The following is a 461373-nucleotide window of genomic DNA, read 5'->3' as shown; positions in this document are numbered from 1 at the left end:
TACTTCATGCTCAAGGGAGGCTTCCCGCCCGCTCCCCTTGTAATTGGGCTCATCGTCGGACCACTCGCGGAGACCGGTTTCCGCCGGGCAACGATCATCAGCAGCGGAACCTACGAGTGGATCCTGCAACCGCTTCCCCTGATCATGCTGATCCTCAGCGTACTTACCGTCGGTTGGTCGCTCTACCGGTCATGGGCCGTACGGAAAAAGTCAGTTCTGGCTTCCGCGGAACAGCGAAGCAAAGAGGAGGTGCAGAAGTGACGGCGAACTCGCCTTCCGCACTCTCAGCCACCACCACGCCGGACACCCAGAACGGTGTGCCCGGCGTGGTGGTAGGGGTAATAGGACTGGGAAATCTCGGGCTGCCTATAGCCCGGCGGCTTCTCGCGACAGGGATTGATGTCCTTGGTTTCGACGTGAGCCCAGAAGCGTGCCAAGCAGCCCGCGGGCTCAGTCTCGCATCGTCGATCCGCGATCTGTCTGAACGCGCGGACATTGTGCTCGTTTTGGTGAGCGATGCAGATCAGTGCAGGAGTGCCATCTCCGGTACGAGCGGGGTGGTGTCCGCGACAACCCTGCCCACCGCCGTCGTAATCATGTCAACAGTCGGCCCTGACGCCCTCACGGACTTGGCCGCTCCGATCCTAGGCTTGGGGACCGCCGTTATTGATGCACCAGTAAGTGGCGGCGCCGAGGCGGCAGCCAAGGGAGAGCTTTCGTTGATGGTCGGCGGCGCATCCGAGTACATCGAAAGGTGCAGCAGCGTGTTGAGCACGCTCGGCACGATGCACATCATGGGTGAACTTGGTGCCGGGCAGAGCGCCAAACTGGCGAACCAGATGGTGTTTTTCGGGACCTATGCTGTGTTGCAGGAGGCGTTGGCGCTGGCCAAGTCTGACGGCGTGGATTCAGATGCGCTCCTGGGGGCGCTTAGCGGCGGCACCGCTGATTCCTGGGCTGTGCGGCACCCTCGTTTCCTTCAAGAAACTGCCCGCGCGTATGATGCCGCCGCAATAGGACCTTCACACCGGTCCTGGCATAAAGATTTGCGAACGGCAGTTCAGGCGGCGTCTGCACGTGACCTGGATACCCCTGTCACCATATTGGTATCGCAGGTAGTCGGCGACCGAGTGGATCGGAGCGCTCGTCGGTAGTCATCATTGATCGCCAAGGCAACGCGTCCAATCATGTCCGCTTCAAAGAACCGAGCGTGGGCGTCCCGTAACACCAATACGCGGGGATTCCTTTCACCTAACCGGCATCACGTCAAACATGGGTTCCAAATAGCACAGGGATGTCTAATCTAGCGAGGGAGAGTTCCAATGATGGAACAACACATTAGTAAGGAGGCGGCCGGGCGGTCGGTTCCCAGTAAGGACCGAAAAGCCGGCCAGCACATGGAAAGTGAATTCGCCCCGGAGGTTCCCAGCAAGAATCTCCCCCCGATGGGGTACAAGGACATTCCGTCCCCTCTGCCGCTGCGCAAGGTGATTGGGCCCAGCCTGATCCTGACCGGGCTGGCCATCAGCTCGGGTGAATACATCCTGTGGCCCTACATCACGGCGGAAGCCGGACTGTCACTGTTGTGGCTCGCGATTGTCGGCGTCACCATCCAGTTCTTCCTTAACATGGAGATTGAGCGATGGACCCTTGCCACCGGTGAAACCGCCATATCCGGCTTTGTCCGGCTGTGGAAGCCGTGGGGGCTCATCATGGCGGTCGCCGCCTTCATCACCATCATGTGGCCGGGGTGGGCGACAAGCGGCGCGGCGACGCTGGGATTTGTTTTCGGTCTCGATCCGGGCGCGACTACCTGGATAGCCATCATTGCGCTCATCTCCATCGCGATCACGCTGACGGCCTCGCCGGTGGTTTACAACACCGTGGAGAAGCTGGAGGGGTTCAAGGTTGTTGTGGTGCTCATCTTCCTCCTGATCGCCATCACCACGGCCATCAGCGCGGAGGCGTGGGGGGACGTCGGCACTGTGTTCACCAGCATCGGTACCGGCATGGGTGAACTTCCGGGTGACCTGAGCCCCACGGTTGTTCTTGGCGCCCTGGCCTTCGCAGGTGCGGGTGCGCTGTCCAACCTTGCGCAGAGCAACTGGATCCGGGACAAGGGCTATGGAATGGGATCACACATCCCCAAGATCGCGTCCCCGGTGACCGGCATGGACGTTGCGGGTGCACCATTGGGGCATATGGTCCGCCAGGACGAGGCCAACCTGGGGCGTTTTCGCGGGTGGTGGAAGATCGCCAATATCGAACAACTGGTCACGTTCTGGGGAATGACAATCCTGTCCATCTCCGTCTTATCCATGGTGGCTTATTCCACGATCTACGGCCGTGACCTTCCGGGTACCGGTGACCTGGTGTTCATCGAGGCGATGGGCGAGACCCTCAAGGAAACGGTTGGTCCCTGGTTCGGTACCCTCTTCTGGGTGGTCGGTGGCTTTGGCCTGATGCTCTCTGCGCTGGCGAATGTTGACTATGTCAGCCGTGTGATTGCTGACGTTCTGAAGACTGTCTACCTCCAGACGAGCACTCGCTGGACCGAGAGCCGGATCTACTTCATCTGCGTGTGGGGCTTGGCTGCGCTCGGGACAACCATCCTGCTGTCCGGCTTCAACCAGCCGCTTACCCTGCTCGTGATCTCGGCCGTAATCGGCGGAGTAGCGATGTTTGTCTACACGGCTCTGCTGATCAAGCTGAACCGCACCGCCCTTCCGAAAGCCATCCGGCTCAAGGGCTTCCGGCTCGGGGCAATGATTTTCTCCGTACTGTTCTACGGCTATTTCGCCGCCCGGATTCTCGTCGCCTACGGCGCGCAGTTCCTGGGCTAGAAGGAAAGGTATTGCCATGTTGATTCGACTGTCTGCACTGTTCATCGTGTTCTGCGGTGTATTCGCCGGCCTGTTGTTCCTGGCTTCGATTGTCGGCCTTATCTGACCATCCGGCGGAATCATCTGAATCGAGTAGGTGGGCCGGGTTTCCCGGCCCACCTCTCACACCACCGTACGTGCGGGCCTCGCATACGGCGGTTCGTCAGGGTGTCCTGTAGCGATACCAGGCATCGTGAAGGAATATCAGCCCGAGTGTGTTCCAGTGCTCGTTGGGCAATGCCCGCTGAAGGATTGGGGATCCGGCGACCCGCCAGTAGCCCTTGCTGCTCATGCCCCACTCCCGGGCCTGTTGAGGCCGGATGCCGAGCTTTCGCAGGTTAGCCACGCGCGCCCGTCCGCGTTTCCATTCCTTCCAGCGGATCTGACGCATCCGCCGCCGGAACCATTCATCCATATCCGCAAACTTCCGCGGAGTCTCGGCCAGACGGAAATATCCCATCCAGCCCCGGATATACCGGTTCAGCAGTGTGATGCGCTCACCCATCGAGATGCTCCACTTCCGCGACGTCAACTGCTTGATCCGCGCCTTGGCCCGTTTCAGGGCCTTCGGCGCGACGCGCAGCTTCGCCCCGGAAGCGGTGAAGAAGAAGGCATAGCCCAGCAATGTAGCTACGCTTGCCGGACTGCTCTTCGACTTCTGGCGGTTCACCCTCAGTTTCAAGTCCTGCTCCAGTACTTTCGTGCACTGGTCCAGCACCCTCCCGGCTGCCCGTTTGCTCCGAACGAAGACCCTGATGTCATCGGCGTACCGGACGAACCGGTGTCCACGCGACCACATCAACTGGTCAAAGTCATCGAGCATGATGTTCGACAGCAACGGCGACAGCGGCGACCCCTGCGGGGTACCCTCCGCCGTCGCCCGTTTCACACCATCGGCCATGATCCCCGCCTCAAGATAACGGCGGATCAGGCGCAGCAGCCGCTTGTCCTTCACTTTCCGCGCAATCCGGGCCATCAAAGCGTCATGGTTGACCCGATCGAAGAACGTATCCAGATCAACCTCGATCACCCACTTATAGCCCTGTCCGATCACGGTCCGGGCAACCCGGACCGCATCATGGGCGCTCTTGTTCGGCCGGAACCCATACGAAACCGGCACGAACCCCGGATCAAAGACCGGAACAAGCACCTGCGCGATCGCCTGCTGGATCAACCGATCCAGCACGGCCGGCACGCCCAACCTCCGCTCACCCCCGTCAGGCTTGGGAATCAAAACCTGACGCACCGGTTGCGGGCGGTACGTGCCCGAATCAAGACTCTCCCGAACACCTTCCCAGTGTCCTAAGCACCACGAACGGAGCTCGTCCGTACGCAGTCCGTCAGCACCAGGGGCACCCCGGTTCGCCTCGACACGGCGTAACGCAACCAACAGGTTCTCCCGCGAAAACACACGTTCCCACAGATCCCCCGCCTGGCCGCTGACAGTATTACCGACATCCGCCGGGACATCACTACGCTCAGGCAGGGGCACTCTCGGATTCACCGATACCTCCATCTACTCTGGCCCGCGCACGGCGGGATGGCTGCGATCAACGTAATGTCCACGAGCGATGCCCGTTCAACACGTCATCTCCTAACGTTCGGCCCTTCCCAGCAACCATCACTGATTCCCGCCGGTACTATGGCCTCGGCTGACTTCTGCCCCATCAACACAGCCCTTAAAGCAATGTCGCCCCACCCATTGACAGCGGTAGAGCACTGGGACAGACCTCCCCGGATAAGAACATTTACTTTCCCCCTGCCGCCGCCGCATTTACACCCCGACCGTTTCGGTGGAACGGGCTTCAGCTTCGCGTGCAGCCTTACCCCGATCGGAATGCCTTCTATGCGGTTCGTGTCCCTCGGTGCAGGGATTCGCCTCCGGCTTCCTTCCCACCCCACCTCGCGATGACGCAGTTGCCATCGGCTAAGAGTTAAACCACCTTCTCCTCCAGAGGACTTCCACCTCCAAGCAAATGCCCATGCCGGGCGTACACGCACGTCAGGCCCGGTTCCAGCGAACCGGGCCTGACGTTTCAACGAATAAGCGGAAGCAGCTTAGACGCCGTCACCTACGCAGCGGAGATGCCGCAGAGCACCGCTCACTGCGGCGGAATCGGAAACCGATCCCAGACCCGGTGCTTGGCGAGCAATTCCACGATTCCGGTCACCACGGCGTCCGATTCCCCCTCAACCACGCCTGCGGCTGACCTTTCAACTCCAGCGGCGTCCAGCACAGCTGAGGAATTACCCACTGCACCGATGGCTTTTGAGTGGCGGAACGCTTCGGCGAGCATGAGCTGAACGCGCGGATCCACGCCACCGGGGAAGCCTGCCTTCGCATCGCGACTGTTGGCGGCGTCGTCGGCTGGCTCCGCCGGTCCGGCGACAATCAGCGCATCGAACTCCGTTGAGCGTGCCGTGAGGTAGGTGCGCTGCGCCTCCACGCCGCCGTCGAGCTTGCCTCCGGTGGGCGCGATGACCAACGGAACCATGCCGGCGTCGTCAATCGCGGTGCGCAGGGCGAGCACCGATGCCGGGTCGGCGTCAGGACCGGTAATGATGCCCACCATCCTTCCCGCCACCGGCCACGTCCCGCGCACCTGCGACAGTGCAGGGCTGGGGTCTGAATCCTCCACCGCCTCGTTGGCGTCCGGCGCCTGAAGTCCGAGTCCCTTGGCAACCTCGCTGCACAGTCGATCGTCTATATTCGCCAGGTTCTGCAGCTGGCGGAGGCGAATATTCTCTTCATAGCATTTGCCCAGTTCAAACGTGTAGGCGGAGATCACATGGTCCTGCTCCACCGGAGTCAGCGAACGGAAGAAGAGGCGCACCTGGCTGAAGTGGTCCTCGAAAGTGGCAGGGTTCTCCCTCATCTTCGTGGATGCGGGTAGCTGCTGCGGCACCTCGATGTAGGCGCTCATGTCCTCACCGGCGAGGAACGGGCAGCCGCCGTCGAGGGAGTTGGGCCGGTACGGCGCCACTCCCCCGTGCACGGCCGTCTGGTGCATGCCGTCGCGCAGCATGTCATTGACCGGGGCGTGCGGCCGGTTGATGGGGATCTGCGCGAAATTAGGCCCGCCGAGCCGTGTGATCTGTGTATCGAGGTAGGAGAACAGGCGCCCCTGCAGCAGTGGGTCATTGGTGACATCGATACCGGGCACCAGGTGGCCGGGGTGGAAGGCAACCTGCTCCGTTTCGGCGAAGAAGTTGGTGGGATTGGCATTGAGGGTCATGGTGCCGATGATCTGCACGGGCGCCAGTTCCTCGGGAACGATCTTGGTGGGGTCCAGCAGGTCGATGCCCTCGAACATTTCCTCGGGAGTGTCCGGGAAGGTCTGGATTCCGAGATCCCACTGTGGGTATGCTCCGGCCTCAATGGCGTCGGCGAGGTCCCGGCGGTGAAAGTCAGGGTCCATTCCGCCGATGATCTGCGCTTCCTCCCACACCAGCGAGTGGATGCCCTGCTTCGGCTTCCAGTGGAGTTTCACCAGCGTGGTCTCGCCTGCCGCGTTCTCCAGCCGGAATGTGTGGATTCCGAAGCCTTCCATGGTCCTGAATGATCGCGGAATGCCGCGGTCGGACATGTTCCACATGGTGTGTGCCTGCGCCTCGCTGTGGAGGGAGACGAAGTCCCAGAACGTGTCGTGGGCGCTCTGTGCCTGCGGGATCTACCGGTCTGGCTGAGGTTTGGCCGCATGAACCACGTCCGGGAACTTGATGGCGTCCTGGATGAAGAAGACCGGGATATTGTTGCCCACCAGGTCATAGGTGCCTTCATCGGTGTAGAACTTGGTGGCAAAGCCTCGAGTGTCCCTGACGGTGTCCGCCGAGCCGCGCGACCCCAGGACCGTGGAGAACCGGACAAAGACCGGCGTCTCAACGTCCTTGGCGAGGAAGCCTGCCTTGGTGACTCCCGACGCCGCGCCGTTGGCCGTGAAAACGCCGTGCGCTGCTGCTCCGCGCGCGTGAACCACGCGCTCTGGGATGCGCTCATGGTCGAAGTGTGTGATTTTCTCCCGCAGGTGGTGATCCTGCAGCAGGACCGGCCCACGGGGACCGGCCTTCAGGGAGTGATCTGTGTCGTAGAGCCGGGTTCCCTGGGCATTCGTGAGGAAACGGCCGCTTTGCGAGTTGACTGTCCTTGCCGCTCCGGTGGGCGCGCCGGTGGGTGAGACAGTTTCGGGTCCGCTCTGGTCCGGCTTGGGCGGAAGCGGCTCGCGCGGGTCAGTGGGTTCTTCGAGGCTGGGCGGTTCCACACCCGGAGCCCCGGGGATGTAAGGCTTGTCGGCGCTGTTGCTGCTTTCAGTCATGACTTGGCTCTCCATCTACGTCTAGAGTGGGCGTCCCGGACGGTCCCTCAGGCCGCCATCTCCACACTACTGGGAATAGTAAGCAGACTGAATAGTTTGAACGCCCTGAGCGTTTGAGCATCGGCCGCACGGGATCAGGAACCAGCGCGAGCGAGGAGCCCTCGCAAGCCGTCGCGCTTCGTCGCACCTCGGAAGAGCTCGCCGCTATCGACGGGCGGGCGGCAAAGGAAGGAAAGACATGTTCCGAGGCCATCCGCCAAGCGCTGATGGCCTCCAATGCATGAAGGTTCACGACTCCGCACTCAAGCGCGGCATCGAACTCATGTCACAGGCGGCCGCGCAGCCGACGACGGCGCGTGGTTGGCGAGCGCCTCCAACAGGTCGACCAGCGCATCGACGCCGCGTGACGCCTTAATCGCCTCGCCGATCCGTGACGCTTCCTCCCGGTAAGAGCTGTCGGCGAGGACCGTGCGCACGGCCTTGGCGACGTCGTCAGGCTTGGGACGGTTGGTTCGCAGGTTGATTCCGGTCCCTGACCACGCAACGCGGGCTGTCACTTCGACCTTCTCCTCCGTCTGTCCGGCGACCACTAGGGGGACGCCGTGGCGCAGCGCGAACTGCACTCCCCCGTAGCCGCCGTTGGTGACGAGAACGTCGGTCTTGGGCAGCAACTGGTCGTACGGGAGGTAGGAGGAGACGCGGACGTTCTCCGGCAGCGGTCCTGCCAACGCGGACTCCGGGCGGCCGCCGGTGGACACGATGACTAGCACGTCCTCATTCGCGAGGCCGTCGATGGTGGGACGGACGAGGTCGTCGAAGTCGTGGTTGGCGACGGTGCCCTGGGTGACGTGGATGACTGGGCGTCCGGCGTCGAGTTCGTCCCACCACTCCGGCAATGCGACGTCAGCGGCGTCCTTACCCCCACCCTGCGAGACCGGGCCGACGAAGTGCACGGTGTCGGGGAGGTCTGAGCGCCGGTACTCGAACTCCGGGACGGTGAACTGGGCGAGGAGGTCGGCACGGCGTGGCCAATCCATGAAGAAGCCGGGGTAGGCCTGGCCGGTTGCCTCGCGCGAGACGGTGTCGGCGAACTTCTGGACCGGGCCGAAAACTAACTTCTGGGTGAGCGTGGTCATCGCGCGGTTGCGAACGCGTCCGAGTGCTCCCGGTTTGGGTTGGATGCCTAATCCGTACGGGGCGGTGTCGCGGCTGGCGAGGCTGAGCGGCACGATGCCGCAGTTGATTACGGCTGGCCGCTCGGCGCGCGGGGTGTTCAGCAGCAGGGAGGCGCCCATGCAGAGCGACTCGGCGAGCACTGCGTCGGTGGGCATGGTGGTGATGGCCGACTGGACGGCGTCGTACTGAGCTTTGCCGGGGCGCATGAAGATTTCGGTGATGTCGTACCGGATGCCTCTGGGACCTTTCAGGCCGACGCGGCCGGGGAAGGCCTGGTCCATGGCGCTGTCGTCGAAGTCGGCGTCGGGCGGCAGCGGGAGGAAGGTGGCTCCAACGGAGGCCACTCGGTCGGCGTACCGCTGTCCGGTGAGGAAACGGACGGTGTGGCCGCGGTTCACGAGGCCGGCGGCCACCGCGAGCATCGGGGTGACGTGGCCAACGAGTGGGCTGGAACAGACGAGTACCGATGCCATGATGGGCTCCTGTTGAGGTGGTTACGTTGCATCAGTTTTCATTAATGTGTCACAGTAGTCAATATGGTTTCCAAAGTTTCTGGTTCGCGGCAGTATCGGTCGGCGCTTCGGGAGGAGCAGGCGCTCCTCACGCGCCAGCGCGTGCTCGAGGCAGCCGGGCGTTGCTTCGCCGAGAAGGGATTTACGACGACGACGCTCGGCGCCATCGCGGAAGCGGCCGGTGTGTCTGTGGAGACGGTGCAGATCCATGGGCCGAAAAGGAAGCTGTTGTTAGGGGCATTGGAATCGAGCTCGGCCGGCGTGCCGGATGTGCAGTCGATCCTGGAGGTTCCGGAGGCTCGTGCCGTGATGGAGGAGCCTGATGCTCGAGCGGCGCTGGTGGGATTGGCGCAGTTCGCGGCGTCGCTGAATGCGCGGATTGGCCGACTGTGGCAGGCGGTAGCGGCCGCTGCTCAGGGTGATGCGGAGGTCGCCGCCGCCTATGCGGGTTTGCAGTCGCGGATTCGCGCGGACTTCGTGAAGGTGGCAGAGGCGCAGGTCGCGAAGGGCGGTGCTCGAACGCACATCTCGACGAAGGAGCTGGCGGATACGCTTTGGGTGCTGACTTCGCCGTATCAGTATGAGCTCCTCGTCACCGAAGCTGGGTGGTCAGAGGAAGGCTACCGAACTTGGCTGGAGCGGATTGTGGTTGAGTCGGTGCTCACATAATGGACTTCTGCGACCCAGAGACGGCGAGGGACCCAGAGACGGCGAGGGACCCGAGGACGCCGATCGGCAGATCGCGCTGCAGGTTGCGGGTCCCCGCTTCGGTGGTGGCGATGACATCGAACCCGATGAAGGCGAAGAACACCAGAGCCGCCGCTGCGAACACGCCACTCAACCCATACACCGTGGGCTCGAGCCGGAAGAGGGTCTCAACCAGCGGTATGTCGAGGACCCCTGCCTCGGAAGCGGCAGTGTCCTCCCTCAGCGGAATGAACGGGCTCCAGTTTGCGACGTTGATGAAGAAGGGGCCGACGACGATCACCAGCAGCACCACAGCCACCTTGATCGCCGCCACCACCTGACTGACGCGACTGGACAGCGTGGTGCCCGTCATGAGCACCCCGGTAAGCCCGAGCATGAGCAGGCCGGCCGGCAGATTCACCCCCGGTATCGACGGAGGCAATCGCTCGGGGATCGCGAACGGGGTGCCCCCAGCACCACGCCGAGATACTGGCTGAACGACGTAGCCAGAGCGGTGGAACCAACGGTGAACGCCAGCACGAGGTCCATGCCAATCACGAAGGCCACCATTTCACCGAGCGTCGCGAACGAGAACGCATAGGCGCTTCCGGCCACGGGCACGGTCGTGGCCAGCTCGGCGTAGCAAATCGCGCTCAGCCCGACGACAACCTCTGCGATGAGGAAGGAAAGCTCGACGGCGGGACCTGCGTTCGCCAGCGTCCTGCCCTGTGAGTACGAAGACTCCGGCACGATGCACACGCCGACGCCGACGCCGAAGACGATGAGGTCGAGCGCGCCGAGACTTTTCTTGAGCTGGTGTCCCAGCGCTTCGCTGTCGCGTATGGAGTGTTCGATGGACTAGGTACGGAACACGCTCATGGCCCGACCCCTTGCTTCCGCGACAGTTGCGATGGAGCTCACTTGCGTCTGGCTTCAGCACGATTCTATGCCCGACGACCGAACCTACAACTCGTGGATAAGGAATCCGAAGTGCGGTCCCGATGAAGGCCGCGGGCATACCTTCCATTTCGAATGTACTGCTAGGAAGGGGCTTGCGGCAGCGCCCCGATCATGCCCAGAACTGGCTCGGGCGCGGAGCAAAAGTAGGTTGAGTGAGGAGTAGTTGAGATGGCTGACGTCATCCTTGCCGGACGCGGTCCAACTGGGATGATCTGGCCGGTGAGATTGCCCTAGTTGGTGTGGACGTGGTTACCGTCGAGCGCAGCCCGACACCGGACCTGGTGGCTCCGTGCTGCCAGCTTGCACTCTGGACCGTCGCGACCCTCGACCAGCACGGCATCGCCGACCGGCTCCTCGCCGAGGGCAAGCCCGTCAAGGCGCCATTCTTCAGAGCCACGATGCCGGACATGAGCGACTTCCCTAACCACCACCCGTCGCGCCCTCGCCCACGCCTTCGTCAAGGACCTGCAAGTCCGTTGCAGCGATGCATTGCGGTCCTTCCCGGCTTCAATCCAAGTCACGCCAGGCCTCCCGGAGCGCCGCCGCCAAGACTGTCAGTGCCCGCAGGTAATCTTGCATGTGCGCAGTACGACCACTGCCGCCGTTCATGATCGCAAAGTCTGTCGATCTAGAATCGACGCTTTTACTCGAGGAAATATCAATGCACCTAGTGACGAAAACCTCGTTTCCGCTACCCATGCAGTACCTAGGGTCAAAACAGCGGATTGCCAGTTGGGTCGTCGATGAAATTGCCAAGGCGTTTCCTGGAACAGAGAACATGGTAGATCTGATGAGCGGCTCCGGTGCTATCGCACACGAAGCAAGCATGCGCGGATGGAATATACACGCGAATGACATCCAACCATATAGTCATCAGGTGCTACGATCAGCATTTGAGACACCGCGCGAAGAACTACAAGAAATTGTAGAATGGCTCGAAGAAGGCGCGCTGGACGGAATGATCTTGTGCGGGGACAGAAGTAGAGCTGAAGCAGCCTTACTCGAAGAGGACCAATTCACCGCGAACGCGTACGAGGGGACGTTTGACTGGCGCGATTACTCACAATTCTGCGAACGGTTTAGCGGTAGATATAGCGGTGCTACTGGCAATTACGATCTATTTCTAGCTTATTATCCAAACACATATTTTGGCGTACGCCAATGCCTCGAAATCGATGCTATCCGCGAGAAGGCCGCTCAGTCGTCTTTGGACAATGCCACTCATCTCATAGCAGCATTGATCTCAGGCTTAACTTTCGTCGCCTCTACCACCACGCATCTTGCACAGTTCCTTAAGCCGACTTCTCATTCTACCGCGTTGAATCTAATAAAGCGTAGAAGCCAGAGCGTCCAGGGACATGTTTTAGAGTGCTTGAAGAATTTGATAAATTATCCAATGCCAGATATCACGAGCACAAGCAATGCTCCTTTCCAAGCCGTGCTTGCCGAGCGCATCTTCGACCCTACCAAAACCGTGGTTTATGCGGATCCTCCTTACTTCAAGGAGCACTACTCACGTTACTACCACGTATTGGATACTTTGGCTTTGTATGACTATCCCGATCTTACATTCAATAATCGACTCGGATCGGTCACCGTAGGGCGTTATAGAAGTGACCGAATCGTCAGCGATTTTGGATTACGTTCAAAGGTCGCGGATACATTTCAGCAAATGTTCTGCCTTGCTTGGAAGAACGATCTGCAGATGGCACTGAGTTACGCGAGCACTTCGCTTCTTAGCGCGGACAGGATCATCGACTTAGCCGAATCAGCCGGGTATGAGACCGAGCTAAGGCAGATCGAGCTTCGCCATTCCGGCCAGGGGCAGGTCCGGACAAAGTCGGACGTCACTGAGTACCTGTTTTTGCTTCGCCATGCCCACTAGCATTTCGAATCGAAGGCGGAGTGGGGCCGTGAGTGGCCTGAGAAGCGCTTTATCCGTCCTGCCACCAGCGCACGACACGCCGATTGGCATCGTTCATCCGTACTGGGCGCGCAAACCGATGAACACCTTGGAATTGATCATTCGACATTTGACCGAAGAGGGAGACGTTGTTGTCGATCCGTTCATGGGTTCCGGAACGACGATATTTGCCGCTCTCCAGACACAGCGAGCAGCTATCGGGAGCGACATCAGCGCACTATCCCAACATCTGGTGAGTGGGTTGCTGGACATCATCGAAAACGCGGAGCTTGTCATCCCCGAGATTCGCAGGATTTTAGATGCACATAGTGAGATGACTCTCCCCTGGTTTGAGTTCGAAAGCGGCATCTACGTCGAGCGAGTACGCTTCAAGGTGAATGGAGAATTTAGGGACGGTCTATTCACACTCGAGCCCACCGAAGTTGTCACCAAACACCGCCACGGCGGTTCTTGGATGGGCAGAAAGGCTCATACAGGCGCGGAGAGTCTTGAAAGACTGCTGGCCATCGACGAGGCCGCAAGTTACTACATTGATGCGCCGATCAATTTCGATACGGTGAGCTTACAGGCTAATTCGCGCATCGCCATTCCTCACGGAGCAACGCTCGCCCATTATTTCACTGCCGAGAACCGCGCGAGCATCAACGCTCTTTTGAAGCTCATACAGTGCTCACCACTATTCGAGAGCCATTCTGCAGCGCTGAAATTGGTGCTATCTGCCTCATTACCTACACTCCGGCTATCAGATAGAAAAGCGAGCTCTCAATGGCCATACTGGCGACCCAAAACAGATCTGACTTCTCGAAATCCTGTTATCGTTCTTGAGTCAAAGTATAAGCAGATAACTGAGCTAGTCAAATGGGCCAGCGGCACAGCGCTTGAGAGTGAATTTGGCACCCGCCACAAGCTCCTGACATCTGCGGCACAAATGCTAACGAGCGATTCTCTCGGATGTCGCGCCAAACTGGTGCTTACCGATCCTCCCTATGGAGACCAGGTTCCCTATCTCGAGTACTCCGCTATGTGGAACGGTGTACTTGGCCTCAATGGGGAGCCGGAAACGAGCTCGCAAGAGCTCGTCAGGTCGGATGCCAATCATCGGCGGTCCGACTCGTCGGAATACCTCGAGCGGTTAAGAACTGCTTTCATTGCGAATGCTCGACTCCTTGAGCAGGACGGGTTTCTAGCCTGGTTTTACCAGGATCAGGATTTGCGCTGCTGGAAAGCAATCTATGATGCGTCCGTCGAGGCTAACTTGCGCCTGCTGGACGTTATACCCCTCGCCAAGCAGAGACGATCTTTGAAAACCGTGACGTCCCCGAACTCCACGCTAGATGGAGATTTGCTGTGCATATTTACAGCGGACAACGCTCCTTCGGGGTCAGGAGACGATAGCCGCCCATTCGAGCAGGTCGATGGTAGAAGCGACTTAGGCGTTCCGAACGGGTCGTACTTCGACAGATATGCTGTACTCATATCGAGCGCCTTGAGATCCGGCGACATTGGGCAACTTGCCGATAAATATAAGACTGTGAAGCGAGCTCTTGCCGCGGTGGAGGAATAAATGTATTGGTTGTTCGATGATGAAACTAGAGAAAGCGTTCGGAAGACAGTTGAACTGCTCGTAGAGTCGCTATCAACTGTATCCGGAAGCACCCAGTCAGATCAGTTGTTTCCATATGTAGGTCGTAAAGATTTTCGGAAGGCCAGCATAGTGGTCGACACGTTGAGTGCTGCTTCCGATACCATAGTTGACCCTTTCTCCGGTTCTGGCATTTTCACTTATGCGGCAGTTGCTCAAAAGCGCAACATCTTGTCAAACGAGTGGGAACCGTTCGCTCATCGCATGAGCACAGCTCCTTGGCGAGTTCCTGCAAGTGCGAAAGTAACCACTGCGAGAAACAAATTAGTAGATCGTCTCACCCCGCGGATGAACTATCTATATCGAGCGATTTGTCCGTGTGGCCATGAACATGTAATCGACACACAGTTTTTCGATCGTTCACCTTTACGCTTCAGAGACGTAACGCCGCATCCCAGGCTTGGACGGAACGGCGAAACTGTTACTTATAGAAGAGCGCGACGGTGTCCGATCTGCAGGACAACTGAGAAGTTCTTCGACGCGGATGATCAGCGTCATTTAGACGAAATCAGTTCGATTGAACTCTCGCCGAAGTATCGTACTTTATTCGCACAGCCACTAATCAAGAATTCTCGCATCAATCTTTCGGATAACTGGACGACCTATGGCAACCTATTTCCCCATCGGTCTAAGCTTGCTTTGGCTGACATCTGGGACGCCATAACTGACCTGGAGGAGGAATCCGTTCAATTGTTTTTTCAAGATGCTTTTTTGGCAATAATTCCTCAGGCGAAGTATAAGGACTACCGCAGCAAGAGCCAGGATATGCACGTACCCGAGGTGCAACTGCGCGAAGTGAACATAATGTTCCGTTTCTTAGAGTCTATAGAGCGGAGAGACTCCCGGCTTCGGGAGTACGAATTCTCGACTCCGTCGGGTGTCTCCCCGATAAGTTGTGCGGACTTTCGAGCATTCATGTCCAATCTCGAGCCTAAGAGTGCGCAACTAGTACTAACTGATCCACCGTGGAGTGACGGAAACGCATACTTCGAGAAGGCACAGCTCTATCACCCCTGGCTGGATTACAGTTTGGCTGATGACTTGGAGCGACTTGATGGAGAGATGGTAGTTACAGATGCTCCTTCAAGATCAGTTGAACACGGTGAAGATCGCTGGTGGGTCGATATGGCGCAGTTCTTGGGCTGCGCAGCTTCAGTCACGCGCGACCTTGGATACCTTGCCATGTACTTTCGGCCCATCCCAGTCCGGCGGTGGCTGGAAAACCTCAACAAGCTGAAGCTTCAGGCTCGGATCGCAGGCTTCGAACCGCTCCTTACAGTGGACGTGTCAGGTGACGATCCATCCATGCGCATCCAGCAAAGTGCCTCATTCGTTTTTTCGCAGGACATGGTGTTTGTTTTCCTGAAGCTACCCGAGGCACTGCGTCGAAGGTTCGTGGGCGACCTTGACTTAGACCACTTGGCATATGTGACAGCTGCGCGCCTCCAAGAAGCAAAGGCGATGCCCTTTTCTGAGTTTGAATGGCGTAGGGAGTTCAGTCGAAGAGTGCTTGACGAGGGCGTGCCCGAGGTCAACCTTCCCGCCAACGAACACGTCGTCAGCGAGCTTTTCGAGCGCTATACGCGAGAAGTGCAACCCGGACTGTTCCTGATTCAGACTCAAACTCCTTTCGCTGGTCAGCTGTTTGACGTTCCTGCTGCGGAACGCCTTTTCGCCTATGTCCCCACCGTGGTCCGGGAACTTACGCAAGACGGATCCTCCTTCACCTATGAGAAGTTCCTTCTCCGACTCGCTGCTTATGTGGAGAATGGCACGCGCATGTTGATCCAGGAGGTCCAAGGCGTGGATATGCGGGCGATACTTGCTCCGTACGCAACAGCTTCTGAAGACGGCAGAGTCTTCGTGAAGCGCGAGATTCCGAGGTTGCCCGCTGGCATATCCCAGGTGATGGAACTTAATCCGTCCCAGTTTGAGCAGTTTGCGGCTGAATTGCTCAAACGGCAAGGATTCACAGATGTCGCTGTACAAGGCGGTTCTGGTGACCGTGGAGTCGATATTGTCGCGAAGGACAGTTTCGGCGTGAGTATCGTGGTTCAGTGCAAGCGGTATATCGGTAATGTCAGCGCTACTCCGGTACAGCGGCTTCACAGTTTCGCTGTCACGAGAGGCGCTGGGCGACGAATGGTTGTTACCACTTCAGGCTACACACGAGATGCCAGGGATGAAGCAGTTCGAACCGACACTGAGCTAATCGATGGCTCCCGACTTGAGGAACTCGTTGCCCATTTGATGCCCGAGTTCGCCAAAGGCGTCGGTCCTCAATAGTTGAGAGTCCGATACGGACTTTCTAGCAACGGAGATGAGTCCGCGCTACGGATCGAAGTCTGATCTTCAACACGCTTTCGTCTTGCAATATCGGGCTGCATTATTTGAGCACTTATACCGTAACGCCTTCCGCGGAGTCCGTGTTGAGCAGACGGGCGTTTAGGAAACCTGGATCTCCCCAATGCTCCGGGGCATCTTTAGCTGCTACCCACCGAAGGAACTCGGTCTCAAGCGCCATTACTTCCTCAGCGTGAATTGTCTGTCCAATACGTCCCAAGCTATACGCAGTTCTGATTTGTTTGACAATATCTTGCTCAAGATCTTCGAGTACAGTCACACCATTAGTCCGATCGGACTGGATGTAGCGAAGGTATGCTCTCATCGAACGCTTCAATCCAAGTAAGGTCGGAAGTGAATTGGAAGGAGATAGACTCAGCGCCTTATTTAATCCTTCGTGACCGATATCGTAAAGTTTCCAGAAATCATCCGAACCTATAGGAAACTCCTCATAAGCCCGGATCAAACTTATATCCGCATACGTTGTGAGCCGCCAGCTATCTCGCGGAGCTATATCACACGCTTTGGCAGCGTATGACATAGCTTGGGTGTAGTTTTCTAACGTTACATGTGCCCGAGCTCGTTGTTCCCAAAAGCGCGCGTCTTCTTCATACTTCGGTTGCAGTTTTTCATAGAAGCCGCTGAGATAATGGGAACCTAGCACATGTCGCACGATTCCATGACGCATTAGCGTCTTTATCAGAAGATATGCTTCGGAACGCTGCTGCCGTGATTTCGTACCGGCATAGACGGATATAGAAGTCAAGAAATCCACCCATGATTCGAAAAAGCCATCCTTCAGGTGTCCCGGGTATAAATCTTGGGGGGTTAACGCGCGAAATCTCATTCTGAGGAAGGTCCCTCTGACTTGCAGAAAAGAGCCAAGCGAGCCGGCTCGCAACTCCCGATTGAGAGTTCTCGAGTCGACGCCTGCCGCTGACGCGTAGCTAAGAGGAAACCCCCGGCCCTGAGAGCTCAGAGCGGCTATGAGACCCACCAGGGCGCGAACCCGCCCCTCGGGAAGATTCTGAAGTTCTTTGTAGACTCGGGTACGAAATCCTGCACCATACTCCGCCTGACTAAGTCCGTCAAATATCTCTCGCTTGAAGAACACATCGACTCGCTCCCCAGCGTCAAGACCTCGGATTAAACCAAAGCGTCCGACCTTCTCAATCTTGGCGACCACTGCTCGTGCATCCCTCTGATTGAGCGGCCAGGAGTCCCAACGCGCATTGGGAACATGAAACTCCATCCCGTAAATCATGTCGAACTGATTCTGAATGGCCGGCCTTCTCGACGCGAGATCTGCCGCTAGTACGACGCAGGTGATTTTCTTGGACGCACACTCCTGCATCAATTGCGAGACGTCATCGGCGAAATCCGCTATACCGTCGAAGATGAGAGCCGCTTTGCTACGGGTTGCGAGGAATTCTGCGACCACCTGCGGGTCAGGTCGGTACGAGGACCGAAACCAGAAGACATCTATACCTCGGTCTATCAACAGTTTGGATACTTGAAGCAGTGTGACGGTCCTCCCAGCCAGCCGCTTGGAGTGTAAGAAGTGCGCCCTCTGACGCTTGTTCTTAATGTCATCAGCAACGACCTGTGCAAGCGAGGGATACCAGGAAAGCTCTACCGCCTTATCCCGTACGATATCTACCCACTCCGGCTCGTCGCCAGCGTAAAAGTCTCGATCAGTATCTCGGTCTAAGAACGCTCCCTCCGCTCCCAAAAGTTCAAATTGTTGCACCATCGCCGCAACGACTTCAGCAGGGGCGCCTTGCTGGTACCAGCTGAATCTCGCGCTCTTCCGTGCTTCCCGTGTCAGTTCCTCAACCTCAGCGAAAAAGTCCTCCGCAGTGCATTCAATGGGAATCAAATTCGCTAGGTCTAGAAGCTCGCGGGTCTCGGGTTCGATCGTTCGGGACACGTAGAGGGAGAAAACATTGGGAGAGGCAGGACGAGCTTGAAGCGCTTCCGTAAGGTCGAACTCTTGAAATAGACCAGCTCCGACGGCGATGAACGGGCTTTGACCCCATTCATCGAAGAACTTCCGATGCCAACCGTGTTCTTTCTTCGTTGCCTCTGCGTACTGGCTGATGCTGAAAATCATTTGGTTGCTTGCATCGCATCTCGACCAACCATGCAAGTGAATTACCTGCAGCCCATCGAATTCTTGTAGAGGATGATGCCACGTGTACGACTTAGTCCGGTGTTGCTCCCAACCGTTGTGTTGGTCTATGGCCTGTTCGACTACGTCGTCGATGTTCAGCGACCAAATTCGCTTCCAGGCACAATCGAGAGCGTCCTCCCACCAGAAGGCCGGTTTGCACTCTGTGAAACGATCCTTCAAATATGCTTCGAGTTCAGCGGGGGATCGCCGCTGCGCTATCTCATAAGCTGACGTGATCCGGCTCTGGACCGATGAGGACAACGAGTTGAGCTCCTGCGTCATATGGGAAGCAAGTGGTAGCAGCTCACCATTCCGGCTCTTCGAGTCCCTACTTGCACCAGCGCCTAGGAGGAGCTGATACTTACCAGTCTTCAGAAATTCCAGGACCTCCGGCCGCTGCTTGTCTGGTACTTGATCGAGAAAGCTCATGACTCGCTCCTAGCCCGCGCCGTCCACGCCCTTTGCAGCCCACCCACCCGATGTGGATCAAGAGTGAACATTACTGGTATCCATGGCCGTATCGCCAGCATCGTCGTAGACGGCCCAGGCCAGCCACAAGAAGGCTGATGCGACACAGCCGAAACCGAAGCAGCACCGGACAGCAACTCCGCAACCGGCTCCCACGCTGCAGAAGCACCGGCACCGTTCATCCGCCACGACCCGTTCCACGGCGTCTCCAGCCCGTCCGCACACCAACTTCCCGTATACACGTACCGGGTGCCGCCGCTCATCTGGAACACCGCGGTGGCGGCAGCAGCGCCGTCGTACCAGCTCCACGACGGATTGAACTCGTCGCAATACACCGACACCGGATCCTGATCCAGCAGGAACCACACCGCATCAAACTGGTGAATCGCCATATCCACCAGCAGCACATGCGCCATCTCCTCCCGAAATCCACCAACGTGCGGGGCCTTGAAGAACTCCGTCGTCACCACGCCGATGTCGCCCAGCTCGGCAGTGAGCGCCTTCAGCTGCGTCAGCCCCTGGAAATACCGGCGCGACTGGCTGATCATCAGCAACTGGCCGCTCACCTCCGCCGCAGCGGCCAGCGACAACCCCTCCGCCACCGTCGGCGCCACCGGCTTCTCACACAGCACCGGCAGCCCGACGAACATTGCCTCCACATTCACCGGATGATGCGCCGCCGATACCGTCACGTTCACGACGGCGCGCGTCCCAGAAGCAGCCGCAACCTCCGACACCGAAGTACCCGAAGCGACGTCCCGCAGGCCGAACTCCTCGACCGCGGCTTGCGCGGCACTCAGGTTGAGGTCCACGAGACCGACCAATCGACGTCGTCGTTCGCTTGAAAGGTCCTAATCCAGGCCTTGTCCATCCCGCCGGCACCCACCCGCACCACGCGTAGCGGACCGGCGGTTTCAACGGTCTGAAGGTGATCAATTGCTCATCGCTCCCTAGAAGGCGTGGCCGGTGTAGAAGTCCTCAGTCTCGTAGCGCAGCAGCACCGGGCCGGTGCGCTCCGGCCGCAGGGTCTTGGCACACTCAACGCTGTTGGCGATCACGCGGCGCACGTCCTTGTGGTGATAGACCGGGTAGTCCTGGTCGCCCGGGCTGAGAGAAGTTCATCCCTGACAGCCGCGGCCATCAACTGCTGGAGGGACGCACTAGATTTATTACCAGCCCTGAAGCCAATCCTGATTGTAGTTTCGCCGAAGAAGTTCTTCTCGCCAGGAAGTTGACCAACAATGAACATTCCCTTGAACGAATCGTGGCCAGATAGCCCGCGAGGCCACAAGGACCCAGCGATGGTGCAACGAAAACGACAACTAATCAACGCCCCACACGTGGGTCCACTCAACGACTGGGTGCGCAGTGTGAGCGTCGAGCGCGGCCGAAGCATTCGAGACTCTGAGTCGGTCACGCCATGGTTCGACCCAAGCATGGCCGGCGTCAACACCAAGGTGCTGGTCCTTCTTGAGGCGCCCGGTAGACGAGCAACGGCCTCTCGCGGATCGGGCTTTGTGTCCATCGACAATAACGACGGAACGGCAGCGAATCTCTTCACGCTGTTTCAAGAGTCTGGGCTGCAACGCGCAGACGTAGCACTTTGGAATATTGTGCCGTGGTACCTCCCGGCTGGCCAGAAGACAAAGCCCACGAAGCGGTCGGACGTGCTAGAGGCGCAACCCTTCGTGGAACAGCTCATTCCGCTATTTTCCCAACTACGGATTGTGGTCACCATGGGCAAGATGGCCGGTGCGGGTTGGTCCACACTCTGCCAAGGGTCTTCGATGATTTCGAATCTAAGCTGGCGCGCCGTTCCTCACCCGAGCGCGACTAATCTGAATGTGAACCCGAGCTTTCGAGAAGACATCCGCAACGCTTTTATGGACGCATCAGCGCAAATCGGTTGAGATTCCGGGCCTCTTCATCTCACGACATCCGAGCGCTTCCACGCCGACGACCTACAGCAGCCGCTCTTCCCGCGCGATGATCGCCGCCTGCGTGCGGGAGGCACAGCCGAGTTTTGTTAGCACCCGGGAGACGTGCGTCTTGGTTGTCCCCGAGGAGATGCTCAGCCGCGCCGAGATCTGGCTGTTGGAAAGCCCCTCGGCAATGAGGGCCAGCACCTCTGCCTCGCGCTGCGTCAGCTCATCGCCAGGAACGCCAACCGGCACCCGTAGCTCAGGACGCGAAGCCTCCACGCGCTTTCGATCCAGCGCAACAAACTCACGAAGCAAACGCCGCGTCGCCTCCGGAGCTAAAACTGCGTCCCCGGCAGCCCGCCGCACCGCATCAACCAACGCCGGCGGCTCAACCGTCTTCAACAGGAACCCTGCCGCACCGGCACGCAACGCCCCGAAAATGTACTCGTCAACATCGAAGGTGGTCAGCACCAGCACCTGAGCCCACGCCGCCGCCGTCACCTCCCGCGTTGCAGCGATGCCGTCCACTCCCGGCATCCGTACATCCATCAGCACGACATCCGGCCGTAGAACAGCAGCATTCTGCACGGCGGCAGCTCCATCGGCGGCCTCCCCCACTACCTCAATCCCCGGAGCCGACTGCAGGATGAACCGCAGACCGGCCCGAATCGAGGAATGGTCGTCCGCGATGAGCACGCGCACCAAAGAGTCGTTCACAGTCCCACACCCACTGAACGGTCCAAACCGACGCGACTCAACCCGGAAATCGGCAGCAAAACCCGCACCGTCCACCACCCACCCTCGGCCTGCACGCTGAGGCTTCCGCCAACAGCTCGCGCCCGCTCCTCCATGGTGGACAAGCCCATTCCCATGCCGGGAACGGCAGAGAGGGTTCCAGGACCTAGGAGATTAGACACCTCCACCACCACAGAGCCCTCACCATCCCGGACGGTCACCGACACGTCGCAGCCCGGTGCGTGCTTCACCGCATTGGTCAACGCCTCCTGCACAATCCGGTAGCCGGCCAGATCCACGGCATCCGGCAACCGCGGATCGGATCGCTCATCCCTCACAACGACGGCGCTTCCGTTGAACCGCGCCGTCTGTACCAGCGCGTCAAGGCCGGACAGCCGCGGTAGCGAGCTGGCGCCGTCGTCGTTCGCGTCCTCCAAAGAGCCAGAAGGCGCACGCAGCAGGGAAATCATGGCGCGCATGTCCTCCATCGATTCGAGGGCGGAGCGGCGCACCAGCGTGAGCGCGGCGCGGTCCTTGCCCTCCTCCGCCGGGGTAGCGAGCGCACCGCCGGAATGCAGGGCGATGGCCGAAAGGTGGGAGGCGACGACGTCGTGAAGGTCGCGGGCCAGGGCGTCGCGTTCGGCGCGCACGGCCCGCTGACGGTCGGCTTCGGCAAGGCGCTCCACGGCGTCGGCGCGGGCGGCGGCGGTTTCGGCGAGCTCGGACTTGCGGCGGACATCGTTCGCCCACCACAACGGGCTGAGGAAAAGCGCGGCCTGCTGCAGGGCAGTGAGCACCGTCCACTGCAGGTTCCCGGAATCGACCAGTTGCACCGCAGTGGGCACGATGACCAGCACCGACCCAACACCCCACAGCACACGACGGGTACGCGCCCCGGAATACAGCGCCGCGCTGTACAGAAGGTCGAACAACGGAAGGAGCATGGCCACACTGCCGCCCAGCGCAAGGTCCCAGCCGAACATCCCCGCCCCCACCAGGAGCGCCGGCACGGGCGCCGCACGCTTGAACACCACCGCAACCGAGGCGATGAGCACCGGGGCAATATGCCACCAACGATCGACGTCGGACGCCAGGGACGCGAATCCTGTTCCACCCCATAGCCCGGTCAGCCCTAACGCGATCAACGCGAGCGCCACGGCGAAAGTAAGGGCAGCGATCCGAATATCGTGACGCAGTTCCTGGGGAGCCAGCCGCCGGATCAGGGATTCTCGCACCCCTCGATTGCACCACACAGCGCCCGCCGAGGAGTCAGCCAAAAGGTGTACGCGCGGTAGCGTATGCCAACATGGGCCTTCGCGATCTACCGTGCCGGCCACGGGGACTACGAAGACTCAGCGCTGCCATAAGAGCTGGGAATATCACCTCATCTTCGGTTAGTGACGCTGGCGGCGTCCGGCGCGTGCAGCGAAGTCGTCCAGCGCATCAATGATGTCCGTCGCAATGTAGACCGCCATCCCCTTCACCTTGCCCGCCGGCTTCAGCACCTCCGCATCCAGCAGCACCTCCATAGCGCGGTACACCGCTGATTCTGAGGCGTCTGTACGATGCTTGAGCATCTGCGCGGTGATTGCTGGTTCGCTCGTGAGGAAGTCGACGACGTCGTGGGCAACCTTGGATTTCGAATGCATGACGCGGCCCTTGTACTCGTTTCGTGCCTCCTCAATCTCGGCACCGAGTTGCCGGCCGTTGTCGATCGCACGGAACGTGGACTCAGCGAAGAGCTCTACGATCGGTTGGATGTCGCCTTCGCGGTACGCAGTCAGCGACTCAAAGTAGGTTGCGGTGTCGGTGAGGAGCCCCGAGGATACGGGTATGGTGACCCTCTCCGTCACATTCTTGTTTCGCAGGATTGACCCAACAATGGCTCTGCCTGTGCGGCCGTTGCCGTCGGCGAACGGCCGGATGGTTTCGAACTGGGCATGGGCGATCGCTGATTGTGTCAGCGCTGGGACGTCGTCGCGCTGCATGAATTCAGCCAAGTCTTCGAGGGCCGCTGTCACCCGCTCGTGATGCGGAGGCACGAAGTCCGCGGTGTGCGGCGAGCTGCCGTGGATCCACACCTGCGATTCCCGGATCTGTCCTGCAATATCGGGCTCGGACTCAAGCATCAGCGCCCGGTGCATTTCCCGGATGTTCTGCACCGACAGGTCATCGGAGAGATCCAGCGCTGCCTTCATGGCGGCGACGTTGGACATGATGAGGCGCGCATTCCCGCTGGAGGTGTCACCCAGTCCAGCCAGAGCGATCTTCCGCGACCCTGCGGTGAGGTTCTCGATCTGCGAGCTTGCCGCTGACTCACTGCGGAGCAGGAGGTTCGCAAACGGTGCCGTTCCGGCGCCCATCTCGGCGTCAAACCGCACCATCTCAACGATGGCCTGCTCGGCCATGGCATGGGTTCGAGAACCCAGGTGGGGAGTGCAATCAGCGATGGGTTCGAGCACCGCCGCCTGGTACGGACCTCTCGCGCGCAGACGCTGCCTGCGTGAAATGCCCGAATCGCTGTCCGCTTTCCAGGGACGCTCTTCGTAGGTTACCGGTGGCCACGGATCCGCTGACGTAGGAACGGTCCCTGTTTCTGACGCAACGCGCTGCGCGTACCTTCCACCGGTGGGAACTCCTGATCTCTCACGCGGTTGTTCCAATGGCTCTCCTCAAATGGGAATCTACAGGACCAATACTCCCACTTGGAATAGTTAGTGGGAATACTTCGCTCCTCAATTCCCACTTCGCGCAGTTGTCGTCGGTAGCCACTCCCCGATTCCCACTTCAAGGCCTGCAACTTTGACCAGTGACCTTCGCTGCATCAGCACCTCTTCGGCAGACTGCGTCCGCGGCAGCGGCGCGTGCTGCGTAGCGTCGTCGGCATGGAATTCTGGCGGTGGAACCGGTGAAAGCGACCACGCGTACCAGCGGTTGGTGACGAAACGCTTCCCCAGGCCAGCACGGCGTCTCAATTGGATAGTGAGCATGCTGCCAACAGCCAAGTTGAGTAGCTGCTATCGGGATACTAGAGTATCTGCTAATGGGATACTAGAGTATCTGCTAATGGGATACTAAAGCATTGGAGACGCAATGGCATCGTACGTAGAACGGGTTGTGGACAAGGAATTGGATGAACTTTTCCCGACGCTGAGCGCCATTGCCCTCGATGGACCCAAGGGCGTCGGAAAAACAGCCACCGCAGCCCGGCGAGCAGCGTCAACGTTCTTTCTCGATTCGCCAGCCGAGCGGGAGCTGCTGCGGGCCGACCCTCGTGCCATACTCCGAGCGCATCCTCCCGTCCTTGTGGATGAATGGCAGTTTGAACCACCGTTATGGGACGTTGTGCGTCGGGCAGTGGACGACGGCGCCGCGCCAGCAAGTTTTCTGCTTACAGGCAGTGCAACGCCCAGACCGGGGACCGATACGCACAGCGGTGCCGGACGAATTGTTTCCCTGCGTATGCGCCCCTTGGCATTTTCGGAACGTCGGCTGGCTGAACCCACCGTTTCCCTGGCAGCCATGTTCAACAAAGACAGTGCAATCAGCGGCCGGTCCACTCTGGAATTGCCCGACTACGTCAGGGAGATACTTGCATCGGGTTTCCCCGGAATTCGCACGCTACCACCGCGAGCTCGTCGCCTCCAGCTTGCTGGCTACGTGGACCGGATTGTGGACAGGGACGTTCCTGAGCAGGGCTATGCCCTGCGGCGGCCGCAATCCCTCCGGCTTTGGCTTACAGCATATTCGGCGGCAACTTCAACGACGGCGTCGTACAGCCGGATTTTGGACGCCGCCACCACGGGGGATTCAGACAAGCCGTCGAAAGTGACTACTGCTACCTATCGAGACCTGCTCACGCGACTTTGGATCCTCGACCCGTTGCCTGCTTGGGTTCCGTCCCCAAACCCTTTCACCAGATTGGCTGTCATGCCGAAACACCAACTCGCCGACCCGGCACTTGCCGCCACCCTCACGGGGACCACCGAACAATCAATCGGCTCCACACGGGGTTTTGCAGGCGGCGGATGGCTAGGCCAGTTGTTCGAATCACTGGCAACGCTGTCCGTCCGGGTCCTCGCACAGGCAGCCGAAGCATCTGTAGGGCACTTTCGCACCCGCAACGGTGATCGGGAAGTGGACCTGGTGCTGGAACGGTACGACGGCAAGCTCGTAGCACTGGAAATAAAGCTCGCTGCAACAGTGAGCGACCGAGACGTCAATCACCTGCACTGGTTACGGAGTGTTTTGGGTGATCGCCTGGCGGATGCTGCCGTGCTCACCACCGGCCCGGCTGCCTATCGACGGGCCGATGGGATCGCTGTCATTCCCCTGAGCCTGCTTGGTCCCTAAACTCACCCTCGATTGCACCACACAGCGCCCGCCGAGGAGTCAGCCAAAAGGTGTACGCGTAGGTGCGGAATCGGCCTTTCGGCAGACTCCCTCTGCGGCGCGTGCCGCGTAGCGTCGTCGGCATGACGCTTACCCTCGCCGGAATCCTGGCGGTCCTTGCCCTGATCGACTCCACCAGCTTCGGCACCCTGGTGATTCCGCTGTGGCTGATGCTCGCGCCCGGCCGGCTGCGCGTAACGCGGATCCTGGTGTTCCTGCTGACGGTCTGCGTCTTCTACTTCGGCGTGGGCGTGGCGGTCTACTTCGGTGCCGAACTCGCCGTTGAACAGTTCGGAGACTTTTTCACCACCCGACCGGCAAAGATCGGCCTGCTCGCCGCAGGGTTGGGCCTGGTCGCGTGGAGCTTCTCACTCGAAGCGAAAGCCAAGCGTGAGAAGGCTTCGGGGGCGGCGCCGTCGGGCCGGTTCCCGCGGTGGCGGGCACGGGCGGTAGGGAACGACGACGGCGGCACGGCCACCGGCGGCACGCTCGCCCTGGTGGGACTCGCCCTCGCAGCGACCACCGTGGAGGTCGCAACGATGCTGCCTTACCTGGGGGCGATCGGGCTGATCACGACGTCGGAGATCGGGTGGCCCGTTTCCGGCGGTGTGCTCGCGGGGTACTGCCTGCTCATGGTGCTGCCAGCGGTGGTCCTGCTGGTGCTCCGGTTGGGGGCTGCGCGGCTGGTGGATCCGGTGCTGCGGAAACTGGACGGGTGGCTGGCGCGTAACTCGACCAACACGCTGTCCTGGCTGGTGGGGATCCTCGGGGTGGTTTTGGTCGTGAACATGTCCGGGGCGGTGCTGTAGGCGGCGCGCCCTACGAGCGCCGCTTCGGGCCGGCCATGGGGTGCAGTCGTGGCCACAACACCCACCTGTTGCTCACAGACGAAGGCAATAACCGATTCACGATCGGCAGCTTGAAGATCCTTAACTTGAACCTAGCGTTGAGCACGGTTTTCGCCCATTAGGCGGTGCCATGACTGTGCCACCCAATTCTCGGGATCATAGGCGGGCTGACGCTGCTGAACATCATCGTCACCGTGTTCTGGGGTTGATCGCGTACCCGAACTTGCGGGCGGTTCCCTGCGTCCAGAGGAGCCCAACCGACTACCCGCTTAGCGGCTCCCATAGTGCGGCAACGGGAAGCCCCCATAACTTCTCGGCGAATCGGTAACCACGTTGACCGGTGTTCAGGACCACTCCGCCGAGGAAACGGTCCCCAAGGTTGTCTCTCAGGAACTTGAGCCCCGTAAATTGCTTGGCGTTGAAAGAGGTGGACGACTTGACCTCTATACCTATGACTGAGCCGTCGTCCAGTTCGATGACAAGATCAACTTCCGCTCCCGTTCGATCGCGGAAATGGAACAGTCGAAATGGCTCGGACGTCCAGGTTTGCTGCTTCAGAAGCTCTGCCGTAACGAACCCCTCCAACAAGCCGCCTAGATGGTCAGCTGAAGAGACATCCTGCAATCGGGCGGCTGAGGCTCCGTTCAATCGTGCAGCCACTCCCGAGTCCGTGACCAGACTCTTGGGACGCCCAACCTCCCGCTTCGTCAGGTTGGGCGTCCATGGCTCAACCGTATGCACCAGATACAGCGACCCGAGCAGATCCAGATAAGCCGTGATCGATGTCGCTGGTAGGCCGGCCTGCTCTGCCAAGCGTGCTTTCACAAGCTCCCCGGACTGGTTCGCCGCAATCAATCTCAGCAGCGACTTCAATCGAGCGGGCTGGTATACGGTTCGGAGGTCGGTGGCGTCCCGTTCGATAACCCGCTGCAGGTAGCTGTCCACCCAAGTCGAATGCAATCGCCCGCTCAATTGGATCAAGCCAGGGTAAGAGCCTGCACAAATGCTGTCGACGGTTCGCCTTCGCTCCCAGTTCGTCGAAAAAGAGGCCGGCGCAGAGTCCTTCAACGACCCGACAAGAGTCCCCACGAGGTCATCTTTCCTGCCGTGCAGTTCACCGATGCTCAGCCCAAACAGATCGATTGACGCAGCCCGCCCGGCGAGACTGTCCTGTATGCCGCGATGGTGCAGCAAATTCGAGGAACCGGTCAATAGAAACCGTCCAGGTCTGCGATCCTCATCAACAGTGGCTTTGATCGCCAAAGTCAGGCTCGGCATCCGCTGGATTTCGTCGATGACCAGTGTCCCTTGCGGGTGCTGCTGAACGAAACCCGGTGCGTCTGCCTCTGCAGCCGCTCGCGTCTCCTCACTGTCGAGAGTCACTGTCCGAGACGGGGTGCCTGCCGTCACCATTTGGGCGAAAGTACTCTTACCCACCTGTCTGGCCCCTTGGACCAACAGCACCGGAAATGCGTTAAGGACGTCCTGGGCATACGAATGAACATTGCGGCGTATCAGGTCAGGCACACTACGAATCTAAGTGCTTCTTCGTAGATTCGCAACAAGAACTCGGTAGGTTTGCATATAACTTTTCGTAGATTCGCAACACTAAGTTCGTAGGTTTGCAGCAACCCTAACAAGCCCTGGCCGCGGTCACACTAATCACTAGTGCGTAGACAGATGCTTAAGCTATTCCAATGGAATTGCTCCGCAACCTGCTTCTCGTCCTGCACTTCGTTGGCCTGGCCGCGATCCTCGGCGGCGTGCTTGCCCAGATCCGCAGCATGCGCACCGGCGGCGCCGTGGTGACTCCCGGCATTCTTCACGGCAGCTGGCTGCAACTGGTCACCGGGCTCGGACTCGTCGGCGTCATCGAAGCAGGCGACCTCGCGGAAGTCGACAACCTCAAAATCGCGGTGAAGCTGCTGGTGATGGTCGCCGTCGTCGTACTGGCCTTTCTCAACCGAAAGAAGGACGCCGGGCCGTCCGTCATTCTGGGTGTTATTGGCGGACTGACGCTGCTGAACATCGTTGTGGCGGTGTTCTGGCGCTAGGCGCCGCGCGCCGGGGAACCTTCCAGGTCCTCGAGCGACTTGCTCCTGGTATCAGGCGACAGAAGCGTAGCCACCGCCGCGATCAGGCAGATGCCGAACGTGGTCAGCCCGATGACCATCGGAACATTCTCGGAACCGGGCGGGGCGATCGCTGTGAAGATGCTCGGGAAGAATGATGCGATCATGAGGCCGACGTTCTGCGACACCGCGAACCCGGTCACACGGATGCGCATCGGGAACTGCTCCTGGAAGAACGTGGCGAAGGTTGCGTTCCACATCTGGAAAAGGAGCCCCTGCACAATCACGACGCACACGAAGACCAGCAGCAGGCTCCTCTGCTCGATAGCCCACAGGTAACCGCCCGCAAGCAGACCACCGCCGAGCCCGCCGGCCACCATCAATGCGCGGCGGCCGATCTTGTCGGACAGTCCGCCGAATACCGGAATTGTCAGTACGGCGACCACGTTCGCCACCAGGGTTACCCAGAGGAAATCATCGCTTGAGTACCCGATGCCGTAGCCGTCCTGCGTCGCGTAGGACACCCCGAAGATGAGCGTCGCCATACCGATGACATTGGTGAAAGTCATGATGACGCAACGAAGCACCACCCATGGGTAGCTACGCAGCAGTTCGATCAGCGGGAACCGTCGCTTCGTCTCGCCGCTGTCGGCCTGTGCCTGGTATGCCGGAGGCTCCTGCACCCGCCTGCGAATGTAGTACCCGGCGAGGATCACGACAGCACTGAGCAGGAACGGGATGCGCCAGCCCCAGGTCTCGAACTGCTCATCGGGAAGGATGGCGGCGAGAGTAAGCAGAACGCCGGTAGCCAGGATGGAACCGACCTGCGTGCCCTGAAGGCTGAAACTCGCGAAGAAGCCGCGCCTGGCATCGGGGGAATGCTCAACAATCATCGCGCTGGCGCCGCCGAGTTCGCCCGCAACCGCGAACCCCTGGATCAGGCGGAGGACCACCAGCAACACAGGCGCGAGAAGGCCGACCTGCGCGTACGTCGGCAGGAGGCCGACGGCGAACGTCGCGAACCCCATGAGCAGCATCGCGAAGACGAGCACGTGCTTGCGCCCGTGCCGGTCTCCGTACGCACCGAGGACAACCGCGCCGATCGGACGTGCAACGTACCCCACGGCGTAGGTGGCGAGGGAGGCGATGATTCCGACGGTCGGATTCTCGGACGGGAAGAAGATTGCCGGGAAGATGAGGGTCGCGGCGAGCCCGTACAACGCGAAGTCGTAGTACTCGAGTGCGCTTCCGATCCAACCGCTCATCGCGGCTCTCCGCGGATCCCTCTGGCCGACGCCGGCCTCGCGGAGCGGACTGATTTCTCCGGTGGGCGTTCTACTCATTGCTAGTTTCCTTCGTCGCCATTGGCAAGGAGTCGGATCTGGTTCACTCCGACTGATTGAATCGATTCAGAAAAGCATAGATGTTTCCTCGGGGTCACGTCAAAGCCTCTCTACTCGAACAGGCTCCGCACATCGCTGGCCGTGAGAGCGGAGGAGAACATGGCGTCGTCGTCCATCACAGCGGTGAAGAGCTTGGCCTTCTTCTCCTTCAACGCCATCACCTTTTCTTCGATGGTGTCCTTTGCCACCAGCCGGTAGACCATCACGTTGCGCTTCTGACCGATCCTGTGCGCGCGGTCCACTGCCTGGTTTTCACTGGCCGGGTTCCACCAGGGATCCAGCAGGAAGCAGTAATCCGCTTCGGCAAGGTTGAGCCCGAATCCGCCGGCCTTGAGACTGATCAGGAACACCGGAGCCTGACCTGACTTGAACTTCTCAACCACCTGGGCGCGACGGCGGGTCTTGCCATCCAGGTACGCATACTCCACGCCTGCCGCCTCAAGCCGCTCGGCTGCTTTACCCAGGAAGCTTGTGAACTGACTGAAGATCAGCGCGCGATGTCCCTCAGCGACAATGTCTTCAAGCTGCTCGAACAAGGCATCCAGTTTGCTCGAAGGCACCGACGCGTACTTTTCATCGACCAGCGAAGCGTCCAGGCTCAGCCTGCGCAGCATCGTCAGGGAACGGAAAATCTCGAAGCGGTTCTTGTTCATATCGTCCAGCAGACCAAGCACCTTCTGGCGTTCGCGCTGCAGATGCCTTTGGTAGACGGTTCGGTGCCGCGGTGCCAACTCAAGCTCCAGCACCTGCTCCTGCTTCGGCGGCAGGTCCTTGGCGACCAGCTCTTTTGTCCGTCGGGTGATCAGGGGCCGGATTCTGCACCTCAGCTGCGCCAGCCGCTCTGCGTCGGAGTCCTTCTCAATTGGCCGCTGGTAGTACTCGGCGAATTTCCTGGAGCTCGGGAAGAGCCCCGGGGCAGCAATCGCGAAGAGCGACCACAGCTCCATCAGATTGTTCTCCATCGGGGTGCCGGTGATTGCAAGTTTGAATGGCGCGGGAAAGCTCCGGGCGTTTTGGCTGGCCCTGGTCAGCGGATTCTTGACGAACTGGGCCTCGTCCAGGATCAACCCCGCCCACTCCTGTGCGGAGTAGGCCTCGTAATCCAGCCGGAAGAGGGTGTAGGAGACAACGACGACGTCGTTCCCGCCCGCCAGCCCGGCCGGATCGGCGCCGCTACGACGCAGGGTATCCATCACGGCTCCCGTTCGCAGGTGTGGCGCGAACCGGTGCGCCTCGGCGGCCCAGTTCGGCACCACTGAGGTAGGAGCAACAACGAGGAACGGGCGGGTTTCGTGGCCCACTTCCCTGGTATGAGCGATCAGCGCCAGGGTCTGCAGTGTCTTCCCCAACCCCATATCATCGGCGAGAACGCCGCCCAGCCCATGCTCCCAAAGGAAGGCGAGCCAGCTGAAGCCTTCCAGTTGGTACGGACGCAGCACCGCGTCGATTCCGCCGGGCACGTCCCTGACGGGCACCTCGGAGAGCTCAAGTAGAGCACTCACCGATGCCCGCCATGACTCGGCCTGCTCCGTACTCGCCGCGAGTTCCGTGAAGTCCTCCCACAGGCCAGCCTGGAAGCGGCTGATCCGCAGTCCGTCGTCGTCCTTCTCCTGTAGTGACCGCGCTTCTTCGATGAGCTTTCGGAGTTGCTCGAACTCCGGTTGATTCAGCGCAAAGTATCCGCCGCCCGGCAACAGCAGATGTGGTTCGTCAAGGGCCAGCGCACGGAACAAGTCAACGAAAGGAACGTCAAAGCCGCCGAGGGACACGCTGACGCCAAGATCAAACCAGTCACGGTCCTCGGTCTCCGCAGTTCGCACCGAGACTTGCGGCCGGTCAGTTAACTCGGTGTAGTCCGGGACATCGTCGCTCTGCACCACGCGCACGAGCTGTTCGAGGGCGCCTAATGCCGGCACCAGTTCAGCGACAAAACGGGCGGCGGCCACGCCATGCAGTTCGATCGGCGCTGACCGGCCCGGGAAACCCTCGTCCGGCCTGGGAAACGCTTCGTACCAGACCGCACGGAAGCCATCAAGCAGTCCGGCCACTGCGGCCAGCGTTTCGGATTCTGCCGTTCGGTCGCGGTAGCCGGTGCCGTCGTCGAGCAGCGGGTGCGTCGTCGTCGTTCTACCGAACATGTATTCCCAGGACCAACTAAGCGTTATGTGTCCCTGCGGGCTGTCCTGCTTGTGTCGGGAACGCATCCCCGACGACGGCGGGGCAGGCGTGTAGGTGATGGTGAGCAACAGTGCGGGCGGCGCGATGTCGGGAAGTGCTACGGAGCCGTCGCGTGAGATGACGCTGATCCGATGACGAAGCTGCGGATAGTAATCGTCCAGGAACGCTTGGCGGCCGGCGTCGGGAATCTGCAGCGGCTCGCGCGCGGCGATCAAAGAACTGAGTGCTTCGTGGAGCGGACCCGTTGTGGGAGCAAGCGTAATGTGCCTACCGGTCAGAGAACGGCGCGCTTCCTCGTTGTTCCAGAAAAAGAGACCGTGCGCAGGCGATCCGATAACCCCGAGAGCAGTTGGATCAAGCGCCTCGCCGTCGATCTCGGCATAAGGGCTCAGACTCAGGCCGCTGCCATCAGAAACGACGTCCAGATGCACTGACACTGATTTGCAAAGGGTAACTGTCTGCACTTTGTCGGCCCCGAGCAGCTTCACTCCTGCTTGACGTGCCTGCGCAAGCAGGTCCCACAGCAGCGGGTTTTTGAAGTCACTCAGCTTCATCGTCTGATCGCGGCCGTAACCGTAGTTGTACCCTCGGCGGCCTATGAGAGTGAAGGTCCGCATCCAATCCCAGTGCGCTTCGTTGTAGCCGCTGGAGTGTCCGCCCTGGAAGATGTCCCATCGTAGCTGGCCCGCGATCCAGTTCCCACTGTCACTGAGCTGAAGCGGTTTAACATAAAGGCTCATCGAACGAGGATCAGACGGATCCTGACGCAACTCGAAATGCACTGCCAGTGGCACAGCGCGCCCCAGATAACGCGCGCCGTATCCGCTGGCAGAGTAGGATCTGCTGGAAACTGCCTTTGGCGCCCCCACCAGTGAGTCCAACTGCCGTCGCCAGGCGGGCGACTGCGGAGCGCGTGCGACGCGTTGCTTCGGAGCCTTTGTCCGGCTCTTGATTTGAGCGGCGGGCTTGGCTGGCTTCTCGACTTCGGGCGATTCCGCACCGTGTGTCAGGAGCAGCGCGGCGACATGCTTGCAGTTGCTGCGCATCGGGCAGGTACAGACACCATACGACGGGCCCGGGGTGAGCTCGGAAGTCGAGAACTTCACGGTTGTCCGGTAAGCGGAGCCGTGCGAACCCTGGACCTTCCCGCTCAACTCAGTGAATTTAGCGTTCCAGGCGAGGTCGTAAGCCGAACCTTTGCGAGCATATGTGCTGCCGCGCTTGAAACTGGATTCGCCAACCAGGCTGCGGATCTGTCCCGCGCTGGCGATGGGAGGAGCAGAGAAAGGCACCCGGGAAACGATACCAATGAAGATTAACGGGTATCGAGCGAAGCTGGAGTTATAGCTTCTCTTCGGCGAGCACATTAACCCATTCCGGCGTGGCACGTCCAAGCCGCTGATCCAGGACGACCCGAAGTTTGGCAGCCTCCACCTTCACCCGGCGCTCGGACCGGGTCAGCGGGGCAGCGCTCTGCTCGTGAGTTGCGTCTGCGGAACGTGTCCGATCAGCGTGTAGAGCCTCGCCCACGGTCGGTCTCCTCTGGTTCGTCTTGCTCTCCATTGTCCCCAATATGCTGATAACCGTCCACAGCATGCCCGTTCGCTTCTACCTCACGGCTGAATAGTGGTGGTTCGTAGGCGAACATCTCCTCATCGTCCTCGTCGAGCTCCTCCTGCCACGCTGCATCAAGCAGCATGATTTCTTCCTCCGTCAGCCACTCGGCCTGGCTGAGTACGCGGATCATGGCGATGCCGGCTGCCTGGCGTTCCGGGGTATCCGAGAAAGCGGAGTCGAGAGCCCATTGGACACGCTCCCACCACTGGTTCTTCTGATCGGCCAAAGCCCTTTGTTCCAGGTTCAATCGATCGGTCTCGACCTTCTGCTCCAGAGCCCGTCTGGAATGCCGCAGTGTCCTCCAGCCAATGAGGCCGGTGATTACCGCTGCCAGGAGGATGGCGAGCGGACCAAGTGACCCGACAACCTCCAACCAATCCGTCCCTACCAAGACACCGAGCGATGCCGAAAACACTCCCACCAAAACCATGCCCTCATCCTAGGAGCCGGGTCCCCCAAAAATGAGCTGCCCGCTTGGATGGGTGGCATAACTCGACACCGGCATTCCTTCTGGGACAAGGTTGGCGGTACACCAAAGTTGGAACATGCACCTTTTGATTTAGGCGGCACCATGGCAGAACAGCACGACGACGACGGCAAGCGCGGCGTCCTCTTCGACGTGGACGGAACCCTTGTCGACACCAACTACCTCCACGCTGTCGCCTGGTGGCAGACCTTCCGCCGCTTCGGACACGACGTTCCAATGTCCGCCATTCACCGGACCATCGGAATGGGTGGCACCACCCTGATCGAGCATCTCCTTGGTACCGACCGCGAGACCGGCCAGGACGATGCGATCAAGGACACCCACGCCGCCCTCTTCTCAGCCCAGTGGCCGTCGCTTCGCGCGTTCGACGGCGCCCGCGACTTACTGCTGCACTGCGCGGACTCAGGTCTCGCCGTCGTACTCGCGACTTCCGCCTCGGAGGAGGAATTGGCGGTCCTTCGCCAAGTGCTCGACGCCGAGGCCGCACTGATCGGCGCCACCAACGCCACCGACACCGGCATCAGCAAGCCCTCCCCCGACATTCTCGAGGCCGCCCTGGAAACCGCTGGACTGAAGCCGGACGAGGCCGTGTTCGTTGGCGACGCTGTGTGGGACGTGATCGCCGCGAACAAGCTCGGCATGCCCACTCTCGCCGTCACTACCGGCGGCACCAGCGAAGCAGAACTGCGCGACGCCGGCGCCGCGCGGGTTTACCGGGACGTACGCGAACTGCTCAACGCCATACGCGCCGGGGACGTCCCGGAACTGATCAAGGGAGCCCGCCAGTGAAGCCCGCCTACCCGTACGCCCTCCCCTACGTCCGCTACCGGCAGCTCATGGCGGAGGACTTCTCGCGCCTGCTCGAGCTGACACGGTCTGCCGACGGTCAGCTCACAGCTCAGGTTCCCGGGTGCCCGGACTGGGACATCGAGAAGCTCGTGCGGCACACTGCGATGGTCTACCTGCAGAAGGCCGAAACCATCCGCACCGGGGTCAAGCCGCAGGGCCGCTGGGTTCCGGAGGAGATCCTGCGGCTCGGGCCGGCGGAGATTCTTGAGACGTGCTTCGGGCGGCTCACCACCGAGTTCGATTCCCACGAACCCGCCGACGTCGCCGAATCCTGGGTGGTTGAGGACCAGACCGTGGGGTTCTGGATCCGCCGGCTGGCCCACGAGACCGCTATCCACCGCTACGACATCGAAGCCGCGCTCGGCCAGCCTCAGCCAATTGACGGCGACTTGGCGCTCGACGGAATCGATGAAGTACTGACGGTCATGCTCGGACGCGGAACGGATACCGGCGGGTCGAAGACGGGAACCGTTGTCCTCGAAAGCGAGGGCTTCGCCTGGACCGCCTACCTGCAGCAGGACGAGGTGACCATTACCGGTGAGGGAATCGACTCCCCCGACGCCCGCATAGCCGGCGAACCCAACACCCTCCTGCTCTGGCTGTGGGGCCGGGAACCCCTGCCCGATGACGCCGCAATCCAACCGGCAGCAGCAGAATTACGACGGCGGCTGGCCGCGGACACCTGACGCTATGGACAACATCCTGTCCACTAGGGGCTTTACCGAGCGGGATACTGCTCATTAGCAAGCCACCGGCGTCGGTCTTCCCGACCGGTGGTTAGACTGAACCTGCTTTCTGCCGCCCATGCATAAGGAGCACGGCCCTGATACGCACCATCAGCTACAACCTTCGCGAGCACAAGGCGAGCGGGGAGCTCGAGGCCCTCGTGCACGAGCACGAGGTTGACCTGCTGTGCCTGCAGGAGTGCGACGCCTCGGACCTGCCCGACGTCGTCGGCGGCTTACAGATGGCCACCGCCACCAAGGAAAACCGGCTGGGACTCGCGATGTATTACCGGCGGGACCGGTTCGACATGGTGCGGGCGGACTCGTTCTCGCTGAAGAAGTCGCTCCATGACAGGGTCCTTACGCCGGCGCATGAGCGGCTGATCGGCGTGAAGCTGCTGGACCTGGAGACGGACCACGAGCTGGTTGCCGGGTCCTTCCACGCGGCCCCGTTGACGGCGTCGAACTCCCTGCGCCGCAAGCAGATCGACGCAGCGCACGCCGAGTTGCTGGAAATGGGCACCGGCCAGGCGACCCTCATGGTCGGTGACTTCAACTACCCGTTCTTCACCCAGCGGCTCACAGAGCACATGAACGACGCCGGCTACGACCTCTCGCTCAGCGACCGCCGCACCTACACCCGTTACATGGTGTTCCGCGGACACTTCGACTTCGCCACCTCCCGCGGGCTGAAGATTCAGAAAGTGGAGACCCTGCCGCGCGGCGGCTCGGACCATTTGCCCATCCTGGTGCTCGCGGACTACCTCGCTCCGAACGATCAGCTGCCCACAGCGGACGAGTAAATCCGGTCTCTCCGGCGAATTGTCACCGGCACATGATTCGATGGTTCCAACGCGAAATCCACGGAAGGCGCCATGTTCCTGCTCGAATCGACAACCCCCAACGCCGAGCCTGATCTTGTCTTCTCCGCGACGGACCTGGTCAACGCCTCGGTGTGCGAGTACCGGACCCTGCGCGTCCTTGACGAGAAGCTGGGCCGCAGCACCAAACCAGAGTTCGACGTCGACGAGATGCTCGCGCGCACCGCCCAGCTTGGCGACGTCCACGAACGCAGAATCCTGGAGCGCTTCCTAGCCGAGCACGGCAAGTGGGATCCGGCGCGGGGAACGGGAGTGTACGACGTCGTGCCCGCCGCAGGCATGGAACGATCGCTCCTGCTTCAGAAGCATGCGGAGTCGGTTGAGGCGTTGCGTAGCGGCGCGGACGTTGTGTTCCAGGCGGCGTTCTTTGACGGGCAGTTCCATGGGCGGTCCGACTTCCTGGTGAAGGTCGACGGCGCGTACGCCGTCTGGGATACGAAGCTCGCCCGGCACGCGAAGGTGGGTGCGCTGCTGCAGCTCGCCGCCTACGGCGACCAGATGCTGAAGGCAGGGATTGAGCCGGCGCCGCTTGTGACGCTCGTGCTCGGGAACGAGCAGCACAGCGACCACCGGCTTGCGGACCTGCTGCCTGTATACCGCGAGCGCCGCGACCGGTTCCTTGCCCTGGTCGGGGGCCATAGGGCACAGCCGGATCCGGTGGTGTGGGATGGGAACTCTTATGTGGCCTGCGGCCGGTGCGAGTACTGCCAACTCATGGTCGAAGAGACCCGTGACCTGCTGCTGGTCGGGCGGATGAGCACCACTCGCCGGGCAAAACTGCATAAAGCCGGCATCTATACCATCGATGACCTCGCAGCCATGGACGTTCCTTCCGAGGACGAGAGCCTCGTTGCCCTCCGCGACCAGGCCCGGATGCAAACCGGCGTTGCCGAGGTCGACGGGAGCGTCGAGTATCGCGACAATCATGGCGACGCCGCCACACTGGCTTACCGGCTGCTTGAGGACAACAGCCTCGCGAATCTCCCCGAGCCCGACCACGGTGACATCTTCTTCGACTTCGAAGGCGATCCACTGTGGCAGGATCCACTGACCGGACGGTGGGGTATTGAGTACCTGTTCGGCGTGGTCGAAAACCCTCCTTCGCCGGGCGCCGAGCCGCCCTTCGTTCCGTTCTGGGCACACGACCGCGCGCAGGAACGCCAGGCGTTCGCGAGCTTCCTCGACTACGTCGCCGAGCGCCGTCGTCGTTATCCCAACCTGCACATCTACCATTACGCAGCCTACGAGAAGACGGCACTGCGGAACCTCTCTCTGATCCACTTGATCGGTGAGGAAGCGGTCGATACGCTCCTGCGCGACGGGGTGCTGGTGGACCTCTACGAGACCGTCCGTACGAGTCTGCGGATCTCCGACCGCTCCTACAGCATCAAGAAGCTTGAGCCGCTGTATATGGGTGACAACCTGCGGTCAGGGGACGTGACCGACGCCGGGGCCTCAGTCGTTGCGTACGCGCAGTTCTGCGAGGCGAGGGACAGCGGGAACGCTGAGAAAGCCGCCGAGATCCTCGCCGGGATCAGCGACTACAACCAGTACGACTGCCTCTCCACGCTCGAACTCCGGAACTGGCTGCTCGGGCTGGCGTCAGCACGGAACATCGCGCTCGCGCAGCCCCGGGAACCGAAGGTGGACAAGTCCGAACCTCCAACACCCGAGGAACAGTTGCTGCTGGACCACGTGACTTCATTGCCTACAAACCGTGCACTGACCAAAGATGAGCACGCAATCGCCATGGTCGCTGCGGCAGTGGGCTACCACCGGCGCGAGGACAAGCAGTATTGGTGGGAACACTTCGACCGCCTCGGATCCCCGCTGGACGACTGGTCTGACACCCGTGACGTGTTCGCCGTCCGGCGTGCAACCGTCCTCGAAGATTGGGCGAAACCGAACGCCCGCAGCAACCACGTGCGCGTACTGGATCTCTGCGGCATTGCGTCGGAAGGCTCGGAGTTCAAACCAGGCAGCACCTGGTTCCGGATGTACGGCGAACCGCTGCCGGAAGGCCTTGAACCGTTCGATGGGAAAGTCGGCGGCCGGGAGGGCTGGTTCGGCACCGAAGTCACCGACACCTACGCTGACCGCGACGGCGAACACCTCGTCATCCGCGAAAAGCTCAAGCGAGGGGGCGCGGCCTACGAGCAGACTCCTATGGCGCTCACCCCTGACCGGCCGATCTCCACCAAGTCCATTCGTGCCGCCCTCGCCGAGCTCGCTCAGCAGGTGGGTGCGTCGCTCCCTGGGCTGCCGAGGAATCCCGGGCTGGACATCCTCCGCCGGGCGAATCCCAACCTGACGGGCGGCGCCAGCCTTCCCGAACTGCTCGACCACGACTACGTTTCAGCGATCACCGCAGCAGTCCGGCTGCTGGACCGCTCCTACCTTGCCGTCCAGGGCCCTCCCGGCACGGGCAAAACCTATGTCGGCTCCCACGTCGTCGCCGCGCTGGTGGCGGCTGGTTGGAAGGTCGGCGTGGTGGCGCAATCGCATGCTGTCGTCGAGAACATGCTGAAGGCAGCCTTGAAAGCCGGTGTTCCGCCGCATCAGGTCGCCAAAAAGACAGACCATCCGGACGCCCCGTGGACATACAAGACCGACGACGACGTCGCCTCCCTCCTCGACGGTGCTGACGGCGTATTGGTGGGCGGCACCGCCTGGACGATGACGGGGAGCAAGGTTCCGCCGTCGTCGCTCGACCTGCTGGTAATCGATGAAGCCGGGCAGTTCTCGTTGGCGAACACGCTGGCGGTCTCGCGGGCTGCGAAGCGGCTGCTGCTGCTCGGCGATCCGCAGCAACTGCCTCAGGTGACGCAGGCAAACCATCCGGAGCCGGTCGATGAGTCCGCGCTGGGCTGGTTGTCGCAGGGTGAGGCCACGCTCCGACCTGAGCTAGGGTATTTCCTCGCGGACAGTTGGCGCATGCATCCCGAGCTGTGCCGCGTGGTGTCCCGGTTGGCCTATGACGACAAACTGGAATCCGCAGTGATCGCCACGAAGCGGGTGCTTGACGGTGTGCCCGCCGGCGTCGAGTGCGTTCTCGTCGATCACGCGGGGAACAAAAGCGCTTCCTCGGAGGAAGCGCTGGAGGTTGTCCGGCAGGTGCAGCGGCACGTGGGCCTTCTTTGGGACGATGCTTCCGCCGAGCCCCGTGCGCTCACCGATGCGGACGTGCTCGTGGTCGCTGCCTACAACGCTCAGGTGCAGATGATACGGCGGAAGCTCAAGGACGCTGGGCTTACCGGAACCCGGGTAGGGACGGTGGACAAGTTCCAGGGGCAGGAAGCGCCGGTGGTCATGGTGTCGATGGCTTGCTCGGCGGCGTCGGAAGCACCGCGCGGCATCCAGTTTCTGCTCAACCGCAACCGGATCAATGTGGCGATCTCGCGCGGGCAGTGGCGGGCGGTCATCGTCCGCTCCCCCGAGCTGACGCAGCACATGCCGGCGCGGCCCGAGCAGTTGGAGGAACTGGGGGCGTTCATCGGGCTGTGCTCAAGCAGCGAGGGAGCCCATGTTTAGGACCCCCGACGTTTGCCGGGATAGTTATTGGCCAGGTGGGAAGGAAACCCTGTGATCGAAATATTGAATGCGTCCGAACTTGAACGCGCAGCGGCCACGGGGAAGCTGGTCTCGACGATCCTGAAAACACTGAAGAACAGAGCCGGCGTCGGTACGAACCTGCTGGAGATTGACCAGTGGACATCCGATTTCATCCGCGAAGCCAGAGCACGGTCATGCTACGTCGACTACTCCCCCGCGTTCGGCCGGGGACCCTTCGGGCACTACATCTGCACCTCGGTCAACGACGCTGTGCTGCACGGTCGGCCGCACGACTACGCGCTCAAAGACGGGGACCTGCTCTCCCTTGATCTCGCGGTTTCGCTCGGCGGCGTCGTTGCGGATTCAGCGATGAGCTTTGTCGTCGGAAGCTCCTCGTCCTCCTCTGACCTCGCAATGATTGACGCCACTGAACGCGCACTTCAGGCGGGAATTGCAGCAGCCACTCCGGATGCCCGTATCGGGGACATTTCGCACGCGATCGGTTCGGTGCTGGCCGATGCGGGGTACCTCATCAATACCGAGTTCGGAGGCCATGGAGTTGGATCGACCATGCACCAGGACCCCCATATTCCGAACACCGGCCGCCCCGGACGCGGGTACCGCCTGCGTCCGGGGCTGCTGCTGGCTATCGAGCCGTGGGTGATGGCAGACACCGCCGAGCTCATCACCGACGCAGATGGCTGGACTTTGAAGAGCGCTACCGGTGCGCGGACCGCTCATAGCGAACACACCATCGCAATAACAAAGGACGGTCCGGTAATCCTCACCCAGTGAGGATTACCGGACCCCGACGGCGTGGCTACGCAACCTCGACTGCTTCAGCGATAGGCGTGGCGCCGGTGTTGAACTGGATGAACTTCCCCACGGTGCCGGGGTTGCTCAGCACGGCGGCAGCAACCTGGGCGACGTCCTCGCGGGCTACCGAATCCTGCTCCGGCTCGGTCGACACCTCAATGGCCCCGGTCCCAGGATCGGTAGTGAGTGCGCCCGGACCAAGAATGGTCCAGGAAAGGTCCGTCCCGCGCAGATAATCGTCAGCCGCTGCCTTCGCCTCCGCATAGTGGAAGAATCCGTTGTCCTCAGGAACGCCGTGGTCCTTCCGCGCACCGAGGTAGGAAACCATGACATAGCGGTCAACACCCGCCTCTTTCGCCGCATCCATCGAACGGATAGCGGCATCACGGTCAATCGCGTAAGTGTCTTCCGGACTGCTGCCGGCAGCCCCGGCAGACCACACGACGGCGTCGTGCCCTCGCAGGACATCAGCCAATTCGCTGCTCGAAAGCTGAGTCACATCCGCGACAACAGGCTGGGCGCCGGTCGATTCCACGTCCGCCCTATGGCCGGGGTTGCGGAAGATGGAACTAACCTCATGGCCTCCACCCGTCAGGATGCGGGCCAACTGAAGCGCGACCTTCCCATGCCCTCCGATGACGGCAATGCGCGACATGACAACTCCTTTCGTTGATGTTCTTCTGCTAACGCAGAAAATTCACGCACCATTCCAGGCGGCGGTCAAAAGCGAACGAAGAGGATGCCTTTCAGGAGTTTCTGACAGGATTGGCTTTCAGGCACAGCAGGCCAGAGCATCCGTTATGAGAAGTGAAGGCACATGGGAGTTTGGGACGGCGAGGATTCGAACCGCCTACCCGCCCGCCGTCGTCGTACTCGGTCTTCCGCGTTCAAGCTTCGGGTTCGCACCGCTGCGCTCATCGCGTTTGTCGCGGCCCTGTATCTGACGCCAACGGTCTTCGAGCGGGATATCCTGCCGGATGTTCTGCCGTACCTGCCGGGATCCAATGTGCCGGTGCGAGGGGTTGACGCAGCAGACGCGCCGTTGGGAGCTCCTCCGCCGTCAACCGGATCTTCGCAGTACGCACTGTACTCCTACCCGGACCTGGCGCAGGCCTTCGTCGCCTATGACCCGTGCCGTCCAGTTCACTACGTCGTCCGCCCGGACAACGCTCCTGCGGGGACCGAGGGTCTGATCGAGGAGGCCGTCGCGGAGATTTCCGCTGCGACCGGGCTTCAGTTCGTGTACAGCGGCTCCACCGCTGAGCCACCGAGTGAGGGAGCGCGAGACCCGTATCAGCCCGAACTCTACGGTGAACGATGGGCACCGATCTTGATCACATGGACGAACCCAACCGAGATTCCGGCACTCGAAGGCGCGGTTGCTGGGTTTGGAGGCAGCCAGATCGCACAGCGGCCGGGGAAACCGGTTGTCTATGTAGCGGGTCAGGCCATGCTCGATGCGCCGGACCTCGCGACGACGCTGCTTTTCCCCGGCGGACGCGACCAGGTCAGGGCCATCATTGTGCATGAACTGGCGCACGTTGTCGGGTTGGACCACGTGGATGATCCCAACGAGCTGATGTATGAGCGCAGCGTAAGGACGTCGCTCGGCGATGGCGACCGCGCGGGGCTGGCGATTCTCGGAACCGGACAGTGTGTGCCGGAGCTCTAACTGCGAAAGCGCTTGTGTACTTATCCCATGTCAGGCAGCGTGCGCGCTCCGGTTAGGTCAGAGAAGGACCGGCGGATCCAGCCGGACGAGCGCAACCGCGAGCCCGTAAGCGACGCCCATAATCAACACCTCGCCCGCGGCAAGCTGCAGGAACGTCCGCGCGGTGAAGCTGTCCTGCGCCAACAGCCGACGCCGGTGCAGCACACCGAACACGATCAGCCCAATGAACGCCATGGTCTTCGCAAGCAGAACTGCCCCGTACAACGATCCGGGCAGCAGCGCCAGGCTCTCGACCCGCACCACGGCGCTCACAACACCGCTCACACCGACCACCGCAGCGCAGGTCAGCGCCAGCCTGCTGAACCGCGCAACGGTGGGGCGCAGCAGGTTCGGATGCGCGTGCGCCAGCCAACCGAGCCCGGCCAGGCCACCCACCCACAATGACGCCGCACCGATGTGTCCCGTCATGCTGAACATCGCCGCACCGTGCCCGGACTCCGATGCCGAGTGGCCGCCGAGCCCCATCGTCGTCGTCCCCGCAATCACCAGGACCAGCGCCATCCGCAGCGGAACCGCGGTCCGGGCCAGATATGCGAAGACCGCCCCGAGGATCAGCAGGCTCACCTGCGCAACCAGCGCCCGGCCGGAGGCCAGCTCATTCAGGAAGGCGCCCAGGTCGCTGAGGTCCGCGCCCTGGAAGGGGCCCGAACCGATCACATCGAAGTAGGTCCAGAAGAGGAGAAGAACGCAGGCGAGTGCTGCGATCACGGCCGCAGCGCAGCCTTGCCGCCCGAGCCGTTGCGCCTCGGCGGAAAGTTCCTCAGCGGAAAGTTCCTCTGAAGGCGCCGGCAGCAGCACCCCGACGCAGAGCAGGGCTACGGCCGTAAGAGTTGTCAGGTGCACCAGCGCCCGCACAAATGGCAACGTCGACCCGATAAAGGTGGCGCCGCCGTCGTCGGAAATCAACAGAATCAGAACGGGCACAAGGACAGTCACGAGCGCGGCCGCAGCAACCGCAATTGGCCACGAACCGCGCGACTGCGCCCGAACGCTGGCGCCGGATCCCCGAGCTAACTGCATCGCAACCTTTCCATGTCCTACTGCGATAGTAGGCGTGGTGGAGAGCCAAAGCGCTAACCTTGCTTCCGTGACCGTTTCCATCGACCACGCCACCGCGAACGACGCCGGCCAGCTCGCTATCCTCGCCGGCATCACCTTCCCGCTCGCGTGCCCGCCGACATCGCACCCGGAGGACATCCGGCAGTACGTTGCCACCGAGTTGTCGGAACAGAGGTTCGCCCAGCACATCGCCGATCCCACCAAGATCCTGCTGTGCCTGCGCGAGGACGGCCATCTGCTGGGCTGGAGCATGCTCGTCGAAGGACTCCCTCAGGATGAGCATGTGCGCTCCTGCCTCTCGATCTTCCCCACCATCGAGCTGAGCAAGTTCTACCTGCACCCCTCGCACCACGGGCAGGGTGCGGCGTCGCAACTCATGCAGGCATCCCTCGATATCGCCGCCATGGGCAACGACGCCCACGGCATGTGGCTGGGCACCAACGACCAGAATGCCCGAGCCATCCGTTTCTACGAGAAGCACGGCTTCACAAAGGTGGGAACCAAGACGTTCAAGCTTGGCAGGAACGTCGAATCCGACTTCGTGCTGGAGCGCTCGCTGCTGGTCGCATAGGCGCATCGGCGGCAGGAGGCTTATGGTCCTTGTCGGAAAGTGCAGGCAGCACGCATTTTGCTCTCAACGCATGCGATGAGTGCAGTGCAGGCGGTTCTTCGAAACGGCAACCGCCCCTACGCTGCCTGAGCAGCACGGCGTACGCGGCTAGGTACTCTTCGCCCGCAGGTGCAGCCGCTCCCCCTGGCGGCCGAAGAGGCTGAGGAACTCGACGGGGTCGTTATCCGCCCTTCCGAACCAGTGCGGCACGCGGGTATCAAACTCCGCCGCTTCACCGGCCGGCAGGACCAGGTCCAGCTCGCCCAGGATCATCCGCAGGTTCCCGTTCAACACGTACAGCCACTCGTAGCCCTCGTGGACCTTGAGGTCCGGCTCCTCGCGCGGCATATCGGCCGGCAGCACGTACTTGTACGCCTGGATTCCACCCGGCCGCTTGGTGAGCGGAATGACGGTGGCGCGGCCCACGTCGATCGGCCGGAGGTGGACCCGCGGATCACCCGTGGTCGGTGCGCCCACCAGCTCATCGAGTGGGACCTGATGTGCCTGCGCCAACGGAAGGAGCAACTCCAGGTTCGGTTTGCGCTGGCCGGCCTCCAGGCGCGAGAGCGTGCTCACGGAAATGCCGGTCGATTCCGAGAGCGACTGCAGCGTCACATCCCGCTTCACCCGCAACGCCTTCAACCGCGGGCCCACTGCCGCCAGTGCTTCACCAATGTCTTCCGTCATGGACCTATTTTGCCACTTCAGCAAGCATTCTTGCTACTTTGCGGATTGCGTTCCATCCTGAATACATGATTGATTCTCCGAACACATTCGATGTCGTTGTTATCGGCGGTGGATCCGCCGGCCTCAGCGCCGCCCTGATGCTCGGGCGCACCCGCCGGAGTGTCGCCGTCGTCGACTCCGGCCGCCCACGCAACGCCCCCGCCGACGGCGTTCACGGCTTCCTCACCAGCGAGGGCATGAGCCCCGCAGAACTCCTGAAAATCGGCCGCACCGAGGTCGAATCCTACGGCGGCACCATCATCCCCGGCACCGTGACCGACGCAGCACACCACAACGATCCCCGCTACCGCTTCCGCACCACCCTCCAGGACGGCTCGATTCTGCGCTCCCGCCGACTGCTCCTGACCACCGGCCTGACGGACCAACTCCCCAACATCCCGGGCCTTCGCGAGCACTGGGGCAGGGACGTCATCCACTGCCCGTTCTGCCACGGGTGGGAAGTCCGCGACCGCGCGATCGGAATCCTCGCCACCAGCCCGATGGCCCTCCATCAGGCGCTCCTGTTCCGGCAATGGAGCAGCCGCATCACACTCTTCCTCAACAACACGGTTGAGCCCGGCGAAACCGAGTGGGAGCAGTTCGCTGCCCGGGGCATCACCGTTGTGGACGGTGCGGTTACCAACCTCCAGAACGACGACGGCGGCCGCCTCGCCGGCGTGGAACTCGCCGACGGTCGCACTGTTCCCATCGAAGCCCTCACCGTCGCGCCGCGGTTCGTTGCGAACACGGGCATCTTCACCGGGCTGGGCCTGGTCCCGGTCCAGCATCCGATGGGCGTGGGAGAGCACTTCGAGGTGGACGAGATGGGCGCCACGAAGGTCGACGGCGTCTGGGCAGCCGGGAACGTTGCGAACCTGATGCTGCAAGTGCTGCCGTCCGCGGCTTCGGGTTCCACAGCCGCAGTTGCGATCAACAACTCCCTCATGGCAGAAGAACTGGAAGCCGACCTGACTGCTTACCGGGCTCGAGTGAACACAATCGAAGAAAGGGTTTCCTGATGCACACCCATGACACCCCCGTCTACGACGAATCCTTCTGGGACGCCCGCTACGGCGAGAAGCATCGGATCTGGAGCGGAAATCCGAACCCGCAACTCGTCGCGGAGGCCTCCGACCTGGAACCTGGAACGGCGCTCGACGTCGGCTGCGGCGAAGGCGCGGACGCACTGTGGCTTGCCGGCCGCGGGTGGCAGGTCACCGGCGTCGACATCTCGTCGGTGGCGCTGGCCCGCGCGGCGGAGCACGAAGGCGGGCTCGACGACGGCCACCCGCCCGTGAGCTGGGCCCACCACGACCTCACCGAATGGACTCCTCCTGCACAGGCCTTCGATCTGGTGACGGCACAGTACATGCACCTGCCCACGGAGCAACGGGTACCGCTCTTCGAACGCTTCGCCGAGGCCGTGGCTCCCAATGGAACGTTGCTGATTGTCGGGCACTCGCTCTCGGACCTGCAAAGCGAAGCGCGGCGCCCGGTGCACCAGGACCTCTACTTCACGGCGGAAGACATTGTGCAGTTACTCGGCCCGGGCTGGGAGACAGTGGTGGCCGAGGACAGGCCTCGTGAAGCGAGCGGGCCTGACGGCGCCAAGCTGGCCGTCGCCGACGCGGTGTATCGCGGCCGGCGTGTGGGGTAGGGGTCAACGGTTTCGTTGTCTAGGTACAGCGCGGGGAGATAGTTCGACAAGCTAACTAACTCATGACGTGCGCGATTTCGTGCGGTATGTTGGTCGAAGACGGCCTCGGTTACCGTCGGAACTGTTCTTGTTCGCTCTCATCTGACCGCATGGGAGCTGCACACGAAGAGAACCGTCTATGGGTAGACGCTATACACCGGGCTGCAAAGCCGGTGCCTTCTTCTCAAGTTCGGTATTGCGCGTGCTTGCGGGGCCGACATGACGTCCACGGACCCGAACTATCGCGGAGCCGCGGCGGGTGATGCCGCGGAGCTCGTCGGGTTGATCCGCCGCACCGCAGAGGGCAATCGGGCAGCGTTCGCTGACCTGTATCACCGCACTCACAAGCGCGTCTACGGGCTTGCCCGACGCACCATCGTGGACCCGGAGCTGAGCGAGGAAACCACCCAGGACGTCTTCCTCATGGTGTGGGAACAAGCGCACAGGTATGATCCGGCCGTCGGGAGCCCGATGGCATGGCTGATGACCATCGCCCACCGCAGGGCCGTGGATAAGGTCCGGTCAGAACACAGCGGAACTGCACGGGAAGCAGCCTGGGGCATCAAGCACTATCTTCCGGACCGGGACGTGGTTGCCGACGCGGTATCGGACCGAATGGAAGCGGCGCGTGTTGTAGAGTGCCTGGAACAACTCAGCCCGCTTCAGCGCGAAGCGATCAACCTGGCCTACTACGAATGCCTCACCTACACCCAGGTTGCTGAGCACCTCAACGTTCCTGTACCAACCGTCAAGACCCGGATCCGTTCAGGAATCCAGCGGCTGCGGTCATGCATGGATCCGGGATCCTAAGCCCAGCCCTTCAGGATTCCGTACCAGTAGAGCCGGATGAACCCGTACCGCTCCACAAGCCAGGTGAGGCGGCGTTCCTTCGCGAGCCCCTTCCAACCCGGGACTGTGGGTTTGGGTGTGCGGGCGTCGTCGAACTCGGCAAGCACCACGGTTGACCGGCTGACCGTGATCGGGCACGCACCGTAGCCGTTGTACTGCTGGGTGGGCGAATGCCCGTCCAGCACGGCCTTGAGGTTCTTCGCGACCACCTTGGTCTGCTGCCGGAGTGCGGCACCGGACTTCGAGTTGCGGGTGCCGGCGGCATCACCGAGCGACCACACCGTCGAGTAAGTGACGTGTTGGAGGGTGGAGCGGTCGACGGCAACGAAACCGTCGTCGTCGGCCAGGCCGGTGTCCCGGATCCAGCCGGGCGCGGACTGCGGCGGCACGGCGTGAAGGACGTCGTACTGGAGCTGCTCCGACGAGCCGTCCGCGTTGTTCCGAAGGGTTGCTGTGTGGGTCCCGGCGTCGACGGACTCCAGCTCGGTGCTGCAGCGCAGCTCGATCCCGTATTCGGCGATCTTCCGGTTCAGCTCTTCGTCAACGATTTCGACGCCGTACACCGTCTGTGTGGGCACCGCCAGGACCACGCGGATATCCTGCAGGACGCCCTGCGAGCGCCAGTAGTCGCACGCCAGGTACATGGGTTTCTGTGCCGCACCGCCGCACGTGATGGGCCCGTCCGGCGTGGCGAAAACTGCGGTGCCTGAGCGCAGGGTACTGAGCAGGCGCCACGCCTTCACGGCGAGGTCGATGCTGTAGTTCGAGGCGCCGTGCGCCGAATCGAGTGCGTCCTGCAGCCCGGGAATGCCGTCCCAGTTCTTCTGGATGCCGGGGCAGATGACCAGGTGCTCATACGTGATGGAGCGTCCGGAGCCCAGCGTTACGGTCTTCGATTCCGGGTCAATGCCGGTGGCGGCATCACGAAGCCAGGTGACACCCTTCGGAATTACGCTTTCCTGCGGACGGACCGCCGATTCGGCCTTCGCTGTCCCGCCTGCGATGTGCGAGAAGAACGGCTGGTACAGGTGCTGCTCGCTGGGATCGACAACGGCGATGCCCCTCACCCGGTAGCGCTTCAGCCGGGCGGCCAGGGAGATACCCGCGTTGCCGCCGCCAATGATCAGGACCTGGTGATGCGGCGACTGGTGGCCCGAATCCGGGCCGCGGTGGGGCTGGGTGGCGCGGGCGCCGTCGTCGTCGTGCTGTGCCATCTGTGCTCCTGGGGTTGAAGACTTGTCAATCGACCCTACAACCCCTGGTAGATGTTCAGCAGCACCACGATTCCGATGGCAACCAGCGACAACCGGATCACCGCACCGGTCACGCTCAGATGCTTTCGTGTGCGGCGGCGGGTCGAGTGCTGTCGAACGGGCTGGGCGCGGGAAGCGGTGCGGCGGGTGGTGAGTGTCGACGACGCGGCGTCGTTCTTGTTCGTGGCCGCCAGTTGGGCCGTGGTCCAGAGGCCGGGGCTGCGCGAACCGCCGAGGAGTTGCTCGAGGTAGCCGCGGATTGCGCGCACGGTCGTAGCGTCGAGCACCGGGGGGAGGGTCCGCAGGGCGTCGGAAAGGCCGTTCAGGCCCTGGATCCGCACGCCGTTCTTCGTGGTTCCGCGCAGTTCCGGCTGCCCCACCAGGCACAGCCACCCTGAGACGGACTGCCGGTGCTGCGGCTCGAGCAACACCGCGACGGCGCCCGCCTGTTCCAGGACCGAGTCGACCGTCGAGGTGCGCCGGTAACCGTTCTGGCGGAGTTCGCCGTGGTGGAGCTGAACGATCCCGGTCCAGTTCTTGGCATCAATAACGACGACGCCGCCCGGCCCGATCGCGATATGGTCAAGGTTCGCTTTGGGCCGGCCCGGCCAGTGCACGTCGTGGAGGAAGAACCAGCCGTCATCCTCCAGTTCACGCAGACGCTCCGCGACGAGCGCCTCGCCGAGGGCACCGGCCTCCCACGCCCGTTGGGCGCGCTCGGCCTGCTGCAGCTGTTGCCGCAGCCGTTCGACCCTTTCGCCCGCCTGGCGTGCGCGGTCCGACGCACCCTCTCCTGCCGCCATGATTCCCCCATGCTTACATCCGGTTTAGGCAACACGCTAGTGGATTCGGGCACCGCGCAGGCCAAGGATTGGCACAGGAGAGGTGCAGGAAACTCAGACCTGCGCCTCCTCGGTCCTGGACATTTCCGGCGGCGCCTGCCTGAACCCGCGCGTCGTCACGCCGAGCAGCACCACTCCGAGTGCAAGCCAGATGAGCCCGAGCGTAATCGCCGTCGGGTCGAGCTGGGTCAGCAGGAACGCATCGATCACAGCCCCCACTGCCGGGAGTGCCACGTAGGAAATGCGGTTCAGCTTGTTGCCCTGTCTGCGCTGGCGGAGCCAGTAGGCGATGACCGACACGTTGACGAGCGTGAACGCCGTGAACGCCCCGAAGTTGATGAAGGAGGTGGAGGTGGCAACGTCGAGGAAGATCGCCACCAGGCCTACCGCGCCGGTGATCGCGAGGTTCAGGATCGGTGTGCGGTACTTCTCACTCAGCCTGCCGAAGACCCGGCGGGGAAGAACCGCATCGCGGCCCATGGCGTACAGCAAACGGGACGCGCTGGCCTGGGCAGCCAGGCCGGAGGCGAACTGGGCTACAACCAGACCTGCGAGGAACACTGCCGCGAACAACTGGCCTCCAATTTGGAGGGCGATGTCAGATGCCAGGGATGCCGAGTCCTCGAACGTTCCGCCGGGCCGGATGAGCTGCGTGAAGTAGGAAACAACCACGAAGATTGCACCGCCGATCAGGGCGATGAGCATGATCGCCCTCGGCATGTTCTTGCGGGGTTCGACGGTCTCCTCGGTGAGGGTGGTAACGGCGTCGAATCCGAGGAAGGAATAAGCCGCAATTGCGGCGCCTGCGGCAATTGTTCCAAGGCTGGCGGTGCTGTTGAAGAACGGTTCGCTGCTGACCAGGCCTGACGCACCCGACGTCGACAGCAGGGTGCCAATGGTCAGCGCAACGAAGATGACGATCACCAGCAGCTGGAATGCCATCAGCAGGAAGTTGGCCTTTTCGGCCACCTTGATACCGATGACGTTCAGCGCCGTGGTCACCAGTACGAACGCCAGGATCCAGACCGCGATCGGCACACCGGGGAATTGGGCGTTGAGGTAGGAACCGCCGATCAGCCAGATCACCATGGGCAGGAACAGGTAATCCAACAGGATGGCCCACCCCACCAGGAACCCTGTCCGGGGCTCGATGGACTGGCGCACGTAGGTGTAGGCGGAGCCGGCAACCGGGTAGGCGATGGCCATTCGACCATAGCTGTGCGCGGTGAAGAGCATGGCCGTGAGCGCGAGCAGATAGGCCGAGGGAGAAGCGCCGCCCGTTGCTTCCGCGATGACTCCAAAAATAGCCAGCACGATCAGCGGCGTCAGATAGGCCAGCCCGAAGAGAACCAGCGAAGGCAGCTTGAGTGTGCGGGTGAGCTGAATCGGCTGCGTCATTGCGTTGATCCTGACGTGCGGTGGACCTCGGGGGTCCAGGTAGATGGATTGATTCGGCCGTTGTAAACCGGCAGTTCTATCGGCGCTTCATGGGAACGGAACTGCGCCCACATGCGGTTCAGGCCCGCAGTGCCATGCGCGCGCACCCGTTCAACTTCACCCAGGTCAAGGGACATCGAGAGCGTCCCGGGATCTTCGCCGAGCTGGCGGAGCACCTCGCCCTCGGGTCCGACGATGAGGCTCTGGCCGCGGCCGGTAGGTCCCGCACAGTTGACGCTGACAATGAAGACCTGGTTGGAGATGGCGTTCGCCCTGGCGAGGATCAGCTCATGCTCACGGTCCGGCGTCGTCGTCTTTACGACGTTGATAATCACCTCGGCACCCATCCAGGCCAACTGTCGGCTGACCTCCGGGAACCAGGCGTCGTAGCAGATCGACAAACCGGCCCGCCCGTACCCTTCGAGGTCCACTGTGACGAAGCTGTCGCCGGGATCGTACGGCTCGAAGGGACGCCACGGGAAGATCTTGCGGTAGCTTCCCGCCAGCCGGCCCTCAGGGGAAAACACCACCTGGGTGTTGAACAATTCGCCATTCGGTCCGCGCTCGCACACGCTTCCGGGCACCAGCCAGATCTTCAGATCACCCGCAAGCTCGCTCAGTTCCTTCACTAACGGTCCATTGAGCGGCTGCGCTGCATCCTGCAAGGCTTCCGTACGCTGCCGGTCAGGGTGTCCGTCCCCGAACAGGTGAAGTTCCGGAAAGATGAGCAGCTTCGCGTCCGGGTCGATGCGCAGTGCGTCTTCAAGCTCCCCAGCGAATGCACTAATCGGTTCCCCTATTTGGCGGGGCTCGGACTGCAGCGCAAGCAGTGGCAGTTTCTCGGGCATGGGATCGCTTTCGAGCTGAACGAATGTGACTTACGCAATATTAGCTCACTTTGAGCTAATATCAAGACATGTGTTCGCGCATCGCTAGGCTGAATAGATGAGCAGCCTTTCCCCGTCCCAGGAGGACTCCGCGCCGCTGAGTGCCACAGCCGTGGCAGGGGTAGGTCGCCGTTCAGCGATCGACGCCGTGCGCGCGCGCATCGCCATGGCAATCTCCCTGGGTCTGCTCAAGCCCGGCGAACGCCTCCCGGATCAGCAGGAAATCGCTCTCGGCCTGTCCGTCAGCCCGATGACCGCACGCCGTGCGATGGCCAGTCTGGCGGAGGCCGGCGTCGTTGTGAGGCGCCGCGGGCGCGACGGCGGCACGTTCGTTTCGGACAGCCCGCCAACTGACACCCTGGTGAGCCTGCGGGAAACCGATGACACCCCGGCGGCGATCCATGCGCTGGTGGATCGGCGTCTGCTCGCGGAGTGCGCGATCACCCACTTCGCGGCCGTCAACGCAACAGATCCCGACATTGACGAACTGGAGCAGCTCACCGGTGACATGGCTGAAGCTTCCAACTGGTCCCAGTACCATCAGGCCGACAAACGCTTCCACCTCCTGGTGGCACGGGCGTCCCAGCTGGGAACCGCCGTCGAAAGCTACGGCTCTGTGCTCACTGAGCTGTACGAACACTTCATCCCCTACCCCATCGAGGCACTGCACCGGGCGAACCTGGACCACATTGCACTGGTCGATGCGCTGCGCCGTCGGGATGTGCGGGAATCCGTAGACGTGGCGCGCGGGCATGTCGATGTGCTGCACAGGACCATGTTCATGGAACTGTCAAAGGAGAAGTCCTCCTAGTGCAGCTGGTCGATTAGTCCCGGGCGTAGCGCAGCACGAAGTTCCGCAGGATCTGCTGCGGCCAGCTGACCTTTGCCGCCCTAGCCCGGGCGATCACGGCATCCGCCTGGTCCGGCGGGAAGTACCCGGCGTGCCTGTAGATGCGAATCCGCTCGACAAGGCCTTCAACATCCAGCTCGGGATGGAACTGGGTGGCATACAGGTTCTGTTTCACCCGGAACATCTGCACCGGACAGGACGACGACGACGCCAGCAGCACCGCGCCCGCCGGCAGCGTGGAGCAGGCCTCCTTGTGGCCGACGAACGCTTCGAAGCTGGGCGGCAGGCCTGCCAGCAGCGGGTCCCGCGCGCCGTCGTCGTTCACTGAAATTTCCGCCGAGCCAATGGGCTCAGCGAAGGTGCGGTCGATGACGGCCTCCTGGCGGCGTCCGAGCGTTCCCACCCCGTAACAGGCGCCCAGGAAGGGGAAATCCGCCTCGATCACACGGTCCAGCAGCTCGCCGAGTTCGCGTTCCACGCGGTGCTGGGTTGGCGACTTGGACTCTTCGGGGTCGGACGAGTTGAAGGGGCTGCCCCCGAGGAAAATCCCCGAATACTCTTCCAGCCGAATGTGTGGCAGCGGGGCTTCTTCGACGCGGATGCGGCGCAGGTCAGACGGCGTGAGCCCCGCGAAATTCAGGAAGGCGCGGTATTCACCCATCGCCGCGTCATCCTCCGCGCGGGTGGCCAGAAGCAGGAACGGAAGCACCTTTTGATCGTACTGCGGGTCGCCCGGCCAGAATTGCCACTCGCCAAATGCTAAGCAGGCTGATAAACATTAAGTTAGGCCGTCTAGTTTTTGACGGAAACCCCCAGGTCAAAGGAGAGCATCATGGCAGGAAACATGTTGGCACGATCCCTACACGATCTCAGTGCTGCGGCTTGGTTCGGCGGTTCGCTGATGGGCGCCGTCGGCCTCAATGGAGCAGCTGCCGAGGCGAAGGATCCGAAGGAGCGCACCCGCCTCTCGACCATCGGGTGGGCACGGTGGACTCCCGTGCAGATTGCAGCGTTCGGGGCGCACGCCATCGGCGGTATCGGTCTGATTGCCGGCAACAAGGGCCGGCTGAGCGGACAGGACGGCGCGGTAGCTTCGACCGTGGTCAAGTCGACCATCACCGTTGTTGGCATGGCGGCCTCGCTGTACTCCGGAATCCTCGGCAAGAAGGTGGGCGAACTCAGCCAGCACGGCGGTGAGGGTGCAACCGAACCGAAGCACGGAGCGCCGGAGGAACTCGCCAAAGCACAGCAGCAACTGAAGATCCTCCAGTGGACGCTACCCGCGCTGAGCGCCGCGGTGATTGTCCTCGGAGCTCAGCAGGGCGAGATGCAGCGTCCCAAGAACGTACTGAGCGGCGTGTTCAACCGCTAGTACCTCCAGAACCCGGGTCCGTCGTTTCCCCCGAACGGCGGGCCCGTTCTGACTTTCCACCCCGGAACTTTCGTGCAGCTCTGGCGGGTTCCGGCGTCGTGAAGTAACCAGAGCTGCACAAAAGTTCCCCTAGAACCGGAGGAAACCATGGGCCAGCCAGCACAGCAACAGGATGTACCGGGCGTCCAGTCCAAAATGACGCCCACACCGGACTGCGGCGAGGAAAGCTACCGCGGCAGCGGGAAGCTCACCGGCAAGGCCGCAGTCATTACGGGCGGCGACAGCGGAATCGGACGCGCGGTTGCGATTGCCTTCGCCCGCGAAGGCGCGGACGTCCTCATCTCCTACCTGAACGAGGACGACGACGCCCGCGAGACTGCGCGCTACGTTGAGGAAGCGGGACGAAAGGCGGTCCTCGTTCCCGGCGATCTCTCCGAAGCGCAGCACTGCCGCGACATCATCGACAAGGCGGTCCAGGAGTTCGGCAAGGTGGATGTCCTGGTGAACAACGCCGCCTACCAGATGAGCCACGAATCCCTCGATGAAATTACCGAGGAGGAGTGGGAGTACACCTTCAAGGTCAACATCTCGGCGATGTTCCACCTCGTCAAGGCTGCGCTTCCGCACATGGCGTCGGGTTCTTCGATTATCGGAAGCTCCTCGGTCAATTCGGATATGCCGAGTCCTCAGCTCGCACCGTACGCCGCCACCAAGGCGGCGATCGCAAACTTCTCGGCGAGCCTTGCCCAGTTGCTCGGAGAGAAGGGCATCCGGGTCAACAGTGTGGCTCCCGGGCCTATCTGGACGCCGCTCATCCCGTCCACCTTGCCTGAGGAGAAGGTGGAACAGTTCGGGGACGACACCCCGCTGGGCCGGGTCGGCCAGCCTGCCGAACTCGCTCCGGCGTACGTGCTCCTGGCGTCCGATGACGGCAGCTACATGTCCGGTGCGCGCATCGCCGTCACCGGTGGCCGGCCGATCCTGTAGTCGGGCTCGGGGACGGCGGCACACCCCTTCGACCGCAACAGTGCCGCTTTTGTGCAGGTTCGTGGGGACGCCGGACGCCCCCACGATCCTGCCGTTTACCGGCATGTTTGCGGGAACAGGCGCTTGAGCCGCCACTGCCTCACACGAAAAGGTGTGCGCAGTGACCTAACGCCGATGGAAGAAGCTACGGCACGGGCACGGGCGCCTTCGGTCCCACATAACGGGCCGACGGCCGGATGATCTTCGGGTCGGCGCTCTGTTCAAGGATGTTCGCCGTCCAGCCCAGAACCCGTGCCGCGGCGAATGTCGGCGTAAACAGAGCCCGATCGAGTCCAATCGCCTCCATCATCACCGCGGTGTAGAACTCCAGGTTGGTGTGCAGCTGCCGCCCGGGTTTGAGTTCCTCGAGCAGGACGTGAATCCTCTCCTCCACAGAGAGCGCGAACTCAACCCGAGGACCGCCAAGCCGCACCGCGATCTCCTTGAGCAGGCGGGAGCGTGGATCCTCCGTCCGGTATACCGGGTGCCCAAAGCCCATTATGCGCCGGCCGGCACGAATCTGCCCGGCGATCCAGCTGTCGATTTTCTCCTCAGAGCCGATCTCGTCCAGCATCTCCAGGACTCGCCCGGGTGCGCCACCATGCAACGGTCCGGACAGTGCGCCAAGGGCGCCCACCAGGCAGGATGCGGCGTCGGCTCCGGTTGAGGCGATCACCCGTGCAGCGAAAGTCGATGCGTTGAAGCCGTGATCGAGCGCCGCCACCAGGTAAGCGTTGAGGGCGTCTGCCTGCTGCTCGGTGGGCAGCGTCCCGTTGACCATCCACAGGTAGTTTGCGGCGTAGCCCAGCGCCGGGTCAGGCTCGATTGGGTCCCGCCCCGCGCGCCCCCGGTACAGCGCCGCGTTGAGCACCGGCACAGCGTAGGCGAGCCGGATAAGCTCCTCTTCACGCTCCTCGGGCGAGAGGTCATACAGCGGGCGCACACCCGTGGCAGCCCCTTCAAGTGAAAGTGCGGTTCGGACCCCGGCGAGCGGGTCGCCCGAGCCGGCGAGCGCAATCACCGGCAGTGCTTCCCGGACCGCCGATGAAAGGCCGGTAGCGGCTTGCCGCAGGTCGGCTACACCGGTGCCGTCCGGCAGGCTGCCACGAAGCAGGAGGCACCAGACCTCCTCCACACTTCTGGTGCGCGCCAGCTCCACCGCGGAATATTGCCGGTAAGTATAGAAGCCTTCCTGCCCCCGGACCTCGCCAAGTTTTGTTTCTGCGACCACAACGTTGGCGAGCCCCCTCGGAACATCAATAAGTGTGTTGTCGGTTCTGGCTGCGGTAAGCATGATGATTCCTCCTCGAACGGCGTTGCTACCATTGCAGCACTCACATTGATGCTGAAGTGATCAACATTGATTGGATCAATATGAAACGGCTGACTTCTTCGCAGGCCGCTGCCCGGCTGCAGGTCAAACCCGCCACGCTCTACTCCTACGTCTCCCGCGGGCTCCTCCACAGTGAGCGCTCTGAGGACGAGAGGGGCTCCACCTTCGACCCGCTCGAGGTTGAGGCGCTGGCGCGGAGGCGCCGTCGTCGTACTGATGCTCCGGTCAGCGGCTCGCCGCTGATGGTCGTGGATTCCGCCATCACCCTGCTACGGGATGACGAACTGTATTTCCGCGGTGTGCCGGCGGTCGAATTGGCGAGGCGGGCACCGTTCGAGGAGGTCGCCGGGCTGCTCTGGGAGGCATCCGAATGGTTGGACTTCACGCCGTTCGGGAAGGTCATCGAGACTGTCCAGGCATTGAGACTCCCAGACGCCCGCCCCATCGACTGGTTCCAGCAAAGCCTGCTCGTTTCCAGCATCCACGACCCGGTGAAATGGGATCCGACGCCGACGACGGCGCGCGGCATGGTTGCCCGCGCGATAGGCACCATGGTTGAGGTACTTCCGCAGGCGGGCACTTCCGGTTCCGGCTCCCTCGCCGCGTCACTTTGGGGAAAGCTAAGCCCGGCTCCCCCGGAGGCGGCCGACGTGACCATCCTCAACGCGGCGCTGGTGCTTTTGGCCGACCACGACCTCGCCGCCTCCACGCTGGCAGGGCGGGTAGCGGCGTCGGCCCGGGCGCATCCGTATGCGGCGTTGATGGCGGCTTTCGGCGCCTTCGACAGCGCGCTCCACGGGCATGCGAGCACGCAGGCGGCGGCGATGCTGGAGGATGCGCTGGCCACCGGCAATCCGGAAGCGGCAATTTCGCGTGCGGTGGCTAGCGGCCGGGGCATTCCCGGGTTTGGGCACGTGCTCTATGCGCGCCGGGATCCGCGGGCGCACGTGCTGCTCGGGTTGATGCGAGCCCAGCCCCGGTACCGGGAGGTGAGCCGGGTCGCGGACAGGATTGCCGGCGTCGTTGTCTCCCGGACCAACCACATGCCGAACATCGACCTTGCCCTGGCTGTGCTGACAACGGGTGCGGGCATGGTGCCCGACGCCGGACCAGGCATCTTCGGGCTGGCTCGCACCGCCGGATGGACGGCGCACATCCTTGAGGAGTACGCGCAGCCGCCAATGCGGATGCGACCAAGCGGGAACTACGTGGGGAATGAGCCTGCTAGCCGACGGTGAGCTCACCCATTCGGGCCCAGCCCTCAACGTTGATCTTCTCGCTGATGATCTGTGGAGTTTCCGCAAGCGCCTGCGGCATGTCCTGCATGGCTTGACGGAAGTGATCGCTCTCCACGTGGGCTTCCGCGGCGTCCTCCCTGAATGCTTCCACGAGGACAAATTCGTTGGGATTGTCCATGCTGCGGGACCAGTCGAACCAGAGGTTGCCGGGCTCGCGCCGAGTTGCTTCGGTGAAGTTGCGGGTGAGCTCGACCCACCGGTCCGCCCAGTCAGGTTTCACGTTGAATTTCACGACAATGAAGATCATTCAGCTGCCTTTCGTCGATGGTGTGGTGCCAGTGTGCCGGCCGGTGGCGACATTTCCGTTGAGGTCCGCGCGCAACAGCAACCCAGCACCACCGCTGAACTCGACGCCATGAAACGACGACGCCCGCGCCACCTCGGTGAAACCCCACCGTCTGTGCAGCTCCAGGGACGCCCGGTTTCCAACATTGACCGTGTACCAGGCCGATTCGGCACGCTCTGCAATCCAGTTCAGCCGTGCATCGGTGAGGGCAGTCGCTACCCCGCGGCGGCGCCAGTCTGGCGCGACTTCCACTCCGCCCAGATACTGACCCGCCGGCGCCGCGCCGTCACGTTCCTCGTAGAAGTGGGTTTTTGACCAGCCGGCCAGTTCGTCCCCTGCGAACGCGACGACGACAAGCCGGCCGACGTCGTCGATTGCCGCGCGCAGTGACTGCGGGTAAGTGGGCCTTCCGGCGAGTTCCTGCAGCACCAGCATGGGTTCAAGGTCCGCCGGAGCCGCGGGCCGGATGGTCAGGTCGGCCCTGGCTTCTGACTCACCGGGCCGGTAATCGGCGAAACCGCTCATGGAGTTCATGATGCCGCAAAACCTGCGGCGCGTGCACTCCGTGCTCAAGCAGCGACATGCATACTACGACGTCGGCGCGCTGCGCGACTGGCGTCAGCTCGCGAGCGCATCTCCGCAGGATTCCATTGAATCGTGGTAAGTGCGGGCTTCGAACAGCCGCGCGTCGAGGTCTTCAAGGTCGCGAACGGCCGCGGACAAGAGCCGCTGTGCGTGGTCGGCGTCCTTCGTGGTGGCACACGCTTCCTGCACATTGAGCAAAGTGTGTGCGAGTTGAACTCGCACCCGCTCCAGTTCGCGGATCCGTCGGGCAGAGTCCCGGAGTTCCTCGGCCAGGCTTAGCGGGGAGTCGCCATCGGGAGTATCAGTTGTCTCGGCGGGGCAATTGCCCACGTGTGAAGCGAAGGGAACCATAGGCGCTTTCCACCCGGCACTCCCCTGAGCCGGGCTGGTGACTCGTTGAACGTTGAACTACCCCTGAATCATAAGCATGCTTCATATCTCGGATCAAACCGTATGCAGCTGCTGGGGACTCATCTGCGGGGCCTACTGGAGGCTACCCCATCGACCAGTTCTGCATCGTCCTTAGTACGCGGCTACCCGCGACCCGAAGGTGCGGAGGCGCGGTCGTCGTTCTTGTCTTCAGGTTTAGGAACCTCAAACAACAATCGGAATGCGGACATAATCTGACCTGAATTGCTTATACCTTGTTTCTTATCTACAGCGTTTACGCCCTATGGAAAGGTTCACCCATGGACTGGAAGATCGAGCTGGTTGCCATCCCCGTTACGGATCCGGACCGCGCTATCGCGTTCTACCGGGACCAGGTCGGGTTCACTCTCGACCACGATTACACCGTCAGCGAGGACGTCCGCTTCATCCAGCTGACCCCACCAGGTTCTGCGTGCTCCATCGTCCTCGGCAAGGGAGTTACGGAGATGGCCCCCGGATCACAGAAGGGCCTCCAGGTTGTCATTTCCGACGCCGATGAAGCGCGGGAGCACCTGCTCGCGAACCGAGTCGATGCCAGCGCCGTGGATGAGCAGCCGTGGGGCCGGTTCGTGTACTTCGCCGATCCGGACGGCAACACGTGGGCTCTTCAGCAACTCGCCGAGCAACCCGCCAAGGCCTGACGCCGGCTTGCTATGGTCAACTATGCGAAGCACACCCTCGATTGGTCGGAGTAGTCGCCACCTTGCCCCGCGGGCCGTCCGAGACTACGTTCGGTCCCAGCTTTGGCCCATACCGCTCGCTGCGGTCATCCTGTCCGTCGTCCTCGCCCAGCTCACCACATGGCTGGACCGCTCCGTAGACGACCGGCTTCCGCCAGCCATTTCGGGCTTCCTGTTCGGCGGTGGACCACCGGCAGCACGTTCGCTGATGGAAGCTATCGCCGCGTCCACCATCACTGTGACGTCGCTGACCTTCTCACTCACCGTGGTGACGCTGCAGCTGGCGAGCAGCCAGTATTCACCGCGCCTGCTGCGCACGTTCACGAGTGACCGGTTTGTGCACAACACGCTGGCACTCTTTCTCGCGACGTTCGCTTTTGCGCTCACCGTGCTGCGGACCATCCGCGACGATGACGAGCAATCCGCCGGGTTTGTGCCGGAGATTGCTGTCACGTTCTCGTTCCTGCTGGTCCTGGCCACGGTGATCGGACTGGTCCTGTTTCTCGGGCACCTATCGCGGCAGCTTCGGGTGGAACGGATGCTCAATGATGTCCGGGAAGATTTCACGACGACGGTCGAGGAGATCGGCGCACACCAGGACGGCGGTTCACCCCCGTCGGTTCCAACGGCGGCGCTTGCCGTGAAAGCTCGCGAATCCGGGTTCCTCGTCGAAATTGACGGGCCTGCGCTGCTGGAACTCGCGCAGCGTTTCAATGCCGTGATTTCGGTGCAGGCCCCGCCGGGCGACTTCCTCGTGGAAGGCGTCCCGTTCGCCCAGCTCTGGCGGGCGGAGGGCGCTTCAGTGGCAGGCTTCACGCCGGATGAACTGAACGATGTCGAGCGGGCGGTGGCGAACGCGGTCAGCATCGGCTTTGAACGCAATTCAGTCCAGGATCTCGGGTTCGCCCTGCAGCAACTGCTCGATGTTGCGGTGCGCACTATTTCGCCGAGCGTCAATGATCCGACCACCTGCGTGCACGCGCTGGGGCATCTCTCCGCCGTACTCTCGCGATTCGCCCGCGATGCACCAACTGCGCATGTCCTCAGGGACGAGGCCGGGATGGTCCGAGTGGTCACCCACCGTAGAACGCTCCCTATGTTCCTCGATCTGGTCGTCTCCCAGATCTGCACCTATGGGATCGACGATCCGAGGGTTGTGGGACGGTTGGTGGAGCTGCTGGCGGAAGTGACCTGGAACGATGTGAGCGGCGATCACCGTGGAGTGATCAGCACTCAGGCGCAGCGGATCCTTCGCGCCATCTCCTCCAGTGAGCTCGATCCGGTTGATCGCGAGCGGCTTTCCGTGAGGTGTTCTGCCATACTCGACGGCGACCTGCCGAGAGTGCCCTAAGAAAGGCTCAGCTGACCCGCACCGGCGGGCCGATGATCAGCAGTGCCGCAAACACCACGCTCACACCGACAATTGCCACGAGGGCCGCCGTCAGCGGGTTGCGCAGCACCCAGGCCTGCAGGTTCTCAACTGCACCGGTGGGACGGTCCTTGCCCGGCGCAAGCCGCCAACCGCCGTCGAGCTTTCGCTTGCGCTCAAGCCACCAGTCGAAAGGCACGGTTGCCAGGGGCACGACGCCGGCGAGCAGTCCCAGCAGACCGGTACCTGCGCTCCACCGCTGGTTCACCCAGACGAACGAGGTGCTCACCAGATAGGTGAGGAACACAAAACCGTGGATGGGGCCCGCGATCGAGACAAGCACTTCAGTGGTCTCGGTAACGTACTTCAGGTACATGCCGACGAGCAGCAATATCCAGGTACCTGCCTCCGCGATGGCAACACTGCGGAAGAGGGCGCGGGGGGTCATAGATATCTCCTGGTCGATCGAGTGCGGTCCTTCAAATCTACCGCAGCACGGCGGGCGCCCTGGTGCCGGCGTCCGGGCAGGGGTCCGGCGTCGGCAAGGCGGCCTTACCTATCCGCACGCTGACCGCCAGGATGGAACCGAGGATCAGGACAGCCCCCAGGAGTTGGACGACCGAGAGCCGCTCCCCCAGCACCAGCCACCCAAGCAGGGCGGCCACGACGGGGCTCAGCAGGCCAAGGAAGGGCGGAGCTGTAACCGGCAGGCGGTGGATTCCCCTGAACCACAACACGTACGCGGCGGCAGTGCCAATGAGGGCAAGATACGAATACCCGGCAACGTTGGTCAGCGTCAGCCCGGAGGGAAGCCCTTCGAGCAGGACCGCGGCCGGCGCCAGGAGAAGACCGCCGGAAACCAGCTGCCAGGCAGTCATTGTCAGCGGGTTCCCGGCCTGTCCCCACTTCTTGGTGAGGACAACGCCTGCGCTCATGGACAGCGCTCCACCAAGTGCCGCCAGCACGCCGACCGTGTCCAGCCGCGCCTGCGACTGGAGGACCAGGAGCGCCACACCGAATACGCCTGCAACGCCCGCGAGCACAACCCGTACAGAGAGCCTGTCCTTCAGGATCAACGTGGCCAGGCCTGCAACGATGAGTGGCTGAACGGCCCCGACGGTTGCCGCAACACCGCCCGGCAGCCGGTATGCCGCGATAAACAGCAGCGGGAAGAAAACGCCGATGTTCAAGCCACCCAGAACCAGCGCTTTCCACCACCACGACCCGCTCGGGAGCGTCCGGACCGCCAGCAGGAGTAAAAGACCCGCCGGAAGTGCCCGCAGCGCGGCAGCGGTGAGCGGAAGGTCCGGCGGCAGGAGTGTGGTGGTGACCAGATACGTACTCCCCCACACGATTGGCGCGAGCGAGGTGAGCAGGAGCGTACTGACGGTTTTACTAAGCACTTAGCTAATATAGCTAAGTGCTTAGCTTATTGTCTAGAGTGGGGTCCATGAATGACCATGTCGACGACATCATCGGCCAATGGCAACAGCAGCGCCCCGATCTTGACGTCTCGCCGATGAAGGTAATCGGGCGACTCTCGCGGATCAGCCAACACGTGGAACGCAGACTTGAGGAGAACTTTGCGCGCCATGGACTGGATTCGGGAGCATTCGACGTGCTGGCTACCCTCCGCCGGGCGGGAGGCCCTTGCACGCTCAACCCGAAGGATCTCGCCCTGAGTTCGATGATCACCTCGAGCGCTGTTGCCCAGCGGCTCAACCGGCTTCAGGACCGAGGGCTTGTCAGCCGGACCAAGAGCGGCGTGGACGGCAGAGGCACGCAGGTTTCCCTCACACCGCAGGGTAGGGAGTTGGTTGACACAGTTTTGCCCGCGCATTTGGACATGGAGCATGATTTGCTGTCGGGAATGTCCGTTAACGATCTGCGCACCCTCGCGGATCTCCTCAAGAAACTCGGACACTCCTTGGCAGTCTGACGCCTTAAGGCTGCCCGTCCCAGAACACGGAACGCCCAGCCACCCGGGCGCCCTCCGACGGCGTGTGCAGCGTCAGCCGCCCGTCATGCATCAGATGCTCCACGGTGAAACTGTGAAGCAGTACCAGGACATCAGCGATGATGCGGCGGTGGCACCTCCACCAGACGCTCTCGCTGCACATGATCGCCGTCGTTCGGTTCGAAGCGAGCGACTTCAACCCGTCCAGCGCAGCACCGAACTCATCGGTCCGGGTATAGGCCGCGTAAGCGCGGAACTGTTCCACTCTCCACCAGCTGTCCGCATCAGGCTCATCGGACGCACGTCGACGGCGCCCACCCAGGTCTTCCAGCCACCGATACTCCACTCCGCCTGCCGGTAACCACTCCGCGAGCGCGTCCTTTGACATATCTGGGTTGCGGCGGCTTCCGGGGTACCGCCTCACATCCGCCAGTAACTCAACCGGTGCCTCCCCAAGGAGCGTCCGGAGCTCGTCCCGATCAGCTGTTCCGTGCCCGAGCGTGAGTAACCGCATGAGCCCAGTCTTGACCGATGTGGCAGCTGTTGCCAATCAGCAAGCTTCCGGAACTGTCAGCGGCGCGTGAGAGCATAAATTCATGCCCAACCCCGCTTATCCCATGATCGATGTCGCCGACATCATCCGCATGGTGGGCGGCGCCGCTTTCCAGCGCGGGCAGGGCTATGCCAAGGATTCACTCGTCCAGGATCTCTCCTTCGAACCGGACTCCACAGTGGTCCAGGCCAAGGTCCTGGGCGGATCCCCCATCCCCTACCGCACCCAGCTGTATCTCGCGCGGAAAGGTGACGGCCGGTATCACCTGCGGGACAGCTTCTGTTCCTGCCCGGTGGGCCTGGACTGCAAGCATGTTGCCGCCGTCGCGCTCCGGTCCAACATGGAGAATCTTCGCGCCAACCAGGAGCTCACCTCCCCGGCAACTTCGTCCAGGCCGGCCGGGTGGCAGGAGTCCCTGTCCGGCTTGTTGTCGAGCCACGAGCACGACGACGCCGCCCTCGCCGCCACGAAGACCGCGGCTATGGCGCTCCAGTTCGAACCGCGGCCGGTGACCGATTCCAGCTGGCAAAAGAAGCGCACCTACCGTGGCTTCAAGCTCGGCGTGCGGCCGGTGGTCCGCAACGCCAAGGGTAATTGGGTGAAAAACAACCTCGCCTGGGGCAACATCAGCTACCAGACCTACGGCATGAAGCTGGATCCGGACCAGCACCGCTGGTTCGCACAGTTCCCCGCCCTGCACCGGGGAACCGGTGTCACCTATTTCGGCAATAACGATTCCTGGCTCTACCTGGACGATTTCAGCAATCCCCTGCTGTGGCAGCTCCTCCGCGAAGCGCAAAGGCTGGGTATCGAATTTGTCGGGGCGAAGAAGAGCGTCACCGTCCAGCTGGCCGGCGCCGCCGTCCTGCTCCTCGACGCCACCACCGCTGACGATGAGATCCAGCTCTGCCCGGCCCTGAATATCGACGGCGAGAATCACCCGCCGCAGTCTTCTCACGTCATCGGCAATCACGGCGTGTACACCACGTCCAGCCACGGCCTGATCACACTCGCGCCCACCACCCGGAAGCTCACCGACCAAAACCGCGAGCTGCTGGAGCGCACCCGCCCGGTTCGCATCCCGAGAAGCGAAGAGCAGGAGTTCCTTTCCGGCTTCTACCCGAAGCTGCTGCAGTCCATCGACATTGTCAGCAGCGACAATTCGGTCACCTTCCCCGAGATCGTTCCACCGGTACTGGTGCTCACCGCAACGTTCAGCGATGACGAGCTGAACCTGAACTGGGAGTGGGAGTATCGTGCCGGCGACACCTCCACCCGGAAGCCGCTGAAGAACGACGACGGCGACGCCGGTTACCGCGACCCGGCAGCAGAAACCGCCGCTCTTCAGGCCGCACGAGACGCGATGGGCGGCCGGATGGCGCGTGAGCGCACCCTCGCCGGCATGGAGATGGTCGACTTCACCGAGACTGCGCTGCCGCGTCTGGAGCGCCTCGACTCAGTGCGTGTGGACATCATCGGGTCCCGGCCGGTGTTCGAGGAGCTCACCGAAACGCCGCAACTGGTCATCACCACGGTTGATACCGAGGACCGCGACTGGTTCGACCTCGGAGTCCTCGTGACGGTGCAGGGCAGGAAGGTACCGTTCGATCACATCTTCACCGCGCTGGCCAAGGGCACCAAGAAGATCAAGCTGGTCGACAACAGCTACCTCTCCCTCGACCAGCCAGTGTTCGAGCAGCTGCGCGACCTCATTGACGAAGCCCGGATGCTGAACGAGTGGGAAACGGGCCTGCGGATCAGCCGCTACCAGGCCACCCTCTGGGCCGAGTTCGAGGACCTTGCGGAGGAGACCGAACAGGCCCAGGCCTGGCGCACCGCCGTCAACGGGCTGCTTGAGCTCACGGAGGTTGAACAAACTCCCCTGCCCGCCGGGCTGCAGGCAACGCTACGCCCCTACCAGGTTGAGGGATTTAATTGGCTTGCCTTCCTCTGGGCCCACGGGCTGGGCGGTGTGCTCGCGGACGACATGGGCTTGGGCAAGACGCTGCAGACGCTCGCACTGCTGACCCACGCCAAGCAGAGCGGCGAAAAGCGTCCTTTCCTGGTCGTCGCACCAACATCGGTGGTGCCGAACTGGGTGGCCGAGTCGCACAAATTCGCGCCCGGTCTCAACGTTGTGGGTATCGGCGATACCCAGGCGAAGAGCCGCACTCCGCTGGCCGATCAGGTGGAGGGGGCCGACGTCGTCGTTACTTCCTACACGCTTTTCCGACTGGACACGGACGCCTACGGAGAACAGAAATGGGCCGGGCTCATCCTTGATGAGGCCCAGTTCGTGAAGAACCATGCGGCGAAGGTGCACCGCTGCGCCAAGGAACTCGATGTCCCGTTCAAGCTCGCGATTACGGGCACACCGATGGAGAACAACCTGATGGAGCTGTGGTCGATGTTCAGCATCACCGCTCCGGGATTGTTCCCCTCGTCGCGCGCATTCACGGAGGAGTACCGAACACCGATCGAGAAGCAGGGCGACTCTGAGCGCCTGCAGCGGCTCCGACGCCGCATTCGCCCTCTGATGATGCGGCGCACCAAGGAAGCCGTCGCGTCTGACCTGCCGCCGAAGCAGGAGCAAATCCTCGCCGTCGAACTGCATCCACGCCACCGGAAGATCTACCAGACGCATCTGCAGCGGGAACGTCAGAAGCTGCTCGGCCTGATGGACGATCTGGACCGCAACCGGATGATCGTGTTCCGGTCGCTGACCCTGCTGCGGATGCTCAGCCTGGACGCCTCCCTCGTGGAACCCGAGTACGAGGGCGTTCCGTCAGCCAAGCTGGATGTGCTCTTCGAGCAGCTGGAAGATGTTCTGGCCGAGGGACACCGGGCGTTGGTGTTCAGCCAGTTCACGTCCTACCTGAAGCTGGCGGCCGCACGCCTGGAGCAGCATGGGGTCGATTTCGCCTACCTCGATGGCTCCACCCGCAAGCGCGGCGAAGTAATCGAGGCATTCAAGAACGGCAAAGCGCCGGTGTTCCTGATCAGTCTCAAGGCCGGCGGATTCGGGTTGAACCTGACGGAGGCCGACTACTGCTTCCTGCTGGACCCCTGGTGGAACCCGGCCAGCGAAGCCCAGGCCGTGGACCGTACGCACCGCATCGGGCAGACGAAGAACGTCATGGTCTACCGGATGGTCGCCCTCGACACCATTGAGGAGAAGGTGATGAAGCTCAAGGAGCAGAAGGCCAAGCTCTTCAACTCCGTGATGGACGACGACGCCGTCTTCAGTTCAGCGCTGACGGCAGAGGACATCAGGGAACTCCTCGCGGGGTGAACGTGCAGGTGCGGCCATGCGTTCAGCGCGGTCGCCGGCTCCCGGTCCGCCGGGCAAGCGTTGCGATCCGTTCAATCATTGCGTCAAGAACCGCTTCATGGGTATCGCACTCCGCAACCGGCGTGGTGTTGCCACGATCGTTGAAGGACCCACCCATGATCACCAGCCGCTTAAGCAGCTGCGGGAGGTTAGGGGCCAAGCGGATCACTGGGCCCGGCTGGTCCCATGACCAAGCCAATGAGCTTGCCCGGATTGTCCCGCGCGGCCTGAAGCCACAGCTCAACGCCGGGGTGCCGCGATCGCAGTTCGGCTGGTGGCGGACGAGCTCACGAAGAGCCCTGCTGACGGGAAGGACCAGCTCAGAACCTCCTTCCATCCCGCAGTTAATCATAACGATGGAGTAACTACGCGAGCATCCATGTTCGAGACGGATTCACTTCAGCCAACGCGTCCGCATAGGTTCGTAGTGCCCCTGCAGGAAGCAGGAGCACTACGCATAGATATGGGGAATATGAAAGTCTCACAGTCTCTGACCAGCATCGGTCTCGCAGTTGCCTTGACACTTGGCACTGCATCCGCCGGGGTTCTCACAGCCACACCGGCAGTGGCCACCTCCAATGTAGCCACCGCGCCAAGCATAAACATAGACGTTGAAAAGATAGTTGATGACGTCGTAGCGAAAAATCCCAGCGTACTTCCGCCAAATGCGGATACGGCTGCGGGGAAATCGATCCATGCCGCAGCCGATTTCATTATAGAACCCGGTTCCGCGGCTGATGCATCTCCATCCGAGGTTATTTCGTTATCACCGAAGGACCCACGCAACTCGATTGTAAAAGCCGACGACACTTCTCAGAGCCTGATCACGGTCCTTCATGAGGGAACCGACTCTGCCGAGTTCACCGCGTCGATTCCGGCTGGCTATACACTCTCGGTGCAACCTGATGGATCAGTACACCTAACTGATGAGAAGCAGGGACTTTCTTTCCCTTTCATCAAGAAGCCTTGGGCACTGGATGCCTCTGGAAAGAAGCTGATCACCCATTATACTGTCGAAGGCAACACCCTCATTCAGCACGTCGAGACAGAGAACGCCACCTACCCAATCGTCGCGGATCCAAGCGTGCAATGGGTGCCTTTCCCTCACTTGGCACTCTGGGGATACCAAATCAGCATGATTCAAGTCGCCGCAGCTGCTATCGCCGCGGGCGGAACCTGGGTTGGCTGTACGTTCAATAAATTAGATGGGGTACCGGGAAAAATCGTTGGACAGATTTGTGCAGCAGTCGGAATCACTACCACTGTCAACGTAGTGAAAATCGTGAGTGCGGTGGCGAACAACCGAAGTGTCAATCCGGCTCATCCCAATCGGGGGTGTAGGAGTTGGGGTCTGAAGCCGCCGGTCTCGAGCAGGCTTCGGGCGATGTAGTTGGTCAGGTTGCGGAACCCGAGTGCGGAGCCGCGCAGGTGTTCGAGCCGTCCGTTGAGTGCCTCGGTCGGCCCGTTGCTGGTGCCGGGTCGTTCGAAGTAGGCGAGCACGTCGGCGGCTCGCTTCTTCAGGGTCCGGCCCAGGGTGGTGAGCTCGGTGAGCACCTTGGGGACGCCGGCGCTGAGGTCGGTGATCAGCTTCTCCATGAGCTCGCGGCCACGTTGCCGGTCCTCGTGGCGATAGGCGGCGATCATCCGCTGGTAGACACCCCAGGTCGCCTCGACCTCGACGTGAGCGTCATCAACGAACAGCGCGCGTAGCCTGTCGCTCTGCTTGTCGGTGAGCAGGTCCGCGCCGGTGTGCAGCGTGCGCCGCGACTTGTAGAGCGGATCGTCCCTGAACCCACGGTGCCCGTGGATCGCGAGTTGGACCCGGCGCCGGCACCTGTCGAGGGCGTCACCGGCCAGGCGCACGACGTGGAAGGGATCCATCACCGTGACCGCGTCCGGGATCTCCTCCGCAGCGGCGGTCTTGAACCCGGTGAAGCCGTCCATCGCGACCACCTCGACCGCGTCACGGAAGGCGTCGTCGCGGTCGGCGAGCCAGGTCTTGAACGCCGCCTTCGACCGGCCCTCGACCATGTCCAGCAGCCTTGCTGGGCCGGCGCCATCGCGGACCGGGGTGAGGTCGATGATCACGGTGACGTACTTGTCGCCACGCCTGGTGTGGCGCCAGACGTGCTCATCGACGCCAATGACCTTCACGCCCTCGAACCGCGTGGGGTCGTTGATCAGCAGCCGCTTGCCTTCGGCCAGGACCGCGTTGTTGGCGGTGTCCCACGCGACCCCGAGTCCCTCGGCGACACGGGCGACGGTGAGGTGTGCGACCACGATCCCTTCCAGCGCCCACCGCAGCCCGGTGCGCGAGAGCTTCGCGCGTGGCTCCGCCGCGGCGCTGGTGTCTTGGCGCCACACGTGTCCGCAGTCGGCACAGCGGTAGCGGCGCACTACAACTTCCAGCACGGTCGGTCGCCAGCCCAGCGGCTCGTGGGCCAACCGCCGGATCACGGTGTCACGAGCGGCGCCTTCGCTGCCGCACCGTCGGCACCACTGATCTGGTTCCACCACGCGGCACGCGAGGACCGCACGATCCGGTTCAAGTCGTTGCCCGATCACGCTCAGACCGAGGCCGTCGAGTCGAGCGAAGGCGGTCAGGTCAGGGCGGCCGAAGCCGGCCGGCGGGGTAGCGTCGGACACGTCGAGGTCTTTCGGATGGATGGCGTAGGAACCTCCATCGTCGGGAGACCTCGACGTCTATCTGCGGACTGACTCGGCGGGGCGCGATCGTCTCGTGCGTTGGCGGACTACGGGAGCTTGGACGCGAGGACGTCGGCCGCCAGGATCTCGGGTGCTGCGCCGAGGAGGTGCTGGTTGGCCATCAGGGCTGCGACGATGGCGCCGTTGGCGTGGGCGTCGCGAGCGGCCTCGTCGGGGAATGCATCGAAGATCCAGAAGGTGTCGGCATGGGTCCTAGCCGCGAACCAGACAATCGTTCCTACTTCTTCGTTGGCGAGTGCGACAGCGCCGGCGAGCAGATCGGCGAGCGCGTCGTGCTGTCCATCGGCCGCGACGATCTTGGCGACGAAGGCATACGGAAGTGATGCGGGTGTGGACATGAGGGGTTCTCCTTGAAGTCGGGGTTCTTCGTGGGGCGAGTTCAGCATATGACGAGCGAGGGCCGATGGGGAGTGGCGTATACGGCAGTATTGCTATTATACACGCCATGCGTATCGGACTGATCGCGATCGACGGCTGCTTCGGTTCGGCTATCGCGTCGATCATCGACATCGTGCGGGTGGCCGACGGAGCCCGCGGCGATGTCGACCCGCGGATCGACCCGATCGAACTCGCCATCCTCGGACCGAAACGGCGAGTGACCACGACGGCATCGATGACCCTGTCGGTGGACCACCCGCTGTCGGAGTCCGGAGAGTTCGACGTGGTCGTCGTCCCTGCGCTTGGAACCCTTACGGCCGCCGCTACCAACGACGTCCTCCAGAGCCGAGATGCTCGTTCGGTCATCGCCTCGCTCGGGCGCCTCGACGAGGCGACCACCCGGATCGCCGCGGCGTGCACCGGCGTGTTCGCTGTCGCCGAGACCGGACGGATGCATCATCGGAGGGCGACGACCAGCTGGTTCCTGGGGCCGGAGTTCCTGAAGCGCTATCCGACCGTCGCCCTCGATCTCGACACCATGGTCGTGGTCGACGGGAACCTCGTCACCGCCGGCGCCGCCTTCGCCCACATCGACCTCGCGCTCTCACTCGTGCGATCGATCAGCCCCGACCTGGCCCAACATGTCGCCAAGCTCCTCATCATCGACGAGCGCCCGTCGCAGGCGGCCTTCGTCGCCTACGAACATCTCCGGCACGAGGACCCGATCGTCGTCGAGTTCGAACGCTTCGTGCGCGCCCGCCTGGACGAACCGTTCAACGTCGCCTTCGTCGCGCAGTCGCTCGGCACCAGCCGGCGCACCCTCGAACGACGAGTCCGTGCGGCGCTCAACCTCACTCCGCTCGGCTTCGTCCAACGGCTTCGCATCGAACGAGCTCGGCACCTCTCAGCAACCACGGACCTCACCTCCGCCGAGATCGCGCTACGGGTCGGCTACGCGAACGCCGAGACTCTGCGCTCCCTCCTGCGCAGGGAGCGACGCCGTTCCTGACCTATCGCCATGCCTGTAGCCGGTGTCCTAGCGCTCGACTGGAACCACCTCTCAGCACGTCGCGTCGACGCTCCTGCGTCGCCCCTGGACGACCCACTCGACACGCCCGCAGCACAGGCCATGTGACGTGCCCCGGCTTCCCGGACGGTCGGGGTTGGGTGGCTGTGATGTCGCTGCGTTCTCGTCGAGAGGGTCAGCAGACCCGATCAGGGTCGATTGGGATGAGCCGCGAAGGCGGTTAGGTCAGGGCGGCCGAAGCCGGCCGGCGGGGTAGCGTCGGACACGTCGAGGTCTCTCGGATGGATGGCGTAGGAACCTCCATCGTCGGGAGACCTCGACGTCTATCTGCGGACCGACGCGCCCGGCCGACCTACACCCTCATCTGGGAAGAGCCGTCAATCCCGGCGTCTGTTACGGGATCCCACTCTATGGGCCGGGTAATGCCTGGCGTACAATGCCAGCAAGGGATTGCCAGTAGTAGAAAGGGTAAGAAGGTGAAGGCTTACAGAACTATCCATCAGATCCTGTTTGTTTTTTCGTTTCTTCCGATGATCCTTGGGTGGGGACCATGGTATTCGACCATCCTGGTTCCTCTCGCTTTGATTATCCCCTTTGGCATCAATGAGGCTGTACTGGAGAAGCGCACAAGGAACGAACTCCGAGCTGAGCACCAGAGCCCCATGCTGCACGAATACCGCAACCCTGTGTGACCTCCGCATTCGGAGCTGGCTGCTCACCCATTTCAGGGTGGGTGGCCAGCATTGGTTAAATGACTATGAGCTCATGTTTGTCGTCACACCCAGATCTATTGACGTCGATCTGCCACAATGCCTTAGGCTGCGGGAAAATGAAGCGCATGTAGCAACTGCGGGGCCGTTTCCTCGGTTCTGAGACCACAACACCGACTTTGAATAAGATCTTTGCCACGGTCGCCCTCGACGGAAGCTCCAGCCCCTGCCTACCTGCCTGCTCAGTTCGCGATCACCGACAGCGGCCGTGATCGCCCGTTCTCGCGAAGGTTGGACGGAGTCGCCAGCAACAACTCGATCATGGCTGACGGGTTAGCAGCCGGTGTGCTCTCAGCGGGATCTGAGACTTCTTCTCCAACGCCTGAACCGGGCCGGCCTCCGCAGCAATTGCCCGGACCATATAGAGCCAAGCCCGGGAGGCTTTGTGCCGCTTGCAGAACGCGGACACAGCCCTTTCGGGCATCCTCCGACCAGGTCAATACGGCATGACAGATCTTGATGTCGGTTGCGTTTTGCTCACTCACCGAAGCGAACCCGCCTCAAGTGTCTACGGAGTCCCAAGACACAGTGTCTACACAGACCCGAGGCATTAACTGTTTATGGAGAGGTGAAACCTCACAACGGAAAGTCGGGGAAGGAAGCGTCATCAGCGCCCGGTCGATGGGGAAAGGGGTGCTAAGCGCTCAGACGCCCCTTGTTCGCAGCGCGCGTGATTTCGTCGTTCCGGCTGTGATCGACCACGGGGCCGGTTCCGGCGATTTCCCGCATGAGCTCGATGCCCTCGATTGCAGCCTGTTTGGTGGGAAAGTAGGCGGAGACCGCCATCAGTGTGCCGTCGCCTGACATAAGTTTCAGCCTGTACCCGTGATCGTGGGCATCCACCAGCTTGAAGTATCCGGACACTCTCTTACCTCCTTGTAAGGTTGCCTCAACCCTTCCAATGGTAGTAAGCAACCTTGGCATCCGGTTAGTCTTCGCTGGTCACGATTCGGCGACGGACGCTCAGCAGTTCAAGCTCCGGCCGGGCCGCCACAAAGCGTTCCACGGCATCGAGCACCTCCACAAGGTGTTGCCGGTCCGCGCCCACCAGCCCCACTCCGATTCCCGCCCGGCGATGCAGGTCCTGGTGCTCGACCTCCGCCACCGAGACGTCGAACTTCCGCCGCACGTCAGCGAGCACCGGCCGGATGACCGATCGCTTCCCCTTCAGGGAATGCACATCCCCCAGCAGGACGTCGAACTCGGCGAAACCCACCCACATCATGCGCCCTGGCTCGCAGCGAGCGAAGCAACCAACGACGACGGCGCGTGCCTGGCGACGAAGGACAGCACCTTGTAGCGCCGGCTGGGAATCGAGACGGCATTTCCTGCAGCCAGGTCCTTCAGTGCCGACTCCACTACCGCTTCAGGGTGGAGCCACATCCACCTGGGCACCGTGGTCTTGTCCATTCCCATGCGGTCGTGAAACTCGGTATGCACAAAGCCGGGGCAGAGAGCCGTCACCTTCACCCCCCGCTTGCGGTATGCGAAGTTTGCCCAGCGGCTGAAGCTGATCACGGCCGCCTTCAGTGCGCCGTAGGTGCTGCGCGGGGTGAAGCCGGCAACGCTCGCCACGTTGATGATCCCACCAGATCCGCGCTCCAGCATTCCCTGCAGGACTGCGTGGCTGAGGGCAAGCGGGACATTCAGCAGGATGGTCGCGAGCTTCATCTCATCCTCGAGTGAATTATCAGTGAATGATTTCGGGAGCCCGTAACCGGCGTTGTTGACGAGCACGGATACCGGCTCGGCACTCTGCCGCAGCCGGTCGAGGACCCGGGTGACGCCGTCGTCGTCGCGCAGGTCAGCCTGCAAAACCTCAACGTTTACGCCCCAGCGGGAGCGCAACTGCCCGGCCTTTTCCTCCAGCCTCGGAAGGTCCCGCGCGACGAGCACCAGCGAGTGCCCGCGGGAGGCCAGCTGTTCGGCGAACTCGGCGCCGATACCAGCGGTTGCTCCGGTGATCAGCGCGATGCCATCAGGCAGTCCTGTCATGAAGTTTCCTTATCCACAATCGCAGTCCGGCAGTAAAATGAAGGTGCTGGTTGAGCGCCAGATGCGCTCCTCCAACGGCGGTGCCCTGATTCGCCCTTTCCGACGTGTCGAGCACAGCGAAGAGTCATACTCACACACTAGGAGGGGAGATGACTACCGCATCACACCACGCACATGATTTTCATGTGACTCGCGACCACGTTCGCAGTGCCGCGATGGGGATGGGAGTAGTTTTCCTGCTGGTGGGGATTCTCGGAATGATTCCGGGCATCACCACACAATACGGAGGCATGGCATTTGCGTCCGGTTCGGAAGCGCTGCTGTTCGGCGCATTCCAGGTGTCCGTGTTGCTCAACCTGGTGTACCTGGCCATGGGTGCTGCGGGGATCTGGATGAGCCGCGGGATTATGAGTGCACGCAATTTCCTGATGGGAAGCGGCGTGGTGCTCCTGGTTATGTGGCTCTACGGCGTCATCGTCGGCGATTCGGTGGCCAACGTGCTGTCCACCAATGCCTCGACGAACTGGCTGAACCTGATCCTTGGCATCATTGCAGTGGGGCTGGGCGTTGCCTACGCCATGCGCCACCGTGGAGGTGACGCCGTCCGGTAGCCACTCCCGCTCCACTACAGAATCGCCCCGCCCGAGCTTCTCGGACGGGGCGTTTGTTGTACAGCTGGAATGTTTGTCCATTCTGGTGATTTATCAGTGCACTGAGCCTAAACTGGCTGCGAGGCCGTCCCGGCTGACATGTGTGTGCTGTTGGCCCTTCCGCCTTTTAAGAAGGACGTTCGATTGCGGACGCCCTCTCATCTCGAAAGGGAACACCATGTCAGGAAACAGAGCAGTTGCCTACAAGAGTCCAGGAAAAGTCGAGTTGATCGACACGGACTACCCCACCTTCGAACTGAAGGATGGTCCAGGAGTCAACCCGGACAACATTGGCCGCCAAGTCCATCACGGAGTCATCCTCAAGACCGTTGCCACGAACATCTGCGGCTCCGATCAGCACATGGTTCGCGGACGGACAACCGCGCCTCCGGATCTGGTGCTCGGCCATGAGATAACGGGCGAAGTTGTGGAAGTGGGCCGTGACGTTGAGTTCATCAAGGAGGGGGACATCTGTTCTGTGCCCTTCAATATCGCCTGCGGCCGGTGCCGAAACTGTAAGGAACGGAAGACCGGAATCTGCCTCAATGTGAACCCCGACCGGCCCGGCAGTGCGTACGGGTATGTGGATATGGGCGGCTGGGTTGGCGGCCAGGCCGAGTATGTGCTTGTCCCCTATGCCGACTGGAACCTGCTCAAGTTCCCGGACCGGGACCAGGCGTTGGAGAAAATCATGGATCTCACCATGCTCTCTGACATATTTCCCACCGGCTTCCACGGAGCCGTAACTTCAGGAGTCGGTGTTGGCTCGACTGTTTATGTTGCGGGTGCGGGCCCGGTGGGGCTTGCGGCCGCTGCATCCGCTCAGCTGCTCGGCGCCGCAGTCGTTATCGTCGGAGATCTCAACGAGGACCGGCTTGCCCAGGCACGCACCTTCGGGTGCGAAACGGTCAATATCTCCAAAGGTGACCCGAAGGACCAGATTGAGCAGATCCTCGGCGTCCCGGAAGTTGACTGCGGTGTCGATGCCGTGGGCTTCGAAGCGCGCGGCCACGGCGATGACGCCTCCCACGAGGCTCCCGCCACTGTGCTGAACTCGCTGATGTCGCTGACAACAGCCGGCGGTGCTTTGGGTATCCCCGGTCTGTACGTCACCGGCGACCCGGGCGGAGTCGACGAAGCCGCCAAGGTGGGGTCGCTCTCGTTGTCCCTCGGTACGGGATGGGCCAAGTCTTTGTCCTTCACCACAGGGCAGTGCCCCGTCATGAAGTACAACCGGGGTCTGATGATGGCGATCCTGCACGATCGGGTTCAGATAGCCAAGGCGGTCAATGCAAAAGCGATCCCGCTCGACGACGCTCCTCGCGGTTACGAGGAATTCGATAAGGGAGCAGCGACAAAATACGTACTGAATCCGAACGGCTACCTGGCTGCCTAAAGCGCAGAAACGTACCCCCTGCGCGGTTCTCGCCGCGCAGGGGGCTTCACAACGCGAATTCCAGAGCCGCGCTAACCGAATACTGGGGCACCAACGTAAGGGGCGAGCTGCGCCTTCTGCCGGTCAGTGATCCTCAGCAGCGCCCCACTGGTTCCGTCCACGAAGGCGAGAACGGTCTCGGCCTTGACGCAGATCCGGCCCGTCACCGGATCGTGGATGCGGTAGGAGATGGCGAGGCTGGCGGGCTTGACCTGCCCGATCCACACCTCAATTTTCAGCGGGATGTTGCGGTAGTCCAGAGTGGCCGTGTACTTGATGCGGTGCTCCACGACCAGGGCCTGCACTCCCTGATCAACTGAGGAGAACAGCGCCACTGGTGGGTCTTCGCCCAGGCCGCCGGTCCCTCCGGGCGGACCGAAGGCGTGGATACGGGCTTCTTCCAGAAGCCGCGCCACCTCGACGTTGTTGATGTGCCCATAGGCATCCATGTCACCCCACCTCATGGGAATTTCACAGGTGATTGTCTGGTGCGCGTCCATCCTTATGTTCTACAGTGGTCGATGGGGTTTCTGCCACTCGGAAAGCCAACCTCGCGATGCCCGTTCGTCAAGCACCGCAACATCTCGATTTGGCAACGATTGGAAAACCCTCTACCTTTGATAAGGAACCCGTTCAGGGACACACAAAGCAGATGCATAGTGCGCCTGCCACATATATGCCCGGTGCTGCCCCTCCACCGCACGTTGCTCGTCCGGCAGACACCACAAAGACCACATAATCAGTCAAGGGTGAGCAACGGCGCAAAGATGTCCGGGGACGGAACGAGTGCAGGTGGCCTTTTGGAGCATCGTACCCCCATGAAGAACCAGAAACTTAGCCTTAACGCGCGCCGCGGCCTTGCAGCTGCCGCCCTCGTCGGCGTCGGTCTCGGTGCATCCGCCGGCGCAGCAAACGCTGCCCCCGCCAGCACCTGGGACGCCCTTGCACAGTGCGAAAGCGGTGGCAACTGGGCCATCAATACCGGCAACGGATTCTCCGGCGGCCTGCAGTTCACCCCGTCCACCTGGGCTGCCTTCGGTGGCCAGGGTGCTCCCCAGAACGCCAGCCGTGAGCAGCAGATCGCTGTTGCCGAGCGTGTTCTCGCCGGACAGGGCTGGGGCGCATGGCCCGCCTGCTCCGCAAAGCTTGGCCTGACCGCCGGCGCCAACCCCACCCCGATCCCAGCTGCACCGGCTCCCGCACCCGTCCAGGTGCAGGCAGCTCCGCAGGTCCAGGTTCAGGCTGCCCCGCAGGTACAGGTACAGCCGCAGGTTCAGGCTCCGGCTCCTGTTGTTGAAGCACCGGCACCGGTTGTCCAGGCTCCGGTTGTCGAGGCTCCTGCGGCCAGCGGCGAGACCTACACCATCCAGTCCGGCGACACCCTCAGCACCATCGCTGACAAGCTGGGCGTCGAAGGCGGCTGGCAGGCTCTGTACGAGCTCAACGCCGACACCCTCATCCACGCCGACCTCATCTTCACCGGCGACGTACTCCAGCTGCCTGCCTAACAGGCTTCAGCTTCAACGGGACCCCGCAACGGCTTCGTTGCGGGGTCCCTTTGCGTCTGCGTCCGGGAACTGGTCTGCAGCCGGAAACTGAGTGGGATGGGGAGGAACCTAGACGGCGTCGGGACCGAACTGAACAGGGGTGAGGGAAATACCGCGCACCCTGGTCCAGGTTCCTCCCGGCGGATGCCCCAGCTGCCTCCTGGGCGGCTAGTCCTTCGGCACGAGACCCGCCGCCCGGAGCGCCTCCGCCATCGCCCCGTTTGCCGGAGCGGGCTTCGCGCCACCGCGGGAACCGTTACCCCTGGACCTGCCAGATTCGCCAGGCTTGCCGTTACCGCCCGCCTTGCCGTTTCCGTTTTGGGCGCCGTTACCGCCCGGTTTGCCGTTACCGCCCGGCTTGGCGTCACCGCTTTGGGCACCATTACCGCCGGGCTTACCGGAAGAACGACGACGCCGGTCCTCCCCTCCCCCGCGCGGCTCACGTCCGGGCTGCCCGCCGTCGGTGCGCCGCCCGGAACCTGACCGCCCGGGCTGCCCCGCGCCGTCGTCGTCCAGGCGAAGCGAAAGCGAGATCCGCTTCCTGTCCGGATCAGCCTCGATCACCTTCACCTTGACCACCTGACCGGACTTCACGATCTCGTGCGGGTCGCTGACGAACCGGTTTGCCATTGCGGACACGTGAACCAGCCCGTCCTGGTGCACTCCAACATCGACGAATGCCCCGAATGCGGCAACGTTGGTCACCACGCCGTCAATGATCATTCCCGGACGCAGGTCGGAAATCTTCTCGACGTCGGCGAAGGACGCCGTCACGAATGCAGGCCGCGGGTCGCGTCCCGGCTTTTCAAGCTCCGCGAGGATGTCCTGAAGCGTGGGCAACCCGATCGCGTCATCCACGTACCGGGCGAGGTCCAGCGAGCGGAGCGACCCGCCGGCGTCGTTCACCATGCGTCGCGCCACCGGGTAAGCCTCCGGGTGCACGCTGGAGGCGTCCAACGGTTCGTCACCACCGGTGATCCGCAGAAAGCCGGCGCACTGCTCGAACGCCTTCGCGCCCAGCCGCGGCACCTTGAGCAGGTCGGCACGGCGGGCGAAGGGGCCGTGCTGGTCCCGATGCGCCACGATGTTCCCGCTCAGCAAAGTCCCAACGCCGGCAACACGGGTGAGCAGCGATGGTGACGCCGTATTCACATCCACGCCGACAGCGTTCACGCAGTCCTCGATCACTGCATCGAGCGAGCGCTCAAGCTTGGTCGGCGTGACATCGTGCTGGTACTGGCCAACTCCGATCGACTTCGGATCGATCTTCACGAGCTCAGCCAGTGGATCCTGCAGCCGCCGCGCGATGGACACCGCGCCGCGCAGCGACACATCGAGCTCGGGTAGTTCAGCGGACGCGAGCGCGGACGCTGAGTACACGGACGCCCCCGCCTCCGAAACCACGAGTTTCTGCAGCGTCCGTTCCGGCAGCAGTGAGATCAGTTCGGACGCCAGTTTGTCGGTCTCCCGTGAGGCCGTGCCGTTGCCGATGGCGATGAGTTCGACGCCGTGGCTCGTAACCATGCGCGAGAGCGTGGCCAACGAGTCGTCCCACTTCTTCGCGGGTGCATGCGGGTAGATGGTTGCGGTCTCGAGGACCTTGCCCGTGCCATCGACGACGGCGACCTTCACTCCCGTTCGCAGACCGGGGTCCAGCCCGATGGTCGTTCGGCTGCCGGCGGGGGCAGCGAGCAGCACGTCCCGCAGGTTCGCTGCGAAGACGCGCACCGCTTCGGTTTCGGCGTCCATGAACAAGCGCACCCGCAGGTCGATCGAAAGCTTCGCGAGCAGGCGCCGCCAGGCCTGCTGTACGGTCTGCATCAGCCATGCGTCTGCAGGACGGCCATGATCCGCTACGCCAAGGAACGCGGCCACCGAGTTCTCGAAGCGGCGCCGGGCGCGGAGGGCGGCGTCGTCGTCGTCGTTCGCTTCTCCCTCCACGAGCGTCAACTGCAGCACGCCCTCCTTCTCGCCGCGCAGCAGCGCGAGCACGCGGTGGGACGGCATGGCAGACGGTGACTGGGAGAAATCGAAGTAGTCGGCGAACTTCTGGCCCCCGGCTTCCTTTCCGGCCACAACCTGAGACCGCAGGCGGCCCTGCTTCCAGAGGCGCTCGCGGAGCTCGTCGAGGAGGTCAGGATCCAACCCTGCGCGTTCCACGAGGAGCGCCCGCGCACCGGCGAGGGCGTCCTCGGGGGTGGGAACGGCGTCGTTCAGGTAGCGCGCCGCCTCCGCGGAGGGATCCTGCGACGGGTCCGCGAGCAGGCTGTCGGCCAGCGGCTCGAGGCCCGCCTCGCGGGCGATCTGCGCCTTGGTGCGCCGTTTGGTCTTGAAGGGTAGGTAGATGTCCTCCAGCCGAGCCTTGGTGGCGGCGCCGACGACGGCGGCACGCAGCTCATCCGTGAGCTTGCCCTGCGCCTCAATCGCCTCAAGCACAGCGGCCCGGCGGTCCTGAAGTTCACGCAGGTAGCGGAGGCGCTCCTCCAACTCGCGCAGCTGGGCATCGTCGAGCGTGCCCGTGACTTCCTTGCGGTAGCGCGCAATGAAGGGAACAGTTGAGCCGCTGTCGAGGAGTTCGACGGCAGCCCTTACCTGCCACTGCTGGACGCCGAGTTCTTCTGCGAGTTGTTCGAACAACGTTGGGCTGGATATAACTGGTGCGATCACGCCTGCCATTGTTGCATCAAGTCGGCGGGTCCCGTGGCTACCTGTGGGCTAACGCTGTACCTGCGTGTGGGACTTGTTGTAGAGGCGAAGGGTGAGACCGGAGTCAACCAGCAGCGTTTGTCCGGTGACGCCTCGCGCAGCATCCGAGAGCAGGAACACTGCGGCATCACCCATGTCGCGTCCTTCCATGAGGCGGTTGAGCACCTGGAAGTCGTTCACTTCCCTGTCCACGAGCTTCCGGTGTTCATCGGAGTACTCCTCCGGAAGCCCGGCTCCACCCTCGGAGGGAACATATCCGGGCGCTACGGCATTGCAGCGAACGCCAGACGCACCCAGGTCGATCGCGATTCCGCGGGTCAGGCCCTCAACGGCTGCTTTTGCCGCGGCGTAGATTGCGAAGCCCTCGGTCGTGGCCGATCCGTGCACTGATGAGACGTTGACGATCGACCCGGCGGCGTTTCTCTGGAGCAATTGCCGCGTGAATGCACGGCACATGAGCCAGGTGCCGCGCACATCGATGTCATGGACGCGGTCATACTCGGAAACTTCCACCTCGTAGAAGGGTTTGACCAGCCCGATCCCGGCGCTGTTGATGAGCGCATCCACGGGACCTGCTTCCGCGAAGATCCGCTCGACCTGATCCTCGTCGGCAATGTCACCGACGAGGCACCGGACCTGCGGGAAAGTCTCGGAAAGCCGTTGTGCGTTCTCCGACGAGAGGTCCACTCCCACCACCTGGGCGCCCGCGGCGAGGGCTGACTCGACCATGCCGCGGCCGATGCCGAGCCCTCCGGCTCCGGTGATCAGTACCGAACGACCCTCAAGACTGCCTAACGTCACGGTGAACTCTTTCCTCACGTTTGTAGATCAGCAGCTTGCTGACACCTGAGACGTTAACCGATGAGTGCAGCGTGAATCGAATCAAGCAGAACGAACACCGGTGCTAAGCGCAGCCCCCGCGGGTCAGTTCGATCACGAGCGGGTGCGTACCGGCGAACTCCTGGTCGCCGGTCGAATAAGCCACGTCGATTCCCTGCGCGGTTCCGGCCTCAGCGCCCTCCGCTATGGAAATCGAGACAACCAGGTTCACGTACTCGTGAGTGGTGATGTTGTAACCGTTTGCGGGAACCGGAACCACAGGCCCGGCTGGCTCAGCCTCCGGAGTAACAGGCGCCGCTTCGGCACTGTGCGTACCGTGGCCGCCCTCGTCTCCTCCGTGCGCCTTGTGGTGGCCTTCCCGGTTCGCCGCTGAGATCTCGGCCTTGATCAGCGTGAGTCCCTGCGGATCGGCCAGGGACACCCCGTCAATGGTGAAAGTCTCGAGGGCCTCGTTGTGAACCAGCACCGTGAATTCCTGATACCCGACGGACGGCTGTGCGGTGCAGAGGTTGGCGCCATTCTCGGCGAGATTCAGGGGATCATCGCCGAAATCTTCAGGCGTCTGCTGGAACGAACTGACATTCTGCTGATCCTCGCGCGGTGAATTGACGTTCAGCGGATTCTCTTCCACGGCCATGCAGCCGCTGGTCAGGATGGCCACCAGCAACGCACCACCGGTCAGAGCTGCCGATCGAGCTGCCACGAAAGTCCACATCCTCAGGGTTTCGGTATCAAGCCGCAGCGTAGCGGCCCGTGAATACTTACCCTGTATTCGGAGGCACAGCTCCCATGGTTTGGTGGCCACGCAGCTGCTACTCGTACAGGATGTACTCCGGCTGCGGCGTCAACGCCAGGACCTCCGCCGGCGTCATCAGGGGACCTAGCTTCACGTCCTCCTCGAAAAAGAGCTTGAAGCCGGCATGGATATTCGGTGACAGATCCTTCATCAGCGCATTGTAGGTTTCGATCTTCATGCCCGCTGACCCAATGCCGTCAACGCTCTTGATCACTTCGACGCCCTCGTATTCCTGGATCGCTGCCTCGTTGGACACGACGCTGGCCGACACCTGATGGAAGACAAGCGGCTTCTGCGGAAGGTTCTCCTCCTGCACAATTCCGTCGAGGTAGGTGGCAATCGCGTTGATCTCCTCGCCGGTGGTGTGGCCGTAGGAAACTCCCGGCAACTGGTCGGCGTTGATGTCCCATTCGGGGTCCAGTGCGACGCTCACATCGGGTTCCTTGAGCCACTTCTCGAGCGAGCGGACCTCCTCCTCCATGCTCGAGCGGCCCGGCTGCACGTTCAGCAGCAGAATGCCGTCATGCCGGCGGGCGGCCTCAAGATAGTCGGCAATGATGTCGTCCGATGCACGGGTGCGGTAGGCACCGTCCGCACCGGGAGCCGCCTGCACGACGACGGCAATCAGTTCCAGCACAGGCAGCACCGTGCGGCCTTCCGCCAGTTGCGCTCCGAGATCCTCGATCTCGGCAACCCGCTCGTCGATAGCGCCGATCCCCAGCCTGCCGAGCGCCGGCGAGTACGGGTGTCCGCTGAATCCCACCAGGCGATACTCAGGAAAGAGTTCGACGCCGCCGCGCGGCAACTCCAATTGTTCAGGAGTGGGTGAGGGCGTCGGCGTTGGAGTTGGCGACGGCGTGGCTGTCGGCGAGGGCGCCGTCGTCATCGTTTGTGGGGATGTTGCCGAAGATGGCGCCGTCGGTCTGGAGTCGGACAAATCCGGACCGCTGCAGCCCGCGACGAGCAGCGTCATCGCAAGGATAACCGCCACGGATACGGGCCGTACCCTCCAGGACCTCTTCATACCTCTACGCTACCGCCATCTCGACGCGCTGAAGCAGTACGTGACACCTAGTAAATCTAACAATCAGTATGCTTCGTATTGTGTTCGGTCAGCGGCTCACCTAAGAATGAACTATGACAGTGCTGATGAGGTCCCTCGAAACCGCCGTTCCGACAACCGTCATGGTTCAGTCCGTAGTGCGGGATGTTTTCGCTGCTCAGCCGGGCCTCAACCGTCTCGGGAAGCGGCTGGTCACAGCGGCCTTCGACTCCTCCGGCATCGACACCCGCTACACCGCCGTCGAAGAACTCACCCTCGAGCGGCATAACGAGGAGCCGCTGTTTTTCGACTCCGACACCATGACGATCCTCAGCCCGGGCACCAAAGCACGCAACGAGGTGTACGCCGAGCAGAGCACCAAGCTCTTCATCGAGGCTGCGCGGAAGGCACTCGACGCCGCCGAGGGCGTGCGTCCGGAAGACGTCACGCATGTGGTCACCGTGTCCTGTACCGGTTTCTTCAACCCGGGACCGGACTACAAGATTGTGCGTGCGCTCGGCCTGAACGCCTCCGCTCAGCGATTCCATCTGGGCTTCATGGGATGCTACGCGGCCTTCCCGGCCCTGCGCGCTGCGAAGTCGTTCTGCGACGCGGACCCGAACGCCGTGGTCCTGGTGGTGAGCGCCGAGCTGTGTTCGCTGCACGTCCGGTCTTCCAACAATCCGGACACCATTGTGGGCACGTCGCTCTTCGCCGACGGCGCCGCCGCCGCAATCGTCAGCGCACGCACTGACATTCCGCGTCCCGAGGGCAGCCTGCTGAGCCTGGACTTTTTCGAAACCACGCTCACCCCGGTCGGCGAGGAGGCGATGGCATGGAACATCGGTGACGAGGGTTTCGAGATGGTGCTCGGGACATACGTGCCGCACATCATCGATGAGCACATCGTCGAAGCCCTCAGCCCTCTGCTGGAGCGGGATGAGTCCCTGATCGGCAAGGAATACCGGGACATCGAGCACTGGGCCATCCACCCCGGCGGCCGCAGCATCCTCGACAAGGTGCAGGCCAAACTCAAGCTTAGCGATGACCAGCTGATTCCTGCCCGGGAAACCCTCCGCAACTACGGCAACATGAGCAGCGCCACCGTGATGTTCGTGCTGAAACACATCCTCGAACAGCCTCCAACACAAGCAGACGAGCGCATCTGCTCCATGGCCTTCGGTCCTGGCCTGACCGTCGAAACCGCCCTGCTCACCAAGACATGTTCCTGAGCCACCGGGACCTCGACGCCGTCGAGGAGATGGACAAACCCGGCTGTGATCCCGCCACGCTCGACCGCACGTACGCGCAGTTCAGCCTCATCAACCGGTTCGTTGCAAGGTGGCGCCGCATGTGGGAACGGCAGGTGCGTCCGGTGCTCTCAACGACGCGCACCAACACGCTGCTGGACATCGGTTCCGGTGGCGGGGACGTGCCGCGCGCCTTCGCCCGCTGGGCGTTCCGCGACGGCATTCGGCTCAGCATCACGGCCATCGATCCGGACGAGCGCGCCTTCGCCTTCGCCAACAGCCAGCCCACGACGCCGGGACTCACCTTTCGGCGCGCGTTCAGTTCGGAGCTGGTGGCGGAGGGGGAACAATACGACGTCGTCACCTCCAACCATGTGCTGCATCACCTCAGCCCCGACGAGCTGGACGGGCTGCTCCGCGACTCCGAGTTCCTCAGCACACGACTTGCCCTGCACAGCGATATCGAGCGGACAAGGATCGGCTACCCGCTCTTCTCACTCGCCACGCTTCCGTTCCGCGGATCCTATATCCGCGAAGACGGGCTGACGTCGATCCGGCGTAGCTACCTGGCGTCGGAACTGCGCGACGTCGTGCCTGAGGGTTGGCGCGTGGAGCGGCAGTTCCCCTTCCGGAACCTGCTGGTGCGCCGTGCCTGACGTCGTCGTCGTTGGTGGTGGGCCCGTAGGACTGCTTGCGGGAATCCTGTTGGCGCAGGCCGGGGTGGACGTGCGGGTGCTGGAACGCCGGACTTCACGGAGCAATCACTCCCGTGCGATTGGCATTCATCCGCCGGCGCTGGATGCGTTGGAAGCGGCAGGCGTTGCGGAGCAGCTGATAGCGGAGGGTGTCCGGATTCAGGGCGGCGTGGCGCGCAGCAGGGGACGGAGGGTCGCCGAGCTATCCTTCGACTGTGTTCCGGGCAGGCATCGCTACGTACTGGCGATTCCGCAGGAACAAACCGAGCGGATTCTCGCCGAGCGCCTTGCCCAACTCGCACCGGATGCGTTGCAGCGTGGAACGGCGGTGGAATCCGTGCACGACCTCGGGGGCGACGTGCTCACCCTCACCTCCGCCGGAACGTACCGTTCGCGGCTGGTGATCGGAGCCGACGGCGCGCGCAGCACAGTCCGCGACGCCGCGGGGATCCGGGCTCCCGTGCGGCCGTACGCGGATGCCTACGTGATGGGGGATTTCGCGGACACCACCGGCGATGGAAGTACGGCGGCGCTCTACCTCGAGCCGGACGGGATCGTGGAGTCGTTTCCGTTGCCCGGTTCGGTACGGCGCTGGGTGGTGCGGATGCCGGCGCTCGTGGACTCCCCCACCGCGACGACGGTCGCTCGCCTGGTGGCGGACCGGACCGGCGTTACCGTGAATCCGCACAGCAATACGATGCTGAGTTCCTTCGGGGTGCGGCGCCGCATCGCGGGCCGGTTCGTGCGGGGTCGCATTGCGCTGATCGGCGATGCCGCGCATGAGGTCTCGCCGATCGGCGGCCAGGGGATGAACCTCGGCTGGCTCGACGCCGGGCAACTGGTTCCGCTGATAGTTGCCTCGCTTGCCGGTCGCGACGTGGGCCTGGAACTGCGCCGCTTCAACAGCGAACGGCGCCGGGCAGCCGTAGTCGCCTCACGCCAGGCTCACGTCAACATGCTGCTGGGACGGCCGATGCCGCCGTCGTTATTGTCCGCCCGTAACCGCATCCTGGGCCGGGTCGCGGGGATTCCGGCGGTACACGACGCCGTCGCGCGAACGTTCACGATGCACTGAGGGTTCGCCACCGCGTTTGTGTTGCCGGAAATCCCACTGAGCAGGCAGGTTCACTGGGAAGGAACAGTTCGCTCCCAGTGGAACCGGGCACTCAGTGGGAAATTCGGCGCGGAGCGAGCGCGGGGAGTGCGCGGCGCGGGGAGTGAGCTGCGCGGAACGGCGGCCGCGCGGTCTCAGGCAGCTCCAGCCCTAGCGTCCCTGAACCTGCGCGAGCAGTTCCTCGAACGGCGCCGACGCCTGCAGACCGTCCGGGCGACGCGCTGATCGAGTACCCGCCATCATGCCGGTGAGCTCCGATGCGGCCCGGGCTACGCGCTGGTCGAGCGCAGGGGCTCCCTGCGTACCTGATCCCCAGTCCTCCGGCGCAGCGTAGACGGCTGTTGGCGCCACGCGTGCGCGCAGGTAGCTGAAGAGGGGGCGCATTGCGTGGTCGAGCATGAGCGAGTGGCGGATGCTGCCGCCGGTCGCGCCGATGAGCACGGGCATGCCGTCGAGGACCGTGTTGTCGAGGACGTCGAAGAAGGACTTGAGCAGCCCACTGTAGGAGCCGGAGAAGACAGGGCTGACCACAATGAGGGCGTCCGCATCCTTCACGGACTGCAGCGCGTCTGCCAGTGCGGGCGGGGCGAAACCGGTCACCATGTTGTTGGCAATGTCGACGGCGAGTTCTCGCAGTTCGATGGTGGTGACGTCAGCCAGCAGATCCAGCCCGTCGAGCTCGCGGCGGGTTGCTTCCGCAAGCTGGTCAGCCAGCATCCGGCTCGACGATGGGGTACTCATGCCACCGGACACCACTACTACTCGGCGCGTTTCCATTGCCGGTCCTCCAGTCCACTTGTTCATGCGTTTGCATCTAGTTGAACCGTCGCGGTCCGGAAAACATTCCCGCTAATGCTCCGAGAGCGCGCTTTCCTTGTGGGCGGCCTGCTTGCCGGTCTTCCCGCTCTCCACAATGTAGTAGGGCTCATCCGTGGAAGCGTTGAACTTCTGCCCTTCGAAGGTGAACTCCTTGTCCTTCTTCTCGACCACCTTGCCGTGCGTTTTGCCCTGCGAGGTGTTCCAGCTGACCTTGGTTCCTTTGCTGAATGACATGGGTCCAGCCTTGCACCCCGGGTTCTTGCGCACCACCCCCTCCGCACTCAACGGGAAGCGGGAGGGATCCAAACCCGCATACCGCCCGGACCTCGGTTGCCCCACCTGTAGTACGGAACCAGGTTCGCGGAAATACGGTCACTGATCGCAAAGTTCACCGCGGCATCGGGATACGGTTCAGCCGGACGGGCTCGGGTGCTGCCATGGACCCGGATTAGAGGTACGCCAAGCACGGCATCACGCCCTGCATCGACCAGCGTCCTTGAGGCGTCCAACACGAAGTCCTCCAACAGCACACCGTCGGGGAGGTCCGTCTGCTCCAGCGTGTACACCAGTGGCCCGCGCGTCACCGCTACACAGCCGCGTGCGGCGTCCAGGTGCGGGTGAGGCTGGCGAAGCTGGACGGACGTATCCAGTTTCAGCTCCACCTGGGCGACCCCCATGGCGGCGATCCGCACATACCCATTCTCCGGATCGAGGGACTGCGGCTCCCCATCGACGCGCAGGGTAAAGGCGTGCGACCACGCAGGAATCCGCAACGCAAGAACGCCCGTGAGTGTTCCATCGATCTTCAGGACCACCCGGCCGTCAAACGGGTACCCGGTGGCCACGGTGACTGTTGCTGCCGGGAGCGTGATGCGCGCCGGGTCGTAGAGGTGAAGCTGCAAGCCGCCGTCGTCGTCGGCTGTTGCCGTGTAGCTGGAGATCGAGGCGATGAGACGGGCGATGTTCGGCGGACAGCACGCGCAGTCGTACCAGCGGGCACGCCGCGCGGGTGCCTGCTCATGCTCACCGTCACGCTCCGTCCGGACCTGCAACGGGTTGGAGTAAAAGAATTCCGTGCCACCCGGCGAAATGGACCCGGCAACAGCGTTGTACAGGGCGCGTTCCAGCTCATCCGCGAATCGTCCCTCACCGGTCAACAGCAGCATCCGCCAGTTGAACTGCACGCTGGAGATAGCCGCACAGGTCTCGGAGTACGCCCGGTCAGGAGGCAGTTCGAAGGGATCACCGAATGCTTCGTCACGGTGCCGGGAGCCCAGACCGCCGGTGATGTACATCTTGCGCAGATGAACGTCGGACCAGATGCGGTGCAACGCTTCCAGCAGTGCGGTATCCCCGGCTTCCGTATAGACGTCGGCCACTCCGGCTGCCAGGTAGAGCTGCCGCACCACGTGGCCCGTTGCCCCACGGACTTCACGTACCGGCTCGTGGTCCTGGAAATAGCCGTAACCGAACCTGTCCGGCCCAACACTGCGGTGCCCGCGCGCGTCGACCATCCGCACCGCGAGGTCCAGCCAGCGCTCCTCCCCCGCCAGCCGGTACAGCTCCGCGAGAGCCGTCTCGATCTCCGGATGCCCGCACACCGGAAGCCGCCCGCCGGGAGGGAACTCTTCCTCGACCCGCTCAGCGAACCGGATGCCGATCTCAAGCAGGTCCCGGCGCCCGGTGGTACGCGCCCAGGCGATGCCGGCTTGCAGGAGGTGGCCCAGGCAGTACAGCTCATGTCCCCAGCGAAGGTCCGAGAACTGCTTCTCCGGCGTGGCCGAGTAGAAGGAGTTGAGGTATCCGTCAGGCTGCTGTGCCTGGCCCAGCAGCTGAATGGTCCGATCCACAAAGGGCAGGAAGCGCCCGACGTCGGACCGCCCCGCCTCCCAGCCGATCGCCTCCAGCACTTTATAGATGTCCGAGTCCGCAAAGTGAAAGCCTTCGAACGCGTGAACTTCGAGACCGGCAGCGCCGCGCATGTTCGCGAGCGCAGCCGACTTCTCGAGGTGCTCGATACAGTGCGGCAGCGTTGCAGCGGCATTTACCTGCTGCCAGGCACCCAGCACGCCATCGGGAGAAAGCACGACGGCGTCGAACGGCAGCGGCTGCACCGCGAGACGGTCCTGCGAAACCGGTTTAACGGGACCTGGCATTCCTGTATTCACGCGTCTACTCGTCTTCCCAGCGCGCTTCGGGCCAGCCGGCTTCCCAGGTCAGCGGAATCAGGCCGAGCCGGAACGCGCCATCAAGTGCTTCGTCATAGTAGTGGAAGGCCAGCACGCCGTCGGATACGGACTGACCGCCCGGCCCTATCCGGGGTCCGTTGGAGGCGAGCAGTTCGGTACCACCGTCCTCCAGCATTGGTACGCCGTTCCGGTCCAGGTAGGGGCCGGCGACGTTCTCTGACCGGCCCACCGCCATGTTGTACGTACTCTGGACTCCCTGGCAGCAGAAATCCTTCGACACAAAGAGGTAGTAGTACCCCTCGCGCGGCAGGATGTACGGCGCTTCGATGGCGTTGGGCGGAGACTGCCGGTCAGCTATGGTCGCCGGGGTGGCGCCCTCAGCCACCAGCCCGGACGGCCATTGCAGCTCAACCAGTTGCAGCCCACCCCAGAAGGAACCGAAGCTCAGCCAGGGTGTCCCGTTCTCATCCTCGACGATTCCGGGATCAATTGCGTTGAAGTCCTTACCGTCAGAGTTGATCACTTCGCCCTGATCCACCCATTCATACGCGGGATCATCCGGATCAAGGGTGGTGTTCGTTGCCAGGCCGATCGAGGAGTCATTCTTCCCGAACGTGGAGGCCGAGTAGTACAGATACCAGGTGCCCTCATGCTCGTAGAGCTCCGGCGCCCACAGATTGTCGGCGCCGGGCACAGCGTCGACCACCCAGTCAGGCTTCTCCTGCCATACTTCGCCGGCGTACTCCCAGTGCAGTCCGTCGGTCGAGCGGCGGATCTGGATACCGCCGTCCGCCACCTGTCCGTTACCGGTTGAGTAGACGAACCAGTCCTCGCCCTCGTCGCCGGCTACCAGCGCGGGGTCGTGCGTGAAGTAGTCGCCGGTCAGCTCCCACTCCCCCTGCGGTGCGGCACAGCCCGCCATCCCCAGCGCCGAGGCGAAAAGAATGGCGGGCAGTGCCGCTCTGCGGATATCCACTACGCGAGCGCGAGCGCCGACCAGGAAACCGGAGGCAGCGTCACCGTCAGCATGCCGTTCTCGAGCACTGCTCCCTGCAGCTGCTTCAGCTGCACCCTGTCCTGGTTTTCCAGGGTGTTCTTTGCATATACATCCTCGTCGTGAAGTGTCACCGCCTCCGTGATGGTGTGCGCTCCCAGATCCTTCACATCAATTGAGACATCGATGGAATCCGTCTGGCTCCGGTTCACCAGGAACAGTGCGGAGTGTCCGGCGTCGACAGTTGCCACGGCATCAACCAGCGGAGCGTCCCCGTAGACCTTCGTCGGGTAGGTTCCGGCATCGATCTGCGGACGGAGCACCTCGCCCTTCGCCAACCGGGATGTGACTGAGAAGGGGAAGAACGTGGTCTGCCGCCAGGTGTCGCCACCGGGCTCGGTCATGATCGGCGCTATCACGTTGACCAACTGGGCGAGCGATGCCGAGGCCACACGGTCATGGTTCTTGAGCAGCGTGATGAGCAGATTACCGAAGACCACGGCGTCGGCGACCGAGTACGTGTCCTCAAGCTGACGGGGTGCCGCACGCCACGCGTCATTCACTTCGTCCGATGCCTGGTGCTCGTCGAGGTACCAGATGTTCCACTCATCGAAGGAGAGCTTGATGGTCTTCTTGCTCTTCAGCTTGTGCTTCACATGGTCCGCTGTAGCAACAACCGTCTCGATGAAATATTGCATGTCCAGGGAAGAAGCAAGGTACGAACTCAGGTCTCCATCGCGTTCCTGATAATAGGCGTGGCAGGAGATGTAGTCCACGTAGTCGTAGCTCTGCTCCAGGACTACCCGCTCCCATTCGCCGAAGGTCGGCATGGAGGAGCCCGAGGATCCGCAGACAACCAGTTCCAGGTTCTTGTCGGCAGTCTTCATCGCCGCGGCGGTCCGGGCGGCCAGCTTGCCGTAGTCCTCTGCGGACATGTGGCCGATCTGCCACGGCCCGTCCATCTCGTTCCCGAGACACCACATACGGATGTTGTAGGGCTCTTTCACGCCGTTGGCGATGCGCTGCTCGCTCAGGGCGGTACCGGCGGGGTGGTTGGTGTATTCGAGCAGGTCAAGGGCAGCTTCGATGCCTCGTGTTCCAAGATTCACGGCCATCATCAGCTCGGAATCGGTCAGCTTGCACCAGCGGGCAAACTCGTCAAGGCCAACCTGGTTCGTTTCGATGGAATGCCAGGCAAGGTCGCGTCGGACAGGCCGGTTTTCGCGGGGGCCGACGCCGTCTTCCCAGCGGTAGCCGGACACGAAGTTGCCGCCCGGGTAGCGAATGGTGGTGGACCCCAGTTCCCTAACGAGTTCGATGACGTCCTGGCGGAAGCCGTCCTCGTTGGCCGTTGGGTGCCCTGGCTCATAAATGCCGTCGTAGACGCAGCGTCCAAGGTGTTCCACGAAGGAGCCAAAGATCCTGCGGCTGATGGGGGCCACAATTGCTGACCGGTCAATCCGGATGGTGGTCGGCGCTACAACCGGAAGGTCGTTGCCCTCGGGTGTCGTGGCCGCCGTTGGGTCGGAGGTGATGGTGGTGGTCACGGGTGTTGATCCTTTTCTATCAAATGGGTGAAGCAGGCAATGAGGAAGGGAAACTAGGCGGCTATTGTCAGCTGGTGCGACCTCCCGGGCGGCTGGTCGGCGGCGTCAGCGCCGTCGTCGTTCGGTAGCAGCGCGCCCAGGCGGTGGCCAATGACGACGCCGGACACCAGCAGCGGCAGCGACGCCCCCACCAGCGGAACCAGCGCACCCACCCCTGCGAACAGGACACCGAGCGCGCCGAGCGAAACCAGCCAGGTAATCGTCATGACCGGCGATGCCAGCGGAAGTATCAGGGCCAACCGCCAGGTCCGGCGCACCGTGTCGCGGTAGCGGGAACAGACGACGACGGCGGCAGCCGCCGACACCCCCACAGTCACCGACGCGATGATTGCGACGACGCTGAGGAACAGCCAGGCGGGATGGGTCCATGCCGGGTCGAAGACCAGCCTGGCGTTCGCCACGGCGAGCAGGGCTGCCAGCCAGAAGAGGCTGCCCACCTTGTTGGCATGGATGAACTGGGCTCGGTAGGCGGTCAGGTAGTCGCTGATCAGCCGGTCTCCCGGATCACCTGAGCGGAGGCGGGCCAGCAGCACGGTGGTTGCCACCGCGGAGGGGAACAATCCGAAGATTCCGAGCCCGGCGAACGTTCCGGCCAGGAAAAGCAGGTTCAACAGGACAAGCTGCATACCGAAACGCAACCAGTCCATCAGGCGGCCGGCCCAGCCGGGGTATTCAGTCATGTTCATGCTCCCTGGGTTCCGCTGTACACGACGCCGTCCGCGCCGATGCCGCTGAAGGACAGCGCCCGCCGATTCCGCGAGAAGTCCCAGGAACCGAAGACCACCGCGTCAAGAACCGATTCCCCGACCGCGAGCCGGACTTGCCGTGGCTGGCCCGCGGAGGTGGCCGCGGCGTCGTCGTGCACTGATGTGGGCGCAGCCTCGACCAGATCGGTGGACGAGGGGTCGAAGCGCAGTACGCGCCACGTGCCGCTGACCGGGACGGGAGCGTCCAGCCGCTCACTCGCGGGGCCGGCGTACGGCTGTGGAGAAACGACGGGCCAGCCGCCGGCGGTGAAAAACACCCGGCGCAGCTGAACCACGTGCTGGCTGGGATCCTCGACGAACCGGACGTGGTGCACCATGAACTGATCCTCGCCGTCGTGGGTTGGCACAGTGAGGATCGAATTGTGGCCGGGCGCCAGCCAGGCGGTGTCGCCGTCGAACCGGTAGCTACCGAGAATCTTGGTGCCCACCATGTGCGGGGCGGTTTCGGCGTCGGTCATCTCCGCACCGGTCGCGTCGCGGTATGGCCCCGTCATGGCGTCCGCGATGGCAACCCGGACGTTGTAGGTGTTGAACAGGGAGTCGTAGGAGGCGAAGAGAATGTACTTATCCGATGAACCCCGGTACTGGACGAACGCTCCCTCAATTGCGCGGTCAACCGATGAAGGCCGGCGCGCAATACAGGTTCCGAGGCTGCCTTCCTTGACCGGATGCCCGGTTACGGCGTCGAGGCGCAGCGTGTGGATGCCCGAGAAGAAGGAGCCGTAGGTCAGCCAGGGAAGCCCGTCGGAGTCGAAGGTGACCGCGGCGTCGATGGCATTCTGGGTGTCCCGTCCTGCCTTCGTGCGGACCACCAGCCCCTGATCGGTCCAGGGCCCGGACGGCGTGGGTGCCACGGCCAAGCCGATCGCGGACGTGTTGGAGCCGAAGGTGGAGGCAGAGTAGTACATGTGCCAGCGCGTCTGGCCCGCAGGTACGGGCCAGCGCACCACCTCCGGCGCCCAGAGCCCCTTGGCGCCGCTCCACGCGAAGGCCGGGGCGGGAACCCCGTCGAGAGCGGTCCCGCAGTAGGCCCACTCCACCAGGTCGGGTGATGTACGGACGTGCACGCCGGCGGGGATCTCACCGCAGTTCGCAACGGCGTCGGTGGAGAACATGTAGTAGGTGCCATCGTCGTCGCGCACCACCGTGGGATCATGCGCGTGGCGGGCGCCCCACGTCTCCGGCGCGCCGACCGGAACCGGCTGCAGGCTGCTGAGCAGGGTCATGGTTCAGCCCTTGGATCCGGTGAGCGCGATCGACTCGATGATCTGGCGCTGGAAGATGACGAATACGATCAGCACCGGAAGCAGTGCCACGAAGGATGCCGCCATGATCAGCGGGTAATCGGTCTGGATGGCGTACTGGGCATTGAAGTTTGCGATGACCAGCTGCAGGGTCTGTACCTCGGGGCTGTTCAAATAGATGATCGGCGCAAGGTAGTCATTCCAGACCGCCATGAACCAGAGGATGAACTGCGCCGCGATCGCCGGCTTGATCACCGGAAGAATCAGCCGGAAGAAGATCTGCAGGAACGAGGCACCGTCAATCCGCGCGGCCTCGATGATCGAGTCGGGAACCGAAGTCAGGTACTGCCGCAGGAAGAAGATCATGATGATGTTGCCGAAGACGAACGGCACGATCAGCGGCAGCAGCGTGTCCACCCACCCGATGCTCGCGAACATGGTGAACTGCGGGATCATCAGGGTGGGAAACGGCACCATCAGCGCAGCCAGCAGGCTGAGGAAGATCACGTTCTTGTAGGGCATCCGCATCTTCGCGAAGGCAAAGGAAGCCAGTGCGGAAAATAGGGTCCCTGCGATCGTGACCGTGCATGCGACGATCAGGCTGTTCTGGATGCCCGTCAGCAACGGGCCGGCGGTCCAGATGCGCAGGTAGTTGTCCCACACCACGGGATCCGGTATCCACTGCGGCGGAAGGGCGAAAACTCCCTCCTGGGTCTTCAGCGACGTCGAGAAGGTCCATAGCAGCGGGGCAACCATCACAACCGCGCCGAGGGAAAGCACGATAGTGACGATGAGATTGCCGAGACTATGGCGCCGCCGGGCCGACGACGGTGCTCGACGCGGGTTCGGCGCCTCGGACTGCGCTCGCGCGGTTTTGCTGTCCGGAATCTCCGACTCCGGCTTCAAGGGTGGCGAGGGTAGGACGCGTTGGGAGGACATGGTGACCTGCCTCAGTCGATCGAGAACTGGTTGCGGCGGTTGAGCCGGAACTGGATGAAGGTAATAAGGAACACCATGAGGCCGAGGATTATCGACATTGCAGAGGCATAGCCCATTTGCAGGTTGTCGAAGGCCTTCTGCCAGATGTACCAAACGATGGTGGCCGAGGAAAACTCAGGGCCACCGGTGGGTGTCATGATGTTGATTTCAACGAACACCTGGGATCCGGCGATGACACTCGTCACCACCAGGAAGAACGTGACCGGACGGACCATCGGAACAGTGATGTGGCGGAACTGCTGCCAGGCACCGGCGCCGTCGAGGGCCGCCGCCTCGTAGAGATGCCGGGGCACCGATTGGAGGGCCGCCAGGTACAGGAGCATCGAGAACCCGAGGCCCTTCCAGATGGCCATGATGATCAGTGCCGGCTTTACTGTTGCGGTGTCCTGCAGCCAGTTGGGGCCGTCGATTCCGACCAGTGCCAGCACCTGATTGATGAGTCCGAAGTCCCCGTTGAAGGCCCACTGCCAGAGGATTGCCACGGCCGCGATCGAGGAAATCACCGGCACGTAGTACACCGTCCGGAAGAACGTGGACCCACGCATCTTCCGGTTCATCGCGAGGGCCAGGGCCAGGGAGATGGCAAGGCCGATCGGTATCCCGATCATCAGGAAGAAGGTGTTGTACATGGCTTCGAGGAAGTAGGGATCCTTGAACATGGCCACATAGTTGTCGAGCCCGCTGAACACCGGCGCGGTCAGCCCGTTCCAGTTGGTGAAGGAGGCGTAGATGGAAAACAGCAACGGGTAGAGGGTGAAGAGCAGGAACCCGATCACCGGCAGGGCAACGAATGCCAGCGCGGTCAGGTGCTCCTGCCGGTGGAGCCGGGAACGGCGCGTGATGGTGGACATGCTAACCGCCGATGCCGGCCTGCTGGTTGGCCGAGTCGAGGAACTGCTGCATCTTGGGCTGAGCTTCCTTGACGTACTCTTCAGCGGTCTTCTCTCCGTCCAGGACCGGCTGGATATTCGTGAAGAATTCGTTGTACCACTCGGCGTTGTAGGTCAGGTCTCCCGGCAGCGGCCGCCCGTATTCCCGAACAATCTGGAGGAACTCCTCCTTGTTGGCCGGCTTCGTACTTTCATCCTGTGCCCATTCCTCGGCCATGTCCTCGAGGTTCGGAATCTGGACGCCCGCATCGGTAAGGGTCTGCTGCGCTTCCTCGTTAGCCGAGAGGTAGGTTGCCAGTTTGGCTGCCTCCTCCGGGTGCTCGGTGGAGTTGGCGACGGCGATGCCCAGCGTCCCGGTGTACGTCGCGGTTTCACCTGTGGCACCCACGGGGTAAGGGATCAGGTCATATTCGAAGGGCAGGTCCTCGTAGGTGGCGAGGTCCCAGGGCCCTACGGGGAAGAACCCGATCTCACCTTTCATCCACCGCTGGTAGGTGTCGAGGGTCTGGGCTTCCCCTGCGGATGGTGTGACCTTGTGTTCGTTCTGCAGATCAGCGAACCATTGAAGCGCTTCGGTGAACTCCGGGGTGTCTATGGTCACCTGTGTGCGGTCCTCATTCAGCCAGGAACCCCCGTTCGACCAGACGAAGGCCGGCAGGTTCCACATAACGTTCAGACCGGTGCCCCACTGGTCGAGCTTGCCGTCGTCGTTGGTGTCCTTTGTGAGCTGTTTGGCGACGTCGACGAACTCCTCCATGGTGTACGGCTTCTCCGGATCGGGAAGCGGGATGCCTGCTTCCTCGAACATCGTCTTGTTGTAGCCGAAGGAGAACGGGCCGACGTCCTTGGGTAGGGCATAGATTGCACCCTGTCCGGTCAGCTCACCGTCGAAGCGGTAACTGTCCACGCCGTAATCCCAGATGTTCTCCAGGTCGATGTTCGCAGAGCCTTCGACGTGCTCGGTGATGTCTTTGATGATGCCGTTCTTCACGTAGGCCTGGACCTCGCCGGGGCTGATGTAGAAGACGTCAGGGATCTGGCGCCCCGAGATCGCGGCTTTCAGCTTGGTGCTGTACTGGTCGGCTGTGGTCTGGATCATTTCGACCTCAACACCGTTGTCCTGCTCGAACTGCGAAACTGCCTGCTCGTAGGCCTTTTTGTCGTCCGGCCCGCCCCGGTACATGAACGTGAGGCTCTTCTCGCCGTCGTCGTTGCTTGCCGCAGCCGAACAACCGCTGAGCAGTAGGCCTGCTGCCGCAGTTGCTGCAATGGTTTTAACGATGGAACGTGACTTCATCATCACGTGGTCCTTTCGGTTAGAGGTTGGAGATCCGTAAGTAAGACACCAGCCGGGCTGGGTGGAAAGTCGATTTGCAACGTTGATTACAACGTTGCAAATCACAATGACATAGATCACACGGAGCCGTCAATAAGGCCGGCACAACTTTTTTCGAACGCTTTAGCCGAAGAGCTCAAGCCACCCCCTTGACGACTGATCGTGACCCATGCCATATTTTTCAACGTTGTAAATATTGCGCAAAAGCCACCCATCCTTCAGTCTCCCGACCGGAAAGGACCGTGATGACCGCGTCACGATCACCGCTATCCCGTCTACGAACCAGAACAGCAACAGCACTTGCCGCCGTCGGTGTCAGCCTCGGACTGATTGTCACGGGCACCGCAACCGCGCCGCCCGTACAGGCCGAAAACCAGGCTGGCTCTCCGCAAAGCTGGACAGCCCAGGGCAAACCGTTCACCACGGACCTTCCCGGCGGAAAGTCCGTGGTCGGCCAGACCTCACCAATTCACGATCCCGCCCTGATTATCGACGACGACGGCACCTGGTACGTCTACTCAACCGGTCTGGTCAATCGCGAGAACGGTGGAACCATCCAAATCTGGACCTCGCATGACGAGGGAACCACATGGGAGTACACCGGTACCGTGTGGGACCGGATTCCGGCCTGGATCGACGAGCACTTCTCCGACGGAGCTCTGCCCGGGAACCTCTGGGCACCCGAAATCCACGAAAACGACGGCACCTTCTACCTCTACTACTCCGCTTCCCGCTTTGGCGGCAACAACTCCCTGACCGCGCTCGCGACCAACACCACTCTCGATCCTGAGGATCCGGACTACGAGTGGGTGGATCAGGGGCTGGTGGTCTCCTCTCCGGTGACGGGGCTTGATCCGAACAACTCCGGGAAGACGTTCAATGCGATCGACGCCGGGATTGTCGAAGGCGAGGACGGCAAGCCGTACATGGCGATCGGCTCGTTCTGGTACGGGATCTTCCTGGTTCCGATCGAGTGGCCAAGCGGCAAGCCGGTGCAGAATTGGCAGTCCCAAACGGTAGATATCGCCGACCGGTTCATGCCGGGCAATCCCATCGAGGCACCGTACATCATGAAGAAGGGCGACTACTACTACCTCTTCGTATCCTTTGATTCCTGCTGCCGGGGCGGCGACTCGACCTACAAGATCGCGGTCGGGCGGTCCAAGTCCGTCAAGGGTCCGTACCTCGACAAGGAAGGCCGCGACATGTTCGGCGGCGGCGGAACCGTGGTGTTCGATGCACACGGCGCCATCACCGGTCCAGGTGGCCAGTCCGTGTTCGGTGACTATCTTGCCTTCCACTATTACGACGGCGCGAACGAGGGCATCCCCTTCTTCCCCACCCTGGGACTTCAGAAGATCAACTGGGTAGACGGTTGGCCCGACTTCAACCAAACGGTGGACGTTCCCGCGACGACCATCGCGCCCAAGCCGGCTGCCGCCGTCGTGGGGGGTAAGGCGACGTTCCGGGCGGAGGCGTCCGGCACTCCAGCGCCGGTGGCGAAGTGGGAGACATCTGCCGACGACGGCGCGACGTGGCAACGTGTGGAAGACCAGCCGCAGACTCTGAATGCCCGCGACGGGTTGCGGCGTTCGCAGCTGACACTGAAGCACCTGGCTACGGAACAGGACGGCTTGCTGGTGCGGGCTGTCTTCTCGAATGCGCACGGCACCTCTGTTACCGGGCCCGTCGAGCTCACGGTAAGGACTCCGGGCGCCGCCCGGCGCTAGTCGAACGGGACCGTCCCACCAGCGCTGAGTGCGGAGATATTCGCCTTTACGCACCGCTATTCCGTGATTATCCCACCACTCAGCGGGGTGCCGACGTTCGACAGCGTGGCAACGCGATATTCTGCCGGTGGGACACGTTGAAGCGTGTCCCACCGGCTCCAACCCTAGAAGGACATTCCGATGGCGGCGACGCTGCACGATGTGGCCCAGGTGGCCGGGGTGTCGTTCAAGACTGTCTCGAACGTGATTAATGACCACCCCAATGTACGGCCGGCCACGCGTGCCCGGGTCGAGAAGGCCATTGCCGAATTGGGCTACCGGCCCAACCTGACTGCCCGAAGCCTGCGGTCCGGTCACACGGGTGCAATCACGCTCGCCGTCCCCCAGTTGCGTCTCCCGTACTTCGCCGAACTGGCGGACGCCGTCATCACGGTCGCTGAGGCTCAGGGTCTTGTGGTGCTGGTCGAGCAAACCAGCGGCGAGCGCGACCGCGAGCTGGAGGTCCTGAAAAGTCCACGGCTGCGGATGTCTGACGGGCTGATCTTCAGCCCGCTCGGCCTTGGCGAGGAGGACGCCGCGCTGGTCACCGCCGAGGTGCCGATCGTCCTGCTCGGTGAGCGTATCTTCTCCGGAAACTGCGACCACGTGACCATGCAGAACGTCGAGGGTGCCCGTGCCGCGGCGGAACACCTGCTCGATACCGGGCGGCGGCGCATCGCCGTCGTCGGTGCCCACGAGGGGGAGATTATCGGCTCGGCCGGGCTGCGTCTGGAGGGTTACCGGCAGGCGCTGGAAGCACGGGGTATTGATTACGACGACGGCCTCGTTGCCTACACGGGCACCTGGCACCGGGCCAACGGTGCCGAGGCGATGCACGATCTGCTGGACCGCGGGGTGGATTTCGACGCTGTGTTCGGCTTCAACGACACCCTGGCTCAGGGCGCCATGCGCGTGCTGCAGGAAGCTGGGCGGCGGGTTCCCGATGACGTTGCAGTGATCGGATTCGATGACCTCGATGAGACCCGCTACTCACTGCCGACGCTCAGCAGCGTGGACCCCGGGCGTCAGGAGATCGCGGAGACAGCAATCAAGGTGCTCATGGAGCGCATCAAGAACCCTGCAGGTCCGGCGCCGCGGGAGATCATCACGAAGTTCACGGTGGTGGCACGGGAATCGACGGCGTCGTCCGCGGCTTGACGTCGTCGTCAACGTTGCGATCGGCGAGGACCGCTCCGGCACCAGTCGCGCCAGCTACCTCAAGGCGACGATAAGGCCGGCGTCGATCCCCCGCGCCTGTTACCCTCCTACCCATGACACCCAGGTTGAAGGGGCGACGGCGAGCTGTCGCGCAACTGCTGAAGGAAGTCGCTGCTTGGGCAAGCCGCAATGACGATGTGAAAGCTGTTGCGCTAGTTGGGTCGTATGCGAGAGGAGCTGAGCGTATGGCAAGTGACGTAGACATAGTCGTGCTTGGAGACGATCCGGGCCTCCTCGATGATCCGTCGTGGTTCCAGCAGTTACGTCCGGGATCACGACTTATTCGCACGGAGGCCTGGGGGCCTGTTCGTGAACGTCGGTTCCGTCTATCATCGGGACTCATTGTGGAGCTGGGCATCGCCCCTTCGAGCTGGGCAGATGTTCCCCTGGATTCAGGTACGCGTCGCGTTCTCCACGACGGGCATCAGATTGTCTACGACACGGGCCTCCTGAAAGTAGCCTCGGCCGCTGCCCTGTAGGTGAGCGCTTCGATGTCATGCGCCAAAGTCGGGCGTGGCGGACGTCTCGCATTGAGTACCAGCGTGGCTCCTGGAGGTTAGGGACTAAAGCGCTCGATGATCCTCGCCGCGGGCCCGGGCTGAGCCGACGCGAACCCGGTACCCGCCCAGAAGTGCGCTACATCGGCGTTCCCCTGCACGACGGCGGCCTTCCGCAGCGGTGCAGTCACATGGTGTAGGTGCGGGTACCCAACCGGGGCGTCCGGGTGGTCGCGGATGAACCTGTTCGTCAGGCCGCGGGCCACCCGCCCGGTGTACGCGCGGGTCAGGCTTGTGGAGGAGAAGTCGGTCAGCGCCGCCCGATGCAGCGGATTGGTGCCCGCCTCATCCGCCAGCAGCAGTGCGGTGCCGATCTGCACGGCGTCGGCTCCGCGATCGAGCAAGCGCACGACGTCGTCGGGCCCGGACACTCCCCCACCCACCGCGAGCGGGACCTGGGATACGGCCCGGATCTCGGCAAGAGTGTCTTCGAACTTTTGCGTGGTCGGTTCATCCCGCTGGTCAAGCGTGCCGCGATGGCCGCCGGCGTCCGGCCCCTGGACCGCCAGCGTCCGCGCGCCGCGGGCGAGCGCGAGCTCCGCCTCAGCGGCGGTGGTCACCGTCACGATCGGGAGGATTCCGGCGTCAGCGAAGGTCCTCAGAACCGCGCCTTCCGGACAGCCGAACGTGAACGAAACCGCTGCAGGCCGCAGGTCAAGGACGGCTTCGAGTTTCGCATGCCAGCCGTCGTCGTCGGCCTTTGGCAGCCCGGACTCCACACCGAGCTCGGAAGCAACACCCGCCAGCGAGGAACGGTAAGCGTCAAGCTCATCGGCGGCCGGCCGGAAGTCATCAGGGACAAACAGGTTCACACCCAACGGCCCATTCGTCAGCTGCTGCGCCTGCTCAAGCTGGCCCGCCAGGTCCTCTGCCGTGCGGTACCCCGCGGCGAGGAACCCGAGGCCGCCGGCGTTTGTGACCGCTGCTGCGAGTTCCGGCGTGGACGGCCCTCCGGCCATCGGCGCGCCGACGATCGGCCGGTCGAGATCTCGCAGGTCAAACACGGCGCTCCTTCGCTTGGTCCTGCACGCGCCCTCGGGCTTTGCCCACCAACCTACAGGTGCGTTGGCGCGAACAGCCTCAGCAGGGTCTCGACGACGACGACGTTCGGCCCTTCCGCTGCGAAGCTCGCCTCGAGTGCCTTCCGCACATCCTCCGGCGCTACCCGGACCGCGGGAACACCGAATGATTCGGCGAGCTTCACGAAGTCGGGACGGGTCAGCTCGGTGGCGGTTGCCTTACCGAAAGCACCCTCCATGTACTCGCGGAGAATGCCGTACCCACCGTCGTCGACAATCAGCCAGGTGACCGGGAGGTTGTGCTGGCGTGCAGTAGCCAGTTCCGCGATCGAGTACATGGCCGAGCCGTCGCCGGACACGGCCAGCACACGGGCCGGCTGACCCTTGGACGCCAGGCCGACGGCGCCGCCGATCGCCCCCGGGAATCCGTAGCCCAGACCGCCGGCGCCCTGCGCCGAGTGGAATTGTCCGTCCCGTGAGTCCCAGCAGCTCCACGCCCAGTAGGCGGCGATGGTCATGTCCCAGAACGTCTGCATGTCCGACGGCGCAGCCTCGCGGATGTCGTCCATGAACTTGCGTTCCTTGCCAAGATCCTGGGCGTCGAGCCGCGCCCGGACCTTGGCGAGCGTTTCGGCGACAAGCTTGCGGGGATCGTACTCCCCGGTCCGGGGCTCGACGGCGGTCAACGCGTCATCGAGCGAGGCAAGCGCCTGCCCGGCGTCGGCACGGATACCGAGCGCGGGCCGGTTGGATTCGAGAACGCGAGGTTCGGCGTCGATCTGGATGATCCGGCCGCGCGGCTCAAGGGTGAAGTAGTTGGAGGTGACCTCGCCGAGCGAAGACCCAATCACAAGGAGGACGTCCGCATCCTCGAGAACCTCCGTCACATAGCGGTCCTCAACCCAGGACTGAAGCGACAGCTCGTGGTTCCACGGAAATGCGCCGTTACCGCCGGGCGAGCACAGCACCGGAGCGTCCAGCTTCTCGGCGATGGACAGCAGCCACTTCTCGGCACGCCCGCGACGGGCGCCTCCACCGGCCACAATCGCCGGCCGCTTGGACTCCGAAAGCCACTTGACTGCTTCCCGGACCAGTTCCACCCGGGGCGGGTTGTCGAAGGGTTCGGCGAGCGCATCCTCCACCTGCGGGACCACGATTGAATCCAGCAGCACGTTCTGCGGGACCTCGACCCACACCGGGCCCTGCGGCGAGGACACAGCTTCGGTCCAGGCGTCCTGGATCGCAGATGGGATACCGGAGGCGTGCTGGATCAACCGCTGGCTCTTCGTGACGTTCGCGGCGGAGGCCTTCTGGTCATCGAGCTGGTGCAGCATTCCCTTGCGGCGGGCGCCGAGGCCCTCAAGCGGGATCTGGCTGGCGATGACCACCATCGGCACACCCGTGGCGTAGGCCTCTTGAAGGCCGGCGAGGGAGGTCAGCGCACCCGGCCCGGTGGACAGGAAGAGCACGCCAACCTCGCCGGTGGCACGGGAAAAACCGTCAGCCGCGAACGCGCTGTTGTTCTCCACGCGGCTGGACACGAACTCAAGGTCCGAGCGGGATAGCGCGTCGAACAGCCCGAGCGCATGCTGGCCCGGGATGCCGAACACAGTGGTTGCACCCAGCGCGCTGAGCGTCTCGACGACGAGATCGCCGCCGTTGCGCTGACCCGTGACCGGATGAGGGGGTACTGTGGCGTCGCTGTCGGTGGACTGCATCAGCCCTCCTTTCGGGTGGAGATTTCGTCGGCCATGAGGCTTACCAGGTCATACGCTACGTGGGATGCGGCGACGCCGGTGATCTCGGCGTGGTCATAGGCGGGGGCAACTTCGACGACGTCGGCGCCCACCAGGTTCATGCCGCGCAGGCCGCGGAGAATCTCCAACAGTTCCCGGCTGGTGATTCCACCCGCTTCCGGGGTACCGGTACCGGGGGCGTGTGCGGGGTCGAGCACGTCGATGTCGATGGACACGTAGAGCGGACGGTTCCCGATCCGGTCGCGCAGCTTGGCAACGGTCTCGTCGACACCCTGCCGGAAGACGTCGGAGGAGGTCACGATGCCGAAGCCGAAGCGGCGGTCATCCTCTAGGTCCTTCACGCCGTAGAGCGGCCCGCGGGTTCCGACATGCGAAATGGCTTCGGTGTCGAGAATCCCTTCCTCCACAGCCCGGCGGAAAGGCGTGCCGTGCGTGTACTCGGCGCCGAAATACGTGTCCCAGGTATCCAGGTGTGCGTCGAAGTGCAGCAATGCAACCGGCTCGCCCGCACGCTGGGATGCCGCGCGAAGCAAGGGAAGTGCGATCGTGTGGTCACCGCCGAGCGTGACCAGGCGGGCGCCGTCGTTCGTCAGGTCCAGCGCATTCTGCTGGACAGTTTCAATGGCCTCGTTGATGTTGAACGGGTTGACCGCCATGTCGCCGGCGTCCGCGACCTGCACCCGTTCGAAGGGGGAGATGTCCAGCGCGGGGTTATAGGGGCGCAGCAGCCGGGAAGCCTCACGTACGTGGTTGGAGCCGAACCGCGCGCCCGGGCGGTAGGATACCCCCGAGTCAAAAGGCACACCGACGACGGCGATATCCGCGCGCTCCACCTGGTCAATACGCGGGAGCCGCGCAAAAGTGGCTGCACCGGCATAGCGGGGAATGCGGGACGAATCGATCGGGCCCAGGTGCCCACCGGCGGTTACGCGCAGTTCTTCCATGTACTTCTTCTCCCTTGACTCCCCAAAACCGCGAGCTCTGTTCAGCACACGGAGTTGCCTAATAGGCATCAACTGTTTTGCGTAAGGCTAATTTGTGGCGAGGGTCTCAGTCAAGGCCGGATTACACAGCGCGTGCCTTCCGTAGCCCTGGCGTGCACAATTACTCCCACGAGGCCTTCAAGGAGCGCGCATGACCTACGTTCGAGATCCGCGAGTCGACACCTACATCAACGGCCTGCCCGAGTGGCAGCAGGCCGTGTGCCGCGAGGTCCGCGATCTGGTCCACGCGGCCGATCCTGCGGTAGAGGAAACAATCAAGCGGACAGTCCAGCCCTACTTCGTCCTCCGGGGCAACATCTGTGCTTTCCTCACCACGAAGGACCACCTCAACGTCTTCCTGTACGACGGCGCGATGGTGCCCGATCCTGAAGGGATCATCACCGCGGGTCACGAGAACAAGACCGCTCGGACCGTCGCCTTCTACGAAGGCGACGAGGTGAATGCGCCGGCGCTCCTGGCGATGTTCAGGCAGGTCATTGCGAACAACCGGGCCGGCGGCTGGCGCAAGCTGAAAGGGGCCGGCAACTAAGCCTGTTTGCCGATCCGCGCCTCAGCCGGGATCAGCGGCTTGTCCGCCCGCGCCCTGATCTGCTGCACTGCCCAGGAATTGCCGTCCGGATCGTCGAAGCCAAAGAAGGTGCCGCCGTCGCGCTCGTCAAAGACCGTGATGTCGCTGACTTTCACACCCTTGCCGAGCAGCTCTTGCCTCGCTGCGTGCGCATCGGCAACCACAAGCTGCAGTCCTTTCAGCGTTCCGGGCTTCATCGCGTCCATCCCCGGACCATTGCCGAAGACGATGGAGCAGCCGGACCCCGGCGGCGTCAGTTGCGTAAAGTGCATGCCGCCGGCTTCGGTCTCATGGTCCAGGTTGAAGCCGAGCTTGTCACGGTAGAACTCGACCGAGCCTCTGATGTCGCTGACCGGAACAACCACTACCTCAAGCGTCCAATCCATCCCTGCTCCTCCTCGTTGAGAATGTCCGGTCAGGGTACCGCGGCGTGCTCGAATGCGTATAGCCGATCGCTTCCCGGATTGGAAGATCAGCGCGGCATACAAAGCATGCTTATGGCTTACTCTTGTTCCAAGTGAACCCGCAATTGCAAGGAGGTGCAGCATGGCCACCGCGTTGGAGCCTCGCGGGAAGAGGCGCATCAAGCGTCCCCGCTGGATCAAGGAGCCGTTCAACCGGGAGGCTCGGGCGGGCTATCTGTTCATCCTTCCCTGGATCATCGGGTTCCTTGTCTTCACCCTTGGCGCCATGATCTACAGCCTGGTCATCTCCTTCACCAACTACGATCTGTCAACCAATACGGCAGCTCCCGTGGGCTTCAGCAACTATGAGCGCCTCCTGGAAGACCCTAAAGTGATGACCTCACTGGGCAACACCCTGTACTACGCTGTCCTGTCAGTCCCACTCGAGATCTGCTTCGCGCTCCTGCTCGCCTACCTGCTGCACCGGATCCCCGACCGCGGAGCCGGCGTATTCCGGGTCATCTACTACCTTCCCAAAATGACCCCCTCGGTAGCAGCCGCTTCCATCTTCCTGCTGCTCCTGAACGGCAACTCGGGCGCAATCAACACTTTCCTGGGTTGGTTCGGCATCGACGGGCCGCAATGGCTGATCGACCCAACCTGGATGAAGCCCTCGATCATCCTCATCGGCTTGTGGAGCGTCAGCGGGACCATGCTCATCCTGTTGGCGGCGCTCAAGAACGTCCCGAAAGACCTGTATGAAGCAGCAGCGCTCGACGGCGCGGGAGCCGTGCGGCAGTTCTTCAGCGTGACCGTGCCGATGATCTCGAACGCACTGTTCTTCTGCACCATTGTGCTGACCATCGCGGCGCTCCAGATCTTCGATCAGGCCTTCCTGCTGTTCTACCGCGACACCACCAACGCCGCTCCCGACGCCGCCCTCTTTGTCGGCGTCTACCTGTTCCAGCAGGCGTTCCAGCAATTCAATATGGGCTTCGCCGCGGCGATAGCCTGGCTGCTCTTCGTGATCATCCTCCTGGTCACGGTGGTCCAGGTTCGGTTCGGGAACAAGCTCGTCTACTACGAAGGGGGTAGGAGCTGATGGCATCCGTCGTCAATTCGCAGCCGCAGGCGCTCGCTGAGTCCAATCCGGACAACAGGTCCGCTGCGGCAAAATCCCGAACCTCCCCCTGGTACAAACCGCGCGGCATCATTGGGCAGACAGTGCTCTGGGCCCTCCTCATCGGGTTCTCCATCCTCTTCCTGTACCCCTTCGTCTGGCTGCTCTCAGCCACGTTCAAACCACGGGAAGACGTCTTCGACAACCGCCTGATCCCCGAAACCTGGGTCTTCGACAACTACGTGCAGGTCTGGGAACAACTCCCGCTACTCTCCTGGCTGGGCAACAGTTTCACCATCGCACTGCTGGCCGCCGGCCTGGTGACCATCTCGAGCTCGATCGTGGCCTTCGGCTTCGCGTACTTCCGGTTCCCGTTCCGCAACCTCCTGTTCGGGCTGGTGCTCGGCACCATGATGCTGCCCGGAGCCGTGACGCTCATTCCCCAGTACCTGATCTGGAAGGACCTGGGCTTCCTCGGCACCAACGTTCCGCTGTGGGGCGCAAACCTGTTTGGGTCAGCCTTCTACATCTTCCTTCAGCGCCAGTTCTTCCTCGGGCTACCGCGGGACATCTTCGAGGCCGCCCGCATTGACGGCTGCAGTTACTTCGGACTGTTTCGGCGCATTGCACTGCCGCTGTCCATACCGTCATTCATCATCGTGTTCGTCTTTGAGTTCCAGGCCAGCTGGACCAACCTGCAGGCGCCGCTGGTGTACCTGAATTTCGGACAGCCCTCTGAGTACACGGTCCCGCTCGGCATCTCCTATGCAATGTCCCTGTTCAGTCCCACCTCGGGCGGAGAGGCGGATTACCAGTACGTCATGACGGCGGCGCTGCTGGTCACGCTGCCGATGCTGATCCTGTTCGCGATCGGGCAACGCTACTTCATCGAGGGGCTCGCAGGGCAGGGGCGCAAGGGCTGATTGACCCACACGCTGCGCGACCGATGGAACCCCGGCTTTGCCCATCTCGACGGCGGCAGCTTGAAATTTCAGCCCGAAACCACCCGGGGAGGTCCAACTCCGTCACCGGTTGGCGATCTCAAAGTGTTCGAGGATGTTAGCGCGGGAAACATCGTGGAACGGTCCGGCGAGCTCGCACGCACCCTGCACAGGACGTGGAAGGTGCTTGAGCTGAGCACTCAGAACGGAACCATCCATGTGGCAGCTCGCGAGGCCGCCCTGGATCTCATCAGCACCGGATCCGCGTAGCGCGGCCCAATGCCACCGAAGGGGCCGCCGTCGTCGTCATCAAACGAGGAAAGCGGGCCGGCGAAAGCCAGCCCGCTTAGCCGTAGAAGCTACTGCGCGGCTGCTGTTGCCTGTTCGTAGACCAGCATCGCCGCGGCCTGGGCGTCACCGAGTGCTTGCTCGATGGTCTTGTCACCGGACATCGCCGGGGCAATCGCATTCTGCAGTTCCGTCTGGATTTCGAGGCCCGCCGGTGACGAACCCAGAGAGACGCCGTTCTCCAGTCCCTGATAGTAGGAGTCGATCAACTCGTCAAAGCCTTCGAGACCCGAAGGCTCCAGGAACTCCTCCTGAATCATCTGGTCCGCGGTCTGGGAGCCCGTGAAGATGCCCGTGAAGACCTTGCCGGGCGCTTCCTCGATCGATTGCATCCGGGCTTCTGCGGCTGCCCTCCACGCTTCGTCGGAGGTGTTCGCCACCGCCCACTTGCACGCCGCGGCCTTGTTCTTGGCCCCGGTGGGAATCACGTAGGACTGGCCGCTGGCGGCCGCCATCGGCTCGCCGTCCTGGTTCCGCAACGGCACACCGGAAATTTCGAGCTCGTTCGCGAAATCAGCAAGCACGTTGGGGTACCACTGGGCGTACAACCCGGCACCAACCTGGTCAGTGACGAACTGATTGTCCGCGCCGAAGAAATCCCAGGTCTGGCCGAAGCTGTAGGCAGCCTCATAGCCGCCCTGCGCGTCGTAGATTTCCTTCAGCCAGGTCAGCGCTTCGATGTTCGCAGGATTATCCAGCGTGGGCTTGCCTTCCCCGTCCATGATCGCGCCGCCGAAGGCGAGGAACCAGATGTGCGCCTGGGCCGGCAACTGCGGATCGAAGCCCAGGCGGGTCGGGTTCTCGCCGTCGGACTCATACATGGCTTCCGCAGCTTCGAGGACGGCTTCCGGGTTGGACGTATCGAGGTCTTCGGGGGTGACGCCTGCCTCTTCCATGACGCGGGTGTTCATGATGATGGCCCATGGCTGCCAGAACTGGGGGATGCCGTAAATTTGTCCGTCATACGTGACGTCGCCGAGCACCGCCGGGTAGTAGTGCTCCTCGGCATTCACACCCTGCGCGGTGAAGCACTCGTCCACGGGTTCGACGAGTCCCTTGGCCGCATAGGTTGCAACAAATTGCCGGTCCATCAGCGTCAGGTCCGGAAGGGTGCCGCTGGCAGCCTGGGCAGCGAAGCGCTGCGGGTCAAAGTCGCTTTCGTTGATCGTGACTTCCACACCGTCTTCTTCGAGGGCAGCTGTCGCGAAGTCCGCGCGGGAGGTGGCAACCTCGTCACCGAGGGTGAAGCCGCCGGCCGATAAGGCGCCTGAGATCTCTGCCCCGTAGTCCACTTCTTCACCGGAGTCGGCTGGCCCGCCGCCTCCACCGCACGCGGTCGCGGTCAAGGCAATGACCGTAGCAGCGGCAAGTGACGCCGCAGTCCGAGAAGTCTTCATAGCTTCAGTCCCTTCACAAGCTCTTCCGCCGACACAGGCGCGCGGATCGTTGAGGCGTGGAGGCTTTCAGCGGACTTTCGACGCCGGCCACAAGCCTTTTCGATCGCACCCGGACGCCGGTCCCTGTATAGACCGCCGTCTTCGATCAGTATTCCATAAGCCAGCTTGGTATCCCGGTAACGATTAGAGCGTCAAACCGCGTCAACCCCCGGATGCCGCCGGGACCAGCGTCCACAGGATCACGGCTTCCTCATCCGATGGGTTGACCCAGGTGTGCGGCTCCCGGCCGGGGAAAGTGACGGTATCCCCCGCCTCCATCTCGTACCGCGCGTTCGAGAAGATCAGTTCAAAGCGGCCCGCAACGATATGCAGCGTCTCCACTTCGCAGTCCACGGAGTACAACTCAGCTTCGCCTCGCCCGTAAGGCTCGACGACGGCGCGGATCATCTGGAGCCGGCGTTCAGACCGCGCGGTCATGAGCCGTTCATTGATCCCTTCCCCGCCGAGGCTGATCTTCGGCGCCTCGCCAAGCCGGGTGAGGTGCGTTTCAGGGACGGTGAACAGGTCGCCGATTGAGATGGAGAGGACCTGGCACAGGGTCACGAGCGAAGCGACTGACGGCGAGGTCAGGTCCCGCTCCACCCTGCTGAGGAATCCCTTGGTCAGCCCGGTGGAGTCCGCCACCTGCTCGATCGTCATGCGCTGCGCCTGACGGGCAGAACGAATCCGCGAACCTATCGCAACGGGTGCGTTGCTTGGTTCGACTGGCAGAGCCTTCATCTTTGGTCCTTCCGGAGGCTGAATCACGAGCATACCGACGTGCTCCCAAGACTCACACTTGACCTGTTAGTTCCATCACAACTAGCCTACAGGGAAACATCTGTTGCCTATAGGTGAATCTTCCCCCAACGGAAATAGCAGGAGAACCATGGAATTTCTCAATGTCGCCATCGTGGCGCTGTATCTGGCTTCGATGCTCGCGTTCGGCTGGTGGGGCAAGTCGCGTACCAAGAACACCAGCGACTACCTGGTGGCTGGCCGACGCCTCGGTCCGTTCCTCTACACCGGCACCATGGCCGCCGTCGTCCTGGGAGGCGCTTCCACCGTGGGAGGCGTGGGGCTCGGATACCAGTTCGGCATTTCCGGGATGTGGCTCGTGGTCGCAATCGGCACCGGCGTGCTCGTGCTCAGTCTCTTCTTCGCACCGACCATCCAGCGCCTGAAGATCTACACGGTCTCCCAGATGCTCACCCTCCGCTACGGCCACGAGGCAACCAAGGTGGCCGGCATCGTCATGCTCGCCTACACGGTGGTGCTGTGCGCAACGTCCACCGGCGCCTACGCGACCATCTTCGTGGTGCTGTTCGGACTGGAGCGCTGGGTAGCCATCGCGCTCGGCGGCGTCATCGTTCTGATCTACTCGACCGTGGGCGGCATGTGGTCCATCACCCTGGCCGACATGGCCCAGTTCATCATCAAGACCATCGGGGTCTTCGCCCTCATGCTTCCCTTCTCGCTGTCCGCGGCCGGCGGTTTCGACGGAATCCGGGAACGCGCGGGCGAGGAATTCTTCAGCATCACCGGCATCGGTGCGCAGTCGATCATCACCTACTTCGTTGTCTACACGCTCGGGCTGCTCATCGGTCAGGACATTTGGCAGCGCGTGTTCACCTCGAAGACTCCCGGCGTGGCTCGTTGGGGCGGCACCACGGCGGGCATCTACTGCATCCTTTACGGCGTGGCCGGCGCGATGATCGGCATGGCCGCCAGCGTCCTCCTGCCCGTCCTTGAGAACACCGACGACGTGTACGCGCAGGTTGCCATCGAGATTCTCCCCATCGGCATCGGCGGCCTGGTCCTCGCAGCAGCCGTCGCGGCCATGATGTCCACCGCGTCCGGTGCGCTCATCGCGGCGGCGACGGTGGCCAGCGCCGACGTCGTTCCCTTTGTACGGAGCTGGCGTCGCCACGGCCTGCGAGGCGGCGCGGCGGTGGCAGGCCAGGGGAGCAAGGAGGAGAACCCCGGGCACGACGTCGCGGGCAACCGTCTCTGGGTGCTCGGTCTTGGCCTGCTCGCGGTGGCGGTCGCGATCGTGCTGAATGACGTCGTCGTAGCCCTCACCATCGCCTACGACATCCTGGTGGGCGGCCTCCTGGTCGCCATCCTCGGCGGCCTCGTGTGGAAGCGGGGAACCGGACCGGGCGCCGCCGTGTCGATGGTTGCGGGTTCGGTGGTAACCCTCGGGACGCTGGCGGTCTACGCGGGCTTCAGCATTGGCGACGGGCTGTACGCCAACGAGCCGATCTACTTCGGGCTGATCGCGTCCGCGCTCTCCTACGTGATCGTCTCGCTGTCCACGAAACCTACGGATTCAGCGGTGATGACGGCGTGGAACCGGCGTGTTGCCGGCGACGTCGAGGAGGAAGTGCCCGTCGAGGGCCCGACGACGCCGGTCCGGTAGCAGGTTTTTCACAGAAACTGCCCGCGGGTTCAGGCCTGCCGCTTCGAACCGGCAGCCCTGAACCTACGGGCAGTTTCTACGATTATGATCCCTGCGAGTGCGATGGTCCGCCAACGCTGTCCTGCTCCGCAACGTGGCCCGGGTCCGGTTCCTCGCCCTCAACCTGATCCGGATCTTGTGACGTTTCCTCCGCGTTCCACGCCTTGATCGCTGCCCAGGTCACGGCGGCCAGCGGAACCGAGAGAATGGCACCGACAATTCCGGCCAGGATGGTGCCCGCGGTGAGGGCCAGCAGGATCACCAGCGCGTGGATGTTGAGCGAGCGCCCCATCACCACCGGCTGCAGGAAATTTCCTTCCAGCTGGTTTACGACGACGACGACGATAATCACCATCAGCGCCACGAACGGCCCGTTGGCCACGAGTGCGACCAGCGCGGCCAGAGTCCCGGCAACAGTGGCGCCGACCAGCGGCACGAAGGAACCGATAAACACGATCACGGCCAGCGGCAGGGCAAGCGGAACGCCGAGGACAAACAGCGCGATGCCAATGAACAGTGAATCCACCAACGCAATGATCGCCGTCCCGCGCACGTAACCGCCGAGAACCTCGAGGCTCTTGTGTCCGACGCGCTGCGCCCGGGCCAACCGCTCCCCACGGAAAGCACGCAGCATGAACGCCCAGATCCTGTCGCCATCCTTGAGGAAGAAGAAGAGGATGACCAGCATCAGCGCAAGACCGGTGAGGAACTCACCGGCCGCCGTCAGCCCGGTGAGCGCTGTGTTGCCAAAGGTGGAGCTGGTAACGAAGTCGATGAGCGATTGACGGGCACTCTCAATCTGCTCGGCATCGATGGGAATGGGGCCGGTCTGGATGAAGTCGTAGACCTGCTGGAAACCCTCGTTGGCTCGCTGCGTCAGCTCGTCCAACTGGCTGCGCACCGCGAACACGATGCCGGTGATGACGCCGCCCAGCACAACCAGCAGCAGCAGGAACGAGAACGCGGTGGCCAGGGCACTCGGCCAACCCCTGCGGCGAAGCATGTTGACCAGCGGACTGATCGCCGCGGCGAGGATCAGGGCCAGCAGCAGCGGGATGACCACCAACCGGATCTGGATCAGGCCGAAGATGGACACCACCAGCACGGTGATGAGCAGAAGTATCTGGGCGCTGCGGATGCTCGCCCTTCCCAAGCCGTCTTTCCAGGGGCTGTTCGGCGAGGCCTTGGTGTCGCTTCGGTACTCCACGGGCACGGTTCCTTGCTGTCTGTTGGGGCAGGTCGGTTCCTACCCTACGGGCCGAGACTACAAAGGGAGGAACAAAACGGTGTAGATACCGAGCCCGCCGAGTGCCAAAACCGCACCCGATGTGCACAGAACCGCTGCAACATCCGCTTGGAGACGCCCGCGGATCACTCCGGCCACGCTCCGCGCATACCGCACCCGTTGGCTCAGATAGATACCGAGCGCGGCGGCGAGCGCCGTGAAGACCAGCGTTCCTGCAAACCAGCCGTGAGCCGGAACCCAGCGCAGGAAGAGCAGGCTCGCGCCGACCAGCGCCGTCATGGTTCGCCCCCAGGCCAGCGACGTGCGCTCGGGCTGCAGCCCCGCATCGCGGTTGGTGGTCGTCATTTCAGGCGGCCCGCACCAGCACAAACACAATAACGACGGCGGCAACCACAGTTCCGCCGAGAGCCAGCAGCGGCGCCAGGAACGGCAAAGGCAGCGGCGAGCCGTGGCGCATGGCCCGCTCGACGTTGAGCCACCGGAAGCATGCGACCGCGGCAATGATCATGGCGAGCAGGAGCAGCAGGACGGCCAGCGTGGTCCGCAGCGCGGGCACGAAGATGTCAGCTGTAAAGGCTTCGACGGCGATGCCTCCCGCCATAAGCGCAAGGGAGGTGCGGATCCAGGCGAGGAAGGTGCGCTCATTGGCGAGGGTGAACCGTGGGTCGGGTTCGCTGCCGCCGCGCAGAAGGCGCCGAGCGAGGGCGCTGCGACCGCCGTCGTCGTCGTTCGGTGTTGATTCCACAGTCAACAGCGTAGCGCCGGGACTTCAGCGGCCGGGCACCCCTGACCGATCCGGTAGGATGGGCTTTTGCGAAGGGGAGTAGCTCCGGGGCGTGACGCTCCGAGGCCTGTCGACATACTGGCACTCAGCGATGAGGCCCGGCAGTCCACCGCGTAGGCGGCGAGCGAGACCTTCGGCCATGCATTCGTTAATGGCCGGAGCCCCAAGACGCCCTGGCCATGGAAGATCAGGAGCCGTCCGTGACGCCCCAGGAAACCCGCACCCCCGCTGACATCAGGCGTTGGCGGCAGTATCTGGCCGACGAGCGCGCTGAAGCCGCGACCTACCGCTACCTTGCGCGCAAACGGACCGGCGAAGAGCACGAGATCCTCCTTGCACTCGCACAGGCTGAAGGCCGGCACGAACAGCACTGGCTGAAGCTGCTGGGCGACGACGCCGGTAAGCCTGCCCGCCCGTCGCTCCGCAACCGGGTCCTCGGGTTCCTTGCCCGCCGCTTCGGGTCCGTTTTCGTGCTTGCGCTTGCCCAGCGTGCGGAGGGCCGCTCGCCCTACGCGGCGGATCCGTTTGCCACCAACGCCATGGCCGCCGATGAGCAGATCCACGAGGAGGTGGTCCGCGGGCTCGCCACGAGGGGCCGCAACCGTCTCTCCGGGAATTTCCGTGCGGCGGTTTTCGGCGCGAATGACGGCCTGGTGAGCAACCTGGCACTGGTCATGGGCATCGGTGCCACAGGCGTTTCGAGCGCGTTCGTCCTGTTCAGCGGTCTCGCCGGGCTGCTTGCCGGGGCATTGTCGATGGGGGCCGGCGAGTACGTGTCGGTGCGGTCGCAGCGGGAGCTGCTCGCGGCGTCACGCCCCACCCAGGTCACGCTTACCGCGGCCAAGGAACTGGACATCGACGCCAACGAGTTGGTGCTCGTGTACCGGGCGCGGGGTATGTCCCTCGAAGCCGCCGAACACCGCGCCGCCGAACGGATGGGCCGGTTCACCTGTGACTGCGATCCGAGCCTTTCCCTCCAACCCGAGCGCATGGAGCAGCAGGACGATCACGAAACCGTCGGAAACGCAGTGGGAGCAGCCGGAGCGAGCTTCTGCTTCTTCGCCTCCGGGGCGCTGATCCCTGTGCTCCCCTACCTGTTCGGCCTGACCGGCGTTGCCGCCGTCGTCGTCGCCTGCACCCTGGTGGGCCTGGCGCTGTTGGGGACGGGCGCCGTCGTCGGGCTCCTCTCCGGCGCGTCGCCGTTCAAGCGGGCGCTGCGGCAGCTGGCCATCGGACTCGGCGCTGCCGCAGCGACCTACCTGCTGGGACTGGTGTTCGGGGTGTCAGTGGCGTAACTCAGGCGTCCTGCGCTGTGCACGTAAGCAACGGAACCGTTTACTCACCGCGCTCGGGGCTGCGTTGATGGCGCGGCGGATGCGTGAAGGCAATGGATCCGCAGGTCGCGTGCAACCGGCTATTCCCCCGAAGTCCCGTGCACGACGTCGGCCGCATCCGTTGAGCGGTCCGCCACCGTGGTGGGCGCCTCGAGATGCACGGCGCCCGACGGCAGGATTCCCGCGCCACCATGCCGCTCCAGCACGCGCCACTGCGCCGCGATGTCCTCGCCCGCATGGTTGGACGGCAGCTCGTCCCAGAAGTCGAAGCCGCCGCATTCAACGAGCGCCGCGCGGTCGAAGATGACGCATCCGCCCACCCACGCGATTTTGTAGAGCCGCCAGCCGGAGCTCGGAATGTCCATGCCGGCGGCGGCATGGGTCAGGTTGGCGGCATTATGCAGCCGCCAACGCTGAAATGCGGGCTCCTCCTGACGGACGCGTTCGGGTTTCACGCCGCCCTCCCACAGTTCGAGCGGCTCCAACTCGTGCTCCCGATAATCATCGAGGTAGGACAGCCCTTGTACGGCGGCGCCCACAAACCCGCACCCGGCTGACGCCAACGCCTCGGACATGCGGCGCAGCATGTCCGGCTCCAGCCAGACGTCGCTGTCAAGGAAAAGAACCTGCGCGCAGCGGGACTGATCCAGAAGGAACTGCCGCTGCTGCGCCATGCCGCGTCTAGGAAGGTTGCGCTCAAGCTGCACCTCACGGCCCTGTGCCTGCAGCACTCGCACCATCGCCGACACCGAGGGCGACTCCCAGACAGGCACATCCTCAGTTTGGTCGCTGATGATCACGCGGAACGACGGCGAGTCCTGGCCCGCAAGCCCGGCCAGCGTCACGGCGAGCTCCGCGGGCCTGCCGAACGCGGGAATCAGCACGTCCAGCTCCGCATCGAGAGGCGGAGCCGCCCGCCCCCACTGCCCGGACCCTCGACGGCTCATGACGCTGCGGAGGGAAGCGTCCGGATCTTCTCGACGACCGCCGTCGTCGAATGTTCGGGCACGTAATCGAGGATGCGCACCACTCCCCCGAAGCGTTCAACCACCGGCGCCTCCTCGAGCATCTGCGAGGAGTAGTCACCGCCCTTCGCGTAGATGTCCGGCCGCAGCGCTTCAATCAGCGGAACGGGTGTGTCGGTATCGAAGACCGTCACAAAATCCACGCAGCTCAGTGATGCGATGACGCCGGCGCGGTCGGCGATACCGTTGATCGGCCGGTCCGCGCCCTTGAGGCGCCGCACTGATTCGTCGCCGTTCAGTGCCACCACCAGGACGTCGCCCAGCTGCTTCGCCTGGGTCAGGTAGCGGGTGTGACCGCGGTGCAGTACGTCGAAGCACCCGTTGGTCAGCACAATCCGGCGGCCCTGGTCCCGGTGTTCGGCAACCCGCCGCAGCAGTTCATCGAGCGATAGCGCCGCCGCAGAAAGCCCGCCGAGGTACTCCGTGAGATCCGCGGTTGAGCACACCGAGGTGCCCGGACGCCCGACGACGACGTCCGCCGCCGCCTGCGCCAGGTCCAGCGACGTGGTCATCGGCATGCCCGCTGCCCGTGCCGCGGTCAGGCAGGCGACGAAGGTGTCCCCCGCACCCGAGGCCTGCTTCTCCGACGCCGGCCTCGCCCAGGTCCGGTGCCCCTGGCCGTCCGCCGAGAGCAGCACAGTCCCGTCCCGGTCCAGGGTCACGACGACGGCGCCCGCCCCCGTAGCGTCGAAAAGCTCGCCACAACGCTCGGTGACCACGCCGCTTCGGTCCCTCACCCCGCTGAAACTGGCGTTCAGGAGTCTGGCCGCTTCCTGCGCGTTCGGGGTCACGATGTCCGGGGCAAGTTCCGCCCACGGACGCGGATCGTGGGCGTCCACCACGGTGAGTGCCTCCCCGATGTGCGTCGCGAGCGCTTTCCGCACGCTCGTCTCCAGCGCACCGGAGCCGTAATCACAGACGACGACGGCGGCGCTCCCCGCCAGCGCGTCCGGCACCGCCGCTGCCAGTGCGGCGATCGCGGCCGCAGTCGGTGTGCCGTCGCGGTCATCGAGGCGCAGCATCACCTGGTCGCCTCCAATGATGCGGTACTTGGTTGTTGTGCGGATCCCGTCCGTGGCGAGGAGAGCGGAGGTGTCCACCCCGGCGTCGTCCAGCAGGCTGCGGAGGCGGCCGCCGGCGTCGTCGTTGCCCACCAGCCCTACCAGCCGTACCCGGGCGCCCAAGGCGGCGAGGTTCATGGCGGTGTTCGCGGCGCCTCCCGGCGCATACTCCCGGCGCTGCACGTCCACTACGGGAGCGGGCGCTTCACGACAGAAACGTTCAATGCTTCCGCTCCACCAACCGTCCAGGATCACGTCGCCCACAACCGTGACAAGGGGTGCGGACTCCGCCAGCGCGACGGGCACCCACTCGGCCAGGCCGCGCGCCTCACTCAGCTCACTCATGGGGCAGCCCGTCCGGGTGCCTGGAGGTGCACCACCTTCACCCGCGTGAACTCGTCCAGCAGCTCTGGGCCGTAACCGAATCCCTGGCCGCTCTCCCCGCGGGGCTGCGCTGAGCCGCCGGGCGCGCCGCCGAAGACCGCGTTGACCTTGACCGTCCCGACCTGAAGCGCCGCGATAGCCTGCTGGGCGTGTTCGATGTTCGCGGTGAGGACGTTCGCGGCCAGGCCGTACTTCCCGGAGGCGGCCAGTTTGAGGCCCTCATCAAAACTGCCCACACGGGTTACCGGCGCCACCGGACCGAACGTTTCCTCGGCCATGATCTCCATCTGCCCAGTGCAGTTCAGCAGGACAGTCGCGGGGTAGTACGCGCCGGGCCGGTCCGGAACGGAGCCGCCTTCAGCCGCTTCGGCTCCCATGCGGATGGCGCCATCGACCTGACTTGCGACCGCCTCCCGCATCCGGCGGTCCACCAGAGGCGGGAACGTCCCGGAGGCGTTTCGCTGGCGTGCCTCCCGGGTGAGCGCTTCGCAGAAGTCATCGGCGATTGCCTCGTGCACGTAGATCCGTTCGACGGCCGTGCAGATCTGCCCGACGTTGCTGAAGGCCCCGATAGCCGCCTGTTCCGCTGCCCAGGCCGGGTCGACGTCGTCGTCAATCAACAGCGGATCATTGCCGCCGTTCTCCCTGAGCACGTGCGCGCCGGTAAGCACGGCGGCGCGCGCGATCCGCGCGCCCGTCGCGCTGGAACCCACGTGCGCGTACACGTCGATACCGGCCTCCATGGTAATCATGGTGCCAACCTCCGGGCCGCCGGTGAGGGTGGTCAGCACCCCCGGCGGGAAACACGGCGAGAGCAGTTCGCCGAGGAGCCGCCCGACGTGCGGACAGCGCTCGCTGGGCTTGTGGAGGACGGTGTTGCCGGTGACCAGTGCCGCGCCAAGCAGACCCGCCGCCACGGCCACCGGGTCGTTCCAGGGTGTGAGGACGGCGGCCACTCCGCGGGGTTCGGCCACGGTGTAATCGGCGGCGAGGGCCGAGCCGCGCAGGCTGTGGCCGCGATGCAATGGGCCGAGTTCGGCGTACTGCTCCAGCGTCCCCGCGCCGGCTTCAATCCCGGCGAGCGCTTCATCAACGGGTCGTCCGGTTTCCCGGCTGTTCAGGTCGGCGAGCCGATCAGCGCCGTCGCGAAGCGCACCCGCGGCAGCGCGCACGGAAGCCGCCCGTTCCGCGGGGTCAACCGCGGCCCACTGTTCCTGCACACCCCTGGCAAGCTGCACCGCCAGGGCAACCTGCTCCCGGCTGGCGGACTCGACCGTGCCAACCTCGCTGCCGTCCCGGGGATCAACGATGGTGAAGGTGGCTTCGTCTGCTGGGGCGATCGTGTGGGGCTCGCTTGTCATTGCGCTCCTTGTAACTGGCGGGTGTAACCTCCGTGCCAGAGAAGTACCCAGGAGCGCCGCGGTTTACACAGGTCGACGGCGAAAAGCGTGCTCAGCCTTCCTGTGCCGTCGCCGAATGCTCCGCGCCGACCGGCTTCGACTCAGGTGATCCCCGTTGCCGGAGGTAGATCGACAGGACAGCCATGCTGCCGACGGCCAGGAATTCCGATTGCCAGTTCTGCAGGGTGCGGTTCCAGAATTCGGGTGAGCCGAGGTACTCCGCGAAGCCATACGGGTCCTGCAGGTTGGCCAGCTGCTCCTCGTTGAAGGCGACCCGCCCGGCGAGGTACTGCACCAGCCAGGACAGCAGGAAGATCAGGCCCATGACTATGCCGAGCGAACGCGAGAAGACAGCTAGCCGCCAACCGCCGGCTTTCGCCCACTCTGGGGACTTCGCTTCGGCGTACTTGCCGACCTTCTGTTCCTCGTCGGATTCCCTGCCTGTCTTGTCCAGCTCCTTCGATTCGGGTGACCCCTTCTGAACGAACCAGACGGTCGCGAAGATATAGAGCAGAAACTGAAGGTACTCGGACTGCCAGTTCTCCGAAACATCCACCGCGAACGCAGACGAGGTGAGGTAGCGGCCCAGCCCGATCTGATCGAGGCCGCTCGCCACCTGCTGCTCGTTATACAGTGCGACGCCCGTGAGGGCCTGCCCGATCAGGGCGAGCAGGAAAATAACGCCGAAGAAGATACTGAGGCTGTTGTTGCGGATGGTCCCGCGCACGCTGCTCACCGTTGCATCACCGCGAGGACCACCATGTAGATCAGGCCCGCGCTGATGAGCGTCAGGTAAGAGATGAACATGCCACGCATTCTCAGTCCCCCTTTACTTCGCAGTCATAGGGCCGGTCTCCGCGCGGCGTGCAGCCCGCGGCGATCACCAGCCAGTCTTGCCCGCTTTCGGTCAGGAAGAGCGCATCATCGGGAAACTTCACCTGTGCGTTGCGCCCGTAAACCTCGACGACGGCGGGATCACCCGCTGCCTCCAGGTCCACTTCGCTGAGCGCATCCGGGCAGGACGCCTGTGACGTCGATTCGAGCTCCTCCACGGTTGTCGGGGCGAGCAACCCGCAGGCCGCCTCTGTATCACCGCCGGCGATCGCTTCCTGGAACTGGGCGGCGGTATCTCGCGCCCCGTCAGCGGAGCTGCCGCAGCCGGTCAGCGACAGAACCGTCAGACCGACGACGACGGCGCGCGGGCGCGTCAGCTTGCTTCGTTTAGTTGTCACATCTGTTGACTTTACCGACGGGCGTCTGCTCCGGTGACAGGCTCGCTGCGCAAGCTGCCGGGGTCATCGCTTGGCCGGATTTCGATGCGGCCATTCACGGTGCGAACCTCGAAGGTACGTTGCGGGCGGGTTGCCGGTCCCCTCGCGACCTGCCCGTCCGTCAACTGGAACCGGCTGCCGTGCCAGGGACAGACCACGCAGCCGTCCTCGATTGTGCCCTCATGCAGGGGGCCGCCGCGGTGGGTGCAGCGGTCCGACAGGGCACGGATCTCGCCGTTCGCACGGATGAGCAGCACGGCCACACCACCTGCGTCAACGCCGATGGGTTTGTCACTGACCTCGTCCTCACCCGCCACGTCGGTCCAGTCAGCCGGTGGCACCTCGAACGCCGTCGTGTCCGTTCCAACCCCGCGGGCGTAGGCAAGGTGACCGCCCAGCCATCCGGAAGCGGACACTGCGGCCATCCCAAGTGCTGCCGTGACCACTCCGGTGCGACGGGCGTTCCCGCTGCGCGCTATGGAACTGCCAGTGAACAGTGCAATCGCGGTGAGGTTTAACGCTGCATGCACTAGCCCAACCCGGCGTTCAGCGCCCTGCGTGTCTGCCCATTCGCTTAGCCCGGTGAGTACGGTGGGCACCGCCGTGAGGTTCCCCAGGTTGATCAGCCGGCGCGCGGCTGTGCCATCGGAATTGGGCGCCGCTACGTCCAGGTAGAACGCCGACGCCCACGAGCCCAACGGAAGCAGCACGATGATCGGGTGCGCGGGGTGCCCCGTTCCCGTCCCGCTGAGCACGTCCTTGATTGGTCCGGGCTTCAGCCACTTATTCACCAGTCCTGCGACCTTGTCAGCCGGTCCGTCCAGGAACTCCGCGCGCTCCACGCGGTCGATCACGCTTTCAACCACGGTGTTGATGGTGGCAAGTGACATAGCAGCACTCCTTCTCTGGGGTTGGTATGGGCTAGCTGGAGACGTCGTTCTCTATTTCGTCGGCCATGTCGTCAACCTTCTCCGGCCGCAGGTGCACTCCGGCTTCGTCGAGCCGTTCCTCCAGAACGTGCGCGACGTCGTCTTCCACGTGTCCGAGGCGGATTTCCGCTCGCACGTCCTCTGCAACGTCATTGACGGTGGCCTCTTCGTCCGCCTGCGATATGTCGTCATTCACGGTTTCGGGGTTCTCCTGCGCAGCCATTGCTGCCTCCTTCGCTCAGTGCACCTGCAACGTCCATCACACCGGATAGATAAACAGTAAGCTTAGTAACTGGCTCTGTCGACAGCAGGTCGAGGCAGGGCGTGTACGGACGAAGGAGACTCACATGGCCGGCAGGTTTGAAATTTACGTGGATGACAACAGGGAGCTGAGGTTCCGGTTGACCGGCGACGACGGCGCTACCCTCATGACCAGCGAACCCTACGCAGACAAGCAGACCGCTGTCGATGGCATCGACGGCATCCGCAATTGCGCCTCGACCGCGTTCATCACCGATCTGACGGAATCGGAAAAATCCCCATCGAGTCAGTAGAAATGACTTGAAATCCGCGAAATTTTAGTCATTTCTACTGACTCGATGAGGGGGTGAGGATGTCCAACGGTGTTGGTCCGGTGCTTGAGAAGTTTCCGGATGTCCGCCGGATCGCAGTGCTGCGCGGTGGGGGTCTTGGGGATCTCCTGTTCGCGTATCCGGCCCTGGACGCCCTGGCCTCGGCTTATCCAGGCGCTGACATCACGCTTCTCGGTACACCTTTGCATGCCGAGCTTCTGCGGAACCGTCCGGGGCCCGTGCAACATGTCGAGGTGCTCCCGTACGCACCAGGCGTCCGCCCGGGTGAGGAAGATCCCGCGGCCACAGCCGAGTTTGTCGAACGTATGCGTGCGCAGAGCTTCGATCTGGCCGTCCAAATCCACGGCGGCGGCCGCAACTCGAACCCGTTCCTGCTGGCCCTTGGCGCACGCCATACGGTCGGAACCCGGACTCCGGACGCACCGGCCCTCAACCGCAACCTGCCCTACATCTACTACCAGAACGAGTTCCTGCGCGCGCTCGAAGTGGTTGGCCTTTCGGGTGCCGCTCCGGTTTCCCTTGAGCCGCGCTTCACCGTCACCGAAGATGAGAAGGCTGCGGGATTGCGCCTGGCGGGGCGGCGTGCCCGTCCGCTCGTGGTGATTCACCCGGGCGCAACGGATCCGCGGCGACGGTGGCCGACGTCGTCGTTCGCTGCAGTGGCCGCCATGGCGGCCCGGGACGGCAACGACGTCGTAGTGGTGGGTGACGACAGCGATCTTCCCGCCGCGCAGGAAATCCTGGAACGCGCGGAGGAACCCGACAGGATCCGCTCGCTGGCGGGTCAGTTGTCCCTATCAGAACTGGCCGGGGTGCTGTCGGTGGCCTCCGTCGTCGTCGGTAATGACAGCGGTCCGCGGCATCTCGCCCAGGCCGTTGGCACGCCGACGGTCGGAGTCTATTGGGCGGGCAACGTCATCAGCGCCGGCGCAATGGGCCGTATGCTGCACCGGGTTCATATCGCGTGGGTGATCGAGTGCCCGGTGTGCGGCGTGGATGTCACCCAGGTGGGCTGGACCGCTGAACGCTGCGAGCATGACGAATCGTTCGTTCAACAGATCCATCCCGACGCCGTCTACGCGGATGTGCGCGAACTTGCGTTACATAAGGGGCAGGATTGACGGCAAGCGGCTTCTTCGGCGATCTCCCGCTTGTCCGGCTCCCAGGCGGAACGAATCGTGCTATCGCGTGCGCTGCTGCGCGGTAGCGCGCAGGTGACCGACACTGTCCCGGCTATTCGCAATACCGCGAGCATCTTGAGGCTCAGGAGCCCCTCGCCACGCCTTCCTCATCCTCGTAGCGATACTCGTGACGGAGCTTGCGGTACTCGCGGGCGAAGAAAAAAGCAGCCAAGGCCGTGAGGGCCACGCCCGCAAGCGCTAGGAGCAGAAGCGCAAGGTTTCCCTGGACCAAACCGTAGTACGCCGCAACGAGGGTTAGGCCTGCGAGTCCAAGAACCTGCATCGTGTACAAGATTTTTCCGCGCCTTACGGTCGGATGGACGAACTTGGTCATCGTTGGCTCCTCCGCTCAATCGCCGGGCCACCCCGGCGTGACAGCGACACTGTGGCATCTTCAGCAACAGCCGAGCAACAAAGTCCCGCCTACGTGCGGTTATCGCCAGTCGGTGCCGTTGGTGTGTCCAAACGTTCGTCCTCCCTCACCCGAGCGGTCTACCAGGAGTAGACTTTCGTTATGGCCGATACCACCACTGTGAAAGTACGAAGGAGCACTCGCGATCTCCTCCTCCAGGTTGGCGCCGCCCGGCGTGAGAGCGCCGACCAGGTCATCGTTGCTGCCTTGGCTGCGATGCACCGCGACGAACGCCGCCGGATCGCGGCAGCAGAGGCTCGCGCCGTCAAGGATGATCCGGCTGATCTGGCCGAAGTCCGGGCAATCCAGCAGGAGATGGCTGCGCTGCGTGAGGGGTGAGGTTTACAGGCTCCCCGCGCGAGGCAAGGGCCACAAGCAGAAGGGTCGGCGCTACGCGGTCGTGGTGCAGCCGGACTGGCTTAGTCTCAGTACCTGGATCGTGGCGTTCACCAGCACCAGTGCACGAGAGACCAGCTTCCGCCCGCCTGTACTCATCGCCGGTCGGCAGACATTGGTGATGTGCGACCAACTCGCGACTGTCGATTTGAATCGCCTTACGGATTCCGTTGGGTTTCTGACAGTCGACGAGATGCAGCGAGTCGACGAAGCCCTCGCTTTGGTCCTCGATTTGTAGTCCAGCGTGCCGCTGACATGCTAACGAATGATGTGCAGCGGGCCTTCTTCCGCGGTCGGAGGCTCGAACGTGTCAAAGTACTCGGCCGCTGTTTCCTCGCTCAGTTTTACCTCGTTCGGGGCAGTGCCGCTCCTGGCCCGCATGCGCTCAAGAACTACGTTTCGCGGAGTCGCAAGGTACACCGTCACCGGTGTGACTCCCAACCCAATTAGTAGATGCCGATAGTCGTTCCGCATCGCCCGCGACCAGAACGAGAAGTCGAGGACAACGTCCCTGCCTGCGTTCACATAACTGACCAAGTGGTTTCGGAGGTGGTCCTCAATCGCTCGGGCAATGGAGGCTGAAAGCGGATGACTCTTGTAGCCGCGGATCCACGCCTCTTCATCGATCGACAGCCTGATGAAGCCCTCGTCCTCCAGTCGTCGGGCCCACGTTGACTTGCCAGACCCCGCCGGACCACACATGAACACCACACGACTCACGTTCTTCATGATAGTGACGCACGGAAACCGCGTCCGTAGGCCGACGGCATCGCAGCGCAGCGCAAATGATGAACTGTCTAAACTTGGAGCAACCTTTGGTTGCGTGCGGGTGGAGCCGAGCCGTGGGAGTACGACGTCGTTCTCATGGACACAACGGATTCGATGTGGGCCTACAAACGGGATGGACGTGTAGGTCGCCCAACCGGGGACATTCTTTGGACCCTCGATGGGATTAACTATCTGAGACCCGAAGTTCAGTTGTTGCACAAGGCCCCCGGACTACGGCCCAAGGACCAATCGGACTTCGAATCGTGCTTACCCTTGCTGGACGATCTGGACCGACAGTGGCTCAGGTCCGCCTTGCAAGTCGCCCATCCGGATCACCCATGGCTCATCGGGCTTTAGGGCTTCCCATGTTTAGGCGGAGTCGTAGAAGACCGTCCCGGAAGCATCACCAATGAAGGCCATATGCTGACGTAATGAGTTCTTCCAGCGCCCCGCATGCGCCGAATTCCGATGAGTGGTGGGACGTCACCGATGAACACGGGCATCCGACCGGGCAGACGTATCGCCGAGGAGACCCTGACTGGCCTTCCGGCCGCTTCCACCTCATCGTTGCAACCTGTATTTACCGACATGATGGTGCAGTTCTTCTTACGCAACGATCAGCCACCAAGGAATTCCCCCTAACCTGGGAGTTCCCCGGCGGAAGTGCGTTCTCTGGGGAATCGAGCAAGGATGCTGCTCGGCGGGAGCTTCGCGAAGAAACCGGCCTTCAGGTTCCCGCCAGCGGTTTGATCTTCGTGGAGCGCTTTCGCGAGTCCTCAGCACTAATGGACCTCTACACGGCGCCTGCGGGACAGGAAATCGAACTGACACTCTGCCCGGACGAGGTGGCCACCGCCGAATGGGTGACATTGGACGAGCTGCAATTCAGGCTTCAGGCGGGCGAAATGGCACTGCCCTGGAAGGCTCGGTTGGAGAAGCTCTGGACCCCACTCGTCGACGTACTCCGGGAAGCGCTTTCTGCTGCCAGGGCCACGTAACGGTGGTTCCAGCATGGACGGCGCAGACTGACCGGGCCGCAAGGAAACTGCCCGTACGTGCAGTTTTTGTGTCCAACGACGGAAGACGCCTTCTGCGGCGGGGACTACGTTACGGCCATGAACCCTCTTCCTCATGGCAGATGAGCATCTGGCGCACTTCGCACCCACGCGGCTGCGACAGCGCGAACAGGATCGCTTCGGCCACCCGCGCCGGATCGTTGAGCCGTGAGTTGTCCTGCGGCTTGTACTTCTCGTCGCGGTCGTCGAAGAACTTGGTCTCCATGCCCCCGGGAATTATCGTGGTCACTCCAACCTCCCCGGCCATCTCGGCCGCGAGGGCATGGCTGAACCCGACAACGCCGAACTTCGACGCGCAGTAGGCCGTCGCATCGCCCACCGCCCGAATCCCGAGCGTGGATGCGATCGTGATTACCCGACCATGCGAGCCCTTCAGGTAGGGCAGCGCGGCACGGACCGTTGATACGGTTCCCAACAGGTTGACCGCGAGCACCTTCTCCCACTGATCCGCCGGCACGTCCTCCAGGCGTCCGCACCGGTCGATCCCAGCGGCGGTGACGACGGCGTCAAGACCGTCGAGCGTCTCCGCCGCCTCCTGCACCGCGCGGGTCACGGCCTCACGGTCGGCGACATCCACCTCGAGCGCCTTCACACCCGAGGTTCCGCTGATGTCACGGTCCAGCACCACAGGGGTGCCACCGGCCTCGAGAACGCGCACCACAACCGCTGCGCCGAGTCCTGAGGCACCGCCGGTGACCAGTACGCGTCCGGGGTTAAACGTAGACATGTAAGTCCTTTCTCCTGAGTTACCCAACCTCGGCGAGCGCCGCGGCCAGGGAAGTGGTTGATCGGGCAGGTATATAGGGGACGGTGACGGTCTGGCCGCCCCAGGAGCGCAGGAGCGCCGCTTCCGGCAGGTCCGCAGCCGAGTAGTCGCCGCCCTTGACCCAGATGTCGGGCCGCAGGGTGGCCAACGCTTCCTCCGGTGTGTCTTCGCCGAAGATGTACACGGCATCAACGCATTCCAGGGCCGCGAGGAGCTCGGCGCGGTCTTCTTCGCCCATAATCGGCCGCTCGGAACCTTTGAGCCTGCGCACCGATTCGTCCGAGTTCATGCACACGATCAGGCAGTCACCCAACCGGCGCGCAGCGGCGAGGGTTCGGGCGTGCCCCGCATGGAGCAGGTCGAAGCACCCGCCCGTGGCAACCACGGTTCCGCCCGCCTCCCGCGTGGCGTGGGCAACCTGGAGCGCGTCGACGGCGGGACCCCGCAGAGCGGTCGGCGCCGGGTCCACGGTCAGGGACGAAACTCCGCCGGAGCCGAGGAACTCCGCAGCATCCTGAACCGCATCCTGGGCAGCTTCAGCAAGGTCAGCGCCCGCACCCAAACGAAGTGCAAGGCTCGCACAGAACCGGTCCCCTGCCCCGCAGGGATCATCCACCTGGACTACCGGAGCGGGCACCAGGTGCGGCAGCTCACCGTTCTCACCCTCCCGATGGATCAGCGCGCCCCGGTTCCCCAGCGTGACGATAACCGCCCGGCTCCCCCACCGCTGCTGCAGGGCGTGAGCGGCATCGGCAGCGGCGCGCACGACGTCGGCCCCTCCCTCCGAGCCCGACGCGCCCGACGGCCCCGACGGCCCCGACGGCCCCGGCCCACCGCACGCTTTCAACGCCTCGGCGAGGTTCGGCGTCACCGCCGCGACACCGGGAACGGGGTCAGCGCCGGACGGGTGCGGATCCCAGATCACCGGCACCCGAACCGCCATTCGTTCAAGCAGCCCGCGCAGCTCAGGGTTGGCTGGAAGTCCACGCCCGTAATCAGAGACGAGGACGACGTCGGCCGCCTCCACCGCGCTCAGCATTTCCGCGCTGACGCCGGGGATGGGGGCAGCACCGCATCCCTCGTCGAAGCGCACCACCGCCTGATTGCCGGCGCGGACACGCGTCTTGACCGGGGTGGGCGCGCCGGAGGGACCCCAGACGAGCGGAAGGTCGCCGAGTTCTTCGCGGAGGCGCCATGCGGCGTCGTCGTCGGACAGGACGGTGACCAGCTCCAGGTGGGAACCGGACCGGGCGCGCAGGTCCCGGTGCAGCATGCTTGCCACCAGCCCCGCACCGCCTGCCCGCCGCCGGGCGTTCGATACATCAACCACGGGTACCGGCGCATCCGGGCATAACCGCCCGGCGTCTCCGGAGAGGTCCACGTCAAGGAGCACATCCCCAACAACGACGATGTTCATCTAGGCCTCCCGTCCGCGGCAGCGGGCCACTTCGGCATCGAATGCCCGGCACAGCGCGTGCAGGGCGATCAGGTGGCCCTCCTGGGCGTTGGCGGACCGCGCGTCCACTGCCACGTGCTCGTCGCAGACGTCGGTCAGCGGGTTGGGACCCGGCCCGGTCAGCGCCCAGCTGGTAATACCGGTTTCGCGTGCGGCTTCAGCGGCACGCAGCAGGTTCGGGCTTTTACCGCTCGTGCTCAGGAGCACCAGGACGTCGCCGCTGCGGCCGTGGGCACGCACCTGGCGGGCGAACATGTTCTCGTACCCGTAGTCGTTCGCGATTGCGGTGACCGCTGAGGACTCCGCGTGCAGGGAAATCGCCGAGAACGGTTCCCGTTCGCCGTCGAACCGGCCCACCAGTTCCGCGGTCAGGTGCTGCGCCTCAGCCGCCGACCCACCGTTACCGGCAGCGAGCAGGCGCTGGCCCCCGAGAAGGCGCCCGGCCAGCTCCACGCCCCAGCCGGCCAGGCGACCGGCGGAGGACTTGAGGGACTCGACGGCGGGAAGCACCTGCTGCAGGTGACCCAGAACGGCGTCCAGTGCCGCGGCGCCGGCGTCGTCGTCAGTCAGTGGAACCGGCGGTGGCGGAACCGGGGTCAGTGGTTGCCGGCGTCCGGGACGGAACAGTGCAAGGCGTTCGGCGCTCACTGGGCGCTCCTTCCAGAGGCCTGCAGACCCGCGGTCCACAGGACGCGCCCGGCTGGTGCTCCGCGCCGTCGTCGTGCTTCGGAAGTTCCGCTCGCCTGGTTGAGGGTCAGTTGGTACACCTTCTCTGTATCCAGCGCTATCCGGTCCCAGGAGTAGCGTGCATGAACGCGGGCGTGGCCTGAGCGGCCTAGTTCGCGTGCGGCGTCGGGGTCGGCAATCACCTGTCCGATCGCGTCCGCGAGCGCTTCCGAGTCCCGCGGGGGTATGTGCAGGCCGGTCTGGCCGTCAACCACCGAATCGATCAGGCCGCCCACCGCCGCCGCAATCACCGGGACGCCGCAGGCCATCGCCTCGAGCGGCACTATGCCGAAGGGCTCGTACCACGGCGCGCAGACCACGGCGTCAGCGCTGCGCAGCAGGGTCGGGATGCGCTCGCGCGGCACCTGTCCCAGCATCACCACGCGGTCCGCCACGTTCAGATCCTGCGCCAACGCCCGAAGCCGGCGCGCCTCAGGGTCCTCGTCGAGCCGGGCGGCCTCACCGGCTCCGCCCACGATCACGAGTTCGACGTCGTTCATTCCACGCTCCGCCAGCTCCCGCAACGCACGGATCACCAGGTCCACGCCCTTGCGTGGGACAAGCCTGCCGATCGTGACGAGCCGATGTTTCCGCCCGCGCTCCTCCACCGGGCCGTCAAGGCCGAACAGGCCGAGGTCGACGCCGCACGGCGCCACCGAGACGCGGGTCCCGTCGACGCCCATCGCCTTGAGTTCGAACACCTCGTCCGAGCAGGTTGCGATCACCCGGTCCGCGTTCCTTCCCACTGACGGCTCGAGCCATTCGCGTTCCTTGGGGCTGGTGTCCTCGCTGCCCTGGTGCCGCCGTTTGACGGTTCCCAGGGCGTGGAAGGTCTGCAGCACCGCAATGGACTGCCCGAACTGTTTCCTGCCGGCCGCGTCCAGGGCCGCCAATCCTGACATCCAGAAGTGACCGTGCACCACATCAGGAGGCGCGAGCTCCCAGTCGGCGGCCATGCCGTCCGCGAGCGCACCCATGTAGGGCAGCAGCTCATCCTTCGGCACCACCTCCGGCGGACCGGCATCAACGTGGACCACTTCCAGTCCGGGGCTGACCTTCACCCGCTCCGGGAGGTCGGTGCTGTCCCTGCGCGTGTACACGCTCACGCTGTGCCCGCGCCGGGCCAGCGCGCTGGAGAGCGCCGCGACGTGGACGTTCTGCCCGCCCGCATCAACGCCTCCCAGTGCAGCCAGCGGGCTTGCGTGCTCCGACACCATGGATATTCTCACTGTGCTCTCCTCTCAGGAACTGCAAGAATGCGGGTACGTTCCGCAGTGCGCGCCAGGACCTCGTTCCAGGCCTCAAGGAACGCATCGAGCCCGTAGCGTTCAAGCGCTACCTGCCGTGCCGCCGTTCCTCTGGCGCGGGCTTCGTCGGGATCCTCCATCAGCAGCCGAACCATGGCGCACAGTTCATCGACATCCGTGGAGATTGCACCGGCCTCCGGCGGCACGGCCCGAGCGGCCTCCGTGGTTGCCAGCGCGACGACGGGAAGCCCCAGGTGCATCGCCTCCAGCAGGGACAGCCCCAGCGATGTCCACCTCATCGGGTGCACGTAGGCACGGCGGCGGGCCAGTTCGGCGTGCAGCGAATGCGTCGGGAGATCCCCGCAGACGGTGAGCTCGTCCGGTCCAAGACCGAGGGTTGCGGGCAGCTTCTCAGTGCCCATGCCGAACACATCCAGGTGCGCGGCCCGGGCAAACCGGGGAAGAAGATCTGTGCCGGTGACCCTTCCGCGCCGGACGGGCTCGTTGACGACGGCGGCCAGATGGTCCAGCTCCCCGGTGTAGCGGTGGCCGGGATCCACGATGCCGTGTTCCACCACCATGGTGGGCGTCGTCCCGCAGTCCCAGAAGACGTCATTGAAGTGGGTGACGTGGACAACCGGAATCTCCGCCTGGCCGGTTAGCGGATGCCTGGTCGAAGGTATGTCTCCCTTGGGCGTGTTGTGCTCCAGGAAAACTGCCGGAATATCCCGGCCCGGGCGCCGTCCAAGGAGCAACTCACACTCAGCAAGCTCCTCGGTGCGCTGCAGCACCACCACGTCGAAGTCGTGCTCCCGCAGGTCCTTGGGCGCCACCTCGATCACGGACTCCGGCCAGTCACGCCCGGCGCGCCCCAGCCCCCACGGACCGCCGTCGGGCGTTGTCGGAAGCACGTACTGGTGCGGGCCGCGGACGAAGGCATCCGTCCAGCCGCCGTGTACGTGCCACAGCAGGATTTTCATACGTGCCTCGTTTCTCTTCTCGCCGCTTGTCTGCTGACCAGGGACGACACCCCGGCGACCAGCCGCTCCACCGCGGCGAAGGCTTCCTCCGGTGCCACGTTCGTCAGGCAGGGATGCCCGGGGACGGGGCAGGTGCGCGCACGCGTCTGCCTGCACGGCGCGTGCTGGTCGCCGAGAAGTTCCAGCGGCACCCGATAGGGAGCCCACCGGACGGCGGGGACCACCGGAGAGAAGAGGCTTACCACCGGGGTGGCCACGGCGGCCGCCAGATGCGCGGGGCCTGTATTGCCCGTGACGACGGCGGACGCTCCCGCCAGAACCCCGGCCATCGTCCGCAGATCGGTCCGGCCGCCGAGGTCCACGCCGTCGGGTCCGGCAACCGTGGCAGTCAGCTCCCGCTCACCGCGTCCGCCGGTGACGACCACGCGGTAGCCGGCACCAATGAGCAGCTCCGCGAGCGCAGCGTGGTGCAAGGCGGGCCAGGCACGTGCCGGAACCGCTGCTCCGGGGTGCAGGACCACGTAGGGTTCTTCCCCCGTCAGCCCGGCGGTGTTTGGGGTGTCGCGCACGTGGAGGCGGCCGTCGTCGTCGTTGGGCAGGCGGTAACCCGCAGCGGCGGCGATGCCGAGCGCACGTTCGGCTTCGGGCTGGTCCTCCGGGAAGTCTTCTCCGGGCTTCAGCCGGATGTCCAGAAGGCTCCCGGGATAGTCGATGGACGCGCCGGTGATCCGCTCCACGCCGGCCAGCCGCAGCAGCATCGCCAGCGGCAGCGGGGACTGGTGGAACGAGGTCAGGATAACGGCGTCAGCAATGTACGCGTCCTGGATGGCGTCCACGAGGGTATCCAGATGCTCGCGCGTGACCTCCGGTGCCGGGGCGGTGATCCAGGGACAGTCCCAGACGACGACGTCGGACACTCCCGGAAGAAGATCGGCCGCCGGCGCGCCCTGCGGCCCGCACAACATAACGACGCCGGCGCTGTTCGCCGCGACCGCCCTGACAGCCGGCCCGGAGAGCAGCACATCACCGACGCTATCCAGCCGTGCCACAAGCACCCGGCCGCTCATCTGCGCCCCTCCCCCGTCAGGAGGTTTACCGCCGAGGCGAGGTCCGTGGCAACCAGCGGCGCGGCGTCGATCTCCTCCTGCCGTGTTACGGAGGTGGGCACCAGCACGCCGATCGCTCCGGCGGCGGCAGCGGCCTCAACGTCCGTGCCGATGTCGCCGATAAAAGCCACCTCCGAGGGGTCCAGTCCCAACTGTTCGCAAGCGTTGAGAATCATTCCGGGTGCAGGCTTCCGGCATACGCAGCCGGAATCCGGGCCGTGCGGGCACAGCTCCCAGAGGTCAAAGGGCCCAAGCAGTTCATCCACCCGCGCGTTGACGGCGTCCACCTGCTCACGGGTAATGAGTCCGCGCGCAATGCCGGACTGGTTGGTCACAACGCCGAGGGGCAGTCCCGCAGCCCGGAGTCCGTCCAGCACGCCGGCCACGCCCGGGATGGCTTCGACCCGCCCGGGATCGCCGTTGTACGGCACGTCAACCACCAGGGTGCCGTCGCGATCCAGGAGGACGGCCTTCGGCTTGCAACTCATACCCGCACTGTTCCCGAACTCGCCGGCGCCTAAACACTTCCGGCCGAAGAAGTTGGTTTCTGGCAGGATCCGTATATGCAGCCAGAAGCAGCCGGAGAGTTCCTGGAACCGGACGGACGCCCGGAAGTACTGGTGTTGCGCGCCCTGAAGCTGGGGGACCTGCTGGTCGCGGTCCCTGCCCTGCGGGGGCTGCGACGGACCTTCCCCGAACACCGGATCCTCTACGCGGCCCAGAGCTGGCTGGAGCCGCTCGTCCTGCTGACCGGTTGCGTCGATGCCCTGTTGCCCACCCACGGCCTGGATGAACCGCTTGCGCTGCCTCCCGGGCGGATCGACGTCGCGGTCAACCTCCACGGCAGCGGTCCGCAAAGCCGCGGACGGCTCGAAGCCCTCGCACCTGCACGGAGGATCGGCCACGCGGCCGCCGGGTGGGACGGACCCGCCTGGCTGGACGGCCTGCATGAGCGCGACCGCTGGACGCGCCTGTTGATGGCGCATGGAGTGGACGCGGACCCGCTCGACTACCGGCTTGCTCCCCCCGCGGTGGAGGCGGCAGCCGCGGGCGCCGTCGTCGTCCATGCCGGGGCTGCGTACGGGAGCCGGTTGTGGCCGATCGAGCGGTTCGCCGACGTCGCGAAGGAGCTCTCCGATGCCGGCCATCGCGTGCTGCTGACGGGCAGCGCAAGCGAGCGACCGCGCGTCCTCGCGGTCCAGGAGGCCGCCGGGCTGCCGACGGAAGCCGTGGTCGCCGGGAGCCTGGGTCTGCTCGAGTTCGCTGCCGTGGTTGCCGAAGCCGCGCTTGTCATCTCCGCTGACACCGGTGCGGCACATCTGGCCTCGGCGTACGCGCGGCCGTCCATCGTCCTGTTCGGGCCCGCGCCCGCCAGCGAATGGGGGCCGCCGCCGGGCCCGCACGTTGTGCTGACGGATGAGTCCAGGCGGCTCGGCCGGACCTTCGCTGAAGAGCCCGACCCGGCGCTGCTTGCCGTGAGTGTCGCGGATGTACTGGACGCCGCAAGAAACCTGGGTGTGCTGTAGACGGCGTTGCAGGCGCTAACGCCTGCAGGTGATCCGATAGTATCGGCGTCAAGCGAATCGGCGGCGGCGCCGGACGGTCAACCTCAGTTGCAGACCGAAGCTGGCGGACTCAGTCCGGGGAACTGAAGGGGGCACCTTTTTCGTGATTGCGCTGCTGATTGCCGCTGCTTTGGCCCTGATCCTGACGCTGCTCGGCACACCGGTGCTGGCTCGCTTCCTGGTCAGGAAGAACTACGGCCAGTTCATCCGCGATGACGGCCCCACCTCACATCACACCAAGCGCGGCACTCCCACCATGGGCGGGGTGTGGATCATCGGCTCCGTGGTCATCGCCTACTTTGCAACGCATGGAATCATGCTGCTCTCCGGTGAATCGAACGGTCCAACGGCTTCTGGCCTGCTGCTGCTTCTGGTCACGGTTGGCATGGGAGTGGTGGGGTTCTTCGACGACTACATCAAGGTTTCCAGGCAGCGCAGCCTCGGGCTCACCGGGCCGGGAAAGATCGTCGGCCAGACTCTTGTCGGGGTGACGTTCGCCATCCTCGCGCTCAACTTTCCCGATGAAAACGGGCGCACTCCGGCCTCCACCGCTATTTCGTTTGTCCGGGATACGGCCATTGACCTGGCCTTCGCCGGCCCGCTGATCGGCGCGATCCTCTTCATCCTGTGGTCCACATTCATCCTGACCGCTACGTCCAACGCGGTGAATGTTGCCGATGGCTTGGACGGCCTTGCTACTGGCGCCTCGATCTTCGTTTTCGGCGCGTACATGCTGATGGGCATCTGGCAGTTCAATCAGCGATGCACTGATCCCAGCGTCCCCGCGAACATCTGTTACGAAGTGCGTGATCCGCTCGACCTGGCATTGATAGCCGCCGCCTTGTGCGGGTCACTCGTTGGTTTCCTCTGGTGGAACACTTCGCCGGCGAAGATCATCATGGGCGACACCGGCTCACTCGCTCTCGGTGGCGCGATTGCCGGCTTTGCGATCCTGTCCCGCACCCAACTGCTCCTGGTCATCCTGGCGGGCCTGTTCGTCATGATCACGCTGTCCGTCATCATTCAGGTGACCTACTTCAAGCTCTCCGGAGGCAAACGAGTCTTCCGGATGACTCCGCTGCATCATCACTTCGAGTTGAAGGGCTGGGAGCAGGTCACCGTGGTGGCCCGCTTCTGGATCATCGCCGGCCTGTTCGTAGCTGTCGGCCTCGTCATCTTCTACGCCGAGTGGGTTGTGCTGCTGTAACCGGCTCCTGGGTGAACCTGCTCGAGCAGCCGTTTCTGCAGCTTCACCAGTGTGCGTGCAAGCAGCCGCGAAATCTGCATCTGGGTCATGCCCAGGCGCTGGCCTATGCGTTCCTGGCTTTCCTCGTGGAAATACCGCCGGAACAACAACTCTTTCTCCTTTTCGGAGAGCTCCCGAACGGCTGCGCGCAGCGAGAGGACCTCGTCGCTGCGGGCGAAGTCGTCGCCCTCCGCCTCAAGGGTGTCCGCCCAGGCAAATGTGCCTGGGGAGGCATCGATAGACTCCGGACGCTGGCATCCGGCACACGCGAGCGCTTCGACGACGACGGCGGGACTCCGGTCCAACTCTTCGGCGAGCTCCGCGATGGATGGCTCCCTGCCGAGCCGCTGCGCGAGTGTTTGCGAGGCTTTCATGGCTTCGGACTTGAGATCCTGCAGTTCGCGGGGCGGGCGGATGATCCAACTGCAGTCCCGCAGGTAGCGTTTCACCTCCCCGCGGATGGTCGGCACCGCATAGGCGCAGAACTCCACACCGATGGTCGGATCGAAACGTTGCGCGGCCTTCACGAGCCCCATGTACGCCACCTGCCGGATGTCAGCGGCGTCGTAGCTGAAAGCGGAAAAACCCCGAGCGATCGAATCCGCAACATGCAGATGGTCCAGCGCCATCTCCTCGTGAATCGCGGCGCGGAGCCGCCCGTCGCTGCGCTGGGCGCGTGAATGTGTGCTCGGGGAATCCGATGGATGTTCGGCTGTGCGCATGCTTTCACCTCTTGCGTGGGACGGAGGCCGGAAGTTCCATCCCAGAAGAACATAAGCATGCTGACTATCGCAACAGATTTATAGAATCGTTACCTAAAAAATCTTCTCATCGTTTCTCCGCTGAGGTATTGACTACTTCTCCTTGATCTACTAAGGATGCTTACTTCCTCCTGGTCGATCAAGTGGCTTCTGCCTGCTGGCCTTTGTCCTGGCCACCGCTCCAAACCGCTCAGCGTTTGGTCACATATTCGTCTAGCTTTTCGAGGGTCCGCTCGATCGACGCCGGGTGTTTCCTGGTGAACCCGAGGACCTTGAGGATCGGCTTCCAGGGCACGTCCGTTGCGTCCCATTCCTCGGTGACCGTGGTGCCGCCGTCGTTCTGTTCGAGCGTGTAGCGCCAGACGTGACGTGAGAAATGCCGCCAGGCGATCAGGCTGTCTTCCTCGAACTCGACCACGGTGTTCAGAATCTTGTACGGGGCGCCTATCTTCATGTCCATGCCGAACTTGGCGCCCTTGGACAGACGGCTCGGCCCGTTGGGCTGCTCCCCTGTCACCGTGCCTGAGCCGTCGATGACACTGTGCAGCGCCGGGGTGGCCAGCACCTCGAAGATGGCGCTGGCGGGGGCGGCAATGAATCGTTCGCGGCGGATCAGGTATGGGGATGTCATGGGTTCATTCTCCATCGAGCGGCCACTAATGACCGGATTCTGGCAAGTAGGCCGTTATTAGTGGCCGCTCGATGCAGGGGTTTGAGCGGGTCGCAGGAGCTCAGCGCGCGGCGGGCTCCGCGGGCACAATACCTGCATCCCGCTCGACCTTCGTGTCCCGTTCAATCACGGTGGACAGTTCCTTCTCTTGCACGAAGGAGAGCAGGATCGCCGCAATCACGCCGAGCGGCGCCATGTAGAGGAAGAGCGGAGTCAGCGCATCGTTGTAGGACTGGATGATCGGTGACTGCAGCGCATCCGGCAGGGAGTTCACCACGGCCGGCGTCAGGGAGTTGGCCCCACCGTCGAGGGCGGAACCGGCGGCGGGAAGCCGCTCCAGCAGGAGTTCGCTCACACGCGCCGTGAAAAGGCTGCCCACAATGGCCGAGCCAAGGGTTGCCCCGATCTGCCGGAAGTAGTTGTTCGACGCCGTTGCTGTCCCGACCACACGGTTGGGGAAGGTGTTCTGCACGATCAGCACGAGGATCTGCATGCTCAGGCCCAGCCCGGCACCCATGATGGCAATGTATACACAGATGATCCACACCGGCGTCGTCGGGGTGATGGTTGAGAGCAGGAGCAGCGCAACGGTGACCGCCAGCGAACCCGTGATGGGCATCCACTTGTAACGGCCGGTTTTACTGACCAGGACTCCGGACCCCGTGGAGGTCAGGATCAGGGCACCCATCATCGGGATCATGAGCAACCCGGCGTTGGTCGCGCTTGCCCCGGTTACCATCTGCAGGTAGGTGGGCAGGTACCCGATCGCGCCGAACATGGTCACGCCGATCATCAGGCCGCCCGCGGTGGTGAGGACGAAGCTCCGTTCCCGAAAGAGGCTCATCGGGAGGATGGGTTCCTTCGCCCGACGCTCGGCCAGTACGAACAGCACGGCGCTGCCCACGGCGACGACGAACAGGCCGAGGATCTGGATGGAGAGCCACTCGTATTCGGTACCACCCCAGGTGCCCACAAGGACAATGGAGGTTGTCGCGATCGCCAGCAGCACCATTCCCGTGACGTCAATATGCGGATGCGAACGCTCACGGGCAGGCAGATGCAGGAAGAACAGCACCACCACGATCGCCAGCACCCCCAGCGGCATGTTGATCCAGAACATCCAGCGCCAGCCGGGACCCTCCGTGAACCAACCGCCCAGCAGCGGGCCGGCCACCGAGGCGAACGCGAACACGCCGCCCATGGCGCCCATGTACTTTCCGCGCTCACGGGCGGGAACGACGTCGGCAATGATGGCCTGCGAGAGAATCATCAGCCCGCCGCCGCCGAGCCCCTGGAACGCGCGGCCCGCAATCAGCCACTCCATGTTCGGCGCGAGCCCACCCACAACTGAGCCGGCCATGAAGATGACGATCGCCAGCAGCAGAAGGTTCTTCCGGCCGATCAGATCGCCGAGCTTCCCATAGATCGGCATGACGATCGTCGCGGCGAGAATGTACGCCGTGATGACCCACAGCATCTGGTCAACGCCGCTGAGCTCGCCGACGATGGTGGGCAGCGCCGTGCTGAGGATCATCTGGTTCAGCGCGGCCAGCAGCATGGAAAGCATCAGGCCGACGAACAGCAGGAGCAATCCGGATTCTTTGCGTTGTGCAGTAGCAGTACTTGTCATCGAATTTCCTCAAGAACCTCTCGGAGAAGTGCGGTGGCTCCGTCAAGGGCCTGGAACTGGTTCTGGATTGTGGGCGAGTCAGCCGCCTGCTGCATCGCGTAGCGCATCGGGGCTCCCGCCACGAGGACAATCATCCGCGCGACGTCCTCCGCCGAATGCCGGCTGAGTGCCGCCTGCCATCGGCCGGTCGCCGCGATCTGCTCCGCGACCACCTCGCGGACCAGCTGCTCGACCTGCAGGAAGTAGGCGAATCGGCGCTGGCGCAGGTAGGGATACTCGGTGATCACCTCAAGGCGCCGGCTGGCCTCAGGCTCGCCGCCCTCGGTGGAGTGCACGACGGCGATGAGCAGCCGGGAGACCTGCTCAAGGAGGTCATGGTCGGCCGAGAACTCCTCGAGGAGCTGCTCATCGATGCTTGGCTCCTGCAGGCCAAGAATTGCGTCTTCCTTGGTACCGAAGTAGTTGAAGAAGGTGCGAGGCGAGACATTGGCGAGCGTGGCGATCTGCTCCACCGTGACGCTGTCCGGACCCTTTTCAAGCGTCAGCCGGGCCGCGGCGTCGTGCAGTGCCGTCCAGGTTTCATTGCGCTTACGCGTGCGAAGGGAAACTAGTTGACTCACCAAATGATTGTCTCACGCAACCATATTGTTGCACAAGTGCAAGGTTGCAGGACTGCAAGAAAAAGAACGACGACGACGGCGGTCGCCGTTGTCGTCGTTCGTGGGAGTTCCTACCGGCTCCGGCCGCTCCCGTGATAGGTGCGTTCGACGGCGAACCGCAGCGGCGCCAGCTCCGCACGTCGGCGTGCCAGGTCAATGGCGTGGGCGTCGAGCCGGCGGTCCTCGTCGCTGTGAAGCGGCAGCTGCGGAACATCGGCGGCGCCGCCCGTCTCATCGCGGGTGACGAAGATGGTCATGCACAGGGTGGTGCGCCGCCACTGCCCGCCGCGCGGGTCGCGGGCACGGGTGTGGACCGCGATGTGCATGCTGTGCGGGCCGGTATGGATGAGCCGGGCCTCGAGTTCAACGAGGTCGCCGATGTGGATGGGATTCAGGAAGTGGATGCCGCCGGAGTAGACAGCCACGGAGTCCCGCCCGCACCACGACATCGCACAGGCGCGCGCCACTTCGTCGATCCAGCGCATCACAATTCCGCCGTGCGCGTTCCCGCCCCAGTTCACGTCCGACGGCGCAGCCAGGAACCGGAATTGCTCACGCGGGGTTGTGCCGGCGTCCGTGTAGGCCTGGGCGTGCATGGCGTCGCGGATCTCGTTCCGCGCCGCGATCCTGCCCGCGGCGCCCTCCGCGAGCTGGGAAGACTCCTCATCCGTAGGCGACCACGGCGGTATCTGCTTCGGGCGGCGGTCCTCATCCATCGCGACGAACACGAGGACGCAGTCCATCGCCGGCCGGAACACCCGGTCCCGGACGTCGGCGGCATCGACCGTGACCACCACCTGCATGCTCGATCGCCCCGTGTGCACAATCCGGGCATCGACTTCGATGAGGTCGCCGTTCCGGATGGGCCTCGTGAAGTGCACGTTGCCGACGTAGGCGGTGACACAGTAGCCGCCGCTGTACCCGGTGGCGCAGGCGTAACCGGCCTTGTCGATCCATTCGAGAACCCGACCCGCCTGCACGGTGGTGCCGTCCTCCGAGACGTCCGTGGGTGAGGCGAGGAATCGTAGCGTGATCCGGTCATTCATTGGCGGGCAGTCCTCCCTTGCCGGCGTCGCGTCGGCAACAGGTAATCATCAAAACATGGCTCCGGGTTTGTTACGCCGCGCGGGGTCAGTAGGCCATTGGAACTATCTGCGTGAACAGCCCGTTCGCGTCGAGCACTGCCCCGTTGTACTTGAAGGTTCTAAGGACAATGCGCCGGTCCTCGATGGAAAGCCCGGGTATGTTGTCCAGGAGCTTCTGCTCGGCGGACAGCAGGTCAGCCGGGTTGTTGAGCCAGACCACAATGTGGATGTTGTTGTGGCCCGTCACCATGGTCATCAGCCGCAGTTCCGGGATGCGGTCCGTCATTGACCTGTCAATAGCGAGCGCGAGGTCGGGCTGCAGCGAGCCCCAGAGGATTGCGCTGAAACTTCGACCGGACCCACGGCGCGCAACATCGCAGCGGAGCGCGACGACGTCGTGCGCTATCAGCTGGTTCACCCGGCGGGCTACCGTCACCGGCGGGAGGTCGAGTTCGCGGGCGATGGCCCGGAACCCTGCACGCCCGTCGATGCTCAGCGCACGCATGATGGCGCGGTTCGTTGCGTCCAGCGCCGACGGTTCCTGGCCAGTGGACGACGACGGCGCCCGGCTCAGTTGCGCGAGCCGGCGAAGCTGCGCCGCGGGGAGAGCGCGGAAGTGCCAGCGCGTCGCTTCGTAGATCTGACCCGTCATGCTGCGTACTGCGTAGTGCAGCACGTGTTCCATCCCGCCGATGGTGCCCAGGAGGAAGTCGGAGAGTGAGTGTGCCGGTGCCGCCACAGTGAGCAGCAGGTGCGCCGAGCCGGCGATGAACTGGACCGTCATCAGCCGCGGATCCTGCACAAGCTGATCGGCTACCAACTGCACCCTGTTGTTCTGGCAGGTGAGCTCGACGAAGGCCACGTCCGTGGTGCGCGCAAGCTTGTCGCTCGGCGCTATGGTCACGCGTGCCAGTCCGGCCGATACGAGCCGCTGCCAACGCCGAGCGAGGGTGGTTGGGTGTACGTCGAGAATTGCGCCCAGCTCCACCCAACTGCCCCGGGGCGCAATTTGTAGGGCGTTAATGAGCTCGAGGTCAGCCTCTGCCAGTTCAACACTTTCCTGCACAGAAACGGGTTCATGAATGTTTTCCTGCGTTACCGGATCCACATTGGCTCAATCCCTTAGCGTTTCGGTAATTGTCCCATATGACGCACGTCTCATTGAGAGGAAAGCCTGCACTGTGAACACCGATAGAAATCAGGGTACGGACCAGGAGAGCGACCGCATGATCATCCGCAACGCCGTCATCATCGACGGAACGGGAGGAGCGCCCAACCCCGGGTACACCGTCGTCGTTATCGCAGGAAAGATCGACTGGATCGGTCCTGCAGCTGATGAACCGAATGTCGTAGACGCCCAGGTGATTGACGGAACGGGGATGTACCTTACGCCTGGCTTCATCGACGCGCACGTACACCTCACCATGCCCGCCGGGCAGCTGGGCGGGGCGCGTATGCTGGACCTGCCGCCGCGCTACGGCTATTACTCCGCCATCCCGATTCTCAAGGCAACCCTTGATGCAGGCATCACCACGGCCCGCGATCTCGGTGGGATCGATATGGCCACCGACGTCGCGATCCGCGAGGGCATCATCGAAGGGCCGGAGCTGATTTACGCGTACCGGGCGTTGGGCCCAACGGGCGGTCACGGCGACTTCCGCACCTGCTGCGGCTTCAACCTGGGCCAGGCCGTCTCACCCAATGGCGACATCGGATTCCTTACCGACGGCGTGGACCAGGCCATCCGGAACACCCGCGAAGTGATGCGGCTCGGGGCGAAGGTCATCAAAGTGATGGCCAGCGGCGGTGTCTGGTCGCCGCGTGACCAGCCGTGGCACGACGGCCTGAACGTCGATGAGATGCGCGCTGTCGTCGAGGAGGCAGCGTCGCATGACGTCCCCGTTGCCGCCCACGCCCAGAGTGCCCGAAGCATCGCCAACGCACTAAAGGCGGGCGTCCGCAGCATTGAGCACGCCTACGAAATTGACGACGCCGCCATCGGCCTCATGCTCGAACGGGGCGCCTTCATGGTTCCCACGCTTTCCACCGGCACCACTCCCCCGGATCCGGCGAAGGCTGCACCCTATGCGGTGGAGAAGAAGCTCCGACTCCAGGAAAAGCTTCAAACATGCGTCGCGAACGCCGTGGCTGCCGGCGTCAGGGTGGCCATGGGAACCGACGCCGGCGTCTGTCCGCACGGCACCAACCTCACCGAGCTGGGCCATCTGGTGGACCTTGGCATGAAGCCGATCGACGCCATCAATGCCGGCACCCTGAACGCAGCGGAACTGCTGCAGATCGACAACCGTACCGGGTCGATCGAACTGGGCAAGGAAGCAGATCTGGTGCTCACCCCCGTGGACCCACTCGCCGGCATCCATCAGCTGGGCAACCCCGACAACATCGCTGTTGTGGTCGCAAAAGGCCGCCTGAAGAAAAACCTGCTTGCAGCAATACCGGCATTGGAGCCAGTTTCATGAGCATGCTCAAGACCCGTACCACTACCCTTGGCCGCCTCGGCGGCGGTTTGATCGACGGCGTCGAGCGGGTGGGTAACAAGCTGCCTGAGCCGTTCGCGCTCTTCCTCTGGCTGCTGCTCGCAGTGGGCGCCATCTCAACAGTGGTGTCATGGTTCGGCGTCAGTACCACCCTGCCGGACTCCGGAGAGATTGTCCCGGTCCTGGGCCTGTTCACCGGCGAGGGCATCACCTGGCTGATGACTACGGCCGTGAGCAACTTCATCGGCTTCCCGCCGCTTGGCGTAGTGATCACGCTGCTCCTGGCAGTTGGTGTGGCTGAACGCACGGGCCTGCTGATGGCCCTGGTGAAGTCGACGCTGGGCAAGGCGCCGGCGTGGGCGCTGCCGTACGTGATCGCGTTCACCGCGTTGTGCTCGCACATCATGTCCGATGCCTCCATCCTGGTGATCCCGCCCATCGCCGCCCTGGTGTTCAAGGCCGCGGGCCGTAATCCCGTTGCAGGGTTGCTCGGTGCCTACGCCGTCGGGATCGCCGCTTTCAGCTGCACTCCATTCATCACCTCAACGGATGCTCTCCTGGCCGGCATCTCCAACGCGGCCGCCGCGCTGGTGGCGGATCAGGTCCTGCCGGTCACCGCCGTCTCCAACCTCTTCCTGAACCTCGTGTTGTCCGTCATCCTGACCGTGGCGGGTGGCCTTGTCATCGACAAGGTGCTTGAACCCCGTCTGAACCGGATCGGTGCGGGTACCGGCGCCGAGGCGCCGGAGACTCACGCAGCCCCTGAGGACTCGCCGTCGACCGCTGTAACCCTCAAAGAGAAGGCGGCGCTGAAGTGGGCTGGAGTGGCCCTCTTGATCATCGTCGCCGGGCTGCTGGCCCTGATCCTTCCGCCCGACTCACCGCTGCGGAACGAGGACGGCGGCTTCCTTCCGAAGTCACCCCTGTTGAGTTCGGTGATCTTCCTCGTCTTCCTGGTCCTCATCGTCCCGTCGATCGTGTACGGGGTGAGGATCAAGGCGATCACCGGCATCCAGTCGGTGGGCGAGATGATGACGCAGGCTGCCAAAGGTGCCGTGTCCTTCCTGGTGGTGGCCTTCGTGCTCGCCCAGTTCCTGGCGCTGTTCACCTGGAGCGGCCTGGCCACCTGGGTTGCGGTTCACGGTGCGCAAGCCCTTCAGGCCCTGAACTTCACCGGTTTCGGCGCAGTGATCCTCTTCATCGTGGTGGTTTCACTGCTGAACCTGCTGATCGCCTCCGGTTCGTCGCTGTGGACGCTGGTCGCGGTGGTCTTCGTTCCGATGTTCGCCTTCATCGGTTACGAGGCTGGCTTCACGCAGGCCGCATTCCGGGTGGGCGATTCCGCGACGCAGGCGCTGACCCCGCTGAATCCGTACCTTATTGTGATTCTTGGGTTCCTGCGGCAGTACGAGCCGAAAGCCGGCATCGGCACCGTCATCTCCCGGATGCTGCCCTTCACGCTGGTCTTCTGGGTCCTGTGGGTCGGCGTGCTGAGCATCTTCTTCTTCACGGGAACCGGCACCGGCCCGGGCATGGACATTTTCGTGGACTGACCAGCATCGACAAGAACGACGACGGCGGCCGCCACCTTCGCTTCGAAGGTGACGGCCGCCGTCGTCGTACGTGGAGTTCTAGAGCCCTGCGTAAACTTCGCGCAGCAAGCGGGCGGTCTCGGACGGCGTCTTGCCGACCTTCACGCCGGCGGCCTCGAGCGCTTCCTTCTTGGCCTGTGCGGTACCGGCCGAGCCGGACACGATGGCACCTGCGTGGCCCATGGTCTTGCCCTCGGGAGCAGTGAAGCCTGCGACGTAGCCGACAACCGGCTTGGTCACGTTGGCCTTGATGAACTCGGCCGCGCGCTCTTCAGCGTCACCGCCGATTTCACCGATCATGACGATCGCCTTGGTCTCGGGATCTGCTTCGAACGCCTCGAGGGCGTCGATGTGCGTGGTTCCGATGACCGGGTCGCCGCCGATGCCGATGGCGGTGGAGAAGCCGAGGTCACGCAGTTCGTACATCATCTGGTAGGTCAGGGTGCCGGACTTCGACACGAGGCCCACGCCGCCCTTACCGGTGATGTTCGCGGGGGTGATGCCGACCAGCGCCTCGTCCGGAGTGATGATGCCGGGGCAGTTGGGCCCGATGATGCGGGTGATCTGCTTGCCGTTGGCATCAACGCGGGACTTGGCCAGGGCCCAGAACTCAGCGGAGTCCTGTACCGGCACGCCTTCGGTGATGATGACAACGAGGCCGATTTCAGCATCGATGGCTTCGACAACGGCGTCCTTGGTGAACGCCGGCGGGACGAAGATGATCGATACGTCGGCGCCGGTTTCCGCGATGGCTTCCTTGACGGTGCCGAACACGGGGAGCGTGACATCGCCGTGCGTGACGGTGGTTCCGGCCTTGCGTGCGTTGACGCCGCCGACAACCTGCGTACCGGCCTTCAGCATCAGCGCAGTGTGCTTGGTACCTTCGCCGCCGGTGATGCCCTGGACGATCACCTTGGAATCTTTGTTCAGAAAGATTGACATGTCTGTTCCTTAATCCTTTGGTCCCGAAAGGGGCTTAGCGGCCGGCGTGCGCCAGCTCAGCGGCCTTGTCGGCACCTTCATCCATGGTGTCGGCGAGGGTGACCATCGGATGGTTGGCCTCGGCGAGGATACGGCGACCCTCTTCGACGTTGTTGCCGTCAAGACGCACAACCAGCGGCTTGTTCTCCTTGTCGCCGAGGATCTCCAACGCCTTGACGATGCCATTTGCAACTGCATCACAGGCGGTGATTCCGCCGAAGACGTTCACGAAGACGCTCTTGACCTGGCTGTCATTCAGGATGACGTCCAGTCCGGCTGCCATGACCTCGGCCGACGCTCCGCCGCCGATGTCGAGGAAGTTGGCGGGCTTCACGTCGCCGTGCTTCTCGCCTGCGTAGGCAACGACGTCGAGCGTGGACATGACCAGGCCGGCACCGTTGCCGATGATGCCAACTTCGCCGTCGAGCTTGACGTAGTTGAGGTCGTTTTCCTTCGCCTTGGCCTCGAGGGGATCCGTGGCGTCCTTGTCCTCGAGGGCAGCGTGGCCCTGCTGGCGGAAGTCAGCGTTCTCGTCCAGCGTGACCTTGCCGTCCAGTGCGAGGATGTCACCGGCGCCGGTCTTCACCAGCGGGTTGACCTCAACGAGGGTGGCATCTTCCTTCACGAAGACGTCCCACAGCTTCAGGATGGTGTTGGCGACGCCCTCGCGCAGCTCGGGAGCGAACCCGGCGGCCTCGATGATTTCGTCTGCCTTCGCCCGGTCGATTCCGACGGAAGGATCAATGGCGATCCGCGCAAGAGCATCGGGTCGCTCGACCGCGAGCTGCTCGATTTCCACGCCGCCCTCAACCGAGCACATGGCGAGGTAGTTGCGGTTGGCTCGGTCCAGCAGCACTGAAAAGTAGTATTCCTCGGCGATGTCCGCGCCCTGGGCGATCATGACCTTGTGGACGGTGTGGCCCTTGATGTCCATGCCGAGGATCGCGGAGGCGTACTCGAACGCCTCATCCGGGGTCTTGGCAACCTTCACGCCGCCAGCCTTGCCGCGGCCGCCAACCTTGACCTGCGCCTTGACGACAACAACGCCGCCAATTTTCTCGGCCGCTGCTTTTGCTTCTTCGGGGGTCTGCGCCACGATACCGGCAAGCACGGGAACGCCGTGAGCCTCAAATAGATCGCGCGCCTGATATTCAAACAGGTCCACTTATCTAGTGTCCTTCTACGTCGAAGTAGGTTTACACAGGGAACTCTAGCCCCTTGGCTCGGAACGCCTTCCCCAGAATAGCGGTTTCGTGAGTAAGCACACAGTTCTATGAGTTGTAGAAAAGTAACCCTTTCGGTTACCGTTCCGCAGCCTCCTCGGAGGCGCTTTCCGGCGCTTCCTCCGGCGCGAAGATCTCGTACCCCGCGGCCGAGACTACGAACCCGTGGCCCGATTCCCCGTGGACGCATGCGAGTCCGTCGGTTGCCCGCCCGCACCGGAAGCCCTTCAACTCAACGGCAGCGTCATCGGCCAGGACGGGCAGGCGGGTGAGCGCGTGTTCACTTCCCTCGGTGCCGGGGCCTAGTTGGGCCTCCATCAACGTCATTCCCACTCGGCAATCGCCGTAGGTGACACCATCCGCCGTGAGCAGGACAGTGCCGCCCTTGAACCCGAGGTTGGTGCCATGGCAATCGTCGGTCACTTCGGCCGGTTCGGGATACCGGGCAAGTTCGCAGTAGACCGCTGGAACGGCAAGCAGGGTGTCGTTGCGGGTTCCGCCGGAGAGCCGCGGATCCACGGGCGAATTGATGATTCCGCCCTGCTCAGTGGTGATGGCGCAGTAGGTGTTGCGGTCTTCTGTCAGGAACGCTGCCACGTCCCCGTCGAGCTGCTGAAGCTCGGTGACGGGAACCTCCGGCATGGCTGCCAGCTCCTCGAGCGGGCTGAGCTCTGGCGCGGGGCTGGGAATGGGATTGCTGATGGGAATCTCGACGCATGCGCTGACCGTCAGCAACGTCGCCAGAGCCATGAGTACGACGACGACGCGCGGCCGGGCACGCGCCCAGACTCCCCCGGTGAACGGTTTCATGCCCGCACTACCCAACTTTGGTCAGCGGAGCATAACGCAGGAGCAGGCGCTTCTCGCCGATGTCGAACTTCACCTTTGCAACCATCTTGTCCCCGGCACCTTCCACTGCGAGGACGGTGCCGTTGCCGAAGGTGGTGTGATTGACCTTGTCTCCGGTGGACACGGCGACAACTTCCTTCTGGGGCTGCACCCTCCCTGCCGCCTTGCCGGGCAGGCCGCGACCGGAATCATTGCCCGAGGCGCCGCCGGCTCCCCAGTAAGATCCGCTGAATCGGGGGCCGTTGATGCTCTGGCCTCCGGTCCAGGCCGGACGTGTACTTCCTTCACGCTTCCAGTCGATGAGGTCCTCGGGGACCTCTCCCACAAACTGGCTTGCAGGGTTGTATTGGCTCTGACCCCACAGGCTGCGCACCTCGGAGCGCGTGATGTACAACCGCTTCCGTGCACGGGTCAGACCGACATACGCCAGACGCCGTTCCTCGGCGAGCTCCGCGGGATCGGTCGCCGAACGCTGGTGCGGGAAGATTCCCTGCTCCATGCCAGTGAGGAAGACCACCGGAAACTCCAGGCCCTTGGCCGTGTGCAGGGTCATCAGCGTGACAACACCCTGTCTACGGGCTTCGGCCACAGCCTTCTCGACGTCCTCGTCCGAGCCCGCCGGAGCGTCCGGAATCTGGTCCGCGTCCGCCACCAGTGAGACCTGCTCCAGGAACTCACCGAGTGCGCTCTCCGGGTTCTCCAGCTCGAATTCGCGGACAACCGCCACCAGTTCGGCAAGGTTTTCCACGCGCGACTCGTCCTGTGGGTCTGTGCTGGTACGCAGCTGCGCCAGGTAGCCAGTCTGTTCCAGGACAGCTTCGAGCGCCGCTGAGGCACCCGAACCGGATGCCACCTCCGCGAGGTCGTCGATCAGCTTCACGAACGAAGCGACAGCGTTGACAGACCGCGTGGCCATGCCCGGCGCTTCGTCCGCGCGGCGCAGTGCCTCCATGAAGCTGACGCGGTCACGCTCGGCGAGCGCTGCGATTGCATACTCTGCCCGGTCGCCGATGCCACGCTTGGGTTCGTTGAGAATGCGCCGCAGGTTGACGACGTCGTCCTGGTTCACCAGCACGCGAAGGTAGGCCAGCGCGTCCTTGATCTCCTTGCGCTCGTAGAAGCGCGTTCCGCCGACCACCTTGTAGGGCAGCCCGACACGCATAAGGATTTCCTCGATGGACCTCGACTGCGCGTTGGTCCGGTAGAACACTGCGACGTCGCCGGGCCGCAAATCCTCTTGATCCTGCAGCCGGTCAATCTCGTCTGCGATGAAACGTGCTTCCTCGTGTTCGTTCTCGCCGACGTAGCCGACGATCTTCTCGCCGTTGCCCTCGGCGGTCCACAACCGTTTCTCGGGTCGGTTGGGATTGCGGGAAATCACCGCGTTGGCCGCGTTCAGGATGTTCTGGGTGGACCGGTAATTCTGCTCGAGCAGGATGGTGCGGGCGTTCGCGTAGTCCTTCTCGAACTCCACGATGTTGCGCACATCCGCCCCTCGGAAAGCGTAGATCGACTGATCCGAGTCGCCGACCACGGTCAGCTCGGCGGGTTCGTCAACCGTTTCGCCCTGGACGCCGACAATCTCCCGGACCAGCGCGTACTGGGCATGGTTTGTGTCCTGGTATTCATCGACCAGCACATGCCGGAACCGGCGCCGGTAGTAGTCGGCTACCCCCGGGAAGGCGCGGAACATGAACACCGTCTGGGCGATCAGGTCATCGAAGTCCATGGCGTTCGCCTGGCGGAGACGCTGAGCGTACCCCTTGTACACCTCTGCCACTGCCTGCTCGAACGGGTCCGAGTAATTGGCCGAGGATGCGTAGGACTCCTCATCAATGAGCTCGTTCTTCAACGCCGAGATCTTGTGCTGGATTGCTTTCGGCGCGAACCGCTTGGGGTCGAGGTCCAGACCCTTCGCAACCAGCGTGACGAGCCGGAGGGTGTCCGCCGAATCGTAAATGGAGAAATTGGAATTGAGCCCAATGGACGTTGCTTCGCGCCGAAGAATCCGCACGCAGGAAGAGTGGAACGTGGAGATCCACATGCGCTTGGCAACCTCGCCCACCAGGCCCTCGATGCGCTCCCGCATCTCTGCGGCCGCCTTGTTGGTGAACGTAATCGCGAGAATCTGGCCCGGATGCGAGCGCCCGGTAGCCATCAGGTAAGCAATACGGTGGCTGAGAACCCGGGTCTTCCCGGAACCCGCCCCCGCCACGATCAGCAGCGGCGATCCGCTGTGCTTGACCGCCTCCTCCTGCTGCGGGTTGAGTCCCGCCAGGAGTTCCTTCGCGCGGGCCTCATCGACATAACCCCCGCGGCGGGGATGCTCCGACGAATCAGGGGACGACGACGACGGCGCGCCGCGCCTGCCGGCTGCGGGTGTGCTGAGGTGCGGGTCGAAAAGCAAATCCATGGTGCCTTTAAGTCTAGGTGCTGGCACGGACAGAACCTGTCCGCCGTCGTCGTACTGGTCCTTTCCTCCCACCGAAAGCGGACGTTCATTGGGAAGGAACCGTTCGTTCCCAATGAATCATCCCTTTCACTGGGAACGTTGGACAGGGCAACTTGCCCGGAACATGGCAGTGCCCGCCGGAACAGCCGATCCGGCGGGCACCTCGAAGGGACTTGAGGTTTAGCGGACGGTGGCTTCGCGGTCCTCGGGCTCGGTGCCCAGTTCCAGAAGCTTCCCGCTCTTGCGGTCCGCCAGGTAAGCCTTCATCTCGCGCTTGATTACCGGCAGGAGCATGTAGACACCCAGCAGGTTGACGAACGCACAAACGAAGAGCGCCGAGTCAGCGAAACTGAGGACTTGCCCGAAGGTCAGTACACAACCCGTAACGGTGAAGAAGAGGAAGATTACCTTGTAGATGATTTCCGAAGTCTTGCCGCGCCCGAAGAGGTACTCCCACGCCTTGAGTCCGTAGTAGGACCAGGTGATCAATGTGGAGAAGGCAAACAGTGCGACGGCGATGGCGAGAACGATCGGGAACCAGTCGATTACCGTGGCGAACGCATCGGACGTAAGGATCACGCCGTCGGGAGCAACGCCGGTCTCCTGCACCTGGTCGATCCCAGCCTGCAGGCTTGGCGCGCCGGCGATGATGATCGTCAGAGCGGTCATGGTGCAGATGAGGACGGTGTCGACGAGCGGTTCGAACAGTGCCACAAAACCTTCACTGACGGGCCGGCGCGTCTTCACTGCCGAGTGCGCGATCGGAGCCGAACCCAAGCCTGCCTCATTGGAGAAGGCTGCGCGCTGGAAGCCGACGATCATGACGCCGACAATGCCGCCTGCAATTCCAGCGGGGTTGAATGCGCCCTCGATGATCTGGCCGAACGCCGCCGGAACCTGACCGATGTTCACGAAGATGACGAAAAGGCATGCGGTCACGTAGATGACGGCCATCGCCGGGACGAGCCTGCTGGTGGTTGCGCCAATGGACTTGATGCCACCGAGGATCACGGCACCAACCAGGGCGGCCAGGACAACGCCGAAGATCAGTGCCGCGCCTGCGTTCCCGAGGAACCCGTCAGTGCCGCCAGTAACTTCCTGCGCCTGGGCGAAGGTCTGGTTGGCCTGGAACATGTTGCCGCCCGCGACGCCGAAGATGAGGATCGCAACCGCGAAGATTCCGGTCAGGATCTTCGCCGGCCATTTGCCGAACTTCGAGAAGGCGATCGGTAGGTACTTGAACGGGCCGCCCGACACTGTGCCATCCGGATGGACCTCGCGGTACTTCACGCCGAGTGTGCACTCCGCAAACTTGGTACACATGCCGAGGAGTCCGGCGAGGATCATCCAGAAGGTTGCACCGGGTCCGCCCAGCGCCATTGCTGCGCCGACACCGGCAATGTTGCCAAGCCCGACCGTGCCGGACAATGCCGACGTCAGAGCCTGGAAGTGCGGAACCTCTCCCGGGTCGTCCTTGGATGAATAGCGCCCTCGAATCACCTCGTAGGAGACCTTCAGGCCACGGAATTGGATGAAGCCGAAGTAGACGGTGAAGATGACGGCGGCGGCGATCAGCCACGCAACCACCACCGGAAAGCTGACGTCGCCGATAGTGATCGGAACGAAGACAACTGCAGCGAATCCCTCCGCGATCGGTTCAAAGACGGCATCTATGGCGTCCTCGATGGCGGCTAGCCATCCCACCTGATCAGCGACTGTAGACATGGGTAGTACTTGGTTTATAGCCATTCGTTAAAGAGAACCCGCTCCGCTCTGTGATTGCAATCACAGAGCGGCTTCTTCATTTATCGTGATGAAATTGAGATCAAATTCGTACTAGATTTTCCTGAACGGCTACAGGATGATATCGGGCTAGCATGGACGTATGGGCAAGACGAAGGCGCAGATCGCACGCAAGCACGGACCAGCAGCAGCGGGCCTGCCTGTTGCGGCCGCTGGGGAACGGAAAGAGGCACCCCGCGCCAACGGCAACCTCATTCTCATCCCTGCCATCGCGGCCGCACTCTTCCTGTTCTGGTACTTCCATCTGCTGACGCTCTCGCAAATGACCCAGCTATCCGGTGGACTGACAATGCCGGACATGCTGTTCGGCGGATACGACGCGAACTACATAACCGGGCTCCAATCAGCCATGAGCGCGGACGCGCTCGGGCAGTTGAGCTACGTGCACAAGACCGCTGGAACACTTTTCCCGCTCATCTTCGGGCTCGCCTGGCTGCTGCTCATCCAGCTCAACGCCGGGCGGCGGAAGCTCCGCTGGATTCTGTGGACTCCGGTGCTGCTGTTCGTCGTCGTGGATCTGTGGGAGAACATCGCAATCGATTCGCTTCTTGCGGCTTCCTCGCCCGACGGCGGTGCCCTCGCCCTTGCATCAACACTTACGGTGTCGCGCTGGGTACTGTTCGGGGTGTGCTGTGTGGCTGGACTCCTCGCGGTGCTGCTTCCTCGCGCTGTGCGGACCAACAGTCCGAAGACGGTAAGCTAGTACCGCTTGCGATTCAGGTTGCGTTCTGCGCAGCACCCGCCTCTGTAGCTCAGTAGGATAGAGCGTCCCTCTCCTAAAGGGAAGGTCGTCGGTTCGATTCCGGCCAGGGGCACTTCCAGGATGGACAGCCCTCCCCATCGTGCCCTCATCCCCGGAGGGCTAGGTTGATTCTCATGGGGACATTCACTTCGGTGCCGGGGCCAACTCGGATCATCCGGATCTCGGACATTGCGTGGTCAGTAGCCGTTGACGCCGCGTCCCAGAAGCTCGCAGCGCACGACGGCGACGATAATGCGGCGAATACCCCGAGCACTACAGCGGCCCTTTCCCAGGAAACCGTGAATCTCGCATGGGCCGAACTGCGCACGGCGGGCATCGCGCGCGGCGACGCGATCACTGACGCCTGGCTCGGCGCAATCAACCTCATCCTCTCCCCCGACACCCTGATTCGACTGACCGCCGAATACAACGGGCTCTCAGGCCACAGCGACCTGAGCATCACGGGCAGCCGTGGCGCGTGCGTCTACCGCCGCCGCACCATCGAAACCCTGCCCAACGGCGGGACCCGCATCACCGGACGCGAATCCGGCGTCGAAATCAGCCTGTTCAACGCTGCACAGTTCTGGGGAAGCGCCGTGCGCGTCCTTCCACCGCTGGAGGAGCTTCGCGCCGACGCCGCCAACGCCGGGTACGTGATCGGTGAGGATCCCGTCGTAGTCCCGAGCGAGGTCTCCGCCGCGCTGGCGGCGCACCTGCAGCAAACACCCGACGACGACGGCGGGTTGGCTGCCGCGCTGACCGGACTCGGCGCCCCCGCGGAACTGACCGACGTCGTCGTTCATCAGACTGCGTCCGTGACGGCGACCCTGGAAACCCCGGCGGACGTACGGGTACTTGCCTGGGCCGGCATGTGGTCGCTCGCGAACGGTCAGCTGTACTCGATCCGGGCCCGCGCCGACGAGGGCGCAGTCACGTTGACCCGGGTCCAACCTGGCCATGTGGCTCGTGAGTTGTCCTTCGCCCTGGTGGGTGCGTATGACTTTGCTGGATCGGCTCAGGGGTCGCAGGCATGAGCGCCATGCTGGGAATGGACCCTGCCCAGGTGCGGGATCTTGCCCGCGCGTTGGATTCCGCCGCAGGGAACATTGAACTGATCGGCGCCCAGGTGACCGGCACTATTTCCACCATTCCCTGGGAGGGTGGAGACGCCGATGGGTTCCGGTCTGCCTGGAACGGGAGTCGCCGGTTGGCCTTGATCCGCATCTCGGATCAATTGCGGGAGCATGCGCAGGTTGCCCTGGAGAACGCTGACGCACAGCACCGCACCAGCGATGAGCTTCAGGGGCGGGCTAGCGCTGGTCCCGGCTCCGTTTCTGAAGACCAACCGCAATTTTGGGACGAGCTCTGGGATGCGGCGGGAGGCCTCTGGGGCGGGACGGGTGACGCCTTCGACAGCGCGGTGGACACCGTGGGCGACCGCGTTCAGGACGTGTCCGGATGGGTTGAGGACGGCCTGGCTTGGGTCGCCGCGGACATAGACCTTCGGATGGACAACCTCGGTGACGCCTACGAAAGTTCGTTCGAGCACTCGTTCCACGCAGCCAGCATGTTCCGCAGTTTCCGGAACGGCGAACCGCCCTCGGTCACTGAAGCGGTCGCCACTTCGCTCCTTCTCTACGGAGGCTCCGTCAATTTCGCCGGAACGCTTCTGACCGGCGGAGCGTACAATCCACGGCTCTTCGATGATGGAAGCGCATGGGCTGGCGAACCTATCCCGGTGCCGGTTGAAGCGGACGGAGCTAAACCCTCAGAGTTTGGACACCTGCCCACTCATGTGCCAAGCAGCTTGCAGGAAATTGCCCGAAACACCGTCAGAGCCTACGGCGATGCGGATGTACCGCGCACGAATGATGGTGCGGTTCGAATTACGAGAGTCATCAGCGACGGGAAACCCGCCTATATCGTGGACATCCCGGGTACACAGGAGTGGTTCCGCACCGGGGAGCCAGCAATGGACGTCACCGGCAACGTGGTTGTGGCCTCAGGGCAGCTTTCCACCGGTTCACACGCGGTAAGCCTGGCGATGGAACAGGCAGGCATTTCACCGAACGATCCGGTCATGCTGTCGGGCCACTCGCAGGGTGGCATGATCGCGGCTACGTTGATCGGTGACTCAGGATTCATGGAGAAGTTCAACGTCACCAATGTGATGACGTTTGGTTCGCCCATCGACACGAATCACTTTCCGAGTGACGTGGATGCGATCGGATTCCAACACGAAGCCGACGTCGTGCCGCGACTGGATCTTGGTGGCCTGCTGACGAGTGATGGGCAATCGCCGGTTGGTGCCGCAGAAGTGATGCTGAACGGGGTTCCTGAAGTGGCGTTACCCAACCCCTCCAATCTTCTGGACGTACCGGGAAACCATCTCGCTGGTGCATACGCTGAATCGATCGGGGCCGCTGAGCAGGATCCTTCTGGACTCGCTTACCAGTATGCCGCGATGCTGTCGACTAAAGTCTTCCTGACTGCTGATCCCACGGAGGTAAATTCCTGGGTCATCCCCATCGAAAGGAGGCACTGATGTCGAAATCGCGGCTCCTGCTCCTCCTATTGCTGTGCATGGTCACTCTCGTTACAACCGGCTGCTTCGGTGAGTCGCGGGAGGATAGGTATGCAGAAGCGATCGCCAGCATCGAGGGGGTGGACAGCCAATCGGTCAGCTATTCGAACCATGCAGGCATGAGTAGCACGACACGGATCGAGATTGCTACCTCTACTAACGACAGCCAGGAACTGCTTCGCATCCTGGAAGATAGTTTGAAAGCGTTCGCCGCCGAAACCGATGACGAATCAACCGACTTGAGCTACGTCGTGTACTCGCAAGATCGGTCCGTCTACGTCACTCCCAGCGATCTCAGTCCGGACCTCGATTTCTTGAACGACATCCGCAACTACTTCGACCTGTAACCAACGCCAGTGCATTCCGATACCGCCCTTCGCGCCTTCCTCCCGGGAACCTGGGACGTCAGCCGCACCCTGGAGGACCTGGATTCAGCACCGCCGGTACCTTCACCGGTGCCGCGACTTTCGCCCAGAACGACGACGACGGCGCACTTCTCCTGGCTGGTGACCGGACCGAACAAGAATCTGCGGCTGACAACCCGGCTTGCGAGGCGGCCCGGTCAGACCACTTCAGCCAGATAGCCGGTTTCCGAAGGCTGCGCGAGCGGCAGCGCTTTCCAACACCGCGCAAGAATGTCAACGGCGCGTTCCGTCTGCTCCTCCGGGTAACTGAATGGAATGCGCAGGAACCGCTCAAACGCACCATCGAGCCCGAAGCGCGGCCCGGCGGCCAGCAACAGGCCTTCGTTCCGTGCAGCCAGGGTGAGTTGCGAACTCACGGGCTGACCGAGCCCCACCCAGAGAGCGAGCCCACCCCTCACCCCTGGAACGTCCCAGCCTGGTAGCCGATCCCTGAGCAGCGAAGCCAGTTGGTCACGTCCTTCGCGCAGCCGGCGCCCGCGTTCGGCAAGGATGGACTCGTACTGTCCGAGCACATCGGCTGCGATCAGCTGTTCAAGGATGGGCGTACCGAGGTCGTGGGAAAAGCGGGCCCGCACCAGCCGCTGGACCAGGTCCGGCTCCGCCCGAATCCAGCCGATGCGAAGCCCGCCCCACACGGTCTTGCCCAGCGAACCTATCAGCACGGCGGGCCCATAGGCGGCCAGCGGAAGGGGGCGGGCGCCGTCGTCGTCGATTGCCAGCTCGGCCATCGTCTCATCCGCCACAACAACGGTGCCGTGCTTCGAAGCGGTCCGCAGGAGTTCGGTTCGTTGCTCTGAACCCATGGTGCACCCGGTGGGGTTCTGGAAATCCGGCATCACGTAGGCGAGCGCCGGATGGGTGCGTGCGAAGGCCTGCCGGAGGGCATCCTCGTCCCAGCCGCCGGAGGTAGTGACGTTCACCGGCACCAGCCTCCTGGCGGCCGACCGCAGCGCTTCGTAGGCGTGGGGATAGCTGGGCGTCTCGACGACGGCGGTATCGCTGCGGTCGAGGATTACCCGGGAGAGGAGCGCGATTGCATGTTGCGCACCGATCGTCACCATCACCTGTGCGGGGTCGGTGGGCAGGCCGCGTGCGGCATAGCGGTCGGCGATGGCCTGCCGGAGCTGGGGCAAACCGACGGGATCGTAACCCGGGCTACCCAGGAACGTGGGAAGCGAAGCGGCGGCCCGGGTTGCAGCATCCGCCAGTTGGTGCGCGGCAGGTAGCGCGGCCTTGCTGAAATCGAGCAGTCCCTGGCCCGGAAGCTCCGCCGCCACTGGTTCGCCGGCAGGCAGCATCGCAACGCTGCCTGACCCGCGGGTGCTCGAAAGGTACCCCGCATCGCGCAGACGGGCGAACGTGGCCGAAACAGTGGTCCGGCTCAGGTGCAACTGCTGCGCAAGTTCGCGTTCAGCCGGGAGCCTGGTCCCAATCGGAATCCGTCCATCGAGGATGAGCAGGCGAACACGATCCGCGAGTGCACTGTAAGCGGGAGCGGTGCCACGCCACTCAGCGAGTAGCATGTCCAACCTGCGAGCCGAGAGTGTCTGCATCAGGCCAGTTTATTCGAATTGGCATCTTGTGGGAAGGCCAATTGAGCAGTTCACTGGAAGTATGTCCCTTCTTCTCGTGCGCCGCGTGGTGCAGCTTCTGCTCGGCCTCTTCCTGTACGGCTTCTCGATCGGCATGATGATCCGAGCCGGGATCGGTGTCTCACCGTGGGATGTCCTTGGCCAGGGCGTTTCGCTGCAGAGCGGCATCCCGTTTGGACTGACCACCAACCTGATTGGCCTGGCGGTCCTGTTGCTGTGGATTCCCATCCGGCAGAAGCCGGGTGTTGGGACTGTTCTGAACGTCCTGCTCGTCGGGCCGAGCGCTGAGGTGGCTCTCGCCGTCGTTCCTCAGCAAACCGAGCTGTGGGTGCAGGTTCTCCTCTTCACTGCAGGGCTGCTGCTCCTCGCGGTAGCTACCGGCCTCTACATCGGGGCCCGGATGGGGCCAGGCCCACGAGATGGACTCATGACCGGCATCAATCACCGGTGGGGGTGGGCCATTTGGAAGGTGCGCACCGGGATCGAGGTCTCAGTGCTCGCCCTCGGCTGGGTGCTGGGCGGAACCGTGGGTGTTGGCACCGTCGCCTTCGCGCTCCTGGTGGGCCCGCTGGTGAACATCACGCTCCCCCGGTTGCGGGTACCGGAGGAGCGTAAGGAGCCAAAGCTCGACGGCGAAGGGGCACCGACCACCACTACTCCGTGAGGGCTGCGTCGAGCGACTCCGGCAGCTCATCCGGGGCAACTGCCTTCTGGACGGCGAACTGCGTGCGATGCAGCTCCGCGTAGCGGCCGTCACGGGTAAGCAGTTCATCATGGGTTCCCCGCTCCGCAATGCGTCCCTCCTCGATCACCAGGATCTGGTCCGCACTACGAATGGTTGACAGCCTGTGGGCGATCACAAGCGCGGTCCGTCCCTCCAGCGCTTCGCTCAGGGCGGCCTGCACCGCTGCCTCCGAGGTTGAATCCAGCGCAGCGGTGGCCTCATCCAGGATCACAACGCGGGGCTGGGCCAGCAGCAGCCGGGCGATCGTCATGCGCTGGCGTTCACCGCCGGACAACCGGTAGCCCCGCTCCCCAACCATGGTGTCCAATTGATCGGGTAGCGCCCTGATCAGGGTTTCCAGGCGGGCCCGGCGTACGGCGTCCCACACCTCTTCATCCGTGGCGCCGGGGCGCGCCAGCCGGAGGTTGGCACCGATGGTTTCGTGGAACAGATGGCCGTCCTGGGTCACCATTCCGAGCGTGTGCCGCATGGACTCGAACGTCACATCGCGAACGTCCTTCCCGCCAATGCGAACCGCGCCTTCGTCGACGTCGTACAGCCGGGCCAGCAGCTGGGCGATGGTGGACTTCCCAGCGCCCGAGGTGCCCACCAGCGCCACGGTCTGGCCGGGTTCTATCCGGAAATCGATGCCGTGCAGCACCTCTTCACCGCCGCGGGTGTCCAGTATTGCCACTTCCTCAAGGGAGGCCAGCGAGACCTTGTCCGCAGACGGGTAGCCAAACCGGACGTCGTCGAACTCAACGGCAACTGGACCGGCTGGAATGGTGCCGGCGTCGGGCTTTTCCTTGATGAGTGGGTCCAGGTCCAGCACCTCGAACACCCGCTCGAAGCTCACCAGCGCACTCATGATCTCCACGCGTGCGTTGGCCAGCGAGGTCAACGGGGCGTAAAGCCGCGTGAGCAGGAGCGCGAGGGTCACCACCTCGCCGGTGTCCAGCGCTCTGCCCAGGGCAAGCGTTCCGCCGAGCCCGTACACGAGCGCCAGCGCAAGCGCAGAAACGAGCATCAGCGCCGAGAAGAACACGAACTGCAGCATCGCGGTACGGACGCCGATGTCCCGAACGCGGGCAGCCCGGACCCGGAACTCATCCGATTCCTCATCGGGACGACCGAAGAGCTTCACCAGCGTGGCGCCCGGCGCCGAGAACCGCTCCGTCATCTGCGTGCTCATGGTCGAGTTGTAGTCCGCCGCCTCACGCCGCAGCGACGCCAGCCGTCGCCCCATCCGCCGGGCGGGCAGCAGAAAGATCGGCAACATGATGATTGCAAGGACCGTCACCAGAACGGACGTGCTGAGCATGACAATCAGGGTGAGGATCAGCGCCACCAGGTTGCTGACCACCCCGGAGAGCGTTCCGCTGAACGCCTGCTGCGCGCCGATCACGTCATTATTCAGCCGGCTCACCAGCGCGCCGGTTCGGGTCCGCGTGAAGAACGCAATTGGCATCTTCTGCACATGGTCGAACACCGCCGTGCGCAGGTCGAGGATCACTCCCTCACCGATCCGCGAGGAGTACCAACGGGTGGCCAGGCCGACCGCAGTATCTGCAATCGCAACGAGCGCAATAACGACGGCGAGCCACACAATGGTCTCCACGCCGGTTCCGGCGATGATCGCATCGACCACCTGCCCCGCAAGTACCGGGGTGGCAACTGCCAGGAAAGCGGAGACCACCGAAAGCACAATGAACAGCACCAGCTTGAACTTGTACGGCACGGCGAAAGAGAGGATCCGCTTCAGCGTCTCCTTCGAAAACTTGTTGTTACCGTTCTTGGCGGAGGAGATCCGGTAAAGGGAACTCCAGGCCGCGCCTTCCATGCTCATGGATCGCCTCCCGTTAGTCGCTCTCAACCATAGGACCCGTCACGGACAGTTTCGGTCCGCTGGGTGGAAAAGGCGCCTTCCTTCTGAAGCAACCCCGGCTGGGCATCGCCTATTCCGCGCGGATGCGGTGAGAATGCGCGTAACAGTTGAGCGTATTTCCACGACTGAAACCCACAAGGGTGATGCCCGTTTTCTCAGCCAGATCAGCCGCCAACGACGACGGCGCACTCACCGCCGCGAGCATCGGCACCCCCGCGAGGTGCGCCTTCTGGACGAGCTCGAACGAGGCGCGGCCTGAAACCTGCAGAATGGTCCCGCACAGCGGCAGATGGCCGGCGCGCAGCGCCCAGCCCACAACCTTGTCGACGGCGTTGTGCCTGCCCACGTCTTCACGGAGGCACAACAGCTCACCATCCCGGCTGAACAGTCCCGCTGCATGGACCCCTCCGGTCCGGTCGAAGAGCTTCTGGCCGGCACGCAGCCGCTCCGGCAGCGAGGCGAGAACCGCGAGATCCACCGCGCCGTCGTCGTCGTGCTTCTCGAAGCGGGCCGACTTCCGCACCGCGTCGATCGACGCCGTCCCGCAAATCCCGCAGGAACTGGAGGTATAGACGTGACGTTCCATCCCGGTGTCCGGGAGCGGAACGTCAGGGCGGAGTTGGGCCTCCACCACGTTGAACGTCTGCTGGCCCTGTTCATCGACGCCTGCGCAGTACCGCAGGCTGATGATCTCGCCCGGCTCGCTGACCACGCCCTCGGAGACGAGGAATCCCGCCACCAGGTCAAAGTCCTCCCCCGGCGTGCGCATCGTGACCGTGAAGGCGCGCGCTCCAAGCCGGATCTCCAGCGGCTCCTCCCCTGCCAGCCGGTCCTCGCGACGGCTCGGCGGGCCGTCAAGCCGGAAGCGCACAATCCGCCGCCGGTCCGTCACTCGCGCCACATCAGCCTCCTTCCTGCTCCTAGAATGAGACTAGTTGACTCCAACACGAGGATGTGAGGGCAAATGGCAACGCGAGCCCCGAAAGACGGCATCAATGAGGCTGGGCTCAAGTCCGCCGCACCGAAGAAGCAGGCGGTGGGCCTGCCCGCAGTGGCGCATGCGCTCAAGATTTCACTGGAGCAGATGGGTCCGGTCCGCAGTGCCCAGACCCTGCTCGCCGTGAATCAGGTCAGCGGCTTCGACTGCCCGGGATGCGCGTGGCCGGAGGGCGAAAACCGGCACCGCGCCGAGTTCTGTGAGAACGGCGCCAAGGCTGTGGCCGAAGAAGCGACCAAGCGGACCGTGCCGCCGTCGTTCTTCGAGCGATTCTCGGTCAGCGACCTGTCGGAGCATGACGACTTTTGGCTCGGCCAGCAGGGCCGCCTCACACACCCGATGCTGCTCGACGACGGCGGCACCCACTACCGCCCGGCCAGCTGGGACGAGGCGTTCGGCATCATCACGGAGGAACTTGAGGCACTTCAGAGCCCCGATGAAGCGGTGTTCTACACATCGGGGCGCACCTCGAACGAAGCGGCATTCCTCTACCAGCTCATGGTCCGCGGGATCGGCACCAACAACCTGCCGGACTGCTCGAACATGTGCCATGAGTCCTCCGGTTCGGCATTGACTCAGACCATCGGCATCGGCAAGGGGTCGGTTTCCCTGGAGGACCTGGAAACCGCGCCGCTCATCCTGATCGCAGGACAAAATCCCGGCACCAACCACCCGCGCATGCTCACGTCCCTCGAGAAGGCCAAGAAGAACGGCGCACAGATCGTCGCGATCAACCCGCTGCCGGAGGCGGGCCTGATGACGTTCGAGAACCCGCAGACGGTCAGCGGTCTGCTCGGTTCCCGGTTCGGAGGCGGCACGCAGCTTGCCGATGACTTCCTGCAGATCCGGATCGGCGGTGACCAGGCGCTTTTCCAGGGCATCGGCAAGCACCTGCTTGAGCGCGAGGAAGCCACCGGAACCGTCTTCGACCACGACTTCATCCGCGAATCCACCCTTGGGCTGGACGAGTACCTGCACCAGCTGCGCACGGTGGAGTGGGACAGCATCCTCGAAGCGACAGGGCTCACCCGCGAACAAATCGTCTCCGTTGCCGAGCGCATGATCGCCGCGAAGGGCACCATTGTCTGCTGGGCTATGGGACTGACCCAGCACAAGCACTCGGTCGCGATGCTCCGCGACGTCGTCAACGTACTTCTCCTGCAGGGCAACATCGGCAAGCCCGGCGCGGGGCTCTGCCCGGTTCGGGGGCACTCGAACGTGCAGGGTGACCGCACGATGGGCATCTTCGAACGGATGCCGCCCGCCTTCCATGACGCCCTCGATGCGCGCTTCAGCTTCTCATCACCGAGAAAACACGGATACGACACCGTGGGCGCAATCCGGGCCATGCGGGATGGAAACGTGCGCGTCTTCATGGCCATGGGCGGCAACTTCGTCCGGGCTACCCCGGATTCCGAGGTTACGGACGCCGCGCTGCGCACCACGCGGCTCACCGTACAGGTGTCCACGAAACTCAACCGTTCCCATCTGATCACCGGCAGGCGGGCGCTCATCCTGCCCGCACTGGGACGCACTGACCGCGACACCCAGGCGTCGGGAGACCAGCGGGTCACGGTCGAAGATTCCATGAGCGCGGTACACGCCTCCCGCGGGCGGCTGACTCCCCCCGGCCCGGAGGTCCGCTCTGAGATCGCGATTGTCTGCGGGCTAGCCGAACACCTGTTCTCCCGCCCGGACAGCCCCTACCGCGCATCCGCTCCGAAGGTTGACTGGCCAGCCCTGCAGGGCAACTACGCGCTGATCCGGGAACACATTGCCGCCGTCATTCCCGGATTCGAGTCCTACGAGAAAAAGATTGACGACGGCGGCTTCATCCTCCCGCACGGGCCCAGGGACAACCGTCACTTCCCCACCGAAACAGGCAAAGCATCCTTCACCGGCAACCAGCTCGAGTACCCGCGCGTCCCCGAGGGGCGGCTGCTGCTGCAGACCCTGCGCTCACACGATCAGTACAACACCACGATCTACGGCAAGGACGATCGCTACCGCGGCATCCGCGGCGGCCGCCGCGTGGTATTCGTCCACGCTGAGGATCTGCGGGAGGCCGGCCTGACGGACGGCTCCATGGTGCATCTTGTGTCAGAGTACGACGACGGCGTGCAGCGCCGGGCGGAGAACTTCCGTGCAGTTGCGTACCCCACTCCGCGCGGTTGCGCGGCAGCGTACTACCCCGAGACCAACGTTCTGGTCCCGTTGGACTCCACCGCCGACGTCAGTGGGACGCCGACGTCGAAATCGGTAGTGATCCGGCTGGAGAAGGCTACCGCGTCGTAACTACCCCAAACTCGCTCCGCTCGTTCGGGGACCCCTCGTTGCTAGCGCGTCACAACTACCCCAAACTCGCTCCGCTCGTTTGGGGACCCCTCGTTGCTAGCTTGACCAGGGCAGCGGCAGCGCTGGGATGTTCTCGTCCTGCTGGCACCCCTGCTCGGGTATTACGAGCACGCCGTCGGCGTCGGCAAGGCCCCGGAGCATCCCCGACCGGTGATGCACGGTGGGCATCGCCCGCCCTTCGCTGTTCCGGTACGGCACGAGCCGCGTCCGGCCGGGCAGTGCACCGAAATCCTCACCGGCAAGCGCCCGCTGCGGCTCAGGGAACGCCGCTCCACGCAATCCGGCCAGGAGCGGGCGCGCCACGGTGAACAAAGCCATCATCGCGGCCAGTGGATTGCCCGGGAGTCCAACGAAGAACCGGCCGTCCTGCAGCTTTGCCAGGAGGGTGGGATGGCCCGGGCGCATGGCGATCCCGTCAATGATGAAATCAGCCTCCAGGACGGTGAGAGCACGGCGGATGTGGTCGGCGTCAGAGGATCCCGTGCCGCCGGTGCTGATCAATACGTCGCCCGATGCCCGGGCCAGGGAGAGCTCGTCCAGCGCTTCCGCGCTGATGGCGGCGACGACGTCGTCGAGGTCGTCGCGTACCCTGGCCACCGTGTCCACGTGCCCGCCGAGCATAGTGACCAGTCCCGGGAGTTGCGGCCCGAAAGTGTCGCGGACCTGCCCGGGCTCGGGAAGGCCTGCCTCAATGACTTCGTCACCGGTCAGCAGGAGTGAAACGCGGGGAGCCCGCAGCACGGGCAGATTGTCATAACCGCATACGGCGGCAAGGGCGATTTGTGCCGGGTTCAGGACGGAACCCGCGGCAATGGCCTCGGTTCCTTCCGGCGCCTCTTCACCCGCCGGCCGGATATGCTCCTGATCGGCAGGTTCGTCCGGCCTGGCCTGATCGTTCCGCGTCAGTGTGCAGCCGCGGACTGCTCCGTGTTCGGTCCGCAGTATCCCGCTGGCACCTGGCGGAACCACGCCACCGGTGAGGATGAAAGTGGCCTCGCCGGGCGCCAGGTCCGCATAGCCGGACGTCTTGTGCGCGTGTACACGCTGCCACGGCCTGTCGTCGACCGGTTCGGGGCTGACCAACTTCCATGGCGGCTCACCCTGCACTGCCCAGCCGTCCATGGCCGAGGATGCGTAATGCGGTATGGGCTGCAACGCAACCACGGGTTCTGCGAGGGTCTGGCCTAGTGCGTCCGAGAGGTTGACCGTTTGCGCGGGCTTGGGCGTCGCCGCGTGGAAAGCCAGCCTTAGCGCCTCTTCCCAGGCGACGTTCCTGCCCGATTTCGTCACTGGCGCTCCCCGTCTTCGGCTGTCGGTGGGCACGCCGCGCCCGCTGCCTCAATGGCCGACCGCTGGGCAGTTGCACTGTCCGCCTGCCCGAACCCCACCGCCATCCCCGCCGCATATCCTGCGATGAATGTGGTCAGCGGAGCCGCAGGCCGGACCACCGAATGCGCGGCTTTCCCGGCAAGAGCCAGGACGGCGTCGACGTCCACCTCCGTTCCGTCGAGTTCGAACATCTCAATGAGCTGCTCACTCCACTGCCGCAGCAGGCGATCCCGATCCTCCATGGTGAACCTTTCGCTATTGGTCCGCGTACGGCTCCTCGATCCCAAGTTCTTGGGCGTCGGACCACGTATCGACGTCGTGGGTTGAGCCCGCGGGGACCTCGACTGCACTCCATTGCACCCTAGCAAGCAGGTGGCGCATGGATAGATTCGTTAACGCCCCGCTATCGACGGCGGATGCAAGGTCACTCCAGCGGTACAGCGCCGCCAGCGGCTGGTCGCGGCCGCCGTCGCGCGCCAGGACCGAGGCACCGGCTTCCCGCGCACCTGTCAGGAGTGCCGGCAATGTCTCGCCGATACGCGGCATGTCGCAGGCGAGCACCAGCAGCCACGGTGCGTGGCTGGACCGCAAGTGTCCGACGGCGGCCGCCACCGCCGCCGCCGGACCTCCGAACGGCGGATCTTCCCGGAGTAGCTCCACACCCCCCGGCATTCCCGGCGTGGACTGCCCGACGACGAGGAGACGGCGGGCGGCCGACGCCGCCTCACAGGTGAGGGCGAGGAGATTCCGGTCACCGATCTGTAGGGATGCTTTCGGGACCCCGCCAAGCCGGGAAGACCGTCCACCACTCAGGATGACCGCGTCGAACAAAAGGGTGTGATCGCGCCCAGGCAGCGGGCCCGGAGCACTCACGCAGCGTTATCGGCGGGAAGGAACTCGCTCCACTGTGGCGAGGGCTTCTCCAGCTCGCGGATCTGCCAGCAGGTACCGCGCGGCGGTCGGGGGACCACCCGCAGCGACCAGCCGAGAGACGCGAGAGTCTTGTCCCCCTTGGCGTTGTTGCAGCGGAGGCAGCAGGCAACGAGATTCTCCCAACTGTCCTCACCCCCGCGGGACCGTGGGACCACGTGGTCGATCGTTGAGGCCGCCTTACCGCAGTAGGCGCATAAGTGGTTATCGCGCCGGAGCACGCCGCGGCGGGTCGCAACGAGATTGTGGCGGTACGGAATCTTCACGTAGCGATTGAGAAGGATGACCGAGGGACGCGAGAGTACTTCGGTGGGGCCCACAACGGGGTCATCTCCTTCAGCGACCACACTGGCCTTCCCCGTGAGCACAAGCACCAGCGCCCGGCGGAAGGTCACCACCGCCAGTGGTTCATATCCAGCATTCAGAACGAGAGTGCGCATGCACATTCCTCTTTGCCGTCCATCCCCTGAAACTTGCGGGACGCCCCTGAAGTTACAGCGAAGGTGCTTCGGATTGACACTGCAAGGGTAAGCCGTCGGCGTAAGGATTCGTCAATCGCAACACGCAAAGAGCCCCCTGCCTGGTGGCAGAGGGCCTTTGGTGTAAAGCTTTTGGACTAGCCTCCGACGCGGATGAATACCGGTCCGGAACCGAGGTTCGCGGGAGCAACAACTGTCTGGTTTCCATTGAAACCGCCGTGTACAGCCTGTCCGCCGCCGATGTACACAGCGATGTGCGCTGCACCCATGCCGCCGTCGGCGTAATAGATGAGGTCCCCGGGGATCGCTTCGGCGGCACTGACAGTGCGTCCGAGCGAAAGGTAGCCTGCAGGCCAACCGTGGAAGTTGATGCCTGCTGCAGCGAGGGCGTTGCTGGCAAGACGGGTGCAGTCCTGGATCACACCGAGCTGGCCCTGGGCTGCTGCTGCGATTGTTGCTGCTACGCCGGAGGAGACCTCGGGAGCAACAGGCGCCGGTGCTTCCGGCAGGACCGCTACGGTTTCGGCAGCAACTTCTACTGCAGCTGCCGGCTCGGAAACGGTAGCCTCAGCCACAACAGCCGGTGCAGCTTCCACGATCTCTTCAGCCTGCAGGGTCACTGCAGGGGTGGCCACCGTGGGTGCGGCAACCGCCTTGACAGCTGCCTTGTTGAACGAAACCTTGGCGTCGGCAGCCGCCTGAACGGGGGCGGTGACGGACTGAATCTCCAGGGTGCTGGTGACTGCGTTGCGCTCGGCGGGCAGTTCTACCGCGTTGGCGGCAACACCGCTGCTGAGAACAAGCCCGGACGCTGCAGCGATGACCGCGGCCTGGCGACCTACTCCGCCGGCATTGTCGCTGACGGCGCGGGCGATGGAGGAAAGGTGGGCCGACCGCTGTACTTCGGCACGGTGGCGCGCAATGGTGGCGCGGGAATTCGGGGTCATGTGTTGAAGCTCCAGGTCGATCTGGTTCTAGCTAACGCGAACGAAGCTGTAGCCGGAGAGGTCGGACAAGTTGTGAAGAGCGGTGTTCATGCCGTTGAAGCCACCGCTAATGACCTGACCGTTGCCGACGTAGATGGCAACGTGGCCGGCTGAAATGACGAGGTCACCGGGCGCGGGCGAGGAGACAACCGAGCCGAATGCGAAGAAGTCACCCGGCGCGATGTCGCCGACGGATTTGCCGATTGAACGCAGTGCGTTCTCAACCATCGCGGTGCAGTCCTGCGACACACCGATCTGGGCGTAAGCCGAACCGACGAGCGCTGCGCCGATTCCACTGGCCGATGGTGCTTCGATGGGCTCAGGAGCCTCAACGGCTGCTTCCTCCACCTCGACCGGTGCTGCCACGGTTGCCTCTACGGCAACAGGCTCAGCGGCCGGGACGGGAGCCGGTGCTTCCTCTACAACATCGGCCTGGACGGCAACAACGGGAGCTACCTCGACGGGAGCAGCGACGGCTTCTACGGCTGCGCGCTCAAAGGTCACTGCCGCATCTGCGGAGGCGCTGACGGGCGCTTCAGTGGAGATGGAGTTCAGAGTCTTGACTGCCTGTGCCGAGCGCTGGGCGTCTGCGGCACCGTGTGCCGGGAGGCCCGCGGTAAGGACGAGGCCGGAAGCTGCGACGATAACCGCTGCCTGGCGTCCTACGGATCCGGCGTTCGAAGATACAGCCTTCGAGATTGCTGCGAGCGAGTTGGTATGAGCCGGAACCGCGCGATGGCGTCCGAGCGCAGAGCTGTTTGACACGTTAAGTTGCCTCTCCCTACGCCTGCGAGGTGAGCTGTCGGATTCGGATGGGAGTCACCCGGCCGTGGATCCTTTCAGACCCTGCGACTTAACCCCTAGGGCTTCTTTCGAAGCCCGCAATTGGTTCCCCCGCCCCTGCCATGCGATTGTTGCGAACGGACCTCGTGCAGTGGCAGAGCTAGGCGATCTGCGCGAGGGTGCCAAACCCCCTGCGATTTGGCACGAGTTAGACGGTACATGAGTTCGGCGGGCATGTCACATTCCGATCACGGAACGGTGTGTCGCCCGTTATAAACGGGGGCGAAACGCGCCCTGGCTTCCTAGAGCCAGCCGAGCGGATCGACGTTTTTCCCGTCGATCATGACTTCAAAGTGCAGATGGCAGCCAGTGGACGCGCCGGTGCTTCCCACGCGCGCGATCGACTGGGCCCGCTGCACTTCCTGCCCCACGGTGACATCAATGGCGGACAGGTGGTTGTACGTGGTCTTGAGTCCGTTGCCGTGTTCGACGACGACGCGGTTGCCGCCGCCATAGGCGTGCCACCCGGCAAAGGTCACGGTTCCGGAAGCAGCGGCCTTCACGGCGGTGCCACACGCTTCGCTCATGTCCTGACCTGTGTGGAGTTCGCCGGCACCGGTGATCGGGCTGATGCGGTTTCCGAAGGGCGAGCTCAGCTGCACGTTATCCAACGGCGCAGAGAGGGAACCCTTGGACTCTGCGGCAACGATATCGCTGCCGGACGCAGACACGATCTCGGCCAGTTTGGCATCAGGATCGAACTTCCCGTGCAGTGCCGCGCGATCAAAGGTCACTTCGGCGCTTGCGGCCGCTTGAACGGGCTTCGCCGCGTCCTGGCTGGTGTGTGCCGCCTGCTGCATCTGGGCAGGTGCGACGGCCGCAGTGGTGGGTAGTGCGACGGTGAGCACCATTCCCGATGCGGCAGCTGCGATGGCTACTTTCTGGCTGAGACCGGTGAAGGAGACATCCCGCCGTGCGGTTGCCGCCTTGCGGCGTCGTTCGCGGCGCTGTGCGTCCCGCGGCTTCATCGGTGTGTCGGGCCCGGTATAGCCGCCGCGGGCGCTTCGGCGAGTGTGCTGCGTGCCCATGCACTCCTGCATGGCAACCCCGGCAATCTCAACTGCCGGCGCCAGGGTAACGGCCGGAGCCGACGGCGTAGTCACAGCCGGAGCCGACGGCACAGTCAGAGCCGGAGCCGCAGGCTTGGAAGCAACACGAGCCGGGTTTGGGGAGATAGCCGAAGCCGGAGCTGGGTCAGGAGCCGGAGCGCTTGTTAAGCCGGCGGCTGCGTGGGCTGCTGCCCGCTCGGCACGTTCACGCCGGTGGGCGTCGCGAGGCCGCGCTTCAGCGAGCGGGGTGCTGGCACGGCGGCGCCCCGAAGCAGTATTCGACAAGGAGACCCTCTCTCATTTTGCCTGCGAAGTTAGCTGTCGGATTCGAGTATGAGAAACTCGGCTCACCCGCGGCCACATCCATGGTTACTGGTGAACTTCACCCCAAGGTCACGGTTAGCCGTGGCCGATTGGTGGGTCCTCCGCCCCTGTCACATGTCTCAGCACAGAATTCGCCGACAGGGTTAGGCATGCGAATTAGGTAACGCTGAAGTATCAACGCCAGTTTTCCACTATAGAGGTGCTAAAGCAAAAGTAACCATTCCGTTATCAACATGTGGATATCTTTCGCCTATTCAGCGGCATCAGACTTAGGGCTGAACGGCGACGAATACATGTGAGGCGACCTCCGGTGGGAGTTCCAGCGCGCCTTCGACGCCTGGCACACGGACAGAGACGTAATCTCCAACCGCCTCCAGTCTCAGCGTTGCGCCGGGGCGCAGTCCGCCCTCATCCAGCTGCGTCAACAGCTCGGGATCAACCTGGATGGGCTCTGCCAGACGCATCAGGGTCACTGTGGAGCCCTGGGCGTAAGTCATCATGGCATCTGTGAGGCTGCTCACGCCCGACGTGAATGCAATGGGCGGCTCGCCGCCGAGGGCCTCAAGACCCGGGATCGGATTGCCGTAAGGCGATTCCCTGGGCTGACCGAGCAGTTCATACAGTCTGCGCTCAACCCGTTCGCTCATGACGTGTTCCCACCGGCAAGCCTCATCATGGACATACGCCCAGTCGAGACCGATGACATCGGCGAGCAGCCGCTCGGCAAGCCGATGCTTTCGCATGACCTCCGTCGCCCTGCGACGCCCAAGTTCGGTGAGTTCCAGGTGGCGGTCACCTGTGACGATCACCAGTCCGTCCCGCTCCATCCGGCCGATTGTCTGGGAAACCGTTGGTCCGGAGTGGCGCAGCCGCTCAGCGATCCGCGCACGCAGTGCAACGATGTTCTCTTCTTCCAGCTCCAGGATGGTCCGCAGGTACATCTCTGTGGTGTCGATGAGGTCCGTCATGCGGGTTCAGCTCCTAGGCCCTGGTGCAGTTTGAGCGTTGATGATCCGGCTGTCTATTTCGGCCCCGGGCCGAGCTGCCGCCTTCATCCGTACGCCTCACAAGGTTAACCCATCGACGCCTGCTCCCATGCTGCGCCCAGGCCCAGCCCGGGTCACAATGCATTGTCGCTGTGTGCGCTGGTGCAGAATGGTTTTTCGACCCCACATTGCCCAAGACCGTCCTGGAGCGACCATGAGCAACACTGCCGATATCCGCATTCCCACCGAACTCCTCCCCCAGGATGGACGGTTCGGTGCCGGGCCCTCGAAGGTGCGCTCAGCGCAGCTGGACGCACTGAACGCTGCGGGTACCACTCTGCTGGGTACCTCGCACCGGCAGGCTCCGGTCAAGAACCTGGTGGGCTCCGTGCGGTCCGGTCTAGCGGAGTTCTTCCGGGCACCCGATGGCTACGAGGTAATCCTCGGGGTAGGTGGTTCCACGGCGTTCTGGGACGTTGCCTCCTTCGGTTTGGTGAACGCGAAGGCACAGCACCTTTCATTCGGTGAGTTCGGTTCAAAATTCGCCGCAGCAACCTCCAAGGCCCCTTTCCTGGAGGATTCGACCGTCATCACCGCAGAGCCCGGAACCTGTCCGAGTCCGGCTGCGGAGCCCGGCGTCGATTTCTACGCGTGGCCGCAGAATGAAACCTCCACCGGCGTCGCGGCTCCGGTTAAGCGTGTGGACGGGGTCGACGACGGCGCCCTGGTAGCGATCGATGCCACCAGCGCGGCAGGCGGCCTGCACGTGGACGTTGCGCAGGCAGACATCTATTACTTCGCACCGCAGAAGAACTTTGCTTCAGACGGCGGCCTCTGGCTCGGACTGTTCTCCCCGGCCGCGCTGGAGCGCGCTGCAGGCATCAAGGCATCGAAGCGCTGGATCCCCGACTTCCTCGACCTGCAGACAGCCATCGACAATTCCCGGCTGAACCAGACCTACAACACCCCGGCGCTGGCCACGCTCGTCACCCTCAACGCACAGGTGGAGTGGCTCAACAGCAACGGCGGCCTCGAGTTCGCTGCCAACCGGACGGCGGACTCGGCCGGACGCGTTTACGGCTGGGCAGAGCAATCAAGCGTAGCCACCCCGTTTGTGGCGAATGCGGCGGACCGCTCGAACGTCATTGCAACCATCGACTTCGACGACTCCGTTGATGCCGCGGCTGTGGCCAAGGTCCTGCGGACCAACGGAATCGTCGACGTCGAGCCCTACCGCAAGCTTGGACGCAACCAGCTGCGCATCGCCACTTTCGTGGTAATCGAGCCGGAGGACGTCTCCGCACTGCTGCAGTGCATCGATTACGTCGTGGAGCGCTCTTAGCCGTTGCGATCGGCGGTATCGCGTGCCGTGGCGGCCAGGGTCAGCCTGAGCCGCCTCGGCGAGGGATGCACCAGCCGCACCGTAATCCGGTGCGAGCGCCAGATCCAGATCAGTCCGGCCAGGGCTGCCACCACTCCGGAAGCCGCTGCAACCACCAGTCCCCAGCGCGGCCCGTAGGCATTGGTCACCCAACCCACAATGGGCGCGCCGATCGGCGTGCCGCCGAGGAAGATCGCGAAGTACAGGGACATGACGCGGCCGCGCATGGCCTGCGTTGTTGTGGTCTGGACATAAGCATTCGCGCTGGTCATGAGAGTGAGCGCGAACAGGCCCACAGGGACCAGTGCAACGCCGAACAGCCAGACCGACGGCGCCAGTGCGGCGAGCAGACAGGCCACACCGAAGGCTGCCGCTGCTCCGAAAACGAACCGAAGTCTCGGCCCTTCCCTGCGAGCCGACATCAGCGCACCCGCCACGGAACCCACCGCCATGATGGACGACAGGGTCCCGAAAACACCCGCCCCGGTGTTGAACTCCGTCCGCGCCATGGCGGCGATGTAGACGGCGAAGTTGAGGCCGAAGGTACCCACAATGAAAATGGCAAACATTACCATGATCAGGTCGGGCCGCTGCCTCACATACCGGAAGCCTGCCCGGATGCGCCCGCGGCCGGGCGCTGAGCGGTCAAGGACGCGCAACTCGTTCCGCCGGATAGTGACGAGGACAAAGATCATCGCACCGAACGTAACGGCGTTGATCAGGAAGACCCAGCCGGGACCGACGGCCACCGTCAGCAGGCCGGCTACTGCGGGACCGAACATGCGCGCGCCGTTGAAGGAGGCGCTGTTCAGCGCGACGGCATTGGGTAGATAGTCATCGCGGACCAGTTCGGACACGAACGTCTGGCGAGCCGGGGCATCGATCGAAGAAACTATCCCGAGTGCGAGGGCGAACGCATACACGTGCCAGAGCTCGGCGATCCCCAGCACTACAAGGATGCCCAGGCCCACGCCGAGGGCAGCCATGGCTGACTGTGTCCCGATGAGGAGTTTCCGCCGGTCAACGGAATCGGCGATCAACCCGGCCCAGGGCGCCATGAAGAGCTGCGGACCCAACTGCAGCGCCATGACAATGCCCATGGCCGCTGCATCCTGGTCGGTCAGGACGTCGTAAACGAGCCAGTCCTGGGCCGTGCGCTGCATCCAGGTCCCCACGTTGGAGATCAACGCGCCAATGAACCACAGTCGATAGTTGTGGATGTGCAGGGAACGGAACGTGCCCATCAGGACGCCTTCCTTTCTGCCGTGCACTCCTCGCTAGGCAACTGGGGATTCGCCTCCAGGGGTCTTTGGCTCGGCGTCGTCCTCTGCTGCCTGCGTATCCGCAGCACTCACCGTATCCGGGACGATCGGCTCGGTGATGGGCGCGTCAGCCTGATCGGCGTCCTCTGGCCGCACGCGATCTGACCAGGGGACCCAGTCCGGGGCGAGCAGTGAATCTTCGGAGGGCAGGAGCCCCAGTTCGCAGACTGTCGCGTCCTTGCCGCGTGGCACCCGGGCAAGCGTGGCGAACCACTGCCAGCCCGCATAGCCCGGAACGTTCGCGGAGAACCGGTGCGTAACCAGCCGCTCCGCTTCGGGGGAGACGCCAAGATGTGCTCCCACTTCGGAATCTCCGGCAATCTGCTCCACCGCGCTGCGGGCAGCATCGACTGCCGCGGCCAACACGGCGTCCGGCTTGGAAGGCTTACGCAGCGGTTTCCGCTTCGGCGGCTGCGCTACTGCCGTCTCCGTTGATGCCTGGGATGATTCCGGGGACTCGCTCACTGGATCTAGACGTCCAGATCATCGGCAACGGCGCGAAGTACCGCCGCAACTTTGGCTGAGTGGGACTTGTCCGGGTAGCGGCCACGGCGAAGTCCATTGGACACGTCATCCAGTAGACGGATCAGGTCTTCAGTTATGACCGCCATGTCTTCCGCGTTCTTGCGGGTGGCTTTGGCAACCGATGGCTGCGCGTCGAGAATTCGCGCGGACAGGGCCTGGAGACCCTTACGGCCGTCGGCGACGCCGAACTCCAGTTTGGTGCCGACCTTCACTTCGGACACCCCGTCCGGGAGCGCCGAGGCGTGAAGGAATACTTCCTTGCCGTCATCCGTCGCCAAAAAGCCGAAGCCTTTCTCGGAGTCGAACCACTTAACCTTGCCGATAGGCACGTCATTACCTCGTTCTCGAACTGCTTGCGCACACTGTGGCGTCCAGGACCTGCCGGCGTATCCGGCTAATCCGCTCACTCGGTTGGGCGTGCGCGGGGGAAAGTCTGCCTTAATAGGATACCGGTCGCTCGGGGCGGGTTTGGGCCGGAGGGCTCTTGTACGCTGGAAGCAATATGAAACAGAATCCCGGGACGCCGCAACCAGCCGACGACGACGCCCGCCGCCCGGCCGGGGAACGGGGCGGAGGTGCGCGTCTCGTCTTGCTCATTGCCGCCGTCGGCTTCGCCGTTCTGGGCCTGTTTGCCCTCCTCGCGGTTCTTCTGACTGCGCTCCTTGGCGCTGAGGTATGGCCGGGATTCGTCGCAACGGCTTATGTCTGCCTGCCGCTCGGCTTTGTCCTGATGGTCGTCCACGTTCTTCTCGGCCTCCGCCTTCGCGGCCGGTCCTGACCAATTCATCCGCTTACAACGCCGCCCTCACCACGTACGAGTAACGTTAATACGGTGTCCGCCATCCGCGCCCTGTCCCGGGACCTGGCTTCCCGAAGCGATGCCGAACTCCGGCAGCTGATCTCGGCGCGCCCGGACGTGGTGCTCCCGCCGGTTCCCGATTTCTCCGCCCTCGCTGCCCGCGCCTCTACCCGTGTCAGCGTGCAGCGCGCCCTGGAAAGCCTTACCGCCCCGCAACTGCTGGTGCTCGAAACCGTGGTGCTTGCAACGGATGTTGATGCCGCCACGGGCACCACTGCCGCGCAGTTGAAGAGGTACATCGCGAACACCACGGCCAAGACGCTGGAACCGCTTCTTGCGCACCTGCATGCGCTCGCGCTGCTTCGCACCGGCACAGCAAAAGGCCGTTCCGCCTACTTTCCCCTGGATACGCTCACAGAGGCACTCGGACCCTACCCCGGTGGCCTCGGGCGCCCCATAACCGCCCTGTCGCAGCAGTATCCGGAATATGCCGTCCATGTACACAACGGGGTGGCGACCTTTCGCGCAGAGGGCGTCCGGTTCCCCGGACTACCAACCACCGACGACGACGCCGCCACCCTTGTAACGGGGCTGGCCGTTTGCTGGGACACCATAATAGGGCTGGCGCCCGAGCGAACGGGCGCCCTGCTCGAGAAGCTCACCGCGTCACCCGTGGGTTCGGCTCCCGCGTCAGAGGCAATGTCCGCAACTCCCGTGCAGTGGCTGCTGGAGCGTGGGCTGTTGATCCGACTGGATGCCAACCACGTTGAACTGCCCCGCGAAGTAGGCATCGCGGCCCGCGGCGGCGTCATCATTCCTGCTTTGCCGGTCGCTCCCCCGGTGCCGAGCCTCAAATCAGTCCGCTTCAGCCTCCGCGACAACGCCGCCTTCGGCGCGCTGGCTGAAACACTGAGGCTCCTCACCGAGTTACTCGCCGTCATCCACGGGAACCCGGTCACGACTCTGCGCACGGGTGGAGTGGGCGTACGGGAGATCCGTCGCCTGGCTGACGCCATTCGGGCAGATCGCGAGCAGGTGGTGTGGCTGCTCGAGCTGGGTGCCGCTGCCCGGCTGATCGTCCTGGATCCCGACAGTTCCCGCTGGGTGGCGGTCTCCGACGGCGCCTGGCACTCGATCGACCGGGACGAACAGTGGGCCAGGCTTGTCCGTGCGTGGCTCGACCTGGAACGGGCCCCGTCCCTGATCGGTGGCAAACTTCCGACCGGCAGCCAGGTGAATGCACTCTCCTCCGAGGCAATCCGCACGGATGCCCCGGCAGTCCGTCGTCGTACGCTCGTCGCCGCCGCGTCGCTTTCGGCTGAGGCTGCCAACGACGGCGGTGCGTGCGTATTGGACGCACCTGCACTGATCACACTGCTCGCCTGGGAACGGCCCCGGCTGCGACGGCGCTTCGCCCGCCTGGTGCCGGGAATCCTGGCCGAGATGGGACATCTTGGCCTGCTCGGTTCTGGAGCCCTGACCGGGTTGGGAGCCGCCGTCGCAGAAGAACGCTTCGATGACGCCCTCCTCTCGCTGCGCGATGCCCTGCCCAAACCGCTCAGCCACTTCATGCTGCAAGCAGATTTGACCGCCGTCGCACCGGGTTATCTCGAACCGCCGGTTGCACGCGAGCTCGCCCTGCTGGCTGCGGCCGAAGGACAGGGTCCGGCAACGGTATACCGCTTCTCTGCACAATCCATCCGGAACGCGCTCGATGATGGACAAGACGCGGCGTCGATTCTCGCTTTCCTGAACAAGCACTCGGCAACCGATGTGCCTCAGCCGCTGCGGTATCTCGTTGAGGACACTGCGTCCCGCTATGGATCCCTGCGCGTGGGTCCGGCCTTCAGTTACGTGCGCAGCGACGACGACGCCGCACTGACCGCCCTGCTGGCAGATCCGGCAGCCGCGGCGCTTGGGCTCGTCCAGCTGGCTCCGACCGTCGTGACGGCGCAGGCCACCCCGGCCGAACTGTCCGGCGCGCTGAGGGAGCTCGGCTACTCTCCCGCCCTCGAAGGAGGTGCGGTGCCGCGTCCGTCGGTCCGGGCAGGCGGCGGCGCGCCGTCGTCGTCGTCGTTCTTACCCGCCACCAGAACCAATCCCTGGGTTCTCACCGATGAAGACGCCGCCGCGCAACTGCAAGTGTTGCGGGGCAGTGCGCGGCCCGGTCCTGCCTCCGGGGCGGAAAGCGAGGCGCTGATCGGACTTGAGACGCTCCGGACGGCGATCAGGACCAGGCAGCCGGTCAGGCTGGGTTTCGCGGACAGCGTCGGGAATTCGATCCGGCAGATCTTTGTTCCACTGTCGGTTTCGGGTGGGCGCGTAAGGTTGATCGATCCCGAGAAAGACACTGAACGCGTAATTTCCGTGCACCGGATCATGGATGTGGAAACTGTGGAAGGGGCTTGACGGATGCCTAATGGGCCGCTGATCGTCCAGAGCGACAAAACCATCCTGCTTGAGGTGGACCACGAGCAGGCAACTGAGGCGCGGCATGCCATCGCGGCGTTCGCCGAACTCGAACGCGCACCGGAGCACGTGCACAGCTACCGACTCACCCCGCTGGGCCTCTGGAATGCGCGCGCTGCGGGCCTGGACGCCGAGCAGGTATTGGACACCCTGCTGAAGTATTCACGCTTCCCGGTCCCGCATGCGCTGCTGATCGACCTCGAGGAGACGATGTCGCGTTACGGGCGCCTTCGCCTCGAGAAGGACGCCCAGCACGGACTCGTCCTGCGGACCAACGACTACCCGATCCTTGAGGAGGTGCTGCACGCCAAGAAGATCGAACCGCTGCTCGGTCCGCGGATCGACGGTGAGACGGTGGTGGTGCATTCCTCACAGCGTGGTCAGCTCAAGCAGCTGCTGCTCAAGCTGGGCTGGCCGGCGGAGGACCTCGCAGGCTACGTGGACGGGACCCCGCACCCGATCGTGCTGGAGGAGAACGGCTGGTCCCTCCGGCCGTACCAGAAAGTAGCGAGGGAGAATTTCTGGGCGGGCGGGTCCGGCGTCGTCGTCCTGCCCTGCGGCGCAGGCAAGACGCTGGTGGGGGCAGCCGCGATGGCCACCAGCTCCACCACCACGCTGATCCTGGTCACCAACACCGTGTCAGCCCGGCAGTGGAAAGATGAGCTGCTCAAGCGGACGTCGCTGACCGAGGATGAGATCGGCGAGTACTCGGGCTCGGTCAAGGAAGTCCGGCCGGTCACGATCGCCACCTATCAGGTGCTCACTCTCCGCCGAGGCGGGTTGTATCCCCACCTCGAACTGCTCGACGCCAACGACTGGGGCCTGATCGTCTATGACGAGGTACATCTGCTCCCGGCGCCGATCTTCCGGATGACCGCCGACCTGCAGGCCCGCCGCCGGCTCGGGCTCACCGCCACGCTGGTGCGCGAGGACGGGCGCGAGGGCGAGGTGTTCTCGCTCATCGGCCCGAAGCGCTACGACGCGCCGTGGAAGGACATCGAGGCGCAGGGCTACATCGCCCCCGCCGATTGCGTGGAGGTCCGTGTCGATCTCCCCCGCGACGAGCGGGTTGCGTACGCAATGGCCGACGACGGCGACAAGTACCGTCTCTGCGCAACGTCCGAGACGAAGAACTCCGTAGTGGAGAAGCTCGTTGCATCGCACAAGGGCGAGCAGTTGCTGGTCATCGGCCAGTACATTGACCAGCTGGATGAACTCGCCGAGCGGCTGGACGCTCCCGTCATCAAGGGTGAGACGTCCGTGAAGGAGAGACAACGCCTGTTCAACGCCTTCCGCGCCGGGGAGCTGAACACCCTGGTGGTGTCCAAGGTCGCGAACTTCTCGATCGACCTGCCGGAAGCGTCGGTGGCAATTCAGGTGTCCGGATCGTTTGGTTCGCGCCAGGAGGAAGCGCAGCGCCTAGGCCGGTTGCTGCGCCCCAAGGGTGACGGCCGCGCTGCCCGCTTCTATACCGTCGTGGCACGCGACACCATTGACCAGGACTTCGCGGCCAAGCGCCAGCGGTTCCTCGCAGAACAGGGTTATGCATACACGATCATGGACGCTGCGGATATCCCTCAGACATAACCAGTTGACTGTCCACAAGCTCCCCGAATACGTCCAGAAAACTCCCAGCTACTGGGAGCAGACTGGGAACCGTGAATAAGTCGGTACCTGAAGCCAAACTACTTGTAGTCGATGATGAGCCGAATATCCGGGAGCTACTGTCCACCTCGCTGCGTTTTGCGGGGTTCGACGTCGTGGCTGCCGCCAACGGACGCGATGCCCTGGCCGCGGCAGAAACCCATAACCCGGATCTCGCCGTCCTCGACGTGATGCTGCCGGACATGGACGGCTTCACAGTCACCCGGCGCCTGCGCGCGGCCGGCCGCCACTTCCCCGTGGTCTTTTTGACGGCCCGGGATGACACCGATGACAAGGTCACCGGCCTCACCGTCGGAGGCGATGACTACGTCACCAAGCCCTTCAGCCTCGATGAGGTTGTTGCGCGTATCCGGGCTGTGCTTCGCCGTACCCAGCCGCTTGACGACGACGGCGCGGTCATCCGCGTTGACGATCTTGAACTGGACGACGACGCCCACGAGGTCCGTCGCGGCGGTGAGGTGATAGACCTTTCCCCCACCGAGTTCAAGCTGCTGCGCTACCTCATGATGAATCCCAACCGGGTGCTGTCCAAGGCACAGATCCTGGACCACGTGTGGGAGTACGATTTCAATGGGGACGCTTCCATTGTGGAGTCCTACATCTCCTACCTTCGTCGCAAGATCGACAAGAATCCCGATGCGCCGGCGCTGATCCAGACCAAACGCGGTGTCGGCTACCTCCTGCGTACCGCCGACAAACGGTAATCCCGCACCGTCATAGCCTTGTCTCGATACTGGAATTCCGCGTCGCTGCGTACGCAGCTCATCGCCATCATGACCCTGCTCATGGTGGTCACTGTCGCGATCACCGGAATCGTCACCATCTCGCTGCTTCGCAACAGCCTGGTCACCCAGATGGACCAGGACATCGAAGCAAACGCGCAGGCAGTGTCCTACAGCATGGGAAGCGTGGAGTCGGACGCCAGCCAGAATCTCTTCCGGTTCTACGGAGTCTGGCTGGACTCTGAGGGATTCCCCGTCCGCACCACTCACTCTTCTGAGCTCAATGTCCCTGACATTCCCCGACTAACCCTTCAGAAGGTAAAGGCCCTGGGCGGATCCGGCTTCACCGTTCCCGGGATGCAGGGCGAGAGCGACTGGCGCGTAGTCGCCTTCACACTCAACGATGGCGAAAGCTCCATTGCGGTGGCTACGCGGATGACGTCCGTGAATGATGCGGTCTCCGAGGCGGGACGCATCATCTTCACCGTGGGTCTCTTCGCGATCGCTGCCGCTTCCCTGGTGGCGTACCTGGCGGTCACTCGTCAGTTCCGTCCGCTGAGCCGCGTGGAGAAGACCGCCGCGGCGATCGCCGCCGGCGACCTGTCGCGGCGTGTCGAGGTGGAGCGGCCGGCCACCGAAGTGGGCCGGCTGTCCCGCTCCCTGAACGCGATGCTGGCGCATATCGAGTCTGCGTTTGCTGCGCGCATGGATTCGGAGCGGAAGATGCGCCGGTTCGTCGCGGACGCGTCCCACGAGCTACGCACTCCACTGGTCACCATCCGTGGCTTCTCGGAGCTGTACCGCCATGGTGCCCTACAGAATGACGACGACGTCCGCGCCGCCATGGGCCGCATCGAAAGCGAAGCAAAGCGCATGGGGCAGCTCGTTGAGGACCTGTTGACGCTCGCCCGGATCGATGAGCAGCGCCCGCTCGAATCCCAGCCACTTGACCTGCTCGTGCTGGGCAACGATGCCGCCCTTGACGCCCGGGCAATCGCCCCTGAGCGGGACATCCGCGTGATTGGCCTCGACGGCGGCAAGGCCAGGCACGCGCCGACCGTCGGCGATGAGGCGCGGCTGCGCCAGGTTGTGGCCAACCTGATGACCAACGCCCTGCGCTATACACCCGAAGGCACACCCATCGAGATCGCGGTGGGGGTCGCACCTGTCATCCATGGCCGGAGCGATTCAGTGATCGAGGTGCGCGACCATGGGCCGGGCATTTCCGACGACGACGCGGCGCGGGTCTTTGAGCGCTTCTACCGTGCTGATTCCTCCCGCTACCGGGAAACGGGAGGAACCGGCCTCGGACTCGCCATTGTGGCCGCCCTTGTTGCGCAGCATGACGGGACAGTCCGCCTCGATGAAACTCCCGGAGGCGGAGCCACGCTGTCGATCCGGCTACCTCACGCCGCAGGGACGGACGAGGTCACCGGAGCGGAATAGCGCCGGCTGCTAGCGCGTCACAGCTCCCCCAAACTCGCTCCGCTCGCCCGGGTACCCCTCGCTGCTAGCGCGTCACAGCTCCCCCAAACTCGCTCCGCTCGCCCGGGTACCCCTCGCTGCTAGCGCGTCACAGCTCCCCCAAACTCGCTCCGCTCGCCCGGGTACCCCTCGCTGCTAGCTGCGCAGCTTGCGGTATGCCCGCGCGGAAAGCGGTAGGAAGATCGCCGTGATGGCCAGCGGCCAGAGAAGCGCCATGGTGAGCGCATGGTCCGCGAGCCAGCCGCCGGTCGCGCCGGTCGGATTGCCGAAGAGTTCCCTGGCCGCGGTTGCGGTTGCCGAGATCGGATTCCACTGGGCTGCTGCACCCAGCCATCCAGGCATGGTCTCCGGCGCTACAAACACGTTCGACAGGAAACCCAGCGGCCAGATGAGAACCTGCACCGCCGTCGTCGCGCCCGCATTCCTCAGCGTAAGGCCGAGGAAGATCCCTACCCACAACAGTGCGAAGCGCAGCCAGAGGAGAAGCACGACGGCGAGCGCTGCCGAGCCCAGGTCCGAGGTTATCCGCCAGCCGATGAGCAGCCCTCCAACCACGAGGACGCCCAGGTTGAGCGCTGAATAGGCCATGTCGGCGCCGCTTCGTCCGAGGACAACCGCTGTGCTTCCGATGGGCAGGGACCGGAACCGGCTGGTGATGCCCTTCTTCGCGTCGCTGGAGATGGCGGTCATGGTCTCGTCCAGGCCAAACATCATCGTCAGTGCCAGCATTCCGGGCAACAGGAACTGGATGTAGCTCCCTCCGCCCGGTACTTCGATCGCACCGCCGAAGAGGAAGCCGAACATGAGCAGCAGCATGATCGAGAACATCACCCCAAAGATGGGTGTCGCGGGCTGGCGCACCCAGTGGAGCAGATCCCGTTGAGTGATGATCCAGCCGTCCCGCAGCGCTTTGATCAGGCCTGTCCCCGTGTATGTAACGTCAGTCATTGTGCCTCCATACGTGCGGATCGGGCCGGATCGGTCTCGGTGAGGGCGAGGAACACTTCGTCCAGGGTGGGACGCCGCAGCACAAGGTCGTCCGCTTCCAGTTCGGCTGAGTCAAGCGCGCGGACCGCAGCGAGAAGGGCCGTCGAGCGGTCGGGGACCTCGAGCGTTATGGTGCGGACGCCTTCGCTGGCCCGTGCCGGGACTCCCAGGGCGCCGCCAAGCACCTGCATAGCGTCCTGCAGCCGGCGGGAGTCCTTGATCACCACCTCCAGTCTGTTACCGCCGCGTTGCCTCTTGAGCTCTTCCGGCGTGCCCTCGGCGATGACCCTGCCTGCGTCCATGACCGAAATGCTGTCTGCCAGCTGATCGGCCTCGTCCAGGTATTGGGTTGTGAGGAGTACGGTGGTCCCCTCGCCGGCGACCTCGCGCACGGTCGCCCACACCTCATTGCGGCCACGGGGGTCCAGGCCGGTCGTGGGCTCATCGAGGAACAGCACGGCCGGCCGCCGGATGAGACCGGCGGCAATGTCCAGCCTGCGCCGCATGCCGCCCGAGTAGGTAGCTACCGGGCGCTCGGCGGCCTGGGTCAACTCGAACCGGTCCAGCAACTCCGCTGCGCGTTCCACCGCAGCGGACTTGCGCAACCCGAACAGCCGCCCAAACAACACCAGGTTCTGCCGCCCGCCCAGCACTTCATCAACGGCCGGCGACTGCCCTACCAGCCCGATTCGGCTGCGGACCAGCTGCCCCTCGGTCGCCACATCGTGGCCGGCGATACTCGCGGTGCCGTAATCCACCTCTATGAGCGTGCAGAGCGCGCTCACAGCCGTACTCTTTCCGGCACCGTTTGGACCCAGCAGTCCGTGGATGGTGCCGGCGCGCACTTCAAGATCGAAGCCGTCCAGCGCCTGCGTATCCCCGTAGCGCTTCCGTAATCCCTGAGCTGTCATTGCACTCTCCGTGCTCATAACCGTCCTTAATTCCGTACGGCATACGCCGTAGTTTGGATCATCAGCGTACACCATACGGAGAAGGTAGGGTAGTGGGAATGGCAATCGAATCGACCGGCACGGGAGACGTGGACCGCACGCTCAAGTTGCTCTGGCGCCAACAGCTCGGCGAGCCCCAGGGCAGCCGCGGCCCGAAGCAAAAAGTGAGCGTGGACGACGTCGTGATCGCCGCCGTCGCGCTCGCGGATGAAGAAGGGGTCGAGGCCGTCACAATGCGCCGGATCGCGGAGCGGCTGGGACTCGGCGTAATGTCCGTCTACACTTACGTTCCGAGCAAGTCCGAGCTCATCGACCTGATGGTCGACTGGGTGGTGGGCGAACAGGGCACCCCGGAGCACGTTGGATCACCACGGGAGCGCCTCACCCGTATGGCTCGCCTTCAGTGGGACGAGTACCTGCGCCATCCCTGGCTGTTGGAGGTTGACACGAGCCGTCCGCCGATCGGGCCAAACAGCGCGGATCGTTATGAGTGGCAGCTCGGTACCGTGGAAGGGATTGGGCTTGATGACATCGAGATGGACCAGATTGTGGCGCTCGTGGTCGGCTTCGTGTCCGGGCCGGCCCGCGGCAGGCTCAACGCGCAACGGATAGAGCAGAGCACCGGCCTTAGCGACCTCCAATGGTGGGAAACCAACGCCCCACTCCTTGAACAGATCATGGATGGAAGCCGCTACCCCGTCTCAGGCAGGGTTGGCCAGGCTGCGGGTGAGGCATACAACGCCACGGCTAATCCAGAGCTGACCTTCGAGTTCGGGCTCGAACGGATCCTGGACGGCATCGATCTGCTGATTCAATCGAAGGCCTACTAGTCCTCCACAGCCGAGCGTTTCACGGCTGGTTTTCCACATTCCTGACCGCTGCGCCCCGTAGAGAAGTTCGTTCCCCTAGCGTCGGCTGTACACGGGTACAACCACAGGAGGAACAATGACTTTCTTTCACGTCGACACCGATTCGCTGGCAGCCAAGAGCGCGGATGTCCAGAACACCATTGCCCGGCTGCAGGCCGAGGTGAATGCGATGCAGTCCGGGCTACGCTCGCTTGAGTCCGAATGGCAGGGCCGGGCCTCGCAGAACTTCCAGCAGCTCGTCACTGACTGGCGCGCCACCCAGGCCAAGGTGGAAGAGTCTCTGGCCAGCATCAATGAGGCACTGGGAATGGCAACCCAGCAGTACTCGGAGGCGGAGGCGAGCAACGCGCGGATGTTCATGCACTAGGAACCGCGGAGCCGTAGATGTCCGGCGGGTTCGCCCGTCCCGCACCCGCCGGAACAGCGTGCTATGCCCAAGAAGGAAGGCCGGTCACCCCGTCAGGGTAACCGGCCTTCCTTCTTGTTGTTCGCGGGGAACGGATGGGGACTAGAAGCCGCCCATCCCGCCCATGCCGCCCATCTCGTCGCCGCCGCCGGCAGGAGCAGCCTTCTCAGGCTTGTCTGCGACAACAGCTTCGGTGGTCAGGAACAGCCCGGCAATGGATGCCGCGTTCTGCAGGGCAGAGCGGGTTACCTTCACGGGGTCGTTCACGCCGGCTGCGAGGAGATCCTCGTAGTCGCCGGTTGCGGCGTTGAGGCCATGACCGGCAGGAAGACCGCGGACCTTCTCGATAACGACGCCGGGCTCGAGGCCTGCGTTGAAAGCGATCTGCTTGAGCGGGGCGTCGATGGCGATGCGGACGATGTTCGCACCGGTTGCCTCGTCGCCTTGCAGGTTGAGGTTGGCGAATGCCTTGGCACCGGCCTGGATCAGTGCAACGCCACCACCGGCGACGATGCCCTCTTCAACGGCAGCCTTCGCGTTGCGGACGGCGTCCTCAATGCGGTGCTTGCGTTCCTTGAGTTCAACCTCGGTTGCGGCTCCGGCCTTGATGACTGCAACGCCGCCGGCCAGCTTGGCCAGGCGCTCCTGCAGCTTCTCGCGGTCGTAGTCCGAGTCGGAGTTCTCAATTTCGGCACGGATCTGGGCCACGCGGCCGGCGATCTCGTCAGCGTTTCCGGCACCCTCGACGATGGTGGTCTCATCCTTGGTGACAACAACCTTGCGGGCCGAACCAAGCAGGTCCAGGGTTGCGTTCTCCAGCTTGAGGCCAACTTCCTCGGCGATGACCTGGCCACCGGTGAGGATGGCGATATCGGCCAACTGAGCCTTGCGGCGGTCACCGAAGCCCGGAGCCTTGACGGCAACAGACTTGAAGGTGCCGCGGATCTTGTTGACCACGAGGGTAGCCAGGGCTTCACCCTCGATGTCTTCGGCGATGATCAGCAGCGGCTTGCCGGACTGCATGACCTTCTCGAGGACGGCAACGAGGTCCTTGACGTTGGAGATCTTCGAGTTGACGATCAGGATGTAGGGGTCTTCGAGGACCGTTTCCTGGCGCTCTGCGTCGGTGACGAAGTAGCCGGAGATGTAGCCCTTGTCGAAGCGCATGCCCTCGGTGAGCTCAAGCTCAAGACCGAAGGTGTTGGACTCCTCGACGGTGATGACGCCTTCCTTGCCAACCTTGTCGAGGGCTTCGGCGATCAGGTCGCCGATCTGCTGGTCCCCTGCGGAGATCGAAGCGGTAGCGGCGATCTCTTCCTTCGTCTCGATCTCCTTGGCGGAGGCGAGCAACTCGGCGGTCACAGCGTCAACGGCCTTCTCGATGCCGCGCTTGAGGCTGAGGGGATCGGCACCTGCGGCTACGTTACGCAGGCCTTCCTTGACCAGGGCCTGGGCGAGCACAGTGGCGGTGGTGGTACCGTCACCGGCGACGTCGTCAGTCTTCTTGGCAACTTCCTTGACCAGCTCGGCGCCGATCTTTTCGAACGGGTCGTCCAGTTCGATCTCCTTGGCGATGGACACGCCATCGTTGGTGATCGTGGGGGCGCCCCACTTCTTCTCGAGGACAACGTTGCGCCCGCGGGGGCCCAGCGTTACCTTGACTGCATCAGCGAGGATGTTCAACCCGCGCTCGAGGCCGCGGCGAGCCTCTTCATCAAAAGAAATGATCTTGGCCATAACGGCTTAGGTCCTTTCGGGGACGGTCTTGATCAGCTGCTACCGGTCTGCGATGCCCGCGACGGACGGACTTCACCGGGATGATCTCTGTACGTCCCGGTTCTGCCCTCACCGCAGAAGGTGCTTGTTCACTCGAAAGGCGACGCCTTAGCAGTCGTCACGCTCGAGTGCTAAGTCAATAATTAGCACTCTAGAGGTGTGAGTGCAAGCTGTTCGCGTTGGGAAAACAACGACGACGGCGCGCCCCCGTGTGGGGAACGCGCCGTCGTCGTTCTGGAACGTAGGTGCGGATCAGGATGCCAGCCGCACGGCTTCAGCCTGCGGCCCCTTCTGCCCTTCTCCGATCTCAAACTCCACCCGCTGCCCCTCATCGAGTGCGCGGTAGCCTTCCATCTGGATCGCGGACCAATGCACAAATACGTCCGCTCCACCTTCATCTACGGTGATGAAGCCGTATCCCTTTTCAGCGTTGAACCATTTAACGGTTCCCTGCGCCATGTTGTTCTCCCACTGTGTAGATCCCCCGCTTGCTGTTGATGGCGGGGCTGCAATACATCTAATCCCACTTGAGGACGTCAGTGATGCAGAACACAGTGAATGTTATTGATCCTTAACCGGACCGGATTACTGGAAGCCGGGCCCAACCACGACGGTTATGTTTTCGGAGAAACCAGCGTTGCCCTGGACCGTGGTTATGCCGAGCACTCGCCCAAGCTCTTCGGCGGAAGCACGCTGCTCCTCCCCGTTATACAGGATGAGAGAACTCTGCACCGGCTGCCCAGCCCAGTTAGCAATCTGGGTTACATTCCAGCCGTCAGTCTGCAGCCGCCCTGCCGCAGTGCTGGCCAGGCCGGCAACCGTAGTGGCGTTGAGCACTGCTACGGGTTGCGCCCTGTCGACGACGGCCTCCGGCTCCGTCTCAACAGGTGTAGGTTCCGGCGTGGGCGCTTCGGAAGGACTCGGCTCCTCGCTGGGAGCCGCACTGGCGGTTTCCTCCGTTGATGGCGTTGACGGCGCCGCGCTGGAAGTCTCCGGTGCTGATTCGCTTGCCTGGCCGATTCCGAGCCGCGGGAAAATGAAGTAGGCGGCAAAGCCTACTGCCAGCACCATCAGGCCAACAAGGATCTTCAGTGCCAGTCCACCCGATCGGGGCGGTACAAGCCGTTCCCTGTGCACTCCCTGACGTGCGGCGGTTTCGGGCACCTTGTCGAACTCGTCGCGGGGGAACTGGCTCATGTGTTGAGGAATCCTTGAACTGTGGTTGGGCGTAGCCTTAGACGTCAACTCCGAGACGGCGCGCCGAACGCGCGCGCTGTCGGGTTGTACGTAGTCTACGCAATCTCTTTACAAGCATCGGATCGTGGGCAAGCGCCGCCTCGGTGTCGATGAGTGCATTTAGGATCTGGTAATAGTGCGTCGCCGAAAGGTCGAACATTTCCCGGATCGCCTGTTCCTTGGCTCCGGAGTACTTCCACCACTGGCGCTCGAGTTCCAGCATCCGCTGTTCCCTCTCGCCCAGCGTGTCATTGACGGCATCGGCCCCCTCGGCATTCTGCACCTTCACTGCCGCACCCTGTACTCCCACGACACACCGTCCAATCCGCTGTTTCCGCCCCAACTTCTTCGTCCATGGTAGAGGCGAATCACATGCTTGTCATTCTCCCCTGCACGGTTCGGCGATTGGAACCTGAACAGCCAAAATAGAGGAATGAACGACGACGGCGCACTATTCCACCCGGCCGGGCCAACAGACACCGGAGCACTGCCGTTCGCCGCACCGGCAAGGCTGACGGACGTCATGGCGCCGGACTGGGCCGCAGCGCTGGCGCCGGTACAGGATCACGTGCACCATCTGGCCCGGACATTGGAGGCGGAGCAGCACGATGGCGCCCACCTGTTGCCCGGCCCGGACCACATCCTGCGCGCATTCACCTATCCGATGAGCCACGTAAAGGTCCTTATCGTGGGACAGGATCCTTATCCCACCCCCGGCCACGCAGTGGGGCTCTCTTTCTCGGTTTCGCCGCAGACGAAGCTCCCACGCAGTCTGGTGAATATCTACAAGGAGCTCGCTGCGGACCTCGACGCACAGGCTCCAGCGCAGGGAGATCTCTCCGGCTGGGCCGAGGAGGGAGTCCTCCTGCTCAACCGGGTCCTCACGGTCCGCGCCGGTGAAACGGGCTCGCATCGACGGATCGGCTGGGAAGCGGTGACGGATGCCGCCGTTCGTGCGTTGACGGAACGGCACCAGCCGTTGGTGGCAATCCTCTGGGGACGGGAAGCACAGCAGCTCAAACCGCTTCTCGGTTCCACCCCGCTCATCGAGTCAGCCCACCCCAGCCCTCTCTCTGCCGCGCGGGGGTTCTTCGGCTCGCGCCCCTTCAGTAGGGCCAATGCGCTCCTACAGGCCCAGGGCGCCGCGCCGGTGAACTGGCTGCGCACCTGATTCGGACCGATCGTCAGCGGCGGCGGTTGCGGCGCCGCTCGTTGCTACTGAGCTTCCGGGTGAACGGACGTGCCAGGTTGTCGCCGAGAACCACTCCCCCGGCTATGGCGAGGATGATCGTGAGGGCGTTGAAAAGGCCGATCGCGCCGGCACCGGAAACGTCGCCTTCGATGGTGAGGTCATACATCGACCGAAAGATGGTGAGACCGGGATAGAGGAACATCACCGCTGGAACAGCCACCACCAACTGCGGTGCTCCCATGCGGAGCGCTACAACGCGGGCCAGCATGCCGATCACGACCGCCGCCAGGGCGGGCGCAAGCCGGTAGCCGACCCCTAGTGCGACCACCAGGGAGTAGAGCAGGAATCCCGCTGTGCCGATCAGCGAGGTTGGAAGCACCAGCCCCATGTCGGTCTGCTCCGCAATGCAGATCATTGCGACGGCGATGAAGACCAGCACCGCGACGACGGGCAGCGGGTAAAGCGACCCGTCCGAGGAGGTGACATCCAGTTCGGGCACTCCGATGATGTTGCCGATGACCAGTGCGACGGCGATCCCCGACACTATGCCCGCGAAAACTAGGAATGCAGAGAGAAAACGACCGGCAGCGGTGACCGGGAACCCGTTGATTGCGTCCTGGGTTGCGGAGACCAACCGGCCGGTGGGCAGGAGCAGCAGGATCCCTCCCACAACCACCAGACCCGGCGCGATCGGCACGTTCAGCCACCAGAACAACATGGCTGTCAGCGTCACGAGGGCCGCGGAGGTCGCCGTAGCGAAGAACTCGGGGACCCGCCAGCGGCTCAGCTGACGGGACAGCAGGTCCACGCCGATACAGCTGCCGAATGAGATCAATGCGCCCAGCGGCCCACCACCGATGAACAGCACGATGGCCGCCGCGAACACTCCGAACGCCGCAGTGACCATCCAGCGGGGGAACGGCTTGGGCTTCGTGGTGATCTCGTCCAGGCGGCGTACAGCCTCGGCGCGGTCCACTCCGCCTTCCACTATCTCGGTCACCAACTGATGGACCCGTGTGAGGCCCGCGTAATTGTTGGTCCAGGAACGGACCACCCTGAGGACTGTGGTTGGGGTCTGGTCCTTCGCCGAGTAGTTCAGCACCACTGACTGGTTGGTGATGTCCACTTCGATGTTGTCCAACCCGAACGCGGCTGTGACCGCGATGATGCTTGTTTCGACTTCGAGGGCGCCTGCGCCATAGCGGAACATCGTTTCGGCCAGACTGAGCGCGAAATCGAGCGTCCGGCGTGCGCCGACGTCGGGGCCGCCCGCCTGGATGGTGGGGTTCGCGTAGGGGCTGCCCGCGAGGCGCTCGACGAGGTTCATCGCCTGGGTTGGCGGAGCTTCGCCCTGCACCAGCCTTCGAAGCACTTTGCGCGCTGCTACGTGGGAGCGGTCCGGACGGGCAGAACGCGGCGTAATCGGCAGCGCGTCAGTTGGGCTGGCCTGCACCCGCGCCGCACTTTCCGTTTTCCTGGCGATTTTCGATGCGGCCTTGCCCGGCCCCTTGTTGGTGTGCTTGCGGGGAGCCTTGTCGGTGGGTTTGCCCGGCTTGCCCGCACCCCTTTCCGACACCTCGCCCGCAGGCCCTCGTGGCGCGTTCGGCACAACCGGCAGCTGCTCGGCCACCGGGGAAGGGTTGGTGTTTGGGCTCCGGCGGTTGTCCTCGCCGGTGTCATCTGCCACTGGTACCCCTTTCCTTGTGTAGAGCCGCAGAGTGTAGAGCCGCAGAGTGTAGAGCCGCAGGTCCTAGCGGTTTAGTAGAACGGTTGGCGGTGGCGCCGCCAGTACAGTTGCCGCAGGACGCGTTCGCCTAGCTTCTGCCACGCACGGTACTTGATTGGACTGAGCACCAGGTCATAACAACCTACGAAGTCCGTCACCGTTTTGGTGAAGCTGGTCTTGAACAGTCCCAACCCATGATGCTGGTGGGTCTTGTCCTTGAGTTTGTCGCTTGGCGGCGTGCCGCAGAAATCGTATTCGACAATGCCGTGTTCGTTCTTGAGATCAGTGATGGCCGTCCACTGGAGCAAATGCGAATCACCGTATTGCGAGCGCCGGGGCTTCGACCCGCCGTCCTTGTACGTTCCCTTACGGCCATAGTTGATGACGAAGGCGCCAACCGAGGGTTCGCCCTCCTCGTGCACGAAGTACAACCGCCCCTGTCCGGCCGAGACGAAGTTGGACCAGAACCGCTGATAGTACTCGAAGGAGCGCAACCGGGCGGCGGACCTGTCTTCGATATGCGTCATGAGCCGGTACATCGTGCGGAAGTTCTCATCCGTCGGTTCCATGCGCTGCACCGTGACGCCCTCGCGCTCCGCACGCCGCACGGCATTCCGGCCTCGGCTGTGCAGGTTCCTCAACAACTGGTTCGGTTCCGGTGTTGTATCCAGGATCGCAGTGGAGTCGTTGGGCTGCAGATTGAACGTCTTCACTAGTCCGGCCCGGGCAAAGACCGCGCGGACGTCGTCGTCGTCAATGATGTCCGGCTCTATTTTCACAGCGAAGACCGCCAGGTTTGAACGGCGGATGAACTCGGTCAGCGCGGACAGGACCGCTGGAACGTCCGTCGGGGTTGCTACGTCAGGCCCCTTGATCAGGTACCAGAAGCGGCCCAGAAGCGGCACCTTCTTCTCAATGACGAGGTTGTACGTGGAGTATTCGGCCGACTCGAAGACGACGAACAACGGATTCCAGCCGTGATGCGACTTTACCTCGGCGAAAGATGCCGACTGAAGCATATTGCCGCCATTGGGGTTGGCGGTGACCAATGAATCCCAGTTCCCCCGTTCTTCCTCGGTGGCAAAACGCGCGGTAAACGTACCCATGTTCCTCAATCACAACTGGCCGGCAGGACTCGATTCAGTGTAGCCGTTTGCCCGGCCCATCCTTCGCTGCCCTATACCGCGGTTGATCAGCATGGATAGCATCGAAACCATGGACTTTAGATACCTCGGAAACAGCGGACTCAAAATCTCGGAAATCACCTACGGCAATTGGCTGACGCACGGCTCGCAGGTGGAGAACGACGTCGCCACCCAGTGTGTCCGTGCGGCCCTCGACGCCGGCATCAGCACTTTCGACACAGCCGACGTCTATGCAAATACAGCGGCCGAAACAGTCCTCGGGGAAGCACTGAAAGGCGAGCGCCGGCAGTCACTGGAGATTTTTACGAAGGTCTGGGGGCCAACCGGGCCAAAGGGGCATAACGACGCCGGACTGTCCCGAAAACACATCATGGAGTCCATTGACGGTTCGCTGACCAGGCTGCAGACGGACTATGTCGACCTCTACCAGGCGCACCGCTATGACCATGAGACACCCCTTGAAGAGACGATGCAGGCCTTCGCGGACATCGTCCGGCAAGGCAAAGCGTTGTATATCGGCGTCAGTGAGTGGACCGCGGAGCAGTTGCGCGCAGGGCACGGCCTGGCGAAGGAGCTCGGGTTCCAGCTCATCTCCAATCAGCCGCAGTATTCGATGCTGTGGCGGGTCATCGAGGATCAGGTCGTCCCGGCGTCCCAGGAGTTGGGCGTCTCCCAGATCGTATGGTCCCCGGTGGCCCAGGGTGTGTTGACCGGCAAGTACCAGCCCGGGCAGTCGCCGGAGCAGGGCTCGCGCGCCGCCGATGACAAGGGCGGCGCGGACATGATCAAGCGGTGGATGTCGGATGAGGTACTGACCGGGGTACAAAAGCTCCAGCCGGTCGCCGACGAAGCAGGCCTGACCATGGCACAGCTTGCGATCGCCTGGGTGCTGCAGAACCCCAACGTTGCATCCGCGATCATCGGCGCCTCACGCCCTGAGCAGGTTGAGTCGAACGTCGCTGCGGCGGGGATCACGCTTGAACCCGCCTTCATGGAGAAGATCGACGACGCGATTGGACACCTCGCCGAACGGGATCCTGCGAAGACCACCTCCCCCGAGAAGCGTCCCGCGTGAGGATCGCGGTTACGGGCGCCAGCGGAAAGCTCGGCCGGAGCGTCGTCGTCGGGCTGCGCGACGCCGGACACGATGTCCTCGAGTTCGACCTCCACGGTGAGCGCAGTCCCGGTTTCCTGTCGATCGATCTGACGCGTTACGGCGACGTTGTCGACGCGCTGCTGGGCGTGGATGACAGGCACTCAGGCTTTGACGCCGTCGTACATCTTGCCGCCATCCCGGCGCCGGGGCTGCAGGCGGATGCCGCCACGTTCTCGAACAACATGATGGCGACGTACAACGTGTTCCAGGCGTGCAGGCGCGCAGGGGTTAAGCGGATCGTGTACGCCTCCAGCGAGACCGTCCTGGGACTGCCCTTTGACGAGGACCCACCATATATTCCGGTCGATGAGCGGTATGACGTACGCCCGGAAAGCACCTACTCGCTGGTGAAGCATCTGGAAGAGCAGATGGCCATTCAGCTGACCCGCTGGGATCCGGCTCTCAGCATCACTGCGCTTCGCTTCTCGAATGTGATGAACCCGGAAGACTACGCCGAGTTCCCGTCCTTCGATCACGATCCACGGCAGAGGAAATGGAACCTTTGGGGCTACATCGATGGACGCGACGGAGCCCAGGCGGTGCTGCGGGCCCTTGAGAATGCCGGACCGGGATTCGACCGGTTCATCATCGCTGCAGCCGACACAGTGATGTCCCGGTCCAGCGCGTCGCTTGCTGCCGAGGTCTTTCCCACTGTGGAGGTGGTCAAGGACGTTGGCGAGCATGAGACGCTGCTGTCCATCGACAGGGCGCGGAGCGTGCTCGGATTCGAGCCGCAGCACAGCTGGCGGGATCACGTGGACAACTGACTCATGCCGGCTGGCTTCCACCGCAGATGCTCAGTAGGCTTACTGTTAGGGCATGTCCCTTGAACTGGAATCGTCGAAAGGATCGGTCATGACTGAGAATCTTCCCGATGAGGAACTGAACGTCGTCAGTGAAGAGCCCGACGCCGTTAATGAGTCGATCGCGCCGGAGGCTCTGGATCCGGTGCAGGAGGGCCAGCCGGACAGCTATCCCACGGCAGCAGAAACCGATCCGGATCACTGGGATCAGGATCCGCTGTTGCAGGATGAGCCGGGCGTCCAGGGCGAGGGCCTGGAGGAAAGCGACCAGAGCCTGCGCGACGAGACCGAGGAGGAGCGCTTTCGCGACGGCGAGGAGCAGGTTCCGCCCGAGGAACCAACCATCGGGGAAGCCGCGGCGGATGTCGATTTCGGAGATGCGATGACCGATCAGGAGGTTGACGCCAGCGACGACGACGCCAATTTTGGTGGATCTCCGCTGAGCCAGTTCGAACCGGAGGACCTCGACCGCTAGCCCCAGAGGGCCGGTCACAGGTCCGGCTAGACTGGAGTGGTGAAGAAACTAGCAGCACTGCTCATTCTCGTGCCCACGGCTGCCATTCTGGTGGGCTGCAACCAGATCGAGGAGACGGCCGGCGACATTGCCAGCGATGCTGCGTCGCAAGTGGCCAACGCCGCCGCTGATGAGGTCCGGTCGCAGGTGTGCGGCTTGGTGGAGGATGGCCTCGTCAGCGTGGAGGACAAGGAACTGCTGGGCGGACTGGTGACGGCTGCGGAGACTGCCGGCGTGCCCGCCGAGATTACGGAACCACTGGGCGAAATTGCTGCCGCCGGGGACGAAGTTCCGGCTGAATCTGTGGATGCGTTGCGTGAGGCGTGCACGCCGTCGTCGTGATTTTCACGTGGTAAGACCGTCCTATATTCCGTTTCAGTGTCGATTGTCTATCAAGTGTGTTTTTGAACTGCGCTTAGCAGTACCTTTGCCGTATGAAAAGCGGCTCGGCCCGGGTCACGCTTGAGGCGACTGCGCATCCTGAGGCGCACTCACGCTCGGTACGTGCAGCCTGCGCCCGTTGGAGGGCGATCGAACTTGAGTTCGGTTTGCTGAGCGCTGCTGAAGTAGATTTGCTGCTTGGCCCGGGGTGGCCGCCAGCCGGCTGCTTGGCCGCTGAACGCCGCATCCTGGGAGTCGCCACCAAGGCCGGACGCGTGCTGTACCCCGGCTTTCAATTCGATCGGGAAGCTCGAACGGTAAGGCCCGTCATCGCCGAGGTCGCCAGGATCAGCCTCAGCGCAGGCTGGAAGGACAGGCACATCCTGCAGTGGCTGTGCGCGCCCAACGGGTACCTGCACGGTGAACGTCCGGTTGACGTACTCGATGACAGGGAGCATCTGCTGGCGGCGGCGAACGCTGATCTGGAGGCTTTGTGGTGAAAGGCCGCCTCTCTCTGGGCGTCCTGCTGGTCCTCACAGGATGCGGCGCGGTGTCCACTCCTGGCGGCACCGTCGATGAACCGCAGCCTGCCGCTTCGGAGGAATTGATCGGCCAGGGAACCGTCCTCTCGAAGGACGGCGGGCCCACCCTGTTCTGTCTCGGCGGCGTCATGGAGTCGTACCCGCCGCAGTGTTCCGGTCCGGAACTTATCGGCTGGGACTGGTCCGCGGTGGAGCAGTCCCAAAGCGCGAGTGGTGTCACCTGGGGTACCTATGCCGTCCAGGGAACGTGGGATGGCTCTGCCCTGACCGTGACGCAGCCTCCGATTCCACTGTCCCTGTACGATCCGCCTGCACCTGTTGACCCGCGAACCGACAAGGAAAGCCCCGGGGTGGGAGACGAAGCCGATCTGGTCCGTCTGCAGGAAGAGCTTTTCATGGCCAAAGACGCAGAGCTGCTTACCGCATGGGTCGAGAACGGCTACCTCTTCGTCACAGTCGTTTACGACGACGGCGCGCTCCAGGACGCGTACGACGCCAAGTACGGGCAGAACATCATCGCCGTGCAGTCCGCGCTGCTGCCAGTTAATTCGTAGCCCTCCCGACTCGCCAGACGCGTTCAAACGAAAATGTCGGTGCCCGGCAGTACCTTGATCGCATGAACACATCAGCACAGCCGAAAAGCACTGTCAGCCACCCTGAGAAGGGCCACCGCTACACCATCGAGGAGCTCCGTGAACTCGCCCTCCGGGGCAATGCATGGGCAATGAGCCAGGTGGACCAGTGGGAGCTTGAATACGGGAATGAGTACGCAGGCGTCCTGTCCGAGAAGTGCACCGACCCGGAATGCGAAGGTTACGGCGAGCCCGTCGATTTCTGCTGCGGTGAGAACGGTGAACTGATCGACGTAGACCACGGCGACTGGGGACATGCCGTGGGATGGGCGCGCGCAGCTTGATACAGACCTTGATGCAGCGAATTTGTCGCTAGCCTCAGCGGAAACGCAGAAGTGGATCAGCTTTGGGTCGCGCAGGGCGAAACATAGGGTTTTCCGTGGGTCCCGCTGGCATGATTCAACGGTGATCGTTTCCCGTACCCGCCGTGGGTTGTCTTCAGCCGCAGCTGCGCTCGTCCTCGCATCAGTAACCGCAGGCTCACTCGTCGCCGTTCCTGCGTCCGGCGCGGAGCTTTCTTTCACAATGCTTGAATCGGCTACTTCCCTCGACGGCGTGGAGTATCCGGACCGCTTTATTGTGAAGTTCGCGGGAGCCGGCGCAGTGAACGCCGGAGTGCGTCAGGAGGCGTACCTCGATGCCTCGAGGGTCGCCCATACGCCTCTGACGGAAGTGAAGACAACTGTCGACGGCGCCGCTGTCACTGCAGCGGGAGGAGACCTGACACCCGCCCAGGCCCAGGCTGTACTCGATGAACTCAGTGCACGTCCCGACGTGGAGTACGCCGAAGTGGACCGCTGGGTGAAGGCTGCCGCCACGCCCACCGACCCGTTCTACCCGGACCAGTGGAACCTGTCGGATCAGATCGCCGGTATGAGGCTGAATGCGGCGTGGGACCGTTCGACCGGCGCGGGCGTGCGGGTTGCAGTCATTGATACGGGTATCACCACGCACAGGGACCTTGCCGGGAACGTGATCGGCGGCTACGACTTCGTTTCGGACCTCGACGTAGCCGTGGACGGGAACGGACGCGACAACAATCCCCAGGACCCCGGAGACTGGTGCGACGTCCCCACCGGAAACGGCACCGAGCGTATCCCGTCCAGTTGGCACGGTACGCACGTTGCCGGGATAGTCGCTGCCCAAGCCAACAACGGTTTAGGTGTTGCAGGCGTTGCCTACGGTGCAAAGGTCCAGCCTGTGCGGGCCCTCGGCGCATGCGGGGGCTGGGAAAGCGATATTGCAGACGCTATCGTGTGGGCGGCAGGCGGTTCCGTGTCCAACGTCCCCGCTAACCCGACGCCTGCGAAGGTTATCAATCTCAGCCTCGGTGCAGACGGCGCATGTGACGGCGTTTTCCAGTCGGCAATCGATACGGCAACCCAGCGGGGCGCCGTCGTCGTTGTGGCCGCGGGCAATGAGGATCAGAATGTTGCGAACGTGGCTCCCGCGAACTGCGCCAACGTTATCAGTGTCGGCGCCACTGGGCGGGACGGTGCGCGAGCGTTGTACTCGAATTTCGGCACGGGCGTGGATGTCAGCGCCCCTGGCGGCGACTTCGTCACCGGTGATGAGGGCGGAATTCTGTCGACCTGGAACAGCGGGGACACAGGTCCGGCTTCTGAGTCGTACGCGATGATGGAGGGCACTTCCATGGCGGCGCCGCATGTTGCCGGTGCGGCCGCCCTCATGCTGTCGCTGAATCCAGCCCTGTCCCCGGCACAGGTCGAATCCCTGATGAAGCAGAGCGCTCGTCCGCTGCCTGTGCCCTGCGCCCTCGGGTGTGGCACGGGGCTCGTCGACGGAACGGCAGCTGTTGCTGCAGCATCGGCGTCGCTGAAGACATTCGAGGCGCCGACGCCGATCATCACCGGGTTCTCTGCTGTCGGCTACCCGCTGGATGTTGTCCCCGGTTCCTGGACAGCCGGTGCAACGCTCAGGTACCAGTGGTATCGGTCAGGAAACCCCATCTTCGGAGCAACAGGCTCCCGGCATAACGTCACCTCGGCCGACATCGGCACGGTACTGTCCGTGAAGGTAACAGGGTCCAAGCCGGGATACAGGGCCGCGAGCGCGACCTCAAAGAATACCCTGGCGGTTCCCGCACCGTTCGTCGATGTGAGGGCGGGCCGGATCTTTCACCGTGAGATTTCCTGGATGGCGGCAAGGCACATCAGCCTTGGCTGGAATAACGACGACGGCACCTCCACCTATCGACCACTGTTGGCGGTGAATCGTGACGTGATGGCGCGCTTCATGTACAGACTCGCAGGCAGCCTGGAGTACGCCCCGCCAGCCAGGTCACCTTTCACGGATGTCCCGACTACCCACGTCTTCTATAAGGAGATTGCCTGGCTCGCGGAATCGAAGGTCAGCGAGGGGTGGGCCAACCGGAACGGAACGCGGTCCTTCCGCCCGTATGAGCCGGTGAACCGTGACGTGATGGCGGTCTTCATGTATAGGCTCGCCGGTTTCAACGAGTATGACTACGCCCCACCTGCACGCTCACCATTCGTCGATGTGCCAACAACCCACATTTTTTACAAGGAGATAGCCTGGCTCGCGGAATCGAAGGTCAGCGAAGGCTGGTCGGTGGGCGACAATCAGGAGTTCCGGCCATACACCGCCGTGAACCGCGACGTCATGGCAGCCTTCATGTACCGGTTCCATGAAAAGTTCGACGCCGTTCAGCTGGCGCCAGCTCCCTGAATGGTCGGCGACGCTGAAGCCCGTAGCTAAGTAGTGTTGGAAGTGTGCTGTCTGTTGCGGGTGATCGGGTGGTGAGCATGCCAACAGTGCTGATGGTCGACGTCGACGGCGTCCTGATCCGGCAGCCGCCGGGGCGTGTCTGGTATGCCACGTTGCAGGGGGAATTGGGGATCGATCCCGACGAGCTCCAACGTGAGTTCTTCGATACGCATTTCGAGGACGTCGTCACTGGCCGGGCGGATCTCCTTGAGCGGCTAGGGCCGGTGTTAGCGGACATCGCGCCGGACGTGTCCTGTGGCGACTTCGTGGAGTACTGGTTCGCGAACGACTCGGAGTTGGATCGCCGTCTGCTCGCCGACATCGACGCAGTGCGTGCCACTGGCATGTCAACCCAGCTGGCGACCGTGCAGGAGCATCACCGAGCGAAGCACTTATGGGAGAAACTCGGCCTGCAGGATCATTTCGACCGCATGCACTACGCCGCCGATCTGGGTTGCAGGAAGTCGGATCCCGAGTTCTACCGGACTATCGAACGGCGGATAGGCATCGCAGGGAAGCGAATTTGTCTCATCGATGACGATCAGGCGAACGTGGACGCTGCGCGGCGCGCGGGCTGGAACGCAGCGCTTTGGCTGCCGGATTCACGTCTCCAGGAGGTCCTGAGCCTTCTGCCGTCGTCGGAGACATGTTAGAGGGTCGGGTACGACGGCGGTTGGTTGGCAACACTGTAGGCTTACCCGAACGCAAGGGAGTATCCCTCAGCGCTACGAACGTCAATACGTAGATCCAGAAGGTCTACCGAGCGTAGCGGCCGCGCCTGCTCGCGGTGGAGAGACTTGGTCCTGGTCTATGAGAGGACTTCCCAGTGCTTGAACTGCCCCTTGCCTTCGAAATATGCACCTTCGTCGTCCTGGGCCTTGTGCTCCTGTTGGACTTGCTGCTCGTAGTGAAGCGCCCCCATGAACCATCCATGAAGGAAGCCGGCCTCTGGGTCGGCTTCTACGTTGGTCTCGCTTCAGCGTTCGCGGTCCTCATGTTCCTGATTGCCGGCGATGACTTCGGGAAACAGTTCGTGGCTGGTTGGGTGACTGAGTACAGCTTGAGCATCGATAACCTGTTCGTGTTCATCATCATCATGGCCCGCTTCTCGGTGCCTCGGAAGTACCAGCAGGAAGTGCTGATGGTGGGTATCATCATCGCCCTGGTGCTGCGCGGTATCTTCATCCTCCTCGGCGCCGCGTTGATCAGTAACTTCTCCTGGATCTTCTACATCTTCGGTGCGTTCCTGCTCTGGACCGCCTACCACCAGGCCAAGGACTCCGGTGAAGAGGAAGAGGACAAAGAGAACAAGATCATCGCCAAACTGCGCGGTGTGCTGCCGATGTCGGAGCATTACGACGGCGGCAAGGTGCGGACCGTGGTCAACGGCAAGAAGGTCTTCACCCCGATGCTGATCGTGTTCATCACGATCGGGTTGACCGACCTGTTGTTCGCCGTGGATTCGATTCCGGCGATCTTCGGCCTGACCGAAAGCCCGTTCATCGTGTTCACCGCGAACCTGTTCGCGCTGATGGGTCTCCGCCAGCTGTACTTCCTGCTCGGCGGGCTGATGACGCGCCTGGTCTACCTCAAGCACGCGCTGTCGCTGATTCTGGCGTTCATCGGTGTGAAGCTGATTTTCCACGCCATGCATGAGAACGAACTGCCGTTCATCAACGGCGGCCAGCACATCGGATGGGTCCCCGTAATTGACACCAACCTTTCGCTCGCTGTGATCGTTGGAGTCCTGCTGACCGCCGTCGTCGTCAGCCTGCTCAGCCCCAAGGCGAAGCAGGCAAAGGTTGACGCCGAACTCGCCGCAGACGCAGAGCGCGCCCGCACCGGCGGGCGGGATTAGCCGATCGGGCGCCGGTCAGTCGCCTGTCTGCCGTTTGACGACCGCAGCGGTTTCGTGAAGTAGATCGCCGTCAGAGCAGCACTGGCCAGGAGGAACGCCCATGCGAGTACCGACAGGAATCCGGGCACGGGCAATCCGAACAGGAGACTCGATCCGATGACTGGGCCTGCAGCGCCTCCGAGGGCCGCTCCAGGAATACAAAGCTTTGGGGCTTTAGTAGCGGCAAGTGTATGGAGTCCAACGGCCGGCCCCGCGGCTGATCCAGCCACGACGAGCCCGATGGAGAAGCCGATGCAAGAGTGCGCAATCACGGTAAGAATGTGTGGAAAAGCCGAACCGAACGTCGTGATGATGTGCATGCCGACGGGCACAAGCGCTCCAACGAAGCCGCCGAACAGAACCATCCGAAAGAATGCGCCGGCTAGCGGTGTCGATGTCTCCCCCATGCTCCGAGCATACTTCCCGTCCAGCCTTGCGATGGTGGCACACTTGGTGTCATGACTGCCGTGGTCCTCACTTGGTCGCCGGATCATCGGGGGTGGCCCGGCCACTACCCCGGGGCGGTCCAGCGCGTTCAGGAGACCGGCGGGTTGGTGCTCCAGTGGACGATCGAAGGCCTAGCCGAGCTGCCGTTGCGCTCTGACGCGTGGCTCCTGGGCCAAGGCGATCCGCACCGGTGGGGTGTTACCGGGCACGGCATCCTCACCAGCGATCCGAATGACGGCGCTGGTGACGCCCTCCTTGAACTCGACTGTTTGCTCCCCTTTGGAGACGGCATTCCCATTCATCGATTGCTCCAGGCCGTCCCGGAGGTCAATTGGAGCAAGCCACCTGCCACGCAGCTCCTTCCGCCGGAGTACGAAGGTCCGATGCGCACACTGTGGTCGGAGCACGTTGCACCGGCGAGCGCTTCCATCGATCCACCGTCCGGCATGCTGCCGGCACAGGCATTGAAACGGTCCTTCGTCAACCGATTCGAACATGACCCGGATGCCACCCGGGTGGCTGTTGCCCACCATGGTTCCCAGTGCCGGGCATGCGGATTCGACTTCGAGGTCAAGTACGGTAAGCGAGCCACGGACCTCATTCACGTCCACCACGTTGTGCCGGCTGCGCAGCTCACTGTCAGCTACGAGCTCGACCCCGTAGCTGACCTCATCCCGCTGTGTCCCAACTGCCACTTCATGGCCCATTCAAGGCATCCGCACCCCTATTCGGTGGCAGAATTACGCGCCATGATCGACGACGGCGGCCACCTCCCGGGCACGATTGTGACGGAGCAGCAGCTGCGCGCCGAGGCGTTCGCACAACGGCTCGCCGAGGAATAGTTCCAGCGAGCCAAGTGAAGCGCCTTTGAAACGGACTGAGCGACGGGTAGCTGAGGGAAGCGCAACCGGGCTACTTCCAAGCCTGTGTATGGAGCCCCCTGCCGGATTCGAACCGGCGACCCCCTGTTTACAAGACAGGTGCTCTGGCCAACTGAGCTAAGGAGGCGGACTGGCTGAGCCAGCGGGCGCCGTCGTCGTACATAAAACAGCGCTACACAAGGTTAGCCCAGCGCCGCCGCTGCCGGGAAATCAGCGACGGCGCTCCGGGATCAGTTCTTGGCGTCGATCTTCTCCTGGGTGACCGTGGCGAAATCGCTGACCGGGTCAGGGATTTCCTCTCCGTCCACAAACACGGTGGGGGTTCCGCCAACTCCGTGAACCTCTCCCGCCTGCGTTGTGTACTTCACCCACGGGCGGAACGTGTTCTCAGCCAGGCAACCCGAGATGTCCGCCGATCCTGCGGCCTGAGCCATCTCCGCCAGCTCGCCGTCGTTCAGCTCACCGTTCTCGAAATTGCCGAAGAGCGCAACGGAGAAGTCCCAGTACGCTTCCGGCGAGATATCTGCGACGCAGGCGAGCGCAGCGGCACCCCGCGACGAGTACTGCGTCTGCGAGTTCGGGTCCAGGTAGGCGACATTCCGGTACTCGAACGTGATCGCACCCTCATTCAGCCACGACTCGACCTGCTCGGCATGGGTCCGCTCGAAATTGGCGCAATGCACGCAATTCACATCGACGTAGGCCACCACCTGTACGGGTTCGTCCGGGCCGGATGCCGCGACGCCCGGCGGCAGGTCGGCCGGGTTCGCCTCTTCGGGGAGGGTTGCGACATCCACCTGCTCCACCGACGTTTCCTCCAAGTCGGTGGTAGAGGTCAGCGTGATCCCACCGAATTCATTGCCGTGTGCCGGGGCCGAGCCGGCGTCGGGCACCTGGTTGCGTATGTTGCCGACAACGATCAGGCCGATGATGACTAGGATCGCCACGACCGCGGCCACAACACCCCACTTGATCAGGAATGACGCCCGCTTCTCCTTGCGTTCCTGCTGCTCCCGCATCAACCGCGCCTGCTCGCGTGCCTCCGACTTGCGCTGGGCCTTGCTCGGTTGGGAATTGTTCGGCGTCATCAGTCCTCGTCCGTATCAGTGGGGCTTCCCCACCATTTTAGGTGACGTCCCTGATGACTTTCTGGCCGTCCCCCAACCGCGGGACCGGCTAAAGTCATCAGTAGGGCTACTAAATTTCAGGGGTGACAGTATGCGATCAGGCGATACCACGTACGGTGAGTTCGAGTTCATTGTCGTGTCCAACCGGCTGCCGGTGGACCGGGTGAACGACGACGGCGGCAACGGCACCTGGCGTCGGTCCCCTGGCGGCCTGGTCACCGCGCTTGCCCCCGTAATGGAAAAGGCCGACGGCGCGTGGGTCGGCTGGCACGGCGCATCCGATGAGACGCTCGAGTCCTTCGACCACGACAACATGCGGCTCGTGCCGGTACCGCTGAGCGCTGACGATGTCGAGTTCTACTATGAAGGCTTCTCCAACGCCACCCTCTGGCCGCTGTACCACGACGTCATCGCTCCACCTGAGTTCCACAGGCACTGGTGGGACTCGTACCGCAAGATCAACGAACGGTTCGCCGATGCCACCGCAGCAATCGCGGCGGAGGGTGCAACGGTCTGGGTCCAGGACTACCAGTTGCAGCTGGTGCCAAAACTGCTGCGCAAGGCCCGCCCCGATCTGAAAATCGGCTTCTTCAACCACATCCCCTTCCCGCCGCTGGAAATCTACGCGCAACTTCCGTGGCGCCGCCAGGTCATCGAGGGCCTGCTCGGGGCGGATCTGATCGGCTTCCAGCGTCCAAGCGATGCCAGCAACTTCCTGCGCTGCGTCCGCCGCTTCCTCGGACTGGCCGTACGGCAGCAGCAGGTGCAGGTCAAAGGCGAGGACGGCGCCCACGACTACATCTCAAGGGCCGAAGCCTTCCCGATCTCCATCGACGTGCAGCGCATCGTCGATCTTGCAAACCGGCCGGACATCATTGAGCGTTCGCGTGAGATCCGCCGGGAGCTCGGCAATCCGAAGCACATCCTCCTGGGCGTCGACCGGCTCGATTACACCAAAGGCATCGGTCACAGGCTCAAGGCCTACGAGGAGCTCCTGGCGGACGGAAAGGTCCAGGTCGAGGACGCGGCCCTGATCCAGGTGGCGAGTCCAAGCCGCGAACGGGTCGAACAGTACCGGCTGCTGCGCGAAGAGATCGAAGGGTCGGTCGGCCGCATCAACGGCCAATACGACACGATCAAGAACACCGCCATCCGCTACCTCCACCACAGCTATCCGGTCGAGGAGATGGTGGCACTGTACCTGGCTGCGGATGTCATGCTCGTGACTGCCCTGCGCGACGGCATGAATCTGGTTGCCAAGGAATACGTTGCGGCAAGGACCGGCAACCGCGGCGCGCTGGTGCTCAGCGAGTTCGCCGGGGCTGCAGACACCCTCCGCCAGGCCATCCTCGTGAATCCGCACGACATCGACGGGCTCAAGGCGGCCATCCGCACCGCACTGGAGATGAGCCCGGCGGAAGCCACCCGCCGCATGCGCACCATGCGCCGGCAAGTGCTGCAGAACGACGTCGAACGCTGGTCCAAGGCGTTCCTTTCCGAACTCCAGAACGGCACCCGGGAGGAAGTCCTTGTCTGAGACACTGAGCCCCGAACTGCTCTCGGCGCTCGCCACCGCCGCGGCAACCGACCACCTCCTGGTTGCCCTCGACTTCGACGGCACCATGTCGCCGCTTGTCGATCGCGCCGAAGACGCACGAGCACTCCCCGGTTCTACGGCGGCACTGCGGGAGCTGGCGCAAATACCACGTACGACGACGGCGCTCATCTCCGGGCGCGCGTTGGACAGCCTGCGGCTGGTTGCCTCTCCCGAACCGGAAACCCTGCTTATCGGCAGCCACGGCGCCGAAACCTGGACGGGGCCGGACGGCGCGCCGCTTGAGCTTACCGAATCGCAGGCGTCGATCCTCCGCCGGGCAACCGCCGCGGTGCAGGACGTAGTGGACGCACATCCCGGGACCGTGCTGGAACTCAAGCCGGCCGGCGTCGTACTCCACACCCGGACGGCCGACCAAGGGACAGGCAAAGCGGCAACCGCCGCGGCCCGGGACGCGCTGGCGTCGCTGGAAGACCTGCATCTTTCTGACGGCAAGAACGTGCTTGAACTTTCTGTCGTCCAGGCGGACAAGGGCAGGGGTCTACAAAGCCTGCGTGAACTGACGAACGCCACAGCGGTGATTTTCGCCGGCGATGACGTCACCGACGAGCACGCATTCAAGACCCTGAAAGCCCCGGATGTGGGGATCAAGGTAGGCGAAGGCGAAACTGCTGCCCTCTACCGCATCACCTCACCTGAACAGCTTGTTCATGTGCTTCAGGAGCTGGTCACATTCCGTCGTGCTGGCGCCTCTGCGTAAGTTCGTGCCATACTTTCATCTTGTGACCCAGTTCACGGTTGATGCATTTCGGCCTGCTGACTGAGCCGCCACAACTGAATACTCTCCATTCACAACGGATCGTCGGGCACGTACCTGCCCGTGAAAAGGAAAAGAAAAATGGCAACGGTAACGTTTGACCAGGCTACGCGCCTGTACCCGGGCACCGAGAAGCCCGCCGTAGACAAGCTCGACATCGAGATCGCAGACGGCGAATTCCTCGTTCTCGTTGGACCCTCCGGTTGCGGAAAGTCCACCTCCCTGCGAATGCTTGCAGGCCTCGAAGACGTCAACTCGGGCCGTATCCTCATTGGCGACCGCGACGTCACCGATGTTCCGCCGAAGGACCGCGACATCGCGATGGTTTTCCAGAACTACGCGCTGTACCCGCACATGTCCGTTGCCGACAACATGGGCTTCGCCCTGAAGATCGCAGGCATATCCAAGGAAGAGCGTGCGCAGCGCGTCCGCGAAGCTGCAAAGCTTCTCGACCTCGAGCCGTACCTTGACCGCAAGCCCAAGGCTCTCTCCGGTGGCCAGCGTCAGCGTGTTGCCATGGGACGCGCGATTGTGCGTAACCCGCAGGTATTCCTCATGGATGAGCCGCTGTCCAACCTCGACGCCAAGCTTCGTGTCCAGACCCGCACGCAGATCGCATCGCTAACCCGCCGCCTCGGAGTCACCACCGTGTATGTGACCCACGACCAGGTCGAAGCCATGACCATGGGCGATCGCGTTGCAGTCCTCAAGGACGGGATCCTGCAGCAGGTCGACACTCCCCGCAACCTCTACGAACGCCCCCAGAACGTGTTTGTGGCCGGCTTCATCGGCTCCCCCGCGATGAATATTCTGGAGCTGCCCACTGCGGACGGCGGCGTGAAGTTCGGCGACATCACTTATCCCGTTCCCGGCGAGGTTTTGAGCGCAGCGCACGGCGGTACCGTCTCACTGGGTGTCCGTCCCGAGGACCTGGAGATTGCTCCCACCGGAGAGGGTCTCCGCGTTGAGGTTGACGTGGTGGAAGAGCTCGGTGCGGACGCCTACCTCTACGGCCACACGGAGATCAACGGCGAGACCCATGACATGGTGGCACGCGTTGATGGGCGCCGCCCACCAATGAAGGGGGACACAGTCTTCGTTCGGCCTTCGCAGGGCCACGTTCACCTATTCGACACCAAGGACGGGCTCCGCCTGGCGGACCACGTGTAACTTGCCTTAAGCACAAGCGGACTGCCTTGTAGGCTCACGCGGTGGCCCCTGTTGGTTGACGGTAAACTCAACCGACGGGGGCCATCGTCTTTGTTAGGACATCTCACACAATGACTGACTCGACACAAGCCAACTGGCACAACGAGCCCACAGACTACGAGCAGCCCGGAAAGCTACCGCGGTCCAGGAGCGCACTCAACGAAGGTTCACTCGGATCCCTCAATATCCTCGCCGCGGCCACCGACCCGGAGTTGCTGGATCTGCCGTGGCATCTCGCGCTGGAAGAATGGCCGGCCGAGAACCTGGCGGCGCTGCCGCGAGGCATCTCCCGCCACATCGTCCGGTTCGCGCACCTGGGCGGGTCCGTGATCGCCGTCAAGGAAACCAGCGAACACATTGCCCGTCATGAGTATCACATGCTGCGGAAACTGCAGCGTCTCGACGTTCCATGCGTGGAGCCCGTCGCAGTCATTTCGGGCCGCAAGAGCCTCGACGGCGCAGACCTCAATCCTGTGCTGGTCACCCGGCACCTGAAGTTCTCCATGCCCTACCGCGCGCTCTTTTCCCAGATGCTGCGGAAGGACACGCTCACCCGCCTCATCGATGCACAAGCACTCCTGCTGGTCCGTCTGCACCTGATCGGCTTCTACTGGGGCGATGTGTCGCTGTCCAACACGCTTTTCCGTCGCGACGCCGGAGCGTTCGCTGCGTACCTCGTCGATGCGGAAACCGGTGAGCTCTACCCGGAACTGTCCAACGGGCAGCGCGAATACGACCTCGAGATCGCACGGGTGAACATCGCCGGTGAACTCATGGATCTGGCCGAGGGAGGCCTCATCGAGGAGAAGGTTGATCCCCTTGCCACCAGCGAGCTCATCATGGACAGTTACCGCCGGTTGTGGGCGGAACTCACTGAGCAGGAGTCCTTTGAACTCGGTGAGCGATGGAGAGTCAACGCCCGCATACGGCGGCTCAACGAGCTCGGCTTCGACGTTGAAGAGTATGCGATCAAGACAGTTTCCGAGACGTCCCAGATTCAGTTGCAGCCCAAAGTGGTCGACGCCGGACATCACAGCCGCCGCTTGATCCGCCTCACGGGCATTGACGCCCAGGAGAACCAGGCCCGCCGACTCCTCAATGACATGGACGCGTACCGTGCGGATAACAACCCGGGTGTGGATGAGGAAATCAGTGCACACCAATGGGTTGCGCATGTGTTCGAGCCGATTGTGCGGGCAGTCCCCCGCGAGCTGGGCGGCAAGCTCGAGCCCGCGGAGGTTGTTCACGAGGTTCTGGAGCACCGCTGGTACATGTCCGAGAAGCAGGACCGGAACGTGCCGCTTGCGGAAGCCGTGCAGTCCTATCTCGACTCGGTGCTGCGGCACCGTCGCGACGAGGCCGCGATCATGCTCACTGCTGACACCAAGACTATGGACATCATCACCGGAAGCAATGACTCCTGAACCTGGAATGCAGCATTCATGGGCTTAAACCAAGCGCTCCTATGGTTCTTAGAAATGAACCATAGGAGCGCTTCGCGTAACTGACATACCTACGGGCAGGTGATCTCGGTGCCCTGGTAGATGTGAGTGCCGGAACCAAGCTCGTTACAGATTTCCGCCGCTGCGCTAATGCCGACGATAATGAGAATGATTGTAAGGATGCCGGTGACCACGCCAATCGCGCCGATGATGATCCCGGCAAGCGCGAAGCCGTTACCCATGCCAGCCTTCTTCGACTTGACCATCGCAATGATCGAGACGATCAAACCTACGATCGAGATCGGCCAGATGATCGAGCAGATCATACCGACGATGCCTAGCGTCTTGCCGGGGTTCTCCGCCGGCTGTCCGTAACCGCCACCGTAGCCGCCCTGTCCGCCGTAAGGCGATGCTCCCTGCGGCTGGCCATAACCGGAGGGCTGCCCGTAGGACTGGTTAGCCGGCGCCGGCTCGTTCGATGACGGCTGCTGCCACTGCTGCCCTGCGGGGTACCGTGAGGTGTCGTCCTGGTCGTTGTGGTCTCCGGGCCGGCCGGTTGTGTTGTCTGACATGTCGGTTTCCCCATTCTGTATGTTGCCTCGTGTTCTACGAGGCATAGCTGCGATAAGTCTATCCGCCGGGTAGAGATACCCCGGGATTGCACGTGACCGTCTGTCGTACCGCTTCCCGCATGGCCTGCCTGCGTCAGGACCCTACGCTATTGCCCTACCAGGATTGAGTATGCCGTGAGGGTCGAACAACTGCTTGATCCCGCGTTGGATACGCTGCAGATCAGCACCTTGTTCCCAGGACAGCCAGCGCAGTTTGTATTCCCCTACACCGTGCTCACCTGTAATCGTGCCGCCCAACGCAAGCGCCGCGCCTATAGATTCGTCCAGTGCAGAATCCAGCCGGGCAAGGCCGGCGTCGCCTTCACTCGTCCGGATCCAGAACGTCGGATGCAGGTTGCCGTCGCCGGCGTGCGCAACCACTTTCAGCAGCACGTTGTGGTCCCGCGCCATACGTTCTAGCTCCGCGACGTAATGCACAAGCTTGGATCGCGGGACTGCGACGTCTTCGCCAACCCGGAACTCGTCCTCCACGTCGTCGCCTCGCGCGTTCCGTCGTAGGTCAAGCAATCTCTCAGCCTCGCCGCCACTCTCGGCACTTACACTCGCACCGAGGTTTACCAGCGCCTCCCGTACGACCTCAGCTTCCGCTTCTGCGCCGAACCCGTCGGTTTGAATCAGCAGTAGGGATCCGCCGCGGCGCCGAAGATTTGAACCGTAAGCGCTATCCAGGACCTGCAAGGTGTTCCCGTCAAGGAGCTCCAGGACGGCTGGCTGTACTCGCGCCGTGCCGATTGCCAGGACCCCTGCCGCCGCAGCGGGAACGTCGTCGAAGAACGCGGCAAGTGTACGTGACCGCACGGGGAGATACTTCAATCGGACCGTTATCCCGACGATGATGCCAAGTGTGCCTTCCGAACCGACAAACAGGGCAGTCAGGTCATAGCCAGCTACTCCCTTGAAGGTGTCATGACCCGTGTGAATGAGGGTTCCATCGGCGAGCACCACGTCGAGGGCGAGGACCGAATCCCTGGTGACCCCGTACTTGGCGCAGCGAAGTCCGCCCGCATTCGTGGCAACGTTGCCGCCGATGGTCGAAATACGGTGGCTTGCCGGATCAGGGGCGTACATCAACCCATGCGGCTCGACTGCTGTGTTCAGATCTGCGTTGATCACTCCAGGCTCGACAACGGCCATTTCGTCCATTGGCCTGATCTCAAGGATGCGGTTCATTCGTTCGAGGCTGAGGATGATGCATCCTTGAAGCGCCATAGCGCCCCCGGACAAACCCGTTCCAGCCCCGCGCGGAACAACTGCCACTCTCCGTAACCCGGCCACTCGCACCGAGTGCTGCACCTCCTCCACGCTTTCAGCGAGCACGACGATGGCTGGCATAGGCGCCGATTCAAACGGCCCCAAGTCGCGGGAGTAGTGCACAAGCGAAGCCGCGTCCGAGAGGACTCGTGACGGATGGACCATGCCCCTGAGTTCGGCAGCGAGCTGTTCGTTCAGGCTGCGGTCTTTGGAGAGACTCACACGGCTCCGCCCATGAACCGCCGATACTGTGCGAGGATGGCTTGCCAATCGCTGTACTTTTCGTACTGCAGGCTGCCGCCGCTTCCGGAAGCCCAACCGTCATGCACCAACGTCACCGTGGTGCCTTCGTCAATCGATTCGAGCTGAACACTTACTCTTGTGGGCTGGGTGGGATCTCCGGCAAGAACCCAACTAAGCTCGAGCATCCGGGGTGGATCTGTCTCGCGTATTCGAGCCCATACCTGTTGCGTGCCTTCCTCGTTCTCTTCGAGGAGCAAACCATCCTCAAAGGCAACATGGGTGCCCTCGCCGTACCCTGAGTAAGCTGCCGGCCACCACAGATGGATGTATTCGGTGAAGCCAGCCCAGGCTCTTTCGATCTCTGCAGGAACATGAACCGCAACGGTCCTCGCTGCCGGAGCCGAGTCGTCCGCGGGAGGCAGTGGATCCGCATGGGAGAACAAGTCGCTCATACCTTGACTTTACCGGTGGTTCTGGGGTGTTGGCGTGCGATGTTGGAGGGGGGTAGGTAGCGGCTTTTGCTGGGGTGGGGTGTTGCACTGGTTAAGTGTTGAAGGGCCTCACCAGCGTTGGTGAGGCCCTTCTGTAATGGTTGTCCGGCGGTGTCCTACTCTCCCACACTCTCTCGGGTGCAGTACCATCGGCGCTGTGGGTCTTAGCTTCCGGGTTCGGAATGGGACCGGGCGTTTCCCCCACGCTATGACCGCCGTAACTCGTTTTCCCGTCCCCCTTGGGTGTTTACCGTGTTTACCGTGTTTACTGGTGTGTTCGGTGGTTGTGGGGGTGGGAAGTCTGTGTTGTTACAACTTGTGTGTATGTAGTTGTGTTGTTGGTTTTTCCCCGGGTACCGGCCCCGCCTTTGCCCGCCGTGTGGTGGGTTGGGTTGGGGGGGGGGTGGGGTTGTTGGTTGGGAACCGCATAGTGGACGCGTAGCATTATGTGTTTTGTGTGGTGTCAAGTTATCGGCGTATTAGTACCGGTCAGCTTCACGAGTCGTTAGTCCTCGCTTCCACATCCGGCCTATCAACCCAGTGGTCTGGCTGGGGGCCTCTCACACGTTATGTGTATGGAAATCTCATCTTGAAGCAGGCTTCCCGCTTAGATGCTTTCAGCGGTTATCCCATCCGAACGTAGCTAATCAGCGGTGCACTTGGCAGTACAACTGACACACCAGAGGTTCGTCCGTCCCGGTCCTCTCGTACTAAGGACAGCCCTTCTCAAATTTCCTACGCGCGCAGCGGATAGGGACCGAACTGTCTCACGACGTTCTAAACCCAGCTCGCGTACCGCTTTAATGGGCGAACAGCCCAACCCTTGGGACCTACTCCAGCCCCAGGATGCGACGAGCCGACATCGAGGTGCCAAACCATGCCGTCGATATGGACTCTTGGGCAAGATCAGCCTGTTATCCCCGAGGTACCTTTTATCCGTTGAGCGACGGCCATTCCACAATGTGCCGCCGGATCACTAGTCCCGACTTTCGTCCCTGCTTGAGATGTCTCTCTCACAGTCAAGCTCCCTTGTGCACTTACACTCGACACCTGATTGCCAACCAGGCTGAGGGAACCTTTGGGCGCCTCCGTTACTTTTTGGGAGGCAACCGCCCCAGTTAAACTACCCATCAGGCACTGTCCCTGACCCGGATTACGGGCCGAAGTTAGATATCCAGAGTGACCAGAGTGGTATTTCAACGATGACTCCACCCGAACTAGCGTCCGGGTCTCACAGTCTCCCACCTATCCTACACAAGCCACACCGAACACCAATACCAAACTATAGTGAAGGTCTCGGGGTCTTTCCGTCCTGCTGCGCGTAACGAGCATCTTTACTCGTAGTGCAATTTCGCCGAGTTTATGGTTGAGACAGCGGGGAAGTCGTTACTCCATTCGTGCAGGTCGGAACTTACCCGACAAGGAATTTCGCTACCTTAGGATGGTTATAGTTACCACCGCCGTTTACTGGGGCTTAAATTCCCAGCTTCGCACCACGAGGGTGCTAACCGGTCCTCTTAACCTTCCAGCACCGGGCAGGAGTCAGTCCGTATACATCGTCTTGCGACTTCGCACGGACCTGTGTTTTTAGTAAACAGTCGCTTCCCCCTGGTCTCTGCGGCCCCGATCCGCCTCCCCACAGCAAGTGTGGTTCACGGTTGGGGCCCCCCTTCTCCCGAAGTTACGGGGGCATTTTGCCGAGTTCCTTAACCATAATTCTCTCGATCGCCTTAGTATTCTCTACCTGATCACCTGTGTCGGTTTGGGGTACGGGCAGTTAGAACCTCACGCCGATGCTTTTCTAGGCAGCATAGGATCATCGGATCCCCACCAAAAGTGGGGCCCATCGGGTCTCAGAGACGGTATCAAAACCAGGACCACGGATTTACCTATGATCCCTCCTACATCCTTAGACCGGGACAACCATCGCCCGGCCCGACTACCTTCCTGCGTCACACCTGTTAATACGCTTACCTCCCAAGATCAGGTCCCACGCGCCCCACCAACACTGGGTCCGAAGACCACGGGGAGATGGTTAGGGTGGTTAGTATCCCTTGTTCAGTATGGGCGGTTCTTCACCGGTACGGGAATATCAACCCGTTGTCCATCGACTACGCCTGTCGGCCTCGCCTTAGGTCCCGACTTACCCAGGGCAGATTAGCTTGACCCTGGAACCCTTGATCATTCGGCGGACGGGTTTCTCACCCGTCTTTCGCTACTCATGCCTGCATTCTCACTCGTGTAGGCTCCACCGCTGGTTTACACCGCGACTTCACTGCCCACACGACGCTCCCCTACCACTCCAAACACCTGAACAACCCCCAAAAAGGGGTAGCTAGATTATTATTTGAAATCCACAACTTCGGCGGTGTACTTGAGCCCCGCTACATTGTCGGCGCGGAATCACTTGACCAGTGAGCTATTACGCACTCTTTCAAGGATGGCTGCTTCTAAGCCAACCTCCTGGTTGTCTAAGCAACTCCACATCCTTTCCCACTTAGCACACGCTTAGGGGCCTTAGTTGGTGGTCTGGGCTGTTTCCCTCTCGACTATGAAGCTTATCCCCCACAGTCTCACTGCTGCGCTCTCACTTACCGGCATTCGGAGTTTGGCTGACGTCAGTAACCTTGTAGGGCCCATCGGCCATCCAGTAGCTCTACCTCCGGCAAGAAACACGCAACGCTGCACCTAAATGCATTTCGGGGAGAACCAGCTATCACGAAGTTTGATTGGCCTTTCACCCCTACCCACAGCTCATCCCCTCCATTTTCAACTGAAGTGGGTTCGGTCCTCCACGACGTCTTACCGTCGCTTCAACCTGGCCATGGGTAGATCACTTCGCTTCGGGTCTAGATCACGCCACTGAATCGCCCTATTCAGACTCGCTTTCGCTACGGCTACCCCACACGGGTTAACCTCGCGACGTAACACTAACTCGCAGGCTCATTCTTCAAAAGGCACGCCATCACCCCAACACCCATAAATGGATGGAAGCTCTGACGGATTGTAGGCACACGGTTTCAGGTACTATTTCACTCCCCTCCCGGGGTACTTTTCACCTTTCCCTCACGGTACTGGTCCGCTATCGGTCATCAGGGAGTATTTAGGCTTACCAGGTGGTCCTGGCAGATTCGCACGGGATTTCTCGGGCCCCGTACTACTTGGGATACTCTCCAAGCGGCAGCACGCATTACAGCTACGGGACTCTCACCCACTCCGGTCGGGCCTTCAAACCCGTTCACCTATACGCCTGCACTCACTTCACCAGCCCGGCAGAACTGATACGGAAAGTCCCGCAACCCCAGAGATGCAACGCCCGCCGGCTATCACACACCACTGGTTTAGCCTCATCCGCGTTCGCTCGCCACTACTAACGGAATCACTATTGTTTTCTCTTCCTGTGGGTACTGAGATGTTTCACTTCCCCACGTTCCCCCCACGTACCCTATGTGTTCAGATACGGGTCACCACGTCGCACCAAGTACGCGCAGCAGGGTTTCCCCATTCGGACATCCTGGGATCAAAGTTCGGTTATCAACTCCCCCAGGCTTATCGCAGATTCCCACGTCCTTCTTCGGCTCCTGATGCCAAGGCATCCACCGTGTGCCCTTAAAAACTTGACGAACACACACAACCAACACCAGAAGACAACACGCCACCCCCACCACACAGGCAGAAACAACGAATCACCATCCACGACGATTGCGTGCATACACAAAAAATAAGATGCTCGCGTCCACTATGCAGTTCTCAAACAACAACCCCAGTAAACACACCACCCACACCCAACCCCCAAAAAAGGAAGCCAAACAAGTGCAGGCAAGTCATGCCCAGGAAAACCAGAAACCCCACAAACCAAACCCCCACACCCACACAACGTGCGAGATCCAAAGGGGGTCAGGCTCCTGTTGCCTCAGGACCCAACAGTGTGCCAAACGATGAAACCACCACCACCAACCACGCCTTTCCACAACCCACGCACCCCAACCCCAAAAGGGAAAGGAAAACACAGATCCGTACTCAACCCAGCCAGCACCAGCAGCCACCACAATTCGTTGATATTCCACCCATGAGCACCCACCGCAGAACAAACGCCTGCGCAATGGGCTAACTCCTGACAACCCCCACCACCCCACAACGAGGCAGCAGAAAAAGCTGTTAGGCGCTCCTTAGAAAGGAGGTGATCCAGCCGCACCTTCCGGTACGGCTACCTTGTTACGACTTAGTCCCAATCGCCAGTCCCACCTTCGACAGCTCCCTCCCACAAGGGGTTAGGCCACCGGCTTCGGGTGTTACCAACTTTCGTGACTTGACGGGCGGTGTGTACAAGGCCCGGGAACGTATTCACCGCAGCGTTGCTGATCTGCGATTACTAGCGACTCCGACTTCATGAGGTCGAGTTGCAGACCTCAATCCGAACTGAGACCGGCTTTTTGGGATTAGCTCCACCTCACAGCATCGCAACCCTTTGTACCGGCCATTGTAGCATGCGTGAAGCCCAAGACATAAGGGGCATGATGATTTGACGTCGTCCCCACCTTCCTCCGAGTTGACCCCGGCAGTCTCCCATGAGTCCCCGGCATAACCCGCTGGCAACATGGAACGAGGGTTGCGCTCGTTGCGGGACTTAACCCAACATCTCACGACACGAGCTGACGACAACCATGCACCACCTGTAAACCGGCCACAAGTGGCCGACACATCTCTGCGCCGTTCCGGTTCATGTCAAGCCTTGGTAAGGTTCTTCGCGTTGCATCGAATTAATCCGCATGCTCCGCCGCTTGTGCGGGCCCCCGTCAATTCCTTTGAGTTTTAGCCTTGCGGCCGTACTCCCCAGGCGGGGCACTTAATGCGTTAGCTACGGCGCGGAAAACGTGGAATGTCCCCCACACCTAGTGCCCAACGTTTACGGCATGGACTACCAGGGTATCTAATCCTGTTCGCTCCCCATGCTTTCGCTCCTCAGCGTCAGTTAATGCCCAGAGACCTGCCTTCGCCATCGGTGTTCCTCCTGATATCTGCGCATTTCACCGCTACACCAGGAATTCCAGTCTCCCCTACATCACTCAAGTCTGCCCGTACCCACCGCAGATCCGGAGTTAAGCCCCGGACTTTCACGGCAGACGCGACAAACCGCCTACGAGCTCTTTACGCCCAATAATTCCGGATAACGCTTGCGCCCTACGTATTACCGCGGCTGCTGGCACGTAGTTAGCCGGCGCTTCTTCTGCAGGTACCGTCACTTTCGCTTCTTCCCTACTGAAAGAGGTTTACAACCCGAAGGCCTTCATCCCTCACGCGGCGTCGCTGCATCAGGCTTGCGCCCATTGTGCAATATTCCCCACTGCTGCCTCCCGTAGGAGTCTGGGCCGTGTCTCAGTCCCAGTGTGGCCGTCCACCCTCTCAGGCCGGCTACCCGTCGTCGCCTTGGTAGGCCATTACCCCACCAACAAGCTGATAGGCCGCGAGTCCATCCAAAACCACAAAAGCTTTCCACCAACCACCATGCGATGATCAGTCATATCCAGTATTAGACCCAGTTTCCCAGGCTTATCCCAGAGTCAAGGGCAGGTTACTCACGTGTTACTCACCCGTTCGCCACTAATCCCCGATGCAAGCACCGGATCATCGTTCGACTTGCATGTGTTAAGCACGCCGCCAGCGTTCATCCTGAGCCAGGATCAAACTCTCCGTAAAAAAATACGAACACAACACAAACCCCCCGGAAAAAGAAGGATCCACGCTGCACAAAATCTGAAACCAGCCAAAAAACCAGCCACCCCACAGGGGTGAGATGACCAGCAAATCAACCAATCAAAAAACAATCGGTATCAACAAACATGGCACACTATTGAGTTCTCAAACAACAGAAGCACCCAGCACCAAACACAACCCTCAAGGCCGCATCATCGCTCCGGAGCAACTTTTCAAACTTACCCACCAAACCCCACCCCGTCAAATCCACCCATTCGGGCAATTGGATCAGGTTGGCTTGGAAAACAACGCCATTCAACCCTTTATGCCATGAGGCATCGAGGTCAAATTTTTGTTGGGATTAGCCGCACTTGCCGGATCAGGTTTCCCGTCCCGGCCGCGGCGACTCAGAAAACTTTACACGCCGTAAGGGCACCCCGCAAATCGGCCCTGACGGGGCGCAAAAACGCCGGATCTCGGGCGGATTCGCCCCTCAACGAGACCAACCGGGACCACACTCACTCGACGCCGTCGAGTGATGCTGATCATACGACTGACGTCTGGTTACGGGCGCCTAACAGCCAGCACAGCCCGAGTTGGGTGACACGCTGGTCGTGTTCCGTGAGGGTTCAGCGGCACGGCCAGTGAGCATTGCGGTGCGGGACCGTGTCTAAGATCGCATCTGCAACACGCGGCTACGTCCCGCGGTGCAACCATGCAATGGAGCGCCACCATCAGGAGATCGTTCCAGCCTGGTTGAGGAAGGGTGGTCTTCATGGTGCAGCGGTCTCTGAACGGACTATGGGCGCTCGGGTGGAGATCATTCTCGCGACCTGACTTGCGCCCGACACCCCTCTCACAACGACTCACCAGTGGATCAACGGCAGTTGCACTCGAGTCCACCGACCCGTTGATTCCGTCAGGATGTTTTCTGACGGTGAAATGCAGCAATGGAGTAAGAGGTGAGTTATGGGAGCAGATTCGTAGGGACGCCAGGGTCAACGGGGAGGCCATTCGGTCCTTCGCCAGGAATGCCGTGTTCGACGATCCCTCACTGTGTGAAGTCTCGGAGGCCAAAGCTTGACCGGGAGGCCGGGAGTTTCACGGCGGATCTGTACATTCGGCAGGAAGACGCCCCTGAAACAGAGGCTGAGCTGGACCTCGGTGAGGCGTAGGTGGACCTGAAAGGTGGTGCGCACGACAGTCACCCTGCCGGTTCTGTCATGCTCTATTCGATCGCCGACGCGAGCATCGCGCCAACATACAAGACGATGGCCAAGACGATGGCCAAGACAGCCGTAGTAGCACAGCTACCCCAATCGTCCGAGCCGAGAACTTCCTCATCACTACCCCAAGTGCTGTGTGTTGCACTGGTTAAGTGTTGAAGGGCCTCACCAGCGTTGGTGAGGCCCTTCTGTAATGGTTGTCCGGCGGTGTCCTACTCTCCCACACTCTCTCGGGTGCAGTACCATCGGCGCTGTGGGTCTTAGCTTCCGGGTTCGGAATGGGACCGGGCGTTTCCCCCACGCTATGACCGCCGTAACTCGTTTTCCCGTCCCCCTTGGGTGTTTACCGTGTTTACTGGTGTGTTCGGTGGTTGTGGGGGTGGGAAGTCTGTGTTGTTACAACTTGTGTGTATGTAGTTGTGTTGTTGGTTTTTCCCCGGGTACCGGCCCCGCCTTTGCCCGCCGTGTGGTGGGTTGGGTTGGGGGGGGGTGGGGTTGTTGGTTGGGAACCGCATAGTGGACGCGTAGCATTATGTGTTTTGTGTGGTGTCAAGTTATCGGCGTATTAGTACCGGTCAGCTTCACGAGTCGTTAGTCCTCGCTTCCACATCCGGCCTATCAACCCAGTGGTCTGGCTGGGGGCCTCTCACACGTTATGTGTATGGAAATCTCATCTTGAAGCAGGCTTCCCGCTTAGATGCTTTCAGCGGTTATCCCATCCGAACGTAGCTAATCAGCGGTGCACTTGGCAGTACAACTGACACACCAGAGGTTCGTCCGTCCCGGTCCTCTCGTACTAAGGACAGCCCTTCTCAAATTTCCTACGCGCGCAGCGGATAGGGACCGAACTGTCTCACGACGTTCTAAACCCAGCTCGCGTACCGCTTTAATGGGCGAACAGCCCAACCCTTGGGACCTACTCCAGCCCCAGGATGCGACGAGCCGACATCGAGGTGCCAAACCATGCCGTCGATATGGACTCTTGGGCAAGATCAGCCTGTTATCCCCGAGGTACCTTTTATCCGTTGAGCGACGGCCATTCCACAATGTGCCGCCGGATCACTAGTCCCGACTTTCGTCCCTGCTTGAGATGTCTCTCTCACAGTCAAGCTCCCTTGTGCACTTACACTCGACACCTGATTGCCAACCAGGCTGAGGGAACCTTTGGGCGCCTCCGTTACTTTTTGGGAGGCAACCGCCCCAGTTAAACTACCCATCAGGCACTGTCCCTGACCCGGATTACGGGCCGAAGTTAGATATCCAGAGTGACCAGAGTGGTATTTCAACGATGACTCCACCCGAACTAGCGTCCGGGTCTCACAGTCTCCCACCTATCCTACACAAGCCACACCGAACACCAATACCAAACTATAGTGAAGGTCTCGGGGTCTTTCCGTCCTGCTGCGCGTAACGAGCATCTTTACTCGTAGTGCAATTTCGCCGAGTTTATGGTTGAGACAGCGGGGAAGTCGTTACTCCATTCGTGCAGGTCGGAACTTACCCGACAAGGAATTTCGCTACCTTAGGATGGTTATAGTTACCACCGCCGTTTACTGGGGCTTAAATTCCCAGCTTCGCACCACGAGGGTGCTAACCGGTCCTCTTAACCTTCCAGCACCGGGCAGGAGTCAGTCCGTATACATCGTCTTGCGACTTCGCACGGACCTGTGTTTTTAGTAAACAGTCGCTTCCCCCTGGTCTCTGCGGCCCCGATCCGCCTCCCCACAGCACGTGTGGTTCACGGTTGGGGCCCCCCTTCTCCCGAAGTTACGGGGGCATTTTGCCGAGTTCCTTAACCATAATTCTCTCGATCGCCTTAGTATTCTCTACCTGATCACCTGTGTCGGTTTGGGGTACGGGCAGTTAGAACCTCACGCCGATGCTTTTCTAGGCAGCATAGGATCATCGGATCCCCACCAAAAGTGGGGCCCATCGGGTCTCAGAGACGGTATCAAAACCAGGACCACGGATTTACCTATGATCCCTCCTACATCCTTAGACCGGGACAACCATCGCCCGGCCCGACTACCTTCCTGCGTCACACCTGTTAATACGCTTACCTCCCAAGATCAGGTCCCACGCGCCCCACCAACACTGGGTCCGAAGACCACGGGGAGATGGTTAGGGTGGTTAGTATCCCTTGTTCAGTATGGGCGGTTCTTCACCGGTACGGGAATATCAACCCGTTGTCCATCGACTACGCCTGTCGGCCTCGCCTTAGGTCCCGACTTACCCAGGGCAGATTAGCTTGACCCTGGAACCCTTGATCATTCGGCGGACGGGTTTCTCACCCGTCTTTCGCTACTCATGCCTGCATTCTCACTCGTGTAGGCTCCACCGCTGGTTTACACCGCGACTTCACTGCCCACACGACGCTCCCCTACCACTCCAAACACCTGAACAACCCCCAAAAAGGGGTAGCTAGATTATTGTTTGAAATCCACAACTTCGGCGGTGTACTTGAGCCCCGCTACATTGTCGGCGCGGAATCACTTGACCAGTGAGCTATTACGCACTCTTTCAAGGATGGCTGCTTCTAAGCCAACCTCCTGGTTGTCTAAGCAACTCCACATCCTTTCCCACTTAGCACACGCTTAGGGGCCTTAGTTGGTGGTCTGGGCTGTTTCCCTCTCGACTATGAAGCTTATCCCCCACAGTCTCACTGCTGCGCTCTCACTTACCGGCATTCGGAGTTTGGCTGACGTCAGTAACCTTGTAGGGCCCATCGGCCATCCAGTAGCTCTACCTCCGGCAAGAAACACGCAACGCTGCACCTAAATGCATTTCGGGGAGAACCAGCTATCACGAAGTTTGATTGGCCTTTCACCCCTACCCACAGCTCATCCCCTCCATTTTCAACTGAAGTGGGTTCGGTCCTCCACGACGTCTTACCGTCGCTTCAACCTGGCCATGGGTAGATCACTTCGCTTCGGGTCTAGATCACGCCACTGAATCGCCCTATTCAGACTCGCTTTCGCTACGGCTACCCCACACGGGTTAACCTCGCGACGTAACACTAACTCGCAGGCTCATTCTTCAAAAGGCACGCCATCACCCCAACACCCATAAATGGATGGAAGCTCTGACGGATTGTAGGCACACGGTTTCAGGTACTATTTCACTCCCCTCCCGGGGTACTTTTCACCTTTCCCTCACGGTACTGGTCCGCTATCGGTCATCAGGGAGTATTTAGGCTTACCAGGTGGTCCTGGCAGATTCGCACGGGATTTCTCGGGCCCCGTACTACTTGGGATACTCTCCAAGCGGCAGCACGCATTACAGCTACGGGACTCTCACCCACTCCGGTCGGGCCTTCAAACCCGTTCACCTATACGCCTGCACTCACTTCACCAGCCCGGCAGAACTGATACGGAAAGTCCCGCAACCCCAGAGATGCAACGCCCGCCGGCTATCACACACCACTGGTTTAGCCTCATCCGCGTTCGCTCGCCACTACTAACGGAATCACTATTGTTTTCTCTTCCTGTGGGTACTGAGATGTTTCACTTCCCCACGTTCCCCCCACGTACCCTATGTGTTCAGATACGGGTCACCACGTCGCACCAAGTACGCGCAGCAGGGTTTCCCCATTCGGACATCCTGGGATCAAAGTTCGGTTATCAACTCCCCCAGGCTTATCGCAGATTCCCACGTCCTTCTTCGGCTCCTGATGCCAAGGCATCCACCGTGTGCCCTTAAAAACTTGACGAACACACACAACCAACACCAGAAGACAACACGCCACCCCCACCACACAGGCAGAAACAACGAATCACCATCCACGACGATTGCGTGCATACACAAAAAATAAGATGCTCGCGTCCACTATGCAGTTCTCAAACAACAACCCCAGTAAACACACCACCCACACCCAACCCCCAAAAAAGGAAGCCAAACAAGTGCAGGCAAGTCATGCCCAGGAAAACCAGAAACCCCACAAACCAAACCCCCACACCCACACAACGTGCGAGATCCAAAGGGGGTCAGGCTCCTGTTGCCTCAGGACCCAACAGTGTGCCAAACGATGAAACCACCACCACCAACCACGCCTTTCCACAACCCACGCACCCCAACCCCAAAAGGGAAAGGAAAACACAGATCCGTACTCAACCCAGCCAGCACCAGCAGCCACCACAATTCGTTGATATTCCACCCATGAGCACCCACCGCAGAACAAACGCCTGCGCAATGGGCTAACTCCTGACAACCCCCACCACCCCACAACGAGGCAGCAGAAAAAGCTGTTAGGCGCTCCTTAGAAAGGAGGTGATCCAGCCGCACCTTCCGGTACGGCTACCTTGTTACGACTTAGTCCCAATCGCCGGTCCCACCTTCGACAGCTCCCTCCCACAAGGGGTTAGGCCACCGGCTTCGGGTGTTACCAACTTTCGTGACTTGACGGGCGGTGTGTACAAGGCCCGGGAACGTATTCACCGCAGCGTTGCTGATCTGCGATTACTAGCGACTCCGACTTCATGAGGTCGAGTTGCAGACCTCAATCCGAACTGAGACCGGCTTTTTGGGATTAGCTCCACCTCACAGCATCGCAACCCTTTGTACCGGCCATTGTAGCATGCGTGAAGCCCAAGACATAAGGGGCATGATGATTTGACGTCGTCCCCACCTTCCTCCGAGTTGACCCCGGCAGTCTCCCATGAGTCCCCGGCATAACCCGCTGGCAACATGGAACGAGGGTTGCGCTCGTTGCGGGACTTAACCCAACATCTCACGACACGAGCTGACGACAACCATGCACCACCTGTAAACCGGCCACAAGTGGCCGACACATCTCTGCGCCGTTCCGGTTCATGTCAAGCCTTGGTAAGGTTCTTCGCGTTGCATCGAATTAATCCGCATGCTCCGCCGCTTGTGCGGGCCCCCGTCAATTCCTTTGAGTTTTAGCCTTGCGGCCGTACTCCCCAGGCGGGGCACTTAATGCGTTAGCTACGGCGCGGAAAACGTGGAATGTCCCCCACACCTAGTGCCCAACGTTTACGGCATGGACTACCAGGGTATCTAATCCTGTTCGCTCCCCATGCTTTCGCTCCTCAGCGTCAGTTAATGCCCAGAGACCTGCCTTCGCCATCGGTGTTCCTCCTGATATCTGCGCATTTCACCGCTACACCAGGAATTCCAGTCTCCCCTACATCACTCAAGTCTGCCCGTACCCACCGCAGATCCGGAGTTAAGCCCCGGACTTTCACGGCAGACGCGACAAACCGCCTACGAGCTCTTTACGCCCAATAATTCCGGATAACGCTTGCGCCCTACGTATTACCGCGGCTGCTGGCACGTAGTTAGCCGGCGCTTCTTCTGCAGGTACCGTCACTTTCGCTTCTTCCCTACTGAAAGAGGTTTACAACCCGAAGGCCTTCATCCCTCACGCGGCGTCGCTGCATCAGGCTTGCGCCCATTGTGCAATATTCCCCACTGCTGCCTCCCGTAGGAGTCTGGGCCGTGTCTCAGTCCCAGTGTGGCCGTCCACCCTCTCAGGCCGGCTACCCGTCGTCGCCTTGGTAGGCCATTACCCCACCAACAAGCTGATAGGCCGCGAGTCCATCCAAAACCACAAAAGCTTTCCACCAACCACCATGCGATGATCAGTCATATCCAGTATTAGACCCAGTTTCCCAGGCTTATCCCAGAGTCAAGGGCAGGTTACTCACGTGTTACTCACCCGTTCGCCACTAATCCCCGATGCAAGCACCGGATCATCGTTCGACTTGCATGTGTTAAGCACGCCGCCAGCGTTCATCCTGAGCCAGGATCAAACTCTCCGTAAAAAAATACGAACACAACACAAACCCCCCGGAAAAAGAAGGATCCACGCTGCACAAAATCTGAAACCAGCCAAAAAACCAGCCACCCCACAGGGGTGAGACGACCAGCAAATCAACCAATCAAAAAACAATCGGTATCAACAAACATGGCACACTATTGAGTTCTCAAACAACAGAAGCACCCAGCACCAAACACAACCCTCAAGGCCGCATCATCGCTCCGGAGCAACTTTTCAAACTTACCCACCAAACCCCACCCCGTCAAATCCACCCGCCACACGCAACTCTCAGCATCCAAAGTTTCATCTGGATCAGAGGGATGTTTGTGTCGGCCAGATCCGAGATCATCGGTCGGCGCGGATATAAACTCTAGCACCCCGCAGCCGGATCTGTAAATCCGGATCCGGGGGCGATTGCCGGACTAAGGTTGGGCCGGAACGAGGTACAGAACGCCCAGCGGCGGCACCCTCAGGTTCGCGGATGCGGGCAAGCCGTTGTGGGCACCCTCGATAGCGTCAACTACACCGAGGTTGCCTACGCCCGAGCCGCCGTACTCCTCAGCGTCCGTGTTGAGCAATTCCTTCCACTGACCTGCCCACGGCATCCCTACCCGGTAGCCCTCATGGGGAGCACCCGAGAAGTTTGCGATGCAGATCAGTGGGTTCCCCTGGGTGTCCCAGCGGATGAAAGACAAGGTGTTGTGGGCGCCGTCGTTCTCGTCGATCCACTGGAAGCCCGAAGGATCGTTATCACGGACATACAGCGCCGGCGTGGCCGTGTAAACGGAGTTCAACGTCCGGACGAGATGCTGGACGCCCTTGTGCGGGATAGTGTCGGAAACCCACCAGTCAAGACCATGCTGTTCGGACCACTCGGACTCCTGGGCGAACTCCGTTCCCATGAATATCAACTGCTTGCCCGGGTGTGCCCACTGGAATGCGAGGTATGCGCGGACATTCGCCAACTGCTGCCACCGGTCCCCTGGCATCTTCCGCAGAAGTGAACCCTTGCCGTGAACTACCTCGTCATGGCTGATCGGCAGCATGAAATTCTCGGTGTAGGCGTACACCATCGAGAAGGTCGCCTTGCCGTGGTGGTGGACACGATTGATCGGGTCCTCCGAAATGTACTGGAGAGAATCATGCATCCAGCCCATGTTCCACTTGATGCCGAATCCCAGTCCGCCCTGGGAGGTTGCACGGGTGACGCCGTCGAACGCTGTCGACTCCTCGGCAATCATGACGATCCCCGGTGCGCGCTTGTACGCAGTGGCGTTGACCTCCTGGAGGAAGGAGATCGCTTCAAGGTTCTCGCGGCCACCAAACTTATTCGGCTGCCATTGGCCGTCCTCGCGGGAGTAATCGAGATAGAGCATCGACGCCACTGCGTCCACCCGGAGGCCGTCGATGTGGAATTCCTCCAGCCAGTACAGCGCGTTGGCAACGAGGAAGTTGCGGACTTCGCGTCGTCCGAAGTCGAAGATGAGCGTTCCCCAGTCGGGATGCTCACCGAGCTGCGGGTTCCCGTGCTCATAGAGCGTGTCGCCGTCGAACCGTGCCAGCGCCCACTCATCCTTCGGGAAGTGCGCGGGCACCCAGTCCATGATGACGCCGATACCTGCCTGGTGGAGCTTGTCCACCAGATACTTGAAATCGTCTGGATGACCGAAGCGCGAGGTCGGAGCGTAATAGGACGTGACCTGGTAGCCCCATGACCCACCGAAGGGATGCTCCGCGACGGGCATGAGCTCGACATGGGTGAAGCCCTGCCACGAAACGTACTCGACGAGCTGCTCAGCGAGCTGTTTGTAGTCGAGCCCCAGACGCCACGAACCGAGGTGCACTTCATAGACGCTCATGGGACCGTTGTGCGGGTCCTTCGTTGGGCGTGCATCCATCCACTCGTCGTCGTTGAATGAATAGCGCGATTCCACCACGCGGGAGCCGGTCAGCGGAGGAACCTCTGTCCCCCGTGCCATCGGATCTGCTTTCTCCCGCCACTGACCATCGCGCCCAAGGATCTCGAACTTGTAGCACGCCCCGGCTCCGGCACCGGGCACGAACAACTCCCAAATTCCCGAGCTTCCGAGTGAGCGCATGGCGTGGACGGATCCGTCCCAGCCATTGAAATCAGCTTTCACCCGAACGGACTGCGCATTCGGCGCCCACACCGCGAAGCTGACGCCGGTGATGTCACCCAGCGTGGACGCGTAGTGGCGGACGTGCGCGCCAAGTGCCGTCCACAGGGTCTCATGGCGACCTTCGGCGATGAGGTGCATGTCGATCTCGCCCAACGTGGGCAGGAACCGGTAGGCGTCGTCGACGACGTGGGGTTCGCCGTCGTACATCACTTCCAGCCGGTAATCGGGGACGTGACCGGCGCGCTCGGCTTCGAGAGTACCGACCCAGATCCCGTTATGTTCGTGCTGTAGCTGCACCCGGCCGGCGCCTGTCACCACTGACACGCTCTCTGCGAGCCGGCGGAGTGTCCGGATGGTCACATGACCGTGCTGGTCAAGGTGCGCACCCAGAACTGCATGTGGTTGGTGATAGCTCCCCTCGGAAACGCGCTGCAGAATGTCGGGATCCACGGAAATCGGTCCTCCTAGCGGCGCCGTAGCCTTCGCGGGTTCGGTCGAAGAAGCAGCGTCTGCGGGCTCCGACTGCGCAACAGGTGACTGCACCGATGTGGAAGCCGCACCCTTCAGCATCCGACGGACGGCCGCCACGGGAACATCCACCCAGTCCGGTCGATTTCTCAATTCGTACACCACCTCATACAGTGCCTTGTCGAGCCAGAGCGCCCGATACAGCGCCCCTGAACGATCGACAGTGGTTCCGGCTTCACTTGAGTAGCCGTCGAGGAACGCAGCGACCGACTCCTTCGCCCAGGCCTCGGCATCACCGCCGGACACGGCGGCGTCATGGACACCGACACCCGCGGCATACTCGAGCGAACGTACCAGGCCGACGACGTCGCGCACCGGCACATCAGGCACGCTCCGCTCTGCGGCGGGCCGGAGCGGTTCGCCCTCGAAATCGAGAACCAGCCACCCGGCGTCGTTCGTTGCGAGAATTTGACCGAGGTGAAGGTCAGCATGAATGCGCTGGAGTTCGGGCAGCCCCTCCAGGGCTGTCACTTCGGCGAGGACGGAGTTCACCTCGGCGTCCAGCGGCCCCACTGAGGAACCGGCTTCGCGCCAGGCCCACTCGATACGGCTGGCAAGCGACTCCCGGAATTCCTCGGTCTCAACCGCAGTTGCCTGTCTGCTGCCGAATGCCGAAGCCAACTGGGTGTGCACGCGCGCAACGACGCGGCCAAGCTCAGAGGCCTCCTTCGCAAACGAGCGGCCGGACTCGACCGCGGAGACGGCGCTCCGCCAGGCGTCCTTGCTGTCTCCGATGAATTCGCGAAGCACGCTCAGGTGCCCGCTCACCCACTCGCCCTCGGCCCTGCCATCCTGCCAACTTCCCATGACCCATCCGAAAGTCTGCGGTACATCGGTGGAGCCCGCATCAGTAAGCTTTGCGCTGACCAGCACGTCGGGACTCTCACCCGCCGCCAGGACGCGGAAGAACTTCACGATCATCGGTGTGTCCGCGGACGGGATCACAACAGACGTATTGGACTGCTCACCTGTCAGCACAGCGATCTCAGCCGGGCCCGTGGACACCTGCGAGGTTCCGAAAGCACCGCACGCCGTGCCCTGGGTACGGCCGTCGGCCGTTGCGGCCTCCATGCGCACCAGATCGATCCAGGCCGTTACGAACACCGGGTCATGTGTGCCGTCATAGACCCAGCGGCGGCCCAACTCGGAGTGCTCCGTTTCACCGATGAGCGCGGCTTCGGCCCCCACCAGCGGTTCGGAACGGTAGGTCAGCGGAACGTTGACGACATCCAGCCTCCGACCAGACTCGACAGCCACCAAGTGAACCTCGAGTCCCACCTCACCGGCCGGGTCCTCAAGTTTGATCCCGCCCACCCGGTTGAGGGAGATGTCCCTGCCCTTTGCCGGGAACCAGCGCTGCCTGGGCATCCATGCCGAAAGGAGATCTGGAAGGGATGGCGTCGATGTGCCCATTACTTAACTGCCTCCGAAATAGGGATCACGGGGATGGCTTCAGTGTGCGGTGACGCGATGTTGGAACTTGCCGAGCGTAGCCGCAGCCAATAGAAGTCATGGCTGCCGAGCGTCAGCGTGAGATTGCCGTCTTCCCCGAAGGCCGGGAACGGTGTGCCGCCGAAGAGATCCCGCAAACCGCGCCCGGAGTACTCCGGGAGATGCAGCTTGGCGGCGACCGGGTGCTGCGAAAGATTGAACACGCACAGAATGATCTCCGGCTGCTCGCCCTCGGCATTACCCTCGGAAACTTCACGGATGAATGCCAGAACCGGCTCGGCTTCCGTGGGCACGTTCCGGTACGCACCGAGGCCGAACGCCGGGTGGGAACGGCGAACCGCGAGCATCTGCCGCATCCAGTGAAGCAGGGAGCTGGAACTCGCCAGTTGCGCCTCCACATTGACGTGGTTGTAGTGGTAGACCAGCGACTGCACCACCGGCAGGTAGAGCTTTCCGGGATCGGCGGTGGAGAACCCGGCATTCCGGTCCGGGTTCCACTGCATCGGCGTGCGGGAGGCATCGCGATCCTCGAGCCAGATGTTGTCACCCATCCCGATCTCGTCCCCGTAATACAGGAACGGGCTTCCGGGCAGCGACAACAGCAGCGCATGAATCAACTCGACTTCAGCGCGGGAGTTATCCAGCAACGGCGAAAGACGACGCCGGATACCGATGTTCGCCCGCATGCGTGAATCCGGTGCGTACCACCCGAGCATCGCCTCGCGTTCCTCGTTGGTGACCATCTCAAGCGTGAGCTCATCGTGGTTCCGAAGGAAGGTTCCCCATTGCGCCCCGGACGGTATCGCCGGGGTCTCGGCCATAGTCTCGATGATCGGCCCCGCCTTCTGGTCGCGCAGTGCATAGAACAGCCGTGGCATGATCGGGAAGTGGAAGCACATGTGGCACTCCGCGCCGTCGTCGTCGCCGAAGTACTCGACAACTTCCTCCGGCATCTGGTTTGCCTCCGCGATGATCACACGGCCCGGGTAGTTCTCATCCACCATCGCACGGAGGTCCTTGAGGAACGTGTGCGTGGCGGGCAGGTTTTCACAGTTGGTGCCCTCTTCCTCGAAGAGGTACGGGATCGCGTCCGCACGGAAGCCGTCTATTCCCTGGTCCAGCCAGAAACGGACGACATCGAACAACGCCTCGATGACCTTCGGGTTCTCGAAGTTCAGGTCCGGCTGGTGGCTGAAGAACCGGTGCCAGAAGAACTGACGGCGCACCGGGTCAAAGGTCCAGTTGGACTCTTCGGTGTCGACGAAGATGATGCGGGCGTCCTGGTACTTCTCGTCCGTGTCGCTCCAGACGTAGAAATCGCCGTATGGTCCGTCAGGATCGTTCCGGGACTCCTCGAACCAATGATGTTTGTCCGACGTATGGTTCAGCGGAAGGTCGATGATTACACGGACACCGCGCGCATGCGCCTCCGCCACCAGGCGCTTGAAGTCGCTGAGGCTGCCAAACTCGTCGAGGACGTCGTAATAGTCCGCGATGTCATATCCGCCGTCGCGTAGAGGCGACTTGAAGAACGGCGGCAGCCACAGGCAGTCGACGCCCAGCCACTGGAGGTAATCGAGCTTGTCGATCAGGCCCGTGAAATCGCCCGAACCGTCACCGTTGGCGTCCGCGAACCCGCGGACCAATACTTCGTAGAACACTGCCTTGCGGTACCAGTGCGGGTCATGTGCAAGGCCCGGTGCATTCAGTTGAAACGGGTTCGCCACTAGGGCTTCCTCCTGACGGAAAGGATGTGTGCCGGCTCCACGTGGGCGTCCAGCCTGACGTAGTTGTGGGCCCCCCACTGCCAGCTCTGACCGGTGATCAGATCGTCCACCCAGAAGGTGGCGTCCTCGTTCCGGCCGCGCATCCCGAGGCCCAAGGCCTCAAGGTTAAGGGATACGGTGCATTCCCGCGCACTATGGGGATCGACATTGACGACGACGATGAGCGTGTCCTTGTCCGAGCCGTCCTCACCGAGGCCGTCCTTGTGCTTGGAGAACACGATGGTGGCCGGGTCTGTGCTGGTGTGGATCGTCAGATTCTCCAGATCCCCCAGTGCAGGGTGCGCGCGGCGGATCTCGTTGAGTCTGGTCAGGAAGGGCGCAAGACTGCGGCCCTGGGCCGCAGCAGCAGCGTAATCCCGGGGACGGTACTCGAACTTCTCATTGTCGATGTACTCCTCAGCGCCGGGACGTGCAACGTGCTCGTAGAGTTCGTATCCGGAGTAAACACCCCACAACGGGCTGGCCAGCGATGCGAGCACGGCACGGATCTTGAAGGCGGCCGGACCACCGTACTGAAGGTACTCGGTCAGGATATCCGGTGTATTGACGAAGAAGTTGGGGCGGAAGAACGCCGGTGTTTCCCTGCTGACCTCCGTGAAGTACTCCTCCAGTTCTTCCTTGGTGTTGCGCCAGGTGAAGTAGGTGTATGACTGCTGGAAGCCCGCACGGCCCAGGGCGTGCATCATCGCCGGACGCGTGAACGCCTCCGCCAGGAACACCACTTCGGGGTGCTCTTTGTTGACTTCAGCGATCAGCCACTCCCAAAACTGGACGGGCTTGGTGTGCGGGTTGTCGACACGGAAGATACGGACGCCGTGGCTGACCCAAAGCAGCACAATCCGCAGGACCTCCTGGTACAGGCCGGCCGGATCATTGTCGAAGTTGATCGGATAGATGTCCTGGTACTTCTTGGGAGGGTTTTCCGCGTACGCGATGGAGCCGTCAACGCGGGTTGTGAACCATTCCGGATGCTCGGTCACCCACGGGTGGTCCGGTGAAGCCTGCAGCGCGAGATCCAGTGCTACTTCAAGATCCAGTTCAGCAGCCCGGTTTACAAACGCGTTGAAGTCATCGAAAGAACCCAAGTCCGGGTGGATAGCATCATGGCCACCCTCGGGGGCACCGATGGCCCACGGTGAACCAGGATCACCCGGACCTGCGTTCAGCGTGTTGTTTGGGCCCTTGCGGTGGGTTGTGCCGATGGGGTGGATCGGCGGCAGGTAGACAACGTCGAAACCCATCTCCGCGATCGCCGGAAGCCTCTCGGAGGCTGTCCTGAAATTGCCGGACGTCCATCGCGCCGACGCCGGATCGTAGGTTGCGCCCTCCGAACGGGGAAAGAACTCGTACCAGGAGCCGCGACCGGCGGCTTCACGCTCAACAAGGATGGGGTATTCCGGTGAGCGCGTCACTAGGGCCCGCAGAGGTTCCCGCTGAATCGCCGACAGGATCTCAGCCGATTCCCCGGCAGCCAGCCGTTCATCGACGGGCAGCTCGGTGTCCCGCAGTCGATCCGCGGCGCTCCGGAAGACTTTCGCCTCATCGCGGGGGCGGGCCGATGCGTGGTCCGCGAATAGCACGGCCCCTTCCTCCAGCATGAGCTCAATATCCACCCCGGCAGCAATCTTCACCGTTGCGTTGTGGTGCCAGGTTCCGTGAAGGTCGGCCCAGCCCTCGATGACAAACGTATGGAGCCCAACGCTCCCGGGACGAAGCCGTCCCTCATAGTGATCGGTTCCCGCCCCCAGCGGCGTTAACCGTGTCCGCTGGATTTCCGAGCCATCCGGATTCAGAAGAACAGCCGAAGCGCCCAATTGGTCATGGCCCTCGCGGAAAACCGTGGCGCCGACCACGATGTCCGAACCGGGGATGGCCTTCGCTGGGAACCTTCCGCCCTCGACCACGGGAGAAACCCTCGTGATTGGAATCCGTCCGAACCTCAGATCTGCATCCATGGATGCGCCTGCCCTTGTACGTGTCGCCTCGCTCGAAGTGGTCACAGACTAGACGTTATCGATTATTGGGGCAGATTGCTAAGGCAACTGACCTATTGCCTTTGGATATTGCCTCAGGCGGCTCAAACGCGTTCCCGCGGTAGGGCCGCGCGCCGAACTTCCGACGGCGAATGCCTCCCGTACACGATATGGCGTGCGTCACAATGCAAGCGCTTACGTAATTCCGCCGGGTCAGCCTTTACACCTGCGCAATGTGCGCTAACGTACCGATGGTGAAGGCAATCCGTAGATTTACTGTCCGTACCGTTCTGCCATCGAACATCGCACCGCTAGGGAAACTCGCCGGCAATCTACGCTGGTCCTGGCACCTCCCCACAGCCCGCCTCTTCCACGACATCGACCCCGAGGCGTGGCAGGCAAGCGGCAATGACCCGGTGCAGTTCCTTGGCTCCGTCACCCGCGAGCAGCTTGAGCAGCTCGCAGCCAACGAGTTGCTGGTAACCCGCATTCAGGAGCTTGGCGAGGACCTCGAGCGTTACCTCTCGGAACCACGCTGGTACCAGTCCCTGGGCGATGACGCTCCCAGATCGATCGCCTACTTCTCCCCGGAATACGGCATCAGCGCCGTACTGCCCCAGTATTCCGGCGGCCTCGGAATACTTGCCGGCGATCACCTCAAGGCCGCATCCGATCTCGGTGTACCCCTGGTAGGCGTGGGCCTCCTCTACCAGGCCGGTTACTTCAAGCAGTCCCTTTCCCGTGACGCCTGGCAGCAGGAAACCTACCCCGTCCTCGACCCCGACGGACTCCCGCTGACCCTGCTCCGCGACGATGACGGCAGCGCCGCAACCGTGGTTCTGCCGCTCCCCAACGGCCGGGAGCTTCGGGCGCATATCTGGCGTGCCGACGTCGGACGCGTACCGCTGCTTCTGCTGGACTCCAACGTCGCCGGGAACGATGAGGCCGCACGCAACGTCACCGACCGGCTCTACGGCGGCGGCGGGGACCAGCGGCTCCAGCAGGAGCTGCTGCTCGGCATGGGCGGTGTCAAGGCCCTGCGAATCTTCCAGCGCCTCACCGACACGCCGGCCCCGGAGGTCTTCCACACAAACGAAGGCCACGCAGGCTTCCTCGGGATCGAGCGGATCCGGGAATTGATGGATCCCTCCAACGAGAACCCGATGTCATGGGAAGAAGCACTCACCGCCGGGCGCGCATCGACCGTGTTCACCACCCATACACCCGTACCCGCAGGCATCGACCGCTTCGAACGTGCACAGATCCAGCACTTCTTCGACGCCGGGCTGGCGCCCTCGGTGCCCACCGAACGTGTCCTTGAGTTGGGTGCCGAGAACTACGACGGCGGCGATTCCGCGAAGTTCAACATGGCCGTCATGGGGCTGCGGCTCGCGCAGCGTGCCAATGGCGTGGCACAGCTGCACGGTGAAGTATCCCGCGAAATGTTTTCCGGCCTCTGGCCGGGCTTCGACGCACGGGAGGTTCCGATTTCCTCTGTGACGAACGGCGTCCATGTGCCCACCTGGGTGGATCCGCTAATCGCAGACTTCGCCCAGGAGAACTTCGGTGCGGAATCGGTGCTGGACCCGCAGTGGGCGCGGGTGTACGACGTCGAGGACGCCGACATCTGGCGGTTGCGCCGCATCATGCGCTCCAACCTGATCGACGACGTCCGCAGCCGCTTGCGGGCATCGTGGAAGAAGCGTGGAGCGGCCGACGCCGAACTCGCCTGGACCGACAACGTTCTGGACCCGGACGTGCTGACCATCGGATTCGCCCGGCGGGTGCCCACCTACAAGCGCCTCACCCTGATGTTGCGCGACGCCGATCGCCTGAAGGCACTGCTCCTGCATCCCACCAATCCCATCCAGCTGGTGATCGCAGGCAAGTCACACCCAGCGGATGAGCAGGGCAAGCGCATGATCCAGGACCTCGTCCGCTTCACCGACGACCCCGAAGTCCGCCACCGGATCGTCTTCCTGCCGAACTACGACATCGCAATGGCCCGGACCCTGTTCCCCGGATGCGATGTCTGGCTCAACAACCCGCTCCGGCCGCTCGAAGCCTGCGGCACCTCCGGCATGAAATCGGCGATCAACGGCGGGCTGAACCTCTCCGTCCTGGATGGCTGGTGGGACGAGATGTACGACGGCGACAACGGCTGGGCGATCCCGACCGCCAACAACGGTGCCACAGCAGATGAACGCGACGACATCGAAGCGGCCGCGCTCTACGATCTCATCGAGGAGCAGGTGGCACCACGGTTCTACGGCACCATCCGGGCTGCAGCCGGTGCGGCAGGACCGTCCGAGCCGTCCACGGACGGCGTGCCACACCAGTGGGTGGCAATGATCAAGCACACCATGGCGAAGCTGGGGCCCGCGGTCTCTGCCGAGCGCATGCTTCAGGACTACGTCCGTGAGCTGTACCAGCCCGCCTGCCGCTCAGGCCGGCTAACCCGGCAGGACAACTACGGCGCAGCCCGAGCCACCGCTTCATGGCGATCCCGTATCAAGGACGGCTGGTCCGCCGTACAGGTTGAGCATGTCGATTCACTCGGAGTTTCCGAGGACCCGCAGATCGGCGACTCGCTCACGGTGAACGCCTACCTTTCGCTGGGCAGCCTGAGCCCGGACGACGTCCGCGTGGAGGTGGCGTACGGCCGCGCATCCGAGAATGACGACCTGAGCGAAATCACCGTCGCTGATCTGGACGTGGCAGAGGATCTGGGGCGGGGCAGGTTCCTGTTCAGCGGGAAAATCCTGATTGACCACTCCGGGTCCTTCGGGTACACCGTCCGGATCCTGCCGAGGCACGAAAGCCTCGCTTCGAACGCCGAGCTTGGCCTGGTGGTGAACGCCTAACCCCGGTAAACGGTTATCGAGTTGGCCGCCGCGGTGTCCGTTTCCCCAACGCGGAGGCGGGCACCGCGGCGTTTCGCGTTCTCTGCGGCAGTGGTGAAGCGGAGGTTGAACATCTGGTTCAGGTCATCGAACACACCGAATTTCTTCAGTGCGGCGGCCTTGGGAAGGACGAATCTGCGGTCTTCGAGATGTCCGTTGATCACCACCAGCCCATCCAGGACGCCGTCGGGAGAGCCAAGCAGCAACTGCACCATGCGATTGGCCGGATCGGACCACTGCTCCTGCGTCATCGGTTCACCTTCGGCGTTGAACCACAGAAGATAAGAACTGTCCTCGCGGCTCGGGTAGCTTGCTGGCTGGTGACTCAGGAATTCCCGCCTGATCCGCAGCAGTGCGCGGGTGGCATCACACATGGTGCGGGCGTCGTCGTCGTTGTTCCATGCCAGCCAGGCCAGTTCATTGTCCTGGCAGTAGGCGTTGTTGTTTCCGTGCTGGGTGCGGCCGAACTCGTCCCCGGCAGTGATCATCGGAACGCCCAGGGACAGCAACTGGGTGGCCATGAGGTTCCGGGCGGTAAGGGCCCGCGCGGCCAGGATGGACTCATCCTCGGTGGGACCCTCCACACCGTGGTTGTAGCTGCGGTTGTCATTGTGCCCGTCGTGGTTAGCTTCGCCGTTGGCCTCGTTGTGCTTGCGGTTGTAGGCGGTGAGGTCAGCGAGCGTGAAGCCGTCATGCGAAGTGACGAAGTTGATGGAGGAGACCGCTGTGCGGCCCGACCGGGCGAAGACGTCAGCCGAGCCGGCGAGGCAGCTGGCCAGCCGCGCCACGGTACCGCCGCGCCGCCCGTCGGTCAGGGCGGCGTGGTCGGCCAGCCAGAAGTCGCGGGCGGTGTCACGGAAGCGGTCGTTCCAGTCCGCCCAGCCCTGGGGGAAGTTTCCGGTCTGCCAACCGTTGTGGCCGACGTCCCACGGTTCAGCGATGAGCTTGACGCCCTTCAGCCCCGCATCGGCCGCCATCGCGATGAGCAGCGGGTGCCGCGGGGTGAAGGCATGGTTCTCATCCCGGCACAGCGCGACGGCGAGATCGAAACGGAATCCGTCGATACCGAACTCCTCCACCCAGTAACGCAGGGAGTCGAGCGCGAACTCGATCACGCGCGGTTCCGCGAAGTTCACGGTGTTTCCGCAGCCGGTGGTGTCAAGGTACCGGCCGTCGTCGTGATGGCGGTAGTACTGCTTCTCACCCAATCCCCGCCAGGACAGCGCTGGCCCACCCTGGGGACCTTCCGCCGTGTGGTTGTAGACGACGTCGAGGATCACCTCAAGGCCGGCCTCGTGAAGGAGCTTGACCATCCCCTTGAGTTCGTCCTGTACGGCCTTCGGCCCGGCCTTCCGCGCGGTCGCCGTCGCGTACTCCGCGTGCGGCGCAAAGAATCCAAGCGTGTTGTAGCCCCAGTAGTTGGTAAGTCCCAGCGGGCCAAGATGCGGCTCGTCGACGTGGAAGTGGACAGGCAACAGCTCGACGGCGGTGATCCCGAGATCCTTCAGATGCCCGATCATCGCGGGGTGGGCGAGCCCCGCGTACGTGCCCCGTAGTTCGGCCGGTACATCCGGGTGGAGTTGGGTAAGGCCCTTGACATGGGCCTCGTAGATCACGGTGTCGCGCCAGCGCGTGCGTGGCGGGGCGGAATGTCCCCAGTCGAACGCGGCGTCGACGACGACCGAGAAGTAGACCGGCTGCTCATCGAACTGCACGGTATCTATTGCGCGACCGTACGGGTCCAGCAGGAGCTGCGCGGTCCCCGGTGTGCCGGGGGCCGGAGAGCCGGCGGGCCAGAAAGCGTACCGGCCCGATTCACCGATACCTTCCACCAGGCCGTGGTGTACACCGTCAGTAATATCCGGAAGTACGACGACGTTCCATTCGCCTTGCGCGTCTTCGAAGTGCACTTCCACTGACTCAAGGTCAGGGGCATACACCGCCACGTTGAACAGCGCGCCAGCACGCCGACGGACGCCCAAGGGAAACGCCTGTGAGATTTCAGTAACCGGTATGGAAAGGCTCATGAACTTCGGGGCCTCGGCTAACGGCTGCCGGCTGCGCGCTGCCGGGAAATTTCGTACAGGCTGATGCCTACCGCCATTGATGCGTTCAGCGACTCCATGGCGGAGTCAATCGGAATGGAAACGATCTGGTCGCAGTTCTCCCTTACCAGCCGGGAAAGGCCCTTTCCCTCGGAGCCCACCACGAGGCAGACAGGCTCCGTGCCGAGAGTCAGCTCAGGAAGGGAGGTGTCGCCGTCGCCGTCGAGCCCGAGAACGAAAATCCCCTGGTCCTTGAAGGATTTCAGGGTGCTGTTCAGGTTGCCGACGCGGGCCACGGGAACGCGTACCGCGGCTCCAGCGCTGGTCTTCCAGGCGGTCGCCGTCACGCCGACGGAACGGCGCTCAGGCACAATGACGCCGTGACCGGTGAACGCCGAGACGGAACGGATGATCGCGCCGAGGTTGCGGGGATCGGTGATGCCATCGAGCGCTACGAACAGTGGCGCCTGGCTGACGTGACCCTTCTTCCACTTGTCGAGCGTCTCGCGTGCGAGGTCGAGGCCGTCGGCGTACTCGTACGGCGGAATTTGGAGCATCAGCCCCTGGTGGACCGAGCCGTCCGCCATACGGTCCAGCTCCGGCTTGCCGGTCTCCATCAGCGGGATTCCGCGTTCGGTGGCCAGCTTGAGCGATTCACGCACGCGGTCGTCCACGTCAATCCGGATTGCAACGTGCAGGGCTTTCGCGGGGATGCCGGCGCGAAGGGCTTCAACGACCGCGTTGCGGCCGGTCACATACTCCTCGCCCGGCTTTCCTTTGCTGCCTCGCGGCCCGTTGCCCTTGGTTCCCAGGCGCTTCGCAGCTGAACGCTCTGATAGCTGCCTGTTCTTGTGCGCCTTATGGTAGGTGCGGTCCTCAGCCTTCGGCGTGGGCCCCTTGCCCTCCAACGCCCTCTTCCCGTGACCGCCAGTGCCGGTTGTGGGGCCCTTCTTGAGCTTGCGAACAGCACCCGGACGTCCGTGGTTGGCCATGGGGAATACACCTTCAGTTAGAGGACTTGCTTGCTCCCAGTTTACGCGGATTGGCCTTGCGCCCTTTCAGGCAGCTTTCGACGACGGACTCAGTCGCGTGCAAGGCTCCAGCGCGCCCCGTCCGCCGAGTCCTCGATGACGACGCCGGCCCCCGCCAGCCCGTCGCGGATTGCGTCCGCGCGCGCCCAGTCCTTCGCGGCACGTGCTTCGGTTCGCTCCTGCAATCGGCTCCGTATCAGAGCATCGAGAGCCGCGTGTTCGGGACCGGTCCCTGATGAGGTATCCGCGCCGGCGTCGTCGAGCCCCAACGCGCTGGTCATGGCCCGCGCCGCCGCTGCCGCCCGGGCTGCGCCGTCGTCGTCCTTCGCCGCCAGCGCGGAGTTGCCTGCGCGCACTGCCTCGTGCAGGGCGGCGAGGGCACGGGGAACGTTGAGGTCATCATCCATCGCCTCGACGAACGCTGCCGGCAGGTTGTTCCAGTCCGCTTCCACGGCGGCAGCCTTGTCCAGGAACCCGTCGATTCGCTCAACCGCCGCTGCGGCCTCCTGCAGTGAAGTGGGCCGGTAGTCGAGCATGGAGCGGTACTGCGCCTGTCCGAGGTAATATCGGACTACGCGCGGGCTCGCGAGCTGCAGCATCTCGGCCGGGCTGATGGTGTTGCCGATAGACTTCGACATCTTCTCGCCCTCGTACGTGACCATGCCGTTGTGCATCCAGAATCGGGCGAACGGGTGGCCGGCAGCCCGCGACTGCGCCATCTCGTTCTCGTGGTGCGGAAACCTCAGGTCAAGGCCGCCGCCGTGGATATCGAACTCGGCGCCAAGGTACTTCGTGACCATGGCCGAGCACTCCAAGTGCCAGCCGGGGCGCCCGTCCCCCCAGGGACTCGGCCACGCCGCCGACCGCGGTTCACCCTCTTTCCATCCCTTCCACAGCGCGAAGTCGCGGGGATCGCGCTTACGGCTGCTGAACTGAGCTTCGACGTCCGGCGCTGCCTGCATGTCGTCGATACTCTGCCGCGTCAGGCTCCCGTACGCGGGCCAGGAGCGGACGTCGAAGTAGACATCCCCGGAGTCATCGGTTGCTGGGTAGGCGTGGCCACGGTCGATGAGCTGCTGGATGAGCTGGTGCATCTCGGGAATGTGCCCGGTGGCACGAGGTTCGTACGTGGGACGCTGTACGCCGAGGGTGTCGTACGCCTTGAGGAACTCCTGCTCATAGCGGTACGCCAGCGCCCACCACTGCTCGTTGGGCACGCCGTCCGGGTCCGGCGCCTCGAAGGAGGCCTTCGACTTCGCAAGGATCTTGTCGTCGATATCCGTAACGTTCCGGATGACCGTCACCTTGTAGCCGCGGATGGCGAGCCAGCGGGTCAGCTGGTCAAAGGCGATCGCCGAGCGGACGTGGCCCACGTGCGGCATTCCCTGCACCGTCGCACCACAGTAGTAAACCCGTGCCTCGCCCTCGACGAGCGGCGTGAACTCGCGGACTTCTGCGGTTGCGGTGTCATAGAATCTCAGGCTCACCGATCTAGCCTACCGAATGAGCGGTGGCGGGTGACTCTCCCGTCCGCCCGGTGGGATATCCCGTCAAACGCAGACGACGACGGCGGTCGCGATCGCCGCGATACCCTCGCCCCGGCCGGTGAAACCCAGGCCGTCACTCGTGGTTGCGGATACGGTCACGGGCGCCCCCACGGCCCCGGACAGGATGGTCTCCGCCTCCTCCCGGCGCGGGGTGAACCGCGGCCGGTTTCCGACCAGCTGCACGGCGACGTTGCCGATCTCGAAACCGGCTTCACGCACGATGCGGGCGGCTTCTATTAGGAGGGTAACTCCGGAGGCTCTGGCATATTCGGGGCGGTCAATGCCAAAATTGGTGCCGAGATCGCCGGTGCCGGACGCCGAGAAGAGGGCGTCGGCGGCGGCGTGGGCTACGGCGTCGCCGTCGGAGTGGCCGGCCAGGCCTCGCTCACCCGGCCACTCGAGCCCGGCCAGCCACAACGGACGCGGCTTATCCTCGGAAGCGAAGGCATGGACATCGAAACCGATGCCGGTGCGTGGAATCTGCATCGCCGGTTTCACCGATTGACCTCCTCTGCCTGCCGCACGAGTGCTTCGGCGAGCATCAGATCGTGCGGTCTGGTGACTTTGAACGCAAGTGGGTCGCCGTCCGTGACGAGCACCGGTATGCCGAGGGACTCGACCAGCATGGCGTCGTCCGTGACGTTCTCCGCCACCCCGGCGTGGGCATGCGCATTCCGAAGGGTTGCGGCGTCGAACCCCTGGGGAGTCTGGATGGCTCTCAGCGACGCACGGTTGGGAGTCGCCGTCACGATGCCTTCGTCCACCACTTTGATGGTGTCGGGTACCGGAATTCCAGGCACGACGGCGGCGGCGCCCCCGGCGACGGCGTTCACGACCGAGCGGAAGACCTGCGGCGGGGTGAGGGCACGCGCGGCGTCATGAACAAGGATGATCTGAATGCTTTCGGTCAGTCCGGCGAGGCCCGCCCGGACGGATTCAGGGCGGCTTGCCCCGCCGTCGACCGCCGTGACCGTAGCTGTACCGTGCGGCAGGCTATCGATGATCGCGCGCAGCTCTGTATCTCCTGAAGGGACCACTACGCAGACATGGTGCGAGACGCCGGAGGCAAGAACGCCCTCGAGCGCGTGCTCAAGAAGGGTTCGCCCCGCGCAACGCACCAGGGCCTTGGGCATTCCCCGGCCGAGCCGCTGACCGGCTCCGGCAGCGACGAGCACAACTCCGACGTGGGAAGGATCTGCAGACACAGCTTTACCCTACGCGAGGCGCGGCAGAGGTTGCGCAGACCGTTGACTGCTCGGGGCCGTCGGCGCTGCGCCGACAATCCAAGCAGACAAACGAGCCGACAAAAGAAGAGGGACCGCCTTCGCAGTCCCTGATCTTTGTGGCTAGGAAGCCAGTACCTCGTCGAGTACGGTGGCTGCCTTTTCTTCGTCCGTCTTCTCTGCCAGAGCAAGCTCCGAGATCAGAATCTGGCGGGCCTTGGCGAGCATCCGCTTCTCACCGGCTGACAGGCCGCGATCGTGATCCCTGCGCCACAGGTCCCGAACCACTTCGGCAACCTTGATGACATCGCCCGAAGCGAGCTTCTCAAGGTTGGCCTTGTAGCGGCGCGACCAGTTAGTGGGCTCTTCAGTGAACTCGGCTCGAAGTACGTCAAATACGTGCTCCAGGCCTTCCTTGCCCACTACGTCGCGTACCCCTACGAGGTCAACGTTCTCTGCTGGAACTTCAATGGTCAGATCACCCTGCGCCACCTTGAGCTTGAGATACATCTTCTCTTCGCCCTTAATAGTGCGCATCTTGATCTCTTCAATCTTCGCTGCGCCGTGGTGAGGGTAAACAACTGTTTCGCCGACCTCAAAAACCATGTGGATAATCCCCTTTCCCGCAGATCAGTTTATCACGAAAACGACACGCCCATTACGCGTTTTCGCAGGTCAGCGGGGCGAACGGCGATCAATTAGCTATGATTCCGCTCTTGACTCAGGGCACATTAGATGCTTGCAGGTCACCCGGCGGGGAGTACCGAGTCCGTAAACTTCGCCCGATGCCGATAGGCTGTCCAGTAGCGAAAGTCCATCGGTCAGCGTGACCATACCCTCAGGAGTTAGTGCCGTGAAGAGTGCCCCGAAGAAACGAGTACAGCTGGCAGTAGCCGGGTCCGCTGTGCTGGCTCTCCTTGGAGCCACCGGCTGTTCCGCCACCAGCCTGCAGGCGACCACCATCCAGTACTCCGCTTCGGATGGAATCGTGGAGCGCGTGGGCCCGGTCCTGCTGCGCAACGTCCTGATCATCACCTCCGAGGAGGGCGAGCCGGGAACACTTCTGGGCACCCTGTTCAACGAATCGGATTCCACCGTCCAGGTCACCATTGACGGCGAGAACGAGAATTCGCAGATCACCATCCCGGCTGAGGGAAAGTACGTCTTCGAGGACGAAGTCGACGACGACGGCACGCTTCAGGGAATCAGTGAGATCCCGGGCGCCCTGGTTGACCTTGAGTTCACGGTGAACTCAGAAAGCGAGACCTTCCGGGTACCGGTGTTGGACGGAACGCTGGAGGAATACCGCGAATACGTTCCGGGCGGATTTACTCCTGAGCCTTCGCCGTCTGAAGAAGTAGCCGAGGAAGAAGAGCACTAGAGGCAGGACGAAAATAGGCGCCGGTCACGATGACCGACGCCTATTGTTTTCTTCTAGACCTCACGGCTCGTATTTGTAGCCCAGTCCGCGCACTGTCACGAGGTACCGCGGCGTCGACGGGTCCGGTTCGATCTTGCCGCGCAGCCGCTTGACGTGGACGTCCAGTGTCTTGGTGTCGCCGACGTAGTCCGAACCCCACACCCGATCAATCAATTGGCCGCGGGTCAGCACCCGGCCGGAGTTGCGCAGCAGCATTTCCAGCAGCTCGAACTCCTTGAGCGGCAGTGACACATGCTCGCCATTCACACTGACCACATGGCGCTCGACGTCCATGCGTACCGGACCGGCTGCAACGGTGCTGGGAACCAGTTCTTCGGGTTCGGCCTGCCTGCGCAGCACCGCGCGTACCCTTGCCACCAGTTCCCGTGAGGAATACGGCTTGGTCACGTAATCGTCCGCACCCAGCTCGAGTCCCACAACCTTGTCGATCTCCGAGTCCTTGGCGGTCAGCATGATCACCGGGACACTGGAGCGCTGGCGCAGTTGCCTGCACACCTCAGTGCCGGAGAGCCCGGGCAGCTGGAGGTCCAGCAGGACCAGGTCCGCTCCGGCGCGATCGAACTCGGTCAGCGCGTCCAGACCGTTGTCGACGACGACGGCGTCGAAGCCCTCCTTGCCCAGCAGGTAAGACAGGGGGTCGCTGAAGGAGTCCTCGTCCTCAACGATCAGGATGCGGCTCACGCTTTCACTCCTTGGTTCTGGGGTTCAATGCCCTTCGCACTCTTCACACTTTCGTGCTTCCTGCCGGCGCCTTCGGCGACATCGCCGCCTGGCTCGGCGGCGACGTCGTCGTCAGTTGTCTCCATCTCCGGCAGGCGGACCGTGAACGTGCTCCCCTGCCCGGTCTGGGACCAAACCGTCACCTCTCCGCCATGGTTCGAAACCACATGCTTGACGATGCTGAGGCCGAGGCCCGTGCCGCCGGTCTGCCGGGAGCGGGCTGCGTCGATGCGGTAGAAGCGTTCGAAAATGCGCTCCTGTTCCTCCGGAGTGATGCCGAGCCCCTGATCGGTGACCGACACCTGGGCCAGGCCGTCGCGAGAGCGCAGGCCGACGCCTACCCGCGTTTTCTCCGGGGAGTAACGGATGGCGTTGTCGATGAGGTTGCGGAAGGCAGTCATCAGGAGATCGGGGTCGCCGTACACGGGTGCGTCGATTTTGCCGCCGACGACGATGTCGATTTGCTTGCTCTCCGCCGGGAGCTTGTTGCGGTCCACTGCCTCTGTAATCACGGTGTTGATGTCCACCGGCTTGCCTCGGCGCACCACGTCAGTGCCCTGGAGTCTCGACAACTCAATAATGTCCTGGACCAGCGCTGAAAGCCGGCCGGACTCCTTATGCATGCGCTGGGCGAAGCGGCGTACGGCCACCTCATCGGAGGCGGCGTCGTCGAGCGCTTCCGCCAGCAGCGAGATGGCGCCGACGGGAGTTTTCAGTTCGTGGGAAACGTTCGCCACGAAGTCGTTGCGGATCTCTTCGGTTCGGGTGATCTCCGTGCGGTCATCGGCCAGGATCAGGATGTATTCCTCACCCAGGGCCGCAACCCGTGCCTGCACAACGATGGTGCCCTGGCCGAGCGGCCCTCGCGGCAGTTCGAGCTGCCGTTCCTCGATAACGCCGTCGCGGCGGACACGGGACGTCAGTTCGAGGAGCTCGCGGTGAACAACCGTATGGCCCCGAACCAGGCCGAAGGCGTATGCGGCCGGACTTGCACGGACTACGCCGTCGATCGCGTCGACAATGAGGTAGGCGCGCCCGACAACGGACAGGACATCGGCGGCGCCTTTCGGCAATACCGGCTCATCCGAGTCCATGCGGGCTCGCCGCTGCGCTTCACTGAGCCGATGGGCCAGCATCCCGGCAACGCCGATGGCGAGGCCGACAAGTCCGGCAATGAGGCTCAGCAAAACGGGATCCACAAAACTAGCTTAGGGCGTGGTTGGGCGGAGCCATGCTGATCCGGTGGCATTGGACCGGTCGTTCAACTAACGTTCACCTAAAGGTGCGTAACTTGTAGCGGGCAACTGAAAACGTGCTGAACAGGACTGCGCATCTGCGCCCGTTCAGCACCTCAAGGGAAAGGACGCCCACGTGCGTAAGGTTTTTCAGGCGGAGCTTCACCAAATCGGCGAAGAACTCATCGAGATCTCCCAGCTGGTATCCGAGGCCATGCAGAAGGCCACGAGCGCGTTCGAGTCAGCGGACACCGAGTTGGCACAGGAAGTCATTGCCGCGGACGCCCGCATTGACTTCCTACAGAATGACCTGGATGAGCGCGCCATTGACGTTCTTGCCCTGCAGGGTCCGGTTGCGAGTGATTTGCGCATGATCGTTGGAGCGCTTCGGATGAGCGCTTCGCTGGAGCGCATGGGAGACCTCGCCCGCCACATCGCCCAACTGGCCCGGCTGCGCTTCCCGGACAACGTGATTCCTGAGAGCATCCGGCCCACTTTCGCCGAGATGGCGGAACTCGACATCGCGATCACCGCCAAGGTCACCGAGCTCCTCGAGACCCGCAACCTTGAGCTGAGCAACGAGGTGTATGCCCACAACGCCCGCATCAATGAGCTGCACGCCGGTGTTTTCAAGGCCATCGCGGCGGCCGATTGGGACGCCTCCTCTCCCACCACGGTGGATGTCACCCTCGCCAGCCGCTACTTCGAGCGCTTCGCGGACCACGGCGTATCCGTTGCCCGCAAGGTGACCTACCTCGTAACCGGTGAGTGGCAGCCGAGCGCGCCGCTCAACTAGCACCTTCAGTACGACGACGGCCCGCCCCTTTCGGAGGCGGGCCGTCGTCGTACTGGTTAATCCGATAGAGCCAGTGCTTGTCAGTGCTTGGCCTTGCCCTGGTTGGCGACCGCTTCGATGGCGGCTGCAGCGGCGTCCGCGTCGAGGTAGGTGCCACCGGCCTTGACGGGCTTGAGGTCTTCGTCCAGTTCATACACCAGGGGAATGCCGGTCGGAATGTTGAGCGACGCGATGTCACCGTCGCTGATCCCGTCCAGGTGCTTGACGAGGGCGCGCAGTGAGTTACCGTGTGCGGCAATCAGGACGGTCTTGCCCGACTTGATGTCCACAGTGATGTCCGACTCCCAGTACGGGAGGAAGCGTTCCAGGACGTCCTTGAGGCATTCGGTGCGCGGAACGTCGTCGCCAAGGTCTGCGTAACGGGGATCGCCCACCTGTGAAAACTCGCTGGAATCCTCCAGCGGGGGCGGCGGGGTGTCGTAGGAGCGGCGCCACTCCATGAACTGCTCCTCGCCGAACTCGGCGAGGGTCTGCGCCTTGTCCTTGCCCTGAAGCGCGCCGTAGTGACGCTCGTTCAGACGCCAGTCGCGCTTGACGTCAATCCAGCTTCGATCCGCCGCTTCGAGTGCCAGGTTCGCGGTGATGATGGCCCGCTTCTGCCGGGAGGTATAGACGATGTCGGGAAGGACATCATGCTCGACCAGCAGTTCTCCGCCACGTACGGCTTCCTTGCGGCCCAGTTCCGTCAACGCCACGTCCACCCAGCCCGTGAAAAGGTTCTTTTCATTCCACTCGCTCTGGCCATGGCGCAGCAGAATCAGTTTGTAAGAAGTCATGGTCCCAGTCTGCCGTATTGCGCGACGTGAAACACCCGCGGAGGCACTCTGTTACCGGTGCCGTAGCCTTGTACGGTGCCTGAGAGGAAGCCCGCCAAGCCTGTTGGGGCGATCACCCGGGGCACCACCAACCCCAACCGGCTAAGGCGCATGGACCGGTGGCTGGCCGGGCCACAGGCATGGCGGCTTCGCTCCGCGTCAGACCCGCTGGTGGTGGATCTCGGTTACGGCGCCTCCCCGGTGACCGCCGTCGAACTTCACAATCGGTTACGGCTGATTCGTGACGACGTTGAGGTCCTCGGTGTGGAGATCGATCCGGAACGTGTCCGGGCTGCCCTCCCCCTCGAGCGTCCAGGCTTACGGTTTGTTCAGGGCGGGTTCGAAATACCGGTTGCCGGGCGGCGCCCCGTTATCGTCCGTGCTTTCAACGTCCTTCGGCAGTATGGGGAGGATCAGTACCTTGCCCACTGGGAGCGCGTGCGGGCGCGCCTCGCTCCGGACGGCTTGTTTGTGGACGGAACGTGCGATGAGATCGGGCGCCGTTCGACATGGGTAGCCGTTGATGCTGCGGGGCCGGTCTCGCTCACCATTTCACTACGGTTTGGTGCATTCGCGGTGCCGTCCGACGTTGCGGAACGGCTGCCGAAGGCGCTGATCCACCGAAACGCTCCCGGCGAACGGGTCTTTGATTACCTTCAGGCGCTGAACCGGGCGTGGCTCGATGCAGCTCCTCTGTCATCCTTCGGGATGCGTCAACGCTGGATGAGCATGTGCTCGGCGCTGCGTGCTGCAGACTGGCCGATTCTCGACGGACCCTCGCGCTGGCGGCTCGGTGAAGTGACCGTGGCGTGGGACGCGGTGAAACCTGCGTTAGGTCACCAGGATCCGTAGCCGCCGCTTTGGACTTCGCTCACGGCCGGCTTCACATCCGCGAGGTAGACACAGGCTGCGATCACGGCCACGAGTTGCAGTATCCCGAAGAGCCCGAAGGCACCGAACCATGCGGTGAACGCACCGACAGCCGCGGAGCCACCGGTCATACCGAGCCAGAAACCCTTGGTGCGCTTGAGGGTCGCTTCAAAGGACGTGGCCTTGCGCTTTGCACAGTCAGCCAGCGCCCAAAGTTCAATTCCGAGCGCGAGGAAGGCAAGCCCCCGGAAGAGCCAGAACTCGGATTGCAACACAATGTCCACGGTTCAAGCCTAACGGGTGGAAGCGGTCGAGGAGAGCGCCTGGGCAAGATCCGCCCATAGATCCTCGACATTCTCGATGCCGACCGAAAGCCGCACCAGCGCTTCGGGAACCGTCAGCGGCTCGCCGGGCTGGCGCCGTCGTCGTTCCGCCAGTGATTCGACGCCGCCCAATGAAGTGGCCGGGAGCCAGAGGCGGACGCCTTCGACGAGGGCATCGGCGGCTTCCCTGCTTTCGAGTTCGATGCTTACGACCCCGCCGTAACCGTTCAACTGTTCGGTAGCTCGTTCATGACCGGGATCCTGGGGCAACCCGGGATAACGCACGCGTTGAACCGCCGGGTGGCTGGCCAGTCGCTGCGCGAGTTCCAGAGCGTTGGCCTGACTGCGCTCCATCCTCAGCGCGAGGGTGCGCAGCCCGCGCAGGGCAAGCCACACTTCGAACGGGCCGGAAATGGCTCCGTGCAGCGTGCGGTAGGTCTGCAGTTTGGTGCGCAGCTCTTCGCTCGATGTGACCAGCGCGCCGAGAACGACGTCGGAATGGCCCGCCAGATACTTGGTCACCGAGTGGAGTACGACGTCGGCACCGTAGTCGAGCGGCCGGCACACCAGGGGTGTGTTGAAGGTGTTGTCGACGACGACGACGGCGCCCTTTTGATGGGCGGCCTCCGTGAGCTTGTGTGTTTCGGCGACCTCGAGCATCGGGTTGGTGGGGCTTTCGAGCCACAACATGCTGGCCCCGTCGAGCTGTTTGATGACCTGATCTGTTTCGGCGATATCCACTTGCCTGACGGTGAGGCGGCCACGCCCTTCTTCTGCGAGCGCGAGGGAAATCGACCCACCGTACGCGTGCCGCGGGATGACGACCGTGCCGCCGGTTGGAACGAGTGACAACGCAGCCGCGGCAGCCCCAAGGCCTGATGCGAAAACGAGGGCCGGGAGGGTTGCGCCCTCAAGTTCGGCAAGGGCTTCCTCGAACGGATCCCAGGTGGGGTTCGACATCCGCGCGTAGATGCGGTCGGCTCCCGTGGGTGGGACGGTTTCGTGGAAGGTGGAAGAGAGGACGATCGGCGGGTTCACCGGGGAATCGTGTTCGCGCGGCGGGCGGCCTGCGGCCACTGTGAGTGTGTCCGGGGCAAGGTGCGCGTGATCGGTCATTGGATCAGGTTAAGGCTCGTAACTGGGTGTTCCTGCATCGAGGGGCCACATATGACCAAGTTTCGGGGGTGAAGTGGTTATTAGTGGCCGCTGGATGCAGATGGTCCACAGGCGGGGTCCGCTGGCGCCGGACTGTCAGCGCAAGTCGGTAGGCTGAAGCGGTGACCAATCAGACCACCCGCCATAGCCGTGGCTTGTTCATTGCGTTCGAGGGCGGAGACAGCGCCGGCAAGTCCACGCAGGCGGCGCGGCTGGCAGAGGTGCTCGCCGCCGAGGGCCACACAGTGTTGCGCACGCGTGAGCCTGGCGGCACCGAAATCGGCGAGAAGCTGCGCTCCCTCGTGCTCGATCACGGGCAGGGACACATCGATCCACGAACCGAAGCGCTGATCTTCGCCGCCGCCCGTGCCGCCCATGTGCACCAGGTGATCATGCCCGCACTGGAGCGGGGCAACGTCGTCGTTTGTGACCGCTATATTGATTCGTCCGTGGCCTACCAAGGCGTGGGGCGTGGGCTCGGCGTGGATAGGGTGCTGGAGGTCAACCTGTGGGCGGTCGAGGGTCTTCGACCGGACCTCACCGTGCTGCTCGACGTGGACACATCGGAGGGACGGGGGCGGCGTACTTCCTCCCTCTCGGCTGAAGACCGGCTGGAATCCGAGCCCGATGCGTTCCATGAACAGATCCGTGCGGCGTTCCGCGCCCGGGTGGCGTCGGATCCTGACCGTTACCTCGTATTGAATGCCTCCGAGCCGCTGGACGCGCTCGCCGCCACCATCGTCGACGCAGTGCGGGAGCAGCTGGCATGAGCGTGTGGACCTTCCTCACCGGGCAGTCCGCTGCAGTCGAGCAGTTGCGCCGCGCTGCCGCATCCGAGCGGCCCAGCCACGCGTGGCTCTTCACCGGACCGCCCGGATCAGGACGTTCCAACGCCGCACGCGCGTTCGCCGCGGCACTTTTGTGTGACCAACCTTCCCTCGATGAGCGGGGATGCGGTGAGTGCAAATCATGCACGACGGCGTTGGCCGGCTCCCACGCGGACATCACCAACGTGACCACCGAGAAGGTCACCATCAGCATCGATGAAGCCCGCGAACTGGTTCGCAAGGCGCAGGACAAACCAGCAACCGGCCGGTGGCGGGTCATCATCGTTGAAGACGCCGACCGCATGCAGGAACGCAGCACCAACGTGCTCCTCAAAGCGATCGAAGAGCCTCCCCCGCGCACCATCTGGCTGCTCTGCGCACCGAGTCCGGGCGATGTGCTCGTGACGATCCGCTCGCGCTGCCGCTCGGTGAGCCTGCGGGTCCCCCCGGTGGATGCCGTGACGAAACTGCTCGTCCAGCGGGACGGGATCGATCCCATGATCGCGGAAGTCGCTGCGCGCGCTGCGCAGAGCCACATCGGGGTGGCCAAACGGCTTGCCACTGATGAGGCTGCGCGGGAACGGCGCAACCAGATTGTCCGGTTGCCGCTGAACCTGCGAAACATTGCCGGTGCCATGAAGGCTGCGGCGGAGCTGGTGAAGCTAGCGGAGGCCGAGGCGCAAAGCTCATTCGAACAGCGCGACGCCGAGGAGAAGGCGGCGCTGCTGGTGTCCCTCGGCGCGCCGGAGTCAGGTGCCATGCCACCTGCAATCCGCTCACAGGTCAAACGACTGGAAGACGATCAATCCCGGCGGGCCAAGCGCTCCAAGAACGACTACTTCGACCGCGCCCTTACCGACCTCACCTCCTTCTACCGGGACGTCCTGATGCTGCAGCTCGGCACCGGCGGCCACCTCGTGAACGAACCGCTCCGCCCTGAGCTGGAACGCTACGCCGAGCACGGCACGCCCGAACAGACTCTGACGCGGATCGAAGCCATCAACAAAGTGCGCACCCGGATCGTTGGAACCAATATCGCCCCCTTGCTCGCCATCGAAGCGATGACCGTGAGCCTGCTGCCCGAAAAGGAACTCTCCGCGTGACATACTCCCAACCCAAGCGCCGCTCCACGTGGCGTGCGCTGGCTGGCGCTGCCGCCGTCGTCGTTGGCCTGGTGCTTTCCGGCTGCACGGCGGGACCGGAGACGGGGCAGACCACCGCGCCGCAGGAAGCCATCGGGGACGTTCCGGACGAGCTGCGGGAGTTCTACGAGCAGGAGGTCGCCTGGGAGGAGTGTGAGGGTGAGTTTGCCTGTGCCACGGTCGAGGTGCCGCTCGACTACAGCGATCCGGAGCGGGAGTCGATCGAAGTTGCAGCGATCCGGATGGACGCCTCGGGTGATGCGCAGGGATCGCTGCTGGTGAATCCCGGCGGGCCGGGCGGATCTGGCTTCAACTTCGTGCGGGACTCGGCGGAGCTTGTGCTCAGCGACCGGTTGCGGCAGTCCTACGACGTGATCGGGTTCGATCCACGCGGCGTGAACCGGTCTTCTGCCGTGGAGTGCCTGACGGACGAAGAACGTGACGAGGCCCGGGCTGAGACCATGCCGTCGGACATCACCGACACGGAAGCGCTGGCCGTCCTTGAGGCCGAATCCGCGGAGTACGCGGATCTCTGTGCGGAGCGCACCGGAGAACTGCTGGGCTACGTCGATACGGTGAGTGCCGCGAAGGACATGGACATCCTGCGGGCGCTCGTGGGCGATGAGCAGCTCAACTACCTTGGTTTTTCCTACGGCACCCAGCTCGGTGCCGCCTACGCTGAGCTGTATCCGGAGAAGGTGGGACGCTTTGTGCTCGACGGCGCGGTGGATCCTTCACTTAGCGCCTCGGAGATCACGTTCGGTCAGGTCGAAGCTTTCCATGAGGCGCTGCGGAACTATGTAGCGGACTGCCAGACGAAGAACGATTGCCCTCTTCCCGGTGACGTGGAGGAAGGCGTCGCTGTGATCGACGAACTGTTCGAATCCCTTGAGCAAAGTCCCATGACGGCGGCCGACGGACGGCTTGTCACCGTGGGCACCTTCTTCCAGGGCTTTGTACTGCCCCTGTACGACAGCGCCAGCTGGACGGCGTTGACTGTTGCGCTCGATCTGGCACTGCAGGGCGATCCGACCGAGATGCTCCGCTTCGCCGACCTCAGTGCTGAGCGGGAGCCCGACGGCGATTACCTCACCAACGCCGGTGCCGCCTTCACGGCGGTGAACTGCCTCGATTACCCCATGCCTGCAGAGCCAGAGGTGCTGGCCGAGGAAGCGGAAGCGCTGGAGGCGGCGTCGTCAGTGTTCGGTGAGTACCTGAGCTACGGTGCGCTGGCCTGCGAGGAATGGGCCTACGAGCCGGTGCTCGAGCCCTCCCCTGCCAGCGCTCCGGGTGCGGCGCCGATGATCGTCATCGGGACCACCGGCGATCCGGCGACCCCCTATGACTGGTCTCTCGCCCTAGCCGATCAGCTCGAATCCGCTGTCCATGTGACCTGGGAAGGCCAGGGCCACACTGCCTATGGTCGCTCCGGTCAGTGCATCGAGAACATCGTGGACGGCTACCTCATCGAGGGCACCCTGCCCGAGGACGGCGTCCGCTGCTGATTTTGACCGGTGAGCTCAGGCTCTTATACAGTTGTGCCTTGTTGAACGGGTATATCTACCCGCGAAACTAGCCTCCTTAGCTCAGTCGGTAGAGCGTCTCACTCGTAATGAGAAGGTCGCCAGTTCGACTCTGGCAGGAGGCTCTTTTTGTGCCCGGAACCCACTGCGGTCACAGCGGCAGGGGTTTCGCTGACCTCCATCTCACGCAAGAATGGAAAGCATACTTACCATTCTTCTCGAGAGGACCTCACCATGGAAACCAATCGACCCCTTGCACTCGTGACCGGCGCTTCAAGCGGAATCGGTTATGAGTTGGCGAAACAGTTCCTGTCCAACGGCTTCGACGTCGTCATCACCGCGGAAGATGCGGAGCTTACCTCTGCCGCGCAAAGGCTCGAAGGGCTTGGCGGCTCCGTTCACCCCGAAGAGATCGATCTCGCACAGCGGGACGGCGTCGACAGGCTGTACGCGGCGGTCGCCACGCTGGACCGTCCGCTGGATGCTGCCGTATTGAATGCAGGCGTGGGCGTCGGCGGCCCTTTCCTGGAGAACAGTCTTGATGACGAACTCCGCCTCATTGACCTCAATGTGGTCTCCACCGTTGCACTCGCCAAGCGGATTGCCTCGGACATGGTGGCTCGCGGCGAGGGCAGGATCCTGTTCACATCATCCGTGGTGTCCCGAATGCCGGCGCCGTTCCAGGCCGTTTACGGTGCGTCGAAGGCATTCGTCCAATCGTTCGGGCAGGCCCTGCGCAACGAACTCAAGGACACCGGCGTCACCGTGACCACCCTCCTTCCCGGGCCGACGGACACCGAGTTCTTCGAACGGGCGGGTCTGGAAGAAACCAAGGTGGGTGCCGGCGAGAAGGACGATCCCGCGCTCGTAGCCGAACAGGGGTTCAAAGGAATGATGAGCGGTGACGGAAATGTGCTCGGGGGTTCTCTGAAGTCGCGCGGCATGGGATTGAGCGGCAACGTGACACCTGACGCCGCCGGCGCTGAAATGAACCGGAAGATGAACGAGCCGGGCTCCGCGAAGGACTAACTCTTCGGAAGGCCCAACTGCGCGCGGAGGCGAGCCTCGGCGTCGTCGTCGGCTTTCGCGGCAGCAACGTTGGCCTCCGACACAGCCCGAAGCACTTCCTCGCGCTGGATAGGGACGCCGCGGGGCGCGTCGATGCCGATCCGGATTCCCTCTCCCCGGGAATCGAGCACGGTGATGACAATGTCGTCACCGATCAGGATCTGCTCCCCAACCTTGCGTGTAAGCACCAGCACCCGTTCACTCTATCGCGGCGCTGGCGGCTGCCATGCGCGGGGGGGGGGGGGTGGGGGGGGACCATCAGCTAGAGGACCGGGGACGCTGCCCGCGCCCCATCCACCCAGCCGACCGGCAGCCCAAGCTGGTTCACGGTCGCGGGCGTCGCTGTACGTGCGGACCCGAGAACCGCCAGCCCATGAACATCGACGGCGGTACGCACCTCGGACGCCCACGTTGCGGTATCGGCGGGCTTCCGTCCGGCGTCGACGGCGAGCCATACCTGGTCCGCCTCTAGCCGGGCGAGCACCGGCCCGTCGAAGCCCGACGGCGGACGCTGCAGGACGAGGAACACCGGGAATTCGCCTCGCACACCGGTTGCCCGCAACTCCGTGGCGGCGAGCCGCGCGTGGGAGGCCACGCCGTCGTCGTCGTGGGCCTGGACCGCCTGTGCCGGCAGATCCAGGAAGGAAGCCATCTGGCGTGCAACGGTCAGCGGATCAGAGCCAAGGCCGACGACGACGGCGAGATCCCCCGGGCGCGCGGGCAGCGGCGGCACCCGCTCGGCAGATACCAGGGCGGGCGGCGGTGTGGTGTTGAACGTGAGGTCGTCCATGAGGGCGGCGAAAAGGTCGCCTCCGGTCGACACGGACGGGTGCAGCTGTGCCTCGACTGATTCGGCATGTTGCAGGAGCGCGTCGATCCCCGAAGCGCCGGACACACCTGAGTCCGCAGGCACGCTCGCCGCCCGCCGCCCGCGCCGCCGTTGAGGTGAAGGTTCAGGGTCAGGCAGCTCGACAGTCACCTCGTAGTGCCGCCGTGCGAAGTACCCACGGATGCCGCCGACGGTCACCAGCTCGGCGCCGACAATCTGCGCGCCTGGCCCATGCTGAGCCCGCACCTGCTCGCGCAGTTCCTCAAGCGTTGCGCCCTCAAGACGCAATAGTCTCGGCGACACGTACCACCCCCACGGTCTCGATGGTCACGTTGGCGCTGGTCACTTCGGAGTAGGACAGCACCGGCAGGCCACTGGACTGACCCGCCACAAGCCGCCGGATGGCCGGCCGCAGCGCGGGTGCGCAAACGAGGACGGCGTTCTGGCCCGTCGATTCAGCCCGGGACACGGCGTCCTTCACCGACGCGAGGATCCGCTCGGTGCGGTTTGCATCAAGCAGGATCTGCGTCCCCTGTTCGGATGGCCGCAGCCCCTCGAGCATGGACTGTTCAAGCAGCGGATCGATCATGATCACCCGGAGCAGTCCGCCGTCCAGGTACTGGGCCGTCAGCGCCGGGCCGAGTGCCTGCCGGGCAGCCTCGACGAGCCCCTCCGGATCGGTGGACGACTTCGCCCGCAGGGTGAGCGCCTCGTAGATCCGGGCGAGGTCGTTGATGGGAATCTGCTCGGCCAGCAGCCCCTGCAGTACCCGCTGCACCTCGGCAAGGGAGAGCAGCCCAGGCGTGAGTTCCTCCACAGCCGAGGGATTCACCGCGCGCACGCCGTCGGTGAGCACCCGCACATCCTCGCGGGTCAGCAGCCGCGCCGCATTCCCCGTGATGACGGCCGAGAGGTGCGTGACCAGGACGGACACCCGGTCAATCACCGTGGCCCCGGACATTTCCGCGTTGTGCCTGAGCTCGGCGGGTACCCACTTCCCGGCAAGGCCGAACACCGGCTCCACCGTCGCTGTCCCCGGCAGCGAGGCCAGGTTGTCCCCCAGCGCCAGAACCTTCCCGCGCGGTGCCTGGCCCCGCCCGGCCTCAACGCCGGCGATCCGGATCACGTAGGTGGACGGCGGCAGCTCCAGATTGTCGCGCGTGCGGACCGGCGGAACCACAACACCGAGTTCGACGGCGATCTTCCGGCGCAGCGCGCGCACCCTCCCGAGCAGGTCATCGGATGCCCCTGAGACCACATCGACCAGGTCCGGCGCGAGCATGATCTCGAGAGCATGCACGCGCATCTGCTCAAGCAGATCCTCGGTGCTGTCGGTCGAGGGCGCGGTCTCGACTTCGCCCGCGGAGGCGGCGGCGCCGTCGTCGTCGTTGGCTTTGATCCGCTGGGCGAGGACCAGCAGCACACCGCCGACAGCCAGGAAGGCCAGGATCGGCATCCCTGGGATGAAACCCATGACAATCGCCGCGCCGCCGGCAATCCGAAGCGCCACCCGTGACTGGCCCAACTGGGAGGAAGCGGTGGAACCCATGTCGGAGGCGGCATTGGAGCGAGTCACGATCATGCCGGTCGAGACGGCCATCAGCAGCGCTGGGATCTGCGTGACCAGACCGTCGCCGATGGTCAGCAGACCGTAGGTGCTGAGCGCTTCGCCGATGGACATCCCGCGCTGCAGCATGCCCATCGAGATGCCGCCCACGATGTTGATGATGATAATGATGATGCCCGCAATGGCATCGCCCTTGACGAACTTCGAGGCGCCGTCCATTGCGCCGTAGAAGTCGGCTTCGGCGGAGACCTCTGCGCGGCGTTCCCTTGCCTGGGTGTCGGTGATGAGGCCGGCGTTGAGGTCAGCGTCGATGGCCATCTGCTTGCCGGGCATCGCGTCAAGGGTGAAGCGTGCGCCGACCTCGGCCACACGCTCGGCGCCTTTCGTGACAACAACAAACTGGATGACCACCAGGATCAGGAAGATCACCGCGCCGATGACCAGAGACCCGCCTACGGTGACGTGGCCGAACGCCTCGATCACCTGACCGGCGTGGCCGTCCCCGAGGATAAGACGCGTAGAGGCGACGTTCAGACCCAGCCGGAACAGGGTCGCGACCAGCAGCAGCGACGGGAACACCGAGAAGTCCAGCGGGCGTTTCACGAACATCGTGGTCAGCAGGATCACCAGCGCCAGCAGGATGTTAACAATTATGAGCAGGTCCAGCAGGAACACCGGCACCGGCACAACGAGCAGCATCAGGATGCCCACCACACCGATGGGCACGCCGAGCTTCATCAGGGATCGGTTCATGCTGGTGTTCCTCCGGGTTGGGCGAGCGTGTGGAGACCGCGTGCGGCTCCCTTGGCTTTGAGTGACATGACGAACGCGAGCACGCGGGCGACGGCGTTGTACTGCTCCACCGGTATCTCCTCGCCGATTTCGCAGGTACTGTGCAGGGCGCGGGCGAGCGGCACGTCGCGGACCATGGGGACGCCGTGCTTCTCGGCCTGTTCACGGATTTTCGCCGCGATGAGTTCAGCGCCCTTGGCGACAACGCGCGGGGCAGCTTTGCCCGGCTCATACTTCAGCGCTACGGCAACGTGTGTGGGGTTCACGAGTACGACGTCGGCGCCTCCCACCGCGGCAATCATGCGGTTGCGGCTCATCGCCAGCTGGCGTGCGCGGCGCTGGGATTTGATCAGCGGATCGCCGTCGGTGTTCTTGTTTTCGTCCTTGACTTCCTTCTTGGTCATCCGGGTGCGCTTGCGGTTGCGCCGCGTGACCACGAGGATGTCGAGCGCGGCGAGTACCAGCCCGGCGGCGACCGCCGAGCGGAGCAGCGCCGCACCGCCGTCGTTCGCTGCCGTCAGGAGCGCGGCAACCGACAATCCGCCTGCCGACATGAGCAGCGGCATCAGCCCCTGCACCACCAGCACCAGTACGACGGCGACTACCGCGGTCTTGAGGACGGCCTTGGCTCCCTGCCAGAGCGCCTGCATGCCGAACGTGCGCTTGATGCCGCTGACGAGGTTGAACTGCTCGAACTTGCCGGTGGCCTTGCGGAAGTGGATCCCGCCCTGCAGTGCGGCCGTTGCGAGGACGGTCACGAGGACCACGCCGAGGAAAGGCCCAAGGACGGTAAGGAGGGAATTCATTCCGGCACCGAGGGCGGCGAGCGCAGCTTCGGGGTCAGGGCTTTCGATGACGGAACGGAATGCGAAGACCTGGGAGGTGCCGGCGTCGGCCGCGCGTTCGATGGTGGACGGGATCATGGCGGCCGCCGCACCCATGCCGACCCACGCGGTGAGATCCTCGGACTTGGAGAGTTCGCCCTTGGACCGGACCTCCTTCATCCGCTTCTGGGTGGCGTCTTCTGTCCGTTCTTCCGAGGTTTCGGACACCTACCCCACCCCCATCACAAGCCGGACGGCGTCATCGACCAGGGAGGAAACGATGCCGGGGAGCATGACGAAGACAATGGACGCGAGCCCGAGCGTGATCAGGATCTTCAGCGGGAAGCCGAGCGCAAACGCATTCAGGGCAGGGGCAACGCGGGTCAGCAGCCCCAACCCCATGTCAGCGAGGAAGAGGACCAGGATCAGCGGACCGGCAATCTGGACTGCTGCGAGAAACATCTGGGTCACGCCGGTGGTCATCGCCTCGACCGGGTCCGCGAGGTCGATGGCACCACCGAGGGGCAGCGCCGCGAAGGTGCGCGACAGCCCGGCGATGATGAGCTGGTACCCGTCCGATGCGAAAAGCAGTGCCAGCGCCGTGATCTGGAACAGTCGGGCGAACTGGGCGCCGTTGACCATGGACTGCGGGTCGAAGCCCTGCGCCAGCGAAAACCCGCCGAACAGGTCAATAAGGCTTCCCGCGGACTGGATGGCCGAGAACACCACGAGCACCAGGAAACCCAGCGCGGCACCGATGACGAGTTCCAGCAGCAGCGCAAGGATGAAGCCACCCGTCCCCGGGGACACATAGGTGTCAGTCACCTGTGGCGAGACGGCGAGCGCAAGCCCGACGGCGAGCATCGCCTTCACGCGCGCCGGGATGGCCTTGTAGGAGAAGGGCGGCGCAATGACGAGGAATGCGACCATGCGCACGCCCGCCAGCATGACGGCCTCGATCCACCCCTGGTTGATGGGAATCTCCATCAACCGCCGCCGAGGAGGCCTGGGATGCGCTCAAACATCTCGTGGGTGAACGACACCATCTCCGAGATCATCCAGTGTCCGCAGATCAACAGTGCGACGGCGACAGCAGCTGCCTTGGGCACGAAGGACAGGGTGATTTCCTGGATCTGGGTGATGGACTGCAGCAGCGAGATCGCGAATCCCACCACGAGTGCGGTGATAAGCACCGGCGCGGAGAGTTTCGCGGCAGCCCACAGTCCCTGGAGACCGATGTCGAGGACGGCGTTGGTATCCATCAGCGATAACTCCCCACGAGCGCGGTAATGATCAGCCCCCACCCGTCCACCAGGACGAAGAGCAGGATCTTGAACGGGAGCGAGATCATGACCGGCGGGAGCATCATCATGCCCATCGACATGAGTGCGGCGGACACCACGAGGTCGATCACGAGGAACGGCACGAAGATCACGAACCCGATGATGAAGGCGGCACGGAGCTCGGAAATCATGAACGCCGGAATGAGGGTGGTGAGGGGGGTGGCGGCCGGGTCCACCGGATTGTCAATTCCCGCCGCCCGGGTCATGAGCGCGATGTCCTCCTCGCGTGTGTGCGCGAGCATGAAGGTCTGGAGTGGGCCGGAGCCGTCCTCCAGCGCCTGCGTGAAGGTGGTGTCCCCGTTGACGTAGGGCTGCACCGCGATGTCGTTGATTTCGGTCAGCACCGGCGCCATGATGAACAGCGACAGGAACAGGGCCAGGCCCGCGAGCACCTGATTGGGCGGGATCGACGGCAGGGACAGTGCGTTACGGGTCATCGCCAGGACCACGAAGATCTTGGTGAACGAGGTCATCATCAGCAGGAGCGCCGGCGCCACGGACAACAGTGTGATGCCGATGAGGGTAAGGACAGCGGCGCTCGGACCGCCGTTGATCCCGTTGATGTCGATGGACAGCCCGTCCTCCCCCGGCTCAACAGGGATGGTCGGGTCAACCGGCGGCGCGGGCGGGAGCGGTTCGACGACGCCGGCGTGAGCCGGTGCACCGTTGGCCGCGAGGAGCAGGACAATCAGGAATACGCCCGCGAGTAGCAGGACTGCGCGGCGCACGGATACTGCCCGGAGTACCGGGACTCTCACCCCAGCCCCTGCCGGAAGGCATTGGCTGTCTGCTTCCAGGTTTCCGGGGAGAGGATTGAGCCCGCGAGAGGCGAGTTCGACGACGGCCCTTGCGGGTTGCGTGCGGCTCGCGCGGCTCGGCGCCCGCGCTCACCCTGGCCAGTGCTGCGCCCACCCTCACGTTGAGTGCTGAGATAATCGCCCTTAGCGGACGCTATTCCGCCATCATCTACACACTCAGCGGGGGTTTGTTGCGCGCTCGAGCGGGACGCAAGGGTGAGGACCTTCGCGAAGGCGGTGGCGGCGTCGTCGTTCTCTGCATGTGGGACCGCAGTCAGCGCGGCCGGAGCGTCGCTGGTGTGCAGCACGTTCACGGACTGCTCGGTCACCCCGAGGAGGAATCGCTGCCCCTCCGCCTCGACGATGACCACCGATGCCTTGGGGCTGATCCCGTGCCTGGCCACAACGTTGACCGGGCTGACCTTGCCCCCGCGGCGCTGCGAGCGGGAGATCCTGCGGTGCATGTACCAGAGCAGACCGAGGACGACGGCGAGGGACAGCAGCACCCTCAGCGCCAGGATCACGGCGTCCATTTAGAGCGGGCCCTCGGAGACGTCGAGGATCTGGGTGATTCGGACGGCGTAATCCTGGTCGACCACCACCACCTCGCCGTGGGCGATCAGCCTCCCGTTCAGCAGTACGTCGGCGGGAGCGCCTGCCGAGCGGTCAAGTTCGATGACGCCGCCCGGCTCAAGGTCCAGCACATCGCGGACCGACATGCGGGTGCGGCCGATCTCCACGGTCATCGCCATTTCGACGTTGCTGATCCGGCTGAGCCTGCCCACGGCGTTACTCGCGGCCGAGCGGCGGGTGTGGTCCTGTGCACGGACGCGAATGGCGAACCAGGCTCGGGTGGCGCCGTCGTCGTCGTTCAGTTGGAAGAGGCGGGCGTCCGGCGCGGAAAGCAGCGCGGTTGCGTCGCCGGTCTCGGCGTCGCCAAGGACACCGTCACCGAGTGCTCCGGCTGCCGCCTCCAGCGCGGGCGTGAGAACATCCGCAGCTGAGATGAGCGTCGAATCCGTTCCGGCGGCGTGGGCGAGGAAGGACGAGTCGGCGAGCGCAATCGCCATCTCGGCTGAGTGCGCGCCCACAAAGGAAACGACGACGGCGGCCGCCGCGGCTGCCGCCGGTACCTGCGCCCCGTGCGCGGGTACGGCGCGCACCGGGCGCGGAGTCGGAAGCAGTGAGGCAAGGGCGTCAGCGGCTGCGCCTTCGCGGCGGGTAGAGGCGGGTGCGGTGGTCATTCAGGCGTTCTCCTCGGTATTCACGACGACGCAGGCGAGCCGGGATCCGGAGGATCCGACGGCCGCGTGCGCCAGCCGCTGGCCATTGACGACGACGTTGAGTGGGCGGTGCTGTGGGTGCGGCAGGGAGAGCAGGTCGCCGACGGCGAGGTCGAGGACGTCGCTGGGCAGTACGCCGACAGGCGTGAGCTGCAGCGAAACGTCGACCGGAACGTTGACGAGCTGCGCTTCGAGGAGGTCCCGTGCGTTCTCGGTGGTTGCCGTCGGGTTCGCTTCGCCGAGTTGCGGGATGAGCAGGTCCGCGGGAATGGCCACGCTGGCCCGGCAGGCGCTGTCCCCCACCCGGATCTCGAACTGCGCCACGATCATGAGGTCCGCGGTGGCAGCCGCCTGCGCGAACTGGGCGTTGTACTGGACGGAGTGGAAGCCGAGTTCTGTGGTCAGCAGTGAGCCGAGCGAATAGTGGAGACCCTCAAGTGCATCATCCATGAGTTTCTGGACGAGGGCGTGCTCAATGGAGGTGAATCTGCGCTCGCCTGGGAGGGCACTTCCGTGGCCGCCGAGCATGTGGTCGATCCAGTGCAGTGCCGCCGCGGCGGGAAACTGAATGACTGCTTTCGCCTCAACCTGATCCGTTGCGCACAGCACCATGGCCGTGGTTGGCGGCAGGGAGGCAGCGTACTCGTTGTAGGACTGCATGAGCACCTGCTCCGAGGTGATCTGGCAGATGAGGCGAATCTTCGCGGTAAGCTGCGTGGCCCACTGGCGGGCGAACGTCTCGAAGGCAACCTCGAGGACGCGGGAATGTTCACGGGCGAGGGTGGTGGGGCGGCGGAAGTCGTAAACGTGGATCGGCTTCTCGGGCGCCTTGTCCAGCGCTTTTTCGGACCCTCTCTCGGGCATCGGCGTATTCACGCCCGTCCCCGCCGTTTCCGGGCGCGGTTCTGCGGGCACGCCAATAGCGGGGTGTTCCTGGACCGTCACGCAGGGCACTATCGGCAGGCGAGCGCAGTTCGTTAGGTGGTGCTGCCTTTATAAGGGCCTCATCACGACGACGACGGGTGCCGCTTGCGTCAGCCGGTCCTGAAACGCCTTACGTATCTCCGCTGCCAAGGGGTCTCGACGACGCGGGTGTTGTAGTTCTCCCGCACGAATGTGACCGCCTCGCGGGCCGGGACACCGTCCAGGACTGCGACACAGGCGAGCGCGGTTCCGGTCCTTCCTTTACCGCCTCGGCACGCGATTTCCACGCGTTCGACTGCAGCACGATTCCAGGCTTCTTCGAGGACCTGGCGTGCTCTGGTTCGATCTGCGGGTAGCCGGAAGTCGGGCCATTGGATCCAGCGGCTCTCCCACATCATTGGGTCCGGTTCCCTGTCAAGCAGGTAGACGGCGAAATCGGGGTGCGGACCGGGCGGGCTTGGTTGGCTGAGTGCACGGCCCCGGACCAGACGGCCGGAAGGCAGGCGAAGCACTCCGGGCGACGTCGGCTCCCACAAACCGTTCATGGATTCGAGATTAACGGGCGGCTGTCATTAAATCGTGTCGCCGCCGGTGGGGATGTGTGTGTTTGGGAAATGCCTCATCTGCACTCGTTGCATGCAATGCCTGCAGTGCAGCCATTCTCGGCAGACGGATAGTACTCCCTTGTGGCCTGGGCTCCCGCCGACTTATCGCGCACCGTCCCCGCCGCACGCTCTAGCCCTTTCAGGGTTGCCGTGAGACGCTCACATGCGAAGTCAAGTTGTACGAGCGCGCACAATGGGGGAACGTCATGTTGATTTCGGGAACGTGGGAAGTGCCGGTTTGGAACCACCGGTTTTCGTTGCTGATAATGCCAGTGCAGTCTGACGATGTGGAACTGCTGCCAGGGACTCCCCTGGTGAACGATGCGGGCGTCCAGATTCATACCGGGATCTACAGTGGGCCGGTAAATGCGCGGGTCGAGTTCGCGCAGTCTGCACCAGAACTGGATACCGGTTCCTGGGACGAAGTGGAAGAACTCTCGGTCACCCTCGTTCCCGGAGACGTGACCCTGGGAAGTGATTGGGATAGGGCCGTCAATCTGGGTGCCCTCGCAGCATCGAAGCCGCTGGAGTACCGTCTCCGCGTGCATACATCCGGACGTTCGCAGAATAGGGATGAGCTGGTCGAAAGCGCTACGGAAAGCTACCTGCTGCAAGGTTGGCCGGAGACCGCCCGACCCGCTTCCGCAATTAAGGGCTGCAAATCCGGCGAACTGGTGAGTATCAACGGCGAGTTGCCTCCGGGTATGAGCGTTGTGGTTGATGGCACTCCGCAGGCGCTCAATTTCTCCCCCTTCACGATGAGTGTTGCTGACGATCCAGAGCGCGGGGAAATAGTAGACCAAGGCGCGTCATACACTGTTCTACGGGCCGAGCAGGTCCCGCACGAAGTGCTGATACAGCAACAGGCGCTGTTACAGCGCCTAGCGAGGACCGATCATGACTAACCGGGGTATCTGCGGCGTGGACATCGGCGGAACCGGGTGCCGGGCCATTGCCGGAAGCATTGCACACGAACCCGGTGAACCGGTGCGGGTAGACGGCGGCGTGCGCATCGGACCCGAAGGCATCAGGATCCCGGAACTGCTCGACGTCGTCGGGCAAGCTGTGGAAGCCGCCATGCACGCGGCCGGGGTGGCGCAACTCGACGTCCTCGCCCTCGGGCTGGCGAGCGTCCAGTCGCTCATGGACGACCCGACGCCCCTTCACACCGCACTCACCGAGAAATTCAGTGTTCCGCTGACCATCGTCGCCTCGGACATCCTCACCTCACATGTCGGGGCGCTGTCGTTCGAGCAGGGTGCTGTGCTCGCAGCAGGCACCGGCACCAACGCCCTCGGAACCGACTTCGCATCCGTGTGGCGGCGCGTCGACGGTTGGGGCCATCTCCTCGGTGACACCGGCGGCGGAGCCTGGATTGGCAGGCAGGGGCTCGAGTCCGCATTCCGCAGCTTCGACGGACGGGGTGGATCCTCGCTTCTCCTCGAGGCGCTCCGGGTCAGGTTCGGCTCGCCGGAGATCCTGCTCAAGGACGTCTACACGCGGCCGGACCGGTCGAAAATCCTTGCTTCTTTCGTTCCCGACATGGCGAAACTGGCCGACGACGGCGACACCGACAGTGCGCGGATCTTCCGTGCCGCCGGACGCGAGTTGGCAACCACCGGAGCTGCCGCCGTCGGCGACGGGATACCCCCGCGACTAGCACTGGTGGGCGGGCTGTTCGACGCGACTCCGCTTCTCATGGAAGCGCTGAGAAGCGAACTGGACGCGCACCGCCCGGAGATCGAACTGGTGTCCGCGCGCGGTACGGCGCTCGACGGCGCGTTTGCGCTGGCAAGTTCAGCAGCGGCAGACCAAGGAATGGCGCTGAATCATCCGCCGTACGTGACCTCCCGCAGGCACGAGTAGCAGCAGCCTGCGCCCAGCCGTCCGCGATTCCGTGCAGGTCTGCGCCGTTCATCAGTGTGTCGTAGCGGGACACGCCGAGATTTGCGGGGCCGCGCTCGGCAGACCTGCACGGAATGGGCGTGCACCCGCCACCGGCGGGGCTTATGCCGGCAGCACGCAGGCCGGCACGGGCAGCCCGAGCGACTCGACCTGAACCGCCCGCCCGGACGGATCACACCGGAGCACGTCCAGCGTTGACGAGTACTGGTTGGCGACGATCACCAGGTCCGCGGCGTCGTCGGCGGCGGCAACCACGGCGAAGTGCCGCGGCCACTGCCCGCCGATCGGGCTCTCAGCGAGGTGGGTAAGAGACGCGCCCTCCCCCACCGCGAACACCGACAGCACATCCGGTCCGCGGGTTGCGGCATAGAGCAGGTGAGCGGTCGCCGAAGAGACACCGACTCCGATATGCGATGGCTGACTCGGCTTATCCTCGGAAGCCTGCGTAGTGAGCGCGGGTTGACTGGACAGGACAGCACCATCCGGAACCGAGATCACATGCAGCCGCGCATCCAGTTCTCCAACGACGACGACGGCGGCGGAGCTCACACCGCCACCCTCACCGGCACCGCCTGCCCTGCCCGGCAGCGCGACCGCATGCCGTGGCCCGGTTCCGGGCGGCAGAACCGCTGCAATCCCGTCCGCACCGGAGGACGTGAAGCGGCGGAGCTCATCGGTACCGAGGTCGCTCACCCACAGTTCCCTCTGTCCAGCGCCGGCCTCGTGGACGAAGTGCGCGTGGGGCCCCTCCTGCCGGTCCTTGTTTACGCCGGAACCCGAGTGTTCGTGCGCTTGAAACTCGCCGGTGGGGACGCCGTCGTCGAGGGAAATCTGCGTCACTACGCCGTCGCCGTAGTTGGCAACCCAGAGAGTGTGCTGCTGTGCATAGATGTGGCAGGGCGAGCTGCCGCCTGTGGGGACGGTGCGCAGGTGCGTCAGTCCGCCGTCGTCGTGCGCGAAAGCCGAGACCTCGCCCTGGGCCGTTTCGGAGACCGCATACAGCACCGGGCTGGAAGGGTGGAGCGCGAGGAAGGAGGGCGACGGCGTCGTAATGGCCAGCCGGGCGACGCTGAGTTTCCCGGTCCGCCGGTCCAGTGTGACTTGCCAGATTCCTTCACCTGAACCCGGGTCCGTGCCGTTCGCGGGGTAGGTGCCGATCCAGAGCTTCGCGGTTTCCATGGCGACCATTCTGCCCCACATCTGAGAAGCTACGGCGTTTCCCCGACAAGCTCGGGAATCAGCGCGCGCACGTTTTCGGGCTGGTTGGACAGCGCTACGATGTCTACGCGCCGGTTCAGCTGCAGCTCCTCCTCGGTCATGCCGGAGGCAAGCGGCCGCGACTCGCCGAACCCGACGGCGGCGGCCCGGTTCGGCTGCAGGCCGGACTTGCCGACCAGGTGCCTGACGACATTTACGGAACGCTCCGTGGACAGCTCCCAGTCGAGCGGTTCGGGCGATCCGTCGGGAAGTTTTGCTGTGTGGCCTTCGACGGAGACCTTGTATTCAGTAGGCGTGAGCGCAGGCCCGATGATGTCCAGCACGTCGACGGTCTGCGGTGTCAGTACCGCGCTGTCGGGCAGGAAGAACGTCTTCGAGCTGACCAATCGGACGGTGAGTCCGCGTTCGTCGATCTCGTAGCGGACGGCGTCCTGCAGGTTCTTCTCCGTAAGGCCGGCGTCGATTTTCTCCTGCAGTGCCTGCAGGTTCTCGACCTCGATCATCGCTAGATCCAGGTCGGTCAGCTCCGCGGCCGGCCCTTCCTCGTTCACGCGTTCTGGGGGAACCACGATGCCCTCAGCGGTATCCACTGCGGCCACTTCGACGGCACCGAACCCGGTCGCGAGCGAGTTGCGCAGTTGCTCGAACTTCTTCTGATCCACCGTGGACATCGCGAACAGGACAATGAACATGCACATCAGCACGGTGACCATGTCCATGTACGAGGCCATCCAGCGTTCGTCGGGATGTTCCTCGCCCTCGTCAGCAGAACGACGACGACGGCGCCCTGGCCGCGGGCTCATGCCGCTTTCGCGGCGGGCGGCTGATCCGCCTTCCCGCTCTTGGCTTTGTCTTTCGCCTTGGACTTCGAACGCGCGTGGTCCGGAACCATGGCGAGCAACCGTTCGCTGAGCAGGCGCGGCTGACTTCCGGCCTGGACGGCGAGGATACCCTCCATGAGGAGGTTCATGCGGTCGGCTTCGAGGTCGGAGAGCCGCTTGAGACGGGTGCCGATCGGCAACCAGAGGAAGTTCGCGGAGAGCAGGCCCCAGAGTGTGGCGACGAACGCCGTCGCAATCATGGGCCCGAGCGTGTCCGGGCTGGAAAGGTTCTCGAGGACGTGGGTCAGCGAGACGACGGTTCCGATAATGCCGATGGTCGGCGCGTATCCGCCCATACTCATGAAGAACTTCGAGGCTGTGCGGTCTGACTGCTGTTTGGTGTGGATTTCGTCTTCGAGGAGGGTGCGCAGTTCTTCGGAGTCGGTGCCGTCAGCAACGTTCTGCAGGGCATTGCGCAGGAACGGGTCCTTGACGTTAGTGGCTTCCTGCTCCAGGGCGAGAAGGCCTTCGCTGCGGGCCTTCTCTGCGAACCCGACCACGCTGTCGATGACCTGCTGCGGTGGGGTTGGCTTGCCGATGAACGCGCGGGGCAGGGCCTTCACCGCGATGATGAAGTCCTTCAGTGTTCCACCCGCTATTCCGACGGCGATTGTCGCGCCGAACACCAGGACCATGGGAGCCGGCAACAGGATGGCCTCGACGTGCGCGCCCTCGAGTTTGATCATCGCGAAAAGCGCCCCGAACGCTACAACGAGGCCGATGATTGTGGCCGGATCCATCTACTGCCTCCCGGGCCGCAGCGGGACGGCGGCCGTCGTCGTCGTCGTTCCTGGTCCCGGCACGAGACCGAGTGCGCGCGGGGTTTCAGTGCCCGTGGGGAGGTCGCGGGCGAGTCGGATGATTTCCGCGCGGTAGGACGCGATCATCCCGATGACCTGCTCCATTGATTCCCGCACCACGAACTGGGCTCCGTCCACCAGTACCAGCGTGGTGTCCGGGCTGGCGTGGATCCTCTCGATGAGGTCGGGGTTCACCGCGAACTGGCTGTCATTGAGCCGGGTGACAACGATCATGGGCACGTCCTGGGCAGTTTGGATAAGGCCCCTGATGGCCTCACCCTTTACTGTCGGACGGCAGCGCCTTTTTGTAAGCGTTGGAGGATTTGTTCGGGCAAGGATTGTCGGGTGTCCGGTGGTGCAGCCCCGGTAGCGTGATTGATATGCAGGAATGGAACCGGGCGATTGAGCTCATCGAAGCGGATCTGACGACGACGATCGACGTCTGCGCGCTGGCGCGGGTTGCCCTCACTTCGGAATATCACTTCCGGCGCATGTTTGCTTCGCTGGCCGGCATGCCCCTGTCGGAATACATACGACGACGGCGGCTCACGGCGGCGACCGCTGAGATTCTTGCCGGTGACCCGGTATTGGATGTGGCCATTCGCTACGGGTATGGGTCCGCTGAGGCTTTCGCCCGGGCGTTCAAGACTATGCACGGGCTGACGCCGTCCGAGGCGCGGAGCCCTGGAGCCGTACTGCATTCCCAGCCCCAGTTGAGATTTCATCTTCGAGTTGAAGGGAGAAGCAATATGAAACACCGCATCGTCGACAAGGAAGCCTTCCGGCTGATCGGAGTTCGGACGCGTGTAGGGCTCGTATACGAGGGGCCAAACCCGGATATTGAGGCATTCGAGCGGAGCCTTGACCCTTCGGTTCGGTTGCGGCTGGCGGAGCTATCGGATGTTGACCCGGCCGGATCCCTCGCTGTGACGGACAACATAGAGGAACCGGGTACAGAGGGCAGCGTGTTGGATTACTGGCGGGCTGTCGCGAGTTCACAACCGGCGCCGGACGGATTCGAGTCGCAGGAGGTTCCGGCCGGTATGTGGGTGGTGTTCGAGGCCGAAGGGAAGTTCCCGGAAGCCCTTCAGCATCTCTGGGCCAACGCCGCCACCGAGTGGTTCCCGGCCAACCCCTACCGGTGGGCGCCCGGGCCGCAGCTGCTGAGCGTGCAACCAGAGCCCGACGGCGCGAGCGGCCGCGGGCAGTTGTGGTTGCCGATTGAGGCGGCTTAGTTCCTCCGGCGGGTAGCCTCGTGCCGACACGAAGCGCTCAAGTCCCAACAAGGAATCGGCGGGTGGCGCGGTGGGGATCGCTTCCGACCAGGACCGAAATAATTTCCACTTGAGCTTCCTTCTGCTTAGACCCCTCCAGGGGGCAAGCTAGGGGCATGCCACATTCATTGAGTGGGCGGTACCCACACCCGTTCCAGATTTGGATAGGAATCATCGTGGGGGTTTGCGTGGTCATCCCACCTCTATTGCGGCTGGAGGAGGAGGGATGGACGAGGATCAACATATTTTTCGTTGTCGTAGGTTCAGGGATAACAGCAGTATGGGTTGTACTTGCCGTGATGCGAGTGCGTGTGAGTCGGCATGAGACCAAGACGAGCATTACTGGATCTGCATCCGATGGGATTAGTCCTTCGGAATGACGGCACGATCACTCATCCCAGCCAACTACTGCCGACAGGCACGGTGGGGGATCCCTCAACGTTCGTTTTCGAGATTGAGCATCTGATTCGACAGTCTGCCTGCCGCCTCGCTCCCGCTTCGCCAAGAGCCACAACGGGAAAGTAATCAGGATAGCGGAAGAGCGGAAGCAGCCCAACGACTCCAACGTGCAGTTAGCGTGAGTAGTACGCCGATGAGGGGAGCAAGATGACGCCGACACTACCCACAATCTTGAAGCGTCGTACCTGCGGTCCCTCGGTCTTCACCATAGGCAAAAATGTAGACCCTGACCTAAAAGCAGGGGAAGCCTCGGGCGCCGAACCCTCAGGAGGCATGGCAACAAATTGGTGGTCTTCGACCCCAAGCCCATCCGCAAACGGATGCATGGGTTCGGAGTATGCGCAGGTGATTCGGCCCTGCCCGAGCGCGGCCAGCACCGCACCGGACGCCATGCGACGATGAGGCCCGTTGTTGAGGGACGAACCCCCTTGCTGAACAATGGTCGAATGACATTCTCCGACCACGACGCGTACATCGCTGCGGCTCCGCAACGGTTCTGCCCACTGCTGGCCACGTTGCGTGCCCAGCTCGCGCGCACCCTGCCAGACGCGGAGGAAGTCATTCAATACAACATGCCGGGGTTCAGGATCGGGCGATCAATCGTCGCCAGTTACGCCGCCTTCAGCAAGCAATGCGGCCTTTACCTCTCCCCCGGAGCCATTACCGCTCATACCAATGAGATCGCCGCCGCCGGGCTGAATGCCACCAAGACTGGCATCACATTTCCGGCGAGCAATCCCATCCCCGCCGACCTCGTCGAGAGGCTGGCGCTGACATCGCGGAAGGACCTCGGGCTGTAACCCGGGATTGCCATGCCAAAACGTAGTGTCGCCCGGGATCGCCCTTTGACGATCCCTCAGCGGGAATCAGTCATCGCTGCGGAAGCGTGCCTTGCGCTCGTCCTGCTGCGCTTTTCGGTTGATGGGGAGTACTGTGCCTGCCCCTATAGCCCCCCTTTCCCATAATGCAGAACGCCAACCCATCCGAGGAGCTGGTAGACGAAGAAGCATCACTACTAGAAAGAGGACCCAGAACCCGCACTTGCTGCCTTGCTCATGCCTCATCCTAAGGACCACGGGTAGTCCAGAAAGTGACGCCGTCTCCAAGCACGTTTGCGGATCCTCCTGGAACAGCGGTAGCGGACGTGGACGGTTCGAAAAGCGGCTGAAGAAGTCGCCCAGTCAAGTTGGTGTTCTCGTTCGTGCTGCGCTGCCAAGGACTGCGTCTGTCGCAGAAGTAGATGCAGGCCCAGTTCGGCCGTGAGCTCCTGATGCTCGGCCAGTTCCCTGCCTCGACCTCAGGTCAGCGACAGGCGTTGTTCGAGCGGCAGCTCGCCGAAGCTTGAGGGTAGGTTCACCAGGCGAACGTACCTGGCCTTCCGATCAACGAGCGTTGCGTCAGCTGAAGGGCGAGAACCCATCACAAGGTCACCTTCCAAATGACCGATCTCGGTTTGATCTTCGATATGGGTTGGCCGGTGGTGGATGGACACCATGTTCTTCAAACTCCCGCGCTTACTCGCTCGTGGGGCCCTTGGCACTCGCATCGTTCGCTTCGACCGCAGATGCCATGCTTCCGGCGGTGCCGAGAGAGCTCGCCGAGTAGGCTGCCCATAACCACCCGAAGTCCCGGCCGAGCCGCGTGCTGTTCATTCCGACCACGCTATGGCTAACGCGTGACCCCGCAACGGAAGCGGGTGTTTCGAGCGCGCCTCGGGGTGGTCGCGCTTCCTGTTGTGTGAGGACGTTAACGGTCGGAGCGCCTCTGGGCGGACCTTCGGATTGCTCACCATTCGGGTGTTCGCTGTGGGCATAATCTGGTCGCTCTTATCGGGCCGATTTCTGTCAGTGGCAGGTGATGGACTGAAGTCATGAACGGATCAGCGACAGCAGAAGCCGGTTCCCCTGCCGGGGAAGCAAGTGGGACTACCTGCGCATGCCCGCGCGATGCCGCTTGTGATGGTCTGTCCTGCCTCGGTCCGCGGTTTGATGAGAACAGGTTCGATTCAGGCCGTTCTGCGGATTTCGAGGGCGGTTCCTCGGCTGAGGATGAGCGCGAACGTGTGGAGGCCGCTGGTCCGAAGGCGTTGGTCGCGATGCTCACGGATGAGAATCCGTGGTTGCAGGGCCTACCGGACGCACTGGACCTGATACGGGCTGCTGACCGGCTCACCTCGTGGGCTGCCGCGCAGTCAGCGGCATTGCTTGCCCAGGTGTTCCATCAGATGCACGGGGACGAGGTCTTCCGGACCGGGTTGGACCGCCCCGGGACGGGCTTCACGTTAGCCGCCCAGGAGATCGCACCCTTGTTGCGGGTACCGGGCCGGACGGCGCAGCAGATGCTCAGTGAAGCGCTCACCCTGTGTGAGGATCTACCGGCCACCTGGGAAGCCCTCGAATCCGGGACTCTCAGCCCCGTCCAAGCCCAGGTGATCGTGCAGGAATCCGGGTCCATCCCAACCGAGGCGATGCCAGGGTACGAGGAGGAAGTCCTGGACACCGCCACCGGATTGACCCGTCCCAAACTGGCACAACGGTGCCGACGGTTACGTGAGGAACTGCATCCGGAATCGATCATCGAACGCCGCAAACGGGCCGTGAAAGACCGGGACGTCGCCATCCAGCCCGAGCAGGACGGTATGGCCTGGCTCGGCGCGTACCTGCCCGCGGAACAAGCGCACGGGATTTTCAACCGGGTCAACGCCGCAGCCCGCTCCCTGCAAAGCCCGGAGGAACCCCGCACCCTCAACCAACTCCGTGCGGACGTCTTCACCGACGTCCTCACCCACACCTGCACCGGGGACCCGAAGAACGGCACCGGCCACCGCGGCATCAACGCGAACGTATACATCACCGTCCCCGTCATGACCCTCCTCGGACACCGCAAACCCAACTGGCAGAACGCCACCGACAGCGGTGTCGGAGGATCGAGCACAGGAACTGGCGACAACGACCCAGATCCCGTCAGCGTAGGAGCAGGAAACCTCGATACCGTTGGCGACCACCGCCGCGGCGTCCATGCGAATGGTTCCAGTTGGGACGCTGCGGATCCGGTTAAGAATGGTTCGAACGGTTCAGACGCGTCCGGTACTGGTCCGGGTGCTGATTTCGGCCCTGACTTGAACGGCCCGTACTCGAACTGTGCTGTTCCCGGTGCCGGTATGCGTGCCGGCGCCCCTGACCTGGACGGGTGCGCGAATGGCCTGCTGGACGGTTACGGGCCCATCGACCCGGAAACCGCCCGCAACCTCGCAGCCCACGCACCCAGCTTCACCAGAATCCTCGTCCACCCCGAAACCGGTGCCGTCCTCAGCGTCGGCCGGGACAGATACCGCCCACCCAAACACCTCCAGGACTGGGTACGGATCACCCACCCAACCTGCATCCACCCCGGCTGCAACCGATCCGCCTGGACCTCAGAAATCGACCACACCACCCCCTGGGCCCACGGCGGCAACACCGAACTCAGCAACCTCGCGCCCCGATGCAAACTCCACCACACACTCAAAACCGAAGGCATCTGGGCAGACACCCAAACAACCCCATCCGGAGCAATGCACATCACCTCACTCGCCGGCAAAACCTACACCACCCTCCCCGAACCACCACCACCCTTCTAGAGAACGAGTAGCCAGGCTGGGGCCAAATGGGACGAGAAGCGTCTTCAGTAATGCGCTTCGTCCTGTCTCAATGCCCCGCCGATACGGACAAGGGGCTAGGTGAGCGTTGAGTCATGTTCACGCTCCGTGCAACTGGCAGACCTTCACCCGTTGACCACCGGCACCGCGTCAACACCTGCCAGCTGATCAGGTGGTTATCACCGGGCGCTGACCAGTTGTGATGATCCGACTGCCGCGTCCCGCCTGGAACACGACAGGCACATGCTCGCGATCAGCTAGTGAAGGTCCGGGCCGGCGTCGTCGTCCTCGTCTGGGGCGCCCAACGCCTGCAGCCGCTTGTCCCAGTACTTCATCACCAGCGCGGCTGACACCAGCGCCGCAGAGAACGGCAGCAAGGCAACGCTGCCAATCGCGGACAGCCTCGTCAGAAAGAAGAAGAACCCGTTCGACGCTTGGAAGGAGACGGCACCATATTGGAGGAGCAGATAGTCACCGACGAGCAGGACGAGAAGCCCTAAAACTCCCAACGCAATTCCGACGGTCAACGTCCGTTTGTGGAGCCGTGCGGCGTCGTTCACGAAATTTCCCCTATTTCTACTCATACCCACGCGTCAGTACGACAAGCGTCAGACCCGCGCTGGCTCCGTCGACTTCCTAGTCTTCTCAAACATCGAACCAGTGAGCGCGAACAACAGCGGAACAGTCAACATCACCGGTCCCTGTCCTTCGACACCACTGGTCCAGTCCGTGGCCACTGACCAGTCCGTGGCCGCCGCAACGATTCCCACGATAGAGCCGATAGCGAAAAACCAGATGCCCTCCATCAACCGTGCCGGCCCGAGGCCCACTCTGCGAGCAACGACAGCGCCGCAGCCTACGACCGTCGCTATCGCCCACCAGAGCAGGAACAGGTCAGCAAGCTCCTCGGAACGGGCAAATCCCTCCCGGCCTCGGTTGAGGGAATACAGCGACGCAACCATAACGACGACAAGAGCCAAAAACGCCGCATTCAATGCCTTGCGTCCAGAACTTAGCCTCTGATGCGTCATCATTTACTCCGATTCCCCGCAATTGGGCCGATGCTGACGCCCCCATTCGTCCCGGCGCACAAGCAATCGACGGCTTAAGTTCCTTCAGCCTTACGTCTGCGGCTCACTTCGTCAGCCCTGGAGAGCCCCCAACGCCCGAACGTTACTGAACGGTAATGCCGTAGACGGCGTAGCTAGCGCTTCAGGTTCGACAGCTCCTGCAGCACCTCATCCGACGTCGTGATGATGCGCGCATTCGCCTGGAAGCCGCGCTGCGCCACGATCAGATTGGTGAACTCCTGCGACAGATCAACATTGGACATCTCAAGCATCCCGCCCGCCAGCGATCCCAGACCGTCTTCGCCCGCGGCGCCTACCGCGGCATCGCCGGAGTTTTCAGTTACCCGGTACGAGGACGATCCTGCCTTCTCCAGACCCGCGGGGTTCACGAAGCCAGCCAGTGCAATCTGGCCCAACGGCTGCCTGCCGCCGTTGCTGAAGGAACCGATCAGCGTCCCATCCTCGGACAGGCTGAAGGACTCCAGCGTCCCCGCGGGCCGACCGTTCTGCGACTCGATCGACACTGTGGACAGCTCGGCGTACCCGGTGAGCGCACTCAGGTCGACGCCGATACCGCCAAGTGCCAGGGTCCCTCCACCGGTCAGGTTGCCGCTCGCGTCGAAGGTGATCGCCCCGGTGCCGGTGGCACCGCCGCCGTCGTTACCCGCTACATCCCAACCCGCCGCGGTCTTCGTGAAGGTGAGCGCCAGGGTGCGTGGATCGCCGCCGCCGTCGTACACCTCAATGTCCTGCACCAGGGAAGTTCCAACGGCCGCGTCGGAGGGCAGATTGCCCGTCACGACTGCAGCGTTGGTGGCCGCCGCAGGCGAGACAGCATCGCGCGGCACCGTGATGTCGCCGACGGCGGCACCCGGGTTGATCTGCCCGTTCACCGCCGACCGGCCCTGCACAATGCCACCGTCCGGGGAAACGAGGCGACCATCGGCGTCGAACTCGAAAGCACCTGCACGGGTGTAGAGCGTCTCGTTGCCGGAGCGGGTGATGAAAAAGCCGTCGCCTGCAACCATCATGTCCGTGGCCCGGCCGGTGGCCTGCGCCGAACCCTGCGCGAAGTTGGTCGAGATCCCGGCAACCTGCACACCGAGACCAACCTGCGCCGGGTTGGTGCCGCCAACAGCTGCCTGCGGCCCGCCCGCCCCCTGCGTCAGCTGGGAAAGGGTGTCCTGGAACTGTGTGGAGGATGACTTGAAGCCCGCGGTGTTCACATTGGCGATGTTGTTGCCGGTGACATCGAGCATGGTCTGGTGCGAACGGAGACCGGAGATTCCGGAGTACAGAGAGCGAAGCATGAGGAACGCCTTTCGGAGCGAGGTTAGACGAGAGTTTGAGGTTCGACGGGAAGCGTGTCGCCAACGATTCCGGCAATGGCATCGAGCGCTATCGCCTCACCGTCGACGGTCACGATCGGGACAGGCCCGGCGTAGGAGACGGCGGTCGCGGTGCCGGTGAGGGTCTCGCCGCCGTCGTCGAGGTAGCTGACCTCACGGTCAATCAGGTCCGCGGCAGCCGAACGCATACCGAGGAAAAACCCCTCCTCAGTGAGGGAGGCGACCTCGTTCATCTTCTCCATCATCGCCAGCTGGGTGGTCTGGGCGATCATGGCATTGGTGTCCATGGGCGAACTCGGGTCCTGGTTCCGCAGCTGGCTGACCAGCAGCGACATGAACACCTCGCCGTCCATCGACTGCTTCGGCGAACGCTCCGCGGCCCCGGGTTGAAAGCTGGGAGGAGCGGCGCTGACGGGATCAACGGGCATGGGAGTTTCCTTTCGTCAGGCCAACAGGTCGATGGTTGAGGTCGAGTGCCACGTTCGCACCGTCCGTTCTGGTTGGGGTTCGTCGGGCTGTGCAGGACTGGCCGGCTGGTGGCGGAGGTCGAAGTCGCGGCGTTCACGGCCGCCGTCGGCGCCGTCTGATCCGGTGTCGGTGTCCGCATTCTGCGACGAAACGTCCACGGTCGCGGAAGCAGCACCCCCGAATTCCCGTCGCAGTTCGGGCAAGACGGCCTTGAGCGCTTCACGCCCGGCCTCGTTCGGGGCGAACAGTTCCACGCGCATTCCGTCATGCGTCACGAACGCTTTCACCGTGACCGGACCAAGGTTCTCCGGCGCCACCTGGACTGTGATCGCGTATTCCCCCGGCGCGACCTGGGCGAGCGAGAATGCAGGCTTCAGGATCTGCCCGGCCAGGGACGGGTACGACGACGGCGCCGCCCCCTGCGCGGGTCGCGCACCTTCCGCCGGCGTGGGCGCGGCCTCGGAAGACACCTTCGCGATGAGCGCTGCGACCTGAGGACCGGCCGGCTTTACCTCCACGTGAGCAGGCGCGGCGCTAGCGGGGTTCGGCGGTACGTGTGCTTCTGCCGGTCCCGCGGTCGTACTCGCTGGAGGCGCGACCTGTTGGTCGGTTGGGTTCAGAGCTCCGCCCGGCGAACCCTGAGCTGAAGCCGCTGAACTGGAGGATGCTGGCGACGCCGCGGACACGGCCGGAGTGCTGGACAAGGAACCGGTACCCGTTGCGGCAGCAGTAGCGGCAGCACCGGTACCGGCGCCGGTGCCTAACGCGCCGTTACCGGTCGCGTTGGCTGGCAGGCGGCGACCGGAAGCGGGGACGCCGTTACCGGTCGCGGTCGCCTTGGCTGGCAGGCGGCCGGACGCCGTTCCAGTGTTGGACACATTGTTGGATGTGGACGGGATGCCCACAGCACCCGCGCTGCCGGGCGGCGCGCTTCCGGATGCAATAGCGGTACCGGACACAGACTCGGTGCCGGACGCCGGTTTGGTGCCAGACGCTGCCGCACCCGACGAAGACTGGTCAAGCGCAGCAAGCTCGCTGGCCGCAGGCGAAGTGCCGGGTGGTGTTGGCGCACCGGCGGGTCCGACCGCAGAAGTTCCGTTCGTGAACCTACCCTGCTGCACTACCTGAGCACCGGAGGACGCACGGTTCACAGCGCCCGACCCCGCTGCGCTGGCCTGAAGCGGGTGAGAACCATCAGCGTCCGAAGTCGCGGCGCTCCCGGTCGGCGCCGCAGCCCCGGGCTGGGCACCCGTAAGAGCTCCGTCGGCACCGAGCGCGTTGCGACCGTTGGAAGCCGCCGCCCCTGCCGAATCATCCGACCCAGCCGAACCAGACGTCGAAACCGCACCCGGCGCATGAGCATCGGAACGGTCCCGCGCGGATTCCAACGAAGTACCCACCTCGGAGTGCATCGAAGCGCCGGCCGGCGCTGCGTCGTCCGCCTTACCGGCAGCACGGCGCGCAGCAGCATCCGCCTCATCACGGTTCCCAGCTGATGAGGCGGGTTCGCGCTCGGGGCGGATGCCGCCGTCGTCGTGCAGGTGGTCACGCTGCCCAACGTGCGCCGCAAACGTTTCCCCGAAAGTGTCCCCGAGCGTGCCCGGCTTCGTAGCAGCGAGAACCGGCGTCTTGGCAAGCGAACCGGCTACCGGCGCCGACATCATGGCGTGCCGCCAGTGACGAGTGCGGCCTGTGCGGCGGCAGCAAGGGCTGCGGCGTCATCGGCCGGGAGTATACGGCGGATGGCTGTGACATTGGCATCGGTCTCCCAGGCGTCGCGAACGGCAATCGTGTCACCTGGCTGCGGCGCATCGATCGCCTTGCCGTTGCCAAGATAGATGGACACGTGGCCGCCGTCGAAGCTGAAGAGCAGGTCACCCGGCCGGGCATCAGCCATCGATGCAACAGCCGTGCCCTCCTTCATCTGATCCCACGTCACCCGCGGCAGCTCAATGCCGATATCCCGGAACGCGCGTTGCACGAAACCCGAACAGTCCAGCCCGACGGCGGGGTCCGTCCCGCCCCAGACATACGGCAGGCCTTCGTACTTCATGGCAGCGTCGATCAGCTTCTGCGCGCCGGCGCCTGGACTTTCGGATGCATCCGGCACGAGCGCGGCGATCGCCCCCGCAAGATCCGGAGCGGCGCCGAGGCCGGGAGCCGCGGGCAAACCGGAAGCAGAGCCCAAGCCGGCACCGGTCCCGTTCAGAATCTCTGCGAGACCAGTGACCGGAGCGGCGGAGGCACGCGGGGAGGCCGTTGCAGCCTGCGCCGCGAGCGCTTCCGCGAAAGCCGCACCGGAGTTGCCTGACCGAACCGGCGTTGTGAGCTGGGTGAGCGTGGACTGGATCTGCTGGACCCGCCCCACGGTGTCAGTGAGCGTCATTGTTCCCCCGGGTACGTGATGCGAGTTCGTCGAGTGTCTTCTGTTCGGTGCGCAAGTCCTCCGCCGAGACCTCGGCCGCGTGTCGTTCTTTGAGCTTCTCGAGCCCGATCGTTTGAGTGCGCGCGGCGTTGAACGCCTCCTGGGCGCGGGTTGCCTCGGAACGGAGACCGTCCTCTACGGCGGCGAGCTCCGTCAGCATCCCCCGGGCAGCGGACCGTGCGGCCGCGATGGCGTGGAGTGCGGCTGTGTCGGCGATGTGTGCAGTGCTGCCGTCGAGTGCCACGAGGGCCTGCCGTCGTCGTGCGCTGCTTTCACGCAGGCGGCCGTTCGCTGCCGCGAGGTCCGCGGCCGCCTGGTCCTGGTTGACCTGACGCAATCGGAGGAGGCCGGCGAGCGGGAAGCGGCGGTTCACTGCAACACCCCGCTGTTCGCAACGACTCGGTTGAGGCGGTCCCAGGACTGCACGGAGGGGCTCTGCTCAGCCATGCCCTGCTGGAGGAATGAATTGATCGCGTCCTCGTGCTCCAGGGCGGCATCGACCAGGCGGTTGGTGCCTTTCTGGTACGCCCCGACGTCGATCAGGTCCTGCGCCTTGCGCCGCGCGGCGAGCATTTTGCGCAACGCCGACGCCGTTTTGGCCTGCTCAGGCGAAGTCACCCGGGAGGCCACCCGGGACACGGAAGCGAGCGGATCGATTGAGGGGAAATGGCCAGCGACGGCGAGCACACGGTCCAGCACCACGTGACCGTCGAGGATGGAGCGGGCGGTGTCGGCAATTGGCTCGTTGTGGTCATCGCCGTCCACCAGCACCGTATAGATGCCGGTTACAGATCCGGTGGCGCCGGTACCCGCGCGCTCCAACAACTGGGCGAGCAGCGAAAACGTCGACGGCGGGTACCCACGGGTTGCGGGCGGCTCCCCGACGGACAGGCCAATCTCGCGCTGCGCCATCGCAACCCGGGTGAGCGAATCCATCATCAGCATGACGTCTCTGCCTTCGTCGCGGAACGATTCGGCGATGCGTGTGGCCACGAACGCGGCGCGCATCCGCATCAGCGCGGGCTCGTCCGACGTGGACACCACCACGATCGAACGGGCGAGGCCCTCCGCGCCGAGATCGTCCTCGAGAAACTCTCGCACCTCGCGGCCGCGCTCCCCCACCAGCGCAATCACCGAAACGGCGGCATCCGTACCGCGGGCAATCATCGACAGCAGCGACGACTTCCCCACACCGGATCCCGCGAACAGACCCATGCGCTGACCCTTCCCGACCGTGGTCAGAGTGTCCATCGCCCGCACGCCCAGCTGGAGCGGTTCGGTGATGCGCGTGCGCTGGAGTGCCGGCGGCGAGACATTGTCGAGCGGGACAGCGCCAAGCCCGACGCCGGTGCCTCCTGTGAGCGGCCCTTTCCCGTCGATCGGCTCGCCCATGCCGTTCAGCACCCGCCCCAGCAGGCCGCGTCCGGTTGGCACGGTGAAGCGCTTGCCTGTGGCACGAACTGGCGTCCCGGCACGGATGCCCGTGAGCGATCCAAGGGGCATGCAGCGCACACCCGTCCGCGACGTCGCGACCACTTCGGCCGGGACACCGGCGGCACCGCCCACCGTCACCAGGTCTCCGATCGCGGCATCCAGCCCGACGGCGTCGACCCCCAGCCCCACAATTGACTGCACCATGCCAAGCCGCTCGGGCGCCGCCGCAGCCTTCGCGGCGCCGAGCCGCTCTGCGAGCCCTTCCGGGAGTTGTTCAGGGAGGCGTTCAGGGAGCCGTTCAGCAAACACTGTTCTCACCAGCGCGCTCCGTTTCCAGAACTTTCGTGCACCTCTGGCGAGTTCCACGACGGCGAAGCCGCCTCAGCTGCACGAAAGTTCCCGAGGAGCGCTTCCTTTGCCCGCTGCAGCGCGGTGCCGATCCGCGCGTCGAGGTAGTTCTCGTTCGTCTCGGTCATGGCGTCCCCGCGGGCCAGCGACACATCCGGCACCAGTTCGACACCGGCGGGATGCTCCACCCCGGAAAGCTCGGCAAGATCCAGCGGGTTCAAGCGAACCCTCAACGCGGCACCGGTATCCACCCCCGAGAGGGCGCGGCTCACGGCAGCCCGCGGTGCTGTGCTACCCCGCTCGAGTTCGACGCCGATGATCGCCTCAGCCAGTTCGAATGCCGCCGCCGCCAGCGCGTTCATGGACGCCGCCGACGACGCCGCGAGGCGCCCGTTCAACGCATGGGTGGCCGCGCCCAGGGTGACCAATACGCGCTCGAGCCGGCGGGCGGCGTCGTCGTTCATCGCCTGAAATTCAGTCTCAAGGACCATCCGGCGCTGGGCCAGTTCAGCCTGTGCGGCGCGCATGCCCTCCGCATACCCGGCCGCGTGCCCCTTCGCGACGCCGGCCTCGCGGACCTTGTTCGCGTCCGGGCTGGCGAGAACGGGGTATGAGGCGTGAGCGAAGTCAGTAGACATACTCGTCCTCCTCGCTGCGCTGGATGGTGATGGTGCCCTGCGCCTCCAGATCCCGGATTGCGCGCACCACCTCGGCGCGGGCCTCCTCCACCTGGGAGACTCGGACCGGCCCTGCCGCGCTGATTTCGTCGTCGAGCAGTTCCCGGTTGCGTTCGGAGACGTTGGTGCGGATCATCTCCGTCACCGCCTCCGAGGCCCCCTTCATCGCCAGTGCCAGCACAGCGGCGTCGATTCCGCGCAGCACCAACTGAATGTCGCGCCGTTCCAGGTTCACGATGTCGGCGAAGGTGAGCATCCGGGCGCGAACCTCTTCGGCGAGGTCCGGGTCGCGCTGTTCGAGGCTGTCGAGCAACGCTCGCTCGGTCGCGACATCGGACCGGTTGATGATGTCCACCAGCGGCTGGATCCCACCGATCACTGCGGAGGACTGATGCGGCGACGCCACGGCCCCGGCGCGCACCTTCAGGTTCTCGGCGACCACGCTGACAGCTTCCGGTGTTGCCGAACCCATGGTCGCGATGCACTGCGCGACATCGGTCCGCAGCGGATGATCCAGCCCCGCCAACACCGCTGAGGCATGCTCCGGCCGCAGATGCGCCAACACCAGCGCAATGGTCTGCGGCAGTTCGCCCCCGAGCAGCGTTTCAACCTGCGCAGGCTCCACCGACTCAAGGAACTCGAAGGACTTCCCAGCCATGGAGGATGCAAGCCGGTCCATCACCCCGGCTGCGCGCTCCGCCCCGAAGGACGATTCGAGGAGACCGATTGCCACCTCGCGCCCGCCACGAGGACGACGACGGCCGCTCACCGTGAGCTCATGAAATTCGGTGAGTGCCTGCTCGGCAACAGCAGCGTCAACACGTCTAAGGCGGACGATTTCCGCCGCGATCTCCTCGGCCTCGGAATCGCTGAACTGCTTGAGGACTTCCGAAGCACGCTCCTGGTCCATCTGCATCAGTACCATGGCGGCCTTCTGCGTTCCGGTCAGCTGTGCTTTGTTGAGCTGTGCTCCAGGCTGCGGCGCACCAGGCTGTTGGGCACCACCCTGCTGCGCTTTGGCTTGCGGCCCCGCGGTCAGCTGCTCGGTCATACCGGCTGCCTGTCATCCATGAGGCTGCGCAGGTATTCCGCCGTCTTGGCCGGATCCCGCTGGGCCATCGCCTCAATATCCGCCCGCTTGCGGTTGATGTCCGTCTCCGGTGCTTCGATTCCGGCCAGGGGCATGGAGCTGATTGCCGTGGTCGCCGGTTCGGGAGCCGGGAGGGCCGCGGCTGCTCCCCCGCCGCCGAGCGCGGGATGCACTTCCTGCAGTTCCCCGAGGTCCAACGGCTCGCGGCGCTGGCGGCGGGAACGCCGGGCGTAGATGATCAGCCCGATAATCAGGACAATCAGCACCCCAAGCACGATCATCCCGGTCTGCAGCAGTTGCGCCCGCTGCTCCGCCTGCCGGGCCTCCTCCGCTGCCGCGAGGGCTTCGGCCGCTTCTGCGGCGCCGGCCGTGTTGAACGGGACCAGCTCAACGGTGACCTCGTCTCCGCGGTCGGCGTTGATCCCGGCCGCGCTGGCAACCAGCGCGGTGAGGTCGGCGACGTTGAGGCCTGCCGCTGCGGCGTCGTCAATAGCCACTGACACTGTCTGACGCGTGATGTCACCCGCTGGAATGATCCGGGATTCGGTGACCTTGTTAACCGCGTTGTTCCGCGTGGTTTCCTCGGAGGAGAACGTTCCCTGCCCGGCCCCGCCCTCCGGTACGGCGATGTTGTCCGGCCCAAGCACTCCCGCGCCCGGGCCGCCGGCACCCTCGTACTCTTCGGTGGTGGTTGACTCGTTGAGCGCCGGAGCGTCCTCGGGGGTGGTGAAGGTTTCCTCGACGCGCTCGGCGGATTCGTAGTTCATGTCGGCCGCGACGGCGACTGTCGCATTGCCCGGCCCAACCACGCGGTCCAGCATCGACTGCACGGAGGCGGTGATGCGGGTCTCGTAGTCGGAGGCCTGCTGATCCGCCGATCCCGCAGCGCCAACACCCACGGCCGAGAGGACGTTGCCTTCTGAATCGATCACCGCCACGTTTGCCGGATCCATGCCGTCGATCGAGGCGCTGGTGAGATGGGTGACGGCCTGGACCTGCTCGGTGGTCAGCGTGACACCGGCATCGGTCTCGATGAAGACCGATGCCGTGGGCTCGCCCTCCTCGGACACGAAGACCGTTTCCTCCGGAATGGCCAGCCGGACGGTTGCGGTCTTGACGCCGTCGAGCGCTGATACCGTCGCCGCCAGCTCACCCTCGAGCGCGCGCTTATACGTGGTGGACTGCTGGAACTCCGAGGACGTCACGCCCATGTCGTCCAGGAGACTGTAACCGCCTGTTGAAGCGCTCGGCAGGCCGGCGGCCGCGGACTTGAGCCGCTGGTCGTACACCTGGGCTTCGGGAACCAGGATGGTGGCACCGCCGTCGGCCAGTTCGTAGGGAACGCCGTCGGTTTGCAACTGCTCGACGATCGCGCTGGCGTCCTCACCACCCAGCCCCGAGTACAGCGGGCTGAACGCCGGCTTGCTGGCCCACGTGACGAGGGCCGCGGTACCGAGCACCAGCACCGCGATACCGATCAGCGCAATGGTCCGCTGCGCAACGGTGAAGCCGCGTACGGTTGTGCCCAGCCGCGCGAAGGCGGAGTTCATGGCCCGGGGCATCAGGCCTGCATCCTCATGATCTCGTTGAACGCGTCAACGCCCTTGTTGCGGACCGCGGCTACGAGTTCAAGGGTGACCTGGGCACGGGTGGAAGCGAGGGTCGCGTTGTGGATGTCCGAGAGGTTTCCGGTGACGGCCTGAACAGACAGCTCGTTCGACGCCGACTGCAGCGACACCAGATTGTCGACTGCGCCCGTCAGCGCGGTGGCGAAACCTTCGTCCGTGCCCTGAGGCCGCTGGACCTGCGGAAGGTACCCGGTTGCGCTTACTGCCTGGACGGCTTCGATGGGCATATTAGTTGCGTCCAATCTGCAGTGCGGCTTCGTAGGTGGTTTTGGCGCGGTCGACGACGGCGGCGTTCGCCTGGTAGCCGCGCTGCGCCATGATCAGGTAACCCATCTGGGCTGACATGTCGATGTCCGGGTAGCGGACGTAACCGTCCTCGTCCGCTAGGGGGTGGTCCGGCTGGTGCACGAGCCGGCCTTCCTCGTCGCCGAACTCGGCGCCTGCAACGTACACCCCGCTCGTACCCTCCCCCTCCTGGGCGAGGACAAAGCGTTCCTGGAATGCGGCGCCGTCGGTCGCTGTCGCGTTGTTGGCGTTGGCCAGGTTGTCCGCGACGGCGTCGAGCCACTTGCGGTGGACTGTCAACCCGGTTCCGGCAATGCCGATTGCGTCGAAGGTCATCAGGTTGTCCTCATCGCTGTGCGCACGCTGCTGAAAGTGCCCTCTACCGCCCGGGCCGCGAACTGGTAGCGCAGGACCGTGTCGATATTGGAGAGGGTCTCGGTGTCGAGATTTACGTTGCTGCCGTTGAGCCGCGTGGGTTCGAGGGAACGGTCCATGGACGCTTTCACGACGCCGTCCCCGTTGGCTACCGATCGGGCGAGGACGTCTTCGAAACTGACTCGCTGCGCCTGGAATCCGGGCGTGTTCACATTGGCGATGTTGTTCGCGATGGCGCGTTGTCGCAGCGACAGCGCATCGAGTGCGCTGGTCAGCGCCATGGTCGTCACGGATTCAAACACAGCAGAACAACCCCTTCATACCGACAGGTGCGTGCGGCCGATCCATGGCCCTGGGACGAGCGATCCGTGCTCAGAATTCCCTATCGGACGGGTTTCGGGATGCGTTAGTTGTTCGCTGCAACTTCCATGAAGCGTTCTTGCAATGGGGTGGCGCAGTATCAGGCGGAGACGTCCAGGTACGCTGACCGTTTCGCGGAACCGGTGCGCCCCGCCGCAGCGTTGACGGCGCCGAGCAGGTCTGCCTGGGCGCGGGCCGAGGTCAGGGAGGCCCGGAGCCGGTTCTCGGCCTCCACCTGCAGTTCCCGTACATACCGCGCACGGCCGATCAATCCGAACGGAATCGGTCCGAAGGTTGCCGGAGCAGACCAATCAAGGCCCGACGACGACGGCGCAACGGTCCCGGCAGCAAGCGCTGCGGCCTCGAGCTCATCCAGAATGGCGGCCCAGCGCTCAACCGACTCCAAGGGTCCCGGTCCCGGTCGTCGCGGGTTGTGCGGGCAGGGACTCCGCGGCTTCGTGCCACGCGGTCCGGATGGGTTCGAGGAGTTCCACGCATTCACGGGTGCGGTCTATGCTGCGGCCGATGTTGGCCTGGATCAGCGCAGTCATGACGTAGGCGTACAGGGACTTCAACCCCTCTGCGCCGTCCCACTCGTCGGTCTTCAGTGACGCGGTCAGTTCACCGAGGATCGCCTGTGCGTGCAGCAGCTGCTCCGACGCTTCCGCCCACTCGCCCTTCTCCTGCGCAGCCGCTGCACGTGCCAGATCGAGCATGAGCCGGTCATAGAGCATGGTCAGGAGACGGACCGGGCTGGCCGAGAGAACGGAGTTTCGCGCGTATTCGTTAGCGGCCGAGGAACGCAGCGCCGAGCTGCCGTAGGTCAGGGTCATTTGTCATTGCCTCCTATGGTCGGCAGGTTGCCCAGTTGTGAGGAAAGCCATTCGCCTTGGGATTGCAGGGATTGCAACTGCACTTCGAGCGACGACCAGGTCCTTTCTAACGTGGCCCGGCGCGTTTCGAGTCGACGGTCCCAGTCGAGAATCTCGTCATTCAGATTGCCGACACTGCGCTCCTGACTCTGGATGCGGAGGGTAAGACTGCCGTCGAACTTGTCGGACTGCTCGGTCGCCGATTCAGCGACGCGCCCCGCGATGGTCTGCAGCACATGAGCCACTCGTGCAGGGTCCTCAGCCATTGCCTGGTCAAACTTTTCGGCGTCGAATTCAACGGAGCCGTCACGGGTGATGCTGATTCCAATTTCAGAAGGCGACCGCCCGTCCACCGGTCCTGTTGCGGCGTCAAGAATGCGGCGCTCAACATCCCGCACGGCGCTGTCGCTGGTGAAAACGCCGCCGGCGGCAGCATCCTCACCGGGCGCTGATGGTGTGACGGTGGAGTTGGCCGAAATGAAGGACAGCACGCCGGTAAGGCCGGACACAAGGTCCCTGGCCACCCTTTGGGACGCGGCCTCATCCCGGGCTACCGTCACCGTCACGGGTTCCGTGGAAACTGCCTTGGCGGTTACATCGACACCGGGCAGCAGTGAGCTGAACGTGTTCGACGACGACGTCACGGCCTGCGCTGCCGCCGTTCCCGCCCAGAGGGTCACCTGGGCGTCCTGAGCAGTACGGACATGTGCGGCGCCCGGCTCGGCGAGCAGGTCTGTGGCTGTGCCGGCCGTGACATCCGCGGCCGATCCGCGGTGGACGGTGAAGGCTCCGTCTACGCCGGATTCAGCTGCGCTGAGCTGCAGCCGGAAGAGAGGTTCGCCGGTAGTGGGGTCCGTCCCGGCGGAAACCTTCAGTGCGGTGACACCGGATTCGGAATCGTTGATTGCGGTGACGATGTCATCGAGCGACGCCGAGGCTGGGGATACCTCGGTGGCGGTGCCGTCAGACGCGGTAATGGTGAGGGTGGCGGGGTTACCCGGCCATGTGGTCATGGCCGCAGTGACGGAAACCTGGCGCTGTGCCAGACGGTCGACGGTGAAGTCGAGGGAACCTGCGCGTGCGGTGCTGGAGGCTTTGGCGGTGAGGTCCTCGGAGTTTGTGCTGGCCGTGTAAAGGCTCAGTGCGTCGGGCTTCGCGGTCTTCCCGGCCAGCTCACCGAGCGATGCAAGCCTGGTGTTGAGCTGTTGCAGCCCGGAGATCAGAACCTCCGTAGCGCTGACCTTGTTCTTGATGAGGGTCTGCGGGCGGGCTTCCAGCTGCATGAGCTGGTTGATCATGGTGGTCGTGTCGAGTCCGCTGGCGATGCCGTCAATGGAGAAGGCCATGTCCGGCTCCTTTCGGTTCAGCGGTCAGGATGGGTAAGAACAGGTTGGTCAGGTGAGGTGCTGAAGGTATGCCTGACGGCACAGGGTGTGAGGTCCAAGTCAGTTTCCCGTGCCGCCAGACAGTTTTACCTTCAGTTCAAGCGGAAATCTTGTCTCGTGACAGAGATTTAGCCGAGGAGCTGAAGGACACCCTGGTTCATCTGGTTGGCCTGCGCCAGCATTGCGGTACCGGCCTGGGAAAGGATGCTTGACCGGGTGAAGTTGGACATCTCCTTTGCCATGTCGGTGTCGCGGATGCGGGACTCTGCAGCGGACAGGTTCTCAGCCGAGACGTTGAGCGAGTTGATCGTCGACTCGAACCGGTTCTGCACAGCACCGAGCTCAGCGCGGGCGGTGGAGATTGTCTTGATTTGCTCATCAATCATTTCAATGGACGCCTGTGCGTTGGCGGCATTGTCAAAGTTGAGCCCTCCGGTGACCGAAGTTCCTTCAGCCCCGGCACCGAGGCCCGCTCCAGCGGTGGCGTTGTCAGCAGTCGTCAGCGTCCCGCCATTGAGCGCGGTCACCACGATGCCAACTCCGGCTCCGTTTGCGTCAGTCTCAACTGCGACGCTGAAGTTTGCAGCAAATGCAGCATCCTCCCGCAGTGCGGCAGCGTAATCCTCGACGCTATCGAAGGACGCTGCGGCACCCAGGGCACCGGTGGTGACGGTTGTCGCCACGCCGTCCTTCGACGTTGTAAACGAAGCAGGACCAGCAAGATCAGCGACGTCAGCGATCGCGAAGCTTGTGCCCGTAGTGGTCAGGTCACCACCGGTGAGGGTATTTGCAACGGCCTGCACGTTGGCCGAGCCCAGGTTGATGGTGATCTGGTTGTTAACGTTGCCTTCGGCACCAACCTGGAACGCCATGCTGGTGGTGGAACCATTGAGCAGCTGGTTGCCGTTGAAGTTGGTGGTCTTCGCCATGCGGTCCAGCTCAGCGGCCAGGCCCGCAACCTCCGTGCTGATCGCTGCACGCGACTCCTCATTGTTCGAGTCGTTGCCCGCCTGAACCGCGAGGTCACGCATACGCTGCAGAATGGCATGTGTTTCACTCAGCGCACCTTCAGCGGTCTGGATGACTCCGATGCCGTCCTGTGCGTTACGGGCTGCAACGCCCAGGCCGTTGACCTGCGAACGCAGACCTTCAGCGAGGGCCAGGCCGGCGGCGTCATCCGCTGCGCGGTTGATCCGAAGACCGCTGGAAAGCTTCTCCAGGGACTTGGACATGTCGTTCTGCGTGTTGGACAGATTGCGGTAGGCATTCATGGCCGACACGTTGGTGTTGATCTGGAAACCCATTGTGATACTCCTCCGTGAGTGGGTCTAATTCACTGGCCCATCCATGGGCCTGCACAGAAGAGCTATCGGACGAAGGAGCCTGGCCGTTAGCAACCCGGGAGGATTTATTACGACGCCGCCGGGTCCAGCAGGCGGGCAGCGCGCGTGATACCGCCCATCGTCTGGTCCGCCAGTGTTGCCAGGTAGGCCGTACGACGGTTCGGCGAGACGCGGGACTGCGGCGTGTAGGCGGCGTCGGGCTCGTCGGAGTAGTGGGTGGCGAGGCCGTCCTGCATCAGGCGGATGGCCTCGGAACGCTGCTGCGACACGGCCGAGTGGGTTGAGCCCAGTTCCTCGGCGAGGTCCTTGACAGAACGGTCCTCGAAATAGATCTGCTCGATGATGTAGCGCATCTTCTCCGGCAGCGAGGCAACGGAGGCGCGCAGGTAGGCGATTCGCTCTGCCGCGAGAGTTGCGGTTTCCGGGGTCTCATCGCGGGAGACAATGAAGTCCGCCACGTTGTCATCGAGGGAGCTGACCGTGCGGGACGCGTCTGCGAGTGCAGCGTCCGCGGTAGCGCGGTCCACGCCCATGGCTGCGGCGAGTTCGTCCGTGGTGGGCGGGCGGAGCAGTGCGCCGGTCAGCGTCTCCTGGACAGCGAGGGCTTCCCGGATACGCTTGCGGGCCGAACGCGGGGCCCAGTCGTTGGACCGCAGCTCATCGGCAAAAGCTCCGGTGATGCGACGCCTGGCATAGGCCCCGAAGGGCACGCCTAGACTGGGATCGTATGACTCGGCGGAGGTGATCAGCGCGAGCGCACCAACCGATGCCAGGTCATCACGCGAGAGGTGCGTAGCCTTGGCGCAGAGTTCGGACACCAGATAACCGACCAGTGGCAGATTGTTTACAACGATCTGGTCACGCTCAACTTTATTCATTAACAGTTCCCCAACTGAATATGTACGAGAGCCGCTTCAGGCGCATAACGGGTGCAAAAACTGTGCGAATCCTGAGGAATCGTACGAGAATTACCCCAAGACGCCGCATTTGCTAAGCGACATTAGGTGCAACGTATCACTAACGCCGGGCTTTGCAATGCCGATAGTGAAAACGGATTGTCTTTTCGGCACATCCGAACAGGAAGGGTGGCCGGGATGGGAGCGCACGAACTCTCTGCCCTGCTGTGGCAGGAACGTGAACTACTGGAGTTGCTGGTGTTCAAGCTGGAGGAGGAGCAACTGCTCCTGACCGCCGGCCGCACCCGCTGGCTGCAGCATGCCACCCGCGAGGTTGAGCAGGTTTTGGAACGCCTACGCAGCGCAGGCCTGGCCCGCACTGTTGAGGTTTCCGCCCTGGCCAAGGAGTGGGGCACCTCAGAAGACGCCACACTGCGTGAGCTGACAACCCATGCCGCCAACGGTCCGTGGGATGAGATTCTCGCATCGCACCTCAAGGCAATGACCGAGCTGACCGCCGAGATCAAGGAACTTCGAGACGCGAACCAGCAGTACCTGCGCGCCGCTGCACGGTCCACCCAGGAGACACTCGCCGGGCTCAACCCGGATGCCGGAACCTACACGTCGTCCGGCCGGTCGGACTCCCCGGCTGATACCTCGCACATCGTGGATAGGGACCTATGAGCACGTTCAGTGGACTCAACACCGCCTACACCGGACTGGTTGCGGCGAGCCGGGGGCTCGACGTCGTCGGCCAGAACATCGCGAACGCCAACACCGACGGCTACACCCGGCAGCGCGTCGATACGTCAGCTGCCCACGCGGTGCGCGCGGGGATGTTCTCCGGGCCGGTCCGCCCGGGCCAGGGCGTCTTCGTCGACGGGATTGCACGGCTCGGTGACGCGCACCTGGACGCGCGGGTACGCGTTACCGGTGCGGCGTCCGGGTTTGCTACGACCCGGGCAGAGGCACTCGCCGCCCTGGAGACCACGCTCAATGAACCCGGCGAGAACGGCATCTCCGCCGGGCTCGGCGAGTTCTGGGCTTCCTGGCAGAACCTCGCCAACAACACCGGCAAAGTATCTTCCGCCACCGTAGTCCTCGACGCCGCCGGAGTGCTCAGCAACCGGATCGCTACCGGTTACCGCGAAACGCAGGCCCAGTGGGGTTCACTTCGCCGAAGCACCGAGGCAATGGTGGCCGAGGTCAACAGCGCCGCAGTCCGCATCGCTGAACTCAACGTCGCCATCCGCACGACGACGGCGGCCGGCACCTCCGCGAACGAGCTGATCGACCAGCGCGCACAGCTTGCGGCCTCGGTGGCGTCACTGGCCGGCGGCACCGTCCGGGATGCCGGGGACGGCACCATCGATGTCCTGATCGGCGGGAATGCACTGGTGTCCGGGGACACCGCACGGCCGCTGCAAGTGGCCGGTGCGCGTGGACTCGAAGGTGCGGCGGCCGACGTCGTGCGCGTTGAATGGGCGCACCGCCCCGGCGTACCGGCGGCGCTCGACGGCGGCGAGATCGCAGGCGCCCTCACCATGCTCGCGGCGACGGGGGCCATCGCCGAGGCGGCGGGGTTCTACAACACGTTTGCGCAGGACCTTGCGAGCCAGGTCAATGCCGTCCACCGGACCGGAGCGACTGCCGACGGCCGCACGGGGCTGGACTTCTTCACGGTTTTCGGCGATCCGGCGGCGCTGAATCTGGGCGTTGTACCGGGCGGTGAGGAGGACATCGCTGCGGCCAGTCCGGGAGCGGGAGCGCTGGACGGGAGCATCGCCGACGCGGTGGCGGGCCTCGGCGCCGGTGCTGCCTCCCCCGACTCCGCCTGGACCGCTTTCGTCACTGAGCTGGGCTCTGAAACCCAGACCACGCTGAAGGCGGCGACGCTCGCCGGGCTGGCGGCGTCGTCGGCCGTTGAACGACAGTTGTCAGGCTCCGCGGTGAGCATGGACGAGGAGCAGCTGAACCTGCTGACCTTCCAGCACGCATACCAGGGTGCGGCGCGCGTGATGACGGCCGTGGACCAGATGCTCGACACCCTGATCAACCGAACCGGAATTGTAGGAAGGTAGCGATGATCGGCCGCATAACCAACCAGACCATGGCGCAGACCGCCCAGCGGAACCTGCAGGCCAACCTCGCGCGCCTGGCCGAACTGCAGGACCAGGCATCCAGCCGCAAGGCGATCAACCGCCCCTCCGATGATCCGGCCGCCGCGGCCGATTCCCTCCGCGTCCGTGCAGACCTGCGGGCAACCGAACAGTACGCGCGGAACATCGACGACGGCGACGCCTGGCTCACCACGCTGGACGCGACCCTGGGATCCACGAACGACGTCCTCGGCCGCGCACACGACCTGACCCTGCGGGCCATCAACGGTTCAATCTCCCCCGCCGCCCGCGAAGCGCTGGCCGTGGAAATCGAATCGCTGCGGACCGAGCTGTTTTCCCTGGCCAATACGCAGTACCAGGGACGTACGGTGTTCGCCGGCAATTCCGACGCCGGGACCGCCTTCAACGAGGACCTCACCTACAACGCCTCCGGGCCGGTGGAGCGCCGGATCGACGCCGGGACCACCGTCCGGGTGGATGCTGATGGGGCCACGGTGTTCGGTGTGGGCGATGCTTCGGCGTTTGCGCTGCTTGATACGATTGCCGCGGACCTGCGCAGCGGGGGCGGCGTCTCCGCGCACCTGACCGCGCTGGAAGACAGGCTTGCGGCCGTCCGGGCGGAGGTTACGTCGGTTGGATCGCGTCACGGACGCATACTGGGGGCACAGGAGGCCACGGTGGAGAAGTTGGGCGCGCTTGAAGCGCAGCGCGCGGGCGTCGAGGACATTGACCTGGCGCAGGTCATCCTCGACATGAAGCTTCAGGAAACCTCGTATCAGGCAGCGCTCGCTGTGACAGCGCGGGTTCTGCAGCCAACGCTCATGGACTTCCTGCGATGAGCGGCCTGCGCTTCACATCTCCGCCGCCCGGGCTGGCACCGCTGGTGGACTTCAGCCTTCGAGCCATTGACGGCGCCGAAGGGCTGTACTCCCTTGAGTCCACGGAGCAGGCCGGCGTGCGGCTGTTCGTGCTCGATGCTTCCCGCTACTTCACCGGTTACGAACCTGCGGTGCCGCTTGCGGATCGTGCCGGTCTGGGTCTGGAGGAGGCCGACGAACCGACCGTTTTCGTTGTCGCGAACCCGGGTGGGGACGGCACAACCGTGAACCTTATGGCGCCGATCCTGGTCAACCCCGCAACGGGAGCGGCCACGCAGGTGATTCTCGACGGCGGGCAGTGGCCCATGCGGGCTCCACTCGCTGCGTAGGTTCACGTTCAAGCCCAGAACGCGCGAGGCGCCCCGCGGGAATGAGCCCCCGGGGCGCCGTCGTCGTTTGTTGTTGTTTCGCTTAGGCGAAGTCCGCCGTTGCCGGGTTAGCGCCGATGCGGCCGACTTCGCCCTTGTCGAGGGCATTGATTGCCTCGATGTCATCGTCAGTGAGGGTAACGTCCAGCGCGCCCCAATTTTCGATGATGCGGGACTCGGTCACCGACTTCGGAATGACCACGCTGCCGAGGGCCAGGTGCCAGGCGAGGACAACCTGCGCGGGAGTTGCGTTGCGCTTCTCGGCAATGCCTGCGAGCACGGGATCGTCCAGGAGGCCCTTGCCGGACCCAAGCGGCGACCAGGATTCGTGCAGGATTCCCTTCTCGGTTTCGAAGGCGCGCAGCTCGGCCTGATTCAGGTACGGATGCGTCTCCACCTGGTTGATCGCGGGCACCACGCCGGTCTCGTCGATGATCTCCTGCAGGGCCTCGACCGTGAAGTTCGAGACACCGATGGAGCGCACGCGGCCACGCTTCTGCAACTCGATGAGGGCCTTCCACGTGTCAACGTACTTGCCCTGCTTCGGCTGCAGCCAATGGATCAGGTACAGGTCGAGGGTCTCAAGGCCAAGACGCTGCATGGACCCTTCGAATGCCTCGAGGGTGCTTTCATAGCCCTGGTCGGCGTTCCACAGTTTGGTGGTGATGAACAGCTCGTCGTAGCCGAGACCGGAGGAGGCGATAGCCCGCCCAACGCCGTCTTCATTGCCGTAGATCTTGGCGGTGTCAATGTGACGGTAGCCGGCTTTGAAAGCGCGCCCGACGACGTCCTCCGCAGTTGCGTCGTCGACCTGCCAGACGCCGTAGCCGAGCTGGGGGATGATGCGGCCGTCGTTGAACGTCAGGTTTGGTGAGGTACTCATGTATCCCTTTCAATAGCTGCTTGCGTTCCGAAGGATGGCAACCTGGGCGGGATGGGAAGTATTCCTGCGATTGCTGTAACAGATGGCCCGGCAACCGGACATTAATGTGTATGGTCACAAACCGCAAGGGGGACACGGATGACTTCGACGACGAGGGCGCAGCATCGTGAGCGGCTTTTCGCGCAGACGCACCGGGAGCATCATGACCGTGTGTACCTGTACCTGCGCCGCCGGACGGAATCGCACGAAACCGCGGAGGACCTGTGCGCTGAGACTTTCCGGATCGTGTGGCAGAAGCTTGCTGCGGGTTCGGAACTGTCCGCAGGCATGCTGTTCGGGGTCGCCAGGAACGTGCTGCGGAATCATCAGCGATCCCAGCGACGCTTCGCCCGGCTGGTGGACCGCATTCGGGAGGGCTTCGACCGGACGGAGAACCAGCCGGACCACGTCCATGCTGCACTAGCCCGGCTCAAACCTGCGGACCGCGAGATCCTGATCCTCACCTACTGGGATGGCTTTCCGATCTCAGAAGCAGCCGATCTGCTCGGCTGCACGCCGGGAGCCGCCCGCGTGCGGCTCCACCGTGCCCGCAAGGCATTCGCCAGTTACCTCTCACGCACGGGAGAAACACCATGAACATCGAACGCATCCTTTCCGAAGCCGACCCGGCACGCAATGTCCCCGAAGACGAATTGACTGCCAGCCGCCGTCGTGCTTTCGCCCAGGCAACCACCGACGGCGCCGTCCACTCCCTCAACGACGGTGCGGTCATTACGGACTCGCGTAAGAAGCCCGGCGTTTCAGCCGCGTCGCCTTCGCCGCTGTTCGCCCGGTTGGCTGCGGCCGCCATCGCGGTCATCGCGATTGTTGCGCTCGGTGTGACGGCTACCCTGTTTCCGCGTCCCGGCGTTGACGTCGCAGAGAACACGTTGGCCGTGGAGAAGCTCTTTCAGGAGGCTGCAGCGGTTGTTGCGGGTACACCCTTGAGTGCGCAAAGCCAGGGAGGCGCGAACTCTGAGACGCTCCGTTTCCAGCTTGAGGTTGACGTTCAGCAGGTCCTCAAAGGGGGAATCCCCACCCAATCCGTACTGTTCGACGTCACCGGCCATCCGGCAGTAAACGCTGACACAATCGGGGAAGCGAACAGCGGAAGTCTCTACAAGCGCGCGCAGCTGTTCTTTCTGGACGGAACGAACAAACTCGTTGAAAGCCCACTCGCCATGCTCACCGTTACCAACAAGCGGACCGGCGCAGTCGTGGATTCTTCAGGGGACCCGGTAGCGCTACCCGAGCAACTGCGCAATCAGCTGACCCTGCTGCCCGTAACCGAGGTTCCGTTGGAAACGTCCGGTATGGGAGCCGGTCAAGCCGTGGACGGGGAGGTTCTGGGCCGGGTTCCAGGTGCGGCCCAAGAAGACCCGGTCTTAGGTGTCATCCAGGGCGAGGTGGGCGAAGAAGGCGCCTGCTTCTGGTACGAATTCGAAGGGCAGCGCTGGTATCTGGTCTGGCCGGAGGGTTTCACCGCGCACGTCGCTGACCTTCCGAGGACCTTCATGGGCAATGGCCCCACTCCGATGGTCCTCAATGAAGCCGGTTACCCCTACGTGGTTTCGGGTTTTCCGACACCGTTCATCGAGGGCCGGACGCGGCCCGGCGAGGAAAGCACGTGTAACGGCCTGAGCATGCCGGTGGCGGAAATCGCCGTGGAATCGAATTCGACGCTGCTGAGGTTTTAGTTGCTGGTCGCGCCGAGTAATCGTTCGGCTTCGGCCACGTCTTCGGCGACCACGCCGGCACGGCGCCGCACGTTGTCCAGTCCGGCCGATGCGATGCCCCAACGTTCGCCGTCGAGGCGGGCCATGGCTGCCGCCTCCGCCGTCGTCGCGAGCGCGTTACCGGCCCGGGACAGTGCCCGATGCACCTGGAGGAGCGCGCCCGGAATGTCGAGGCCCTCGCTCGGCGACTGGGACTGCGCAGCAACGCAAACAGTCCGCACGCGTGGCAGCAGCTGAACCAGTTCGTTGGCGAGCTCGGTCAGCTCGTTGTACACGGCGTCGTCGTCCACGCCCTCAAGAATCTGGTGGTAGCGGTCGAGGCCGCGACGGAAACGGTCGTGGGCGCGCCGCCACACACCCGAGCCCAGCTCGGCGTCATCCTTGCGGCCCTGCCGGGCCGCTGCGAAAAAAGCCATCGTGTCCGGGAAGTTCGTCTAGAGGTACTGGCCGGGACCGTGTGTGTCGGGCTTCTGCCCGGTGGCCTGCCTGGCGCCCGGCGCGCGCCTGGGTTCGCCGTCATCACCCACGACGACGCCGGGAGCGATCACCGTGCCGGGCGGCAGCTGCTTGAGCTGAAGCTGTGCGGCCAGCTGCTGATTGACCATCTGCTGGGCCGCGAGCGCCGTCTGGATGCCATGAAACAATCCCTCCAGCCAGCCGACCAGTTGCGCCTGGGCGACCCGCAGCTCAGCGTCAGTGGGCACGGAATCGTCAGTGAACGGCAGATTGATCCGGTGCAGTTCCTCAACCAGCTCCGGAGCCAGACCGTCTTCGAGCTCGCGGACCGAGCGCTCGTGGATCTCGGCCAGACGCGTGCGCCCGGCATCATCCAAGGGTGCGCTGCGGACCTCTTCGAGGAGTTGCTTGAGCATCGTGCCGATGCGCATGACCTTCGCGGGCTCATCGACAAGCTCAGTGAGCTTCGCTGGCTTGCCCTTTTCGCTGGGGGAAGCGTCACTGCGGGGGACGCCGTCGTCGTCGTTCTGTTCGGGTAGACCACGGCCCGCATCCAACTTGCCGAGGAGGACTGCGCCCTCCTGGTTTTCCTTCGCCGCCTGCTCGGGAGTGACAGTGAGGTGCTCGGGCTGCTGTTCCGGCTGCTGATCGGTCATGGAGCTATGCTCTCACGGCAGGGTTACTCCCTGTCTTCGAGCTCTTCCTCACGGCCTTCCGCGTACTCGCCGGCCGGGCTTTGTCCCGGGACCTGCTGGCCGGCGTTGAGTTGGCCGGAGGTGAAGTGTTTCCCGGAGAATTCGGGGCCGCCGTCGTTCTCTTCCTGCGGGATGTTGACGTCCTCGCGCAGGTGCTCGTCCTCGGACTCAGCGGCGGGCGTGGGTGCGCCGATGTCCTCGCGCAGGTGTTCTGGAAGGTTCTCAGTCATTCATCCAGCAAACCATGATGACTCGATTCTGCGCTAGGAACTTTTGTGCAGGTTTGGCGGGTTCGGTGCGCTCCGAACCCGCCAAACCTGCACGAATCTTCCTCCGCCGGGTCAGCAGCAGCGGCCCTCCGGATTGGCGTCCTGACGGTCCGCCTTATCCCGCCAGAACTGCCGCTCAGTCATTGGTGGCTCACCGCTGTGCGTGGTGGCGTGATGGTTGAGGTATTGCTGGTACGCGTTCTCCCCCATCACGCCCTTGAAGAGCCAGATCAGCTCCTTCACGCTCATCAGTGACCTGCCCGCGCCGGCTTCTTGTCGTGCGGCAGGTTGGCCCACTGTGCCTCGAGTTCCTTCTCCGTCGACGTCGCAATGAGGCCCGCCGGGGCGTAGGTGCGCGAGGGCACGGCGGGATCTTCCATGCTCGGTCCGCCGCCGGCCCGGTACGCCTTGATGGTGGCGATGATGGCCGTCGCGATCACGATGATGGACAGGACCACAAACACGATGGACAGGGTTCCCTGGATGAACGTGTTGCGGACAACCGCCTCCATGGCGGCCACTGTGGGTGCGTTCCCAAAGCTCTCTTCGCCCGCAGCGAGCGCGTCACGGAAGGCGAAGTGCTGCGCCCAGTAACCCACGGCAGGGACCGCCGAGAAGATCTTGAGGAACGACGCCGAGATGGTCACCACAGCGGCGAAGGCAAGCGGTGCCGCCGGGATCCACAGGTACTTGAAGGCGCCCTTCTTCGCGCAGATTGCCATGCAGACAGCAAGTGCAATTGCCGCTAGCAACTGGTTCGCTATACCGAACAGCGGGAAGAGCGTGTTGATGCCGCCGAGTGGATCGGTAACGCCCATGATGAGGATGGCTCCCCAGCCGGCCACCATGATCGCCGTACAGATCCAGGCGCCGGTCCGCCATGAGGTGTCCTTAAATTTCGGAACAAAGTTGCCAATGCTGTCCTGCAACATGAAGCGCGCAACGCGGGTGCCGGCGTCGACGGCTGTCAGGATGAACAGCGCCTCGAACATGATCGCGAAGTGGTACCAGAAGGACATCATCCCTGCCCCGCCGACGAGGCCCTGCATGATCTGGGCGATGCCGACTGCGAGCGTCGGCGCACCGCCGGTGCGGGACACGATCGATTCCTCGCCCACGTTGGTGGCGAGGGTGCTCAACGCATCCGGTGTGAGGCTGACGCCGGTGAGACCGAGGCCGTTGACGAAGGCGACTGCGCCCTCGATCGTGCCGCCGGTTGCAGCTGCCGAGGAGTTCATGGCGAAGTAGATGCCACGGTCGATCGAGAGTGCGGCAACCAGTGCCATGATCGCAACGAAGGACTCCATCAGCATTCCGCCGTAGCCGATGAAGCGGGTTTGGCGCTCCTTCTCGATCATCTTCGGCGTTGTACCGGAGGAGATCAGCGCGTGGAAACCGGACAGCGCTCCACAGGCGATGGTGACGAAGAGGAACGGGAACAGCGTGCCGGGAACCACCGGGCCGTCGGCGCGTCCGGCGTACTCGCTGAAGGCGGGTACGTTGATTTCCGGGCGGACGATGATGATGGCGACCGCGAGCATCACGATCGTGCCGATCTTCATGAAGGTGGAGAGGTAGTCGCGCGGTGCGAGCAGCAGCCATACCGGGAGGATCGCGGCGATGAAGCCGTAGATGATGATGCCCCAGGCGATAGTAATGCGGTCAAGGGTGAAGACGGCGACGCCCCACTCGGTCTCGGCAATCCAGCCGCCGGCAACGATGGCGAGCATGAGGAGCGCGAAACCGATCAGCGAAACCTCGGTGACTTTGCCGGGGCGGATGAAGCGCAGGTACACACCCATAAACAGCGCGATGGGGATGGTCATGGCCACCGAAAACACGCCCCAGGGACTTTCGCCGAGTGCGTTGACGACCACAAGGGCGAGGATCGCGACGATGATGATCATGATTGCGAGCGTTGCGATAAGCGCGGCTGTTCCGCCGATGACACCGAGCTCCTCACGCGCCATCTGGCCGAGTGAACGGCCACCGCGGCGCATGGAAAAGAACATGACCAGGTAGTCCTGGACGGCACCGGCGAGTACGACGCCGAGGATGATCCAGATGGTGCCCGGCAGGTAACCCATCTGGGCAGCGAGCACTGGGCCAACGAGCGGGCCGGCTCCGGCGATGGCTGCGAAGTGGTGTCCGTAGAGGACTCGGCGGTCGGTAGCGGCGTAGTCCTTGCCGTCAGCCTTGTATTCGGCGGGTGTCGCCCGCCGGTCATTGGGCTTCAGGAGCTTGCGCTCGATGAACTTGGAATAGAACCGGTAGGCGATCAGGTAGGTACAGACCGCCGCGAAGACAAACCACATCGCGTTCACGGTTTCGCCGCGGACAATCGCAAGGACGGTCCAGCTCACGCCGCCCAGCAGCGCGATTCCCACCCAGATGGCGATCTTCAGCGGGGTCCAGCCGCCGTTCTCCTTCTCCGGATCCACTGCCGTGGGTGGGAGGTCCGGATCCTGGACGACGACGTCGGCGTCGTTGTTTTGCTGGTCTTCGTTTTGTTGGCCGCGTGCCCCCGCGCCCCGGCCGGGGTTCTTCTCACTCATGGTGCTCCCTCGAAAGTTGAGTGCTTAACTCATCGAAAGTAGCGCCTCCACGATTGAGCGACCGCCCCTTCGGCAGGGCGGTCGCTCAGTGGTGCAATGTTTGAGATGAACGGTTGGTGCTAGCAGCTAGTGCGACCGATCGTCGTGTCCGTCACGTGCGTTGGAACCTTCGCTGAGGCTGGAGTGCGTTTCGGTGCGGGGGTCGGGGCCCTCGTTGGCGGTGTCGCGCTCGTTGTTCTCGACGCCGTCGGGCACCTGATCCGCCATGTTCTCGGCCCAGTTCTCTGCGGCGCTTTCCAGCCCGGATTCCTGATCCTTGCCCGGTGCCGCCTGATCCGGTTCGCCGTCTGCCCTATGCTTGGCCATGATTTCCTCCTTGGGACGTCAGTGAGGATTAGCTTGTCATACCGTCCCGGTTATACAAAGCAGCCTTATTGTCTGGTTACTGTTTGGGCGTAACCAACTGCGCGCAACTGGCGGATCCGTTTCCTTCCCGCAAACGGAGGTGCCTCGAATCTACGTCGCGCGCAGGAAGTGAACGGTTCCGTTGCCCGAGTGCCGGAACCCTCCGCTTGCTCAAGTTACTGCAGCAGCGCCCGCCGGGTCATCGGAAGCTTCGCGCGGGTGAACAGCCAGGCCGCGCCGGCGCCGATCAGCGGTGTAGCAATCAGCAGGGCGAGGAGCGGCAACCACGGAATTACTAGAGCAACCCCTTTGGTGACGGGGACGCCCGCGAGGATAGGTGCAAGTCCCACGGCAGCTCCAATGACGGCACCGGTCAGCGCGGTGAGTCCCGCCTGTGATGCGGCGTACAACTTCCGAAAGCGTGGATCCGCACCAACTCCGGCAAGCGTTGCGTTGTCAGATTTCGCATCGACTACCGCAAGTCCTGTGGCGATTGCCACCGAGATCAATGACAGGAGGATTCCCGCCCCTGCTATCGCCCAGAGCATCATGCGTAATGCCGGATCTGGGCCGAGAGCCGCCGTCACCCGCACGAATGCACCGTCAGCAATCGCGTTCAGCTCCGCTTGAACGTCATTCAGAAATGTCGGTTCAGCGTCCTGTGGATAAGGCATGAGAACGGCGGTCTCTATTGTTTCGAGGTCCAGGGCTTTCGCAGCCAGCGGACTCATTATGCCGCCGACTCCAAAGAACTCATCCGGCCGTTCGACAACGGCATCGATCGCAAACTCCCGACCGGCCTCCTCGAAGTTCTCAGCGGAAAGCCCAACAGAGGCTACTTCGAAGGTTGCCTCGCCCTCGTGGACAAAGGTCTCGGTGAAGGCCACCATCTTTCCGTCCTTCAATGCCTTCACGGACTCCGCGGCTGGTTCATGCCCCAGCAGCATGCGCAGATGCTCTTCATCGCCGACAGCGATGGCGGGAAGAATTGTCGTTCCGACAAATTCCTCCTGCTCACAACGCCAATCCTCCGGATCAATGACGTTACCCAAGTCGGTTCGCGGGCATTGATTGTCCGGATGAATTACCATCCGAAGCCTTTCGCAGGACTCCTGAGCACAGGTGAGCTCAAAGCCGCTCATGACCAACCCTTCGAGCGGTTGACCGAGTTCGGCCTGGACTATTTCCTGCACGTCGGCTGGGTCAAGCGGCGGCTGTGCCTCCTCCGCGGTAATCGCAGCGAATGCACCTGGGTCGAGCCCTATGGCCAAGGTCTGATCCGGCGACGTCCAGTACTGGTTTCGTTCGGAGTAATCCATACTTACCGCCGCGAAGGTAACACCCAGTGTTGCAAGCGCCGTCGTAGCGAGTACCGCCGCTATGGCGGGAACGCTCCGGCTACGATTTCGCGACGCATCACGAATCGCCATCCGCCCTGCCGGAGGTAATGGGTGAGAGGCCCGTGCAAAAGCATCCACGAGCTTGCCGAGCACCAGGACGGTTCCAACGATCAATGCAAGCGCCCCCGCGCCAATAAGCCCTATAAACCACGGAGCGCGCTGGGGATATATGTCGGGATCCTGGCTCGATGCGCCCAGAAACACGCCTGCGCCACCAATGAGAAACGCCAGCAGTAATACCGCAAGTCCTCCGAAAAAAACCTTCCGGGTGGCAGGGTGAACGCCGGAAGCGCCCTTCAGTGCAGCGAAGGCGCTGGCCCTCGAGACCGAGCGCGCAGGAACCCATGCTGACACCAGTGCTGCCAGCGCACCCATGGCAGCTAGACCGAGCAGGATCAGTGGGCTCAGGTGGATTGCCCAGAACATGGACTGCCCACTGTCGATAGATCGCCACGCAATGAGTGTCGCAATTGCAGTGCCGAGAATCATTCCAACGACTGCGCCGATTCCGCCAAGTACCAGCCCCGAGACAACAACTACGTCCCTGATGGTGCTGCTCTCAGTGCCGGTTGCGGAAAGTAGAGCGAGCGTCTTGCGCTGGCTCTTCACGCCGACCGCAAAAGCCGCACCAGCGAGGAGACTGATCCCCGCTAATGCGAGCACGCCACCAACCACGACGGCGAGCATCAAACTTACGTACTGCGTAGATCCGCCCACACTCCACGCTGACCATGGGGCGAGGGACTCAGGCGGCGGGTCTTGAACCACGGCGCGTGAATAAACGGCGACTCCTTGTTCGTTCATCTGAAGAACGTCATCCCACAACAGCGGCTCACCACCAAGAAGGTAGATTGTCTCGCTGAACGGCGTGCCCTCCTGGTTGGTGCTCTCAACAAGCGGATGACCTTCAACGAGGTACACGACCGGTAGCCCATCGTCGGTCCCGTAAGCCCTGAGTGTTCCCGTGATCAGGAGGTCCGTGTCAAGCAGAGTCAGGGTTTCGCCGATCTCCAGACCGAAATCACGCAGGACACCCGGGCTGACGAGAACCTCATCCTTTGCTGCGGGAGCCGAGCCCTCAAGCACAGTGAAACGATCCTTGAAAACGGGGTGAAGCACATCCAGAGATTGCACTCCCACCGGGTAGGCGCCGTTCTCGATGTAAAGCATGCCGCCCCGAGCGGTGAGAGTTTCGTACCCCGCGGGAACGACGTCCGCGACGTCCGCAGACTCCCTTGGAGTCTCCCCGACGCCAATCGGCGTCGGTTGTGTTATTCCCCATTCGACAGGGTGCTGCACGGACCCCGGCGGGAAGCTGGCCTGAAGCTTCGCTGCCGCTGACCCCAGTTCGGATCGGATGCGCTCCTCAGCGGTGGGGAGCGCGCTTTGGATCAACGTGGCGACACCTGTCATGCCGAGAACCGGCAGCATAATCAACGCAACAATGAGCAAGCTTCGGCCCTTGTGCTGCAGGATGTCCCGCCATGCCAGCCGAAACGCCAGCCGGGCACGATGTCGTCGGGCTCCCTTTACCGCACCAACCTCCACGCCCATTTCTAGAGCCCGCTCTGTGCGAGCAGCGACGCCGGGTCCTGAGCCGCTTCCGACTCGTCGATAATCCGCCCGTCGCGGATGAAAATAACCCGATCCGCCCAAGCCGCATGCCGGGCCTCATGCGTGACGAGCATGACGGCGGATCCCTCATCAGCCCGATGCCGCAGAACGCCCATGATCTCGTCGCCGGTCGCGGAATCCAGAGCACCGGTTGGCTCATCAGCCAGGATCAGGTGCCTGTCCCCCACGATCGCCCGCGCAATCGCAACGCGCTGCTGCTGGCCGCCCGACATCTCGTCCATGAACCGATCAGCAAGCGCCTCGATTCCTACCTGCCGCAGCGCGTCTTTGGCCTGCCGCTGCGCCTTCCGGGTGGGAACGCCGTCGAGCTCGCGGGGCAGCGACACATTCTCGGACGCAGTCAGGGTGGGCACCAGATTGAAATCCTGGAACACGTAGCCAACAGCCCGACGCCGGAGCCTCGCCAACTCATTCAGCGTCAGCCCGCTAAGGGGCGTGCTTTCGACATAGATCTCACCCGCCGTCGGCCTGTCCAGTCCGCCAGCGAGCGCAAGCAGCGACGACTTGCCGGACCCGGACGGCCCCATGACCGCCACGAACTCACCTTTGCTGATGGTGAGGTCTACATCGCGAAGGGCAGCTACCGACGTCGCGCCTTCGCCAAACGTCCGTCCAACCCCTGCAAGCTGGAGCACCTGACTCATTTTCTTCCCCCATGGATGTGTAAATTTTTCTCCGCCGCGGCCCCGGACGCGGAGTCCCCCACACTCCGCGTACGAGGCCGGGCGGCATTTTGCGCACTGAGTTGCAGCATCCGTGATTCGCAATGATCAAGCCACCGAACCTCGGCTTCCGTGCTATAGATCAGGGAATCCAGCACGAGAAGCCAGGCGGTGTCTTCCGGCCGATCGTGCGCCGCAGTGGTGCGGCGCGCTTTCGTGTAATCCTGCAGCGACCGCATTGACGCGGCGCGCTGCGCCTGGATTACAGCCTGTACATCAACCCCCGGAAGGGTCACGGCGAGCGCCAGTTTGATGGCTAACTCATTGCGGGGCGGATTCGTTGCGGCGACCGGCTTCGCGAACCAGTTCCGCACTTCCTCCGCGCCCTCTGCGGTGAGCCGGTAGATTACGTGGCCGTTGCCGTCGTCGCCGTCATTGGTCACAAGACCATCGCGCTCCAACCGGTCCAGCGTTGTGTACACCTGTCCAATGTTCAGCGGCCAGGTTGAGCCCGTTCGTTGCTCAAACTCGGCGCGCAATTGGTAGCCGTACCGCGACTGCTCCTTCAGGAGCGCCAACAGACTATGGCGTACGGACACGAGATCCCCTTTGCATACTCAGTATCTAACGGAATCAGTTTTACATACTGGGTATGCGGTTGGGAATAGCGACGCGCTATTGGTTCAGCAAGTCCTCCGCGTAAGCACGGGCGGAACGGCCGAAGCGCGGCAGGTGATCCGCGAGCGCAGTCAACGCTACCGACAGGGCCTCGTCCTTCCGATCGGCGGAGTGCAGCGCGAGGGCTAGAAAGACCGCCGTTGCGTCGTCACGTTCCTCACCATCGCTCAGCATGGCGACGGCGTCGTCCGGCCGTCCGACGTTCCGCAGTGTGCTTGCGTGTTGGATCCGCATCTGCGCCGTGCGCTCAGCATCAAGACCCTTCACCAACGCTCGTTCGTAGTACTCGAGCGCGTCATGCTCCCGCCCGACCGAGTCGAACACGCCACCCAGCTCATAGTCGGCGCGCCCGTCCTGGTACGGGCACTGCGAGGCGAGTTCGCGCATGAGCGCGACCATGGCATCAGCGTTATCGCCGTTGAAAGAGGCCCAGAAGCCGGCGATCTGGTCCTCCCAGTTGCTTCTGGAGGCGTCTGCCGGCTGATCAGGAGAGGTGATGTCGAATTGGTCAGGCTTCTGTGCGGGCATGCGCCTACTGTAGCCATGGCCGTTGACTAAACGGTGAGCAGCACCTTTCCTCGGTGCTCACCGGAGTCGAAGTATTCGTGCGCCGCGACCACTTCCTCCAGCGGGAACGTCCGGTCAACGGGCACGGTTATGGACCCGTCGGAAATCAGCGGCCAGACGTGCTCACCTACCGCAGCCATGATCGCCGACTTCTCCTCCACAGGCCGGGACCGCAAAGTGGTGCCAGATACCGAAGCGCGCTTCGACAGAAGCGCGCCAAGGTTCAGTTCAGCCTTCGCGCCACCCAGCAGCCCGATGATCACCAATCGCCCGCCAACTGCCAGCGCATCGACGTTTCGCTCCAGGTACTTGGCCCCGACGACGTCGAGAATCACGTCCACTCCCTTACCGCCTGTCGCTTCGCGAACCTCGTGCACGAAGTCCTGTTCCCGGTAATTGATGCCTACGTCTGCGCCGAGGGAGCGGGCGAAGTCCAGCTTCCCGTCCGATCCGGCGGTGACAAGCGTCCGCGCGCCCAGAGCATGGGCAAGCTGAATCGCCATCGTGCCGATCCCGCCGGATGCACCGTGAATAAGCACAGACTCCCCGGGTTGCAGCCCGGCAGTCAGCACGAGGTTCGAATATACGGTTGCCGCGACCTCGGGTAACGCAGCCGCGGAAACCAGATCAACGCCGTCGGGCGCTGGAAGTACCTGCCCGGCAGCTACCGCGACCTGCTCCGCGTAACCGCCGCCGGTCAGAAGCGCGACGACGGCGTCGCCCACCTGGAAGTCCGAGTCTCCGGGATTGTTGATCCGTCCGGACACTTCGAGCCCGAGGTAATCGGGGGCCCCGAGGGGCGGCGGGTAGAACCCCCGCCGCTGCTGAACGTCTGCCCGGTTGAGCCCGGCGGCAACGACGTCGATCAGCACCTCCCCGGCTTTTGGCTGGGGAGGTTCGACGTCGGCAACCTCCAGCACATCCGGATCACCGAATTTTCGCAGCACAACGGCTCTCATGAAGCTTCCTTTCCGTCGCAGGATCGCTTGCGGGGGTTTTGAACGCACCTACCCTGCATGAAACACTATTCCCGTAAGGAAGGTTGTCCGAGCGGCCGAAGGAGCTGGTCTTGAAAACCAGTGGACGGTAACCCCGTCTCAAGGGTTCGAATCCCTTACCTTCCGCGTTACACCAAGTCAGAGGCGGCTTCCGCTGGTCCAAGAGGGCCTGCGGGGCCGCCTTTGCTGCGGGTCAGGCCTGATCTGTGGCCAGGCTGCGTTCCCCGGCAGCGCGGTCAGCGTGGTACCGGCCCACCGGGATCATCAGGGGTTTGCCCGAGACCGGGTCAGTGATGACTGTGCTCGTCATGCCGAAAACGTGCTTCACCAGGCCCGGCGTCAAAACCTCGTCGGGGCACCCGCATGCGGCAAGTTTCCCCGCGGACAGGGCTATAAGGTGGTCGGCATACCTGGCCGCGAGGTTAAGGTCATGAAGCACCATGACGACGGTAGTTCCGTGGGTGCGGTTGAGCTCGGTGAGCAGGTCGAGGACTTCGACCTGGTGGCTGACGTCGAGGAACGTGGTCGGCTCATCGAGAAGCAACACCTCGGTCTGCTGCGCAAGAGCCATTGCGATCCATACCCGCTGCCGCTGGCCGCCGGAGAGTTCGTCGACGGCACGGTCGACGAGGTCAACGGTGTCGGTCGCCGCAAGAGCGCGGGCTACGGCCTGGTCGTCGGCCGCGCTCCAGCGGGCGAACACACGCTGGTGCGGGTGCCGCCCCCGCCCCACGAGATCGCCGACGGTGATCCCCTCGGGAGCAATCGGCGATTGGGGTAGCAGGCCAAGCCTGCGTGCCAGTTGCTTGGCCGGTATTTTGTGTACAGCTTCCCCATCAAGCAGGACGTGACCTGCCATAGGAGCCAGCAGCCGCGACATGGAGCGCAGCAACGTGGACTTGCCACAGGCGTTGGGACCGACAATGGCGGTGATTCGGCCCGGCGGAATAACCAGGTCGAGGTCTTTGATCACCGACCCGCCGTCGCCATAGCCTAGGGTCAGGCTTTCAATGTTCAGGCGTGGCTGCGAAGAAGTCACAGCATACCTCCAACCCGGTTGATTCGGACAATGAGGTAGACAAGGTAGGGCGCGCCCAGGATGCCGGTCACAACGCCCACTGGCAGCCGAACCCCGAACGCATATTGCCCCGCAAAGTCCGCCACCAGCGTGAGCAGCGCACCTACCAGCGCTGACGGGACCAACAAGGAGCCGTGAGGACCCACGATGCGTGCGGCGATTGGTCCGGATAGGAATGCCAGAAAGGCGATCGGCCCGCTGGCTGCCGTGGCGACACAGGCTATTACGACGGCGGCACTAATCGTGAGCAGTCGCATCCGTTCGACCCGCACTCCGAGGCCGGAAGCGGCGTCGTCTCCCAGTCGCGAGACCGACAGGTTCCGGCTCTGGATGAGGATCGCCGTGCCGAGGACCGCGAGGACAATGAAAACGGGCACCGCATCGCTCCACAAGGCTCCATTGAGGCTGCCGGTGAGCCAGCGCAGGGCCTGGGCCAGCTGGGTGTTGGTTGCCCGCTCAAGCTGCCATGCGATAACGCTCTGCATCATCGCGGCCACACCGATGCCGATCAGAATCAGCCGGGTACCGGCGGCTCCGCCGCGACGATAAGCGAGCAGGTAAATCGACAGGGCGACGATGAGGCCCGCGGCCACAGCCAGCCCGGAGACGGTCAGCCCACTCAGCGCGAACGACACGATCGCTACGGCCGCAGCGGCACTGGCACCCTCGGTGACACCGATGACGTCGGGGCTTGCCAGTGGATTGCGCAGCAGGGTCTGGAACGTCACCCCGGCAAGGCCGAAGCTCAGGCCCACCAGCACGGCCAGGACGGCACGCGGGAGCCGGAGCCGCCCCACCGTGAAGGAAGCCCCGGGGACGTCCTCACCGAGGATTACCCTCACTACCTCGTGGGGAGGGTAATGGGTCTGGCCGAACATCAGGCTACCGGCAAACGCAGCGATGACCAGCAGTACCAGAAGCGCAATAATCCGACGCCACCGGCGGGTGCGGGCATGGCGACTGGCACCGACCCTCTCGACGGTGGGCCGGAGCGCTGAATCTTCGGGCAGGGCGGTGTGAGGTGCGATCACAGCTCGCGCATCCGTCGTTGACGCACCACGGCAATGAAAACGGGGGCGCCCAGCAGCGCGGTGATGATGCCGACGTCCACCTCGCTCGGCGGCGCCACTACTCTACCCACCACATCGGCTGCAACGAGCAGGCAGGCGCCGCCAAGGGCACTGAAGGGCATGAGCCACCGGTGATCGACGCCGACAATGAGTCGACAGAAGTGCGGCACCACCAGACCGATGAAGGCGATGGGACCCGTTACTGCCGTGGTGGCGCCGCACAGCACCACACCGCCGGCAGCCGCAATCAGACGAGTGCGCGTTACGTGCTCGCCCAACCCGGAGGCCAGGTCGTCGCCCAAACCGAGCATGTTCAAGCCGCGTGCGGTCCCGGCACAGATCAGCGTTCCAACCGCGAGGAACGGCAACAGTCGAAGGAGCCCTTCATCGGTTGCGCCCCCAACCCCGCCGATCTGCCAGGAAACAACGTTCTCGGAAATATCCGGACGCGGCAGGACAACTGCGGTCACGAAGGAGACGAGGGCGGCTGCAGTCGCTGCCCCCGCAAGCGTGAGCTTGAGGGGAGTTGCACCACCGCGCCCGAGCGAACCGACCAACCAGACAAAGGTTGCTGCGACGGCCGCGCCCGCGATCGCCGTCCAGATGTAGCCTTCCGGTGACGCGAGCCCAAACCAGGCGATCCCGGTGACCACCGCGAGTGACGCACCGGCGTTCACACCAAGGATCCCGGGGTCAGCCAGTGGATTTCGGGTGATGCCCTGCATGACCAGACCGGAGACCGCCAGAGCGGCGCCAGCCACCGCAGCGAGGAACGTGCGTGGTATCCGTTTGGCGACCGCCGCCTGGTCCATACCGTCGGTCGACCCGGTAAGTCCGGCCCAGATATCGGCGGCGCCGACCTCCCGCGAGCCAAAAGCGATCGAGGCTGCACAGATGACGGCGAGGAGCCCGATCAGTGCAACTAGCGCGACACCGCGCACCCGCCGGGATTGGCGCAGGGTTGCAACAGTCCCCGGGGGTGCGTCAGTGGCGATGTTCACGTGGCGGGGGTGCTTACTTGCCTGCGCTGCCCGCTACCGCATCGGCGAGCAGTGCGACGTAGTCCTCGATGAGGTACGGCAGCGACAGGGCGGTCGGGTTGGCCGCGGTGCCGATCGGCTTTGCACCGTCGAGGTTGACAATGGCGTCGTTCTTGACCGCTGGCAGCTGGGAAAGCACAGGGTCGCCGTTGAGTGCGTCGATCAGTTCCTGACCCCCGTAGGTGACGACTACGTCGACGTCGGAAAGCTCGTCGGCCCGTTCGGTACTGATTGAGCCGGCGAAGTCACCGCCATCACCCGACGCCTCGACGATGCTCGGCGCAATCGCCATGCCGAGGTCCTCAAAGAACTTGGTGCGGGTGTCGGCAGCACTGTAGAAGTTGATCTCGCTCAGGTCAGTGGGATCGACGTGGGTCATGAACATGCCGTTGGCACCTTCAAGGTCGGGATGCTCGGCGACAGCATCGGCGATGGTCTGCTCAAGGTCGGCGACAAGCTGCTCGCCTTCCTCCTCCTTGCCGAGCGCTGTGGCGTTGATCTTGATCGACTCCCGCCATGGGGTTGCCCAGGGGGCGTCGGGGTAAGCCACGACCGGCGCGATCTCGCTCAGCGTCGCGTAGTCTTCCTCGGTCATGCCTGAGTAGCCGGCGAGGATCAGGTCGGGTTCGGTGGCGGCGACGGCTTCGAAGTCGTAGCCGTCGGTCTCGTCGAAGAGCACGGGAGTCTCCGCGTCGAGCTCCTCAAGCTTGTCCTCGACCCAGGGCTGGATCCCGTCGCCGTCGTCGTCGCCCCATGTCATCTTCGACATGCCGACGGGCACAATGCCGAGGGCAAGGGGGACCTCCTGGTTGGCATAATCAACCGTGGCGACCCGTTCAGGTTGCTCCTCGATGGTTGTAGTGCCGAGCGCATGCTCAACGGTGATTGGCGTCCACCCAGCGTCCGAGCTGCCCCCACCCGAGGAATCCTCAGGTGCGCTGCTCTCTGAGCCGCACGCGGCGAGGCTGAGGGCAAGAGTGATAATGGCCAGGGGCGCCGCGAGCATGCGGGAGCGAATCAAAGGAACCTCTTCCAGGGGAGTACGAGTTAGGCAAGGCTTACCATACCATGCGGGAAACACCGCTCAGACGCCCCCAGCGGCACACGATGTCGCCGTCCTTATCGGATAGGCTCCCCCAAGTGCCGAAAACAATGCCGAGGAGCTCTTCATCGATGAACGAGCGTTTCCTGCTTGCCGCCGCCCTGGCCCTTTCCGCTGCTGTGCTGAGCGGTTGCACCGCTTCAACGAATGACGACGACGGCGCGGCGCCGCCCAGCGCGCCAGCTCCTTCGCAGGCTGGGGTTTCCGAGAATAATCTGGAGGCAGGTCAATGCATGACAGACTCCGGTACCGCGGCGGAACCGAACATCGAGGTTCTGCCCTGCACCGAGGAACACGCGTTCGAAGTCTTCGCTACCACCGAGCTTCCGGAAGGCGACTATCCCGGCCTCGGTGAAGCCGATGCGCAGGCCCAGGAGTTCTGCCGCAGCGAGTTCAGTGAGTTCATCGGCGTCGAGTACGACGCTTCAGAACTCGACCTCCAGTACTTCTACCCTGTGGAGGAAGAGTGGGCCGCCGAGGGCGGCCGCAGCGTCATCTGCCTGGTCGGCCAGCCCGCAGGCGCTACCGCCCAAGGCATCCTGGAGGGCTCTGCCCGATAGTTCCCAATGGCAAGCAGGCGTGTTTGAATGTGTGTGGCGTCTGTGTGGTCCAAGTCACTAAAGAGCGATCTGGGCTGGACGCTGCAGTCCGACACCACCGGACCGACGATGGGAAACGCTCACATGCCTGTTGCAAACTTGGCACATCTTTCACCGCGGCGCATTCGGGGGACCTGCCCGCTCTGAAGACGCTGACGTACATCAGCTAAACGTTTCCGCCGTTGATGGTCTCGACTCCGCCGATCCGTTCCCGCACGGTAACCACCCGTTCATTCCGGAGTGGTTTGCTTTGTGGTGACCGAATTGTCACCGGCACCATCTACCGTCACTCTCGTGGCCACATCCGCCGACGCTCACTGCCGAAAGCGGGTATCACTCGCGGCCGTAAACCGGCCAAAGTCAAGGAGAAACACAACGGATGAAGAATTCGTGGAGGGGCGCGCTGTGCTCGGCGCTGTCGGTAGGGCTGCTCGCCTCACCGGTGGCGGCCTTGCCTGCCAGCGCCGAAGAAACCGTCGAGGCCCAGGCAGGCTCCGGCGTCGTCATCAATGAAGCCTATGTGAACGGCGGCAGCGCCAACGCGCCGTTCACCCACAAGTTCGTGGAGCTTTACAACACTACGGATGCGCCGGTCAGTCTTGACGGCTGGTCTCTGCAATACCGCGCGGCGGGTACCGTCACCGCGCCAACCGGCGTCGCGGAGCTTAGCGGGAGCATCCCGGCGAACGGCTACTTCCTGGTTCAGGGCGGCAGCAATGACAGTTTCGGTGCTGCTCTTCCTGCACCGGATGTAACCACTGGTCTGAATTTCAGCGGCACACGCGGAACCATCGTGCTGTCGAACCAGCCCGGCGCCGTCGATCCGCTTGCGGTTGGCTCCGTTGTCGGTGCACCTGGTGTCGTGGACCTGCTGGGCTACGGTTCCTCCAACACCTACGAGACCGCGGCGGAAGAGGGGCCGGGCGGGACCACCAACCCGCTGTCCATGAACCGCTCAGACTTCGTGGACACCGACAACAACAAAGTCGATTTCACTGCGCTCGACGCCGTAACTCCCACCAATGCTGCCGGCGACCAGGCCGGAAGCGAACCGGAACCCGACCCTGATCCGCCGACGCCCGGAGAAGTCATCCCCATTGCGGAGATCCAGGGCAACGGTGCCGCCAGCCCCTACGCGGGCCAGACTGTCACTACGCGCGGCGTCGTCACGGCTGCCTACCCCACCGGCGGATTCGATGGGTACTACATCCAGACTGCAGGCACCGGTGGAGACCTCGGCTCTGACCACGCGGCATCGGACGGCATCTTCATCTACTCGCCCGAAACCGTGGAGAGCGTCGCCGTCGGTGATTTCGTCGAGGTGACCGGCCTTGCAGGTGAATACTTCGACCTGTCCCAGATCACCGTGAACGCCGGCGGCATGACCAAGCCAGCTGAGGCGGCTGTGGCCGTCAAGGCTTCATCGGTGGCCTACCCGGCGGACGACGCCGGCCGCGAAGCACTCGAAGGCATGCTCGTTCACCCGACAGGCGGATTCACCGTCACCGACAACTATGCGTTGAACCAGTACGGTGAAATCGCGCTGGCGGTGGGCGATTCCCCGCTGGTGCAGCCAACGGAAATTGCTCCTCCCGGTACGCCTGAGAACGCTGCCGTCGCCGCCGACAACGCCGCCCGCGGCGTGAAGCTCGACGACGGCGCCACCACCAACTTCCTGAACAGCGCCAACATGGACCAGCCGCTGCCCTACCTCACGCCGGAGGAGCCCGTTCGGGTGACCTCGTCCGCGACGTTCACGGCACCTGTCGTCCTTGATTTCCGCAACAGCTCCTGGAAGTTCCAGCCGCTGACTGCCCTCACCGCAGCGAATGCCGCGGACGTTCAGCCCGCCGCCTTCGAAGGGACCCGCCCCGAGGCGCCGGAGAACGTTGGCGGCAACGTCAAGATCGCCTCATTCAATGTGCTGAACTACTTCACAACCACCGGTGACCAGCTCACGGGCTGCACCTACTACGAGGACCGCGATGGCAATCCCATCACGGTGCGTGGCGGCTGCGATGCCCGCGGCGCCGCCAACGCGGAGAACCTCGAACGCCAGGAAGCGAAGATCGTTGCGGCGATCAACGGCCTGGATGCCGACGTCGTCTCCCTCGAGGAGATCGAGAACTCGGCGAAGTTCGGCAAGGACCGCGATGAGGCCCTCGCGACGCTCACGGCGGCGCTCAACGAAGCGACGCCTGGTGTCTGGGACTACGTCCGCTCCCCCGCGGACCTTCCTGCACTGGAGAATGAGGACTTCATCCGGACCGCCTTCATCTACAAGAGGGCGGCAGTCGAAACGGTCGGCGAATCAGTCATCCTCGATGACAACGAGGCGTTCTCGAACGCCCGTAAGCCCCTTGCGCAGACCTTCAACGTGGTGGACGGTGATGAGTCCACCAGGTTCCTCGTGATCGCAAACCACTTCAAGTCGAAGGGTTCCGGTACCGGTGAGAACGCGGACCAGGGCGACGGCCAGGGCGCTTCGAACGCTGACCGTATTGAGCAGGCAACGGCGCTTGTTGCGTTCGCTGACCGGTTGAAGACCGAAGAAGGAACCGACAAGGTATTCCTCGCCGGCGACTTCAACTCCTACTCGGCTGAGGATCCTATGCAGGTCCTGTACAACGCCGGGTACGTCAACCAGGGCGCGAAGACGGACGGATACTCGTACGTCTTCTCGGGCCAGGTGGGTTCGCTCGACCACATCCTCGCCTCGCCGGCTGCTGATGCAACCGTCTCCGGCGTCGATGTCTGGAACATCAACGCCGTGGAATCCGTGGCACTGGAGTACAGCCGCTACAACTACAACGCCACCAACTTCTATGAGCCCAACCAGTTCAGGGCCAGTGACCATGATCCTGTGATCGTGGGCCTGAACCTTGTCCCGGAGGGCACCACCACCGAGCTCAACCTGATGGGCATCAACGACTTCCACGGGCGCATCGACGCAAACACGGTGAAGTTCGCGGGCACCATCGAGCAGTTGCGCGCGCAATACGCCGAAGAGAATTCACTGTTCCTCTCGGCGGGCGACAACATCGGTGCGTCCCTGTTCGCCTCCTCTGTGGCGCAGGACAAGCCGACGATCGACGTCCTGAATGCACTGGACCTCAGCGCCTCGGCAGTGGGCAACCACGAGTTCGACGCCGGTTTCGAGGACCTGAGCGGCCGGGTCGCCGAGCTCGCGGAGTTCCCCTACCTCGGCGCGAACGTCTACGAGAAGGGCACCACCACTCCGGCGCTGCAGGAGTATGAGATTGTCAACGTCGGTGGAATCGACGTCGCCGTGATCGGTGTCGTGACCCAGGAGACGCCGTCGTTGGTCAGCCCTGACGGTATCTCCACACTCGACTTCGGCAATCCCGTTGAGGCCGTCAACCGTGTGGCGGCCCAGATCGAGGAGCAGGACCTTGCCGACGTCATTGTCGCCGAGTTCCACGAGGGTGCCGGCGACGGCGTCGTTGAGGGTTCCACGATCGAGGAGGAGGTCGCCGCAGGCGGCGCCTTCGCCGAGATTGTCACCGAGACCACGCCGCTGGTCGACGCCATCTACACCGGTCACACGCACAAGCAGTACGCGTGGGATGCACCGGTTCCCGGTTCTGAGGGCGAGACCCGCCCGATCGTTCAAACCGGTTCCTACGGTGAGTTCATCGGCCACATCACCCTCACCGTGGACAATGCCACCGGCGAGGTCGAGTCCTACACCGCGCAGAACGTTGCCCGGACCACCACCGACGACGCCACGCTGGTAGCCCAGTTCCCAAGGGTTGCTGAGGTCAAGACGATTGTCGACGCCGCGCTGGCCGAGGCGGAGGTCATCGGCAGCCAGCCGGTGGGATCGGTAACCGCTGACATCACCACCGCGTTCGTGAACGGCAACCGTGATGACCGGACCTCCGAGTCGACGCTCGGCAACCTGGTGGCCGAGTCGATGAGGGCTTCGCTCTCCGCAGCGGAGCGCGGTGGTGCGGAGATCGGCGTCGTCAATCCGGGCGGTCTGCGCAATGAGCTCTACTACGGCGAGGACGGCGTCATCACTTACGCCGAGGCCAATGCGGTTCTGCCGTTCGTCAACAACCTCTGGACAATCACCCTCACCGGTGAGCAGTTCAAGACAATGCTCGAGCAGCAGTGGCAGCCGGAAGGCAGCTCCAGGTCGTTCCTGGCGCTCGGGCTCTCGGACAACGTGACCTACACCTACAACCCGGACCTCGCAGCAGGCTCCCGCATCACGTCGGTCACCATCGACGGCGCACCGCTGGACCCGGCCCGCGACTACCGGATCGGCACGGTCAGCTTCCTTGCCCAGGGCGGCGACAACTTCACCGTCTTCCGGGAGGGCACGGACGTTCGCGACTCAGGTCTTGTGGACCGCGACGCCTGGATCAACTACATCCAGGAGAACAGCCCGCTGTCGCCGAGCTTCGACCGCCGGGGAGTGATCGTCCGGAACGCACCCGCTGAGGTAGAGGCGGGCGCCGAGGTTTCGTTCAGCGTTGCCAAACTTGATCTCACCTCTCTTGGCAGCCCGGCGAACACCACCCTGACCGCAACCTACATCAACGACGGTGGGGTCAGCACCGAACTGGGCACCACCCCGGTTTCAGGCGGCGCGGCCGAGGTAACGGTCACAGTGCCGGAGACCGCGGTGGGCGACGGACGGATTGTCCTGGTTGCGGAGGAATCCGGAACCACGGTCACCCTGTACGTCACCGCGGAGTCGGCACCCGAACCGCCGAACTGCGTTCCGCCGACCAAGCCCACCCGATGGTGGGACTTCTTCGGCTGGATCCGCTACGGGTACGAGTTGATCGAGTACCTCAAGTGCCTCATCGGCCGGCCATAGCGGCGTAGCCCGACCAACGGCTGAGCGCGAAAGCGCCGGAAGGCGCTCTTCCCCGATTCGCTGGGGAGGGGCGCTTTCGCGTTGCGCCTCCCGCATCGACTCTCCCCAAATGGTGCTTCTCAGGGCGGAAATAGCCCTCAAAACGCCCATTTGGGGAGAGTCGATGCAACCCCTTGAGTCGATGTACCTGGAGGGGCCTTAGGAACCGCCGAGGATTGCCCGGGCAATGTCGTCGGCGTCACGCAGGGTTCGGCCCCCGGCGTCGAGCGACGCCCCAGCTTCGGCGGCGATCGCCGTTCCCCACTGCACGGAGGTGAGCTGCAGCCCAAGCACATACAGTCCCTCCTGCACGAGCCCGTTCGCACCAAGCGCCTGGTAGGGCGGCTTGGTCACGTCAAGGCCCGCCGACAGCTCCGGCACACCGTCCTCCGACATCATCGCGCGGGCACGCACCAATCCGTCCTCCAACAGCCGCCGCAGCAACACCGAGCGGTTGTACACCACCCGGTTGGCCGGCATCACCGCTTCCACCAGCACACCGGCGTCGTACGTACCGCCCTCCACCCACGGGGAGGTAACCGTGAACCGGCTTCGTCCGCTGTCGAGTTCGAAGCGCGGCGCCGGCCCGGCGAAACGCACGACGCCGGCCCTCGCCAATGCCGCCAACTGTTCAATGCGCAGCGCCGGCGGCCCACTGGCCAGACCCTCAACGAGAGGTTCAAACCACCCACGCAACTCCGCGGTCCAGGAGGCCTCCGTGAGCCCGCCATCGGAAACCACCTGCTTGATCACGGACCGCCCGGCGTTCATCGCTCCGATGGCCATTTTCAGCGGATCATCCTCACCACGGTCTGATCCGGCTGCGTCTTCCTCCAAATACTCCAGAACCGTCCGGTTGTACTCCTGCGCAGAAGCGAACCGGCGACGCCCGAACGGCCGGGCAAGCGCCTCCAGATCCAGCCGGTCCAAACCGGACACGTGAGCATCAAGGGTCTCTTCAAGCTTGGCTGCCCAGTCGCTGTCCGGTGCATCGAGTGCATCCTGGAGCTTCTCCAGAAAGCCCTCACCCAGTCCGGCAGTCCGGGCCAAAGTGCAGTAGTACGCCCAGACCGCGTCACGGTGAAGCAACGGCCACAGGTCGTGGTCGAACCCGGGTTGGACCCCGTCCGCAGCGAAACTTCCCGCCCGCTCAAGCGTGCAGTATCGAAGGTTGACGCTCCGCGGCACATACCTGTCCAACTTCGCCTTCGCCCGATACGGGGTACCCCGGCGCGACGCCGCGATGATGAGCGGTTCCCGACCCGACGGTTCATAGGTCAGCGCGCAACCCGCAGGCTCGCCGCCCGGTACGAACCGGCCTCCGCGCCCCTCGGTGAGGTGCGTCATGATGTCAAAGAAGTTCAGGCCCAGGCCGCGAACCAGCACCGGCTTACGCGGAGGAAGACGGTTCCAGTCCACGTCTGCAGGCACAGCAGGTGGCCAGTACTGCAGCCCAAGCCGCGCGGCGCCGTCGCGCAGTGCCTCCTGCTCGCGGTTCAGCTGCGCCGGAAGGTGCCCCATGGCCAGAACGACGGCGTCCGCCTCCAACGCCTCGTCCTCGCCCAGTTCTACCCGGAATGCCGTTCCCACACGTTGTACGTGGCGCGCCTCGACCTGGTGGACGACGACGTCGAAACCCTCGCCGAGGCAGGACAGGACGGAGACGTAGACCCAGCGCAGGTAGCGACCGTACAGTGCCCTGCTTGGGAAGCCGCTGGAGGTCAGCGCTGCCAACTCGGCGCGATCCTCATCGCTCAGGCTCTCATCGGGCGAGACGAGCATTCGTTGCCGCCAGCCGTCGAAGCACACCGGAACCAGCGATGGCGCGCGCCCGGAAGCAGCCTCGCCAACCGGAACCACCGTAGGAAAAAGCGCCGGCGTATTCATAAGAAAGTGCCTGGACTGATCCGGACGCCAAACGTGTCCCGGCCCCGGCTCGTACGGTTCCACAACGTGGACCGTCAACCTTGGCCGTCCTCCCTCAGGAAAGGCAGACCAATTCGCAGCCAACCGCTCAAGCACGGAAGTGCCACGCGGGCCGGCGCCGATGATGGCTACCTGCAGGCCGCGCGAATTGTCCATCCGTCTAGGTTATCGGCCTTCAAACGCAGTCGAAGTTCACCTGACGTGAGGTCAGCCTCCCACGTATGCGGCCAGATGTTCGCCTGTGAGCGTCGACTTGCCGGCCACCAACTCAGCGGGCGTTCCCTCAAAGACAACCTTGCCGCCGTCGTGCCCTGCTCCCGGTCCGAGGTCAATGATCCAGTCCGCGTGTGCCATCACGGCCTGGTGATGCTCGATCACGATCACCGATTTACCCGAGTCCACAAGCCGGTCGAGCAGGCCGAGAAGCTGCTCAACGTCTGCCAGATGGAGACCGGTGGTCGGCTCGTCGAGGATGTAGATATCACCCTTCTCGCCCATCTGGGTGGCGAGCTTGAGTCGCTGGCGTTCTCCACCGGAGAGAGTGGTGAGCGGCTGGCCGAGGCTAAGATAACCAAGCCCGACGTCGGCCAGCCGGTCCAGGACTTTGTGCGCTGCGGGTGTGCGGGCCTCACCCCCGCTGAAGAACTCCTCCGCTTCAGTCACGGACATCGCGAGGACCTCGGCGATGTTCTTCCCGCCCAACCGGTACTCCAGCACGGAGGCCTGGAATCGCTTGCCCTCGCAATCCTCACAGGGAGACTCCACCGTAGCCATGACGCCGAGCTCGGTGTAGATGACGCCCGCGCCGTTGCAGGTGGGGCAGGCTCCCTCCGAGTTGGAACTGAAGAGGGCAGGCTTCACGCCGTTAGCTTTGGCGAACGCCTTGCGGATCGGCTCAAGCAGTCCCGTGTAGGTGGCGGGATTGCTTCGGCGTGAACCACGAATAGCGCCCTGGTCGATGACCACTACGCCCTCCCTGCCCGCAACCGATCCGTGGATCAGTGAACTCTTACCCGATCCGGCCACGCCCGTGACTACGCAGAGCACACCCAGTGGGATATCGACGTCGACATTCCGCAGGTTATGCGTGGACGCACCACGGACCTCAAGCACACCGGACGACGCCCGCACCGTCTCCTTCAAACCCGCCCGGTCATCGAGGTGCCTGCCCGTGATGGTGTCGCTGCTGCGCAGCGCGTCCACCGTTCCCTCGAAGCAGAGCGTTCCACCCGCGGTGCCTGCACCCGGACCCAGGTCGATCACGTGATCGGCAATGGCGATCGTTTCGGGCTTGTGCTCGACCACGAGCACGGTGTTGCCCTTGTCCCGCAGCTGCAGCAGGAGGTTGTTCATCCGCTCGATGTCATGCGGGTGAAGGCCGATGGTGGGCTCGTCGAACACGTACGTGACATCCGTCAGCGAGGATCCGAGATGCCGGATCATCTTGGTGCGCTGTGCTTCGCCGCCGGAGAGCGTGCCTGCCGGCCGATCCAGTGAGAGGTAACCCAGCCCGATTTCCGTGAAGGAGTCAAGGAGGTGCTGCAGCCCCTTGAGCAAGGGTGCAACGGAGGGCTCCTGAAGGTCCCGGATCCACCCGGTGAGATCGCTGATCTGCATCTGGCAGAGCTCGGCGATGTTCTTGCCGTTGATCTTCGATGCGAGGGCTTCCCGGGTGAGCCGGGTCCCCTCGCATTCCGGGCACCTCTGGAAGGTCACCGCCCGCTCGACAAACCGGCGTACGTGCGGCTGCATCGCCTCGGGGTCCTTGGACAGCATTGATTTCTGGATCTTGGGGATGATGCCCTCGAAGGTGAGGTTGATGCCCTCAACCTTGATCTTGGTTGGCTCGGAGTAGAGCATGGTGTCGAGCTGCTTCTTGGTGAAGTTGTCGATCGGCTTGTTCATCGGGAGTCCAACGCCCTCGAACAACCGGCCAAACCATCCGTCCATCGAGTACCCGGGAACTGTCAGCGCGCCGTCCTCGAGTGTCTTTGTCTCGTCATACAGGGCCGTGAGGTCAATGTCGCTGACATTGCCCATGCCCTCGCACCGCGGGCACATGCCGCCCAGATAAACGGCCTGGCTGACCACGTTCTTCTCGACGCGGCCGCCCTTGTCCGTGGACATCACACCGCTTGCCTTGCGGGTTGGCACATTGAAGGAGAACGCGGTGGGCGGGCCAATCTGTGGAGAGCCCAGACGGCTGAAGAGGATCCGCAGCATCGCGTTCGCATCCGTGGCGGTGCCCACCGTGGACCGCGGGTTGGAACCCATCCTCTCCTGGTCGACGATGATGGCTGTGGTCAGCCCCTCGAGGCGGTCCACCTCCGGCCGCGCAAGGGAGGGCATAAAGCCCTGGACAAAAGCACTGTAGGTCTCATTGATCATCCGCTGGGACTCTGCGGCGATGGTTGCGAACACCAGCGAACTCTTTCCGGAGCCCGAAACACCAGTGAACACGGTCAACCGACGCTTCGGAATCTCGACGCTGATGTCCTTGAGGTTGTTCTCCCGTGCGCCTTCCACGCGGATCAGATCATGCGTGTCCGCGGCGTGCAGCGAAGTCGGTTCAGTACCTGTGGCCGTACTCATCATTTCCCCATCTCCTGGGCGGTTCGGGCGCACCCGGGCCGGCCGTCGTCGTCGTTTGGCTCTATCTAATCAGTTGGCGCCGACATTCGGCAGGCACTATTTGTGGAGCGAACCACTCCAAGTTGCCTAAGATAACGGCATGACGTCCACCACACAGCATGACCCCGCAACCGAAGACGAGTTCCTCTGGCTCGAAGACATCTACGGCGAGAAGCCTCTGGACTGGGTGCGCGGTGAGAACGCGGTCACCGAGTCGAAACTGATCAACCACGGCTTCCTGACGATGGAGCAGCGCCTGCTTGAGGTGCTTGACTCCACGGACCGCATTCCCATGGTCGGCAAGCGGGGCGATCACTACTACAACTTCTGGCGGGACAAGGAGCACCCCAAGGGCCTCTGGCGCCGCACCACCTGGGACAGCTACCTCACGGATGCACCTGACTGGGAGATCCTGCTCGACGTTGACGCCCTGAGTGCGGCCGAGGGCCAGGACTGGGTGTGGGGCGGCGCAATGTTCCTCCGCCCCGCCGAGGGCGAGCCCTACCGCCTGGCGCTCATCGCGCTCTCCCCCGACGGCGGTGACGCGCAGCGCTACCGGGAGTACGACGTCGTCGACCGCGTTTTCGTGGCGGGCGGGTTCGACATTCCGGTTGCCAAGAGCCGGATCAGCTGGGCGGGGCCGGACGCCCTGCACGTCGGGACTGACTTCGGGCCGGGTTCCATGACCACGAGCTCCTACCCGCGGACCGTCCGTACACTGCGCCGCGGCGAGCCGCTGGAGTCCGCGGAACTGTACTTCGAGATTCCTGAGAACTCGATGATGGCTGCTGTGGTCCGCGATCAGACGCCGGGGTTCGAGCGCGATATCGCCGCCCACATTGTCGACTTCTACTCCAGCCGCACCTATCTTCGCCGGGACGACGAGTGGGTGCACATCGATGTGCCCGACGACGTCAACGTCTCCCTCCACCGCGAATGGCTGCTGCTGCGTCCACGGACGGATTTCGACCTCGACGGCGTCACTTACCCTGCCGGTTCCCTCCAGGCCGCGCGGCTTGAGGACTTCCTCAGCGGCAACCGTGCGCTTACCGCCGTCTTCGAGCCCGATGCGCAGACCGCCCTGCAGTCCTGGAGCTGGACGCGGGACTACCTCCTGCTGAACCTCCTGACGGACGTCTCCTCCGAGATCCGTGTGCTGAACCCCTCTGATCACTGGTCCTCCGATGTCCTGGACGCGTGCCCACCCCTGCATTCAGTGGATGCCTATGCGGTTGATGACGAGGACGACGACGCCGGCAACGACTACTGGCTTGTCGCCACAGGCTTCCTCACCCCCACAACAGTGGTGCGGGGCACGATCGGTGGGGCGCATGCCGAGGTGAAGGCATCGCCGTCGTACTTCGACGAGGACTCCTTCACGGTCGAGCAGCACTTCACCGTGTCAAAGGACGGCACCCGGGTGCCGTACTTCCAGGTTGCGTCGAAGGGTCTATTGCTCGACGGCGGCAACCCGACGCTGCTGTCCGGTTACGGGGGGTTCGAAAACGCAATGACACCGGCGTACAGCGGTGTGATCGGCCGCGGTTGGCTGGAGCGCCGGACGTCCGGTGGACGGCACGGCGTGTATGTGCTCGCCAACATTCGAGGCGGCGGTGAGTACGGTCCGGGCTGGCATCAGGCGGCCCTGCACGCGAATCGGCACCGCGCGTACGAGGACTTCGCAGCGATCGCGCAGGATCTGGTGGATCGCGGTGTGACCAGGCCGGAACTTCTGGGCTGCACGGGACGCAGCAACGGCGGGCTGCTCGTGGGAAACATGCTGACCCAGTACCCCGAACTGTTCGGCGCGATCTCGTGCGGTGTACCGCTGCTGGACATGAAGCGCTACACCAAACTCTCGGCCGGGTACTCGTGGATCGCTGAATACGGGGACCCGGACAAGCCGGAAGAGTGGGAGTACGTGCAGACCTTCTCCCCCTACCACCGGCTCCGCGAGGGTATGCAGTATCCGAAGACGCTGATCTGGACGGCGACGAGCGATGACCGGGTGGGCCCGGTCCAGGCCCGAAAGATGGCGGCCCGCATGAAGGCGCTTGGTGTGGAAAACGTGTGGTTCCACGAAGCGTTGGAAGGTGGCCATGCGGGCGCTTCCGACAACCGCCAGACCGCCCGGATGCACGCCATGTCGCAGGAGTTCGTGTGGAAGGCGCTCACCGGGCAGCTGTAGGGCGCGTATTTTGCTCTTGCCCTTTGGTTCTGGGTAGTCTTGGGTGGCTAGTAATAGCTGCTGGAGACGTGCCAGAGCGGCCGAATGGGCTTCACTGCTAATGAAGTGTGGGTCTAAAGCCTACCGGGGGTTCAAATCCCCCCGTCTCCGCTGAAATACAGAGGAACCCCGGACCATCTGGTCCGGGGTTCCTCTGTGTTATCCGCCTGTTTCGGCGTTTGCGGGCTGCGGGGCTATGCCTTGAGTGCAAGCGTGAACGGAAGGACCGCCTGCGCGCCCGCATCCCGGAGGGCTTTCCCTGCCACGGTCAGACTCCATCGGCTATCTGCGAGATCGTCGACCAGGAGCACGGGGCCCGGATTGGCAGAAAACCAGGCGCGACCGTCTTCCGGGACGGCGAATTTGTCCCACACCGCCGCCAACCTGAACGCGCTGTTGCCTCCCGAAGCGCCACTCGGCCAGCCATTCGGCAGTTGCAGCGCGCCGAGGTGCGGGATCTTTCCGACACTCGCGAGCCCTTCGGCGAGGGACCGGATCAGGAGGGGGCGCCGTCGTGATGGCATGCTGACAACGGCAACAGGCCGGGTTTCCCAGCCCCACTCGGACAATACCTTCACGCATGCCTGGGCAGCCAGTGCATCAAGTGGCCGGTCTTCTGATCCTTCGGCCAGGAGTTCCCGTACCCGGTTTCCCCAGCCGAGGTCCGTCAGACGTGCGAGTGCACGTCCGGGTGACAGGAGCTGATCGGCTGGAATCCGGCCCTTCACGGGGACGCCCAGCTTGTCCATGCCGGAGGGCCACTGACCTCGTGGCTCGAGTTCCACACCCACTCTGCCGAGGGCGCTTCCTGCACTCTCAGAGGCGTCGTGTGAGACCTCGTCGGAGTACCAGGGGCCTGCACAGTTGTCGCACCGGCCGCAGGGAGCTGCTGCCGGATCATCCAGAGCTGCGGCCAGGAACTCCATCCGGCAGCTTCCGGTGTTCTCGTAGTCCAGCATGGACTTCTGCTCGTGCACACGGGCTTTGGCGATACGGGCGTAGCGTTCGCTGTCGTACTGCCAGGGCTTGCCGGTCGCTTGCCATCCTCCCGTCACCTTGCGCACGGCTCCGTCCACGTCCAGCACTTTAAGCAGGAGCTCCAGCGGCGAACGCCGCACGTCCACGCGGGTTTCCAGAGCAGGTGTGGACAGTACGCTGCCGTCTGCCAGGGCGTCGAGGATGCGCTCCGCTTTGTCCTCGGCGGGCATCGAAGCGGTGGCGAAGTACTCCCAGATGTCCCTGTCCTCCGCCCCGGGAAGAAGCAGCACATCAGCATTGGGAGTCCCGCGGCCGGCCCTGCCCACCTGCTGGTAGTACGCAACAGGCGAGGACGGAGCGCCGAGGTGTACAACGAACCCTAGATCCGGTTTGTCGAAGCCCATCCCCAGGGCACTGGTGGCAACGAGGGCCTTCACCTCGTTATTCTTTAGCGCCTGTTCCGCTGACTCGCGATCCGCCGGATCGGTTCGCCCGGTATAGGCGAGCACCCGGTGTCCGCTCTCCCGCAGCAACCGGGCGGTGTCTTCAGCTGCGGAAACCGTCAGGGCGTAGATGATGCCGCTTCCGGGCAGGTCTTCAAGGTGGGTGAGGAGCCACGCGAGGCGCGAACGTGGACTGGGCAGGCGGAGCACGCCGAGCCGAAGCGATTTCCTCGCCAGGTTCCCGCGCAGGGTGTACACAGGCGTGCAGTCAGTACCCAGTTGCTCCTCTACGTCCTTGACCACCCGCGAGTTTGCGGTTGCTGTGGTGGCGAGCACCGGCACACCCTGCGGAAGCGTGGTGATGAGGTCCCGGAGCCGCCGATAATCAGGACGGAAATCGTGGCCCCAGTCGGAGATGCAGTGGGCCTCATCAATCACCAACAGTCCTGTTCGGCGGATCAGTTCCGGCAGGTGGTTCTCCCGGAAGGATGGGTTGTTCAGCCGCTCAGGGGAGACCAGGAGCACGTCAACCTGATTTGCCTCGAGCTGTGCGGAAATCTCTTGCCACTCCGTCTGATTGGCTGAGTTGATTGCGGCCGCCCGCACGCCGGCCCGCTCAGCGGCAGCTACCTGGTCCCGCATGAGTGCGAGCAGCGGAGAAACGATTAGGGTTGGCCCGGCACCAGCCATTCGCAGGAGCAGGCTCGCGACGAAGTACACGGCGGATTTCCCCCAGCCGGTGCGCTGTACCACCAGTGCGCGGCGGCCTCCATTGACCAGTGCCTCGATAGCCTCGAACTGGCCCTCGTGGAAGGCAGCGTCCTCGCGCCCCACGAGGGTGCGCAGGATCGAGAGTGCCTGGTGGTGCAGCGTGGTGGTTTCAGCCATGCGCCCCAGTATTGCAGCCGGCGCCGACGAAAACCCGCGGGTTGGTCCGCTATGTTGACAACCGCCGTCGACCATTCCTCCCCAGCCCACTGGCCCGCCAATCGAACCGGCTAGACTTTCGAGCGTGAACACAACCATCGACCTCTCAGCTTCGTTCAAGGCCTACGACGTACGTGGAATTGTGGGTGAAACCATCACCGCCGAAACAGTGCGGGCGGTAGGTGCCGCCTTCGTTGACGTACTGGGCCTTGCAGGCGAAACTGTACTGGTGGGCGGGGACATGCGGCCCTCGTCCCCGGAGTTCAGTAGTGCTTTCGCTGACGGAGCCACCGCTCGCGGGGCCGATGTGATCTTCCTGGGTGAGATTTCCACCGATGAGTTGTACTACGCAAGCGGGAAACTGGACGCTGCCGGGGTCACGTTCACCGCCAGCCACAATCCCGCGCAGTACAACGGTATGAAGATGTCGCGTCCGGGCGCCGTTCCCGTCTCATCCGAAACTGGTCTGACCGAGATCAGGGAGCGGGCCGAACAGTACCTTTCCGACGGCGCGATCCCCGCCGTCGACGTTCAGGGCACCACCTCCTCGAGGGACATCCTTGAGGACTACGCGCAGTACCTGCGTTCCCTGGTCGATCTTTCGGGCATCCGCCCACTCAAGGTTGTTGTCGACGCCGGAAACGGCATGGCCGGGCTAACCACTCCCGCTGTTTTGGGTGACCAGTACCTTGACGCTCTACCGCTTGAGATCATTCCCCTCTACTTCGAACTCGACGGCACCTTCCCTAACCACCCGGCAAACCCGCTGGAGCCGGAGAATCTCAAGGATCTGCAGCGGGCTGTGCTGAGTAATCACGCCGACATCGGGCTTGCATTCGACGGCGACGCCGATCGGTGCTTCGTAATCGACGAGCAGGGCGAGCCCGTGTCACCGAGCGCGGTCACGGCCATGGTCGCGCGCCGTGAGATCCGCCGCGCACAGGCCAACGGGGAGCAGGAACCGGTGATCATCCACAATTTGATCACCTCGCGTGCCGTCCCGGAACTGGTTCGGGCAGAGAGCGGACGCCCCGTCAGGACGCGCGTGGGCCATTCCTTCATCAAAGCCGTCATGGCAGAGGAGGGGGCGGTGTTCGGCGGCGAACACTCGGCGCACTATTACTTCCGCGAGTTCTGGAACGCAGACACAGGCATGCTTGCGGCGATGCACGTTCTCGCAGCGCTCGGAGAACAGGAGCGGCCGCTCTCCGACCTGGGCCGGGAGTATGAGCCTTACTTCTCCTCCGGAGAGATCAACTCCCGGATTGACGACGCCGCTGCGGCCACCGCACGTGTGCGGCAGGAGTTCGAGAACGATGGCGTCACTGTGGATGAGGTGGACGGCCTCACCTTTACGGCGGAGGACGGCTCGTGGTGGTTCAACCTGCGGGCCTCAAACACCGAACCGTTCCTGCGCCTCAACGCCGAAGCGGAAGACCCTGCGACTTTGGAGACCCTCACCGCGGCCGTACTGGAACAGATCCGCCAGTAACGTGCCGGATCCACCCGGCTCTCAAGGACAAGACTGGCGCCGAAGCCGTATAGCGGCGGCTCACCGGCGTTCCTCCGCGTGAACATCGAAATCCTCGGTAACACCGACCCCTATCTCCACGCACACATCTGGCCGCGCTACGGCTGGGAGGAGCCTGATCGAAGGCGGAAGCCCGTCTGGCTCTACCCGGAATCGAACTGGTCAGGCCCCGGAAATGCGGCTGGCCCGCAGCATGATGAGCTGCGGGCCAGAATCACGGCATATCTTGAGGAGTGGAGCTAGGCGGCAAACCGCTTCTTCAGGTTCTCAAGCTCATTGACGAGTTCCTTCGGCAGGGACTCACCGAACTGCTGGTACCACTGCTCGATTCCCTCAAGCTCGGCGTCCCACTCCTCCGCGTCTACCCGAACCGCTTCCTCAACGTCCGCGGGCGTGAGGTCGAGGCCGGTCAGGTCTAGGGAATCCGGAGCTGGGACGTAACCGATGGGCGTCTCAACCGCATCTGCCTTTCCTTCGAGGCGCTCGATGATCCACTTCATCACCCTCGAGTTGTCGCCAAAGCCGGGCCAGGCGAAGCCGCCATCGGCGGTCCGGCGGAACCAGTTCACCAGGAAGATCTCCGGCAGGCGCGACTGGTCGGCCTGGCCGCTGACCTTCAGCCAGTGGCTGAGGTAATCGCCGGCGTCGTACCCCATGAAGGGAAGCATCGCCATTGGGTCCCGGCGCACCCGGCCGACAGCGCCTGCGGCGGCCGCAGTCGTCTCCGACGAGAGGGTGGATCCCATGAAGATGCCGTTCGTCCAGTCACGTGACTGCGTGACCAGCGGAACTGTAGTCTTCCGGCGCCCGCCGAACAGGATCGCGGACAGCTCAACGCCCTCGGGATCGTTGAACTCATCGGCGAGCATGTCGATCTGGTCGATCGGCGTGCAGAACCGTGCGTTCGGGTGGGCGGCTGGCGCGTCCGACGACTGCGTCCAGTCATTGCCCTGCCAATCGGTAAGGTGAGCGGGCACTTCCTCGGTCATGCCCTCCCACCAGACTCCGCCGTCGTCGGTCAATGCAACATTGGTGAAAATCGAGTTGCCCTTGGCGATTGCGCGCATCGCGTTGGGGTTGGTCTTCCAACCCGTACCGGGAGCAACGCCGAACAGGCCCGCCTCCGGGTTGACGGCACGCAATTCGCCCTCCTTGCCGAAGCGCATCCAGGTGATGTCGTCGCCGAGTGTTTCGACCTTCCAGCCCTCGATGGTCGGATCCAGCAGCGCCAGGTTGGTCTTGCCGCAGGCCGACGGGAACGCGGCCGAGACGTAGTACGTCTTGTTCTCCGGGGAGGTGAGCTTCAGGATGAGCATGTGCTCCGCCAGCCAACCTTCATCACGCGCCATGACGGAGGCGATACGCAGGGCGTAGCACTTCTTGCCGAGCAGGGCGTTTCCGCCGTAACCGGAACCGAACGACCAGATTGAGCGCTCCTCCGGGAAGTGGACAATCCACTTCTCGTCATTGCACGGCCAGGAGACGTCCTGCTGACCTGGCTCCAGGGGAGCGCCAAGGGAGTGCAGCGCGGGGACGAAGTCGGCATTGAGTTCAGTCATCCGGTCAAGCACCGCTGTACCGATGGTCGCCATGATCCGCATGGAGGTCACGACGTACGCGCTGTCTGTGATTTCGACGCCGAACTTCGGTTCCTGCGCATTCAGGTGGCCCATGACGAACGGGATCACGTACATGGTGCGGCCGCGCATGCACCCGGCGAACAAGCCACGCAGCTTGTCCTTCATGGCATCTGGATCCATCCAGTTATTAGTGAATCCGGCGTCGCGTTCATCCCGGGAGCAGATGAAGGTCTGCTCCTCGACGCGGGCTACGTCCGCGGGGTCGGAGAACGCTGCGAACGAGTTGGGGAAGAGCTCGGGGTTCAAACGCTTCAGCGTGCCCGCAGCAACCAACTCATCGGTGAGCTCGGCGTTCTCCTGTGCGGAACCATTGACCCAATAGATTCGGTCAGGCTGGGTCAGCGCGGCAGTCTCCTCAACCCAAGCCAGCAGAGCTGCGTGGGTTGTTGGGGCAGCGGAAACTGCGGCCTCTTCAGTCGCTCGTTCAGCGAGCAGCGGCTGTCGCACGGAATCGCCCATTTCTCTTCCCTTCGTTGGGTGTCGGATGTGTATCGATGCTAGGGGTGAGTTGTTACAGAGAGCCGGACAATTCGAGCTCTCTTCGATTGTGCAAAGATGGAGGAACCGCGAGATTGCACGGAATTCAAGCTTTTGAACATGCGAATTCTGTGATTAAGGTCACGTAGACCGGTCTAGTCTGAATGGTGTCTTTTGCTCGCACGGAATAGCCGAATTAGCATTAGGTTCTGAATGGCTGTAGAGTTATCTACGGCCAAACGGCCATGTGAAAGCCTTCAAAAGCTTACGAATGCGTGCGTAGCTCAACGGATAGAGCATCTGACTACGGATCAGAAGGTTGGGGGTTCGAATCCCTTCGCGCGCACCAGATGAAACCGCCCCGGCAGCAGCCCGGGGCGGTTTTCGTTTAAGGCACGGCGGGCCCTTGCCCTGACCTCCGCTCAGGTGGAAGGCTCAGGTCCATGACTGAGCAAACCACCGACGTCATCGTCATCGGCGCCGGCGCTGTCGGAGAAAATGCCGCCGCCCGCATTGTGCGGGGCGGGTTGTCCGTCGTCCTTGTGGAATCCGAACTCGTTGGCGGCGAGTGTTCCTATTGGGCCTGCATGCCTTCGAAAGCCCTCCTTCGCCCGGGCGCAGCGTTGAACGCAGCCCGCGCCGTCGCCGGCTCCCGGGAAGCCGTCACTGGGACGCTCGACTTCCAGCAGGTCCTCGCCCGGCGCGACGAGTTCACCTCCCACTGGGACGATTCCTCGCAGGTCGACTGGGTGAAGGACACCGGCATCACCCTCATCCGCGGCATGGCACGGCTCACCGGCGAACGGCATGTGGAAGTAACCAACGACGACGGCGCCACGCGCCTTCTCGCGCGCCACGCCGTCGTTCTCGCTACGGGCTCGACGCCCTCCGTGCCGCCCATCGACGGGCTCAGCGAACTCGCCTTCTGGGGTACCCGCGAAGCAACATCGGCGAAAGAAGTGCCGGAAAGCCTCACTGTGCTCGGCGGCGGCGTGGCCGGCGCTGAGCTCGCACAGGCGTACGCGAGGCTCGGATCCCGGGTCACCCTGATCGCACGCAGCGGACTGCTCGGCAACTATCCTGGGCAGGCATCGGCGCTTGTGGGAAAGGGCCTCGAGCGCGACGGCGTCACCCTGCTCCTCAATACCGGCACTCAGTCCGTCCACGACGGCGGCGGACGCTTCCGCGTTGTCCTCTCCGATGGTCAGGTGGTGCAGTCGGAGAAGCTGCTGGTCTCCACGGGCCGACATCCGGCGTTGGCGGGGCTCGGGCTGGAGTCGCTCGATCTCGATCCCAAGGGGCTCGATACGGACGAGTCGGGACAGGTTGCCGCCCATCCCTGGCTTTACGCCGTTGGAGATGCCGCCGGGAAGGTACTCCTCACGCATCAGGGTAAGTACGAAGCCCGCATGACCGGGGATGCGATCGTTGCCCGCTCCAAAGGACAGCTCGACGGACCGCCCGAGAGGTGGAGCGCTTTCGCGGCTACAGCCGATACGTACGCCGTACCGCAGGTGGTGTTCACCGACCCTGAAATTGTGATGGCCGGCAGGACCCTCGAAGCCGCACAAAAAGACGGGCTGAATGTCAGCGAGACGTCGCTGGAGATCGCAGTCGCGGGCTCGTCGCTGCACGCGGACAACTACGAGGGCTGGGCGCAGATGGTGGTCGACGAGGACCGCAAGGTGTTGGTCGGCGTTACCTTCGCGGGACCGGACGTAGCCGAATTACTGCACGCCGCTACGATCGCGATCGTCGGCGAAGTTCCATTGGACCGCCTCTGGCACGCGGTACCCGCCTACCCGACCATCAACGAGGTCTGGCTCCGCCTGCTCGAAAAGTACGGCCTTTAGGCACGTCGCACCACGAAGTCCGTCACGTCAGCATCGCGTCCGTCCAGTTCAGCCCAGAGCCCGCCGTGCTGGAATACTGTGAGGGCCGCCGACGGATAGTGCGTAGCCAAATCCACCACAGCGTCTTCATCTGAGTCCACGGACGCCAAACGCATTGCAAGGTTCTGGAGCCCCGGCAGGTGCGAGATTACGAGCACGCTCGTTGCGGTCTCCGGCACATGGTTGATGACCGTGAGCATCGAGGTGGCGCTCGCAGCGTACAACTCAGCCGCCAACCGCGGGGTAGGCGCCTTCTCCCCCAATTCGTCGCACACCCAGGTGCACGTCTGGCGTGCCCGCAAGGCGGTGGAGCACAGAATGAGGTCCGGGACGGCGTCGTTCTCCACCATCCAGCGCCCAATCAAGGGCGCATCCCGGTGCCCGCGCGAACTCAGCGGCCGCTCATGATCCGCGACGTCGGAATGCCAGTCGGATTTGGCATGACGCAGCAGCATGAGGCGCTTCAGATGGTGGGAGGACACTCCCCCATCCTAGGTGGCTGACACTTTCGGGCGTCTAGATCGAGTACTCGGGAGCCGCCCAGACCACTACTTCCGGGTGCTCGTAGAACCGGTAGCCCTGCCCACGAACGGTTCGCACGGTGTTGGCTAGCCGGCCAAGCTTTGAGCGGAGGCGGCGAATGTGCACGTCGATGGTGCGCTCATTCGGCACCTCGTCGGCGTTGCGCCACAGTCCGCTGAGCAGCTCCTCGCGGCCTACTGTGCGGGACGCGTTTTCAACGAGATAGTTCAGAAGCTCGAATTCCTTGAACGTCAGGTTCAGGATCTCGCCGTCCAGGTGTACCTCGCGGCGGGAGAGGTCAATAAGCACGCCGGTGGGACGCGGCGCCGGAGCGGGAGTGGGCTGTTGCTCGGCACGCGGGCGGCGATTGACCGTGGGATCCCCCAGCGCCTGGCGGACGACGTCGATATCAGTTCCGACGGCGTCAGCAGGAGCCAGCGCGACGGCTGCGTGGCTCTGCGCATCCGGAACCAGGGTACGAACGTACGCACGAACATCCTGCGCCAGCTTGCTCAGAGTCGTGTCACTGGCGGCGGCGGTGTCTTCATCCAGTGCGACATAAAGGACGAATCCGCGCGCGGTGGTGTCTCCGGTCACCGGCTGGGGACCGGGAATCCCATTGGGAGTCACCACGGGAACCGGCGCCGTAATGGGCTGCGCATACTCCCCCTGGGTAGGCACGGATTGCAGCGGGCCGTAGCCTGCAGCGTAGGACGGTGCAGCTTGAGAGTACGCGGGGATTCCCGGGCGCTGGCCGTAGGCCTGGCGCTGGGCGTTGGCCCGGCTCTGCGCGTTGCGTAGGGAGATATGGACGTATCCGGAAGAAACGGTCATGTTTAAACAACCTCATGGTGAATCGCCGTCATCACGGCTCGAATGCAGGGGTGTGCCCGGTCGAGATGGAGCTTCTGTGGAGCCCGCCGTTGGGCTAGGAAATGCGTAAGGGGATGGGGTAGGCCGTTACGCGCACATTCGACAGCAGCATGTCCCTGGCAAGGGCGTGACGCCCCGGGAATAAGCTGCGGCTGCAGATGCTGCTGAGTTGGTGTTCACAATACGAATTATTGCACGTAACAATCACTTACGCACAAGTAACAATGGTAAGGGTCCGCATTCTGGACTTTCAGAGTGCTGGACACTCTGTTTCGCAGCGCTGGTTTAGCGGCAGGCACAGAGACAAATCGGCTTCGTAAACTCGCTTAGCTGGCAATTCGTCCAGCTTGTGAACCGGTTGCGTGACCGGCTTTCGGTAGTACGACCGAATAGTGGACAACCACTTTTAGCCGACGACGCCATACAGTCGATCGCCCGCATCACCGAGGCCCGGAACGATATAGGCACGGTCGTCGAGCTTCTCATCGATCGAGGCGAGCACGATTGTGACGTTCGTTCCATCCAGCTCCTGCTTCAAAGCCTCCAGGCCCTCGGGTGCGGCGAGCAGGCAGATGCAGGTGACATCAGCAGCCCCGCGCCGGAAAAGGAACTTGATCGCTTCCCGCAGGGTGCCGCCGGTGGCGAGCATCGGGTCCAGAACGAAGACCTGGCGCCCGGTGAGATCATCCGGCAAGCGCTCGGCGTAGGTGATCGCTTCGAGAGTTTCCTCATTGCGGGCCATGCCAAGGAAGCCGACCTCCGCAGTGGGAACCAGGCGGGTCATCCCCTCCAGCATCCCGAGCCCTGCACGAAGAATGGGCACCACCAGCGGCGTGGGCTTCACCAACCCGGTTCCGATGGTGGACGTCACGGGCGTCTGGATCTCCACCGGTTCAACCCGGACTTCACGCGTTGCCTCATAGGCGAGCAGCGTGACCAGCTCCTCCGTCAGCAACCGGAATACCGGTGACGGGGTGTTTTTGTCCCGCAGAACCGTGAGTTTGTGGGACACCAGGGGATGGTCGACAACCAGTACGCGCATGGCTCAAAAGTATCATTGGCCCCATGCCCGCCTACTCTGCCGCCGCAGCACCGAACCACGCCGAATGGATGCAATTGGCTTTGCAGGCGGCCCGTCGGGCACTGGAGACGGAGGATGTGCCGATTGGCGCCGTCGTCGTCGGTCCTGATGGGGTGGTGCTGGGGACGGGCTGGAACGAGCGGGAGGCAACGAGTGACCCGACGGCGCACGCTGAAGTCCTCGCGATCCGCCGTGCTGCCGAGGCTGTGGGATCTTGGCGGCTGGAGGGCTGCACGCTTGTGGTCACCCTTGAACCGTGCTCGATGTGCGCGGGGGCGAGCGTGCTTGCCCGTATCCCGCGTGTGGTTTTCGGTGCGTGGGATGCGAAGGCCGGGGCCGCGGGGTCGGTATTCGACATCCTCCGTGAACGTCGGCTGAATCACTGGACGGAAGTGTTTTCGGGAGTTCTAGAGGCCGAGTGCGGTGCGGTGTTGAGGGAGTTCTTCGAGGTTCGGCGGGACTGACGCGCTCACCCCAGCTTTTCGCTCGCCGAGATAGTGCGTAGGCTTACTATTTCCGGTCCCCAATGGAAATGGAGCCAACCATGAACTCGCAAGAGGACGGCATGAAGGAACTGGCCAAGATCGTCAAGGACGCGGACATCGCGATCCTGACAACGGTGAATGGGCAGGGCCGCTTGGTGAGCCGGCCGCTCGCGGTGCAGGAAACAGAGTTCGACGGCGACCTGTGGTTCTTCACGGAAGATCCCTCACCGAAGGCAGACGAGATCCGGTCGAACCCGCAGGTCAACGTCTCCATCAGCAGCGGCAAGGGCTACCTGTCCATTGCCGGTACAGCGACCCTGACGAAGGACCGCGCCAAGATTGATGAGCTGTGGAGTCCTTCAGTGAAGCCGTGGTTCGACGGCAAGGATGACCCTTCGATCGCGCTGATCAAGGTGGACGCCGACACTGCCGAATACTGGTCGCTGGATACTCCGCGGGTGGTTGCGGCATTCAAGATCGCCAAGGGTATGGTCACCGGCGATCGCCCGGATCCGGGCAAGAACGACGTCGTCGACCTGTAGCCCATTTTGGGTGGAGAGCGCCTCAGCCGGTAAAGTGTCAGCGTTGGTGACGTGTCCGAGCGGCCGAAGGTGCAACACTCGAAATGTTGTTTGGTGTAAAAGCCAACGTGGGTTCAAATCCCACCGTCACCGCCATTGAGAAGGCGTCCACTTCGTTGAATTAGCAGCGATCTGGGCGCCTTTTCGGATTCTGAGCACCTGATCCCGCGTGCACGGAACCGGCGGAACCGTTCCGTTGACGCAGCGGCAGGTGGTTCGAGGCAGCTCCCTGTGCGCAGAGTCAACGAATTCGTTGCGTCAGTGCACACCGCCGCACTCACACAGCCAGCCCCCCAGAGGCATCCGCCGGACCGCCCGGGCACTAGCGTTGACCCCATGGCATTACGCGCACTGGCCGTCGGCCGGAAACACGAGTCCTGGGTTGCGGAGGGCATCACCCGCTACGAGAAGCGGCTCAAAAAACCGTTCGACCTCTCCTGGCAACTGATTCCGCATTCCGCACGCGAGGGCGATGCTGCCCGCGACGAGGAATCCACCCGGCTCCTCGAACGCCTCACCGGGAAGAACGCCACCGACTACGTGATCCTCCTCGACGAACGCGGCAAAGCCGTCGACTCCCCCACCCTTGCGGCGAAACTTCAGCAACCGTTGGACACCTCGCGCAACATCACCCTGATCATCGGCGGAGCGTACGGCGTGAACCAGGAAGTACACCAGCGTGCCGACTTCGTCTGGTCCCTCTCGCCGCTTGTCTTCCCTCACCAGTTGGTCCGGCTCATCCTTGCCGAACAGCTCTACCGATCCCAGGAAATTGCAGGGCGCCGCCCCTACCATCATGAGTAAGCCGGCGACCGAGCCAAACTGTCGGCAGCAGCGAATACAGTAGGAGTAACGAACCGCTTCTACACGGTGTAGAAGTTACGTGCAGCGTAAAAATAGGCGGGAGGAAACTGATGAGCAGCTTCGGCACCCACGCGCGCATAGTGCGCGCGGTGGCTACCGCCGTCGTCGTCTTCTTCCTTGCCGCCGGCGCCCACCTTGCCGGCGGCGCCGCCCTTCCCAGCCCGCTGATTCTCGCGGCTTTGGCCGCGGCGACCCTGCTCGGCGTCACCGTTCTCGCCCGTAAAAAGCTCCCGCTACCTGCTGTACTTGGCGTCCTCGGCTTCGGCCAGATAGCGCTGCACCAGGCCTTCACCACACTTACGACGACGACGGCGTGTGTCCCGGCCACACGCGGCCACTTCGGCACGCAACAGGTGCATTGCGCATCATCGGCCGCGGTGGAGCACTTGCACGCGTTCGCGGTATTCGACAGCCCATTGATGTTCGCCGCGCACACAGCCGCCGTGGCAGTCACCGCATTGATGCTGTACCACGGCGAAACCGCTCTGCTCCTGGCGCTACACTGGTTCCGGCCGCTGGCCGCCCGCCCCCGCCTCGCAACGTTCCTGCCCCTTGCCGACCTTCCGCTCATCCCCGCGGCGCCGGCAAGGAGCTACCTCGAACCCCTCCTGAACATAAGGCCCCTTCGCGGTCCGCCCCTGATTACCTCTCACTAATCCATACCGGCACTCATGCCAGCGCTTATGCGAGCGCATTTTTCACAACCTTTGAGAGGTAACACCATGAAGACTTCAATTCGGCGTACCCTGACCGCCGCAGCAGCAACCACCGGCTTGATGGGCCTCGGGCTTGCGGGCGCAGCCGCCCACGTCACCGTCAAGGCGGACACCACCGCCGCAGGAGCCTACGCAAACCTCACCGTCGCGTTCTCCCACGCATGCGACGGCTCGCCCACCAACAAGCTCACCATCTCCCTGCCCGAACCACTGATTGACGCCAAGCCGGAGATCGTCCCGGGTTGGAAGGTCGAGAAGGTGACGGAAACGCTTGACGAGCCGTTGACGCTCGACAACGGATCCAGTGTGACCGAGCGCGTCGGCCAGATCGTCTACACCGCCGAAACGCCTGTGGAGGACGGCTACCTGCAGAAGATGGATATCTCCGTCCAACTGCCGGAAGCTGAGGGCGAGACGCTCGCGTTCCCCGTCCTGCAGAGCTGCGTCGAGGGAGAAACCGACTGGGCGCAGATTCCAGCCGAAGGCGAGGATCCGCACAGCCTTGAAGCACCGGCACCGACCATCACCCTGACCGGAGCCGAGGAAGGTCACGGCGAGGAGGCCACTGCAGAGGAGACCGCTGAGGCCGCCAACCTTGAGAGCGCGTCCACCAGCAACGACACCTCCGGCTCCGCAGCCGCCGGTTACGTGGGTCTTGGCGCAGGCCTACTTGGGCTCATCGCCGGTGTAACTGCCCTGATTCGCACCCGCAAGGCGAAGGCCTAGCCAGATAACAATCCCTGCGTCAATCGGCCACGCACCGTCGCGGCTGATTGACGCAGGGGACCTCCCACATCAGGGTGGAGCTATGACCACCCGTACACACGCACCTCTCTGGCTGTCCGCTGCCGTCGTCGTTGGATCCCTCACGCTTGCCGGTTGCGCCGGCAGTGACCCGGCGGAAGAGCAAACCAGCCCGCCGTCGTCGTCCGCCGCTGAAGAAACCACAGAGGCGACGTCGTCCGCACCGGCGCCCTCGAACTCGGCCTCCACGGAACCCACCGAATCGAGCGAGCCGACCGAATCTGCCAGCCCGAGCCCGACCGCGACCGTCGCCGACGGTGTCTGCACGGCCGACATGTTGGAGGCAGTCCTTGAAACCGAGATGGGCGGGGGCGCGGCCGGAAGCGTCTACCGACAACTGATTTTCACGAACGTCTCCGAGGAGGAATGCGAGATCACCGGGTACCCGGGTGTGTCCTACGTCGACGCCGACGGCAACCAAGTGGGTGCCCCGGCGGAGCGCGCTTCGGGCGAATCCCAGGAGGTCATGCTGGCGCCCGGAACATCAGCAATCGCACCCCTGCAACAGACCCGCGCAGAGAACTACGGCGAGCAGTGCCAGTTGACCGATACCGTTGGTCTACGGGTTTACCCTCCCAATGACACCGCTTCGCTCATTGTCGATCAGACCGCCACAGCGTGCGCATCGACAGACATTGTCCTCATGACAGTGAGCCCCACGCAGCCACTCGCGCCGCAGTAGAAGCTACTTCACCGCACCATCCGGTCCTCCGCCTACCTGCCTGACAGAATGTCAGAGGGGTAGGAGATGATGAAGCGATGACATCGGTGCTGGAGAAATTCACGCCCGCCACTCGCCAGTGGTTCGCGGGCGCTTTCTCTGCGCCCACGCCTGCCCAGGAAGGTGCGTGGAACGCTGTTTCGGCTGGGGCGCACGCCTTGGTGGTGGCGCCCACCGGATCAGGCAAAACGCTCGCCGCTTTCCTGTGGGCGCTGGACAGTTTTATCGCCCGGCCGGTTCAGGGCAAGCGTTCCACGCGGGTCCTGTACATCTCGCCATTGAAGGCGCTCGGCGTCGATGTGGAGCGGAACCTGCGGGCGCCGCTGATCGGCATCACCCAGACCGCCAAACGGTTGGACCTTCCGGCGCCATCTGTCACGGTGGGTGTCCGTTCCGGCGACACTCCGCAGGCCGAGCGCCGTGCCCTCCTGACCCGCCCGCCGGACATCCTGATCACCACTCCTGAGTCGCTGTTCCTCATGCTTACCTCCCGTGCGCGGGAAACCCTGGCAGAGGTAGACACTGTGATCGTCGATGAGGTCCATGCGGTCGCCGGCACCAAACGCGGCGCACATCTGGCAGTCTCGCTAGCTCGTCTGGACGCGCTGCTGGACAGGCCGGTGCAGCGGATCGGTCTCTCCGCGACGGTCGAGCCGAAGGAGACTGTGGCCCGGTTTCTCGCCGGAGATGCGCCGGTGGAGATCGTCGCGCCGCCATCGAAGAAGTCGTGGGACCTTACGGTGACTGTGCCTGTGGAGGACATGACGGAGCTTGGCGGGGTGCCAACCACGTATGACGACGACGGCGCCACCTCCCCCCAGCCGAGCATCTGGCCGCATGTGGAGGAGAAGATCGTTGACCTGATCGAGACCAAGCGGTCCACGATCGTCTTTGCGAACTCCCGCCGCCTCGCCGAGAGGCTGACCGCCCGCCTGAACGAAATCCACGCAGAACGCCAGGAGGCGGCAACCTTCTGGCAGAGCCAAGATGCCGCGGCACCAACGGAAAACCCCAGCGCAAGCGAACCTAACCGTACCCCCGCCGAGATGATGGCGCAGGCCGGGCAGACCCAGGGCGCCGAACCCCTGCTCGCCCGCGCCCATCATGGCTCCGTCTCCAAGGATCAGCGGGCGTTGATCGAGGATGACCTGAAGTCGGGCCGGCTGCGGTGTGTGGTTGCGACGTCGTCGTTGGAATTGGGCATCGACATGGGCGCGGTGGACCTGGTGATTCAGGTGGAGTCACCGCACTCGGTGGCGAGCGGGCTGCAGCGGGTGGGCCGCGCGGGTCACCAGGTGGGCGAGGTCTCGGAGGGCGTGCTCTTCCCGAAGCATCGTGGGGACCTGGTGAATACGGCCGTCACGGTTGAGCGGATGCTCGCCGGGCAGATTGAGCCGCTGTACATTCCCACAAATCCGCTGGACATCCTCGCGCAGCAGACCGTGGCCGCGGCGGCCCTGGGGACGATCGATGTGGAGGAGTGGTTCGACGTCGTCCGCAAGTCCGCGCCATTTGCCACCCTTCCGCGCTCTGCATTCGAGGCGACGCTGGACCTGCTCGCAGGCAGGTACCCCTCGGATGAGTTCGCGGAGCTGCGCCCCCGCATCATCTGGGACCGGGTAGAGGGAACCATCACGGGAAGGCCCGGAGCACAGCGGCTCGCGGTGACCTCGGGTGGAACCATCCCGGACCGCGGACTGTTCGGCGTGTATCTCGTCGGCTCGGAGGACGCCGGCAACCGCGGCGGCAGGCGGGTGGGCGAACTCGACGAGGAGATGGTCTACGAATCAAGGGTCGGCGACATCTTCGCCCTGGGCGCTACGAGCTGGCGAATCGAGGACATCACGCATGACCGGGTGCTTGTCTCCCCCGCCTTCGGTCAACCGGGGAAGCTTCCCTTCTGGAAGGGCGATTCGCTGGGCCGGCCCGTGGAACTCGGGCGGGCGCTGGGCGGATTCGTGCGCGAACTCTCGAACGCCTCCGATGAAGACGCCACGGCACGGACACGCGCCAGTGGGCTGGACGAATGGGCCGCCGGGAATCTCCTGGCCTATCTGCGCGAACAGCAGCAGGCAACCGAGGTGGTTCCGAGTGACCGAACCCTGGTCGTGGAACGGTTCCACGATGAGCTCGGCGACTGGCGTGTAGTCCTCCACAGCCCCTTCGGCATGCCCGTGCACGCACCGTGGGCGCTGGCTGTCGGGGCCCGGCTTGAACAGCGGTACGGGATGGACGGCTCTGCGATGGCTTCCGACGACGGGATTGTGCTCAGGGTGCCGCTGATGGAGGACGAACCGCCCGGCGCGGAGTTGTTCCTGTTCGACCCTGAGGAACTGGACGGCATAGTGACGGCCCAGGTGGGTGGATCGGCGCTGTTTGCATCGCGGTTCCGTGAGTGCGCGGCGCGTGCCCTCCTCCTGCCGCGGCAGAACCCGTCGAAACGCAGCCCGCTCTGGCAGCAGCGGCAGCGCTCCGCCCAACTGTTGGACGTCGCCCGCAAATTTCCAACGTTCCCGATCATCCTCGAGACCGTCCGGGAATGCCTGCAGGACGTCTATGACCTGCCTGCGCTGAAGGACATCGCGGGCCAGATCGAGCGGCGCGAACTCAGGATCGTCGAAACCACTACCCCGCAGCCCTCCCCCTTCGCGCGCACCATGCTCTTCGGCTACGTTGCGTCCTTCCTGTATGAGGGGGATTCGCCGCTCGCTGAACGACGGGCGGCCGCCCTCTCGCTCGACCCGACCCTCCTGAATGAACTCCTCGGCCGCGCCGAACTGCGCGAACTGCTCGACGCCGGCGTCATCGCCGAAACTGAACAGGAACTCCAGCGGCTCGCACCCGACCGCAAGGCGCGAGGGCTGGAAGGCGTTGCCGACCTGCTGCGGCTGCTGGGCCCCCTCACAGCAGCGGAGGTCGGTGAGCGGTCAGAGGAACCCGAGGGCATCAATGACTTCGTGGATAGCCTGGTCAAGGCCAATCGCGCCCTCCGCGTGAACATCGCGGGAGAAGAGAGGATCGCTCCTGTCGAGGACGCCGCCCGGCTCCGCGACGCCCTGGGAGCGCCGTTGCCCATGGGCGTCCCGCTCGCCTTCATCGAACCGGTGCCGGATCCGCTGGGCGACCTCGTCGGCCGCTACGCCCGAACCCACGGACCCTTCACCGCCCCTGAGGCCGCGGCCCGGCTGGGACTCGGTGTCGCCGTCGTCATTACCGCCCTCCAGCGTCTGGCGACCGACGGCCGTGTGGTGGAGGGCGAGTTCCGGCCCAGCGAGGCCTCCCCAACTCATGAACCGGCGTCGAGCGAATGGTGCGATGTCGAGGTGCTCCGGCGGCTTCGGCGTCGTTCACTGGCAGCGCTTCGGCACGAGGTTGAACCCGTTGACCCGGCAGCGTACGGGCGGTTCCTGCCCGCGTGGCAGCACGTAGGTTCCGGGCTTCGCGGGCTCGACGGCGTGGCCACCGTGATTGACCAACTCTCCGGCGTGCCCATTCCTGCCTCAGCGTGGGAGCCGTTGATCCTGCGCTCGCGGGTGTCCAATTATGCGCCGGCCATGCTCGATGAGCTCGCGGCGACCGGCGAAGTGGTCTGGTCCGGTGCCGGATCGCTGCCCGGCAACGACGGCTGGATTTCGCTGCATCTGGCCGAGAACGCGCCGCTGACGCTGCAGCCCGACCCGGCATTCGAGCCCAGCACCCTGCAGCAGGAGCTTCTCGACCTGCTCTCGGGCGGCGGTGCCTACTTCTTCCGGCAGCTTGTGCAGGGACTCACCAACACAGGGCAGCCATCCGACCCGGCGGTGACCGCCGCCCTCTGGGACCTCGTGTGGGCAGGCAGGATCGGTAATGACACGTTCACACCCGTGCGTGCACTGCTCGCCGGCGGCAAAACCGCGCACAAACAGCGCACGCCTACTCCGCGCGCGCGGACCGCGCGCATGGGAAGACTCGGCAGGGCGCCGTCGCTGACCGGCCGCAGCATGCGCGCGGGCGGCCTGTCCGGCGAGAACGACGGCGGCACCTCCGGCTACCAGCGGAGCACTCCTCCACAGGTAGCAGGCCGATGGTCGCTGCTCCCAGCGGCCGAGAAGGACACCACCATCCACGCCCACGCCACCGCGGAACTGCTCATGGACCGCTACGGCGTCCTCACCAGGGGGTCAGTTGCAAGCGAGGGCATCCCCGGCGGATTCGGGCTCATGTACAAGGTGCTTTCCCGGCTGGAGGAGATGGGCCGGTGCCGCCGCGGGTATTTCATCGAGCACCTTGGCGCCGCGCAGTTCGCAGTGCCCTCAACCGTGGACCGGTTACGCTCCTTCAGCGCTGACGCGCGGCCGGACACCGGCATGGATAAGCCGCCCACCGCCGTCGCACTCGCGGCGACTGACCCGGCCAATCCGTTCGGTGCGGCGCTGGGCTGGCCGCAACACGACGGCGGACACCGTCCCGGTCGGAAGGCGGGAGCCCTGGTGGTGTTGGTTGAGGGCATGCTCGCGCTCTACGTGGAGCGCGGCGGCAAGACCATGCTCACCTATACCGAGGACGCCCGCGCACTGGCAGCCGCAGCGGAGGCACTCGTGGCAGCGATCAGACGCGGGGCGGCAGACAAAATGGCCGTCGAGAAGATCAACGGCGAACCGGCCCTGGACTCCGAGCCCGGACGTGCCCTGGCCGCAGCCGGTTTCTACACCACACCGCGGGGACTGAGGATCCGTGCCTGAGGGAGATACCGTCTGGCGTGCGGCCCGCGACCTGGACAGGGCGTTGAGGGACCAGGAACTGACCCGCTGCGACATCCGCGTCCCCCGCTACGCCACCGTGGACTTCACGGGTAAAACGGTGCGCAACGTCGTCGCGCGCGGAAAACACCTGTTGATCCGTGTGGAGGATGAGTGGACCATCCACTCGCACCTGAAAATGGAAGGCCTGTGGCACGTCTACCCGAAGGGCGGCCGATGGCGCAGGCCCGCGTTCAAGGCACGCTGCGTCCTGGAAACCGCCGCAAAGTCAGTGGTCGGGTTCGAACTGGGTTTCCTCCGGGTGATCGCGCAGCAGGAAGAGGACGACGCCGTCGGCTACCTTGGACCGGACCTGCTGGGACCGGATTGGGATTCCGGGGAGGCGCTGCGACGGCTCCGAGCGGACCCTGAGCGGCCGATCGGGCTCGCCCTGCTGGATCAGCGGAACCTCGCGGGAATCGGTAACGTTTACCGGTGCGAGCTGTGCTTCCTGGCCGGCGAGCACCCGCTCACACCGGTCGGCGAGATCAAGAACCTGCCGCGGATGGTGGAACTCGCGCATCGACTGCTGGAAACGAACAAGGACCGCTCCACTCGGGTAACAACCGGTAACCTGCTCCGCGATCCACTATGGGTGTACGGGCGCACCGACCGCAGTTGCCTGCGTTGCGGAACTCGGATCATCCGCAGCGAACTGGGCGACAACGAGCTGGAACAGCGCGTGCTCTACCACTGCCCGCACTGCCAACCGGCGAAAGTCACCGCGTGAACCGGCCGCCCGTCCCGCCGCCCATAAGAGCCCGCCCGTCCGCCACTACCCGCCCGTCCGCCACTACCCGAGGGAGATCATGAACTGGTTCAGCATGCTCCCGGGCTTCCTCCTCGCGGTGCTCCTGCTGCTCGGTCCGGGTCTCGTGTGGGGCGGTGTCCTGGGACTGCGCCGCCTCACCCTACTGGCCCTCGCCGGGCCACTGAGCGTGACCGCCGTCGTCGTCGCCGCCGAAGCCGCTTCGCTGATCGGAGTGCGCTGGTCGCTGGTGCCGGTGATCGGTGTGACGGCTGCGGTTGGATTGGTGCTATGGCTCGTCCGGCGGCGGTACGGGGCATCGCTGGCCATGGATCCCGGCGGCTCCACACGGTGGGCTCTCATCGCGTGGGGGGCTGCCGCTGTGCCGGTTGGCGCGATCATGCTCTGGATCTTCGGCGATCCGCAGAACATCGCCCAGTCCCACGACAACATCTTCCACCTGAACGCGCTGCGCTACATCGCCGAAACATCGAACGCCTCCTCCCTTGAACTGGGGTATCTGGGCACCCGGGCGCCGACCTTTTACCCGGCGGGCTGGCACGCTGTCGTGTCGGTGGCAATCACAGCCTCGGGCCTCTCCATTCCGGCGGCCATCAACGTAGTCAATCTGGCGATCATCACGGTCATCTGGAGCACCGGCTGCCTCTTCCTGGTCACCCGGGTCACCGGCGAGCGCCGCACCGCCCTGCTCATCACGGCCGTACTCACCGGCGCCTACAGCAGCTTCCCCTACCTGCTGCTCGAGTTCGGCGTGGTCTACCCGTTCATGCTTTCGATCGCACTGCTACCGGTGGTGCTCGGACTTGTAATTCAGCTGATGAGGGTCGGAGCGCCGCTGCGATCGACGACGGCGGGAAACCTCCTCCTGCTTTTCGGCGTACTTCCCGGTCTGGCTTTGGCGCATCCCGCCTCCTTGGTGGGTGCACTCGGACTGAGTGTTCCGATGGTGATCGCCGCCGCGTATGCCCGGCTGCGCAGGGGAACTGCACCCGCCTGGCGCACCCTGGTACCCACAGCGCTGTTCGTCATTGCATTAGCCGTCGCGTGGATGCAGTTGCGTCCCTCCCGGGCAAGTTCGGATAACTGGGATGACCTCGGCGACGCCGGCCGTGCCCTGGTGGATGTCATCTTCCATTCTCCGCTCTACCGGCCGGTAGCAGTCCTGGCGACGGTCCTGACCCTGGTGGGTGCCGGCGTCGTTCTCTATCGGAAGCGGCACCGGTGGGCCCTCGCGCTGTACGGTCTGGCGGCAATGCTGTTTGTGGTGGCGAACTGGAGGCAGGCTCCGGATCTTCGCTGGATAGTGGCCGGTGTCTGGTACAACGATTTCTTCAGGATCAGTGCCATGCTTCCGGTCGCGGGCATCGTGATTGCGGCAATCGGCGGAGTCGCACTGGTGGATACGGCTTTACGTCAACCGCGTGCGATGCGATTCCTGCGTGGGGGGAGCGGGCGGCGGCCGGCCGTCGTCGTCGTACTGGTTTTGGCGGGTATTGCGGTGGCCCCGGTCAATGCCGTGGTCATAGGGGCGCAGGAAGCTGCTGCGAAGTACCGGTTCACGGCGGAGTCGGAGCTGCTGACCGATAACGAGCTGGCACTGATCCGGCGGCTGCCGGAATCCGTCGAGCCAGGCGCAAAGTTGATCGGTGTGCCGCTGACCGGTGCTTCTTTGTCCTACTCCTACACCGGCATCCCCACACTTTTGCCCTACGGCACCGATCCCGTTAACGAGGCCGGGAGGGCCCTGTTCGAGTCACTCGATGAGCTCACTACCAACGACGCAGTATGCCGGGCCTTGGAGGAAACCGGCGTTGGCTACGTGCTCGATTTCGGTACCGACTCCGTGCACCCCGGCGAGCGCATCGTTGAGCCCGGGTTGCAGGAGCTGACAGCGGAGAACGGGTTTGAACTGATCGAGAGCGTTGGCGACGCCGCGCTCTACCGGATCACGGGATGCACAGGCGCAAGTACCCTTAACGGGTGATGCAATCCCCGCTCCCCGTCCGTAACGGCGTGAACGCCACGCGGCTCAGGCTGCCTGCGGAAGGTCCCTGGAGCACCGCGCTTGAGTACATCCTGGACCGCTGGAACCACGTGGACCCGGACGGAATTGCGGAGCGTTTCGACCGGGGCGAGGTTGTTGCACTCGGCGGCGAGCGCCTCACCCGCGAGACTCCGCTCACTGACCACACGTTTATCTGGTACTACCGTGAACTGCCCATCGAGGAGCGGCTACCGGTCGAGACGAACATCCTGCACCAGGATGAAAACCTGCTGGTGGTGGACAAACCGCACTTCCTTCCGACGACGCCGGGAGGCAGGTATGTCGCGGAGTCGGCACTCGTGAGGCTGCGGGTTCAACTGGACCTGCCGGACCTCATTCCCATGCATCGCCTGGACCGCATGACCGCGGGCATCCTGATGTTCTCCACCAACCCGGCCACCCGCGGCGCCTACCAGTTATTGTTCGAGAATCGGCAGATCCGCAAGGAGTACGAGGCTGCGGCTCCCATAGACCCGTCCCTTCAGCTGGATACCCATCCCCGAATGGTCCATAGCCGAATCATCAAGTCCCGCACGTACCTGCTGGCACAGGAAGTGGACGGCGAACCGAACGCCGAAACCCGGATAAGCCTCATTGGAGAGCACGGCGGCGTGGGCCGTTACCGGCTCCAGCCGCATACCGGCAAGACCCACCAGCTGCGGCTGCACATGGCAGGGCTGGGACTCGGCATCCTGAACGATCCGTTCTACCCGGTACTGCAACCCCAGCAGGAGGACGACTACACCAAACCGTTGCAGCTCCTTGCACGGCACACCGAGTTCACTGATCCGCTGACGGGTACGCCGGCGTCGTTCACCAGCCGCCTGGAACTCTCGGCGCTGGGATGAGGCTACCCGGAGAAACTGGCCCTGCCCATCGGCACCTTGGCCGCTGTAGATTGGGCTAGGTGGACTTCTCTGCCATCGCCGAGTGGTCGGTGCTGATTCACCCGGTCACCTTGCTCGTGGTGATCGCCGATGTCTTTGCGCCGGTGATGCCGTCGGAATTCCTGGTGATCGCTTCGGGATCGATGGCGTCCGAGGGTTCCGTTCTACTCCCGGTCTCACTGCTGACGGCCGCTCTAGGCAGCTGGTTGGGTGACCTGATCCTGTTTCTGCTCTTCCGGAACCGGCTCACACACTGGCTGGATCGCTTCCGTTGGGGCCGCGCCGTGCACCGGGGCATCCGTACCGCCGTCGACAAAGCAGGTAAGTCCCCAACCTACGCCGGGCTTGTTGCGCTCCGTTTCCTGCCAGGCGGGCGGACCGCGGGCGTCGCTGCGGCGGGAATTGCCAACGTGCCGCTTCGTCCGTTCCTGGCATTCGCTGCCGTCGGAGGCATCCTCTGGTCTTTCTGGCTGGTGGGGCTCGGCTACATCTCCGACGTCACAACCGGCTTCCCGATGTGGGCCAGTGCACTCCTTGGGATGGGTGTAGGTACTCTGGTGGGACTGATCATTGCAGCGTTCTTCGCGCTCAAGCAGCGCCGGGAGGTCCGAAACACACATGAGCATGCCGACTCCGTCCAACCACCGGCTGCCCCAACCTCCACCCACGCCACCGAAGAAGACGGACTCCGGGCCCAGCGACCAGAGCAGCGTCCTTGAACGGTTGAAGGCAGCCAGGCCAAAGGCAGCGGCGCCCATCGACCAAACCGGTTCAACCGGAACGACGACGACGACGCCCGCCAGCCAGGCGAGCCCACCCGCCGAAGCTGCGCCACAGGACGAACCCCCAGCGGAACGGGCAGAGCCCGCGGCGGAACGGGCGAAGAAGGCGAAGGCGGCGTCAGCTGCGGCGTCGTCCTGGGTGGCGAAGTCCGGCAAGCAAACGGCGTCGTGGACAGCTACCACGAGTCGCAGCGCGGCAGCGAACGTGCGTTCCTGGCGGCCTGACCAGGTACGACGCAACCTGGTGACCCTCGCCGTGATCGGAACTCTCGTTGGCACAGCCTCCGCTGTGGGCCTGTTCGGCGGACCGGAGATCCGTAATTCGGACCTCCTTGGGCCCGGGTTGAGCTTCGTTTCACCCAGCCTGTTCTCCCTCTACCTGTGGGCGCTCATCGCGCTTGGAATGGTGGGGTACGCCGTTCACCAGTGGCTGCCCAGCCAGCTGGAGAGCCCCCGCCACCGCCGGCTTGGCTGGGTGGTCATCGCCTCGCTTCTGCTGAACCTTGGTCTCGCGCTGTCCATCCAGGCGGATCTCTACGTCTTCAGCCTGGTGCTTCATGCACTGCTGCTCGGTATGCTCCTGGTGTCACTGCGCTGGCTCAATCGCTGGTCCGCTGCAACCCGGCTTGAGGGCGCACTGGTCGACGTTCCACTCGGACTGTTCCTCGGGTGGATCGGCTTCACCGCTCTCAGTCACACGGCGGCGGTTCTAGCCCTCAACGACGTCACCTGGCTCACCGATGACGGATTTGTCTGGACCATGGTGGGGCTCGGCGTCGTCGTCATTGCCGGGAGCGCGATCTGCTCGATGGACCGCGGGCGGATCGCCGTCGCGTTGGCCGTGGTCTGGGGCATGGGGTGGATCATTGTGGAACGCCTCATCGGTGAGCCGCAGTCCCTGCCCGTCGCCGCAATTACCGCGCTTGCCGTGTTCCTGATCCTTATTTCCGCGGGCTCACGCCGGCACCGCGTGGACCACTCGTACCGGCGTGCGCTTCGTGCACGGCAGACCGCGAACTTGCCGCCGATCGACCTCGCCGACGATGATGAGGATGACGACGAGTACTACGAGGACGAACGCCCGCGCCGACGAACGCTGAAGCGCAACGAGTAATTGTTCAGCGTCCCCGGAAGCGGCTGGTCCGGATTCAACCGGCCTGGTCGTTCGAGTTTGAGTTCCATACCCTCAAGCAGATGCGACAGGAATGCGCTCGTCAGCATCAGCACCAGGTACCTACCCGGGCAGACCGCGGGGCCCTCGCTGAAGGGGATGAGTGCCCAGTCGCCGTCGTCGTCGTTCAGCCAGCGCTCAGGCGTGTAGGAATGCGGATTCGGCACCTTGCCTTCCTGGCGGTGAAAGTAGGGAGCGTACACAAGCACGCCGCATGACGCCGGCATTACGCCGGGGTCCCAGGCGACGCTGCGTGTGGTCTGGCGCAGGACCATGGGCGTGGTGGGCCAGAGGCGAAGCGACTCCAGCACGCAGGCACGCAGCCACGGGAGGTGGCCGTGTGCCGAAGCGTCCTTCGCAACCTCGGCGGTGGCGCGCGTGATGGCATCTGGATGTGTGCTGAGCGCGGCGAGTGCACGGAAGGTTGCCATACCGGCCGGGTCGAACGCGAAAAGCCACTGCGGAATCTGCTCGACCGGGGCGGCGTTGCCCGGCTCCTCCGCACGCGCCAGAATCGATGCGAGCGTGCCGGGCGGTGCCTGGCGCATTCCGCGTTCGACGGCGGCAAAGAACTTCGCGCGCAGCTTGCGCTTGCGGGGCTTGAGAAAAGCCCAGTTCGCATCCGCCCGCAGCTCAGTGAGCATATCCGTCAGCTCGTGGTTGTCCGCGGCGGTATCACCGAAAACGACCCTGCGCACCAGCCTGTACCAGGACCGAGTGAAATCGTCCCAGGTGAGTTGATCGCCTACCGACGTCACGAGCTGTTTCGCCTCTTCTTCCACGATCGGAAGAAAGGATTCGCCAGATGATGAACGGGGCTCTCGCTCTCCAGCACCTGATCCTGCAACGCACGGCGGGTAGTCCGGTCGCTGCCCGTGGAGATGAGCGAGTTGCGGGGCTGGAAGTGGGACAGCACTGCCCGCTTCTAGCTGCTGGCGGCCGAGAACGGTTCCGGGGTCTCTGCGAGGACCCGGTGCACGTCCCGTGGATTCAGGAGCACCGCCTGATTACGGATCGGCAGCCTCAGGAGTACCGGACCGGCAGGGTGCCGGGCAGCCAATTTTCGGAGCGTGCTTATTGCCCGCTCGTCGAGGCGGAACTTCTCGGCCAGTGCGACCATCCCCGGGCGCCTGACTATAGGCCCTTGGCAAGGGTGGGCACAAGGACGTTGCCAAGCACAGCGAGGGTTTCCAGGACAGTGGCTCGAGGCAGGGGCTCCGTGGCGCTCATACTTCACTGTGCTGGACGTGCGCCGCACTCGGCAAGGGGTTCTCCCGCCGTTGAGCGGGCGCTGAGAACCGGTCACGAGCAAAAAGAACGTTTCCAGCGCCCGGTCGATGGAGAGGCGATGCGTCAGAGGATCGCGGAGACTCCCGTAATGGCGCGTCCGGCGATGAGCGAGTTGATTTCGTAGGAGCCTTCGTAGGTGTAGATGGCTTCGGCGTCGGCGAAGATCTTGGCCATCCCGAACTCGGTCACTATCCCGTTGCCGCCGAAGATTGACCGGCCGAGTGCCACCGTCTCGCGCATGAGCGACGACGTGTAGGACTTCGCGAGCGCCGCCTGCGCCATATCGGCACCGCCATCGCTGTTCGTGCCTTCGTGCCGCGCGAGGTGTTCGGCCTCCTGAAGCTGCGCCACACGGGTCATCATGCCCAGGCTCGCCGTCGTATTGCCGAGCATCCGGACCAGCTGTTCCTGTACCAGCTGGAAGCTCGCGATGGGCCGGCCGAACTGGTGACGTTCGACGGCGTAGGCGCGGGCGGCGTCGAACGCGGCCAGTTGTTGCCCTACCGCCTGCCACCCCACGAGGATGCGGGAGCCGCGCAACAGTTGTTTCGTGTCGTTGAAGCTGCCGATCCCGGCGAAGCGGTCCGCTTCGGAAACCCGGACGTTCTCCAGCACAATGTCGGCGTTCTGCACCGTACGCAGCGCGATCTTGTTCTCAATGACCGTGCGAGTGACCCCGGGGAGGTTCGCGTCGAGGATGAACCCGCGCACCGCGCCGTCGTCCGTGTCCCGCGCCCACATCAGCATGTAGTTGCAGAAAGTGCCGTTACCGATCCAGCGTTTGGCGCCGTTGAGGACCCAGGTGTCGCCGTCGCGGGTTGCGGTTGTTGCCATCCCGCCTGCCACGTCCGAGCCGTGCTGCGGTTCGGTCAGCGCAAACGCACCCGTGATCGTGAGGTCCATGGCGTCCTGCAGCAGGCGGCTCTTCTGGTCCTCGGTGCCGAACTGATGCAGGGCTTCGACAAACAGATCGTGATGAACCATGAAGAACGTGGCCAGCGACGTGTCCGCGCGGGTGAGTTCGGCAATCACCATGCCGCTGAAGAGATGGCTGTAGCCCTGCTGCACAGGAGTGCTGAGGTTGAGGGCTGCGAGTTTGGGCAGCACCTCCAGCGGAAACTCTGCACGGTTCCACCAGTCGGTGGCGTAGGGGATTACTTCCTTCGCCAGGAAATCGCGAACGTCCTGAAGCTTGGCCTGTTCGGCGTCGCTGAGCAGGGACTCGAATCCGTAGAAGTCTGCGGATGGGAGGCCGCTCTCCATTGAGCTGTCCTTTCGATGATTCAAAGTGTCTACTTCGGTGCCATGCGGATGGCGCCGTCCAGGCGAATGGTTTCGCCGTTCAGCATCTGGTTCTCGACGATGTGTGCGACCAGTGCGGCGTACTCGGTGGCCTTGCCGAGACGCGAGGGGTGCGGAACCTGCTTCCCGAGCGAATCCTGCGCCTCCTGCGGAAGGCCCGCCATCATGGGTGTCTCGAAAATGCCAGGGGCGATTGTCATGACCCGGATGAAGGACCGCGCCAGTTCGCGCGCCACCGGAAGGGTCATTGCCGCGACTGCCCCCTTCGACGCCGCGTAAGCCGGCTGGCCGATCTGCCCGTCAAAGGCCGCAACGGAAGCGGTATTGACGATCACGCCACGCTCCGAGGTACCGGTTTCCGTCTGTACCGGATCAGTAGCGGCAATGGCCTCGGCCGCGAGGCGAAGCACGTTGAAGGTGCCGATGAGGTTGATGTTGACTACCTTGCTGAACTGCTCGAGCGGCAACACGCCATCGCGTCCGAGCACCTTCCCCGGAGTGGCCACGCCTGCGCAGTTGACGACAATCCGCAAGGGCCCAAGTTCGACGGCGGCGTCCACGGCCGCCCGTACCTCGGCTTCGTTGGTGACGTCGACAGGAACGAAGCGCGCGCGGTCGCCGAGTGCTTGGGCGAACGCCTCCCCGTCCGAATGCGGGAGGTCGAGAATAACCACGGACGCGCCGTCGTCGTACAGCCGCTGCGCCGTAGCGCGACCAAGCCCGGACGCCCCGCCGGTCACCAGGGCTACACTTCCAGCAGACTCCATGACATCTCCTTTGCGTCATTCGATCGTTGTGCCGAGAGGATCAGCATCAGCGGATTCGCTCACTTGAGCCTACTGTGATTCAGCCCACCGGGCATCCGACAGCGTTTGCACTGTGCACTTTGCTCAAGTCCGGTGGGGAGGCCCGCGATTAGGCTTGGCTGTATGTCAACCGCCAAGGACGCTGGAGCCCGCGCGTCCGCTGCCGCAGGTTCAGTAACCAGCGCGTTCGGCCATCGTCTGCTCGGTCTGCCGGGTACGCATCTGGGTGCCGTGCGGGTGCCAAAGCCCATCGGCGGTCCATGGCACTACTGGTGGCAGGCCCACTACCTCGACTGTCTCCTCGACGCAGCGGAGCGTGAGGGGAACAACGACGACGGCGCGGCGCACCGCACGCGCGCACGCCGCCTCCTGCGCACCATCCGACTGCGTAACGGCGGACGTTGGACGAACGCCTACTACGACGACATGGCGTGGCTATCCCTCGCGGCGCTCCGATCGGCCGATCTCGCCCGCAACCGGCCGTTGACCAAGCTGACGCGGGTACTGGCCTCCGCGCACTCCCCGGATCTCGGCGGCGGGCTGTTCTGGAACACGTCCCGCGACTTCAAGAACACCCCCGCGACCGGCCCGACAGCGCTCTATTTCGCGCTGATCGGACGGCAGGAGGAAGCCCAACGAATGGTCGACTGGCTCTTCGACAGACTGCTTGACCCGCGTACGGGCCTTCTCTTCGATGGTCTGCGGATGCGCAGCCAAGAACTCGTCACCGACATCTACACCTACAACCAGGGCCCTGTGCTTGGCGCGCTGCTGTCTCTTGGCGGGGAACGCAACGTTGACCGCGCGGAAGCGCTGATAGGAGCCGTTTCGCAGAGTCTCGTACAGTCCGGCGGCGCACTGCGCACCCACGGCGGCGGCGGCGACGGCGGCCTGTTCACCGGAATCCTCGTGCGTTACCTTGCACTCGCAGCGGCTTCGCCCCTGCTGTCGGAGACGTCGCGAAGCACGGCGCGAACCCTGATCACGGCGACGGCGGACGCCCTCTGGGAGGGGCGGGGCGAACTCGGACTCGATAGGCGCCGTCGTCGTACTGTTCTTGTCTTTCCCGAGGCGCCGTACCCTCACGCCGGAACCGGTGCTGCGGAGCTTTCGACGCAACTACAGGCATGGATGGTTTTCGAGGCCGCCTACCGGGTTTCAGAGTCAGCGGACGCTGAAGCAGCCTCAGGCCGATAAGAAAGCGGCGTACAAGTCAGCCCTGCTGCGCCACCGCGAGTTCCAGCAGGTCCGCGCTCGCATAGGCCTCGGACGTGTTCGCGGTGAAGATTTGCGCGAGGACCATGTAGGCGGCTCCCTTCGCCACCGAATTGTTGTCTGCCGTGGTCGCTTCAAGTTCCGGTGCCGGCGTTTTTTCGTGCCTGTACTGCTCACGGTAGATTTCCGCGGTCTGCTGGGCGAGCTCCGGTCCGTCGACCTCGGGTGCCGTCGCGAGCACCACCCGTTCCGGGCCGAAAATCTTGGCGACATTGGCCATCGCCGTGCCCAGGTGGAGAGCCGCATCGGCAAGCGCGGCGGACTTGTCCGGGAAGATCCCCTCCGAAAGTTCCTGCTGAATCCCCCACCAGCTCGCCCGCGTCTCCAGGCAGTTCGTGGCCCCACAGTGGCAGGGCAGTGCGCGGTCGGTTGCATCGGAGGTCCGCGAGTGGGCGAATCCGCCCGCGGACCCGTTGAAGCCGCGATGAATGCGACCCTGCACAATGACTGACGCGCCGAGGCTGGTTCCCACGCTGAAAACCAGCAGGTCACGACCCTCCAGCTTGTCCTCGAAAAGCAGAAGACCCATCCCGAAGGAGTTCGCGTAACTGTCCACCACCACGGGGATCGCTACCGTGCCCTGCAGTTCCGCCTGAAGCGGTACATCTTCCCAGCCCAGGGAACCGCTGTGGCGCACGTGGCCGCTCTTCTGATCGACCACTCCGGAAAGTGCGATCCCCAGGCCCAGAAGCGAAGAAATGCTGCGCGGTCCGGCTACTTTCTGCACAGCGCGCACAATTGAGCTGCGAACGTCCGCGGGGTCCGACGACTTGAGCTTCTCCCGGTGCGTGCCGACGACGGTTCCACGCAGATCCACCAGGGCCGCATAGGCTTCGGTGCTGGAAAGTCGCACTCCCGCCGCGAACACGGTGTCCGTTCCGAGTTCCAGGAGCCGGGCAGGTCGGCCCCCGGTGCCGTTCCGGATATCAGTTTCCACGAGGAATCCGTTTCGAAGCAGCTTGCCCGTTATGCCGGTCACTGTTGCGGCGCTCAAACCTGTTGCGACAGCGATCTGCGCACGGGCCACTGGGCCCCGACTTCGGACAATGTCGAGAATCAGGGCTTCATTGATTTCGCGAATGAGGGCCTTACTTCCAGCCCTGGCCTTCAACATATGTCTTCCCTTTCAACAGCGCCTGCCACTCCCAAGAGTTGACCTAAGTCACATTCTATATAATTTAGTCATTGACAAAACACCCCAAGCTGAACGTAAGCTGGGTCACACCCAGGGCGCAGCGTCAAAGCCCCTCGCATTCGACTGCACTCGTCTCCCCAGACGTCCCGTTCAACCGAAGGAAACGTTATGCGCAATATCGATATCAGCCGCCGCACTGTACTCCGAGCTGGCAGCGCTGCCGGCGTAGCCACTGCCCTGGGCCTGGCTGGCGCAAACTCTGCATCAGCGTTGCCGGCCCTCGCACCCGCCGGACCAAAAGGCACCGAGATCGTCGACCTTGGCCCCGCCGTCGTGCAGTACTCACTGATGAGCGCCAAACTCATTGGCGACACCCTCTACATCGGGTCCCGCAATCTTGAGCCGGCCCGCGTCATCGCCTTCCACCTCCCCACGCAGAAGGTCGTCGCGGAGACCACGCTCGCCGAGGGGCACACCATCCAGGCCCTTGCGGCAGACCCAGATGGCCGCTACCTCTACGCCGGCGTATTGAAGAAGAGCCTGAACTCAGAGCCCAACCTCTTCCGTTGGGACGTGACAACGCCCTCGACTCCCGCCGTGGCCATCGGCCGCACTGAAGAGCGCAACGTCCGCGCGCTCAGCGTCTCCCCCGATGGCCACCTCTTTATCGTCGGCGATACCCCGCAGGGCGCTCCACCCGCGTTGTGGGAATGGGATCCGGCAACCGGGGACGTCAGCAACCTCGGTGTACCGGATTCAGGAGCGACCCTCGCCCGTACCGTCGCCGCAACCGAGACGACCGTGTTCTTCGGCGCGGGCAGCACGTTGGGCGGCGGAAGCGGTGCCAGCCGTGCGTGCCTCTACGCTTACGACCGGGCGACCAAAGCCTTCACACTCATTACTCCCGCTGAGATGGAAGTCGACCCGAGCATCCGCGACCTCGCGGTTTTCGGGGACAAGCTGATCGTCGGTTCGGCGGCATCGACCGAGGAGTCCAAGGTTGCTGCGATCGATCTGAATGATCTTTCCTCCTACTCGGTTGCAACCTCCATCGGCACCACCGCCAAGAACTTCGCCATCGACGGCGACAAGGTCTATTTCGGAAGCACCACCGGCCTGGTTGCGTACTCGCTGAGCGAGAATGCGGTCTCCGCTGTGGAATTCGACGGGCTGCCCGGGCTCGGCGGGATCTGGGGCGTGGAAGTCCACGGCGGCAAGGTGCTCGTGGTCTCGGACTTCGGCTTTGTGGCTGAAGTGGACCCGGCTGCCCAGACCACGACCGTGACTGACCTTGCCGACGCCGGTGCAACGGGTGACCCGCAGACCACTATGGGACTTGCTGCAGGAGCCGGCTACGTCTTCATCGGCGGCAACGGCGTCATCGCGAAGCACAGGCTCGGTTCGAATGAGGTGGTCAACATGAGCGTGCCGGGAGAGGCGAAGGACGCCATCATGGTCCGCGGCCGCCTGTACACCGCACAGTACAGCTCCCAGGGCATCTGGACCTACAACCCCCGAAGCGGCGACCCCATGCATCAGGTGGCCGGGTTCCCGACATCCCAGAACAGGCCGCAGGACGTGCACTGGGACGAGGAGAACCGACTGGTGCTGGCCGGAGTGCAGTCCGACACCGAAGGCGGCGGCGCACTGTGGACCTACAACCCCTACAAGGGCACCTCGGCGTACTTCCTGAATCCGATAGATGACCAGCAGTACGTCCGCGCGGTCGCAACGCACGACGGCGTTGCCTACCTCGGCGGGAGCCTCCAGAACACTGCCGGGCCCGGAACGATAGTCGCGTTCGATCCGCGAAGAGGCAAGGAACTGTGGCGCCTCGAGCCCGGCCTGGGAGGTGGTGTTTCGGCACTGGCCGTGCGTGGGAAGCACCTCTACGGCGTGACACGCACTGGAGTCGCCTTCGTGATCGATCTTCCGAAGCGCCGCCTGATCCACCAGGAAGACATCAGCGGCGTCGCGCGCGGATTCGCTGCGATGGTGACCAACCGCGGCGTGGTCTACGGCGTGTCCGATCACAACGTATTCCGCTTCGATCCGAAGACGTTCGCGGTCACCGTCGTGGTGGCGGACGTAAACGGCGGTTGGTACAGCGGCGCCCACATCACCAACGATGAGCAGGGCTTCCTGTACACCCTTCGCGGCCGCAACCTGGTGCAGATCAACGACCATCCCCGGCGCTGAAACCTGAGGCGAATTATGGGAGTCTGATCAGGAAGGGAGGAGTGAATCGTGAGCTGCTGTAGTCCGTCCCGTCCAGGGAAGGTGCCATCTTCAGGTGACGTGGCCGTCGTCGTCGTCGGCTCTGTGGATCATGCAGAGGTGACCATTCCGGCCGGCTCCTTTCGGATGGGTGACGCCTTCGGTGAGGGTTACCCTGCGGATGGCGAAGCTCCCGTGCACCAGGTGCGGCTGGACGGGTTCCGGATGGACACCACGGCTGTGACCAACGAGCAGTTCGCCCGATTCGTCGACGCCACGGGGTACCGGACGGAGGCTGAGCAGTACGGCACATCGGCTGTCTTCCATCTTGTGGTGAGAGCCGATCCGGCCGACATAGTCGGGGCCGCCGCCGGCGCGCCGTGGTGGCTCAACGTCCGCGGTGCCTACTGGGCCCACCCGCTGGGCGGGCGCTCGTCCTGGACGGATCTGCGCGACCATCCGGTTGTTCACGTTTCACACAATGACGCGCTTGCGTACTGCCGCTGGGCCGGACGCCGTCTTCCCACGGAAGCCGAGTGGGAATACGCGGCCCGCGGCGGGCTCGAGGGCGCCCGCTACCCCTGGGGTAACAACCTGTACGACGACGACGGCCGCCACCTTTGCAACATCTGGCAGGGAGCCTTCCCAGGCTCAAACACGGTCGACGACGGATTCCTCGGCACCGCGCCGGTACGGTCCTTTCCGGCGAACGGCTATGGCCTGTACGAAGTCAGCGGAAACGTGTGGGAGTGGTGCGCTGACTGGTTCCTGCCCAGGTATTACCGGAAGTCACCGTCGGAGAACCCGCCTGGGCCGACCATCGGGTCCGGGCGCGTGATGCGCGGCGGCTCCTACCTGTGCCACGACTCCTACTGCAACCGGTACCGCGTGGCGGCGAGGACCTCGAACTCGCCGGAGTCCTCCAGCAGCAACTGCGGCTTCCGTACCGTCGCAGCCGCTTAGCTCATCGACCGGCCGGAAATAACGTCCTTTTCCTCGTTTTTCGGTTGTTTCCGCCCGCTCGATGAGGCCGCACTCACTGTCCCACCCACGATTTCCACCTCAACGAAGAGAGAACCATGACACCGCAACCTATGATCGACCGACGCCGGATCCTGCAGCTCACGGGTGTAACAGGGGCAGCCCTAGCGACAGGAGCCTTGTCCCTCTCCCCGGCAAGCGCTAACCCGTTTCGCACCGGCCCCGTTATCGAGGACCTCGGCGCCGCCTCCACCAAGCTCGGCCTCTACCGCGGAGTGGTCGCAGGTGACGTCCTCTACTGCGGGTCTCGGAATATGGACCCACCCGTTGTGTTCGGCGTGAATCTGCGAACGGGCCAGGCCGTCTCGGAAAGCCCGCTGGGTTACATGAATGCCGTCATGGCCATGGCCACCGATCCCACAGGGCGGTACGTCTACGCGGGCGGTGATCACAACAAGGTTGAAACCACCGGAAACCTCTACCGGATCGATGTGACAGACCCGGAGAAGAAAGCTCAGGACATTGCACGCAGGCCGGAGGAGAACCTGCAATCCGTGACCGTCGCACCGGATGGCATGGTGTTCTTCGCAGGCCGGTGGAATCCGACGACTGCCTACCAGTGGGATCCAGCAACCGGTGAAACCACCCTGCTCGGGTCGATGCCGTCGAACCTGGACCGCATCGCCGCCGTCGCAGCCACGGACACCACCGTTTTCGCCGGCGGTGTGATGACACTGACCGGCGGCGGAACCCAGGCGCGGCTCTTCGCGATCGACCGGGCCACCGGTGGAACCACCGATATCACCCCCGCAGAGGTACTCGAAGCCGGCTCCGGCGTGCGCGACATAGCCGTCATTGACGGCAGCTTGTTTGTCGGTGTCACCGCATTCACCGCACCCACTCCGCTGGTCGTGATGGATGCGTCAAACCCCACCAGCTACACGGTGGTATCCGTTGCCGCGAAGGAAGTACGCGAATTCTGCAAGGTTGGGGACAAGATCTACTTCCGGGGCGCCGGGTTGATGGCGTATGACCCGCAGACGCGCAAGGCCGCGACGTTGCGGGTTCCGGGCGCGAATTTGGCCGGAATGGTCAGTGTGCAGGAGTGGGACGGAAAGATAGTCGTCGTTTCGACGCTGCTGCACGCCGTCGTTATCGATCCTGTGACCTTGGAGGCCCGGGAAATCAACTTCCTCGAGGCGGGAGTGCGGCCGGGCCCGCAGATGATCCTGGGAATCGCGGCCGGCGGGGGGTACGCCTACGCATGCGCCAACGCGCAGGTCACCCAGCACAATCTCGCCACCGGTGAGAAGATCGATTTCCCCATGCAGGGCGAGGCCAAAAGCGCCACTTTCCATAACGGCGTCGTCTGGTTTGCCCAGTACAACGGCGGAGGCCTGTGGGCGCATGACCCGCGGACAAGCACGCCTCCGAGCCTTGTTGCACCGTTTCCAGACCTGCAGAACCGGCTCCTGCGGGTAGCAGCGGATCCCGTCAACAACCTGATTCTGGTCGGCGTGCAGTCGGACAGACTCGGCGGCGGATCCCTCTGCGTCTACCATCCGGATACCGGCTCCGTGGACGTCTACGAGAACCCCATCGCGAAGGAGCAGCTCACCCGCGCGATCACCAGCCATGAAGGCATCGCCTACCTTGGCGGCGAGAACCTGACGTCGCAGGGTTCGCAGGCCACTGTGGTTGCATTCGATCCTGTCGCCGGACGCGAGCTCTGGCGCCTCGAGACCGGCCAGTCACGTGGAATCGGTGAGCTCACTGTTCGTGGACGGCACCTCTACGGAATCTCCCACGGGGGCGGCCTGTTCATCATCGACCTCGAAAGCACGTCGGTTGTGCATTCGGCTGATATTTCCTTCCACTCCCCCGACCAGGCAACCCTGGTGACCAACCAGGGCGTGGTGTACGGCGTCTCAAGCAAGGGCGTGTTCCGGATCCACCCCACCAACTTCGCGCCGTCCACCCTTGTTCCAGGGCTCGACGGCGGCTGGTACGGCTGGCCGCGGGTGGGCACTGACGAAGAGGGGCGGCTCTACACTCTGCGCGAGCGCAACCTCATCCGCATCACTGATTCCGTGGCCACGCTACGTGCCGACCGCAAGGGCCGCCGTTCAGGCCAGTGACCCGTAGCTAGCTAGACAAAAAGCTGCCGCAGCGTCCGCTGAGGACCTGCGGCAGCTTTGCTGTGACGGCCAGTCAGACTGGCAGCTCGATGACCTGCACCTTGCGCCCCTGTCGGGAAACTACTTCGACGTCGGGCTCATCCGTTACAACGACGACGGCGCCCCTGGTTGACCAGCCCCTCCACCACCCGTTCGTTCCATTCGGGAAGGTGACTGCGATGTCGGCTTCCTTGAGCAGCTCCCGTCCCGCCGTCGTCGGCTTCACCCTGGCCATCCAGGGTGCGATGCCCTCCAGCGTGCGCCGTTGGACAGCCGGGATGCGACCGGCGGCATCCGGCCCCACGTTCAGCAGCAGCCTGCCTCCGCGGGAAACGATGTCTGCGTACTGGCGTGCCAGTTCACGGGGTTGGAGGGTGGTGGACTCATCCTCCAGTTGGTTGTATCCGAAGGAGAACCCGAGTCCGCGGTTATGTTCCCAGCCGGTCCCGGTCTCATGGTGGGCGTCGAGGGCGTACTCACTGGTGCGGAAATCCCAGTCATCCGTGCCCCACCGGTCATTCACAATGCCGTCGGGAACTGCTTCGCGGTAGTACGCGAAGAGTTCAGCGATCGTACCGTTGGATTTCCCGGCGTCGGGCCATTCAATGTCATTCCAGAGCACGGAGGGCTGGTAACGATCGATCAGGTCCCGGACGTGTGCCGTGGCGTAGGCTGCGTACGCCTCATCGTTCGGGCGCAGGGCCGTGACCGAATCGAAAGTCTCCTGCGGCGGAAGTTCGGTCACAGACCAGTCGAGGCCGCCCGAGTAGTACACGCCGAATCGCATGTCCTCAGCGCGGACGGCGTCGGCAAGCGGTTGAAGGAGGTCACGTTTAGGTCCTCGCCGCACGGTGTTGAGCTGCCCGGAACCGGGCGCATCCCAGAGGGTAACGCCGTCGTGGTGCTTCGTCACAGGCACCACGTAGTCCGCGCCTGCAGCCTTGAAGAGCCCCGCCCACTCGGCCGGCTGGTATTGCTCAGCTCGCCACAGGTCGAGGAACCCGTCATATGGCATATCGCCGTAGGTCGAAAAATGATGCTGCGCTGCCGGTGAGCCGTTGATGCGGATGGTGTTGGCATACCACTCGGCGTAGGCGTTATGGGCGAACCATTCCTCTTCCGGGACCGAGCCCGAGACGCCCGAAGGAACCGCCCAGGCCGGCACCGAATACGGGCCCCAATGAATGAAGATGCCCAGGCTCGCCTCAGTTGCCCATGACGGAAGGGAATGCCCCACGTGCTCGTTCACGGAAATACCTTTCGGTTGGAAAACGTCGCTACCCCTTCCACGATACCGCGACAAGCATTAGATTTGTCAGTGACAAATTAAATGAACGAAAGGTCGATGATGACTCGGTACAGTTCCGACAACAGCCCGCTGACAGAGCTATCCCGACGCGGTCTGCTGCAGTTCGGCGCAGCGGGAGCCCTTGCTGCGGTAACTGCAGGCGCCCTCGCGGACCCTGCTTCTGCTGCTACCCCACGGGAAGTCCTCGTGACGGACCTGGGACCCGGCGTCGTGCAGTTCGGCTCGAAGAGCGCCTATCAGTTTGAAGACACCATCTATATCGGATCACGCAATGTCGAACCGATGTTCGTGATCGCCTACCACATCCCCTCTGGGCGGGTGGTAGGGCAGACCTCGATCCCGGAGGGGCGCTCCACCCAGTCGCTGGGCGCCGACCCAACCGGCCGGTATCTCTATATCGGTACGGAGAACGCGGCCGGCGGCATCCCGACCCTGTACCGGTGGGATCTCCATAATCCGACGTCACCGGCAGAGCCCCTGGGTCGCGCCGGTGAAGTGCGCGTGTGGGCACTGGCGGTAGCACCGGACGGGATGGTGTTCTTCGGTGGACGCGAACCCGGCGGGAATCTTTGGCAGTTTGATCCCGCCACGCGCGAGATCACCGCGCTTGGCATCGCCGAGCCCACCGCCACCGGCGCGCGGGCAATCGCCGCTACGGAAAGCACCGTCTACTTCGGTGCTGGGAACACGCTGGGCGGTGGGGAAGCCAGCAAGGCTGTACTTGCCGCCTATGACCGGGCAACCGGGGAATTCACATCGATTCTCCCCGCAGAACTGGCGGACGACGACACCATACGCGAGTTGCGTCTCGAGGGCGATCGACTTGTCGTAGGCACGGCGAACAACACCGGCTCCCACGTTGCGGTCATCGATATCAACGACCCTTCGTCCTACAAGGTGGTGCGGCACGATGGCATCACCACGAAGGCCATGAAGGTCCACGGCGACAACGTCTTCTTCCTTGCACGGGCAAACAACGCCCGTATCTGCGACCTCTCCACCATGACCGTCAGCCCGCTCCAGGTGGATGGTCTCGAGCTCGGCGAGGTATGGGGCATGGCCTGGGCGCAAGACAAGCTCCACGCGGTGTCCGCCTACGGTTTCGTGGCTCACATCGACCTCCAGGCACTCACCGCCACACGCACCGAGCTGATCGCCGCCGGCGCCCCGGCGGAACCACAGCTGGCCATGAGTGTCACGGCGGGCGGCGGATTTGCCTACGTCGCCGCCAACGGAGCGATCGCCCGGCACTCACTCAGGACCGGCGAGGTGGTCAACCTGATTGCTCCGGGGGAAACCAAGGACGCCATTTGGGCCGATCAACGCCTCTGGATGGGCCAGTACAGCGGCCTCGGGCTGTGGGCGTACACACCGGGCCAGGGCCAGGAGCCCGCCCAGGCGGCGCCGCTGCCCTCCGACTTCAACCGGCCCGAATGCGTCACCTGGGACGAGACCAACAAGCGCGTCCTGGTGGTCTCCCTGTCCGACGCCGCAGGCGGCAGCTGCCTCGGCGTCTACAACCCGGCAACCGATGACATGACGGTTTACGACCGTCCGCTCGGTGCGGGCAAGTCAATCCCGGCAATTGTTGCGCATGAAGGTGTTGCCTACCTTGGCGGAGGCGACACGGGTGCTGGACCGGCAGGTGAGATTGCCGCCGTCGACCCACTGACCGGCAAGGTCCTGTGGAGCCTTGATCCGGAGCACAATGCGCCGGTGACCGGCATGGCTGTGCTGGGCAAGCACCTCTACGTTGTCCTGAACGACGGCGGGTTCCGTGTGGTGGATCTGGCTAAACGAAGCATCGTCCACCGGGCGGACATCTCCGAACATGGCGGGCGCCGGACCAACCTCGTCGTCGCGCAGGGCCGTGTCTACGGGGTGTCGAGCAAGGCGCTCTTCCGCATCGACCGGCGCACCTTCGAGCTCGACGTACTTGTCGGCGAGCTGGAAGGCGCCTGGTACGGCGGGCAGCCGCACATTTCAGCTGACGAACGCGGGCGTCTCTACACACTGAAGGACCGGAACCTGATCCGCGTGGAGGTTCCGCGCCGCTTCTGATTCCTGTCTTGGAAGACACAAGAAGGCGGTGGTGCCCGGGGCGCCACCGCCTTCTCCTTGCCTTAGATGCGGAACGGGATATCCCACCGAACAACGGCTTTCAGTGGGCAGGAACTGCTTCTGCCCACTGAACACCCGGGTTCAGTGGGATATCCGGCGACGGTCGGACGTCAGCCGGTAGATTCGACTATCGAAACGATGTCGAGAATCTCCTGCTCGGGCACATTGGGCTCGCCGGTTCGGCAGGATTCGATGATCGACGTGAGCAGGCCGACGTGCATACTCCCGGCAGCCTCGATCTCGAATGAATGCTGAGCACCGTCGACGTGGACCACGCCCCTGGTGTACGGATTCCATTCGGGTTCCCCGCTGAGCAGCGCTTCGCGCCCATCAGGCCAGAGAAGCCGCACCCGGCCCGGCGCCAGCACCTCAACTTCGGAGTATCCCGGCCCCAGTGCCGCAACCGCGAGATCCACCAGATGCACGCCGTACCAGGCAAGCCCCGGGTGGCCGGGCTGCGTGGGCAGGGCACCCTCAAGCTCAATCCGCTCCACCCGCCCATGATCCAGCACGGACCGGAATTCGGGCGTGAACCGCTTCGGGGAACCGGCGAGTGCCAGGCACCCGTGAGTTCGCGCCGTTGTCAGCATCGTCTCGGCGTCGCTTCGTTTGAGGGCGAAGCGCGTGTCCACGTAGACGGGTTTGCCAAATGGTGCCAGACGCCCGAACAGCGCGGGGTGCGTACGCGCATCGCTCGCGATGACCAGGAAGGCATCGCACAGGTCCGCAAGGGCAACAGGCGTGTCCACGAATTCGACGCCGAACTCCGCGACCTGCGCGGCCAATACGTCGTTCCGGTCGCGGCTCGGTGGAAAGTCCAACGACGTCGGTGCCTTCCAGGCGGCGACGATGTCACCGCCCGTAACCCGGCCTTCCTTGAAGAGTTGCGTGAACTGCGTGGAATGGGCCGAGTCCACCCCGACCAGCCCAAACCGCACTCCCCCGGACGAGGGTAGGCTCATCCCTTCACGCCGGAGGAGGTGATGCTTGAGACGATCTGCCGCTGCAGGAACAGGAAGATCAGCAGGCAGGGGATGAAGCTGATGAGAGCTGCCGCCATGATGTTCGACGTCGAGACAAGCTCCGTATTCAGCGTGGCGAGGCCAACCGTGAGCGTCCGTGCCTCGTCCGTCTGACCGACGACGAGCGGCCACAGCAGGTCATTCCAGTGCCAGAGGAAAACGAAGATCGCGAGCGTGGCAAGAACCGGCCGAATCAGCGGCAGAACGATTGACACGAACGTTCGCCATTCTCCGGAGCCATCAATGCGGGCGGCGTCGAAGAGTTCCTCCGGCAGGTCCAGGATGAACTGACGGATCAAAAAGACAGCCTGACCATTGGCGAGGGTAGGAAGAATGAGCCCCCAGATGGTGTTCACGCCATCGAGGTTCGCAATCAGGATGAAGGTCGGGATCAGCGTCGCCTGCACGGGAACCATCAGCGTCGCAATGATTGACCACAGGAGGATATTCCGCCCTGGGAAACGCTTGCGGGCAAGGGCGTATGCCGCCATCGAGGCAGTCAGCAGGACCACGACTACCGAAATCACGGAGTACAGGACTGAATTCAAGAGCCAGGTGGGGAACGCGCCGACAGAGAAGATCCGGGTGATGTTCTCGAAGGTCAGCGACGTCGGCAAAGCGTACGGAATGGTCGGTTCATCGGCTGGTGAGAAAGCCAGGACGACGACGGCCAGCAGCGGCGCGACGGTGAAGAATGAGATAACAATGAGCGAAGCGATGGACCATCGCGGGGTGTTCAACGACTTGCGCTTGCGCTGCCTGCCGCCTGGCCCGGGATTCCCCGTTTGAGGACGGGACGGCCCTTCGGATGTTCCCGCCGAGTGTGGAGTGGAAGATACGGTAGTCATCATTTACGCCTTTTCATTGAAGAACCGCCGCTGAACCAGCGAGAGCACTAGGACGATGAAGAAGAGCACAATTCCGATTGCTGCGGCGTAGCCGAAATCGAAGAACTCGAAGCCCTGGTCGTACAGGAAGTAGATAAGGCTGTGGCTCGCATTGGCCGGCCCGCCTCCGGTCATAACGTAGACCGTGTCGAACACCTGGAAGCCGACAATTGTCTCGATGACGAGCACGAAGAATGTCACCGGCTTCAGCAACGGCAGGGTGATGTGACGGAACGTCTGCCAGCTTGTGGCTCCATCGATCTTCGCGGCCTCGTGGATCTCCCCCGGCTGCGCCTTCAGCCCGGCCAGGAAAATGAGCATGGAGTATCCGAAACCCTTCCACACCGCAACCATTGCCAGGGAGAGAAGAACAATCCACTGGTCCCCGGACAGGAAGGGGATAGCACCGAGTCCGGCACCGGCAAGCGCTACGTTGATCGGGCCGTCGTTGGAGAAGATCCATTTGAAGATGATGCCTGCGAGGACGAACGAGCTCAGGTACGGGATGAACAGAAGCGACCGGAACAGGCCGTCATGGCGCTTGAGGTTGTTCAGGAGAACTGCGCCCGCCAGTGAAATGACGATGATGAGGGGAACGAATATCACCACGTAACCGAGGGTGACGCCCAGGCTCTGCCAGAAGTTGGGATCTGCGAACAGGCGCTCATAGTTCTCGGCGCCGAGAAATTCGACGTCCCCGTTCAGCCTGTACTGCGTCAGGCTCATTGCACCGGCGCCGCCGATCGGGAGGAACTTGAACACAGCGAAGATGATGAGGGTTGGCAGGACAAACAGGATGCCTGTGACCGCTTCACGGCGGAGGCGGGCTTGTCCGGGCTGGGACCGCTTCGATGCTAAATGCGTGGACATGAGCTTGGCCAATCGGTAGAAACTGTGTCCCGGGGGCGTTTAGCGCCCCCGGGACAGGAGGGATCAGGTGCGGCTGAGGATTCCCCGGGCTTCTTCTGCCGCCTGGGTGAGCGCTTCCTCTGCGCTCAGGTCGCCGCGGAGTGCGGACTGGAGGTAGGGAGCGAGAGCGGCCATCACCTGACGTGCAGCGGCGTGCGGTTCCCCGGGAATCGCGTATTCAAGAGCCGCTTCAAGTGCCTCGTAGTCCGGTCCGGTACCGGGCAGTTCCACGTCCGTGCGGGTTGGGAAATTGCTCGCCAGCTTGGTGAACTCGGACTGGAACTCAGCGGTCGAGAGGAAGTCGAGCACCGCGTAGGCAGCCTGCCGGTTATCTTCCTCATTGATTGAGGTCAGGGCCATCAGTCCGGGGTTGCCGAACGTGGCCTGGACTTCACCCTCCAGCGGTTCCCCAAGCACAACGGTCTCTTCGCCGAGCGCACCGCGCAGTTGCGCGAGTTCAGGGAGGCTGGTGGTTGCCCGGAGGGCTACCTGGCCGCGGGCCATCGGTGAACCCTCGATTGCGGGGCTGTCCGTTCCTGCACTCTGAACTACGCCGCCCATTTCCTGAAGGTCCAGGATGAACTGCAGCGCCTCGATGCCCTCGGGCGAATCGAAGGCGATGTCGCTACCGTCCTCGGTGAAGATGCTGCCGCCTGCCTGCCACAGGAACGGGTAGAACGTCAGGTTGAGGGTCTGCTCCGGGGAGCCGACGTATTCAAGGACTGAAATGTCCTTTTCGGCGAGGATGGGAGCGGCTTCCTTGATGTCTTCCCAGGTCTTCGGAAGCTCAAGCCCGGCCTCCTCGAAGATCTCCTTGTTGTAGGCGGTGGTGTTCACGTTCTGAAACATCGGCACGCCGTAGACCTGGTCTTCGATCGTGGCAGCTTCGATGCCGGATGTGTAGAACGAGTCCTTCTCATCATCGATTGCCTCATCGACCGGCAACAGGCCGCCAACCTCGTGGTAAGTGGACGCCTGGTCCGGTGTGATCATGACAATGTCCGGACCGGAGTTCGCAGCCAGTGCTGCGGAGATCTGCGTGTCACGCTTGTCGAAGGTCTGCAGCTCAACGTTGAAGTCGACGTCGGGGTTCTCCGATTCGAAGGCCTTCTCAGTCTTCTCCCAGAACTCGCGGTTCTTGGCTTCGTCCTTGATGACCGGGTACATCCACATGGTTACTTCACCACTCACCTCGCCGTCGGTCTGTGCGACGGGAGCTGAGCTGGAGTTGCCGCACGCGGTCATGGTGAGCGCGGTGGCCGCAGCGAGGGCAGTGATACCCAAGAGTCGGTGCGTCATTGCTGGTTCTCTTTCTCTAGATGTCGCCGAATAACTTCGGCTTGCGGCAGTGCTTGGACGGATTGTCATTTCGGTTGGTGGGCTAGACGGGTTCCTGGGCAAGGGTGGTTTGCTTCAGGTTGCCGAAGGGCACCTCAGGCGCGGATGAGTCCGCTGCGTGCCTGAGGAGATCAAGGGTGATGCGCTGGCGGCGGTGTTCCTGACGCAGTGTGAGCAACGGGTCATTGGTTGAGTGCATCCACGCAAGCAGTGCCGCGGAAAGGTCGCTGAGGGCCGGCTGGGCAGCTGGATCATCCGCGAGATTGACTGTCTCATTGGGGTCCTCCGCCAGGTCGTACAGCTCAATCGCGGCGCTGGTACCGATTGTCGCCCCGAACAAGTCAACGGGAATGCTGCGGTGGATCCACGACTGGGTGGAGTCCATGGCCCGGGGGGCGTTGGAGAAGTTCGCGATGAGTTTGTGGGTTTTTGATCGCACTGACCGCTTGGGGTCGAAGTACGTGTGATACGTCAGTTGACCGTAGGCGTACGTGCGGGCTGGCTGATCATCCTCGACCAACTCCACGAGGCTTTCTCCGGCTACATCTATTGTGCCGGACAGCCCCAGCACATCAAACAGCGTGGGTACAACGTCTACATGGCTAACGATGTCGGAGACCCGCCGGCCGCTCCAGCTTGCCCGCCCTGGAACGCGCATGATGAGGGCTACTTCAACGCCGGCGTCGTACAGCGTGCATTTTGCGCGGGGAAGAGCGAGACCGTGGTCCGTCGTGAAGACAACAACCGTTTCCTCATCCAGACCCAGTTGCTCAAGACGGGCAAGGATCTCACCGACACCTGAATCCATGTGGCGCACCGCGCCCTGGAGTTCGGCGATCTCCTCGCGGGCGTCGTCGTCGTCGTGCAGGTAGGGCGGAACCGTGTGCCCGCGTGAAGTATCCGGCTCGATGGCAGCGCCCAGGAAGCCCATGACGCCGGTGCGGTCACGGTCCGACGGCGAGCGGTGCGGCTCATGGAACCCGACCTGGAGATAGAACGGTGAGCTGGCCGCTGAGGCGTCATCGAGGGCTTCCAGCGTACGTTCGACGACGACGTCACGGTCCCCGCCGGTGCGTACCCGGTCAAAGCCCAGGCGGATTGCAACCTGATCGTCGGGCAGCACGCGGGATTCGTGATGCACCCCAACAAGCTCCGTTCGGTAGCCGACCGAGCGCAGCCGGTGTGCCAGGTGCGAGCTCGGATCGTTCAAGTCCCAACCGAAGGGTTCATGCGTTAGTCCAAGAACGCCATTGGTCTGCGGATACGTACCCGTGAACAGTGACGCCCGTGCCGGGCTGCAGTGCGGAGAGGTGGCGAACGCCGCCTCGAAGACGGTCGATTCCGATGCAAACGCATCCAGATAGGGTGTTGAGACGGTCTCCACCCCGTAGGTGCCAAGGAAGCGCCCGAGGTCGTGGCAGTGGATGATCAGAATGTTCTGCGCCATGGTCAGCCCATCACCTTCAAGCGGTCCGAAGTCAGGGCGTGCTGCAGCGGCTCGCCCCGGAGAAAGCGGCGGACTTCGCTGACGACGATCCACCCCGCACGATGGCGGGAATCGACGGTTGCACCGCCCAGATGTGGGGTGAGAAGGACATTCGGGAGGTTCCGCCAACGGTCCCCTGCCGGGAGCGGCTCGTTCCCGAAGACATCGAGTGCAGCGTCCAGCCGGCCCGAGGAAACCTCCCGGTACAGGGCGTCCTCGTCCACCAGTGCGGGGCGGGCAGTGTTCACCAGCAGGCCGCCGTCCTTGATGGCAGCCAACTCGGCAGCTCCGAGCAGGCCGCGCGTTTCAGGAGTTTCGGGCGCGTGGATCGCAATCACGTCGCAGGACGAGAGCACTTCGGGGAGATCGGCTGCGTAGGCCCGGAGCTCATCCCCTTCGTGGATGTAAGGGTCATAAACGGTGCTCTCGGCGCCGAGGGCGCGACACATGTCGATGTAGCGGCGTCCGGTACGGGATGCTCCGATCACACCGATGCGCGCTCCACTGATCTCGCGCGGCCTGGACGCTGCAGTCCGGGCATCGGACCAGTCAGCCCCCGAGCGGAGCGCGTGATCAAATCGGGGTGTTCGCCGAAGGAGCGCAAGCGTGAAAGTCAGCGACAGCTCGGCCACCGAAGGAGCCATGGCATCACCGGCCTGGGCAATCGGGATGCCTGCCGCCCAGAACTCATCGCTGACGAGGGTTTGGATGGAGGAGGCGGCGTGCATTACGAACCGCAACTCTGGGGCCAGTTCCAGCCGCTCTGACTCGAGGCGAGGGAAGCCCCACGCTGTGATGAAAATACTGGTCCCCTGAGCGACGTCACGAAAGCACTCAAGGTCCTGGAGGGCGTCCGGACGGGCTTCAACCACGTCGCACAGCTCGTTGAGCTCAGCCCAGCTCTCGGCGGTGAAGAACGCGTCCGCTTCATGTTCCGGAATGCTCAGCAGAGTACGTGGCCGAGGATTGTCGGAAATGTTGTGCGGAGCCGGTGTGGCGGCGTTATCGGTGTGACCCATGCAACAAGCGTACGGACTAGTGAGGGCTTTTGTCAATGACCGAATAAACCCATTTGCTGTGTTGCAATGATCCGAGGGGCAGCAATTACGCAACTGATACATGCCGTAATGTTTGTCAATTCACTAAGGATCGCCTTACCTTAGTGGGGTGACTCTCACTGACTCCGCCTTCCGTACGGCACTCCAGGGCCTCGATGTTGCCGACATGAGCATTTCCTACGGCCGCCAGCCCGCAGTCAGTGACGTGTCCTTCGGACTTCAACCCGGGACCGTGACAGCACTCATCGGCCCCAACGGCAGCGGTAAGTCAACACTCCTACGGACCATTGCCCGGCTGCACAATGCCGATTCCGGCACCGTGACGACCACCGACGGCGACAACGTCTTTGCGCTCTCCCCCAAGGATTTTGCACGGAAGATCACCCTCCTCGCACAGAGCCGCCCGGTTCCGGCCGGGATCACAGTGAGGGAAGTCGTCGAGTTCGGACGCCACCCGCACCGCACCCGCTGGACGGGAAATGACCCCCGGGGCATCGCCGTCGTCGAGCACGCCATGGAGCTGACCCGCACTGCGGAACTGTCCGATCGCCCTGTCGCTGCTCTCTCGGGCGGCCAACTGCAGCGTGTGTGGCTCGCCAGCTGCCTGGCCCAGGACACCGGTGTTCTCCTCCTCGACGAGCCCACGACCTACCTGGACCTGCGCTACCAGGTGGAGATTCTCGACGTCGTACGCGATCTTGCAACCGACCACGGAGTGACGGTCGGTGTTGTGCTTCATGACCTGGACCAGGCCGCTGCCATCGCCGATCACGTGGTGCTGCTGGAGAGTGGCTCGGTGCTCGCGCAGGGAACGCCTGTCGACGTGCTGACCGCGGAAAACCTGACCAGCGCGTACGGCGTCCGCGTTGACGTCACGGTCGACGGCGGGACGGTGCACACTCGCGCCGTGGGCCGGCACAACGCCGTCGGCAACCACTCCGCCACCGTCCTTCGAGCTTCCTGAACCTTTCCAACCACTCGCGCCGTCCGCGCCCAGATAGAAAAGAACCCCATGAAACAAACGAAGATCCTTGCTGCCCTCGCGGCGGTCGCCATGCTCGCGCTCTCGGCCTGCGGCACCACTGAGGAAGCTGCCGGCGATACCGAAACCACAGCAGCCGCATCGGGTGAAACCATCACCATCACTGACGCACGGGGCAAGGAAGTGGTCCTCGACGGGCCCGCCGTGCGTGTTGCCGGAACCGAATGGAACGTCATCGAGAACCTGGTTTCGCTCGGGGTTATGCCGGTGGGCGTTTCGGACATCGAGGGCTACAACACCTGGGTGAGCTCCGCGCCGCTGGATGACACCGTGACTGACATCGGCCTGCGCGGTGAGCCCAGCATCGACACCCTGGTCTCACTGGAGCCGGACCTGGTGCTCGTGACGGATCAGCTTGTCGAGGGCGCAATCGAGCAGATCGAGGAAACCGTTCCCGTCATTGTGGTTCCGGGCGGCGATTCGTCCGACAACATCGGCCAGATGTTCGAGAACCTCGACATGATTGCCAAGGCAACCGGCACCGAAGAGCAGGCCGCCGAGCTGAAGGCCAACTTCGACGCCAAGGTTGAAGAGGGACGCGCTGCCATCGAAGAGGCAGGCGCCGCGGGCACCAAGGTGGCGTTCTCGGATGCCTACGTCGACGCCGGGAGCGTCTCCATCCGTCCGTTCGCACCGGGATCCCTGGTATCGGACGTGTTTGCTGAGCTCGGCCTCGAGAATGCGTGGGAGCTCGAAGGCGATCCCGCTTACGGGCTCGCGCAGACCGACGTCGAGGGTCTCACCGCCCTCCCCGAAGACACTCACTTCTGGTACATGGCCAACGACACCTTCGGCGACCCCTACCAGGACGAGCTGAAGGACAACGCCGTCTGGAAGGGACTCCCCTTCGTCGAGGAAGGCAACGTGCACCGCTTCCCGGACTCCATCTGGGTCTTCGGTGGACCTACGTCGATGGAGCAAATCATCGACGCTGCAGTCGCAGCAGCAACCGAGAAGTAATACCACACCATGGCCCCGGAAACCCTGACCCGCGCACAGCCCTCAGCAATTCAGGGAGCTGGCGCGCGGCCAGGGTTCCGGCTCGCGGTGTTCGGGCTGCTGCTCGTCGCCGCAACTGCTGTGCTCGCCCTGGTCCACATCACGCAGGGCACTTCCACTGTGAACGCGGCGGACATCATTGGGCTCATTCTGGGGAACGACGACGCCGACACCGCCGCCGTCGTCGCCGCCAGCCGGGTGCCACGCCTGGTGGCGGGCGTCCTGGTGGGGGTGGCGCTCGGTGTTGCGGGCGTCATCATGCAGTCCGTCTCCCGCAATGCGCTTGCCTCCCCGGATACGCTCGCGGTCAATGCCGGCGCGCACCTTGCGATCGTTGCCGTTGCCGCATTCGGGATTCAGGTTCCGCTGCTCGGCGCAGTGGGTGTCGCGTTCCTTGGCGGCATCGCTGCGGCGAGCCTGGTGCTGGCACTTTCCGGTGCCGGTCAGTCCGGCAGCGTGCGGCTGGTCCTCGCCGGCTCGGCCATCGCCCTGGCCTTCAGCGCATTAACCCACGCCCTCCTGCTTCTCTTTGCGCAGGAAACGCGCAACCTCTTTGCCTGGGGATCCGGCTCCCTGGCCCAGAGCGGCATGGAGAAGTTCGTACTGCTCGCGCCGCTGATCGGCGTGGTCGTGGCAGTTCTCCTCATCAAGTCCCGCTCCCTGGACCTGCTCACCCTCGGTGATGACCAGGCGAGAGTGCTGGGCATCAACGTCCGCAGCACCCAGGTACTGGCCATTGTGCTCGCAGTACTTCTCGCAGCGGCCGCCGTCACCATCTCCGGGCCGATCGGGTTCGTGGGGCTTGCCGCCCCGGCCGTAGTCCGGTTGGCTGCAGCGAAAATTCCCGGCCTTCACCGGCACGTGGCGCTGATTCTTGCCTCAGCACTAATGGGCATCTTCCTGGTACTCGGAGCCGACGTTCTGCTTCGTGCGATCATCGGTGCGCAAACCGCCGTCGAGGTGCCCACCGGAGTGGTCACCACCATCTTCGGCGCGATCTTCCTCGTCATCCTGGCGCATAGGATGCGCACGTCCGGGCCCACGCGCGAGGCACGTTCAGTGTCGCTGCGCCCCACGCGTCCGGGTGCGGGCGCCGCCGTCGTCGTGCTTTTGGTTCTTCTGGTGCTGGCCGGCATCGCAGCCGGGCTGCTGCTCGGGGACGCGAAGCTGCTCCTTGGCGACCTTGCGAACTGGGTGACCGGGCAGGCGGGGCCGGTGGTGTCGAGCGTTATGGACGCCCGCTTCCCGCGGGTTGCTGCCTCGCTGCTGGCCGGGGCGTCGCTGGCTTTGGCCGGCACGGTGATCCAGGCGGTGACCCGCAACCCGCTGGCGGAGCCTTCCATCATCGGTGTCTCCGGCGGGGCTGGTCTTGGCGCGATCCTCGTGATCACGCTTGTCCCCCTCGCCGGCTTCTGGACGGTGAGCGCCGGTGCGGGGATCGGTGCAGCGGTGACGGCAGCGGTCGTTTTCGGTCTCGCGTTCCGGGGTGGGCTGCAGACGGACCGGTTTGTTCTGGTCGGTATCGGTGTTTCGGCCGCGGCGATGGCAGGCATCACGCTGCTGATCGTGATGACCGATCCGTTCAACGAAGCGAAGGCGCTGACCTGGCTCTCCGGATCGACGTACGGGCGCTCCATGGAGAACCTGATCCCGATGAGCATTGCTTTGCTCATCACCGTACCCGTCATCGCGTCGCTGCACCGCACGCAGGATCTGCTTTCCCTCGACGAGGACACACCGAAGCTGCTCGGCATTTCAGTGCCGCGCTCCCGGATGATCCTGTTGGTGTCCGCGGTGGTGCTGACAGGGTCGGCTGTGGCGGGAATCGGCGTCATCGGGTTCGTAGGCCTGGTTGCGCCGCATGCGGCCCGGGCGCTGGTCGGCGCGCGGCACAAGCTCGCCATTCCGACGGCGGTTCTGCTGGGAGCGTTGCTGGTGTGCGTGGGCGACATGATCGGGCGGACTGCCATCGCCCCGCAGCAGTTGCCGGCCGGCCTGCTGACGGCGCTGCTCGGTGCACCGTACTTCGTGTGGCTGCTGTTCCGGAGCCGGTTGGCGCGCTAGGTACACTCGTAGCCCTGCCGTCAACCAGTCAGAGAGGAACCGCCGTGGTTCCTGGTCGCGCAGTGAAACAGGGGGAACATGTTGCGCATTCGCAGGACGAGGGGGACCCGCAGCCCACGCATCGCCGAATTGCTGGCCACTGTTGTGTGGGTGCTGGCGATCCTTCCCGCCCTCGCGACGGCCCTCCTCGCTGTTTCGATGATCGGTTCAGCAGTGAGCGGGTCCGGAACCTCGGTTCAGGCTGCACAGGAGGTCCTGATTGTCATCGTGTACGTGGCCGGGCTGCTGTCCTTCGTGGCGATGAGACGGAGTGAGTCACCGCGGAAAACCTGGATACTGGCTTGCTTGACCATCATTCTGGTGGTCGCTGCATCCGCGCCCATTGTGTACGCCTTCTCGCAGGCATTCCTTGAGGAGTGGTGTGAGTATCAGCCGGGCGGCAGGGGGAACCCGAGTCAATCCATCGATGACATCCCGGCCGTCTGTTGATCGCGTCGACCGCTCCTGAGCTTCCCGCCTGGCCTCCGTCCGACAGCGCCTACCGCCGGTCGGAGGCTACCGCCGTCGTCGGACACGGCGACCAGGCGTGGCAGCGCGCCGCTGAAGACGTGCTGCTGTGGCGAGTGAAAACCCGGAGCGGCTTCACCGTGGGCTCGGACGTCTCCATTCATCCCGGCCAGCGGCTCATCGTCACCGCACGGGTGCTGGGGTTCAGCATCCGTGAACCGATCGAAGTAGTGTCCGTCGTCCGGGAAAGCGATCGGAGCGGTTTCTCCTACCGCACACTGCCCGGCCATCCTGTGTGCGGTGAGGAAGCGTTCATTGTGCACCGGCGGGGCGATGAAGTACTGCTGACGGTTCGCTCCCTCACGCGTGCGGCGGCTCAGCAACCTTGGCGGACGCTCTTCCCGGCGCTTTTGGTTGCCCAACGCATAGTCCGACGGCGGTATCTCCGAGCGCTCCGCCGTTAAACTAGTCCTACTGATTGTTCTATGGTGGAGATAGTCTACCTAGGAGCGTCTTCGTGAATTCCGACCGCGTGCGACAGATCGGCGTAACCGCCGCGTTCATCCTCTGCATTGTTGGTTCAGCCATAGGTTCGGGGGCTTTCGGCGGGACCCCGATTGCGCAGGCTGCCGGCGGCGCGCTCAGCGCTGACGCCACTCTCCTGGCGCCTGCCGGCGCCGCCTTCACCATCTGGACTGTCATCTACGCCGGCCTCGGTGCGTACACGGCCCTCCAGTGGGCGCCGTCCCAGAGAACGTCCGAACGCCAGCGCCTGCTTGGTTGGTGGGTTGCCGGGTCAATGCTGTTGAACGCGGCCTGGATCCTGTCCATCCAGGCGGGCCTGCTCTTCCTCAGCGTCCCGATCATCGTTGTGCTTCTAGCCGTTCTTGCCATCACATTCCGCATCTACACCTCCCGCAAACCCCAATCACTCCTCGAAGCTGTGATTGTGGACGGTACGCTCGGCCTGTATCTGGGCTGGGTCTGCGTTGCTGTGTGTGCGAATATCGCCGCCGTACTGTCTGCGGCCGGTTTCACGGGCTGGAGCATCAGCCCTGGCATTTGGGCGGGGGCGGTGCTCGCCGTCGTCGTTCTGGTGGGAGTGTTGCTCGCGGTGTTGGGCCATGGTCGACTGGCCGTCGCCGCGGCGATTGGTTGGGGTCTGGTCTGGATTGCGGTCGGCAGGACAATGGCGCCGGAGTCGACGACGACGGCGGTCGCCGCCGCGGTTGCGGCCGCTGCGGTGGTGTTGGCAACGGTTGCGATTCGTATCCGGAAGGTTTCGTTGCGGGCCTGAGCGCAGTGCAGGGCCCACTGTGCGGAATACTGGGTGGATTCAAACCGGAAGGCATTGTGGAACCTCACTCATCACGCATCAAAACGGACCGTTTCTTCGGCGCGCCAGCGCTACTGGTGATTGGACTGCCGGTCTGCGCGGTGATGCTCCTGATCGCGACGAAGCTGCTTGGTATTCCTGCGTTTCCGGTCGTTCTCGGCGCCCTGCTCGCCCTCCTGGCGGCGGGATCGGTCCGTTCGCTCAGGGTTCGCGGCGGGAACGCGACAGTCCGGCAGGTGCTGGCCCCCGCCGTCGTCGGACTTGCTCTTTTTCTTGGTATCGGTTGGAACGGGCTTACCGTGAGCGGGGCAGGTCCGGCATGGTCGGACGGCTCACTGCCAGTTGCACTTATTGCTGGCACCGGCGGGTTCACGCTCTTCCGGCTGGGTGGCTCAGGCGCGAAGTAGAACGCCAGGAACACCGACCCGCGTCGCGGGAGACGTATACGGTGGTTGCATGACCCGTTCGTAGCTGTGCCTCATCTCGTCAATCATGAGTTCACTACTCCGCTACAAAGGGGATCACTATGCCTTCTGCAACTCTCATTGGCGATTGCGCAACGATCGCAGCCTCACGCCATGCCGGCGCCAGCCAATTCGACTACCGACCGGTCACCGCGCAGGACGTAGATGGCCTTGCACAGGCCTATCTCCGCGCATACCCACCCGGCATTGCGGCGTCGAACCTCGACGAAGCACGGACGGAGATGCTCGAAAGTTTCGCAGGCGAGTTCGGCACACTGTTGGCTGGAGCTTCGCTTTGCGCGTATCACCGCGACGATCTGGTTGGGGCGATTCTCGTGGTGGAACGATCTCCGTGGGACCCCAAGCTGAGATGTCCTTTCGTCATCGATCTATTCGTCGATCCGCGGTGGCAAGGCAACGGAGCCGGCCGCGTCCTTCTGGAGCGCAGTGCCGGGGCCTGCCTCAACGAGGGACACGCCCAACTTGCCCTGCGCGTCGGCGAAGGGACTTCGCCTTCGGCCAGCCGTATCTACGCCTCGGTTGGAATGGTGAAGATCGACCCCGCCACTTTGTGATTCTGTGTATACAATCGACTCAGAAATGTGTACCCATAGGTAGGAATTGGCTTCATGACCAGAGTCGGAATGCGCGAACTCAGAAACCACTTGAGCGACCATGTCATGGCGGCGAGCGCCGGCACGCCAGTGACCATCACAGATCATGGGCGTGCAGTAGCGCGCATTGTTCCTATTGCTGAAAGTTCCTTGCTCGAAGAGTTACTGGCCGCCCAACTTGCCACCGCACCGGTTCGCCGCGCCAGAACCGTACCGGATCCAACACCTACACAGGGTACGGTGTCGGACCTGGTAGCCGACCAGCGCCGTTGATCGCTTACTTCGACACGTCGGCGCTCATTCCCCTCCTCATTCAGGAACCGTCGAGCACTCTCGCCATGGAGGTATGGGCGCGGTCAGAGGTTGTTGCGTCTTCCGATCTCATCCGGGTCGAGGGCACTGCCGCTCTGGCTATGGCGTGCCGGATGGGCAGAATCGACCAGGCTGCCCTTAATAATCATGTATCCCGCCTGGAGACCCTCACAGGGGATCTCACCTTGCTTTCAGTATCACCCGCCATTCTCACAGCGGCGGGACGCCTCTCGATCGATCACGGACTAAGGGGTTACGACGCCGTTCACCTTGCATCCGCGCTCGCCCTGGCCAGCGAGAATACAGCTATGGTCAGCGGAGACGGACCTCTGCTCGAGGCCGCACTTCAACGCGGCCTAACAGTGATCAACCCGAACCGGGCGACCTGAACTCATGGCATCCGTCTCTGCGGATACGGCAACTCATGCCGTGCCAGCATCTCCACGAACCCGGCGATCTTCCGCCGGCGTGCAACCTCGGTCTTGAGTTGGTTCAGCCGGAAGATCAGCGCAAACCGGTTCTGGGAAGTCAGCACGCCAAACATGGCCTGCGCATCCGCGTTCGCCGCTATTGCGGCCGCCAGATCATCCGGCACAACCGCGCCGGCCGGCCCGGCATAGGCCCGCTCCCACCGCCCATCGGCCTTCGCCTGCTCAACGGCGACACGACCGGCGTCGCGCATCCTGCCCTCAGCCTCAAGCCGATCAATGTAGCCGACATTCCGCAGCGACCACATGCTGCGCGGTCCGCGCAGGGTGAAGCGCTGGAAGGTGCTGCCGTCGTCGCGCCGTTTCGCCTGTCCATCAATCCAGCCGAAACACAGCGCCTCGTCCAACGCCTGCGCATAGGTCAAGGACGTGGTGTCGCCACCCTTCTTGTGGAGGACAAGCCACACACCCGACGACGTCGCGTGGCTGGCTTCGAGCCACGCCCGCCACGCAGGGGCGTCGGGCAACAGGAGTTCGGGGAGTTCGACGGCCATGGGTCGAGAATACTGGACGGGATGATTCTAGATTGCTAGCATTTTAGCCATGACAGCGGAAGCAAAGGTTCAGTTCAATGTCTACCTACCGGCGGACCTCGTCCGTGCGGTCAAACACAGGAGCATCGACGAGGGGCAGAGCCTGTCCGCCCTCGTCGAGAAAGTGCTTCGCAACTATGTGGAGGAGAAGTAATGCTCAGGGTACGGCCGATCATATTCACACCGAACTACAGCGGCTTCGGCAAACTCTTCACCGCACTCGGCCTGACGCTGGTCGAGGACGCGGACGGATGGCAGGTCTTCGAGGCGAGCAGCGGGAGGGTCGCAGTGCACACCGCAGACCAACCGTCGACCCAGCTCAACTTCGAAGTCGGCTCCGTGAGCGAGTTCGCCAGGCGCACAGCGGAAGCCGGCACTGACGCCGTCGTCGTTTACACCAACGACGGCCCGGCCGCCCAGGTGACAGCGCCGAACGGGCGGGTGTTCCTTGCCTACGAAACCCTCACCGGGGAGCAACCTGCCGCAAAGGGCCTCGCGGTAATGCCCATCTGGTACACCCAGGACACCGCCGCTGCGGAGAAGGTGTTCACGGACATCGGTGCGAAGAAGCGCCGCAGTTCGGACGCCGGCGCGTGGCTCGACTTCACCGCGAAGAACGGCGGCATGCTGGCCCTGCACGCAGCCGACGACGACGGCGCGGAGCTGGCTTTCGAATTCACCGGCAACGTGGAGGTACTTCAGCAGCGGTTGCGCAGCGAAGGCGTCACGGCGACCCTGATCGATGAAAACTACGGGCGTTCACTCCGCCTGCCCAATCCCGACGGCGGCGAGATCTGGGTCAACGAGTGGCAGGAGGATCTCTACGGTTACAAGGATCACGCCGCCTCTTGAGCACGCGCTGCAGATTCAGCCGATGGCCGAAGTGCAGCGCGTCAGGACGGCGTGGGTTCTCGTCTGCTATAAAACTGAAGGTATGAACCTGCGCACTCCAGACCCCAACCCCGGGTGGCTCAATGAGGATGACCTGTACGAGGCACGCCGTCGGCTTCCCATGGTGTACGTGGAGGCGATCCCTGTCCGGTGCGATTCCCTGGGCTACGTCACCGAGGTAGGGCTGCTGCTGCAGGCTAATGATCAGGGCGAGATGGTGCGCACGTTCGTCACGGGGCGTGTCATGTACCGCGAAACCATCCGCGCCGCACTGTTGCGCCATCTGGAGAAGGACCTCGGACCCTTCGCACTCCCCCAGCTGCCGCCGTGTCCGGTCCCGTTCACGATCGCCGAGTACTTCCCGTCGCCGTCGGAAACCGGACTCACCGATGACCGGCAGCACGCCGTCGCGCTCGCCTACCTGATCCCGGTCACCGGCGAGTGCAACCCCCGCCAGGATGCCCTCGAGCTGACCTGGCTCACACCCGAAGAGGCCCTGAGCCCGGAAGTAAGTGCCGAATTCTCCGGTGGCCGGGACAGCCTGCTCCGGCAGGCGCTGGCCTACGCCGGTTGGACCCGCTGACCCGTTACCGTTTCTTTATATACTCGGGGGGTCTTAGCTGCAGTGAGGTAGGGATTCTTCGATGATCGACAGCCACGTGGCCGTACGGGTTCAACCGCTTGCCGCAGAGGCAGTGAGCGCGGGCCGCAGGCTTCTCCTCCCGGACGGCGAGGGCACGCGCGAAGTGGTGGATGTCGCCGTCGAGCCGGACGACTTCGGAGTGCCGGCCGTTGTGCTGGCCACCCTGGAGGGCGGCGAAACCCTTCGGATAGCCTCCGGGTCCACGGTTCAGGCGGAAGCTCGCGAGGAAGTGATGACAGCCGATGAGGGTTCGCCGGAGGCACTGATCGCGCATGTCGCTGCCGTGCATCCGGAGAGCCCGCGGGTGCACGAGCTGGCCGAGCGCCTGGGCCGGGGCGTGAACTTCAAGTCAGGCAGCAACCTCCAGGACATCCGCGACCTAGCCATGACCCTCTACGTTGACCTCGCGGATGCGCCGAGCGCGCTGAAGGTCTGCGATCTCCTGATGGACCAGCCCTTTGACGGCAACTTCGGCCGCTGGAATCCTATTGAGGGCTGCCTGGCCCTCGCCGCGCACCTGACTTACGACGACGACGGCCCCCGCGCCGCGGCCTACGCCACCTCCCTGCGAACGGCGGGCGACGCCGAGACGGACCCGCTGAAGGCCAAGCTTGCCGGGGCGGTCAGGCAGCGGCAGCTGAACGAACCGAATTTGTACGACCGGGAGATCGCGCGGTCCGCTGGTGATCCCGCCGTCGAGAAGGATTGGCGCGGACTGAGGTTGTCGGTGCTGCTCTACCTTCGGGCGCACGGCGGGTCCGAGGCGCTGGGTGCGGATGCGCTGGACCGGCGGATCGGCCATGAACTCGTTGCGATCAGGGCGCTGAACCATCGACTTTCCGCCTCTGGTTAGGAACCGGGCCCAAGAGTAGAGTGGCGCGCATGAGTGACTCGGCAGATTCCCTCCGACAGTCCAGCACCGAGCGGCATCCCGCCCGCGACGTACCCGTTCAGGGGCCCGACCCGCTGAGTGTGCACCTCAACGCAGACGCCCGCCAGGTATGGCTGATGCTTCGGGAACCCCGCCTGGTCCGGCAGTGGTTCGGCTGGGAGGCGGAGGGTCTCGATGAGGAGATCCGTTCCATCTATTTCGCGCCGTCCGTGGTCGAGGGTCCGGATCATAAATTCCTGACTGTTGACGGCGGTGACACCTTCCGCATTGAGCCCGTCCAGGACGGCACGCTGGTAACTCTTGAGCGCGCCGATTCGGAAGAGGCGATCACCGAAGGTTGGGTCACGTTCCTGCAGCAACTCCGATTCGCCCTGGAACGCCATCCCTCGGCGACCCGGCGTACGGCGTTCTTCTCGGGCGAGCCTGCCTCCGACGAATCGATCATCGGGAAGCTGAACGCCGAGCAATTACAGCAGCCCGGGGACTCCTACTCGCTGACACTGCCCAACGGTCATGAGCTGAACGGAACCGTGTGGTTCCGCACAGAGAACCAACTGGGCCTGACCGTGTCCGAGTACGCCGATCACGGCGAGGGCCTAGTGATCGTCGCGGACCAGGGCGGTTCCAGCATGGTGACCGTCACGACGTACGGCCTCGGTGCTCGGGCTCTTCGCGATATCTGGGACGGCTGGGAAGATTTCCGGCAAGCTTCCTACCCGTCATCGGAGCCGTTGCTGACATCCGAGCTGTAGGCCCTGCCCGGGCGGCTTAGCCTGCACGGCTGGGCGCCGAGCGCCCCAAGCGCTTAGCCTGCGCGCGCCGTCGTCGTCGTTCATTTGGTGAGTGCCCGCATGGAGGGCTGGCAGAATGAGCGGGTGCCACAATCAGATTTTTCCTTCTCCATCGGTAAGCGGCTGGGCGAAACGGTGCCCGCTGCCGCCGGGCTTCACGGGCGTACCGGGACCATTTGTACGCCGCATGGCGAGATTCGGACACCGGCATTCATCGCCGTCGGGACCAAGGCCACCGTCAAAGCGGTGCTGCCGGAGTCGATGAAGGAGGCAGGTGCGCAGGCGCTGCTCGCCAACGCCTATCACCTCTACCTGCAGCCCGGCGCGGACGTGCTGGACGAGGCCGGCGGCCTGGGCAAATTCATGAACTGGGATGGGCCCACGTTCACGGACTCGGGCGGGTTTCAGGTGATGAGCCTGGGGTCGGGGTTCAAGAAGGTCATCACCATGGATTCGGCTGCGGCGTCCGAGCACGCTGGCGCCGACGACCGCGTTGCTGCCGGGAAGGAGCGGCTGGCACACATCGACGACGACGGCGTGTGGTTCGTCTCGCACCTCAACGGCGACCGGCACAGGTTCACACCCGAGATTTCCATGCAGGTACAGCATCAGCTCGGGGCGGACGTCATGTTCGCATTCGATGAGCTCACCACCCTGATGAACTCGCGCGGATACCAGGAGGAATCCCTTGAGCGGACGCGCCTGTGGGCTGAGCGCTGCATTCTTGAACACGAGCGATTGACGGTTTCCCGCGCCGGCAAGCCGTACCAGGCGCTGTTCGGCGTGATCCAAGGCGCGCAGTATGAGGATCTGCGACGGAAAGCGTCGCGGGATCTTGGGGCGATGAACTTCGACGGCTTCGGGGTTGGCGGGGCGCTGGAGAAAGAGAATCTGGGAACTATTCTCGGATGGTGCGCTGATGAGTTGCCTGAGGCCAAGCCTCGGCATCTGCTCGGTATATCGGAGCCGGATGATCTGTTCACCGGGATCGAAAACGGTGCGGACACGTTCGATTGCGTCTCCCCCACGCGTGTGGCCCGTAACTCCGCGTTCTACGTACCGGACGGACGGTGGAACCTGTCCAACGCCCGGTTCAAGCGCGATTTCACGCCGCTCATGGAGGGCTGCGACTGCTACACCTGCACCCATTACACCCGTGCGTACATCCATCACCTGTTCAAGGCGAAGGAGATGATCTCGGCGACGCTGATCTCGATCCACAACGAGCGGTTCGTCATCCGGATGGTCGACGACGCCCGCGCCGCGATCGAGGACGGCACGTACTTCGACCTGAAGGCGGAGGTGTTGGGGCGCTACTACGCGGGTTCCCGGTAGAGCCGCTACCTCCCGGGCCTCCCCGGTACAGTCCGGCGGTCGTCCGGCGCGCCTAACCCGCGGATCCGTTCCCTCTGCGCGTACGGAGTGCCATCGATGCAACCCCGCCCGCGTACATTCAACGGATCCGCGGGTTAGCTGCAGGTCACCTCTCCTCCACCAAGTAGCTGTTTCCGGCGAGTTCTCCACATACGCCGTGAAAGCACTTCCTCAACCGGGTGTGCAGGTCATCCTGTTTCTCATGAACGAAGAATCTCCGCTGAGCTTGCCCACCATTCCGCTGTGGCGTGCCGCCGATCTGCAACGCGACGGAATGGATTCACGCAAGATCGCCCGTCTGGTCGCTGACGGCAAATTTGTTCGCGTAAGACGCGGTGGTTACGTTCCTGCTGAATTCTGGAACGTTCTCTCTCCGTCGCGCCAGGAGTTGCTGCGGATATTCGTCCATCACCATACTTCGCTTCCCAGTGCTTCCGGGATGCTCACTTACAGCCACACGACAGCGGCTCGGCTGCACGAACTCAGTCTGTGGAGGGCAGATTCGCTAATCCATCTCACGCAACGGTTCAAGGCCTCCCGCAGAGGCAACGCCGTCGACGTCGTGCCTCACACCGCCCTGCTTCCGGAAGGATCGACCACTGAGCGCTACGGCCTGCCGGTCACAACTCTTGAGCAGACGGCAGTCGACTGTTCTCGCATACTGCCTTACGAGTCAGCATTGATCGTTGCAGAACATGCCCTTAGCAAGGGCGCGAGCCACGCTGCCATGCTCTCCACAGTGAAGACTCTCGCCGGTCATAAGAACGTCGCGAACGCGCGGCACGTATTCGAGAACGCTTCGCCCCTCTCGGAATCCCCCGGCGAGACGCGCACACTCCACTTCATTCGCCGCATGCGCCTTCCCCTCCCTACGCAGCAGGAGAAAGTGCTCACCCGCAACGGTGAGCACCGACTCGATTTTGCGTGGAAGGAGTGGAAACTCGCCCTCGAGTTCGACGGGAAGATCAAATACTTCGATTACCGTCCTACAGACGAGGCGATCTTCCAGGAACGACGCCGGGAGAAGGCACTGATGGAGGAGGGCTGGACCATTCTGCGGATCGAGTGGGCGGATCTGGCAAACGAACGGGAGTTGAAGCCTCGCATCGTCCGAGCACTCCATCGGGCACAGCACAGAACCAACGAATCCGCTGCCTAACCGCAAACGGAGGCTCATCGAAACACCTGAACCTGCGGGGAGACAACGGATCTGTTGGGACGGTGCGGCGCTACCCCGCGTAGGACGGCTCGTTCCGCTTCACCCAGCGGATCGCCGTCGTCGTTACCGGCAGTAGGAGCACCTCGACCAGCGTCTTGTACACGAATCCGAAGAAAAGGTAGTTCAGGAACGTTGGGAAGTCGGTGATGCCGATGACGGACGCCGCGATTGCGCAGAAAATGAGGGTATCCGCGAATTCGCCCACACCCGTCGAGGCCATCAGCCGTGCCCACAGGCTCCGCTCGCCGAACCTGGCCTTCATCCGCACGAGCACCAGGGAGTTCAGCGTCTGCCCAACCAGGAACCCGAGCAGTGACGCCAGCACGATCAACGGCACCGGCCCCAGCGCCAATTCGAGCGCTTCCTGTTTGGCCAGGCCGAAATCGTCATCGAATCCGGGCAACGCAATGATGATCCCGAACACCAGCGAGGCAAACACCGAGAGCACGAACGTCACGATGATCCCGAGCCGCGCCGCCTTGAACCCGTACACCTCACTGATCACGTCGCCAAGAACGTACGCCAGCGGGAACAGGAAGAAGCCGCCGTCGGTGATGATGCTGAATTCTCCGATGATCGGGCCGATCACCACCCCCTTGGACGCACCGATATTGGACAGGATGACGACGACGGCAAGCACCGCCAGCATGATCGAAAAGTTTGCGCTGCCTACGGTCGCGTAACGGGCGCGGGCATGTTCCTGCAGTTGAGTCATGGGGTTCTCATTCATTGAAGTGGTTCGCGCAGCCTCATCGAAAGGCCCGCTGTATTAGCACTGGCGCCCGGCTGCCCCCGGGCACCTCCAATTGTCCCACGCAGGGCCATCCCGCATCGATTCTCCAACAGGTGACTCTTTGAGCCCCGAAACGGTCACCTATTGAAGAGTAGATTTTGAACACGTTCAGAAACGGGCGCTACACTAAACTGAACACGTTCAAAAAGGAGCCGACCATGCCCCAGAAGAAGAGCGAAGCGACCCGCAGCAGGCTCGTAGTCACCGCCCTCAGGCTGTTCCGCGAACGGGGTTATGACAAAACCACCATGCGCACCATCGCGAAGGAAGCCGGCGTTTCCACCGGGAACGCCTACTACTACTTCACCTCGAAGGATGACCTCGTCCAGGAGCTCTACCAATCCCTCCAGGACGAGCAACGCACCAGATCCCTGCCCCTTCTTCGCGACGGGCAAAATCTCGGCGAACACCTGCGCGCCATTCTGCAGACCGGAGTCGACGTCATGGGTCCGTACCACGACTTCGGTTCGAACTTCATCAGCGTCGCCATCCAGCCGTCGTCGAACCTCAGCCCATTCAGCAGCGACTCTGCAGTCGCCCGCGCCAAGTCGATCGCCCTCTTCAACCAGGCCGTCACCACCGCCCGTCCGCAACCACCCATGGCCATCCGCGCGGACCTTCCCGAACTCCTCTGGCTCGTCTACATGGGCGTCACGCTTTTCTGGGTCTACGACCGCTCCCCCAATCAGCAACGCACCCGCCGCCTCATCGACAACGCGGCGCCACTCATCGCCAAGCTGGTCATCCTGTCGCGTCTGCCGGTGGTGCGGAAGATCGTGGACGACGTCGTCCAACTCATCAAGAACGCGAAGGCATGAACGCTTCCCAGAACCAGTACGACGACGACGCGCGGCTGGCCGCGCGGTATAGCGGCGCCGGAGGTGCGCACCGGGTGACGTTCGGACCGAAGGCGCTCATCGTCGGAACAGCGCTAACTCACCTTCAACTGGCGGTACTAATGGGAGCCTTGCTCGGAGACGGACACCCCTACGCAGCCTTCATGATGTTCCTGCTGAGCGGCCTCTTCGGCCTTCCAATTGCTGCCCTTGGGTGCTTCATTGCCCTAGCACTAGGACTTGCCCTTCGCCCAATCGCGAATCAGGGAGTTCATGTGCTCGCTTTCTTTGCCGCTCTCACGTTGGTTCCTGCAGTGATCCTGCTATTGGCGGGCCTCGGGTTTGCGGCTATTGCGGCCGGTCTGATCATTGGGACGGCAGCCGCCATCGGACGGGCGAGCGTGTGGAAGCTCGTCACCGTTCACCCGGCGAAACCCACGACAACCGAGCATCCGGCGGAGTAGCCTGCATTCCACGAAGAGCAACAAACCGGACGCAGAGGGCACCCATGAGATTTAGCGCCGAACTGGAATCATCGGGCAAGAACACCGCCGGCTTCGAGGTCCCGGAAAGCATCGTCGAGGAACTTGGCGGCGGAAAGCATTCCAAGATCGAGGCCAAGGTCAACGGGTACGTGTTCCGTACATCGATAGCGTCGATGGGCGGTCGATACCTGTTTGGGATGAGCGCAGACCGGCGTAAGGAGTCGGGAGTCGTCGTCGGGCAGGTGTACGACGTCGAAATCGCACTCGACACCGCACCCCGCGAAGTAGACGTTCCGGAAGACTTCGCTGAAGCACTGGACAACGACCCGGCAGCGAAAGCGTTCTGGGAGACCCTCTCGTACAGCAACAGAAGCTGGCACACGCTACAGGTTGCGGGCGCGAAGAAGCCGGACACCCGCGCTGCCCGGATAGGGAAGTCCGTCGCAATGCTGCGCGAGGGCCGGGCAAGATAAAACCCGTTGGCGCCACCCGCGAAGCGTCGGGCAGACTGGTGCCATGGCTACTGACTCACCAGCTATCACCCTGACCATCGCGGGCTCCGAGGCTACCGGAGGTGCCGGCGCGCAGGTGGACCTGAAGACGTTCCAGGAACTGGGCACCTATGGCATCGCGGCGCTGACGTGCATCGTCTCCTTCGATCCGAAGGACAGTTGGAACCATCGTTTTGTGCCCGTCGACGCGCAAGTCATCGCTGACCAGCTCGAGGCCATCCAGTCCTGCCACGACATCCGCACCGTTAAGATCGGCATGCTCGGCACACCCCAGACCATCGACACTGTCGCCGGTGCCCTGAAGTCGCAGGAGTGGGAAAACGTGGTGCTGGACCCGGTGCTGATCTGCAAGGGTCAGGAGCCGGGAGCGGCCCTCGACACGGATCAGGCCCTGAAGGCAACCATCCTCCCGCTTGCCACCTTCGTCACGCCGAACCATTTCGAAGCCGAGTCCCTCTCCGGCATGGAGATCCGTTCACTTGAGGATCTGAAGGAAGCGGCGCGGCGCATTCACGAGGCGAGTGGCGCCGTCGTACTCGCCAAGGGCGGCGTGCGGCTGGAAGGGGAGGACGCGCTCGACGTCTATTACGACGGCGAGACCATGGACATTCTCAGCGCACCGAAGGTGGGCGACGTTGCGGTCAGCGGCGCCGGTTGCACGCTGGCGGCAGCCATTGCCGCTGAACTGGCAAAGGGTACAACTCCCCTTGAGGCAGCCCGTACGGCAAAGGAATTCGTGACCGAGGGTATCCGTAACCGGGTCAGTTCGCATGCCCCGTTCGACGCCGTTTGGCAGGGTGGCGCACGAGCCGGCGTCTAGCTTCAGCTCAACCCTCCGGCCCACGGACACACACTTCTCGCAGTGAAATCTCATGCTTCGCTGAGGAAACTATGTCCAATTCGTTGACTTGTGACACGTAACACAGAAAGCTGGTAATCGTGCAGAACTCGCGAAGGGTCCTGCACAGCTGCTGGCACCCAATCTAAACCAGGGAACCTCACTCACACGCGTCTCGGCCGTGTCAGCAGCGCTGCGGGGGGCTAAACATAGAACTCGGCGGGGCGGCCTTGACTCATCCTTACTAAGGAGAAGCATGAGCAAGTCATACCGCCGGAATTCAGGAAAGGCTGTGTTGGCTTCGCTGACCGGTCTTGTCCTGGCTTCCAGCATGTGGGCGCCGGCTTCAGCGGTTGAAGCGCCGGACGGCGCACCGACTGCTGAGGGCATTGAGCTGAAGACGCTCCCGCCTGGTCTCAAAATCAGTGAAAATTTGAACAAGGCTGCCGGTGATGTTGCGGTCTTCGTGCAGTTCGAAGGCGAAGGTGCCTTTGCACGCACGCAGTCGGACGCGGTCCAGAGTGGCCGGAAAGCTCCGGAAGACCGCAGCGCCGACGTGAAGAAGATCCGCGAAGCCACGCAAGCCAAAGCCAAGGAGGTTGTTGCTGCGGTTTCCGGCAAGGAACTGTACGTGACCTCCAACACCATTCCCGGTGTTGCAGTGCAGGGCGATGTTGAGGCAATCCGCGCGCTTGCCGCACGGCCCGACGTCCTCAAGATCAGCCGCCTCACGCCGAAGGTGCCCACCAACAAGGGTGGCGTCATCGACACCGAGGCCCTCAACACCTGGGCAGGCGACCTGGGCGAAACCGGCGACGGCGTAACCATCGCGATCATCGACACCGGCGTCGACTACACCCACGCCGGCTTTGGCGGCCCTGGCGACATCGCGACGTTTGACGCCGCGAGCGCTGCTGTCGCGAACACGCCCGAGACGCCGCCTAATACCGATTGGTACGACGAAGCCAAGTACGTAGGCGGTTGGGATCTTGTTGGCGACACCTACAACGCAGACCCCGGCGGCGCCGAGCCGTTCCCTTACCAGCCCACCCCGATGCCCGATGCCAACCCGATCGACTGCCAGAGCCATGGCTCCCACGTTGCCGGCACCGCCGCCGGCTATGGCGTCGACTCCGAAGGCAACACCTTCGAGGGCGATTACTCGACCCTGACGGAAGACGCCGTCAACGATATGCGCATCGGCCCAGGCACGGCCCCTGAGGCCCAGATTGTCAGCCTGCGCGTCTTCGGTTGCGCCGGCTCCAGCCTTGTTGTCGGTGAAGCACTCGACCTGGTGCTCGATCCCAACGGTGACGGAAACTTCGAGGACCGTTCGAATGTTGTAAACATGTCGCTGGGCTCGAACTTCCCTATCCCCGATGATCCCGAAGTTGACATCCTCAACAACCTGACCGCGCAGGGCGTGCTCTCCGTGGTCTCCTCCGGCAACGACGGCGACATCTACGACATCGGCGGCACCCCTGGTAGCGCCAAGTCTGCGCTGACCGTTGCCAACAGCATCGGCTCACAGATCACGCTGGATCGCATTGACATCCTGGCCCCGCCCGCAGAGGCCACAGAAGGTCCCGCATCCGGCCAGTACAGCGTCAACTTCGACTACCAGGCAGCTACCGAAGATCAGCTCAACGGGACCGTTGTGCTGGCTCCGGAAGCCAACAGGTTTGGTTGCGAGGCGTTCGCTCCCGGCACCTTCGACGGTGAATGGGTTTGGCTGCAGTGGGAAGAGGACGGCGCGTTCCCGTGTGGCTCCGGTGTCCGCTTCGACAACGTTGAGGCAGGTGGCGGCGCGGGCGTAATCCTCGATTCGCCCCGCGACGTGTTCGACGCCGGTATCGCAGGCAACGACAGCATCCCGGGCGCCCAGTTCAACCGCGAGTCTTCTGAGCGCCTCCGCGCTGAAGCTGCCACGGGTGAGCTGCAGGTTCAGCTCAACCCGGAATACATCGCCGCTTCCTCTGGGCCATCCAACGCTCTCGATACGCTGAACCCCAGCTCGTCACGTGGAGTCCACGGTTCATACGGTGTGGTTAAGCCCGACGTCGCTGCACCCGGCACACAGATTGGCTCAGTCGCGGTTGGCACCGGTAACGGCGGATCGGTGAAGACCGGAACGTCAATGTCAGCCCCGAACGTGGCCGGCATTGCTGCCCTCGTTTACGCAGCCACCGAGTTCAATGCCTATGAGGTCAAGAACGCCATCATGAACACGGCGACCGCAGACCTCACGGTGGAGGCTGGGGGCGACGTGGAGTACGCACCGAACCGCACAGGTTCGGGACGGGTTAACGCGCTGAACGCCGTCGGCACTGATGCTATCGCCTACGATTCCGAGGACCCCTCCCTGGTGACGGTCAACTTCGGTGTTGTTGAGGTCGGCGCAGATGCTTACAGTGCTACCCGCAAGATCAGCGTCCGGAACTACTCGGATCAGCCGCATACCTACACCGCGGAGTACCTGGCCGCAACGGAGATCCCGGGGGTGGTCATTGATGTTCCAGACCAGCCGATCACCGTCAACGGTGGTGAAACCGTCGAGTTCGACATCACCATGACGATCGCTGACCCAGCCGCGATGGTGAAGGCAATCGATCCTGCAGCCGAAGTCACGCACACCATCACGTCCCTTGAACCGGACCTGGATGTGACCCGGCAATACATTGCACAGGCTTCCGGTCGCGTGGAGCTCACCAGTGCAACCACCAACACCTTGCGCGTTCCGGTTCACGCTGCGCCCAAGCCTGCTTCCGATATGTCGGCCGAGCCCCGGGTCCAGTACCTGAATGGCTCTGACCTTGAGGAACTGCTGACTCTTTCAGGCCGTGGCCTGTCACAGGGTGGCGCTCCGGGCGAGATGACGTCCTACACGTCGCTCGTTTCACCGTTCGTTCTGGGTGAGGAAAGTGGACGCCTCACCGGCCTGCCGCTGGATTCGCTGAACGCGCTGGACCTGAAGGCAGTTGGCGCTGCATCCACCGTTCCGGGAATTCTGGCAGCAGGTGGGGACCCCGCTGATGGCATTCTCAACATCGGAATCAGCACCTGGGACAACTGGTCCGTACCTACAGGAACTCTTAACTTCACGGTGGAGCTCGACACGAACAATGACGAGGTGCCGGACTTCCTGGTGCAGTCTTTCCGTGAACCGCCCGTGGATTTGGACCTGTTCCTGGTTTCCGCTCTTGACGCCGAAGGAAACGCCACCGGTCTCACGCTCGTCCCGGCCAACGGTGTAGACGGTGCAACGGACACCAACACGTTCGACACCAACGTAATCACTATCCCGATCCCGGTGGCGACCCTCGGGTTGGAACTGGGCAGCACCAATAGCATCCAGTACAAGGTGCGCACCATCAGCAGCTTCACCGTCAACACCGAGGGTGACAGCATTGGCGAGGTAGATGCAACAGAGTGGATCGACTTCAACATCACTGATCCGAGCCTCTGGTTCGCCGGAGCTACCGGCGCAGAGACTGCGTTTGTTGACGCCGATGGAGCATCGATTGGCGTGACCCGTGACCGGGGCGTGGCTAATGGAAACATCCTGCTGCTGCACCACCACAACGCAACGGGTGCCAAGGAAGAGATCGTTCCGATCCGCGTAGGCCAGAAGAAGTTCACGGACATCGCGACGGCCGATCACGAGGAATCGATCGTGAAGCTCGAGCAGCTCGCAATCACCGACGGTTATTCTGAGGCGAACGGAACCTTCACCTTCCGCCCGTTCGAACCAGTGAACCGCGACGTGATGGCAGCGTTCATGTTCCGCTTCGCTGACGTCGGTATCTTCGCAGCTCCGGGCAACTCCCCGTTCGCTGACCTCAACGGTCCGGCCGATCCGGGTGCTGACACGGCATTCTTCTACAAGGAAATGACGTGGATGGAATCGGCGGACCTGTCCAACGGTTACGCTGAGCCAAATGGCCTGCCGACCTACCGGCCGCTGACAGCCGTCAACCGCGATGTCATGGCCGCGTTCATGTACCGGTACGCAAGCGAGTACTGCGACATCCCGGCTGCCCGTGCCTACGACGGCACTGACAGCCCGTTCGACGACATCCCTGCGGGTTTCGTCTTCGAGAAGGAAGTTTCGTGGATGTCCGAAGCCGGTATCTCATTCGGTTGGGACGAGGGCAACAACCGGACGGAATTCCGTCCGTACGTCCAGGTCACCCGTGAGCAGATGGCTGCGTTCATGATCCGCCTGCTCGACTACGTAGATGACAACGGCGGTTGCGCCCCCGGTTCGATCGACTGATCCGGTCCACCCGTAGTAACTGAATAACGTTTCTGCCCACCGAGTCGAAAGGCTCGGTGGGCAGAAACAGTTAACGGTCTAGACGGAAGCCCGCTGCCGCGCCCGGTACGCCGCCACCGCGGCCCGGTTACCGCACCCGGACTCGCAGAAGCGCCGGGAACGGTTCTTCGACAGGTCAATCACCACGGCGCTGCAATCCTCCGCAGCACAGATCCGTAGCCGCCCGAGCTCATTGCTCCGCACCAGGTCCACGAACGCCATCGCCGCCTCGACGGCCATCCGCGCGGACAGCGGCGCCTCCAACGGCGTGGCATGGATGTGGTAATCCCAGTGATCGTGGCGGACCAGCTGCGGCAATGCGTTGAACTCGCGCAGCAACCCGTTCACCGACTCCACCACGAAATCCTCATCGCCCTGCCACAACGCACGCAGCCGCGGCCGCAACGCCCGGACGGCGTGTAGCTCAGCCTCATCCAGTGCAAGATTGCCGGTCCAGTTCCACTCCCGCGCGAAATCCTGAAGCGCGCCGACGTCGGGGAGGAGCTCGCCGTCGTCGTCGTCGGTGTTGACCAGCGCCGCTGCGCCGCGCAGGCCCTCTTCGGTGTCATTGGCAAATAGCATCGCGCGTCCCACCCTAACCCGAGTGTGCCTGGAGAAAGGAGTAAACCTCGGTTTCGTCAACGCCGGGGAAGGCACCGGGCGGCATGGCCGCCAGCAGGTGTGAGTGCGCTCGGGCGCTGGGCCAGGCGAAGCCGGACCACTTTTCCGCCAACGACGACGGCGGCAGCTTGCAACACGATTCGTCCGGACAACGGGACTCGCCACGGATGGTGGTTTCGCGTCCGCGGAACCACTTCACGTGCGCGTACGGCACGCCGACGCTGAGCGAGAACTCGCCGGCGGCGGCCCGCTCGGTACGGGCCGTGCACCAATAGGTGCCGCTGGGTGTATCGGTGTACTGGCTGTAGGCGGAGAACCGGTCAGGTACGTCGAAGACCACCCGCGACGTCCACTTCCTGCACGACGGCTGGCCCTCAATAGCACCGGTGTGATCCTGCGGGAACGTCACGCCGTCGTTCTCATAAGCCTTGTAGATGATGCCGCTCTGATGAGTCTTCTGGAAGTGCGTCGGGATCCCAAGGTGCTCAGTGGCCAGGTTCGTGAAGCGGTGAGCTGCTGTTTCATAGGAGACTGCGAAGGCGTCCCGCACATCCTCGACGGCAATTTCCTTCCGTGCCTTCGCGGCCTGCAGGTATTCGACCGTCGCCTTCTCGGGGAGCAGCAACGCGGCCGCGAAGTAGTTGGTTGCAACGCGCTGACGGAGGAACTCCCGGTAGTTCTCGGGCGTCCCGTGCTGCAGCACATAGTGGCCCAGCGCCTGCAGGAGTACCGAGCGCGGGTCATGATCCGTCCGCTGTGACTGGGTCAGGTAGATGCGCCGATTCTTCAGGTCCGTCACCGAGCGGGTGGAGTGCGGCAGGTCACTCACGTGGTGCAGCGTAAATCCAAGATGATCAGCAATATCCGCGATGAGGTGCTGTGACAGAGGCCCGCTGGTGTGCCCAACCGAGGCCAGGACCTTCTGCGCCTCGGCCTCTATGTCAGGGAAGTAGTTGTTTTGACGCCGCATAATTCCGCGCAGTTCGGCGTTGGCCCGGCGCGCTTCCTCGGGCGTTGCAACCTGCTCGTTCATGCGGCGTTCCAGCTCCGCCTGGAGCCCGACAAGCGCTTCGAGCGCCTCCATCGGCAACCGCGCCGACGTCCGTACCTTCGGCAGCCCCAGCGATTCATAGAGCGGACCCCGCTGGGCGCGTTCCAGCGCAATCTCCAGCGCCGCGCGCCGGCTGGGCGGTTCCGCGCCGAGCAACTGGTCAATGCTGACCTCCAGCGCCTTGGCGAGGGACTGCAGCATTCCTAGTCGCGGCTCACGCTTCCCGTTCTCCATGAGCGAGAGCTGGGAAGGAGCGGTTCCGACGACGGCGCCAAGCTCCTCAAGGGTCATGCGGCGGCTTTTGCGCAGATGCCGGATGCGACGGCCGAGGCTGATGGCGTCCTGGCCTTGAGGTTCTGATTCGGTTTCAGGCTGGTGGGTACGGGTCCAGCTGGAAGTCGTCATTTCTTGACGATACGCGAAGAATCGCGTTTCTTTCCAGACCCAAGCCCTATTGAAGATTCCCAAAATGCAGAATTGTTGATTCCACCAGCACACATGACACAGGCTACAAGCCTCCCGGAAGGAGAAATGCAATGACGCAGGAAGCCAACAACCCAGTCACTACAGCCCGCGAGCTCGAACTCGAGTGGGCCGCTGATCCACGCTGGGAAGGTGTCCGGCGGGACTACCAGGCCGCCGACGTCGTACGCCTTCGCGGACGTGTCCAGGAGGAACACACGCTGGCCCGCCGCGGTGCCGAAAAGCTGTGGGAGCAACTCACCACCCAGTCGCGAACCGGCGAATATACCCACGCCCTTGGTGCGTTGACGGGCAACCAGGCAGTTCAGCAGGTCAAGGCCGGGCTGAAGGCCATCTACCTGTCCGGCTGGCAGGTCGCCGCCGACGCGAACCTTGCCGGGCAGACCTACCCGGACCAGTCGCTCTACCCCGCGAACTCGGTTCCCCAGGTGGTGAGGCGCATCAACAACGCACTGCTGCGTGCGGACCAGATCGAATGGGCCGAAGGCATGCAGTCTGTGGAGGACTGGCTGGTTCCGATCGTCGCCGACGCCGAGGCAGGTTTCGGCGGGCCGCTGAATGCCTACGAGCTGATGAAATCCATGATCACCGCCGGTGCCGCGGGCGTGCACTGGGAGGATCAGCTCGCCTCCGAGAAGAAGTGCGGCCACCTTGGCGGGAAGGTCCTGATTCCCACCCAGCAGCATGTCCGCACCCTCAACGCGGCTCGTCTGGCCGCCGACGTCGCCGGTGTACCTTCGGTGATTGTGGCCCGCACGGACGCGGAAGCCGCCACGCTCATCACCTCCGATGTCGATGAGCGGGACCGGCCCTTCCTCACCGGCGGCCGCACTCCCGAAGGGTTCTACGAGGTTCGCAACGGGATTGAGCCGTGCATATCCCGCGCCCATGCCTACGCACCGTACTCGGACCTGATCTGGATGGAGACCGGAACCCCGGACTTGGAGCTGGCCCGCCGCTTTGCCGAAGCCGTGAAGGGCGAGTTCCCGGACCAGATGCTGGCCTACAACTGCTCGCCGTCGTTCAATTGGCGCAAGCACCTGGACGACGCGACGATCGCCAAGTTCCAGCGCGAGCTTGGCGCTATGGGCTTCACGTTCCAGTTCATCACCCTCGCCGGCTTCCACGCCCTGAACTATTCGATGTTCGACCTCGCACACGGCTACGCCACCGACGGCATGAGCGCCTACGTGGACCTCCAGCAGCGCGAGTTCGACGCCGAAGCACGCGGTTACACCGCCACCAGGCACCAGCGGGAGGTCGGCACCGGCTACTTCGACCAGGTAGCAAGCGCCCTCAATCCCACCGGCAGCACCCTCGCCCTCGCCGGCTCCACCGAGTCGCAGCAGTTCCACTAGACCCTTCCCCATCGAATTGGCAGGACACACCCTTTATGGGCACCCATTCACGGCGTGTCCTGCCAACTCGATGCAAGAATCCAGGAGCACCTCATGAACATCAACGGCATCACACTGACCGCACCGCCGATCCCCCGCCAGCACGAGGTCCTCACCCCCGAAGCGCTCGAGTTCCTCCGGCACCTCCACACCGCAGCCGAGCCCCGCCGCCGGGAGCTGCTGCAGCGTCGCCGGGAAACCCGCAGCCGCATCGCCCGCGGCGAGGATCCAGGCTTCCTGCCCCATACCGCGCACATAAGGAACGACGACGGCTGGCAGGTTGCGCCGCCGGCTCCCGGCCTGGAGGACCGCCGGGTGGAGATCACCGGCCCCGTTGACCGGAGGATGACCGTCAACGCCCTGAACTCGGGTGCGAACGTGTGGCTCGCGGACCTCGAGGACTCGCTGACGCCCACCTGGTCCAACGTCATCAACGCACAACTGAACCTGCAGGACGCCCTCAACCGCCGCATCGATTTCACCACCGAGGAGGGCAAGGAGTACCGGCTGGGCGAGAAGTTGCCCACCGTAGTCGTGCGCCCCCGCGGCTGGCACCTGCCGGAGCAGCACCTGCTGATCGACGGCGAACCGGTCTCCGGCGGCATCGTCGATTTCGGGCTCCACTTCTTCCACAACGCCCGCACCCTCATCGAGCAGGGACGCGGACCGTACTTCTACCTGCCCAAACTGGAGAACCATCTCGAGGCCCGGCTGTGGAACGACGTCTTCATCCGGGCGCAGGAAATACTCGGCATCCCCCGGGGGAGCATCCGCGCCACCGTGCTGATTGAGACCATCACCGCGGCGTTCGAGATGGAGGAGATCCTCTACGAACTGCGTGAGCACTCCTCCGGTCTGAACGCTGGCCGCTGGGATTACATCTTCTCCATCATCAAGAACTTCCGCCTCCGCGGCCCCCGTTTCGTCCTCCCGGACCGCACCATGGTGACCATGACCGCACCCTTCATGCGCGCCTACACCGAGCAACTGGTCCGGGCGTGCCACCGCCGCGGTGCACATGCCATCGGAGGCATGTCTGCATTTGTGCCGAACCGGCGCGACGAAGCGGCCAACGCCGTCGCACTCGAAAAGGTGCACACGGACAAGATGCGCGAGGCCTCAGACGGTTTCGACGGTTCCTGGGTGGCCCACCCGGACCTGGTGCCGGCGGCGAAGTCCGTGTTCGACGTCGTTCTTGGTGACCGGCCGAACCAGTTGGAGAAGCAACGCGCCGACGTCGTTCCTGATGACCGTGCCCTCCTGGATCTCACCGGTACGCAGGGGCTGATCACGGAGGCAGGAATCCGCACCAATCTGGAAGTCGGTGTGCGCTACCTCGAGACGTGGCTGCGCGGAAACGGGGCGGTGACGCTGAAGAACCTGATGGAAGACGCCGCCACCGCGGAGATCTCCCGCTCGCAGATCTGGCAGTGGATCCATGTTCATGCCGTGACAGACACAGGCGAGATCGTCACGCGCGAATGGGTGTCGGAGCTGTTGGAGGAGGAGTTCGGGCGGTTGCCCCGCTTCGACGAGGACCGGTTCGACGACGCCCGCCGGCTCTTCGAGGAGGTGGCCCTCGGCGACGATTTCCCGGAGTTCCTCACGCTTCCCGCGTACGGTCGGCATCTCTGCGCCGGCAAGCTCCCCGCACCAGCGCTGCAGCGGTAACAGTACGAAGGCGCCTCCGCCGAGTTGAGCGTTACGGACTCGGCGGGGGCGGCGCCGGCGTTGTCGGCGTTGCACCGGCCTCCGGCGTTGCGCTGGCGGTGGAGGGCAATTCACAGACCAAACCACCCGGCTCGGGGTTGACTTCCTCGGCGGGCACAAGTGCCTCATATTCCGATCCGAGTACGACGTCGACGGTTGCTTCCGTGCGATCGTCCTCCACGTATACCGACCCGGGAATGATCCTCTGCAGGGTGAACGCCTGCGCGTAACCGGTGGGACCGGAGATTACGATCGCTGTCATGTTGCTGCGGACCACCGAACGGTTCCCGATGGCCCCAACGGTGAAACCGCGTTCTTCAAGGGCGGCGGCGCCGTTGCCGGCCAGACCCTCAATGCTCGTACTGTTCAGCACGTTCACAGTGACAGTTGCAGGGTCAACCGGGTCAAAGGGGCCGCCCGGGCAAGCGGCGGTGGGTTCAGAACTGGGCTCGTTGGCGGTGAGCTGAATGTCGCCGCGCGCCAATGCCAACGCAAACAGGACGGCTGCGGTCAAGAGCCCGACCAGCAGGACCAACACCACACCGTGCCTGAGCCTGCGCATGTAGATGTGCGGGCGTTCCACGTTGCCGTCGTCGGCAAATACTGTGTCGAGGTCATTCTCGGTGACTATCCGGTGGCCATGCCATTCGATCGGGTTCTTCTTGGACCGGACAGGCTTCTGCTTCGGTTTCTTAGCCATCGATCACGAGCACGCGTGCGTGCAGGATTGTGCGCTGGTGAAGCGCGGTGCGGACTGCGCGGTGGAGGCCGTCCTCCAGGTACAGAGTGTCATTCCACTGCACCACGTGGGGGAAGAGGTCACCGAAGAACGTCGAATCTTCTGCAAGCAGAGCCTCGAGGTCGAGGGTGGTTTTGGTGGTGACAAGTTCATCCAGCCGAACCTGACGTGGGGCGACGTTGGCCCAGTCCTTTGGGGTCACGTGTCCGTGGTCGGGATAGGGGCGTCCGTCACTGACTGCTTTGAAGATCACCAATACAGCCTAGGCAAGATATTGCCGCAAGGGAACGTACGTGTCCGCGCGCCCGCCTGTCGTGGCCAAAAGGTTACGCCGAAAGCCTCAGGAGGCCGTGATCGGAATGGTACGCGTAGCCATGATCCGGCCGGTGATCCAGTCCTCCCATTCGATCCGCAGGAAGTACTGCCCGGGCGTCTTGGGGTGCAACAGCATGTCGTAACGCTCGGCCGCGCCATAGGCGAGCCTGCTGGTGTGCAGCGGGTAGCCGGACTGTGCGCAGGTTGGCGAGGGCTGCCCGGGCATGGACGTGTCGCGGAAGGGCCTGCCATCGTGCGAGATCAGTTCCGCGATCTTTACCTCAGCTCCGGTCGCATCCGTGAAGTAGATCGTGTTCGGTAGGTAGTTGCCGTTGACCGTGCGCAGCAGCGTCGGTTTGCGTGGGCCGCCGTCAACGTTCGCGCGAAGGTGCGAGAGGCTCCAGACCCTCTCCCTGCCCGCCGGACGCCTTGCGAGTTCGCCGCCGAGTACGTAGAAGTGTGTGGGCTCGAACCGGTTGAGTCCGGCGTCCTCCCCCGAGAGGCCCTCGGCGTGGTTCATTTCGTGCCACCGCGGGTCCAGCGAGTACGGGGACAGTAGCGCTTCCGTATCGATGTCGTATTCCGGGCCGTCCACGAATGCCCGCCTCGAGCCGGGACTTACCGGGTAGGCGGGATGCACCACGGGGTCTATCACCAGCGGGCCGAACATGCCCATCTGCACATGCAGCGGCGTATTCACGTGACAGTGGTAGAAATACGTGCCGGCGGCCCCGTAGTTGGCATCGCCTGGCCGCCCGGCCTCCGGTTGGAACTGATACGTGTAGCGGCCGTCCACCTCGAACGAAGTGTGCCCCACGCCGTCGTTACGGGGATCTGGTTCCATGCCGTGCCAGTGGATGGTGTGCGGGCCCTTGCTCGGGCGAACCGTGGCGTGGAAAACCTTGCCCTCTTCCAGACGGAGCAACGGTGCCGGAAAACCGCGTTCATACCGTTCGTCCTCGAAGCTCCACATCTCGAACTCGGCGCCGTCGTCCATGCGCAGGTCGCGGCTGTGGAAGTCGAGTTCGACGGCGAGCGCCGGCGTCTGCGGAAACTCCGTGACGGGGTCGTTGACTTCGAGCTGGTCCGAACTGAAGTCCACCTGGCTGCGGAAGCGGTGGCTCAGCGTTCCTTCCGGCGCCTGGGCTGGCGGCTCTGTAGGTTCGGCGCTCTCGGACGGCGTCGCTGTGGCTGTGGCGGTGGCCGACGACGGCGTCGGCTTGGCGGTCGCGCTCGCTTTATCGCTTGCGGTGGCCGACGACGACGGCGTCGGCTTGGCGGTCGCGCTCGGCTTCACCGTCGTGGGCCGCGGGCTCGGCGAAGGCTTGCGCGTTGTGGGCTTCGCCGTCGGGCTCGGCTTTCGCGTGGGTTTGGGTGACGGCGTGGGCCGTTGCCGGCGACGCTCGGCCTCACGCCGTCGTTCTTCCTCACGCTTCCGCTCGGCCGCCTCCCGGCGCTCCGCCTCACGCCGCCGCTCGGCTTCCCGACGGCGTTCTTTTTCACGTCGCCGTTCTTCCTCCCGTCGGCGCCGCGCAGCGAGTTCCTGCTGCCGTTCGACTGCTCGGACGGAACGGCGGGAGTCGCGGTCCGAACGCCGCTCGGAGCGTCCGCGGCTGAAGATACTCATTCCACACCTCCCGGATTGGGACCTTTGAGGGTCCAGTGGGCAACCAGGCCGCCGGGGTAGAGGCCGCCGGCTGCGGTCTGGGTCGGCTCGGCGTGGCAGTGCATCGGGTACACCCAGTCGCCGGTGCGGGCGAACCACACGGGATCAATCGCGTCCGGCGGCCGTTTGATGGGGATGATGCAGTCCTTGCGGTCCATCGGCTCGAGTTCAACGACGTCTTCCCACTGCTGCAACACCACGTGGCCGTCGGCGTCGACAAAGCCTTCGTGGCGCGGCCAGTCGACGTTGTTCCGCCGCACCGTCCAGATGTGATTCCCGTGGAAGTGCATCTGGTGGAACACGATTCCGGGATTGATCAGCCGCACCAGCTGCCCGCCGCGGAGGGTGCCGAGCTCCGTTCCCTCCCCGAACTGCCGCACATCGAGCTGCCGCGGGTAACCGGAGATCAGGGTCTCTTCCTCGCTGGCAAGGTTGAGGGCGTCATCGAACGTGATTCCGAGTGATTCGAAGCCGCTGCGGCCGTTGAGAGTGAAGTACCTCGGGACGGCCCGTTGCTGAGCGGGATTCACGGTCTGGCCGGCGGCTTCCAGGGCGGCCCAGCGCGGCTCGATCGCATGGCAGATCCACACCCACTGCCGTTCAAACGAGGCCCTGTCCGTCGCGATATCCCACCGGCAATCCGGATCCATCACCACCAGCACCCCGAACAGGCCGAGCACCCGCTCCACCGGGGCGTTCGTTGGGTCCGCGAAGATGTACGTTCCGGGCTCGGGACACGGGAATTCCAGGGTGGCCACGGCGTCCGGGGCGATGGGCCCGGTGGTGAGGTCGCCGCCGTCGGGCCCTGCACCGTGCAGCGTGAAGGTGTGGGACTTGCCCAACCGGTTCTGGATCCGGAATCGGAGGGTACTTCCCCACTCGGCAATGATGGTGCGCTCCGGGAAGTAGCTCGCCCAGTACTCGCGGAAGATGAAGAACTGGCCGGGGTTAGCCGGGTCCGGGCTGAACGGAGCCGGCGTCCCGCGCGGCGGCAGGGGCGCGCCGAGGGGGTAGCTGCGGCTCGGAACCACCTCACCGGCCGCAGTGATGACCGTGGATGGCATGCGGAGGCTCGGGTTGGGGTCGTCGACGTCGGTGGGCCGGCTGCCGAAGCCACGATGGTAGACGAGGGTGTCGTCCACCATTTTCAGGTAACCCTCGTTGATGTAGAGGTCCAGCACGCCGGGGATCGGGGCGAGGGCGAGCGGCAGCGGTGTCCGTGCCGTCCGCTGGGCCGGTGCCGTCGGGACCAGCGGCAACGCAGCGAACCCGAGTCCGGCGGCGGCCCCCAGTTTGAGGAGGTCCCCCCGGGCGAGGATTTCGGGAGGTACTTGCTCAGGCATGGTCACCCTCCAGGGAGCCGGGTCGCAGGGAAATATTCGGTAGGGCGAGGGTCAGCGGCCCGTCACCCCGGGGGTCGATGAACTGTCCCGCCAGCCGGTTTGCCCCGATCGGAACCAGGTAGCTGATCCAGTAGCTGCGGCTGGAACCTGCGGCCAGGACGTCCTTCAGCACGTCCGCGGCGCGATTGGTCACGGTGATGGATTCCCCGACCATCAGCCGGAGCTGCCCGGCAGCGAAGAGCACGTTCCGCCCTGAGGTGTTGCGTACCTCCAGCTTCACGGCCAGATGCTCCCCCCAGGTGTGGTTGAAGGGCTGGAGACTCGATCCGGGCGGGCCTCCGCTGTGTGGTGTGTGGGAGGCGTCGGCGCCCGGGTTCGTTCCCGCCAGGCGAGCCTGCCGCTCGGCGGCCACTATGCGAACGGCACCGAACGACGTCGGAACCTCCTCGGTTCCGCCGGTTGCGGACACTATGGTCCACCCCGCTACGGCGCCTACCGTGCCGGCACCGATCAGGATGCCAAATATTCTCCGCGTCAGCCCGTTGGGATTATCGGCTGCCTCCCCAGGCAATAGGTCAGCCGCATCCCGCCCGGCCGCCGCGATGTCCTCGAATGTCATCGCTTGCCTTTGCTGTCTCGCGTGGATGCTGCAGGCTGTCATTGTCGGTTTGTAACCTTGGGGAAACCCTGCAGCACCGCGTCCCCGTCACGGATTTCGTGCGGGCGCGCTGTTCGCCGGATACTGGGGCGGTGACTTCCTCCGTACCTGTTTCTGCTCCGATGGGCCTGCTGCTCGACGTCGACGGGCCGGTTGCCAGCCCCGTCTCACGGACGGTCCGCCCGGAAATCATCAACGCGCTGCTGGTTCTGGCCGGCGCCGGATGGCCGGTCATCTTCAACACCGGGCGCTCGGATGCGTTCATCCGCGATGAGGTCATGACGCCGATGCTCGCTGCCGGCATCCCGGACGGCATTACGTTCCATGCCATCTGCGAGAAGGGCTCTACGTGGTTCAGCTTCAGCGCCGATGGGCCTACCGAGCTGCAGGTCGATGAGAGCCTCGCGCTGCCCGCCGAGTTCGGTGATGCGGTGCGCCGGCTCGTGGAAGAGCAGTTCGCGGACCACATGTTCTTCGACGAGACCAAGCGGGCCATGGTCTCGATCGAGCAGCGGGTGGACGTCGGCAACGAGGACTACCTGGACCGGCAAGGCCCGTTCGACGAAGCAGTGCTTGGGCTCATGCAGCATTTCGACATGGGCGTCTGCCGGCTCTCGCACCATCTCCCGGACAGCGATGACAGCATCGACTACCGCGTGGACCCCACCATCATCTCCACTGACATCGAATCGGTACGGGTAGGCAAGGACCTCGGCGCGGAGCGCGCGCTGGGGTTGCTGGACGGGGATATCCCGCTTCACTGGCGCACGGTCGGAGATTCCCGGACCGACTACGCCATGGCCGACTACCTGCACGAACACGGCTACAGCGTGGCGCACGTGGACGTGCGGCCCGCTGACGGGGTGCCGGAGAAGCCCTACCCCGTCCTCACGGAGGGCGATCTCACGCACGACGACGCCGGCGCCGCCTTCCTGCTTCGCTGCGCCGACACGCTACTCACCTCATCGAGTCAGCAGGAATAACTAACTTCCCGCCGGATTCTGGTCATTGCTACTGACTCGATGCGGGAGGGTCAGGGCGTAAGCGTCTTCTCGATCGCGGTGACCACTTCCTCCGAGTCCGGCTCGACTGTGGGGGCGAACCGCGCGACCACGGCGCCGTCGTCGTTCACCAGGAATTTCTCGAAGTTCCATTTCACAAAACCCGGCAGGATGCCGTTCTTGAACTTGGTGAGCTCGGCGTAGAGCGGATGCTGGTTGCGGCCGCGGACGTCGGTCTTCCTGGTCAGCGGGAAGGTCACGTCGAAGGTGCTCGAGCAGAAGGCCTGAATATCTTCGTCCGTGCCAGGTTCCTGACTGAGGAACTGGTTGCTCGGTACGCCAAGCACCACGAAGTCCTTCCCGGCGTACTTTCGGTAAAGCTTCTCAAGTGCCTTGTACTGCGGCGTGAAACCGCACTGGGAGGCCACATTCACCACCAGCACGGTCTTGCCCTTGAATTCGCCGAAGCTCCGTTCGGAGCCGTCGATCATGGTCAATGGGATGTCGTGCAGGTTCTGGGCGGGCACGCGGGCTCCTTCTTCGATGGTTGTGCAAGTCGCCAACAGGTTCGTTGACGGGGCCGGATCGGATGGGCTGCCCCGCGCGCCGATACGCCGCATACTGGAGCCATGGCCTCACCTTTGACCCGCCTTCGCGTGGAGCTGAAGAACACCTTCACCGGCGCCGGCGCTGAACCGCCCCGCTGGACGGAGGAACTGGCCGAGGGCGACGACGTCGGCTACTTCGCCCCCGATTCCGCGGTCTGGGCGGTGCACAGTTCAATGACGCCTACTGTCGGCGGCATCCGCGCGCTCCTGTTGCAGGCGCTGCACCCGGGTGCGATGGCCGGTGTCTATGCACACTCCGACTTTCGGGACGATCCCCTGGGCCGGCTCGCCAACACCATCCGCTGGATCTTTACAGTGACCTATGGATCCACCGATGCCGCCCGCGACGCCTCCGGCTGGGTGCGTCGGCTGCACGAGAAGGTGACCGGTTCGTATGTCGGGGCTGACGGCGTCGAGCACCCCTACAGCGCAAACGATCCGCATCTGCTGCGCTGGGTTCATTTGGCGTTCACGGACGCCTTCCTCGCGGCGCACCAGCGGTATGGGCTTCGGTTCCCGGGCGGCGCTGACGAGTACGTCGAACAGTGGGCGGTAGCCGGTGAGCTGATGGGAGTTTCCGATCCGCCGCGGAGCGTTGCTGAACTGCGAGCCCAACTGGCCAAGTACGACGACGAACTCGCTTCAAGCGATCAGGTCCAGGATGCGCTGGTCTACATCAAGCGCCCGCCCCTTCCGCGGTCGCAGCGACTCGGCTATCGGATCCTGTTCGCCGGCGCCGTAGCCACGTTGACACCTCGACAGCGCGAACTGCTTGGGCTGACATTGCCACATCTGGGGCCGGTACGGCTTCCCGTGAAGCCGGCAGTGATGCTGGTGCTGGGCGTCCTCAAGCTGGGCCTGGGACGGCAGGGGCCAAGTGAGGCGGCGGCCTTGCGTCGGATCCGGCGTGTAGCGGGGAAACCACATACAGGTTCACCCCGGTCGCATGGACCGGGGTGAACCTATATGGAAGAGCGGAGGATGGGGGATTTGAACCCCCGAGGGCGTTAACCCAACACGCGTTCCAGGCGTGCGCCATAGGCCGCTAGGCGAATCCTCCTCATTTGGAGCAGATACCAGAATACCCAAACAACGGTGAACCGCCGAATCCGAGTGCATCTGCTCAAGCACTGCACCCCTTGGATCGATCCCCGTGCTGTCGCATACTCAAGGCATGGACGGCACCCATACGCCTCTGAGACCGGCACAGGAACACCGGCGCAGGACAGATGTGCCGGTATTCCTGGCGATGGGAACCCTGGCCCTGGTCCTCACGGTCACCAGCTGGGAGTACGGCTACCACCGCGATGAGCTGTACTTCCGGATGCTCGAACCCGCGTGGGGCTATGTGGACCAGCCGCCGTTTACTCCCCTCGTCGTTCAGTTCCTGAGCGGAATCGTGGATGAGGTCTGGTTCATCCGCATACCGGCAACCCTCGCGGCGGCGGCCTCAGTTCTGGTTGTCGCCCTGATCACGCGCGAGCTGGGCGGCGGTAAAAACGCTCAAACCCTGTGCGCGTGGGCCTTCGCCTTCGCGTCGATGCCCCTACTGATGGGGCACGTGATGCTGACGGCCTCGTTCGATCTGTTCATGTGGCCCGCCGTCTGCCTGTTGATCCTGCGTGCGATTCTCCGCGGCGAAGACCGTTGGTGGTTCGCCGCGGGCATCCTGGTAGGCCTCAGCATGTACAACAAGTTGCTCATCGCAGGACTGCTCATTTCCCTCGCACTGGGGCTCCTGGTTGCCGGACCACGACGAATGCTCTGGTCAAAGGGAGCGTTGGGGGCCGCCGTCGTCGCGCTGGTGATCGGCTCCCCGAACCTCATCTACCAGGCGGTGAACGACTGGCCGCAGCTCGCCATGGGCGCCGCACTCACGGAAAACAACGCCGGCGAGGTACGCGTTCTGATGTGGCCCTTCCTCTTCCTCCTGCTCGGGCCGCCGCTGGTGCCCGTTTGGGTTGCCGGCTTGGTTGCCCTGTTCCGACGCCCGCAATGGCGGAAAGCACGGTTCCTGGCGGCAGCGTTCCCGTTCCTCCTTGTCTTCGCTTTCGCCGCAGGCGGGCAGATTTACTATCCCTATGGTCTGCTGGCGGTCCTCTTCGCAGCCGGGTGTGTGCCGGTGGCGGAGTTCTTCCGGGGGCGTCCGGGCTGGCGCGCGTGGGCGGTTGCCGCCGTCGTCGTGAATTCGGTTGTGTCAGCGGTGATCGCACTTCCGCTGCTGCCGGTTTCCGTGCTCGGAAACAGCCCTGTCCCCGACATCAACCAGCTCGCCGCTGACCAGGTGGGCTGGCATACGTATGTGGAGCGGATCGCGGAGGTGTACGGGCAACAGCCGGAGGCTGCCGTGATCATCACCAGTAACTACGGCGAGGCCGGGGCCATGGCGCGCTATGGGCCGGAGCTCGGGCTGCCGATGCCCTACAGCGGCCACAACCAGCTGTACTTCGAGGGCGTGCCACCGGACGGAACGACGACGGCGGTCATCGTCGGCGGGCAGATCCGCACCGTGGCGCAGCAGTTCGAGCTGTGCGAAACTGCTGCGACGCTCGACAACGGAGTTGGCGTGGACAACGAGGAACAGGGCCAGCCGATCACCGTCTGCACCGGTCCGCTTGCGCCGTGGAGCGAGCTCTGGCCCGCATTTCGGCACTTCGATTGAGAGCCTGTAGACTATTTCCCGGCCCCTCATGTGGTGTCATCCTGTTGAACTCCCCCAGGACCGGAAGGTAGCAAGGGTAAGCGGGCTCTGGCAGGTGCATGAGGGGTCTTCTCATTTTCCGCGACTGGGAGGTTATCCGTGGCCGCCGGCCGATTCGCGCCCAGCCCTTCCGGCGAACTGCACCTGGGCAACCTCCGTACGGCTCTCCTCGCGTGGCTGTTCGCACGCTCCACCGAGCGACGATTCCTGTTGCGGGTCGAGGACCTCGACCGGGTGCGCGCCGGAGCCGAAGCCGCGCAGCTCACCGAACTGACCGCCCTCGGGCTTTCCTGGGACGGCGAGGTCAGCCGCCAGAGCGAGCGGCTGCACCATTACGACGACGCCGTCACGCACCTTCGGAACGACGGCCGCCTTTTCGAGTGCTTCTGCACGCGGCGGGATATTGCAGAGGCCGCGTCCGCACCGCACGTCCTGCCGGGCCACTACCCCGGTACCTGCCGGAATCTCTCGGAGTCGGAGCGGGAAGCCGCCCGCTCGGTCAGGCCTGCAGCTCTCAGGCTGCGTGCCTGCGTCGACTCCTACGAGGTCCGCGACCTCCTGCACGGTACGTACGCAGGCGCAGTCGATGACTTTGTTGTTGTGCGCAATGACGGCGTGCCTGCGTACAACCTGGCCGTCGTCGTCGACGATGCGGAGCAGGGCATCGACCAGGTGGTCCGCGGGGAGGACCTGTTGAGTTCGGCGCCGCGGCAGGCGTACCTGGGATCCCTCCTCGAACTGCCTCCGGTGGAGTATGCACACGTCCCGCTGGCACTGAACCCGGAAGGGCGCCGGCTGGCCAAGCGGGATGGTTCGGTCACCCTCGAAGCACTCACCGCGGAGGGCTGGGATGTACTGCAGATCCGCGCATTGATTCTCCGCTCGCTGGGCCTTCCGGACTTCTCGCTTGAGACTGCGCTTGAGGCGTTTGACCCCGAGCAACTGCCCCGGGAAGCATGGGTGGTGGACCCCTCCAACCTCTCCTCCACCGATGACGCGGCCGCCACACCCAACCGATAGAGTTCTTCTGTGAGTACAGCCCTTTACCGCCGATACCGTCCGGAAACCTTTTCCGACGTCATCGGCCAGGAGCACGTCACCGAACCATTGATGACGGCGATTTCCAAGGATCGGGTCAACCACGCCTATCTTTTTTCCGGCCCGCGCGGCTGCGGCAAAACCACCTCCGCCCGAATCCTTGCCCGCTGCCTGAACTGCGCGCAGGGTCCCACGCCGGTTCCGTGCGGCACCTGTGACAGCTGTGTCGCACTGGCACGCAATGGGTCAGGCAGCCTTGACGTCATCGAGATCGACGCCGCTTCCCACGGCGGTGTTGACGACGCCCGCGATCTCCGCGAGCGCGCAACTTTCGCGCCGGTGCGGGATCGCTACAAGATCTTCATCATCGATGAGGCCCACATGGTCACCAGTGCGGGTTTCAACGCGCTGCTGAAGATCGTCGAAGAGCCGCCGGAACACATCAAGTTCATCTTCGCCACCACGGAGCCGGACAAGGTGATCGGCACCATCCGCTCCCGCACCCATCATTACCCGTTCCGGTTGGTGCCGCCCGAACCGCTGATGGCCTATCTGGAATTGCTGTGCAACCAGGAAAACATTCCGGTGGCTCCGGGTGTGCTGTCGCTCGTTGTTCGTGCCGGCGGAGGTTCGGTCCGCGACTCCCTCTCGGTACTGGACCAGCTGATGGCAGGGGCCGGTTCGTCCGGGCTGGACTATGAGCTTGCTGTTTCCCTGCTCGGCTACACCCATGCTTCGTTGCTCGATGACGTGGTGGACGCCGTCGCCGCTGACGATTCCGCCACGGTCTTCGGTGCCGTGGACCGCGTGATCCAGACGGGCCACGATCCGCGCCGCTTCGTTGAGGACCTGCTCGAGCGTTTCCGCGACCTGATCATCGTGAACGCAGTGCCCGACGCCGCGGCCTCCATCCTGCGCGGCGTGCCGGAAGACCAGCTGAACCGTATGCGCACGCAGGCACAGCAGCTGGGCCGCTCCGAGCTCTCCCGTGCCGCTGACATCACCAACACCGCGCTCACCGAGATGACGGGTGCAACATCACCGCGCCTCCATCTGGAACTGCTGTGCGCCCGCATCCTGTTACCCGCGGCCGACCAGTCCGAGCAGGGCACCCTCGCGAGGGTGGACCGCATCGAACGCCGCCTCAGCTACGCCAGTGGCCTCCCCGAAACCAGTACGACGACGGCGCCGGGTCCTGTGCCTGCGACTCCATCGGAAGCGTCCGCGACTCCTCCGGAAGCGTCCGCGGCGCCGTCTGCCGCGCCCGATTCGTCCGCGGCGTCGGCTTCATCCTCGGTTCCGCCTTCCTCAAGAGCCGGAGCAGCACCCTCCTCGGTGTCGGATTCCCAGCGTGAGAGCGCCGGCCCCTCGGCATCTGATTCGCAGGAAGCACCCGTTCCGGCAGAGAAACTGGATCGCACAACAGGTCCGGCGCAGGAAGCCGGTGCTGCGGACTGGGGCGGCGGATGGGGCCTTCCTCCGGAATCGTCCGGAGAGCAGCCCCCAGATGCCCAGCGGGCCAGCCAGCGGGCGTCGGCGCAGGAGTCAACGCCGCCGTCCGGCGATCAGGCACGCTCAACGCAGCAGTCACCGGTGCAGCAGCAGGGATCGCAGCAGTCTTCTCCCGCGGCAACCGTCGCGCAGCAGGGGGACTCCCAGGAGGAGTCCGCATCCCAGCGATCCGCGTCGCAACAGCAAGCTGCGCCATCGCAGCCCGCCGCAGCGAACTCAGCTCAGGCTTCCACGTCCCAGCCTCCCGCACCACAGGGCAACGGCCAGATCGAGATGATTCGCCGCGCGTGGCCGGAGATCATGGACGAGCTGGCGAGCATCAAGCGCAGCACCTGGCTCAACGTAAACACAGATGCCAAGCCGAGGGCCTTCAGCGGCAACCAGCTCACCCTTGTGTTCGCGTCGCAAGGGAATGCGCTCGGGTTCCAGCGCGGTCAGCACATGGACAACCTGAAGCAGGCCATCAATAAGGTGCTCGGGCTCAACTGCAACATCGAAGCGATCCATGACGGTGCCGCGGCAGCGGGTGAACCCGACCCAAAAGTACCTACTAGCCGGGACCAGCCGGCAGACGGTCCCGGTGCTGCGCCGGTGCAGTCGGCGGACCAGGCCAAGGAAACTACCTCCTCTGTCGATGAGGCCTGGGGCCTGCCGTCCAGCGCTGCCGCCTCCTCGGGCACTCCCTCGCCTGCGGAATCTCCGTCCGACACCGCTTCCTCAAGCCGCCCATCTCCTGCGGAATCTCCGTCCCACACCGCTTCCTCAAGCAGTCCCTCGCCTGCGGAATCCGCATCTGACACCCGCCCAACGCAGGGTGAGGAAGCTCCGCCCGCCGGATCAGCCCGAACAGAGACCACATGGGCTCCCGACGAAACGCCGGTACCAAGCCAGCCGTCCGCCGTCGTCAGCGGTGCCGGGCCTGCAGCAGAAGGGACAACCGAGCGTGAGCCCGTCCCAGCTGTTGCTCCCGGGCATCAGGCCCAAGACAAGACCGCGCACCAAGCCCCGCCCGCGAGCGACTGGAGCGTTTCCGAACCACTCCGCGATCCGGATGATCCGGGTCCGCAGGAACCCTCGTTCGAGGATGAACCTCCGTCCCGACCGAGCCGCTACCAGCAGTTGCTGGACGAAGCCGCGCGAGCGGAAGCGGCGCGGCCGCAGCGACCAGATCGCGGGGCCGTAGACTTGAGCTACGTTGATGACGTACCGAGTGCGGACGATGAAACCCTTGAAGAGTCCGGGCTCGTTGGCCGCCGGGCCATCGAACGGATCCTCAACGGTCGTCTGATTGAAGAGCGGAGCCTCGACCAGTAGGCGCCGTCGAAGTCCAGTACCGCCAACAGCTAAGAGAGACCCGTGTACGAAGGCGCAGTTCAGGAGCTCATCGACGAGCTGGGGCGTTTGCCCGGTGTAGGGCCGAAATCCGCCCAACGCATCGCCTTCCACATCCTGGAGGCGGACGGCGAAGATATGAAACGGCTCGTCAACTCCATCGTGACGGTCAAGGAGCGGGTGAAGTTCTGCACCATCTGCGGGAACGTGGCCGAGCAGGAAACCTGTGGAATCTGCCGTGACCCCCGCCGGGACCCGACAGCCATCTGTGTGGTCGAGGAGTCGAAGGACGTCATCGCCGTCGAGCGCACCCGGTCCTTTCGCGGGAAGTACCACGTGCTCGGAGGCTCCATCAATCCCATCGCCGGAATCGGGCCCGACCAGCTGCGCATCCGCGAACTGTTGAGCCGGCTCTCCGATGATGAGGTCCAGGAGATCATCATTGCCACCGACCCCAACCTCGAAGGTGAGGCAACGGCAACGTACCTGGTCCGCATGCTGAAGACGATCGGCATCAAGGTCACCCGCCTGGCATCGGGCCTGCCCGTGGGCGGCGACCTCGAATACGCCGATGAGATCACCCTCGGCCGCGCCTTCGAGGGCCGACGCACCGTTTCCTGATGACGCCCGACTATCCGCAGCCCGTCATCGACTTCTGGCAGTCGCGTTTCCCGCGGGAGAACATACAGTACGACGACGGCGGCTTCAGCGTTATCGTCAATCCTGACCTCAGCGACAAGCTGCGTGTAATGGTGCTCAGGATGCCGGATGGAAGCGCCACTGCCGCAGTTACGCCCGAAGTACTGGCCGGCCTACACCTTTCAGGACCATCAGTCCCCGAAGAGATGTTCAGGAACGCACTGGCCTCGGCAGGAATTCTGCTTCACAGCCCTGACCTCTACTTCCACTTCCCAATCTCCGCCCTGAACGACTTGCTGGAGGAGCCGGATCCACCGCAAGTACGGCAACTGAGTTCTGCGGATGAAGCCACGTTCACCCGGTTCCAATCGAACGCTCCTGGCCCGGACAAGGATGAAGCCTTCGTCGAACTCGACCACTGGATGGTCTTCGGGGCTTTCGCGAATGGCGATCTGGTGAGCGCAACGAGCATGTACCCGTGGGACGGATCGCGGCTGGCGGACCTCGGCGTACTTACCCTCCCGGCCTTTCGCGGCAGGGGTTACGGCCGCGACGTCGTGCGCGCAATCAGTCGACAGGCACGCCGATTGGGATACGAAACCCAGTACCGCTGCCAACGCGAGAACGAGGCGTCAGCACGGTTGGCTATCGCGTCAGGACTCACGCTGTTCGGCCAGTGGGAAGTCATCGTCCAGCCGGAATCCTGACCTACGCGATTCGGGTACCCTGCGCGAGCCGTCGCACCGGGGTTACGAGCTTCCGGCGGCCAAGGTAGAGAAGCCCGCCTGCGAGTGCGCCCTGCAGGGCGAGGCCGAGCGGCCAGATCGGGAAGGGCTCGCTCTCGATATCCCTGCCTGAGCCGCCGAAGAACTGCGACTCCTCACAGGTCACGTTGTAGTCCGGACCTGCCTGCGCGAGACGGACCTGCTGACTGATGCTTTCCATGACACCGGGCATACGGTAAGTAGGGGCGAACCCACCGGTTTCCGGCTCATCGGATTCCCTGTCGTACGGGACTGCGTCTGCCACAAGCACAAAGGGGTTGGCGGCAAGCAGCCAGGCGATTCGTTGGGAGTGCCAGACGCTGGTTGTCACTTCCTCGGTTATGCAATTCAGCTCCTCCTGGACCGGGAAGCCATTACTATCGAAGGTTTGACTGCTGTAGTCGGGGAAGGACTGCGTGACCTGAACGTTCTTCTCCTCCACAAGGGAGTAGCTCAACCCGAACGCAATCAGCGTCCCCAGCCCCAGCAGCGCGACCATCATGTATGTCGCGACGATCGAGAACAGCGGCCGCCCGGCCAGTGCGGAGATCCCTACGCCGAGCGCGCAGACCAGGCCGAGCTCGATCGCCAGCATGATCAGGGAGACAAACGCTTCAACGGGATTGACCCCGCCCAGCGCGAGAGCCCAGAAGATGAACGGCGTACTGAGTACAAGGAAGCCCAGGGACGCCACCCACGAGGCAAGCCATTTACCCCACAGGATTTGTCCCGGTGTCAGGAGGGTTACCTGCAGGATCGCCAGTGTTCCTGCAGCGCGGTCGCCGTTGATTGCGTTCGCTGACAGGCCGGGCGCAAGCAGCAGGCCGAAGAACAGCACAAACCCGACAATCATCTCGAACAGGACCGGTCCGCTGCCATTCGGGGTAGACGCGGAGATGGTCAACGCTGCGAGCATGAAAACCAGCCCGATGACCACAAACCACACCAGCAGCATGATGTACCAGGCGCGGCCGCGCAGCCGCTGCCGCATCTCAAGACCGAAGACCGTGCGAATCCCTGCTGCGTAGCCGAGTGACCCGGCGCGCGTCTCCTCTACAGTTTGTGTGCTCATTGCCGTTCCGTTTCCAGGCTCATGTAAGTCTCTTCGAGGGCGCCGCCAGCGGGCGCAAAGGCGGTGACGACGACGTCGGCCATCACCAGGGTGCGAAGCAGCCACGCCGCCTGCTCGGTGCTGCTGAGGAGCACCTGATACTCAGCGCGCCGTGAATCTCCCCGCGCCTCGAAAGTCACACCGTGGCTGGTCAGGGCGTCGGCCAGTGGTCCCATGGGCTCGGCCTGTATGCAATACCGGCGAACTTGGGTGCCGGCTTCATCCAGCGTCTGGTTCTTCACCGACTCCCCGCGGTTCACGAACACCGCGCGGTCGGCAATCTCATCCAGTTCGGACAGGACGTGGCTGGAAACAACCACCGTCTTGCCTTCGCCCGCCAGGCGTCTGAGCATGATGCGCAACTCCACCCGTGAGCCGGGATCCAGTCCGGATGCCGGCTCATCGAGGAGGAGGACTTCAGGATCGTGGATAAGCGCCCGGGCCAGACTGAGCCGTTGCTGCTGGCCACGCGAAAGAACCCTGGCGGGAGCATCCGCATATTCGGTGAGCCGCACCTCAGCGAGCAATTCAGCGGCCCGGTGGCTCGCCGCCGTCGTCGTCATGCCGTAGAGGGCACCGACTGTTGTCAGGATCTCGCGCGCCTTCAGCGTTTCCCACACGCCGAGTGTGTCGGGCATCCAGCCCACCCGGCGACGGACGCTCGCGGCGTCCTCAAGCGGATCAACGCCGCCCACCGTGAGTGTGCCGGCGTCGGGCGCCAGCAGTGAAGCGAGCATCAGAAGGAGCGTTGTTTTACCCGAACCGTTTGGCCCGATGAGCGCCGTCACCTCACCGGGCGGCGCCTCGAAATCGATGTTGCGGACAGCCGCAACGGAGCCGAAACTCCTTTGAATACCTTTGGCAATGATTCCCCCATACCCATTGGTCATAGACTGACCCTAGCAAGTGACTCGAGTAAACTCCCGCTGGAACACTGCACAATTCGACGCACAATTCGGCGGGTTGATACGGAACGGTTAAACTGTTCCGTGCGGCTACCGCCGTACAGTGTCCCATTCCATGAACCTGTTTCGGGCGCCAAGGATGCCGCCGGAGATTGTTTTTCAAGTTTCTGCGAGCGTGCGCATGGCCTTAATTGTTCAGAAGTTCGGTGGCTCCTCCGTGGCCGATGCCGAGGGCATCAAACGCGTCGCGAAGCGCGTAGTAGAGACGCAGGCTGCGGGCAACGAGGTTGTCGTCGTCGTCTCGGCCATGGGTGACAGCACGGATGAACTGCTTGATCTCGCGGCGCAGGTCAGCAGCGCTTCCACCCCCCGTGAGATGGACATGCTGCTCAGCGCCGGTGAACGCATCTCCATGGCTCTTCTGGCGATGGCCATCCATGAGGCAGGTTCCAGCGCCCAGTCCTTCACCGGCAGCCAGGCCGGTATGATCACCGATGCCATCCACGGCAAGGCCCGCATCATCGCGGTCTCCCCGCACCGGATCAAAACGTCCATTGAGCGCGGCGACATCGCGATTGTTGCCGGTTTCCAGGGCATGAGCCAGGACAGCAACGACATCACCACGCTGGGTCGCGGCGGCTCCGACACCACAGCGGTGGCGCTCGCTGCGGCGCTCAACGCGGACGTGTGTGAGATTTATACCGACGTCGACGGCGTGTACACGGCTGACCCACGGGTTGTGCCCACGGCGAAGAAGATCTCGACAATCTCCAGCGAGGAAATGCTGGAAATGGCTGCCTCCGGAGCGAAGATCCTGCATCTGCGCTGCGTTGAGTACGCCCGCCGCTTCGGTGTGTCGCTGCACGTCCGCTCATCCTTCAGCCAGCTCGAGGGCACCTGGGTTCTACCCAGCCCCGATGACACCATCAAGATTCAAGAGGGAGAACCCTTGGAACAGCCCATCATCTCCGGTGTTGCCCATGACCGCTCCGAAGCCAAGGTCACCGTTGTCGGCGTGCCGGACATCCCCGGCAAGGCTGCGGAGATCTTCGGCATCGTGGCCGGTGCGCACTCGAACATCGACATGATCGTCCAGAACGTGTCCACCCACGGGTCCGGCCACACGGACATCTCGTTCACCCTCCCGATCGTGGAGGGCGCAGACGCACTCGCCGCACTCAAGGCTGCGCAGCGGAACGTCGGGTACGAGGGCATCGAGTACGACGAGCAGATCGGCAAGCTTTCCCTCATTGGGGCCGGCATGCGTTCGAACCCCGGTGTGTCCTACAAGTTCTTCCGGGCTCTGTCCGACGCCGGCGTGAACATCGACATGATTTCCACCTCCGAGATCCGTATTTCAGTGGTCACCAGCGCCGATCTGCTCGACACCGCTGTGCGTGCGGTGCATGCGGCATTCGAACTCGACGGCGACGCCGTAGCAACGGTCTACGCAGGCACCGGGCGCTAGGGTTTAGAGGCTCGGCCGCTAGTCCTAAGCGGCCGTTAGTCCTCCGTGTGGAGCACCGGCCGCTTGAGGTAGTCGGTGTACTTCTGGACCGGATCCGTCCGCTTCTCTGTCGGATGGTCCGGATGCCTGCGGACCGCATAGTGGTGTCCGTCGGAGTCCGTCTCGATGTCCAGTTCCGCGAGTTCAGTTTCTGATGCAGTTTCGAATTCATCATGCCGGTGAAGGACAGGCTCGTCAGGATCGTTGCGGTCTGCAGGTCCAAGGAAGATGCTCGCGGGGTTCCTGAACCTGCGGCGCCGGGTTCTCTCAGCCATGGGTATCGCCTTCTTCGCTAGGTCTTGGCCGCTCGAGTACCCCAATTTTAAGTCCGCCGGCGGCAAAAAGCTCCACCTCAATGGCGGGTTAGGTTCACAACGCGAAATGCCCCCACAACCCGGTATGGGTGGCGGGGGCATTTCCCTGGTGCGAGTGATGTGCGGGACGTCCGGCGACCATTCAGTCGGCGGCCGTCCCGCGGGTACTACTTGCCGATGGTCGGCGTGGTTTCCTCACGCGGGCCGGTCGGCAGTTTGTCCGCTCCGTTGATCTGCGGCAGGGTCAGCTCCGGCGTACCGGAACCGCTCACCACAACAGAGACGAAGGTGACGGAGGTGGAGCCCTCGTAGGTGATCCGGCCAACGTAGGAGCCGGGCTCGAGGCCGGTCCAGTTCAGCGTTACTTCGCCCGTTTCACCGTTCGGAAGCTCCAGCGGGTTCGGAGTCAGTGTCGCGTTACCTTCATCGGCACCGAGGATCGCTGCATCGAACGTTGCAGCGGTTGCCCGTCCGTCAGTGCTGGCGTAGAGGTTGACCACAACCGTGTACTTACCCGGGATCGGGTCATTCAGGGTCAGGGTCTCGCTTGCCGCGGCGGTTGCCACCTGGGTGAGCCGTCCGTTGGGGTCGAACACGAACAGGTCGAAGTCCGCAGTGTCATCGGCTGAAAGCACCGACATCTTTGCGAACGGCGTTCCCTCGGGAACCTCTACCTCGGTGAGGAAGTTCGACGCGTTGTTGGCTACAGCCACAGGACCGGGAACCAGCGAGAGGTCCTCACTGCTCGCCTTGGACAGACCCTCCAGGGTCATGTTCACAGGAGAGTTGGTTCCGGAAGTGACCTCTATTGCGCCGCTGCCGTCAGGACCGTTGGAAGAGAACGCAACCTCGGACGGAGCAACAACCGACTGCGGGCGAACCGCGATCGGGGAAGCAACAACCTTGTTCTGTCCCTCCCACACCAGCGAACCCTTGGTGAACTCGCCCAGCGGAGCGCCGGCGTGCTCGAAGGTCACCTCGAAGGTGCGGGTCTCACCGGGAGCGCTGAAGTTCAGGATCGACGGCGTGACGGTGACGTTCATGCCCGGCACGTTGGCGCTGGCGCTATACAGGCCAGGCGTGAGCGCTGTAACCGTACGGGTAACAGTCGTCTTACCCGTAAGGCTTCCGATTGCGAAGGAACCTACGTTGAAGTTCTTCGCATCGACGCCCTCAAGGCCGTCGATTCCAACGTCGAGACCGGTTCCCTGAACGAACTCAAGGTAGTCGCGGGCATCGGCGTCGTAAATCAGACCCGGGTTCAACACGCTGGTCGGATCAACCTGGCCTGCACCGGTTGCGAAGACGTCGCCGTCAACGCCGCCCTCAGCGTTCTTGACCGGGTCCGCGGTGGTCATCATCGCCGACTTGACCGCTGCGGGCGACCAATCCGGCTTTTCGGCCAGGATCAGGGCACCAACACCGGCGATGTGCGGCGAAGCCATGGAGGTTCCGGAAAGGAATCCGAACTCGTCTCCGCCGGTCCCGATCGGGGAAACACCGGCAAGCACTGCAACGCCCGGAGCGGCGATGTCCGGCTTGAGAAGATCCGAGCCGGTAGCCAGCAACGGACCGCGCGAGGAGAACCCTGCGATCTGCGGAACCGGGGGCAGCGGGTCGCCGGTGGTGTCCTCAGGAACCAGTGCAACGGTGATGTCCGGGTTGGCAGCAACCTTCTCCTTGAGCTCGAGGCTCTGCGGAGCGTTCACGTGCACGGTGGGGACGGAGTGCTTGTCGGTATCCATGGAGGAATCCACCAGGTTGACCAGGATCATGCCGACGCCACCCGCACGGGCGACCTCAGCCGATTTGGCAACGCGATCGTAGACGCCGCGGTCACAGACAACAACCTTGCCGCTCACGAGTGCGGAATCGAGTGAATCCGGAGCACACAGGGCCGGGTCAACGGCACCTGCTGCTGCAGCGTCCGCAGCCAGGATCACGGGGCTGGCCGGAACTCCGGCGTTCATGATGCTCGCGCCACGGAACTCGGTTCCGTCGGAGAACTCAGCGGTGCCCTGAAGTGCGTGGCTGAATGTACTGGCAGCAACAGTGGTTACCCAGGGACCGCCGTGGTTGACCGTGCTTGCGGTGGGCCCGGAGTTACCTGCCGAAGCAGCCACGAAGATGCCTGCCGACGCCGCGGAAAGGAACGCGAGCGAGACGGGATCGGTGGTGGTTGTGGTGCTGCCCGAGATGGAGTAGTTCAGCACGTCCACGCCGTCCAGGATTGCCTGGTTGATTGCGGCGATGGCAGCCGAGGAATAGCAACCGCCGGTGTTGGGATCATCGTCGGCCCAGCAGGTCTTGTAGATGGAGAGCTTGGCTGCCGGAGCAACACCGGAGGACTTGCCGAAGTCGCGGCCGTCAACAACCTGGGTCACCTTGTCATTGCCGGCGGCGGTGCTGGCGGTGTGGGTGCCGTGGCTGTCGACGTCGATCGGTGAGAGGAGCTCCTCTTCAGCCCGATTCTCTTCAGGAATGAAGCGCACGAAGTCATCAGCGAAGTACTGTGCGGCAAGCACCTTCGAGTTGCACTCCTCGCCGGTGAAGCCTTCGCCTGCCTGGCATTCGCCGACGAAGGTTTCGCCGTCGGCCTTCAGCATGGCGATGTTGCCGTCTTCATTCAGGTACGGCTCACCGACCTTGGGCTTCTGCTTGCCCTTGAGCGGCTTGACCTTCTTGCCCTCGAAGAACGGATTGTCGGGGGTGTAGCCGGTGTCGATGACACCGACTACGGTGCCTGCTCCGGCGTTCTTGACTCCGCCGAACTGGGTCTTCCAGGCGCCCTTCTTACCGGTGAGGTTCAGGAAGTCCATGCTGGAGTAGTCATCGGGAGCATGCTCAACATCCTTGGCCACCATGAGGACGTCCGAGTCCTTGGCCAGCTCAACAGCCTGCTCCGTGCTCAGCTCAGCGCTGAAGCCGTTGATGGCTGCCGTGTAGGTGCGGTTGATGTCCACATCTTCCTCGGCGGCCACAGCTTTCTGCTGCTTCTCAAGGTGCTTCTGGTACTTCTGGACGTTCGGGTCCTCGGCGCTGAGCTTCTCGCCCTCTTCAGGCTTGGTGGCTTCAATGCCGGCTACGCCGCCGTCGTACGTTGCTGCGGGCTCTTCGTTGAGCACAACAATGTAACGGCCGTCGGGGTAGTCCTTCGGGTTGATCTTCTTGACCGGCTGAATCTGCTGGGCGGCAGGACCGGTGGGAGCAGCGACGGACGGTGTCGCTGCCATGGAACCGAGCACCAACGGAAGGCCGACGGCAAGAGCTGTAGCTCTGCGCAGACCACCTGCCCGCGGAGTCTTATGATGGGGGGCTTTCACGCTTTGATTACCTTTCATCGGAAAACGCGATCGGATGAACCGATCTGAAAGTAGCCCAGTGCACTTGGGTGTTGTGCCCTGAATCACAACCGAGCCTCGAATAGGCTACCCCGCGTCGCCGACCACTAATCGACCGAGCTTGGCGCCACCTGCCCTTTAACCGGGTTCTCGCGCAAAAAAGAGTTCTTATAACGATCGTTCATTAACATCTTCGTGCGAGTCTGGTATGAAAAGCAGGCTCGATAGGCGCAGGAGATAATGGAGCGTGCCTTCCCCTCTCGTACTCACTCAGGACCAGTGGGAGCCGCGCGCCCGGGCCTACGCTGAGCGCGTTCGCACCTACACCGAGCCCTACCTGCGCAGACGCGCTGAGCAGCGCAGGCACCCGGTCGAGGATTTCCTGTTCACCTACTACACCCAGAAACCGGCGCAGCTTCTGCGGTGGCATCCCGGCGCCCACACCGTCCTGACCGGGCCCGCTGCCCTTGAGCGCGCGGACTGGAAGTTCTACCGCGCGCTCACCGCCAGGGAAAAAGAAAGCCTGTTGATCGACGACGACGGCGCCGTCATGCTCAATCACGCCGCTTTCCTTGAAGCGCGGGTAGAGGCCGTGCAGTTCGCGGACATCATCATTTCCCGCACCGCGGCCCGCCCGGCACAGTTCGGCTGCTTCGGGCTGCACGAGTGGGCCATGGCCTACCGCTCGGAGCAGAACCCGGTGCGGCACGAGTACCTGAACCTGCGCCTTGGTGCCCGTGGAACGGACCAGGTGGTCGAGGAGAACAGGATCAAATGCACTCACTTCGACGCCTTCCGGTTCTATGCACCCCAGGCTGCGCCGCTCAATGAACTTCAGCCCACCCGCGAAAGCCAGCGCGATCTGGAGCAACCCGGCTGCCTCCACGCCAACATGGATCTTTACAAGTGGGCCTACAAGCTCACGCCGGCGTTGCCCAGCGAACTCGTCATGGATTGCTTCGAACTCTCCTGGCGGATCCGGGCCATGGACATGCGAGCATCTCCGTACGATCTCCAGGAGTGGGGTTATCCGCCGATTCCCATCGAAACCGCGGCGGGGAAGGTGGACTATGTGCGGGCACAGCGCGCATTCTCGGCTGAATCCCAGCAACTGCGTGCACAGTTGAAGAAGTACTTGGAACAACTGACGCCCGATCCACAGTTCGGGCTTTGATGCGGCCCGGAACTCAAAGGGCCGCGAGACGTTGAGGGCAACAAGGAGGTTTCCCATGAGATCCATAGGCGACGCCACAAGCAGCGCCACCGTCAGAAGCACAGGTCTACTGGCAGGCGCCGTACTCGCTGTGCTGTTGGCGGGGTGCGGCGCGCCGGGCAGCAATCCCGGTGCTGACCTGACGCCCGCACCCACTGACTCGACCGACTCATCCACGGAGCCAACGGATCCTGCAGGATCTGCGTCCGGCTCCCCCACTGATTCAGAGAGCACCATGCCAACAGATTCGCCGAAACCAAGCCCTACGCTTCCCAGCGACCCCGCCGCCGTCGGTACCGCGATGCTGAACATCAGCATCAAGCAGAGTCCGGAGGCCGAGGCAACGCAGTACGTGTTGGAGTGCACCGCGGATGGCGTTGGAGAGGCCACCACCCTGCCCAATCCGGAGGCAGCGTGCGCGGCCGTGAAGGAATTGGGTGCAGCGTTCTTCACCGCCAAGCCCGACCCCAACCGGATGTGCACGCAGCAGTACGGGGGCCCACAGACGGCATCGGTCAAGGGCACCGTGGACGGTAAGCGGGTCTCGGCGTCGTTCGCGGCCACCGATGGCTGTGAGATCTCTCGGTGGAACGCACTTGAGTCCATCCTCGGAACGTCCGGGGCACGCTAGACGCTTCCTTTTCGGGCCTATGAAACCGGGTCACGGATGCCCTCGATGGGCCGGTAGAATGGGACAGCAAGCTCGCGGAGCGCCGGATCGTGTCCTCAATTGAGAGTGGACGCTTGGTTTCTGAGCGTGAGACGGCACCCGTCGGGCAACCGCATTTAAAAGCGCTGTTCTTACTTAACAGGAGTTGCCGGATGCCCCGGATCGTTGTTGACGTCATGCCCAAACCTGAAATCCTCGATCCGCAGGGCAAGGCCATCGCCGGTGCCCTCCCCCGGCTCGGGTTCACAGGTTTCGCCGAGGTCCGTCAGGGCAAGCGGTTCGAACTGACCATCGAGGGTGACGTCACCGAGGAAGTCCTTGAACACGCGCGAAGCGCCGCGACCACACTGCTGTCCAACCCGGTGATCGAGGACGTGACCCGGGTCGAGGTCATTGAGGACGCCCAGTGAGCGTTGAAGTTCCGTTGATCGGCTCGCTGACGGACGTTGACGCTGTTGATTCCAACCTTTCCGGGATCCGCGTCGGCGTCGTCACCTTCCCCGGTTCCCTCGATGACCGCGACGCGCTCCGTGCCGTCCGGCTCGCAGGAGGCACCGGCGTCGCGCTCTGGCATGCGGACCACGATCTCAAGGACGTGGACGCCGTCATCATTCCCGGTGGTTTCTCCTACGGCGACTACCTGCGCGCCGGTGCCATTTCGCGGTTTGCCCCGCTGATGGAGCAGATCACTGCAGCCGCTTCCGGTGGATCGCTTCCCGTGCTGGGCATCTGCAACGGTTTCCAGGTCCTCACCGAGGCGCACCTGCTGCCCGGTTCCATGATCAAGAACAACCACTTGCACTTCCTCTGCCGCGACCAGCGCCTGGCCGTGGAGAACAGCACGACGGCGTGGACGTCGTCGTACTCCGAAGGCAGCGAAGTTGTCATCCCGATGAAGAACCAGGACGGGCAGTTCGTTGCCGACGAGCACACCCTGGACGAACTCGAGGGTGAAGGCCGCGTGGTCTTTCGCTACGTGGGCGGCAACCCGAACGGTTCCCGCCGCGACATCGCCGGAATCACGAACAAGCACGGGAACGTTGTCGGGCTCATGCCCCACCCGGAGCATGCGGTGGAAGCCGGCTTCGGCCCTGACTCCTCAGCGTTCGGCGAGGTTGACGTCCGCGGAGGCGTCGACGGACTCGGCATCTTCACTTCGGTACTGCAGAAACTGGTTAACAAGTGACCACAGGAACAACGTCCAAGAAGTTCAACATCGACACGGTTGAGCATGCCTCTCAGACCCCGGACCAGGAGCTCCCCTGGGCCGAACTGGGCCTGAAAGAGAACGAGTACCAGCGCGTGGTCGAGATCCTCGGCCGCCGTCCAACCGCGGCTGAACTCGCCATGTACTCGGTGATGTGGAGCGAGCACTGCTCCTACAAGTCCTCCAAGGTGCACCTGCGCCAGTTCGGCGACAAGGTTACCGAAGCCATGAAGGAGCACCTCCTGGTCGGCATCGGCGAAAATGCCGGCGTCGTCGATATCGGTGACGGCTGGGCGGTGACCTTCAAGGTCGAGTCCCACAACCACCCCTCCTTCGTGGAGCCGTACCAGGGTGCTGCGACGGGCGTCGGCGGCATTGTCCGCGACATCATCTCGATGGGTGCACGGCCCGTGGCCGTCATGGACCCGCTGCGCTTCGGGGCGATCGACCACCCGGACACTGCACGGCTGGTGCACGGGATTGTGGCCGGCATCGGCGGCTACGGTAACTCCCTCGGACTGCCGAACGTGGGCGGCGAAGTGGTGTTCGATTCCGTCTACCAGGGCAACCCGCTGGTGAACGCGCTGGCGGTCGGCGTGCTGCGGCATGAGGACATCCGCCTGGCTAATGCGTCCGGTGTCGGCAATCGCGTTGTGCTGTTCGGTGCGCGGACCGGCGGTGACGGCATTGGCGGCGCGTCGGTGCTGGCTTCGGAATCGTTCGATTCCACTGAGACGTCCGGCAGGCCGGCTAAGCGCCCCGCTGTCCAGGTGGGCGATCCCTTCGCCGAGAAGGTGCTGATCGAGTGCTGTCTGGAGCTGTTCAAGGCCTCCGTGGTGGAGGGAATCCAGGACCTTGGTGCCGCTGGGATCTCCTGTGCCACGTCCGAGCTCGCATCCAACGGCGACGGCGGCATGCACGTAGAGCTCACCAACGTCCTGCTTCGTGATCCGTCGCTGACCCCGGGCGAGATCCTCATGTCCGAGTCCCAGGAACGCATGATGGCGGTCGTGACGCCGGAGAACGTCGCCGCCTTCGAGGCGATCATGGAGAAGTGGAACGTCGAGTACTCGTGGCTCGGCGAGGTGACCGACACCGGCCGCCTCATCATCGAGTGGGCGGGCGAGAAGATTGTCGACGTCGACCCCCGCACGGTCGCTCACGACGGCCCGGTCTACGAGCGTCCGTACAACCGTCCCGCGTGGCTGGACGGCGTGCAGGCCGATTCCTTCGACGGGGAGCGCCCGGTAGACCTTCGTGGCGCCGTGCTTGAGCTGATGGCCTCGCCGAACATGTGTTCCAAGGACTGGATAACCAACCAGTACGACCGCTTCGTGCAGGGCAACACCGCACTGGCCATGCCCGACGACGCCGGTGTGGTCCGGGTCGATGAGGAGACTGGCCTCGGCATTGCACTTTCGACGGACGCCAACGGCCGCTACTCCTACCTGAACCCGTACGACGGCGCCCGGCTGGCGCTGGCGGAGGCGTACCGGAATGTGGCTACGTCGGGTGCAAAGCCGATGGCCGTGACCGACTGCCTCAACTTTGGCTCGCCCGAGGATCCCGAGGTCATGTGGCAGTTCGCCGAATCCGTCCGCGGGCTGGCCGATGCATGCCAGGAGCTGGGAGTTCCGGTGACCGGCGGTAACGTTTCGCTGTACAACCAGACCGGCGGCGTGGCCATCCATCCCACCCCGGTGGTGGGTGTGCTGGGCGTGTTCGACGACGTCGCCCGCCGCACGCCTTCGGGCTGGCGCGAGGACGGGCAGGCCATCTACCTCCTGGGTACCACCCGCGACGAGCTGGACGGATCGGAGTGGGCGAACCTGCGCGGACACCTCGGCGGACAGCCGCCGGTTCTGGATCTCGACGCCGAGAAGACGCTCGCTGCGATCCTCGTGAACTCGTCGCGTGACGGCATGATCGACGGCGCACACGACCTCTCCGAGGGCGGGCTCGCAGCCGCACTCGCCGAAGCAGCGCTGCGTTTCGGTGTCGGTGCCCGGATCGGGATCGATGAGCTGTGCGAGCGCGACGGAATCGACCCGTTCACTGCACTGTTCAGCGAGAGCCAGGCCCGCGCCGTCGTCGCTGTTCCCCGTTCCGAAGAGGTGCGGTTCAACGACATGTGCACTGCACGGAACTTCCCGCGGCTTCGTATCGGAGTGGTGGACGCGGAGAACCAGGCGCTGGATGTGCAGGGTCACTTCACCCTCCCGCTCGCCGAGCTGAAGGAAGCACACGAAGCGACGCTGCCGAAGTACTTCGGCTGAGTGGGGCTGCGGCCGGCTGCGACTGCTGCCCACCCGGCCGCCGCTGCCCAGATCGTTACCGGCCCGAGGAGAGGTTGCAGCAGGCCAGCGGATAGGGTTGTTTCATGACGACATTCCCGCTTCCCATTGCGCTGTTTGCTTTGATTGCGGCTCTGTTGCACGTCTACATCTTTGTCCTGGAGACCATCCGTTGGCGTCACCCGTCAGTGTGGCGGAAGTTCGACGTCCGTTCCCAGGAGCACGCCAACATCCTCCGGCCCATGGCCTTCAACCAGGGCTTCTACAACCTGTTCCTCGCCGCCGGGGTGATCATCGGCCTGGCGCTCTCGGGAACCCTTGTGGGGTACGGGATGATCGTGATGGCGCTGGGATCCATGGTGCTGGCCGCCGTCGTACTCTTTGTCACCATCCGCGCGCTGTGGATCGGTGCGCTGATTCAGGGGGTTCCGCCGCTGGTGGCGCTGGTTGGCATGGTAATCGTGTCCTTCTGAAATGCGGCGCGCAAAAGATCTGCGCAGCCCGGTCTTTCGCCGGGAAGCTGCTGCTCAGCTTTTTGCGGCGCCTTCGGCCTGTGATTCGGACGTGATGGAGCCGCCAAAGCTTGCCTGAAGCCGTCTTGCGACTTCAACCGAGTGGGCGTCGATCACGTCCTGCGGCAGGGCAGGCATCACGACTTCCCACACCGCGCAGAAGGTGCCCCTCAGCTGCAGCTGACCGGTTGGACGTCCGGTGATGAACCAGTGCAGATGTGCGCTGCCGTCGCCCCACCTGTCCATGTGCACTCTTTCGATGTTGTCCATGCCTTCGACGGCAGCCGCGATATGCCGCAGAAGCACACCCATTTCGGCAGCGAGTTCATCTGGGAGGTCAGCGAAATCATAATGTTTGCGGGGTTGCAGCATCAGCAGCACCGGCAATCCTGTGGGTTCACAAGCGAATAGACGCCAGTTCTCGTTGAGCCATATGCCCTGATCCTGTTGGGCGCACGCCCGGCAATCTTCGGGCCGTACACCGAACCGCTCCGGTTCCGGAACCACCGGATCCAACCACGGCTTGATGGGAAGGCTTGGGACATCGAATGGGAAGGTCATCCACTCTTGTTGATAGCTGGGCAGCCGGCCCTCGGCGTCCGCATGTGATCGGATGAACTCGGCATACTGCTCTGGCGTCCAGGTCATGGCTCCAAGCTATCCTGCGCGTGCGAGGGAACGGGCCGCTGCCAGGTATCGCCGGGTGACCCACCACTGGCAGAACCGGGCTACGGGTGCGCCCAGCTGGTAGAACCAGTGTCCGTGGCGGCTGTAGGCGCGCAGGTCGAAGTAGACGGTGCCGTCCACCGCGAGCTCCGCGATGAACGCCTCCTCCCCGCATTCCGGGTGGCCGGGCAGGGTGGCGTAGCCAAAGCCGGACCGGCGGGCGGTGCGCGCCTGACTGCGGGTGCCGTCGTCGTCGTTATTTTTGTGCAGGTCCGTTGCCCACACCACCTCACACGGCGCGTTCAGTCGCAATGGCCCCACGCCGAAGCGCGGCACCACCACAACCCCGACGGCGGCGCGGGCGGTCCCTGCCACCTCGAGCCCGGCGCGGCGGTGCAGGTCGAAGGTCAGGATCCCCTCAGCGAGGCGACGGAACGCCTCCTCACCTGAGCCGACTTGAATGCGGTGACGGAACGGACGGAACCCTGCCGGCCACACGGCGGTCCGGGTGAAGCCGACTGCTGTGTGAGTGATCTCAGGCATTGCTGCCTGCCTCACCGGATCGCGCCAGGCGGGTCCATCCGAGCGACTCCCTGTCCTTCTTCGGCAGGGAGTCCACCACGAGGTCATAGGAGTCTTCGATCATGTCCCGCAGCATGCCATCGGGGAGGTTTCCGGTGCAGTCGACGCCATTCCAGTGGGTCTTGTTCATGTGATACGCACCGGTGATCTCCGGGTGAGCGGCCCGCAGCTGCTCGGCGAGCGCCGGCTCGCACTTGAGGCTGATGGAAAGGGATGACGAATCGAGGTCCGAGAGAGCGAACATCTTCGCCGCACCGCCCGGCGCCCGCACCTTGAAGACCGATGCCTCCGGCCCGAATGGGAAGTCCTCGAAAGCGCCCGGCATCGACAGGCAGGTATCCCGAAGCTGTGCTGCATCCACAACGACGAGCGTACCGCCAAGCAGTGACATCAAGCAGTGACAATATAGAGGGATCACGATCAAGGAGCACACACAATGGCAGACCTCGGTGGGCACGCACGAAAGATTGCTGACGGGGCGGAGGAAGCAGCGGATTCCAAGGCATTCGAGACGGCCGCCCGGCTGGGATTCGCCGCCAACGGACTCATGCACCTTGTCATCGGGTTTATTGCCGTTGGGATCGCGATGGGTGGCAGCGGCAGCGCTGACCAGTCCGGGGCAATGGGGCAGCTGGCCGCGCAGCCGGGAGGGATCTTCCTGCTCTGGTTCGGTTTCCTCGGATGCGTTGCGCTCGCCCTGTTCCAGCTCAGTGAGGCGGCGTTCGCCTGGAACGGGCGCGAGAGCAAGGAGAAGTGGGGCAGAAAGCTCAAGGCGATCGGGCAGGCAATTGCCTACGCGGCGATCGGCGTCACCTTCGGCATCTACGCGCTCGGCGGCTCGACCGACAGTGGGCAGACCACCAGCACATTCACCTCGACGCTGATGACCAACCCGGCCGGTGCCGTACTGCTGATCGTGCTGGGTGCCGCCGTCATCGGCATCGGCGGCTACTACGTTTACAAGGGTGCCAAGCGGAAGTTCCTCGAGGACCTGCAGCGGGTGCCCGGACGGCCCTGGGGCACGGCCGTGAAGGTGGTCGGGGCCGTCGGCTACTGCGCAAAGGGTGTAGCGCTCGCGGTGCTGGGTCTTCTGTTCATCGTCGCGACGGTGCGGGCAGACCCGGAGGATTCCACCGGGCTCGACGGCGCCCTGAAGTCCCTGCAGGAGCAACCGTTCGGTGCGTTGGTCCTCGGCGTGATTGCGGTTGGCTTGATCGCGTACGGGATCTACAGCATTGTGCGGGCGCCGTTGGAGAAGATGTAGCTCCTGCTACATCTTCTCCAACCGTTACAGGCCCAGCCGAGGCGCCTCGATGGCGGGGCAGGCGTTCATGATGACGTCGAGCCCTGCGTCGGCGGCGCGCTGCGCCGCGTCCTCGTCGATCACGCCCAGCTGCAGCCAGACGGCCTTCGCGCCGACAGCGATAGCGTCGTCCACCACCGCGCCAACGCGCTGGCTGTTCACGAAGCAGTCGACGACGTCGATCTCCCCCGGCACATCCTGCAGCTTCGTGTACCCGGTCCGGCCGTGAACGTCATCGCCCTTCAGGCTCACGGGCACAACATCCATGCCCAGCCGGTCGATGAGGAACTTCGCTACGCCCACTGCCGGGCGCAGCGGATTATTGGAGAGACCGACGACGGCCCAGCGGCCAGGCGTTGTAAGGAGCCTCTGGATGGTGGCAGGGTCATTGTGGTGCGGCATGTGTGCCTTTCATCTCAAACGGTAGTTAGTTCGGTTGCCGGCGTTACGCCACGGAAGGTGCGCCGGTAAGCCGCGGGACTGGTGCCAAGCGTGCGCTGGAAGTGATGACGGAGCAACACAGCCTGCCCGAACCCGGTTTCCCTCGCAATCGCTTCAATGCTGAGGTCGGTTTCTTCCAACAGGCCCTGTGCCCGGAGGACACGCTGGGCTGCAAGCCAGGCGGCCGGCGTCGTACCCGTTTCAGCCTTGAAGCGCCGGGCGAAGGTGCGTTCGGACATGTGGGCGCGTGCGGCGAGTGCGCTGACGGAATGTTCCTCGCTGAGGTGGGTGTCCATCCAGACGAGGACGTCTTCGAGGGTGTCACACTCGGAAACGGAAATGGGGCGGTCGATGTACTGTGCCTGCCCGCCGGCACGGTGTGGCGGTACCACCATGGACCGCGCGATGCTGGTTGCCGCCGCGGCTCCGAGTTCGGTCCGGATCAGGTGCAGGCATGCGTCGATGCCGGCCGCTGTTCCGGCGCTGGTGATGATGTTGCCGTCCTGGACATAGAGCACGTTCTCATCGACCGAAACCTCCGGATACTGCTTGGCGAGTTGTTGGGAGTACATCCAGTGCGTCGCCGCGCGTCGCCCGTTGAGCAGTCCTGCCTCGGCGAGGGCGAACGCCCCGCTGCACACGGAAAGTACCCACGCGCCGCGTTCGTGGGCAGCGCGGAGTGCCTGGTGAACCTCGGGTTGGCACGGTGAGTTGACGCTGTAGGGCAGCATGATCACCAGGTCTGCGGTCTCAGTGGCGGACAGGTCCTCTGTGACCTGCAGGGAGAAACCTGTTTTGCCTGGGAGAAGTCCAGGTTTTGGTGTGCAGACCCGGAAGTCGAATTTGGGTACACCGTCCTGGCGGTCGGAGCGGTCGATCCCGAAAACTTCGCAGGCGACGCCGAACTCGAATGCTGCGACGGGAGGAAGCACGATGGCAGCGACGGAGCAGATCATCGACTCAGTATGGCAGTTTTTACGACGAACAGTAAGATCCCGCCACGACTATCTTTTCTTCCTCCGAATGAAGTCCCTGATCCAGACGACTGTCTCAGGGTGATCGAGGTGGAAACCGTGCTTTCCCCGCGGGATCTTCACCAGAGTGGAGCCCGTGATGAGTTCGTGGAGGACAAGCGCATTTTCCAGCGGCGTCAGCACGTCGTCGGTGCCGTGGAGGATGAGTGTCGGTGCGCGCACGGCGGAAAGCGAGTCCCGCGCGTCGTGCTCCTTACTCGCACGAAAGTGGCGCACTTTGGCGCTTTTCGAGGCACGCGAGATGAAGAAGGTCTTCACGGCGTCCGGATGTCGAGCCGCCCAGTCCGGGGCGAAGAACAACGGTTCGAGCTGATCCGGATCGCCGCTGGTCAGCGCGCGGGTAGCATCACTGTCCCGCTCGCTGCCCATGGCGCCTCCCGGGGACGTTGCGGCGAGGATGAGCACTCCCACGCGGTCCGGTGCGTCGATGGCGAGCCACTGGGCCACTCGCCCGCCCATGGAGTGTCCGTACACATGGGCCTTTTCGACGCCGGCGGCATCCAGCACCGCCAGCGCATCCTTCGCGAACCCGCGGGTGCTATAGCCTTCGGCGGAGCCTTCCTCGCTGCCTCCGGTTCCACGATGGTCGAAGCGGATGATGCGGAAATTCGCTGCCAGTTTCGGCACCACAGGGTCCCAACCGTCCAGATCCGTAGCCTGGCCGGAAATAAGCAGCAGCGGGTGGCCGGCGCCTTCGGCTTTCCACGCCAGACGCGCACCATCCCCAGCTACGGCAAACTCCACCGCATCAGTCTACGGAAGGGTTAGAAGCACCGCTGTCTAGAATCACCGTTGTCAGTCGGAAATGGTGGAGGGCGGTGTGCCGAGGTTGTCGAGTCCGTCCCAGAACGACGGCGGCACTTCAGTTGTGCGAATGCGTTCCAGTTCGGCTATGCGCCCGGTGGAGGAGATTCCAACCACTGTTGAGTCAATTAGTGGTGACTTAAGCGAGAAGTGCAGTGCCGCCGTCGGGAGGTTGATGCCGTGTTCGGTGCAGAGCTTCTCAACACGGGCGACCCAGTCCAGGAGCTCGGGCGGGCTGTCCGCGTAGGCATAGGTTGCACCGCTGGCCGACCCGCGGGCGAGCAGCCCGCCGCCGAACGGCGCGGCGTTGAAGACCCCCATCCCGCGTTCCACGGCGTCTTCGATCAGCGGAAGCGCGCTGCGGTCGACGAGCGTAAAGCGGTTGTGGGTGAGGAGCACGTCGAACGCGCCGGTGCCGACGTAGCGCCGCATGAGGCTGACCGTGCCGGCGGCAATACCGATGGCGTCCACGAGGCCTTGGTCCTTCAATTCGAGCATGCCTTCGATAGCTCCACCGGGTGCGGCAGCTTCGTCGAAGGTGACCGAGTAGGGATCGTGCAGGTGCAGCAGTGGAATCCGCTCTACACCGAGCCGTTCGCAGCTCTCCTCGAAGGAACGGCGCACCCGGTCGCGATCGAATACGCCGGTTTCCGGATCCTGGTCCACCTTGGTGACCACTGACCGGCCCGGCGCTGCGCCGTTCCCGCGGAGAGCGAGCCCGAGAACCGCTTCGCTCCTGCCCTTTGCATAGTTGTTGGAGGTGTCGATCAGGGCGTAAGGGCCGTGCAGCATGGCGGTGGCTAGCCCGACGGCGGTGGCCTCGCCGTCGTCGTCCGGTTTGGTGCCCGCACCGAGAGAGGTGGTGCCGAGCGTGATCGGGCTGGCAGTAAGCCCGGTTGTTCCCAACTGTTGGGGATCGACTGGCGTGCTGACCTGTTCAGTCATGTGTGGCTCCATTCCGACGGCGTCCCTGTGTCCGGGGTGCGCTTTGCGCACACTTTACCGGCCGGCTCTACGGGTAGGGTCGATATTCGAGGTCAACGGACCGTTTGGGGGACGACGGTGAATCACATCAACCGCATCATTGCTGCGGCAGGTGCTGTGGGGCTGAGCGACGGCATGCTGAGGGCAGTGCTGCCGCTCCTGGCGGCGACTGTCACGCTGGATCCCGCTGCCGTCGCGGCGACCACACTATTCTTTTCGATTCCGTGGCTGATTGTGAGCATCCCGTTCGGGCCGCTGGTGGACCGCTTCGACCCCGTGACGATGATGCGCATCATCAACCTGACACGTTTTGCGGGGATTGGACTGCTGGTGGGCGCGGTTCTGATGGGTGACGCCGGATTGCCGCTGCTCTATGTCGGTGCGTTTGTCCTTGGAAGCGCTGAAACCCTGTACGAGATCTGCGCGCAGGTGGTGGTTCCCCGATACGTCGACAAGGAAGACCTTCCCCGCAAGAACGGTCACCTGTTCGGTGTCACCACAAGCATGGGTGGATTCATCGGGCCGGCTGTGGGCGGGTTGCTCGTTGGACTTTCGGCGGTGTGGGCGGTCAGTGCGTCTGCTGTCGGCTACCTCGCCGGGGTATTCATCCTGCTTTCCATTACGACGACGGCGCCAACAGTTCCTGCGGCCCGGCCCCGGTTCCTTCCGCAGATCAGGGAAGGTTTCCGGTATCTGGTGCGGGACCGGTCGTTGCTCTGGCTCGCGCTGATCGGTGGAGCTGCGACAGTTTGTTGGTACGCCTGGACTGCGATCTTTGTTCTCGCCGTCGTCGATCCCGGAATGCTCGGGCTGGAACCGGCCGCCTATGGTGTCTTCCTCGCTGTGCTTGCGGCCGGCAGCGTTACCGGTTCCCTGGTGACCGGATGGTTGCGGAAGAGGATCAGCATGCGGACGTTGCTGGTTCTTTCCCTTCTCGGGTGGGCGGTCTGGTTCGTGGCCCCCGGGATCACTGCCAACGTCTACCTCGTTGGTGTGGCCCTGTTCATTGGCGGTTTTTCGGGGGTCACGTGGAACGTGCTGACAGTAACGTTGCGGCAATCGACGGTTCCGCGGGAGCTGCTCGGTCGTGTCACGGCGGTGTACCGGACCATCACTCGAGGTGGGCGGCCGGTGGGTGCGCTGTTGGGCGGTGTGGTTGCTTCGGCGATCGGGTTACAGGGAACGTTCGTCGCTGTAGGGGTCGTTGCTGGCCTTCTGACCATTCCGCTTGCTGTAACTATCCGGCGCGAGGCTGGTTGAAGGGAGATTAGACGTGCGTGCAGTAGTACTTGGTGGAACCGGAGCAATCGGTGGAGCAACGGCTATGGCGCTGGCCAAAGCTGGTTGGGCGGTGGACGTTACGGGGCGCGATTCTTCGTTGATGCCCGCAGAACTGACAGCGTTGGGCGTACAGTTCCACTCGGTCGAGCGTGCCGATGTTGCGTCGGTCGGCCGCGTGCTGGGCGATGGCGCGGACCTGTTGGTCGACTTGCTGGCGTATCGGGCTTCGGACGTCCGAGCGGTGCTTCCCCTGATGGCGTCGGTGTCCAGCCCGGTGTTGGTCTCCAGCCGTGCTGTGTATGTGGACGGACTTGGCCGGCACGTCAACAGTGACGAGCCGCCGCACTTCGAGGTACCGATTGCCGAGGATGCGCCGACGCTGGCACCAGCGAACGACGACGTCAATCCGTTCAGCCGGGAGGGCTACGCACCGTCGAAGGTTGCGGCTGAGCGGGTGGCTTTGGACAGTGGCCTTCAAGTCACAGTGATCCGCCCGTCCAAGGTTCATGGTCGTTGGGCGCGGAATCCACGGACGCGTATGTTCGTGGAGGCGATGATGGCGGGAACAGAGCGTATCGAGTTGGCTCATGGAACTTCGATCGACCATCTGACCGCTGCGGGCAACACAGCAGCGCTTATCTCAACGGTCGCGCTGAAGCCGGGTGCGCGGATCCTGAACAGTGCCGACCCTGACAGTCCGGGTGCCGAGCAAATTCTCCGCGCGATCGGATCTAGGTTGGGCTGGACGGGAACGCTGGAGCTTCTTGATGATGCTGTCCCGGACCGCGGGCTGCATCCCTGGCTGCAGAAACATCCGATCGTGCTGGACACACGCGCGTCACATCGACTCGGGTATAAGCCGGTGGGTGCGGCGCTGAACCTGTTGGCGGAGGAAGTCGACTGGGTGGCATCTCAGGTTCGTGGGTGAGGGGCGCGGCAGTGGGTGACAGACTTCCAGCATGAGCGATCTTGTCCCCCCGTGGCCGGCCAAGGATCCGTCCTTCGGCGAGGTGTTCCTTCGGCGGTTCATCCCTGAGGATGTGACGGCAGTCATCGATCTCTCCCAAGACGCTTACGTTCCGCATATCGGTACTCTTCCGGCCCGGGCTACGAGGGCTCAGGCGCAAGCATGGCTCGAACGCCAGGAGCAGCGGTATACCGACCGGACAGCATTTTCCTTCGCGATGGCCAACAGGACCACCGGTGCATGCCTTGGCTTCATCGGACTCACCATTCGGGAGCTTCCGAGTGGCCGCGCTCAAGCTGGCTATGCGGTTGCTCCGTCATCCCGCGGACGAGGTGTGGCGTCCGATGGCCTTCGAGCCCTGACAACATTCGGATGGACCATCACGCATCTTCACAGGATTGAGCTCTTCATCGAGCCCTGGAACGCCGCTTCGATCAGGACGGCGGAGCGTGCGGGCTACGAGCGCGAGGGTCTCCTGCGAAGCCATCAGGAGATTGCCGGTCAGCGCCGCGACATGCTCCTCTACTCGGTGATCCGCGAGCGTAATCGGCCGCCCACCTGAACGGCGTACTCCACTCGACAGTTGCGAGAGGTGAGGTACGACGACGACGACGGTGGGTCGGCGTCGTCGTACTTTGTTTTTCCCGTCCGTTGGCTGGAGATCAAGATTCGGGAGCACTTTCTGTTTGTCCGATGTACCCGGCATGGAAACCCATTAGATTGCGTTCACGCGTGCCTGCTTTTCTGGCGCATCCCGCGATGACGGACGGAGCCGACAATGAGTGTCAATAGCAGGACCCCTGTCGTCGGTGTGGGCCTTTTGTCGGTCGTGCTGCTGGTTGCGGGCTGCGGAACGGCAAGGGGAACCGGCGGTGAGATCGCTGGCGGCGTGAATGAAATAGCTGCTGATTACCCCGTCTACAAGACCGCAGAGAAGTTGGTCGACGCCTCGAATCTCATCATCGAAGGTGAGGTGCAGAACTCCAGGTATGACGTGATGTATCCCATGCCTTTCAGCGGCGACGACCCGGAACTGAACCCATACGCCGGGACCGGGAACGAGCCGAGCGACCGAGAGATCGCCGATATGAGAGTGCCCGTCACGGTGTACTCCGTGTTGGTAACCAAGGTTCATGAGGGCTCCGCGACGCCGGGCGGGATGGTTGAGATACACCGGACGGGCGGGGAAATGAGCGGCGAGCAGTACGTGGAGCTTGGCGCCGCCGATGTGGAGTTGGGTAAGTCGTATCTGTTGTATCTCGATCAGGTCGACGGCCATCCCGCCGGGATTGTCGGTGGAGATGCCGGGCTGTTCGAGGAGGTCGCGGAGGGCACTTTCTCTTCAGCGATGGGCGAAATTGAATCGAGTGATGTGAGGACTCTCAAATAAAGCGTGCATCAGAGCACATTCGCGCCGAGGCGGTTGTTCATGATGCTCCTACTCGGGCCGTCGGGCATCGATCAGGTGACGGGTGGAATGCGCAATGAATGGTCCTTCCCTCTGGATGCGGTCGTGGAGCATGCGTAGCTGCTGCTGGTATTTCTCGACGGTGAAGCCTGGAACCCACCAAATGACCTTGCGAAGAAGGTAGATCACGGCCGCTACATCGAAAATCTCGATGCATAAGCGGGTCTGACGCAGATCGACGACATCGAGTCCCGCCGCACGAGCGGCTTCTGCCTCATCATCAGGGTGCCGTCCGCGGCGCGCCTGCGGCTGAGGGCCCATGAAAAATTCGATGAGTTCGAAAACACTGGCCGGTCCAACGTGCTGGGCGAGGTAGCTTCCGCCGGGCTTCAGCACGCGGGCAATCTCATCCCACCAGATAGTCGCGGGGTGGCGGCTGGTGACGAGGTCGAATGCTGCGTTGGCGAAGGGCAGTGGCGGTTCGTCGAGGTCGGCGACGACTGCGATCCCACGCGGGTGCAGAAGTTCGGTGGCTTTCGCGACGTTCGGCGGGTAGGACTCGGTTGCGACGGCGAGCTTCGGTACCTGTGGTGCCATCGCGAGCACCTCCCCGCCGCCGGTCTGGATATCGAGCGACGACTGCACCTGCGCCATCCGCTCACCCATCAGGCGAGCGTAGCCCCATGGCGGACGCTCTTCGGTTGCTCTGCCGTCCAGCCAGGAGAAGTCCCAGCCTTCGACGTCGGCACTTTCACCTTCCGCGAGGAGTTGTTCGAACGATGCCGTCATTGCACGATCTTCCCACGGTGGTTGTTGGGCGGTGGCTGGTTTGGGCGTGGCTCGTTCGGGTGGGCGTTCTGGCTCGGGGCGTGAGGTATCGCGGGCTGTCGATGGTCTGGCGCGTATCGAGCTGCATGTCCAGGTCAGAAGGGCGGGTCGGGGCTGGTGGTGCGGGTGGTGCCTGCCTTGGTTCGGACTGTGATGACGCCGGGCGTTGATTGGGCGTATTGGCAGATCCCTTCGCTCTTGTACATGTGGTGCTTTTTACACAGGCAGGCCAGATTGCAGTGGCAGGTGGTGCCACCGTGGGACCAGGGAACGGTGTGGTCGATTTCGCAAGTCATTGCCGCACGGCTACAGCCGGGATGTCGGCAGGTTCGGTCCCGCGCCCGGATCCAGTCCTGGAGGTGTTTGGGCGGCCGGTAGGTTTCCCTGCCGACATCGAGCACGGATCCGCTGACCGGGTGGGTAAGGATCCGGGTGAACGACGTCGCGTGCCCGGCGAGCCTGGCTGCCGTTTCCATATCAATCGGCCCGTATCCTTCGAGTTCGGCGAACTGGTGCATTCCCGGACCGCATGAACCTGCGCCAGCATTCGCAGGATCCTCGGTTCGCGCGTGGGTATCGGCGCCGGTTTGCGCGTCGGTATCGGCGTTTGCCGCGTAGTTCGTCGTGGTGTTTGTGCCGGCGCCGGTCCTGGCATCCGTCTTGGCGTCGGAATTCTGTCCGGCTGTGTTCGCGTTCAGGACGTCCAGGAGGGCGAGTACGGGTACGGTGATGTTCACTGACGCCGCTATACCCATCCACCCCGCACGATCGCCCCGCGCTTCCTGTCTACTGTGCCTCCGGCCCTCGCCTCGACCAGCGGGCTCGCTTCCAGAAGCATTCGATTCGCTGCCCTCGTTCTCGGGAGGGCACATGTGGGTGAGGAGATCGGCGAACACGTCGGCCCGGAGCTGGGTCAGTGTGCGGGATTCATCTGGAGTGTTCAGTCGGCAGGCGGCGGCGGTGAGTCTGTTGTAAATCCCGCATGCCTGCTCGGCGGGGAGGTAGGCGTGGAACCAGGCCATGCCGTCGTCGTCGGGCCTGTACTCAATATGGCGCTCGGTGACGGCTCGGGCCTTACGCACCGGCAGGGTTTCGGGGTGGTGCTCCTCGCGCAACCGGCGGGCCCGCCGAGCCAACTTCGCGACTGTAAGGCTCTCCGCCAGCGCGAGAAGTTCCTCCTCGAAGCCACGGACCGCTTCGTCCGGGACGCCGAGGGATTGCTGGGCGATCAACACCGCATGCCTCCGCGAAATCCGTCCCTCGGTGAGCGCGTCCAGGGTGGCTGGGTGGCGTTCAGTAAGCTGGATTGATTCTTCGACCAGGCCATACGCGGAACGTTCCGGGACGTTATGGGCCAGCGCGATCTCTGAGGCAGTGGCCGACCTGACCATGTCAGATCGGCGGCTCCCAGGGTTTTGCCTCGGTTCCACCCACTCACGGGTGCGATCAGCGATCCGGGACACCACCCGCGCTTCAACAGCATCCACCCAGGACCGTAACCCTGCAAGGTCAGTCAACACCCCCGCAAGTGCGCCAAGATCGAGCTCATCCAATCCCTGGAGCGCCACCCGCCCGGATAGGTCTCCTCGTGAAGCTGGATCTGCGACACAGCCGGACGGCCCGACGGATGCCGCGTCCCCGGCGTCGTCGTTAGCCGTCGGTTCTGTACCAGGCTCCATATTCGTAGCTGACTGACGCTCGGCGTCGTGCTCGGAAACGGGGCCAGCAACCGTGGATGGAGGACCACTGAGCTCCCAAACGAGCTGGCTCACAGACGGCTCACGGCTGGACGATGCATCCGAGGCAGCTCTCCCGCCTGCACCGTCCGGGCGTTCTTCGAAGAACGCTGGGTAGACCAAATCCAACAATTCGGGCGCCGGATCATCCTGAAGTTCCGCCCCGAGGTGGTATTCCTCAAGGTCCTCCACCCGGAAGTCATGTTCCGTCAGGAAGTCATCCCAAAGGTACCCGCCAGGTATACCCAGCGAGCCCTCGAAAGACACTTCCAACGTCATGCAAACAGTCCATCACGCACCACTGACAAAACCGGAGGAGCGGCCTGCGAACCCCGATTTTCCGCTAGACGAAGCAGGAGGCACAGTGATCGAGAAGGACTGCGCGGGTGAACCGAACGGATCAACGACACCTATGATGCTCGTGTGGGCGACCTACCGAGAATTCGACTCCGGCCATTGCACCTCGCGGACGCGGCCGTGATTGCTCATTGGGGCGATGACTCACAATTCTGCGTAGAAGCGGACTGGGCCACTGATGTTGCGGCGCCGGAGCGATACGCGTTCTGGCGGAACCTCATAGAGAACCCGCCCGCCGATCTGATCCGACTGGGGGCGGTCGGCGACGACGGCACGAGTGGCCGCAACGTAGCGAACCACGAACAGGATGACGTGAGCACAGACAAGGACGTCCTGCTCGGCTACGTGGATCTGCACGGGACCGAATCTGGGCGGCGTGAACTCGGCTACCTAATCGGCCAGCGCTCATTATGGGGTCGAGGCCTAGGAATAAGTGCTGCACTTGCCGGCCTTCACTACGCCTTCGACGAGCTGCAGCTCCACGAAGTCTGGGCAGAAGCACTCGCAGCCAACGAACCGTCCGTCCGCATTCTCCAACGCCTCGGCATGCGCGAAACAGGGCGAGGTACAGATGAAACCTACCTCGGAAGAAAGACCTTCCACCGCCAGTTCGCTATCACCTCGGCCGAATGGCGAAACTCCCCCGCCGACTGCGGCTAATCATCCGCGAGCACCGCCAGAGGCCCGCTCCACTCCGTCCCTTCACCCGCGTCCGAACAGCGGACCCGGCACAAAGTACTACCGCCACTCCCCCAATCACGGTCGCTAAAGTAAGGTCCTCGCCCAGCAAGAGGGCCGCCCAACCGATGGTCAGCACAGGCTGCACGAGCTGAATCTGGCTGACCCGCGTCATCGGTCCGATCGCAAGACCGCGATACCACGCGAAGAATCCGAGGAACATGCTCACCACTCCCAGATAGGAAAATGCCGCCCACTGCACCGGAGTTGCCGACACCGGATCCTGAACCAGCGCGAATACAGTCAGGAACAACATGACCGGTGAAGCCAGCACCAATGCCCATGAGACTGTTTGCCACGCCCCAAGTTCACGCGCCAACAGACCACCCTCGGCGTAACCCACTGCAGCGGCCATCACCGCACCTATGAGGAGCAGATCCGCCCAGGCAAGCTCGCCGAAGCCACCGGACTGGGCAAGCGCAAAGCCCAGCGCGGCGATTACCCCCACACAGGTTGCGACCCAGAACGCAGCCCCGGGACGCTCCCGCATGCGGAGGACCGCCACCATAGCCGTGGCTGCCGGAAGCAACGCGATGACCACCGCACTGTGGCTCGCGTCCACCGTAGTCAGGGCGAATGACGTCAATAGCGGAAAGCCAACAACAATACCGCCGGCGACGACGGCAAGTCGCTTCCACTGCGCACCTCGCGGGAGCGTCTGCCTGGAAATGCACAGAACGACGGTGGCGAGAACGGCCGCGACGACAGCCCGTCCGGAGCCGACGAACAAGGCGGACATACCTTCGACTGCCACCCGGGTGAAGGGCACGGTAAAAGAGAACGCAGCAACCCCGATGAGCCCCCAGCCGATTCCTGATAAGGGATTCCATGATAGCGGTTGCTCTAAATTCTGAGTAGCGCTACTGTTGTTTCTCATGAACAACGATAGCAGTAGCCGAATTGTGCTGCAGCTCAGAGATTGGATGGCAAGCGCCCCACCAGGAGCCCGGCTACCCTCAACCCGGACGCTGGTAGCCGATTACAGCGCCAGCCCCGTCACCGTCCAGAAGGCCCTGCGAATCCTTGCCGCTGATGGACTCATCGAAAGTCGACCAGGCGCCGGAACTTTCGTCCGCGCTACCAGCCAGTCCCGGCCATCCGACTACGGCTGGCAAACCGCAGCGCTGCGGTCCCCACGATTTCCGTCCCGCCCACTGCCCAGCGCCATGCGGAGTGCAGCAGATGACGTCGTCGCCTTCCATTCCGGATACCCGGACCGGGAACTATTGCCGGAAAGGTTGATCCGCTCAGCACTCACCCGCGCAACCAGAGGCGCTGCAGCCCTCTCCAGACCTCCTGCCGCGGGGCTACCGGAACTTCAATCCTGGTTTGCTCAGGAGTTACGAATCGCAACCCTTTCCGGAATCGCTCCACCCACACCAAACGACGTCGTAATTGTGCCAGGCAGCCAAAGCGGATTGAGCTCAATCTTCCGTTCGCTGGTCGGCAGCGGTCAACCGATTCTCATGGAATCGCCCACCTACTGGGGAGCCATCCTTGCCGCGCTCCACACCGGCGTCGAAGTCGTTCCGGTACCGAGCGGACCTGATGGGCCGGATCCGGAAGAGCTTGGTCGGGCATTCAAGGAAACCGGGGCACGGTTGTTCTATGCACAACCAAACTTCGCCAATCCAACCGGTGCCCAATGGACGCCCGCGCGCACGCAGGAGGTCCTCAACATCGTGCGGGAGAACGCTGCGTTCCTTATCGAGGATGACTGGGCGCATGACTTCGGAATTGAGACTACGGCCGTGCCCGTCGCGGCCAGGGACGATTCCGGCCACGTGATCTACCTTCGTTCGCTGACCAAAAGCGTCTCTCCTTCGATCCGGGTTGCCGCGGTGATCGCCAGGGGGCCCGCACGCGAACGCATTCTGGCGGACCGGGCAAGCGAATCGATGTATGTCAGCGGGATTTTGCAGGCCGCTGCACTTGACATCCTCACCCAACCCGCCTGGCAAACCCACCTTCGCAGTTTGCCTCAACAACTTCGATCGCGCCGCGACCTATTGCTCACCAGCCTCGTGCAACATGCCCCACAAATCCATGTGCCGCTCGTCCCAAAAGGTGGCCTGAACCTCTGGGCGCAGTTGCCTGACGGCACCGATCTGGAACGATTTATCCGCGATTGTGAGCTGGGCGGAGCCGTTGTCGCCCCGGGCAATGAATGGTTCCCCGCCGAGCCCACCGGGCCGTTCATCCGGCTCAACTACTCCGGGGCGAATCCCGGGGCATTTCCCGACGGCGCCCGGATCCTCGGCCAGTCGCTAGATCGAGCAGCACAGGAAAGGAGCGCCACCCGATGACAGATAAACAAGATTACGACGACGGCGGGAGGCAAGTGAGCGAACTGCGCGTCTTTGTGCCTACTCCCCTACGCGAGTCGCTGTGCAAGCTGGTCGAGAAACTTGAACCGCGTGTCACCATGATCCGGGATCAGACGCTGTTGCCTCCGCAGCTCTACCCCGGTGACCATCAGGGAGATCCTGATTTTCAGCGCACGGCCGCACAACAGGCGGAGTACGAGCGGCTTATCGACAGTGCAGACGCACTGTACGGCGTGCCCGGACAGTCCGGACGACAGCTGAGAAGAACAGTGCGGGCGAACCCGAGACTTCGTTGGGTACACACCACGCCCGCCGGCGGAGGAAGGCAGGTCGAAGCTGCCCAACTAACAGAAGACGAACTGTCGCGCATCGTATTCACCACCTCCGGCGGCGTTCACGGTGAGCCCCTGGCAGAGTTTGCGGTGTTTGGCGTTTTTGCCGGTGCAAAGGAACTGCCACGTCTTATGGCAGATCAGCGCACGCGCATCTGGGGAGCACGGCGTGCGGTGCCGTTAGTCTCGGCACAGCGTGTCGCCGTCGTCGGACTCGGTGGGATAGGTCGCGTGGTGGCGCAAAAGCTCGGCGCGCTGGGCGCCAACGTCGTTGGGGTGCACCGGCACAATGTTCAGGCGCCCGGAGTCGCCGCAGTCGAACCGCCAGAGCGGCTGGCGGAGGTCCTGTCGGAGGCGGATGCCGTCGTGCTCTGTCTACCCGCGACCGAACAGACCCTACATATGCTCAGCCGCAATGTTCTCCGACACGTGAAACCGGGGATCACTGTGGTGAATGTGGGCCGCGGTTCCACCATTGATGAGGAGGCATTGATCGAGGCCCTCACGAACGGGAGGGTGGGCTTCGCGGCGCTTGACGTGTTCGAAAACGAGCCGCTTCCAGCCGACAGCCCGCTGTGGGATCTGCCGAATGTGGTCGTCAGCCCCCACAACGCCGGAACCTACCTTGAGGAGGAGCGCCAGATCGCGGAACTGTTCGCGGAGAACGCTGGCCGCCTTCTGGACGGGAAGCCGCTGCTGAACATAGTGAACACGGTCGAGTTCTACTGAGCGCGCAAGCCGATAGAGCAGCCGTTACAGCCACTTCCGGTGCTTGAACGTCAGGTAGAGACCCACGCCCATGAGGAGCATGAGCGCGAGTGCGAAGGGGTAACCGAGTGCCCATGAGAGTTCCGGCATGTTGTCGAAGTTCATCCCGTAAACCGTTCCGACCAGCGTGGGCGCAAAGAGGATTGCCGCCCAGGAGGAGATCTTCTTAACCTCCTCGCTCTGGGCGAGGCTCGCTTCGGAGAGGTGGCGCATCTCCTCGTTCTGTCGCTGCGTGACCAGTGTTGCGTGGACGGAGAGCGCATTCTGCAGCAGGATGCGGAACGAGTCCACGCGCTCAATTACGCGAATCACATGGTCAAGGACGTCGCGGAGCCGTCGCTGTAGTTCGAGGTCCATCTCGTACTTGTCGGAGCCGCGCAAAAGTGCTTCGAGCATGGGACGCAGCGGGTGTGTGGCGCGTTGGAAGCCGATGACCTCCCGGGAAAGTTCGTAGATGCGGCGGGCAACATCGGGCGCAGAGCTGAAAAGTTCGTCTTCGATCTCATCGATGTCGTTTTCCAGGCCGGCGACAACGGGAGCATACTGGTCGACCACCTCATCGAGGATCGCGTACAGCACTGCCTGCGGGCCAAGCGCGAGCAGCTGTGGCTTCTCTTCGAGACGACGGCGGACGTTTGCAAGATTCGGAGCTTCCGCCTGCCTAATGGTGACCACAAAGTCCTCACCGATGAAGACGTGCAGCTCGCCGAACTCAACCTTCTCCTCACGGTCGAGGTAACGGGCTGGGCGGAGGACTGCGAAGAGCGTCTCACCGTAACGCTCGAGCTTGGAACGCTGGTGTCCGTGCAGGGCGTCTTCGACGGCGAGTTCATGGAGTGCGAACTCGTTGGCGACGGTCTGGACTTCGGGAAGGTCCGGGCGGTACAGGCCGATCCAGGCCATGCCTCCGCGATCCCGCATCACCTCGAACGTTTCATCAAGATTCTGCGGGTTATCCGTGCGATGGCCGTCTACGTACACTCCGTTATCCACGATGGCCACCGGCGTCGTCCTTCCTCTCCGTCTGGTTGTGGGACTACGCGAGTTTCTCACACGCGCTGATGCTTAGGCTTATCCCATGCGCCAGAGCCCAAACTACGATGCCTACGCTAAAAAGATGCGCCGCCTGATCGAGGCCAGCACGGATCTTTCCGTCGACGCACGGTTCATTGACATGCTGAGCCCGCGAAACGCTCGGATCCTCGATGTAGGCTGCGGCGTCGGTTCCGCCGTCAACGCACTGCGTCATCGCGGGCATGAAGCGTATGGAATTGATCCCACCGCGGCCGTCCTGGACGTAGCGAATGATCTTTATGACTCGACCTGGTTTCGGTGCATCTCATTGGAGGACCTCTCCGCGGACCATCTGGGCAAGCCCGGCTCCTTTGACGTCGTGCTGATGGCTGGCAACGTGCCTGCTTTCATCACCGCCGCAGGATTGTTGGACGCTTTCGCCGCTATTGCTGGGTTGTTGAAGCCTGGTGGTTCCTTCGTGATAGGTACGACGGCGGGAGCACGGGGCGGGCCCGCCGATCAGGACGCGCTCGCTGCAGGCAGCGAGCTCAGCCTTCTATACCGTTTCGGCGATTGGCACCTCGCGACCTACCGCGCGGACTCGCCCTGGTCGGTCAGTGTCTTCGCGAAGGCAGGCATACGAAGTCCGCCATCCGGGCCCGACGGCATCTTCATCCTGACCTGAGACGTCGAATCGATGCGCACTGCAGTACGGGCTTCATGACGCATTACGGGCGTGCGACCTACTCGTTGCGGTGTCGCTCGCCCGAACCGCGTCGGCAGTCCCAGGCGCCGTCGTCGTCGGTTGGGTACGCAGATTGGCTATCCGAACGTGTCGGATGCTCAATTGCGGAAGGAGCGCTCGGGTGAAATCCGGAAGCCCTGGAATCGACAGCGACCGCACCCATTAGCGGCCCTCCAAGCTCCTCGCGCAGGCGTCCCGCTTTCCGCTGGCGCACGGCCCGTATTACTCGGATAACTACTGCAACGGCGAGGGCCGCCGCGAACAACAGCGAGAGCACACCCGCGATCTGGCCAGCAATATCCATATCCATGCGATCGTCCTAGAGTTCAGCCCGCTCGGATTGGGGCTGCTCTTCCTCGCGTGCCATCTTAATTCCATCGCGAACCGCTGAGCGGATGACGCCGTGTAGAACGTAAAAGAACACGGCGGCGATCAGGACCAGCATGACGATCGAGTTCAATGCGGAGGCGTCCATGCTTCAACCGTACTGTGTTGACCGGTTTCCCGGGATGGCAGGGACACGCCGCGAATTAAGCGCTGGCGGTCAATCACCATAGGCTGGCTGCATGGGGGATCAACCGTTGCGTGCTCGTGGCCTGGGTCGTCTTTCAATCATCGGCTCCCTCGCAGCAGTAATTCTTGGGCTGATCGCGGTCATTATGATCGCGAAAATTCACGGCCTCGACTTCCACGTGTATCGCCAAGGTGCAGTGACTTTGCTGGAAGCCGGCGGCACCCAGCTATATGACCCAGTAGCGGTTGATACCGCCAGCAAGGGGCTGCCGTTCACCTATCCTCCGTTTGCAGCGCTCCTCTTCACACCCCTGGCACTGATACCGGGTTCGGCAGGACTGACCGTGATGACACTCATTTCCTGCGCATGCCTCGTGGCAATCTCATTCGTTGTCGTCAATTACCTGGGTAAGAGCGGTTCGGTGCGAATCCCACTGCTGGCAGGAACCGCAGGGAAATTGCTGGCTGTTGCACTGGCAACGCTCCTGATCGGAATAACAGGGCCATGGCGCGAAGGCCTCGGATTCGGGCAGATCAACTCGATCATCATGCTCCTGATCGTTGTCGACCTGGTCCGGCCACCATCGCGGATTCCTCGCGGCGCCCTGATCGGTTTGGCTGCCGGTATCAAACTCACGCCTCTGGCATTCGGGTTGATCTTCCTGGCCCGCGGGGACTGGCGCTCGATCCTCACCATGGGCGCGAGCTTCGCGGGCACTATTGCCGTTGGCTGGCTTGTGCTTCCCGTTGGCAGCGGAGCGTTCTGGCTCGATGCGCTCCTGAACCCCGAACGCGTAGGAGACACAGACGACATGTACAACGTGTCGATCAACTCGATGCTTGCGCACCTGCACACTCCCGAAGAACTGCATCGGGTGATCTGGCTCCTACTGTGTGCGGCAGTCATCGCGGTCGGATTCATCGCCATCCGAAAAGCGGACTCCTACGGAGACGTGATTGCCGCGATCAGTGCCAACGCCATCGTCATGCTCGCAATCTCACCCATCTCCTGGTTTCACCACTGGGTGTGGGTTGCCCTCATCATTCCCGCGCTGTACGTCTCGGCACGTCGCCGCACGGGCTGGGCACGCGCCGTCGGACTTGGACTTGCCATCGTCATGTTGCCTACGTTCATGATGGCCTCAATGACTCTCACACTGCTCCTGAACGGAAGTACGAGTGGGCAGGGCCCCATGCATCTTGAGGTTATTTCGGGAACCGGCCTTATTTTGTCCCTTGTTGCGCTCGCTTACTGGGCTGCAATGCCCCGCCGCGTCGCGACCCCCAGCGTTGGGGCGAGAACGCCGGGTACATCCCGCGCGTAGCACCTACCGCAGTTCAGCGGTAACCGCCAGCATGGGAAGCGTCTGCACGATGGATCGCCTCCTCAACCCGAAAGATGAAATCCGCAAGCTTCAGGGTGGAGCTTTCCCGTATTCGCCCTTTCGTGGAGCTGAGCGTAGCTATCGTGACAAGCATGGAACGGTCTCTGAATCACCTTCGCCGCTGGGGTGCACCAGCCTTCGCAGTAGTTTTCTTCATCCTCTGGTGCATCGCCGAAGCAGGCCGGATGGGCGGATCGTTCACCGCCTGGTCGGGAGCGTTGCCGCTGGTTCTGATGACCTTCGCGATAGCGCTGTCGGTTTGGGTGCCCTACGCTTCCATGGCGATCACGGCGGCGTTACTTCTCGGCCAGCTGTTCCACCTGATTCCCCCTCCGTATTCGAACCACTGGGCCATCTACCTCGGCGCGTTCATCGCGCTCGGATTCACCCTGTGGGTCTCCAACAGGAGGACCCGGTTGATCGCCGTCGGGCTGAACGTGGTCTTCGCGGCACTGATGACCGTGCTCATGTTGTCGTGGCGCTACGGCGGCGGCGTCGGCTGGTTCCCCGACCTCGGTTACGGTGATTCTGTTACGTTCAGCCAATTCGGCTGGCAGCTCTTTGCCCTCTTGCTCCTGATCGCCGGCGGGTGTGCCGCCGTCGGGCTCTTGCTTGCGCTGTTCCTGGAAAGAGAGTCTCTCTTCCAGGCTCGCGCTACCGCCCAGCGCGGGCTTCACAAAGCTGAGGTCAACCTGGTGGTCGAGCAGGAACGGTCGAGGATTTCGAGGGATCTTCATGACGTTCTCGCTCACTCGCTGACCGTGATTTCCGCACAGGCGGACGGTATCCGTTACCTCAATAAGGGCCTCCCGGCGTCGGTCACCGAAGCTTTGGAGAGCATCGCGCGCTCGGCCCGCAGTGCGCTTCTGGACGCGCAGCGCGTCATCGAGGGCGGCGAGAACGACGACGACGCCCGCCCCCAGCCGCAACTGAACGATCTGGAGTCGCTTGTCGAGGAAATGCGGAACGGCGGTCTAAGGATCGAGTTCGGCGAATCCGGTGAACGCAGAGATCTCACCGATGGTCAACAGGTCGCTATCTACCGGATAGTGCAGGAGTCCCTGACGAACGCGCTCAAGCACGGCGGACGGGATACGGATGTGAGGCTGCATCTAGACTGGAGCGGGCCGGGCCTCACCGTGCACGTCGCGTCGACCATCGCAGAAACCGACGCCGCGGCCGAGCCGGAGGCGGATCGCGTTGGACGTGGCCTGCCCGGGATGCGGGAACGGGCTCACCTCGCCGGTGGTTGGGTGACTGCCGGTCCCGATGGCGAACACTTCCGGGTCACCGCCTACATCCCGTACCCGAAGCAGGAGCAAAGCGTGGACGATGGGGCGAGCAGTGACAATGACTGACCACGGATCCCGTATCTCCGTTGCGCTGGTCGATGATCAGGACCTGTTCCGTGCCGGCATTCGCATGCTCATCGAAAGCCAGGAAGACATGTTCTTCGTCGGCGAAGCCATCAACGGGGAGGAAGCGGTTGTCCTGGCGGCTGAGAACCCACCGGATGTCCTGCTCATGGACCTGCGGATGCCCGTACTCGATGGTGTTACGGCGACCCGGCAGATCGTCGACCGCGCCAAGGCTGCCGGAACAGAGCTGCCGAAGATCATCGCGCTCACCACGTTCAACCGCGACCAGGCAGTGGTCGACGCCGTGCACGCCGGTGCCAGCGGATACCTGCTCAAGAGCGCGGAACCAGAGTTCCTGCTCGCCGCGATCCGAACCGTGCACTCCGGCTATTCAGTCATTGCGCCGGGTTCTATCCACTCCCTCTTCGAACATGCCGCGCGCACGCTCCCCGCCGCAGGTCCGGACCTGTCAGTGCTTGACGCCCTGTCCGGACGTGAAGGTGAAGTCTTCCTCCTGGCGGCGAAGGGACTCAGCAACAGCGAGATGGCCGAAAGCCTGTTCGTCTCAGAGGCCACCATCAAAACGCACCTGCGCAACGTGCTGGACAAGCTCGACCTACGCACCCGCGTGCAACTCATCGCTTTTGCGCACGAGCACAGGCTGTTGGGTTAGGTGGCGGCCATGGGGGAGGTTCTTTTCATCGCCCTGGCGATTGTCGTCGTCGTGATCGCAGCCGTACTGGTGAGACACACGGTGAAGGAACGCCAGCCCAAGGATTATGAGGAGCGGCCGCCTGCACCCGAAGCTGTCAGCCAGTGCCGTACCCCGGAACAGATGGCGGTTGCCCGCGAACTGGCTCGCCAGATCCTCGAGACGGATGCCCGGCAGCATCCCCGTTAGGTCAAGTCAGCCGTTGCGGCGCTCGTAGCGTTTCCGCGCCAGATCGTAGGCCTCACGGAGAAGCTCCCCCGTTGCCGCGCTGGTCCGCTGCCCCGGATTGAGCACGCACAACCAGCCCAGCGAACCGTAGACGGGGTGAGCCATGACGACGTCCAGGCGGCCGGCGTCGTCGTTCGTTTCAAATGCCTGTGCCGCTGTGTAACTCTCGAACGCTGATCTGCCTGCAGCGATATTCACCCTGAAGATTCCCGGCCGGTCCAGGCGCGACCTCGCGTCTTCGGGATAGTTCTTCGTCACGATCGTGGCGAAGGGCTGTGTTGCCTGCGGCATCTTCCCGTTGGGCGCGTAGTAGAAGAAGGTGTCGCCCCAGGCGAGTTCCGGCGATCCGTCGCCTTCGGAGACGGTGAAGGCTGCCGCACCGTCGAACGATTTGACCAGTGTGATCACTTCATCGATGTCCATCCATCAAGCCTGTCATTGAAGTACATATGGAGGGTTCTCCTGCGCTGTGCATGACATCCGGGGATGAAAGTCTACATTTGGAGTATGCGAACCATCGACGTCGCCCGCCGCGTTGGCTGCTCGGTTCAGCTCATCCGCAACCTTGAACGCGATGGGATATTGCCGTTCAGCGCCAGAACGCGAGCGGGTTATAGGCAGTACGCGGAGGTCCACTTGAAATCAGCGCTGGCGTACAGTGCCTTGGCGGCCGCTGTGGGCCCGGTTGAAGGCAAGCGGCTTGTGCGCACGGTCCATCGTGGCCCGGTACACGAAGTGCTTGAGCTACTCGATGTGGCGCATAGCCGGCTTCTCGAGGAGCGGATCGGGTGCCGCGCAACGAGGGCAGCCGTCGCAGCAATCTCGGGAGAACATATCGACGACGGCGCCCACCGCGACTCGATGGCGGTTGCAGAACTCGCTGGCGCACTTGGGATCCGAACCTCAACTTTGCGGCATTGGGAGGCGGAGCACCTCATCACCCCTGTCCGGCTACCCCCGCGGGGTGCTCGCCAGTACACGCCGTCGGTAATCCGGGATGTGCGGATCGTTCATCAGTTGCGCTGCGCCGGATACCGGATCGACACTCTGCAGGAACTCATGCCGCACATCCGCGAGGGGAAACGCTTGGACGACCTTGCAGCGATCCTGGCACGGCGCGAGGCCGATATCGAGTTCCGATCCCGGGCACTGCTGGCAGCATCCTCTGAGTTGGACGCGCTGCTTACTCTTGTTGACGCGGTCCGGGACTGAGCATTTTCGGGCGTTCGTTCGTTTTGACTGAGGTTCGGCGGCCGCTTTGGGAAGCGGTACAGAACCGGCCGCGAGACTAGGCGTTTTCCTGCTCAAGCCGGGTGACGTCGTCGTCGTTTTCTAGTTCAGGCTCCCAACGCAGAATGTCGCCGGGCTGGCAGTCGAGCACCTCGCACAGCGCTTCGAGCGTAGTGAACCGGACGGCCTTGGCGCGGCCGTTCTTCAGCACCGCCAGGTTGGCCGGCGTGATGCCGATGCGGTCGGCAAGGGCACCGACGGGCATCTTCCGTTTGGCCAGCATGACGTCGATATCGACGATGATGGGCACTAGATTACCTCATCGAGTTCGGTCCGCAGGTGCTTCGCTTCAGCATCGCGGGCAACGGCCTGTGCGAGCAGGGTCCGCATCACCAGAACGATCAGCGCCACCCCGCCGATCATCAGAGATGCACCGCAGATCAGCAGCACGATCCCTGGGGCAATTTCACCAGGCGCCAGCAGAACAGCAAGCCCGAACACGAGGACCGCGGCAGCTGCAATCGCCCAGAAGATGATGTCGACGTATCGGAATGCGGCCTTCGAAAAGACAGTGTTGCGGCGGACCATCGTCAGCAGTTTCCATACACACAGCGCCGTGATCTGAACTGTGACGATGCCAAACACGACGATCGCGTTGAACGTGATCCGCAGTCCGGTCGGCACGCCCGCTTCTTCCAGGTCCGTTGAAATCAGCGGCACCATCCACAACTGCACAAACAGCGAACCGGCCAGCACCATCGCAATCACGATCCGTAATGCGAGGATGGTCAGTTTTCCCATCGGAACTCCTTCGATTGACTTACGTTGAGAATCTATCGTTAAACGATAAGTGTCAGCAAGCGCAACATTCTCGGACTGAAGGCACCGTCGTCGTTATAATCGGTTCAGCTTCAAGAGTTGCGGTGCCAAGCTCCGACTGGCCGCACACCAACCCCATGTTCACGGGTGGTTCGGATGAGGAAGCGGCCTTCGCCGCCCTGATGGGCGCTGGCGGGGGCAAGAGCAACCGAAGGACGCGCCGTGAGCCCCAGCCCCTCAGACGACTGTCTGCCTGCAGTTTTCCCCATTCTTGACGTGTACGACGGCGTCATCGAGTTTCGCGTTGACGGCCAGTGGGAGCGCCGCTGGGTTGCGGACATCCACTCGTTGGACGCGGTGCTGCGGCGGAGCGTGTGCCGGCCGGAATGGGATTCTTTCGCGGAGACGCTCGTAGTGCGGATTGCTTCGCTCGGGCGGCGCAGCGGGCTGCGGGTTGAGGTGCCGCTGCTGGCTGCCTGTCCGGTCATGGCGGTGGAGGCGGTGCGTGAGGTCCGCGACCTTGAGCCGGCGTGAGCGCGCGGCGTAGGAGAGCGGGCGTTTAGGCTGAGCGGATGGAATGGATTCCGGATGTCGAGCGCGGAGCGTGGCTGAAAGAGCGGCTGAACTGGTCTTCGAATGACATGCACGCCGTGGTCCCGCGCGGGTTCCAGGCGTACGCCCGGATCTTCCACCCGGCCTCGCGGGACCGCCCTGCCGAGACGAAGACCTGGCACGGCTATGAACCCGGAAACGTGATGGACTTCGAAACGGAAACCGTGACCTGGCAACAAACGGCTGACGCTTTCGGCACTGAGATGCACGCACTTGCCCAGTTCCACCGGCTGGTCAGGACCGCAGAACTTTACTCTTCACAGGAGCTCGACCCTGCCGGCTGGCGCTATACCTGCCCTCGGTTGGGCAATCTCGACGTCGGCATCCTGGCTGCCGTTGCTGCGCACCTCGCGGAGCACACAAGTACACCGGACGACGGCGCGGCCGCCGTCTGGGGTGGCTGGGGCGGGCTGACCACTGGAGCAAGCTGCGCCGTACTTACCGCTACTGAGAACGACGACGGAACGCTCAATGCGACCCAATCCCCGCAGGGTTCCGATGAGCCCGGGACGGGCATACTCCCCCGGGCAGTTGCTACTGGCCCGGAACTCGAACTGCCGCAGCGGGAGTATTACCTGTTCGACGCCGGCGCCACCGACTTCGCATACGCCGACTGGCCCTCGAAGGCACCCTGGATAAGCCACACCTGGGACCCACAATCTCCCAGCATCATCTGGCCCGAGGACCACGCCTGGGTTCTGGTGAGCGAGATCGACTTCGACTCCACGATCGTCGCCGGCAGCCTCGAACTCGTATCCGCGCTGTGCCGCGATCCTGACATCGAAGCCCTCATCATCAGTGAGGGTGCGGACCTGACCTGGGATGCCGACGTCGTCAATCGGCCGAGCAATTAGGGGGTTGTCGCCCGCTACACCCGTTGAGTCCGAGGATTACGACGAACCCCGCCGAACCCGAACCACCCGCCCGGTGTACGAACTCCGCCACGGACAGCAGGTTGAGCGCGTGCAACGAGACTTGGATAATTTACTGGCCACACACCCGGCGGGCTCGCGGAACTCACTCACTCTGCCGGTCTCGAAGTGACCCGGACAGATCCTCTCGTAGACAGCGAGTTCACCGTCTACTTGAGCCAGAAACCTCCACTCTGCGTCACAATATACATTCCGACGTTCCCGGATCCACCCTGCTCCATGAGCGAAAGGGAAATGACCTTCACGTCGAAGGTCATGTTTCCGTTGGCGAAGGCGTCATAACGAAGGTCTGGATTGTTTTGGTGGTAGTCCGAGATGATCTCGATCGCTTCTTCGGCCGTCATGGCGGTCACGGGATCGAGCGTGGGCCACACAGCCGCTTTCTCTGGAGGTACACCGGCTTCGATCAGATCTTGCCTGCTCTGCCCAGGACTCAATGGTTGGGGATTTCCTACTACTGGCGGTTTCGGCGCTCGCGTCTGAGGAATTTCGGGTTCCGGTGGTGCTTCCGACGTCGAAGCCGAGGAAGAGGGCGCCTGAGTGGGATCGGGGGCTGCGGACGGACTCGGAGATGCGGATGGGCTCGCCGACGCGTTGCCGCTTTCACCCGCAGGGTTGCTTGTTCTCGCCTCCGTCGTTGACTCACTGCAGGCAGTGGCCGAGAACACCAAGGCGAGCGCGGCGACTCCGGCTTTCGCATAGCTTGTTCTCTTCAGCCGCACTCGTTCCCCTCCGTCGTGCATTACTGGTTACCTTCACAAACTATCTAGAAGGCTTCGCTGTGTACAGCGAAGCTGGACGGCCGGTGACCACACTGGCGACCGGCCGTCCTGGCATTGCTCAGCTCCGATGAAGGATGCTTTGCGTCTTCATCAACCCGGCTAGGGCGCCGAATCCACCACGGAGGTCCGCACGGAAGTCCAGGTCGAGACGGTTCCGGCGGGTCCCCAGTGCGGGGAGTCCTTTAGCACCACGTCCCGTTCCCCAATCACCAGTCCCGAAGCGGGATCGATAACCATGTCCGTACGCGCAACTCCGCCCGGTGAGGGAAAGCCGATAGCGATTCCGGTTCTGCCATCGATGGTCGCCTGTCTGTCCGCGAGGGTAACGCCGGGGATGAGTGCGGCGGCCCTGTACAGTGTGGCGCGAAGGTCAGCAGGGACGACTCCAGTACGAAGCCCGTCGGCTATTGCTACGAAGGCCGCCCTTTCAGGGGATTTGTTTTTGCCCTCCGTCCGCTCGTAAATGATGTCCAGCAGAACCTGTGGGTCCCTGGGTAGGCTGCTGGCTTCTTCAAGGTGTGTGCCTGGAATGACTTCTGGCCCGAACCCACCGAAGGCACCTCCTGGAGCCCGCCGAACCCCAACCAATGGAGTTGCCCCTTCCGGCAACGGTTTTTCCGGCAGTTTTTCCAGCTCGGCCGCTGCAGCCTTCGCTTCCTCGTTGGGGAACGCGAAGGGGACACTCTCTTCGCGGTTCCAGACCCATACTGCATTCCTGTCAGCTGGTATGTAGAGCTGCCTGCCGGTCTTTGCCAGCCAAGAGACGCCACTTCCATCGGCGGCCTGCATGCCTGAATGAACAACGGCCGTGGTCTCGATTTTGAGGTACTGGCCGGGCTTCACCACCGGGTCAGAGGTCTGAATCGTTGCTGCTGCGGCGTTGCTCAGTACTTCAGCGGCTTCAGCAGTTGCTCCGGGGGTGGGCCTGATAACTTCTGCGCCGACGATTCCTCCCACAAGCAGTGCCGCCGCTGCAGAAACAATCAGCGCACGACGACGGAAGCGGATCGGGCTGACAGTGCCCTTCGTATGTGGACCGATCGTTGTCGAGGCCGAATTCGGGCTCACCTTGGCCATGACCTTCTTGCGGCCACGAGCCAAGGTGGCCGGCGCAACAGAACCGATGTCGTCACGCATTTCGCGGAGCAGCTGCAAATCGTCCATGGTCGTTCTCCGTTTCATCAAGTTGTTCAAGGTTGAGTTGGGCCCGCATAGCCCTGCGTGCGCGATTCAAGCGAGAGCGGACAGTTCCCACCGGAACTTGCATCGCCAAGGCGATCCCTTCATAGGTCAGGTCAGCCCAGGCATAGAGCAGCAACGTTTCCCGATCAACTGCGGTCATACCCTTGAGGGTCCGGGCAAGGCGTCCGGTCGCCACCTTGGCGTCCACCCGGTCAGCAATGCGGTCAGAGTCATCGGCCACAGCCTCATCCGAGGCCGCTTTCGCCGCAGCTTTGAGCACCTTGGCCTCAGCCCGGTGATGTCGTCGGAGCAGATTGGTGGCGATACCGAACAACCAGGGCCGGGCATCCTCCCGGTCAAGGTCGTACGTTCCTAACTGTTCCCACGCGACCAAGAAAGTTTCAGACGTCACGTCGTCAGCGGCGAAGTCACCGGCCCTTCTGGCTGCGTATCTATAGATGACTGATGCGTGTCTGTCGTACAACTCCCCAAAAGCTGCGGGGCTGTCGCGGGACCGCCTGATGATGTCGTTGTCTGTGCTCACACTATGTATTGCCCGCTGGCCGCAGAAGGGTTCACGGAGCATGCCCTTCTGGCGCTCAATGATGATTCATCGAAGCGTACAGGTGACCCTGAGGGCTGGACACGGCGCCCCCAACGTACGGGATAAAGTGGCACGTTATGGGGACTAACCAGAGGTCGGAGCCGGAGCAGATTGTCATCTATGACGTCGGCGCAGAAGACGATGTGCCGATTGCCTCAACTGAAGTGCCACCCGCCGGCCCGGCGGCGCTTCAACCCGCACTTCGTCGCGGCCTGGTCACTCACGTCCATAATTCTGATACTCGGAGTGTTGTGGCTGTTTGGCTACGAGCGGGGAATATCGCCACCCGCTTATGCGAATCAAGTAAGCATTGATCCAACCACCGGACTCATTGAACCGGTAAGTAGCGACCCGTTCATGAACATCATGCTCAACCTGAACGACGTCGGCCCCCTCCTTCTTGTCGCAGGGCTTGCCACAACGGTGCTTCTGTTGGCAATGCACGGAGCACTCCGCAGCCGGGCAGCCAAACCGACAACCTGACGCGGCACTTCAGCCCGCTGAAACTTTCAATTGCGTGCAACTTTTCGCAGTTGCGCGGACACTACAGGGTATGGGGACACCAGGTCAGGACGATTCGGTCCTGTGGCAGAGCAGCCTGAAAGGCGATGGCGAGACCTTCGGAGCGCTCTTCGACAGGCATAGGGACCGGGTCTACCGACATGCCTGCCGCCTCACCGACAACCGAACCGATGCCGAGGACGTCACCGCTGCGGCCTTCCTCGAGTTATGGCGACGCCGGTCGAAAGTAACGCTCATCAACCAGTCGGTCCTGCCCTGGCTTCTCGTGACAACCACCCACTGTGCCAGCAACGCCCGGCGGTCCGTCCATCGGTACCGCAAGCTGCTCGCGAAACTGCCACGCACACCACACGCACCCGACGCGGCAGATACCTTCGCTGAACAAAACCTGCTGGACGGAGTCAGCACGCAACTATCCAGAGCGTTGCGCTCCCTGAACCCGCTCGATCTGAAGTTGGTCACCCTCGTGGTGCTGGAGGGGTACACGGTATCCGCGGCAGCGCCCTTGCTTCGACTCAGCCCTGAGGCGGCAAAAGCCCGGCTGCACCGAGCCAAACGTCGGGTCCGGCAAGACCTTGAGGCCTCGAACGGCAATGCTGTTCTTCACCCCATCCAGGAAGGACGGCCATGAACCGCTTCCGAATCGACGAAACTTTCAGCCGCGGTCTGCGCGAAAACCTGGTCAGCCGAGCCGAGGCGAGCCGGAAGTCCCACCCGGCGAGCCGTCGTCGTCGTTGGCAGTTTGGCGCTGGGATTGTCGCAGCTGTGGGGCTTGCGGGTGGCGCAGGTGCTGCGACGGCGGGCTTCTTTCACATTCCGGGTTCGGATATCGTCACCAATGTCTCTGAGCCCACCGAAGATGTTTACACCGGCACGACGAGCATCGAGCTCGGACCGGCTCCCGAGGATGCAACGCACATCTTCGTCGAGCTCACCTGCCTCTCCGCCGGCACCCTTTACTGGGAGGACGGCGCTTCTTCCAGCTGCAGTGTCGGAGACCCGCCCACATGGGGCGGCTATACGATGCCGTTGCAGCCCGGGCAACATTCCACGGAGGTCAGAACCAGCGGTCCGGAGGTCATGTTCCGCGCCCGCGTGACCTACGTGAACGAGACCCCCACTGAATGGGCGGTCAACGAAAATGGGCACACCTACGGCGGCCCGAACGACCAGGGTGAACCCGACCTCCTGGCCGTCTTCGCCACGAACGGCCAGAGGGGTTACGTCTACCGCGATGAACTCAATGAAGCATCAGGCGGGGGCGAGAACTTCACGAGCCCAGCGGAAGCGCTCGCGTGGCAGGAGTCGATGAAAGGCAAGACGGTTACGGTGCCCGTGTACAAGTCCGACGGCGAAACGGTCATCGGGGAGTTCGTCGCCGGTCCTGGTGATTCGGTTGGGCTGATGGACCACCCCGACTTTGTCGGTAGGCTCTTGCACCATGTCATTGGGGCGCGAGTACCGGAAGTTGTGGGCTGGTAATGCAGCATCCAACTTCGGTGATGGCGTCAGTTTCATTGCCATACCGCTGCTCGCGACGGCGCTGACCGCGGATCCTCTGTTGATCGCGGGTCTATCGATGGTCTACTCCGGAGCCAGGCTCCTTGTGGTCCTGCCTGTCGGTGCGTTTGTTGACCGGTTGGACCGAAAAAGGATTCTTTGGGCCGGCAACCTGGCCAGGGGAATTCTGCTGGGCGTGCTCGCTCTGCTGGTCGCCAGCGGGGCCGAGTCGATACTTGCCCTGTACATCGTCTTCACGCTGATCGGTCTGCTCGAAACGGCTACCGACAACGCGGCACTGTCGATCCTCCCCTCGATTGTGGGCACCAAAGACCTGGACAAGGCCAACAGCCAGATAGCAGCAACACAACTGATCGCCGACGAGTTTGTCGGCCCGCCGATTGGTGGACTGATGTTCGCCGCGGCGGTCGCGCTACCGGTGGCGGTGACGGGCGGAGCCTACGCGGCGGCCGCGATCTTCTTCGTCGGGCTCACCGGCACGTTCCGCCCTGCGTGCAGCGGCCACCCACCGTCACTGCGCCGGGAAGTCAAGGAGGGCGCTTCGTGGCTAGTGCGTCACCGTCTGCTCCGGACGCTTGCCATTGTCACCGGGCTGGCAAGCATCGCCTACATGATGCCTTTCTCCATACTTGTTCTATTCGCCCGGGACAATCTCGGACTGGATCCGGCCGGTTACGGTGTTCTTCTTTCGGTGTCGGCGCTTGGTGGGCTCGCCGGGTCGGCCATCGCGGTGCCGCTGCGCCGCTGGGTTGGATACGCAGCTACAGCAGCTGGGAGCCTTGTCCTCGGCTCGCTCGCCCTGATCGTCATCGCTTGGTCGAACACGTCCTGGATAGCAGGACCAGCGTTGGCGGCGTACATTTTGCACGCCGTTTTGTACAGCGTCTGCGTGGCGTCCATACGGCAACGCCTGGTGCCCGAGGGCCTCCGCGGTCGCGTGAACGCGGTGTCGAAGCTGTTCGCGCTCGCGGGCCTGGCAATCGGTGCGGGACTTGGTGGGATTCTTGCAAGCACGGTCGGCCTGGAGGCACCGTTTGTAGCGGGTGGGATCCTTTTCGCTATCTGTACGCTGATCGCCTGGCCCGCGTTGCAAGACTGGGAACGAGCTTCCGTAGAAGACTAGGGGTGCCAGACTGGCTCGCGGTAGGGCTTGAAGTGCCGGTCCTTGGTCCGCCGCGTACGCACCCCGTCCCGGTGTGGGCCACTGACCAGTTCCCCGTCGAAGCTGAGAAATTCACACGACCGTCGACGACTGCGGATGATCCCTCCCTTGAGGATCAGGTGCTGGAGTATTTCCCAAGCCTCCCCGATGCCATCATCACCAAAGTCTCTCCCACCTAAGCCTTGATCCACCGGTGGTGGCGGGGTCAGTGCCGGCGGTTTAAACACGAAATGCCTGTCTTTTCGGGAAGAATGACGTTTGTCTAGAACCCATTCGCCACGAAAAGAGAGGCATCTCGTAGATGCAACTTTCCCATGCCCGGTCGTCCTTGTCAGCTTCCTTCGATGAGCCGAACCTCGTGTCGGACGTCGGTCTGGTCCCGGTGATGGTTCTGGCCAGGGAAGCCGGGCTCGGTGACTTGGCGCAGAAGCAGCTGAGCGTTCCGACGGACAAGGGCGCCAACGCGGGGCTGAAGGTGGCCTCGCTCATCGCGGGCATGGTTGCCGGTGCTGATTCCATCGATGACATGGCCCTGCTCCGCCACGGCGGTATGGGCAAGGTCTTTGGCTCCTGCTACGCTCCCTCAACCCTGGGTTCGTTCCTGCGTTCTTTCACTTTCGGGCATGTCCGCCAGTTGGACGCGGTCGCTTCCCGGTTCCTGGTGAATCTGGCGGACCGGACCCCGTTGTTGGGCAGTAACACCAATGAATACACCCTGGTTGATGTGGATGACACGATCATCGAAGTTCATGGCTACCAGAAGCAGGGCTCGAGCTACGGATATTCCGGAGTGCGGGGGTTGAACGCTTTGCTGGCCACCGTATCCACGAAGGACGCGGCACCGGTCATTCTTGCCCAGCGGCTGCGCAAGGGATCCACCGGCTCACCCCGCGGTGCGGCACGGCTGGTCGCTGACGCCCTAGCCACGCTCAAACGGGTCCGCGGCAACAACCCCGGGCCCGTACTGTTGCGAGCAGACTCAGCGTTTTACGGGTACGCCACCGTCAATGCCGCTGCCAAGGCCGGGGCAGCGGTTTCCATCACGGCCCGCATGGACAAGGCCATCAAACGGGCAATCGCGGGCATCGAAGCTAAAGCGTGGAAGCCGATCCAGTACACCGACGCGGTCTTCGACGAAGCCGCGGACCGGTGGATCTCCTCCGCCGAGGTCGCCGAAACACCTTTCACCGCCTTCAGCTCCCGTAAGCAGGCCGAACAGGTCACCGGACGCCTGATCGTGAGGAGAATCCCCGATCTGAATCCCCACGCACGCGCCGGCCAGCCCACAATGTTCGACACCTACCGCTTCCACGCGTTCTTCACCACAGGCAACCTGGACACCGTCACCGCCGACAAAACCCACCGCGGCCACGCCATCATCGAACAAGTCAACGCGGACCTGAAACAAAGCGCCCTGGCTCACCTACCCTCAGGTGTTTTCACCGCCAACGCCGCCTGGCTGGTCCTGGCCGTCATGGCATTCAACCTCACCCGAGCAGCAGCGACCGCCGCCGGAAACGGGCTGGCCAAAGCCAGGACAGGAACAATCCGCCGCAAACTGATCAGCGTCCCAGCCAGAATCGCCTCCAGAGCACGGAAACTGATACTCCACCTGCCCAACAACTGGCCATGGGAAACCGCCTGGACACAACTCTTCAACCAGGCTCTCCGGCAGTCCTTGAAGATCTGACCGAAACCACCCCTACCGCAACCACCAAGGACTCACCGTGGAACACCGCCGGCAGCAGGGCCGGACACTGCCGCACGCCCCCGAGCCCGATCCGCCCGGCAACAAAAAATCAGAGACCACTCATCAGACCATCGGTGGATCAAGGCTAAGGTCCACCATCCCAGGTCAGGCCCATCGATGACTACGACGAAGCTGTCGGTGATGCTCACCACGAATGGCATTGCGCCACGGCGATGCGGCGCGACCGTGATGACCCGGTCGAATTCGGCCTGATGCGTCGAGACGGTCACTTCGCCGTCGTCGCCAACTAACGCGATCATTCGAGCAACCAGCGCATCACCTGCGGTGGGGGCCAGCGAAAGTTCCGAAAAATACCCCTCGAGCAGCCTCAGTGCTTCATACGGGCCAGAGTCCCAGTCAAGTTCCCATCGCTCACGGCGGCGTAGAGCGCCTGGTCCGGGCAGAACCTCGACGACCAGCCATTGCTCAGCGATCATCGATAGTTGCCCAATGCGGAAGGAGGGAAGCCGATGGTCATTTGGAGCGACTAGCTTCTCTTCGACGGCAGAGCCGAAAAGTTGGCGTGCTCGAAGGACCAACTGTTCGAACGCTGCATGATGGGCATCTGGTATCGGTGGCACGTGAATATTCTTGCCCAGTAACGCGGAACCGCCATGGGAACTTGAAAACCAACTATGGACCGAGGGATACCTAATGTGTCGAGCGGGTCCACGAGCTGAGTAAGTACAGCCTCCGCACAATCTGAAACACATAGGAACCGCGTTGCGCAACAAATGGTGACGCGAACGGTTCGACGGCGGCGAGCTAGCTATGGTGAGAAAGATGCGTTCTGAAGCGACCGGGGCGCACCGTTCCGGCTCTCAACCTAGTTGGCCAGGATCGCAGTCGCGGAGTGGTTAGGTTGATTCAAATGGTGCGCAAATTAAGCGTCGGTGTCGTAGGGGCAACCGGTCAAGTCGGGACACTCGTTAGAAACCTACTGCGAGAACGTGCCTTCCCTGTTGCGGAGGTACGTTTTTTTGCCTCTGCTCGCAGTGCAGGCGCATCACTTCCATGGGGCGACGGGAAGGTCCTCATAGAAGACGCGGTAACCGCAGATCCAACAGGTCTGGACATCGCCATCTTCTCAGCCGGTGCGTCAACGGCAAGAAGCCTTGCTCCTCGGTTCGCTGGCGCTGGGGTAACGGTTATCGACAACTCATCTGCGTTCCGCATGGATCCAGACGTGCCCCTCGTGGTCAGCGAAGTCAATCCCCACGCGATCAACAGCGCAAGGAAAGGGATCATCGCCAACCCAAACTGTACGACCATGGCTGCCATGCCTGCCTTGAAGGTTCTTGACTGGGCAGCAGGGCTGCAACGATTAATCATCAGCACCTACCAGGCGGTTTCAGGCGCAGGCAAGGACGCAGGTCCAGCCTTGGCGAAGGAGGTTGATGCCGCTATAGAGCAAGGCGTTCTGAACCTGCTGCACGATGGCGCCTCTGTCCAGTTCCCCGCTGACAAAGTGTTCGCCGAGACGATAGCGTTCAATGTCATCCCGCTCGCCGGTACGATCCTCGATGACGGTTCCTTCGAGACCAGTGAAGAACAAAAGCTCCGTAATGAAAGCCGGAAGATCCTCGAACTGCCCGATCTGTTGGTCAGCGGCACCTGTACACGGGTACCGGTGCTCACTGGACACTCGCTGTCAGTCAATGCCGAGTTCGCCAATCCACTGTCAGTCGCTCAAGCAATCGGGCTGTTGAGAGAAGCGCCTGGTGTGGTCCTTACTGATGTCCCTACACCGTTGAAAGCTGCGGGAACAGACGTATCCCTCGTTGGGCGGCTACGAGCGGACGAAGGTGTCCCGGAAGGACGTGGACTCGCGATGTTCATCAGCGGCGACAACCTCCGCAAAGGCGCAGCTCTGAACGCAGTTCAAATCGCTGAACTCGTGGGGGCAGCTGACGCCGTGCTCTGATCCACTCATGAGGTTCCAACTCCTGAGGTGCTCGCTGTCAAGCAACAGCCGATTCGGATGCAACGCGGTCTTCTTAGGCTTGAACAGCGCTGACCTGTCTTAGTGGCCTGCGCCGAGCTTCCCCGCCATCCGTTCGCGCATGGTGACGCTCGCATCATTCAGGCCGACGATCTCGACCTCCTTGCCGTGGTGGTGATACTTCTCCGTGATCGCATCAAGTGCCGCGATCGTCGATGCATCCCACACATGCGAGGCATGCATGTCGATGGTCACCCTCTGGGGATCGTGCGCGTACTCGAACTGAGTGTAAAGGTCATTCGACGAAGCAAAGAACAATTCGCCATCGACCACGTAGGTCGCCACTTCTTCGCCGTCCAGTTCAGCAAGTGTCCGTTTCACAGTGACGAAGTGCGCAACCCTGCGCGCGAAGAGCACCATCGCCGCCAGCACACCGACTCCCACGCCGATCGCAAGGTTGTGGGTGGTCACGGTGGCGACCACCGTAGCCACCATCACGATGGTTTCGCTCTTGGGCATCATCTTCAGGGTGGACGGTTTGATGCTGTGCCAGTCGAACGTAGCGATGGATACGAAGATCATCACGGCAACCAGTGCCGCCATCGGGATGACGGCTACAACGTCACCGAGGGCAACCACGAGAATCAACAGGAACGTTCCCGCCAGGAACGTGGAAATTCGGGTCCGCGCTCCCGATGCCTTCACGTTGATCATGGTCTGGCCGATCATGGCACAGCCACCCATCCCACCAAAGAAACCGGTGATGATGTTCGCCGCACCCTGACCCCAGCTCTCACGGGTCTTTCCAGAATGAGTGTCTGTGATGTCGTCGACCAGTTTTGCCGTCATCAGCGACTCCAGCAGACCGACCAACGCGAGAGCGAGCGCATAAGGGAAGATAATCTGCAGCGTCTCGAAGTTCAGTGGAACATTCGGCAGGAACAGTGACGGCAGGCTGTCGGGAAGTTCGCCCTTGTCACCAACGGTGGGTACGGTGATCGCTGCCAGAACGGTGATGAGGGTCAGCACCACAATGGCAACCAGCGGGGCCGGGACCACCCTGGTGATACGCGGTAGACCGAAGACTATGAGCAGGCCCAGCGCCGCCAACGGGTAGACCAGCCACGGCACCCCGAGCAGCTCCGGAACCTGAGACATGAAGATCAGAATCGCCAGGGCGTTTACGAACCCGACCATGACCTGACGGGGAATGAACCTCATCAGCTTCGCGACGCCCAGGACGGCCAGAAGTACCTGGAGGCTGCCGCCCAGGATCACCGCCGCGATGAAGTAATCTACACCATGGCTCGCCACCAAAGGTGCGATGACCAATGCCACTGCACCCGTCGCAGCGGAAATCATGGCTGGCCTGCCGCCGAGGAACGCGATCGAGACCGCCATAGTGAAGGACGCAAACAGTCCCAGCCGCGGATCCACACCGGCAATGATCGAGAACGCAATCGCTTCAGGAATCAACGCCAGCGCGACCACCAGCCCTGCCAGGACTTCCGTCTTCAGCAGCCGGGGAGACTTCAGGGTCAGCAGTACGGACTGCCGCTCCTCCGGGCTCAAAGCCGCTTTCGGCACAGCACTGGCGGTAGCCATTCAAGCTCCATTCACAGGTAAGGAGGGCGCACGGCGCGCTCATCAGTTGAAGTTCATAAGAGGCGCGGCGCTGCGCGGGAACAATACCGGCCAGAGGTGTGGGCGCGGAACCCTCGGACAACTCTAACCTAACGTGAGGGTAGGATTGCAATCGGCAACGAACGGGGAGAATGAGACTGTGAGCAAAACGCAGACAGCAGGACAGCCAGCCCTGGACGCTGGGCAGACAATGCACATCGGCGAATTGGCCGACGCCACCGGACTGTCCCTGCGAACCATCCGTCACTACGACGAACTTGGTCTCCTGCCGGACACCACGCGCACGGAGGGCGGGTTCCGCCTCTTCACGCAGTCCGACCTGGAACGCCTCCTGGTGATCCGTTCAATGAAGCCGTTGGGCTTCACGCTTGAGGAAATGGCGGAGCTGCTCGACGTCGTCGACCGCCTGTCAGCGGATGGCGGGAATGCTGACCTCCGGGCAAAGCTCGATCGATACATCGAAGAAGCACGGATCAAACGCGACAAACTGGCGCTCAAACTCAAGCAGGCCGATCAGTTCATCGACGAACTCGGCCGCAAGTAAGGCTCACACAAAGAGGGCGCCGTCGTCGTCGTTGGTGCCATGAACCTTGGTAGATTCAACGGATGACTACAGCCCTCCTCCTCAGCGGCACCGGCCGATACTCCGACCCCTGGCACCCCTTTGCCGAGACTTCCGCCGCGGCCAAGGGGCTGCTGGAGGATCACGGCATAACGGTTGAAACAGCCGACGACGTCGACGCCGCCCTCGAGCGCCTCCAGGAACCTTCCGCCTGGCCGGACTTGCTGGTGGTCAACGTGGGCCTACCGCGCGACGGCGGCGCCTCCCCCGGCACGGACGCCGCCTCCTCGGGGCTGGAGGCCTGGGTCCAAGGCGGACGCCCGCTGCTTGCACTCCACTCCAGCTCCACGAGCTTCACGGACTCCGAGTCCTGGGAGAAAGCGCTCGGCGGACGTTGGGTGCGAGATGTGTCCATGCACCCTGAATACGGTCCCGCCCACATCCAGTTGGAGGGTTCCTTCCCCGTCGGCGTCCCCGATTTCACCGTCGACGACGAACGCTACAGCTGGCTGCGGACCTCCCCCGACGTCGTCGTTCACGCCCGCCACGAACACGAAAGCCACCTGCACCCGCTGATGTGGTCGCTGGAGCGGCCTGTGGAAACCGGGGTGGCACGCAGCTTCTACGACGCGCTGGGGCATGACGCGGCGTCGTACTCCTCCCCCGAACACCGGGAGCTGCTTCGCAGAGCGCTGGACTGGCTGCTGGCCTGAGCCGGAAAAAGACGGCGAACCGCGCGATTCCGTGCAGGTCTGCCCCTTGTGTACCCGGCTTTGTACCTCGCCGACCCTTACAGCACAGACCTCTCACCTGATCGACGCTCGCAAACCTGCACGAAATGGGATGGCGGTGGACGAACCGCTCAGAACCGCCGCACCGTCACCGGCATGGAAGCGGAGCGGGGCTCGCCCGGTGCCTCGCCGCTGAGCCGTTCGAACAGCATCCGGGCAGCCTGCGCGCCGAGCGCACGCGGGTCGTGAGACATGACGGTGAGCGGGATGCCGAGCAGGTCGGCGAGCTCGACGTCGTCGAACCCGGCGACCGCGGGCACAGCCCCCTTCGGATAGCGACGCCGGTGATCGCAGATCGCCCGTAGAGCTCCCACGGTTGTCCGATTGTTGGTGGAGAAGAACGCCGTGGGCGGATTGTGCTGACCGAGAAGCCGGGCTACCTCATCGAAGGCGGCTTCGGCGTCGCGCACCGGCATGAGAAGCGACGCGTCGAACTGAAGCCCCTGCGAGGCGAGCGCTTGTGTGAAGCCCTCGAACCGCCGTCGTGCCGTTGGGATACCGGAAACGTCGCCGAGGAAGGCGACGCGCGTATGGCCGTGCGCGATCAGCGACGCCGTCCCCGCTGAGGCGCCGCCGACGTCGTCGACCAGGACTGTGTCACCGTGCACGCCCTCAACCTCTCGTGTGGCGAGCACAAACGGTACCGACGAGGGCAGCGTAGCCACACCGTTGCCAGCCGGTACCACGATCAGCCCCTCGACCTGACGGCCGGCGAAATCGTCCAGCAGTTGCGCTTCACGGTGCGGATCCTCGCGGGTGTTCCCAATCAGGATGTGCCTCTGATGAGCCGCCGCGACGTCCTCAATGCCCAGCGCGAACTGCCCGTAATAGGGGTTTCCCAGATTCGTCACCGCCACCCCGATGAGCCCGGTGGGCCTGCGCAACCGGGTATTCCGTGCGCTCTGATTGGGACGGTACCCGAGGCGGTCTGCGGCTTTACGAACCCGTTCCTGCACCTCAGGACGCACGTTCTGACCGCCGGACATGGTTCGCGACACCGTCATCGGACTGACCCCGGCGAGGGCTGCGACGTCACGAACGGTCGGACTGGCCGTCGCATTGGTGCGTGGTGGCATCATCTGGAATTCTTTTCAGGGTTGGACTTGCACTTGAACGCTATCAACCGGCACCGCCGATCCGCGTCTACCGAGCACGAAGAAGAAGGAAGCCGCATGACACCCGCGCTGACTACGCCGGTCTTGGAGGTCGGCGGGACACACGTCACTGCTGCGCTGGTAGAAACGTACGACGGCGGGTGGTCGGTTCGTGCGGACAGCGTACGCCGATTGCCGCTGGACGCGCATGCCTCTGCCGCAGCCATCCTCGACATCATTGCCGACGCCGCGCGCTCCCTCGGCACCGAACACAACAGACGATGGGGCGTCGCTGTGCCGGGGCCATTCGACTACGCGACCGGCGTCGCCCGCTACGAGAACGTGGGCAAATTCGACACCCTGAACGGCGTCGATGTCCGTGCCGGCCTGTCCGAGCGGCTCGGCGCTGCGGCGTCCGGGTTCACTTTCCTGAACGACGCCGACGCGTTCGGGATCGGCGAACATGCGCTGAGCGGCGCTGGCGTGAGCCGCCTTGTCTGCATCACCCTTGGCACCGGCGTGGGATCGACGTTCCTCGTCGACGGCTCCCCCGTGACGACAGGCGCCGGCGTTCCTCCGCACGGTGAATGCCACCTCCTCACGTGGAATGACCGGCCGCTCGAGGAGACGGTATCGAGGCGCGCGATCCGCAGGCAATACGCGGAAGCGTCCGGAAACCCGGCCCTCGACGTTCACGAGATCGCCAACGCATCCCGGCAGGGAGACGCGGTGGCCGCCCGGGTACTTGAGAGCACCTTCACGGCACTCGGCGCCGCGATCGCACCCAGCCTGCACGACTTCAATGCGGAGTCCCTCATCATCGGCGGGTCGATGGCGGGCTCGTGGGACATCGTCTACCCGGCAGTCCGCAAGGGGCTTAGCGACGCACGGTCGCAGCTCGGGCAACTGCCGATCACGCGGTCGGAGCGCTTCGAGGAAGCCTGCCTGGTCGGGGCGGCACGCTGGGCGCTGGTGCAGGCCCACACATGAGCCAGCGCTAGGACGCAACCCCGATCCCCGTCTCGGTCCCGCGGACATACGCCTTCACGGTCCCGAGCCGCTGACCGGCCCCACGGCCCGCGGGACGGATCGTGTAAGCCCCCACGGCCGCTGGAATGATGAACGTTTCCGCGTACCGGACGGCGAACGGCGCGAACGCGCCGCTTGGGCTCTCGACAACAGCCTCAGCCCCCTCCACCAGGTTCAGCACGTTGACGGTCCCGTTGGTGGAATGGTGGACGGCGTCCGTGAACCAGTGCCGCCGGACCTCCAGGAACTCAAGCTCGTGCAGGCCTGTCCGTTCCTCGGTCCAACCCGGGCCCGATCCAAGCTCCTCCACCTGGTCCAGCAGTTGCTCGCGCGCCCACTCGGTGTTGCGGTCCCACTGGATGTTCCGGCTCGCGTGCTCCATGTGAATGGGACGCGGACGCCCGTCGAGCCCCACCCTGTCCCAGTCCCACATCTTGAAGGTGAAGATGTACGGCGTCGCCGAGATTTCCAGCACCATCGAGTTCGCCCCGGAGCAGTGCACTGTCCCTGCCGGGATGGAGAAGTGGTCGTGCTTCTTCGCCGGAAACACGTTGACGTACTCTTCGGCCGGGAAGGAGGCCCCGCCGTCGGACGCTGTCTTCAACGCCGCGAGCATGGCATCCGGGTCTGTCCCGGTCTTGAGGCCGAGGTAGACTACGGCGTCGTCGTCGCAGTCGAGCAGGTAGTAGCTCTCATCCTGGGTGTAATGCATGCCAAAGCGGTCCTGGATGTACTCGGTCAGCGGATGGACCTGCAGTGAGAGGTTGCCGCCGCCCATGGTGTCGAGGAAGTCGAACCGGATGGGAAATTCTGCGCCGAAGCGGGCGTGCGTGAGGGCGCCAAGCAGTTCGCGCGGCTGGGACAGGACGACGTCGAGGGCCGGCAGTTCGACGGCGTTGCCTCCGACATCGAGCAGGATGCTGTTCTCCTCCGGCACGCAGTCGAAGCACCAGGCGTAGTTCTCGGCCTCGGGATCCAGCCCACAGACCTCCTTCATCCACTGGCCACCCCACACTCCCGGGTCAAAGAATGGGACCACCCGGAACGGCGCAGCCACCGCCGCGGCCATGCCCTGGTGGAACGTCTCGCCGGTGATGAGCTTGCCCTCGCGCACGCTGCTGTTGGCATCCAGGACATAGTCCAGCCTGGGGAAGAGCTCCAGCTTGTGCCGGTCGGCCACCCTCCACTCGACGAAGAAGCTCCGCTTGTACTTGCGGAGGTTGTCCTCGCTCCCGTTATCGCAGCGCCAGTTCGGTGCGCCCGCACGCTGCCGCTGCTGGAGTTCCCAGCGCGCAAGGTCCGCCAGCACCAGCGTCCTTTTGGGCAGCGGAACCAGTGCCGCACCCCAGCCGATCAGAACCACGGGAACGTCCGACGACGACACCCGGGTTGCGAGCTCCGCCAGCTTCTCCGGTTCATAGAAGTCCGTAAGCGTGTGGTGGCTCAGGACACCGAATACCCGATCTTCGGTGAGGTTCGCGGCAATGAGTTCGTCGATGTCGCCGA

Annotated in this window: 427 protein-coding genes, 8 tRNA genes, 6 rRNA genes, 1 other RNA gene, 3 pseudogenes and 3 riboswitches (2 of these 448 running past the window's edge); of the genes and pseudogenes, 201 read left to right on the top strand and 244 right to left on the bottom strand. The window is 63.3% G+C overall.

Going from position 1 to position 461373, the window contains the following annotated elements:
• The 3 genes from BJ994_RS02780 to BJ994_RS02770 all read left to right on the top strand — a co-directional run.
• Positions 1–261, top strand: partial view of a tripartite tricarboxylate transporter permease gene (locus BJ994_RS02780; RefSeq protein WP_167991242.1) — the end only. It extends 1263 nt beyond the left edge of the window; only the last 261 of its 1524 coding nucleotides appear in the window; its start codon lies off the left edge, out of view; its stop codon occupies positions 259–261.
• A complete protein-coding gene (locus tag BJ994_RS02775) occupies positions 258–1154 on the top strand; it encodes an NAD(P)-binding domain-containing protein (protein ID WP_167991239.1) in 897 nt (298 codons plus the stop codon). The genes BJ994_RS02780 and BJ994_RS02775 overlap by 4 nt, the downstream gene beginning before the upstream one ends.
• Positions 1155–1445: 291 nt before the next feature.
• Complete coding sequence (locus BJ994_RS02770) at positions 1446–2843, top strand: Nramp family divalent metal transporter (protein ID WP_209066516.1); 1398 nt, start codon at positions 1446–1448, stop codon at positions 2841–2843.
• Positions 2844–3045: 202 nt separating this feature from the next.
• On the opposite strand, the gene ltrA is transcribed toward BJ994_RS02770, so the two are convergent.
• Positions 3046–4398: a group II intron reverse transcriptase/maturase gene (gene ltrA, locus BJ994_RS02765; RefSeq protein WP_209066508.1), complete on the bottom strand. Its 1353-nt coding sequence runs from the start codon at positions 4396–4398 to the stop codon at positions 3046–3048.
• Between the two features lie 586 nt (positions 4399–4984).
• A pseudogene (locus BJ994_RS02760) lies at positions 4985–7195 on the bottom strand (catalase).
• A 113-nt stretch (positions 7196–7308) separates the two neighbouring features.
• Here BJ994_RS02760 and BJ994_RS02755 point away from each other — a divergent pair.
• Entirely contained in the window at positions 7309–7479 is a 171-nt protein-coding gene (locus BJ994_RS02755) for a ribbon-helix-helix protein, CopG family (RefSeq protein WP_167991234.1), read from the top strand.
• 36 nt (positions 7480–7515) lie between these two features.
• Here BJ994_RS02755 and BJ994_RS02750 read toward each other — a convergent pair whose 3' ends face one another.
• Positions 7516–8844 carry a glycosyltransferase gene (locus BJ994_RS02750; RefSeq protein WP_167991232.1) on the bottom strand — a complete coding sequence of 443 codons (1329 nt, stop codon included), beginning with the start codon at positions 8842–8844 and terminating at the stop codon, positions 7516–7518.
• A gap of 63 nt (positions 8845–8907) precedes the next feature.
• On the opposite strand from BJ994_RS02750, the gene BJ994_RS02745 reads away from it, so the two are divergent.
• A complete protein-coding gene (locus BJ994_RS02745; protein ID WP_167991230.1) occupies positions 8908–9552 on the top strand; it encodes a TetR/AcrR family transcriptional regulator in 645 nt (214 codons plus the stop codon).
• Here BJ994_RS02745 and BJ994_RS02740 read toward each other — a convergent pair.
• The 3 genes from BJ994_RS02740 to BJ994_RS02730 all read right to left on the bottom strand — a co-directional run bounded on the left by BJ994_RS02740 (position 9545) and on the right by BJ994_RS02730 (position 10958).
• Positions 9545–9991 carry a hypothetical protein gene (locus BJ994_RS02740; RefSeq protein ID WP_167991229.1) on the bottom strand — a complete coding sequence of 149 codons (447 nt, stop codon included), beginning with the start codon at positions 9989–9991 and terminating at the stop codon, positions 9545–9547. The genes BJ994_RS02745 and BJ994_RS02740 overlap by 8 nt on opposite strands.
• Positions 9988–10353, bottom strand: a complete 366-nt coding sequence (locus tag BJ994_RS02735; protein ID WP_342450436.1) for an amino acid permease — start codon at positions 10351–10353, stop codon at positions 9988–9990. Before BJ994_RS02735 ends, BJ994_RS02740 begins: the two co-directional genes overlap by 4 nt.
• A 407-nt stretch (positions 10354–10760) precedes the next feature.
• Positions 10761–10958, bottom strand: a complete 198-nt coding sequence (locus BJ994_RS02730; RefSeq protein WP_167991227.1) for a hypothetical protein — start codon at positions 10956–10958, stop codon at positions 10761–10763.
• 242 nt (positions 10959–11200) lie between these two features.
• Here BJ994_RS02730 and BJ994_RS02725 point away from each other — a divergent pair, with 242 nt between their 5' ends.
• The 3 genes from BJ994_RS02725 to BJ994_RS02715 are packed head-to-tail and all read left to right on the top strand — an operon-like array spanning position 11201 to position 16382.
• Positions 11201–12415, top strand: a complete 1215-nt coding sequence (locus BJ994_RS02725) for a DNA adenine methylase (protein ID WP_167991226.1) — start codon at positions 11201–11203, stop codon at positions 12413–12415.
• A gap of 28 nt (positions 12416–12443) precedes the next feature.
• Positions 12444–14018, top strand: coding sequence for a DNA methyltransferase (locus BJ994_RS02720; RefSeq protein WP_167991225.1), 1575 nt, complete (start codon positions 12444–12446; stop codon positions 14016–14018).
• A complete protein-coding gene (locus BJ994_RS02715) occupies positions 14019–16382 on the top strand; it encodes a restriction endonuclease (protein WP_167991224.1) in 2364 nt (787 codons plus the stop codon).
• A 112-nt stretch (positions 16383–16494) separates the two neighbouring features.
• On the opposite strand, the gene BJ994_RS02710 is transcribed toward BJ994_RS02715, so the two are convergent.
• The 3 genes and pseudogenes from BJ994_RS02710 to BJ994_RS02700 form a co-directional block, all read right to left on the bottom strand.
• Positions 16495–18894, bottom strand: coding sequence for a P-loop NTPase (locus BJ994_RS02710; protein ID WP_209066504.1), 2400 nt, complete (start codon positions 18892–18894; stop codon positions 16495–16497).
• Positions 18895–19037: 143 nt separating this feature from the next.
• Positions 19038–19892, bottom strand: coding sequence for a Gfo/Idh/MocA family protein (locus tag BJ994_RS02705; RefSeq protein ID WP_342450252.1), 855 nt, complete (start codon positions 19890–19892; stop codon positions 19038–19040).
• Between the two features lie 138 nt (positions 19893–20030).
• Positions 20031–20189: pseudogene (locus BJ994_RS02700) on the bottom strand (ThuA domain-containing protein); the annotation flags it as partial.
• 192 nt (positions 20190–20381) lie between these two features.
• On the opposite strand from BJ994_RS02700, the gene BJ994_RS02695 reads away from it, so the two are divergent.
• Entirely contained in the window at positions 20382–20990 is a 609-nt protein-coding gene (locus BJ994_RS02695; protein ID WP_167991220.1) for a uracil-DNA glycosylase, read from the top strand.
• A 51-nt stretch (positions 20991–21041) separates the two neighbouring features.
• Here the strand turns inward: BJ994_RS02695 and BJ994_RS02690 are convergent, their stop codons facing one another.
• From BJ994_RS02690 to BJ994_RS02680, 3 genes are all read right to left on the bottom strand, one after another.
• Positions 21042–21719, bottom strand: coding sequence for a response regulator (locus BJ994_RS02690; protein WP_167991217.1), 678 nt, complete (start codon positions 21717–21719; stop codon positions 21042–21044).
• On the bottom strand, positions 21716–22972 hold the full coding sequence (locus BJ994_RS02685; protein WP_167991215.1) for a histidine kinase: 1257 nt from the start codon (positions 22970–22972) through the stop codon (positions 21716–21718). The genes BJ994_RS02690 and BJ994_RS02685 overlap by 4 nt, the downstream gene beginning before the upstream one ends.
• Before the next feature lie 159 nt (positions 22973–23131).
• A complete protein-coding gene (locus BJ994_RS02680) occupies positions 23132–24145 on the bottom strand; it encodes a Fic family protein (protein ID WP_245192231.1) in 1014 nt (337 codons plus the stop codon).
• A gap of 685 nt (positions 24146–24830) precedes the next feature.
• Here BJ994_RS02680 and BJ994_RS02675 point away from each other — a divergent pair.
• Positions 24831–26090 (top strand): ATP-binding protein, encoded by a 1260-nt coding sequence (locus BJ994_RS02675; protein ID WP_167991210.1) that lies wholly within the window; start codon positions 24831–24833, stop codon positions 26088–26090.
• Between the two features lie 122 nt (positions 26091–26212).
• Positions 26213–26938 (top strand): GAP family protein, encoded by a 726-nt coding sequence (locus BJ994_RS02670; protein ID WP_167991208.1) that lies wholly within the window; start codon positions 26213–26215, stop codon positions 26936–26938.
• A 300-nt stretch (positions 26939–27238) separates the two neighbouring features.
• On the opposite strand, the gene BJ994_RS02665 is transcribed toward BJ994_RS02670, so the two are convergent.
• Complete coding sequence (locus BJ994_RS02665; protein WP_342450435.1) at positions 27239–28441, bottom strand: ATP-binding protein; 1203 nt, start codon at positions 28439–28441, stop codon at positions 27239–27241.
• A gap of 233 nt (positions 28442–28674) precedes the next feature.
• Between BJ994_RS02665 and BJ994_RS02660 the strand changes: the two genes are divergently transcribed.
• Positions 28675–29031, top strand: a complete 357-nt coding sequence (locus BJ994_RS02660) for a hypothetical protein (RefSeq protein ID WP_167991203.1) — start codon at positions 28675–28677, stop codon at positions 29029–29031.
• Here BJ994_RS02660 and BJ994_RS02655 read toward each other — a convergent pair.
• From BJ994_RS02655 to BJ994_RS02640, 4 genes are all read right to left on the bottom strand, one after another.
• The gene (locus BJ994_RS02655; RefSeq protein ID WP_167991200.1) at positions 29028–30392 is read right to left on the bottom strand and encodes an MFS transporter; all 1365 of its coding nucleotides are present in this window, start codon (positions 30390–30392) and stop codon (positions 29028–29030) included. The genes BJ994_RS02660 and BJ994_RS02655 overlap by 4 nt on opposite strands.
• Positions 30393–30502: 110 nt before the next feature.
• Positions 30503–33370: a DEAD/DEAH box helicase gene (locus tag BJ994_RS02650; RefSeq protein ID WP_245192230.1), complete on the bottom strand. Its 2868-nt coding sequence runs from the start codon at positions 33368–33370 to the stop codon at positions 30503–30505.
• Positions 33371–33971: 601 nt separating this feature from the next.
• Positions 33972–34160 carry a hypothetical protein gene (locus BJ994_RS02645; RefSeq protein ID WP_167990068.1) on the bottom strand — a complete coding sequence of 63 codons (189 nt, stop codon included), beginning with the start codon at positions 34158–34160 and terminating at the stop codon, positions 33972–33974.
• Positions 34138–34677, bottom strand: coding sequence for a hypothetical protein (locus tag BJ994_RS02640; RefSeq protein WP_167991194.1), 540 nt, complete (start codon positions 34675–34677; stop codon positions 34138–34140). The genes BJ994_RS02645 and BJ994_RS02640 overlap by 23 nt, the downstream gene beginning before the upstream one ends.
• A gap of 141 nt (positions 34678–34818) precedes the next feature.
• On the opposite strand from BJ994_RS02640, the gene BJ994_RS02635 reads away from it, so the two are divergent.
• The 5 genes from BJ994_RS02635 (at position 34819) to map (ending at position 41536) form a co-directional block, all read left to right on the top strand.
• Complete coding sequence (locus BJ994_RS02635; protein WP_167991192.1) at positions 34819–35523, top strand: HAD family hydrolase; 705 nt, start codon at positions 34819–34821, stop codon at positions 35521–35523.
• Complete coding sequence (locus BJ994_RS02630) at positions 35520–36269, top strand: maleylpyruvate isomerase family mycothiol-dependent enzyme (RefSeq protein ID WP_167991190.1); 750 nt, start codon at positions 35520–35522, stop codon at positions 36267–36269. The genes BJ994_RS02635 and BJ994_RS02630 overlap by 4 nt, the downstream gene beginning before the upstream one ends.
• 140 nt (positions 36270–36409) lie before the next feature.
• Positions 36410–37111, top strand: a complete 702-nt coding sequence (locus BJ994_RS02625; protein WP_167995805.1) for an endonuclease/exonuclease/phosphatase family protein — start codon at positions 36410–36412, stop codon at positions 37109–37111.
• 72 nt (positions 37112–37183) lie between these two features.
• Positions 37184–40720, top strand: a complete 3537-nt coding sequence (locus tag BJ994_RS02620; protein WP_167991187.1) for a TM0106 family RecB-like putative nuclease — start codon at positions 37184–37186, stop codon at positions 40718–40720.
• Between the two features lie 51 nt (positions 40721–40771).
• Positions 40772–41536 (top strand): type I methionyl aminopeptidase, encoded by a 765-nt coding sequence (gene map / locus BJ994_RS02615; protein WP_167991184.1) that lies wholly within the window; start codon positions 40772–40774, stop codon positions 41534–41536.
• 25 nt (positions 41537–41561) lie between these two features.
• Here the strand turns inward: map and BJ994_RS02610 are convergent, their stop codons facing one another.
• The gene (locus BJ994_RS02610) at positions 41562–42212 is read right to left on the bottom strand and encodes an SDR family oxidoreductase (protein WP_167991182.1); all 651 of its coding nucleotides are present in this window, start codon (positions 42210–42212) and stop codon (positions 41562–41564) included.
• Between the two features lie 162 nt (positions 42213–42374).
• Between BJ994_RS02610 and BJ994_RS02605 the strand changes: the two genes are divergently transcribed.
• On the top strand, positions 42375–43229 hold the full coding sequence (locus BJ994_RS02605) for a zinc metalloprotease (protein ID WP_167991180.1): 855 nt from the start codon (positions 42375–42377) through the stop codon (positions 43227–43229).
• A 57-nt stretch (positions 43230–43286) separates the two neighbouring features.
• Here BJ994_RS02605 and BJ994_RS02600 read toward each other — a convergent pair whose 3' ends face one another.
• Positions 43287–44309, bottom strand: a complete 1023-nt coding sequence (locus tag BJ994_RS02600; RefSeq protein ID WP_167991177.1) for a copper resistance D family protein — start codon at positions 44307–44309, stop codon at positions 43287–43289.
• Positions 44310–44376: 67 nt separating this feature from the next.
• Here BJ994_RS02600 and BJ994_RS02595 point away from each other — a divergent pair, with 67 nt between their 5' ends.
• Positions 44377–44919: a GNAT family N-acetyltransferase gene (locus BJ994_RS02595; protein ID WP_167991175.1), complete on the top strand. Its 543-nt coding sequence runs from the start codon at positions 44377–44379 to the stop codon at positions 44917–44919.
• Between the two features lie 147 nt (positions 44920–45066).
• On the opposite strand, the gene BJ994_RS02590 is transcribed toward BJ994_RS02595, so the two are convergent.
• A complete protein-coding gene (locus BJ994_RS02590) occupies positions 45067–45645 on the bottom strand; it encodes a helix-turn-helix domain-containing protein (protein WP_167991172.1) in 579 nt (192 codons plus the stop codon).
• Between the two features lie 65 nt (positions 45646–45710).
• On the opposite strand from BJ994_RS02590, the gene BJ994_RS02585 reads away from it, so the two are divergent.
• The 3 genes from BJ994_RS02585 (at position 45711) to sigK (ending at position 48190) form a co-directional block, all read left to right on the top strand.
• Positions 45711–46703 carry an NAD(P)/FAD-dependent oxidoreductase gene (locus BJ994_RS02585; RefSeq protein WP_167991169.1) on the top strand — a complete coding sequence of 331 codons (993 nt, stop codon included), beginning with the start codon at positions 45711–45713 and terminating at the stop codon, positions 46701–46703.
• The gene (locus BJ994_RS02580; RefSeq protein ID WP_167991167.1) at positions 46703–47341 is read left to right on the top strand and encodes a class I SAM-dependent methyltransferase; all 639 of its coding nucleotides are present in this window, start codon (positions 46703–46705) and stop codon (positions 47339–47341) included. Before BJ994_RS02585 ends, BJ994_RS02580 begins: the two co-directional genes overlap by 1 nt.
• 258 nt (positions 47342–47599) lie before the next feature.
• Positions 47600–48190, top strand: coding sequence for an ECF RNA polymerase sigma factor SigK (gene sigK / locus BJ994_RS02575; protein ID WP_167991165.1), 591 nt, complete (start codon positions 47600–47602; stop codon positions 48188–48190).
• On the opposite strand, the gene BJ994_RS02570 is transcribed toward sigK, so the two are convergent.
• The 4 genes from BJ994_RS02570 to BJ994_RS02555 all read right to left on the bottom strand — a co-directional run bounded on the left by BJ994_RS02570 (position 48187) and on the right by BJ994_RS02555 (position 52609).
• Positions 48187–49443 (bottom strand): NAD(P)/FAD-dependent oxidoreductase, encoded by a 1257-nt coding sequence (locus BJ994_RS02570; protein WP_167991162.1) that lies wholly within the window; start codon positions 49441–49443, stop codon positions 48187–48189. The two genes, sigK and BJ994_RS02570, sit on opposite strands and share 4 nt — an antisense overlap.
• Before the next feature lie 35 nt (positions 49444–49478).
• Positions 49479–50285 (bottom strand): nuclease-related domain-containing protein, encoded by an 807-nt coding sequence (locus tag BJ994_RS02565; protein ID WP_167991156.1) that lies wholly within the window; start codon positions 50283–50285, stop codon positions 49479–49481.
• A gap of 93 nt (positions 50286–50378) precedes the next feature.
• Positions 50379–51722 (bottom strand): APC family permease, encoded by a 1344-nt coding sequence (locus BJ994_RS02560; protein ID WP_167991153.1) that lies wholly within the window; start codon positions 51720–51722, stop codon positions 50379–50381.
• A complete protein-coding gene (locus tag BJ994_RS02555; protein WP_167991151.1) occupies positions 51719–52609 on the bottom strand; it encodes a carbon-nitrogen hydrolase family protein in 891 nt (296 codons plus the stop codon). The genes BJ994_RS02560 and BJ994_RS02555 overlap by 4 nt, the downstream gene beginning before the upstream one ends.
• A gap of 97 nt (positions 52610–52706) precedes the next feature.
• On the opposite strand from BJ994_RS02555, the gene BJ994_RS02550 reads away from it, so the two are divergent.
• On the top strand, positions 52707–53459 hold the full coding sequence (locus BJ994_RS02550) for a FadR/GntR family transcriptional regulator (RefSeq protein ID WP_167991149.1): 753 nt from the start codon (positions 52707–52709) through the stop codon (positions 53457–53459).
• 13 nt (positions 53460–53472) lie between these two features.
• Here BJ994_RS02550 and BJ994_RS02545 read toward each other — a convergent pair whose 3' ends face one another.
• Positions 53473–54207, bottom strand: a complete 735-nt coding sequence (locus BJ994_RS02545) for a glutamine amidotransferase (RefSeq protein ID WP_167991147.1) — start codon at positions 54205–54207, stop codon at positions 53473–53475.
• A gap of 123 nt (positions 54208–54330) precedes the next feature.
• On the opposite strand from BJ994_RS02545, the gene BJ994_RS02540 reads away from it, so the two are divergent.
• Both BJ994_RS02540 and BJ994_RS02535 read left to right on the top strand, forming a co-directional pair.
• The gene (locus tag BJ994_RS02540; protein ID WP_167991144.1) at positions 54331–54870 is read left to right on the top strand and encodes a hypothetical protein; all 540 of its coding nucleotides are present in this window, start codon (positions 54331–54333) and stop codon (positions 54868–54870) included.
• A gap of 147 nt (positions 54871–55017) precedes the next feature.
• Positions 55018–55857 (top strand): glucose 1-dehydrogenase, encoded by an 840-nt coding sequence (locus BJ994_RS02535; RefSeq protein ID WP_167991142.1) that lies wholly within the window; start codon positions 55018–55020, stop codon positions 55855–55857.
• Between the two features lie 184 nt (positions 55858–56041).
• Here BJ994_RS02535 and BJ994_RS02530 read toward each other — a convergent pair whose 3' ends face one another.
• Positions 56042–57190 carry a citrate synthase gene (locus BJ994_RS02530; protein ID WP_167991140.1) on the bottom strand — a complete coding sequence of 383 codons (1149 nt, stop codon included), beginning with the start codon at positions 57188–57190 and terminating at the stop codon, positions 56042–56044.
• 56 nt (positions 57191–57246) lie between these two features.
• Here BJ994_RS02530 and BJ994_RS02525 point away from each other — a divergent pair, with 56 nt between their 5' ends.
• The gene (locus BJ994_RS02525; protein WP_209066491.1) at positions 57247–58467 is read left to right on the top strand and encodes a citrate/2-methylcitrate synthase; all 1221 of its coding nucleotides are present in this window, start codon (positions 57247–57249) and stop codon (positions 58465–58467) included.
• Here the strand turns inward: BJ994_RS02525 and BJ994_RS02520 are convergent.
• The 3 genes from BJ994_RS02520 to BJ994_RS02510 form a co-directional block, all read right to left on the bottom strand.
• Positions 58454–58774, bottom strand: a complete 321-nt coding sequence (locus BJ994_RS02520; RefSeq protein WP_167991137.1) for a putative quinol monooxygenase — start codon at positions 58772–58774, stop codon at positions 58454–58456. The two genes, BJ994_RS02525 and BJ994_RS02520, sit on opposite strands and share 14 nt — an antisense overlap.
• Positions 58775–59347 (bottom strand): GNAT family N-acetyltransferase, encoded by a 573-nt coding sequence (locus BJ994_RS02515; protein ID WP_245192229.1) that lies wholly within the window; start codon positions 59345–59347, stop codon positions 58775–58777.
• A gap of 84 nt (positions 59348–59431) precedes the next feature.
• Positions 59432–59728 carry a hypothetical protein gene (locus tag BJ994_RS02510; protein WP_167991135.1) on the bottom strand — a complete coding sequence of 99 codons (297 nt, stop codon included), beginning with the start codon at positions 59726–59728 and terminating at the stop codon, positions 59432–59434.
• 359 nt (positions 59729–60087) lie between these two features.
• Between BJ994_RS02510 and BJ994_RS02505 the strand changes: the two genes are divergently transcribed.
• Together BJ994_RS02505 and BJ994_RS02500 are read left to right on the top strand one after the other, a co-directional pair.
• The gene (locus BJ994_RS02505; protein WP_167991132.1) at positions 60088–60468 is read left to right on the top strand and encodes a VOC family protein; all 381 of its coding nucleotides are present in this window, start codon (positions 60088–60090) and stop codon (positions 60466–60468) included.
• Between the two features lie 22 nt (positions 60469–60490).
• Positions 60491–61858, top strand: coding sequence for a DUF2254 domain-containing protein (locus tag BJ994_RS02500; protein WP_167991130.1), 1368 nt, complete (start codon positions 60491–60493; stop codon positions 61856–61858).
• 7 nt (positions 61859–61865) lie between these two features.
• Here the strand turns inward: BJ994_RS02500 and BJ994_RS02495 are convergent, their stop codons facing one another.
• Together BJ994_RS02495 and BJ994_RS02490 are read right to left on the bottom strand one after the other, a co-directional pair.
• On the bottom strand, positions 61866–62324 hold the full coding sequence (locus BJ994_RS02495) for a DUF3817 domain-containing protein (RefSeq protein ID WP_167991128.1): 459 nt from the start codon (positions 62322–62324) through the stop codon (positions 61866–61868).
• 37 nt (positions 62325–62361) lie between these two features.
• Positions 62362–63279 (bottom strand): EamA family transporter, encoded by a 918-nt coding sequence (locus BJ994_RS02490; RefSeq protein ID WP_167991125.1) that lies wholly within the window; start codon positions 63277–63279, stop codon positions 62362–62364.
• A gap of 47 nt (positions 63280–63326) precedes the next feature.
• On the opposite strand from BJ994_RS02490, the gene BJ994_RS02485 reads away from it, so the two are divergent.
• Positions 63327–63815: a MarR family winged helix-turn-helix transcriptional regulator gene (locus BJ994_RS02485; protein ID WP_167991123.1), complete on the top strand. Its 489-nt coding sequence runs from the start codon at positions 63327–63329 to the stop codon at positions 63813–63815.
• A 4-nt stretch (positions 63816–63819) separates the two neighbouring features.
• Here the strand turns inward: BJ994_RS02485 and BJ994_RS02480 are convergent, their stop codons facing one another.
• A complete protein-coding gene (locus BJ994_RS02480; protein ID WP_167991121.1) occupies positions 63820–64347 on the bottom strand; it encodes a DUF488 domain-containing protein in 528 nt (175 codons plus the stop codon).
• Positions 64348–64429: 82 nt separating this feature from the next.
• Here BJ994_RS02480 and BJ994_RS02475 point away from each other — a divergent pair, with 82 nt between their 5' ends.
• Together BJ994_RS02475 and BJ994_RS02470 are read left to right on the top strand one after the other, a co-directional pair.
• Complete coding sequence (locus BJ994_RS02475; RefSeq protein WP_167991119.1) at positions 64430–67678, top strand: DEAD/DEAH box helicase; 3249 nt, start codon at positions 64430–64432, stop codon at positions 67676–67678.
• A gap of 466 nt (positions 67679–68144) precedes the next feature.
• Positions 68145–69107 (top strand): hypothetical protein, encoded by a 963-nt coding sequence (locus BJ994_RS02470; RefSeq protein WP_167991117.1) that lies wholly within the window; start codon positions 68145–68147, stop codon positions 69105–69107.
• Here BJ994_RS02470 and BJ994_RS02465 read toward each other — a convergent pair.
• The gene (locus tag BJ994_RS02465) at positions 69038–70363 is read right to left on the bottom strand and encodes an ISL3-like element ISPfr2 family transposase (RefSeq protein ID WP_167991114.1); all 1326 of its coding nucleotides are present in this window, start codon (positions 70361–70363) and stop codon (positions 69038–69040) included. The two genes, BJ994_RS02470 and BJ994_RS02465, sit on opposite strands and share 70 nt — an antisense overlap.
• 107 nt (positions 70364–70470) lie before the next feature.
• A complete protein-coding gene (locus tag BJ994_RS02460) occupies positions 70471–70782 on the bottom strand; it encodes a putative quinol monooxygenase (RefSeq protein ID WP_006247389.1) in 312 nt (103 codons plus the stop codon).
• A 107-nt stretch (positions 70783–70889) separates the two neighbouring features.
• Here BJ994_RS02460 and BJ994_RS02455 point away from each other — a divergent pair, with 107 nt between their 5' ends.
• Entirely contained in the window at positions 70890–71831 is a 942-nt protein-coding gene (locus BJ994_RS02455; protein WP_167991112.1) for a GlxA family transcriptional regulator, read from the top strand.
• 1424 nt (positions 71832–73255) lie between these two features.
• Here the strand turns inward: BJ994_RS02455 and BJ994_RS18310 are convergent.
• From BJ994_RS18310 to BJ994_RS02440, 3 genes are all read right to left on the bottom strand, one after another.
• On the bottom strand, positions 73256–73483 hold the full coding sequence (locus BJ994_RS18310; RefSeq protein ID WP_167991110.1) for a DUF1508 domain-containing protein: 228 nt from the start codon (positions 73481–73483) through the stop codon (positions 73256–73258).
• A gap of 64 nt (positions 73484–73547) precedes the next feature.
• Complete coding sequence (locus tag BJ994_RS02445; RefSeq protein ID WP_167995802.1) at positions 73548–73841, bottom strand: DUF503 domain-containing protein; 294 nt, start codon at positions 73839–73841, stop codon at positions 73548–73550.
• On the bottom strand, positions 73841–74614 hold the full coding sequence (locus tag BJ994_RS02440) for an SDR family NAD(P)-dependent oxidoreductase (protein ID WP_167991107.1): 774 nt from the start codon (positions 74612–74614) through the stop codon (positions 73841–73843). The genes BJ994_RS02445 and BJ994_RS02440 overlap by 1 nt, the downstream gene beginning before the upstream one ends.
• A 185-nt stretch (positions 74615–74799) precedes the next feature.
• Here BJ994_RS02440 and BJ994_RS02435 point away from each other — a divergent pair, with 185 nt between their 5' ends.
• A complete protein-coding gene (locus BJ994_RS02435) occupies positions 74800–75225 on the top strand; it encodes a DUF4383 domain-containing protein (RefSeq protein ID WP_342450238.1) in 426 nt (141 codons plus the stop codon).
• Positions 75226–75442: 217 nt separating this feature from the next.
• Positions 75443–76660, top strand: a complete 1218-nt coding sequence (gene fdhA, locus BJ994_RS02430; RefSeq protein ID WP_167991103.1) for a formaldehyde dehydrogenase, glutathione-independent — start codon at positions 75443–75445, stop codon at positions 76658–76660.
• 71 nt (positions 76661–76731) lie between these two features.
• Here the strand turns inward: fdhA and BJ994_RS02425 are convergent, their stop codons facing one another.
• A complete protein-coding gene (locus BJ994_RS02425; RefSeq protein WP_167991101.1) occupies positions 76732–77199 on the bottom strand; it encodes an acyl-CoA thioesterase in 468 nt (155 codons plus the stop codon).
• 318 nt (positions 77200–77517) lie between these two features.
• On the opposite strand from BJ994_RS02425, the gene BJ994_RS02420 reads away from it, so the two are divergent.
• The gene (locus BJ994_RS02420) at positions 77518–78207 is read left to right on the top strand and encodes a LysM peptidoglycan-binding domain-containing protein (protein ID WP_167991099.1); all 690 of its coding nucleotides are present in this window, start codon (positions 77518–77520) and stop codon (positions 78205–78207) included.
• 207 nt (positions 78208–78414) lie between these two features.
• On the opposite strand, the gene BJ994_RS02415 is transcribed toward BJ994_RS02420, so the two are convergent.
• The 4 genes from BJ994_RS02415 to BJ994_RS02400 all read right to left on the bottom strand — a co-directional run bounded on the left by BJ994_RS02415 (position 78415) and on the right by BJ994_RS02400 (position 83612).
• Positions 78415–80913, bottom strand: coding sequence for a Tex family protein (locus BJ994_RS02415; RefSeq protein ID WP_342450236.1), 2499 nt, complete (start codon positions 80911–80913; stop codon positions 78415–78417).
• Positions 80914–80961: 48 nt separating this feature from the next.
• Positions 80962–81753, bottom strand: coding sequence for an SDR family oxidoreductase (locus BJ994_RS02410; protein ID WP_167991095.1), 792 nt, complete (start codon positions 81751–81753; stop codon positions 80962–80964).
• 103 nt (positions 81754–81856) lie between these two features.
• A complete protein-coding gene (locus BJ994_RS02405; RefSeq protein ID WP_167991092.1) occupies positions 81857–82495 on the bottom strand; it encodes a hypothetical protein in 639 nt (212 codons plus the stop codon).
• Between the two features lie 109 nt (positions 82496–82604).
• Positions 82605–83612 (bottom strand): hypothetical protein, encoded by a 1008-nt coding sequence (locus BJ994_RS02400; RefSeq protein WP_209066489.1) that lies wholly within the window; start codon positions 83610–83612, stop codon positions 82605–82607.
• A 113-nt stretch (positions 83613–83725) separates the two neighbouring features.
• Here BJ994_RS02400 and BJ994_RS02395 point away from each other — a divergent pair, with 113 nt between their 5' ends.
• The 3 genes from BJ994_RS02395 to BJ994_RS02385 are packed head-to-tail and all read left to right on the top strand — an operon-like array spanning position 83726 to position 86650.
• Positions 83726–84862: a type III polyketide synthase gene (locus BJ994_RS02395; RefSeq protein ID WP_167991089.1), complete on the top strand. Its 1137-nt coding sequence runs from the start codon at positions 83726–83728 to the stop codon at positions 84860–84862.
• Positions 84853–85536, top strand: a complete 684-nt coding sequence (locus BJ994_RS02390; protein WP_167991087.1) for a class I SAM-dependent methyltransferase — start codon at positions 84853–84855, stop codon at positions 85534–85536. The genes BJ994_RS02395 and BJ994_RS02390 overlap by 10 nt, the downstream gene beginning before the upstream one ends.
• The gene (locus BJ994_RS02385; protein ID WP_167991085.1) at positions 85529–86650 is read left to right on the top strand and encodes an FAD-dependent monooxygenase; all 1122 of its coding nucleotides are present in this window, start codon (positions 85529–85531) and stop codon (positions 86648–86650) included. Before BJ994_RS02390 ends, BJ994_RS02385 begins: the two co-directional genes overlap by 8 nt.
• Positions 86651–86839: 189 nt before the next feature.
• On the opposite strand, the gene BJ994_RS02380 is transcribed toward BJ994_RS02385, so the two are convergent.
• The 10 genes from BJ994_RS02380 to BJ994_RS02335 all read right to left on the bottom strand — a co-directional run bounded on the left by BJ994_RS02380 (position 86840) and on the right by BJ994_RS02335 (position 97498).
• Positions 86840–87466: an FMN reductase gene (locus tag BJ994_RS02380; protein ID WP_167991082.1), complete on the bottom strand. Its 627-nt coding sequence runs from the start codon at positions 87464–87466 to the stop codon at positions 86840–86842.
• Between the two features lie 72 nt (positions 87467–87538).
• On the bottom strand, positions 87539–87742 hold the full coding sequence (locus BJ994_RS02375; RefSeq protein WP_167991080.1) for a hypervirulence associated TUDOR domain-containing protein: 204 nt from the start codon (positions 87740–87742) through the stop codon (positions 87539–87541).
• Positions 87743–87789: 47 nt separating this feature from the next.
• The gene (locus BJ994_RS02370; protein ID WP_209066487.1) at positions 87790–89664 is read right to left on the bottom strand and encodes a glycoside hydrolase family 127 protein; all 1875 of its coding nucleotides are present in this window, start codon (positions 89662–89664) and stop codon (positions 87790–87792) included.
• A 16-nt stretch (positions 89665–89680) separates the two neighbouring features.
• Positions 89681–90673 (bottom strand): arabinan endo-1,5-alpha-L-arabinosidase, encoded by a 993-nt coding sequence (locus BJ994_RS02365; protein ID WP_342450234.1) that lies wholly within the window; start codon positions 90671–90673, stop codon positions 89681–89683.
• Complete coding sequence (gene arfA, locus BJ994_RS02360) at positions 90673–92157, bottom strand: arabinosylfuranosidase ArfA (protein WP_342450434.1); 1485 nt, start codon at positions 92155–92157, stop codon at positions 90673–90675. The genes BJ994_RS02365 and arfA overlap by 1 nt, the downstream gene beginning before the upstream one ends.
• A 134-nt stretch (positions 92158–92291) precedes the next feature.
• Positions 92292–92978, bottom strand: coding sequence for a DUF624 domain-containing protein (locus BJ994_RS02355; protein ID WP_167991076.1), 687 nt, complete (start codon positions 92976–92978; stop codon positions 92292–92294).
• Between the two features lie 2 nt (positions 92979–92980).
• Positions 92981–94291 carry an arabinan endo-1,5-alpha-L-arabinosidase gene (locus tag BJ994_RS02350; RefSeq protein WP_167991073.1) on the bottom strand — a complete coding sequence of 437 codons (1311 nt, stop codon included), beginning with the start codon at positions 94289–94291 and terminating at the stop codon, positions 92981–92983.
• Positions 94292–94294: 3 nt separating this feature from the next.
• Positions 94295–95248 carry a carbohydrate ABC transporter permease gene (locus BJ994_RS02345; protein ID WP_167991071.1) on the bottom strand — a complete coding sequence of 318 codons (954 nt, stop codon included), beginning with the start codon at positions 95246–95248 and terminating at the stop codon, positions 94295–94297.
• Positions 95249–95259: 11 nt separating this feature from the next.
• Positions 95260–96159, bottom strand: coding sequence for a carbohydrate ABC transporter permease (locus tag BJ994_RS02340; RefSeq protein WP_167991069.1), 900 nt, complete (start codon positions 96157–96159; stop codon positions 95260–95262).
• A 1-nt stretch (position 96160) separates the two neighbouring features.
• Positions 96161–97498 carry an ABC transporter substrate-binding protein gene (locus BJ994_RS02335; RefSeq protein ID WP_209066484.1) on the bottom strand — a complete coding sequence of 446 codons (1338 nt, stop codon included), beginning with the start codon at positions 97496–97498 and terminating at the stop codon, positions 96161–96163.
• A 281-nt stretch (positions 97499–97779) separates the two neighbouring features.
• On the opposite strand from BJ994_RS02335, the gene BJ994_RS02330 reads away from it, so the two are divergent.
• The 3 genes from BJ994_RS02330 (at position 97780) to BJ994_RS02320 (ending at position 101000) form a co-directional block, all read left to right on the top strand.
• The gene (locus BJ994_RS02330) at positions 97780–99264 is read left to right on the top strand and encodes an arabinan endo-1,5-alpha-L-arabinosidase (RefSeq protein ID WP_167991066.1); all 1485 of its coding nucleotides are present in this window, start codon (positions 97780–97782) and stop codon (positions 99262–99264) included.
• A gap of 180 nt (positions 99265–99444) precedes the next feature.
• Positions 99445–100461, top strand: coding sequence for a LacI family DNA-binding transcriptional regulator (locus BJ994_RS02325; RefSeq protein ID WP_167991064.1), 1017 nt, complete (start codon positions 99445–99447; stop codon positions 100459–100461).
• Between the two features lie 113 nt (positions 100462–100574).
• Entirely contained in the window at positions 100575–101000 is a 426-nt protein-coding gene (locus BJ994_RS02320) for a nucleotidyltransferase domain-containing protein (RefSeq protein ID WP_167991061.1), read from the top strand.
• Positions 101001–101077: 77 nt separating this feature from the next.
• Here BJ994_RS02320 and BJ994_RS02315 read toward each other — a convergent pair whose 3' ends face one another.
• From BJ994_RS02315 to speB, 3 genes are read right to left on the bottom strand one after another with little or no spacing between them, the layout of a single operon-like run.
• Positions 101078–102082, bottom strand: a complete 1005-nt coding sequence (locus BJ994_RS02315; protein ID WP_342450232.1) for a nitronate monooxygenase — start codon at positions 102080–102082, stop codon at positions 101078–101080.
• Between the two features lie 50 nt (positions 102083–102132).
• The gene (locus tag BJ994_RS02310) at positions 102133–103815 is read right to left on the bottom strand and encodes a thiamine pyrophosphate-binding protein (RefSeq protein WP_167991056.1); all 1683 of its coding nucleotides are present in this window, start codon (positions 103813–103815) and stop codon (positions 102133–102135) included.
• Positions 103815–104798 carry an agmatinase gene (speB, locus tag BJ994_RS02305; protein WP_167995796.1) on the bottom strand — a complete coding sequence of 328 codons (984 nt, stop codon included), beginning with the start codon at positions 104796–104798 and terminating at the stop codon, positions 103815–103817. Before speB ends, BJ994_RS02310 begins: the two co-directional genes overlap by 1 nt.
• 190 nt (positions 104799–104988) lie before the next feature.
• Here speB and BJ994_RS02300 point away from each other — a divergent pair, with 190 nt between their 5' ends.
• Complete coding sequence (locus BJ994_RS02300) at positions 104989–105387, top strand: DUF1801 domain-containing protein (protein ID WP_167991054.1); 399 nt, start codon at positions 104989–104991, stop codon at positions 105385–105387.
• On the opposite strand, the gene BJ994_RS02295 is transcribed toward BJ994_RS02300, so the two are convergent.
• On the bottom strand, positions 105384–105812 hold the full coding sequence (locus BJ994_RS02295) for a VOC family protein (RefSeq protein ID WP_167991051.1): 429 nt from the start codon (positions 105810–105812) through the stop codon (positions 105384–105386). The genes BJ994_RS02300 and BJ994_RS02295 overlap by 4 nt on opposite strands.
• A 160-nt stretch (positions 105813–105972) precedes the next feature.
• On the opposite strand from BJ994_RS02295, the gene BJ994_RS02290 reads away from it, so the two are divergent.
• From BJ994_RS02290 to BJ994_RS02280, 3 genes are read left to right on the top strand one after another with little or no spacing between them, the layout of a single operon-like run.
• Positions 105973–106932, top strand: a complete 960-nt coding sequence (locus tag BJ994_RS02290; protein WP_167991049.1) for a carbohydrate ABC transporter permease — start codon at positions 105973–105975, stop codon at positions 106930–106932.
• Positions 106932–107873 carry a carbohydrate ABC transporter permease gene (locus BJ994_RS02285; protein WP_167991047.1) on the top strand — a complete coding sequence of 314 codons (942 nt, stop codon included), beginning with the start codon at positions 106932–106934 and terminating at the stop codon, positions 107871–107873. The genes BJ994_RS02290 and BJ994_RS02285 overlap by 1 nt, the downstream gene beginning before the upstream one ends.
• Complete coding sequence (locus tag BJ994_RS02280) at positions 107874–108161, top strand: hypothetical protein (protein ID WP_167991044.1); 288 nt, start codon at positions 107874–107876, stop codon at positions 108159–108161.
• A gap of 89 nt (positions 108162–108250) precedes the next feature.
• Here the strand turns inward: BJ994_RS02280 and BJ994_RS02275 are convergent, their stop codons facing one another.
• Both BJ994_RS02275 and BJ994_RS02270 read right to left on the bottom strand, forming a co-directional pair.
• Positions 108251–109636 (bottom strand): ABC transporter substrate-binding protein, encoded by a 1386-nt coding sequence (locus BJ994_RS02275; RefSeq protein WP_167991041.1) that lies wholly within the window; start codon positions 109634–109636, stop codon positions 108251–108253.
• 201 nt (positions 109637–109837) lie between these two features.
• Positions 109838–110416 carry a cupin domain-containing protein gene (locus BJ994_RS02270; RefSeq protein WP_167991039.1) on the bottom strand — a complete coding sequence of 193 codons (579 nt, stop codon included), beginning with the start codon at positions 110414–110416 and terminating at the stop codon, positions 109838–109840.
• 148 nt (positions 110417–110564) lie between these two features.
• On the opposite strand from BJ994_RS02270, the gene BJ994_RS02265 reads away from it, so the two are divergent.
• Positions 110565–112097 (top strand): sodium:solute symporter family protein, encoded by a 1533-nt coding sequence (locus BJ994_RS02265; RefSeq protein WP_167991036.1) that lies wholly within the window; start codon positions 110565–110567, stop codon positions 112095–112097.
• Between the two features lie 82 nt (positions 112098–112179).
• On the opposite strand, the gene BJ994_RS02260 is transcribed toward BJ994_RS02265, so the two are convergent.
• The 3 genes from BJ994_RS02260 to BJ994_RS02250 are packed head-to-tail and all read right to left on the bottom strand — an operon-like array spanning position 112180 to position 114127.
• Positions 112180–113343 (bottom strand): AI-2E family transporter, encoded by a 1164-nt coding sequence (locus BJ994_RS02260; RefSeq protein ID WP_342450231.1) that lies wholly within the window; start codon positions 113341–113343, stop codon positions 112180–112182.
• A 57-nt stretch (positions 113344–113400) separates the two neighbouring features.
• The gene (locus BJ994_RS02255; protein WP_167991031.1) at positions 113401–113727 is read right to left on the bottom strand and encodes a DUF202 domain-containing protein; all 327 of its coding nucleotides are present in this window, start codon (positions 113725–113727) and stop codon (positions 113401–113403) included.
• Position 113728: 1 nt separating this feature from the next.
• Positions 113729–114127, bottom strand: a complete 399-nt coding sequence (locus tag BJ994_RS02250) for a YidH family protein (protein ID WP_342450230.1) — start codon at positions 114125–114127, stop codon at positions 113729–113731.
• Between the two features lie 218 nt (positions 114128–114345).
• Between BJ994_RS02250 and BJ994_RS02245 the strand changes: the two genes are divergently transcribed.
• Complete coding sequence (locus BJ994_RS02245; RefSeq protein WP_167991029.1) at positions 114346–115461, top strand: VIT1/CCC1 transporter family protein; 1116 nt, start codon at positions 114346–114348, stop codon at positions 115459–115461.
• 119 nt (positions 115462–115580) lie between these two features.
• Here BJ994_RS02245 and BJ994_RS02240 read toward each other — a convergent pair whose 3' ends face one another.
• The 7 genes from BJ994_RS02240 to BJ994_RS02210 all read right to left on the bottom strand — a co-directional run bounded on the left by BJ994_RS02240 (position 115581) and on the right by BJ994_RS02210 (position 121793).
• The gene (locus BJ994_RS02240; RefSeq protein WP_167991027.1) at positions 115581–116447 is read right to left on the bottom strand and encodes a glycosyltransferase family 2 protein; all 867 of its coding nucleotides are present in this window, start codon (positions 116445–116447) and stop codon (positions 115581–115583) included.
• Positions 116444–117931, bottom strand: coding sequence for a D-glycero-beta-D-manno-heptose 1-phosphate adenylyltransferase (rfaE2, locus tag BJ994_RS02235; RefSeq protein WP_167991024.1), 1488 nt, complete (start codon positions 117929–117931; stop codon positions 116444–116446). Before rfaE2 ends, BJ994_RS02240 begins: the two co-directional genes overlap by 4 nt.
• Positions 117928–119331: an aldehyde dehydrogenase family protein gene (locus BJ994_RS02230; protein WP_167991021.1), complete on the bottom strand. Its 1404-nt coding sequence runs from the start codon at positions 119329–119331 to the stop codon at positions 117928–117930. The genes rfaE2 and BJ994_RS02230 overlap by 4 nt, the downstream gene beginning before the upstream one ends.
• 91 nt (positions 119332–119422) lie before the next feature.
• Positions 119423–120097 carry a DUF6766 family protein gene (locus BJ994_RS02225; protein WP_342450228.1) on the bottom strand — a complete coding sequence of 225 codons (675 nt, stop codon included), beginning with the start codon at positions 120095–120097 and terminating at the stop codon, positions 119423–119425.
• A 91-nt stretch (positions 120098–120188) separates the two neighbouring features.
• Positions 120189–120602 carry a hypothetical protein gene (locus BJ994_RS02220; protein ID WP_167991016.1) on the bottom strand — a complete coding sequence of 138 codons (414 nt, stop codon included), beginning with the start codon at positions 120600–120602 and terminating at the stop codon, positions 120189–120191.
• A gap of 11 nt (positions 120603–120613) precedes the next feature.
• Complete coding sequence (locus BJ994_RS02215; RefSeq protein ID WP_167991013.1) at positions 120614–121531, bottom strand: Rieske (2Fe-2S) protein; 918 nt, start codon at positions 121529–121531, stop codon at positions 120614–120616.
• Between the two features lie 31 nt (positions 121532–121562).
• A complete protein-coding gene (locus tag BJ994_RS02210; RefSeq protein ID WP_209066475.1) occupies positions 121563–121793 on the bottom strand; it encodes a hypothetical protein in 231 nt (76 codons plus the stop codon).
• A 124-nt stretch (positions 121794–121917) separates the two neighbouring features.
• Here BJ994_RS02210 and BJ994_RS02205 point away from each other — a divergent pair, with 124 nt between their 5' ends.
• Positions 121918–122124, top strand: coding sequence for a YegP family protein (locus BJ994_RS02205; RefSeq protein ID WP_167991011.1), 207 nt, complete (start codon positions 121918–121920; stop codon positions 122122–122124).
• A 59-nt stretch (positions 122125–122183) separates the two neighbouring features.
• Entirely contained in the window at positions 122184–123284 is a 1101-nt protein-coding gene (locus BJ994_RS02200; RefSeq protein ID WP_167991009.1) for a glycosyltransferase family 9 protein, read from the top strand.
• A 142-nt stretch (positions 123285–123426) separates the two neighbouring features.
• On the opposite strand, the gene BJ994_RS02195 is transcribed toward BJ994_RS02200, so the two are convergent.
• Complete coding sequence (locus tag BJ994_RS02195; protein ID WP_167991007.1) at positions 123427–123678, bottom strand: hypothetical protein; 252 nt, start codon at positions 123676–123678, stop codon at positions 123427–123429.
• A 180-nt stretch (positions 123679–123858) separates the two neighbouring features.
• On the opposite strand from BJ994_RS02195, the gene BJ994_RS02190 reads away from it, so the two are divergent.
• A complete protein-coding gene (locus tag BJ994_RS02190; RefSeq protein ID WP_167991004.1) occupies positions 123859–124095 on the top strand; it encodes a hypothetical protein in 237 nt (78 codons plus the stop codon).
• Positions 124028–124390, top strand: a complete 363-nt coding sequence (locus BJ994_RS02185; protein ID WP_209066473.1) for a type II toxin-antitoxin system PemK/MazF family toxin — start codon at positions 124028–124030, stop codon at positions 124388–124390. Before BJ994_RS02190 ends, BJ994_RS02185 begins: the two co-directional genes overlap by 68 nt.
• A 20-nt stretch (positions 124391–124410) precedes the next feature.
• On the opposite strand, the gene BJ994_RS02180 is transcribed toward BJ994_RS02185, so the two are convergent.
• Positions 124411–124881: a P-loop nucleotide/nucleoside kinase family protein gene (locus BJ994_RS02180; protein WP_209066471.1), complete on the bottom strand. Its 471-nt coding sequence runs from the start codon at positions 124879–124881 to the stop codon at positions 124411–124413.
• Between the two features lie 470 nt (positions 124882–125351).
• On the opposite strand from BJ994_RS02180, the gene BJ994_RS02175 reads away from it, so the two are divergent.
• Positions 125352–125918, top strand: coding sequence for an NUDIX hydrolase (locus tag BJ994_RS02175; protein WP_167990998.1), 567 nt, complete (start codon positions 125352–125354; stop codon positions 125916–125918).
• 109 nt (positions 125919–126027) lie between these two features.
• Here the strand turns inward: BJ994_RS02175 and BJ994_RS02170 are convergent, their stop codons facing one another.
• The 7 genes from BJ994_RS02170 to BJ994_RS02140 all read right to left on the bottom strand — a co-directional run bounded on the left by BJ994_RS02170 (position 126028) and on the right by BJ994_RS02140 (position 132765).
• The gene (locus tag BJ994_RS02170; RefSeq protein WP_167990996.1) at positions 126028–126723 is read right to left on the bottom strand and encodes an SDR family oxidoreductase; all 696 of its coding nucleotides are present in this window, start codon (positions 126721–126723) and stop codon (positions 126028–126030) included.
• Positions 126724–126742: 19 nt separating this feature from the next.
• A complete protein-coding gene (locus tag BJ994_RS02165) occupies positions 126743–128179 on the bottom strand; it encodes a PfkB family carbohydrate kinase (RefSeq protein ID WP_167990993.1) in 1437 nt (478 codons plus the stop codon).
• Positions 128180–128788 (bottom strand): D-sedoheptulose-7-phosphate isomerase, encoded by a 609-nt coding sequence (locus tag BJ994_RS02160; protein WP_245192355.1) that lies wholly within the window; start codon positions 128786–128788, stop codon positions 128180–128182. It lies immediately after the preceding gene.
• A gap of 74 nt (positions 128789–128862) precedes the next feature.
• Complete coding sequence (locus tag BJ994_RS02155) at positions 128863–130173, bottom strand: glycosyltransferase (RefSeq protein ID WP_167990990.1); 1311 nt, start codon at positions 130171–130173, stop codon at positions 128863–128865.
• Positions 130170–131171, bottom strand: a complete 1002-nt coding sequence (locus BJ994_RS02150) for a glycosyltransferase (RefSeq protein WP_167990988.1) — start codon at positions 131169–131171, stop codon at positions 130170–130172. The genes BJ994_RS02155 and BJ994_RS02150 overlap by 4 nt, the downstream gene beginning before the upstream one ends.
• Entirely contained in the window at positions 131168–132238 is a 1071-nt protein-coding gene (locus BJ994_RS02145) for a glycosyltransferase family 9 protein (RefSeq protein WP_167990986.1), read from the bottom strand. The genes BJ994_RS02150 and BJ994_RS02145 overlap by 4 nt, the downstream gene beginning before the upstream one ends.
• Positions 132235–132765 carry a D-glycero-alpha-D-manno-heptose-1,7-bisphosphate 7-phosphatase gene (locus BJ994_RS02140; protein ID WP_167990983.1) on the bottom strand — a complete coding sequence of 177 codons (531 nt, stop codon included), beginning with the start codon at positions 132763–132765 and terminating at the stop codon, positions 132235–132237. The genes BJ994_RS02145 and BJ994_RS02140 overlap by 4 nt, the downstream gene beginning before the upstream one ends.
• Positions 132766–132840: 75 nt before the next feature.
• Here BJ994_RS02140 and BJ994_RS02135 point away from each other — a divergent pair, with 75 nt between their 5' ends.
• Both BJ994_RS02135 and mraY read left to right on the top strand, forming a co-directional pair.
• Complete coding sequence (locus tag BJ994_RS02135) at positions 132841–133803, top strand: glycosyltransferase family 9 protein (RefSeq protein ID WP_167990981.1); 963 nt, start codon at positions 132841–132843, stop codon at positions 133801–133803.
• Positions 133804–133945: 142 nt separating this feature from the next.
• Positions 133946–135049 (top strand): phospho-N-acetylmuramoyl-pentapeptide-transferase, encoded by a 1104-nt coding sequence (mraY, locus tag BJ994_RS02130; RefSeq protein ID WP_167990979.1) that lies wholly within the window; start codon positions 133946–133948, stop codon positions 135047–135049.
• Here the strand turns inward: mraY and BJ994_RS02125 are convergent.
• The 6 genes from BJ994_RS02125 to BJ994_RS02100 form a co-directional block, all read right to left on the bottom strand.
• Positions 135022–135810, bottom strand: coding sequence for a sigma-70 family RNA polymerase sigma factor (locus tag BJ994_RS02125; RefSeq protein ID WP_167990977.1), 789 nt, complete (start codon positions 135808–135810; stop codon positions 135022–135024). The two genes, mraY and BJ994_RS02125, sit on opposite strands and share 28 nt — an antisense overlap.
• A 229-nt stretch (positions 135811–136039) precedes the next feature.
• Positions 136040–136480: an SRPBCC family protein gene (locus BJ994_RS02120; RefSeq protein ID WP_167990974.1), complete on the bottom strand. Its 441-nt coding sequence runs from the start codon at positions 136478–136480 to the stop codon at positions 136040–136042.
• Between the two features lie 100 nt (positions 136481–136580).
• Positions 136581–138149 (bottom strand): MDR family MFS transporter, encoded by a 1569-nt coding sequence (locus tag BJ994_RS02115; protein ID WP_167990972.1) that lies wholly within the window; start codon positions 138147–138149, stop codon positions 136581–136583.
• Entirely contained in the window at positions 138146–138769 is a 624-nt protein-coding gene (locus tag BJ994_RS02110; RefSeq protein ID WP_167990970.1) for a TetR family transcriptional regulator, read from the bottom strand. The genes BJ994_RS02115 and BJ994_RS02110 overlap by 4 nt, the downstream gene beginning before the upstream one ends.
• 110 nt (positions 138770–138879) lie before the next feature.
• Entirely contained in the window at positions 138880–139854 is a 975-nt protein-coding gene (locus BJ994_RS02105) for an acyl-CoA thioesterase (RefSeq protein ID WP_167990967.1), read from the bottom strand.
• Positions 139855–139939: 85 nt separating this feature from the next.
• Positions 139940–140959: an AsnC family transcriptional regulator gene (locus BJ994_RS02100; protein WP_167990965.1), complete on the bottom strand. Its 1020-nt coding sequence runs from the start codon at positions 140957–140959 to the stop codon at positions 139940–139942.
• Between the two features lie 115 nt (positions 140960–141074).
• On the opposite strand from BJ994_RS02100, the gene BJ994_RS02095 reads away from it, so the two are divergent.
• The gene (locus BJ994_RS02095) at positions 141075–142373 is read left to right on the top strand and encodes an amidohydrolase family protein (RefSeq protein ID WP_209066469.1); all 1299 of its coding nucleotides are present in this window, start codon (positions 141075–141077) and stop codon (positions 142371–142373) included.
• Positions 142370–143944: an AbgT family transporter gene (locus tag BJ994_RS02090; protein ID WP_342450226.1), complete on the top strand. Its 1575-nt coding sequence runs from the start codon at positions 142370–142372 to the stop codon at positions 143942–143944. Before BJ994_RS02095 ends, BJ994_RS02090 begins: the two co-directional genes overlap by 4 nt.
• Before the next feature lie 78 nt (positions 143945–144022).
• Here BJ994_RS02090 and sucD read toward each other — a convergent pair whose 3' ends face one another.
• From sucD to BJ994_RS02065, 5 genes are all read right to left on the bottom strand, one after another.
• Complete coding sequence (gene sucD, locus BJ994_RS02085) at positions 144023–144925, bottom strand: succinate--CoA ligase subunit alpha (protein ID WP_167990963.1); 903 nt, start codon at positions 144923–144925, stop codon at positions 144023–144025.
• A gap of 34 nt (positions 144926–144959) precedes the next feature.
• Positions 144960–146129: an ADP-forming succinate--CoA ligase subunit beta gene (gene sucC / locus BJ994_RS02080; protein WP_167990960.1), complete on the bottom strand. Its 1170-nt coding sequence runs from the start codon at positions 146127–146129 to the stop codon at positions 144960–144962.
• A gap of 136 nt (positions 146130–146265) precedes the next feature.
• Positions 146266–146997: a hypothetical protein gene (locus BJ994_RS02075; protein WP_167990958.1), complete on the bottom strand. Its 732-nt coding sequence runs from the start codon at positions 146995–146997 to the stop codon at positions 146266–146268.
• 7 nt (positions 146998–147004) lie between these two features.
• A complete protein-coding gene (gene pcrA, locus BJ994_RS02070; RefSeq protein WP_167990952.1) occupies positions 147005–149449 on the bottom strand; it encodes a DNA helicase PcrA in 2445 nt (814 codons plus the stop codon).
• 219 nt (positions 149450–149668) lie between these two features.
• A complete protein-coding gene (locus BJ994_RS02065) occupies positions 149669–151213 on the bottom strand; it encodes an alanine/glycine:cation symporter family protein (protein ID WP_245192226.1) in 1545 nt (514 codons plus the stop codon).
• 160 nt (positions 151214–151373) lie between these two features.
• Here BJ994_RS02065 and BJ994_RS02060 point away from each other — a divergent pair, with 160 nt between their 5' ends.
• From BJ994_RS02060 to BJ994_RS02035, 6 genes are all read left to right on the top strand, one after another.
• On the top strand, positions 151374–151994 hold the full coding sequence (locus BJ994_RS02060; RefSeq protein WP_167990948.1) for a hypothetical protein: 621 nt from the start codon (positions 151374–151376) through the stop codon (positions 151992–151994).
• A gap of 38 nt (positions 151995–152032) precedes the next feature.
• Positions 152033–152106, top strand: a tRNA-Arg gene (locus tag BJ994_RS02055).
• A 61-nt stretch (positions 152107–152167) separates the two neighbouring features.
• Positions 152168–153067 (top strand): hypothetical protein, encoded by a 900-nt coding sequence (locus tag BJ994_RS02050; protein ID WP_167990946.1) that lies wholly within the window; start codon positions 152168–152170, stop codon positions 153065–153067.
• Entirely contained in the window at positions 153064–154578 is a 1515-nt protein-coding gene (locus BJ994_RS02045) for a hypothetical protein (RefSeq protein ID WP_167990944.1), read from the top strand. The genes BJ994_RS02050 and BJ994_RS02045 overlap by 4 nt, the downstream gene beginning before the upstream one ends.
• Positions 154578–154964, top strand: a complete 387-nt coding sequence (locus BJ994_RS02040; RefSeq protein WP_167990942.1) for a hypothetical protein — start codon at positions 154578–154580, stop codon at positions 154962–154964. The genes BJ994_RS02045 and BJ994_RS02040 overlap by 1 nt, the downstream gene beginning before the upstream one ends.
• A 9-nt stretch (positions 154965–154973) precedes the next feature.
• The gene (locus tag BJ994_RS02035; protein WP_167990940.1) at positions 154974–155201 is read left to right on the top strand and encodes a hypothetical protein; all 228 of its coding nucleotides are present in this window, start codon (positions 154974–154976) and stop codon (positions 155199–155201) included.
• Here the strand turns inward: BJ994_RS02035 and yczR are convergent.
• Entirely contained in the window at positions 155180–156595 is a 1416-nt protein-coding gene (gene yczR, locus BJ994_RS02030; protein ID WP_167990938.1) for a MocR-like transcription factor YczR, read from the bottom strand. The genes BJ994_RS02035 and yczR overlap by 22 nt on opposite strands.
• A gap of 61 nt (positions 156596–156656) precedes the next feature.
• Between yczR and yczE the strand changes: the two genes are divergently transcribed.
• The gene (gene yczE / locus BJ994_RS02025; protein ID WP_167990935.1) at positions 156657–157298 is read left to right on the top strand and encodes a membrane protein YczE; all 642 of its coding nucleotides are present in this window, start codon (positions 156657–156659) and stop codon (positions 157296–157298) included.
• Here yczE and BJ994_RS02020 read toward each other — a convergent pair.
• Positions 157288–159204 (bottom strand): ABC transporter ATP-binding protein, encoded by a 1917-nt coding sequence (locus tag BJ994_RS02020; RefSeq protein ID WP_167990933.1) that lies wholly within the window; start codon positions 159202–159204, stop codon positions 157288–157290. The genes yczE and BJ994_RS02020 overlap by 11 nt on opposite strands.
• A gap of 109 nt (positions 159205–159313) precedes the next feature.
• Positions 159314–160144: a formate dehydrogenase accessory sulfurtransferase FdhD gene (gene fdhD / locus BJ994_RS02015; protein WP_167990930.1), complete on the bottom strand. Its 831-nt coding sequence runs from the start codon at positions 160142–160144 to the stop codon at positions 159314–159316.
• Between the two features lie 63 nt (positions 160145–160207).
• On the opposite strand from fdhD, the gene BJ994_RS02010 reads away from it, so the two are divergent.
• Complete coding sequence (locus tag BJ994_RS02010) at positions 160208–162535, top strand: FdhF/YdeP family oxidoreductase (RefSeq protein WP_167990928.1); 2328 nt, start codon at positions 160208–160210, stop codon at positions 162533–162535.
• A gap of 96 nt (positions 162536–162631) precedes the next feature.
• On the opposite strand, the gene BJ994_RS02005 is transcribed toward BJ994_RS02010, so the two are convergent.
• The 8 genes from BJ994_RS02005 to BJ994_RS01970 form a co-directional block, all read right to left on the bottom strand.
• Positions 162632–163885 (bottom strand): molybdopterin-binding protein, encoded by a 1254-nt coding sequence (locus BJ994_RS02005; RefSeq protein ID WP_167990926.1) that lies wholly within the window; start codon positions 163883–163885, stop codon positions 162632–162634.
• Positions 163882–164166, bottom strand: coding sequence for a DUF6457 domain-containing protein (locus BJ994_RS02000; protein ID WP_167990923.1), 285 nt, complete (start codon positions 164164–164166; stop codon positions 163882–163884). Before BJ994_RS02000 ends, BJ994_RS02005 begins: the two co-directional genes overlap by 4 nt.
• A gap of 13 nt (positions 164167–164179) precedes the next feature.
• Positions 164180–164797 carry a molybdenum cofactor guanylyltransferase gene (gene mobA, locus BJ994_RS01995; protein ID WP_342450222.1) on the bottom strand — a complete coding sequence of 206 codons (618 nt, stop codon included), beginning with the start codon at positions 164795–164797 and terminating at the stop codon, positions 164180–164182.
• On the bottom strand, positions 164794–165294 hold the full coding sequence (locus tag BJ994_RS01990; protein WP_167990921.1) for an HNH endonuclease: 501 nt from the start codon (positions 165292–165294) through the stop codon (positions 164794–164796). The genes mobA and BJ994_RS01990 overlap by 4 nt, the downstream gene beginning before the upstream one ends.
• Before the next feature lie 176 nt (positions 165295–165470).
• The gene (locus tag BJ994_RS01985; RefSeq protein WP_167990919.1) at positions 165471–166280 is read right to left on the bottom strand and encodes an NlpC/P60 family protein; all 810 of its coding nucleotides are present in this window, start codon (positions 166278–166280) and stop codon (positions 165471–165473) included.
• A gap of 27 nt (positions 166281–166307) precedes the next feature.
• Positions 166308–167084 carry an NlpC/P60 family protein gene (locus tag BJ994_RS01980; protein ID WP_167990916.1) on the bottom strand — a complete coding sequence of 259 codons (777 nt, stop codon included), beginning with the start codon at positions 167082–167084 and terminating at the stop codon, positions 166308–166310.
• A 5-nt stretch (positions 167085–167089) separates the two neighbouring features.
• A riboswitch (cyclic di-AMP (ydaO/yuaA leader) is annotated at positions 167090–167248 on the bottom strand.
• A 156-nt stretch (positions 167249–167404) separates the two neighbouring features.
• Entirely contained in the window at positions 167405–168496 is a 1092-nt protein-coding gene (locus BJ994_RS01975; RefSeq protein WP_245192225.1) for a M23 family metallopeptidase, read from the bottom strand.
• 2 nt (positions 168497–168498) lie between these two features.
• A riboswitch (cyclic di-AMP (ydaO/yuaA leader) is annotated at positions 168499–168670 on the bottom strand.
• Positions 168671–168804: 134 nt separating this feature from the next.
• Complete coding sequence (locus BJ994_RS01970) at positions 168805–169503, bottom strand: iron-dependent transcriptional repressor DtxR (RefSeq protein ID WP_167990914.1); 699 nt, start codon at positions 169501–169503, stop codon at positions 168805–168807.
• 232 nt (positions 169504–169735) lie between these two features.
• Between BJ994_RS01970 and serC the strand changes: the two genes are divergently transcribed.
• Entirely contained in the window at positions 169736–170863 is a 1128-nt protein-coding gene (gene serC / locus BJ994_RS01965) for a phosphoserine transaminase (protein ID WP_167990912.1), read from the top strand.
• Here serC and BJ994_RS01960 read toward each other — a convergent pair.
• Genes BJ994_RS01960 through BJ994_RS01950 form a run of 3 tightly spaced genes read right to left on the bottom strand, consistent with a single transcriptional unit; the run spans position 170860 to position 173078 of the window.
• On the bottom strand, positions 170860–172146 hold the full coding sequence (locus tag BJ994_RS01960) for an MFS transporter (RefSeq protein ID WP_167990910.1): 1287 nt from the start codon (positions 172144–172146) through the stop codon (positions 170860–170862). The genes serC and BJ994_RS01960 overlap by 4 nt on opposite strands.
• A gap of 33 nt (positions 172147–172179) precedes the next feature.
• Entirely contained in the window at positions 172180–172689 is a 510-nt protein-coding gene (locus BJ994_RS01955) for a DUF3027 domain-containing protein (RefSeq protein ID WP_167990907.1), read from the bottom strand.
• A 5-nt stretch (positions 172690–172694) separates the two neighbouring features.
• Positions 172695–173078 (bottom strand): cold shock domain-containing protein, encoded by a 384-nt coding sequence (locus BJ994_RS01950; protein ID WP_167990905.1) that lies wholly within the window; start codon positions 173076–173078, stop codon positions 172695–172697.
• Positions 173079–173251: 173 nt separating this feature from the next.
• On the opposite strand from BJ994_RS01950, the gene BJ994_RS01945 reads away from it, so the two are divergent.
• The 5 genes from BJ994_RS01945 to BJ994_RS01925 all read left to right on the top strand — a co-directional run bounded on the left by BJ994_RS01945 (position 173252) and on the right by BJ994_RS01925 (position 179850).
• The gene (locus BJ994_RS01945; RefSeq protein WP_167990903.1) at positions 173252–173527 is read left to right on the top strand and encodes a hypothetical protein; all 276 of its coding nucleotides are present in this window, start codon (positions 173252–173254) and stop codon (positions 173525–173527) included.
• A gap of 54 nt (positions 173528–173581) precedes the next feature.
• Positions 173582–175957, top strand: coding sequence for a helicase-associated domain-containing protein (locus BJ994_RS01940; RefSeq protein ID WP_167990900.1), 2376 nt, complete (start codon positions 173582–173584; stop codon positions 175955–175957).
• A gap of 3 nt (positions 175958–175960) precedes the next feature.
• A complete protein-coding gene (locus tag BJ994_RS01935; protein ID WP_167990898.1) occupies positions 175961–177604 on the top strand; it encodes a DNA repair helicase XPB in 1644 nt (547 codons plus the stop codon).
• Positions 177605–177675: 71 nt separating this feature from the next.
• Positions 177676–178386, top strand: coding sequence for a response regulator (locus BJ994_RS01930; protein WP_167990896.1), 711 nt, complete (start codon positions 177676–177678; stop codon positions 178384–178386).
• An 18-nt stretch (positions 178387–178404) separates the two neighbouring features.
• Complete coding sequence (locus tag BJ994_RS01925) at positions 178405–179850, top strand: sensor histidine kinase (protein ID WP_245192224.1); 1446 nt, start codon at positions 178405–178407, stop codon at positions 179848–179850.
• Positions 179851–180024: 174 nt separating this feature from the next.
• On the opposite strand, the gene BJ994_RS01920 is transcribed toward BJ994_RS01925, so the two are convergent.
• Both BJ994_RS01920 and BJ994_RS01915 read right to left on the bottom strand, forming a co-directional pair.
• Complete coding sequence (locus BJ994_RS01920) at positions 180025–180837, bottom strand: ABC transporter permease (RefSeq protein ID WP_167990894.1); 813 nt, start codon at positions 180835–180837, stop codon at positions 180025–180027.
• On the bottom strand, positions 180834–181805 hold the full coding sequence (locus tag BJ994_RS01915) for an ATP-binding cassette domain-containing protein (protein WP_167990892.1): 972 nt from the start codon (positions 181803–181805) through the stop codon (positions 180834–180836). The genes BJ994_RS01920 and BJ994_RS01915 overlap by 4 nt, the downstream gene beginning before the upstream one ends.
• 80 nt (positions 181806–181885) lie before the next feature.
• Between BJ994_RS01915 and BJ994_RS01910 the strand changes: the two genes are divergently transcribed.
• Both BJ994_RS01910 and BJ994_RS01905 read left to right on the top strand, forming a co-directional pair.
• The gene (locus tag BJ994_RS01910; protein ID WP_167990890.1) at positions 181886–182656 is read left to right on the top strand and encodes a TetR/AcrR family transcriptional regulator; all 771 of its coding nucleotides are present in this window, start codon (positions 181886–181888) and stop codon (positions 182654–182656) included.
• Between the two features lie 115 nt (positions 182657–182771).
• Positions 182772–183062: a WXG100 family type VII secretion target gene (locus BJ994_RS01905; protein ID WP_167990888.1), complete on the top strand. Its 291-nt coding sequence runs from the start codon at positions 182772–182774 to the stop codon at positions 183060–183062.
• A 141-nt stretch (positions 183063–183203) separates the two neighbouring features.
• Here the strand turns inward: BJ994_RS01905 and groL are convergent, their stop codons facing one another.
• From groL to BJ994_RS01885, 4 genes are all read right to left on the bottom strand, one after another.
• Positions 183204–184838 (bottom strand): chaperonin GroEL, encoded by a 1635-nt coding sequence (gene groL, locus BJ994_RS01900; protein ID WP_167990886.1) that lies wholly within the window; start codon positions 184836–184838, stop codon positions 183204–183206.
• A 291-nt stretch (positions 184839–185129) separates the two neighbouring features.
• Positions 185130–185336, bottom strand: a complete 207-nt coding sequence (locus BJ994_RS01895; protein WP_167990883.1) for a cold-shock protein — start codon at positions 185334–185336, stop codon at positions 185130–185132.
• A 126-nt stretch (positions 185337–185462) separates the two neighbouring features.
• Complete coding sequence (locus tag BJ994_RS01890) at positions 185463–186074, bottom strand: LytR C-terminal domain-containing protein (protein ID WP_167990881.1); 612 nt, start codon at positions 186072–186074, stop codon at positions 185463–185465.
• Positions 186075–186111: 37 nt separating this feature from the next.
• Complete coding sequence (locus tag BJ994_RS01885; RefSeq protein ID WP_167990878.1) at positions 186112–186402, bottom strand: DUF3263 domain-containing protein; 291 nt, start codon at positions 186400–186402, stop codon at positions 186112–186114.
• A 144-nt stretch (positions 186403–186546) separates the two neighbouring features.
• Between BJ994_RS01885 and BJ994_RS01880 the strand changes: the two genes are divergently transcribed.
• On the top strand, positions 186547–187284 hold the full coding sequence (locus BJ994_RS01880) for a uracil-DNA glycosylase (protein WP_167990876.1): 738 nt from the start codon (positions 186547–186549) through the stop codon (positions 187282–187284).
• A gap of 13 nt (positions 187285–187297) precedes the next feature.
• Here BJ994_RS01880 and BJ994_RS01875 read toward each other — a convergent pair whose 3' ends face one another.
• Complete coding sequence (locus tag BJ994_RS01875; protein WP_425339398.1) at positions 187298–188788, bottom strand: threonine/serine exporter family protein; 1491 nt, start codon at positions 188786–188788, stop codon at positions 187298–187300.
• A gap of 275 nt (positions 188789–189063) precedes the next feature.
• Positions 189064–190137 (bottom strand): lipid II:glycine glycyltransferase FemX, encoded by a 1074-nt coding sequence (locus BJ994_RS01870; RefSeq protein WP_167990874.1) that lies wholly within the window; start codon positions 190135–190137, stop codon positions 189064–189066.
• A 109-nt stretch (positions 190138–190246) separates the two neighbouring features.
• Between BJ994_RS01870 and BJ994_RS01865 the strand changes: the two genes are divergently transcribed.
• From BJ994_RS01865 to BJ994_RS01820, 10 genes are all read left to right on the top strand, one after another.
• Entirely contained in the window at positions 190247–191251 is a 1005-nt protein-coding gene (locus tag BJ994_RS01865; RefSeq protein WP_167990860.1) for an aldo/keto reductase family protein, read from the top strand.
• Complete coding sequence (locus BJ994_RS01860; protein ID WP_167990856.1) at positions 191248–192099, top strand: NAD-dependent epimerase/dehydratase family protein; 852 nt, start codon at positions 191248–191250, stop codon at positions 192097–192099. Before BJ994_RS01865 ends, BJ994_RS01860 begins: the two co-directional genes overlap by 4 nt.
• Positions 192100–192187: 88 nt before the next feature.
• Positions 192188–192610, top strand: coding sequence for a hypothetical protein (locus tag BJ994_RS01855; protein WP_167990853.1), 423 nt, complete (start codon positions 192188–192190; stop codon positions 192608–192610).
• A 36-nt stretch (positions 192611–192646) separates the two neighbouring features.
• Positions 192647–192991: a hypothetical protein gene (locus BJ994_RS01850; RefSeq protein WP_167990851.1), complete on the top strand. Its 345-nt coding sequence runs from the start codon at positions 192647–192649 to the stop codon at positions 192989–192991.
• A 92-nt stretch (positions 192992–193083) separates the two neighbouring features.
• Entirely contained in the window at positions 193084–193530 is a 447-nt protein-coding gene (locus tag BJ994_RS01845; protein WP_167990848.1) for a hypothetical protein, read from the top strand.
• Positions 193527–194126 (top strand): hypothetical protein, encoded by a 600-nt coding sequence (locus tag BJ994_RS01840; protein ID WP_167990846.1) that lies wholly within the window; start codon positions 193527–193529, stop codon positions 194124–194126. The genes BJ994_RS01845 and BJ994_RS01840 overlap by 4 nt, the downstream gene beginning before the upstream one ends.
• Positions 194127–194188: 62 nt before the next feature.
• A complete protein-coding gene (locus BJ994_RS01835; protein ID WP_167990844.1) occupies positions 194189–194488 on the top strand; it encodes a hypothetical protein in 300 nt (99 codons plus the stop codon).
• 121 nt (positions 194489–194609) lie between these two features.
• Positions 194610–196913, top strand: a complete 2304-nt coding sequence (locus BJ994_RS01830; protein ID WP_167990842.1) for a S8 family serine peptidase — start codon at positions 194610–194612, stop codon at positions 196911–196913.
• Between the two features lie 77 nt (positions 196914–196990).
• On the top strand, positions 196991–197605 hold the full coding sequence (locus BJ994_RS01825) for an HAD-IA family hydrolase (protein WP_167990840.1): 615 nt from the start codon (positions 196991–196993) through the stop codon (positions 197603–197605).
• Between the two features lie 173 nt (positions 197606–197778).
• Positions 197779–198810: a TerC/Alx family metal homeostasis membrane protein gene (locus BJ994_RS01820; protein WP_167990837.1), complete on the top strand. Its 1032-nt coding sequence runs from the start codon at positions 197779–197781 to the stop codon at positions 198808–198810.
• Here BJ994_RS01820 and BJ994_RS01815 read toward each other — a convergent pair.
• Complete coding sequence (locus BJ994_RS01815) at positions 198807–199256, bottom strand: hypothetical protein (protein WP_167990835.1); 450 nt, start codon at positions 199254–199256, stop codon at positions 198807–198809. The two genes, BJ994_RS01820 and BJ994_RS01815, sit on opposite strands and share 4 nt — an antisense overlap.
• A gap of 51 nt (positions 199257–199307) precedes the next feature.
• Between BJ994_RS01815 and BJ994_RS01810 the strand changes: the two genes are divergently transcribed.
• On the top strand, positions 199308–200138 hold the full coding sequence (locus tag BJ994_RS01810; protein WP_167990832.1) for an HNH endonuclease: 831 nt from the start codon (positions 199308–199310) through the stop codon (positions 200136–200138).
• An 89-nt stretch (positions 200139–200227) separates the two neighbouring features.
• On the opposite strand, the gene BJ994_RS01805 is transcribed toward BJ994_RS01810, so the two are convergent.
• Together BJ994_RS01805 and BJ994_RS01800 are read right to left on the bottom strand one after the other, a co-directional pair.
• Positions 200228–200304: transfer RNA gene (locus tag BJ994_RS01805), tRNA-Thr, on the bottom strand.
• Positions 200305–200407: 103 nt separating this feature from the next.
• Entirely contained in the window at positions 200408–201265 is an 858-nt protein-coding gene (locus tag BJ994_RS01800) for a DsbA family protein (RefSeq protein WP_245192223.1), read from the bottom strand.
• Between the two features lie 130 nt (positions 201266–201395).
• On the opposite strand from BJ994_RS01800, the gene otsA reads away from it, so the two are divergent.
• The 4 genes from otsA to BJ994_RS01780 all read left to right on the top strand — a co-directional run bounded on the left by otsA (position 201396) and on the right by BJ994_RS01780 (position 206309).
• Positions 201396–202841, top strand: coding sequence for an alpha,alpha-trehalose-phosphate synthase (UDP-forming) (gene otsA / locus BJ994_RS01795; RefSeq protein ID WP_167990829.1), 1446 nt, complete (start codon positions 201396–201398; stop codon positions 202839–202841).
• Positions 202834–203619: a trehalose-phosphatase gene (gene otsB / locus BJ994_RS01790; RefSeq protein WP_167990827.1), complete on the top strand. Its 786-nt coding sequence runs from the start codon at positions 202834–202836 to the stop codon at positions 203617–203619. Before otsA ends, otsB begins: the two co-directional genes overlap by 8 nt.
• Before the next feature lie 138 nt (positions 203620–203757).
• Positions 203758–204846 carry an ABC transporter ATP-binding protein gene (locus BJ994_RS01785; protein WP_167990817.1) on the top strand — a complete coding sequence of 363 codons (1089 nt, stop codon included), beginning with the start codon at positions 203758–203760 and terminating at the stop codon, positions 204844–204846.
• Between the two features lie 110 nt (positions 204847–204956).
• Positions 204957–206309, top strand: coding sequence for a DUF4032 domain-containing protein (locus tag BJ994_RS01780; protein WP_167990815.1), 1353 nt, complete (start codon positions 204957–204959; stop codon positions 206307–206309).
• An 89-nt stretch (positions 206310–206398) separates the two neighbouring features.
• Here the strand turns inward: BJ994_RS01780 and BJ994_RS01775 are convergent, their stop codons facing one another.
• The 6 genes from BJ994_RS01775 to BJ994_RS01750 all read right to left on the bottom strand — a co-directional run bounded on the left by BJ994_RS01775 (position 206399) and on the right by BJ994_RS01750 (position 214641).
• Positions 206399–206899, bottom strand: coding sequence for a DUF4190 domain-containing protein (locus tag BJ994_RS01775; protein WP_167990813.1), 501 nt, complete (start codon positions 206897–206899; stop codon positions 206399–206401).
• A 141-nt stretch (positions 206900–207040) separates the two neighbouring features.
• Positions 207041–208375 carry an FAD-binding oxidoreductase gene (locus BJ994_RS01770; RefSeq protein ID WP_167995784.1) on the bottom strand — a complete coding sequence of 445 codons (1335 nt, stop codon included), beginning with the start codon at positions 208373–208375 and terminating at the stop codon, positions 207041–207043.
• Between the two features lie 53 nt (positions 208376–208428).
• Positions 208429–208905, bottom strand: a complete 477-nt coding sequence (locus BJ994_RS01765; RefSeq protein ID WP_167990810.1) for an SRPBCC domain-containing protein — start codon at positions 208903–208905, stop codon at positions 208429–208431.
• A 142-nt stretch (positions 208906–209047) separates the two neighbouring features.
• Positions 209048–209164: ribosomal RNA gene (gene rrf, locus BJ994_RS01760) — 5S ribosomal RNA — on the bottom strand.
• A 239-nt stretch (positions 209165–209403) separates the two neighbouring features.
• Positions 209404–212567, bottom strand: a 23S ribosomal RNA gene (locus BJ994_RS01755).
• Positions 212568–213117: 550 nt separating this feature from the next.
• A 16S ribosomal RNA gene (locus tag BJ994_RS01750) occupies positions 213118–214641 on the bottom strand.
• Positions 214642–214738: 97 nt separating this feature from the next.
• Between BJ994_RS01750 and BJ994_RS01745 the strand changes: the two genes are divergently transcribed.
• Positions 214739–214972 carry a hypothetical protein gene (locus tag BJ994_RS01745; protein ID WP_167990808.1) on the top strand — a complete coding sequence of 78 codons (234 nt, stop codon included), beginning with the start codon at positions 214739–214741 and terminating at the stop codon, positions 214970–214972.
• Positions 214973–216063: 1091 nt separating this feature from the next.
• On the opposite strand, the gene rrf (BJ994_RS01740) is transcribed toward BJ994_RS01745, so the two are convergent.
• The 6 genes from rrf (BJ994_RS01740) to BJ994_RS01715 form a co-directional block, all read right to left on the bottom strand.
• Positions 216064–216180: ribosomal RNA gene (gene rrf, locus BJ994_RS01740) — 5S ribosomal RNA — on the bottom strand.
• 229 nt (positions 216181–216409) lie between these two features.
• A 23S ribosomal RNA gene (locus BJ994_RS01735) occupies positions 216410–219573 on the bottom strand.
• Positions 219574–220123: 550 nt separating this feature from the next.
• Positions 220124–221647, bottom strand: a 16S ribosomal RNA gene (locus BJ994_RS01730).
• The 16S, 23S and 5S rRNA genes sit together here, the layout of an rRNA operon.
• Before the next feature lie 418 nt (positions 221648–222065).
• A complete protein-coding gene (gene glgB / locus BJ994_RS01725) occupies positions 222066–225725 on the bottom strand; it encodes a 1,4-alpha-glucan branching protein GlgB (RefSeq protein WP_167990807.1) in 3660 nt (1219 codons plus the stop codon).
• Entirely contained in the window at positions 225725–227491 is a 1767-nt protein-coding gene (gene treS / locus BJ994_RS01720) for a maltose alpha-D-glucosyltransferase (protein WP_167990805.1), read from the bottom strand. The genes glgB and treS overlap by 1 nt, the downstream gene beginning before the upstream one ends.
• Entirely contained in the window at positions 227491–229506 is a 2016-nt protein-coding gene (locus BJ994_RS01715) for an alpha-1,4-glucan--maltose-1-phosphate maltosyltransferase (protein WP_167990802.1), read from the bottom strand. Before BJ994_RS01715 ends, treS begins: the two co-directional genes overlap by 1 nt.
• A gap of 272 nt (positions 229507–229778) precedes the next feature.
• Between BJ994_RS01715 and glgP the strand changes: the two genes are divergently transcribed.
• A complete protein-coding gene (gene glgP / locus BJ994_RS01710; RefSeq protein ID WP_342450433.1) occupies positions 229779–232388 on the top strand; it encodes an alpha-glucan family phosphorylase in 2610 nt (869 codons plus the stop codon).
• On the opposite strand, the gene glgX is transcribed toward glgP, so the two are convergent.
• The 6 genes from glgX to BJ994_RS01680 all read right to left on the bottom strand — a co-directional run bounded on the left by glgX (position 232385) and on the right by BJ994_RS01680 (position 238879).
• Positions 232385–234454 (bottom strand): glycogen debranching protein GlgX, encoded by a 2070-nt coding sequence (gene glgX, locus BJ994_RS01705; protein ID WP_167990797.1) that lies wholly within the window; start codon positions 234452–234454, stop codon positions 232385–232387. The genes glgP and glgX overlap by 4 nt on opposite strands.
• Positions 234455–234471: 17 nt before the next feature.
• Positions 234472–235464: a 23S rRNA (guanosine(2251)-2'-O)-methyltransferase RlmB gene (rlmB, locus tag BJ994_RS01700; RefSeq protein WP_167990795.1), complete on the bottom strand. Its 993-nt coding sequence runs from the start codon at positions 235462–235464 to the stop codon at positions 234472–234474.
• An 89-nt stretch (positions 235465–235553) separates the two neighbouring features.
• Positions 235554–236990, bottom strand: coding sequence for a cysteine--tRNA ligase (gene cysS / locus BJ994_RS01695; protein WP_167990794.1), 1437 nt, complete (start codon positions 236988–236990; stop codon positions 235554–235556).
• 63 nt (positions 236991–237053) lie between these two features.
• Positions 237054–237536, bottom strand: coding sequence for a 2-C-methyl-D-erythritol 2,4-cyclodiphosphate synthase (gene ispF / locus BJ994_RS01690; protein ID WP_167990791.1), 483 nt, complete (start codon positions 237534–237536; stop codon positions 237054–237056).
• Between the two features lie 8 nt (positions 237537–237544).
• Positions 237545–238255: a 2-C-methyl-D-erythritol 4-phosphate cytidylyltransferase gene (gene ispD, locus BJ994_RS01685; protein ID WP_167990789.1), complete on the bottom strand. Its 711-nt coding sequence runs from the start codon at positions 238253–238255 to the stop codon at positions 237545–237547.
• 141 nt (positions 238256–238396) lie between these two features.
• Entirely contained in the window at positions 238397–238879 is a 483-nt protein-coding gene (locus BJ994_RS01680; protein ID WP_167990786.1) for a CarD family transcriptional regulator, read from the bottom strand.
• 247 nt (positions 238880–239126) lie between these two features.
• Here BJ994_RS01680 and BJ994_RS01675 point away from each other — a divergent pair, with 247 nt between their 5' ends.
• A complete protein-coding gene (locus BJ994_RS01675) occupies positions 239127–239654 on the top strand; it encodes a hypothetical protein (protein ID WP_167990783.1) in 528 nt (175 codons plus the stop codon).
• A 60-nt stretch (positions 239655–239714) separates the two neighbouring features.
• Here the strand turns inward: BJ994_RS01675 and BJ994_RS01670 are convergent, their stop codons facing one another.
• Together BJ994_RS01670 and BJ994_RS01665 are read right to left on the bottom strand one after the other, a co-directional pair.
• A complete protein-coding gene (locus BJ994_RS01670) occupies positions 239715–240395 on the bottom strand; it encodes a winged helix-turn-helix domain-containing protein (protein WP_167990781.1) in 681 nt (226 codons plus the stop codon).
• Positions 240392–241633: a sensor histidine kinase gene (locus BJ994_RS01665; RefSeq protein ID WP_342450218.1), complete on the bottom strand. Its 1242-nt coding sequence runs from the start codon at positions 241631–241633 to the stop codon at positions 240392–240394. The genes BJ994_RS01670 and BJ994_RS01665 overlap by 4 nt, the downstream gene beginning before the upstream one ends.
• A 172-nt stretch (positions 241634–241805) precedes the next feature.
• Here BJ994_RS01665 and phoU point away from each other — a divergent pair, with 172 nt between their 5' ends.
• Positions 241806–242465 carry a phosphate signaling complex protein PhoU gene (gene phoU, locus BJ994_RS01660; RefSeq protein ID WP_167990779.1) on the top strand — a complete coding sequence of 220 codons (660 nt, stop codon included), beginning with the start codon at positions 241806–241808 and terminating at the stop codon, positions 242463–242465.
• Between the two features lie 80 nt (positions 242466–242545).
• Here the strand turns inward: phoU and BJ994_RS01655 are convergent, their stop codons facing one another.
• Positions 242546–243301 carry a phosphoglyceromutase gene (locus BJ994_RS01655; RefSeq protein ID WP_167990776.1) on the bottom strand — a complete coding sequence of 252 codons (756 nt, stop codon included), beginning with the start codon at positions 243299–243301 and terminating at the stop codon, positions 242546–242548.
• Positions 243302–243451: 150 nt separating this feature from the next.
• Between BJ994_RS01655 and BJ994_RS01650 the strand changes: the two genes are divergently transcribed.
• Positions 243452–244192 (top strand): class I SAM-dependent methyltransferase, encoded by a 741-nt coding sequence (locus tag BJ994_RS01650; RefSeq protein ID WP_209067201.1) that lies wholly within the window; start codon positions 243452–243454, stop codon positions 244190–244192.
• On the opposite strand, the gene BJ994_RS01645 is transcribed toward BJ994_RS01650, so the two are convergent.
• Together BJ994_RS01645 and BJ994_RS01640 are read right to left on the bottom strand one after the other, a co-directional pair.
• The gene (locus BJ994_RS01645) at positions 244177–244494 is read right to left on the bottom strand and encodes a DUF2516 family protein (protein WP_167990763.1); all 318 of its coding nucleotides are present in this window, start codon (positions 244492–244494) and stop codon (positions 244177–244179) included. The genes BJ994_RS01650 and BJ994_RS01645 overlap by 16 nt on opposite strands.
• A 9-nt stretch (positions 244495–244503) precedes the next feature.
• Positions 244504–245649 carry a trans-sulfuration enzyme family protein gene (locus BJ994_RS01640; protein ID WP_167990761.1) on the bottom strand — a complete coding sequence of 382 codons (1146 nt, stop codon included), beginning with the start codon at positions 245647–245649 and terminating at the stop codon, positions 244504–244506.
• A gap of 161 nt (positions 245650–245810) precedes the next feature.
• Here BJ994_RS01640 and tmk point away from each other — a divergent pair, with 161 nt between their 5' ends.
• The 5 genes from tmk to BJ994_RS01615 all read left to right on the top strand — a co-directional run bounded on the left by tmk (position 245811) and on the right by BJ994_RS01615 (position 250209).
• Positions 245811–246458, top strand: coding sequence for a dTMP kinase (tmk, locus tag BJ994_RS01635; protein WP_167990759.1), 648 nt, complete (start codon positions 245811–245813; stop codon positions 246456–246458).
• A complete protein-coding gene (locus BJ994_RS01630) occupies positions 246455–247618 on the top strand; it encodes a DNA polymerase III subunit delta' (protein WP_167990757.1) in 1164 nt (387 codons plus the stop codon). Before tmk ends, BJ994_RS01630 begins: the two co-directional genes overlap by 4 nt.
• Positions 247615–249162, top strand: coding sequence for an alpha/beta fold hydrolase (locus BJ994_RS01625; protein WP_167990755.1), 1548 nt, complete (start codon positions 247615–247617; stop codon positions 249160–249162). Before BJ994_RS01630 ends, BJ994_RS01625 begins: the two co-directional genes overlap by 4 nt.
• Before the next feature lie 70 nt (positions 249163–249232).
• Positions 249233–249305: transfer RNA gene (locus tag BJ994_RS01620), tRNA-Thr, on the top strand.
• A 109-nt stretch (positions 249306–249414) separates the two neighbouring features.
• On the top strand, positions 249415–250209 hold the full coding sequence (locus BJ994_RS01615) for an SDR family NAD(P)-dependent oxidoreductase (RefSeq protein ID WP_167990752.1): 795 nt from the start codon (positions 249415–249417) through the stop codon (positions 250207–250209).
• Here the strand turns inward: BJ994_RS01615 and csrA are convergent.
• The 11 genes from csrA to BJ994_RS01560 form a co-directional block, all read right to left on the bottom strand.
• Positions 250206–250442 carry a carbon storage regulator CsrA gene (gene csrA / locus BJ994_RS01610; RefSeq protein WP_167990750.1) on the bottom strand — a complete coding sequence of 79 codons (237 nt, stop codon included), beginning with the start codon at positions 250440–250442 and terminating at the stop codon, positions 250206–250208. The two genes, BJ994_RS01615 and csrA, sit on opposite strands and share 4 nt — an antisense overlap.
• A gap of 68 nt (positions 250443–250510) precedes the next feature.
• Positions 250511–251380 carry a hypothetical protein gene (locus BJ994_RS01605; RefSeq protein WP_167990748.1) on the bottom strand — a complete coding sequence of 290 codons (870 nt, stop codon included), beginning with the start codon at positions 251378–251380 and terminating at the stop codon, positions 250511–250513.
• On the bottom strand, positions 251355–253397 hold the full coding sequence (locus BJ994_RS01600) for a flagellar biosynthesis protein FlhA (RefSeq protein ID WP_167990745.1): 2043 nt from the start codon (positions 253395–253397) through the stop codon (positions 251355–251357). The genes BJ994_RS01605 and BJ994_RS01600 overlap by 26 nt, the downstream gene beginning before the upstream one ends.
• On the bottom strand, positions 253394–254440 hold the full coding sequence (locus BJ994_RS01595; protein WP_209067182.1) for an EscU/YscU/HrcU family type III secretion system export apparatus switch protein: 1047 nt from the start codon (positions 254438–254440) through the stop codon (positions 253394–253396). The genes BJ994_RS01600 and BJ994_RS01595 overlap by 4 nt, the downstream gene beginning before the upstream one ends.
• A 48-nt stretch (positions 254441–254488) precedes the next feature.
• Positions 254489–255247 carry a flagellar biosynthetic protein FliR gene (locus BJ994_RS01590; RefSeq protein ID WP_167990741.1) on the bottom strand — a complete coding sequence of 253 codons (759 nt, stop codon included), beginning with the start codon at positions 255245–255247 and terminating at the stop codon, positions 254489–254491.
• Positions 255247–255522 (bottom strand): flagellar biosynthesis protein FliQ, encoded by a 276-nt coding sequence (fliQ, locus tag BJ994_RS01585; RefSeq protein ID WP_167990739.1) that lies wholly within the window; start codon positions 255520–255522, stop codon positions 255247–255249. The genes BJ994_RS01590 and fliQ overlap by 1 nt, the downstream gene beginning before the upstream one ends.
• Positions 255522–256361: a flagellar type III secretion system pore protein FliP gene (gene fliP, locus BJ994_RS01580; RefSeq protein WP_167990736.1), complete on the bottom strand. Its 840-nt coding sequence runs from the start codon at positions 256359–256361 to the stop codon at positions 255522–255524. Before fliP ends, fliQ begins: the two co-directional genes overlap by 1 nt.
• On the bottom strand, positions 256358–256933 hold the full coding sequence (gene fliO / locus BJ994_RS01575) for a flagellar biosynthetic protein FliO (RefSeq protein WP_167990733.1): 576 nt from the start codon (positions 256931–256933) through the stop codon (positions 256358–256360). The genes fliP and fliO overlap by 4 nt, the downstream gene beginning before the upstream one ends.
• Positions 256934–257644, bottom strand: a complete 711-nt coding sequence (gene fliN / locus BJ994_RS01570) for a flagellar motor switch protein FliN (protein WP_167990731.1) — start codon at positions 257642–257644, stop codon at positions 256934–256936.
• On the bottom strand, positions 257645–258628 hold the full coding sequence (locus BJ994_RS01565; protein WP_342450217.1) for a flagellar motor switch protein FliM: 984 nt from the start codon (positions 258626–258628) through the stop codon (positions 257645–257647). It lies immediately after the preceding gene.
• 89 nt (positions 258629–258717) lie between these two features.
• Positions 258718–259152, bottom strand: a complete 435-nt coding sequence (locus BJ994_RS01560) for a protein-tyrosine phosphatase family protein (protein WP_167990729.1) — start codon at positions 259150–259152, stop codon at positions 258718–258720.
• A 347-nt stretch (positions 259153–259499) separates the two neighbouring features.
• Here BJ994_RS01560 and BJ994_RS01555 point away from each other — a divergent pair, with 347 nt between their 5' ends.
• Positions 259500–260117, top strand: coding sequence for a hypothetical protein (locus BJ994_RS01555; protein WP_209066462.1), 618 nt, complete (start codon positions 259500–259502; stop codon positions 260115–260117).
• Positions 260110–261078, top strand: a complete 969-nt coding sequence (locus tag BJ994_RS01550; RefSeq protein WP_167990724.1) for an N-acetylglucosamine kinase — start codon at positions 260110–260112, stop codon at positions 261076–261078. Before BJ994_RS01555 ends, BJ994_RS01550 begins: the two co-directional genes overlap by 8 nt.
• A gap of 141 nt (positions 261079–261219) precedes the next feature.
• Here the strand turns inward: BJ994_RS01550 and BJ994_RS01545 are convergent, their stop codons facing one another.
• Genes BJ994_RS01545 through BJ994_RS01530 form a run of 4 tightly spaced genes read right to left on the bottom strand, consistent with a single transcriptional unit; the run spans position 261220 to position 264250 of the window.
• Positions 261220–262296, bottom strand: coding sequence for a lactonase family protein (locus BJ994_RS01545; protein WP_167990722.1), 1077 nt, complete (start codon positions 262294–262296; stop codon positions 261220–261222).
• Between the two features lie 29 nt (positions 262297–262325).
• The gene (locus BJ994_RS01540) at positions 262326–263138 is read right to left on the bottom strand and encodes an OmpA/MotB family protein (protein WP_167990719.1); all 813 of its coding nucleotides are present in this window, start codon (positions 263136–263138) and stop codon (positions 262326–262328) included.
• Complete coding sequence (locus tag BJ994_RS01535; protein WP_167990717.1) at positions 263135–263956, bottom strand: motility protein A; 822 nt, start codon at positions 263954–263956, stop codon at positions 263135–263137. Before BJ994_RS01535 ends, BJ994_RS01540 begins: the two co-directional genes overlap by 4 nt.
• Complete coding sequence (locus tag BJ994_RS01530; protein ID WP_167990714.1) at positions 263957–264250, bottom strand: flagellar FlbD family protein; 294 nt, start codon at positions 264248–264250, stop codon at positions 263957–263959.
• Positions 264251–264396: 146 nt separating this feature from the next.
• Between BJ994_RS01530 and BJ994_RS01525 the strand changes: the two genes are divergently transcribed.
• Positions 264397–265251: an AraC family transcriptional regulator gene (locus BJ994_RS01525; RefSeq protein ID WP_167990712.1), complete on the top strand. Its 855-nt coding sequence runs from the start codon at positions 264397–264399 to the stop codon at positions 265249–265251.
• A gap of 944 nt (positions 265252–266195) precedes the next feature.
• Complete coding sequence (locus BJ994_RS01520) at positions 266196–266549, top strand: iron chaperone (RefSeq protein WP_167990710.1); 354 nt, start codon at positions 266196–266198, stop codon at positions 266547–266549.
• 385 nt (positions 266550–266934) lie between these two features.
• On the opposite strand, the pseudogene BJ994_RS18515 reads toward BJ994_RS01520, so the two are convergent.
• Positions 266935–267346, bottom strand: a pseudogene (locus BJ994_RS18515) (IS30 family transposase); the annotation flags it as partial.
• 273 nt (positions 267347–267619) lie between these two features.
• Between BJ994_RS18515 and BJ994_RS01510 the strand changes: the two are divergent.
• Positions 267620–269368 carry an HNH endonuclease signature motif containing protein gene (locus BJ994_RS01510; RefSeq protein ID WP_167990707.1) on the top strand — a complete coding sequence of 583 codons (1749 nt, stop codon included), beginning with the start codon at positions 267620–267622 and terminating at the stop codon, positions 269366–269368.
• 275 nt (positions 269369–269643) lie between these two features.
• On the opposite strand, the gene BJ994_RS01505 is transcribed toward BJ994_RS01510, so the two are convergent.
• From BJ994_RS01505 to BJ994_RS01415, 19 genes are all read right to left on the bottom strand, one after another.
• Positions 269644–269946 (bottom strand): hypothetical protein, encoded by a 303-nt coding sequence (locus BJ994_RS01505; RefSeq protein WP_167990706.1) that lies wholly within the window; start codon positions 269944–269946, stop codon positions 269644–269646.
• Positions 269947–269994: 48 nt separating this feature from the next.
• Complete coding sequence (locus BJ994_RS01500) at positions 269995–270348, bottom strand: hypothetical protein (protein ID WP_167990705.1); 354 nt, start codon at positions 270346–270348, stop codon at positions 269995–269997.
• Positions 270349–270590: 242 nt separating this feature from the next.
• A complete protein-coding gene (locus BJ994_RS01495) occupies positions 270591–271766 on the bottom strand; it encodes a flagellar hook protein FlgE (RefSeq protein WP_167990704.1) in 1176 nt (391 codons plus the stop codon).
• Between the two features lie 23 nt (positions 271767–271789).
• A complete protein-coding gene (locus BJ994_RS01490; RefSeq protein WP_167990703.1) occupies positions 271790–272233 on the bottom strand; it encodes a flagellar hook assembly protein FlgD in 444 nt (147 codons plus the stop codon).
• A 15-nt stretch (positions 272234–272248) separates the two neighbouring features.
• The gene (locus tag BJ994_RS01485; protein ID WP_167990700.1) at positions 272249–273937 is read right to left on the bottom strand and encodes a flagellar hook-length control protein FliK; all 1689 of its coding nucleotides are present in this window, start codon (positions 273935–273937) and stop codon (positions 272249–272251) included.
• The gene (locus BJ994_RS01480) at positions 273934–274659 is read right to left on the bottom strand and encodes a C40 family peptidase (protein WP_167990698.1); all 726 of its coding nucleotides are present in this window, start codon (positions 274657–274659) and stop codon (positions 273934–273936) included. The genes BJ994_RS01485 and BJ994_RS01480 overlap by 4 nt, the downstream gene beginning before the upstream one ends.
• Positions 274646–275071: a flagellar FliJ family protein gene (locus BJ994_RS01475; protein WP_167990695.1), complete on the bottom strand. Its 426-nt coding sequence runs from the start codon at positions 275069–275071 to the stop codon at positions 274646–274648. The genes BJ994_RS01480 and BJ994_RS01475 overlap by 14 nt, the downstream gene beginning before the upstream one ends.
• Complete coding sequence (locus BJ994_RS01470; protein ID WP_425339397.1) at positions 275068–276441, bottom strand: FliI/YscN family ATPase; 1374 nt, start codon at positions 276439–276441, stop codon at positions 275068–275070. The genes BJ994_RS01475 and BJ994_RS01470 overlap by 4 nt, the downstream gene beginning before the upstream one ends.
• A 5-nt stretch (positions 276442–276446) precedes the next feature.
• Positions 276447–277118 (bottom strand): FliH/SctL family protein, encoded by a 672-nt coding sequence (locus tag BJ994_RS01465; RefSeq protein ID WP_167990693.1) that lies wholly within the window; start codon positions 277116–277118, stop codon positions 276447–276449.
• Complete coding sequence (gene fliG / locus BJ994_RS01460) at positions 277108–278208, bottom strand: flagellar motor switch protein FliG (protein ID WP_167990688.1); 1101 nt, start codon at positions 278206–278208, stop codon at positions 277108–277110. The genes BJ994_RS01465 and fliG overlap by 11 nt, the downstream gene beginning before the upstream one ends.
• Positions 278205–279797, bottom strand: coding sequence for a flagellar basal-body MS-ring/collar protein FliF (fliF, locus tag BJ994_RS01455; protein WP_342450215.1), 1593 nt, complete (start codon positions 279795–279797; stop codon positions 278205–278207). Before fliF ends, fliG begins: the two co-directional genes overlap by 4 nt.
• Before the next feature lie 11 nt (positions 279798–279808).
• On the bottom strand, positions 279809–280102 hold the full coding sequence (gene fliE / locus BJ994_RS01450) for a flagellar hook-basal body complex protein FliE (protein WP_167990681.1): 294 nt from the start codon (positions 280100–280102) through the stop codon (positions 279809–279811).
• Between the two features lies 1 nt (position 280103).
• Positions 280104–280496: a flagellar basal body rod protein FlgC gene (locus tag BJ994_RS01445; protein WP_167990678.1), complete on the bottom strand. Its 393-nt coding sequence runs from the start codon at positions 280494–280496 to the stop codon at positions 280104–280106.
• On the bottom strand, positions 280496–280837 hold the full coding sequence (locus BJ994_RS01440; RefSeq protein ID WP_167990676.1) for a flagellar basal body protein: 342 nt from the start codon (positions 280835–280837) through the stop codon (positions 280496–280498). The genes BJ994_RS01445 and BJ994_RS01440 overlap by 1 nt, the downstream gene beginning before the upstream one ends.
• Positions 280838–280995: 158 nt before the next feature.
• Positions 280996–281301: a hypothetical protein gene (locus BJ994_RS01435; RefSeq protein WP_167990675.1), complete on the bottom strand. Its 306-nt coding sequence runs from the start codon at positions 281299–281301 to the stop codon at positions 280996–280998.
• Positions 281288–281728 (bottom strand): flagellar export chaperone FliS, encoded by a 441-nt coding sequence (gene fliS / locus BJ994_RS01430; RefSeq protein ID WP_167990674.1) that lies wholly within the window; start codon positions 281726–281728, stop codon positions 281288–281290. The genes BJ994_RS01435 and fliS overlap by 14 nt, the downstream gene beginning before the upstream one ends.
• Positions 281725–283113 (bottom strand): flagellar filament capping protein FliD, encoded by a 1389-nt coding sequence (fliD, locus tag BJ994_RS01425; RefSeq protein WP_167990673.1) that lies wholly within the window; start codon positions 283111–283113, stop codon positions 281725–281727. Before fliD ends, fliS begins: the two co-directional genes overlap by 4 nt.
• A 167-nt stretch (positions 283114–283280) precedes the next feature.
• The gene (locus tag BJ994_RS01420) at positions 283281–284456 is read right to left on the bottom strand and encodes a flagellin N-terminal helical domain-containing protein (protein ID WP_167990672.1); all 1176 of its coding nucleotides are present in this window, start codon (positions 284454–284456) and stop codon (positions 283281–283283) included.
• 107 nt (positions 284457–284563) lie between these two features.
• Positions 284564–285373, bottom strand: coding sequence for a sigma-70 family RNA polymerase sigma factor (locus BJ994_RS01415; protein ID WP_167990671.1), 810 nt, complete (start codon positions 285371–285373; stop codon positions 284564–284566).
• A 216-nt stretch (positions 285374–285589) separates the two neighbouring features.
• Here BJ994_RS01415 and BJ994_RS01410 point away from each other — a divergent pair, with 216 nt between their 5' ends.
• From BJ994_RS01410 to BJ994_RS01395, 4 genes are read left to right on the top strand one after another with little or no spacing between them, the layout of a single operon-like run.
• Positions 285590–286075 carry a flagellar protein FlgN gene (locus BJ994_RS01410; protein WP_167990670.1) on the top strand — a complete coding sequence of 162 codons (486 nt, stop codon included), beginning with the start codon at positions 285590–285592 and terminating at the stop codon, positions 286073–286075.
• Complete coding sequence (gene flgK / locus BJ994_RS01405) at positions 286072–287472, top strand: flagellar hook-associated protein FlgK (RefSeq protein WP_167990669.1); 1401 nt, start codon at positions 286072–286074, stop codon at positions 287470–287472. The genes BJ994_RS01410 and flgK overlap by 4 nt, the downstream gene beginning before the upstream one ends.
• A gap of 2 nt (positions 287473–287474) precedes the next feature.
• Positions 287475–288350 carry a flagellar hook-associated protein FlgL gene (gene flgL / locus BJ994_RS01400; RefSeq protein ID WP_167990668.1) on the top strand — a complete coding sequence of 292 codons (876 nt, stop codon included), beginning with the start codon at positions 287475–287477 and terminating at the stop codon, positions 288348–288350.
• Positions 288347–288718, top strand: coding sequence for a flagellar assembly protein FliW (locus tag BJ994_RS01395; protein ID WP_167990665.1), 372 nt, complete (start codon positions 288347–288349; stop codon positions 288716–288718). Before flgL ends, BJ994_RS01395 begins: the two co-directional genes overlap by 4 nt.
• 82 nt (positions 288719–288800) lie before the next feature.
• Here BJ994_RS01395 and BJ994_RS01390 read toward each other — a convergent pair whose 3' ends face one another.
• A complete protein-coding gene (locus tag BJ994_RS01390) occupies positions 288801–289640 on the bottom strand; it encodes an aldo/keto reductase (RefSeq protein WP_167990662.1) in 840 nt (279 codons plus the stop codon).
• Between the two features lie 138 nt (positions 289641–289778).
• Between BJ994_RS01390 and BJ994_RS01385 the strand changes: the two genes are divergently transcribed.
• Both BJ994_RS01385 and BJ994_RS01380 read left to right on the top strand, forming a co-directional pair.
• Positions 289779–290276: an RNA polymerase sigma factor gene (locus BJ994_RS01385; protein WP_167990659.1), complete on the top strand. Its 498-nt coding sequence runs from the start codon at positions 289779–289781 to the stop codon at positions 290274–290276.
• Positions 290273–291376, top strand: a complete 1104-nt coding sequence (locus BJ994_RS01380; RefSeq protein ID WP_167990656.1) for a hypothetical protein — start codon at positions 290273–290275, stop codon at positions 291374–291376. Before BJ994_RS01385 ends, BJ994_RS01380 begins: the two co-directional genes overlap by 4 nt.
• Here the strand turns inward: BJ994_RS01380 and BJ994_RS01375 are convergent.
• The 11 genes from BJ994_RS01375 to BJ994_RS01325 all read right to left on the bottom strand — a co-directional run bounded on the left by BJ994_RS01375 (position 291373) and on the right by BJ994_RS01325 (position 301696).
• A complete protein-coding gene (locus BJ994_RS01375; RefSeq protein ID WP_167990654.1) occupies positions 291373–291831 on the bottom strand; it encodes a hypothetical protein in 459 nt (152 codons plus the stop codon). The two genes, BJ994_RS01380 and BJ994_RS01375, sit on opposite strands and share 4 nt — an antisense overlap.
• Before the next feature lie 18 nt (positions 291832–291849).
• Complete coding sequence (locus BJ994_RS01370) at positions 291850–292527, bottom strand: bacterial proteasome activator family protein (RefSeq protein ID WP_167990652.1); 678 nt, start codon at positions 292525–292527, stop codon at positions 291850–291852.
• 23 nt (positions 292528–292550) lie between these two features.
• Positions 292551–292796: a hypothetical protein gene (locus BJ994_RS01365; RefSeq protein ID WP_167990650.1), complete on the bottom strand. Its 246-nt coding sequence runs from the start codon at positions 292794–292796 to the stop codon at positions 292551–292553.
• Positions 292797–292907: 111 nt separating this feature from the next.
• Positions 292908–293084, bottom strand: coding sequence for a YbdD/YjiX family protein (locus BJ994_RS01360; RefSeq protein ID WP_167990648.1), 177 nt, complete (start codon positions 293082–293084; stop codon positions 292908–292910).
• Positions 293084–295390 (bottom strand): carbon starvation CstA family protein, encoded by a 2307-nt coding sequence (locus BJ994_RS01355; RefSeq protein WP_167990646.1) that lies wholly within the window; start codon positions 295388–295390, stop codon positions 293084–293086. Before BJ994_RS01355 ends, BJ994_RS01360 begins: the two co-directional genes overlap by 1 nt.
• A gap of 126 nt (positions 295391–295516) precedes the next feature.
• Entirely contained in the window at positions 295517–295756 is a 240-nt protein-coding gene (locus BJ994_RS01350; protein ID WP_167990644.1) for a hypothetical protein, read from the bottom strand.
• Positions 295757–295971: 215 nt separating this feature from the next.
• Positions 295972–298749, bottom strand: coding sequence for an FtsX-like permease family protein (locus tag BJ994_RS01345; protein ID WP_167990642.1), 2778 nt, complete (start codon positions 298747–298749; stop codon positions 295972–295974).
• Between the two features lie 2 nt (positions 298750–298751).
• On the bottom strand, positions 298752–299474 hold the full coding sequence (locus BJ994_RS01340; RefSeq protein ID WP_167990640.1) for an ABC transporter ATP-binding protein: 723 nt from the start codon (positions 299472–299474) through the stop codon (positions 298752–298754).
• The gene (locus BJ994_RS01335) at positions 299471–300091 is read right to left on the bottom strand and encodes a helix-turn-helix transcriptional regulator (protein ID WP_167990637.1); all 621 of its coding nucleotides are present in this window, start codon (positions 300089–300091) and stop codon (positions 299471–299473) included. The genes BJ994_RS01340 and BJ994_RS01335 overlap by 4 nt, the downstream gene beginning before the upstream one ends.
• 76 nt (positions 300092–300167) lie before the next feature.
• Positions 300168–300698 carry a tetratricopeptide repeat protein gene (locus tag BJ994_RS01330; protein WP_167990634.1) on the bottom strand — a complete coding sequence of 177 codons (531 nt, stop codon included), beginning with the start codon at positions 300696–300698 and terminating at the stop codon, positions 300168–300170.
• Between the two features lie 26 nt (positions 300699–300724).
• The gene (locus tag BJ994_RS01325) at positions 300725–301696 is read right to left on the bottom strand and encodes an NAD(P)H-quinone oxidoreductase (RefSeq protein WP_167990632.1); all 972 of its coding nucleotides are present in this window, start codon (positions 301694–301696) and stop codon (positions 300725–300727) included.
• Between the two features lie 77 nt (positions 301697–301773).
• Here BJ994_RS01325 and BJ994_RS01320 point away from each other — a divergent pair.
• A tRNA-Ser gene (locus tag BJ994_RS01320) sits at positions 301774–301861 on the top strand.
• A gap of 67 nt (positions 301862–301928) precedes the next feature.
• Here BJ994_RS01320 and BJ994_RS01315 read toward each other — a convergent pair.
• The 4 genes from BJ994_RS01315 to BJ994_RS01300 are packed head-to-tail and all read right to left on the bottom strand — an operon-like array spanning position 301929 to position 305944.
• A complete protein-coding gene (locus BJ994_RS01315; RefSeq protein ID WP_167990630.1) occupies positions 301929–302774 on the bottom strand; it encodes an ATP-binding cassette domain-containing protein in 846 nt (281 codons plus the stop codon).
• Complete coding sequence (locus BJ994_RS01310) at positions 302771–303844, bottom strand: FecCD family ABC transporter permease (protein WP_342450213.1); 1074 nt, start codon at positions 303842–303844, stop codon at positions 302771–302773. The genes BJ994_RS01315 and BJ994_RS01310 overlap by 4 nt, the downstream gene beginning before the upstream one ends.
• Positions 303841–304884, bottom strand: coding sequence for a FecCD family ABC transporter permease (locus BJ994_RS01305; protein ID WP_167990627.1), 1044 nt, complete (start codon positions 304882–304884; stop codon positions 303841–303843). Before BJ994_RS01305 ends, BJ994_RS01310 begins: the two co-directional genes overlap by 4 nt.
• A 13-nt stretch (positions 304885–304897) precedes the next feature.
• Positions 304898–305944 carry an iron-siderophore ABC transporter substrate-binding protein gene (locus BJ994_RS01300; RefSeq protein ID WP_245192222.1) on the bottom strand — a complete coding sequence of 349 codons (1047 nt, stop codon included), beginning with the start codon at positions 305942–305944 and terminating at the stop codon, positions 304898–304900.
• A gap of 152 nt (positions 305945–306096) precedes the next feature.
• Here BJ994_RS01300 and BJ994_RS01295 point away from each other — a divergent pair, with 152 nt between their 5' ends.
• Both BJ994_RS01295 and BJ994_RS01290 read left to right on the top strand, forming a co-directional pair.
• Positions 306097–306585 carry a septum formation family protein gene (locus BJ994_RS01295; protein WP_167990624.1) on the top strand — a complete coding sequence of 163 codons (489 nt, stop codon included), beginning with the start codon at positions 306097–306099 and terminating at the stop codon, positions 306583–306585.
• Positions 306586–307003: 418 nt separating this feature from the next.
• On the top strand, positions 307004–311476 hold the full coding sequence (locus tag BJ994_RS01290) for an ExeM/NucH family extracellular endonuclease (RefSeq protein ID WP_167990622.1): 4473 nt from the start codon (positions 307004–307006) through the stop codon (positions 311474–311476).
• A gap of 198 nt (positions 311477–311674) precedes the next feature.
• Here the strand turns inward: BJ994_RS01290 and BJ994_RS01285 are convergent, their stop codons facing one another.
• Together BJ994_RS01285 and BJ994_RS01280 are read right to left on the bottom strand one after the other, a co-directional pair.
• Positions 311675–313597, bottom strand: a complete 1923-nt coding sequence (locus tag BJ994_RS01285) for an FAD/NAD(P)-binding protein (protein WP_167990620.1) — start codon at positions 313595–313597, stop codon at positions 311675–311677.
• Between the two features lie 51 nt (positions 313598–313648).
• The gene (locus BJ994_RS01280) at positions 313649–316033 is read right to left on the bottom strand and encodes an ATP-binding cassette domain-containing protein (protein ID WP_167990617.1); all 2385 of its coding nucleotides are present in this window, start codon (positions 316031–316033) and stop codon (positions 313649–313651) included.
• A 139-nt stretch (positions 316034–316172) separates the two neighbouring features.
• Here BJ994_RS01280 and BJ994_RS01275 point away from each other — a divergent pair, with 139 nt between their 5' ends.
• Together BJ994_RS01275 and BJ994_RS01270 are read left to right on the top strand one after the other, a co-directional pair.
• Positions 316173–318260: a prolyl oligopeptidase family serine peptidase gene (locus BJ994_RS01275; RefSeq protein WP_167990615.1), complete on the top strand. Its 2088-nt coding sequence runs from the start codon at positions 316173–316175 to the stop codon at positions 318258–318260.
• A 62-nt stretch (positions 318261–318322) separates the two neighbouring features.
• Positions 318323–318410, top strand: a tRNA-Ser gene (locus BJ994_RS01270).
• Positions 318411–318493: 83 nt separating this feature from the next.
• Here BJ994_RS01270 and BJ994_RS01265 read toward each other — a convergent pair.
• Positions 318494–320608: a RecQ family ATP-dependent DNA helicase gene (locus BJ994_RS01265; protein WP_167990613.1), complete on the bottom strand. Its 2115-nt coding sequence runs from the start codon at positions 320606–320608 to the stop codon at positions 318494–318496.
• A 124-nt stretch (positions 320609–320732) separates the two neighbouring features.
• Here BJ994_RS01265 and BJ994_RS01260 point away from each other — a divergent pair, with 124 nt between their 5' ends.
• The gene (locus tag BJ994_RS01260; protein ID WP_167990610.1) at positions 320733–322139 is read left to right on the top strand and encodes a phosphomannomutase/phosphoglucomutase; all 1407 of its coding nucleotides are present in this window, start codon (positions 320733–320735) and stop codon (positions 322137–322139) included.
• 278 nt (positions 322140–322417) lie between these two features.
• Here the strand turns inward: BJ994_RS01260 and BJ994_RS01255 are convergent, their stop codons facing one another.
• Complete coding sequence (locus tag BJ994_RS01255; RefSeq protein ID WP_167990607.1) at positions 322418–324277, bottom strand: phosphoenolpyruvate carboxykinase (GTP); 1860 nt, start codon at positions 324275–324277, stop codon at positions 322418–322420.
• A 291-nt stretch (positions 324278–324568) separates the two neighbouring features.
• Here BJ994_RS01255 and BJ994_RS01250 point away from each other — a divergent pair.
• A tRNA-Arg gene (locus tag BJ994_RS01250) sits at positions 324569–324644 on the top strand.
• A gap of 94 nt (positions 324645–324738) precedes the next feature.
• Positions 324739–326148: a dihydrolipoyl dehydrogenase family protein gene (locus BJ994_RS01245; protein ID WP_167990605.1), complete on the top strand. Its 1410-nt coding sequence runs from the start codon at positions 324739–324741 to the stop codon at positions 326146–326148.
• On the opposite strand, the gene BJ994_RS01240 is transcribed toward BJ994_RS01245, so the two are convergent.
• The 3 genes from BJ994_RS01240 to upp form a co-directional block, all read right to left on the bottom strand.
• On the bottom strand, positions 326145–326669 hold the full coding sequence (locus tag BJ994_RS01240) for a SixA phosphatase family protein (protein WP_342450212.1): 525 nt from the start codon (positions 326667–326669) through the stop codon (positions 326145–326147). The genes BJ994_RS01245 and BJ994_RS01240 overlap by 4 nt on opposite strands.
• Positions 326670–326703: 34 nt before the next feature.
• A complete protein-coding gene (locus tag BJ994_RS01235; protein WP_167990600.1) occupies positions 326704–327543 on the bottom strand; it encodes a winged helix-turn-helix domain-containing protein in 840 nt (279 codons plus the stop codon).
• A gap of 445 nt (positions 327544–327988) precedes the next feature.
• Positions 327989–328624, bottom strand: a complete 636-nt coding sequence (upp, locus tag BJ994_RS01230; protein WP_167990596.1) for a uracil phosphoribosyltransferase — start codon at positions 328622–328624, stop codon at positions 327989–327991.
• Between the two features lie 23 nt (positions 328625–328647).
• Here upp and tadA point away from each other — a divergent pair, with 23 nt between their 5' ends.
• The 13 genes from tadA (at position 328648) to BJ994_RS01165 (ending at position 343208) form a co-directional block, all read left to right on the top strand.
• On the top strand, positions 328648–329127 hold the full coding sequence (tadA, locus tag BJ994_RS01225; protein WP_167990593.1) for a tRNA adenosine(34) deaminase TadA: 480 nt from the start codon (positions 328648–328650) through the stop codon (positions 329125–329127).
• An 80-nt stretch (positions 329128–329207) separates the two neighbouring features.
• Positions 329208–329690, top strand: a complete 483-nt coding sequence (locus BJ994_RS01220) for a pyridoxamine 5'-phosphate oxidase family protein (protein ID WP_167990592.1) — start codon at positions 329208–329210, stop codon at positions 329688–329690.
• Between the two features lie 45 nt (positions 329691–329735).
• Positions 329736–329825: transfer RNA gene (locus BJ994_RS01215), tRNA-Ser, on the top strand.
• A 240-nt stretch (positions 329826–330065) separates the two neighbouring features.
• Complete coding sequence (locus BJ994_RS01210) at positions 330066–330533, top strand: 23S rRNA (pseudouridine(1915)-N(3))-methyltransferase RlmH (protein WP_167990590.1); 468 nt, start codon at positions 330066–330068, stop codon at positions 330531–330533.
• A gap of 110 nt (positions 330534–330643) precedes the next feature.
• Positions 330644–331249, top strand: a complete 606-nt coding sequence (locus BJ994_RS01205) for a hypothetical protein (protein ID WP_167990588.1) — start codon at positions 330644–330646, stop codon at positions 331247–331249.
• Positions 331250–331315: 66 nt separating this feature from the next.
• Positions 331316–332035 (top strand): YcnI family copper-binding membrane protein, encoded by a 720-nt coding sequence (locus BJ994_RS01200; protein ID WP_167990586.1) that lies wholly within the window; start codon positions 331316–331318, stop codon positions 332033–332035.
• 82 nt (positions 332036–332117) lie between these two features.
• Positions 332118–332795 carry a DUF4232 domain-containing protein gene (locus BJ994_RS01195; RefSeq protein WP_167990584.1) on the top strand — a complete coding sequence of 226 codons (678 nt, stop codon included), beginning with the start codon at positions 332118–332120 and terminating at the stop codon, positions 332793–332795.
• 77 nt (positions 332796–332872) lie between these two features.
• A complete protein-coding gene (locus BJ994_RS01190; RefSeq protein WP_167990582.1) occupies positions 332873–337555 on the top strand; it encodes an ATP-dependent helicase in 4683 nt (1560 codons plus the stop codon).
• The gene (locus BJ994_RS01185) at positions 337548–338342 is read left to right on the top strand and encodes an Fpg/Nei family DNA glycosylase (protein ID WP_167990579.1); all 795 of its coding nucleotides are present in this window, start codon (positions 337548–337550) and stop codon (positions 338340–338342) included. Before BJ994_RS01190 ends, BJ994_RS01185 begins: the two co-directional genes overlap by 8 nt.
• 79 nt (positions 338343–338421) lie before the next feature.
• Positions 338422–340365 carry a DUF6541 family protein gene (locus BJ994_RS01180; RefSeq protein ID WP_167990577.1) on the top strand — a complete coding sequence of 648 codons (1944 nt, stop codon included), beginning with the start codon at positions 338422–338424 and terminating at the stop codon, positions 340363–340365.
• Positions 340365–341273, top strand: a complete 909-nt coding sequence (locus BJ994_RS01175; protein WP_167995777.1) for an RluA family pseudouridine synthase — start codon at positions 340365–340367, stop codon at positions 341271–341273. Before BJ994_RS01180 ends, BJ994_RS01175 begins: the two co-directional genes overlap by 1 nt.
• 59 nt (positions 341274–341332) lie before the next feature.
• Positions 341333–342031, top strand: coding sequence for a DedA family protein (locus BJ994_RS01170; RefSeq protein ID WP_342450211.1), 699 nt, complete (start codon positions 341333–341335; stop codon positions 342029–342031).
• Positions 341931–343208 (top strand): hypothetical protein, encoded by a 1278-nt coding sequence (locus BJ994_RS01165; protein WP_167990575.1) that lies wholly within the window; start codon positions 341931–341933, stop codon positions 343206–343208. The genes BJ994_RS01170 and BJ994_RS01165 overlap by 101 nt, the downstream gene beginning before the upstream one ends.
• Here the strand turns inward: BJ994_RS01165 and BJ994_RS18385 are convergent.
• The 4 genes from BJ994_RS18385 to BJ994_RS01150 all read right to left on the bottom strand — a co-directional run bounded on the left by BJ994_RS18385 (position 343160) and on the right by BJ994_RS01150 (position 346624).
• Complete coding sequence (locus BJ994_RS18385) at positions 343160–344047, bottom strand: cytochrome P450 (RefSeq protein ID WP_209066454.1); 888 nt, start codon at positions 344045–344047, stop codon at positions 343160–343162. The two genes, BJ994_RS01165 and BJ994_RS18385, sit on opposite strands and share 49 nt — an antisense overlap.
• A gap of 143 nt (positions 344048–344190) precedes the next feature.
• Positions 344191–344385, bottom strand: a complete 195-nt coding sequence (locus BJ994_RS17965) for a hypothetical protein (RefSeq protein ID WP_209066452.1) — start codon at positions 344383–344385, stop codon at positions 344191–344193.
• Positions 344386–344618: 233 nt separating this feature from the next.
• On the bottom strand, positions 344619–345818 hold the full coding sequence (locus tag BJ994_RS01155; protein ID WP_167990573.1) for an acyl-CoA dehydrogenase family protein: 1200 nt from the start codon (positions 345816–345818) through the stop codon (positions 344619–344621).
• Between the two features lie 29 nt (positions 345819–345847).
• A complete protein-coding gene (locus BJ994_RS01150; protein ID WP_167990571.1) occupies positions 345848–346624 on the bottom strand; it encodes a 3-hydroxyacyl-CoA dehydrogenase in 777 nt (258 codons plus the stop codon).
• Positions 346625–346786: 162 nt separating this feature from the next.
• On the opposite strand from BJ994_RS01150, the gene BJ994_RS01145 reads away from it, so the two are divergent.
• Entirely contained in the window at positions 346787–347860 is a 1074-nt protein-coding gene (locus BJ994_RS01145) for a glycoside hydrolase family 76 protein (RefSeq protein WP_167990569.1), read from the top strand.
• 16 nt (positions 347861–347876) lie between these two features.
• Here the strand turns inward: BJ994_RS01145 and BJ994_RS01140 are convergent, their stop codons facing one another.
• Positions 347877–349052 carry an ROK family transcriptional regulator gene (locus BJ994_RS01140; protein ID WP_245192221.1) on the bottom strand — a complete coding sequence of 392 codons (1176 nt, stop codon included), beginning with the start codon at positions 349050–349052 and terminating at the stop codon, positions 347877–347879.
• 189 nt (positions 349053–349241) lie between these two features.
• Between BJ994_RS01140 and BJ994_RS01135 the strand changes: the two genes are divergently transcribed.
• From BJ994_RS01135 to BJ994_RS01125, 3 genes are all read left to right on the top strand, one after another.
• On the top strand, positions 349242–351272 hold the full coding sequence (locus BJ994_RS01135) for an outer membrane protein assembly factor BamB family protein (protein WP_167990566.1): 2031 nt from the start codon (positions 349242–349244) through the stop codon (positions 351270–351272).
• 81 nt (positions 351273–351353) lie between these two features.
• Positions 351354–352253, top strand: coding sequence for a formylglycine-generating enzyme family protein (locus BJ994_RS01130; protein WP_342450210.1), 900 nt, complete (start codon positions 351354–351356; stop codon positions 352251–352253).
• A gap of 116 nt (positions 352254–352369) precedes the next feature.
• Positions 352370–354409, top strand: coding sequence for an outer membrane protein assembly factor BamB family protein (locus BJ994_RS01125; RefSeq protein WP_167990564.1), 2040 nt, complete (start codon positions 352370–352372; stop codon positions 354407–354409).
• 73 nt (positions 354410–354482) lie between these two features.
• Here the strand turns inward: BJ994_RS01125 and BJ994_RS01120 are convergent, their stop codons facing one another.
• Positions 354483–355697, bottom strand: a complete 1215-nt coding sequence (locus BJ994_RS01120) for an alpha-L-fucosidase (protein WP_167990562.1) — start codon at positions 355695–355697, stop codon at positions 354483–354485.
• Positions 355698–355796: 99 nt separating this feature from the next.
• Between BJ994_RS01120 and BJ994_RS01115 the strand changes: the two genes are divergently transcribed.
• Positions 355797–357818 (top strand): outer membrane protein assembly factor BamB family protein, encoded by a 2022-nt coding sequence (locus BJ994_RS01115; protein ID WP_167990561.1) that lies wholly within the window; start codon positions 355797–355799, stop codon positions 357816–357818.
• A 170-nt stretch (positions 357819–357988) separates the two neighbouring features.
• On the opposite strand, the gene BJ994_RS01110 is transcribed toward BJ994_RS01115, so the two are convergent.
• The 6 genes from BJ994_RS01110 to BJ994_RS01085 all read right to left on the bottom strand — a co-directional run bounded on the left by BJ994_RS01110 (position 357989) and on the right by BJ994_RS01085 (position 364539).
• On the bottom strand, positions 357989–358840 hold the full coding sequence (locus tag BJ994_RS01110) for a Gfo/Idh/MocA family oxidoreductase (RefSeq protein ID WP_167990558.1): 852 nt from the start codon (positions 358838–358840) through the stop codon (positions 357989–357991).
• Positions 358837–359748 (bottom strand): carbohydrate ABC transporter permease, encoded by a 912-nt coding sequence (locus tag BJ994_RS01105; protein WP_167990556.1) that lies wholly within the window; start codon positions 359746–359748, stop codon positions 358837–358839. Before BJ994_RS01105 ends, BJ994_RS01110 begins: the two co-directional genes overlap by 4 nt.
• 3 nt (positions 359749–359751) lie before the next feature.
• Positions 359752–360657, bottom strand: a complete 906-nt coding sequence (locus BJ994_RS01100) for a carbohydrate ABC transporter permease (RefSeq protein ID WP_167990554.1) — start codon at positions 360655–360657, stop codon at positions 359752–359754.
• A gap of 63 nt (positions 360658–360720) precedes the next feature.
• Positions 360721–361995, bottom strand: a complete 1275-nt coding sequence (locus tag BJ994_RS01095) for an extracellular solute-binding protein (protein WP_167990552.1) — start codon at positions 361993–361995, stop codon at positions 360721–360723.
• A gap of 82 nt (positions 361996–362077) precedes the next feature.
• Positions 362078–363481 carry a sulfatase family protein gene (locus BJ994_RS01090; RefSeq protein WP_167990550.1) on the bottom strand — a complete coding sequence of 468 codons (1404 nt, stop codon included), beginning with the start codon at positions 363479–363481 and terminating at the stop codon, positions 362078–362080.
• Positions 363482–363483: 2 nt separating this feature from the next.
• Positions 363484–364539 (bottom strand): hydroxyacid dehydrogenase, encoded by a 1056-nt coding sequence (locus BJ994_RS01085; protein ID WP_167990547.1) that lies wholly within the window; start codon positions 364537–364539, stop codon positions 363484–363486.
• Between the two features lie 148 nt (positions 364540–364687).
• Between BJ994_RS01085 and BJ994_RS01080 the strand changes: the two genes are divergently transcribed.
• From BJ994_RS01080 to BJ994_RS01035, 10 genes are all read left to right on the top strand, one after another.
• Complete coding sequence (locus BJ994_RS01080) at positions 364688–365542, top strand: ABC transporter ATP-binding protein (RefSeq protein ID WP_425339361.1); 855 nt, start codon at positions 364688–364690, stop codon at positions 365540–365542.
• A gap of 48 nt (positions 365543–365590) precedes the next feature.
• A complete protein-coding gene (locus BJ994_RS01075; protein ID WP_167990544.1) occupies positions 365591–366580 on the top strand; it encodes an ABC transporter substrate-binding protein in 990 nt (329 codons plus the stop codon).
• A gap of 9 nt (positions 366581–366589) precedes the next feature.
• A complete protein-coding gene (locus BJ994_RS01070) occupies positions 366590–368683 on the top strand; it encodes an iron ABC transporter permease (RefSeq protein ID WP_167990541.1) in 2094 nt (697 codons plus the stop codon).
• Between the two features lie 78 nt (positions 368684–368761).
• Positions 368762–369172, top strand: coding sequence for a hypothetical protein (locus BJ994_RS01065; RefSeq protein ID WP_167990539.1), 411 nt, complete (start codon positions 368762–368764; stop codon positions 369170–369172).
• Complete coding sequence (locus BJ994_RS01060) at positions 369169–369654, top strand: DUF1990 family protein (RefSeq protein WP_209066450.1); 486 nt, start codon at positions 369169–369171, stop codon at positions 369652–369654. The genes BJ994_RS01065 and BJ994_RS01060 overlap by 4 nt, the downstream gene beginning before the upstream one ends.
• A 53-nt stretch (positions 369655–369707) precedes the next feature.
• Positions 369708–370487 carry a tryptophan-rich sensory protein gene (locus BJ994_RS01055; protein ID WP_167990536.1) on the top strand — a complete coding sequence of 260 codons (780 nt, stop codon included), beginning with the start codon at positions 369708–369710 and terminating at the stop codon, positions 370485–370487.
• Positions 370488–370543: 56 nt separating this feature from the next.
• On the top strand, positions 370544–370933 hold the full coding sequence (locus tag BJ994_RS01050; protein WP_167990535.1) for a hypothetical protein: 390 nt from the start codon (positions 370544–370546) through the stop codon (positions 370931–370933).
• A gap of 119 nt (positions 370934–371052) precedes the next feature.
• The gene (locus BJ994_RS01045) at positions 371053–371565 is read left to right on the top strand and encodes a GNAT family N-acetyltransferase (protein WP_167990533.1); all 513 of its coding nucleotides are present in this window, start codon (positions 371053–371055) and stop codon (positions 371563–371565) included.
• A 54-nt stretch (positions 371566–371619) separates the two neighbouring features.
• Positions 371620–371877: a type II toxin-antitoxin system Phd/YefM family antitoxin gene (locus BJ994_RS01040; RefSeq protein WP_167990531.1), complete on the top strand. Its 258-nt coding sequence runs from the start codon at positions 371620–371622 to the stop codon at positions 371875–371877.
• Positions 371874–372305, top strand: a complete 432-nt coding sequence (locus BJ994_RS01035; protein ID WP_167990528.1) for a type II toxin-antitoxin system VapC family toxin — start codon at positions 371874–371876, stop codon at positions 372303–372305. Before BJ994_RS01040 ends, BJ994_RS01035 begins: the two co-directional genes overlap by 4 nt.
• A gap of 2 nt (positions 372306–372307) precedes the next feature.
• Here the strand turns inward: BJ994_RS01035 and BJ994_RS01030 are convergent, their stop codons facing one another.
• Entirely contained in the window at positions 372308–372898 is a 591-nt protein-coding gene (locus tag BJ994_RS01030; RefSeq protein ID WP_167990526.1) for a YdeI/OmpD-associated family protein, read from the bottom strand.
• Between the two features lie 49 nt (positions 372899–372947).
• Between BJ994_RS01030 and BJ994_RS01025 the strand changes: the two genes are divergently transcribed.
• The 7 genes from BJ994_RS01025 (at position 372948) to BJ994_RS00995 (ending at position 378687) form a co-directional block, all read left to right on the top strand.
• A complete protein-coding gene (locus tag BJ994_RS01025) occupies positions 372948–373091 on the top strand; it encodes a ribbon-helix-helix domain-containing protein (protein WP_167990524.1) in 144 nt (47 codons plus the stop codon).
• Positions 373091–373789 carry a VOC family protein gene (locus BJ994_RS01020; RefSeq protein WP_167990521.1) on the top strand — a complete coding sequence of 233 codons (699 nt, stop codon included), beginning with the start codon at positions 373091–373093 and terminating at the stop codon, positions 373787–373789. Before BJ994_RS01025 ends, BJ994_RS01020 begins: the two co-directional genes overlap by 1 nt.
• A gap of 82 nt (positions 373790–373871) precedes the next feature.
• Positions 373872–374411, top strand: a complete 540-nt coding sequence (locus BJ994_RS01015; RefSeq protein WP_167990519.1) for an NUDIX hydrolase family protein — start codon at positions 373872–373874, stop codon at positions 374409–374411.
• Positions 374412–374472: 61 nt separating this feature from the next.
• Positions 374473–375324, top strand: coding sequence for a DUF6707 family protein (locus BJ994_RS01010; RefSeq protein WP_167990517.1), 852 nt, complete (start codon positions 374473–374475; stop codon positions 375322–375324).
• Positions 375325–375353: 29 nt separating this feature from the next.
• Positions 375354–376115, top strand: a complete 762-nt coding sequence (locus BJ994_RS01005) for an SRPBCC family protein (protein WP_245192219.1) — start codon at positions 375354–375356, stop codon at positions 376113–376115.
• Between the two features lie 99 nt (positions 376116–376214).
• Complete coding sequence (tgt, locus tag BJ994_RS01000; RefSeq protein ID WP_167995770.1) at positions 376215–377489, top strand: tRNA guanosine(34) transglycosylase Tgt; 1275 nt, start codon at positions 376215–376217, stop codon at positions 377487–377489.
• Between the two features lie 241 nt (positions 377490–377730).
• Positions 377731–378687 carry a hypothetical protein gene (locus BJ994_RS00995; RefSeq protein ID WP_167990514.1) on the top strand — a complete coding sequence of 319 codons (957 nt, stop codon included), beginning with the start codon at positions 377731–377733 and terminating at the stop codon, positions 378685–378687.
• 70 nt (positions 378688–378757) lie between these two features.
• Here the strand turns inward: BJ994_RS00995 and BJ994_RS00990 are convergent, their stop codons facing one another.
• Positions 378758–379462, bottom strand: coding sequence for a queuosine precursor transporter (locus BJ994_RS00990; RefSeq protein ID WP_167990511.1), 705 nt, complete (start codon positions 379460–379462; stop codon positions 378758–378760).
• A 236-nt stretch (positions 379463–379698) separates the two neighbouring features.
• On the opposite strand from BJ994_RS00990, the gene BJ994_RS00985 reads away from it, so the two are divergent.
• From BJ994_RS00985 to BJ994_RS00965, 5 genes are all read left to right on the top strand, one after another.
• On the top strand, positions 379699–380358 hold the full coding sequence (locus BJ994_RS00985; RefSeq protein WP_167990509.1) for a TetR/AcrR family transcriptional regulator: 660 nt from the start codon (positions 379699–379701) through the stop codon (positions 380356–380358).
• Positions 380355–380840: a hypothetical protein gene (locus tag BJ994_RS00980; protein WP_167990505.1), complete on the top strand. Its 486-nt coding sequence runs from the start codon at positions 380355–380357 to the stop codon at positions 380838–380840. Before BJ994_RS00985 ends, BJ994_RS00980 begins: the two co-directional genes overlap by 4 nt.
• A gap of 44 nt (positions 380841–380884) precedes the next feature.
• Positions 380885–381334, top strand: coding sequence for a YdeI/OmpD-associated family protein (locus tag BJ994_RS00975; RefSeq protein WP_167990501.1), 450 nt, complete (start codon positions 380885–380887; stop codon positions 381332–381334).
• A 43-nt stretch (positions 381335–381377) separates the two neighbouring features.
• Complete coding sequence (gene thiD, locus BJ994_RS00970) at positions 381378–382193, top strand: bifunctional hydroxymethylpyrimidine kinase/phosphomethylpyrimidine kinase (protein WP_167990498.1); 816 nt, start codon at positions 381378–381380, stop codon at positions 382191–382193.
• A 274-nt stretch (positions 382194–382467) separates the two neighbouring features.
• The gene (locus BJ994_RS00965) at positions 382468–386487 is read left to right on the top strand and encodes a S8 family serine peptidase (RefSeq protein WP_167990495.1); all 4020 of its coding nucleotides are present in this window, start codon (positions 382468–382470) and stop codon (positions 386485–386487) included.
• 78 nt (positions 386488–386565) lie between these two features.
• Here BJ994_RS00965 and BJ994_RS00960 read toward each other — a convergent pair whose 3' ends face one another.
• Together BJ994_RS00960 and BJ994_RS00955 are read right to left on the bottom strand one after the other, a co-directional pair.
• Positions 386566–387108 (bottom strand): CGNR zinc finger domain-containing protein, encoded by a 543-nt coding sequence (locus tag BJ994_RS00960; protein ID WP_167990493.1) that lies wholly within the window; start codon positions 387106–387108, stop codon positions 386566–386568.
• A gap of 13 nt (positions 387109–387121) precedes the next feature.
• A complete protein-coding gene (locus BJ994_RS00955; protein WP_167990490.1) occupies positions 387122–388603 on the bottom strand; it encodes a helix-turn-helix transcriptional regulator in 1482 nt (493 codons plus the stop codon).
• Positions 388604–388734: 131 nt separating this feature from the next.
• Here BJ994_RS00955 and aceA point away from each other — a divergent pair, with 131 nt between their 5' ends.
• Both aceA and aceB read left to right on the top strand, forming a co-directional pair.
• On the top strand, positions 388735–390039 hold the full coding sequence (aceA, locus tag BJ994_RS00950) for an isocitrate lyase (RefSeq protein ID WP_167990488.1): 1305 nt from the start codon (positions 388735–388737) through the stop codon (positions 390037–390039).
• A gap of 93 nt (positions 390040–390132) precedes the next feature.
• Positions 390133–391749 carry a malate synthase A gene (gene aceB, locus BJ994_RS00945; RefSeq protein ID WP_167990485.1) on the top strand — a complete coding sequence of 539 codons (1617 nt, stop codon included), beginning with the start codon at positions 390133–390135 and terminating at the stop codon, positions 391747–391749.
• 31 nt (positions 391750–391780) lie between these two features.
• Here aceB and BJ994_RS00940 read toward each other — a convergent pair whose 3' ends face one another.
• From BJ994_RS00940 to BJ994_RS00920, 5 genes are all read right to left on the bottom strand, one after another.
• The gene (locus BJ994_RS00940) at positions 391781–392488 is read right to left on the bottom strand and encodes a LytR C-terminal domain-containing protein (protein ID WP_167990483.1); all 708 of its coding nucleotides are present in this window, start codon (positions 392486–392488) and stop codon (positions 391781–391783) included.
• Positions 392481–392780, bottom strand: coding sequence for a type II toxin-antitoxin system VapB family antitoxin (locus BJ994_RS00935; RefSeq protein WP_167990481.1), 300 nt, complete (start codon positions 392778–392780; stop codon positions 392481–392483). The genes BJ994_RS00940 and BJ994_RS00935 overlap by 8 nt, the downstream gene beginning before the upstream one ends.
• An 87-nt stretch (positions 392781–392867) precedes the next feature.
• A complete protein-coding gene (locus BJ994_RS17960; RefSeq protein ID WP_209066431.1) occupies positions 392868–394469 on the bottom strand; it encodes a multicopper oxidase domain-containing protein in 1602 nt (533 codons plus the stop codon).
• The gene (locus tag BJ994_RS00925) at positions 394466–395851 is read right to left on the bottom strand and encodes a multicopper oxidase domain-containing protein (protein WP_167990478.1); all 1386 of its coding nucleotides are present in this window, start codon (positions 395849–395851) and stop codon (positions 394466–394468) included. Before BJ994_RS00925 ends, BJ994_RS17960 begins: the two co-directional genes overlap by 4 nt.
• Complete coding sequence (locus BJ994_RS00920) at positions 395844–396470, bottom strand: hypothetical protein (protein ID WP_245192218.1); 627 nt, start codon at positions 396468–396470, stop codon at positions 395844–395846. The genes BJ994_RS00925 and BJ994_RS00920 overlap by 8 nt, the downstream gene beginning before the upstream one ends.
• A 161-nt stretch (positions 396471–396631) precedes the next feature.
• On the opposite strand from BJ994_RS00920, the gene BJ994_RS00915 reads away from it, so the two are divergent.
• Positions 396632–397492: a Cof-type HAD-IIB family hydrolase gene (locus BJ994_RS00915; protein WP_209067130.1), complete on the top strand. Its 861-nt coding sequence runs from the start codon at positions 396632–396634 to the stop codon at positions 397490–397492.
• A 50-nt stretch (positions 397493–397542) separates the two neighbouring features.
• Here the strand turns inward: BJ994_RS00915 and BJ994_RS00910 are convergent, their stop codons facing one another.
• Positions 397543–398001 (bottom strand): glutathione peroxidase, encoded by a 459-nt coding sequence (locus BJ994_RS00910; RefSeq protein WP_167995766.1) that lies wholly within the window; start codon positions 397999–398001, stop codon positions 397543–397545.
• 138 nt (positions 398002–398139) lie between these two features.
• Here BJ994_RS00910 and BJ994_RS00905 point away from each other — a divergent pair, with 138 nt between their 5' ends.
• The gene (locus tag BJ994_RS00905; RefSeq protein WP_167990476.1) at positions 398140–399078 is read left to right on the top strand and encodes an oxygenase MpaB family protein; all 939 of its coding nucleotides are present in this window, start codon (positions 398140–398142) and stop codon (positions 399076–399078) included.
• A 15-nt stretch (positions 399079–399093) separates the two neighbouring features.
• Here BJ994_RS00905 and BJ994_RS00900 read toward each other — a convergent pair.
• Positions 399094–399178, bottom strand: a tRNA-Ser gene (locus BJ994_RS00900).
• Positions 399179–399292: 114 nt separating this feature from the next.
• Between BJ994_RS00900 and BJ994_RS00895 the strand changes: the two genes are divergently transcribed.
• The 6 genes from BJ994_RS00895 (at position 399293) to BJ994_RS00870 (ending at position 406047) form a co-directional block, all read left to right on the top strand.
• Positions 399293–400780: a glycosyltransferase family 39 protein gene (locus BJ994_RS00895; RefSeq protein WP_167990473.1), complete on the top strand. Its 1488-nt coding sequence runs from the start codon at positions 399293–399295 to the stop codon at positions 400778–400780.
• Between the two features lie 17 nt (positions 400781–400797).
• Positions 400798–400894: signal recognition particle sRNA small type (gene ffs, locus BJ994_RS00890), an RNA gene on the top strand.
• 24 nt (positions 400895–400918) lie between these two features.
• Positions 400919–401839, top strand: a complete 921-nt coding sequence (gluQRS, locus tag BJ994_RS00885; protein ID WP_167990470.1) for a tRNA glutamyl-Q(34) synthetase GluQRS — start codon at positions 400919–400921, stop codon at positions 401837–401839.
• 9 nt (positions 401840–401848) lie between these two features.
• Positions 401849–404683, top strand: a complete 2835-nt coding sequence (locus BJ994_RS00880; RefSeq protein ID WP_167990468.1) for a DNA polymerase III subunit gamma and tau — start codon at positions 401849–401851, stop codon at positions 404681–404683.
• 42 nt (positions 404684–404725) lie between these two features.
• A complete protein-coding gene (recR, locus tag BJ994_RS00875) occupies positions 404726–405322 on the top strand; it encodes a recombination mediator RecR (RefSeq protein ID WP_167990465.1) in 597 nt (198 codons plus the stop codon).
• Positions 405322–406047 (top strand): GNAT family N-acetyltransferase, encoded by a 726-nt coding sequence (locus BJ994_RS00870; protein ID WP_167990463.1) that lies wholly within the window; start codon positions 405322–405324, stop codon positions 406045–406047. The genes recR and BJ994_RS00870 overlap by 1 nt, the downstream gene beginning before the upstream one ends.
• A gap of 1 nt (position 406048) precedes the next feature.
• Here BJ994_RS00870 and BJ994_RS00865 read toward each other — a convergent pair whose 3' ends face one another.
• Together BJ994_RS00865 and BJ994_RS00860 are read right to left on the bottom strand one after the other, a co-directional pair.
• Positions 406049–407176: an ABC transporter permease gene (locus BJ994_RS00865; RefSeq protein ID WP_167990461.1), complete on the bottom strand. Its 1128-nt coding sequence runs from the start codon at positions 407174–407176 to the stop codon at positions 406049–406051.
• Positions 407173–408105 carry an ABC transporter ATP-binding protein gene (locus tag BJ994_RS00860; protein WP_167990459.1) on the bottom strand — a complete coding sequence of 311 codons (933 nt, stop codon included), beginning with the start codon at positions 408103–408105 and terminating at the stop codon, positions 407173–407175. Before BJ994_RS00860 ends, BJ994_RS00865 begins: the two co-directional genes overlap by 4 nt.
• 196 nt (positions 408106–408301) lie before the next feature.
• On the opposite strand from BJ994_RS00860, the gene BJ994_RS00855 reads away from it, so the two are divergent.
• The gene (locus BJ994_RS00855; protein WP_209066423.1) at positions 408302–409588 is read left to right on the top strand and encodes an aspartate kinase; all 1287 of its coding nucleotides are present in this window, start codon (positions 408302–408304) and stop codon (positions 409586–409588) included.
• A gap of 35 nt (positions 409589–409623) precedes the next feature.
• Here BJ994_RS00855 and BJ994_RS00850 read toward each other — a convergent pair whose 3' ends face one another.
• A complete protein-coding gene (locus BJ994_RS00850; protein ID WP_245192217.1) occupies positions 409624–409902 on the bottom strand; it encodes a hypothetical protein in 279 nt (92 codons plus the stop codon).
• Between the two features lie 206 nt (positions 409903–410108).
• The gene (locus BJ994_RS00845) at positions 410109–413174 is read right to left on the bottom strand and encodes a S8 family serine peptidase (protein WP_167995765.1); all 3066 of its coding nucleotides are present in this window, start codon (positions 413172–413174) and stop codon (positions 410109–410111) included.
• A 355-nt stretch (positions 413175–413529) separates the two neighbouring features.
• Between BJ994_RS00845 and BJ994_RS00840 the strand changes: the two genes are divergently transcribed.
• From BJ994_RS00840 to BJ994_RS00815, 6 genes are all read left to right on the top strand, one after another.
• Positions 413530–414456: a 3-methyladenine DNA glycosylase gene (locus tag BJ994_RS00840; protein ID WP_167990453.1), complete on the top strand. Its 927-nt coding sequence runs from the start codon at positions 413530–413532 to the stop codon at positions 414454–414456.
• Between the two features lie 55 nt (positions 414457–414511).
• Complete coding sequence (locus tag BJ994_RS00835; RefSeq protein ID WP_167990451.1) at positions 414512–415126, top strand: SSI family serine proteinase inhibitor; 615 nt, start codon at positions 414512–414514, stop codon at positions 415124–415126.
• A 191-nt stretch (positions 415127–415317) separates the two neighbouring features.
• Entirely contained in the window at positions 415318–415575 is a 258-nt protein-coding gene (gene purS / locus BJ994_RS00830) for a phosphoribosylformylglycinamidine synthase subunit PurS (RefSeq protein ID WP_167990448.1), read from the top strand.
• Positions 415572–416351 (top strand): phosphoribosylformylglycinamidine synthase subunit PurQ, encoded by a 780-nt coding sequence (purQ, locus tag BJ994_RS00825; RefSeq protein WP_167990446.1) that lies wholly within the window; start codon positions 415572–415574, stop codon positions 416349–416351. Before purS ends, purQ begins: the two co-directional genes overlap by 4 nt.
• Positions 416348–418648 carry a phosphoribosylformylglycinamidine synthase subunit PurL gene (gene purL, locus BJ994_RS00820; RefSeq protein ID WP_167990444.1) on the top strand — a complete coding sequence of 767 codons (2301 nt, stop codon included), beginning with the start codon at positions 416348–416350 and terminating at the stop codon, positions 418646–418648. The genes purQ and purL overlap by 4 nt, the downstream gene beginning before the upstream one ends.
• 104 nt (positions 418649–418752) lie before the next feature.
• Positions 418753–419139 carry a DUF1304 domain-containing protein gene (locus BJ994_RS00815; protein WP_167990442.1) on the top strand — a complete coding sequence of 129 codons (387 nt, stop codon included), beginning with the start codon at positions 418753–418755 and terminating at the stop codon, positions 419137–419139.
• A gap of 54 nt (positions 419140–419193) precedes the next feature.
• Here the strand turns inward: BJ994_RS00815 and BJ994_RS00810 are convergent, their stop codons facing one another.
• The 3 genes from BJ994_RS00810 to BJ994_RS00800 are packed head-to-tail and all read right to left on the bottom strand — an operon-like array spanning position 419194 to position 420787.
• The gene (locus BJ994_RS00810) at positions 419194–419826 is read right to left on the bottom strand and encodes an HIT family protein (RefSeq protein ID WP_167990439.1); all 633 of its coding nucleotides are present in this window, start codon (positions 419824–419826) and stop codon (positions 419194–419196) included.
• A gap of 9 nt (positions 419827–419835) precedes the next feature.
• Positions 419836–420387, bottom strand: coding sequence for a DUF1990 domain-containing protein (locus BJ994_RS00805; RefSeq protein ID WP_167990437.1), 552 nt, complete (start codon positions 420385–420387; stop codon positions 419836–419838).
• The gene (locus tag BJ994_RS00800) at positions 420380–420787 is read right to left on the bottom strand and encodes an MmcQ/YjbR family DNA-binding protein (RefSeq protein ID WP_167995764.1); all 408 of its coding nucleotides are present in this window, start codon (positions 420785–420787) and stop codon (positions 420380–420382) included. Before BJ994_RS00800 ends, BJ994_RS00805 begins: the two co-directional genes overlap by 8 nt.
• A gap of 75 nt (positions 420788–420862) precedes the next feature.
• Here BJ994_RS00800 and BJ994_RS00795 point away from each other — a divergent pair, with 75 nt between their 5' ends.
• Positions 420863–421690 carry a DUF1206 domain-containing protein gene (locus tag BJ994_RS00795; protein ID WP_167990435.1) on the top strand — a complete coding sequence of 276 codons (828 nt, stop codon included), beginning with the start codon at positions 420863–420865 and terminating at the stop codon, positions 421688–421690.
• A 24-nt stretch (positions 421691–421714) separates the two neighbouring features.
• Here the strand turns inward: BJ994_RS00795 and BJ994_RS00790 are convergent, their stop codons facing one another.
• From BJ994_RS00790 to BJ994_RS00775, 4 genes are read right to left on the bottom strand one after another with little or no spacing between them, the layout of a single operon-like run.
• Positions 421715–422131, bottom strand: coding sequence for a CoA-binding protein (locus tag BJ994_RS00790; RefSeq protein WP_167990433.1), 417 nt, complete (start codon positions 422129–422131; stop codon positions 421715–421717).
• Positions 422132–422145: 14 nt separating this feature from the next.
• Positions 422146–423126 carry a GlxA family transcriptional regulator gene (locus tag BJ994_RS00785; RefSeq protein WP_167990430.1) on the bottom strand — a complete coding sequence of 327 codons (981 nt, stop codon included), beginning with the start codon at positions 423124–423126 and terminating at the stop codon, positions 422146–422148.
• A gap of 48 nt (positions 423127–423174) precedes the next feature.
• Positions 423175–423948 (bottom strand): alpha/beta fold hydrolase, encoded by a 774-nt coding sequence (locus BJ994_RS00780; protein WP_167990428.1) that lies wholly within the window; start codon positions 423946–423948, stop codon positions 423175–423177.
• A gap of 51 nt (positions 423949–423999) precedes the next feature.
• Positions 424000–424953 (bottom strand): aldo/keto reductase, encoded by a 954-nt coding sequence (locus tag BJ994_RS00775; RefSeq protein WP_167990426.1) that lies wholly within the window; start codon positions 424951–424953, stop codon positions 424000–424002.
• Positions 424954–425070: 117 nt separating this feature from the next.
• Here BJ994_RS00775 and BJ994_RS00770 point away from each other — a divergent pair, with 117 nt between their 5' ends.
• The 4 genes from BJ994_RS00770 to BJ994_RS00755 all read left to right on the top strand — a co-directional run bounded on the left by BJ994_RS00770 (position 425071) and on the right by BJ994_RS00755 (position 428630).
• Positions 425071–426252: an MFS transporter gene (locus BJ994_RS00770; protein WP_167990424.1), complete on the top strand. Its 1182-nt coding sequence runs from the start codon at positions 425071–425073 to the stop codon at positions 426250–426252.
• Positions 426253–426265: 13 nt separating this feature from the next.
• The gene (locus tag BJ994_RS00765) at positions 426266–427201 is read left to right on the top strand and encodes an NAD-dependent epimerase/dehydratase family protein (protein ID WP_167990421.1); all 936 of its coding nucleotides are present in this window, start codon (positions 426266–426268) and stop codon (positions 427199–427201) included.
• 31 nt (positions 427202–427232) lie between these two features.
• Entirely contained in the window at positions 427233–427802 is a 570-nt protein-coding gene (locus BJ994_RS00760) for a GNAT family N-acetyltransferase (protein ID WP_167990419.1), read from the top strand.
• A 216-nt stretch (positions 427803–428018) separates the two neighbouring features.
• On the top strand, positions 428019–428630 hold the full coding sequence (locus BJ994_RS00755) for a hypothetical protein (RefSeq protein WP_167990417.1): 612 nt from the start codon (positions 428019–428021) through the stop codon (positions 428628–428630).
• A 48-nt stretch (positions 428631–428678) separates the two neighbouring features.
• Here the strand turns inward: BJ994_RS00755 and BJ994_RS00750 are convergent, their stop codons facing one another.
• Together BJ994_RS00750 and BJ994_RS00745 are read right to left on the bottom strand one after the other, a co-directional pair.
• Positions 428679–429437, bottom strand: coding sequence for a class I SAM-dependent methyltransferase (locus BJ994_RS00750; RefSeq protein ID WP_167990414.1), 759 nt, complete (start codon positions 429435–429437; stop codon positions 428679–428681).
• 134 nt (positions 429438–429571) lie between these two features.
• Positions 429572–431491, bottom strand: coding sequence for an HNH endonuclease (locus tag BJ994_RS00745; protein WP_167990411.1), 1920 nt, complete (start codon positions 431489–431491; stop codon positions 429572–429574).
• 144 nt (positions 431492–431635) lie between these two features.
• On the opposite strand from BJ994_RS00745, the gene BJ994_RS00740 reads away from it, so the two are divergent.
• Complete coding sequence (locus tag BJ994_RS00740) at positions 431636–432229, top strand: GNAT family N-acetyltransferase (RefSeq protein WP_167990407.1); 594 nt, start codon at positions 431636–431638, stop codon at positions 432227–432229.
• On the opposite strand, the gene BJ994_RS00735 is transcribed toward BJ994_RS00740, so the two are convergent.
• Positions 432186–433184: a DMT family transporter gene (locus tag BJ994_RS00735; RefSeq protein WP_167990403.1), complete on the bottom strand. Its 999-nt coding sequence runs from the start codon at positions 433182–433184 to the stop codon at positions 432186–432188. The genes BJ994_RS00740 and BJ994_RS00735 overlap by 44 nt on opposite strands.
• Here BJ994_RS00735 and BJ994_RS00730 point away from each other — a divergent pair.
• A complete protein-coding gene (locus BJ994_RS00730) occupies positions 433183–434613 on the top strand; it encodes an aminotransferase-like domain-containing protein (RefSeq protein WP_167990401.1) in 1431 nt (476 codons plus the stop codon). The two genes, BJ994_RS00735 and BJ994_RS00730, sit on opposite strands and share 2 nt — an antisense overlap.
• Positions 434610–435695 (top strand): D-2-hydroxyacid dehydrogenase, encoded by a 1086-nt coding sequence (locus tag BJ994_RS00725; RefSeq protein ID WP_167990398.1) that lies wholly within the window; start codon positions 434610–434612, stop codon positions 435693–435695. Before BJ994_RS00730 ends, BJ994_RS00725 begins: the two co-directional genes overlap by 4 nt.
• Before the next feature lie 24 nt (positions 435696–435719).
• Here BJ994_RS00725 and BJ994_RS00720 read toward each other — a convergent pair whose 3' ends face one another.
• On the bottom strand, positions 435720–436736 hold the full coding sequence (locus BJ994_RS00720) for a CorA family divalent cation transporter (RefSeq protein WP_167990396.1): 1017 nt from the start codon (positions 436734–436736) through the stop codon (positions 435720–435722).
• 76 nt (positions 436737–436812) lie between these two features.
• Here BJ994_RS00720 and BJ994_RS00715 point away from each other — a divergent pair, with 76 nt between their 5' ends.
• Positions 436813–437433 carry a class I SAM-dependent methyltransferase gene (locus tag BJ994_RS00715; protein WP_167990393.1) on the top strand — a complete coding sequence of 207 codons (621 nt, stop codon included), beginning with the start codon at positions 436813–436815 and terminating at the stop codon, positions 437431–437433.
• A 58-nt stretch (positions 437434–437491) separates the two neighbouring features.
• On the opposite strand, the gene BJ994_RS00710 is transcribed toward BJ994_RS00715, so the two are convergent.
• The gene (locus tag BJ994_RS00710) at positions 437492–437803 is read right to left on the bottom strand and encodes a hypothetical protein (protein WP_167990391.1); all 312 of its coding nucleotides are present in this window, start codon (positions 437801–437803) and stop codon (positions 437492–437494) included.
• 9 nt (positions 437804–437812) lie between these two features.
• Positions 437813–437968 (bottom strand): hypothetical protein, encoded by a 156-nt coding sequence (locus tag BJ994_RS00705; RefSeq protein WP_167990389.1) that lies wholly within the window; start codon positions 437966–437968, stop codon positions 437813–437815.
• A gap of 91 nt (positions 437969–438059) precedes the next feature.
• Between BJ994_RS00705 and BJ994_RS00700 the strand changes: the two genes are divergently transcribed.
• The 4 genes from BJ994_RS00700 (at position 438060) to BJ994_RS00685 (ending at position 441650) form a co-directional block, all read left to right on the top strand.
• Positions 438060–439331: a glycosyltransferase 87 family protein gene (locus BJ994_RS00700; RefSeq protein ID WP_167990386.1), complete on the top strand. Its 1272-nt coding sequence runs from the start codon at positions 438060–438062 to the stop codon at positions 439329–439331.
• Between the two features lie 152 nt (positions 439332–439483).
• A complete protein-coding gene (locus BJ994_RS00695; RefSeq protein WP_167990384.1) occupies positions 439484–440749 on the top strand; it encodes a sensor histidine kinase in 1266 nt (421 codons plus the stop codon).
• Positions 440742–441422, top strand: coding sequence for a response regulator (locus BJ994_RS00690; RefSeq protein ID WP_167990381.1), 681 nt, complete (start codon positions 440742–440744; stop codon positions 441420–441422). Before BJ994_RS00695 ends, BJ994_RS00690 begins: the two co-directional genes overlap by 8 nt.
• 9 nt (positions 441423–441431) lie before the next feature.
• Positions 441432–441650 (top strand): hypothetical protein, encoded by a 219-nt coding sequence (locus tag BJ994_RS00685; RefSeq protein ID WP_167990379.1) that lies wholly within the window; start codon positions 441432–441434, stop codon positions 441648–441650.
• A 6-nt stretch (positions 441651–441656) separates the two neighbouring features.
• Here the strand turns inward: BJ994_RS00685 and BJ994_RS00680 are convergent, their stop codons facing one another.
• Positions 441657–442112, bottom strand: coding sequence for a DUF6194 family protein (locus tag BJ994_RS00680; RefSeq protein WP_167990377.1), 456 nt, complete (start codon positions 442110–442112; stop codon positions 441657–441659).
• An 84-nt stretch (positions 442113–442196) separates the two neighbouring features.
• On the opposite strand from BJ994_RS00680, the gene BJ994_RS00675 reads away from it, so the two are divergent.
• Complete coding sequence (locus tag BJ994_RS00675) at positions 442197–442901, top strand: MerR family transcriptional regulator (protein ID WP_167990375.1); 705 nt, start codon at positions 442197–442199, stop codon at positions 442899–442901.
• Positions 442902–442977: 76 nt separating this feature from the next.
• Here the strand turns inward: BJ994_RS00675 and BJ994_RS00670 are convergent, their stop codons facing one another.
• A complete protein-coding gene (locus BJ994_RS00670) occupies positions 442978–443229 on the bottom strand; it encodes a helix-turn-helix domain-containing protein (protein ID WP_167990372.1) in 252 nt (83 codons plus the stop codon).
• Positions 443229–443720, bottom strand: coding sequence for a DUF2975 domain-containing protein (locus tag BJ994_RS00665; RefSeq protein WP_167990370.1), 492 nt, complete (start codon positions 443718–443720; stop codon positions 443229–443231). Before BJ994_RS00665 ends, BJ994_RS00670 begins: the two co-directional genes overlap by 1 nt.
• 108 nt (positions 443721–443828) lie before the next feature.
• A riboswitch (SAM riboswitch) is annotated at positions 443829–443949 on the top strand.
• Positions 443950–443960: 11 nt separating this feature from the next.
• On the opposite strand from BJ994_RS00665, the gene BJ994_RS00660 reads away from it, so the two are divergent.
• Complete coding sequence (locus BJ994_RS00660; protein ID WP_167990367.1) at positions 443961–444272, top strand: hypothetical protein; 312 nt, start codon at positions 443961–443963, stop codon at positions 444270–444272.
• Between the two features lie 38 nt (positions 444273–444310).
• The gene (locus BJ994_RS00655) at positions 444311–445204 is read left to right on the top strand and encodes a hypothetical protein (protein WP_167990365.1); all 894 of its coding nucleotides are present in this window, start codon (positions 444311–444313) and stop codon (positions 445202–445204) included.
• Between the two features lie 227 nt (positions 445205–445431).
• On the opposite strand, the gene BJ994_RS00650 is transcribed toward BJ994_RS00655, so the two are convergent.
• Positions 445432–445635, bottom strand: a complete 204-nt coding sequence (locus BJ994_RS00650; protein WP_167990362.1) for a hypothetical protein — start codon at positions 445633–445635, stop codon at positions 445432–445434.
• Between the two features lie 187 nt (positions 445636–445822).
• On the opposite strand from BJ994_RS00650, the gene BJ994_RS00645 reads away from it, so the two are divergent.
• Positions 445823–445984: a hypothetical protein gene (locus tag BJ994_RS00645; protein WP_167990360.1), complete on the top strand. Its 162-nt coding sequence runs from the start codon at positions 445823–445825 to the stop codon at positions 445982–445984.
• A 179-nt stretch (positions 445985–446163) separates the two neighbouring features.
• On the opposite strand, the gene BJ994_RS00640 is transcribed toward BJ994_RS00645, so the two are convergent.
• A complete protein-coding gene (locus BJ994_RS00640) occupies positions 446164–447228 on the bottom strand; it encodes a CU044_5270 family protein (RefSeq protein WP_167990357.1) in 1065 nt (354 codons plus the stop codon).
• Positions 447194–447832 carry an RNA polymerase sigma factor gene (locus BJ994_RS00635; protein WP_167990355.1) on the bottom strand — a complete coding sequence of 213 codons (639 nt, stop codon included), beginning with the start codon at positions 447830–447832 and terminating at the stop codon, positions 447194–447196. The genes BJ994_RS00640 and BJ994_RS00635 overlap by 35 nt, the downstream gene beginning before the upstream one ends.
• Positions 447833–448000: 168 nt before the next feature.
• Here BJ994_RS00635 and BJ994_RS00630 point away from each other — a divergent pair, with 168 nt between their 5' ends.
• The 6 genes from BJ994_RS00630 to BJ994_RS00605 all read left to right on the top strand — a co-directional run bounded on the left by BJ994_RS00630 (position 448001) and on the right by BJ994_RS00605 (position 452745).
• Positions 448001–448333: a hypothetical protein gene (locus tag BJ994_RS00630; protein ID WP_167990353.1), complete on the top strand. Its 333-nt coding sequence runs from the start codon at positions 448001–448003 to the stop codon at positions 448331–448333.
• A gap of 70 nt (positions 448334–448403) precedes the next feature.
• Positions 448404–449003, top strand: a complete 600-nt coding sequence (locus BJ994_RS00625) for an RNA polymerase sigma factor (RefSeq protein ID WP_167990350.1) — start codon at positions 448404–448406, stop codon at positions 449001–449003.
• Complete coding sequence (locus BJ994_RS00620) at positions 449000–449854, top strand: peptidase M56 family protein (RefSeq protein ID WP_167990347.1); 855 nt, start codon at positions 449000–449002, stop codon at positions 449852–449854. The genes BJ994_RS00625 and BJ994_RS00620 overlap by 4 nt, the downstream gene beginning before the upstream one ends.
• Positions 449814–451016 carry an MFS transporter gene (locus BJ994_RS00615; RefSeq protein WP_167990345.1) on the top strand — a complete coding sequence of 401 codons (1203 nt, stop codon included), beginning with the start codon at positions 449814–449816 and terminating at the stop codon, positions 451014–451016. The genes BJ994_RS00620 and BJ994_RS00615 overlap by 41 nt, the downstream gene beginning before the upstream one ends.
• A 2-nt stretch (positions 451017–451018) precedes the next feature.
• Positions 451019–451234, top strand: coding sequence for a hypothetical protein (locus BJ994_RS00610; protein ID WP_167990343.1), 216 nt, complete (start codon positions 451019–451021; stop codon positions 451232–451234).
• Between the two features lie 122 nt (positions 451235–451356).
• The gene (locus BJ994_RS00605; protein WP_167990340.1) at positions 451357–452745 is read left to right on the top strand and encodes an IS1380 family transposase; all 1389 of its coding nucleotides are present in this window, start codon (positions 451357–451359) and stop codon (positions 452743–452745) included.
• Positions 452746–452777: 32 nt separating this feature from the next.
• On the opposite strand, the gene BJ994_RS00600 is transcribed toward BJ994_RS00605, so the two are convergent.
• On the bottom strand, positions 452778–453386 hold the full coding sequence (locus BJ994_RS00600) for a hypothetical protein (protein ID WP_167990338.1): 609 nt from the start codon (positions 453384–453386) through the stop codon (positions 452778–452780).
• A gap of 290 nt (positions 453387–453676) precedes the next feature.
• Between BJ994_RS00600 and BJ994_RS00595 the strand changes: the two genes are divergently transcribed.
• Positions 453677–454729, top strand: a complete 1053-nt coding sequence (locus BJ994_RS00595) for an aspartate-semialdehyde dehydrogenase (RefSeq protein WP_167995763.1) — start codon at positions 453677–453679, stop codon at positions 454727–454729.
• Positions 454730–454828: 99 nt separating this feature from the next.
• On the opposite strand, the gene BJ994_RS00590 is transcribed toward BJ994_RS00595, so the two are convergent.
• Positions 454829–456352, bottom strand: coding sequence for a SulP family inorganic anion transporter (locus BJ994_RS00590; protein ID WP_167990336.1), 1524 nt, complete (start codon positions 456350–456352; stop codon positions 454829–454831).
• Between the two features lie 229 nt (positions 456353–456581).
• On the opposite strand from BJ994_RS00590, the gene BJ994_RS00585 reads away from it, so the two are divergent.
• Positions 456582–456935: a MerR family transcriptional regulator gene (locus BJ994_RS00585; protein WP_167995762.1), complete on the top strand. Its 354-nt coding sequence runs from the start codon at positions 456582–456584 to the stop codon at positions 456933–456935.
• Positions 456936–456997: 62 nt separating this feature from the next.
• Positions 456998–457666, top strand: coding sequence for a ThuA domain-containing protein (locus BJ994_RS00580; RefSeq protein ID WP_167990333.1), 669 nt, complete (start codon positions 456998–457000; stop codon positions 457664–457666).
• 149 nt (positions 457667–457815) lie between these two features.
• On the opposite strand, the gene BJ994_RS00575 is transcribed toward BJ994_RS00580, so the two are convergent.
• Positions 457816–458823 (bottom strand): LacI family DNA-binding transcriptional regulator, encoded by a 1008-nt coding sequence (locus BJ994_RS00575; protein WP_167990330.1) that lies wholly within the window; start codon positions 458821–458823, stop codon positions 457816–457818.
• A gap of 93 nt (positions 458824–458916) precedes the next feature.
• Here BJ994_RS00575 and BJ994_RS00570 point away from each other — a divergent pair, with 93 nt between their 5' ends.
• Positions 458917–459828: an ROK family protein gene (locus BJ994_RS00570; RefSeq protein WP_209066421.1), complete on the top strand. Its 912-nt coding sequence runs from the start codon at positions 458917–458919 to the stop codon at positions 459826–459828.
• A gap of 7 nt (positions 459829–459835) precedes the next feature.
• On the opposite strand, the gene BJ994_RS00565 is transcribed toward BJ994_RS00570, so the two are convergent.
• On the bottom strand, positions 459836–461373 hold the 3' portion of the coding sequence (locus BJ994_RS00565) for a class I mannose-6-phosphate isomerase (RefSeq protein ID WP_167990327.1). The gene runs 220 nt beyond the window's last position; the window shows 1538 of its 1758 coding nt (coding positions 221–1758); the start codon falls outside the window, past its right edge; the stop codon is at positions 459836–459838.

It is taken from the genome of Arthrobacter pigmenti (genome assembly GCF_011927905.1).
Classification (GTDB): domain Bacteria; phylum Actinomycetota; class Actinomycetes; order Actinomycetales; family Micrococcaceae; genus Arthrobacter_D; species Arthrobacter_D pigmenti.
The sequence above is the reverse complement of the archived record's forward strand: the minus strand, read 5'-3'. Positions and strand labels throughout refer to the sequence as shown.

Excerpts from the sequence above, each read along its gene's own strand:
- BJ994_RS01630 (WP_167990757.1), top strand. The coding sequence starts at position 246,455 with ATGAGCGTGTGGACCTTCCTCACCGGGCAGTCCGCTGCAGTCGAGCAG.
- BJ994_RS01590 (WP_167990741.1), bottom strand. The coding sequence starts at position 255,247 with ATGGAGATTCCCATCAACCAGGGGTGGATCGAGGCCGTCATGCTGGCG.
- BJ994_RS01285 (WP_167990620.1), bottom strand. The coding sequence starts at position 313,597 with ATGGACAATTCGCGCGGCCTGCAGGTAGCCATCATCGGCGCCGGCCCG.
- BJ994_RS01540 (WP_167990719.1), bottom strand. The coding sequence starts at position 263,138 with ATGAGCCCGCGGCCAGGGCGCCGTCGTCGTCGTTCTGCTGACGAGGGC.
- BJ994_RS02190 (WP_167991004.1), top strand. The coding sequence starts at position 123,859 with ATGGCCGATACCACCACTGTGAAAGTACGAAGGAGCACTCGCGATCTC.
- groL (WP_167990886.1), bottom strand. The coding sequence starts at position 184,838 with ATGGCCAAGATCATTTCTTTTGATGAAGAGGCTCGCCGCGGCCTCGAG.
- BJ994_RS02065 (WP_245192226.1), bottom strand. The coding sequence starts at position 151,213 with ATGTCTACAGTCGCTGATCAGGTGGGATGGCTAGCCGCCATCGAGGAC.
- BJ994_RS02515 (WP_245192229.1), bottom strand. The coding sequence starts at position 59,347 with ATGAACTCCATGAGCGGTTTCGCCGATTACCGGCCCGGTGAGTCAGAA.
- BJ994_RS02495 (WP_167991128.1), bottom strand. The coding sequence starts at position 62,324 with ATGACCCCCCGCGCCCTCTTCCGCAGTGTTGCCATCGCGGAGGCAGGT.
- BJ994_RS02020 (WP_167990933.1), bottom strand. The coding sequence starts at position 159,204 with ATGAGCATGGAAGGCGCGGCCTGGAGTTCCCTTTACCGGATCTCCTCC.
- BJ994_RS00680 (WP_167990377.1), bottom strand. The coding sequence starts at position 442,112 with ATGGACATCGATGAAGTGATCACACTGGTCAAATCGTTCGACGGTGCG.
- BJ994_RS02180 (WP_209066471.1), bottom strand. The coding sequence starts at position 124,881 with ATGAAGAACGTGAGTCGTGTGGTGTTCATGTGTGGTCCGGCGGGGTCT.
- BJ994_RS00995 (WP_167990514.1), top strand. The coding sequence starts at position 377,731 with ATGAACGAAGAATCTCCGCTGAGCTTGCCCACCATTCCGCTGTGGCGT.
- BJ994_RS02605 (WP_167991180.1), top strand. The coding sequence starts at position 42,375 with ATGGGAGTTTGGGACGGCGAGGATTCGAACCGCCTACCCGCCCGCCGT.
- BJ994_RS02330 (WP_167991066.1), top strand. The coding sequence starts at position 97,780 with ATGACCGCGTCACGATCACCGCTATCCCGTCTACGAACCAGAACAGCA.
- BJ994_RS02745 (WP_167991230.1), top strand. The coding sequence starts at position 8,908 with ATGGTTTCCAAAGTTTCTGGTTCGCGGCAGTATCGGTCGGCGCTTCGG.
- BJ994_RS00570 (WP_209066421.1), top strand. The coding sequence starts at position 458,917 with ATGACACCCGCGCTGACTACGCCGGTCTTGGAGGTCGGCGGGACACAC.
- BJ994_RS00690 (WP_167990381.1), top strand. The coding sequence starts at position 440,742 with ATGACTGACCACGGATCCCGTATCTCCGTTGCGCTGGTCGATGATCAG.
- BJ994_RS00665 (WP_167990370.1), bottom strand. The coding sequence starts at position 443,720 with ATGGGAAAACTGACCATCCTCGCATTACGGATCGTGATTGCGATGGTG.
- BJ994_RS01680 (WP_167990786.1), bottom strand. The coding sequence starts at position 238,879 with ATGGTTTTTGAGGTCGGCGAAACAGTTGTTTACCCTCACCACGGCGCA.
- BJ994_RS01525 (WP_167990712.1), top strand. The coding sequence starts at position 264,397 with ATGCAGGAATGGAACCGGGCGATTGAGCTCATCGAAGCGGATCTGACG.
- BJ994_RS02580 (WP_167991167.1), top strand. The coding sequence starts at position 46,703 with ATGCACACCCATGACACCCCCGTCTACGACGAATCCTTCTGGGACGCC.
- BJ994_RS02600 (WP_167991177.1), bottom strand. The coding sequence starts at position 44,309 with ATGCAGTTAGCTCGGGGATCCGGCGCCAGCGTTCGGGCGCAGTCGCGC.
- BJ994_RS01775 (WP_167990813.1), bottom strand. The coding sequence starts at position 206,899 with ATGTCAGACAACACAACCGGCCGGCCCGGAGACCACAACGACCAGGAC.
- BJ994_RS01480 (WP_167990698.1), bottom strand. The coding sequence starts at position 274,659 with ATGACGCTCACTGACACCGTGGGGCGGGTCCAGCAGATCCAGTCCACG.
- BJ994_RS01420 (WP_167990672.1), bottom strand. The coding sequence starts at position 284,456 with ATGGGTTTCCAGATCAACACCAACGTGTCGGCCATGAATGCCTACCGC.
- BJ994_RS01255 (WP_167990607.1), bottom strand. The coding sequence starts at position 324,277 with ATGGGCGATTCCGTGCGACAGCCGCTGCTCGCTGAACGAGCGACTGAA.
- BJ994_RS02695 (WP_167991220.1), top strand. The coding sequence starts at position 20,382 with ATGGTGCAACGAAAACGACAACTAATCAACGCCCCACACGTGGGTCCA.
- BJ994_RS02175 (WP_167990998.1), top strand. The coding sequence starts at position 125,352 with ATGAGTTCTTCCAGCGCCCCGCATGCGCCGAATTCCGATGAGTGGTGG.
- BJ994_RS01970 (WP_167990914.1), bottom strand. The coding sequence starts at position 169,503 with ATGACGGACCTCATCGACACCACAGAGATGTACCTGCGGACCATCCTG.
- BJ994_RS01800 (WP_245192223.1), bottom strand. The coding sequence starts at position 201,265 with ATGACGCCGAACAATTCCCAACCGAGCAAGGCCCAGCGCAAGTCGGAG.
- BJ994_RS02060 (WP_167990948.1), top strand. The coding sequence starts at position 151,374 with ATGGGCAAGACGAAGGCGCAGATCGCACGCAAGCACGGACCAGCAGCA.
- rlmB (WP_167990795.1), bottom strand. The coding sequence starts at position 235,464 with ATGGCCAACCACGGACGTCCGGGTGCTGTTCGCAAGCTCAAGAAGGGC.
- BJ994_RS00655 (WP_167990365.1), top strand. The coding sequence starts at position 444,311 with ATGGAATGGATTCCGGATGTCGAGCGCGGAGCGTGGCTGAAAGAGCGG.
- BJ994_RS02275 (WP_167991041.1), bottom strand. The coding sequence starts at position 109,636 with ATGAAGACTTCTCGGACTGCGGCGTCACTTGCCGCTGCTACGGTCATT.
- BJ994_RS00905 (WP_167990476.1), top strand. The coding sequence starts at position 398,140 with ATGGCCTCACCTTTGACCCGCCTTCGCGTGGAGCTGAAGAACACCTTC.
- fliN (WP_167990731.1), bottom strand. The coding sequence starts at position 257,644 with ATGACCACCGCACCCGCCTCTACCCGCCGCGAAGGCGCAGCCGCTGAC.
- BJ994_RS01500 (WP_167990705.1), bottom strand. The coding sequence starts at position 270,348 with ATGGTTGCGTCGCTGTATTCCCTCAACCGAGGCCGGGAGGGATTTGCC.
- BJ994_RS00750 (WP_167990414.1), bottom strand. The coding sequence starts at position 429,437 with ATGACGGCATCGTTCGAACAACTCCTCGCGGAAGGTGAAAGTGCCGAC.
- BJ994_RS01015 (WP_167990519.1), top strand. The coding sequence starts at position 373,872 with ATGAACCTGCGCACTCCAGACCCCAACCCCGGGTGGCTCAATGAGGAT.
- yczR (WP_167990938.1), bottom strand. The coding sequence starts at position 156,595 with ATGCAGACACTCTCGGCTCGCAGGTTGGACATGCTACTCGCTGAGTGG.
- BJ994_RS00835 (WP_167990451.1), top strand. The coding sequence starts at position 414,512 with ATGAGATCCATAGGCGACGCCACAAGCAGCGCCACCGTCAGAAGCACA.
- BJ994_RS00940 (WP_167990483.1), bottom strand. The coding sequence starts at position 392,488 with ATGGCTAAGAAACCGAAGCAGAAGCCTGTCCGGTCCAAGAAGAACCCG.
- BJ994_RS01360 (WP_167990648.1), bottom strand. The coding sequence starts at position 293,084 with ATGAGCGTGAAGGAGCTGATCTGGCTCTTCAAGGGCGTGATGGGGGAG.
- BJ994_RS00675 (WP_167990375.1), top strand. The coding sequence starts at position 442,197 with ATGCGAACCATCGACGTCGCCCGCCGCGTTGGCTGCTCGGTTCAGCTC.
- flgK (WP_167990669.1), top strand. The coding sequence starts at position 286,072 with ATGAGCACGTTCAGTGGACTCAACACCGCCTACACCGGACTGGTTGCG.
- fdhA (WP_167991103.1), top strand. The coding sequence starts at position 75,443 with ATGTCAGGAAACAGAGCAGTTGCCTACAAGAGTCCAGGAAAAGTCGAG.
- BJ994_RS02040 (WP_167990942.1), top strand. The coding sequence starts at position 154,578 with ATGTCGAAATCGCGGCTCCTGCTCCTCCTATTGCTGTGCATGGTCACT.
- BJ994_RS02300 (WP_167991054.1), top strand. The coding sequence starts at position 104,989 with ATGACCTACGTTCGAGATCCGCGAGTCGACACCTACATCAACGGCCTG.
- thiD (WP_167990498.1), top strand. The coding sequence starts at position 381,378 with ATGGCTACTGACTCACCAGCTATCACCCTGACCATCGCGGGCTCCGAG.
- BJ994_RS02185 (WP_209066473.1), top strand. The coding sequence starts at position 124,028 with ATGATCCGGCTGATCTGGCCGAAGTCCGGGCAATCCAGCAGGAGATGG.
- BJ994_RS00745 (WP_167990411.1), bottom strand. The coding sequence starts at position 431,491 with ATGACGTTGGAAGTGTCTTTCGAGGGCTCGCTGGGTATACCTGGCGGG.
- BJ994_RS02460 (WP_006247389.1), bottom strand. The coding sequence starts at position 70,782 with ATGTCCACACCCGCATCACTTCCGTATGCCTTCGTCGCCAAGATCGTC.
- BJ994_RS02325 (WP_167991064.1), top strand. The coding sequence starts at position 99,445 with ATGGCGGCGACGCTGCACGATGTGGCCCAGGTGGCCGGGGTGTCGTTC.
- BJ994_RS01465 (WP_167990693.1), bottom strand. The coding sequence starts at position 277,118 with ATGTCTACTGACTTCGCTCACGCCTCATACCCCGTTCTCGCCAGCCCG.
- BJ994_RS00575 (WP_167990330.1), bottom strand. The coding sequence starts at position 458,823 with ATGATGCCACCACGCACCAATGCGACGGCCAGTCCGACCGTTCGTGAC.
- BJ994_RS02455 (WP_167991112.1), top strand. The coding sequence starts at position 70,890 with ATGCGTATCGGACTGATCGCGATCGACGGCTGCTTCGGTTCGGCTATC.
- BJ994_RS00895 (WP_167990473.1), top strand. The coding sequence starts at position 399,293 with ATGGACGGCACCCATACGCCTCTGAGACCGGCACAGGAACACCGGCGC.
- BJ994_RS02670 (WP_167991208.1), top strand. The coding sequence starts at position 26,213 with ATGACGCTTACCCTCGCCGGAATCCTGGCGGTCCTTGCCCTGATCGAC.
- BJ994_RS00865 (WP_167990461.1), bottom strand. The coding sequence starts at position 407,176 with ATGAGCACACAAACTGTAGAGGAGACGCGCGCCGGGTCACTCGGCTAC.
- BJ994_RS02530 (WP_167991140.1), bottom strand. The coding sequence starts at position 57,190 with ATGCTTACCGCAGCCAGAACCGACAACACACTTATTGATGTTCCGAGG.
- BJ994_RS02440 (WP_167991107.1), bottom strand. The coding sequence starts at position 74,614 with ATGACAGGACTGCCTGATGGCATCGCGCTGATCACCGGAGCAACCGCT.
- fliE (WP_167990681.1), bottom strand. The coding sequence starts at position 280,102 with ATGCCCATCGAAGCCGTCCAGGCAGTAAGCGCAACCGGGTACCTTCCG.
- BJ994_RS01895 (WP_167990883.1), bottom strand. The coding sequence starts at position 185,336 with ATGGCGCAGGGAACCGTTAAATGGTTCAACGCTGAAAAGGGATACGGC.
- BJ994_RS17965 (WP_209066452.1), bottom strand. The coding sequence starts at position 344,385 with ATGGTCGCACTGGCCGAGAAGTTCCGCCTCGACGAGCGGGCAATAAGC.
- BJ994_RS00960 (WP_167990493.1), bottom strand. The coding sequence starts at position 387,108 with ATGCTATTTGCCAATGACACCGAAGAGGGCCTGCGCGGCGCAGCGGCG.
- BJ994_RS01945 (WP_167990903.1), top strand. The coding sequence starts at position 173,252 with ATGAAACAGAATCCCGGGACGCCGCAACCAGCCGACGACGACGCCCGC.
- BJ994_RS02255 (WP_167991031.1), bottom strand. The coding sequence starts at position 113,727 with ATGACGACCACCAACCGCGATGCGGGGCTGCAGCCCGAGCGCACGTCG.
- BJ994_RS02265 (WP_167991036.1), top strand. The coding sequence starts at position 110,565 with ATGGAATTTCTCAATGTCGCCATCGTGGCGCTGTATCTGGCTTCGATG.
- BJ994_RS02335 (WP_209066484.1), bottom strand. The coding sequence starts at position 97,498 with ATGATGAAGTCACGTTCCATCGTTAAAACCATTGCAGCAACTGCGGCA.
- BJ994_RS02640 (WP_167991194.1), bottom strand. The coding sequence starts at position 34,677 with ATGGTTTTGGTGGGAGTGTTTTCGGCATCGCTCGGTGTCTTGGTAGGG.
- BJ994_RS02635 (WP_167991192.1), top strand. The coding sequence starts at position 34,819 with ATGGCAGAACAGCACGACGACGACGGCAAGCGCGGCGTCCTCTTCGAC.
- BJ994_RS02750 (WP_167991232.1), bottom strand. The coding sequence starts at position 8,844 with ATGGCATCGGTACTCGTCTGTTCCAGCCCACTCGTTGGCCACGTCACC.
- BJ994_RS01165 (WP_167990575.1), top strand. The coding sequence starts at position 341,931 with ATGAGCATGCCGACTCCGTCCAACCACCGGCTGCCCCAACCTCCACCC.
- BJ994_RS02680 (WP_245192231.1), bottom strand. The coding sequence starts at position 24,145 with ATGGCCGAGCAGGCCATCGTTGAGATGGTGCGGTTTGACGCCGAGATG.
- BJ994_RS02770 (WP_209066516.1), top strand. The coding sequence starts at position 1,446 with ATGGGGTACAAGGACATTCCGTCCCCTCTGCCGCTGCGCAAGGTGATT.
- BJ994_RS01415 (WP_167990671.1), bottom strand. The coding sequence starts at position 285,373 with ATGAATAAAGTTGAGCGTGACCAGATCGTTGTAAACAATCTGCCACTG.
- BJ994_RS00990 (WP_167990511.1), bottom strand. The coding sequence starts at position 379,462 with ATGACTCAACTGCAGGAACATGCCCGCGCCCGTTACGCGACCGTAGGC.
- BJ994_RS02425 (WP_167991101.1), bottom strand. The coding sequence starts at position 77,199 with ATGGACGCGCACCAGACAATCACCTGTGAAATTCCCATGAGGTGGGGT.
- BJ994_RS02570 (WP_167991162.1), bottom strand. The coding sequence starts at position 49,443 with ATGGCACAGCACGACGACGACGGCGCCCGCGCCACCCAGCCCCACCGC.
- BJ994_RS02650 (WP_245192230.1), bottom strand. The coding sequence starts at position 33,370 with ATGAGCCTTTATGTTAAACCGCTTCAGCTCAGTGACAGTGGGAACTGG.
- fliD (WP_167990673.1), bottom strand. The coding sequence starts at position 283,113 with ATGGCCTTCTCCATTGACGGCATCGCCAGCGGACTCGACACGACCACC.
- BJ994_RS02675 (WP_167991210.1), top strand. The coding sequence starts at position 24,831 with ATGGCATCGTACGTAGAACGGGTTGTGGACAAGGAATTGGATGAACTT.
- BJ994_RS02485 (WP_167991123.1), top strand. The coding sequence starts at position 63,327 with ATGAATGACCATGTCGACGACATCATCGGCCAATGGCAACAGCAGCGC.
- BJ994_RS00705 (WP_167990389.1), bottom strand. The coding sequence starts at position 437,968 with ATGGACGCCTCCGCATTGAACTCGATCGTCATGCTGGTCCTGATCGCC.
- BJ994_RS02540 (WP_167991144.1), top strand. The coding sequence starts at position 54,331 with ATGGCAGGAAACATGTTGGCACGATCCCTACACGATCTCAGTGCTGCG.
- BJ994_RS01005 (WP_245192219.1), top strand. The coding sequence starts at position 375,354 with ATGAGTGACTCGGCAGATTCCCTCCGACAGTCCAGCACCGAGCGGCAT.
- BJ994_RS02045 (WP_167990944.1), top strand. The coding sequence starts at position 153,064 with ATGAGCGCCATGCTGGGAATGGACCCTGCCCAGGTGCGGGATCTTGCC.
- BJ994_RS00585 (WP_167995762.1), top strand. The coding sequence starts at position 456,582 with ATGCACATCGGCGAATTGGCCGACGCCACCGGACTGTCCCTGCGAACC.
- BJ994_RS01010 (WP_167990517.1), top strand. The coding sequence starts at position 374,473 with ATGATCGACAGCCACGTGGCCGTACGGGTTCAACCGCTTGCCGCAGAG.
- BJ994_RS02340 (WP_167991069.1), bottom strand. The coding sequence starts at position 96,159 with ATGTCCACCATCACGCGCCGTTCCCGGCTCCACCGGCAGGAGCACCTG.
- BJ994_RS01135 (WP_167990566.1), top strand. The coding sequence starts at position 349,242 with ATGCGCAATATCGATATCAGCCGCCGCACTGTACTCCGAGCTGGCAGC.
- BJ994_RS01870 (WP_167990874.1), bottom strand. The coding sequence starts at position 190,137 with ATGGGTACGTTTACCGCGCGTTTTGCCACCGAGGAAGAACGGGGGAAC.
- BJ994_RS01110 (WP_167990558.1), bottom strand. The coding sequence starts at position 358,840 with ATGAGCCTACCCTCGTCCGGGGGAGTGCGGTTTGGGCTGGTCGGGGTG.
- BJ994_RS01780 (WP_167990815.1), top strand. The coding sequence starts at position 204,957 with ATGACTGACTCGACACAAGCCAACTGGCACAACGAGCCCACAGACTAC.
- BJ994_RS00815 (WP_167990442.1), top strand. The coding sequence starts at position 418,753 with ATGACGACATTCCCGCTTCCCATTGCGCTGTTTGCTTTGATTGCGGCT.
- BJ994_RS02075 (WP_167990958.1), bottom strand. The coding sequence starts at position 146,997 with ATGAAACCGTTCACCGGGGGAGTCTGGGCGCGTGCCCGGCCGCGCGTC.
- BJ994_RS01920 (WP_167990894.1), bottom strand. The coding sequence starts at position 180,837 with ATGACTGACGTTACATACACGGGGACAGGCCTGATCAAAGCGCTGCGG.
- BJ994_RS01350 (WP_167990644.1), bottom strand. The coding sequence starts at position 295,756 with ATGGCCAAGCATAGGGCAGACGGCGAACCGGATCAGGCGGCACCGGGC.
- BJ994_RS01445 (WP_167990678.1), bottom strand. The coding sequence starts at position 280,496 with ATGACCTTCGACGCAATCGGCATTGCCGGAACCGGGTTGACAGTCCAC.
- BJ994_RS02610 (WP_167991182.1), bottom strand. The coding sequence starts at position 42,212 with ATGTCGCGCATTGCCGTCATCGGAGGGCATGGGAAGGTCGCGCTTCAG.
- BJ994_RS00695 (WP_167990384.1), top strand. The coding sequence starts at position 439,484 with ATGGAACGGTCTCTGAATCACCTTCGCCGCTGGGGTGCACCAGCCTTC.
- BJ994_RS01290 (WP_167990622.1), top strand. The coding sequence starts at position 307,004 with ATGAAGAATTCGTGGAGGGGCGCGCTGTGCTCGGCGCTGTCGGTAGGG.
- BJ994_RS01235 (WP_167990600.1), bottom strand. The coding sequence starts at position 327,543 with ATGACCGTTTCTTCCGGATACGTCCATATCTCCCTACGCAACGCGCAG.
- BJ994_RS01390 (WP_167990662.1), bottom strand. The coding sequence starts at position 289,640 with ATGAGTACCTCACCAAACCTGACGTTCAACGACGGCCGCATCATCCCC.
- BJ994_RS00975 (WP_167990501.1), top strand. The coding sequence starts at position 380,885 with ATGAGATTTAGCGCCGAACTGGAATCATCGGGCAAGAACACCGCCGGC.
- BJ994_RS01905 (WP_167990888.1), top strand. The coding sequence starts at position 182,772 with ATGACTTTCTTTCACGTCGACACCGATTCGCTGGCAGCCAAGAGCGCG.
- BJ994_RS01715 (WP_167990802.1), bottom strand. The coding sequence starts at position 229,506 with ATGGATGCAGATCTGAGGTTCGGACGGATTCCAATCACGAGGGTTTCT.
- BJ994_RS01380 (WP_167990656.1), top strand. The coding sequence starts at position 290,273 with ATGAACATCGAACGCATCCTTTCCGAAGCCGACCCGGCACGCAATGTC.
- BJ994_RS02090 (WP_342450226.1), top strand. The coding sequence starts at position 142,370 with ATGAGCATGCTCAAGACCCGTACCACTACCCTTGGCCGCCTCGGCGGC.
- aceB (WP_167990485.1), top strand. The coding sequence starts at position 390,133 with ATGAACATCAACGGCATCACACTGACCGCACCGCCGATCCCCCGCCAG.
- BJ994_RS01295 (WP_167990624.1), top strand. The coding sequence starts at position 306,097 with ATGAACGAGCGTTTCCTGCTTGCCGCCGCCCTGGCCCTTTCCGCTGCT.
- BJ994_RS01125 (WP_167990564.1), top strand. The coding sequence starts at position 352,370 with ATGACACCGCAACCTATGATCGACCGACGCCGGATCCTGCAGCTCACG.
- BJ994_RS01150 (WP_167990571.1), bottom strand. The coding sequence starts at position 346,624 with ATGGAGTCTGCTGGAAGTGTAGCCCTGGTGACCGGCGGGGCGTCCGGG.
- glgX (WP_167990797.1), bottom strand. The coding sequence starts at position 234,454 with ATGAGCCTTTCCATACCGGTTACTGAAATCTCACAGGCGTTTCCCTTG.
- BJ994_RS01855 (WP_167990853.1), top strand. The coding sequence starts at position 192,188 with ATGACTGAGAATCTTCCCGATGAGGAACTGAACGTCGTCAGTGAAGAG.
- BJ994_RS02200 (WP_167991009.1), top strand. The coding sequence starts at position 122,184 with ATGTCCAACGGTGTTGGTCCGGTGCTTGAGAAGTTTCCGGATGTCCGC.
- BJ994_RS00775 (WP_167990426.1), bottom strand. The coding sequence starts at position 424,953 with ATGACTGAACAGGTCAGCACGCCAGTCGATCCCCAACAGTTGGGAACA.
- BJ994_RS01345 (WP_167990642.1), bottom strand. The coding sequence starts at position 298,749 with ATGGGCGTGGAGGTTGGTGCGGTAAAGGGAGCCCGACGACATCGTGCC.
- BJ994_RS02655 (WP_167991200.1), bottom strand. The coding sequence starts at position 30,392 with ATGAGTAGAACGCCCACCGGAGAAATCAGTCCGCTCCGCGAGGCCGGC.
- BJ994_RS02295 (WP_167991051.1), bottom strand. The coding sequence starts at position 105,812 with ATGGATTGGACGCTTGAGGTAGTGGTTGTTCCGGTCAGCGACATCAGA.
- BJ994_RS02240 (WP_167991027.1), bottom strand. The coding sequence starts at position 116,447 with ATGAGCCGTCGAGGGTCCGGGCAGTGGGGGCGGGCGGCTCCGCCTCTC.
- BJ994_RS01175 (WP_167995777.1), top strand. The coding sequence starts at position 340,365 with ATGCAATCCCCGCTCCCCGTCCGTAACGGCGTGAACGCCACGCGGCTC.
- BJ994_RS01155 (WP_167990573.1), bottom strand. The coding sequence starts at position 345,818 with ATGGAGAGCGGCCTCCCATCCGCAGACTTCTACGGATTCGAGTCCCTG.
- yczE (WP_167990935.1), top strand. The coding sequence starts at position 156,657 with ATGTCCCTTCTTCTCGTGCGCCGCGTGGTGCAGCTTCTGCTCGGCCTC.
- BJ994_RS02375 (WP_167991080.1), bottom strand. The coding sequence starts at position 87,742 with ATGTCATTCAGCAAAGGAACCAAGGTCAGCTGGAACACCTCGCAGGGC.
- sigK (WP_167991165.1), top strand. The coding sequence starts at position 47,600 with ATGACGTCCACGGACCCGAACTATCGCGGAGCCGCGGCGGGTGATGCC.
- BJ994_RS01530 (WP_167990714.1), bottom strand. The coding sequence starts at position 264,250 with ATGATCGTTGTCACCCGGCTCAATGACAGCCAGTTCGCGGTGAACCCC.
- upp (WP_167990596.1), bottom strand. The coding sequence starts at position 328,624 with ATGCGCGTACTGGTTGTCGACCATCCCCTGGTGTCCCACAAACTCACG.
- BJ994_RS01275 (WP_167990615.1), top strand. The coding sequence starts at position 316,173 with ATGACGTCCACCACACAGCATGACCCCGCAACCGAAGACGAGTTCCTC.
- BJ994_RS00870 (WP_167990463.1), top strand. The coding sequence starts at position 405,322 with ATGACGCCCGACTATCCGCAGCCCGTCATCGACTTCTGGCAGTCGCGT.
- BJ994_RS00580 (WP_167990333.1), top strand. The coding sequence starts at position 456,998 with ATGACTACAGCCCTCCTCCTCAGCGGCACCGGCCGATACTCCGACCCC.
- BJ994_RS01065 (WP_167990539.1), top strand. The coding sequence starts at position 368,762 with ATGTTGCGCATTCGCAGGACGAGGGGGACCCGCAGCCCACGCATCGCC.
- BJ994_RS02145 (WP_167990986.1), bottom strand. The coding sequence starts at position 132,238 with ATGAGCGGCCGGGTGCTTGTGGCACGGCTGGATAGCGTCGGTGATGTG.
- BJ994_RS02165 (WP_167990993.1), bottom strand. The coding sequence starts at position 128,179 with ATGAACATCGTCGTTGTTGGGGATGTGCTCCTTGACGTGGACCTCTCC.
- ispF (WP_167990791.1), bottom strand. The coding sequence starts at position 237,536 with ATGCAGATTCCACGCACCGGCATCGGTTTCGATGTCCATGCCTTCGCT.
- BJ994_RS01865 (WP_167990860.1), top strand. The coding sequence starts at position 190,247 with ATGGACTTTAGATACCTCGGAAACAGCGGACTCAAAATCTCGGAAATC.
- BJ994_RS01395 (WP_167990665.1), top strand. The coding sequence starts at position 288,347 with ATGAGCGGCCTGCGCTTCACATCTCCGCCGCCCGGGCTGGCACCGCTG.
- BJ994_RS01825 (WP_167990840.1), top strand. The coding sequence starts at position 196,991 with ATGCCAACAGTGCTGATGGTCGACGTCGACGGCGTCCTGATCCGGCAG.
- BJ994_RS02565 (WP_167991156.1), bottom strand. The coding sequence starts at position 50,285 with ATGGCGGCAGGAGAGGGTGCGTCGGACCGCGCACGCCAGGCGGGCGAA.
- BJ994_RS01355 (WP_167990646.1), bottom strand. The coding sequence starts at position 295,390 with ATGAGTGAGAAGAACCCCGGCCGGGGCGCGGGGGCACGCGGCCAACAA.
- fliO (WP_167990733.1), bottom strand. The coding sequence starts at position 256,933 with ATGGACGCCGTGATCCTGGCGCTGAGGGTGCTGCTGTCCCTCGCCGTC.
- BJ994_RS02445 (WP_167995802.1), bottom strand. The coding sequence starts at position 73,841 with ATGTGGGTGGGTTTCGCCGAGTTCGACGTCCTGCTGGGGGATGTGCAT.
- BJ994_RS02105 (WP_167990967.1), bottom strand. The coding sequence starts at position 139,854 with ATGAATGACCGGATCACGCTACGATTCCTCGCCTCACCCACGGACGTC.
- BJ994_RS00805 (WP_167990437.1), bottom strand. The coding sequence starts at position 420,387 with ATGCCTGAGATCACTCACACAGCAGTCGGCTTCACCCGGACCGCCGTG.
- serC (WP_167990912.1), top strand. The coding sequence starts at position 169,736 with ATGAGCAACACTGCCGATATCCGCATTCCCACCGAACTCCTCCCCCAG.
- BJ994_RS02355 (WP_167991076.1), bottom strand. The coding sequence starts at position 92,978 with ATGACTGAATACCCCGGCTGGGCCGGCCGCCTGATGGACTGGTTGCGT.
- BJ994_RS02710 (WP_209066504.1), bottom strand. The coding sequence starts at position 18,894 with ATGACGCAGGAGCTCAACTCGTTGTCCTCATCGGTCCAGAGCCGGATC.
- BJ994_RS01100 (WP_167990554.1), bottom strand. The coding sequence starts at position 360,657 with ATGTCCACGCATTTAGCATCGAAGCGGTCCCAGCCCGGACAAGCCCGC.
- BJ994_RS00855 (WP_209066423.1), top strand. The coding sequence starts at position 408,302 with ATGGCCTTAATTGTTCAGAAGTTCGGTGGCTCCTCCGTGGCCGATGCC.
- BJ994_RS01770 (WP_167995784.1), bottom strand. The coding sequence starts at position 208,375 with ATGGTCCATCCGTCACGAGTCCTCTCGGACGCGGCTTCGCTTGTGCAC.
- BJ994_RS02585 (WP_167991169.1), top strand. The coding sequence starts at position 45,711 with ATGATTGATTCTCCGAACACATTCGATGTCGTTGTTATCGGCGGTGGA.
- BJ994_RS01815 (WP_167990835.1), bottom strand. The coding sequence starts at position 199,256 with ATGGGGGAGACATCGACACCGCTAGCCGGCGCATTCTTTCGGATGGTT.
- BJ994_RS00915 (WP_209067130.1), top strand. The coding sequence starts at position 396,632 with ATGGGCCTGCTGCTCGACGTCGACGGGCCGGTTGCCAGCCCCGTCTCA.
- BJ994_RS01910 (WP_167990890.1), top strand. The coding sequence starts at position 181,886 with ATGGCAATCGAATCGACCGGCACGGGAGACGTGGACCGCACGCTCAAG.
- tgt (WP_167995770.1), top strand. The coding sequence starts at position 376,215 with ATGGAGGGCTGGCAGAATGAGCGGGTGCCACAATCAGATTTTTCCTTC.
- BJ994_RS01935 (WP_167990898.1), top strand. The coding sequence starts at position 175,961 with ATGCCTAATGGGCCGCTGATCGTCCAGAGCGACAAAACCATCCTGCTT.
- fliS (WP_167990674.1), bottom strand. The coding sequence starts at position 281,728 with ATGACCCTGACCTACGGCAGCTCGGCGCTGCGTTCCTCGGCCGCTAAC.
- BJ994_RS02345 (WP_167991071.1), bottom strand. The coding sequence starts at position 95,248 with ATGTCCTCCCAACGCGTCCTACCCTCGCCACCCTTGAAGCCGGAGTCG.
- BJ994_RS02205 (WP_167991011.1), top strand. The coding sequence starts at position 121,918 with ATGGCCGGCAGGTTTGAAATTTACGTGGATGACAACAGGGAGCTGAGG.
- BJ994_RS17960 (WP_209066431.1), bottom strand. The coding sequence starts at position 394,469 with ATGAGTATCTTCAGCCGCGGACGCTCCGAGCGGCGTTCGGACCGCGAC.
- fliQ (WP_167990739.1), bottom strand. The coding sequence starts at position 255,522 with ATGGATACCAACGCCGTCCTCGACATCGGTCTCCAGGGACTGTGGGCT.
- fliF (WP_342450215.1), bottom strand. The coding sequence starts at position 279,797 with ATGAACTCCGCCTTCGCGCGGCTGGGCACAACCGTACGCGGCTTCACC.
- BJ994_RS00845 (WP_167995765.1), bottom strand. The coding sequence starts at position 413,174 with ATGGCAGCGACACCGTCCGTCGCTGCTCCCACCGGTCCTGCCGCCCAG.
- BJ994_RS00860 (WP_167990459.1), bottom strand. The coding sequence starts at position 408,105 with ATGACCAATGGGTATGGGGGAATCATTGCCAAAGGTATTCAAAGGAGT.
- BJ994_RS01280 (WP_167990617.1), bottom strand. The coding sequence starts at position 316,033 with ATGAGTACGGCCACAGGTACTGAACCGACTTCGCTGCACGCCGCGGAC.
- BJ994_RS00965 (WP_167990495.1), top strand. The coding sequence starts at position 382,468 with ATGAGCAAGTCATACCGCCGGAATTCAGGAAAGGCTGTGTTGGCTTCG.
- speB (WP_167995796.1), bottom strand. The coding sequence starts at position 104,798 with ATGGAAGAACTGCGCGTAACCGCCGGTGGGCACCTGGGCCCGATCGAT.
- BJ994_RS01220 (WP_167990592.1), top strand. The coding sequence starts at position 329,208 with ATGAACTCGCAAGAGGACGGCATGAAGGAACTGGCCAAGATCGTCAAG.
- BJ994_RS01195 (WP_167990584.1), top strand. The coding sequence starts at position 332,118 with ATGACCACCCGTACACACGCACCTCTCTGGCTGTCCGCTGCCGTCGTC.
- BJ994_RS01890 (WP_167990881.1), bottom strand. The coding sequence starts at position 186,074 with ATGAGCCAGTTCCCCCGCGACGAGTTCGACAAGGTGCCCGAAACCGCC.
- BJ994_RS01090 (WP_167990550.1), bottom strand. The coding sequence starts at position 363,481 with ATGGCGCAGAACATTCTGATCATCCACTGCCACGACCTCGGGCGCTTC.
- ltrA (WP_209066508.1), bottom strand. The coding sequence starts at position 4,398 with ATGGAGGTATCGGTGAATCCGAGAGTGCCCCTGCCTGAGCGTAGTGAT.
- otsA (WP_167990829.1), top strand. The coding sequence starts at position 201,396 with ATGCGATCAGGCGATACCACGTACGGTGAGTTCGAGTTCATTGTCGTG.
- BJ994_RS01810 (WP_167990832.1), top strand. The coding sequence starts at position 199,308 with ATGACTGCCGTGGTCCTCACTTGGTCGCCGGATCATCGGGGGTGGCCC.
- BJ994_RS01520 (WP_167990710.1), top strand. The coding sequence starts at position 266,196 with ATGACATTCTCCGACCACGACGCGTACATCGCTGCGGCTCCGCAACGG.
- BJ994_RS01410 (WP_167990670.1), top strand. The coding sequence starts at position 285,590 with ATGGGAGCGCACGAACTCTCTGCCCTGCTGTGGCAGGAACGTGAACTA.
- BJ994_RS01960 (WP_167990910.1), bottom strand. The coding sequence starts at position 172,146 with ATGGGCACGTTCCGTTCCCTGCACATCCACAACTATCGACTGTGGTTC.
- BJ994_RS02135 (WP_167990981.1), top strand. The coding sequence starts at position 132,841 with ATGCAGCCAGAAGCAGCCGGAGAGTTCCTGGAACCGGACGGACGCCCG.
- BJ994_RS00590 (WP_167990336.1), bottom strand. The coding sequence starts at position 456,352 with ATGGCTACCGCCAGTGCTGTGCCGAAAGCGGCTTTGAGCCCGGAGGAG.
- BJ994_RS02560 (WP_167991153.1), bottom strand. The coding sequence starts at position 51,722 with ATGACGCAGCCGATTCAGCTCACCCGCACACTCAAGCTGCCTTCGCTG.
- fliG (WP_167990688.1), bottom strand. The coding sequence starts at position 278,208 with ATGACCGAGCAGCTGACCGCGGGGCCGCAAGCCAAAGCGCAGCAGGGT.
- BJ994_RS01105 (WP_167990556.1), bottom strand. The coding sequence starts at position 359,748 with ATGACTACCGTATCTTCCACTCCACACTCGGCGGGAACATCCGAAGGG.
- BJ994_RS02480 (WP_167991121.1), bottom strand. The coding sequence starts at position 64,347 with ATGCGGTTACTCACGCTCGGGCACGGAACAGCTGATCGGGACGAGCTC.
- BJ994_RS01210 (WP_167990590.1), top strand. The coding sequence starts at position 330,066 with ATGGCATTACGCGCACTGGCCGTCGGCCGGAAACACGAGTCCTGGGTT.
- BJ994_RS01510 (WP_167990707.1), top strand. The coding sequence starts at position 267,620 with ATGAACGGATCAGCGACAGCAGAAGCCGGTTCCCCTGCCGGGGAAGCA.
- BJ994_RS01075 (WP_167990544.1), top strand. The coding sequence starts at position 365,591 with ATGAAACAAACGAAGATCCTTGCTGCCCTCGCGGCGGTCGCCATGCTC.
- BJ994_RS02000 (WP_167990923.1), bottom strand. The coding sequence starts at position 164,166 with ATGGAGGATCGGGATCGCCTGCTGCGGCAGTGGAGTGAGCAGCTCATT.
- BJ994_RS01115 (WP_167990561.1), top strand. The coding sequence starts at position 355,797 with ATGACTCGGTACAGTTCCGACAACAGCCCGCTGACAGAGCTATCCCGA.
- BJ994_RS00715 (WP_167990393.1), top strand. The coding sequence starts at position 436,813 with ATGCGCCAGAGCCCAAACTACGATGCCTACGCTAAAAAGATGCGCCGC.
- BJ994_RS02500 (WP_167991130.1), top strand. The coding sequence starts at position 60,491 with ATGCGAAGCACACCCTCGATTGGTCGGAGTAGTCGCCACCTTGCCCCG.
- BJ994_RS01140 (WP_245192221.1), bottom strand. The coding sequence starts at position 349,052 with ATGTTGAAGGCCAGGGCTGGAAGTAAGGCCCTCATTCGCGAAATCAAT.
- BJ994_RS01365 (WP_167990650.1), bottom strand. The coding sequence starts at position 292,796 with ATGACTGAGAACCTTCCAGAACACCTGCGCGAGGACATCGGCGCACCC.
- BJ994_RS01655 (WP_167990776.1), bottom strand. The coding sequence starts at position 243,301 with ATGACTTCTTACAAACTGATTCTGCTGCGCCATGGCCAGAGCGAGTGG.
- BJ994_RS02390 (WP_167991087.1), top strand. The coding sequence starts at position 84,853 with ATGTTCCTGAGCCACCGGGACCTCGACGCCGTCGAGGAGATGGACAAA.
- BJ994_RS00925 (WP_167990478.1), bottom strand. The coding sequence starts at position 395,851 with ATGCCTGAGCAAGTACCTCCCGAAATCCTCGCCCGGGGGGACCTCCTC.
- BJ994_RS00980 (WP_167990505.1), top strand. The coding sequence starts at position 380,355 with ATGAACGCTTCCCAGAACCAGTACGACGACGACGCGCGGCTGGCCGCG.
- BJ994_RS01020 (WP_167990521.1), top strand. The coding sequence starts at position 373,091 with ATGCTCAGGGTACGGCCGATCATATTCACACCGAACTACAGCGGCTTC.
- BJ994_RS01265 (WP_167990613.1), bottom strand. The coding sequence starts at position 320,608 with ATGGCTGAAACCACCACGCTGCACCACCAGGCACTCTCGATCCTGCGC.
- BJ994_RS01985 (WP_167990919.1), bottom strand. The coding sequence starts at position 166,280 with ATGACCCCGAATTCCCGCGCCACCATTGCGCGCCACCGTGCCGAAGTA.
- BJ994_RS01045 (WP_167990533.1), top strand. The coding sequence starts at position 371,053 with ATGCCTTCTGCAACTCTCATTGGCGATTGCGCAACGATCGCAGCCTCA.
- BJ994_RS01785 (WP_167990817.1), top strand. The coding sequence starts at position 203,758 with ATGGCAACGGTAACGTTTGACCAGGCTACGCGCCTGTACCCGGGCACC.
- BJ994_RS01490 (WP_167990703.1), bottom strand. The coding sequence starts at position 272,233 with ATGCCCGTTGATCCCGTCAGCGCCGCTCCTCCCAGCTTTCAACCCGGG.
- BJ994_RS01145 (WP_167990569.1), top strand. The coding sequence starts at position 346,787 with ATGTCAACCGCCAAGGACGCTGGAGCCCGCGCGTCCGCTGCCGCAGGT.
- BJ994_RS00810 (WP_167990439.1), bottom strand. The coding sequence starts at position 419,826 with ATGACCTGGACGCCAGAGCAGTATGCCGAGTTCATCCGATCACATGCG.
- BJ994_RS01835 (WP_167990844.1), top strand. The coding sequence starts at position 194,189 with ATGAACACATCAGCACAGCCGAAAAGCACTGTCAGCCACCCTGAGAAG.
- BJ994_RS02210 (WP_209066475.1), bottom strand. The coding sequence starts at position 121,793 with ATGGCTGCGCAGGAGAACCCCGAAACCGTGAATGACGACATATCGCAG.
- BJ994_RS01085 (WP_167990547.1), bottom strand. The coding sequence starts at position 364,539 with ATGGGTCACACCGATAACGCCGCCACACCGGCTCCGCACAACATTTCC.
- BJ994_RS01330 (WP_167990634.1), bottom strand. The coding sequence starts at position 300,698 with ATGCCCGCACAGAAGCCTGACCAATTCGACATCACCTCTCCTGATCAG.
- BJ994_RS02370 (WP_209066487.1), bottom strand. The coding sequence starts at position 89,664 with ATGCCAGGTCCCGTTAAACCGGTTTCGCAGGACCGTCTCGCGGTGCAG.
- BJ994_RS02320 (WP_167991061.1), top strand. The coding sequence starts at position 100,575 with ATGACACCCAGGTTGAAGGGGCGACGGCGAGCTGTCGCGCAACTGCTG.
- BJ994_RS00985 (WP_167990509.1), top strand. The coding sequence starts at position 379,699 with ATGCCCCAGAAGAAGAGCGAAGCGACCCGCAGCAGGCTCGTAGTCACC.
- purS (WP_167990448.1), top strand. The coding sequence starts at position 415,318 with ATGCCCCGGATCGTTGTTGACGTCATGCCCAAACCTGAAATCCTCGAT.
- BJ994_RS00755 (WP_167990417.1), top strand. The coding sequence starts at position 428,019 with ATGAGTGTCAATAGCAGGACCCCTGTCGTCGGTGTGGGCCTTTTGTCG.
- BJ994_RS01765 (WP_167990810.1), bottom strand. The coding sequence starts at position 208,905 with ATGAGCGACTTGTTCTCCCATGCGGATCCACTGCCTCCCGCGGACGAC.
- BJ994_RS01180 (WP_167990577.1), top strand. The coding sequence starts at position 338,422 with ATGAACTGGTTCAGCATGCTCCCGGGCTTCCTCCTCGCGGTGCTCCTG.
- BJ994_RS01880 (WP_167990876.1), top strand. The coding sequence starts at position 186,547 with ATGAACGACGACGGCGCACTATTCCACCCGGCCGGGCCAACAGACACC.
- BJ994_RS02140 (WP_167990983.1), bottom strand. The coding sequence starts at position 132,765 with ATGAGTTGCAAGCCGAAGGCCGTCCTCCTGGATCGCGACGGCACCCTG.
- BJ994_RS00620 (WP_167990347.1), top strand. The coding sequence starts at position 449,000 with ATGAACCGCTTCCGAATCGACGAAACTTTCAGCCGCGGTCTGCGCGAA.
- BJ994_RS01190 (WP_167990582.1), top strand. The coding sequence starts at position 332,873 with ATGACATCGGTGCTGGAGAAATTCACGCCCGCCACTCGCCAGTGGTTC.
- BJ994_RS00700 (WP_167990386.1), top strand. The coding sequence starts at position 438,060 with ATGGGGGATCAACCGTTGCGTGCTCGTGGCCTGGGTCGTCTTTCAATC.
- BJ994_RS02660 (WP_167991203.1), top strand. The coding sequence starts at position 28,675 with ATGGAATTGCTCCGCAACCTGCTTCTCGTCCTGCACTTCGTTGGCCTG.
- BJ994_RS02475 (WP_167991119.1), top strand. The coding sequence starts at position 64,430 with ATGCCCAACCCCGCTTATCCCATGATCGATGTCGCCGACATCATCCGC.
- BJ994_RS02400 (WP_209066489.1), bottom strand. The coding sequence starts at position 83,612 with ATGAAGAGGTCCTGGAGGGTACGGCCCGTATCCGTGGCGGTTATCCTT.
- BJ994_RS00605 (WP_167990340.1), top strand. The coding sequence starts at position 451,357 with ATGCAACTTTCCCATGCCCGGTCGTCCTTGTCAGCTTCCTTCGATGAG.
- pcrA (WP_167990952.1), bottom strand. The coding sequence starts at position 149,449 with ATGGATTTGCTTTTCGACCCGCACCTCAGCACACCCGCAGCCGGCAGG.
- BJ994_RS01615 (WP_167990752.1), top strand. The coding sequence starts at position 249,415 with ATGGAAACCAATCGACCCCTTGCACTCGTGACCGGCGCTTCAAGCGGA.
- BJ994_RS02555 (WP_167991151.1), bottom strand. The coding sequence starts at position 52,609 with ATGCCCGAGAAACTGCCACTGCTTGCGCTGCAGTCCGAGCCCCGCCAA.
- BJ994_RS01550 (WP_167990724.1), top strand. The coding sequence starts at position 260,110 with ATGACTAACCGGGGTATCTGCGGCGTGGACATCGGCGGAACCGGGTGC.
- BJ994_RS02420 (WP_167991099.1), top strand. The coding sequence starts at position 77,518 with ATGAAGAACCAGAAACTTAGCCTTAACGCGCGCCGCGGCCTTGCAGCT.
- BJ994_RS00760 (WP_167990419.1), top strand. The coding sequence starts at position 427,233 with ATGAGCGATCTTGTCCCCCCGTGGCCGGCCAAGGATCCGTCCTTCGGC.
- BJ994_RS02310 (WP_167991056.1), bottom strand. The coding sequence starts at position 103,815 with ATGCAGTCCACCGACAGCGACGCCACAGTACCCCCTCATCCGGTCACG.
- BJ994_RS01640 (WP_167990761.1), bottom strand. The coding sequence starts at position 245,649 with ATGACCGATCACGCGCACCTTGCCCCGGACACACTCACAGTGGCCGCA.
- BJ994_RS02290 (WP_167991049.1), top strand. The coding sequence starts at position 105,973 with ATGGCCACCGCGTTGGAGCCTCGCGGGAAGAGGCGCATCAAGCGTCCC.
- sucD (WP_167990963.1), bottom strand. The coding sequence starts at position 144,925 with ATGTCAATCTTTCTGAACAAAGATTCCAAGGTGATCGTCCAGGGCATC.
- BJ994_RS02170 (WP_167990996.1), bottom strand. The coding sequence starts at position 126,723 with ATGTCTACGTTTAACCCCGGACGCGTACTGGTCACCGGCGGTGCCTCA.
- BJ994_RS01495 (WP_167990704.1), bottom strand. The coding sequence starts at position 271,766 with ATGCTTCGCTCTCTGTACTCCGGAATCTCCGGTCTCCGTTCGCACCAG.
- BJ994_RS01340 (WP_167990640.1), bottom strand. The coding sequence starts at position 299,474 with ATGAGTCAGGTGCTCCAGCTTGCAGGGGTTGGACGGACGTTTGGCGAA.
- BJ994_RS02285 (WP_167991047.1), top strand. The coding sequence starts at position 106,932 with ATGGCATCCGTCGTCAATTCGCAGCCGCAGGCGCTCGCTGAGTCCAAT.
- glgB (WP_167990807.1), bottom strand. The coding sequence starts at position 225,725 with ATGGGCACATCGACGCCATCCCTTCCAGATCTCCTTTCGGCATGGATG.
- BJ994_RS01205 (WP_167990588.1), top strand. The coding sequence starts at position 330,644 with ATGAGCAGCTTCGGCACCCACGCGCGCATAGTGCGCGCGGTGGCTACC.
- BJ994_RS02120 (WP_167990974.1), bottom strand. The coding sequence starts at position 136,480 with ATGACATCCCCATACCTGATCCGCCGCGAACGATTCATTGCCGCCCCC.
- BJ994_RS01070 (WP_167990541.1), top strand. The coding sequence starts at position 366,590 with ATGGCCCCGGAAACCCTGACCCGCGCACAGCCCTCAGCAATTCAGGGA.
- BJ994_RS02350 (WP_167991073.1), bottom strand. The coding sequence starts at position 94,291 with ATGACCCTGCTCAGCAGCCTGCAGCCGGTTCCGGTCGGCGCGCCGGAG.
- BJ994_RS00785 (WP_167990430.1), bottom strand. The coding sequence starts at position 423,126 with ATGATCTGCTCCGTCGCTGCCATCGTGCTTCCTCCCGTCGCAGCATTC.
- BJ994_RS01915 (WP_167990892.1), bottom strand. The coding sequence starts at position 181,805 with ATGAGCACGGAGAGTGCAATGACAGCTCAGGGATTACGGAAGCGCTAC.
- BJ994_RS02620 (WP_167991187.1), top strand. The coding sequence starts at position 37,184 with ATGTTCCTGCTCGAATCGACAACCCCCAACGCCGAGCCTGATCTTGTC.
- BJ994_RS00730 (WP_167990401.1), top strand. The coding sequence starts at position 433,183 with ATGAACAACGATAGCAGTAGCCGAATTGTGCTGCAGCTCAGAGATTGG.
- BJ994_RS02270 (WP_167991039.1), bottom strand. The coding sequence starts at position 110,416 with ATGAAGGCTCTGCCAGTCGAACCAAGCAACGCACCCGTTGCGATAGGT.
- BJ994_RS02195 (WP_167991007.1), bottom strand. The coding sequence starts at position 123,678 with ATGACCAAGTTCGTCCATCCGACCGTAAGGCGCGGAAAAATCTTGTAC.
- BJ994_RS01375 (WP_167990654.1), bottom strand. The coding sequence starts at position 291,831 with ATGGCTTTTTTCGCAGCGGCCCGGCAGGGCCGCAAGGATGACGCCGAG.
- BJ994_RS02590 (WP_167991172.1), bottom strand. The coding sequence starts at position 45,645 with ATGACGGAAGACATTGGTGAAGCACTGGCGGCAGTGGGCCCGCGGTTG.
- BJ994_RS02125 (WP_167990977.1), bottom strand. The coding sequence starts at position 135,810 with ATGCGCACAGCCGAACATCCATCGGATTCCCCGAGCACACATTCACGC.
- BJ994_RS00710 (WP_167990391.1), bottom strand. The coding sequence starts at position 437,803 with ATGGATATGGATATTGCTGGCCAGATCGCGGGTGTGCTCTCGCTGTTG.
- BJ994_RS01030 (WP_167990526.1), bottom strand. The coding sequence starts at position 372,898 with ATGGCCGTCGAACTCCCCGAACTCCTGTTGCCCGACGCCCCTGCGTGG.
- BJ994_RS00685 (WP_167990379.1), top strand. The coding sequence starts at position 441,432 with ATGGGGGAGGTTCTTTTCATCGCCCTGGCGATTGTCGTCGTCGTGATC.
- BJ994_RS02505 (WP_167991132.1), top strand. The coding sequence starts at position 60,088 with ATGGACTGGAAGATCGAGCTGGTTGCCATCCCCGTTACGGATCCGGAC.
- BJ994_RS02245 (WP_167991029.1), top strand. The coding sequence starts at position 114,346 with ATGGAAGATCAGGAGCCGTCCGTGACGCCCCAGGAAACCCGCACCCCC.
- BJ994_RS02715 (WP_167991224.1), top strand. The coding sequence starts at position 14,019 with ATGTATTGGTTGTTCGATGATGAAACTAGAGAAAGCGTTCGGAAGACA.
- BJ994_RS01595 (WP_209067182.1), bottom strand. The coding sequence starts at position 254,440 with ATGAAGGAGGTCCGGTCCAAGGGCGAACTCTCCAAGTCCGAGGATCTC.
- BJ994_RS02150 (WP_167990988.1), bottom strand. The coding sequence starts at position 131,171 with ATGAAAATCCTGCTGTGGCACGTACACGGCGGCTGGACGGATGCCTTC.
- BJ994_RS00615 (WP_167990345.1), top strand. The coding sequence starts at position 449,814 with ATGTCATTGGGGCGCGAGTACCGGAAGTTGTGGGCTGGTAATGCAGCA.
- tadA (WP_167990593.1), top strand. The coding sequence starts at position 328,648 with ATGCCCGCCTACTCTGCCGCCGCAGCACCGAACCACGCCGAATGGATG.
- BJ994_RS01370 (WP_167990652.1), bottom strand. The coding sequence starts at position 292,527 with ATGACCGATCAGCAGCCGGAACAGCAGCCCGAGCACCTCACTGTCACT.
- BJ994_RS00635 (WP_167990355.1), bottom strand. The coding sequence starts at position 447,832 with ATGCTCCGTGAACCCTTCTGCGGCCAGCGGGCAATACATAGTGTGAGC.
- BJ994_RS01025 (WP_167990524.1), top strand. The coding sequence starts at position 372,948 with ATGACAGCGGAAGCAAAGGTTCAGTTCAATGTCTACCTACCGGCGGAC.
- BJ994_RS02380 (WP_167991082.1), bottom strand. The coding sequence starts at position 87,466 with ATGGAAACGCGCCGAGTAGTAGTGGTGTCCGGTGGCATGAGTACCCCA.
- BJ994_RS00625 (WP_167990350.1), top strand. The coding sequence starts at position 448,404 with ATGGGGACACCAGGTCAGGACGATTCGGTCCTGTGGCAGAGCAGCCTG.
- BJ994_RS02230 (WP_167991021.1), bottom strand. The coding sequence starts at position 119,331 with ATGACAAGCGAGCCCCACACGATCGCCCCAGCAGACGAAGCCACCTTC.
- BJ994_RS01485 (WP_167990700.1), bottom strand. The coding sequence starts at position 273,937 with ATGATGTCGGCGCCGGTAGCCGGTTCGCTTGCCAAGACGCCGGTTCTC.
- BJ994_RS00595 (WP_167995763.1), top strand. The coding sequence starts at position 453,677 with ATGGTGCGCAAATTAAGCGTCGGTGTCGTAGGGGCAACCGGTCAAGTC.
- BJ994_RS00640 (WP_167990357.1), bottom strand. The coding sequence starts at position 447,228 with ATGGACGATTTGCAGCTGCTCCGCGAAATGCGTGACGACATCGGTTCT.
- BJ994_RS02010 (WP_167990928.1), top strand. The coding sequence starts at position 160,208 with ATGGCAACGCGAGCCCCGAAAGACGGCATCAATGAGGCTGGGCTCAAG.
- BJ994_RS01560 (WP_167990729.1), bottom strand. The coding sequence starts at position 259,152 with ATGAACGGTTTGTGGGAGCCGACGTCGCCCGGAGTGCTTCGCCTGCCT.
- BJ994_RS02550 (WP_167991149.1), top strand. The coding sequence starts at position 52,707 with ATGAGCAGCCTTTCCCCGTCCCAGGAGGACTCCGCGCCGCTGAGTGCC.
- BJ994_RS02050 (WP_167990946.1), top strand. The coding sequence starts at position 152,168 with ATGGGGACATTCACTTCGGTGCCGGGGCCAACTCGGATCATCCGGATC.
- BJ994_RS01200 (WP_167990586.1), top strand. The coding sequence starts at position 331,316 with ATGAAGACTTCAATTCGGCGTACCCTGACCGCCGCAGCAGCAACCACC.
- aceA (WP_167990488.1), top strand. The coding sequence starts at position 388,735 with ATGACGCAGGAAGCCAACAACCCAGTCACTACAGCCCGCGAGCTCGAA.
- BJ994_RS01325 (WP_167990632.1), bottom strand. The coding sequence starts at position 301,696 with ATGAGAGCCGTTGTGCTGCGAAAATTCGGTGATCCGGATGTGCTGGAG.
- BJ994_RS00850 (WP_245192217.1), bottom strand. The coding sequence starts at position 409,902 with ATGGCTGAGAGAACCCGGCGCCGCAGGTTCAGGAACCCCGCGAGCATC.
- BJ994_RS01545 (WP_167990722.1), bottom strand. The coding sequence starts at position 262,296 with ATGGAAACCGCGAAGCTCTGGATCGGCACCTACCCCGCGAACGGCACG.
- BJ994_RS01845 (WP_167990848.1), top strand. The coding sequence starts at position 193,084 with ATGAAAAGCGGCTCGGCCCGGGTCACGCTTGAGGCGACTGCGCATCCT.
- BJ994_RS00920 (WP_245192218.1), bottom strand. The coding sequence starts at position 396,470 with ATGACATTCGAGGACATCGCGGCGGCCGGGCGGGATGCGGCTGACCTA.
- BJ994_RS01600 (WP_167990745.1), bottom strand. The coding sequence starts at position 253,397 with ATGAACCGATCCCTGATGAAGCTCGGCGTGCCCATCGGTGTGGTGGGC.
- BJ994_RS00910 (WP_167995766.1), bottom strand. The coding sequence starts at position 398,001 with ATGATCGACGGCTCCGAACGGAGCTTCGGCGAATTCAAGGGCAAGACC.
- BJ994_RS00735 (WP_167990403.1), bottom strand. The coding sequence starts at position 433,184 with ATGAGAAACAACAGTAGCGCTACTCAGAATTTAGAGCAACCGCTATCA.
- flgL (WP_167990668.1), top strand. The coding sequence starts at position 287,475 with ATGATCGGCCGCATAACCAACCAGACCATGGCGCAGACCGCCCAGCGG.
- BJ994_RS00795 (WP_167990435.1), top strand. The coding sequence starts at position 420,863 with ATGGCAGACCTCGGTGGGCACGCACGAAAGATTGCTGACGGGGCGGAG.
- BJ994_RS01385 (WP_167990659.1), top strand. The coding sequence starts at position 289,779 with ATGACTTCGACGACGAGGGCGCAGCATCGTGAGCGGCTTTTCGCGCAG.
- BJ994_RS01040 (WP_167990531.1), top strand. The coding sequence starts at position 371,620 with ATGACCAGAGTCGGAATGCGCGAACTCAGAAACCACTTGAGCGACCAT.
- BJ994_RS01095 (WP_167990552.1), bottom strand. The coding sequence starts at position 361,995 with ATGACGCACCGACTCTTGGGTATCACTGCCCTCGCTGCGGCCACCGCG.
- BJ994_RS00725 (WP_167990398.1), top strand. The coding sequence starts at position 434,610 with ATGACAGATAAACAAGATTACGACGACGGCGGGAGGCAAGTGAGCGAA.
- BJ994_RS00790 (WP_167990433.1), bottom strand. The coding sequence starts at position 422,131 with ATGCCGCACCACAATGACCCTGCCACCATCCAGAGGCTCCTTACAACG.
- BJ994_RS01535 (WP_167990717.1), bottom strand. The coding sequence starts at position 263,956 with ATGGATCCGGCCACAATCATCGGCCTCGTTGTAGCGTTCGGGGCGCTT.
- BJ994_RS01650 (WP_209067201.1), top strand. The coding sequence starts at position 243,452 with ATGGACCGGTGGCTGGCCGGGCCACAGGCATGGCGGCTTCGCTCCGCG.
- BJ994_RS00955 (WP_167990490.1), bottom strand. The coding sequence starts at position 388,603 with ATGACGACTTCCAGCTGGACCCGTACCCACCAGCCTGAAACCGAATCA.
- BJ994_RS02535 (WP_167991142.1), top strand. The coding sequence starts at position 55,018 with ATGGGCCAGCCAGCACAGCAACAGGATGTACCGGGCGTCCAGTCCAAA.
- BJ994_RS02115 (WP_167990972.1), bottom strand. The coding sequence starts at position 138,149 with ATGACAAGTACTGCTACTGCACAACGCAAAGAATCCGGATTGCTCCTG.
- BJ994_RS02520 (WP_167991137.1), bottom strand. The coding sequence starts at position 58,774 with ATGATCTTCATTGTCGTGAAATTCAACGTGAAACCTGACTGGGCGGAC.
- BJ994_RS01745 (WP_167990808.1), top strand. The coding sequence starts at position 214,739 with ATGACCAGCAAATCAACCAATCAAAAAACAATCGGTATCAACAAACAT.
- BJ994_RS01990 (WP_167990921.1), bottom strand. The coding sequence starts at position 165,294 with ATGCGCACTCTCGTTCTGAATGCTGGATATGAACCACTGGCGGTGGTG.
- BJ994_RS01245 (WP_167990605.1), top strand. The coding sequence starts at position 324,739 with ATGACTGAGCAAACCACCGACGTCATCGTCATCGGCGCCGGCGCTGTC.
- rfaE2 (WP_167991024.1), bottom strand. The coding sequence starts at position 117,931 with ATGAGTGAGCTGAGTGAGGCGCGCGGCCTGGCCGAGTGGGTGCCCGTC.
- BJ994_RS02395 (WP_167991089.1), top strand. The coding sequence starts at position 83,726 with ATGACAGTGCTGATGAGGTCCCTCGAAACCGCCGTTCCGACAACCGTC.
- BJ994_RS02215 (WP_167991013.1), bottom strand. The coding sequence starts at position 121,531 with ATGTCACTTGCCACCATCAACACCGTGGTTGAAAGCGTGATCGACCGC.